The organism is Pantoea sp. C1E2 (assembly GCF_056491465.1).
In genome coordinates this window covers 2,521,465-2,982,837 of record NZ_JBSZHT010000002.1, presented here as the reverse complement: position 1 = coordinate 2,982,837, position 461,373 = coordinate 2,521,465, and the positions used below count along the sequence as shown (strand labels likewise).

Genomic DNA, 461,373 nt, shown 5'->3' with positions numbered 1-461,373 from the left:
AAGAGAAACGAACAAGCGCGTTCCAGCTGGAGGTCAAAACCTGGCTGGAACGCCATCCTGAAACGCAGTATGTCGATATTCTTCTTAATGATTTAAATGGGGTCTTTCGCGGTAAGCGCATTCCCATCTCTGCATTGGCAAAACTGGAAAAAGGCTGTTACTTCCCGGCCTCGGTTTTCGCCATGGATATCCTCGGTAATACCGTCGAAGAAGCCGGACTCGGACAGTCTCTCGGTGAACCCGACAACCTTTGCATCCCGGTTCCCGGCACCTTAATTCCTTCTGCCGCCGATCCTGAACGCATCGCGCAACTCCTGCTCACCATGTGTAACCAAGATGGCACTCCCTTTGACGTTGAACCCCGTAATGTCCTCAATCGGCTGTGGCAGCAACTGCGCAATCGAGGGTTATTCCCGGTGGTAGCGGTAGAGCTGGAGTTCTATCTGGTGGATAAAAAGCGCGATGCAGAAGGTTATATTCAGCCACCGTGTGCACCGGGCAGCGACGAACGTAACATGCAAAGTCAGGTTTATTCGGTGGATAATCTCGATCATTTTGCCGACGTTCTGCGTGAAATCGACGATCTTGCCAAACAGCAGGGTATTCCCGCTGATGGTGCGCTGGCAGAAGCTTCGCCAGGCCAGTTTGAAATCAACCTGCATCACACGCGTGATGTTTTGAAAGCCTGCGACCATGCGATTTTGTTGAAACGTCTGGTGCGTCAGGTGGCCGAAAATCACGGCATGACCGCGACCTTTATGGCGAAACCTTATGAGGAGTACGCGGGTAGTGGGATGCATGTGCACATCAGCATGCTGGACGCGGCCGATCATAACGCCTTCTCCCTCGACGACGGCAGCGACTCACCGCTGTTGAAACGCGCGCTGGCCGGGATGATTGACTTGATGCCGGCATCGATGGCGTTGCTGGCACCGAACGTCAATGCCTATCGCCGCTTCCTGCCGGAGGCTTACGTGCCGCTCCAGGCATCATGGGGGCACAACAATCGTACGGTGGCGTTGCGTATTCCCTGCGGCGATGTGGATAACCATCGTGTGGAGTATCGTGTAGCAGGCGCGGATGCAAATCCTTACCTGGTTGTGTCAACAATTCTTGCCGGTATTTTGCACGGTCTGGATAATCAGCTACCCTTACCGCATGCGGTGCAGGGCAATGGCCATGAGGCGGAAGGTCTGCCATTGCCGGTGCGACAGAGCGATGCGCTGTACGAATTCGAGAATAGCCATCCTCTGCAAAAACTGCTGGGCGAGCATTTCAGCGGGGTATGGCACAGTTGCAAACAGAACGAGCTGATGCAGTTTGAGCGGCTTATCACCGCCACGGAGATTGACTGGATGCTGAAGAACGCCTGATAACAAAGAGAATGGCTGCAACGTCTTGTGTCCAGGGAATAAGTTGGGCAGAATACGCGGCCTGCAAAATATGAAACTAACCGACGTCGACCACGTCGGTTATTTTTTTGCAGATTGAAGTACACACACAAATTACCGAGGCCGGACACGCATCCGGATAGATAGATACTGACAACACGCGTTGTGCGTGAGATTTGAGGAAAACAAAGATGGGGCTGTTTACAATTGCACCAGCGCAAGCTGGTTCTCGCTTTCGTGATGACTACGGCGCGACGACAATCGCAAACACTAATATCACTTCTCACTGCAGCACTTTGCGCAGTATCCCGCAGATCACCTCTGTTGGGGGCCTGAACAATGTCGCTTAACACCTCTGCACCACAGCGTGCACACCTGAAAAAATCCCTGACCTTGATCCCGGTTGTCATGATGGGCCTGGCGTATATGCAGCCAATGACCCTGTTTGATACTTTCGGTATCGTCTCTGGATTGACCGACGGCCACGTCGCCACTGCTTATGCTTTCGCGCTGATTGCGATACTGTTTACTGCCGTGAGCTACGGCAAGCTGGTACGCCGCTTCCCATCTGCGGGCTCCGCTTACACCTATGCTCAGAAGGCTATCAGTCCGCACGTCGGCTTTATGGTGGGCTGGTCATCACTGCTGGACTATCTGTTCATGCCGATGATCAACATCCTGCTGGCGAAAAGCTACTTTGAGACGCTGGTGCCAGGCATTCCGTCGTGGATTTTCGTGGTGTTGCTGGTGGCCTTTATGACCATCTCTAACCTCCGTGGTATCAAAACCGTTGCCAACTTCAACAGTGTGATCGTCGTGCTGCAGGTTGTGGTGATGATAGTGATTACCGGCATGGTGGTTTACGGTGTGGCGCACGGTGTTGGCGCAGGAACATTGACCAGCAGCAAGCCTTTCTGGTCTGAGAATGCCCATGTGGTGCCGATGATTACCGGTGCAACAATACTTTGCTTCTCGTTCCTTGGCTTTGATGGGATTAGCTCCCTGTCGGAAGAGACCAAAGATGCAGAACGTACTATCCCGCGCGCGATTTTCCTGACCGCGCTGATCGGTGGTGTGATCTTTATCGGTGTGTCTTACTTCCTGCAGCTGTACTTCCCGGACATCTCACGCTTCCAGAATCCGGACTCTTCACAGCCTGAAATCATGCTGTTCGTGGCAGGTAAAGCCCTGCAGATCGGCATTCTGATTTTCTCTGTGGTGACCGTACTGGCTTCCGGTATGGCAGCACACGCAGGCGTTTCCCGTCTGATGTATGTGATGGGCCGTGATGGCGTATTCCCGCAGCGTTTCTTTGGCTTCGTGCATCCGAAATACCGCACGCCGTCACTGAACGTGCTGTTGGTAGGTGGCGTGGCGCTGCTGGCGATTAACTTCGACCTGGTCACTGCGACCGCGCTGATCAACTTCGGTGCGCTGGTGGCATTCACCTTCGTGAACCTGTCGGTGATTGCGCAGTTCTGGATCCGTGAAAAGCGTAACAAGACGCTGAAAGATCACCTCAACTATCTGGTATTGCCAGTAATGGGTGCTTTGACAGTGGGTGCATTGTGGATCAACCTGGAAGAGACCTCGATGGTGCTCGGCCTAGTGTGGGCAGCCATCGGTATTATCTACCTGGCGTTTGTTACCCGCACGTTCCGCAATCCGGTTCCGCAGTTCAGCGAAGAAGTGTAATTTTCGGTGCGCTCAAATGCGCACTCTAACGAAATTTTGCACTGAAAATGTAGGGTCGCCATTGATGGCGACCTTTCTTTTAGCCGCAACAAACTCAGCCCGCCAGCACCAACTCCCAACTCCCCGCACTCAGCGCCTCACGTCCCGCTTTACTCAGTTCCGTATCAGTAATCAACGTATCAAAGCGCTCCAGCGGTAACGCCAGATGCGTGGCAATCTTATTGTATTTCGAGCTGTCGCTCAGCAGCACGCGTTTACTGCTGACATCGCTGGCCGCTAGTTTCACCGGCACCTTATCTTCATCCGGCGTAAACAAGCCGCGTGGCCCCCAGCAGGATGCGGAAATAAAGGCGATATCGATCGCCAGCATGCGCAGACTTCTGGCCGCTGATTCGCCGACGCTGGAACGATTCTCGCGACACACGGTACCGCCAGTGTGGATTAGCTTGCAGCCACTGCTTTCCATCAGTAAACGGGCGATCACGAAATCGTTCGTCACCACCAATAAATCTTCACGCTCGACCAGCTCTCGGGCCAGCGCCAGCGTGGTGGTGCCTGCATCGAGATAAATGCAGCTGTTGCGCGGAATATGGCGCGCGGCAAACTGACCGATCGCCATCTTTTCACTGCTGTACATGCTGGTCTTCGCCAGATGCGATGGCTCAGCGGCCAGACGATCTGCTGAGCGTACGCCGCCCGATACCGACAGTACGGCACCTTGCTCCTCCAGCTTTTGCACATCACGACGTATCGTCATATGTGATACGCCCAAACGCTCGGTAAGCTCGGCAATGCTCACCACGCCGCGTTCAGCAACCAGCGCTAAAATTTGTTGATGACGTTCTACCGGAATCACATCGCTCTCCCTGAATTACCAATTTTTCACATTGTAAGGCATCGATTCACAGCCTGCAGCACAATTTATCCTGAGCGATTGTGAGCGTATATCCCTTTGGAATGGGCATTCCAGCAGAGATACAGGCGTGTGAATCGATGTTATACGCTGTGCAGGTAAGTTGATTTTTGTGATTTACCGCACGTTTCTCCGCCAGTAACTGCGGCAGAATTAACACCATTGAACAAAATATCACTTAAATTAACAACGGAGGTGTGCTGTGTCAGCAACCGTGAATAACATTGGCGTCATTGGTTTGGGTTCCATGGGCATGGGCGCAGCGCAGTCCTGTATTCGCGCTGGATTGAACACCTGGGGCGTTGATTTAAATCCGCAGGCGCTGGAAACCCTGCGTCAGGCTGGCGCGCGTGATGCACAGTCTTCAGCTGCGAGCTTTGCCTCAGAATTAGATGCCGTACTGCTTCTGGTGGTTAACGCCGCGCAGGTCAAAGCGATTCTGTTTGGCGAAACCGGTCTGGCTGCGCAGCTGAAACCTGGCACCGTGGTGATGGTTTCTTCCACCATTTCTTCTCAGGACGCGCAGGCGATTGAACAGCAACTGGCACAACATCAACTGCTGATGCTGGATGCGCCGGTATCAGGCGGCGCAGCTAAAGCGGCCGTCGGCGAGATGACGGTGATGGCATCTGGTAGCGACGAAGCCTTTGCGCTGCTCAAGCCGGTGCTGGATGCGGTGGCCGCTAAAGTGTATCGCGTGGGCAGTGAAATTGGCCTCGGTTCAACCGTTAAAATCATCCACCAGCTACTGGCGGGCGTACATATTGCGGTGGGTGCAGAAGCGATGGCGCTGGCCGCGCGTGCAGGCATTCCACTCGATACCATGTATGACGTGGTGACCAACGCCGCCGGTAACTCGTGGATGTTTGAGAACCGCATGCGTCATGTGGTGGACGGTGATTACTCACCGAAATCCGCCGTCGATATCTTCGTGAAAGATCTCAACCTGGTCGCCGACACCGCCAAATCGCTGCATTTCCCACTGCCGCTGGCCTCCACCGCACTCAACATGTTCACCGAAGCGAGTAATGCCGGCCACGGTCGTGAAGATGACAGCGCAGTCATCAAGATTTTCAGCGGCATCACGCTGCCAGAGTCAAAGGAGAAGTAACCATGCGTTTAGGCGTGATTGCAGACGACTTTACTGGTGCAACGGACATTGCCAGCTTCCTGGTGCAAAACGGTCTGCCCACTATCCAGTTCAACGGCGTGCCGGAAAGTCATGACGATGTGAGCGCGCAGGCGATTGTTATCAGCCTGAAGTCACGCTCTTGCCCGGCGCAACAGGCAATTGATCAGTCACTGGCAGCACTGACCTGGCTGCAACAGCAGGGCTGTGACCGCTTCTACTTTAAGTATTGCTCGACGTTCGACAGCACCGAACACGGCAACATCGGTCCCGTCACCGACGCGTTGCTGGCTGCGCTGGGCGAATCGCAAACGGTGATCTCTCCGTCGCTGCCGGTGAACGGTCGTACCGTGTATCAGGGCTATCTGTTTGTTGCCGATCAGCTGCTGTCTGAATCGGGCATGCGCCATCATCCGGTGACACCAATGACCGACAGCAATCTGGTGCGCCTGATGACGCGCCAGGCAAAAGGGCAGGCGGCGGTGATCAATGCTGCTCAGCTGGATAAAGGCGTGGCAGCGGTGCGTGAGCAGCTAGCCGTGTTGAAAACGCAGGGCATCAACTATGTGGTGCTGGATGCGCTCAACGAACAGCATCTGCTGACCCAGGGCGAAGCGCTTAAAGAGACGGTGCTGGTGACCGGCGGTTCCGGCCTGGCAATTGGTATTGCGCGCGCCTGGGCTACCCAGCAACAGAACAGTGATGCCGAGCAAGCCGGACGTCCTCAGGGCGAACGTGCAGTGGTGATTTCTGGCTCTTGCTCGCAGATGACCAACCGTCAGGTACAAGCTTATCGCCAGCAAGCGCCTTCGCACGAAGTGTTGGTGGAGCGCTGCCTGGAAGATGTGGAGGGTTACGCGCAGGAACTGTGCGATTGGATTGTCGCGAATAACCAGCAACCGCTGGCACCGCTGCTTTTTGCCACTGCGGATGCCCAGCAACTTCAGGCGATTCAGCAGCAGTATGGCGCGGCACGCAGCAGCGAAGCGGTTGAACACTTGTTTGCCGCCGTTACCCGTGAGCTGAAATCACGCGGCTGGCAGCGCTTTATCGTCGCCGGCGGTGAGACTTCTGGCGTGGTCGCACAAAGCCTGGGTGTCACGGCGTTCCACATCGGCCCGATGATTTCTCCTGGCGTGCCGTGGGTGCGCGACATCCATCAGCCACTGTCGCTGGCCCTGAAGTCGGGCAACTTTGGCGACGAACAATTCTTTGCCCGCGCACAAACGGAGTTTTCAGCATGACCGAACAACAAGCACGCGAGGAGATGGTGCAACTTGGCGCCTCCTTTTTCCAGCGCGGTTACGCCACCGGTTCAGCAGGCAATCTTTCTCTGTTACTGGAAGATGGCAACCTGCTGGCGACACCCACCGGTTCTTGCCTGGGTGAATTGCAGGCCGATCGCCTGTCAAAAGTCACGATGCAGGGCGAGTGGATTTCAGGTGACAAGCCCTCGAAAGAAGTCGCTTTTCACCGCGCGCTTTATCTGAATAATCCCGCCTGCAAAGCGGTGGTTCACCTGCACAGCCACTATCTGACGGCGCTCTCGTGTCTCAACGACCTCGACAGCGAAAACTGCATCCGCCCGTTCACGCCCTATGTGGTGATGCGCGTGGGCGATGTGCCGGTGGTGCCGTATTACAAACCGGGTGACGATCGTCTGGCCGAAGATCTTGCGCAGCTCGCGCCACGTTATAACGCGTTCCTGCTGGCCAATCACGGCCCGGTGGTGGTGGGTAAATCGCTGCGTGAAGCAGCTAATAACACTGAAGAACTGGAAGAGACCGCGCGTCTGATGTTTACGCTCGGCGACCGCTCGATTCGTTATCTGACCGATGATGAAGTCGCGGAATTGAGGAATTACTGATGCCTAAGTTTGCAGCCAATTTATCCACGCAGTTCGGCGAAGTGCCGTTTATTGAACGCTTTGCCGCAGCCGCCAACGCCGGTTTCCGCGCCGTTGAGTTCCTGTTCCCGTATGACTATCCAGCTGAAGTGATCAAAGCCGAGCTGGAGAAACATCAGCTGGAGCTGGTGCTGTTCAATACCGCGGCCGGAAACGTGCAGGCCGGGGAGTGGGGCGTTTCCGCCATTCCTGGCCGTGAAGAAGAAGCGCGTGCCGATATCGATCGTGCGCTGGAATATGCGCTGGCGCTCAACTGCCCGCAGGTGCATGTGATGGCGGCGACAGTGCCGAACGGTGCCGATCGTGCCGCTTACGAAGAGACCTTCGTGCGTAATATGCATTATGCCGCTGAGCGTTTTGCCCCGCACGGTATTCGCCTGCTGCTGGAAGCGCTGAACCCGGTGACGAAGCCGAACTATCTCTACTCCAGCCAGTATCAGACGCTGGCGATGATGGAGCGTATCGACCGTTCGAACGTGTTCACACAGTTGGATCTGTTCCATGCGCAGTTGGTAGACGGCAACCTCAGCCATCTGATTCGCGAATACGCCGGACGTTATCGCCATATCCAGATCGCCTCTGCGCCGCATCGTCATGAACCTGATGAAGGCGAGATCAACTATCCGTACCTGTTCAGCCTGCTGGATGAGGTCGGCTATGACGGTTGGGTTGGCTGCGAGTACTTCCCACGCGGTCGTACCGAAGCGGGCCTCGGCTGGTTCGCGCCTTACGCGAAATAACCTTTGTTGTACCGCCCAGCACAGTGCGTTGCGCCCTGTGCGGGTGAAGTCTTACCTGAATTCATAAAACATTAAAAATATACCCAAGTACCCCCTAAATAATTCGAGCTGCATGCACCCACCGCACCTGCAGCTTGAAGTATGACGGGGGGAATAGAATTAGAGGTTTATCATGTCAACCGCGTTGCTGTTAGCTATCGCTACTGCCAGCATTGTCATACTGCTGCTGCTGGTGATAAAAGCCAAAGTTCATCCGTTTGTTGCTCTGGTGATTGTCAGTTTGATCGTCGCCATCAGTACCGGTATCCCGGCTGATAAGATCATGGAAACCATCTTTAGCGGCATGGGCAACCTGCTGGGTCATATCACCATTATCATCGTGCTGGGGGCGATGCTCGGCGCAGTGATTGAAGCCTCGGGCGGTGCCGAATCGCTGGCGCAGCGCTTCAGTAAGTCGCTCGGTATCAAACGTACCGTCGCAGCCCTGACCATGGCAGCGTTTATCCTCGGTATTCCGGTGTTCTTTGAAGTCGGTTTTATCATTGTGATTCCGCTGATCTACGGTTTTACCAAAGTCGCGCGCGTCTCACCGTTGAAGTTTGGTTTGCCGATGGCAGGCGTGATGTTGACCGTGCACGTAGCATTGCCGACGCACCCAGGCGCGGCAGCCGCAGCCGGTATTCTGCATACCGATATGGGCTGGTTAATGATGCTCGGCATCCTGATCTCCATTCCGGTTGGCATTGTCGGTTACTACGTGGCAAAAGCGATGAACCTGCGTCAATACCATCTTTCCGTGGATGTGCTGGAGCAGTTGCAGCTGGCAAAACCGGAAGGCACGCCAAAAAGCGAAGTGCCACCACCGGGTGCGATGACCATCGCCGGTCTGATTGTGGTGCCGATTGTCCTGATCGTGCTGGGTACGCTGGCGCACACCATGCTGGCGGAAGGCAGTGTTCTGCGTGATGTGATGACGGTGATTGGTAACCCGCCGATTGCGCTATTAATCGCGCTGGCGCTGGCGGCGTGGTTCCTCGGCGTACGTCGCGGCTGGAGCAAAGAGAAGCTGGAAGATCTGACCGGTCGCGCGATTCCAAGCTCTGCCAGCGTGATTCTGGTGGCGGGTGCTGGCGGCGCGTTCGGTAAAGTGCTGGTGGAATCGGGCGTGGGTAAAGCGCTGGCGGTGACGCTGGAAACTCTGCATCTGCCACTGGTGCCAGCCGCCTTTATTCTGTCACTGGCGCTGCGTGCATCCCAGGGTTCGGCCACGGTGGCGATTCTGACCACCAGCGGCTTGTTGAGCCAGGCGGTAGGCGATGTGACCGATATGCAGCGTGTGCTGGTAACTTTGGCAGCGTGCTTCGGTGGATTGGGCTTGTCACACGTTAACGATGCCGGTTTCTGGGTGGTGACGCGCTACCTGGGGCTATCGGTTGCGGATGGCCTGAAAACCTGGACCGTGCTGACTACGCTGATGGGCTTGAGCGGCTTTGCGCTCACCTGGATGGTATGGGGATTGATTTAAAGTTAAACCGGTCGCCATAAATGGCGACACTACGAAATCCACTCGTATGGCGCACATTTATGTGCGCCTTCACCCCAAATACCTATCAAACGACCAGGTATCTTAGAGTACACATTAAGGTACAAACCGGGCACATGGGTAACACGTCACAGCGGGCATCGTAGGGTGCGCATTTATGCGCACTGGGTCGCAACATACCGCGATTCATATGGCAGAGTTAACGCATGTGGACTGACTAAGACACCAACTCCTGCGCATACAAATACAGCGCTTTCAGCTGTGCCATCTTCTCCGCGTTATCCTCATGCAAACTCGCTAACGACTCCAGCTCTAACAGAAACGCCTGAACGCGATCGGCATTCAGCACTTCGCGGCGATGCTGCAACCAGCGTTGCTGCTCTTGATCATCCAGCGTGCCGGGGAAGTTACGCGCACGATAGCGGAACAGCAGCTTCGCAATACGCTTATCGTCGAAGGTCAAATCCAGTGCCGGTAAATTCTGCGGCGGCGTCTGACGCACAATGTTCATCGCCGCGCGATCGGCATCGCTGAAGAAACCATCATACAGCTGTGCATCCACATCTTCCGAAGGCTTAAACGGCTCGGCCTCAGCAAACAGCGTCACCGCTTTTTCGCGCACTTCAGCGTGCTGACGCAGCAGTGCCAGGTTTGCCAGACAGCGCTGACGATCAATATTCAGACGCTCAGCATCTTCCGGACGCAAAGTATTCGCCGGCGCCAGCACCGGGCACTTATTAATGTGCACCAGCTTGATCGGCACTGCCGCGCGATCGCCCAGCTCACTCTGTTTGGTGTACAACCGCTCGCGCAGTTCATCCGCATCCAGATCCAGCAGGGGCTGCATATCGCCCGCCAGATCCACCACAATCAGCGCATTGCGATTATCCGGATGCCACGCCACTGGCACTACCCAGCTGGTGTTGCCGCGCGCCGCACCGAACATACCGGAGACGTGCACCAGCGGCTTCATCTGCGGGATATCAATCAGGTGCATCAGCTTCTGCTTATTGCGATGGGTGAACAGAAACTCGAACAGCTTCGGCTGCTTCTCTTTCACCAGTTTCGCCATCGCCAGCGTCGCATACACATCGGACATCGCATCGTGCGCCTGTTCGTGCTCCACGCCGTTGGCTTTGGTGAGATGCTCCAGCTTGAAGCTCGGGAAGCCATCATCGTTTTCCGGCCAGACAATGCCTTCCGGGCGCAGGGCGTAGCAGGCGCGCATCACATCCAACAGATCCCAGCGCGAATTGCCGTTCTGCCAGCTCCAGCCGTAAGGATCGAAGAAGTTGCGATAGAAGATATTGCGCGTCACTTCATCGTCGAAGCGCACATTGTTGTAACCGATGACACAGGTTTGCGGCTCGGTAAACAGGCCATGAATACGTTCAGCAAACGCTGTTTCCGTCACGCCGCGCGCTTTAGCCACCTGAGGCGTGATGCCGGTGATCATCACTGCTTCCGGCTGCGGTAAATAGTCATCAGCGGGCTGGCAGTAAAACACCTGCGGTTCACCTACGGCGTTGAAATCTTTATCGGTGCGCAGCCCGGCAAACTGCGCCGGACGGTCCAGCGAAGGACTTTTACCGAAGGTTTCGTAATCGTGAAAGAGGAAGGTAGGTTGTTCGGGATCGTTCTTCAAAGTTTATTTCCGTTCATTACTGTTCATTAACCCACTGAAACAGAAGCATTAACCTCTAATCTCCCGCCTTAAAACTACTGTATATGTTCACAGTTGTCCATTGATGTTCACTTTTGTCCATGTAATATTGCGTACACAGTTGGTACCAAACTCACTTTTTGCTGCGTACAGAAAATTATTATGGCCTTGAGCGACACTAAACTCCGTTCCATACATGGTAAACCATATTCTGTAGTGGTTTACTGAATTTGGCCACCTGAACAGAGGTGATATGCTCACCTCAGAACAACACAGGTGTCCGAATGAAAAGAAGAAATTTTAGTGCAGAGTTCAAACGTGAATCCGCTCAGCTTGTTCTCGACCAGAACTACACCGTTGCTGAAGCCGCTAAAGCAATGGATGTTGGCTTTTCCACTATGACGCGCTGGATAAAGCAGCTTCGTGATGAACGCCAGGGTAAAACATCTAAAGCCTCCCCTATCACACCTGAACAAATTGAAATACGTGAATTAAAGAAAAAGCTTCAACGCATTGAAATGGAGAACGATATTTTAAAAAAGGCTACCGCGCTGTTGATGTCAGACTCCCTGAACAGTTCTAGCTAATCAGCGAACTCAGGGCGCGTTAACCTTTGGCGCTGCTATGCCATGTGTTTGGAGTCCACCGCAGCAGTTTTAAATACTGGCGATGCCGTCCTGCTGAACCTGATGCTGAGCGTGTACAACTGCGCAGTCTGGTTCGGGAGCTACACAGTGCCAGCCACGGCTCGGCGGGTACCAGAAGCATTGCGGTAATGGCAACGCTCCGCGGTCGCAGGATGGGACGCTGGCTTGTCCGGCGGCTGATGAAGTAAGCAGGCTTAGTCAGTTGTCAGCAACCAAAGCTCAGATATAAGCGAGGAGGCCAGGAACATGTTGCTATCCCAAACGCTCTTGATCGCCAGTTTGCTGGAGCGGAACCCAACAAAATCTGGTGTGGCGATGTCAATTATATCTGGTGAGGCAAACGCTGGGCTTATCTTGCTGTTGTCCTCGACTTGTTTTCCCAAAAATTTTTATTTTAGCGATGATAAAATTTTACATTCATTTTATTTCAGCGGAGATAATTCATACCCCCCTCTACTGCTAATTCAGGTCAGTACATATTTTCGCCATTATCTCAAGCGCCTTATGGCTAATAGTAGACGTTAAGTCCGCATTTCGGACTACGCTTTATAAGTTCAGCGATGACTATTTAATCTAACGTTGTTTATTTCAGCAAGGGTTAAATCCTAAGAACACCCATAACTGTACATAGTATAATATCTCCTTTTTGCACTCACAGGTTAGGTTATTAGAGTAATAGTAAAATCAAAACTTGAATTAAAGTCCTGACTTGATTTTTTCGCGGATGTTGTTTATTTTTTTATCTGCAATCCTTATTGCAAAGCAGCATGATAAAGTTATAATAACACTAACGGCAAAAATAGGGAGTTTGCGAGGCTCTAAACTAGTTGTCTTGAATATTAGGTATCCAATAGGTAGGTGCATCAAATAGAAAGAATATGAAAAATCCCCAAAAAGATTACTAATCTTACTCTGTTTTATCTCAAATAGATTAATTATTAATATAGCACTTGCAAAAATATTGCTATAGAAAAATGCAGTCGACATAATGTCTAATTGCCATTTTGATGGGCCAATATAAAACCAGTAAGATGTAATTCCATAACATGCAAAAATGACGAGTATTGAAGAAATGAAAACCAATCTCTTATTCATCCACTCCATAGAGTAGTATTGCAAGAAGCATCCAATGGAAAAGCCTAGTGAGCCGGCCATCACCGTGCCATATCTTGAATTCCATCCATACATATCGCCATGGGGAATAATAATTAGATATAAATGGTAAAATAGGGATGCAACGACCCAGGTAATGACAAATTTACCTCCAGCCCTAACGGCTATTGGTATCATTGCATAATAAAATATTTCTACGAAAAGAGTCCAACTAGGCGGAATTGTTCTTTCTAATACATTGAAATCCAAACCTATTAAAGTAACATTCATAAACCAATTGAGAGGGCCATTAGGAATGGACAGGTTTTTATCAACCATAGTTATTTCCGTACTGCCTAATATTAAGATGATTGATAGTGAAATTAGAAGTGCCATTAAATATACCGGGTAAATTCTCAGTAATCTGTTTGCTGCATATTTTTTTAATCCAGAAATATTTGTACCGTATCTGTTTTTGATAATTGTTGTCATAAGAAATCCACTAAGGATATAAAATGAAAATACTGCATACCTGCCAATTCCACCAATCATCCAAAGGTGATTGGCACTTACAGCAAGGGCAAGAATAAATCTGAAGTACCCCATAATTTTTCAATGCCTTCAAAAGTAGTTAATAACAATATTATAAATGCAGCAAGTACATCTCATATGAATCAGTATGACACTTATGATTATATCAGAAAAAACTTACGGCTGAATAGTATCTGATTCAACTAAATTCAATCTTTAGTTTATCTTAACATAAAACCCCCTTCGCATTCCTGGGGCTAATTAAAAATAACCACTGTGTGGATATTGGCTATCAAATGAATCTTGATTTTCTGGAGGTGTGAATTAGATATTATATTGAGGTTGGTGCTGAGTATTTTATTAGTGGTTGTTTTTTAAGGGGTAATTTCATAATTGTGAAGTTTTAGAGTGTAATAGATATTTTTAATGCAAAGTGTGTTATTTGTTGATTTTATTTCAAGTGATAATCACGCTTGAAGGGGCTTTGTTATTTAATGGTGGTTGAAATGTGGCTGAATGAAGTAGGATTAATAATTAATATCACGCATCTCAATAATTAGCTAATGGAATTGAAAATAACTAAGAAATAAATCTTTTTTTTCATTGGATTGGGGGCGGGCTATGATGGGTTTGGCCAAATATCCTTCAAAAGGAAGCCCGTTCTCGAGCATGTTTATTTAGTGGGGGGAAGGTTCTGAATTGATAAGAAATATCTGGAAATATTTGTAGGTTTCATTTTATAAAAAATATTTTTAGAAGGCCAATAAATTAAGGCTCGATGTGTCTAAAACCAATTGAGGTACCAACTAAGTCCATACACTAGCGTCAGAATCACGATGATATTAAGCACAATTACAAATCTAGGTGAAACATTCATAACAAATTCCTTTCGGTTCATTCAAGGTTATCGTACATAATTTATGTGACACCTGTCATCACTAACTGCTTATTAGGAAGTTGTCAGGCAATCCTCAGGCTAACGATTAAAGTTATTAATAATTGCTATGCGAAAGACTATACACACTTCTCATAGCTTAGCATAGCTCATATGCGAGAAAACCAAAGAGCCGAAATACAAATCGATTCATACTTTTTTTCAATTTATTCAACTATCCAGACGCTAATTGCCGTAAAACGTGCGGCGGTAAATTCATTTTTTTGATTTCGAGGAAGAAGTGTTGAAAAGGCGTCTGCTGGTAACTGTATCTGGAATGATTGTTTGGGCATCGCTGGCACAGGCTGACGACAGCATGCCATTCCCAATGACGCCTCCGCCGATTGATGCGGCCTCATGGGTGCTGATGGACGCCACCACTGGCCAGATCCTCACCGCAGGTAATCCTGATGAAGAGCGTAACCCAGCGAGTCTTACCAAGCTGATGACCGGCTATGTGGTCGATCGCGCGGTCGATCAGAAAAAAATCACCCGCGATGACTACGTTACCGTAGGCAAAGATGCCTGGGCAGCGGGGAATCCGGTGTTCAAAGGCTCCTCGCTGATGTTCCTTAAACCGGGTGATAAAGTCACGGTGCGCGATCTGATGCGCGGTGTGATCATCGATTCCGGCAACGACGCCTGCGTGGCGTTAGCGGACTACGTGGCAGGCAGCCAGGACAGCTTCGTCAATATGATGAACAACTACGTACAGAAGCTTGGCCTGACGCACACCCACTTTGAAACCGTGCACGGCCTGGATGCGCCGGGTCAGCACACCACTGCGCGCGATTTGGCGGTGCTGTCGCGCGCCATCATAAGCGGTGAGCAGGACTTTTACGCCATGTACGCCGAGAAAACCCTGAGCTGGAACGGCATCACCCAAAATAACCGTAACGGTTTGTTATGGGATCAAAACCTTCACGTTGATGGCATGAAAACAGGCCATACTGAATCAGCAGGCTTCAATATCATCGCGTCGAATGTGGTGGGTCGCCATCGCCTGATTGCGGTGATCATGGGCGGCAAGAGTTCGAAAGGGCGTGAAGAGCAGGCGCGTAAACTGCTGGTGTGGGGTCAGAACAACTTCGATACCGTGCAGCTGTTCCATGCGGGTAAGAAAATCGGCACCGAGAACGTCTGGTACGGCAATCCGCATAAAGTGGATGTCGGCACCACCCAGGATATTTATCTGTCGCTGCCGCGTACCGAAGTGTCAAACGTGATGGCGAAGTATGTGATTGAGCGTAAAGACCTGGAAGCGCCGTTGAAAGCGGGTGAGCAGGTGGGTGAAATCCAGGTAATGGACAAAGACAAGCAGCTGGCGAGCTATCCGCTGTATGCCCTACAAGGCGTGGATAAAGCCGGCATCATCACGCGTATCAGTGACTACGTAAAACTGAAACTGTAATCCGCAGCGGATGGCATGGCCGCTCTTGCCGATATCAAGGGAGCGGCCAGAATGGGCTTTCTGCTGCTGAACGGAGGCAAAGGTATGAAAGCATCAATCGTTGAGCGTAATCCTCAAAGCTGGCTGGGCTATCATCTGCAGGGACCCTGGCAAGAGACGGTGCCGCGCGGATTCAACCAGCTGAAAAGCTGGGTCGAACAGCATGGCGTCGAAGGCGAATGGCTCGCAATCTATTACGGCAATCCAGAAGTTATACCGCCGGAAGAGCTGCGCGTTGAAACGGTGATCACTGCCCCAACTGATGCTGTGCCCTCATATGGCGACGACATCGAACAAGGATTGCTACCCGGTGGGCAATATTTTCATGCACGCATGGAAGTGATGAACAACGATTTCTTCACTGCCTGGCATAGCCTGTTTGACCATCTCAAGACGAAACCCGACTGGCAGGTGGATAACCGTCCCTGCTTTGAACACTACCTTTCCGACGGCTCTGACAGCGGTGACTGGCTGGTGGATATGTACATTCCGGTACGTGCAGCCGACTAATATCATCAGTGCGTTACTTCGATGTTTCATAAGCGAAAATAAGTTGTAACGCACTTGTTGAATCTTAAAAAAAGAGCGGAAATAGTGCTGTGCAGCACTCAATGTTCGTGTCGCGCCAGGGTAACATAGCGCGCAAATTTTTATCGTTTCCGGACCACCATGTTACGCGCCGACAAACCCATCTCTGCCATTGAGTTCTGGTTCTACCGCCATTATCGCGCTGTGCACGGCGTGCGCATCGCTATCGCCTTTGTGCTCTGTTTTTTGTTTGTGCGTTTGACGGATATTCCGGAAGGCACCTGGCCGCTGATCACGCTGGTGGTGGTGATGGGGCCGATCTCGACCTGGGGCAATGTATTTCCTCGCGTAATCCAGCGCATCAGCGGCACCTTTGCCGGGCTGGCATCGGGATTGATCGCCCTGAAGCTGGAGCTGATTTCGCTGCCAATGATGCTGTCGTGGTGCTTCGTGGTGATGATCATCTGCGGCTACCTGACGCTGGGCAAACATCCTTACATGGCGCTGCTGATTGGTATTACCCTCGGCGTGGTGGTGGGTGCTCCGGCTGGTGATTTCACCGTGGCGCTGTGGCGCGGCGGTGATGTGATCCTTGGGTCGATCATGGCGCTGCTGTTCAGTGCGATTCTGGCGCAGCGAGCCTTCACGCACTGGCGAATTCAGCTGTCAGATTCGTTTCTGGCGATGGCGAAACTGCATCACACTGGATTCTCCGCTAACCTGCTGGAAAAACCGCGACTCAATAAAACTTTCCAGAAACAGCTCTCCAGCGTGATCAAAATGCGCGCGCTGCTGGAACCAGCCAGCAAAGAGACGCGCATTCCGAAATCGGTGTTTGAAGCGATTCAGACCATCAACCGTAATATGGTTAACACCATGCAGATGCAAATTGATGCATGGTGGTCATCACGTGAGAGCCACCTGCTGCTGTTGAACGCGCCGACGCTGCGTCGCAGTCAGAAGATGACGGAAGATACCCTGAATGCGCTGGCCACGTTGATGGTGAAAGGGGAGACGGAGCAAGTGATCGCCAACAGTCATGAACTGGAAGAGATCACGCAGGAACTGGAGCAGTTGATGGCCAATCGCAGCGGGCGCTTAGAGACCACGGCGATCTACGGCTACGTATGGCTGAGTCTGGAACAGGCGCGACAACTGGAGCGTATAACGGACCTGGTACGACTGGCATTGCGCAAATAGTTTTCTCCGGCAATGACTTAATGTGAATCACCCTTTCTTTGCGCTAAGATAAGTGCCAGTCCGAATTTAGCTGTGAAAATTGCTTTCACATTAAGTCAGCCGCTAAGCTGTAGCTCATGACTATTCCGCCTGCCGCGGCAGGCTCAAAGAAAGGTGCCAACATGGAAAATGCCAAGCAATCGTTTCAGGACGTTCTGGAGTTTGTGCGTATGTTTCGTCGTAAAAACAAACTGCAGCGCGAAATCGTGGATAACGAGAAGAAAGTCCGTGATAACCAGAAACGTGTGTTGCTGCTGGACAACCTGAGTGAATACATCAAACCAGGCATGAGCGTTGAAGCGATCCAGGAAATTATTGCGTCAATGCGTGTGGACTATGAAGATCGCGTTGATGAGTACATCATCAAAAACGCTGATCTCTCTAAAGAGCGTCGCGAGCTGTCGAAGAAGTTGAAAGCGATGGGCGAGCCAAAGCCACAGTGATTTTCCAGGTGCGCATCAAAGCGCACCTCACGCTTTCTGCCTGTAGAGTCGCCATTTATGGCGACTTTTTTAATGCCCGCGCTAATGCCTGCAACTGCCCGGCAATTTCCGCCATATCTACACCCTCCTGCATCGGCTTGGCGGTGGTCTCGCGCAATACCAATTCAGTTTTCAGCGGCATGGGCTGCACCGCTTCCCCTGCTAACTCTGCCAGCAAGCGATCCACGCTTACCGCACCCAACTGTTGCAAATCCTGACGCACAGTGGTCAGCGGCGGCTGATACCACGCGCTTTCGGCGGTGTCGTCGTAGCCGATAATCGACATCTCGCCGGGGATCTTCACGCCATGTTGATGCAGTGCCCGCATTGCACCGAGCGCCATCTGATCGTTCGCCACCAACAGTGCCTGCGGTAAGCGATCGGGCAACAGCTGCAATAATGCCTGATAGCCGGATGCCGCACTCCAGTCGCCGTGCAGTACGCATATTGGCTGCAGCTGATGCGATGCCAATGCCTGCTGCCATGCGGTAAAGCGTGCCCGCGCCGACGCCGAACTTTCAGGCCCATTCAGCACGCCAATCTGCTGGTGGCCCAGCGCGACAAGATGCTCCACCGCCTGCTGCGCCCCCGATTCACTCTGATACTGGCATTGGGCGACAGCGGCATGCTGTTCAACATCCAGAAACAGCACTGGCTTGGTGCCGCATTGCTGCTGTACCTGCGCCGCCTGTTCGGCATCGAGCGGCAGGTTGATCAGCAGCGCATCCACGCGCTGCGCCAGCAATTCATTCACCGTATCCTGGGCGTTTTCGGTCGCGTTCGCCATGGCGATCACCAGATGATAACCCTGTGCAGCGGCACGTTCATGAATCGCCGAAGCGATCTGTGCGGGCGCCATCAGTGCCAGATCGCTGGTGGCCAGCCCGAGCGTGCGCGTGGCTTTACCGGCCAGCTGTTGTGCCACGCGGTTAGGCACATAGTTAAGCTGCTGCATCGCGGCTTCGACTTTGGCGCGCGTGCGCGGCGAGACCTGCACGGAATGGTTGAGCACACGGGAAACGGTCTGATAGGAAACCCCCGCCAGTTCGGCGACATCATCGAGGGTAACGGAACGCGCTGTCATAAACTCTCCTGAATCTGATAGCGGCGAGTGTAGCAAATTTTTCTCTACTGTCGCGGAGTTAAGCCGCTACACTGCCAGTGTTAATGCGAGGAGAACGCGATGCAGCTCAATAGCCAACAGATTCAGGATATCAATACGCTTGCGGCCTGGCTGGCGCTTGACCATATGCCGGCGGACGGCACGCTGGAGGTTGATTTGGCGATTCTTGCCGGTCACGCGGTACTGCCTAATGTTGAAGGCGTGATTGCGCTGGCGAAGAAGTATCAACTGCCACTGTTGATCAGCGGCGGTATCGGCCATTCCACAGTGCTACTGGCGGAGATGATCGCTAATCATCCGCTCTATCGTCAGATTCCTACTCAAGGCAAAAGCGAAGCAGAGTTGCTGGGCGACATGGCGAAGGTGTTTGCTGCACTGCCAGACGATCAGCTGCTGCTGGAAACCGCCTCACGCAACTGTGGTGAAAATGCCGCCTTCAGTCAAAAACTGCTGGATGAGCAGAAGTGGCAGCCGCAGCATGTGCTGCTGGTGCAGGACCCACTGATGCAGCGCCGCACCTGGGAAACGTTCCGCCACCAGTGGCGCGACCGTGCCGACGCCCCCGAATTTATCAGCTGGCCGGTGTTCGTCCCGCAGGTGATGATGGATGCCGGCATGCTGCGCATTATCGGCGCGCCGCCGCAGGGATTATGGTCGATGGAGCGTTTTCTGTCGCTGCTAATGGGCGAGATCCAGCGCCTGCGCGATGATGAAAACGGCTATGGCCCGCGAGGTAAAGGCTTCCTTGGGCATGTTGATATCCCGGATGAGGTGGAAACCGGCTGGCAGCGATTGATGCAGCTGCCAGGTGTGCAGTCGCGTCTTTGAACCCAGGTCACCATAAAGGGTGACCCTACGGGGATTGTACCTCTGGCTTAGAGCACCAGGTCACCATAAATGGTGACCCTACAATTCCCGTAGGGTGCGCATTTATGCGCACCTGGCAAAAATCCGCAGAGGTTCAAATGACGCTATTGTGCGCTGCGATTCTGCAAATACACTTGCAGATTCACATACACCGCATTCAGCAATGGGGTGTTCACTCCATTGCGCGCGCCGCGCACCAGTAAATCACCGATGACCTGGTCCGCTTCAATCTCATAACCCTGGGTTAAATCGCGATACATTGACGACGTCATCGCTACCTGCGGATTATTCAGCGTCTCATAAATCTTGGCGGTCACCGCTGGACGTTCTTTATAACCATCGGCACCGATCACTGACAGCACTTCAGCAAAAATCCCCTGCAACAACGCTTCACCGCCCTGAGATCGCAACACCTGCTGGGTATTACCCCGCGCGATGCAGCACACCGCACCCAACGTGCTCAGCAGCAGCCATTTTTCCCACAGCTCGCTGATGATGTTGTCAGCAAAAACGCTGTCGAACTGTGCCACGTTCAGCGTCTCATCGACACGTTGCAGACGTGCATCATTATGCCCATCCAGCGCACCGTAGTAGAGAATATGCAGCGGCGTCATCTGCACTACTTCACCTTGCTCACCCAGCGTGGCGTTGATTTTGCACAGGCCGCCAATCACCTTGTCGCCAAAGTGTGCGCGCAGCGTATCGATATGGCGCATGCCGTTAAGGATCGGCATGATCAGCGTTTCTGGCCCGACGGCGGGTGCAATATCCTCTATCGCCTGATCCAGACCGAAGCTTTTCACCGTCAGGATAATCAGATCAAACTGGCCGGTAAGCTTGCCGGTTTGCGCCAGCTGCGGCTGAATCACTTCCGTGCCGCCCGGCGTCTTCAGCACTAAGCCGTTTTGTTGCAGCTGTTGAAAACGGCGCTCGCGCACCAGAAATGTCACATCACGTCCTGCTTGCGCCAGACGTGCACCGAAATACCCGCCGGTGGCACCGGCGCCGACAACCAGAATGCGCATGGTTAGATTTCCCTTTGAGAGTGAAGCCTTACCATAAATCGGGAAGGGCTGAGCTTGCCAGCCCGTAAATGCTGAAACCGTCACAAGATTTTTCCGATGGCTAAAAAAGGCTCAAACTGTTCGTGTTTATTCGTACAATAGGTCTATGCTGTTGCGCAGCGGCGGGCAATGGTGCTCGCCCATTTATCCAGTCGAACAGACTAAGGACGCATCATGCCCCGACCCCTACCTATCGAACGTTATCGCAATATCGGCATCTCCGCGCACATCGATGCCGGCAAAACCACCACGACCGAGCGCATCCTGTTTTACACCGGGATGAGCCACAAGTTGGGTGAAGTGCACGATGGCGCGGCAACCACAGACTGGATGGCGCAGGAGCAGGAGCGCGGCATTACCATTACCTCGGCGGCAGTGAGCTGCTTCTGGCCAGGCATGGATGGCAGCTTCACGCCACACCGCATCAATATCATTGATACCCCCGGACACGTCGATTTCACCATCGAAGTGGAGCGATCCATGCGTGTGCTGGATGGCGCAGTGATGGTGTATGACGCGGTCGGTGGCGTTCAGCCACAGTCGGAAACCGTGTGGCGTCAGGCCAACAAGTATCACGTACCACGCATTGCCTTCGTTAACAAGATGGACCGCCAGGGTGCGGACTTCTTCCGCGTGGTGCAGATGATGAAAGATCGTCTGCATGCCAATCCGGTCCCGATCGTGATTCCGATTGGTGCGGAAGAGCATTTCGCAGGCGTAGTGGATCTCAACAAGATGCGCGCCATCTACTGGGATGAGGCCAGCCAGGGCATGACGTTCAGCTATGCACCAATCCCCGAGGAGCTGCAGGCGCTGGCCGCTGAGTGGCGTGAAAACATGGTGGCCGCTGCGGCCGAAGCCAGTGAAGCGCTGATGGATCGCTATCTGGAGCAGGGCGACCTGAGCGAAGAAGAGGTGATCGCCGGATTGCGTCAACGCACTTTGAGTGGCGAGATCCAGCCGATGCTGTGCGGCAGTGCGTTTAAAAACAAAGGCGTACAGCGCATGCTTGATGCGGTGATTGAGTTGATGCCGTCACCACGGGATGTCCCAGCGGTTTCAGGCGTGAATGAAAAGGGCGAGCACGACGAACGTCATGCGGATGACGATGAGCCGTTCTCGGCGCTGGCATTCAAGCTGATGAGCGATCCTTACGTCGGTCAACTGACCTTCGTCCGCGTCTACTCCGGCGTGCTGCGCAAAGGCGACAGCGTGTGGAATGCGGTGAAAGGGCGCAAGGAGCGCATCGGGCGTATCGTGCAGATGCAGGCCAACGATCGCATCGAAATCGAAGAGATTCGTGCGGGTGATATTGCCGCCTGTGTCGGCTTAAAAGAGGTCACGACCGGTGAAACGCTGTGCGATCCGAACGCAGTGATCACGCTGGAACGCATGGAGTTCCCGGACCCGGTAATCTCGCTGTCGATTGAGCCGAAAACCAAGGCGGATCAGGAGAAAATGGGGCTGGCGCTGCAGCGTCTGGCGGCGGAAGATCCGTCGTTCCGCCTGCACACCGATGAGGAGTCAGGCCAGACGATTATCTCCGGCATGGGCGAGTTGCATCTGGAAATCATCGTTGATCGCATGAAGCGTGAATTCGGCGTCGAAGCCAATATCGGACGTCCGCAGGTGACCTATCGCGAAACCATCCGCAAAACGGTGCGCGATGTGGAGGGCAAGTTTGTGCGCCAGTCGGGTGGTAAAGGTCAGTATGGTCATGTGGTGCTGACGCTCGAACCGCAGGCGGCAGGTGCCGGTTTTGCCTTTGAAGATGCCACCAAGGGCGGTGTGGTGCCGCGCGAGTTTATTCCTTCAGTTGAGAAGGGGATTCGTGAGGCGCTGAACAGCGGTGTGCTGGCGGGTTATCCGGTGGTGGATCTGAAAGCCACACTGACCTTCGGTTCGTATCATGACGTCGATTCGTCGGAGATGGCTTTCCGTATGGCAGCGATTTTTGGCTTCAAAGCCGCCGCGAAACAGGCTGACCCGGTGATCCTTGAGCCGGTGATGCAGGTGGAAGTGGAGACGCCAGAGGAGTATGCCGGTGGTGTGATGGGCGATCTGTCCTCACGTCGTGGTTCGCTGCAGGGCATGGATGAGCGCTTTGGTGCACGCATCATTCGCGCTGAAGTGCCGTTGTCAGAGATGTTTGGTTACGCCACCACGCTGCGATCCATGTCTCAAGGCCGTGCGATCTATAGCATGGAGTTTGCGCATTACGCTGAAGCGCCACGCAATGTGGCCGAAGCCATTATTGCGTCACGCGCCGAGTAATGATGGGGCGGCAAGGATGCCGCCACTTAATACCATTTCATCTATCCATTCGTCATATTCGCATTAATGCGGAGTGCGGCATGCCGCCATAAAGGGTGGCGCGATTAATATATTTCCCGTCTTAAATCATTTCTTCACGACCTTTGCCACTATTGTCGTTTTACATTTATTTATCCGGATTTTAATAATTTAGCGGAAATTAAAAACAGGCCGGAATTCGGGCTGATTAAAATAACACCTGCTATCACCAAGGATAATATGAAAATTAACGCGATTTCTCTGGCGCTGGGCTTAAGTTTGCTTGGCGGTGCGTTTCACGCTGTTGCCGCCGACAAACCGGTCACGGGCGGCAGCTTAACGGTGGGCGTCGAAACCGAACCCACCACTTTTAACCCGCAACTGAACGGCCAGGACAAAGCCGAAATCACCTTGCGTAACTTCTGGGAATCGCTGCTGGCACGCCGTCCGGACGGCAGCTTTGTGCCCTGGCTGGCCGAAAGTTATCAGGTCAGCGAGGATGGCAAAACCTTGCGTTTCAACCTGCGTCGCGATGTCACCTTCTCCAATGGCGAAAAATTTGATGCCAACGCAGTGGCCGAAAACTTCCGCCAGACTCAGGTGGCGCAATACTGCGCCGGCACCAGCCTGTGCCTGATGGGTTCACACATCGACAAGATTGAAACGCCAGACGATCACACGTTAGTGATTACGCTAAAAGAGGTCTATTCGCCGTTCCTCTCATTCGCGGCGGGGCTGCAAATTCTCTCCCCCTCCAGCTGGAAGTCATCGCAGCTGAAATCGGGCGGTACAGAGATTGCCGGCACCGGCCCGTTTATTCTGCAAAGCTACGAGAAGGGCCAGCAGGTCACTTACGTCAGGAACCCGAAGTACAACTGGGCGCCTGCCACCGCGAAGCATCAGGGGCCAGCCTATCTTGACCGCGTCACCTATCGCTTCCTGCCGGAATCCTCGGTGCGTACCGGGGCGCTGCTATCCGGTCAGGTGGATGCCATTGAAGGGATCTCGGGCAATGATGCCGGTGAGTTCAAGGACAACAGTGATTTCACCTACCAGCACGCGCTGAATACCGGTACGCCGTACTCACTGTTCCTCAACGTCGAGTATGGTCCCACGCAGGATGTGAAAGTGCGCCAGGCGCTGTTGCAGGGGCTGGAGATCGACCCGCTTTTGAAATCAGTGTATCGCGGTGAGCGTACGCGCGCGTGGGGCATTACCTCACCGATTGATCCGCTCTACAACAACGAGCTGGAAGGAAAATACGGTCATAACCCGGATGCCGCCAACAAACTGCTGGATGAAGCAGGCTGGCAAACCCGTGATAGCGAAGGCTTCCGCAGCAAAAATGGCGAGCGGCTGCGCATTGAGTTGATTCAGGCGCAGGCCACGGTGCGTGACCAGCGCGACGTGTTGTTGCAGGCCATTCAGGCACAGGCGCGCCAGCGTTTGGGCATCGATCTAAAGCTTAACTATGTGGATTCCGGCACCTATGCGGATGTGCGCAAAAGCGGCAAATTCGGCACCATCGCCAACTCCAATACGCCGACCGATGGCGTAGATATTGAGAACCACTATCGACCCATCGCTCAGGGCGGCGCGATTAACTACAGCCGTGTTAACGATGCTGGCCTTAATGCACAGCTGGATAAGGCCGCTGCCACGCTCGATTTGCAGCAACGCCGTCAGTATTACAGCGAGTTGCAGCAGCGTGCACTGCTTCAGTTGGCCTTAGCGGTTCCGTTGTACGAACCAGAAGATCAGCTCGCCACCGCCAGCTACGTGCACGATTACGGCTTCCGCAGTTATAAACAGATGCCGGAAAGTGTTTACGATGTATGGTTAAGCAAACACTAATCTGTAAAAAATATTTGTAGCGGCATGATTTATTGCGCGTGCATGAGAAGCAACTTTATTGCTCATGGGCGCGCGATAAATTTTGCCGCTATGCTATGTGCCGAATAAAATGATTCTGTTATTTCCCACAATTAACAAATCCATTGCCACTATTCTCGTTTTACTTTAATTCCCCGGATTTCAATAATTCCCTGAAGATAAATTCAGGAAACCCGAACATGAGCCAATCCATCCAAATCGCCAAACCCGACGATGCCGAAGAGATATTTGCCCTGTTACAGCGTGCGTATGCCTCGCTGGTGGCGCTGGATGTGCATTTCACCATTTCGCAGGGCAACGTCGAGCAGGTACGCCGCGTCATTGAACAGGAAACGGTGCTGGTGCTGCGCAAATGGAAGCGCGCTGTTGCAACGGTCACGGTGCGCTTTCCGTGGCAGCAGGAAACTGATGCGCCCTCATCGCTGCCATTTATCCACTGGTTTGCCGTGGATCCCGATTACAAAGGGCAGGGCTATGGCCGTGAAATCATTAGCTATGCCGAAGACACCCTGTTGAAAGAGACGCTTAAAGCGCCGGGCGTCTATCTGGCAACCGCCACCAAACATCCCTGGTTGAGCGAGCTTTATTTGCGTCGCGGCTATCAGCCTTTTTATCACCGTACCAATGCGTTGGGCGAAGCGCTGGTGTTCCTGAAAAAGGAATTCCACTCGCAGCCGATTGCCAAAATTGCCTGACTCACCCTTCCAAAAACAACAGGGACTTTATGAAAGCGAATTCGATCACGCTGGCGCTGGGGCTGGCGTGCCTGCTGAACACCTCGGCCACGCCTGGCGCAGAATCCCCGCGCAGCGGCGGGTCACTGACCTATGGTGTGGAGACAGAACCGGCACCGTTAAACCCACAGCTTAACGGGCAGTCTAAGGCAGAGGTCACGCTGCGCAATGTGTGGGAATCCCTGCTGGCACGTCGCACCGATGGCAGCTTCGTGCCTTGGCTGGCGACGGGTTACGAAGTCAGCCCGGACGGCAAAGTTTATCGCTTTACGCTGCGTCGCGATGTCACCTTCTCGAACGGTGAGAAACTGGATGCCAACGCGGTGGCGGAGAACTTCCGCCAGGTGCAGGACCCGAAATATTGCGCGGGAACCAGTATCTGTGCCCTGAGCGCACGCATTGCCAGCGTTGAAACACCCGATAACGACACTGTGGTGATCACCTTAAAACAGGGCTATGCGCCATTCCTGTCGTTTGCTGCAAAGCTGCAGATTCTGGCTCCCGCCAGCTGGCACTCACCGCAACTCAAAGCGGGTGGTAAAGAGATCGCGGGCACTGGCCCTTTCATCATCGAAAGCTACGAAAAGGGCCAGCAGCTAACACTGGTGCGCAATCCGCATTACCACTGGGCACCCGCTACCGCACATCATCAAGGCCCGGCGTATCTGGAGCGGGTGACCTATCGCTTCCTGCCGGAATCCTCGGTGCGCACCGGCGCGCTGCTCTCCGGCCAGCTGGATGTGATTGAGGGGATCTCCGGCAATGATGCCAGCGAGTTTAAAGACAGCGCAGATTTTACCTATCAACACGCGCTGAATACCGGCACGCCTTATTCGTTGTTCCTCAACGTGGAATATGGCCCAACGCAAGATGTGAAGGTGCGTCAGGCGCTGTTGCAAGGGCTGGACATTGATCCGCTATTGGAATCGGTGTATCGGGGCGAACGCACCCGCGCATGGGGCATCACCTCACCGGTCGATCCGCTCTACAACAATGATTTGGAAGGCCAGTACGGCAATAACCCGACGGCGGCGAACAAACTGCTGGATCAAGCCGGATGGAAAACGCGTGACGCAGAAGGCTTTCGCAGCAAAGACGGCCAGCGACTGAGCATTGAAGTGATTCAGGCGCAGGCCACGGTACGCGACCAACGCGATGTGCTGTTACAGGCGGTGCAAGCCCAGGCGCGCCAGCGTCTCGGCGTGGAGATCAAACTGCGCTATGTCGATTCCGGCACCTATGCCGACGTGCGCAACAGCGGTCACTTTGGCTCGATTGCTAACTCGAATACTGAAACCGACGGCATCGACATCGAGAACCACTACCGTCCGGTGAAAGCCGGTGGCGCAATCAACTACAGCCGCGTCAACAGCCCGGAAATCAACGGCTTGCTCGATCAGGCCGCCACCACGCTGGATATCAACCAGCGCCGTAAATTCTACAGCCAGCTTCAGCACTACGCCTTAGTCGAGCAGGCGCTGGCGATTCCGTTATATGAACCGGAAGACCAAATTGCCGCCGCCAGCTATGTGCATGGCGCGGGTTTCCGCAGCTACAAGCAGATGCCGGAGAACGCGTATGACATCTGGCTCAGTGACCATTAACCAGGAGGCGAAGATGAGTCTGGAAAGCATCGTAACCCGCACCCCGCGACCGCCTAGGCCTGCTGTCTGGCGCAGTGAGCTGTCGCGCCGCATTGTCGGCCGCCTGCTGGGCGGCGTGCTGGTGCTGTGGGCCGCAGTATCGCTGGCTTTTCTCGGTGTGCATCTGGCACCCGGCGATATCGTCAGTCTGCTGATCGGTGAACAGCTGCGGACACCCGCTATTGAAGCAGCGATCCGCGCCGAGTGGGGCTTGAATGAGCCACTGTGGTGGCAGTACCTGCACTACATCTGGCGCGTGCTACATGGCGACTTTGGTCGCTCATACATGCTCAACACCGAAGTGAGCCATCTGCTGGCCACGCAGCTGTGGCCAACCATCAAGTTAACGTTGGCGGCTCTGCTGGTAAGCATCCTGTTTGCGGTGGTGATGGCTGTTGCAACGGCCCATCGTCGCGTTGGGCGTCGAGTGGCCAACAGCGTTGAACTGCTGCTGGCTTCTACGCCGTCATTCTGGATGGGCATTGTGCTGCTGTTTATTTTTAGCTTCACGCTGCGCTGGTTCCCAGTGGCGGGCGACCGGTCGTTTTCAGCGCTGGTGTTACCGGCACTGGCGCTGGGCCTGGCACAAGGGGCGGTGATGGCGCAGTTGCTGCGTCGTGAGCTGGAGCGTGCGCTGGAAGCACCGTTCACACTGACGCTGCGTGCCTGGGGCGTGGGCGAAACCACCATTCGTTTACGCCACGCCTTGCGGCATGCGGCGCTCCCCGCTGTGACCCTAACCGGCTGGCTGGTGGGTGGATTGCTGAGTGGTGCGGTGATCACTGAACAGGTATTTGGTCGCCCTGGCCTCGGCAAACTCACCGTCGATGCAGTGCTGGCCAAAGATCTGCCGGTGGTGCTGGCGGTGGCGATTCTCTCGGCACTGATCTACGTGGTGATGAGTACGCTGGTCGATATTTTGTCGCTGTGGATCGATCCGCGTCTGCGTGGGGAGAACAAATCATGATTACGATATTGCAACGTCTTCCCTCATCACTGCCCACTGCCGTGTGGCTGGCGATAGCCTATCTGGTGCTGTTGGCCATCGCGGTTATCGCCCCAGGCGTGCTGACCCATAACGATCCGCTGCTCGCCGATCCGGTTAACGCGCAGCTGGCACCTTCTGCTGCCCACTGGCTCGGCACCGACCAGCTGGGGCGCGATTTGCTGACGCGTGTGATTTACGGCAGCCGCTACTCGCTGTTGATCAGCGTAGCCGCGATGGCGCTGGCGGTGCTGTTTGGCACGTTGTTAGGTCTGGCTGCCGCGCTGGCACGTGGCGTGATCGATGAGCTGCTGAGCCGCGCGGTGGATGTGATCTCCGCCTTCCCGGATCTGCTGCTGGCACTGATGCTGATCGCGTTTACCGGGCCCGGCACCAATAACCTGATTATCGCACTCGGTGTGGCCTCCGTGCCGCGCTTCGCCCGCGTGGTGCGTGCGCAAACCTACACCGTAATGACCTCCGGCTACGTTGAGCAGGCGCGCACCTTTGGCTTGTCACGCTTCACGTTAATCACCCGCCATATTCTGCCGCACGCCATCGCCCAGGTGCCCGCTTTAGCCACGCTCGGCTTGGGTACTGCCATTATCGGCACCGCCGGTTTGAGCTTCCTCGGCATGGGACCGCAACCGCCGACCGCCGAATGGGGCCTGATGCTGGCGGAAGGGCGTAACTATCTGCGTAACGCCTGGTGGATCGCGGTGTGGCCCGGCGTGTTTATTACCCTGACCGTGATTGCGGTGAATACGTTAGGCCGCCACTGGCAGGCCCGTTTTGAAGGAAGAAGCGCATGAGCCAACCCTTTATCGATATTCAAAATCTCAGCATCCGCTTTGGTCCACAGCAGGTGGTGAAAAACCTCAACTTACAGGTTTGGCCGGGTGAGTCAGTGGCGTTAGTCGGTGAGTCTGGTTCGGGTAAAACCCTGACCGCCCGCAGTTTGCTGGGTTTACTGCCCGACGGCGCGGTGCTGATCGCCGATCGTTTCACCATTGATGGCCGTGATATGCGTCAGGCTACGGGTCATGACTGGCAAGCGCTGCGCGGGCGTCGCATCGGCTATGTGTTGCAGGATGCGCTGGTCTCCCTCGATCCTTTACGCCGTATTGGGCAGCAACTCAGCGATGCGCTCAATGCCGCAGGACATCGTGATGCGATTGAGGAAAAGAGCCTGGCTCTGCTAAAAGCGGCAGGTATTCATGATGCTGAGAGTCGCCTGGCGCGTTATCCGCACCAGCTCTCCGGCGGCCAACGCCAGCGTGCGCTGATTGCCACCGCGCTGGCGGGCAGTCCAACGTTATTGATTGCCGATGAGCCGACAACCGCACTGGATATGACCGTGCAGCGCCAGATCCTGCAACTGCTGGCTCAGCGCCGCCGTGACGGGCATGGCTTACTGCTGATCAGTCACGATCTGGCAGTGGTGGCGGAGCTGGCAGATCGCGTGCTGGTAATGCGTGATGGCGAAGTGGTGGAGCAGGGCGCGAGCGGGCCGCTGCTCAATCGCCCACAACATGCCTGGACACAGCGCCTGCTACGCGCGGTGCCAACCCCCGCCACGCGCGGGCTGCGCTTAAGTGCTACCGAACCCACACCGTTGCCGCCGCGACCCAAACCAGGCAAAACACCGCTGCTGGAGGGCATCAACCTGAATAAAGCCTACGGCGACCGTCAGGTGCTCAACAATATTAATTTCACCCTGCACGCCGGAGAAACCCTGGGGGTGGTCGGCGAATCCGGCTCGGGCAAAACCTCGCTGGTGAAAGTGGTGATGGGCTTAACCGAACCCGACAGCGGCACGCTGCAACTGGAAGGCGAACGCTGGGATCGCTTGCCAGAGAAGGCGCGTCGCGCACGCCGTGCCCGGCTGCAGCTGATCGCGCAGGACCCGTTTAGCTCGTTCGATCCACGCTACACGGTTGAGAAACTTATCGGCGAGAGCCTCGACAGCGTCGGTATCTATGGCGATGCACGACGTCAGCGCGTGCGCCAGTTGCTGGATGAAGTGCAGCTTGGTGACCGCTTCCTGCAGCGCTACCCGCAACAACTCTCCGGCGGGCAGCGACAACGTGTCGCAATTGCGCGCGCCTTTGCGCCGAATCCGGCACTGCTGGTGGCTGATGAGCCGGTGAGTGCGCTGGATGTCTCGGTGCAGGCGCAGGTGCTGGATCTGCTGGCAGAGATGCAGGCCGAACATGGCACCGCACTGCTGTTTATTTCTCACGATCTCGGCGTGATCCAGCATCTGGCGGATCGCGTGCTGGTGATGCAAAACGGCCACATCGTAGAGAGCGGCGCGCTAACCCAGGTATTTGCCGCACCGCAGCATCCGTGGACACAAAAACTACTTCAGGCGTTGCCGGTGATACCCGACTGGCAGCCCGCACACGCTTAACAGGAGCATGATATGAGTCAAACACAACGCCAGCTGCGGCTGGGGGCGATTATTCAAGGTGTCTCGGGCAACATGTCGGCATGGCGCCATCCTGATGCGGTGGCAGATGCCAGCATCAACGTCGATTACGTGCTGGATCTGGCGCGTAAAGCCGAGCAGGCGAAGATCGATTTCCTGTTCGTTGCGGATGGGCTGTACATCACGCCGCAGTCGATTCCCCACTTCCTTAACCGATTTGAGCCGATCACCTTGCTCTCCGCACTCTCACTGGTGACGCAGAAAATTGGTTTAGTAGCAACGCTCTCCACCTCATACAGCGAGCCGTTTACCGTGGCGCGTCAGTTTGCCAGCCTCGATCAACTGAGTGGCGGGCGGGTTGGCTGGAATGTCGTGACCTCGCCGCTGGAAGGCTCAGCGAAAAACTTCTCACGCGCCACCCATCCGGAGCACGATGAGCGCTACCGCGTTGCCAGCGAATACTTGCAGGTGGCGAAAGGGCTGTGGGACTCGTGGGAACAGGATGCCTTCGTGCGTGATAAGGCCAGCGGACAATTCTTTGATGCAGACAAGCTGCATACCTTGAATCACAAGGGCAAATATTTTGCCGTGCAGGGGCCGTTAAATGTTGGCCGCTCACCGCAGGGACGGCCAATTGTGTTCCAGGCTGGGGCTTCTGAGGCGGGTAAAGTTTTTGCTGCTGAAGCCGCGGATGCGATTTACACCCGCCAGGAGACGCTGGAAGAGGCGCGTGAGTTTCGTGAAGACGTGCGACGCCGCCTGGTGGCGCGTGGCCGTGATGCCGATGAGATCCGCGTGTTCCAGGGCATTAGCGTGATCATTGGGGACACGGAACAGGGCGCCGAGCGCCGTTATCAGCAAACCGCCGAGCTGGTGACCATCGATAAAGCGCTGGAGTATCTGGGGCGCTACTTCGAGCACCACGATTTCACTCAGTATGCGCTGGATGAACCCTTCCCTGAGATTGGCGATCTCGGAGCGAACAGCTTCCGCAGCACCACCGATAAGATTAAGCAGAATGCGCGTGAGCACGGTTTAACCTTGCGTCAGGCCGCGCTGGAGGAAGCCACTCCGCGTCCGAGTTTCCTCGGCACTGCACAGCAGGTGGCAGACGGATTAGCGCAGTGGTTCCTGGAGGGGGCCACCGATGGCTTTATCGTACGCGGTGGAACACCGACTGCATTTGATGATTTCGTTGAGCAGGTGATCCCGCTATTGCAGGCGCGCGGGATTTATCGCACCGAGTATGAGGGCGATACATTGCGTGAGAATCTGGGATTAGCCGAACCGGAAAACCAGTTTGCCGCACAGCGCCGTCAGCAAATCGTGGCTTAACCGGAGAATCCTAAGCTTAGGTGAACATAAGGAGCACCCACGTTCTGGCCACAGCATCTTTTCATCAACAAAGGTGCTGTGGACTGCAGGCTCGCATCGTCAAAAAAACTGCAGAGGCAATCAAAGTGCCGTCACACCATACTCCGCAGCCTGATCTTCCCACGCTTGCACCTCATCGTAGAATGCCCGTTCTGGTACCGCAAAACCGCTGATCAGACTCGCTAGCAGCAGCTGCTGATACTTCTTATCGGTGGTGAGTTCGGTCAGGGCACTGCGCAGATGCTCAAGCGTTTTGGCATCGGTTTTCGCTGAGGTGATCAACGGCAATGCGGCACACAGCGGAGTTTCGCCGATAATCTCCAGACCGGCCAGTTCTTCAGAGTGATGAGCACGCAACAGCGCCCAGGTGATGCAGTCAATCGCTGCGATATCCGCACGTTGTTCACGCAACGCGGCCAGCGATTGACGATGGCTGCCACTTAACTGCGTATCACTAAAAAATGCGCCATCGTGTGCCAGTGGCGCTATCACGTAGCGCAGCGAGTTGTAGCCCGAGTGCGAGTCATCACTGTTGCATACGGCACGGCGGCCACGAAAATCGCTCAGGGTAAGATTTTCATCCTCCTTGCGTGCCACCAACCAACTGCGATAGCGCAGTCCCTCACAGCCTTGCGCGTTGGATTGAAACGCGCCGACCAGTTGCACATCGGACAAAGATTTCACCAGCGGATAACCGCAGGTCTGGCTCAACAGCACATTATCGTCGCGCCAGTGTGGCAACAGATCGCTGTGCCACTCAACCTCAGCCTGCACGCCGCGTTGTTTCAGCAGCGTCGTTAGCGCTGCGGTCAGGCCAAGCGTCGTCGGGTGGTGAATGTCGTACATCGGCAATGAAATGATCGGCATGCTGTGCATCCTTGTGCGTTCCCGGATGGGCGTTAACGTTGACCGGTTTGCGCCAGAAGCGCAGCAACCACTCGCCATAACCGGCGACGCGGAAACCATGATTGCGCTGATGGTAGCCGTCGCGATACAGCAGATAGACTTTGCGCAAACCGTACCAGGGCAAACCGGGCAGATCGTGATGTACAGAATGATAGTTGAGATTCAGGAACAGCAAACGCCACGGCCACGCGGCTTCGTTATTCACGGAGCGTGCCAGCGGCGCTTCTTCTGCGCGATGTTCGTAGAAAGAACGTATTTTGGTCAGTGCCAATGCCGGATAACTGACGGCAACCACGAACCACAGCGGCGTTAATCCTTGCTGCTGCATCCAGTAAAAAAGCCCCGCCAGTAGTGCGAGATGAATCACCCACATGCTGATAGCCGCACGGTCCCGCGCCAGCAGCATCATCTTCAGCGTGGCCGCGATATCCAGTAGCGGACCCAGCAGTAAACGGCCGGGAAAAGTATTGCGCAGATGAATCACGCGCTGCTGCCACGCTTTGAGCTGCGCCCAGCGTTCCGGTGAAAGGTAATAGGTTTCCGGATCTTCATCCGGGTCGGTCAGGGTGTGATTGCGGTGATGTGCCAGATGCGAATCGCGATACAGCCCATAGGGATACCACACCGCCAGCGGCAGGGTGCCAAACAGCTGGTTGAGCCGAGGGAAACGCGTGGGATGGCCATGGATCAGCTCATGCTGCAGCGACATATACCAGGTGGTCAACACAATCAGCAGCAGAGTGGTGGCGAAAAGTCCCAGCGTTTGCCAGTAAATCACGCAGGCGAACCAGCCGCTGTACACCGTGACCATTAAAGCCCAGGTGGGTAGCTCACTGCGCCACAGCCAGCTGCGGCCCAGTTGATGCACCACTTCACGCTGCTGTGCGTGGATATAGTCGTTTGCCATGAGGATGCCATAAACCTGCGAAACGGATGAATGCTCCGCACGATGATTGATCACCGTGATAAACACAAAGACCGTGTTTTTATGACTTATACAAAAATGTTGATGAAGCGCGCGAAAACTATTGGCTATCAGTCACCTCAAGGCTGGCGTAACCTTTCTTCATCGAAACCTAATGCATCATATGCGGGCCAGTGCGGTCCCCCTGGAGAATTTCACCATGAAAAAGATTGGCTTCTTATCCTTTGGTCACTGGACCCCGTCATCACAGTCAGCCACCCGTTCCGCTCAGGACGTGTTGCTGCAATCGATTGATTTAGCAGTGGCGACGGAAGAGCTGGGGGCGGATGGCGCTTACTTCCGTGTTCACCACTTTGCTCGCCAGCTGAGTTCACCGTTCCCGCTGCTGGCAGCGGTCGGCGCGAAAACCAATCGCATCGAAATCGGTACCGGCGTGATCGATATGCGTTATGAAAACCCGCTGTATATGGCGGAAGATGCCGGTGCGGCAGACCTGATTTCTAACGGTCGTCTGCAACTCGGTCTGAGCCGTGGCTCCCCGGAGCAGGTGATCGAAGGCTATCGCTACTTTGGTTTTAACCCAAAAGAGGGTGAAACCGATGCCGATATGGGACGTCGTCACACCGAAGAGTTGCTGGAAGTGCTGCGCGGTGAAGGTTTTGCTAAACCGAATCCACAGCCGATGTTCCCAAACCCGCCGGGGCTGCTGCGTCTTGAGCCGTTCTCAGAAGGTCTGCGTGAGCGTATCTGGTGGGGTTCAGGTTCAAATGCGACGTCCATCTGGGCAGCTCAGCAGGGCATGAATCTGCAAAGCTCGACGTTGAAAGATGATGAGACCGGCGAACCGTTCCACATCCAGCAGGCGAAGCAGATCCGTGCCTACCGTGAAGCCTGGGAAGCGGCCGGACACCAACGTGCACCGCGCGTTTCAGTGAGCCGCAGCATCTTTGCGCTGACCAACGACACCGACCGTGCTTACTTTGGTCGCAGCGGACAAGATAAGGATTCCGTGGGCTTCCTTGATGAGAAAACCCGCGCCATCTTTGGTCGTAGCTATGCGGCAGAGCCAGAGCAGTTGATCAAACAGCTGGCTCAGGACGAAGGGATTGCAGAAGCCGATACGTTGCTGCTCACCATCCCGAACCAGCTGGGCGTAGATTACTGTGCGCACGTGATGGAAAGCATCCTGACCCACGTGGCACCGGCGCTGGGCTGGCGTTAAAATTAAAGAGGCGCACTTTACAAAGTGCGCCTCTTTTCTTAATTAACCCCTAACTCCCACCACAACTTATCCAATGCGTAGTAGCGGTCGCGCTCGCTTTCGGGTTGGTTGAGGTCGCGTTTCCATGGCTTAGCCAGAATAAAGTGCAGATTCTTCACTTCATCCTCTTGCCACATAGCGCTGTGCTGGAACGGCAGCGTTTTCAGTGCGTTGTAAATATACGGCAGCGGTAGCCAGCGATTCTCAAACACTTCATTGAGCAAATCCTGTTCAGAGAACGGATAGCGGCGGAGATCAGTGATAGCAGCCACTTTTTGCTGTAGCCAGCTAAACACCTCTTCATCCGGTTCGAGCACCAAAAAGCCGCCATTCAGATAACGGTCAAGACTGGCGGGTGCCGGCTCACCGCGATCCTGCCAGGTATAGTGACAGTTCTCCGGCTGCCAGCTGGCGGGATAACTGGCGATCTTGTTGGGATTGCAGCGGCAGGCATGGCAGGCGGCCAAAGCATGATCGCCCAAATCCAGCGTAAACAGCTCATCCATATTGCGCAGCACCAGCATATCGGCATCGAGAAACACCACGCGATCGCAGCCGGTCAATTCCCATGCGCGCAGTTTGCTCCACACTTCGCCGAATTGAGCAGAAGCGTAGTGCTGCTCAAGGTCGGCGCTGGGCATCAACGGCTCAACCGGATGAATCACACATCCCAATTCCTGTAATGCTTCACGCGTTTCGATATCAATCGCATCAGTGACCATGACAATTAAGGGCCATTTCGTTTCGCTGCGTTTTAGCGATCGGTGCAGCGCTTTTACGCCGATAAAATAGTCCGGCTGCGTCAGCAGTGTTACCCATGCATACATAATTTCTCCCCCGTAAAATTCAATCAAATAGCGCCGTAATATAGTCATTGCTAAAACGATGCTGCGGATCCAGCCGCTCGCGCATCGCGCGGAACGCATCCCACTGCGGATAGATGTCACGCCAGCTGTAGCGCTGCGGATCGTAATATTTGCCCCAGTGCGGTCGGCCGCCCTCTGCCGCCAGCAGTTTTTCCACTTCGGTAAGGAAATGCAGACCGTCCTGTGACAGCGAACCGTCATCGGCGTAATAGACCACAAAGCCAAAGAAGCAGGTGGGGTGTTGATAAGCAGGACTCAGCCAGGCTTCCGACGCGCCAGTGCAACGCAGGATGATGGGGTAGTGCATGTGCGGATGATTCTCCGCATACCAGGCTTTAATTTTGCTGATGATAAGTGGCGTTTTTTCTAACGGCACGCCAATTTCCACGTTGATTTGCGGCACGGCAATACCGCGACAAAACAGCTGGTAGATGTCGCCGCTGAGGTCGGTGAAATCGCGGAATCGCGTGACCGTACGGAACTGTTTACCGCCTTTGCCTTCAATCTGCGTATCACGATGCATGTGCGCCAGCGTCTGATCGATGGTGTCGTTCAGACTGCTGTCAGTGTCATCGCCATGCTCGATCACCTCTCCACCATTGGCGTGCCACGCCTGATCATCTGCTTCACTGGCGGGGTTGGCATTCCACACGTGCATCAGGTTGTCATCCACAAACCACCAGGCTTTGCTCAGTTCATACTGCTGATTCCAGCGCGGCAGATCCTGCTCCAGCGTATCCGCAGACTCGGCAAATTTATGGCAGGTAAACAGGCGGAACGGCTCGGTGCGCAACGTTATGGCGGTCACAATCCCCAGCGATCCCAGGGAGGTCTGCGTGGCGGGGAAATCGGGTTCACCTCGCTGAAATTCCCGCACGCTGCCATCGGCCATCACCATGCGGATACTTAACGCTTCATCTGCCAGAGAACTCTGATTCAGGCCCTGACCATGGGTGCCGGTGGCCATGGCACCGGCCAGTGTCTGTACGGATATCACGCCAGGCGAACAGGCCAGCATGCGATTGCGTTCGGTAAGAGCATCGAACACTTGTTGCAAAACCGTGCCGGCTGCGAAGGTGATACTGGCGTCATCTTCGCCCAGCACGCCTTGCATCGCGCTGAGATCCAGCAACAGATCGTCAGCGTTCACACACAGCATGCGTCCGGGTGAAAGGCGGCTGCCGATAACGCGTACTTTGCCTGTTGACGAACTCAGCAGCTGTTGCAGTTCGGCTTCGTTTTGCGGCTGATGGACTTGCTCACGCTGGCCCACCACGGTGTTTTGCGCCCAGTTCCACAAGGCACTGTCGTGCTCGGTATTTTGCGGGTTGCGAAGGGGATAAAGGAGGGAATCTCTGTTCACTACGGCGTTCCTTATACTGAGGTCTGTGACGGTCCCAAAGCTTTAAGCGTAGACCATCACAGCACTGCCCTGGTTTAAGGCGCCTTGCAGATGTAGCGCAGCGTTGCGGTCACGGCCAGTTGGCGGTTACGGCGGATGCTGTCCTCTTCCGTATCTTCAGGTGTGAACAGGAAATGGAAGGTGTAGCGGTTAGCAACGTGGTGCACACAGATACTGCTCAATAAGCGGTGTACGTCCACGGTGTTCAGGCCATCAATAAAGATGCCTTGCTGCTGGCCGCGCGTCAGGATGTCATCCAGCAGATCCAGGGTACTTTTGTTCAACGCTTTGATGCGCTCAGACTGCACAATGTAGCGCCCGCGCAACAGGTTCTCCGTACACACTAAACGCATAAAATCCTGATGCGTGGCGTGATAATCGAAGCTGGCTTCGACCAGTTTAATCATCGCCTGCTCGGGTTCCATTTGTGCAAGGTTCAACCCGGTTTCGTGTTCACGGATTGACTGATAGACCTGCTCCAGCACCTCGATATACAACTTCTCTTTATTGACGAAGTGATACACCACCATACGTTTGGTGGTTTGCGCGTGTTCAGCAATCTGCTCAAGGCGTGCGCCCTGCATACCGAACTCGGCGAAGGTTTTCAGGGCACCGGCAAGGATGCGTTTTTTCAGCCCTTCCGGGTCATTTTTACGTTTCGTTGTAGTGTCCGACATAGCGCTCAATAACAGGCCAATCAAAACGGCATGGTATCACAGCCGTCCGTTCACTTGTGGCGATGCGAGCGGCTGGGTCTCTTTATTCTTTTCAGGAATAGCATTCCCGGATAAATCATAATGCAGGAATAAGCATCTGCGTATACTGCGGCTATCTGTTCATCACGACAGTGTACTTTGACCGCTGCAATTATAACGATTAGGAAATAACTATGCACACACGCCTGGCATCCGCCAAAAATAAATTCTTGTTAACCGCTGGCGCTTTACTGCTGGCCAGCACCGCTTTAGCGCCGCTTTCACTGGCACACGCAGCGGATAAAACCTCAGTCAAAGTCGGCATCATGAGCGGAGAAGATGAAGACGTCTGGCGCGAAGTGATCAAGCAAGCAGCTGCCAAAGGACTGACGGTGAAAACTGTGATTTTCAACGACTACAACCAGCCGAATGAGGCACTGCAAAATGGTGAGGTGGATGCCAATGCCTTCCAGCATCAGCCGTTCCTCAATAACCAGATTAAGGTGAATCATTACGATATCGTTCGCGTGGGCGATACGGCAGTGTGGCCGATTGGTCTCTACTCGAAGAAAGTGAAGAAGGCGGCTGAGTTGAAAGACGGTGCGGTAATTGGTGTGCCGAACGATCCTTCCAACGAGGCGCGTGGCTTAGTGCTGCTGGAACAGCAAGGTCTAATCAAGCTGAAGCCTGGCGTCGGCATTGCCGCCACCACGGCAGATATCACCGCGAATCCTCATCACCTGCAAATCAAAGAACTTGATTCCGGCATCATTGGCCGTTCAGTACCGGATCTGGATGCGGCAGTGGTCAACACCGACTGGGCGTTGAAAAGTGGTCTGACCGCAGACGATCGCATCGCTCAGGAACCGGTGAAAGACAACCCGTACAACAACTTTATCGCCGTGAAGAAAGAGAACGTTAGCGCACCGTGGGTGAAAACGCTGGTGTCCTCGTATCAGAACGACGCTGTGAAAACCGTGTTTGACAAGGTCTATAAAGGCACTGGCGAAACGGCCTGGTAAGGATTAAGCATGACGATTTTCTCAGGAGCCGAAGCGCCCTTCAGCGCGTTGACGCGTGGTGTGGTAGAGAATGCGCAAGACCGTGAACGTCTTGCCCGCGAAAGCGGCAGCGTGGTGCGCTTGCAAGGTGTTTCACGTCGCTTTGGGCAAACTCAGGCGCTACGCGATATTTCACTGACGGTGCAGAAAGGTGAGATTCTCGGCCTGATTGGCCGCAGTGGTGCGGGCAAATCGACGTTGATTCGCTGTCTGAACGGGCTGGAGCAACCTGACGAAGGCGTCATTGAAATCGAAGGCCGGAAAATTACCGGCCTGTCGGAAAAACAGCTGCAATCTGTGCGTAGTCGCGTCGGTATGGTGTTCCAGCACTTCAACCTGCTGTCGGCGAAAACCGTGGCGCAGAACGTGGCGTTGCCGCTGAAAATTGCCGGTCTGGATAAGGTGCAACGTGCCCAACGCGTAGCGGAATTGCTGGAACTGGTGGGGCTGGCGGATAAGGCGCAGCACTATCCAGCGGCGCTCTCGGGCGGTCAGAAACAGCGTGTCGGTATTGCCCGTGCACTGGCTGCCAGCCCGGCGCTGCTGCTGTGTGATGAAGCGACTTCAGCGCTCGATCCTGAAACCACCCGTTCCATCCTCGCGCTGCTGAAATCGCTCAACCAAAAACTGGGTATCACGATTCTACTGATCACCCATGAAATGGAAGTCATCAAGTCGGTGGCGCACCGCGTGGCGGTGATTGACGCGGGTGAGATCATTGAGCAAGGCCCAGTGTGGCAGGTGTTCGCCCATCCCCAATCTGAGCTGACGCGAACCTTATTGCGTGGATTGCTGCCGCAGTTACCGGAAGCACTTGCCGCACGGGTTACCGAGAGGAGACAGGGCGAAGCCATTTACAGCGTGCACTTTGCTGGCGAGGACGCGCAGGGTGATCTGCTGACCCGTTTTGCCGCAGCGTTGCCGGGTAAATTCCGCTTACTGCAAGGTGGCATCGACCATATTCAGCACTACGCTGTGGTGCGCTTCTTTATTGCGCTTCCGGTCGCCAACGTGACCGATGAGCAACAGATTCTCAGCTGGCTGCGCGGGCAGCAGGCGCAAGTGGAGTTAGTGGGTTATGTCGCCAGTGATGATTGATTTATTGCTCAACGCGTTGGGCGAAACGGTATTAATGACGCTGATTTCCGGGCTGTTTTCGCTGGTGGCCGGTTTGCCGTTGGGGTTGATTCTGGTGATGACCAGTGCGGGCGGCATTGCGGAACATCGCGGGATTAACCGGGTGCTGGGGCTGATCATCAACGGCTTCCGATCGCTCCCTTTCATCATTTTACTGGTGGCGCTGATTCCGTTTACCCGTTTCCTGGTGGGGACTTCACTGGGGACGTGGGCGGCGATAGTTCCGCTGTCGATCACCGCAACGCCGTATTTCGCTCGCGTGGCAGAAGTATCATTGCGCGATGTGGATCGTGGTCTGATTGATGCGGTACGCGCGATGGGCGCCAGCAAGCTACGGATCGTCTGGGATGTCCTGATTCCTGAAGCGCTGCCCGGCATTCTCTCGGGGTTTGTGGTGACGCTGGTGGCATTGATCGGCGCATCAGCGATGGCCGGTGCGATTGGTGCGGGCGGATTAGGCGATCTGGCGATCCGCTACGGTTATCAACGCTTTGAAACCTCAGTGATGATCGCGGTGATTGCGGTGTTGATTGTGCTGGTGTGTGGCATTCAGTGGGTTGGCGATCGACTGGTGCAGCACATCGATAAGCGGCACTAGACTTCGCGCGATAACTCGCGTCGCTAGCGGTTTTACAGGCGTGGCCAACCGTAGTGAATGTCCAGCACATCAAGCCTTTACAGGGGTAGCCTTCAGGTCGCCCAATACGGGATCGCCCGCGGCAAAATAACCGTCGCGGGGCAATTTATTGCGCATTTTTGCCGTAAATCAGTTGTGCCTTTTCCCGCAATCCTTATCACTATTTCTTGATAAACATCAGCAGCTAACGCGCTTAGAGTGATGGCATTGACTTGCCCTGATTCAGGAGAATCCGTTATGCCGCTGAACACGCTTCAGCTTACGCTGGAAAACCATCTCGAACAGCACAGCGCCTCGTATATTGCGGTGGCGAAATCGATTTTTGCTAAGCCGGAAACCGGTAACAACGAATACTTTGCCAGTGAGCAGTTGACGCAGTTGCTCACTGAGCAGGGCTTTGCAGTCACGCACAACGTCGCCGGACATGAAACCGCGTTTTACGCGGTTAAGGCCAGCAGTAAACCGGGCCCGACCCTTGCCTTCCTGGCAGAATACGATGCGCTGATCGGTATCGGCCATGCGTGCGGACACAACCTGATCGGCACCACCAGTGTCGCGGCGGCCATCACGCTGTCTCAGGTGCTGGAACACACCGGCGGCCGTGTCGTGGTGTTAGGAACGCCAGCCGAAGAGGGCGGTTTAGCCGGTCCCGGCGGGCCAAAAGGCAATGTGAAGAAGCGGTTTGTCGAAGCCGGACTGCTCGATGATGTCGATGTGGCGCTGATGGTGCATCCATCCGGTAAAACGCGCCTCACTGAATCAACGTTGGCGAACAATCATCTCTATTTCCACTTTTATGGCAAACCCTCACACGCTGCCAGCGCGCCGCATGAAGGCATCAACGCGCTGGATGCGCTGGTGCTGCTTTACAACGGAATTAGCGTATTGCGCCAGCAGCTGCCGGATGGCGTACGTGTGCACGGGATTATCACCAATGGCGGTCAGGCTCCGAACGTGATTCCGGAATACGCTTCGGCGCACTACTACATTCGTGCCGATAGCCGCGAGTTAGTGGAATCTTTGGAGCCTAAATTAAGAGCGATTGCAGAAGGTGTGGCGCTGGCGACCGGTGCACGTGTGGAGATTGATCATCAAATCGGTCCGCGTGATTTCAAACTTAATTCTGCACTGGATGCGGTGCTGCTGGAGGAGTTTCGTGCGGCAGGTGAGCAGGTCGATCTCTCGCCCCAGCGCAATAAAGTCTCAACCGATGCCGGGGACATCAGTCATGCCGTACCCACTGCGCACCCTTGGCTGAAAATCGGACCGGATGATCTGATTTTTCACACCGTGCCGTTCCGCGAAGCTGCCAATTCTGAGCGCGGCTATCAGGCGTTGTTGATTGGCGCACGCGTGCTGGCACGCACCGGGTTGCGTCTGCTGATTGATGCAGATGCGCTACAAGCTGTTAGAGCGGATTTCACACGCCAGGCCTAAAGGAGATTGTGGTGTCGCAAACGTATCGTCGAAAACTCAAAACATTAGTAGGTGCCAGCAGTGTGATTTCCGCGGGCAATGACAGCCAACCGGGCGTGGGTATCGCGCGCGCCATTGAGCTGGCGAAAATCGCGGAGCGCGAGAAGATTACCGGGCTGTTCACCGCCGATTTGCTGCAGGCCGATCCGGCCGGTTTGGCGGGCACCACCGGCACACAGGACCCGCTGATTGCCTTAGCGGCGTTGAGCCAGGTCACATCGCAGATTGGCTTAATCGCTACGGTCAGCACCAGCTGGCTGCATCCTTATAATCTGGCGCGCCAGGTCGCTACGCTGGATCACATCAGTGGCGGCAGAGCAGGGTGGAATGCGGTAACTTCCTCAGTCGGTGAGGAGAATTTCGGTGAAAGCCAGCTGCCACCGCCGCAGGAACGTTATGCACGCGCTACCGAATTTATCGAGGTGATGAACGCGCTGTATGACGCCAACGAACGTGCGGCAGTGCAGCGCACGGCAAGCGGTGGCATTCGTGTTGATCATCGCAAACTGCATCCTATCCACTATCGTGGTGATTTCTTCCAGGTCGCCGGACCGCTCAACGTACCGCCTCCGCCACAGCGTCGTCCGGTGCAGTTTCAGGCCGGGCAATCTGAGGCGGGTGTGACGCTGGGCGCGCGCTATGCCGAAGTGATTTACACTTCGCAGCCGACCTTTGAGGCGGCACAGACGTTTGTGGCAGATGTGCAGCAGCGTGCGCGGCGCTTTGGCCGCGAACATAATCCACCGCTGATCATGAACTCATTCCATTCCATCATTGGCGACAGCGACGAGGATGTGGCACGTCGCCTGCGAGACAAACATGAGCGCATCAATTATGAAACAGGTAGATTGCGCGTCACGGATATGCTGGGCGGTGAAGTGGATCTGTCTGACCTGCCGCTCGACCAGCCGTTGCCCGCTTCGCTGATTCCGCAACTGGCGCAGGTGCATCGCCGCCAGGGCCGTGCTGCCATCTTCCGGCAGTATGCGTTGGAGGGGTTGACGCTACGTGAACTGATCATCAAAGCCGAGGAGACCGGCCACTGGTTTGTGACAGGCACGCCAGAGCAACTTGCCGATGCCATTGAACAGCGTTACCAGGCGGGCGTACTGGACGTGATTTCCCTGCACGGGCTGGGTAGCCCCGACCAGCAAGATTTGCTGCTCAATGGACTGCTCCCCGAACTACGCCGCCGTAATCTGCTGGATAGCGACTATCAAGGCAGTGATTTCCGCAGCAACCTGGAGTTGGCTCCTTTACCGCCTGCCGTGGATTAACATCGACGTGGATGCAGATCATGCCCGTTCAGGATAACTGAGCGGGCATTTTTTATTGGAATGCGTATCGACATGTTTTAACAGATTAAGTGCGTGATTCACGATGCTTCGCCACACTGATTATCGCCTTTAACCTATATAGCATTTGACCTATATTACAAGGAGCGTATCATGTGGCAGATAATAACAACGGACACGTTTGATGATTGGCTTGTGGCGCAAGACGGCATTGATAGATCATGCGTTTTGTCCGCATTGATCGTATTGCAGCAAGCAGGCCCAGCGTTATGCAGGCCTTACGCAGACACGCTCAAAGGTTCTCGTTTTAGCAATATGAAAGAGCTTCGTATTCAGAGCAAAGGTGATCCTATTCGGGCATCTTACGCATTCGATCCCCGGCGCAGCGGTGTAGTGCTTTGTGCGGGTCATAAGTGTGGCAATGAAAAGCGTTTTTATGCTGAGCTGATCCCGCTCGCAGATAAAGAATTTACCCATCATCTTCAACGCGAAGAGAGAAAGGAGTAACGGCATGGGCAGAACACTCGAACAGCTTCTTGCGGCTGAGAAGCCTGAGGTGGTGGCTAAAGCTAACGCCATGGCTGAAGAAGTATTGTTAAATATCCACCTTGCAGAATTGCGTGAAAGAGTAAAAAAAACTCAGGTGGAGATGGCTCAGCAGTTAAATATTAAACAACCCACTGTAGCTGGAATGGAAAAACCTGGTCGGGATTTAAAACTCTCGACGCTTAAGCGCTATGTTGAAGCGGCTGGCGGAAAACTACGCCTCAATATTGAGCTCCCCGACGGCTCACATTACGAGTTTGTCGTTTAATTTCCTTCCCTGACTCTCTGCCGCGAATAAAACAGTGCGATCTGACGCACTGTTTCGCACACATCCACACCGAATAGCGCCTCCTTTCTAGCTTCCCTTTCCACGAAAAACCATCCCATTACGTAACTTTTTGCATACATGAAAAATACAAAGGAAATACAATTAAGTAGTATGTTTTTACCCAGTATGAAAATTAATACATTTAATATCAGTACGTTACACGTATAACTTTTTCCAATTATTTTTCCAGATGAATTTTGGAGATGATCACAATCTCAACTTTTGGGTGTCCTGGGCATGTTTACACCACCTGGAAATCAGCATAGTTTGAACATGGAGTTAACCTGTGATTAACAGACAAAAGCGAACAAATGCGTTTTGGGTAAGCACACCGCTAATCAATGATGAAAGCAGACGACCTGTAAGTGGGCCATCCTTAATTTCATTATTTAAGTTCAGGGATTAAACGCAGGGTTTTTCAATTTCGAGGTCAATTTCCTGTTCAGGGAAATACCTAAAGCAGTCAATGATGTTTTTTCTATTTCTTTAACGTTCCGCCAAATCAGCTTTGATTTGGACAGATCGCTGCGCCTGCAGAGAAATGAATAATTCAGGAGAGACCCTGTTATGAGCAACAACAATATATCTATTGAAGATGTCCCACTTAATAATTTTCACCAGTTGATGTCACTGCGCGCCGGCGGCGGTTGGATTCTTGATGGCTACGTGCTGAGCATCATTGGCGTGGCGATCGTGCAGTTTTCCCAACATCTGCAACTTGATACCTTCTGGCAGGGCATGGTGGCCGCTTCTGCGATGCTCGGTACCTTCTGCAGTGGCTTTCTCGGTGGATGGCTGACCGATATTGTTGGCCGTCGTCGCTTGTTCTTCGTCGGACCTATCCTGTTTATCCTCGGCTCAGTCGGCACCTTCTGGGCGGAATCGGCGCTCACGCTGTTTATCCTGCGTTTCCTGGTGGGTGTCGGAGTCGGGTTGGAATATCCCGTCGCCGGTTCGCTGCTGACCGAGTTCTTGCCGCAAAAACATCGCGGTAAACGTTTGGCCGGTTTAACCATTCTCTGGTTTGCCGGTGCGGCATTGGCTTACATCGTGGGCAACCTGATCCTCTCCTTTGGCGGTGATGCAGCATGGCGTTTGGTGTTGGCCAGCCCGGCCGTGCTGGGTGTGCTCTTGTTCGTTCTGCGTATCGGCACCCCGGAATCGCCACGCTGGTTAGTCAGCAAAGGTCGTTTCAATGAGGCTGAGCAGATCATTAAGAAAGTCTACGGTCCAGAATTCTCGCTGAAAAATATGCCAGCGGAGTCGGTGGAAGCCAAAGTTACGCTGAAAGATCTGGTGCGCTCTGGTTACGGTAAACGCATGCTGTTTGTCTCGGTGTTCTGGAGTGCTGCCGTTGTGCCGATGTTTGCGGTGTATTCGTTCGCACCGGTGGTATTGAAAGCCCTGAATCTGGACGGCGAGTGGGCATCACTGGGTTCAATCGCCATCACCTTGCTGTTTGTGGTGGGCTGCATAATCGCCACCCGCTTGATTGATACCATGGGCCGCCGCCGTTTGATCATTCACAGCTTCTTGTGGTCAAGCCTTGCACTGCTGGCGTTGGGGATGTTCTCGCACGGTTCAGAGATGCTGGTGCTGGTGATGTTTGGTGCCTACGCGGTGTTTATCGGCGGTGCGCAGGTGCTGGAACTGGTATATCCCAACGAACTGTTCCCAACAGAAGTGCGTGCCTTTGCCGTCGGTATGGGTTCATCCATGTCACGTATCGGTTCTGCCGCGGGAACCTGGCTGGTGCCGATTTCCCTGCAAAGCCTGGGCATCGAATACACCATGTATGCTGCCGCGATTGTTTCCTTTATTGGTCTGCTGGTTTCGGTATGGCTGGCACCGGAAACGCGTAACATGACGCTGAGTCAGGCGGCTTCACTGGCACGTTAATAGAAAGAAAAATATCGTAGAAAGACAAAAGCCCGCTCAGGTAAACCTGAGCGGGCTTTTTGAATTTTTTTTGGCTACTTCTGAAATGCCGCAGCGTGTTCGCAAGATTTGATCTCAAACCTGGAGATTAGACTATCTCTCGCGGTAAATGATAATCCCACCTGTCTATTAGATCATTTCAACAGTTGGCTCTCTGAGCGCGTAACCTCAATTATATGCGCGCTTTCGCCAAAGCCTGGTCGGATGCAAAATTGTGCAAGCGTTGCTTGCACAATCACCCCCGGAACCATGAAGTGTCCGCTGGACAAACTCTATAGACTGGAACAACGGCACAGGTATCTGCCTAAGCTAAAGTTTGACTCGTATCCGTTACTAGCGAGCTTTTTTTACAAACAAAAAGCCCGCTCAGGTTTCCCTGAGCGGGCTTCTCTAAATTTGGCTCCTCTGACTGGACTCGAACCAGTGACATACGGATTAACAGTCCGCCGTTCTACCGACTGAACTACAGAGGAATCGTGTGAACGAGGCGCATATTAGCGATGCCGATCCCCAATGTCAAAGCCCGATCGCACACTTCTGGTTTAAGTGCGCGTAAAAGCAGCGGAATGCTGTTTTTCTGCCTTGAACGTTCAGATTTCAAACTGCCAGCAAGATCTCACTTTAAGCGCATTTCCTTTGAGATGTTAGATGCGTGTCAAAGTTTTGTTATTTGCCGATTTTAAAACAATCATTTCAGTGCTTTTATGGTGAAAATTTCAAATGAAGATCAGATGAAACAAATGAACTGCTTATCATCACGAAGGAAATCAGTTTTGGCATCTGAAACGGTATTTTGAAAATAACCTTTTGATAAGTAGATAGTTGCAGGAAAAAGCAGTGCCGAAACGATAGCGTCAGACCAGAAGCCTTACCTCTACAACCAGATAAATAACGCCAGCGCCGTTGAGTGAATGTAAAAAATATTTTTCATTCGTCGTATCAGCCAACCTGCGAATGTTAACGAATAAGAAGGGTTACCTATGAAATTCAAAAAAGCGTTAGTGACTTCCCTGTTAGCTTGCATGTTACCTGCCGCTGTTATGGCAAAAGACCTTCAGGTGGGCGTCTCTATGGCGCTGTTTGACGATAACTTCCTCACCATTCTGCGCACGGCGATGCAGAAAGAGATGACCAAAGATGGCGTTAAAGGTCAGGTCGAAGATGCGAAAGGCGACGTTTCCCAACAGCTGCAACAAATTCAAAACTTCATCGGTCAGGGCGTTGACGCCATCATCGTCAACCCGGTGGATACCAATGCGGTTAAACCGCTGATGGATGCCGCTAAGAAAGCCGGTGTGCCGCTGATCTTCGTTAACCGCAAACCGGCAGGTGAACTGACCGACAAAATGGCTTACGTCGGTTCCGATTCTGAGCTGGCGGGCCGTCTGCAGATGGAAGCGCTGGCAAAAGCCATGAACGGTAAAGGCAACGTCGCGATTCTGATGGGCGACCTGGCTAACGAATCAACCCGTGACCGTACCAAAGGTGTTGAAGCGGTCGTCGCTAAATATCCGGGTATCAAAGTGGTTCAGAAACAGACCGCGAAATTCACCCGTAATGACGCAGTAGACGTAGTGAGTAACTGGATGACCGCAGGCGATGACATTCAGGCGATTGCGTCTAACAACGATGAGATGGCGATTGGTGCGCTGCAGGCGCTGGGCAAAAACCCGAACCACATCCTGATCGCGGGTGTGGATGGTACGCCGGATGCGTTGCAGATGCTGAAGAACGGCAAGATGGTGGCCACCGTGTTCCAGGACGCAAAAGGCCAGGGTGAAGGCGCCGTCCAGGCTGCAGTGAAACTGGCTAATGGCGAGAAAGTTGAGAAGGTGATTAACATCCCTTACCAGCTGATCACCAAAGAGAATATGGCGCAGTTCGAAGCACGTAACCAGAAATAATCGTTCCCGACAAAGCCGTACGGAGGTGATGTATGACCGCTTTTGCGCTTGAAGCCGAAGGCATCAGCAAGTTCTTCCCCGGAGTGAAGGCACTCGACAATGTCTCACTGCGTATTAAACCGGGGTCGGTACATGCCCTGATGGGTGAAAATGGCGCGGGCAAATCCACTTTAATGAAATGCCTTATCGGGATGTATCGTCCCGATAAGGGCACCATTCGCATTAAAGGGGAGCCGGTGCAGTTTCAGGACACCATGGACGCGCTGCGTTCTGGCATCTCCATGATCCACCAGGAACTGAATCTGGTGCCTTACATGACCGTGGCTGAAAACATCTGGCTCGGTCGCGAACCGATGAAGTACGGCTTTGTTGACCACGCGTTGCTGAACAAGCAAACGCAGGAGTTACTGAACAGATTGAATATCCGTCTGAAGGCGGATCGCATGGTGGGCGAACTCAGTATCGCCTCCCAGCAAATGGTGGAAATCGCCAAAGCGGTGTCATGGAACTCCGACATCGTGATTATGGATGAACCGACCTCGGCCCTGACGGAAACCGAAGTGGCACATCTGTTCACCATCATCCGTGATTTGCGCGAGCAGGGTAAAGCCATCATCTATATCAGCCACAAAATGGATGAGATTTTCGCGATCACCGATGAGATCAGTATTTTCCGTGACGGGACCTGGGTGGGCAGTAACAGCACCTCAGAGTTTACCCGTCAGTCGCTGATAACCCAGATGGTGGGTCGCGAACTGACCCAGCTGTTCCCGAAATTCAACGGTGAAATTGGTGAAGACGTGCTGACGGTGCGTAATCTCACCTGCAAAGATCGCTTTACCGACATCAACTTTACGGTGCGCAAAGGCGAGATTCTGGGCGTTGCCGGACTGGTGGGAGCGGGGCGCAGTGAGGTAATGGAAAGTTTATTCGGTATGGAAAGCTTCGACAGCGGGGAAGTGCTGATCGATGGCGTGCCGGTCAAAATCGATTCGCCCTCAACGGCAATTGAGAAGGGCATGGCGTTCCTGACTGAAGATCGTAAAAAGTCCGGGTTGTTCCTGGTGTTGTCGGTGATGGAGAACATGAGCATCGTCAACATGCCGGATTATGTCAGTAAAGCCGGTTTCGTTAGCCACATGAAGATGGCGCAGGACTGCATGGAGCAGATCCGCAAACTCAATATTAAAACGCCGACCATGGATCAGATCATCAACAACCTCAGTGGCGGTAATCAGCAGAAGGTGCTGATTGCGCGATGGCTGCTGGCGCAACCGAAGATCCTAATCCTTGATGAACCGACGCGCGGTATCGACGTCGGGGCAAAAGCCGAGATTTACCGCTTAATCAGCGAACTGGCTAACCGTGGCGTCGCCATCATTATGGTGTCGTCTGAGTTGCCGGAAATTCTGGGCATGAGCGACCGCGTGATGGTTATGCACGGCGGACGTATAACTGGCATCCTCGATAAAGAAGAGGCCAATCAGGAAACCATTTTGTCGTTGGCATCCGAGTGAGGCGCGAGACATCTATGAGTAACGTGAAAATTACGGCTCCACAAGCCGCGGAATCGACTTCCTTCTTTGGCAACCTGCGCCACAAGTTGCCGAAAGATACCGGCATCTTTGTGGTGATGTTAGGTATTGCACTGATTTTTGAAATTGCGGGTTGGTACGTGCGTGACCAATCTTTCCTGCTGAACACCAACCGCTTAGTGTTGATTGTGCTGCAGGTAGCGATCATCGGCATCATCGCGGTGGGCGTGACCCAGGTCATTATCACCACGGGGATTGACCTGTCGTCTGGTTCGGTGATTGCGCTGACCGCGGTGGTGGCGGCCAGTCTGGCACAAACTTCTGACAGCCTGACGCCGATGTATCCTTCTTTGGTGAACCTGCCTGCGGTCATTCCGATTGTGGCCGGTATTGGTGTCGGCTTGCTGTGCGGGGTGATGAACGGTTTCCTGATTACCAAAACCGGTATCCCGCCATTCATCGCCACACTGGGCATGATGGTGTCGGCGCGTGGTCTGGCACAGTACTACACGCAAGGTAACCCGATCAGCTTCCTGTCAGATGGCTTTACCTCCATCGGCCAGGGTGCAATGCCGGTGATTATCTTCCTGGTGGTGGCCTTCCTGTTCCATATCGCTCTGAAACATACGCGTTACGGTAAATATGTGTATGCGATTGGCGGCAACATGACCTCGGCCAAAGTCTCAGGGATCAACGTTAATAAGTATCTGATCATCGTTTATACCATCGCGGGCGCGCTTTCTGGCCTGGCGGGTGTGGTGCTGGCGGCACGTGTGAGCAGCGGTCAGTCAAGCATGGGTATGGCGTACGAGTTGGATGCGATTGCCGCAGCGGTTATCGGCGGTAGCAGCCTGATGGGCGGCGTGGGTCGTATTACCGGCACGCTGATTGGTGCGGTGATTCTGGGTCTGATTAAGAGCGGATTCACCTTCGTCGGTGTGGATGCTTACGTGCAGGACATCATTAAAGGCATCATCATCGTCGCAGCGGTGTCCATCGATATGCACCGCAACCGCAAAAAACGCTGATACGCTTCATACTTCACACTGTAGCTGCGTTGGCTGCGCCCGTTTACCCTGGTCACATAGTAATCTATGCTCCCAGGGCTAAACGGGCTTGCCGCCTTGCTACAGCGCGAATTATTTCGCGTATCTGCTTTGAGTAGGTTGGAATCAAAACCCCCGCTTCTTGAGTCCTGTTACGCTTTAGCTGCCTTTCCTCACAATAAGTTTTCCCACTGGTTGATCCTGCTCCTTTCCCCGCGTTTGCTTTCGTTCTGACCGTTTTAGGTCAGTTTCTGTGAGTTATGCACCAATGCGACGCTTTCGGTCATCACTTTTTTGCACATCTGCCACGCAAACTGCGCACCACGGTGGTGCATTTCGATTTGTTTTTAATCACTCTGCGTCATGTGCTCAGCTTATTAACTCTTAAGAGGTAATCAGAAAGGCTTATTTTCCGTGCCGTTAGGAATATTCTGGCACTGCTTTTTCACGGCTCGAATAAACCTGGCCTGCATATTGCAACTTCATGAACACAAGCCAGCAGGCTGAGACACCCAGATACTGGGCATTCGGGGATTGACGGAGGCAATATGAATTTAAGACGACTGAAGTACTTTGTAAAAATCGTCGATATCGGCAGCCTGACTCAGGCAGCAGAAGTGCTGCACATCGCGCAGCCTGCGCTCAGCCAGCAAGTTGCGACGCTGGAAAACGAACTCGATCAGCAATTGTTGATCCGCACCAAGCGCGGCGTGACGCCAACCGAAGCAGGCAAAATTCTTTATGCTCACGCTCGTACCATTTTGCGCCAGTGCGAGCAGGCGCAGACCGCAGTGATCAACGCAGGTCAGGCATTAAATGGCCAGGTATCGATTGGTCTGGCGCCAGGCACCGCGGCATCTTCGCTCACCATGCCGCTGCTGCAGACCGTACGTGAACAGTTCCCGGATGTGCTGGTGTATCTGCATGAGAACAGCGGCACGTCTTTAAATGAAAAAGTCATGAACGGACAGTTGGATATGGCGGTGTTGTATGATCGTGCGCCGACTGCTGGCATTAACAGTATTCCGTTGATGAAAGAAGAGTTGTATCTGGTTGGGGCCACCGCCTGCCCAAGCGCCACTATCGATCTCGCTGACGTGGCGCAGATGAACCTGTTCTTGCCGCGTGACTACAGCGCCGTGCGTAAACGTGTAGATGAAGCATTCTCGCTGCGTCGCCTGAGTGCCAAAATCATCGGTGAAATTGAATCTATCTCAACCCTGACCGCAGCGGTTTCCAGCGGCATGGGCGTGACCGTATTGCCAGAATCAGCGGCTCGCGCACTGGTGAGTTCAACTCACGCGTGGATGGCGCGCATTAACAGCCCATCGCTGAATCTGCCGTTGTCGCTGAATATCTCAGCGCGTCTGCCGCTGTCACCATCGGCGCAGGCAGTGAAAAATATCCTGCTGTCACTGCTGAATAAGCCGATGGCGGAAGAGCGTGAATTGATGCTGGTCGGTTAATCACCTCTTCTCTGCCCCAGTTCTCAAAGGCTGGGGCAAACTCATCAAGCTTTAATAGCCCTCCCTCCACGCAAATGTTCGACCCTCCTTATTACTATTCCGCATAACACACCGTTTTTTATTATTTCCTGCAATGACACCAACTTCATAACATGGACGAAACAGGGCAGGGAACAGGAGAAAGGGTGTGAATTTCCAGCAACTTAAAATTATACGTGAAGCAGCACGTTGCGAATTCAACCTGACAGAAGTGGCGAACACATTGTTTACCTCCCAATCTGGGGTAAGTCGTCATATTCGCGATCTGGAAGATGAGCTCGGCGTCGAGATCTTTATTCGTCGTGGCAAGCGACTGTTAGGCATGACAGAACCCGGCAAGGCGCTGTTGACCATTGCTGAACGCATCCTTGATGAAGCTGGCAAAGTACGTCGCCTGGCGGATGTGTTTACCAATGAAACCAGCGGCGTGCTGACGATTGCCACCACGCATACCCAGGCACGTTATAGCCTGCCGCGCGTGATAAAAGCGTTTCGTCAGCTCTATCCGAATGTGCGTCTTGAACTCAATCAGGGATCGCCGCAGGAGATTGTGGCGATGTTACTGGCGGGTGAAGCTGACATTGGTATTGCTTCCGAGCAGCTGGTGAACAACAGCAGCCTCGCAGCTTTCCCGTGGTTTAGCTGGCATCACTCATTACTGGTGCCGCATGACCATGAATTGCTGCAACATCAACCGGTCACGCTGGCCAGTCTGAGCCGCTATCCACTGATCACTTATCGTCAGGGGATCACGGGGCGCTCACGTGTTGACCGTGCGTTCCAGGCGGCGGGCATTAAGCCGGATATCGTGCTTAGCGCGCAGGATTCCGACGTGGTGAAAACCTATGTTGAGTTGGGTCTTGGCGTCGGCATCCTGGCTGACCAGGCGTGCGACATCTATGAAGGTGAAGATTTGGTGAAAATCGACACTCATCATCTGTTTGATGCCAATACCGTATGGCTGGGATTGAAGCGCGGCCAGTTGCAACGAAATTACGTCTGGCAGTTCCTGGAACTGTGTAATGCCAATCTGTCGCTGGAGGAGATTAAACGTCAGGCGCTCTCCTATGAAACGGAGTCTGAACCGGCTATCGATTTCCAGATTTGATGCAGTGGTCGCCATAAATGGCGACCTTACATTCCCCCGTAGGGTGCGCATTCATGCGCACCTGGCCACAACCCGCACCATAAGCAATGACGCATTCCCTTGCAGCATAAAATTTCTTTTCCCGCCGCAAAACACACACCTGAAAGGTTTCCACCCCACAGAAAAACATCCTGCACTGCTGCGCCACGTTACAGTGAAATGAACAGGATAAAGGGGATGATAATGTCGCGGATTCAACTCAAAGATGCAGAACTGTTACGCCAGCAGGCGTTGTTTGGCGGACACTGGCAGGATGCGCATGCAGGGGCCACGCTACCGGTGATCGATCCATCGTCCCAGCAGCAGATAGCCACCATTCCGGCACTGGGTGCGGCCGAAACAGAGCAGGCGATAGATTATGCCGAATCAGTACGTGCCAGCTGGGGCAAAACCCCCAACGCCTCACGCGCGGCGCTACTGGACAAGTGGCATCAGCTGATTCTCGATAATGCTGACGATTTGGCGATCATCATGACCGCCGAGCAGGGTAAACCGCTGGCTGAAGCCAAAGGTGAAGTGCTGTACGGCGCCAGCTTTGTGAAGTGGTTCGCTGAAGAGGCGCGTCGCATTTATGGTGATACCATTCCGGCGCCGAGTGAAGATCGTCGTATTTTAGTATTGAAGCAGCCGGTGGGTGTGGCGGCTGCCATCACGCCGTGGAATTTCCCGATTGCGATGATCACCCGCAAAGTGGCACCCGCGCTGGCCGCCGGTTGCCCGATCATCGTCAAACCTTCTGAACTGACGCCACTGTCGGCTCTGGCACTGGCGGTGCTGGCAGAACGGGCAGGTTTCCCCGCTGGCGTACTGCAAGTACTTACCGGTCTGCCCACCGAAATCGGCAGCACGCTGACTGCCAGCCGCACGGTGCGCAAAATCTCCTTTACCGGATCCACGCGCGTCGGCCAGCTGCTGATGCAACAAAGTGCCGACAGTATTAAGCGCCTCAGCCTCGAACTGGGCGGCAATGCGCCACTGATTGTGTTTGATGATGCCGATCTGGATATCACCATTCCCGGCGTAATGGCGAGTAAGTTCCGTAATGCCGGGCAGACTTGTGTTTGTGCCAACCGTATTTTGGTGCAACGCGGTATCTATGAGCGTTTTAGCGAAAAACTGCTGGCAGCGGTGGAGACCCTTAAAGTGGGTGACGGCTTCGCGCCGGGTAGCACCATCGGGCCGTTGATTAACGAACGCGCCGTTGAGAAGGTGAATAGCCATATTGATGATGCGCTCAGTCAGGGGGCGACCCTGCTGCGTGGCGGCATCAGCGCCCCCAACGGCACTTTTGTGGAGCCCACCGTACTCGGCAACGTCACCAGCAGTATGCGTATTGCGCATGAAGAAACTTTTGGACCCGTGGCACCGCTATTTGTTTTCGATACCGAAGAGGAAGCCATTCAAATGGCGAATGACACGCCCTACGGATTGGGGGCCTATTTCTTTACCGAGAATATACGTCGTGCCTGGCGCGTAGCGGAATCATTAGAGTTTGGTATGGTCGGATTTAATACCGGTGCAATCTCATTAGATGCCGCGCCTTTTGGCGGAATTAAATTATCCGGATTAGGTCGTGAAGGATCGCGTTATGGAATTGAAGAGTATCTTGAGCAGAAAACGTTCCATATTGGCAGTTTATAATCACTGCCGCCATTAATGGCGGCCCTTCGGTAGGGTACACATTTTGCGTGCCGTATTAACAACAGCGTCGGTGACCTCAGGTGACCGGCGCTGTTTTATTTTGTGCGCTACGTCATGCTTTTCTCACCTGTCACCGTTTTAGTGCAAGTTTCATGCGAGCTGCACCGCCGCGATGCACGAATTTTGTGAAGTAAATCATCTGTTTATTCCTTCGGCAATTCCGCAAAATTTCGCTCTTCAATACGGCAGAAAATTTTTTTGGGCTGTTTTTTACGCATTTTAATTTTTCACTGGGCTGGCATACTTTCTGCATTAGCTTATTTACGTGACAGATAAATGTGGTGCAAATCGTTAATAAGCGCACATGTGATGGGTGTAACAAATAAGGAATTTTCCATGTTAAGTTTCGACCCTGAAAAAGTTTCCCTTCCTGCTGGCCATTATATTGGTGGTCAGCATGTCACTACCCAGGGGGCGCGTTTCGCCGTAAAACGTCCTTCCGATGGCAAAGTCTATGCCGAACTGAGCGAAGCGCAGCCTGGAGATGTGGATCGTGCCGTTACCCTTGCGCATCAGGCGCTGAAAACCAGCGGCTGGCGCAGCTGCCCACCCCGTGAACGCGGCAAGGTACTGCGCCGCTGGGCCGATCTGATTGAAAGCGATGCGTTACTCGCTCAGCTCGAAGCGCTGGGATCAACGCGCCCCATCAGCGATGTGGTACAGCATGAAATTCCGTTCACCGCTGAGGCGATTCGTTTCTACGCCGAGTGCGCAGACAAATACAGCGGCGACCTGTTCCCGACGCAGGATAGCAGCCTCGGCATGCTGATTTCGGAGCCGTACGGCGTGATTGGCGCCATTACTCCGTGGAATTTCCCGCTGTCGATGGCGTCATGGAAATGCGGCCCGGCGCTGGCAGCAGGCAATGCGGTGGTATTGAAGCCGTCTGAGCTGACCCCGTTTTCCACCGTGCGCATGGCTGAACTGGCGGTGCAGGCCGGATTACCGGCTGGCGTATTAAACATTGTGCAAGGCAGCGGTGCGGTGACCGGCAGCGCGCTGGTCACACATCCGTTGGTGCGTAAAGTCTCGTTCACCGGCTCCACCGCCACCGGCGCCCGCATTATGGGTGATGTGGCTCAGCACGGTATGAAGCCTGTGACACTGGAGCTGGGCGGTAAAAGCCCCCAGCTGGTATTCGATGATGCTGGCGATATTGATGTGCTGGCCCAACGTATTCTGCGGGGATTCACCGCTAACGGTGGCCAGGCCTGTGTCGCAGGCACCCGCTTGATCGTACAGCGCGGCATTGCCCAACCGCTGCTGGATCGACTGGTGGCGCTCTGCCAGCAGCCGCAGCCGGGGGTCACCTGGCAGGACAGCAGCCGTTACGCACCGTTGATTGATGAGCGTCAGGGCCAGAAGGTGGCTTCAGTGATCGCCGAAGCCAAAGCGCAGGGCGCAGAAGTGTTAGTGGGCGGTGAGCGCTTTGCGGATACCGCGGAAGGCTGGTTCTGGCAACCCACGCTGCTGTGCGGTGTGGCGGCTGATAACCCGGCCGTGCAGCAGGAGATTTTTGGTCCAGTGCTGACCGTGCAGGAATTCGATAGCGAAGAAGAGGGCTTAGCGCTGGCGGCACATGAAACCTACGGTCTGTGCGCGGGCGTCCATACGCTGAGTCTGCCACGTGCCATGCGAGCCATGCGCGCTATCGAATCCGGCACCGTATGGGTCAACCGCTACGGTCGATCCGGCGATTTCATTATTCCTACCGGTGGCTTCCTTGGCTCCGGTATTGGCAAGGATCTGGGACGTCAGGCATTTCAGGCCTGTCAGCGCCAGAAGAGCGTATTAATCGATTTCTAATTCCACATTTCAGACAACGACGAGGTCGCTTCATGGCACTGTTTAAACCGAAATTCATCACCTTTGACTGCTACGGCACCCTGATCAACTTCGATATGGCAGGCGCAGCCGCACGCTGTTTCAAAGACCGTGTCGCGGAGGCTGAAATGAGCGCCTTCACCACTGATTTCTCCCGTTATCGCATGGATGAAGTGCTGGGGGCATGGAAACCTTATTACGATGTGGTGAGCAACGCCATCCAGCGTACCTGCAACAAATGGGGCGTGTCGTGGACGCAAGCGGACAGCGACTTTATCTACACCGATTGTGCAACCTGGGGACCGCATCCTGATGTCCCCGCCGGTCTGGCAAAAGTGGCAAAAGAGTTCCCTCTGGTGCTGTTGAGCAACTCAATGAACGATCTGCTGCCACACCATATTCCGCGTTTGGGTGCGCCAATCCATTTAGCGATCACCGCTGAGGAAGTGGGCGCGTATAAACCGCAGATGAAGGGCTTCGAGTACATGCTTGAAAAACTCGACTGCCGTCCGGATGAAATTCTGCACGTCTCCTCCAGTTTCCGTTATGACCTGATGACGGCTCACGATCTGGGAATTACCCACAAAGCCTGGATCAATCGCGGCCACGAGCCGGCCAATCCTTATTACGGTTACACCGAGCTGAAAGACATTGGTGGTTTACCTGCGCTAGTTGGACTGTAAGGACGACACGATGAAACTCGAATCATTCTGGCAAGCCACTGCACCGGTGTTTACCGGCGCAGCGAGTGGATCGCTGCCGTCGGTTGCCGACGTCGTGGTGATTGGCGGCGGTTTTACCGGCATCTCAACCGCACTGAACCTCGCACGACAGGGCATTAACGTGGTGGTGCTGGAAAGTGGCAACGTGATGAGCCAGGCCTCCGCGCGAAATGGCGGACACTGCAATACCGGCGTGTCGCAAAACTTTGCCTCGCTGGTGGCCAGTCAGGGGATCGAGCAGGCCAGTCGTTTCTACCGTGCTTTTGATGACGCCGTGAGTTACGTCCAGCAGCTGGTGCGTGAAGAGCAGATTGATTGCGATTTTCGCCTGTGCGGCAAGCTCAAACTCGCCAGCAAAGCGTCGCACTTCCCGAGCTTACGCAGTGCCTGGCAACTGATGCGCGACACCGTCGATCCGGAAATCGAGCTGATCGGCAAAGATGAGATTCGCCGCGAAGTAGGCAGCGATGCCTTCCATGGCGGCTTACTGCAAAAACGCGGCGGCCAGATGCACATGGGCAAGTTCGGTATTGGCCTCGCCAATGCGGCGGCCCGAGCCGGAGCGAAGATCTTCCCGCATCACGCGGTGACCGGCTTAACGCGTCTGGATGGCTATCGCCATCGTGTCACCACCGCACAAGGCGAAATTATTGCGGAAAAAGTGATGATGGCCACCGGCGTGTCGAATGAGGGGCCGTTCCCATGGTTCCAGCGCCGTATCGTGCCGGTGGGCAGTTTCATCGTGGTGACCGAACCGCTGGGTGATGAGTTACTTAACCAGGTGCTGATCAACGATCGCACTTACGTGACTTCACTGAATATCGGCAACTACTTCCGCACCACCGCCGATCGTCGGTTGGTGTTTGGTGGGCGCGCGCGTTTCGCGGTGAGCAACCCGACCTCGGATACGCGCAGCGGCGAAGTGCTGCGTGCGGCCATGACCGCACTGTTCCCACAGCTGGGCAAATCGCGCATCGATTACTGCTGGGGCGGCATGGTGGACATGACTTCCGATCGCCTGCCGCATGCGGGTGAGCACGATGGCGTGTTCTATTCACTCGGCTATAGCGGCCACGGCACGCAGATGTCGGTGTGGATGGGACGGGTGATGGCCGATTTACTGACCGAAAAACGTAACGAAAATCCCTGGCAGCGCGATGCATGGCCTGCACTGCCCGGTTACCACGGGAAACCCTGGTTTTTGCCTCTCGCGGGGCTGTATTACAAGGCTAAGGATCGGCTCTCCTGATCATTGGCTGCGACCAGAAGCGCAATTTATTGCGCATTGCCTCAGGTCGCACGGAACCAGTGATGATTTTGAAATAAACAACTTTTCATATTGAGGGTGTGCAGATGAGTAAATTCAATAAAGAGTCTGACGCTGTGAATCCGGCCCTGACGCGGATGCTGACCGAAGGGTCAATGTCACGCCGTGGCCTGATGAAGTTGTTGTCTGCCGGTGCAGTGATGAGCAGCGGCCTGATAGGTTTTCCGCAGATGAGTTTTGCGGCTGAAACGCCGGTGAAAGGCGGCAAGATGCGCGCAGCTATGTCGAACGCCTCCGCGACCGACACACTCGACCCGGCCAAAGGCAACAACAGCGGTGACTACACCCGTCAGTTTATGGTTTATAGCGGCCTGACTGAACTCGACCAAAAGCTGGCGATTCAACCTGGCCTGGCGGAATCGGTGGAGTCCACTGACGGTGTCACCTGGCACATCAAACTGCGCAAAGGGGTCACCTTCCACGACGGCAAACCGCTTACCGCCAAAGACGTTATTTACTCACTCAGCCGCCACAAAGACCCTGCTGTCGCCTCCAACGCCTTTAAGCTGGCCGATCAGTTCAAAACCTTTACCGCCGTGAATGACAATGAGGTCACGCTCGAATTGAGTGGCGCCAACTTTGACGTGCCTTACATGCTGGCAAGTGCCCCGTTCCTGATCGTGCAGGATGGCACCAAAGACTTCAGCAAAGGCATTGGCACCGGGCCGTTTAAGCTGAAAGAGTTCTCACCGGGCGTGCGATCAGTCGGCGTGAAGAATCCGAACTACTACAAACCAGGCCTGCCGCATCTGGATGAGATCGAACTGCTGGGTGTGACCGATCAGGCAGCCCGCGTCAATGCGTTGATGTCAGGTGATCTGCACATCGTCTCCACTCTGAGCGCCGCCGACAGTAATCGCCTCAAAGCCACTCAGGATTTTGCCGTGCTGGAAAGCAAGGCGGGGATGTACACCAACCTGATCATCCGCACCGACATGAAGCCGGGCAGCAACGAAGATTTCGTGCTGGCGATGAAGTATCTGCAACCGCGCGACATCGTGCTGAAAACGGTGCTGCAGGGTTATGGCGATATCAGTAACGATACGCCAGTACCGCCGTGGCATCCGCTGTTCAATGCCGATCTCAAACCGCGTCCACTGGATGCCGAAAAAGCCAAATTCCACATTGAGAAAGCCGGGATGAAAGGCGCGACGGTGGAGATCATCACCACGCCAAACATCGAAGGTGCAGTAGAAGGTGGTCAGCTGATCCAGCAGGTGGCGCGAAATACCGGGTTGAACATTAAAGTGCGTCGTGTGCCGTATGACGGCTATTGGTCGACCCACTGGACCAAAGACCCGATAGGTTATGGCTCGATCAACCCACGTCCAACGCTGGATATGCTGTTCTCACAGTTCTATATGTCGAGCGCCGCCAATAACGAATCAGGCTGGAAGAACGATCAGTTTGACCAGTTGGTGGTAGCAGCACGCGGCGAGCGCGATCAGGGCAAACGCAAGCAGATGTACGGTGACATGCAGAAGCTGATCTATGATCACTGTGGCACCATCATCCCAACCTTTATTAGTACCCTCGACGGTTACAGCAAAAAGGTGGGCGGTGTTGAGGCCTGGCCAAGCGGCATGATGATGGGTTACCGCTTCCATGAGTTTGCCTGGCTGAAAGCCTAATCCGTCATCCGTCAGAGGAGAACGCCGATGAACCGATACATGTTGTTTCTGATTGCCCGGCGCGCAGGCGCGGGCATCCTGACCTTGCTTATCGTCTCGGCGGTGGTGTTTTTTATCACCAGCCTGCTGCCCGGCGATGCCGCGCAGATGATTCTGGGGCAAAACGCCACGCCGGAAACGGTGGCGGCGTTACGCCAGCAGCTGGGTCTCGACCAGCCATTATTAATGCGCTACTTCAGCTGGCTCAGTGGGATGCTGCACGGTGACTTCGGCACCTCGTTTGCCAGTCATTTGCCGGTGACGCAGCTGGTGGGGCAGCGTATTCCCGCCACGCTGGAACTGGCGGGCATCACCACGGTGATCTGTGTGCCCCTGGCGCTGGTGATCGGCATTCTTGCGGCGATGAACCGGGGTTCGGCATTGGACCGTTTCCTGGTGATCGCCACCATGGCGACGGTAGCCGTACCGGAGTTTTTGGTGGCGACCGTGGCGGTGTTGATCTTCGCGGTCAAACTGCATTGGGTATCGGCGATGTCGTTTGGCAGCCCCGATATGGATCTGATCAGCTACCTGAAAGCCTACGCACTGCCAGTGCTAACACTGTGCTGCGTGCTGGTGGCGCAGATGGCACGCATGACGCGCGCCGCCATCATTAACCAGCTCGACAGCCCTTATCTTGAAATGGCACTGCTGAAAGGGGTGTCACCCTTGCGTGCAGTGCTGCGTCACGCACTGCCTAACGCGGTGGGTCCGATTGCCAATGCCATTTCGCTCAGCCTGTCTTACCTGTTTGGCGGCGTGATCATTATCGAGTCGATCTTCAGCTATCCCGGCCTCGCCAGTGCGTTGGTGGATGCGGTGAGTAATCGCGATCTGCCGGTGGTGCAACTGTGCGTGATGATGTTTGCCGCCTGTTATCTGGTGCTGCTGCTGATAGCGGATGTGCTGACCATCGCCTTTAACCCGAAATGGAGGAGCTGATGAATAGCTTGCTGCTTCCTGTACGAATCTTTCAGGCGCTATCGATCTCGGGCCGTATCGGCCTGCTGATCTCGCTGTTCTGGCTGGCGATGGCGCTGTTGGGCAACCAGCTGGCACCGCATAACATCGACGATATTGGTGGCGGTCCGATGCTCGGTGGCATGACCGCGGACAACCTGCTCGGCACCGATTATCTCGGACGCGATATCCTCAGTCGTATCTTGTATGGCGCCAAGTTCTCGATCGGCCTGGCGTTAACTGCGGCGCTGGGTGCCAGTTTGATCGGCACCTTGCTGGCTCTGCTGGCGGCAGTAGCCGGACGCTGGCTGGAAGAGCTGCTGGGCCGTATTAACGATGCGATGCTGGTGCTGCCGGGCAAAGTGCTGTCACTGATGATTGTGGCGGTGTTTGGTTCATCGCTGCCGATGCTGATCCTGACGGCGATATTCACCTACTGGCCGGGCGCGTTCCGTATCGCCTTCGCCATGGCCAGTAATCTGCGCAGTATGGATTATGTGCGCGCCTCCCGACTGCGCGGTGAAAGTCGCTGGTACGTGGCGATTCACGACATTCTGCCGAACATGGTGCACCCGATGCTGACCGATTTTGGCCTGCGCTTTGTTTACATCGTGCTGTTGCTGAGTGGCTTGAGCTTCCTGGGCCTGGGCGTGCAACCGCCGTATGCCGATTGGGGTACGCTGGTGCGCGAAAATCTGCAGGGCCTGTTTAATGGATCGCCCGCCGTGCTGATGCCTGCGGTCGCCATTGCCAGCCTGACCATTGGTGCCAACCTGTTTATCGACAGCCTGCAGCAGATGCGCCCGTTGACGCTGGCGAAGGAGGGAGCATGAACGTGACACCACATACTGCTATGCCAGTGATTTCGGTCGAAAACCTGCGCGTCACCGCGGAGACCGACAAAGGTGAAGAGATCGATCTGGTTTCAGACATCCGTTTTACCGTACAAAAAGGCGAAGTGCTGGCGCTGATTGGGGAGTCGGGATCGGGCAAAACCACCATCGCGATGGCGTTGATGGGCTACGCACGCCACGGTTGTCGCATCGCTGACGGCATCATCCATATGGCGGGCACCGACGTGCGCAGCTTATCGCCGGGGCAGCTGCGCGAATTTCGTGGCAACAAGGTGGCCTACATCGCCCAGAGTGCGGCGGCGTCGTTTAACCCCGGTATGCGTATTATCGATCAGGTGATCGAACCGGTGGTGATTCACGGCACCATGAAGCGCAAAGCGGCGAAAGAGAAGGCGGTTTCGCTGTTTCGTGAGCTGGCATTACCGAATCCTGACACCATTGGCGATCGCTTCCCGCATCAGGTTTCCGGCGGTCAGCTGCAGCGCCTGATGACGGCGATGGCGCTGATTGGCGATCCTGACGTGGTGATCCTCGACGAGCCGACTACCGCCCTGGATGTCACGACACAGGTTGAAGTGCTAAAAGCGTTTCGTCGAGTGGTGGCACAGCGCGGCGTCACAGCTATCTATGTCAGTCACGATCTGGCAGTGGTGGCTCAGATGGCCGACCGCATTCTGGTGCTGCTGCGCGGCAAAATGGCCGAGTACGGCACCACTGAGCGGCTGATTGGCGCACCCCAGGCAGAATATACCCAACTGTTGATGGCCGCGGCGCGTCAGAATGAGCGCGAAAGCAGCTGGACCTGCGCGGAAGCCGATGCGCAACCGTTAATGGAAGTGCGCGACCTCAGTGCCGGTTATGGCCCACGTGACAGCGAAGGGAAACCGAAAGCGCTGATTCTGGAGGACATCAACCTCAAGCTGTGGAAAGGGCAGGCGATTGGCATCATCGGCGAGTCGGGTTCCGGTAAAACCACGCTGGCACATGCCATTGCCGGGCTCAATGCGCCGAGCCACGGTCATATTCTGTTTAATGGTCACTATATCAACGGCGATATGCATAAGCGCCCGGATAACGAACTGCGTCGTATCCAGTATGTGTTCCAGATGGCAGACACCGCGCTCAATCCGGCACACAGCGTCGAGCGGATTCTTTCTCGTCCGCTGACGTTGTTCCACGGATTGAAAGGGCCGGAACTGCAGCGCCGTCTGCATCAACTGCTGGATCTGGTGAAACTGCCGCGGACGGTATTGTGGCGACGTCCCTGGGCGTTGTCGGGTGGTCAGAAGCAGCGCGTCAATCTGGCGCGTGCGCTGGCGGCGGAGCCGGATCTGATTCTGTGTGATGAAGTGACTTCGGCACTGGATACCGTGGTTGCCGCTGCCGTGCTGGATCTGATCAGCGAACTGCGCCGCGAGCTGGGATTGTCGGTGCTGTTTATCAGTCATGACATGCACGCGGTACGCGCCGTCTGTGACGACATAGTAGTGATGAAATCCGGTCGCATCGTGACGCAGATTTCCCGTGCTGATTATGATAAACCCACCAGTGAGCTTTATTTCGAACGCCTGAAGCGGGCCGTACCGGAATTGCGTCAAGGCTGGCTGGATGAGCATGAAGAAGTGCTGAAGGCAGAATAAAAATCCCGGCATTATTAGCGGCGCGATTCATCGCGCATCTCAATGGCGAAAACGTTCGCACAATAAATTGCGCCGCTACGTTGCTGGTGTGTTTTACAAGAAAGGAGCAGCAAATGATCACATTACGCGCCATGACGCAGGATGATATTGAACATGGCTATGCCATCACCCAACAGCTGAAATGGCCGCACCGCCGCGAAGACTGGCAGCAGGCGCTGGCGCTGGGTGAAGGTGTGGTGGCGGAAGAGCAGGGTAAATTTGTCGGCAGTGCCTTTGGCTGGCGCTGGGGAGAGAGCGCGGCAACCATTGGGTTGGTGGTGGTGAATCCTGAGTGCCAGGGACGCGGTATCGGCAAGCAGCTGATGCTGGCGGTGATGGAGAAATACCCGGATTGCGTGATTCGCCTGCATGCTACCGAAATGGGCCAGGGGCTGTACGAAAAGCTGGGTTTTGTGGTGAAAGGCACCATTCAGCAGCACCAGACGCGTGAGCTGGCAACGGTGCCCGCCGTCAATATCCCGACAGGGTTAACGCTGCGCAATGCTGAGGCCGATGACGTTGAATTGCTCACTGAGTTGGACCATCAGGCGCACGGCATGTGGCGCCCGCAATTGATGCAAACGCTTGTTGCCGATCACCAGACGGTATTACTGCAAGACCCGCAGCAGCAGGTACAGGGCTTTGCCAGCCTGCGCCGTTTTGGTCACGGCTGGGCGATTGGCCCGGTGATTGCGCGCAACATTGAGGTCGCGCAGGCGCTGGTGGCCGCGCTGATGCAAGGGCTGGGCGGTGAGTTTATCCGCATCGACACCGACAGCGCGCTGCCACTGGCAAGCTGGCTGGAGAGCCTGGGTTTGGTCAAGGTAGATGCGCCGACCACCATGTATCGGGGAATGCCGTGGTCACCGCAACATGGTGAGATGCAGGCGTTTGGGTTGATGACCCAGGCGATGGCCTGATGCATATCGTTTATAAATCTGAAGCCACGCGCGGTGCGCACTGGCAGCGCTGGCTGGCCGAACATGCGCCGGATGTGCAGATGCATATCTGGCCGGATGTCGGTGACGCCGAGCAGGTCGAACTGCTGGTGGCCTGGCAGCCACCCGAAGAGGTAATGAACACCTTCCCCAACCTGAAAGCATTGTTGTCAGTGGGGGCCGGAGCCGATCAGTTTGATCTCTGCCAGTTGCCGCCAGACCTGCCGGTGGTGCGCATGATTGAACCCGGTCTGACGCAGGGCATGGTGGAGTACGTCACCTTTGCCGTGCTGGGATTACATCGCGACATGCCGCGCTATTTCCAGCAGCAACGGGCGGCACAATGGCAAACCCACCCGATTCGCACCGCTAACCAGCGTCGAGTTGGTGTGATGGGCCTGGGAGAACTCGGTCAGGCATCGTTGAAACAACTGGCGTCGCTGGGGTTTGACTGCGCAGGCTGGAGTCGCACACCTCGTGAACTTGATGGCGTGCGTTGCTGGCATGGCGCAGAGCAGCTCGGTGAGTTTCTGGCACACAGTGACATTTTGGTGTGCCTGCTACCGCTCACTGACAGCACCCGGGGCTTACTCAATACCGAACTGTTTGCACAGCTGCCACCCGGCGCCGCGTTGGTGCAGGTCGGACGCGGTCCGCAGTTGAACGATGCCGATCTGCTGACGGCGTTGGGCAGCGGGCAACTCAGCGCAGCGGTGATTGATGTCACTGACCCTGAACCTTTACCACCTGAACACCCTTTTTGGCAGCATCCGGCTATCTGGCTGACACCGCACATTGCCAGCCAGACGCAAACTGACAGTGCCGTGGCGGCACTACTCGAGAACCTGCGTCGCTATCAACGCGGCGAACCGATGGTCGGCCTTATCGATCGCAACCGGGGATACTGATATGCAACTGGATCAATTAGTCGCTCTGCGACGGGATCTGCACGCCCATCCCGAGCTGGGCTATCAGGAATATCGCACCAGTGACATTGTGGCGCAGGTGCTGCAGGAGCACGGTATTGAGGTGCATCGCGGCTTGGGAAAAACCGGAGTGGTGGGTGTACTCAAACGTGGGAATAGCCCACGCATGATAGGTTTGCGTGCGGACATGGATGCGCTGCCGATGCAGGATAACGGCACCCAGGCGTGGAAAAGTGTGCATGACAATATCTGCCATGCCTGCGGTCATGACGGTCACACGGTGATGCTGCTGGGCGCGGCTATCCAGTTGGCCCAGCAGGGCGATTTTGACGGTACGCTGGTGTTTATCTTCCAGCCAGCGGAAGAAGGTTTATCCGGCGCGAAGGCGATGATTGATGACGGTCTGTTCCAGCAATTCCCTTGCGATGCAGTATTCGCCCTGCATAACTGGCCTGAACTGCCTCTGGGCGAAGTGCAGACGCGGCCGGGTGCCATCATGGCGGCGGCGGATCGTTTTGATATCACGGTAAAGGGCGGTGGCGGGCATGCGGCACAGCCACACCTGACGCGTGACACTTTGCTGGCCACCAGTGAGCTGGTGGTACAGCTCAACACGCTGGTGGCGCGCGCGCTTGATCCGTGCGAGCCGGGTTTGCTGACGGTGACGCGCATGCAGGGCGGCTTCTCACACAATATGATTCCAGCGGAAGCCAGTATCACCGGCACGGTACGTACATTCAGCCCAGCGGCGCAGGACATCATTGAAAGCCGCCTGCGTGAAATGGCGCAACATGTCACGGCGGCACACGGTCTGCAGGCAGAGGTGAGCTATCTGCGTTATTACCCGGCCACGGTCAATCATGCGGGTGCTGCACAAGTGGCGCTGGATGCCCTGCATGAGGCGGGCATCCCTGCTGAACAAGCCAGACAACCCGCACTCACCTCCGAAGATTTTGCCTTTATGCTGCAGGCTAAACCCGGTGCCTATCTGTGGGTCGGCTCGGCACCGAGCCGGCCGCTGCATCACTCTTCCTACGACTTTAACGACGCACTGATCCCGCACGGTATTCAGACTTTGACGGCCATCGCCCGCCACGCGCTGCGTGCAGAATTTCCCTGCTGATTGGCAGATGATTTTGAAACGAAATGCTGCTGCCATACCGATTACGGCAGCGTGAGAAACCAACGGGTTGCGATACTTGAGCCAACCGAACGTTACGTGGATGAGGATTTTTACAATGCAGAATGTCATGGCGGAGCAGCAAACCTATACCGATAACGGCCTGTTACTGGATGCACGTGAGAAGAACGTGCCACGTGGTGTGGTCACCGCGCATCCGTTGGTGATTGAGCGGGCGAAAGGCAGTGAAGTGTGGGACGTCGAGGGTAATCGCTATCTCGATTTTGTCGGCGGGATTGGCGTGCTCAATGTGGGGCACAATCACCCGGCGGTAGTGAATGCGGTGACGAAACAGCTCGGGCTGGTATCACACGCCTGTTTCCAGGTTGTCGCCTATCCAGGTTACATCGAACTGGCACAGCGCCTGAATGCGCTGGTTGGCAACGGTGAGGCCTTTAAAAGCGTGTTCTTCACCAGCGGTGCGGAAGCGGTAGAGAATGCGGTGAAGATTGCCCGTGCGCACACCAATCGCAGTGGCATTATCGCCTTTGATGGCGCGTTCCATGGCCGTACGCTGCTGGGCTGTACGCTGACCGGTATGAGCCAGCCTTACAAACAGAACTTCGGACCCTTCGCATCAGAGGTTTACCGTTTACCCTATCCTAACGCTTACCACGGCGTGAGCGATGATGACTGCCTGCAAGCATTGGAGCAGCTGTTTGCCGTGCAGATCCTGCCGGAGCGTGTGGCCGCGATCATCATTGAGCCTGTTCAGGGCGACGGTGGCTTCCTGCCAGCGGGCGCGAACTTTATGCAGGCGCTGCGTCGCATCACCGAAAAACACGGCATTGTGCTGATTCTCGACGAAGTGCAGACCGGCTTTGGTCGCACCGGCACCATGTTTGCTTTCCAACAGCTGGGCATCACGCCAGATTTAGTCACGGTGGCGAAGAGCCTCGGTGGCGGTCTGCCGATTTCCGGCGTGGTAGGCAAAGCAGCCATCATGGATGCGCCACTCCCTGGCGGTCTGGGTGGCACTTACGGCGGTAACGCATTGGGTTGTGCTGCGGCACTGGCGGTGCTCGATTTGCTGGAGCATGACAATCTGCTGGCACGCAGTAATCAACTGGGCGAACAACTCAACGCGCGGTTACGGCAGTTGGCGGAAAAGTACGCCTGCATCGGTGAGGTACGTGGCGTAGGCTTTATGCAGGCCGTGGAGATCATCGACTTCGAAACTAAACGCCCTGACGCAGCGATGACGCAAAAGATTCTCGATAGTGCCTGCCAGGAAGGTCTGTTGCTGATTAAGTGCGGCTTACACCGCAACGTGGTGCGCTTCCTCGCGCCACTGGTGACTACGGATTCTCAACTGGAAGAAGCGTTACATATCTTTGATATTGCGCTGGCACGGGCGAGCGGTCGCTTAGGATAAATCCCGCTTCCTCATTGATATTTCTGGAATTATTCACTGGACCAAAATAAAACGTGGTGCGCGCTGACGCTAGCGCCGCCACGTCAAAGCGTGATATACCATCGTAACAACCTGCGCGATTGGTCAACAATGAGGGGTGCTATGAACGGCTTAATGAAACTCGACCGCATCGACATCAACATTCTGGTGCAATTACAAAATGATGGCCGTATCAGTAACGTCAATCTCGCCGACGCCGTAGGACTCTCGCCCAGCCCTTGTTTACAACGGGTGAAACGCCTGGAGCAGGCCGGGTTCATTACCGGATATGAAGCCCACATCAATCTGACCAAAATTACCGATTCCGTCACGGTGTTTACCGAAGTGACGCTCTCAGGCCATCGCCGCGAAGATTTTATGAAATTCGAAAATTCGGTTCGCGATGTGGATGAGCTGATGGAGTGTCATCTGATCACCGGCGGCTACGACTATTTGCTGCGCTTTATTACCCGCAGCATTGAGCATTACCAGGAAGTGATTGAGAAGATGCTCGACGCGCAGATCGGCATCGATAAATACTTCAGTTATATCGTGATCAAATCCCCGATCATGAAAAGCACGGTCCCCCTGCGATCGCTGATTGCTAAGCATAACTCAGTTGATTTTAGTGTCTGATGTCCCCTCATGAGACCTTCTCCCGTTGTGGGAGAAGGGATCCACTAAGCCCTGCACTGACGATACTGGAATGTGATTCTCCGCCCCCTCAGATCCTATTTTTTCGTTTCAGCTAACCTCGCCATTGGAATGTAGCCCGCTGCATCGATTGGCGCGGTTGCTCGCGGGTGGGAGAGGGCGGCAACACGTGGCTTGACCCTACAGCATAAAATTTCTTCTCTGCCGTAAATTCCCTTTATCTTTACTGTTCAGGTCGTGGCTTCACGCGCGCCCGGTTCCTGCATATCCGTACACTCAATTTATCGCTTTACAAGGAGTTGCCATGACTACATTAACCCTTGTCGATCATCAATGGCAGCGCGACGAGTTCACCATTTCTACCGAACGTCAGCGCCTTGATATGGATTACATTCACCAGCAATTGACTGAAAAGTCTTACTGGGCCAACGCGCAGCCCCGCGCCAAAACCGAGCGCGCATTTGCCGGTTCGTTGCCGTTTGGTGTTTACCATCAGCAACAGCAGATTGGCTTCGCGCGACTGGTGACGGATTACACCCGCTTCGGCTGGCTGTGCGATGTGATGATTGATGAAAACTGGCGGGGTCATGGTCTGGGTAGCTGGCTGGCGACCTGTGTGCGAGCACACCCGGAACTCGCCACCGTGCACCGCTGGATGCTCTCCACTAATGATGCCCATCAGCTGTATCAACGCCTTGGCTGGCGAGTGGTGCAGGATCCACAAAAACTGATGGAATTTCCTCTCTCCTGATAACGGAGTTTTCATACCATGGGTTACCGCGTTGGCGTTGATATTGGCGGATCCTTTACGGATTTCGCCGTGCTGGATGAACAAACCAATCAGATTCATACCTTAAAAGTGCTGTCGCGACCGGATCAGCCGGGCAGCGAAATCCTCACCGGATTGTCGCAGTTGCAGCAGCGTGACGGTATTGAACCGCAGCATATTGACTACTTTACCCACGGCACCACCGTGGGGATCAACGCGGTCATCCAGCGACGTGGCGTGCGGCTGGCGCTGTTTGCCACCGAGGGATTTTGCGATGTGCTGGAGCTGGCGCGTCTTAAAATTCCCCATATTCACGATCTCTTTTCGCGACGTCCGGCACCGTTGATTACCCGCGATCGGGTGTTCGCCATCAAAGAGCGCACGGACCGCCACGGCACCGTGTTGCAGCCAGTGGATCGGCAAAGCGTGCTGGAAGCCATCGAACAGGCGCGTGCGTCAGGTTGCCAGGGAATCGTGGTGTCGCTGCTGCACAGCTATCGCAACCGTCACAACGAAGCGGCAGTCAAAGCCATTATCGATGAGGTGGCGCCTGAACTGCTCACCTCTTGCTCCGCCGACATATGGCCGATCATCCGAGAATATGAGCGCACCATAACCGCCACCATCAATGCTTACGTGCAGCCGATGGTGATTCACTATCTGGAATCCTTTGAACGGGCGTTGCACACCATGGGCGTGAAGCCGCCGCCGCGTATCACCAAGTCCAACGGTGGCGTGATGGGCGTGGAGCAGGCAAAAAGTGAATGTGTGCAGATGGTGTTGTCCGGCACGGCTTCGGGCGTGATCGGGGCCAGCTTCCTCGCCAGCGCCTGCGGCTTCGACAAGATTCTTAGCCTTGATATTGGTGGCACCAGCGCGGACGTGGCGGTGATCGTTGATGGTCAAGTGGCACAGGGCAACGGTGAAATCATCGGTGATTTCCCGATCTATATTCCGTCAGTGGCAGTCACCTCAGTAGGCCAGGGCGGCGGTTCGCTGGCGTGGGTCGATAATCAGGGCGTGCTGCAAATGGGCCCTGACAGCGCCGGATCGCTGCCCGGACCGGTGTGTTTCCAGCGCGGAGGAACGCAACCGACGGCGACCGATGCCTTTGCAGCCTGCGGGATGATCGGCCATGGCGATCTTGGTTACAACGCGGTGAAAGTCGATGTTGCTGCCGCGCGTGCTGCCTGGCAGCCGCTGGCGGATCAACTGGGCATCACGGTGGAAGAGACGGCGGAAACCGCTATCGAACTGGCGATCTCCAGTATGTACGGTGATACCAGCGGATTGCTGTCGCGCTTTGGGCTGGATCCGCGTGAATTCTGGTTCCTCGCCTTTGGCGGCGCGGGCCCGATGATGGGCTGTTTCCTTGCGCGTGAACTCAATATGAAAGGGGTGATCGTGCCACCTACGCCGGGTGTGCTGTCGGCGCTGGGTGGTCTGGTAGCCGATATCCGCAATGATTTTATTCGCACGCTCTACAGCGATCTTGATGCCGCGCTGGCTGACACTCTGGCGACCGAAGCGGAGGCGCTGAGCCAGCGTGCGCGAGCGTGGCTGAGCGAACAACACGGCGCTCAGATGCCGTTTAGCCTGCATTACAGCGCCGATATGCGCTATCGCGGCCAGTCGTTTGAGATCGAAGTGGCGCTGGAGCCGGAGTGGTTAGCGCAGGCGAATGGGGTTGCGTTACATCAGGCTTTTGATCGCCAGCATCAGCAGTTGTTTGGTCACTTTGATGCCAGTGCGCCGGTGCAGATTATCAACCTGCGTTTAGTTATCGCCTCACCGACACCGAAGCCCACGCTGAACCATTTACCCGCCGCGACGGCGCCCGTTGACGTTGCGAAACGCGTCAGCGCATGGATCGATGGCGCATCACATCAGGTGGATGTGGTATTGCGCGCCAGCTTGCGTGCCGGACATCATTTGAGCGGCCCGGTGATCATCGCACAGGACGACTGCACCACCTGCGTCCCGCCTAAAATGCAGGTGGACGTGGATACCTTTGGCAACCTGCTGATCACCCCTGTGGAGGCGCACTAATATGGCGATTGACGGACGTAACCTGCAAATTCTCGCGAACTACTGTGCCGCCGCTGCGGATGCCATGGCCTTTACCCTGATGCGCACCGCACACTCGACCTTCGTCAAAGAGACCGAGGATTTTTCCTGCCAGATTGTCAGCCGTGACGGCATGGCGTTCGCCTCGCCGCGCAGCTTTGGCGCGCCCTGGTATAGCGGCATCGATTACGGTCCGGTACTGGCGTTAATCGATCATTATGAAGAGGGTGATATCTGCATCACCAATGATTCCTATGCAGGCAACGTGGCGACGCACTCACCGGATATTCATATCTGGAAGCCGGTGTTCCACAGCGGCGAGATTGTCTGTTTTGTGGTGGGGCACATCCACAATACCGACGTAGGTGGCGCGGTGCCGGCTTCGCTGTCACGTTCGCTGACCGATATCGTGCAGGAAGGGATTCGCATTCCACCGTTGAAAATTGTGCGCAACGGTGAATTGAATGAAGAAGTCGCCAGCATTATGCGCCTCAACGTGCGCGTGCCAGATCAAAACTGGGGCGATTTCAAAGCGCAGATTGCCTCGGTAAACGTGGGCGAGCGCAAGATCCATGACATCATCGCGCGTTTTGGTGTTGAGGATTTCCTGCGGGGCATTGAAGGCATTCTGGACTACGCCGAAGCCCAGGCGCGCAGCATTATCGCCACCATTCCGGATGGTGAATACTTCTATGCCGACTTTGCCGACGAAGATGGTGAAGGGGGCTATCCGTGCCGCGTAGCGATTACGCTGCGTATCACCGGTGACACGCTGGAACTGGATTATACCGGCAGCGATCCACAGCTGGCTTCCTCACTGAATATGCCCACGGGTGGCCGTGAACGACATCCGCTGGCGCTGGTGGGGGTGACTTATGTGCTCTCAACGCTGGATCGCAATCTACTGCTCAATGCAGGCACCTTGCGCCCGACGCGCGCCATTCTGCCTCCGGGTACCGTAATGAACTGTGAAGCCCCAGCAGCAGTGGGCATGCGTTCGCTGACCTGTGCGCTGTCGCAGATTGCCACCATTGGCGTGTTCTCCCAGGCGTTGCCCGATCGCTTACCGGCTAACTCACCCGGCGGCAACTCGATCATGAATATTCGCACCAGTGACAGCCAGAACCGCAGTGTGGTGGCTTCGCTCGGTCCGGTCGGCGGTGGTGCGGGCGGTACGCCACGTCATGATGGCCCGGATGGTTCAGGTGGGTTATCGGCGTTTCTGAAAAACACGCCCATTGAAATCAACGAGGCAGAAGTGCCGATCCATTTCCATCGCTATGGGCTGGCGGCAGACAGTGCCGGTGCCGGGCGCTATCGCGGTGGCCTGGCGACGGAAATGGCGTTTGAAGTCACCGCGCCCAATACCACGGTGACCGCCCGTAATCGCAACCGATCGGTGTTTGCTTCGGCCGGCGTGCTGGGCGGTGAGTCGGGGGCATTGTCGCACTTCCGCACGCTGCGTGACGGCGAGGCCATCGAGCACGGCAACACCGATGTGATCCGTTGCCAGCCGGGTGACATCGTTGAAGTGCGCGGCCCGGGCGCGGGGGGTTATGGCCTGCCGGTAGAACGCGATCCGGCGGCGGTGCTGCAGGATGTGCGCTGCGGTTTCGTCTCGATTCAAGTGGCACGCGATAGCTATGGTGTGGCGATGGTTGAGGGTGAGGTGGATCAGGCTAAGACAGCACGTTTGCGTGCCGGGATGCACACTGAAGCCCGACAGCACTTTGATCACGGCCCGGCCCGCACGGCATTTGAACAGCTATGGACACCGGCACGTTATGCACTGCTCACGGCGTTTCTGGCTGCCGCACCGATCGGCTGGCGACACTTCCTCAAGCAGCAGGTGTTTGCGGCGGTCGCAGCTGATGCCCAACCAGCCGCACTTGAGGCGCAGATGCAGGCTATCTTTCAAAATCTGCAACAGCGCTATCCGGCGATGATGAACCGGCCGCACTAAGCGATCTCTCCCATTATTCAAGGTCGCCATTTATGGCGACCCCTCAAATATTAACCTGCGTTTTTGTAGGGTGCGCACTTATGCGCACCAGGAAGGTTCAATAGGTCTAACTCCCAGCGCAATGGATTCTCTTCAATATATTTCCTGATGTACATCAATTCATTTTCATTTCTAACGACACGATCATAATAACCACGCTGCCAAATTTTCAACCCGGTATTGCGAGTTACACCTGCCTTAAAGAAATTGATGATGTTTGAAAGGGTGCGGTCGCTGCCAGACTGTATCCAAAGCACAGCGTGCAGGTGATTAGGCATCAGAACAAATGCATCGGTGCTGATCCGATCATATTTAACGGGCAATTGTTCCCAAGAGTTGATTACCGCACTGCCAATTGCGGTAGGTATGATTTTATCCGCAATGATTTGGCCAAAGAGGTGAGAACGATTCCGACAAACAATTGTGACGAAATAAGCGCCAGCAGAGTTATATTCGAAATTTTTAAGGCGTAAGTTTTTTCGATTATGCATGAAATCCTCCAATTCCAGGAAATCATGCTGAGTATTTTCGGTTAAAACGAGTTCCAATCATAAGCGTTGCGAAATGTATTCCGAAGATTTCTACTTTGACTGGTTGGAGGATGCCATAAATGGCATCCCTACGGGTTCGGTGAGGTTTTGTAGGGGGCGCATTTATGCGCTCCTGGCGCAGGAGGACGCCATAAATGGCATCCCTACGGGTTCGGTGAGGTTTTGTAGGGGGCGCATTTATGCGCTCCTGGCACAGGAGTACGCTATAAATGGCATCCCTACGGGTTCGGTGAGGTTTTGTAGGGGGCGCATTTATGCGCTCCTGGCACAGGAGGACGCCATAAATGACGCCCCTACGGAGGCACTTACATCATCTTCTCTATCTCTTCAAACGGCACGGCCTGACTAAACAAATAGCCCTGCAATTGATTGCACCCTGCATCAGCGAGCGCCATTTTCTGGCCTTCGGTTTCGACCCCTTCAGCGGTAACCGTTAACCCCATAGCATGACCCAGGCGTACCACGGATTCGACAATTGCAGTGGAGTTTTGCGCCACGCCCAGCGATTGGGTAAACGAGCGGTCGATTTTGATCTTGTCCACCGGGAAGGTGCTGAGATAGTTCAGGCTGGAGTAGCCGGTACCGAAATCATCCAGTGCGATGCGGAAACCGGCTTCACGCAGCGCGATGATGTTATTACGTGCTTCATGCTCATCTTCAATCAACACGCCTTCGGTGATCTCCAGTTCCATATGCAATGGGTTGGCTCCCTCTTCACGGACGATTTCAATGATGCGATCAACGAAACCACTGGCCCGGAACTGCACCGGAGACACATTAACCGCCACAATCACCTGCGGCAGTTTCAGGGAGGTTTTACAGGCTTCCCGTAACACCCACTCGCCCAGTGGAATGATCATGCCGGTCTCTTCGGCGATGGCGATAAAATCACCTGGTGAGACATCACCGCGTACCGGATGGTGCCAGCGCAGCAGGGCTTCTAATCCCACCACGCGCTGCCCACTGATCTCCATCAGTGGCTGATACCACACCCGCAATCCATCGAAATTCACCAACGCCTGACGTAAATCCGTCGCCATCTGCTGGCGTGTGCGCAGCGATTCATCCATCACCTTTTCAAATTGTCGGTACTGGCCCCGACCGCCATTTTTGGCTTCATACAGTGCGATATCGGCTTTGCGCATCAGCTCCAGGCGATCAATCCCATCTTTTGGTGCCAGCGCGAGGCCAACGCTGACGCCCACCCAGACTTCGTTGCCCTGAAGTTCGTAGGGTTCGCTCAGCTCACTAATGATGCGTTTTGCCAGCGCTTGTACCTGCCCGATGTTGTCCACTTCCGGCATCACAATGATGAACTCATCCCCGCCGATGCGTCCGACTGTGTCAGTGTGACGCAGGATCTGGGTAAGACGCCGTGCGACCTCAATGATCAGCTCATCACCTGCATGGTGACCGTAGGTGTCGTTGATATTTTTGAATCGGTCGAGATCCAGTAACAGCAGCGCCACACGTTCATCGTGACGTGCCGACACCGCCAGCGCCTGCGATAAACGTTCCTCTACCAGCGCACGATTGGGGAGACCGGTCAGCACATCATGAAAGGCCAGATGCTGTGCCTGAGCTTCACTGGCGCCCAATTTCAGAAGCGACTGCGACAGGTTCAATGATGAGGTCCAGATGCGCCGCACCATAAACAGACACAATAAAGTGATCAGTAGGACTGATATCAGGGTTGAGGGGCCCAGCATGCGCAGCATTTGCGCCCCGGGTTTATCGGGCTGCCAGGAGAGGTAACCGACGGCATCTTCCTGCTGGGACTTCAGCTGATAGAGCGCATCTTTTCCCTTCTCAGGCGCACCGTCACTGAAGTGCAACTGGCGTAGTTGGCTGCGGTCCGCCAGATTGCGCAAATAGCCGTCATCGAGGAATTTTATGCTCACCAATCGATAACGCCCTGCCTGACGCGTGCTGCTGATATCGCCCACGGCCAGTGCGGCCGCTCGCTGCCCAATACGCACAAAGTCAGCACGATCCGTGGGGCCCGCCACCTCATCGCTGCTTTTCACCAGTGGGCTATTGAGCATGTCTTGTACATAACGGTCGGGTGAATTGCCTGCCACACGCTGTCCATTACGCCACACGGCCAGCGGTTGGTTATTACGATCTAACAGAAGGATCAGTTGGTGATCGAACATATCGAACAACCATCCACCGATATTCTGATCTAACCAGCTCTGATCTGGCACGCCCAATGCCAGTTGATCCGCGAGCGGTGACCAGCGAGTCAAACTGCGCAACTGGCGCAAATGTTCGTTAAGGCTCTGGGTAAAGGAGGCCTCAATCATGCGCTGCTGTTGATCGCGCGCCTGTTCATTGCTCAGCGATGTGCCCCAGAACAAGCCAACACCTGCTCCGGCAAAGGTCAAAATCAAAATCGCCATCAAAGGCAAAATCACTTCCCGCACAAAATTGCGGCGGAAACCGTCGGACAGTTTTATTGTATTAATCATTTCAGGGTTCGCGTAACAAGAAGGGCTCATTAATAACGTTAGCAGAGTTTGTACAAGCTGCACCCTGTAAGGGCAACGATAAAGCGGTGAAAATAAGCGATAATTTTTTGAACACTGTCACAAAGGCAACAGTTAAAAATATTTTATTAAAACCACAGCCGTTTCGCTTTGATCCTGCTGCCCTAAAGCAAATTCATCCTTGCGTCACTGAGCCGTCACGGCGCTGTCATCTGGCTCCCGCACTGTAGTCGCCATCCCGCAGCAACCTTCGCTGCGTTCCTCAACCTGTATCGAATGAGGTATTGAACGTGATGGAGATATCCAGACATCCGACCACTGTTTATCAGGCGGTCGCCGCCCAACTGGAGCAGGCACTGCAAGAGCGTTATCGCTGCGGTGACTATCTGCCTTCCGAACAACAGTTAGCCGATCACTATGAAGTGAACCGCCATACGTTGCGCCGCGCGGTGGACGAACTGGTGAATAAAGGGTTGCTGCAACGTCGTCATGGCGTGGGCATCCTGGTGCTGATGCGTCCTTACGATTACCCCCTGCATGCACAGGCCCGTTTCAGCCAGAACCTGCTGGAGCAGGGCAGCCATCCCACCAGCGAACGTCTGCTGGCGGTGCTGCGTCCGGCCAGCAGTGACGTGGCCAGCGCACTGGCTATTAATGAAGGCGATAACGTGATTCATCTGCGTACCTTGCGCCGCGTCAATGGCGTGCCGGTGTGTGTAATTAATCACTTCCTGCCGGATCTGAGCTGGTGGCCCAGGTTGCAACAGTTCCAGAACGGTTCGCTGCACGACTTTATGCAGCAACAACTGGGCCTCGATTTAACCCGTTCGCAAACCCGTATTAGCACGCGCCGCGCACAGGCCAAAGAGTGCAAACAGCTGGAGATTGCGCTGCAGTCGCCGCTGCTGTGCGTGCGTACCTTGAATAAACACAGCGACGGTTTGGTAGCGGAATACTCCGTCAGCCTGACGCGTGGCGACATGATTGAACTGACCCTGGAGCATGAATGAAACAGCAAACCGCTCGCCAGCATTGGCTATCGGTACTCGCGCATAGCGAAGCCAGCCAGCTTGATGCCCACTGGCAGTCGCTGCACCTTAATGCGCAATTTGAAGCGATTCGTCCTGCCGAAACCGGTTTAACCCGTTTGCAGGCGCGCATGGGCGGCAGCGGTAAACGCTTTGTGATGGGTGATGCCACCGTCACGCGTGCGGTGGTGAAACTGCACGATGGCACCCTCGGCTTCAGCTATGTGCTGGGCCGCGATAAAGCGCACGCCGAACGCTGCGCCGTGATTGATGCACTGTTGCAACAGCCAGAAACCCATGCGCTGCTGCAGGAAAAACTCATTGCCCCGCTGGCGGCCTTGCGTGAAGAGCAGCGTCAGCTGCGCGCACGTGAAATCGCCAGCTCTAAAGTGGACTTCTTTACGCTGGTACGCGGAGATAACTAATGACATTACTGGCCAGTTTTAACCATCCGGTTGCCGATTCGCAGCGTGCATTTCGCCGTATTCTTAAAGCCATGAGCGAACCAGGCGTGATGGTCTCACTGCCGCTGGAACAGGGCTGGGGCGACTTATCGCCAGCCGCCACCGCGGTGTTGTTGACGTTGGTGGATCAAGAGAGTGCGCTGTGGCTGGATAGCCGCGTAGACAGCGAAGTGCTACGCAGCAACCTGCGTTTCCACACCGGCGTACCGATTGTGGAAGACCGCCATGCGCCATTTGCTCTGACTCATGCGGCATCCAATCCTGATCCTGCGCAGTTCGCACCGGGCGACAATATATCACCGGAAAAAAGCACCACGCTGATCATCGAAGTGCCGGCGCTGAACGGCGGCTTAACGCTGCGCCTGTCCGGTCCTGGCCTGCGTGAATCCCGCGCCATCGCACCGCAATTGCCGGAAGCGATTCTGACTTATCTGCGCGAGCGTCCTCATCCATTCCCACTGGGCGTGGATCTGATTTTCACCTGCGGTGAAGCGATGATGGCCTTGCCACGCACCACCGATGTGGAGGTGTGCTGATGTACGTTGCGGTTAAAGGGGGCGAGAAGGCGATAGCCAGTGCCCATGAGCTTCAGGCCGATTTGCGCCGTGGCGACCGCGACGTGGCGGAACTTGGCTGCGATCAGGTGGCGCAGCAGTTGGGCCTGGCGGTGGATCGCGTGATGACCGAAGGCGGCATTTACGATCCCCAGTTGGCCGCGCTCGCCATCAAGCAAGCCAGCGGCGATATGGTGGAAGCGATCTTTCTGCTGCGCGCCTATCGCACCACCTTGCCACGTCTGGCTGACAGCCTGGCGCTGGAAACCGATGAGATGCGCATCGAACGCCGTATTTCAGCGGTTTATAAAGATCTGCCGGGCGGCCAGGTGCTTGGCCCTACCTACGATTACAGCCATCGTCTGCTCGATTTCACCCTGCTGGCCAATGGCGAGACTCCGGCGGCACCGCGTGACGATCAGGCACTGCCTGAGCGCTGTCCGCATGTGTTCAGCATGATGACCAGAGAGGGTCTGGCGGCGCGTGAAGAGGATGATGGCAGCGAACCGTGCGATATCACTCGCGAGCCGCCCGGTTATCCGGCGACGCGCGCTGCCCGCTTACAGCAACTGGTGCGTGGTGATGAAGGTTTTCTGCTGGCACTCGGTTATTCCACCCAGCGTGGCTACGGGCGCAACCACCCGTTTGCTGGCGAAATCCGTACCGGCTATCTCAGCGTGTCGATCTGCCCGGAGGAGCTGGGCTTCGAGATTGATATCGGTGAAATCCTGCTGACCGAGTGTGAAATGGTCAACGGCTTTACCACGCAAACTGACAGCGCACCGCACTTTACCCGTGGTTACGGTCTGGTGTTCGGCCGCTCAGAGCGTAAAGCCATGGCGATGGCGCTGGTTGACCGTGCCCTGCAGGCCCCGGAATACGATGAGCGTATTGCCGGTCCGGCGCAGGACGAAGAGTTTGTGCTGTCGCATGCTGACAACGTAGAAGCGGCGGGCTTTGTTTCGCATCTGAAACTGCCGCACTACGTCGATTTCCAGGCGGAGCTGGAGTTGCTGAAACGCCTGCGTGAACAGGTTCAGGAGCAAAACGATGAGTGAGTTAACCGGCTATAACAACGGCTATCTGGATGAGCAGACCAAGCGCACTATCCGTCGCGCGATCCTCAAAGCGGTAGCGATTCCAGGTTATCAGGTGCCGTTTGCCGGACGTGAAATGCCGATGCCTTACGGCTGGGGCACCGGCGGGATCCAGATCACCGCCAGCATTATTGGCGACAGCGACGTGCTGAAGGTGATTGACCAGGGTGCGGATGACACCACCAATGCGGTGTCGATCCGTCGCTTCTTCCAGCGCGTCAGCGGGGCAGACACCACCGAAGCCACCAAAGATGCCACGCTGATCCAGACGCGCCACCGCATTCCGGAGACGCCGCTGCAGGAAGATCAGGTGCTGATTTTCCAGGTACCGATCCCTGAGCCACTGCGCTTTATCGAGCCGCGTGAGACCGAAACGCGCACCATGCACGCGCTGGAGGAGTACGGCATCATGCAGGTGAAGCTGTATGAAGATATCGCTCGCTACGGCCATATCGCCACCACCTATGCTTATCCGGTCAAGGTTAACGATCGCTACGTAATGGATCCATCGCCGATCCCCAAGTTCGACAACCCGAAGATGCACATGATGCCTGCGCTGCAGCTGTTTGGTGCCGGGCGTGAAAAGCGCATCTACGCGCTGCCGCCGTATACCAAAGTGGAAAGCCTCGACTTCGACGATCACCCGTTCACCGTTCAGAGCTGGGATGAACCCTGCGCGCTGTGCGGTTCGCGCCACAGCTACCTCGATGAGGTGGTAATGGATGATGCCGGTACGCGCATGTTTGTCTGCTCCGATACCGATTTTTGCCACCAGCAGCAGGAACAACAGCATGCACAGTGAACAGCCGCTGCTTGCGGTCAACAATCTGACGCACCTCTATGCGCCAGGCAAAGGTTTTGAAGATGTCAGCTTTGAGCTTTATCCGGGCGAAGTGCTGGGCATTGTTGGGGAATCCGGTTCGGGTAAAACCACGCTGCTGCGCAGCCTGTCGGCACGTTTGGCGCCGCAGCAGGGCAACATTCTCTATCGCGCTCAGGATCTCTATCAGCTGAGTGAAAGCGATCGCCGCCGCTTACTGCGCACCGAGTGGGGCGTGGTGCACCAGCATCCGCTGGATGGATTACGTCCACAGGTTACCGCAGGCGGTAACATCGGCGAGCGCTTGATGGCAGTAGGCCAGCGTCATTACGGCGATATCCGTAAAGAGGCAATGCGCTGGTTGCAGGATGTCGAAATCCCCGCTAATCGCATCGACGATTTGCCGACCACCTTCTCCGGCGGTATGCAGCAGCGTTTGCAAATTGCCCGCAACCTGGTGACCCAGCCAACGCTGGTGTTTATGGATGAGCCGACTGGCGGGCTGGATGTGTCGGTGCAGGCGCGACTGCTGGATCTGCTGCGTACCCTGGTACGTGAACTGAATCTGGCGGTGGTGATTGTGACGCACGATCTCGGCGTGGCGCGCTTGCTGGCGCATCGTTTGTTGGTGATGAAGCAGGGCAGAGTGGTGGAGAGCGGTCTGACCGACCGGGTGCTGGACGATCCGCACCATCCTTACACCCAACTGCTGGTTTCATCGGTGCTGGCTTAATTTCATCAGGACATCAACATGCAACCTTTATTGCGCGTAGAGAAACTCAGCAAAACTTTCGTGCTGCACAACCAGAGCAGCGCCGAGCTGCCGGTGCTGCAGGATGCCAATCTTGAAGTGTGCGCCGGTGAGTGCGTGGTGCTGCACGGTCGTTCCGGCAGCGGAAAATCCACCTTACTGCGCGCGCTCTATGGCAACTACCAGGCCAACAGCGGTCACATCTGGCTGCAACATAAGGGTGAGTGGATCGACATGGCGCAGGCCCCGGCGCGCCAGATTCTGGCGATTCGCCGCGAAACCGTCGGCTGGGTTAGCCAGTTCCTGCGGGTGATCCCTCGCGTACCGACGCTGGAGATCGTGATGCAACCGCTGCTGGAGCGCGGCGTGGAGCGCGCTTTCTGTGAGAAGCGCGCCAAAGAGCTGCTTACGCGCCTGAATGTACCGGAGCGTTTGTGGTCACTCGCGCCCTCGACCTTCTCCGGCGGTGAACAGCAGCGCGTCAACATCGCGCGGGGCTTTATCGCCGACTATCCGGTGCTGCTGCTGGATGAACCTACCGCCTCACTCGACAGCGCCAACAGCGCGGCGGTAGTGGAATTGATTGAACAGGCGCGCACCCGTGGTGCCGCCATTGTGGGTATTTTCCATGACGAAGCGGTGCGCGCACGCGTGGCCGATCGCCTGCACGTCATGCAGCCGGTTAAAACAGGAGCAGAAGCATGATCGTCAATAACGTCCGTTTGGTGCTGGAGCATGAGGTTGTCACCGGTTCGCTGGAGATCCGCGAGGGTCGCATTGCCAGCTTCAGTGACAGTACCAGTCAATTAGCGGGCGCACTGGATGGCGAAAATGCCTTCCTGCTGCCGGGGCTCGTCGAGCTGCACACCGATAACCTCGATAAGTTCTTCACACCGCGTCCGAAAGTGGACTGGCCGGCGCACTCGGCGATGAGCAGCCACGATGCGCTGATGGTCGCTAGCGGTATTACTACCGTGCTGGATGCGATTGGCGTCGGTGATGTGCGTGATGGCGGGCATCGCATTGAAAACCTGAGCAAAATGATCAACGCGATTCAGGACAGTAACCGCAAAGGCATTAACCGTGTCGATCACCATCTGCATCTGCGCTGTGAGTTGCCCCATAACACCACGCTGCCGCTGTTTGAGAAGCTGATGAGCACGCCGGAGCTGTCACTGGTGTCGCTGATGGACCATTCGCCAGGCCAGCGTCAGTACGCTTCGCTGGAAATGTATCGCCTCTATTATCAGGGCAAATATTCGCTGAATGATGAGCAGATGGATCTGTTCGAGCGTGAGCAACTGGCGCTGGCCGCCGAGTTTTCAACGCCGAACCGCAATGCCATCTCCGGTCTGTGCCGTTCGCGCGGCATTCCGATTGCCAGCCACGATGATGCCACGGCGGCACACGTTGCCGAATCACATGACGTCGGCAGCACCATTGCTGAGTTCCCCACCACGCTGGAGGCGGCACGCGCCTCGCGCGAATGCGGTATGCAGGTGTTAATGGGCGCGCCGAATATCGTGCGGGGTGGCTCGCACTCCGGCAACGTGGCGGCAGCGGAGCTGGCCAGCCATGACCTGCTGGATATCCTGTCATCCGACTACTATCCGGCGAGCCTGCTGGATGCGGTGTTCCGCTTAGTGGCCGATGAACGCAACAGCCTGACGCTGCCACAAGCCGCCGCGCTGGTGACCCGTAATCCGGCTCGCGCGATTGGCCTGCACGATCGCGGTGTGATTGCTGAAGGCATGCGTGCCGACCTGGTGCTGGCTCATACCGAACATGGACATCCACACATTCGCCACGTCTGGTCGCAGGGCAGGCTGGTGTTCTGATGGCGCGCCTCATCTGGCTAACCGGGCCTTCGGGCTCGGGTAAAGACAGTTTGTTAAACGCGCTGCGTGAGGTGCCGCCGGATAACCTGGTGATTGCCCATCGTTACATTACGCGCCCGGCCGATGCCGGGGGCGAAAATCATGTGGCGCTGAGTGAAGCAGAATTTCGGCGACGTCAGGCACTGGGGTTGTTTGCCATCAGCTGGCAGGCACATGGCCTGTGTTACGGGCTGGGAGAAGAGATCGATCACTGGCTGGCGCGGGGATTAAACGTGCTGGTGAATGGTTCACGTCTGCATCTGCCGATTGTTGAGCAGCATTACGGCGCACAGCTGTTGCCACTGGTGTTGCAGGTCTCACCTGCGGTGCTGGAAGCGCGCTTGCGACAGCGTGGACGTGAAAGTGAAGCAGAGATTAGCCAACGGCTGGCGCGTGCGGCAGAACCGCTGCCCGCGCACTGCCATCCGCTTAATAACGATGGCGCACTGAGCGACACGCTCAACAGGCTGCGCCAGCTGCTGGAGCATCCACCATGAAACTGACTTTTCTCGGCACGGGGGGCGTGCAGTCTGCGCCGCTGTTCGGCTGCGATTGCTACGCCTGTGAACGTGCGCGCCTGGAACCCCGTTTTGCGCGGGGGGCGACCAGTGCGCTGATCGACACCGGCAGCGAGCGTATTTTGCTGGATGCCGGTCGCCACGATCTGCATCAGCGTTTCCGCCCTGGTGAATTGAGCCGAATATTGCTTACCCATTTTCATATGGATCACGTGGCCGGATTGTTCAGCCTGCGTTGGGGATTAGGTGAGCCGATTCCGGTGTGGGCGCCGCCGGACGAGAAGGGATGTGATGACCTGTTAAAACATCCTGGCCTGCTGGATTTCCGTTCCGCGCTCACCCCTTTTGTGCCACACAGCTTTGGCGCGCTGCAGGTTACGCCGCTGCCGTTACAGCACTCAAAACTCACTTATGGTTACCTGTTCGACTGGCACGGTACGCGCCTTGCGTGGCTGTGTGATACCTGCGGATTGCCACCCGATACTGCAGATTTTCTTGATGGTCAACCGCTCGACCAACTGGTGATTGACTGCAACGATCCCCCACGAGAAAGCGTGCGCAATCATAACGATGTGACGCGCGCATTGCAGATTATTGAACAGCTGGCGCCGCGCCAGGCGTGGTTGATTCATCTCAGTCATGAGATGGACAGCTGGTTACTCAATAATCGCTTACCAGACAATGTACTGGCCGCCATGGATGGGCAGAGCATCACCGTCGGTTCTTCACACGCTGTCACTGTTTAATCACTTTACTGTCATCAAGTCTTCATCGGATTTGCCCGTAATAACGGGCAATCAAGACCTCAGAGACTGGAGTGCACCATGGCACAGGCATTACTGAAAACCGTTATCGATAATCCTTACGTCCCACACGCTGGACAGGGCAACAAGGTGCTGTCGGTACAGGGGCTGTGCAAGGCATACGGCGAAAACCGTGTACTGGATAATGTCAGCTTCGATCTGCATGCGGGCGAGCTGGTGGCCGTGATTGGTCGCTCAGGCGCAGGCAAATCGACACTGCTACATATGCTGAACGGCACTATCAGTGCTTCACAAGGCGCGATTCTGAGCAACCGTGCGGGCGAAGTCGATCGTGATGTGGTGACGCTCAACAGCCGCCAGATGCGCGAGTGGCGCAGCGAATGCGGCATGATCTTCCAGGACTTCTGCCTGGTGCCGCGCCTCGATGTGCTGACCAACGTACTGCTGGGTCGTTTGAGCCAAACCTCGACGCTGAAATCCTTCTTCAAAGTGTTCTCTGAAGCGGACCGCGCAAGGGCGATTGAGCTGCTGCAGTGGATGAACATGCTGCCGCAGGCGCTGCAGCGTGCAGAGAACCTGTCAGGCGGGCAGATGCAGCGCGTGGCGATATGCCGTGCGTTGATGCAAAACCCGCGCATCCTGCTGGCAGATGAGCCGGTGGCTTCACTCGATCCTAAAAACACCAAGCGCATCATGGATGTGCTGCGCCAGGTCAGCGAGCAGGGCATCAGCGTGATGGTGAACCTGCACTCGATTGAACTGGTGAAACAGTATTGCACCCGTGTTATCGGCATTCAGCGCGGCAAAGTGCTGTTTGACGGAAATCCTTCTCAGTTGACCGATGGCTTGCTGCATGAGCTGTACGGCGACGAAATTAACCAGCTCCACTAACTCCCACGGCAAGAGAAAAACGACGAATGAAACTGACCTCTTTAGCTTTATTGACTGTTGCAATGACTTTTGGCGTTAACGCAGCGGATGCACCAAAAGAATTGAACCTCGGGATTTTGGGTGGACAGAACGCCACTCAGCAGATTGGTGATAACCAGTGCGTGAAAGATTTCTTCGACAAAGAGCTGAATGTCGATACCAAAATGCGCAACTCGTCTGATTACTCAGGCGTGATCCAGGGCCTGCTGGGTAACAAAATTGATATGGTGCTGAGCATGTCTCCGGCATCTTATGCTTCAGTTTATCTGCAGAACCCAAAAGCGGTTGATGTGGTCGGCATCGTGGTGGATGACAAAGACGGTTCACAGGGTTATCACTCTGTAGTGATCGTGAAAGCAGACAGCCCTTACAAAAAGCTGGAAGACCTGAAGGGCAAATCCTTCGGTATGGCCGATCCAGATTCAACTTCTGGCTTCCTGATGCCAAACCAGGCGTTCAAGAAAGAGTTCGGCGGCACAGTTGACGACAAGTACAACAACACCTTCTCTAGCGTGACCTTCTCTGGCGGCCACGAGCAGGACATCCTTGGCGTGTTGAACGGTCAGTTCGAAGGCGCAGTGACCTGGACCTCGTTGATCGGTGATTATGACAAGGGTTACACCTCAGGTGCCTTTGGCCGCATGATGCGTATGGACCAGCCTGACCTGATGAAGAAAATCCGCATCATCTGGCAGTCTCCGCTGATCCCGAACGGCCCAATTCTGGTGAGCAATAACCTGCCCGCTGACTTCAAGCAGAAGCTGGTGGCGGCGATCAAGAAGTTGGATAAAGAAGACCACAGCTGCTTTATTAAAGCGGTAGGCGGAGCCCAGCATATCGGCCCAGCCACCGTAGCTGATTATCAGAACATCATTGATATGAAGCGTGATCTGATGAAAGGTTCGCGCGGTTAATTTAGCTGGGTGCGGTTATCGGCAGCGGTGCGCATAAATGCGCACCCTACAGGATAACGCTCCCCGTAAGGTCGCCATTTATGGCGACCTGGCCAAATATCGCACCGGTTTGATGACGTCATTTATGGCGACCTGGCCAAATATCGCACCCGGTTGATGACGCCATTTATGGCGACCTGATTCATCCCCGCACCCTCGACCACAGGATATCCCCCTTGACCGATTTCGAACACTACTACCAACGCATTCGCCGCCAGCAAAAGCGCGATACTGTGCTCTGGTCGCTGCTGTTGGTGGCGCTCTATCTCGCTGCGGGCAAGATGGCGGAATTTAACCTGGTTACCGTCTGGCAATCACTGCCACACTTTTTCGATTACATCGGCGAAACCGTGCCGGTGTTGCATCTGCCCGTGCTGTTTTCCGATGTGAAAACCGAGGGCTCGCTGGCTTACTGGGGCTACCGCCTGCATTTCCAGCTGCCGCTGATCTGGGAAACCTTACAGCTGGCGCTGTCGTCGACCATTGTGGCGGTGGTGGTGGCTGGGGTTCTGGCGTTTTTCGCCGCCGACAATACCCAAACGCCGCGCAGCGTGCGCATGGCAATTCGCGCCTTCGTTGCATTCCTGCGCACCATGCCGGAGCTGGCGTGGGCGGTGATGTTCGTGATGGCGTTTGGCATCGGTGCCATTCCCGGCTTTCTCGCGCTGGCACTGCATACGGTGGGCAGCCTGACCAAACTGTTTTATGAATCGATTGAGAGCGCCTCGGACAAACCGGTACGCGGACTTGCGGCGTGCGGTGCCAGCAAACTGCAGCGCATGCGTTTTGCCTTCTGGCCGCAGGTGAAACCGACGTTTCTCTCCTACAGCTTTATGCGCCTGGAAGTGAATTTCCGCTCTTCTACCATCCTCGGATTAGTGGGGGCGGGCGGCATCGGCCAGGAGCTGATGACCAATATCAAACTGGATCGCTATGATCAGGTCAGCATGACGCTGCTGTTGATTATCGTAGTGGTGTCGCTGCTGGATACGTTCTCAGGCTGGTTGCGCCGCCGTGTGGTAGAAGGAGATGTAAGATGATTGCATTAGCGCCGGATGTGGCGAAGCTGAAGCAGGAACATCCTGCTCTGTTCGCTGCGCAAAACCGTTATCTGCGCCGCGTGGCTATCGTGGCCCTTGCCGTGGTGCTCTATTACCTGTTCTTCTTTGAGTTTTTTGGCATTGAGTGGAGTCGGTTCCTGATAGGCTGCCAGCAGCTGGGCCGTTACTTCCTGCGCATGTTTGTGTGGCAAGACTTTATGAACTGGCCATTTGGTTACTACTTCTCCCAGATTGGCATCACGCTGGCGATTGTGTTTGCCGGTACGCTGACCGCTTCTCTGATTGCGTTGCCGGTCTCCTTCCTTGCTGCCCGCAACGTGATGCACGATCCGATTGCCCGACCCATCTCCCTGTTGGTTCGTCGTCTGCTGGATATTATGCGCGGTGTTGATATGGCCATTTGGGGCCTGATCTTTGTGCGTGCCGTTGGCATGGGACCGCTGGCGGGTGTGCTGGCTATCGTGGTGCAGGATGTGGGATTACTGGGCAAACTGTATGCGGAAGGGCATGAAGCCGTGGAGCGTTCACCCAGCCGTGGATTAGGTGCCGTGGGAGCCAACAGTCTGCAGAAACATCGTTTCGGCATCTTTACTCAATCGTTCCCGACTTTCCTGGCATTGAGCCTGTACCAGATCGAGTCCAATACCCGTTCGGCGGCGGTACTTGGCTTTGTCGGCGCGGGTGGCGTCGGCCTGGTTTATGCCGAAAACATGCGCCTGTGGAACTGGGATGTGGTGATGTTCCTGACCATCCTTCTGGTCGGGGTGGTGATGATTATGGATGTCATCTCCAGCAAACTGCGTAAACGCTACATCACGGGGAAACCGTTGCCGCTTTGGCAGCCTGCCGTGCGCGACTGAGCCGTTCACTGCGTTGCCAGGCGCGTTCCAGCGCCTGCGCCAACTGCGCCTGTTGCCAGGGTTTTGCCAGCCGTTCGCACAGCGGCAAAGTGACCTGGCTTTGGCGCAAATCCTGACCGCTGATCAGCAGTGTGGCCAGTTCCGGCCACTGCTGCTGTGCCTGGCGAATCACATCCGCCCCGTTTAATGCGCCGGGCAACATCAAATCACTGATCAACAACTCAATATCTGGCGTCTGCCGCAGCAGCGTAAGTGCGGACTCGCCATCACCGCACTCTAAGGTGAGATAGCCGAGTTGATGCAGATGCTCGCACAATGTCTGTCTGACAGCGGGTTCATCATCGAGCACCAACACCAACCGGTCGTTGCTGGCACCCGGCGTAAACTCGGGAAGAGTCGGCGCGGGCTGGACCGCTTCCGGTGCGCGCGGCAGCAGCAGGCGTACGGTAGTGCCCTGACCGGGAGCGGTTTCCACCTCGATCTGACCACCGGATTGACGCACAAATCCATACACCATCGACAACCCAAGCCCGCTGCCGCTGCCGGTCTCTTTGGTGGTAAAAAATGGCTCAAACAACTGTTCACGCACCTCGGCCGACATGCCGCATCCGTGATCGATGACTTCAATGGTCACACGATCGCGCTTGCCATCCGCCCCCTGCATACGCTGGTTCCAGATGCGCAGGCGAATTTCACCGCTTTGCTTTTCCATCGCATCGCGCGCGTTGACCACCAGATTCATCAAAGCATTTTCCAGCTGCCCGGCATCGATCCACGCTGGCCAGCCGGGCCGCTGCGCATCAACCACCAGATGCTGGCCGGGCAGCAGCGAGTGCTGCAACAGTGAGTGCAGGTTATCGACCAGCTCAACCACTGATACCGCTCGCGGATAAAGTGCCTGTTTGCGCGAGAAAGCCAGCAGCCGCTGGGTCAGCTGTGCCGCGCGGTCGGCTGCAAGACGCGCCCGCTCAATGCGACTGGCCAGCGAACCGGAGGGGAGTTGGCCCACGGTGAGTGCCAGACTGCCAATAATCACTGCCAGCAGGTTGTTAAAGTCGTGGGCGATACCGCCGGTGAGTTGGCCCACGGCTTTCATTTTTTGGCTGTGCAGTAGCGCTTCTTCCAGCGCTTTACGCGTGGTGCGCTCCAGTACGGTATTGACCATGCCACGGCGCGGCACCGGGCTGAAACGTAACTCCAGCGTGCGACCGTCGGGCAGGCGAACTTCCTGCGCATCGTGCAGGCTGGTGAGTTGCACATCCATTCGCTCTAACAGACGTTGATAATGCAGGCCGCGATGCAGATCGCGCGCCGGAATGCCAAGTAACTCAGCATATTGCGCGTTCCACACCACCAGTTGTCCACTGTTATCGAACAGCGCAAAGCCATCACGCATCGCGAGGAATGTGGATTCCAGCTGGTTGCTTTTCTCTTTTAGCAGGCGGGAGGTGTGGGCCAGTGAAGCGGTATTACGTGCAAAGACGTTGAAAGCCCGCGCCAAATCACCCAACTCATCACGTCGGGCTAAGCCCGGCACATTGACGCTTTTCTCACCCTGGGCGAGACGCGTCATGGCGTGGGCGATAGCGGTCAGGCTGGAACCCAGGTTGCGATAGATGTAGTAACCCGCGTAACCGGTGATCAGCAGTGCCAGCAGCATAAACAGACCAATAAAGCCGATGATGGAGTCCAGTTCCTGATGCGTGGCGGTACTGCGCGCATCGCTCTGCTGCGCGACGAGTTGCACATAATGAGTGATGTCACCATTCAGCATCGCCACCAGCGCTTTGATGCGATAGGTCGCGTAAGCAATCGCGATATCGCTCTGCTCCAGTTGTTCCGCTACAGGCTGCAGGCTGCGCGTCGTCTCCACCAATCGGTCACGCTGCATCGCCAGCGCATCCTGTAATGGCAAGGCGGACCAGATCGGCAGTACTTGTTGTAATTGCTGTTCAGCAGCTTGCGGTGCAGTGGATTGGATCGCCACCTTTAATAAGGCATCCGTTTGCTGGCGCAGCGGCATGAAAGCACCCTCGCTGGCGAGCACATCAATGCGATTCAGCAGTAATTGCGCCTGCCACAGGCCGCTCAGCATCACGTTGCGCTGTAAATGGCGCTGATGGCCGACGCGTAACAGCTGATTAATGCTCTGCTCCAGCATCTGGCTGCGTTCACGAATGCGCGCCAGCAGTTCAGGTTGCTGTGCGGCCAGTGGCGCGTTCGCCAGCAGGGATAAGGATTGTTGCAACGCTTGCTGCGTCTGCTGCAGGCGTGCCGACTCACTCTGATACTCCAGCGCACCCACCACCTGCGCCAGCCGCACGGCGGCAGTGGCCACATTGGCCGTATCCCGCGCCAGCGCCAGGCTACCGTTCATATCGGCCAGGGTTTGCGCCTGTGCCTGCTCCTGAATGTGACCGGCGTGGCGAAATCCAAAAATAGCCACCAGGCTCACTGCCAGCGTGACACTCACCACTAACAGGTTAAACAGCAGCAGGCGACCCCGCGCGCCAGCGTGCCAGTGCAGACTCTGACTCATTACGGCCACTCCTTACCTCTCAATTCCCGGCGAGTATAAAAGCGTGACCGGGGCGCAATATGACAAATATGAATGGCCGCTGACATTTTCCATTTATCTGGTGTTGCAACACTCGGCGACAACTTCAGACAGCAGGAGCCTGGCGATGGCGGCGACACCGATATTAGAAATGCGCGAAATCACCCGACGCTTTGGCAGTTTCTACGCGTTAAAGGGCGTGGATCTGACCGTGTGGCCAGGTGAAGTCCACGCGCTGATGGGCGAAAACGGTGCCGGGAAAAGTACGCTGATGAAGATTCTGGCCGGTGCTTATACCGCCAGCAGCGGGGAAATTCTTATCGACGGTAAACCCTACGCCATCAAGGGCCCAAAAGAGGCACTGGCGGCAGGCATCACGCTGATTTATCAGGAAATCAATCTGGCACCCAATCTGACTGTGGCAGAGAACATCTTTCTCGGCAGCGAGATCACGCGCGGCGGACTGGTGAAACGGCGGCAGATGGCGGAAGAGGCACAGCAGGTGATTAACCGTCTGGGTGCCCAATTCAGTGCCAACGATCTGGTGAGCAAACTCAGTATCGCTGAACAGCAGCAGGTGGAGATCGCCCGCGCGCTGCATCGCAACAGCCGCATCCTGGTGATGGATGAACCCACTGCCGCACTCTCCAATCGCGAAACCGAACAGCTGTTTGCGCTGATAAAACGCCTGCGCAGCGAAGGCATGGCGATCATTTATATCAGCCATCGCATGGCGGAAGTGTATGAGCTCTCCGATCGCGTCAGCGTATTACGTGATGGGCAGTATGTTGGCAGTCTGACGCGCGACCAACTTAATGCCACCGAACTGGTGCGCATGATGGTCGGGCGTCCGCTGAGCGATTTGTTCAACAAAGACCGCAATATTCCCTTTGGTGAGATCCGTCTCGCCGTCAATCACCTGACCGATAACCGCAAAGTACATCCCAGCAGTCTGGCAGTACGCGCCGGAGAAATTGTCGGGCTGGCGGGTTTGGTCGGTGCCGGACGCAGTGAGCTGGCGCAGCTGATTTTTGGCGTGCATCAGCCCAGGGGCGGCGAAATCTGGATAGATGGCGAGAAAGTCAAAATCCATTCACCGCGTGATGCCATAGCACGTGGCATTGGCTTCCTCACTGAGAACCGTAAAGAGCAGGGGCTGTTTCTTGAGATGGCAGCGCAGGAAAACATCGTGATGGCGACGCTGGAACGCGATGCCAGTTACGGTCTGCTTAATCGGCGCAAAGGGCAGAAGATTGCCGGCGATGCCATTGAATCACTCAACATTCGTGTGCCGCACGCCCAGGTACGGGCCGGCGGGCTATCGGGCGGTAATCAACAGAAACTGCTGATCTCACGCTGGGTGGCGATTGCACCGCGCATCTTGCTGCTGGATGAGCCCACGCGCGGCGTGGACGTCGGTGCCAAGAGCGAAATCTACCGCATGATGAATCAGATGGCGCAACAGGGCGTGGCGATTTTGATGATCTCCAGCGAACTGCCGGAGGTGGTCGGGATGAGTGACCGCGTCTACGTGATGCGCGAGGGCAGTATTGCCGGAGAGCTGAGCGGCGCAGAGATCAGCCAGGAAAACATAATGACACTGGCCACCGGCGCACAGCCGGTACAGGCCTGAGGAGACCGCAATGACCAGTGAAACTGCACGCGTAAAAAGTCCTACGCTCAAACGCGCCTTAATGAGCGATCTGCTGCAAACGGTGGGCATTCTGCCAATTTTGATCCTGATTGTGGCGGTGTTTGGCTTTGTTGCGCCGAACTTCTTTACCGAAGGAAATCTACTGAATATCACGCGTCAGGCGTCAATCAACATTGTGCTGGCGGCGGGTATGACCTTCGTGATCCTCACCGGCGGGATCGATCTGTCAGTAGGATCGATGCTGGGTACCACAGCGGTGGTGGCGATGGTGGTGTCGCTGGATCCGGCTTTTGCCAGCTTAACCATTCCGGCGGCGCTGGGTGCGGGTCTGATTATGGGGCTGTTCAACGGCATTCTGGTGGCGGGTGCCGGTTTGCCGCCGTTTATCGTCACGCTCGGTACCTATACCGCATTGCGCGGTGCAGCGTATCTGCTGGCAGATGGCACCACGGTGATTAACTCTGACATCAATTTCGAGTGGATCGGTAATGGCTATCTCGGGTCAGTGCCCTGGTTGATCATCATTGCCTTTGCGGTGATAGCTTTGTGCTGGTTCATTCTGCGCCGCACCACTCTGGGTGTGCACATCTACGCCGTAGGCGGCAATGTGCAGGCCGCGCGCCTCACCGGGATCAAGGTCGGCATGGTGCTGGTGTTTGTCTATGCCATGAGCGGCATGTTGTCGGGACTGGGCGGATTGATGAGTGCCTCACGTCTCTACAGCGCCAACGGCAACCTGGGTGTGGGATACGAGTTGGATGCGATAGCCGCGGTGATTTTGGGCGGTACCAGCTTTGTGGGGGGGATCGGCACCATCACCGGGACGCTGATTGGTGCGCTCATTATCGCCACGCTGAATAACGGCATGACGCTGATGGGCGTTTCTTACTTCTGGCAGTTGGTCATCAAGGGCGCAGTGATCATTATCGCTGTGCTCATCGATAAATATCGTACGCGCCATCACGTGAGTTAAGGGGCTATTTTACTTGCCATTTTACCGCCGGGCAGTGCGCGCAATCCTCACGTACTTCAGTACGCTCCGGTTGCTGTGCGCTGGCCGTCGGTAAACTGGCTGCGACAATAACGCCCCTCCACTCGGTTAATTGAGAACAGGCAGTCATACCACGGCGATCTGCTGGGTCGCCAACATAATCATAAAAGCAGGAGAACATCGACTATGCGTTTTAATCCGATTATTACCGGACTGCTGGCGGCGACGTTGTTGAGTGCGCCACTGGTGCAGGCCAAAGAGTTGAAATCCATTGGTGTCACCGTCGGCGATCTCGCCAACCCGTTCTTCGTGCAGATCACCAAAGGGGCAGAGCTGAAGGCGCGGGAACTGGCGGGCGATAAGGTCAACGTGACGCTGGTCTCCAGCGGATACGATCTTGGTCAGCAGGTGGCGCAGATTGATAACTTTATCGCCGCCAAAGTGGACATGATTATCCTCAACGCCGCCGACTCCAAAGGTATCGCACCCGCGGTGAAACGTGCGCGTGATGCGGGCATCGTGGTGGTGGCTGTCGACGTGGCGGCTGACGGTGCTAATGCCACCATTACCTCCGATAACACCCAGGCAGGCGCCATGGCCTGTAAATACATCTCTGACCGTCTGAAAAACAAAGGCAACGTAGTGATCATCAACGGACCACCGGTGTCAGCGGTGCAAAACCGTGTTGAAGGCTGCATGACCGAGCTGAAAACTCATCCCGATATCAAGTTGCTCTCCTATAACCAGAACGCCAAGGGCAGCCGCGATGGTGGCCTGGAAGTGATGACCGGACTGCTGTCTGCCAATCCAAAAATCGATGCGGTATTTGCGATTAACGATCCGACGGCGATTGGCGCCGATCTGGCCGCCAAGCAGGCCCAGCGCAGTGAGTTCTTTATTGTCGGCGTCGATGGATCGCCAGACGGTGAAGAAGCGCTGAAGCGTAAAGGTTCGCTGTTCGTTGCCACCCCAGCGCAAGACCCGCAGGTGATGGCGGCAAAAGCGGTAGAGATTGGCTACGACATCCTGCAGGGCAAACCGGCGCCTGACAAACCGGTGCTGATCCCGGTCACCATGATCGATCGTAATACTGTCAGCAACTACAAAGGCTGGACGGTGAAATAAGGTTGGTTTCTTGAGGCGGTCTCTGGGCCGCCCGCATTGGGAGAGGGAGTTATGCATCGATCCGAAGTGAACGCCATTCTGCAACTCACCCGCGAATTCTTTATGCGTCAGGACGTGCATCTGCCGCCCTGGGCCGACTATGGCCTCAGCCAGTGGCGTGCGCTGGACAAACAGAGCGCGGAAGAGTTGCTGGCGCTGCATCTGGGCTGGGATGTCACCAGTTTCGGCGCTGATGATTTCTCTCAGACCGGCTTAACCCTGTTTACCCTGCGTAATGGCTCGCGTGGTGGGCATCCCTGGGGAAAACCTTACGCTGAGAAAATCATGCACGTGCGCGAGGGGCAGGTAACGCCGATGCACTACCATCCACAAAAGATGGAAGACATCATCAATCGCGGCGGCGGAAATCTGATCGTCACGCTGCATAACCGCGCCGGCGACCGGCTTGATGACTCACCGGTAAACGTCACTTTAGATGGCATCCGCCAGACTCACGCGGCGGGATCGCAACTGCGTCTGTCGCCTGGTGAAAGCGTCACCTTGCTGCCCGGTATCTGGCACAGCTTCTGGGGCGAAGAGGGCTATGGCGATGTGCTGGTTGGCGAAGTCTCGATGCCCAACGATGACGAGCACGACAATGTGTTTCTGACTCCGCTGGCGCGCTTCAATCCGATTGATGAGGATGAAGATCCGCGCTGGCTATTGTGTAACGAATATCACCGCTGGCTGGCATAAAGGAGTTCACGATGGCACTGATTTCTCTGGCGCAGGGCCTGGCCCATGCGCAGCAGCACCAATACGCACTCGGCGCATTTAACGTGCTGGACACCCATTTCCTGCGTGCGCTGTTCCAGGCGGCTGAGCAACAGCGCTCACCGTTTATTATCAACATCGCGGAAGTGCATTTTAAGTATGTCAGTCTGGAACATCTGATTGCGGCGGTTCGCACTGAAGCGGCACTGCACGATATTCCGGTAGTGCTCAATCTCGACCATGGTTTGCATTTTGAAGCGGTGATGCAAGCGATACGCCTCGGGTTCACTTCGGTGATGTTTGACGGATCGACCCTCAGCTACGAGGAGAATGTGCGGCAGACGCGCGAAGTGGTGAAAATGTGCCATGCGATCGGCGTGTCGGTGGAGGCGGAACTCGGTGCGGTAGGCGGCGACGAGGGTGGGGCGCTGTTTGGCGAGGCCGACAGCAACAAGTTTACCGATCCTGCGCTGGCGGCGGAGTTTGTACAGTCAACGGGGATCGATTGTCTGGCCGTAGCGATTGGCAACGCGCACGGTAAATACAAAGGTGAGCCGAAGCTCGACTTTGACCGTCTGGCGGCAATTCGCTCGGCGGCCGGCATTCCTCTGGTGCTGCATGGCGGTTCGGGGATCAGTGATGCCGATTTCCGCCACGCGATTAGTCTGGGCATCCATAAGATCAACTTCTACACCGGCATGTCGCAAGCCGCTCTGGGCGCGATCGAAAAGCAAATTACCCAGCGTGATGCCCGCTACGACTCCTTTGCCGAACTGTTGATGGCGGTAGAACAGGATATTGCCAATGTAGTGGCACAGCAGATGCAGGTGTTTGGCAGCGCCGGGAGGGCCTGAGATGGTGCAACGCAACGGCATTCTTGGTGCGGGCAGTATGCTGGTTGACCATGTACAGCGGATCACGCATTGGCCGGAACAAGGCTGGTTAGCCGAGATCACGCACAGCGAGAAGTGCAGTGGCGGTGCCGCGCTCAATGTGCTTTTCACCTTAGCGCGCATGCAGGTGAATTTGCCGCTGGCGGGTGTAGGGATGGTGGGCGAGGACAGTGACGGCAATTACATAGTTGAGCTGTTAGACGACCACCAGATCGATCGTCAGTTTGTGCATCGCACCCAGAGTGTAAGAACGGCAATGACGCAGGTGATGACCACACCCGATGGGCAACGCACCTTTTTCCATGCGCGCGGTGCCAACGCACAGCTGGATCTGCCCCATTTCACTGACGTTGCCACGCCACACCGTATTTTTCATCTCGGCTATTTGCTGTTGCTGGATAGCCTCGATCAGCCCGATGAGGAATTTGGCACACGCAGTGCACATTTGCTGGCCCAGATGCAGCAACGCGGCTATCTCACCTCACTGGATTTGGTGTCGCGGGCGGGAGAATATCGCCCGCTGGTGATGCCGGCTTTGCGCTGGCTGGACTATCTGGTGATTAACGAACTGGAGGCGCAATCACTTACCGGTGTAACCCTGCGCAGTGCTTCAGGGCTGGCGGCGCCCAGCGCCTTCGCCGACGCCGCTGCCTGGTTGATTGAACAGGGCGTACGTCAACGTGTGGTGATCCATGCACCAGAGGGGGCATGGGGACAAGAGAGCGGTGGAGAAGGGTTATGGCAGCCGGCATGGTGCCTGAAACCGGAAGAGATTGTGGGCAGCGTTGGAGCGGGAGATGCGTTTTGTGCTGGGGTGCTCTATGCCAGTCACGAAGGTCTGCCCTTGCTGGAGACATTGAAGCTGGCACATACCTGCGCCTGTTTCAATTTGCATGCAGCAAATGCGCTGGACGGCACGCGGCCATTGGCCGAGATGCAGCGCTGGATGGATCAGGCAATCTGTGTTTCGCGGGCGGCCGAAGCGGGACGCAGTACATCAGCGGAAAAGACATAACCCAGGCCGCGGATGGTTCGGATCAGACTTGGCTGATGCGGATTGGCTTCAATCTTGCGCCGTAGTCGCATAATCAGCACGTCTATCGTTCGGTCGAACACCTCAAGACTTTCATTGTGGGTCAGTTCCAGCAGTTGATCACGCGTCAGCACTTTGCGTGCGTGACCCACCAGGGCGCGCAACAGGGTATATTCGCCTTGAGTGAGGGCAACGCTTTCGCGCTGAGGATTAAACAGCTGGCAACGCGCATCATCCAGCCGCCAGCCATTAAATTGCCATCCTTCATCCTGCTGTGTATCGGCTTGTGTCAGACGCCCGCAACGGCGTAATGCAGCGCGCGCGCGCGCCACAACCACGCGGGGATTAAAGGGTTTGGCGATGTAATCATCAGCACCCATCTCTAATCCCACCACCATATCCGCTTCCGAACCCATCCCGGTTAGCATGATGACCAGCAGATCCGGCCGCTGCCGCTGCATCTGTTGCAGCACCAGTAAGCCGTTGGTGTCCGGTAGCATCATATCCAGCATAACCAATGAGATTTCGGGGTGCAGGTTGAGTAGCGCAAGGGCATCTTTGCCCTGATGGCAGCTGTAAACAGTAAACACATGTTCACTTAATACATCGTGCAGCAATTCGCACACGGCACGATCATCATCAACGACTAAAATCGCGGGCTTCATTGCGCTTTCTCACATGTTGCGAAAGGGTTAAAAAGCAGTGTAACCCGATGTTTTTAAGCTGCTGCCCTATGCTGCAGAAACGTGAGCGCCATCGCCAGGCAGTGTGCGAAATCGTGCGTTGCCGCAATATTTTCTACCGAGACCATTGACCGTAGGGAAAACGATTGCGCGGCAATAGTGCAATGCACCATAATCGCGCCTCATTCTGGTTCGGAATTATCTTAACCGTCGCGCTATTCGTAAACGTAAACGATTGCGTATGGTGATGGCATAGCTATTGCTATATGGACAGGGGAAAGCGGAAGGTGCTCTTGCCTTACGTCCGGCTCAAATCGCTTTCATCAAAAATATAACTAGTGTTTCAACCACATTGGCAAGAGAGAACGTGCACCCGTGCCGTCTCCGCTCATGAGAGATGATGATGTTAGAAAAACTCTTCAAACTTAAAGCGCACAACACCACCGTGCGCACAGAAATCATTGCGGGTATCACTACCTTCCTGGCCATGGCCTACATCCTGTTTGTTAATCCGAGCATTCTCGGTGCGACCGGCATGGATAAAGGCGCGGTATTTGTGGCCACCTGTTTAGCGGCGGCAATTGGCTGTGTGCTGATGGGGCTGATCGCCAACTACCCGATCGCGCTTGCTCCGGGCATGGGTCTCAATGCCTTCTTCACTTATACCGTTGTGCTGCACATGGGCTACACCTGGCAGATCGCACTCGGCGCGGTGTTCCTGTCAGCGGTCATCTTCTTTGCGCTGTCGATTTTTAAAATTCGTGAATGGATTATTGCCAGTATTCCGTTGCCGCTGCGCGCGGGTATCGCTGCGGGTATTGGCTTGTTCCTGGCACTGATCGCGCTGGAAGGCGCGGGCATCGTGGTGGATAACCCGGCAACACTGGTTGGCCTGGGCGATCTGACCAAACCGGGCCCACTGCTGGCACTGTTAGGTTTCTTCATCATTGTGGCGCTGGAAGCGCGTCGCGTGACCGGCGCAGTGCTGATTGGTATCCTGGTCGTCACCTTTATTTCGATGGGCATTGGTCTGACGCCATTTGGTGGCGTTTTCTCAGCGCCACCTTCGATTGCACCGACCTTTATGCAACTGGATATCTCCGGTGCGTTTAACGTAGGTCTGGTGAGCGTTATCTTCGCCTTCCTGTTTGTAGATGTGTTCGATAATACCGGTACGCTGCTGGGCGTGACCAAGCGTGCGGGTCTGGCGGATGAGCAGGGCAATGTGCCGAAAATGGGCCGTGCGCTGATCGCTGACAGTGCTGCTGCGCTGTTTGGTTCATTACTGGGAACCTCAACCACCACCAGCTATGTCGAATCTGCTGCGGGTGTCAGTGCCGGTGGTCGTACCGGTTTGACGGCTATAGTGGTCGCTGTGCTGTTCCTGCTGAGCCTGTTCTTCTCGCCGCTGGCGGGTAGTGTTCCGGTTTACGCTACCGCACCGGCATTACTGTTTGTTGCGGTGTTGATGGCCTCTGGTTTGGCCGAAATTGACTGGAAAGACATCACCACGGCTGCGCCCGTAACCGTCACCGCGCTGACCATGCCTTTGACTTACTCCATCGCCAACGGAATCGCCTTCGGTTTCATTACCTGGACCGTGGTAAAACTGCTGAGTGGTCGTACGAAAGAGATCAATGCTGCACTGGTGATTCTCTCGATTCTGTTCGTGATCAAACTGGGCTGGTTAAGCGCTTAAGTTTTGGTTTCCGGAAGCCCGCTCGGGCTTCCGTGTTTTCTGTTTCATCCCCGCAAATATTCTCTGTGCGACCTCTCGCAATCCTTCACTAAGGCTCCTTCTGTTATTTCTCTGCCAGTTTTAGCCTGTGCGGCGTATTGATGCCTGCCTGATCTTTTTTTGCCGTGAATGGCGGGTTCGTGGAATGTTTAATCGGCTCGAATCTGTTTCACTAATCTGCAAGGTGAAGAGATAGCCGGGTCTATCTGGAGGTTTGTAATGGAATACGCCATGCGTGCTGCCCCGTTTCTTCCACCTCTTATCTACGTCGTCAGGAATATTGAGGATTCAAAAATGGAAGAATTAACTCAACGAGTCGGGTTGTTGGAAAAAACCACGCATCAAATTCAACAGGATGTTGCCGTCCTGACCGCGCGATCCGAGAATTTCGCGACCAAGGCCGATATCGGCACGCTGCGTACCGAACTGCTGGGAGAAATGGGGCAGTCGGAAAAGCGTACCGATGGTAAGTTCGAAAAGATGGCGGTGCACTTTGACGATAAACTGGGGAAAATGGCGCTGCATTTCGACGGTAAATTGGAAAAGTTGGAATTGCGCATCGACGATAAATTGGAAAAGTTGGAACTGCGCATCGACGATAAATTGGAAAAGTTGGAACTGCGCATCGACGACAAGCTAGACAAAATGGAACAACGCATCGATGTGAAGTTTGAACGCATGGATGAAAAATTTGAGAAGAAGTTTGTCAGGATCGATGAGAAGTTTGAAAAGCTTGACGTGAAATTTGAAAAGCTGAATGACCGACTCACCTGGTCCATTATGGTGCCCGCTATTCTGGCTGTCCTGGCCTGGTTTGTGAAAGATCTGCTAGTTAAAGTTTGATCTGAAATCCAATGTGACTCCGGCCCCATTGGGACCGGAGTTAAACCTTTACCTGAAGGGGGGTTCATTAAAGGTGCGCAACTTCCTTGAATGCAACTTATCGCCCTCAGCACGCAGCAGTTCTACCGCGCAAATGCCAATCTGCAGATGCTCAGAAATCGCCCCCTCATAGAAACGATTCGCCTGTCCCGGCAATTTAATCTCGCCGTGCAGTGGCTTATCCGAGACGCACAGTAAGGTGCCGTAAGGTACACGGAAGCGATAACCCTGCGCAGCAATCGTGGCACTCTCCATGTCTACCGCCACCGCGCGACTCAGGTTAAAACGCAATGCAGAAGCGGAGTAACGCAACTCCCAGTTACGGTCATCCGTGGTCACTACCGTGCCGGTACGCAGGCGCTGTTTTACCTCTTCTCCAGGCATACCGCTCACGGCTTTGGTGGCGTCATACAGCGCACGCTGCACTTCAGCAATGCTTGGGATAGGAATGTCCGGCGGCAGCACGCTATCTAATACATGATCGTCACGCAAATAAGCATGTGCCAGCACGTAATCACCGATGGTCTGGCTTTCGCGCAGACCGCCGCAGTGACCAATCATCAGCCAGGCGTGCGGGCGAATCACCGCCAGGTGGTCGCAAATCGTTTTAGCATTGGAAGGACCCACACCAATGTTCACCAACGTGATGCCACGGCGATTGGGTGATGTCAGGTGCCAGGCGGGCATTTGATGCTTCTTCCAGGCCAGATCGGACATCATTGCAGTAGGATCCTGGGTGTCAGCGGTGATCACCACATCACCAGCACAGGCAAGGCTGTCATAAGGTGTGGAAGGATCCTGGACCTGCTCAATTGCCCAGCGAACGAACTCATCGACATAGCGCGTGTAGTTGGTGAAGAGCACAAACGGCTGAAAATGCTCGACGGCTGTGCCGGTGTAATGGCGCAGACGTGCGAGGGAGAAATCAGTGCGCAGCGCATCGAAGTGTGACAGCGGGAAAATCGCATTGGCATGGAACAGGCCATCTGCGGTTTCATCGCCAATCTGCGACAGCTCGGTGGTAGGGAAATGGCGCGCAATGCTGGCGCTCATAGAACGATCCAGTGTCAGGCCGTCAATCACGTACGGGTAGGGAATCTCCTGCTGTGAAGGCACCACTTCAATCAGAACGTCGTACTCTTTCTCCAGCATCTGTAATTGCTCACTCAGGTAGTGACGCAACAGTGCCGGGCGGGTAATGGTGGTGCTGTAACTGCCAGTGTGAGTAAAACGTCCCCATGCGCGGGTGCGGTTCTGCTGAGGACCTTCACCTAACCAGGTGATGCGCAGTTCCGGGTAAACAAACAGGCCTTTCTGACGCGCATCTTCATCCGGCAGCGTGCCCTGTGTGGTGAAATCGCGAATCGCGTTGCGCAGTGCTTCCACCGCGCTTTCATACAGGCGTTCCAGTTCATCCAGTGCCTGCTGGCTGCTCAATCCGTTCCGTTGCGTATTCATAGATTCTCCTTCAGGAAACGTGGACCGATTTGACCAGAGCATAGCGGATAAACACCCCAGCACGATGAATAATCTGTGATCGACCGCATTCTGCACCATCACGGTGCTGGTATGCAGCTTAACTCTGGCTATGTTTATGATTAGCAGGGATGTCACCACGCGCCTCGTCTGCCCTGGCGCGATGCCACTGCAAAAAGCTGCCACCGACCGTCTTCTTTGGCGAGTTTCTTGCTTGATTCTAAATCGTGGCCCTATCGGCTACATACAGTGCTGCAAAAGTTTCAGAAATTGATTTCTCCCAGGCCGTGGTATGGCTCCGTTCCTGACCCGTTGAGGATTGAAAGCATGTCTTTGAAATTCATGAAACACCCAGTGAAGGTGGTACTTGCAGGTTGCCTGAGCATGGCATTTTACGCTCAGGCGGATATCAAGATTGGTGTGGCCGGCCCGTTTTCAGGACCTAATGCGACCTACGGGGCGCAATACTGGAAGGGCGCCAGTCAGGCTGCCGATGATATCAATGCCGCTGGTGGTATAAACGGCGAAAAAATTGTGCTGGTGCAGGGCGATGATGCCTGCGAACCCAAACAGGCGGTATCGGTAGCAAACCGATTAGTCGATCAGGACAAAGTGATGGCCGTGGTGGGTCACTTCTGTTCCTCCTCCACCATGCCCGCGTCGGAAGTGTATGACGAAGCTGGCGTGCTGGCGATTACCCCCGGATCCACCAACCCGCAAATCACCGAGCGCGGTATGAAAACCATGTTCCGCATGTGTGGCCGTGACGATCAGCAAGGTGCGATTGCAGCGGACTTCATTATCGACAAACTGAAAGCGAAAAAGGTGGCGGTGATCCATGACAAGGATACTTACGGTCAGGGGCTGGCCGATGCCACCAAAGCCGCGCTGGAAAAACGTGGCGTGAAAGAGGTGCTGTATGAGGGGCTTTCTCGCGGTGAGAAAGACTTCAATGCGTTGGTCACTAAGATTGGCGCGGTGAAACCCGACGTGGTCTATTTCGGTGGTTGTCATCCAGAAGCCGGTCCGCTGGTGCGTCAGATGCGTGAACAGGGTGTCAATGCAGCCTTCTTCTCCGGGGACTGCATCGTGACGGAAGAGATGGTGACGGCGGCAGGTGGCCCTCAGTACACCAAAGGCGTTTACATGACCTTCGGTAATGACCCGCGCACCATTCCGGATGGCAAAGCGGTGATTGAGAAGTTCCGCGCCAGCGGCTTCGAACCGGAAGGTTACACCCTGTACGCTTACGCTTCTGTGCAGGCTATTGCGGCGGCTTACAAAGCGGCGGGTAAAGACAACGCCAAAGCCAGTGACTGGTTAAAAGCGAACAGCGTCGATACCGTGATGGGTAAAAAAGCCTGGGATGGCAAAGGCGATCTGAAAGTCTCGGATTATGTAGTTTATCAGTGGGATGACAAAGGCAAGTATCACCAACTGTAATTCGACACGTGGCCCCGCATCACGGGGCCTTTCGCCATTGGGCGCGATGTGTGCGCTCCCTCTACGCGCGGGATGGATTTATGGACGCCTTCTTCTTACAGCAACTGATCAACGGCCTGACGCTGGGCGCGGTGTATGGGTTGATCGCCATCGGCTACACCATGGTTTATGGCATTATCGGCATGATCAACTTCGCGCACGGCGAGGTGTATATGATCTCCGCCTATTTATGCGCGATAGGCTTAGCGCTACTGAGTTTCTTTGGTATTCACTCCTTTCCATTACTGATTTTCGGCACCTTGCTGTTCACCATTATCGTTACGGCGGCTTATGGCTGGGCGATCGAGCGTATTGCTTATCGGCCCCTGCGCAATTCCACACGCCTTGCGCCGCTGATTTCCGCCATCGGCATGTCGCTGATTCTGCAAAACTACGTGCAACTTAGCCAGGGCCCCAATCAGCAGGGTATTCCGACGTTACTGACGGGTGTGCTGCGCATGGAAGTGGATGGCGGCATTGTGCAAATCACCTGGACCAAAGTCTTTATTCTGATTGCCGCGTTCTGTGGCATGGCGTTGCTCACCTGGATCATTCAGTACACCAAACTTGGCCGCATCTGCCGTGCCGTTCAGCAGGATCGGCGCATGGCGTCTATTCTCGGCATCAATACTGACCGCGTTATTTCGCTGGTGTTTGTCATTGGTGCAGCCATGGCAGGACTGGCGGGTGTGCTGGTGACCATGAACTACGGCACCTTTGATTTCTATGCCGGATTTATCATCGGTATCAAAGCTTTCACAGCCGCAGTGTTAGGCGGCATTGGCTCACTGCCGGGCGCGATGTTGGGTGGCTTGTTGCTGGGCGTGGCGGAAGCTCAGTTCGCGGGGCTGGTGAACTCTGACTATAAAGATGTGTTCTCGTTTTCGCTGCTGGTGGTGATTTTAATCTTCCGTCCGCAGGGGCTCCTGGGGCGTCCGCTGGTCGCGAAAGTGTGAGGAAGCCACGATGAATGCAATGACGCAAAAAGCGGGCGTGCGTGAAGCATTGCTCGACACGCTGCTGGCGGGAGTGATTGCGCTGGTAGTGTTTGGTCCGATTGTGGGTGTGGTGCTGGATGGCTACAGCTTCAAATTGTCGCCGCAACGCGTAGCGCTGTTAGTGGGGCTGGTCATGGCAGGACGTTTATTGATGAGCCTGTTTACCACTACGCCTTACGGGCAGCGCTTCAGGCGAAAATTTGAAGGCAATGATGACGGTGTTTATGTCCGTGAGCCGGGTTATCGTTCGCGGATGCGCTGGGTATTGCCGCTGTTGTTGATTGCTGCATTTGCCTTTCCATTTATATCAAGCAAATACCTGTTAACGGTGGCCATTCTTGGGCTGATTTATGTGCTGCTGGGGCTGGGACTCAACATTGTGGTGGGGCTGGCCGGACTCCTCGATCTGGGTTATGTCGCGTTTTACGCTATCGGGGCTTATGGTCTGGCTCTGGGCTACGAGTACCTTGGCCTCGGGTTCTGGAGTATGTTGCCAATTGCGGCTTTGCTGGCCGCTTTTGCGGGCGCGCTACTGGGTTTTCCGGTGCTCAGGATGCACGGCGACTATCTGGCCATTGTGACCCTTGGCTTTGGTGAAATTATCCGTCTGGTGCTAACCAACTGGGTGTCATTCACGGGTGGACCCAATGGGGTCTCGATACCTTCACCGACCTTTTTTGGCCTTGAATTTGCCCGGCGAGCCAAAGACGGCGGTGTGCCGTATCACGAGTTTTTTCATCTCGATTACAACCCCAATATGAAATTCATCTTCATCTATGTCGTGTTGGTGCTAGTAGTGTTGCTGGTGCTGTTGATCAAGCATCGGTTGACGCGAATGCCAATTGGCCGGGCCTGGGAAGCGTTACGTGAAGATGAAATTGCCTGCCGCGCCATGGGGCTTAACCATGTGCTGGTCAAACTCTCTGCTTTTATGTTGGGTGCCTCGACGGCCGGGATAGCCGGGGTGTTTTTTGCCAGCTATCAGGGGTTTGTGAATCCCACCTCCTTCACTTTCTTTGAATCGGCGTTAATCCTGGCGATTGTGGTATTGGGTGGAATGGGCTCTACGCTCGGCGTCGTCCTTGCCGCCTTTGTGCTCACGGTTGCGCCGGAACTGCTGCGCAGTTTTGCCGAATACCGCGTGCTGCTGTTTGGCATGTTGATGGTGTTAATGATGATTTGGCGACCGCGCGGACTGGTTCGTACCGCACGTGTGGGTGTTCCGCTGCGAAAAGGAGATCGCCATGAGTGATGCCATCCTTCAAGTGGATAATTTAATGATGCGTTTTGGCGGTATTAAAGCGCTGAATGATGTCAGTCTCTCCGTTGAGCGGGGGTCGGTGACATCACTTATTGGCCCGAACGGCGCCGGTAAAACCACCGTATTTAACTGCCTGACCGGTTTTTATCGCGCCACCGGTGGGCGAATTATGCTCAATGCCAATCAGCGCAGTACCGATGTCATCCAGATTTTAGGCCAGAAAATTCATCCGCAGGATTGGCTCAATCCGGCGCGGCTGGGTTCGCGAGTTTGGTACAAAATGTTCGGTGGCGCGCATCTGGTTAATCGGGCCGGTCTGGCGCGCACCTTCCAGAATATCCGCCTGTTTAGGGAAATGTCGGTGGTAGAGAATCTGCTGGTGGCGCAGCATATGCAGGTGAATCGTCAACTACTGGCGGGCGTCCTGAATAGCCGTGGTTATCGCGAAGCGGAAAACCGCGCCTTAGACCGCGCTTTTTACTGGCTGGAGAGTGTGGATTTGGTCTCCAGCGCCAATCGACTGGCGGGCACGCTCTCATATGGCCAGCAGCGCCGACTGGAGATTGCGCGCGCCATGTGCACGCGACCGGAATTGATTTGTCTGGATGAGCCGGCCGCGGGATTGAACCCTGTCGAGACCGATGCCCTCAGTCAAATACTTCATCGCTTACGCGCCGATCACCGTATCAGCGTGTTGCTGATTGAACACGACATGCCGATGGTGATGCGTATTTCCGATCACATCGTGGTACTCGATCATGGCGATGTCATCGCGCAGGGTACGCCGCAGCAAATTCGCCACGATCCCAAAGTTATCGCCGCCTATCTCGGCGCAGATGAGGAGAGCGACCATGACTGAACCGATGCTGAGTTTTGAACAGGTGGATGTGTTTTATGGTCCGGTACAGGCGCTCAGGCAGGTTTCCCTGACAGTGAATCAAGGCGAAACAGTGGCACTGATTGGCGCGAACGGTGCGGGGAAATCGACGCTGCTGATGTCGATTTTTGGCCAGCCGCGCATCGCCAGTGGCGACATCCGCTTGCGTGGTGAGTCAATCAGCCACCGCAGCACCCATTTCATTGCGGCTAGCGGCATTGCGCAGGCCCCCGAAGGCCGTCGCATCTTTCCCGATATGACGGTAGAGGAGAACCTGCTGATGGGCACGATCGCGGTGGGCGATCGCTTTGTGAAAGAGGATAAAGATCGCATGTACCAACTGTTTCCGCGCCTGCTGGAGCGGCGTAAACAGCGTGCGATGACGCTCTCCGGTGGTGAGCAGCAGATGCTGGCGATTGCGCGTGCGCTGATGAGTCGCCCAAAACTGCTGCTGCTTGACGAACCCAGTCTCGGTCTGGCACCGATTGTGGTGAAGCAGATCTTCAACATCCTACGCGAACTCACCCAGCAAGGTATGACGCTGTTTTTGGTGGAGCAGAATGCAAGGCATGCGTTGAGGCTGGCCGATCGCGGCTATGTGATGGTCAACGGCGAGATCAAATTGAGCGGCAGTGGGGAAGAACTCTTAAATAACGAAGAGGTACGCAGTGCTTATCTCGGTGGTGCAGCGGATCCTGCGGTGGTGGCGACAAAAAGTTTGTAATAATGATTAAATGGTGATGGGAAACACTTTGCATATTTCTCAGTGGCCTATCATCATTATTACTCTTCTTCCTCTCCAAAGTGATTTGGTACTCCCTTGCAAAATCCTGGCGTAGCAGTGATGCGGGCGGTCAGAAATACGGCGTGGTATCCGAAACGTCAATCTTATCGCACGCTGTTGTGGCGTGAAATTACCCCATTAGCCGTGCCCATCTTTATTGAAAACCTGTGTGTGATGCTGATGGGCGTCCTGAGTACTTTCCTCGTGAGCTGGCTGGGGAAAGAGGCGATGGCGGGCGTCGGTCTGGCCGACAGCTTCAATATGGTGATTATCTCCTTCTTTGCGGCGATCGACCTCGGGACTACCGTGGTGGTGGCGTTTAGTCTCGCCAAACGAAACGGAAAACGCGCCCGCGCCGCCACACGGCAATCACTGGGCTTAATGACGGTGCTGGCGTTTGTGCTGGTCATCGTGATCGAGATCTGGGGGCATCTGATTATTGATGTCATCGCAGGCAGCGCAGACCCTAAAGTGAAAGAGCTGGCGCTCAGCTACCTGCAAACCTCGGCGTGGAGCTACCCGGCGGCGGCGATTGCCCTGATCGGCAGCGGCTCTTTACGCGGGGCGGGCAATACTAAAATTCCGATGCTGATCAATGGCGGCATGAACATCCTTAACATCGTGATCAGTAGCGTACTGATTTATGGTGCGATGGGATGGGAAGGGATGGGGTTTGTCGGCGCAGGATTGGGCTTAACCATCTCACGTTATATCGGTGCGGCGGCGGCCATTTATGTGCTGTATCGCGGCATTACACCGGCGTTAAGAATCAGCATCGCCAGCTATTTCCGTCGCTGGGATCGCAACATCCTGATGGAGGTGCTGGGGATCGGGGTGCCGGCCAGTATTGAATCGGTACTGTTTAACGGCGGTAAATTGCTGACGCAGATCTTTGTGGCAGGCATGGGTACCAATGAAATTGCCGGTAACTTTATCGCCTTCTCGATTGCCACCTTGATTAACCTGCCAGGCAATGCCCTCGGTTCGGCTTCCACCATCATCACCGGCAAACGGCTGGGGAAAAATCAGGTGATGCAGGCGGAAAGACAGATTAAACATGTGTTCTGGCTGGCGATGATCGGGCTTTGCACATTGGCATTGATAACGGTGCCGCTGGCTGGCACGCTGGCCAAATTCTACACCCGCGACCCGGAAGTGATTGAAGTCACCAAACACCTTATCTGGCTCAATGCTGCCTTTATGCCGATCTGGACCGCCTCCTGGGTGCTGCCTGCCGGATTGAAAGGTGCACGTGATGCCCGTTATACCATGTACGTGTCGATGTTCAGCATGTGGGGTGCGCGCGTGGTTGCCGGCTATGTGCTGGGCATCATGTTCGGTATGGGCGTGGTCGGGGTGTGGCTGGGTATGTTCCTCGACTGGACGGTGCGCGGTGTTTTCTTCTGGCTGCGTTTGACCAGTGGCAAGTGGCTTAATAATTATCGCCGTATGCTGGCGAAGAGCAGGGCATAACATAGATGGCCGCCGTAGCAGTGGGCGGCCATTGATATATGCTTTAATTGGGATTCCATCGCATATCTAATCGTTTTGGTTATAAAGAAGGTTGCGCTTTACTGTCAGGGTCAACCATTACTGGAGAGCCTGACGATGAAAACGATGCTGTCACAGTGGTTCCATCGCCTGATCAACGCCACATCACAACCCGCTGAAGAGCGTGAATTCGATCTCAGCAACCATATTGATTTGCTGATTCCGGTCAGCCAGCTTTATGGCATTGAGTTCCATCCGTCGGTGTATCGCTACTATGAGCGATGAACGCCTGCACCACGTCATGCGATACAGTTACTGGAATGAACTGTGCGCTTTCCTCAAAAACCCGCTGCCATGCCCAGCGGGTTTTTTGTGCCTGAATTTTGACCCTTTCTGACCACTTTCTAAGTAAACCCTGACATAACCTTCCTGTTGGCTCTGATTGTATTAATTATGTAAGACCTCCGTAAAGAAATGTATTCCCAAGCCGCTTCGCTCATGCAAGAATAAAAAGGTAAATGATAACCATTGGCGTTATCATTTGGGTGTTGCATTCTGAGGCAGTGGATTTCATGGCAAGTTAATTGCGGTGATTTGCCGGATGCAATGGATCCTTCAATAACGATAAGAAACTTACTCTCTTAAAATGGATAACAATCGCAATTTGCCGTTTGGCAGCTTCAATTCGCTGACCCTGTTCACCGGGCTTTGCATTGGTATTTCCCCTGCAGCTGCTCTGGCCGCCGACAATACCAATAAAAAATCTGACGATACTTTAGTGGTGACGGCGCAAACGCCTTCACTGTATGCGCCTAATGCTTCTGCCGACCCCAAATTTACCCGTCCGCTGGTGGATACCACCCGCACCATGACGGTGATTCCGGATCAGGTGATGAAAGATCAAGGCGTCAACAACCTGACCGATGCGCTGAAAAATGTGCCGGGCGTGGGAGCATTTTATGCCGGGGAAAATGGCAGTTCTTCGACCGGTGACGCTGTATATATGCGAGGCATGGATACTTCGAACAGCATCTATGTGGACGGCATCCGCGATATTGGCAGCGTGTCACGCGATACCTTTAATACCCAACAGATTGAAGTGATTAAAGGTCCGTCGGGCACCGATTACGGTCGCAGCGCGCCGTCGGGTTCCATCAACATGATCAGTAAGCAGCCGCGTCTGGATACGGGCCTGGATGGATCGGTGAGTGTGGGCAGCGCGTGGATGCGTCGCGGTACGCTGGACTATAACCAGGCCATCAACGATAACAGCGCGTTCCGCCTCAATCTTATGGGCGAGAAAACCCACGATGCCGCACGTGATAACGTGCAAAATGAGCGCTATGGCGTGGCGCCTTCACTGGCATTCGGCCTGGATACCTCAACGCGTTTATATCTGAATTATCTTCATGTGCATCAGAACAATACGCCAGATGGTGGCATCCCGACCATTGGTCTGCCGGGATACTCTTCGCCGACTGCAGCTACCTCTGCACTTAACCATTCTGGCAAAGTGGCGACCAGTAATTATTACGGCACCGATTCCGATTTCGACAAATCCACCACTGATAGCGGCACTATTCGCTTCGAGCACGATCTCAGCGACAGCACCACGATTCGCAACACCACGCGCTGGTCGCGAGTGAAGCAGGAGTATCTGCTGACTGCGGTGATGGGCAGCACTATCACCACGCCAAATCCGAATGACGTTGGCACCTGGACCTGGACGCGCAACGCTAACCTGAAGGATGTCAGCAATCGTATCCTCACCAACCAGACCAATATCACCTCGAAATTCTATACCGGTTCAGTGGGTCACGATGTTAGTGCTGGCGTGGAATTCACACGTGAAAACCAGACCAACTACGGCGTCAATGCCATCACTGCACCTGCGGTTAATATCTACCATCCGATCAGCAGCATTTCCGTGGGTGGGCTGGATCGCAACGGCGCCAATGCCAATGGGCAGACCGATACCACCGGTATTTATGCCTTCGATACGTTGGCTATTACCAAAAACTTCGAGCTGAACGGCGGCATTCGTCTTGATAGCTATCACACCGATTATGACAGTGCCACCGCTTGTGGCGGCACCGGGCGCGGGGCACTGGCGTGTCCGACGGGCACCGCACCCGGCACGCCAATTACCACGGTTGATACGGCCAAATCTGGCAACCTGGTGAACTGGAAAGCCGGTGCGCTGTATCGTTTGACCGAGCAAGGCAATGTTTATGTCAACTATGCTATTTCTCAGCAGCCTCCGGGCGGTAGCAGCTTTGCGCTGGCGGCGGGTGGGACCGGTAACAGTGCAAACCGTACTGATTTCCAGCCACAGAAAGCTAAATCAAGCGAAGTGGGAACCAAATGGCAGATTCTGGATAAACGTCTGCTGCTGAATGCTGCGCTGTTCCGCACCGATATTGAGAATGAAGTGGACGCTAACGACGACGGCACTTACTCGCAAACCGGTAAAAAACGCGTTGAGGGCTATGAGCTCTCTGCCACCGGCAACATCACGCCAGTTTGGGAAGTGATTGCCGGCTACACCCAGCAGCACGCTTCGGTGAAAGAGGGCGCGGCGGTCGCTCAGGATGGCTCATCTGCTATCGCTTACACACCAAAACACGCCTTCACCTTGTGGACGCAGTATCAGGCCACTGATGCGATTTCCGTTGGTGCGGGTGCGCGTTACGTGGGCAGCCTGCGCCGCGGCAGCGATGGTGCAGTGGGGACGCCAGACCATACTGAAGGCTATTGGGTGGCGGATGCGAAAATGGGCTACAAGGTCAGCAACAACCTCGATCTGCAGCTGAACGTATACAACATTTTCGATACCAACTATGTTGCTTCCATCAATAAGAGTGGTTACCGCTACCATCCGGGTGAGCCGCGGACTTTCCTGTTGACGGCAAACGTCCATTTCTAAGATTCAACGTGGGGCGTTCGCGCCCCTATTTATGAGAGAACACCGCGATGATGTATCACATTCCTGCAGTGCTGACGCCAGAAGAAGTGGCGAATTTCAGTTCGCTGCTGCAACAGGCCGACTGGATTGACGGACGCGCCACGGTGGGTAGCCAGGGCGCAACGGTTAAAAATAATCAGCAGATCGATACGCGCACGCCGCTTTACGATCGGTTGCAAGCCGCAGTGATGCAGGCTTTGAACAATAACCCGCTGTTCTTTTCTGCTGCGCTACCGCGTTCTATTTCTACACCGCTGTTTAACCGCTATGAACAGGGTGAAACCTACGGTTTTCACGTTGATGGCGCGGTGAGGCATAACGGCGCGGCAGGGTGGATGCGAACCGATCTTTCGGCCACACTCTTTCTCAGTGAACCCGACAGTTATGACGGCGGTGAACTGGTCATTGAAGACACTTATGGTCAGCACAAGGTGAAATTACCTGCCGGCCATCTGGTGCTTTATCCTTCGAGTAGCCTGCATTGCGTTACACCCGTTACGCGTGGCGCGCGCGTAGCATCGTTTTTGTGGATTCAGTCGATGGTGCGTGATGATAAACAACGCGCCATGCTGTTCGAACTGGATCGTAATATCCAAAGCCTTAAAGCGCGTCATGGCGATAGCGAGGAACTGCTGTCCCTGCTGAACATGTATCACAACCTGCTGCGCGGTTGGACAGAAGTTTAACGCTTTCTCACCGCGCGATGCGCGGTTCTTCTCCTCGCCAAAACTCCCACCTACTGAGCCCACCATGTTTGGTTCATGTATTTTTTATCCAACGAAATTGTGATGTACCTCTTAAATCGCTGACTAAAGTGTCCTTTCGTGATCGCGTCGCCGTTTAGTCATCATTTTATTTGCTAAAAGTGTTCATACGGTCATTAACTGAACTTTAGTTCATCTAAGGGAGAGTGAGTATGAGCATGCTTGAGATCGGTGTTAACACGGCAATGTTTGACGGCGTGGATACGGATAGTGCTTTCCGCACGATCAAAAAAGCGGGATTTAAGTATATCGAACTTGCTTACAACCAGGGTTATGTAGGGGACATGCCTCCCGAGCTGTTTAGTGATGAAAATGCGAAATATATCAATACATTGCTGGGAAAACATCAGTTGAGCACGCGCTCTTTTGGCGCGACCATGAACATGGGCGCATCCGATGCGGTTGAACAATTTACCCGTCGAATTCGATTTGCCCATTTGATTGGTGCCACATGGATCAATATTTGTGTTGGACGCATGGCGGATCGCCAGCAAATCATCACAAATCTAAAAAAACTCGCGCCCATTGCCAGCGATAATGGCTGTGTAATATGCCTGGAAAATGGCGGTGACCCCAACTATGACGTATTTCGTTTAGTTGATGATGGCTTCGCATTATTGGATGCGATTGATCACCCAGCAATCTCTATCAATGTTGACGCCGGAAATATTGTCTCGCTCTGCCCGGATAGCGATGCTATTGACGAAGCCATTAAGATGCTTCCTCGCGCACAGCATTGCCATTTAAAAGATTTACAGGTTAAAGACGGCGAGGTCTATTTTACCCCAATGGGCAATGGCCAATTAAATTACGCGCCAATGCTCAAAGCCCTGGTAGCACGCAAGATTCCTTGTAGTCTTGAAATTCCATTACGCATGCATCGCCAACGCGATAGTTATCCGATACGAGATGCCGTGCCGGTGGATGTTTCCCGAAGTCTGGAGGTATTAATTCAGTCACGGGAGTATCTGGAAAAGCAATTCGGTTAGTCTCGTCTTTCTGAGTGATATTGTTCAAGTCACCCTTGGTCAAATGACCGAAGGGTTACTGAACGTTTCTGCAGAATATTTTCGAAGGATTTAAGCTTCAACCATTAATCCCGTTGTTTAACGATTTTAATCTGAAGGTTAATCATGTCTAATTCTACCTTGAATACAGCACCAAAATCAGGCAAACCAACACAGTTTCGCTGGGCAATATTTGCCACGATGTTCTTTTTATTAGCCGTCAATCTCATGGACCGTATTACCTTGTCTATTGGTATGCCTTATATCAAAGATGAATTCAATCTTTCACCTACCATGCAAGGGTTAATTCTCAGTAGTTTTTTCTGGTCCTACGCACTATTACAGATACCGGGAGGGTGGTTATTAGACCGTTTCGGGCCGCGAAAAGTGATCACCGGAGCTTTATTTGGCTGGGGATTTTTCCAGGCCATTATTGGCCTTGCGAGCGGTGGCTTTAGCCTGATTTTGGCGCGTATTGGTCTGGGTGCGATGGAAGCTCCCGTATCACCTAGCGGTGCAAAGCTGAGTTCAACCTGGTTGACCTCATCAGAACGAGGGCGTGGTGCGGTTATTATGGATTCGGGAAGTCCGCTTGGCGTGGCAATCGGCGGAATTCTTGTCGCGCATCTGATCGTGGTTCTGGATTCCTGGCGCGTAACCTTTGTCATTGTAGGTTTGTTCACGATGTTATTAGGCTTCTTTGCCTGGCGTATGCTACGTGACCGGCCTGCAGAGCATCCTAAAGTTAGCCAGCAGGAAGTGGATTATATTGCCGCTGGAAATGTTAACAGTTCCGCCGTGGATACAGACATTGTGCCAACAAAAGGGCTTGGTATCAGTTGGTTTACCATGATTGCCATCATGCTGGGACGCGCCTCGTGGGGCATGGTGTACTGGGGATTATTGACGTGGGGGCCGAGTTATCTGGCGCAGGCCCAGGGACTGCAACTTGCTGCAATTGGTAACTCGACCTTTTTAATTTTTATTATGGGAACGGCAGGTTGCCTATTCAGTGGCTTTTTTGCCGATTTCCTGGTGAAACGCGGTGTGAGTCATAACGTTGCCTTAAAAGGATTACTGTCATTATCAGGTCTGGTAGGGCTAGGAGTGCTATATGCACTCGCCACAGTGAAAAACCCAAATCTCGCGGTGGGTCTGCTATCGGTGGCCGCCTTCTTTATGATGTTTGGCAGTCTGTACTGGAGTTTCCCGGCTATTTTGGCGCCCAAAGACCGTGTGGGTATGGTGGGCGGCTTTATGAATATGGCTAACAGTTGTGCTGGTATTCTGGTGCCGATTTTAGTGGGTGTCATTCTACAACTGACGGGTAGTTACGAAAGTGTGCTGGTTTATTTTGCTATCTGTGCAGGGTGTTACACCCTGGGGACTTTGTGTATTAACTTTAACAAAACTCCGGTCAAGGCTGGACAGCTTTCATTGCAAAAATAGGATATTTCAGCATTGAGGTGAATTCAGGAGGGAATATGTCCGTCATACTGAGAGCGTCTAAAGTTCCACAGTCGCTGGTTGATACCTTGTCTTTAGGTAATGACATTATTGATCTTAACGATGTTACATCAGAGCGTGAAAAAGAAGTTGAGATTATATTGGCCAGCGGTGAGTCAATAGTTGAAGCTGCGTTAATCAATAGATTACCAAATTTACGCCTGATCTCTGTATTTGGTGTGGGTTACGACGGCGTGGATATCCACGCCGCTCGGCAACGTGATATTTCGGTGACAAACACGCCGGATATATTAACCGAAGACGTGGCTGACTTAGCCATCGCGTTAATGTTAAGCGTTGCACGCCGTATTAATGGCGCACAACGGTTTATTGAGCGTGGTGACTGGCAGGGAGGCGCTTTTCCTCCTGCGATGAAGGTCACTGGCAAGCGGCTGGGTATTGTGGGTTTTGGTCGTATCGGGCGAGCAGTAGCACAGCGTGCTGAAGGATTCTCAATGCAAGTGGGGTGTTACAATCGTTCTGACCCACAAAGCCAGAGTGTTACTTATTATCCTTCGCTGATGTCGTTAGCTCAAAACAGCGATTTCCTAATTGTGTGTGCCAGCGGCGGAGAAACATCGCGGCATTTGATCAATCAGGATGTGCTGAATGCGCTTGGCCCTAAAGGTATTTTAATTAACGTCGCGCGGGGGAGTGTGGTTGATGAGGATGCATTGATTCAGGCCATCATAACGGAGCAAATTGCGGGGGCAGGATTAGATGTTTTTGCGAATGAACCGTTGGTACCCAATTCGCTTTTCAATCGGGATAATGTGGTGCTGACCCCACACATTGGCAGGGCAACGTCTTCAACACGCGCGGCCATGGCTAAATTGGTAATGGACAACATCTCGGCTTATCAGGCGGGACACCCTCTGCTTACGCCGGTGGTATAAAGCCGGGGGCCATGCGCCCCCGGCTATTTTAGGCTTGCCATGCGCTTTGCAAAAACGTTCGACACTGCAACTCATTGTCCCATAGGTCGTCCTGATCAGTGGTACGCATTTCCACAGCGATGGATATTGCCCCAACTTCAGCGGGAAGGGGCAGATGACGAGCGGTATCAATAATTTGCGCGGCGACATCGCGGGTAAGAAAACCGGGCTCGCCAAACTTCATGTGATAGTCTCCAAAGCCAGTGGCCAGGGGATCGAGGATGGCATTTGCGAGATGCAACTGCGAGATAAGGGGGGCGGCAAGAGTGAGTGATTCCACCAGATCCTCCTGATTTAATGCTACGTGAGCGCTGTCCCAGGCGAGATAAAGTTTAGGACAGTCAGAGCGTAGCCTCTTCATCCACGCGACTGTTTCATCCGTTGGGCCAATTAATTGGCATTTGTGTGCATAGCGGTCAAGAGGCTCAATCTGCAACAACATCCCATCGTATTGGTTCATCTCTTCACCAATACGCACTACCGCTTCACTGAACCCTTTCATGGCATCAGCTCGATGAGCATCGCCAGGATCGCTGCCGCTAACTAATGACAGTTTTGTCGTACCGCACTCTGCGGCCAGATGAACAAGTTCACAGGCACGCCGTATCGATTTCTCACGTAATGGCTGATCCAGACTGCTCAGATTCAGATTGTCTTTCAACAGCTCGAAGGTAAGCCATTGAGTGACACGAAGAGCATGTTGTTGAGCGATGTCATGAATCTTGCCGGCTATGGCGGATTGGTGAAAAATCCCGGTCTCGAAGCCTTGATAATAGCCACTTTGGGCGATTTTCCTAATGACTTGCAATAGTGCTTCTTCGTCATTTGTGATGGGGAAAAAGAGTTCAGCAAGGTGTGCCGAAGGATAAAGAGTCGTTGCCATAATATTGACCAGCCTCCTGTTCGAATGGGCCGCTTTTAAAGGTAAGCGGGCAATAACAAAAGAATAGGTCTCAATGAACATATGAACAATAAATGTTCTTATGATCGTGCTGGCAATATGATGGAGATCTCGATTTTGCGGTAGATGCAAAAAGCCCGCTCGGGTCTCCCCGAACGGGCTTGTCTAAATCTCAGGCTTTAATAGCTGTGCACGGCCAATAATGTCATCCGGCGCGCAACGTATGCCAACACGTTTTCTCTCTGATCGACTGGCATGTGGCTTTCTGTATAAGTTTCTACGATTAAAGGGTGAAGCTTAACGACATCTGAAAGCCATTTCCTGGCCAGTGCTGGGTTGATGCCCATGCCTTGCGCCAGGAGAATGAAGTCTGCACCCAGGTATTCCCCATATGCGGAATCAATGCCAGGTGCGTTTTCCCCATCATTCTCTTCAAGTTCTAACAGTGGAAGGGCAAGATATTCCCTGAAAGCAGATGCATAAGGGACAACACTGATAAAATCATAAACTGGAGCAAGGTATGATGACCCCTGCTCTGGGAGAATTATCCCAATATTTCGCAGATGGAAATCATTATTGCCCAGCACATAAGCGTAAACAATTCGCAAAAACACATCACGCTGGCTCTTCAGGCTGCTGCTCACTGAATCATGTAAAAATTTAGCGGCCCTTTCATAACTCACCGCTTTTTTGTTGTTAATATTTCCGTACTTATCATTCAAACCCATTGCGCCATCCAGCTGCTCCTGATGGAGTCGCGCGTTGTCAGGCCCTAAACGATCATACCTTTTAATGACAAATGCCAGCTCAACGGGTTGATCGTCGATTTGCCTGAAGGGCATCAGTCCAAAGGGCGGCACGTCAAATTTAAGACGCTGCATTACGCACATGGTTGCGTGCTCATTTTCAGCCAGATGCGGATACGCCTCAGGTGAGGGCTTTAAAATATAGTTACCGTGGTTACTCACTACCACCAACTCATTTCTTTCCTGACGTAGAGATAGCTTAGGCTGATAGCCAGATATACTCATTCCTCTCTGACGCTCAGGGAGTTCCTGAATAAACTGGCTACGCGTGAAAGGAAGATGTGGCACCACTTTGACTTGTCCGAAGAGGTGTAGAATCCCTTTTTTAGAATAGCCCGTTTGCAACTCAGACTCTTTCAGTTGGCTCAGATTGATCAGGCAACGTTGTGGATTCATTCGATGACCTCTTTTAGCAAGACGGCACCCAGCAAGTCGCTACCATTTTCCATTAGTAAGCCGAGCAAGTCTGTATCGTCAATTTTTTGAATTTCAGAATACCGCTTTCGCAACCATCCTTCAGGAGCCAGTCCTTTGAAAAAAGGGTGTAGTTGTTCACTGAGATAAGGTTCCGGCCTGACCGGCATACTAAGCGATAGCGCCCGGCCACTGTAGTTCGCCTGATAACAGAAGACGAAGCCCGAATCATTTTCACTTAATGTCCCTATTGGTTGGTTATACAGCCATACGGCTATTTTTCGAGCCATACCTTTAGCCCCAATTCTCTCAGTAGTGCATGAACATTGCTCGCTTTGGCCGCGGAGGGATTGGCCATCAATCTTTTAAAAGTCGAGAGTGACACGCCAATTTGCATGGACATCTCTTCAAAAGTGATATTTTGCTGCTTCAGCTCACGCGCCAACATTTGTGGCAGAGATGAGAATGTTAAGATGCTCATCAGCGACTTGTCTTTATCAGCTAAGTCTTTAATGAAACCACCTTGAGTTTGTGCATCCGCAATTAACTGCTGCATCATCTGTTGTTTGTCAGTTTTAGAAAGATTTTGAATGAAGAATTGAATTTCATCGGGGTTCATTTTTGACACTTTCCATCAGATACGCTCTCTAAGAGCTGCATTTATCGCCAATTATAGGATGGAAAGGTTCATTTTTGAACCTTTTTGGCATTTTTACTGAAAAGATGGGGATAGACTGCTTATATCTCTAACTAAAGGTTCAAAAATGAACCTTTAGCGCTCAAAGTTCGATACGTAATATTGTTGCCAGGATTTTTAGAGGATAGAGGATTGCAAAGAGATGAAAAGCAAAAAGCCCGCTCAGGTTTCCCTGAGCGGGCTTCTCTAAATATGGCTCCTCTGACTGGACTCGAACCAGTGACATACGGATTAACAGTCCGCCGTTCTACCGACTGAACTACAGAGGAATCGTTTGAACGAGGCGAATATTAATGGCACCTCATTAATGTGTCAACAGCTAAAAATACATTTGTATTCAACTGGCTAGCAATAGTACAAAGCGATCGCGATTTAAGCAGAACCTGCTGCAAGACGCGCCATCGGGTCCTGACGATAAAACTGCTGTAAGTGGCGATACATCGCAGGAAAGCGATTCGCCAGTAAATCTGGGGCGCTGAAAAAGTACTCAGACAACACGGCAAAGCATTCGGCGGGGTCGCTGGCGGCGTAGGGATCGATGGTTGCCGCCTGTTCACCGACCAATTCAACCTCTGCTTCAATCACTTCCATCGCCTGGAGCAGGTCTTTCTCCCATTGGGCGACCTCTCGTAAGGCAATGGCGGGAATACCGCTGGTGTAGCCACTGCCGCGTGCATCCAGCTTATGCGCGATTTCATGGATGACGAGGTTGTAGCCGGAAAGATCGAAAGAGTCCTGAAGATCCAACGCGTTTAATACCACCGGGCCTTGCGTCCAGCTTTGGCCGGCATGCACCGCTGGAGCCTGGTGGACTAAGCCGCTGCTGTCTTCCCAACGGTCATCGACATTGAACGGTTCGGGATAAATTAACACTTCATGAAAGCCATCCAGCCACTCCAGACCGAGCTTCAATACCGGCAGGCAAAACAGTAAGGCAAGGCGGGCCAACTGCCGTTCGTTAAGTTGCAATCCATTCAGCAGCGAGATTTTTTTTTGATGCAGAAAACGTTGTGAGAGCACGATCAGAGCGCTTTGCTCTTCAGGCGTCAGCAGCGAAAAGATCGGTTGCGCCAGCGCCTGTTGCCAGGGAAGCGCTGTGACGGTTGCATCTACCTGCGCATTCCATGGCCATTTAAACATCGCGCGACTCACTCTGCAGGGCGGAAGGGGTATCCTGACGCGGCAAGGAGATAAATGCCAGCGCAGAATCAAAGCCGTGTATTCAATCAGTTACTACAGGATTTTTCTGTGATTAAGATGGCAAAGCAGGAAAATCACCCTCACCCGAGCGGGCGAGGGCTGGAGACAGTTAACTCTCGCGTTCAACGCGCTGGAATTCGATCACCCAGACCCACGGGTTCACTTCCCAGCTGGTGGCGCCATACTGCTTTTGCCACGCTTTACGATAGGCTTCTTTCGGAGATTCAGCATTCATGTTCATGGTGAAGAAGTTATTCAGGAAGTGCGTATCGGTCTGCACGCCCTCAGCCATAATGTCATCTTCACTGATATCCTGAATCTTTTCAGCCTTCACCGAGGTAATTGCCAAATCGATACGACTGGCCCAGCGCGGCATATGAATCGCCGTTTGCCAGCCAAACTGCTCGGCATGTTCGACATCCTCATCCAACTGACCCAGTTCGTTGCTGTCAGAGCGGTATTGACAGAAAGCGGGGCTGCGGAACGGCAAAGGATCGCGTTCATAGTCGGCGAGTTGCTCTTCAGGCACGATAGGGCCGCGCCAGGTTTCACGCACCCACAATCGGTCACCAGCCTGACCAAACGGGCAGTGTGAGCTGACATCTGCCATCGACATCAATTTGTAGCCATGAAGATGGTTGGCGCTAACGTCAAACGCATGGACGCCTTCGTGATGATCCTGACCCGGACCAAAGGCCTGAGTTTTCATGATGCGCCGGGTTTGCGTTTGCTGGCCAACCAACAGGGCGCGGACCCGCTGTTCGGAAAAAAGAATCGGCCGTTCTTTCATTACGTACCTCATGTAGTTTTACTCACCCGGAGAACTCCGACAATCACCTGCAACTGCAGATGAGAGAATTAGCATAATGGGTTTGAATCAATTTGCTTAATAATTTGTCGCCTTACTATCAGGCAATTCCTGCGTATTCCGGTTTTAAAAATGGCTCTTAAGCAAAATCCATGCTGTAAGTACCTTTGCAGGTGAGAGAGAGCCAGAAATATTCCCTATACAGTACGTTATAACGGCCTGGATGGGAAACTTTTCAGATTTCTCCATGGGCGTTTATCGCTTTTACCCTGAGTTATTCAGCATGTTTAACTGGAATAATTCAAAAGCGTGAATATTGTTGATGGATGAAATAGATTACTCCTGTTTAACAGAGTTATTTAACTTAAATGACGCTAAGGAAATGCCTAAAACGTGATCTCCGCTAGGAAAGCGGCATTAACAACGTTATAACAAGATCGGGATCGCATTTTTACGCTTTGCACATCCAGGAAGGATGTAAAAAAAGTGTCACGACCAGACCGCTATGATGTCCCCAGGAGCAGCACCCTGAATTGGCGGTGCTTTTATAACAGCAATAAGGAGAAGCACGATGTCACTCACCCGCTGGCAACAACGCTACGAGAACTGGCTGCAGCAGAACTGGCTGCACGATGATAAAGCCCATGATATCGCGCACCTGCGCCGTGTCTGGATGAGCGCCACGCGCATCATGCAGCACAGTGCAGCCGATCCGATGGTGGTACTGACCGCCTGTTACTTCCATGACGTGGTCAACCTGCCAAAAAACCACCCAGAGCGCCATCTGGCCTCCACGTATGCCGCTGAAGAAACACGTCGTATTCTGCAGCAAGACTTCCCCGATTTCCCGCAGGAACTGCTGGAGGGCGTCGCCCATGCAGTCCAGGCGCACAGCTTCAGCGCACGTATCACGCCGCTGACGCTGGAAGCAAAAATTGTTCAGGATGCCGATCGCCTCGAGTCTTTAGGTGCTATCGGCCTCGCTCGTGTTTTCTACACTGCCGGGGCTTTGGGCCGCCCGCTGTTTGATAGCGAAGATCCATTAGGAAAAGAACGCGAATTGGACGATGTGAAATGGACGCTGGATCATTTTCAGAAGAAACTTTTGCGCTTGCCTGAAACGATGCAAACCGAAGCGGGGCGCTTGCTGGCGGAGCATAATGCCGATTTTCTGGTGCACTATATGGGCAAGTTGTGCGCGGAATTACAGGGTAACCTGACCAGCATTGATGAATCAGTATTAAGGGATTTCAGCCCTATACACTCTTAATATTAAATTTTTATGACAGTCTGTTAACTTTCATCTTCTTCCGCTACGTTGTTGTAAATCAAAAGGGAGTATGAAGATGACCGAGACCGTTAACTTAACCATTAAAATTGACCCGGCACTGAAAGAGCACATCAAACAGTTAGCCGCCGATAACCAAATCTCCATGAGTCAGGAGATCGTTAACCGCCTGCAGGCCAGTTTACATGCTGTTGAGCAACCGGCGGTGGATAGTCTGAATACGGAAGAAGCGGTGACTGAGCAGCTCTCCGCGTCTGAACTGAAGCAAGTGCGTACGCTGCTGAAGAAAGGCAAAAAGAAGAAGTAAGCTATATTCAAAAACCCGTCATTGACGGGTTTTTTTATTTCGACAGTTAAGCGGCGTTGACGCGGAATTGCTGTGCCCGCTGCGCAAGCCGATCGGACAGTTCGCGCAATTGCGTGGCAGAATTGACCTGATGGGCGTTTAACGCTTCGTTTTGCTGTAGCTGATTACTCATTTCCACCACTTCGTGAGCAATTTTGCTGACGCGGTGGCTTTGTGCTGTGGTGTTTTGCTGCAACTCATCCAACTGCGTGACCACACCCGATACCGCGCCGCTGATCTGCGTAAACAGCACTTCCAGCGCCTTCACTTTGTCAAAACCATCATTCACATGCTGCTGGGTATGCTGAATCAAACCATCAATCTGACGTGTTGATTCGCCACTCTTTTGCGAGAGCAGCCCCATCTCTTTCGCGACTACAGAGAAACTGCGGCCGTACGATCCGGCATGTGCTGATTCAATGGCGGCATTCAACGAGAGCAGGCGGGTTTGCATCGACAGGCTATCCAGCATGCCAACAATCCCGGCGATATCGCCTGAGGCAGTGACGATCTGCTGCATTTTGAGTTCCATGTTATCGACTTCCGTGGCGCAATTGCGCATCAGGGCATCGGCTGACTGAGCTTCCTGGGTGGCTTGCTGCGAGAACTGCGCACCAATTTCGACTTCCTCAGAAACACGGTGCAAACGTTGTGACAGATGATGGAAGCTGGCATTTTGCGTCTGGTGTTGTTGCATCACCTGTTCATTATGCTGCTGCATATCTTCTGCACCCGCCGCCACGCTGACAGCAACAGTATTAATGTCGCTGACAATCTGCTGCAGCCCAAAGCGCATCGATTCGATCGATTGAAACAGCTGGCGCGTCTCTAAACACTGACGGCGCGGCGTATCATGGCTCGGAACTAAGTCACCCGTGGCAATCTGCTCCAGCTGCTGGTTGGCACGACGCAGCGGCAACAGCACGCCGCGCATCAACAAGCTGGAGGCGAGAACCAGCATTGCCATCAGAATGGCGCTCACGATCAGCGACATATTGCGACTTTGCTTCAACGTACTGAGGGTGTTTTGATTCACGCTGCTAAGCTGGTGGTTGGCTTGTTCAATCTCGCTAAACCAGGCATCGTTAAACTGCTGCTGAAATGCCTGCATCGGCACCATAAAGAAGGCGTTGATGTCATTGGCTGATAATCCTTTCAGCTGCTCTTGCAAACCTTCCGCTAACATCGCAAAGCCCTGAGCCAATGGGCTGTCTGCTTTAGCATGGTAAGCGGTGAACAGCGCCTGGGCTTTTTTTAGCGAATCTTCGGAGGCGGCGGCCAGGCTTTTCCAGCTATCGACCGAACCGCTTTGTTGGTCCTGCATTAAATAGATACCGGCGCGGTGACTATTATCGCTGGAGGTTAACAATTCGATACGTGCTTTATCCAGCAGGGCCAATCTTTCCCGCAGTTGGTTAGCTTGCTGCAGTGAAATTTGCGTCTGATTAACGTGATTGTTAAGTAGCAATACGCCAGCGAATTGCAATAAGCAAAACAGCACAATAAACAGCAGGAATTGACTACGAAGACTGGTAAGCCAAAGTGGCATACGCCAGTTAAGACGTGTACGTAAACGCAGCGGTAACGAGATTACGGAAAGGAGTGACATCTAACGCCCCCAAAAATAAAAAGGAGTATTGGGAGCGGGCGTGACAGTTTGGTGACAATAGACGCGATTCAGCGCAAAACAGCATAATACGCGTCCATAAAGGAAATTGTGGACCTGTGGCGCTAAGCGTTTTGGCTAAGGTGTTGTTCAATCAGCGGCGAAAGTAGCTTTGCCACAGCAGCAAAAACCGGTACCACCACGGAATTACCAAACTGCTTATAAGCCTGTGTATCTGAGACCGGAATACGGAACTGGCTTTTACCCGGCGCCTCAAATCCCATGAGTCGGGCGCATTCCCGAGGCGTTAAACGACGCGGCCGCTGAGCCATATTGCTGGCGTGCTGGAAATCCGCTTCACCTTGCGCCTGATCCCAGCCGCGATCGATCAGAATTTCCGAGCCGTCTTTATAATAGCGCGCGGACAGGGTGCGGACACACACGTTGGGATTGCGCGGGTCGTTGAGGCCAAAGCCGAAGCCATTGCCTTTGGCTTTGTGTTTTTTGGCGTACTGATAGAGATAGTTCCACAGTGTCGGCGACAGGATGTACTTCGCGTCGGGTGTTGGCTCCAGCAAACTTTGCAGCGATGGCACTTGTTGCGGATAGAGCTGTGATAGCGCCCGCAACGAAAAGCCGTCGCTCAATCCTGTGTCACGGCGAATACCAACCAGCACAATGCGTTCGCGATGCTGCGGCAGGAAATGGCGCGCATCTACCACTTTCGCATCCGGTGTCGCGCTGTCGGCCGCATCGGCGACGTCGTAGCCAAGTTCATCCAGCGTCGCCATTATGATGGCGAAGGTGCGTCCTTTGTCGTGGCTCTTCAGGTTTTTCACGTTTTCCAACACGAAAAACGGCGGCTTTTTGGCAGCCAAAATACGCGCCACATCAAAGAACAAGGTGCCTTGCGCTTCACACTCAAAACCGTGGGCACGACCTAACGCATTTTTTTTGCTGACCCCGGCCAGTGAAAACGGCTGACAGGGAAAGCCCGCAAGCAGCACCTGATGATCGGGGATGGTCTGGTCGATGTGCTGATAAATCGCCTGTTCGTCAGTGAGTCCTGCGGGCTGCGTCACCAAACGAATATCGCTGTTGAACTGATGTCGTTGCGGATCGCTATAGTGGTTGGCTTTATAAGTGCGAACCGCTTCTTTATTCCATTCACTGGTGAACACGCACTGGCCACCAATCTGCTCGAAGCCACGACGAATCCCGCCGATGCCGGCAAACAGATCGACAAATTGAAATTTAGGCGCGGCGTAATGCGCAGGGCGCGAAGGCAATAACGCTTGCAGACTGCTGACTTCACCGCTGGAAAGGGCAGGGACGGCACTTTTGCCCTGACGAATACGATTCAGACGCGGCACGCTCCAGTCGCATCCACCCGCTTCGGTTAAGGTTTGCACCACATCGCGTGCGGCATAGATATCGAGAACCTGCATTAACAGCGATGGGGCGTCATCCGAAGGGGCAGAAAATGAGGAGGGTGAAACCGTCGCGGCGGGATCGATAGCAAGCATGCGTTTTTCCTTAACAGTGAAGCCGCTATGCTATCACTCCTCGCGTCTTCACACACTTGTTGCGCGTGCCTTTCGCTTTTACGCCAAACCGCTAAAGTTGAAGAAGCCCCAATAAAAAGGAGACGCCATGGTCGACGTCCATTCGCAAGCTATTCGCAGCAAAAACATGCGTGCCATTCGCAATCAGGACACGGCGATTGAGCAGCGTATAGCGTTGATTTTGAAAGATCGTGGCTTCAACTACCGTGTGCAGGATAAAGCGTTGCCGGGACGGCCGGACTTTGTTTTGCCACAGGAACGGGCGATTATCTTTGTCCATGGTTGTTTCTGGCATCGTCATCACTGCTATTTATTTAAGATGCCTGCCACGCGCACTGAATTCTGGAACGGCAAAATTAACAGCAACGTTGAGCGCGATCGGCGCTACATCGGACAATTACAAGAGAGCGGCTGGAAGGTGCTGATTGTCTGGGAATGCGCGCTACGCGGTAAATTGCGTCTCGAAGATGGGGCGCTGATTGAACGGCTGGAAGAGTGGCTGCTGGCCGCCCTGCACAGTGGCGAAATCGATCATCAGGGCTTGCATCACTATCGCGTTGAATAGCGTGTGATTGTTGCTTTTAGCCGCCATAACGGTTTAGATCATCTCTTTCTCTGGGACGCGGAATCGAGCCATGAGCAGTATCAAACTGACGGTCAAACGCCTGTATCAACTCCGTGATGAGCGGATGGTGAACACCCACGCAACGGCACGCATTTATTTGGGCGAGCAGTTGGTGGCCACCGAGGAGATCAGCGGGATGACGGAAAGTCCGGTGAGCAAATATGTGCACGCCGGCGATCTTGCCGGGCAAACACTTCGCGTTGAATGGGACTGTGCGGGCATCGCCGATATGTCAGTGACGGCTGTTGAGCGTTGCCCCTGTTGTCAGGATCACGAACCGGAATAAGGATAACAATTTTGGCAGGAACCAGTTTACTCACACTTCTGGATGATATTGCGACGCTGCTTGATGATATTTCAGTGATGGGCAAAGTCGCGGCAAAGAAGACCGCTGGCGTATTGGGTGACGATCTCTCGCTCAATGCGCAGCAGGTCACCGGCGTAAAAGCCAACCGTGAATTACCCGTGGTCTGGAGTGTCGCAAAAGGCTCTTTTCTCAATAAATTAATCCTGGTGCCGCTGGCGCTGATTATTTCGGCATTTGCGCCCTGGCTGATCACACCGCTGTTAATGCTGGGCGGCGCTTACCTTTGTTATGAAGGCGTGGAAAAGGTGCTGCATAGCCTGAATCACGATAAAGCCGAAAGCAGCCCGGAGGCACGTCAGCAGCGTCTCGACAAGCTGGCGCAGCAGGATCCACGCCAGTTCGAGAAGGATAAAATCAAAGGTGCGGTGCGCACGGACTTTATTCTTTCAGCTGAAATTGTGGCGATCACCTTAGGGATTGTATCTGAAGCCCCCCTGTTGAATCAGGTACTGATTTTGGCGGGAATCGCGATTTTAGTGACGATTGGCGTTTACGGCATCGTGGCGATGATCGTGAAAATCGACGACCTCGGATACTGGCTGCGGGAAAAATCTTCCACCCTGGCACAAGCGACTGGTGGGGCGTTACTTGCGCTGGCACCCTGGCTGATGAAAGTGTTAACGGTGGTAGGCACGGTGGCGATGTTCCTGGTCGGCGGCGGCATTATTGTGCACGGTATCGCGCCGTTGCATCACGCCATCGAGGAATACAGCAGCGGCTTCCATGGCGTGGTCTCCGCTTTGCTGAGCAATGGTGCCAATCTGGTACTCGGCTTCATCATTGGGTCGATCGTGCTGTTAGCGGTAAATCTGGTTGCGAAAGCACGCGGTAAATCGGTATAAAGCGCAGGAATTTATCAATCACGGGTCAGGAGAACGATGATGAACGACGATATGTTTGAATTTGATATCGATGCGCAGCTGGAACAGGCTGAAGCGAAAGCGGCTGAAAAAGCCAATGAAGTCCCGGCTGATATCAGCGACGAAGCGGACTGCGAAGGTTGCAAAATCTGATTTCCCACCCGGGAAAGTGTTTCAAAGCCGATAATAAATTTTATCGGCTTTTTTTATAAACAATATTTTACACTGCTTATTCCGATTTCGTCACAGTAATAGCATTATCCTATAGGCGTAAAAGCTGCACAGCTGCTATAACTTTATCCGTTCATTCAACGAAAAAGGGAGGGCGCGGTATGACCTTTGCGATCAGTGACGAAGTTCAGCATAAAGAGGGCGGACCCACGATGGTGGTGACCGGCTATGCCAGCGGAATGGTAGAGTGTCGTTGGTATGATGGCTATAGTGTGCGCCGCGAGGCGTTCCGCAGTGACGAACTGAGTCATTTATCCGGAGCGCACCAGCTGGCCAGCTAACAGCCTGCGGGACGGTTAATCCGTCCCGTTGTCTTATTACCTATCTGATTTTCCTTTGATCCTTGCCTGTACGACTTATCTCCAACTGACTACACTTTTCGCATTCCCCCTCTCTTCGCATACGGTTGCCAATGCCCACTTCGCTTTTGCCGCAACGCGCAGGTAATCCGTTCTTGCCGGTGCATCTCTGCTTTCTGGCGGTCTTTTTGTTCTCTGTATTTCTTACCGTGCATGAAGCGATTGAACTGAAGAATAACTATGAAGAGCGTCAGCGCGCGCAGCTCGCGGAAATACAGAAAAACCTCGACAGCCGGTTTCAGGAAAGCATCGATGAATTGACGTATTACGAGAGAATGCTCAACTATGCGTTGATGCATCCGCTGGATTCCAATCAAACGCGCGAAGCCATTACCCTGTTTCAACAGTTGCGCCAGCAAACGACATGGCAATTAAAATTGGCCAGCCTGCGCAGTATGCCGCTGAATGGCGTGAGTGACAGTTGGTTGATGCGCGATCCTTTGCTGCAGCGTAAAAGCGATCACATTAATTCGGAATTGCGCGCCGCAATGGAATTCAGCTTTATCATGCAGTTCAGCGATCCAGGGCAGGATTTTCACTCACGCTTTTGGTATATCTCGCGCGCCGGTTTTTTATCAGTTCAAGGCCACCGCAAAGCCCGCAAGAACTGATAGAAAGCTATAACACCATGACGGAGCGCCCCTATTTTCGCGATCAGGCACCGGACAATCCGCAGCGCGGTCGACTGCGCTGGAGTGAAGCCTATCAGGGCGAATTTCAGGAAGGGTTGATGATGACGGTGAGCACGCCGATCGTCAGTCATGGTTATTGGTACGGTGTGCTGTCGATGGATTTCACCCAATCGCGGATACAGGCTTTGATGACCGAAGCACGCCATAGCTTGTTACAAGGCAAGTTGCTGATGGTAGACCGCTCGCTGAATGAAATCACCCGCTTGCATGCGCCAAACGATCAACCGCTGACCCCGGAGCAACAGTCGCGGCTGGAAGCGCAAATCAGAGAGCAGCCCGCTGGTGTGATGCGCCTAGGCACCCAGTTTGCCAGCTGGAGCAAATTAAAAAATGTGGATGCCTATATCGTTAACATTCAGAGCCTGAAACAGGGAATGTCACAGGAGTTAGGTAGCGTATCGCTGTTCTTGCTCAGCATGTGGTTGCTGTTCGTGCTGCTGCTACTGGTAGCGCATCAGGTTATTATTCGTCTGGTGCGGCGCATGGCCGATCTTTCCGCCAAGCTCACCTGGCGTGCCAATTACGACGGAATGACGCGACTACTCAATCGCAATGCGTTCTTTGAGCAGTTTGTGGCGTTGGCGGCGCACAGCCAGCAGCAGAAGAAGCCGATTGCGGTGATCCAACTGGATGTCGACCACTTTAAGAACGTGAACGATACCTGGGGGCATGCGGCGGGCGATCAGGCATTGATGCGGGTAGCTGGGGTGATCAGTCGGACCCTGCGCAAGTATGACGTGGCAGGGCGTATTGGCGGGGAGGAGTTTTGTATCGTATTGCCAGAAACCACCTTAGCGGATGCCCAGGCAGTAGCGGAGCGCATCCGTGTCCGGCTGGCGGCAAAAACCATCCTGGTGAATTGTAATTCGACGTTCAACATCACCCTGTCCGCCGGCGTGACTGGCAGTGAAGAGCAGGGCGATTATCATGCAGAGAGCCTGCAAGCCACCGCCGATCGCCGCCTGTATCTGGCGAAAACCGGCGGTCGCAACCGCGTGGTGGCAGAAGATTAAACCTTGCCTTCATTATCCTCTTCGACCGCCTGATAAATCCGCTGCAGGATATCCGGGAAAGCCGATTGCACGCGGCTCCAGCTGGGAATAAACGGCTTCTCATTGGGGCGCTCAATAAAGGATTGCCCGGCGTCGAGTATCGCCTGAGTGAACATCTCCACCGCCGCTTCTTCAATATGCTGATCAAACTTCAGGCCGTTCATTGTCGCTTCGTGGTTGTAAATCTCCATCATATCCAGCGCATTGCGATAATAAGTGGCTTTCAGCACGCGGAACGAGTCGCTGGTGAGCGGCACGCCCATGGTTGCCAGCTTGCGCAGCAGCGACTGCACAATATCATTGCTCATGCGCTTCAGGCCGCCAGTGCCGTCCTCTTCTGCCAGCGGTTGATGTTTGTGATCGTAGTTGTCGGCAATTTCCACCTGACAGGTTTGTCGCGTGGTGTAATTGCGGTAAATTTCCGATAGCACGCCAATTTCCAGCCCCCAGTCGCCGGGAATTTTGATGCCGTTCAGCACATGGGTGCGCATCGCAAATTCGCCAGACAACGGATAGCGGAAGCTGGTGAGGTAATCGAGGTATTCAGAGTGGCCATACACTTTTTGCAGCGAGCGCAGTAACGGGCCCACCAGCAAACGACCGACGCGGCCATTCAGCTTGCCATCGGCCACACGGGCATAAAATCCCTTGCAAAATTCATATTGAAACGCGGGGTTGGCAAGCGGATACAGTAAACGTGCGAGCATGCTGCGATCATAGGTGACGATATCGCAGTCATGCAGCGCCACACACTGGGTGCGATCCGAGGCTAGCGTATAACCGGTACAAAACCACACGTTGCGCCCTTTACCCGGCTGGCTCGGCGACAACCCTTCTTTATCCAGTTCAGCATCCAGCGCTTTTAAGCGCGGGCCATCATTCCACAGGATGCGATGGCGTTGTGGCAGACGGGAAAAGAACTCGCGAGCAAACAGAAACTGTTCGCGGTCAGCACGATCGAGACCAATGACGATCTCATCCAGATAAGGCACTTTGGCCAGTTCATTGACGATGTTATCCAGCGCCGGACCTTCCAGTTCGGAGAACAGGGAAGGCAGGATCAGCCCCATTTTGCGTTTACGCGCGAAACGCACCATCTCTTTTTCCAGCGACTCGACGCTGCGTTGGGTGAGATTATGAAAGTTAGTAATGACGCCATTTTGGTAAAAATCACTCATTTTCTCATCCTTAGGTCAGGCGGTTAATCGGGTTGCGCGAGAAAATAGTCCAGCCCTTCACGCCAGCCTTGCGGGCCAACATGCGCAGTGTGATAAACATTCTGTTGATCTTGGCGTGACAGAATCACCGGGGTTTTACTGAATCCTTTAATGACCACGGCATAATCAACCTGCTCCAGCATCGGCACATCATTGGGGCCATCACCGAGGCCGATAGTGGTGCGTTTCTCCCCGCTGCGCTGTTCGAGATGCTGCTGAAGCTGTTGCAGTGCGACGCCTTTACCGCAGCCCGCTGGCATCACATGCCAGAATCGTCCCCCCTGGGTGAGGGCCAGGTTGTGTTCCGCCAGCGCCATACGAAAATCCTCCAGCTTTTCACCATCATCGCGCCAGAGTATGACTTCTGAAGCATCGCGCAGTCGGCTCTGGCTGGCTTCGGCTAGAGTTAATCCGGTGAAGCGTGCCACTTCCGCATCACTAAAGTCGTGAAAACCGCTGAAGCGGAAAGTGGATTGCAGGGTTTTCAGTGAGCGGCACAGCGCCAGATAGTTTTCGCCCGGTTCTTCAGCCGCAATCTGCTCGCCATCGAGAGCAATAAAGGCGCCATTTTCAGCGATAAAAGGGGTTCCGGAGAGACCGAGGCGTTTCTGTAAGGGGATCATTTCAGCGGCGGTTTTACTGGAACAAAACACCACAGGAATCGCTTGCTGTTTCAGGCGCGCCAACCATTCATTGGCGGCATCCCAGTTGTAGTCATGATGATCCAATAGCGAGCCATCGAGATCGGTCACAATCATCAGCGACGAGTTAAGTCTGAGCATCTACACACTCCTTACGCCAGGCGCGTCCGTAAAGCAGAGAGTAATCAGTATAATAGCGTTATGACGATCACACTTTTTTGTGAGCCTGCCACGTCAAATTCCAGGATAAATCTTAAAACAAGTCGGTAACGAAATGGAACGTGCACAAATTGCGCATATAAGAAACACAGCAGGCACAGGGTGTTTTCGGTAACAAATGGGGAAGGTCATGCATTTTTGTTCGTTATACGCACAAGATTGAGACTTGTCTTGTGTTGACTAAAGCGTAGTCTGAATCAGGTGTTAAGAATTTCCTGGTGTAACGAATTCACTGATTTATTTAACCCGGCCATCCCGCCGGGTATTTTTTTATGAAATCGATTTCAACGGTTAACTTCAGTGATCGAGAAGTCACGGATATCGAGTTCAAATGCCTCAGCCAGTTCTGTATAAGAGTCATAAGCTTCACCATTCACTTTTACCCGATGAGCGTGTTCCGCTTCCATAAACTCTTTTACCTCGCCCGAGGTTTTCTTCTGAATCGCTTCCAGCAATGCATCAACGTCGATATTCACTTCGCGCTGTACGTTGTCACTGTACTCTTTTGCGGTGGTCATAATGGGCCTCCCAGAGGCGATGAGATACTTACTCAGTATAGACAACAGGGAGAAGGGGCAGAGTGGGGCAAATGGCAGGCAAAAAAAAGCCCGCGCTGCGCGGGCAAAAATCCTTGTTACTTTTAGGTTGACTGCGCCTTTGGGGTTGGTGCAGTACGAAGAAGTGTACGGGCTGCCCGCGTCAGAAGTCTCTCTGCGTAATGTTAAGAAAGTGAAAAGCTGAGGTCTGACAGAACTTTACCCGCCTGTCATCTCATTATTGGAATCAGCGACTATGCTTAGAGCTTGACGATAAATAAGTGATATCAGGGAGTTAGTATGGATTTTATTCGAATTGTGATTGCGATTTTACTGCCACCAGTCGGCGTATTTCTGCAGGTGGGCTTCGGCGGCGCCTTCTGGCTGAATATTCTGCTGACGCTGTGCGGTTATATTCCGGGCATTGTGCATGCGGTATGGGTAATTGCCCGACGCTGATCCGGATCAGGCGGCTGCCATTTTCTTCCGTTACACTGTATTCAGGACAATATCTGGAGAGTAATCAATGCAGGTGAATGACCGTGTAACGGTAAAAACCGATGGCGGCCCACGTCGCGTGGGTACGGTACTGGCAGTGGAAGATTTTAACGAAGGGATCATGTACCTGGTGGCGCTGGAGGATTATCCGCTGGGAATTTGGTTCTTCAATGAAAGCGACCATGCGGAAGGGGTCTTTGTTGAACCCTACGAGGAAGCCTAAAAGCGGCATAAAAAAATCAGGTGCACATTATTGTGCACCTGATGTGTATTAAGTGAAGGTCATCCAGGGTGGCCGGATGAATTAAAACGTTTCCCAGTTATCATTACTGCTCGCAGCCGCCAGAGCGGGACGCGGTGTCAGCGTAGGGGCTTTCAACGTTCCTGCGCTTGAAGCCATTACGCGCGAGGCTGGCGAGTCATTCAATTTAAACGCGGATACCGCTTGAGTCAGACGACCTGCCTGATCTTCCAGCGACGCTGCTGCTGAAGACGCTTCTTCTACCAACGAGGCGTTCTGCTGCGTGACATTGTCCATCTCGGTGACTGCCAGGCTGACCTGTTGAATGCCACGGCTCTGCTCATCAGAGGCTGCCGCGATTTCCGACATAATATCGGTCACGCGACGTACCGCTTCGACGATCTCTCCCATGGTCGTACCGGCTTCACCTACTTGATGTGAACCGTTATTAATCAGGTCGACCGACTCAGCAATCAGCGATTCAATCTCTTTTGCAGCCTGAGCACTGCGCTGAGCCAGATTGCGCACTTCACTCGCCACCACGGCAAAACCACGGCCTTGCTCACCGGCACGTGCCGCTTCTACCGCCGCGTTCAGCGCCAGGATATTGGTCTGGAAGGCGATGCTATTAATCACGTTGGTGATCTCAGCAATCTTCTTCGAGCTGCCGGAGATATTGGTCATGGTTTTCACTACGCCATGCACCAGTTCGCCACCGCTGCGGGCTTTACCGGAAGCATCCGCAGCCAGTTGGCTGGCGTGATGGGCGTTCTCCGCATTTTGCTTCACGGTCGCGGTGAGCTGCTCCATGCTGGCAGCGGTTTGCTCCAGCGCGGAAGCCTGCTCTTCAGTACGTGAAGACAAATCGGTGTTACCGGCCGAAATCTCACTCGACCCCTGATAGATGGCGACAGCGCCTTCGCGGACAGTGCCGACGGTACGCACCAGTGCAGCCTGCATCAGCTGCAGGTTATGTAACAGGCTGCCAATCTCGCTACGGCCATAAGCTTGTTCCGGTGCTGTCAGGTCGCCCTGAGCAATGCGCTCAATGCGCTCAACCGATTGACGCAGTGGGCTGATCACCACACGACGCAGGAAGACGAAGGTGAGGAGCACTAACAGCAGCGCGGCAGCAAAGGCCACGGCCATGGCGATAAAGCCCACGCGTGACTGATGCGCGGCTTCAGCGTTGATTGCCTCGGCGCGGTCGGTACGAATCTTAATGGCTTTGAGTAACACCGCGTTATACGCATCATCTAACTTACGTGTGACGTCGGTTTCCTGCGCCACAATCCCTTCAAAGCTGCCTTGCTTCGCCGATTCAATCATCGGCTTCAGGCCTTTATCGATATAGTCATTGAAGGCCGCCGTGAGCGGCGTATCCAGCGCGATATCCTCTGGCGTCTTCGCTTTGCGGTCCATATAGATTTTAAAACCGTCGCGCGCTTGTTTGATGCGAGTTTCGGTGCGCGCCAGGTCGGCGCGATAGCCATCCATCTCGCCAATACGGGCGGCGGCACCTGATTGCAATACGTTAAGGCGAGCAGTACGTAAATGGTTTGAGCTATTAGAGATACCCATACGGATTTGAATTTCATCCGTGGCATCATTGAGGGAATTATTACTCTGGATTAAAAAATAGCTGGCGAGGCCGATACACAGGGCAAAAAGCAGCAGAATGCCACCAAAGATCATGCTGAAAAGAGGCATCAGGCGCAGGTTCTGCCAGATGCTGAGCTTATATTGCTCATCAATCGATGCTGTTTTCATATCCTTGCTCTCATTTTGGGTAGGTGTTCTGAGAACAAGCATCGGCAGTTAACGGCAAAGGATTAGGCAGCGAAGTGAGACCTGGCTCGCAAATCTCAGCAAAACGACAAAGGGCCAATCTGCGGATTGGCCCTTTGTCGGCTACGGCTATTTACTCAAACTGTTTACAGGCAAGACTATCGCACGTTGACATAAATACCGGAGGTCACGTTATCGGTAAGGCGCACCACATGATAAATAACCTGTTTATTATGTGTCTTAATTTTGCGTTTAATATTACCTTTGTGTGACGATACCGTTTTGGCTTTAATTTGCATCTTGTCTGAAATTTGAATGGTGTCATGTCCTGACATCCACATTTTCAGCATATTTGATTCAGTCTGACTTAATGTCAGTGGATGAATATCCAATCCTGCAGAAATACGCGGGGTAGCGTTGAGTTTCTTTTGCAGGTAGGTGCCAAGCAGTGAATCCAGCGTCGAAGTTTTTACCGATTTTGATGTAATAATCAGGTTCTTACGAACGTAGAGATATTCCTCAAAATGGATATTCGAGATCGCCATAAAGATAAAAAATAGCGTATCTGGATGCTGCATAATAATGGCGCGGATACGATCGCTGGAATCAGCTTCATGAATGAAACATTCTTCATTAATAAAGACGACACCAGGTTTAAGCTGTTCACATCTTTGTTGCAGTTGTTCAATATCAGAGACCGGAGTGATATTTTTCTTTTTAACTCCTTTGGCCGACATATAGTCTGATAATCCGAGGCGTGTGTAGTTACATGAATCCATAATAATCGTTGGCATTATAGCGACCCTCACCAATTTGTTATCCGTTTAAATCAACGATGAATACGCGTTTGCGGTACGAGAGAGATTTCCAAAGACACTTTTTTATTCTGCTCGGCAGATTGGCGAATGATATCCGTGCGCCATCATGACTCTATCCCTGAACCCTTCTGCGAAGTTTTTTGTGTTACTTCCACGTCACTCTTGTCCCCGCGATAGTGGGAATCGCCGGGAGTTTGCATTAAGTGTGTAATTCGCTCTGTTTTTGAGAGCCCTGTCACTATCGCGCAAGTCACAGACAAATCTGATAGGACAATTCTTAAAAACATTTGAATCGCGAAAGTGTGACGTTTCAGCGAGTGTTGACAATGCCGGAAAAAAGGGATTTAGACAAGAAAAATCGCTGTAATATTTTTTTTGTTTAAAAACAGCCCTTTGAGCATTTATTCAACCAATTCACAAGGTTTATCGCCTTAGGAATCGTCTGACTAAAATACGCGAAGCGCCGTTTAATAAGAATAATTTTCACCTGAAATGCGCATTTATCAGAATAACCTCAGTTGATTTCTGAGAAATATGGTTCGAAAAATGCACAGATTGATTTTGAATACTTAACTATTGCATAAGAACTACTACAGAATGGTTAATCAGCGTGCGCGGGAGAGTTCTGACACAAACTGCGCGAGTAAATCAAAGACTTCGCCGAAGAGATGTTCACAGAAGGGGGCGAGCAGCGGCATCATCATACCCAGGCTGAGGATCCCCACCGTTAAGGTAATCGGAAAGCCAATCGCGAAAACCGACAGTTGTGGTGAAACACGGTTTAACAAACCTAGTGCCATGTTTAGCGTGAGCAATAAAACAATTAAGGGCAGCGCTAACATCATGCCATTAAGGAAAATTAAACCGGCGGACTTCACCAGCGCCATAAAAGCATTGGCGTTGAGTGGTTGATCGCTAATCGGCAGGGTATGAAAACTGTCCACCAGCAGCGAAATCAGCCACAGGTGTCCGTTGAAGGTGAGAAACAGCAGCATCGCCAGCATATCGAGAAAACGGGCCAGCACCGGCATGTTGAGGCGGCTACCAGGATCAAAGAAGGTGGCAAAAGATAAGCCCATCTGTAAACCCACCACTTCACCGGCCATGCGCACAGCGGCAAACGCCAGCTGCATGGTCAGGCCGATCCCGACACCAATCAGTAATTGCTGTAACAGGATCCAGAAACCCGCTGGGGTAAATAACGTGACTTCTACCGGGGGCAGCACGGGAATGACAATCCAGGTCGTCAACACCGCCAGGCCCACTTTCACGCGTTTGGGAATGGATTTCTCACTCAGCACCGGCGCGCTGGCAAACAGTGCCAGCAAACGTACCATCGGCCAGAAAAATTGTGCGACCCAATGGACCAGCTGGCTGCTATCGAGATTAATCATCAGCCGATGATATAAGGCAGGTTGGTAAACAGATTACGCATGTAATCCAGCACCAGATTCAGCATCCATGGACCGGCAATCACCGCGGTGGCGGCAACGGCAAGAATCTTAGGAATAAAGGAGAGCGTCTGTTCGTTTACCTGCGTTGCCGCCTGTAACAGACTAATGATCAAACCGCTGACCAGCGCCGCCAGCAACAGCGGGGCGGCGAGCATCAGGGCAATTCGCATCGCTTCCTGGCCGATGACCATGACCGATTCGGGTGTCATGCTGCGCTCCTGTAAGAAAAAGGGCGAGGGCGGAAGCCACTCAGGAGTAGAAACTCTGCGCCAGTGAACCTACCAGCAGCTGCCAGCCATCCACCAACACAAACAACATCAGTTTGAACGGCAGGGAAATGGTCGCTGGCGGCACCATCATCATCCCCAATGCCATCAACACGCTGGCAACCACCAGGTCGATGATCAGGAACGGAATGAACACGGTGAAGCCAATCTGGAAGGCAGTTTTCAGTTCGCTGGTAACGTAAGCCGGCAGCAAAATACGCATCGGCACCGCTTCCGGGCCTTCAATCGGCGCGGTATTGGCAAGACGAGCAAACAACGCTAAGTCTGCTTCACGCGTCTGGCGCAGCATAAATTCGCGCAGCGGCTGGGCGCCTTTATCTATCGCCACGTCCATGCTGATTTTGTCCTGGCTGAACGGCAAATAGGCATCGCTGTAAATTTTGTCGAAGGTCGGCGCCATAATAAAGAAGGTTAAAAACAGCGCCAGCCCCAACAGCACCTGGTTCGGTGGCGCCGAGGGCGTACCCAAAGCATTACGCAGCAAGCCGAAAACAATGATGATGCGGGTGAAGCTGGTCATCATTAGCAAAATGGCTGGAAGGAAGGTCAGTGAGGTGATGAACACCAACGTCTGCACCGGCAACGACCAACTCTGGCCGCCATTCGCCAGCGGCTGGCTGACCAGACCTGGCAATTGCGCATGGGCAACCGGTGCCAGCAACAGCAGCGGCAAAAGGGGAAGCAATCGACGCATCATTGGGGTTTTCCGGGACGTTTAACCAGATTCTGAAACAGCTGACGAAAATCCTGCGGCGCCACGGCTTTGTTCACCAACTCTTCAGGTGGCACCGGTGGCAGTGAATGCAGATGGGTAATTTGCTGGGCAGTGACGCCCAGTACTAAACGCGCATCGGCGGTATCAACAATCACCACACGTTCCTGGCGTCCCACCTGCACGCTGGCGCTAATCTTCAGCGCCTGGGTGTTGACGGTCTTCGGGGCAAAGCCGAAGCGTTTTGCCAGCCAGCCACAGGCCAGAATCAGCAGAACAATCACTGCCAGCACGCTGCTGACTTGTCCAATCACCGAACCGGTAGAGACCACCGGCTGGCTATGCACCGGCTGGCCGATTTGCGCGTTCTTTAACATGCTTAACGGCTCAGACGACGCATACGTTCAGATGGCGTAATAATGTCGGTGATGCGCACGCCATATTTGTCGTTCACGACCACGACTTCGCCCTGAGCAATCAGGTATCCGTTGATCAGAATATCCAGTGGTTCACCGGCCAGGCCATCCAGCGCCACCACAGAACCCTGCGTCAGGCGCAGCAGCTCTTTGATGGTCATCTTGGTGCGACCCAGTTCCACGGTCAGTTTGACCGGGATATCCATAATCAGATCGATGTCCTGCAGCGAGCCACTGGCACCGTTGCTTTCAAACGATTTGAAAACGTTCTCTGTTGGATCAGGCGTGCTGGTGGTTGTCTGCTCGTTCATTGCCTCAGCCCACAGGTCGTCCGCAGAAATATCATCGGACGGTTTTTTGCTGTCACTCATCGGGCTGTTCCTCGTTCAGCGAATTCAAAATCGGGTTAATCAGGTGTTCAACACGCAGCGCGTACTGGCCATTTATGGTGCCATATTGGCTGGTCAGTACCGGTACGCCATCGACGTGAGCAATGATGCGGTCCGGCTTCTCAATGGGCAGGACGTCACCAGGTTTCAGTTGCAAAATACGTGACAGGCGCATCGATGTTTCTGCGAAGTGGGCAATCAGCTCCAGCTCCGAGTGCTGCACCTGTTTCACCAGATTATCGCGCCAGTGCGTATCTTCCTGACGGGAGTTTTCCAGTGGTGGATTGACCAGCAGCTCGCGCAGCGGCTCAATCATTGAAAACGGAATACAGATATTAAATTCACCGACCAGGTTGCCAATCTCCACCTGGAACGGGGTATTGACCACGATATCGTTCGGTGAGGTGGTGATGTTGGTGAATTTCACCTGCATTTCCGAACGGACGTACTCAACATCCAGCGGATAAATGGCTTTCCAGGCATCGCTGTAACCATCCAGCGCCAGCTTCAGCATGCGGCGGATGACACGTTGCTCGGTATGGGTAAATTCACGGCCTTCCACTTTCGTCGGGAAACGGCCATCACCACCAAACAGGTTATCTACGGCGATAAACACCAGACTCGGTGAAAACACCACCAGCGCAGTACCGCGCAGCGGTTTCAGGTGGATCAGGTTCAGGTTGGTTGGCACCGGCAGGTTGCGTGCGAACTCGTGGTAAGGCTGAATCTTGATCGCACCGACACTGATATCCGGGCTACGGCGCAGCAGGTTAAACAGCGCCATACGAAAATGACGGGCAAAACGCTCGTTAATGATCTCCAGCGCCTGCAGACGCTCGCGCACCACGCGACGCTGGGTATTAGGATCATAAGGACGGATATCGCCATCGGTCCCTTTGGAACTGTTCTCTACTTCCGCACTGTCACTGTCGCCATTAAGCAGCGCGTCAATCTCAGCCTGGGAGAGAATGCTATCGCCCATTAAATCACCTCAAAATGAAGGCGGTAAACAGCACGTCACTGACCACCTGCGGGGGTTGAGCTTTTACCAGTGGAGGTGCCAGCGCCTGTTTGATCTGCTCAACCAGGGCCTGTTTGCCTTGTTCGGTTGCAAGCTGCGCGGCATTTTGACGCGAAAGCAACAACAGCAAACGGCTGCGCACTTCAGGCAGGTAATCGTTCAACCGACGTCGGGTATCCTCATCCGGCAGACGCAGCGTAAAGCCGACGTACAGCACACGATCGGGATCGTTGTCAGGATTGACCAGGTTAACCGTAAACGTATCCATTGCAAAAAATACGGGGGCGGCCGGTGGCTCAACTTTCGCCGCTTCCGGTTTGTCACCCTCGTGTTTATTCATCATTCGCCAGACTGCATAGCCTGCCACGCTGCAAGCGGCCAGAGTTACAATCAGTAACACCGGTATTAGTAGTGAACGTTTGCGGCCTTTAGCTTTCGCGTTATCAGACATGTTTGCAGTTACTTCCTGTGAATTATGGGCAAGCCTCTCGGCTCGCCTGGACAGATTATCCCGCGTCTTAAGTCAAACAATGGGAAGAAAAGACGCGGGTTTTACGCTTACCTTCAGCGTTTAGCCGCTGTCAGGCAAAGATATCGACAGCGCCGTTACCTGTCACGCGCGCCTGTAGGGCTGCCGGGACGGCAATAGGCGTTATCTCGTTTTCACTGTCCTGGGAGAGGGTAAAGCTGCCGTGCTGGCCATCACGACGTCCTTCCTGCTGGCCCTGATAATTCTGGCTTTGTGCGAAGGCGTCGCTGCTGACATTACTCTGTCCCAGGTTTATACCGCTCTCCGCCAGCGCTGTACGCAGCTGAGGGAGAGCCGCTTCCAGCGCGGCCCTCACTTGGCTGTGGCTGGAAACCATACTTAACTGCGCCTGATCCTTGTCGAGGGTCAGGTTGATCTGGATTGCACCCAAATCTTCGGGATGTAAGCGCAATTCGGCATTTTGTTGTCCGTTGCGACTGAACATCACGATTTGCTGGCTTAACGCCTGCTGCCACTCATTGCTGCCGAGTTGGGCATTCAGCATCGGCGTCGACGGGGTAGTGCTGGCCGTCGCCGTACTGTTGGTCAGTGTGCTACTGCTGCTGACCGGGGCGCTGGTTAATGCCGTTACCGTGTCGTTTTGGCTATCACGACGTTCTTCCGGTTTGCTGAGCGTGCTCAGCACCTGCTTAAAGCTTTCATCCAGTGACAGTGCGCTATTGCTGGCCGTGGTAATGGCCGTGTTGCTGGCGGCAACGGCACTGCTACTGGTTTGCGTGGTGCTGGCATCGCGACTGACGCCGCTCAGCACATCGCTGGATTTTTTGTGAGACGTACTGTCTGTCTGCGCCTCTTGCTCATCTTTCACTGCGCTCTGCAGCGTTCGGCTTAACAATGCTCCGTTGAGCGTAGCGCCTGCTTCAGCTGATGTCTTATCGGTGCTGGCGCTCTGGCTGTTACGCGCTTCTACTGCAACCGGTAACATGGCGAACAGCGCCTGAACATTCTGTAAGTCGCTGGCACTTAACGAACTTGCCTCAGTCTTGTCTTTATCATCGGCTGATTTCAGCGTGGCTTTAGTGTTTTCCGGTTGTAAAAGTGCGTTTAACGCCTCTGGTTTGTCCAGTGCCTGCAATAACGCGCTTAATGACGCTTTTGTGACGTCTTTTCCATCGACTTCTGCTGACAGATCAGTCGATTGCGTGTTAACACCTTGTTGCTGAGCCAGCGTCAGTAAGCGGTTACCCAGTTCAGTGATAAAACCCTGTGGCAGCGCATCTGTACCCAGTAAATTGTCCGATGCTACAGCACTGCCTGCATCGCTAACTTTAGAGGTTTGCGTAACCAAATTTGGCAGCGTAATCATTCGCCTCTCCTCATTGCGGCCCGTTGGGCAAATTCATCCATCCGTTTCTGGTCGAGACGGTTTTCTTGTCGTAATGCGTTCTCTTCAGCGCGGGTGATCAGCGTCTGATAGGCATTCAGGCGTTTATGCTTCTCTTGCCAGTTGCTCAACGCCTGATCCAGGCGCTGATTCCACTGATTAAGCTGCTGCCGATGCTGTTCAATGGCTTTTTCCAGCGTCTGAATAAATTGGTGGTAATTGGTCCAGCGCAGGCTGGAAATGCCGCCTGACATATCGGTGTTGAGCTTGTTGCGATACTCATCCTGATAATCGAGCAGCATGGAGAGTTGTTCATCTGCCTGCTTCACGCCACGGCGCATATCGCCTAAATGAATCACGGCCTGTTCCAGATCCTGCTCCGCCATGTCACGTAGCTTGTCGATAGCATTGGCAGTTTTCATGGCTTACCTCGCTTTAGCTCGCGCTAGCCGAACATCGCCTGCAAATGCAGGCTGGCGTCGTCGTAGTCGCTGCGTTCGAAAATCCCCTGTTGCAGGAAGGCTTCCATTTCTGGGTAAAGCTTGATGGCTTTATCCAGCATCGGATCGCTTCCGGCGGCATACGCGCCGACGCTGACCAGATCGCGGTTGCGCTGGAAACTCGAGAGCAACTGTTTGAACTGGCGCACGCGCGCGTAGTGGGTGTCATCAATCAGCGAGGTCATCGCACGGCTGATGGACGCTTCTATATCTATTGCCGGATAGTGACCGGCTTCAGCCAGACGACGCGACAGCACGATGTGGCCATCAAGAATGGCGCGCGCCGAGTCGGCAATCGGGTCTTGCTGGTCATCGCCTTCGGTGAGGACGGTATAGAAAGCAGTAATCGAACCGCCGCCGTGGGTACCGTTACCGGCGCGTTCTACCAGCGCTGGCAGTTTGGCAAACACCGACGGTGGATAACCTTTGGTGGCCGGCGGTTCACCGATGGCGAGGGCGATTTCACGTTGTGCCATCGCGTAGCGGGTGAGGGAGTCCATGATCAGCAGCACGTGCTGACCACGATCGCGAAAATCTTCCGCGATGCGCGTGGCATAAGCGGCACCCTGCATACGCAGCAGCGGCGAAACGTCCGCCGGTGCGGCGATCACCACCGAGCGCGCACGACCTTCTGCGCCGAGGATGTTCTCAATAAATTCTTTGACTTCACGGCCACGTTCACCAATCAAGCCGACCACAATCACATCGGCCTTGGTGTAACGCGCCATCATGCCAAGCAGCACTGACTTACCAACACCGGAACCAGCAAACAGGCCCATACGCTGACCACGCCCGACGGTGAGCAGGGCGTTGATCGCACGCACGCCGGTGTCTAATACGTCTTCAATCGGTGTACGTTGCAGCGGGTTAAAAGGCGCGGTGATCAATGGCGCACGATAGCCAGTGTCGGGTGCGGGCAGGCCATCAAGGGGTTTGCCCGCGCCATCCAGCACACGGCCCAGCAATTCCGGGCCCAGCAGTAACTGTTTACCGCTGTGGGCGCTATCGCCATTGACGCGCGCATACACGCGTGCGCCAGGCAAGATGCCATCCACTTCTTCCAGCGGCATCATCAGCAGTTTCTGACCGTTGAAGCCCACCACTTCACTTTCCACTTCAGTGATGTTGTTGCCATCGTGACGTTCGATGATGCAAGTGGCACCGAGCGGCAGTTGTAGCCCGGTCGCTTCCAGCACTAAACCGGTGGCGCGGGTCAGGCGACCGTAGCGGCGCACGGTCTGTACCTGCGAAATACGATTTTCGAAGGCATCGAGTGCGCCAAGCCAGCGTGAAAGACGTGACGAGGTCATTACAGTGTCCCCGGCGCGGCCAGACGGCACAGTTCCTGCCAGCGGGTTGCCACGCTGGCGTCAAGATCACCATCTTCGGCGCTGAGCTTACAACCGCCCGGATGCAGAGAGTTATCGGCGAGCAGTTTCCAGCCGTGCAGATCCAGCGTCGGACCCAGTGTCTGTTCAATACGCTGTAAATCATCAGGGTGCACGCGCAGTTGCGGTTTGCCGCTGAACATCGGTTCCTGCTGAATCAGCTGCTGAATCTGACGCAGCAGGGCGGTGCCGTCCACTTGCGTAGCCTGGCCAATTACCGTGCGCGCCGCTTCCAATGCCAGCTGCATCAGACGAGAGGCGATGACGCTATCCAGTGCTTCCAGCGTGTGATGGAACTCGGTCACCAACTGCTGCATACGCGCCTGTAGCGGAGCCTGCTGCTGCTGGGCATCGGCCAGCCCCTGCTGAAATCCGGCGTCATAGCCATTCTGCTGAGATTCGGCAAAGCCCTTTTGATAGCCTTCGCTGTAGCCTTGCGTCTGCGCATCTTTACGCATCTGCTGCTGCATACGCTCCAGCATCTGCTGTTGCTCTTCTTCAGCGCTCATTTCGACATCCGCGGCCGGCTCTTCCTGCTGCGGTTCTTCAGCCACTTTGAATACACTGCCTAAATCATCAGGCTGCCAGCGCTGCCACGCACGGGCGGAAAAGGCATCAGACATAGGTTTCCTCGCCACCACCAATTACCATTTCGCCGGATTCTGCCAGGCGACGGACCACCAGCAGAATCGCTTTCTGTTCGTTTTCCACGGAGGACATACGTACCGGACCGCGGTTGGCCAGATCGTCGCGCAGGATATCGGCCGCACGTGCCGACATGTTCTTGAGGAACTTCTCGCGCAGCGGCTGTTCGGCACCTTTCAGTGCAACCAGCAACTGCTCGGACTCCACTTCCTGCAGCAGGCGCTGGATGCTGCGATCGTCCACTTCCACCAGGTTTTCGAACAGGAACATCTCGTCGATGATCTTCTGTGCCAGCTCGCCATCGAAGTCGCGAACTGCTTCGATAACGGCTTCTTCCTGCTGCGTTTTCATCAGGTTGATGATTTCGGCTGCGGTTCTCACGCCGCCCATCTTCGCGCGCTTGAGGTTGGTGCCATCCAGCAGGCCGTTGAGCACTTCGGTCAGTTCTGCCAGCGCCGCTGGCTGAACACCACCGAAGGTGGCGATACGCAGCATCACATCGTGGCGCAGACGTTCGTCGAACAGCGCCAGGATATCCGCGGCCTGGCCGCGTTTGAGGTGAACCAAAATGGTGGCGATAATCTGCGGATGTTCGTCGCGGATAAGGTCGGCGGCCGCTTGTGGCTCCATAAAGTTGAGCGTTTCCATGCCGCTGGTGGTCTCGTTCTTCTCGAGAATATCTTCCAGCAGGCTAGAGGCGCGCTCCTCGCCCAGTGCTTTAATCAGCACTGAACGCAGGTACTCATTGGAGTTGAGGCTGAGTGCTGCGAACTGCTCTGCATCGGTCTCAAACTGACGCAATACTTCCGTCAACTGTTTGTGCGACACCTGCTTCATGTTGGCCATGGCCGCACTCAGGTGCTGAACTTCACGTTGGTTGAGGTGTTTGAACACCTCCGCCGCACGTTCTTCGCCAATGGTCATCATCAGGATGGCGCTTTTTTCTGTTCCGGTCAGACTCATAGTTCTTCACCCATCCATTCACGGATAACCAGCGCCACGACGCGCGGATCGTTTTCTGACATATCGCGGATGCGCTGGCTCATCACCTCGGCGCTCATGCGGTTATTCGATTTACGCTCTTGATCCAGCTCATCCTTACTGAGCTGCACGCTGAAGGCTTCTTCAGATTCCATGGCTTCGGCACGTGCTGCCGCAGCTTCCAGAGCGGCTTTCTCCTGCTCTTTCTTACGCATCAGCTGTGGACGAACCAGTTTGCGATACAGGATGAAGGCAACCAGCGCTACCAGCAGCCAGCGACCGCCGCTCATCAACATGTCGAAGAAGGCTTGCGACTGCCAGAACGGCAGGTCACCGCCAGTCGGCTCGGTGATGTTGAACTGCGAGTTCACCACGTTGACGCTGTCGCCACGGTTCTGCGAGTAGCCCATCGCTTCACGAGTGAGGTCTTCAATCTGTTTGATCTGCTGATCGTTCAGTGCAACTGCTTTGCCTTTGCCGTCATCACGATAGTTCACTACGACAGCTACCGACAGACGCTGCACATCACCCACGTTCACCTTGGTGTGGCGAATGGTGCGGTCCAGCTCGTAGTTCACAGTGTCATTACGGCTTGAGCTGCTCGGGCCGCTGCTTTGTTGTGTGCTGGTCGTCGTGCCGTTGTTGTTCGCCGCGTTGTTCTGGCCATTGGCATTCTGACCGTTGGCGTTGTTTTGCTGCTGCGGATTGTTAACCGGCGCGGTATTCGCTGGAGCAGGTTGATTCGACAGCGCACCCGGCACGCCGCCTGGATATGGGCTGCCGTTCTGCTGGTTGGTATTGGTCTGGCGTGAACGGATCGCGGTGTTGTTCGGATCGGCGTTCGGCTGATACTTCTCGTCAGTTTGTTCGCTACGGTCAAAGTTGATCTGCGCCGTCACCTGCGCATGCACATTGCCCTGGCCAACAATCGGATTCAGGATGGCTTCGATACGTTGCTGGTAACGCGCTTCCACTTCAGACGCGTACTTCAGCTGCGCATCATTCAGGTCACGGCCTTCGCTGTCAGAACGGGTCAGCAGACGTCCTGCCTGGTCTACCACGGTCACGTTGCCCGGCGGAAGACCGGCGACGCTGCTTGAGACCATGTGCTGAATCGCCTGAATCTGGCCTTCATCTAACGCGCGGCCCGGTTGCAGGTTCAGCGTTACAGAGGCAGAAGGGGCCTTTTGCTCACGCACGAACAGCGTCGGTTTCGGCATCGCCAGATGCACGCGCGCGCTCTTAACCGGACCCAGGGTTTCAATGGTGCGGGCCAGTTCGCCTTCCAGCGCGCGCTGATAGTTGATCTGCTCACTGAACTGGCTGATGCCGAACTTCTCTTTATCCATCAGCTCAAAGCCAACAGAGCCACCTTTCGGCAGCCCCTGTTGCGCCAGGCGCAGACGCAGCTCGTGTACCTTATCGGCAGGCACCATTAAGGCACCGCCGTTCTCGGCGAACTGGTAAGGAATGTTCATTTGCGTCAGCTGAGTGACAATCGCGCCGCCATCCTCATCAGAGAGGTTGTTATAAAGGACGCGATAGTCCGGCGCTTTGGCCCACAGCACCAACGCAAAAACCACTGCAATAGCGGCAGCGGCAGCAACAATGAGTGGAATTCGCGGATTGGCGCGCAGGCGGGCCAGAAGGTCGTTGAAACCTTTCTTTGCGGTATCTTGTGTGGCGGCTGCACTCGCATTCATGACCGATTCCTGCCTGACATAATTGACCGGGTAAGTTGTGGTGACAAAACAGACTCCCTGACTTTCCTCTTCACATTTCGCATTGCTGCTGCGTTGGCTGCGTTCGTTCACCCCAGTCACTTACCTGAGTAAGCTCCTGGGGATTCGCGAACTTGCCGCCTTGCAGCAATGCGAACTGTTTTGAGGAACAAATGAAAATTAATTTCCAATCTTATGGCTGGCATTATTGATGAATTGGGTCACTTCGATGGCTGGATAAGCCGGGGTTTTTACGTTTATTTAGCGCCTTTGTCCTATTGACAGTGTGTTAACTTTTGCAGCGTGAAAATTTAAACCCTTCTTCCATGAGGTACAGGCAATGTCGATTCAGGCAATTGATGGTGTGTTGCAGCAGCTGCAGTTAACGTCACTGCAGGCCAGCGGCAAGCAGGCAGAGTCAACCAGTCAGGTGGATTTTGGCGCCACCATGAAAGCAGCACTGGATAAGATCAGTGAAACGCAGACCACGGCGCGCACCCAGGCGCAGGATTTTGAAATGGGCAAACCGGGCATCCAGTTGAATGATGTGATGGTCGATCTGCAGAAATCCTCAATTTCCATGCAAATGGGCATTCAGGTGCGTAACAAACTGGTGTCGGCTTATACAGACATCATGAATATGCAGGTGTAGTGGCAGCACAGATTGTTGCGGTGTCAGGCGGGAAAGCATTTATCTTTTTCAGTAACAGCGGCATGATGCTGGCCTGACACACAGCGTATTTCGGGAAGAGGATTCTCACGTGAAGCACACCCTGCTGCTGACGATGGCAATGATAATGCTATCCGGCTGTGATAATAAAAGTGCGGACTTTGCGCCGCAGATGAAAAATTACGCCTACCTCTATCAGTTCGAAGCCATTCCGGGCAAAGTCAAAAGCACCCATCAACGTCTGTTTAGCGCCGACGGCACGCCAATCTTCGATGTCGATATTGCCTTCGATGCGCAAGGCTGTATTTCCCATGTGAAATCCATCGACAAAGCCGGGGAGATCACCGAAGTGACGCGTGAAGGTGATCAACTTACTGGCAGCGAAAACGGTCAGGATGTGGTCGTCACTCTGAATAAGCAGTGCGCACTAATAAAGAAAGTCACGCCGACCATGACGGTGGATATTGGCTATAACGATCAGGGATGGGTCGATCAAATCTCATCTCCCGCCTCCGATGTTAAATTCCATCTGACTTACAATAACGCTGGCGATATGACGCTGCTGAGTATTAAGAAGGGCGATGAGGAAGTGTCGCGTGCCAGTGCCAAACATGATGCGGGCGCGAAGAAAATATCCGACGTGGTAACGACGGTGCAAAGAAACGGCCAGAGTAAAACGATCACCACACAATGCCAGTATAAGAAGGATGTCCCTTACCGTTGCGATACCCTGACCACCGATGCCGAAGGGCAAGTCACGGATAAGCAGTATGGCACCATTGAAGTCGCTTATTATTGATGTCTGAAAAAGCCGCTGATGCGGCTTTTTTTATGCCAGAAAATCGTGAGTCGATAAGCGAAGCGCTAAATAAAACAACCACTTACTGATCAAATGCACTTCGGTATTATAAAGTGTGCCCGTTAGGTAAGCATTCATCAGAGCAGGGAACTCGGTGTGCAACATGCGCATCACGCAACGCGTTGAGGAATGTTGAGTAATGGTTGCAGCAACAAGAAGCGTGTAAGAATGAAAGAAGGTTATTACTGGGTTCGCGATAAAGATAATCCGCCAGAAGTATGGCGATATATAAGGCAGTTTGGCTGGTACCGACCCTGCGTTGCCGTGCCCATCACGTTAAGTTCTTTTAAGTTGATGAACTACCAGGTCATCAGCGATCGATTATTACCACCGGGTTACTTCCCGCTTTAAATTTAAAAACCGCCAGGTTATGGCGGTTTTTTATTCTTTCTCGCAGCTCGCTATTTGATTTCCGGCCATGCGATAGCCGGGAAACCATTTAACTGCGGACGTGCGAACAGATATCCCTGGAACTGGCTAATCCCCGCCGCTTCCAGCCACATCCACTCTTCAGCTTTCTCAACACCCTCAGCAATGATCTCAATTTCCAGCAACGAACAGCATTTGATGATGGCAAGTAGGATCGCTTGTTTTGGTCCACTCTTGTGCACATCGCAAATAATCTGGCGGTCAATTTTGATTTTATCTGGCTGAAATTGCGACAGCAGTGACAGACCGGCAAAACCCGCGCCAAAATCATCAAAGGCCAGACTGATTCCCGCAGCCTTAAGTTTTCTGACTTCAATGGCAAATTCGTCAGCGCGAGAAATAATTTCATTCTCAGTGACCTCTACAATCACCTGCTCCGGTATTAAGCCGTTGGCTTCAATCTCTGCCAGCAAGATCTCCACGGCATTCGGCACCGTGACCAGCGACATGGGCAGCAGATTAATAGACAGGCTGTGATCGCCGATGTTTAAGAGGCTAGCGAGTTTGAACGCCAGCGTTTTCGATTGGATATCGGCGTGATAGATGGCATCACCCTCGAAGGAGGAGAAATACTCCTCGGGAGAACCGCCTTTGGCCGTGCGGATCAGTGCTTCGTACGACACTACGCGACAGGCAAAGGGATCGATAATCGGTTGGAAGGCGAACCGACAGTCTTGCAATGGAGCCACCCATTCGTCGGGCACTGTGCGTGCGGGTTCCTCCGCAATAAATTCCCAGGTATTCGCCGCCGGAATTTCAAAATAATTTTCTTTGTCGCGCGCAATCACAAAGGTACGCAAGAACTGTAATGCGCGATCGGCGTAGGTCAACTGGTAACGGGAAGTGCCTTTATCCAGTATCGCTTGCAGTACCGTGTCTTTATCATGTTCCCGCAGATCGAACAATTCCATCCCCAGATTGCCAAAGCGACGCGCGGGTGCAAAGTCATGCATCAGTTCCACTAAATTATGGTGGCGCGCGTCGGCACAAATACGCTGGTAAATACCCTGGACGGTGTCGCGAGGACCTTCCAGCAATTGAAAGAAGTGCAGGCCGTCAAACAACAATATGCCCGTTACATCCGACAATTTATTTTTCTTATTGGCTTTAGCAACCATATCTTCAAGAGTCCTGACCGGCACGTGGTCGTGAAGATGGCTGCGATAGAGGATGGTGGTGAGCATAACGACTGTCCGAACATCTATTTATTGTGGTGCCTACATTAGCAGGCTTCAGCCACGATCTATTCAAAAAAACGCGGGTATCCGTAAACTATTTTCCAAATAAACTGTTAACCGAAACGGCTAGCGGCCAGCGTCAAATCGGATTGTTAATTAATCGCAGCAGGGTAGTATTTACGATAAATATTTTCGATTGAATGGATTAATAAAAAGCGTATCTTGGCCCTCGTTAACCAGAGGTGAGCATAATGTTACGCGACTATTTAAAGATTGATGATAGCGACCGTTTAATTGAACAGAGCGTGTTAAGACTCAACAACCGCGGTCAGGAAGATGTCACTGAATGGCATATTGTGAGCGTAGACGGCAGGCAAAAAGGCAGCGTGACGCTGTTCAATAAGCTCTGCAACCGCCGCTCTTATAACGTTAACTATCGTATTACGCAGAAGGATGTGCACGGGAGGGTTGTCGTCGATCAGTTGACCGACGTATTGTAATAATTGCCGTAGTTTTGCTTGTTTTGACCCGCTCATAGGCGGGTTTTTTGCGTTTAACTATCTTGCACGATAGCGGCGCATTTCCATCATAGTTCCAATCAATTCAATCTTTTTCTCCGATGATGTCTGCACGGGAAAATCATCATTTAACGGGCGTAACGAGAAAATTTGTTCGTCGTGCTGTTCAGCCGTCAGGCGGTAAATACGCACCTGCGCCATACCATTAATTTGCGCCAGCACCACATCACCCGGTTGCGGTTCAACGGCAGGATCAAATATCAGCGTATCGCCAGGCCGGTAGTCAGGTTGCATCGCGGTATCCTCGAGGGTGATCGCCAACGCTGATTCACTCAGTTTGCTATCGCTATACAGAAAGCGGGTCGCCTGCTGCTGAATCAATAAGCGTTCCTCCTGCATCCAGGCAACCGCTTGCGTCAAACTGATCAAGGGCAAGGCGCTGACGTCACTGACATTAAGCGGGGCGGTAAACACCTCACCCTCACCATCAATAATCCAGGCGGCTGTGCATTGCAGCCATTCTGCCAACCGTAACAGGTTCTCTCCACGTGGGACGGTCTCATCCTTTTCCCATTGCGAAACAGCAACATGTGACACGCCAATGCCACTCGCTACCGCTTGCTGCGTGAGCTTCAGCGCTTTCCGACGGTTGCGGATGCGTCCACCCGCAGATTCTTTTTTCATCATCTTGACAACTCCGCTGTGTTTTACTTAAGTATACTTAAATTCATTAATTAAAGTAAACTTAAATTCTGATGTTGGCCGCGCAACTGGCAAGGGCGGACAACATGTTTCTTGGGCGGGTCCCTTGCCAGTGAAGAGAGGTGCAGCATGGAAAGTAGTTTGGTGACCAGCGTCGGTGCGCTGCTTCTCGGTGGCGGTGCGGCAGCTGTGTTCTGGAAACCCTTAATGGCCGGCATCGCGGCCATTGTGACCAGCAATCGCGCTGGCGGCGAGATCATCACCAGTTATAAAGAGCAGGTGATGCTTCTCAAAGAAAGCCACACGTTGATGCGTCAGGAAAACGATGACCTGCGAGTGCGGCACGATAGAAACCTGCGGCGCATCTCTTCGCTGGAAACCGATTTACGGCTGATTAAGAACGCATTGGGCATTCTGTTAGCCACCACGGAATCTGATCACAGCGAAAAATTCCGTATTCAGATCAATCAACTGATCACCACCCTGGAGGAGAGTCGCGATGGTGCAGATAAACAGTGAGTTTTCAGTGAGAGGGCATCGGCGGCAGTTACTGCTAGGCGGTCTGCTATTGATGCTGTCGCTGCTGTGTGTGGCGATGACCATCATGTTTGTTTTCGTCAATAACAGCGCAAACCGCCGGGTGGAAGATATTCGCCAGCAGTACCGCACGATTTCCGATCGACGGGAAGCGCGGGTGGCCGAACTGACCAGCCAGTTAGTCACGCTGCAGAAAAAGCTCGACGGCTTGCCGGATCGCACCGCCAACAAAACGGCGGACAAAGTGAAGCAGGTTGTGGGGGAAGACGCGCCACCCGAATCGACGCATTAAGGAGGCCATGATGAGTATTACCGAGCGGATTGCAGCCAGCTTCGGCCGACTGTGGTCTTTATTAAGCAAGAAGGAGAAAATTATGAGCGACCAAACTGTAATCGAAAATAGTGCAGCAACAGCAACACCGGATGCCAGCACGCTATCACCGTTAGAGAGTTTTGCTAATGAGGTGGCGGTGCCGACGGGGCAGGATGCCACAACGCCTGCGGTGAGTAGTGTGGCAGCACCGGATGCCGCAACGCCTGCGGTGAGTAGTGTGCCAGCAACGGATGCCGCAACATCAGCGGCGAGTGCGCCAGTTCTGGATGCCGCAACGCCCGCCGTAAGTAGTGCGCCCGTCCTGGATACCTCAACGCCAGCGGTAAGTACTGTCAGCGAGGCACAACCTGCGTCAGTTGCTGCAACTGCGCCGGATCTCACCCAGCAGTTGGCCACGCCGGACACACTCGCAAACGGTTCTGCCAGCGCCGGGCCTTCCTCGGCTTCAGGGGCCGGGATTCGCGCTGAACCGCCAGCAACGGGAGCCAGTACGGATGCTGTCAGTCAGGATATTAGTGCCAGCGTGAAGGACTTTGCTCAGGCGTTTAACTTTGTCGAAAGTGGCGTTGAGAAATTAGGTATAGCGGCAAAGGATGAGCTGATCGCACTTGCACGGAAGTATATGTAATGCTCAGGCGGCCTTCGGGTCGCCTTTTCATCTTCCGATTATTCTTAATGCGGTCTCGCTATTTTCTACTAACTTTAATCATTCAGACGTTATTTAAACGGGTTTAATTAGCGAAAAGGAAGATAGCATGAGTGATACAGAGGCAATCAAAACCAAAACTGACTACCTGCGTGATGTCACCTCCCAGTTAAAAGAGATGCGTCACTATGCGCAGACCAATACTGAGACGCTATCCAGCCACTGGTTGGCATTTGATGCAGGCGAGTACAAAGACAAAGAGTACGCAGGACGTTTTGACACGCTGCTCAACAAGCAGGGACAGCTGTTAGATGATATTGAACAGGCGATTCAGGATCTGGAGATCGCCATCAATCACAGCGAGCAAGAAAGCTAAGTTCCCCCGCGCTGGTGGCTTACTCGGCCACCAGCCACATCTCAGCTTCATCGAACATCTCTTCGACAATACGTGCCACCGTCGCTTTATCATTCTTACTCAGATCGGTATCAATGGCGTTTCGCTCCATTGGCTTGACGCGTACCTCGATCTCGGGAAATACGCGTTGCACGCGCTTCTCCAATTCCTGCAATATCATCTCACGTGCGCCCGGTAAACCGGCGACGTTGCGCTTATCGTAAATCAGCTCCACAAACATCAGGACAGTCCATTCTTTAAAGAGGGTGCGTCATATTACTGTAAATAAAAACAGTGGCAAGACTCGAAGCCCTGTAGGGAAGAATATTTTTCTTTCTGAGATGCGGCTAGCGTGATTTGCGGTGATAATCGACAGCGTTAAACAGGGAATTGGCTTATTTAGGGGGTAAACATGCGTCAACTGGTGATCGATATTTTGTTGAAAATGGCAAAAATGGATACGGAAGCAAAAGAGTTGGTGGCGCAGGTTGAGGCTCAGTCATTACTGATTGCGGCCTTATTGATTCAGGCGAAGCAGGATAACAACTTAACGATCAGCGACACCGTGCAGGATGCCATTTTGACTGCATCGCGTGCCGGGCAACAATTTTTACAGTCAGATGTGGATCTGCTGCTGACGCACATTAATCGTCTGTTGGCGGTGGCAAGTTATGTGGAAGTGAAAGGGATTGAGCGCGAGGGATAAGAAAAAAATACAACCTCTGGAGGGGAAATCCAGCAACACCTCCAGAGGCGGCGCAATAGCACCTTCGTTCAAGGACAATCTACGACCGAAGCCGTCAGATATAAGTTATACAACTTTTTCGAAGTTGTACAACTTTTTCCTTGCCGATTTGTGTGGTTGGAGGTGTGTTTGAGATGTATTTTTAGGGCCGCTTCGCTTAAAGCTCGTTTTTGATGCAGAACTCTTCCCACGTCATTCCCAGCGCTTCCGCATGAGATTTCAGGTAAGTTTCAATAGCTTCAGCGGCAACCGCTTTGTCGGGCTCTGCCAGTTGAATGGAAAACAGCATGCCATCCAGCTTCTTCTGACGAATGAACGCCGCATAAATGCGTTCAGCATGCCATTCGCGCAGCTGACGCAGTGAAAGGTTAGCCGCGCGCGCATCGCTCTCGGTTAGTTCATCCAGCGCGGCTTGAAAATCGGCGTGCGCAGTAAAAAACATCGTGCGCGCCTGGGCGTAATACTCTTCTGGGGTTTTCATGCGAATTTCCTGCTTATCGACTTGCGCGCTAGTGTAACGTGCGCGAACTGTCTTGTCAGGCTCAGCTGGGTTTTCACCGAGATTCCTTGCGTAACTTACGCGAAAAATTATAACGTAGCCGCCATTGATGCGAGTGTAGGGACCAAGAATGAAAAAGTGGATGATACTGGCCGCGCTGAGCTTAAGCGGATGTGCGCAAATCAGCAATTATGATGAAGCGGTAAAAACGCCGGCACCAGTGGAACTGCAAGGTAATTGGCAAACCGTCGGACCGCAGAGCAAGTTGATCAGTGGCCAGGCGATGGGCAGCCTGATCATTGGCGCAGAAGGCGACACGCTGGATTGCCGTCAGTGGCAGCGCGTGATTGCCAAGCCGGGCAAGTTAACTCGTTTGGGAGACGATTGGGTCAACGTGACGCGTCAGGTACGCGTGATGCCGATTACGCTGGAGAACGGTGAACTGCGCTATGACGGCTTGCGCATGCGCAAGGTCGAGCGTCCAACCGTTGAGTGCCAGCAAGCGCTGGAAGAGGTGGCAAAGCGTCCTAAGGACGCGGTGATTCAGGATATTACGCCGGAGATCATGCAGCCGGTTTCGGTGCCTGCGCAGAAGTGATTTTCTAAGCACAGAACACAACAAAAACGGGCGAGCATTTGCTCACCCGTTTCTCATTCAGCCCGCCGTGAATTAATTCTGTGGCAGATAGACATTGCCTTGCTTGCCGTACGCGCTCATCACCGATTTCTGTTTCGATGACTGGCCCACCAGTTGCGTCAGCTCGTCCATACGCAATTTCAACAGACGTTTGACTTCACTCTCATTGTCGAGGATATGGCGCAGTACCGGACGCAGCTGGTCCTGCAACTGGCTGGAGGGCGGCGCCGCTTCGGTCGAGCGGGCCAAAGTTTGCACCGCACTGACGTAATCCACTTCCTTTGTAATCAGGTCATCCCATTCGCCGTCTGCGGCCAGGCGCAGCATTCCATGGCTGAGATCGAGTAACTGTTGGTAAACGGTAATCAGATGCGGTGCGTTTTTCATTAAACGGCGTCCTGAAGGTGTTGAGGTTGAGCGACTTCTTTCCAGGCATCCGCGATGTTGCGCAGAAGACCTTCGACTTCTTCAAGGGCTTCTACGTCGTTACGCAGATTGGCCTGTATTAAACGGCGGACCATATAGGCGTAAAGACCTAGCAAATTGTCAGTAAGTTCATCGCCTGACTGCCCATCCAGGCCCTGCTTTAGTCCGCTTTCAATGATGTTGATGGCTTTGGAAATCGAATTTCCTTTTCCCTGAATATTGCCATCCTGCATAAACAGGCGAGCACGGATTAATGCGCTGATAGCGCCGTCAAACAGCATAGAGATTAATTGCTCTTGGTTGGCGCTCATTACTGAGCTTTCCACACCAATTTTTGCATAGGCCTGGGTGCCATTTGCGCTGTACATGGTCACTCCTTGTTAAGAAGAGCTGCTGGAGCTCGACGTCATGCTGTCGAACTGCTGAGTTAAATAGGTACTGGTGCTGTTCAACGAGTTCATGGTGACATCAAGCTGTGTAAATTGTGCTTTGTAACGCGCGATTAAATTGTTGATACGCGTATTCATGTCATTGTACTGCTCGGTCAGATTATTTAGCGTCTTGCTAACACCATCTTTAGCCGTTTGAATACTGCCGGTGGAAGAGAGCCAACTGGTAAGGTTTGTCGCTAAGGTGGTGGTGATGCCGGTAGTCTTACCATCACCGACAAACATCTCTTTGATGCCGTCTGGATCTTTTTTCAATTCAGTTGCGAGCTTGTCAGAATCCAGTGTGAGTTCACCCGTAGTTGGGTCAGAGGAAATCCCAATTTGAGACAACGTCTTGTAATTTGATGAGCTAGCTGAGTTGGTCAGCATGCTTTTAATTTGGGTCTGAATGCTGCGCAGCGTGCTGTCACCGACTAAGGCACCATTGCTAGAGTCCTGTGTATCCGAACCTACATCTACAGATGTGTACTTAGTAAGAGTGTTGAATTGACCAAGCAGCGTATTATAAGCATCAACGAAATTAGAAATTGCAGTGGTGGCTTTAGAGGCATCCTGCGCAACAGTTAACGTCTGATTACCACTGGTGGTGTCATTAAGATTGAGCGTAATACCTTCAAGAGCATCGCTAATGGTATTGGTGCTACTGGTTATTGCGACATTATTAACCGTCAATTCAGCATCCTGGGCTTTAACACTCAGGTCCATCGGGTTGTCGGTGTCAGACTTATCTTTATCAAAACCTACAATAGCGTTAAGCGTATCGTCTCCAATGACACTAATTGAGGACACAGCATTTGCTTCACCGGTTTTTGATGCTGTTAGAGATAAACGGTATTGGCCATCCGCCACTTTAATAATACTGGCACTGACTCCCGCATCAGCACTGTTGATGGCATCACGCATACCTGTTAATGACGTCTGGTCCGCAGTTAACGAGATATCTTTACTGGTTCCATCTGCCAGTTTGATGGTCATCGTACGGGTAGCAGCAGTGCTGTCACCGAGTGCATCAGTGTTACTGGTTTGCACTGCAGAAGTGAGTGTCTGAGCCTGAGCAAGTTGGGTGACACTAATGCTGTATTTCCCTGCGACAACGGACCCAGATGTTGTGGCACTGAACGCACTGCTGCTACTGGTGGCAGTAGTAGCTGAGAATAGGTCAGCACTGTTTAATGCTGTGTTCGCAGTTTGAAACGTGGTCAATGCGCTGGATAAGGTGCCATAAGCGCTTAACTTAGCAGTATAAGCAGTTTGTTGAGTGGAAATAGGCGTTAACGACGCTTTTTCAGCAGTCGTCAAACTATCCAGGATACTGCTTAAGTCGAGGCCTGAACCGACACCGAGGGTAGAGATACTAGCCATGTTTTTTCCTTATCATGTCGACACGGAGAGTGAATACCCGGGTTATCGGCGTTGAATGAGCAAAGTTTAAAATTATTTATCTGCGAGTGATAAACCGAATAAGGCATATAGAGAAGGGTATTTCTGGCGCTAGAAAAATGATCAAGCGGCACTAAAGAAGGTCGGGAATAGGGCGATAAAGATAAGCGTGACAGGCTTAAGTGAAAAAATTTTGCCTGGTACTAAAAAAAATCTAAAGGTTGTTTGAAGGCAGACGATAACAACTTTGACGGCGCTGAAGCCGGCGGGTTGAAGCCCACACCTAAACCAAAGACTTGATTAATAGGAACTTAACCATGGCTCAAGTAATTAACACCAACAGCCTCTCGCTGATCACACAGAACAACATCAACAAAAACCAGTCTGCAATGTCTACCGCTATTGAGCGCCTGTCATCTGGTCTGCGTATCAACAGCGCAAAAGACGATGCAGCAGGTCAGGCAATTGCCAACCGCTTCACCTCTAACATTAATGGCCTGACGCAGGCTGCTCGTAACGCCAACGACGGTATCTCTGCTGCGCAGACTACTGAGGGCGCGCTGTCTGAAATCAACAACAACTTACAGCGTATTCGTGAACTGACTGTACAGTCTCAAAACGGAACTAACTCAGATTCAGACCTAGACTCAATTCAGGATGAAATCAAATCACGTCTTGATGAAATTGACCGCGTATCAGGCCAAACCCAGTTCAACGGCGTGAACGTCTTGGCAAAAGATGGCAGCATGAAAATTCAGGTCGGTGCAAATGATGGTGAAACCATTACTATCGATTTGAAGAAAATCGACACAACCACACTGAATTTGACTAGCTTCAACGTAAACGGTAAGGGCGAAACTGCCAACACTGCTGCGACTTTGAAAGATCTTTCTGGTTTCACTGCCGCTTCAACTAGCACTGTAGGCGTAACTCAATATACTGATAACTCAGCTACTGCATCAAGTGCACAGATTCTTGCGGCCGCGGCGGCAACTTCAGGTAGTACAATTTCAACACAAGCTGACGTTGGATTTGGTGCACCTACAGCAGCTGTTACTTACACCTTTGATAAAGACAGTAACACCTATAAAGCAGCAACAGCTGGTAATGTAGAAAATGATGACGTTACTGCATTCCTTAATCCACAAGCTGGCGATACAACTAAAGCAACTGTTAGTATCGGCGGAAAAAATCAAGATGTTGTAATTGATAAATCAGGCAACATTACTGCTGCTGATGACGGCGCGACTTTATACTTAGATGCTACTGGTAACTTGACCAAAAACAATGCTGCAGGCGATGATGCTGCAACAATGACTGGTTTAGCTGGTAATAGTGTTGCAACTAAAATCACAACAGACAAAGGTACATTCACTAGCACTGGTACTGCCGGTGACACTGCTTTCGCTGCAACCAACGTAAAAGTTGATGGTGATACATTAGCAAATTCAGTAAAAAATGGTACTTACACTGCTACCGTTTCAGGTAACCCGTATACCGTTACCAACGGAACAGCTGCCGGTGCGTTCATGAATGATGGTAAATTGAGTACTACCGCACCAACATACTTTGCTCAAGCTGATGGTTCAGTAACTACAACCGAAGACGCTTCACTTGGTAAAGTTGTATACAAAACTGCTGACGGAAAACTGACTACTGATACAACGACTGCTTCTGAAAGCACTGCGGATCCATTGGCAGCCTTGGACTCAGCCATCAGCAGCATTGATAAATTCCGTTCAAGCTTAGGTGCGATTCAAAACCGTCTGGATTCAGCAGTAACTAACTTGAATAACACCACTACTAACCTGTCTGAAGCACAGTCTCGTATTCAGGATGCTGACTATGCTACTGAAGTTTCAAACATGTCTAAAGCTCAGATCATCCAGCAGGCGGGTAACTCAGTGTTGGCAAAAGCCAACCAGGTGCCACAGCAGATTCTGTCTCTGCTGCAGGGCTAATCGCTCTAAGCTTCTAGCTTATCAAACCTCGCTTCGGCGAGGTTTTTTTATGACGGTGACCTGCTCCCCGTTGATTAATACACCGCGATGTTAGTAATGTCTTCATAAGTCACATGAGGACATCCCCATGAAGAAGCGATTTTCCGACGAACAGATCATCAGTATTCTCCGCGAGGCCGAAGCCGGGGTTTCAGCCCGGGAACTCTGCCGCAAGCATGCTATTTCAGACGCTACCTTCTACACCTGGCGCAAGAAGTTTGGCGGCATGGAGGTTCCTGAAGTGAAGCGGCTCAAGTCACTTGAAGAGGAGAACGCCCGTCTCAAGAAGCTGCTCGCTGAAGCCATGCTGGATAAGGAGGCGCTTCAGGTGGCTCTGGGCCGAAAGTTCTGACGACAGACCAGAAGCGGGAAGCCGTGGAAGTCATGTGTGAGACAACGGGTCTGTCGCAACGCCGTGCATGCAGGCTGGCGGGTCTGTCCCTTTCAACCTGCCGTTATTCGGCTCAGCGTCCGGATGCTGACGCGCAGCTATCTCTGCGTATCACAGAGCTGGCACTTGAACGTCGCCGATTTGGTTACCGGCGCATCTGGCAGTTATTGCGTCGGGAGGGCCTTCACGTCAACCACAAGCGGGTTTACCGCATCTATCACCTTAACGGTCTGGGTGTAAAACGCAGGCGACGCCGCAAGGGTCTGGCGACTGAGCGGCTTCCGCTTCTCCGCCCGGATGTGCCGAACCTGACATGGTCGATGGATTTTGTCATGGATGCACTTGCCAGCGGCCGACGGATTAAGTGCCTGACCTGCGTGGATGATTTCACGAAGGAGTGTCTGACGATCACCGCTGCTTTCGGTATTTCAGGCGCTCAGGTCGCGCGTATTTTGGACAGCATCGCGCTGTTTCGTGGCTATCCGGCAACGATAAGAACCGATCAGGGCCCTGAATTTACCTGCCGAGCGCTCGATCAGTGGGCTTTTGAGCATGGTGTAGAACTGCGACTTATCCAGCCGGGTAAGCCAACACAGAACGGATTTATTGAGAGTTTTAACGGACGATTTCGGGATGAATGCCTGAATGAGCACTGGTTCAGCGATATTCTTCATGCCCGGAAAATCATTAATGACTGGCGGCAGGACTATAACGAGTCCAGACCTCATTCATCGCTGAATTACCAGACGCCGTTTGAATTTGCAGCATGCTGGCGAAACGGGAAACATGAAGAAAAACCAACCGACATTACTAACTGAAGGTTGTATCTAATACTGGGGGCAGGTCAACGGTCATTTAGTAAACAGCACGAATGGTTAAGGGGTAATGTATTACGCATTCGTGGGATGTGGTTGAGGACGAAATAACGAAAGAGCGCGATAAATCGCGCCGTTACAAATAAGGTGAAAGATTTATTAAGGTTAAATCCGGCTATAGCCAATATCCCGCAAATCAGAACACCGCACCTTCGCCTCGAACTCCGTCGTCTTGCCATTATTTTCCAGCGAAAACGGCACCACAATATGGGTGCTAGTTGCATTCAGCGTCGTCGGGTGAATATACAGCGAGCCAATCTGCACCTGAAACGTGCCAAAAAACGCCGGATTAGCATGGTTCAGCAGATCATCTTCAACCTGATTCTGCACACGCTGATGATCAATATTGAGGCAGGCAAGCTGATCCTGCTGAAAGTCGGTTTTCTTCGCATAAGCGTAAAAGCCAGCGGCACCTAATCCTAAAACCAGCAGTGAGAATAGTCGACTGCCAAATTTGCTGTGCATCGTTTGATTTCCTTATTAGTGACACCGGAAATCATAATCAATGCAATTAGCCCGTTAATGGGTTCTGCCTATAGTTCATGCTTAATCAAGCGCGAACTGGCGCTTTACAAATAAAAAAGCCGCGATAGTGAATCGCGGCCTTCATAAATTCAGCAGGAGCTTAACGATAGTTAACCGTTAAAATCCCTTCACGTTTCGCATCACTCAGCCAATCCAGTTGTGCTTCAGAACGGCGGTTGTTGAAGGCGATAGTCTGCACATCGGAAGTGGACAGCGACTGTTGATGATATTCGCCTTGTTCGAAACAACGGCTGGTGATCGCGGCATGATTCACATTGATACGGCAGGCAGGTTGATAGATCTCACCGCTGAAGTGCACGCGACCTTTCCCCACCACACCAAACTGCTCGCTGGCAGAAGCGGTGCTCGCTGCACCCATCAATAAAGTAAATACCGCAACCTTGCTGAGAGTACCGATATTTTTCATCATTGTTCGCTTCCTTATGCTCTATGTTGCCGTATCAAGATGTGCAGTCCGGATTAGGATTCATCCAAAGCAGCGTCATTAATGAGGAGCATAGCCTAAGCGATTGATCTGCACAGCATACTTTGACTTAAGTAACCGATGTTTTTTCCGATCAATTATCGATAATTAATTCGCATAAACAATGAAGAGATAGTTGGCTGCCTTATCGCAAATTTTTTTGGCTGCAGGATTTTTAACGTTTGTTAAGTGGGTGCAGTAGCAAGGAATGCTGCAAAAATACTGAAGTGAGGGGTGGTTGAAATATGAGCAAAAGAATACGGCGTAAGCATATTGAGCCAAGTTGGTGTTTTGGTCGCCATAAATGACGATCTTACAGAGGATAGGGTGAGTTTTTGCAGGGGGGTTAATTCATGTACTTTGAGATTTGATGCGTTAAATAAAACCTGCCGTGAAATTTTATGAACGGTAGAACGCAAAAAGCCGATGCACAATGGCACCGGCTTTGAGATCAAACTCCGTTCGATAAAGTCTACTTAAAGGTCACATCCACATTCGCTGACGCGGAGAAATCACCAATCTTTGGGTTGCTGTTAAGCCAGCGCAGCGTGGCAATAAAGTTATTTTGCACCACCTGACCATTGGCATAACCCAATGCCACACTGGTGTTCATCGGGATGAAACTGTCCTGATTATCTGCTGTGGAGACTGAAATACCGAAGCCGCTGTCAGTGCTCGGCATGATGATATCCGTACCGCTGGTCGGGTAAGTGGTGCTAAAACTGGCAACGAACGTCTGTCCCTGACAATCTTGCCCTGCATTGGTCAGGTTGGCGACCACCGCGAAAGGCACGCGTTTTTCAATCACGCCCGCGCTGGCGTTGCGTGACGGCAGGCTGCCGAAATTCACCGTCGAACCGTTGTTAGAGGAGATATTGACCTGCGGTGAACAGGAGATAAAACGGATATTACCCAGTCCGGTAATAAAGGCGCGGAAGTTGCTGTCAGGTGTGCTGTTGAGTCCTAATACGCCATCCACCTGGAAGATCGCATATTGGCCCGTGTTGGAAATCTTGCCACTGGACGGTGGCGCGCTTCCGGTGGCCTTTATATAGATGGAGTAGTTTACCGTCACTGTTTGCGCTCGCGCCGGAGACTGGCAATAACTTCCCCCCCAGCTGGAAACTCTGCGACATACCGTACCCTGGCCGACATCGGTACGCGAAGCTGTAACCGGTTTGATATCAACACTGTTATAAGTTACACCCACTTCAATCGAAGGGTGAATAGACTGCATTTGGCTCAGCGGATCCCAGTAAAGGTAAGCATCTTCACCATTGGGATAGCCGTTAGTGTCTTCGCAGCGGAAGGTCGAGGTGTAGTTTTGTGAACGCCACAAAATGGTGCCGGCTTTTAGTGTGGCGGTGGAAACCTGAATCGGATCGGCGATGGAGATGACCTGACGGATATTCCCCGATGCCGCTTCTTTGCAGGAAAGTGCAAAACTGCTCTGAGAAAACAGTGCTGCACTCAACGCCAGCAGCATTAAACAGGCGCGCATCACGCCGCGAAAATGTAGAAAACGCATCGATACTTCCTTTTAATTGGGCGTGCAGCGCAGAGTAAATTCCTGATAACCCGCTTGTGAACCGTTCTCTAATTCTGGCAGCGTGATCCAGCAGTGTTCGTAATCGGAACTGCCCCAACGCAGTTGCAGGCGTTCGCCGCTGGCCACACCGGACACAAATGTGCTGCCATTGGTGCCGACCACGCCGAGGTTGCTGCCGTTTTGATTAAACACTGAAGCACCTATCGCCGGGACATCATCATCCGGTAACTGCGCATGAATCAGCGCACTTTTGCCGCTGCGGGTTTCAAAAGTCACGCGGCTGATGGCGCCATAGGTCGGCACCACGTCTTTGACGGCCAGAGGAATATCCAGATCGGCGCCGATATCATCGGTGCGCAGTGCCACGCGGTTATGGTGATAGGCGGTGGCCGAGGTCATCACCGCATAGCCGGAGCGGTTGATCGCCACCCCCGGCTGATTCTCCAGACGGACGCCTTGCGCCTCTTTGGCTTCCACTAACACCACGGTGTTTTGCAGTGGCTGAGTCAGTGTTAAGCCGCCAGAATGCAGCAGTGCGCCGCCCGACAGATTAAGGTTGGTTTGTTGATAGGCATCGCTGTAGGTATAACCCAATTCTGCATTACCCATGCTGCCCATGTAACCGACATCGGCAGTGCTGGTTTGTCCGGCATGGCTGGCCTTACCGGTCTGCACATAATAGTTGAGGCGATTGTCATCCAGCAGGCTGCCGCTCAGACCGGTGTTATAGCTGCTGCCACTCTGTTTGCTGTCGGCCAGGTTAAAGGTGGCTGTGACCGGTTGGTTTTCGAAGGCATTGAACGGCACCGAGAGCGTAAAGGATATGCTGCGATCGTGCTCGCCATAGTTGCTTTGCGTATCTTGCAGGAACACACCGTAATTCACTTTTCCCCAGCTGCTGTTGAGTCCAGTCTGCAGCGTGCGGTCGCGGTTATCTGATCCCCAATAGGTTTGATTGGTCATTGAGGCATACACCGAGACCGGACCGATATGCTGATTAATGGTCAGTTCCAGACGCTGGCGTTTATTGTTGTACTGGTTGGTGTAGTAGGTATTACGCTGTGTGTCCGCCCAGGACGGCACGCCATTGCTCACTTCGCTGGTGTCGGTATAGTCGTTGCGATAGCGGCCATTTTCATAGTTGGCGCGCTCGGCCACCATATCGCTAAAATCGTAATAGCCCGAAGTGGAGTAGCGATAACCCGCAATCTGCAGTTCAGTACCCAGGGTATTGAGCGATTTGGAATAGAGAAAACGGAAGCTGGCACCCTGTTTCTGATCGCCGTTGGCCAAATCAGTTTTTGACCACGCGGTATCAAAAGATGCCGCGCCAAACATCCCCAGGCTTTTCCCCATTCCGAGCACCGCCGAGCTGTAGTGATCGGCAAACAGCACACCGCCATAAGGCGTAATCTCGTACGGCAATCCGCGCGATAGCGTGGCTTGCACAAACTGAGGATGATAGGTGGTGGATCCATCCTGATAGCGACCCAGCGTAAAGGCGTAGTCCCAAATCCCTTCGCGCAGCATGTTCGCCACGGAAGAGAAGGGCACGGCATAATGCTGTCGCGATCCGTCAGCTTCATAAATAGTGACCTGCAAGTCACCACTTAAGGTGCTGGGATAGACATCGTTCAGGGCAAATGGCCCAGGTGCGACCGTTGCGCTGTAAACGGTATAGCCATTTTGCTGCACGTCAACGCGGGCATTGGTGCGTGCCACGCCGCGAATCACCGGTGCATAGCCGCGCAAGCTGTCTGGCAGAATTTCGGACACGCTGGAGAGTTGCGCGCCCCGGAACTGAAAACTATCAAACACGCTGTTGCTGGTACTGCTTTGTCCGAGCAATAAGCGCGAGCGCCAGGAGATAATGTCGGTTTCGGCCCAGGTGGAAATCGGTGTCCAGTGGCTGCGCTCCCCACTCTGTTTCTGCCACGTCGAGGTATTGCGTACGCGCCAGCGGCCAAGGTTCACGCCGCTGCGTGATGACAGGTAATAATATTGGCTGCTGCTCTGGCTGCCGTTGTCATGAAGACGATTGTCGGAGCCATTAAAGTTGTAATTGACGAAGGCAGCATTAATGCCGTTGTCATACACCAGCGGGGAAATCGCACCCTTTGGCACCGGAATCAAAAATACCTGCGGAACCGAGAGATCCACGCGTTGCACTGTGGCGTCATAACTGACGCTGGCATCTTTAAAGGTACTGGCTAAATCAACACAGCTTTCCGCAGAGGTTGTCGCCGCAAGATCGACACCATAAGCAATCAACTGCTCAGCAGATAAGCAAGGAGCAATGGCTTTTTCAGGCGAAGGTTTGCGGAACTCAACATCACGATGGTCAACACGTTGCCCATTTAAGTAGATATCGAAGGGATAACGGCCAGGTAAAATATCATCGCCTGTTGCCAACTCAGATACCGTTGCCGCGTCACCGTGAATAAAGGATGTGTTAAAAGCCTCTTCTGCTGAAACAGAAAAGGCCTGGAGTAATGCAATGGTGAGAAGGGATAGCTTAACGGTATGATTGTTATTGGTTTTCATTAATCATGGTTTCGCGCTTTCATGCACCAAAGAAGAATTGCTGTGTGTCATCTTTCTTATAAAGCGTTTTGCTTTGCGGTACTGTTGCCGCCAAAGTCGTTGATATAACTTGCCTGCACACTGGTGGCCGATTCTGCGCCAGCGGGCAGTTTGACCGTCAATTTGCCGAAGGCATTCACCATATCCGCATTCACTTGCCACTGTTTGCCCGCTGCGTTTTTTACTTTCAGTACGGAGAAGGTGATGTTCAGTGGACCCGCGTTATCAACCACCAGCGTATCGTTTTGCTTATGCCATTTAAGATTTTCCACCTGTTGTTCCAAAGAGGTGTTAAGGCTGGCAGGGCGATAAAACAGTTTGACTCGTGTGCGCACGGCGATCTGGAGCGTGTTAGCTTCTTTAGGCGCAGGGGGGATTTCCTGCACATTGACCCAGAACACCGTTTCACGATCCTGTGGCAGACCTTGTCCTGCATAAATAAAACGCAGAATGGCTTCTTTATTGCCCGCGAGTTTTAAAACGGGCGGGATAACCTGAATCGGAATGTCTTTGGGGGTTTTGCTGGCGTCACCGCGATCCAACCAGGTTTGCACCATGTAGGTGTCATTCTGATCGTTGCGGATGTCCAGTGAGGCAGATTTTGCATTACCGTTGTAAATAACACGGCTTTCGTCAACCTGAATACCTGCAGCGGCGCTCGCAGAATAAACAAAGAGTACTGCTGCAAATAACTTTTTCATGGTTTCACTCACTGGACGCATGCCATCCCTGGCGATTGCTGATTTAAATTACTTGTATTCGATGGTGAAGCTTGAGCTGGCGTTGGCTTCGCCCGGCGTTACGGTTTGATTGAACGATTTGTAACGCGCTTTCAGGTTAAATACCGCAGTACCGTTTGGTGTGGTGGTATTGCTGCTTGATGCTGTAACCCAGGCGGTGTTGTCATCAGCAGTCTGATTAATTGGCAACACTTTCTCGTTGTTATCCAGAATTTCGATACCAACACCGGTCGCTGCGCTGACTGCCAACAGGTTAGGATTGCCGGCTACAGTTGGGCCGTCAAAACGCAGGGTGTAGCTGCCGCTGTCGCAGTTTGCCAGGTTGATGGAGAAGGCTTTGGAAGCCGTCACATCGCCAATTTTGCTGAAAGCGGTGGTAGGGTATTTACCGATGAAAACTTCTTTGTTGGCATCCGTTGAATTCACGGTACAGGTAGATTTCACGATGCTACCGGTGAATTTTACGGTGCCGTTAGTTGCGTGAGCGTTCATGGTCATCAGAACCAGTGCAGCTGAAGCCAGAGGCAAAAGAATCTTTTTCATCAGGTACTACTCCAAAGTGGGAATTCAGTTGATTTTTGTTATCCCGATTCCGACTTCGCTGCATTCAATCAGCGCTTGGCCAGTGATTCGTGATAGTCATTAGGAAAACTCTTAACTGCCGATGACTATAAATATCTGGCCCTGCGTGATTGATAGTTGTTAACACTTAATTTTCAATAAACTATCGGTAAAAACATTTTTAGCGTGTTTACATTTGCGATAAGTATCAAATTCACTTGCTTCTTTAAACACATTTAGCTGGCGAAGACTAAATATAAAACACTATTAATCAATAGATTAAGTTGGTTTTCGCGAGGGTTGAGGCGAAGTTAGCGAGTTCGCTGTAAGCGTTTAATATCGAGGATCAGTTCCATCAGCACTTCCTCCATGCGACGCGTAAACATCATGCTGGGTTTTGCGAAGGCACATGACAGGGAGAAGTAGTTTGACTGAGCACTGGCGGCATCAAAATGCGTAATTTCTTTCAGGTTTAGCAAGGTCATATCAACAGGGTATTGGCCATAATTTTGCAGATTCAACACCATGCTTTTGAGTAGCATGCCGGGTTTAGTCAGCGTCGGAAGCGTGCCGGAACAGATTAATTGCACACCTCTTAGCGAAATGTCTTTGATTGCCATCCGGTGAACATAACCGTCACGAAAACGCCCTTCGCAAATAAAACCGAACTGTTCGGGGATCGTGACACGAACGCTGCTGCGGCGTTGGGTGATAGCAATTTCCGAGGGAAAGGAAAATGTCAGACGATGGAGCGCCGATGAACGCGCAATGAGCTGAGAGTTAAATGCGATTTTCTCGGTGGTGCCCTGAATCACCATAACAAAGGGGCTGCCTGGCGCAACTTCATCGAGTTCGGCGATGATCTGAAAACCATTTAGGTCGAGATCGATAAAATTACTGCTAATAATTTTACCGTCATGGAGAAATTCTACGCTGCCATGCCGTTTTTTCGCCTCACGCAGCATTGCCAGTATTTCAAAGCGATCGGATTTCGTGACTTCCTTGTAACTTGCGTTGTCCATAATTGCATCAATCCTTAACCAACTGCCAAGGGTAAGCCTGGCAGAATGGCAGGCTAACCTTATGATTTGAAATTATAATTAGATTACTTTCCTGCTTTCTCAGAGAAGGGGGAGAATACAGGTTGCGTAGCAGTGACGAAGAGATAATAAGCAATTGAACATGCCCCCGGAATTAGCTAACCGTAAGTGATTCAATGGCTAGAAATATCCAGAAATTCATGGAGAAAAAGGTTTCGTCCTGCGCGTCTTTTTTTAAAATGCCTGCGCAGTGTCCGCAATGTCAATTGAAAACGTAAAGGAATTGTATTCTACCTACTAATATTAGTAGGTGGTGCAAGGGGGGATTTCATCAGTTTTTGATGATTTTAAAGAAGGTAAATAGCATGTCAGGGCGCATGGTTATTGAGTTTGTTTGAGATTTCTTAAGCGGGAAAGTTTATCGTGGCTAACATTTCAAATTGTTTAGACCTTTACAATCAGCACTTTTTGCTAAACCTATTTTTCCACAGTTAGCGTTAGAATCCTGAAAAATTTAAATAAATGGACTTTGTGATGGGGAAGAAAGTATTTATTCCTTTGGTAGCCGTTGCCGGTCTGGGATTGGCATTCGCCAGTTACAGCGGTTGGGACCAAAATAACCAGATTCAGCAAGACCGATTAACGTGCCCATTAATCAAGCCGGAACAAATTGTGGGTAGCGTTGAACGTGATCTATTAAACAAACCAGCTGAAGCCTTTTTCCATAAAAGTCGAATTACTATTGGTGCTCTGCATATCGATAGTGAAAGTATTCAACTTGAGCAGGGGACGCATTATTCAGTGTTTTTCACCATAACAGGAAGAATGGTGAGGAAGTATGTGGCATCAGTAAGATGTTCAGATTTAAATGATATTTCTTATAATGAATTATAATTAGATTTAAGTTTTTATTTATTTTAGGACACGGCTGCATCTGTGCGTGATATAGAATTAACTCGATCTTATTTTTATCAGGGTGAGATTTTAAATACTGAATTGCATTTTTATATCCATCACGTAGTAATACATTTTCAATCTAATGTCTTTTTATTGACGCCCCCTGAAAAAGGGAAATTAAAAAATACATTGCTCATCGCAGATGGGCCGCGATGGCGTAAGATTTCTTACGTGTGGCATGATGAAATAATTAATATTTTCAGGTTGTTAAGCTTCACTCCGCAAACCAAATCCGCCATGCTTGCACAGAAGCGCAGCCTAAAAATGATCCATCAGAATGGCACCGATGTTGACTACTCTCTGCCAGGGTTAGGATCACTGGTGGAGAAAACACTGATAACTAACAATACTGTGCTTACCTGCAATCATAGAGGTAGTCAGATAACCCATTCTTCGGGGCATTGGCTTACTGTTAACTATCACGGTGAAATAGAATATGGTTTACGGCGTTTTGGCCTATGTATTAAGTGCCTTGGCAATCCACTTAAAAATTTTACCGAAAGCGACAATGTGACTCAGTACAACAAAGACCTGGACTTTATTACTCTGGCTGCAATGATGAATTCACATTATTCATTCAATCAAATGAATGATTTTCAGCGCGTGCAGAAGTCTGATTCCGACCGTTATCTCGCCAGACATCATCATGTGCTCGATCTGGCGGCAAATCTGTTATAAATGACAATTGATTATTTTTCACAGGACGTGATCGATGAAAATTCTTCCTCTGGCTGTTCTGCTACTCGCGGGTTGTGCACCCATTAAACATCCTCGCAACCACGTTGATAAACCTCCAGCGCCCGTGGTGACCGATCTCAAAAGTTACTATTACGCCGTTACCTTTGCTATCCAGACCCAGTTTTTTGACGCCGATCATTACATTGGCAAGACCTGCAATTTACGTATTGATCTTGATGCAAAAGGTCAGGTAAGTGGTATGCATGGACTGAGCGGTGATTTATCTCTCTGTACCGAAGCGATATACGCGGTAAAGCATGCCGAGTTGCCCGCTCCGCCTTCTGCAGAGGTGCATGAGAAGACCAAAAGTATGGTGATAGTATTTGCTCCTCAGTAAGGATGTGCGATGAATCTCACCGATACGATTAAAGCGCGATGCAATTTATCGCGCAACCCTGCAACCCACCTAACAATTTCAGGTATTTCCTTCTGTCCTAAACCAAATTCTGTCACACCAGCCATCACGATTTCCCCCAGCACCCTATAAGGCAAGAAAAGTAACCATCCTGTTACAGTCCCGCACAGAATTGCCGATAACTTCCCCAGAATCATTCCAATTTTTACGCACGATTTTTTTCTATTTCTGGGGTGTCTATGCGCTTCAATTATGACTTGTTACCGGGTGAGCTACTGACCTTCGAAGAGATCGCGCTGCGCTATGCGCAGCAGCATCCTGATGAGAAAGAGCTTACCGCACGCGGGTTGCTGAGCCCGTCGACCAGCTTTCGCAATTTGGTGATCCGCGCGGTGTTCGCGCAGGAAGAGATCAACAGTCCGTTAGAGGATCTGTTGTTCGTCTCGGAAGATAACGAGCGCAAAAACTATCTGCGCCGTTTCGAACACTATTTAAAAAGCCAGCAGGCTTTCCTTTATTTCCGTCGTAACGATGAAATAAAGAAAGAAGGGCGGTGGAAGGTAGTGGGAGAAACCCAGGTTTACGCCATGCTCGATCCCAACTCGGCTGAAGCGCAGAATCTGCTCAACAGCCGGGGCTTTAAACTGGTGCTGATGCGTCAGACGGAAGAGGAGGAGTACTGGCAGCTGTTCGACCCGCATGCGCACCCTTGTTTCCCGCTGTCGCGTAAAATCCAGTTTCTGGTGGTGCTGAGTACGCCGCAGCATAAAGTACCGACAGCGGTGATGCCGGGCTTAGAAGTGGGACGGCGCGTGAAGGCGAAAGTGTTCCAACGTGCCAGCCAGGCGGAGTTCAGTTCGGCCGTTAAAGCGCGTTACGGCGCCTGTATTATCACCGGCACGCAACTCACCGAACGCCACAGCTGGCCGTGGGTGGAGGCCTGCTATATCGATACACAGGAAAATGAAGAAGGTTTTCTTGCCGATAACAGCGTCGATAACGGTTTATTCCTGCGCAGCGATTTACAGCGGCTGTTTATCAACAAAATGATAAGTATTAACGCCGAAACCGGGCAGGTGCTGTTTAATCCGGCACTGGAAACAGAAGCCCCGATTAGCGATTTTTATCAGACACTTGAGGGCAAAACCTGTGCGCTGTGGGACGCGGTGCCGCCTGGCACGCGGCTACGGCTGAAAAACCTGCGCTAAAGACACCAACGATGGCGGTGCATTCCACCGCCATCCATAACAAATTTGAAATAACCTCGCTTTTGCCCGCCTATTCTGCCAATCGAAACCCCTACAGAATTGGATAATCATGCCGATAACTTTATTAACGCAGGGTAGTCACCGTGAACGATCTCTATACGCCCGAAGGCGTGATGGATAAACATTCGCTCTGGCAGCGCTACGTTCCTCTGGTGCGACATGAAGCGTTGCGCTTGCAGGTACGTCTGCCAGCCAGCGTTGAGCTTGACGATCTGCTGCAGGCGGGTGGTATTGGTTTATTGAATGCCGTGGAGCGCTACGACGCGCTGCAAGGCACTGCCTTTACCACCTATGCCGTGCAGCGTATCCGGGGAGCGATGCTGGATGAACTGCGCAGCCGCGACTGGGCACCTCGTAGCGTGCGTCGTAATGCGCGCGAAGTGGCCGGTGCTATGCATCAGGTAGAACAAGCGTTGGGGCGCTCGGCTTCTGAGCAGGAAGTGGCTGAACAGTTGAATGTTTCGCTGGAAGAGTATCGGCAGATTTTGCTCGATACCAATAACAGCCAACTCTTCTCCTACGACGAGTATCGGGAAGAGCACGGTGACAGTGCGGAGCTGGTGACGGAAGGGCATGAAGAAGCCAACCCGCTTCATCAGTTATTGGAAGGAAACCTGCGTGATCGCGTAATTGAAGCCATCGAGGCACTGCCCGATCGTGAAAAATTAGTGCTCACACTGTACTACCAGGAAGAACTGAACCTGAAAGAGATTGGCGCAGTGCTGGAAGTGGGGGAATCCCGCGTCAGTCAGCTGCACAGTCAGGCGATTAAACGCCTGCGTGCCCGGTTAGCGGGGGCGCGCTGACAGACTCAGTTCCTGGCATCGAAAAAATAAAAATACCGGGGACTCAGCAATGGGAGCCAAAGCCAAAGCCAGACCTTTAAGTCGTTATCTTAAAGACTATAAACACAGCCAAAGCAACTGTTCACATTGTGGCAAAGTTTTAGACCGTATGGCGTTAGTGTTTCGCGGACAGATCATCAATAAAGAGGCCATCGCACGGATGGACCAGATGATTGATGAACAGGTATGGGTGAAACTCCAGCCGGAACTGACCGCGTTATGCCGTTTTTGCAGCGATATTTTTTGTAATACCCATCCTAATTACTTCGACATTATGGCGTTCAAACAATATCTGTTTGAGCAAACCGAGATGAGTCACAGCACCATTCGCGAGTATGTGGTGCGGCTGCGTCGTCTTGATGACATGCTGAAAGCGAAAAATTTCCCGGCCGACAGATTACGGGGCAATAGCTGGCATGAGTGTCTGGAAAACGATTTGCCGGATGCCGGTAATAACAATTACCGCATCGCGTTGCGTAAATATGACCAGTTTTTAGGCTGGCAGCAGGGCTGATTGTGATCCCGCCCTTGTTGTTGCTGAGCATAGCAGCAACAGGGGCCGCTCTCGCAGAATTCCGGGTGCGACTTTTCTCATCTTCTGCAACACTGTATGGATAATTGCATATCGCCCGAATGGAGGCTGCATTGTCTTTACATCTCTTGCACCAGTTCCCACGTCTTGAATTACTCGGTGCACCCACGCCGCTTGAGCATCTGCCACGGCTTTCTGATTATCTTGGTCGCGATATCTTTATCAAGCGCGATGACTTCACGCCTGTGGCTATGGGCGGCAATAAACTGCGTAAACTCGAATTCCTGGCAGCCGATGCGCTGCGAGAAGGCGCGGATGTTCTGCTGACGGCGGGCGCGATTCAATCCAATCACGTGCGCCAGACGGCGGCAGTGGCGGCGCGCCTTGGCCTCAAGTGCGTGGCGCTGCTGGAAAATCCGATTGGCACCACTTCTGAAAACTACCTCACCAACGGCAACCGCCTGATGCTCGACCTGATGGACGTCGAGGTGGTGATGGTCGATGCGCTGCACAATCCCACTGAACAACTGGCCGAGCAGGCTGAGCATCTCGAAGCCCAGGGTTTCCGACCTTATATTGTGCCTGTTGGCGGTTCCAACGCGCTGGGTGCGCTCGGTTATGTGGAGTGCGCGCAGGAGATCGCTCATCAAAGCGAAGGCGTGGTGGATTTCGCTGCCGTGGTGGTGGCCTCGGGCAGCGCAGGTACGCATGCGGGCTTAGCGGTGGGGCTGGAGCAGTTGCTACCCGATACAGAGCTGGTCGGCGTGACGGTTTCGCGCAAAGTCGAGGCGCAGTTACCAGTGGTAGAGCGTATCCGCACCGCGCTGGCGGAACAGCTGGAAGTGCAGACGCACGCGCCTATCACCCTGTGGGACGACTACTTTGCGCCGCGCTACGGCGAACCTAATGATGAAGGCATGGCAGCGGTAAAACTGCTGGCGCGTCTTGAGGGCATCATGCTGGATCCGGTTTATACCGGCAAAGCGATGGCTGGATTGATCGATGGCATTGCGCAGAACCGTTTCCGACGCGAAGGGCCGCTGCTGTTTATTCATACCGGCGGCGCGCCTGCGTTATTTGCTTATCATCCTTCGGTCTGAGACAGCACCAAAAAAAAGTTTATAATCCGGCGGTTATTGCATAAAAGGTCGCCATAAATGGCAACCCTACGAAGGTTCGGAGTTGCCTGGACTCATTGAGCAAGGTTCTGTTCGAAACAGCTCGGCGCTGTGCAGTTTTCGTAGGGTGTGCATTTATGCGCACTGAGACACAACACAACACATCACAATAAATGGGGTAAACATGGCTTTCTCTCCTATTCGTCGCCAACTGGTGATGGGCATGATGGCAGTCGCGCTGGTCGCGGGCGTTAACGTCAAAACGTTCGCCGCAGAAGATCTGCTGGCACAGGTTAAGAGCAAAGGTGAGCTGCGCGTTGGTCTGGAAGGCACTTATCCGCCGTTCAGTTTCCAGGATGAAAGCGGCAAGCTGACCGGTTTTGAAGTGGAGTTCGCGCAAGAGCTGGCGAAGCACCTCGGCGTTAAGGCGGATCTGAAGCCGACCAAGTGGGACGGCATGCTGGCGGCGCTGGATTCTAAGCGTATCGATGTGGTGATCAACCAGGTGACCATCTCACCTGAGCGTAAGAAGAAGTATGACTTCTCCACGCCGTACACCATCTCTGGCGTACAGGCGCTGACGATGAAGAAAAACGCTGGCAGCATCACCAAGCCAGACGATCTGTCAGGCAAGAAAGTCGGTGTTGGCCTGGGCTCGAACTATGAGCAGTGGCTGCGCGACAACGTCAAAGGCGTTGATATCCGTACTTATGATGATGACCCAACCAAATACCAGGATCTGCGTTCTGGCCGTCTCGATGCCATTCTGGTTGACCGTTTAGCGGCACTGGATCTGGTGAAGAAAACCGGCGACACCATGGCGGTAGCGGGTCCGGCCTTCTCCCGTCTGGAATCGGGCGTGGCAGTGCGTAAAGGCAATGACGACCTGCTGAAAGCCATTGATTCCGCGATTGCGGATATGCAGAAAGATGGCTCGCTGAGCAAACTCTCTGAGAAATGGTTCGGCGCGGACGTCACTAAATAATGCAGGAAAGCCTACAACTGGTGCTGGATTCAGCACCATTTTTACTGAAAGGCGCGCTGTTCACGCTGCAGCTGAGTATCGGCGGGATGTTCTTCGGTCTGGTACTCGGCTTCGTGCTGGCGCTAATGCGCCTGTCGCATTTCTGGCCGATAAACTGGCTGGCGCGTATCTATGTGTCGATTTTCCGTGGCACGCCGCTGATCGCCCAGCTGTTTATGATCTACTACGGCTTGCCGCAGTTCGGTATCGAGCTGGATCCTATCCCTTCCGCGATGATCGGTTTGTCACTGAATACCGCAGCTTATGCTTCTGAATCTCTGCGTGGCGCGATTGCAGCCATTGAACGCGGACAGTGGGAAGCGGCCGCGAGTATTGGCATGACGCCATGGCAAACTCTGCGCCGTGTGATTCTGCCTCAAGCAGCACGAACCGCCTTGCCACCGCTTGGTAACAGCTTTATCAGCCTGGTGAAAGACACCTCGCTGGCGGCCACCATTCAGGTGCCGGAGCTGTTCCGTCAGGCGCAATTGATCACCTCGCGTACGCTGGAAGTGTTCACCATGTATCTGGCTGCCTCACTGATTTACTGGGTGATGGCGACGGTGCTGTCGGCGTTGCAAAACCGCCTGGAAGCGCATGTGAATCGACAGGATCGGGAGGGGAAATGAGTGCAATAGAAGTACGTCAGCTGGTCAAGCAGTTCCACGGCCAGACCGTGTTGCACGGCATCGACCTTGATGTCGCGCCGGGCGAAGTGGTGGCAATTATCGGCCCAAGCGGTTCGGGTAAAACCACTTTGCTGCGCAGTATCAATTTGCTGGAAGTGCCGGATAGCGGTCGCGTCACGGTGGGCAACATCACCATTGATGCCAGCATCGGGCTCAATAAGCAGAAAGAGCAGGTACGCCGTTTACGTCAGCAGGTGGGCTTTGTGTTTCAGAATTTCAATCTGTTCCCGCATCGATCCGTACTCGAGAACATCATTGAAGGGCCGGTGATCGTGAAGGGGGAACCGAAAGCGGAAGCCGTTGCGCGCGCACGGAGCCTGCTGGAGAAAGTCGGTCTGCATGGCAAAGAAGAGAGCTTCCCACGCCGTTTATCGGGCGGCCAGCAGCAACGTGTCGCCATTGCGCGTGCGCTGGCGATGCGACCGGAAGTGATTCTGTTCGATGAACCGACTTCAGCGCTGGACCCGGAGCTGGTGGGTGAAGTGCTGAATACCATTCGCGCACTGGCGCAGGAGAAACGCACCATGGTGATCGTGACGCATGAGATGAGTTTTGCGCGTGACGTGGCCGATCGGGCGATCTTTATGGATCAGGGCCGTATCGTGGAGCAGGGCGCAGCGAAAGAATTGTTCAGCAATCCGCAGCAGGCTCGTACCCGGCAATTTCTTGACAAGTTCCTTAACCAATAGCCTCAAGCGTCGTCTGAAAATGACGGCGCTTTCTCGTTAATTCCCTCAAAATCCCCCTCTAAGTTTCGTCCGAAAATTGTCAGGCGACATTTAAATAACCCGCTGAAAAACGGTGTTTTATTCAGTACTCAAAATACCTTGCAAGGGCTGAACGCTTTTTTAGGACGCCCCTGATTGTGACATCTTTGTAAATCTTAATAATTCTTTACAAATTCATGGCGCAATCAGGATCATAAAATGAGCAATGCCAGAAATGAAGTCCTCTGGATCAACACGCTAAAAGGTGCCTGCATCTTGCTGGTGGTGTTGCACCACTCGATCATCACCACCTTCGCTCCTTCCCTGCATCATCTCACTGCCGGCATCGTACCTGCGCACTGGTGGGTGACCTTTAATACCTACCTCTCACCGCTGCGTATGCCCGCCTTTTTCTTTGTCTCGGGTTTACTGGCGGCCAGTTCGATCGTGAAGAAAAGCTGGAAGGAAGTGTTCACCAAAAAGTTCAGCAATATCGTCTATCTCTATTTGCTGTGGGGCGTGATTCAGTGGCTGAGCATTCACTATATCTCCACCCATCTCGGTGAGCGGCTATCCAGCACCAAAAACGCCGCCTATGCGGACTCGCCGTTTGAATTCTTTAAGCTGCTGCTGACCTCAATGACCAGCCTGTGGTATCTCTACGCGCTGGCGGGTTTCTTCTTGTTCACCAAGCTGTTCCATCGTCAGAAAATGGCGCTGATGGCACTGGCGATTGTCGCAACCTATGCCGCGCAGTTTAGCCTGATCCCCGGTTGGGGACCGGCCAGCGTGGCGCAAAACTATCTCTACTTCCTGCTTGGGGTGTTCTTCAGTCAGTCACTGATTGAGATCAGCCAACTTAAGCGTCAACACTGGCTGCTGCTGGCAGGCATCGCGGTGATTGGCGTGGTGCATCATGTGGGCGGCATCTATAAAAATCCGTTCTATAGCCTGCTGACCATCGTGTTTGGCATCGTCGCGTGCCGTTTCCTCAATGAGCGCCTGAACATGGGGTGGCTTAACTGGATTGGTCGTAATACGCTGCAGATTTACGTGCTGCACCGTATCTTCATTGAATTGCTGGGACTCAGCGCAATCGCACTGGCGCTGCATTACGGCTGGTTTGGCAATGCAGTGTTTAGTTGGGCATGGGCGTTGCTGATGCCGATCACGGGCGTGGCGCTCTGTGTGACGGTCTCATTGTTGGTGTGGTCATTGCTCAATCGCGGTCCAGGCAGAATGTTATTCCTTTATCCACGGCTGCTGCGAAAACCCGCTCCAGAGACAAAAGCAGCTCCGCTGCAATAATCAAATTGGGCCAGTTCGCTGGCCCTAATTATTTCTAACTAGCACATTATTAATATCCGCGCTTATCCATCTGCCACATTTAATAATAATCCGAATGTCATTTGATTTTAATTTGGTTTAATAGTGGTGGATTGCTCTTAATTTCCCTGTATTAATTGTTCACCTTATTTCCCTCGCCATGCCCTTAGTCACTCTATTTTGGGAAGATATTGTTAGCCTGCTTAGCATTCAATTAATGTCTGGAACTGTAAAGTATTGTTATATCAGGGCCAGCAAAAAAAATTTAGGACTTTCGCTAGAGTCATCCCGCGCCAGCTTGTTTAATAATCGTTGAATAACCAGAAATGCATCATTGTTTATTTCCTCATACTTCTCCTTTTAGACCTACACAGCAGCGGGAGTTAATCATATGAATAACGCCAGGAAAGAAGATATTGCATGGGTCAATACCCTGAAAGGGGCCTGCATATTGCTGGTGGTGTTGTATCACACCGTATTACCCGGATTTGAAGGAACGGTGAAATTATTGACGGCTGGTTGGATACCGGCAGAAATATGGGTGCAGTTTAATACCGTTTTATCTCCGCTGCGTATGCCAGCCTTTTTCTTTGTTTCTGGCTTGCTGGCAACCAACGGTATTCTGAATCGTCCATGGAAGCAGGTCTTTACCAGCCGTATTACCAATCTGTTCTATCTGTATATTTTATGGGGCTTTATTCAGTGGTGGTCGATTGTGGGTATCTCCACAGAGATTACCGGTCAGCGCATCTCACACAACCTGAATGCCGCCTATGCGGGTTCACTGTTTGAGTTCCTGAAGCTGACATTTATGGCGATGAGTACCTCGTGGTATCTGTACGGACTGGCACTGTATTTCCTATGTGCGAAGATCTTCCACAAACAGAAAGTGGCGTTGCTGGTGGTCGCTATTGCGCTTAACTATCTGGCGGTGGAGAAGATCATTCCATACTGGGGACCGCAAAGCGTGGCGCAGTACTTCCTGTTCTTCTTGCTGGGCGCGTTCTGGAGCCCATTGATGCTGCGCATGAGCGAATGGCGTCGTGAAAACCTCGTGCCATGGGCGTTATTAGCGGCGGTTTCAGGGATCCACATTATCTTCGGTCTGGATAAGAGCCTGTTCCTGTGCATTATCGCGGTGCTGGCGAGTGTGGCGGCCTGTCGCTGGCTCAACGCGCACTTTAAGATGAGCTATTTTAACTGGATTGGTCGTAATACCCTGCAGATCTACGTTATCCACCGCATCTTCATTGAGTTTTTTGGCATGTCAGCGATTCTGTTCGCTCAGCGCCATCATCTGTTTGAATATGCCTGGTTCTCAATGCTGTGGGCGTGTTTGTATCCGATTGCGATTGTGGGGATTTGCTCACTGCTGTCGGTGGCGGTCTGGTCTGTGACCAATCGCGGGTTGGGGCAGTCGCTGTTTGTCTTCCCGACCTTGATTGGCATGAAGCGCAACAAGTCTGCGGCGTAAGTGCAAAGTGCAAAACAAGCGCGCCGCAACGAGTGAATCAACTCGTCGCGGCGCGCCATGAAAAAGGGCCCTTGCGGGCCCTTGTCCTTTTTAACCAATGGTCATCAAGCTGGCGTTACCACCCGCTGCGGCGGTATTCACGCTCAGTGAGCGCTCTATCAGCAGACGTTCCAGCAGCAGATTGGTTTCGCCACGCGCGAAGCCCTGCACCGAAACAATCGCGCCGTCACGCGCAGCAACCTGCTCGCAGAGTCCGCGTAACTGATCCGCATCACCGTGATAGATCACCGCATCAAACCCGGCGGCCAGCACATCTTTCACCAGCAGCACGTGTTTTTGCACGGCGGCAGGGAGAGATTTGCGCAGCGCACGATGCAACTCATCATCCTGCCAGATGGCCTGACTACCGACGCTGGTCACTGCCGCCAGCTGCGTCAGCGCATCCTGCTCGTTATCCGCAATACAGAGAACATGATCGCGCGGCAGAAGCGTGAAGGTGTTGCGTTCACCGGTTGGGCCTGGCAGCAGTCGCACCGTACCCGCCTGCGCCAGTTCGTCATAACGTTGGCAGAGTGCCAGCAGTTCAGGTTTATCCTGCGCCCAGCTCTGTAATGCCTGGTGAGCACTCATCAACTCGGTGCGAACGGAGCTGTCGACCGGACGCTCAGCATCCTGACGATCAAAGGTCTTACGCAGTGCATTATCCGGGCGGTTTGCCAGCAGGCGATAGAGATAGAGCGGGCCGCCGGCTTTTGGACCAGTGCCGGATAAACCTTCGCCACCAAATGGCTGCACGCCCACGACCGCGCCAACCATGTTGCGGTTCACATAAAGGTTGCCGACCTTCGCACCCGCTGTAACCTGCGCGATGGTTTCATCGATACGGGTATGCACACCCAGCGTCAGACCGTAACCAGAGGCGTTAATCTGATCGATCAGCTGTGGCAGACTGTTACGCGTAAAACGCACCACGTGCAGTACCGGGCCAAACACCTCTTTGTCCAGATCGCTCACCTGACCCAACTCGATCAGGGTTGGCTTGATGAAGGTGCCGTTGTTCCACTCTTTACTGTCTTGTGGATTATCCTGCGCCGCCTGATACACCGTGAAGCCCTTATTGCGCATCGCCTGGATGTGACGCTCAATGTTGCCTTTGGCTTCGGCATCGATCACTGGACCAATATCGGTCGACAGGCGTTCCGGATTGCCCATACGGCATTCGGCCATCGCACCGCGCAGCATTTTCAGCGTGTGGTCCGCGACATCGTCCTGAATGCATAGCAGACGCAGCGCCGAGCAGCGTTGTCCGGCACTGTCGAAAGCGGAGGCCACGATATCGATCACCACCTGTTCCGTTAGCGCGGAAGAGTCGACGATCATCGCGTTCATGCCGCCGGTTTCTGCAATCAGCGGGGTAGGGCGACCTTGCGGATCAAGACGACCGGCGAGGTTACGTTGCAGCAACGTGGCCACGGCGGTGGAACCGGTGAACATCACCCCACGCACGCGCTCGTCGCCCGTCAGTTGTGCACCGACGGTTTCACCCTGGCCTGGCAATAGTTGCAGCACGCCAGCAGGTACACCGGCATCCAGCATAATTTGTACCGCCTGGGCAGCAATCAGAGGTGTTTGCTCAGCCGGTTTCGCCAGCACGCTGTTACCTGCCGCCAGTGCAGCGGCGATCTGACCGGCGAAAATCGCCAGCGGGAAGTTCCACGGGCTGATGCACACTACCGGGCCGAGCGGACGGTGGGTTTCGTTATCGAAGTCATCACGCACCATGCCGGCGTAGTAATAGAGGAAATCCACCGCCTCGCGCACTTCGGCAATGGCGTTGTTGTAGGTCTTGCCTGCTTCACGAACCAGTAAGCCAATCAACTGCTGCATCTGGCCTTCCATCGCCTCGGCAGCACGTTCCAGAATGGCGGCACGCTCTTGCGGCGGGGTGGCAAACCAGATCGGACCGGCATTCACTGCCGCATCCAGTGCGGCTGAAACCTCCGCTTCGCTGGCATCGCGTACGCTGCCCACCACATCGGCTGGCGCGGAAGGGTTGAGCACCGGGCGGCTGACACCTTCACCCAGCTCACCTTCAACTAAAGGTTTTGCTACCCATGGCTGGCTGGCGCTGTTCAGCAAGGCGCTGGAGAGCGAAGCCAGACGATGTTCATTAGCCATATCCAGACCAGCCGAGTTCACGCGTTTGTCGCCATAGAGGTCGCGCGGTAACGGAATCTTCGGATGTGGCAGACCTACAGCACCTTCGATCGCGCCCATCTTCTCGACGGCTGTCACCGGATCGGCGACCAGCTCATCCAGAGGCAGGGTGTTATCCGCAATGCGATTGACGAACGAGGTGTTCGCACCGTTTTCCAACAGGCGACGCACAAGGTAAGCCAGCAAGGTTTCATGCGTGCCGACGGGTGCATAAATGCGGCAAGGACGGTTCAGTTTGCCGTCAGCGACTTTGCCCACCACCTGCTCATACAGCGGTTCACCCATGCCGTGCAGACACTGGAACTCATACTGACCCGGATAGTAGTTATTGCCCGCCAGCTGATAGATTGCTGCCAGCGTGTGAGCATTGTGGGTCGCGAACTGCGGATAAATCAGATTCGGCACCGCCAGCAACTTACGCGCACAGGCCAGATAAGAGATATCGGTATAAACCTTGCGAGTGTAGACCGGATAACCTTCCAGACCTTCGACTTGCGCACGCTTGATTTCGCTATCCCAGTACGCGCCTTTCACCAGACGGATCATCAGACGGCGACGGCTGCGCTGCGCTAAGTCCACCAGTGAATCGATAACAAATGGGCAGCGCTTCATGTATGCCTGAATCACGAAGCCGATACCGTTCCAGCCATCCAATTCTGGCTCGAAGCACAGCTTTTCTAACAGGTCGAGTGACAGCTCAAGGCGATCCGCTTCTTCGGCATCAATATTGATACCGATGTCGTATGAGCGGGCCAGCAAGGTGAGTGATTTGAGAATCGGGTAAAGCTCTTCCATCACGCGCTCATACTGCGCACGGCTATAGCGCGGATGCAGTGCAGACAGTTTGATGGAGATACCGGGGCCTTCATAAATACCGCGACCGTTGGAGGCCTTGCCAATCGCATGGATCGCCTGCTGATAGGAGAGCAGATAAGCTTTAGCATCGCTGGCGGTCAGTGCCGCTTCACCCAGCATATCATAGGAGTAGCGGAAACCTTTCTCCTCCAGCTTGCGCGCATTCGCCAGCGCTTCAGCAATGGTTTCACCGGTGACGAACTGCTCGCCCATCAGGCGCATAGCCATATCCACGCCTTTGCGGATCAGCGGTTCGCCACTCTTACCGATAATGCGGTTAAGCGAGCGCGATAAGTTGGCTTCATTGTGAGTCGACACCAAACGACCAGTAAACAGCAGACCCCAGGTGGCAGCGTTGACAAACATGGATGGGCTGCGACCCAAATGCGATTGCCAGTTGCCGTTACTGATTTTATCGCGGATCAGCGCGTCACGGGTTGGCTTGTCCGGAATACGTAATAATGCTTCCGCCAGACACATCAATGCCACGCCTTCCTGTGAGGAGAGAGAGAACTCCTGCAACAGACTTTGCACCATTCCGGCGCGTCCGGTTGCACCTTTTTGGTGCCGCAACTTATCCGCCAGGCTGTAAGCAAGCTGATGCGTTTTCTCGGCCAGCGGGGCAGGGAGACGCGCCTGCTCCAGCAGCATCGGTACCGCATCGGTTTCCGGACGACGCCAGGCAGCGGTGATGGCCGAACGCGTGACCGACTGCGGCAAAATATGTTCTGCGAAGTCGAGGAAAGGCTGGAATGACTCGTCTGGCGCACCTTCTTCACTGGCGGCATCAGCAAGCTGTAGAGGAATTTCTGGCAGCCCTTCACCGGCTTCCAGTTGCGAAAGATAGTTAAAAATCGCCTGTTTAATCAGCCAGTGTGGGGTGCGGTCAATTTTGCCTGCCGCCAGTTTAATGCGATCGCGGGTGGCTTCATCCAGCTTCACCCCCATGGTGGTGGTTCCCATGATTTCCTCTTCCTCAAAAAATGAATCGACATCAGCGTGGGCTGCACTATCACTCATGTTGCAACTTTGTGCAACCGTGTTAAATGTGACCTGAGTTGCACGTTTATCACCGCTTAAAACCGGGCTGGTGAAAAAGCGGCACAGAACTTGCTGCAAGAAGCTCGCCAAAGTTGCAACTCCGGTCAACGAGAGCACTCTCATCTTGATTAAGGTGCAACTCAAAGTGTGAGCGTGTGCAACCTATTGGCATTAAATCATCGAAGTCAGGTGAAACCATTGTGACAGCTGTGTTAAATGCATTGTGCGCGCCGCCCCTTTGCGGCAGGATACCGCGCCTTAAGAGGAATCGCTTTCTCTGGATGCGGTAAAGCCCTGCGTTATCACGTTCCGATGACGCAGGAAAAAGATTTCTCTTAACGGATTAAATAATAAGTGGAGAGAGTATGAGTGTAAGCACACCGATGTTGGTGACCTTTGTAATTTATATCCTGGGAATGGTGCTGATTGGTTTTATTGCCTACCGTTCTACCAAAAACTTTGACGACTACATTCTGGGCGGACGCAGTTTAGGCAGCGTGGTGACCGCACTGTCAGCGGGCGCATCGGATATGAGCGGTTGGCTGCTGATGGGCTTGCCCGGCGCCATCTTCCTTTCTGGTATCTCTGAAAGCTGGATCGCCATCGGCCTCACCATCGGTGCCTGGCTGAACTGGAAAATCGTTGCGGGTCGTCTGCGCGTGCAGACCGAACATCACGACAATGCCTTAACCCTGCCGGATTTCTTCTCCAGCCGTTTCGAAGACAAAAGCAAATTGCTGCGCGTCATCTCCGCTGTGGTTATCCTCATCTTCTTCACCATCTATTGCGCCTCAGGCGTGGTTGCCGGTGCTCGTCTGTTTGAAAGCACCTTTGGCATGGATTACCAAACCGCGCTGTGGGCCGGTGCTGCTGCCACCATCCTTTATACGCTGGTGGGCGGTTTCCTGGCGGTGAGCTGGACCGATACCGTGCAGGCCAGCCTGATGATCTTCGCGCTAATCCTGACGCCCGTGTTTGTGATTATTGCCGTTGGCGGGCTGGATGATTCACTGGCGGTTATCGAAGCGAAAAGCCTCGAAAACCTCGATATGCTGAAAGGGCTCAATTTTGTTGCCGTGATCTCCTTACTCGGCTGGGGCCTGGGCTACTTTGGACAACCGCATATTCTGGCGCGCTTTATGGCGGCAGATTCACACCGCTCTATCCGTGCGGCGCGCCGTATCGGCATGACCTGGATGATCCTGTGCCTGGCGGGTGCCGTGGCGGTCGGCTTCTTTGGTATCGCTTACTTCCAGAACCACCCTGAACAAGCGGCAGGTGTGAGCCAGAACGGCGAGCGCGTGTTCATTGAACTGGCGCGTATCCTGTTCAACCCGTGGATTGCCGGCATCTTGCTGTCAGCGATTCTGGCCGCAGTGATGTCCACCCTGAGCTGCCAGCTGCTGGTGTGCTCAAGCGCCCTGACAGAAGACCTCTATAAAGGCTTCCTGCGTAAAAATGCCAGCCAGAAAGAGCTGGTGTGGGTAGGGCGTCTGATGGTGCTGCTGATTGCGCTGATCGCTATCGCGCTGGCGGCTAACCCGGAAAACCGCGTGCTCGGCTTAGTCAGCTATGCATGGGCGGGCTTCGGTGCAGCCTTCGGTCCGGTTGTCCTGTTCGGTGTGTGCTGGAAACGTATGACACGTAACGGCGCGCTGGCCGGTATGGTGATTGGTGCAATGACTGTGCTGCTGTGGAAGCAATATGGCTACACCGAACTGTATGAAATCATCCCTGGCTTCATCTTCGCCAGCATCGCGATTGTGGTGTTCAGCCTGATCGGCAAAGGCCCATCAGAAGCAGCACAAGCGCGTTTCGAGGCAGCAGAAGCGGAATTCAACACCAAGTAATTTGTCTCTGATACTTCAAGCCCGCCGGTTAAACGGCGGGCTTTTTTTATGGAATCGACCAGGCTCCAACACTTAATTTATAACAACGGGTGATAACGCAGTCTGGTGCCTTTCTGTTCTGAAGCTTCTGTGCGTGTCATTAAAATCGGCAATGCTTAAATCTTCAATTCAAAGCAATACCACAGCTGAACGTCCAATAAAGGCCATTCCGAGGAGCGAAGCGTCCGCGCCATGGACGGCGCGGTCGATCTGCAGGGATGCGTGGTTTCTTCGCGATCGGGATGGCCTTTAGTGGACAGTGCACTGAACCTGCAGCGATCCCCCCGCACTGAACCTGCAGCGATCCCCCCGCACTCAACCCGCAGCGATCCCCCCGCACTCAATCCGCAGCGATATTCCCGCACTAAACCTGCGGCAATCCCCCTAGCACTGAACATTTTCCGGATCGCTGAAACCCCACCCCCCATTCTCACAGAATCTGTTTCCCGCTCCGCAAATGAGAAATAATTTCATTAAGTGACTTGTAATTTTACCCGCGATAATGATAATCGATATCGTTTACACTTTACGTATTTTTACCTAAGGTTTACCCTCCTTAACAATCAAGAGGTTGGTGATGTTCGTACCGTTTCTCATTATGCTGCGTGAAGGTCTTGAAGCAGCACTCATCGTCAGCCTGATTGCCAGCTACCTGAAACGCACTCAGCGTACACAGTGGTTCCCCGCGATGTGGGCAGGTGTCTTCACTGCGGCTGCTCTCTGCTTAGGTCTTGGCATCTTCATCAACGAAACCACCGGCGAATTCCCGCAAAAACAGCAAGAACTGTTTGAAGGCATCGTGGCGGTTGTCGCAGTGGTTATCCTCACCTCCATGGTGTTCTGGATGCGCAAAGTCTCGCGCAACATCAAAGCCACGCTGGAACGCTCAGTGGATCAGGCGCTGCAAAAACAGGGCGGCGGTGGCTTCCCGCTGGTGCTCATGGTCTTTCTGGCCGTGGCGCGTGAAGGCCTCGAATCCGTCTTCTTCCTGCTGGCTGCCTTTACTCAGGATGTCGGTTATGCACCGCCGATTGGCGCGGTACTCGGTCTGTTAACGGCGATTGTATTGGGCATGCTGCTTTACTACGGCGGCATCCGCCTCAACCTGGCGAGCTTCTTCCGCTGGACCAGCTTATTCATCCTCTTTGTTGCCGCAGGCCTGGCAGCGGGCGCAATCCGTGCCTTCCATGAGGCTGGACTCTGGAACCACTTCCAGGACATCGCCTTTGACCTCAGTAACACGCTCTCCACCCACTCGGTGGTCGGCACGCTGCTGGAAGGCATACTCGGCTATCAGGAAACACCTAGCGTCAGCGAAGTCGCGGCCTGGTTAATCTATCTGATTCCGGCGCTGCTGCTGTTCTTCTTCCCGGCTCGCCCCGCGGCTAACACCGCACGCACCACTCGCTGAAATTAAATCAGGCGCGATTGCGCGCCTGTTCTTCCATGTAACAGGGATATCACTATGACGATTCGCTTCCGCCGTAAGGCGCTGTTGGTTTCAATGCTGGCTCTCTCAGGCGCCGCATCTGCTGCATCCATCCCGCAAGTCACGGTCACCGTCACTGACAAACAGTGTGAGCCGATGTCACTCAATGTGCAGGCGGGCAAAACCCAGTTCATCATCAAAAACAACAGCCAGAAAGCGCTGGAGTGGGAAATCCTGAAAGGGGTGATGGTGGTGGAAGAGCGTGAAAACATCGCGCCAGGATTCAGCCAGAAACTCACCGCTAACCTTGAAGCGGGCGAATACGACATGACCTGTGGTTTGTTGACCAACCCGAAAGGCAAGCTGGTTGTCACCGGCGAGTCGAAAACTGCTGCAAAAGGCAAAACCGACATCATGCAGTTGGCTGGCCCAATCACTGACTACAAAACCTATGTGATGAGCGAAGTCAAAGAGCTGGTTGCAGGCACTCAGGCCTTTACCGATGCGGTTAAAGCGGGCGATCTGGAAAAAGCCAAAGCGCTGTACGCACCAACCCGTGCGCACTACGAGCGTATCGAACCGATTGCCGAACTCTTCTCCGATCTGGACAGCAGCATCGATGCCCGTGAAGACGACTTCGAGAAAAAAGCCGAAGACCCGAAATTCACCGGCTTCCACCGCATCGAAAAAATTCTGTGGGCCGACAAAACCACCAAAGGTGCTGAAGAGTTCGCCACTAAGCTGAATCAGGACGTGCTGGATCTGCAAACACGCATCAGCGAGTTGGCGTTCCCACCGGCGAAAGTGGTCGGTGGCGCAGCAGGCCTGATCGAAGAAGTCGCGGCGAGTAAAATCTCCGGTGAAGAAGATCGTTACAGCCGTACCGACCTGTCTGACTTCCAGGCGAACATTGATGGCGCTCAGAAAATTGTCGATCTGCTGCGTCCACAGCTGCAAAAAGCCAACCCGCAACTGCTGGCGAAAATCGATGCCAACTTCAAAAAAGTGGACGGTATTCTTAGCAAATACCGCACTAAAGACGGTTTTGAGTCCTATGAGAAACTCACCACCGCTGACCGTAATGCGCTGAAAGGGCCGATCACCACTCTGGCGGAAGATCTCTCCCTGCTGCGCGGAACTTTAGGCCTCGACTAATCATGAGCTATAAAAATGACGCGGCAGAGCCGTCGCGTCGTCGTTTATTGCAGGGATTAGGTATGTTGGGCGGCGCGGCCGCCCTGAGTGGCGGTTGTCCGTTTCATACGGCAGCCGCGGCTGACAGCTTCTCTCCCGGCACGGTTGCACCCGATGCACGCCAGCAGGCGCAACCTTTCTACGGCACTCACCAGGCTGGAATCATTACCCCGCAGCAAGCCTCAATGATGCTGGTGGCTTTTGACGTCTTAGCCAGCGATAAAACCGATTTAGAGCGCTTGTTCCGTCTGCTGACTGAGCGCTTTGCCTTTCTGACAAAAGGGGGCACTGCGCCAACGGTCCCGAATCCGCAGCTGCCGCCGATGGATTCCGGTATTCTTGGCGCGGATATCGCACCCGATAATCTCACCATGACGCTGTCTGTGGGCACTTCGTTGTTTGATGAACGCTTTGGGTTAAGCGCACATAAACCAGCGCAGCTGCAAAGCATGACGCGCTTTCCGAATGATTCACTCGACGCCGAACAGTGTCACGGTGATCTGCTGCTGCAAATTTGCGCCAATACGCAAGACACGGTGATCCACGCACTGCGCGACATCATCAAGTACACGCCCGATCTGCTGGCCGTTCGCTGGCGGCGCGACGGCTTTATCGCCGACCACGCTGCACGCAGTCACGGTAAAGAAACGCCGATCAACCTGCTGGGCTTCAAAGATGGTACTGCCAATCCAGACACGCATAATCCGGCATTAATGGATCAGCTACTGTGGGTCACGGCGAACCAGCAAGAGCCAGCCTGGACGCAGGGCGGCAGCTATCAGGCGGTGCGCATTATTCGTTTCCACGTGGAGATGTGGGATCGCACGCCGCTGGGTGAACAGCAAACCATATTCGGTCGTGAGAAACTTTCCGGTGCGCCGCTGGGCATGAAAGAGGAGCACGATGTGCCCGATTACGCGAAGGATCCGGATGGGGATGTCATCGCGCTGGATGCCCACATTCGCCTCGCCAATCCACGCACGCCGGAAACCGACAGCAGTTTGATGCTGCGCCGGGGCTACAGCTACTCATCAGGGATTACCGGTTCTGGTCAGCTGGACATGGGATTATTGTTCGTCTGTTACCAACATGATTTAGCGAAAGGCTTTATCACCGTGCAGAAGCGCCTCAATGGCGAAGCGCTGGAAGAATATATTCGCCCCATCGGCGGCGGATACTTTTTCGTTTTGCCAGGCGTTCCCGACGAAAAACATTATCTCGGCCAGCCTTTACTGCAGGCCTGATTAATAAATGCACAACGCCTGCGCGGCATGATGGCGGCGCAGGCGTTTTATTAACCCACCGCTAACTTTCCTCCGGCCGTAACCGCTTCCGAATGTTCCGAAAAAGTTCAGCCAGGGCTGAATTATCCATCTGACTGAAAAAGTTGAAAAATTTAATTTAAGACGAAAATTCTCATGCTTCGCTTAACACTTTTTCTTCAACGTGAAGTAAAATTACTGTTGCAAACCCCGGTTAATTTGATGCATTTTACTCATAAGCGTTGTCAGTTGTGTGGCTAAGTCCACTGGAGTTCGCGCATGACCCGGTCCTTCTTTGGACAGTTAAATACACCTCAGCTAGCGCAGTACACTGCGGGGGATTTCTTCCCTCCAAAGTATCCTCTTCACTTTTCAATTATCGTTTCCGAACTAACGCCAATTCTTTACCGGTGCGCTTCAGCGCTTCGTCGTTGTTGCACACTATTCTCAATGGCTAGACTCGGCTTACAAGGAAGCCAAAGTAACCTCTAAAGCGTTCAAGTCATCGCCGCGGGTGAGCCGCCGCGATAAATGAAACCAACTGTAAGGTGCCACTATGGGAAGACAGAAAGCAGTGATCAAAGCGCGTCGTGAAGCCAGAAGAGTCGTTCGTAGTGATTCTCGCAGTCACCGTCAGCGCGAAGAAGAATCGGTCACTTCGCTGGTGCAGATGGGTGGGTTGGATTCCATTGGTATGGCGCGTGATTCACGCGATCGTGGTCCGATTGAAGCCAGAAATGAAGCTCAAGCGCACTATCTTAATGCCATAGAATCGAAACAGCTGATATTCGCCACCGGTGAAGCCGGTTGCGGTAAAACCTGGATTAGCGCAGCCAAAGCGGCTGAGGCCCTGATCAATAAGGACATCGAAAGGATCATTGTGACGCGCCCGGTTCTGCAGGCGGATGAAGATCTTGGATTCCTCCCCGGAGATATATCCGAGAAGTTCGCCCCGTATTTCCGACCGGTATACGACGTTCTGGTTAAACGTCTTGGCGCTTCCTTTATGCAGTACTGCCTGCGGCCTGAAATTGCCAAGGTAGAGATTGCGCCCTTCGCATATATGCGCGGACGTACCTTTGAAAATGCGGTAGTGATCCTTGATGAGGCACAAAACGTCACCGCTGCTCAAATGAAGATGTTCCTGACACGCTTAGGTGAAAACGTGACGGTTATCGTCAACGGCGATATCACCCAGTGTGACTTGCCGTCCCACGTCAAATCCGGTCTGGCCGATGCGCTGGCGCGCTTCGAAGAAGACGAGATGATTGGTGTGGTCCGTTTCGGCAAAGACGACTGCGTTCGCTCGGCCCTCTGCCAGCGCACGCTCCATGCTTACGGTTGACCTATTGAGAAGTAGATTGAGAGTGTAGCGAAGCAAAACCCGGCGCAAGCCGGGTTTTTTTCATTTCAACAAGTGCAAATCGGCATGACGGTTCATGTCTTTATACAGCAGATAACGGAAGGGCTCATCGCCACCGGCGTAACAAGCTTGTGGGCAAAACGCACGCAGCCACATGTAATCTCCGGGCTCTACCTCCACCCAATCCTCGTTGAGTTTGTAAACGCCTTTGCCTTGCAGCACATACAGCCCATGCTCCATCACATGCGTTTCCATGAAGGGAATGATGCCACCTGGCTGGAAAGTGACGACGGTGATATGCATGTCATGGCGCATATCATTCACGTCAACAAAGCGCGTGGTGGCCCAGCGTCCGCCGGTATCTGGCATGGCTGTGGGGGTGATATCGCGTTCGTTGACAATCATAAACGGCGGTTTTTCCAGACCCTCCAGCGGCTGCCAGATTTTGCGGATCCAGTTAAAGCGCGCGGCTGCGGTATGGCTGTTTTTGATTTGCCATTTAGCGCCAGCCGGAATGTAAGCGAAGCTGCCTGGCACCAGGTCGTGCTGCGTGCCTTCAACGGTCAACTGCAGATGACCTTCCAGCACGAACAGGGCGCTTTGCGCGGCGGGATCGGATTCCGGTCGTTCACTGCCGCCCTGTGGGCCGACTTCCATAATGTAGTGGGAAAAGGTTTCCGAAAAACCACTCATTGGCCGGGACAGCACCCATAAACGCGTGTGCTGCCAGAACGGTAACTGGCTGGTGACAATATCTGACATCACGCCGCGTGGAATAAACGCATAGGCCTCGGTGAAAATAGAGCGGCCAGTCAACAGACTTTTCTGTCCATCCAGGCCACCGTGCGGTGCGTAATAGCTGCCATGTTCCATGGTTGTCTCCTTAATGGCTTTCAGCAAACGGGTCTTTGTGATCGTACGAGTTAATCCAGACATGGTCCGAAATCAGGTAGTCGTAAATACTGTCGACGATATCGACGCCTTCTTTGTCGGTACGCAGCTGCTCGATATCCGCAATTTCCCCCGGATACATCACGCGCTCAACTCCCTCTGCCGGACGGCTCAGGTTTAGCTCGGCCATAACCTGCTGCACGTTATCGAGGAAGGTCTGCTGATCGCCAAAGAAGGCCGGATTGATCACAATATGCAGCTGGCCCAAATCGCGTCCTTTACTTAAGTCGGCATACATCGAGCTGACACCGCGCCCAAACGGTAATCCCATCAATACGCCGGACAGCATGTCGACCATCATCATCAGGCCATATCCTTTGGGGCCGGAAATCGGCAGCAAGCCACGCACATCATGCGGATTGGTCGTGGGTTTGCCGTTGGCATCCACCGCCCAGCTATCCGGGATCGCTTTATCACGCGAGCGCATGTCGAGGATTTTTCCCCACGCCTGCACGGAGGTCGCCATATCAAAGGTCATAATGCTGTCGCGGCCCGGCGCGGAGAAGGAAATGGGGTTGGTGCCGTAATAGATGTCGGCCCCACCAAAAGGCACCACCATCGGGTCTGACTGGCACATCGCCAGACCAATCAGGCCCGCTTCAGCTGCCATTTGCGTGTAATAGGAGATAGCGCCGCTGTGGCTCATCTTCTTCACGCCAACCACGGCAATCCCTTTCTCTTTTGCTATGTCGATGGCCACTTCCATCGCTTGTTTCGACAGCACCATGCCGGGGCCATTATCGCCGTGCAGGATGGCGCTGCAGGGGCCGGTAGTTTCGAGGCGGATCTCTGGCTGGCAGGTCATTCCACCTTTCTGAATACGTTCAGAGTAGTATTCCACGCGCACCGTACCGTGCGAGTGAATGCCACGCGCTTCAGCAAACACCAGCACATCAGCCATCACTGCGGCATAGTCTGAAGGTAATCCGGCAAGCTTTAGCTTATTCGCGATCAGCGTATGCAAGGTGGCCTTATCGATATTCATACTGACTCCTGTTTTGTTTGTTTCCTGTAAAAATGAACACAGCGACCAGCACCACCGCGCCTGCGGCGAGGATAATGCTGGCTAAGTTAAAGGCGTCCAGCGTGCTACCGGTGCGGTCAGCGATATTGCCGGTCAACCACGGCGCAATGAAGGAGGCCGTCATGCCGAAGAAGTTGTAGATACTCAGCGACGTGGCGAGCTTCTTTTTGTTAGAGAGTTCGGAGATGGTGGAAATCAGCAGGGGATCGAGTGCCAGCTTGCCCAGCAGGCCGTAGCCAATCAGCCCCAGCATGATGATAAAGGCATCCTGCGCATGAACGGCGATGAGCAACATCACGGCAGCTAACACCAGTTGCATCAGCATGATGCGGTATTTGAAGTGGCGGAATTTGTCCGCCACCATGCTGAAAATCAGCGCGCCGGGAATAGAGGCCAATCCCACCAGTGAGGCAATGATGCCTGCGCTACTGCCGGAAAAGTGGCGCTCTGTTTGCAGGAAGTTGGGCAGCCACGACACCACAAGGAAGTAGGCGTAGCAGCTACAGAACAGAATAAAATAGACTGCAAATTTCTTTAGCGTGAAGAAGCTGGATTGCCCATGGTCTTCTTCATGTAATGATTCAGTTGCTGTTGATGCCGGGCGGGCGCTGTCACGACGGATCAGGAAATAATAAAGCGCGAAAGTCAGCAGCATGATAAGCGCTACGCCTTTGAGCATCACCTGCCAGTCAAGGGATTGGCTCAGCACCAGCCAGGACGATCCGCTTAGCCCGATGACCATCCCCACGGAAGAACCACTGTTAATGATTGCCGTAGCGACGTTACGTTTATTTGCGGGAATCTCCTGGCCAGATAGTGAGAACGCTGCGCCATAGAAAAATGCCCCGCTAAGTCCCGCAAGTGCACTGGCGATATAGATCACCATCAGGTTTTGTGAAGCGGACATCAGAAATGTCGCGAGGGCGAAAACCAAAAAGCCAAAAGACAGAATTAACCGTTTATCGAACTTGTCGGAGATCATGCCGGCCGGCACTTGCAGTAGGACGTAAGCGAAGAAGTAGATGCTGGCGATGATGCCAATCTGCTGGTTACTGTGCAGATCTAACGTTTGCATCACCTGCGGATAAATGGGCGTCAGCATGGAACGATAGATCCAGATGACCACCCAGCCCAGACACAATAGCGCGGTCAGCATTTTCCAGTAGGATGCGGGGCGCTTTTTTTGCTCTTCCGTAATCATTGAATCCTCTGTTGCATGAAATGGCAGTGAGTGAAACTTTAGTTGCAGTGGCGACATCATGCATTGACAAAAAATTAACATAAAGGCCTTTTAGTGCTCAGAAAGGTCTGCATGGCAATGAAATTGAGCGGTTTTTATGTGGGATATCAAAGGCTGTCGCTACATTGAAACGAAGAAACTAAAGTTTCACAAAGTGGGATCGATGTCGCAAAGTGAAGGTGTTGAAGGTGTTGAAGGTGTTGAAGGTGTTGAAGGTGTTGAAGACAGTGCAGGGCAGCGAAGGAAAAGTTTCGACGATATTAAAGGAAAGTCACTGGAATCCTTAGGGTCTCCAGTGACCGGTAACTCCGGATGCGCCGGTTAACTTTCCTCAATTGGCCTAAGCAGCATCTGATTATTAGGAAAATCGATGATAACTATGTGTTGTTGCAGGAAGTTCTGACCGACTAAACCATCCGTCTCCATATGTTTAAAATCCCCTTCAAGCAGAATCGCATCGACATTAAAATCCCCTGGTGTGGCATTTTTAATATGAAGTTGTATGGCTTCACAGCGCTCATTATCCAGTTCGGCCATGACTTCGATACAGGTCATATTATTAGGTGATTCGTTAACGCGTTGTTTCCACATCATGGAAATTGTGGCGCCGGTATCCAACACCATTTTATAAGTTTTGTCGTTATTCATTACCTCAATGACGATACCTTCATGGCTGATCGCTAAGGGTAGTGAAAGCCACTGGTTAGCATCGATATTAAATTCGGTAATCTGTCTGGCGACAGAAAATAACGAGCGCTGATAATCTATCATCAGCGCTTTTTGTTGAAACAAACCTAAACCAATCACCATATGCTGAGGGCGTTGACCGTCAGGCATCAGCGTCAATCCCCATGGCGCCAGCGAAACACCTTCTGCATTTTCGAAGCTCATGCCATTGACAGAGACATGATGGAACATGAAACGGTCATTCATATAAACCTCGCCGGTGAGATCGGTGCTACGTGCCTTTTCTTTAAGTCTTTTTAACCACGGGACCTGACGCATAAACTGCTGGGTAAAATGGAAAGCATACGGTGAGCCGGTATCCAGCATAAACTCGCCGTCCTGGCCGTTGATATTTAGCGTAGCGACGGGAACTGCACTTTCATCCAGTGTAAAGGGGATCTCTATGATTGCTTGCGCTGATGATATGGCGCTCAGCGAACAGATAAATATTCCGCAACGTAATAATCCTTTCATTTATTATTTTTCCTTTAATGCGTGTGATTAATTATCGGGCATCACTCCCTCATAAACGTTTAATTAAAAAACCGCTATTGATTTACACCGCATGAAATTAATTTTTTATCAGAAAGTGTTTTTATCGGAATTCTGTGAGCCGAAGCAGGGAATATCCTCAGAAAACCGCGCGGTGCGCGCATCACGCTCATAGCCCTGAGGTTCACACAAGAGATGATAAAGCTCCGGGCGACGACCATGGATCCAGCGACGTCCGGTGGACATCGCCAGTAACGAAAGATCCAAATCGGCACTCACCAACGTATCCCTGAATGACGTGGTTTCGTTGACGATGCGGCCATAAGGGTCAATCACCATCGCATTGCCGGTTCGTATTTCGCCGTTGTCTAATCCGACGCCATTACTGAACAGGACGAACAGCCCGTTATCATGCGCACGCGAAGGCAGCCAGCGCATCAACCATGCTCGACCGCTGTCGCTTGCCAGAGCCACTTCCAGTGCGGCGGGATCGCTTTCTCTGTTTTCCCACAGGCTCACCGGGATGGGTTTCATACCAAAGGGGCTACGTGAATGGGTGCCACCTGTCTGATGCGGGGCAATCAGAATATCGGCTCCCATCAGCGCGGTGATGCGGACGTTGTCGGTTAAATTATTGTCCCAGCAAATCAGTATCCCGGCCTTCACGCCCCATGGCGTATCAAACACGGTGAATTCATTTCCCTGGGCAATGCCAGCGTGTTCAAAGGCATGAATTTTACGGTGCACATGGCGTTGACCGTCCGGCATACAGACCGCATAGGCATTATAGAGTTGCCCATTATCATGCTTTACGATGTAGCCCGCACCAATCGCCATCTGATGCTTTTCTGCCAGGCGAGCGATGCGCGCCAGAGATGGGCTGTTATCTGTGCGCTCGGCCAGGGCTTCGACCTCTGCAATCGGCAGATCAGGTACATGCCAGTAACCGGTGATGCACATTTCCGGAAAGGCTAAAATTTTGATTTCTTCTTGTGCAGCCTGCGCGATAAAGCGCTCCATGACGGAAAGATTGAACGCTTTATCGCTGGCGCGATGGCAAAACTGCACGGTGGCAACGCGAAGTGAATGTTCCATGGTGTTTCTCCTAAGGAAATAGGTCGCTATTTCACCAGAGAGAAATCCCCCGTGTATAATCACAACTTCTCCCACTTTGATAACAGATTGGAATGGATATTAAACTGTTACGCGCGTTTGTAACGCTGGCGCAAGAAGGGACCTATCACTCGGCGGCTAATGTTCTCTGCATCACCCAGCCCGCATTATCTAAACAGATTCAGACACTGGAGCACCTTTCTGGTGTGACGCTTTTCCAGCGTGGACGGCATGGCGCGCGGTTGACGGTGGCGGGAGATCAGTTATTAGCGGCTGCCAGCGAGGTGGTGGAGCGCTATGCGGATTTCTTCGCTGATGTGGCGGCGATCCAAAAAGGGGATTCAGGAAAACTCACCCTGGGTTTTGGCATCTCTTCTTTTCTTTTTGCTCCCAAACACGTCGCCGCCTTTCGCGTACGCTATCCTGGCGTACAAGTCTCGCTCAACGATATGCCTTCGGCGGTTCAGACCCAGCTGCTTGCGGAAGGACGACTGCAAGTAGGATTTGTGCGCTTACCGGTGCCTGAACCACTGCAAATTCAGAGCCTGGACACGGAACAATTGGTGCTGGCGGTAGCAGCTGATCATTTGTCGAGTCCTGTAGAGACCACTCAGATTATTGAAAATCATCAACTCTTGCAGTTAGCACCTCAGAGGGGCGAAGGGCTCACTGCGCAGGCCGATCAGTTCCTCAGCGCAAGAAAACTCACCCCGCGCACGGTGTCGGCTGCTGACGATATTCAGACGTTACTGGCGCTGGTGGCGGCCGGTGATGGTGTGGCGCTATTGCCGGGGAGTGTGAAGCATATCCTGCCTGCTGGCGTCAGGCTACTGCCGCTGGAGGGCGAGCATACCCAATGGCAAACTGGTTTGGCGTGGAATGCCGGGATCAAGGACCCGCTCAGAGACAAGTTTCTAGCGATGGTAATGGGCGATGGCCAGATGAGTTAGTGCTTTGGCCGATCTGAAGACAAAAAAAAGCCTGAACTTTCGTTCAGGCTCTTCTTCAAATATGGCGGTGAGAGAGGGGTTCGAACCCTCGATACGTTGCCGTATACACACTTTCCAGGCGTGCTCCTTCAGCCACTCGGACACCTCACCAAATTTTTTGCTAACCGCGCTGGGTCAACGGGGCGCTACTATAGGGAGTTACCTGAAAACGGTCAAGCCCTATTTTCTCCTTTTGTTCTATCCGCTTAAGCTCTGTGCAGCTTGCTGCATCTCTCGCCGAACTGCGTGTTCTGTCATCAAATTATTCCTTCTCTGCCACAAAAGTGTCACCAGACTGTCGCAGACTTGTCTGCGGAAACATTTGGTTATATTTACTGATAAGGATGCTTATAAATGAAACACATACCTCTTTTCACGGTTTCTCTGCTGGCTTCATTAATTGCGACGTCAGCAGTGGCAGAGTCAACAACTTATACCCGCGCCGCCACCGGTGATATCACCGAACACGGTGGCGCACGCCGCCTCAGCAGCGACCAGACGGAAGCGTTGAAAGCCTCACTCGTTAATACCACGGCCAAAAACGTCATCTTATTGATCGGCGATGGCATGGGCGACTCGGAAATCACCGCCGCACGAAATCAGGCGATGGGCGCGGGTGGTTTCTTCCCTGGCATTGATGCGCTGCCGCTAACCGGCCAGTACACCCACTACTCTTTAGACAAGAAAACCCACAAACCCAATTACGTGACGGATTCGGCTGCCTCCGCTACCGCCTGGGCAACAGGCACCAAATCTTACAACGGTGCCATCGGCGTAGACGTCAATGGCAAGGATCAGGCCACCATTCTTGAGCTGGCGAAAGCCGCCGGGAAAGCCACCGGTAACGTATCCACTGCAGAATTGCAGGATGCCACGCCTGCCGCTTTGATGGCGCATGTCACTTCACGTAAATGTTATGGCCCGGAGAAAACCAGCGAACTGTGTCCGACCAATGCGCTGGAGCAGGGCGGTAAAGGATCTATCAGCGAGCAGATGCTGAAAACCCGTCCAGATGTCACCCTCGGCGGCGGTGCGAAATCGTTCTCTGAAAGCGCCAAAGCGGGTGAGTACCAGGGCAAAACCTTGCGCGAGCAGGCTCAGGCGCTGGGCTTCCAGCTGGTCGATAACCTTGATGACATGAATGCAATCAAACAGGCTGACCAAACGAAACCGGTGCTGGGGCTGTTCTCCGAAGGCAATATGCCGGTTCGCTGGCAGGGGCCGAAAGCCAGCTATCACGGTAATATCGACAAACCCGTGGTGACCTGTGAAGTGAATAAAGATCGCCCGGCATCAGCACCCACACTGGCGCAGATGACCAAGAAAGCGATTGATTTGCTGAGCACCAATGAAAAAGGTTTCTTCCTGCAGGTGGAAGGCGCGTCAATTGATAAACAGGATCACGCGGCAAACCCGTGCGGTCAGATTGGCGAAACGGTGGATCTGGACGAGGCCGTGCAACAGGCACTGGCCTTTGCGCGTGAACACGGTGACACGCTGGTGGTGGTAACGGCTGACCATGCGCACAGTAGCCAGATTATTGAGAATGGCAGCAAAGCGCCGGGCCTGACGCAGGCGGTGAACACCAAAGATGGTGCGGTCATGACCATCAGTTACGGTAACTCTGAAGACGATTCTCAGGGGCATACCGGCACACAGTTGCGCATCGCGGCTTATGGTCCTTATGCCGCTAACGTGGTGGGGCTGACCGATCAGACGGACTTGTTCTTTACGCTGAAGGATGCGATGGGCATTAAGTAACCGCGCCCGGCAGCAACAAGAATCCCCGCATAAGCGGGGATTTTTTTGGCAGTAAAGTGGTGCGGATTACAATCCGCGCTGCGCCATCAACCTTGCTAAATCCACCAGACGATTTGAGAAGCCCCACTCGTTATCGTACCAGGCGAGGATTTTGACCAGGTTGCCACCAATCACCAGGGTGGAAAGCCCATCAATGATCGATGAACGTGGATCGCCCTGATAATCGCTGGAGACCAGTGGCTCATCGCTGTATCCCAGAATGCCTTTTAAGGGACCTTCAGCAGCGGCGGCTTTAAACGCATCGTTGACTTCTTCTGCCGTCACATCACGCTTCAGCGTCACGGTGAGATCCACAATCGACACCACCGGCACCGGCACGCGCAGGGAATACCCCGTCAGACGGCCATCCAGTTCCGGAATGACACGGCCTAATGCTTTCGCCGCACCGCTGGAGTAAGGCACAATCGACAGGGCGGCGGCACGCGCACCGCGCAGATCCTTCTCAGGCTGATCGTGCAGCACCTGGCTATTGGTGTAAGCATGGGTGGTGTTCATCAAGCCATGTTCAATGCCGAATGCCTGATGCAATACCTGCGCGGCGGGTGCCAGACCGTTGGTGGTGCAACTGCCGTTACTCACCACGAAATGTTGCTGGGGATCGTAACGATCATCATTTACGCCTAGCACAATCGTCAGGTCATCGTTTTTACCGGGCGCAGAGATGATCACCCGTTTTGCGCCGCCGTGCGTGATATGCACTTCCGCTTTCTCGCGCTCGGTGAAGAAGCCGGTGGCTTCAATCACGATCTCAACACCCACGTCACGCCAGCGGATATTGGCCGGGTCGCGCTCGCTAAACACTCGCACCGGCTTACCATCGATACGCAACTCACCTTCACCGGCCTCAACTTCTGCAGGAAGTCTGCCCAGCAGTGAATCGTGTTTAAGCAGATGCGCCAGCGTTTTACTGTCGGTGAGATCGTTAATCGCCACAATCTCAATATCGTTGCTGCCCAGCGCGGCGCGGGACACGTTACGTCCGATACGGCCAAAACCGTTAATGCCAACCTTAATCATCATTGACTCCTCATCCGAAGTGGTTGCAGTCAATGTAGGACGATGCGCGATTGGCGTAAACGACAAAAAAGGATCACTTTACGCCATTTTGCGGCAGTGAAAGCGCTGGCGATATTCACCGGGTGTGAGATGCAACTGGCGCTCAAAACTGCGGCGCAGGTTGATGCTGCTGCCAAACCCGGTGTCGATGGCGATGCGTTCCAGCGTAGCGCGGCTTTGCTCCAGCTGTTCACGCGCGGCAGCCAGTCTGGCTTCTGCGACAAAGCGTGCCGGTGACGCGCCGGTTTCACGGGTGAATACACGGGTGAAATTGCGGGGGCTCATGGCGACACGTTCGGCCAGTTTTTCAACGGAGAGATCTTCCGCCAGGCTCGAGCGGATCCAGCTTTGCAGATCGTGAATCGGGCCGGTGCTGGTTTGCTGTAACTGGTAGCGGCTGAACTGCATTTGTCCGCCGGGACGACGCAGATACATCACCATATCCTGAGCAATATCGCGTGCCACGCTGAAGCCAAAATCCTCTTCAACCAGCGCCAGCGTCAGGTCAAAGCCGGAACTGACGCCACCTGAAGTCCAGATCGGACCATCCTGAATATACAACGGACCCCCTTCCACCTGAACACGGGGGAAGCGGGTTTGCAGGGTTTCCAGCAGGCGCCAGTGTGATGTGGCGCGGCGTCCATCAAGCAAACCGGCTTCGGCGAGCAGCATTGCGCCGCCACAAATGGACACTACGCGACGGGCCTGCGGGGCCGCCAGCCTGATGAAATCCACCACCATATTGCCCTCTTCAACGCTGTCACCGCGTCCGGTAATCATGATGGTGTCCCAGGCAGTACGGGGATCTAATTCAGCCAGCTTCAGGTCAGCCAGCAGGTTGAGGCCCGACTGACCATGAATCACCTGATGCGACTGCGTAGTGGCGATACTGACGCGATAACGTGGCTGATCAACGCCAACTGGCAGGTGCAAATTGGCGTGCATCAGGATGTCGGCAATACCGGCGGCTTCAAACAGCATGCCGCCATCGGGAACGATAACGAGGAAATGCTTCATGGCGTAAAATGCTCATCGCGTCAAAATAAGCCAGATTATCGCACGGCGCCGTTATTTTTGCTGGTAATACGGTCCCTGGGTGATCGAATTGCGCAGCACCAGTCGGCCCGGCATCAGTGGCTGCGCCGTAACGCTTTCACCATCCAGCATTTTAGACAGTTGCGTTAACGCGCTTGATACCATCTCAGCAACCGGAACATGCACCGTGGTTAACGCGGGCAGGAGATAGGGCGCAACCGGGATATCATCAAAGCCCAGCAATGAGACGTCATGGGGGATGCGCAAACCTGCGTTGTGCAAAGCGCAGGCGGCACCAATCGCCATATCATCATTGCTGGCGACAATCGCTGAAAACGATACTTTGCGACGTAACAGTGCTTCAACGGCCAATTGCCCACTGGCGCTGGTCCAGCAGCCATCCAGCATCAGGTTTTCGTCGTATTCAATGCCATTTTCCATCAATGCTGAAATATAGCCTTTCAGGCGACTTAATCCGGTGTGCGAACTGCCCATCCCTTTGATAAAAGCGATCTCGCGGTGCCCCTGAGCAATCAAATGATTCACGGCGTTAAGGGTGTCATTTTCGTGATCGGCGCACACTGAATATTGCGGATGCTGCTTCAAACGGCGGTTTAAAACGATTAACGGCTTACTCATGCCGGGAATAAGCGCATCAATATCATCCACGCTTAAATAGCGGGGATAGATGATCACGGCATCGCAATAGCTATCGATTAAAAAATTTATGGCTTCGCGCTCTTGCTGCGCATTGTGTTTACCATCGCCCAGCACCAGTTGTGAACCGAGTTTTTCCGTCATGGTCGCGGCCTGGAATAACAGCTCGGTAAAAAATGGGCCGTTGTAAAGCGTATTGGGCACCATCAGACCAATACTGTGCGAACGGTTGGTCGCAAGACTTCGAGCCAGCAGATTAGGACGGTAATCCATCTCATCAATGGCCAGCATCACCCGATCCCGCACCGTTTTAGACACATAAGCGTGGCCAGCCAGCACCCGTGACACCGTGGCTTTGGACACACCTGCGCGTTTTGCGACATCAAGCATTGTAGTCATTTATCTTCCTTCTCAACGTTCTCGCGCATTGTAGCGCAAAAGCTCAATCTGAAAACCGCAGAGTGCGGCTCTTCTAACCGGTAACGTTTTTTTTCATTATCATCCGATTTCATCACATATTTAAAAGGATAACCTAAAAATAATATGAAACCGGTCTCAGATTAATCATATTTTCACAATTTAAATAAGGTTTAGCGGTTTGAGTTATGGATCACAAAAAGAACAAATTGAATCTGTAACCGGTTGCAGAAACGATTCTCAGCGCGTAATTATTTAAAAAAAACGGAGGGTGTTATGGTGAAAATTCTATTGTGTTGTTCCGCAGGTATGTCAACCAGCATGGTCGTACAAAGAATGCAGAAAGCCGCTACGCAGCTGGGTTTAGAAGCCAAAATTGATGCCGTTGGCATGGAAGAGTTCAGTGAAAAGATCGCGGAGTATGACTGTTGTCTGCTAGGCCCACAGATCAAATACAAGCTGGCAGATTTCGAACGTCAGGCGCAGGAATATCACAAACCGGTTACCGTCATTAACACCATGGATTACGGCATGTTAAATGGCGAAAAAATCCTGAAGTCGGCGCTCGCCCTGATTGATGCCAATAAGGGGGCATGATGAGCACACTGGCTGACTCTTTATTTGGCGTGATTGAGAACCGCATCAGTCCGATTGCTGCGCGACTCTCCTCGCAAAGGCATGTGGTGGCCATCAAGGACGGGTTTATTGCCTCGATGCCGTTCCTGATTGTCGGTTCATTTATGCTGCTGTTCTCACATCCTCCTTTCAGTCAGGACAGCCAGTGGGGCTTCGCCCAGTGGTGGCTAGGTATGGTGAAGCAGTACAACGACCAGCTGATGATGCCCTACAACATGACGATGGGCATCATGGCGGTATTTATTACCGGCGCGATTGCCTACAACCTGGCGCAAAGCTACAAACTCAATGGCCTGATGGCGGCGCTGCTTTCGCTGATGACCTTTTTGGTGGTGGCTGCACCGGAAAAGAATGGTGCATTGTCCGTTGCATCGCTGGGCGGGGAAGGGATATTCACCGCCATCCTGATCAGCCTGTACTGCACGGAAGTGATGCACTGGCTGGTGAAGTACAACATTGGTTTCAAACTGCCGGAGCAGGTGCCGCCAAAGATTCGTCAGTCATTTGACCTGCTGATCCCCATCATGGTGATTTTCCTGACGCTCTATCCGCTGAACCTGTTTATGGAGAGCCACTTTGGTCTGTTGATTCCTCAGGCCATCATGTCAGTGTTCGCGCCAATTATCTCCGCAGCCGATTCACTGCCTGCGGTGCTCATCGCCGTCTTGCTGTGTCATCTGCTGTGGTTTGCCGGTATTCACGGCGCGGCGATTGTCGGCGGGATTTTGCAGGCCTTCTGGCTGAGTAATCTTGGACTGAACCAGGAAGCGTTAAATGCCGGGCAAGAGATTCCCAAAATCTTCATCGAGCCGTTCTGGCAATTTTTCATCACCGTAGGCGGCTCAGGCGCCACCATGGGTCTGGTGATTCTCTACCTGCGCAGCCGCTCAGCGCATTTGCGTTCCATCGGTCGTCTAGGCCTGGTGCCAAGCATGTTCAACATCAATGAACCGATTATTTTCGGCTCCCCGGTGGTAATGAATCCGCTGCTGTTTATTCCCTTTATTACTACGCCGTTGATCAACGCAGTTATCGCCTGGACAGCCACTCGCACTAATTTGGTTAATCATGTCATTTCTCTGGCGCCATGGACCACGCCGGGACCGATTGGTGCGGCCTGGTCTACCGGATGGGACTGGCGTGCGGTGGTGCTGGTGGCGTTCCTGATTTGTTTATCCACGCTGATTTATTACCCGTTCTTCAAAATGTATGAACGCCAACTGCTTGCGCAGGAAGAAGAGATGGCGCAGGAACAACTGGCTGAGGAGATGAAGTAATGCAAGAGATGCAGGAAATGGAAAGTACGGTGATGGAGCTGATTATTCATGCCGGGGAAGCCCGCTCATCATCGATGCAGGCACTGCAAGCGGCCCGAAAACAGAACTGGCAGGAAGCCGATGCACTGCTGGCGAGTGCGCGTGACGCCGCACGTGAGGCCCACAAAATTCAAACCGCGTTAATCGGTGCGGATGAAGGCTGCGGCAAGATTCCGGTCAACCTGATTATGGTGCATGCGCAGGATCATTTGATGAACGCCATGCTGTGCCGCGATTTAGTTGAAGAGCTGATCTATCTGCATCGTCAGGTGCAGGAGTTGTCGAAAACCCACATGCAGTAAGACGCTGTTAATCACATGAAAGGATGGATTATGTCTCAGTTACCGGCTGATTTTTTATGGGGTGGCGCCGTTGCCGCGCATCAGGTTGAAGGTGGATGGAACGAAGGCGGTAAAGGGCCCAGCATCGTCGATGTGTTGACGGGCGGTGCGCATGGTGTTGAACGTGAAATTACCGATGGCATTGTCGAGGGAAAACACTATCCCAATCATCAGGCCACCGATTTTTATCATCACTACAAAGACGATATCGCGCTGTTTGCCGAGATGGGTTTTAAGTGCTTCCGTACCTCGATTGCCTGGACACGCATCTTCCCGAAAGGCGACGAGCAACAACCTAACGAAGCGGGTCTGCAGTTTTACGACGACATGTTTGATGAGCTGCTCAAATATGGCATCGAACCGGTGATCACGCTGTCGCACTTCGAGATGCCATTGCATCTGGTGCAGCAATATGGTGGCTGGCTGAATCGTGAATTGATCGATCTCTTTGTGCGTTACAGCGAAGTGGTGATGAAGCGCTACAAAGGCAAAGTGAAATACTGGATGACCTTTAACGAGATCAACAACCAGCGTAACTGGCGTCGACCGCTGTTCGGCTACAGCAACTCAGGCGTGATTTTCACCGATCATGAAAATCCGGAAGAGGTGATGTATCAGGTACTGCATCATCAGTTTGTGGCCAGTGCCAAAGTGGTGAAGCTGGGGCATCAAATCAATCCTGAATTTAAGATTGGATGCATGCTGGCGATGGTGCCGCTCTATCCGTGGTCATGCCATCCTGATGACGTGATGTACGCGCAAAAATCGATGCAGGAACGCTATCTGTTTGGCGATGTACACATGCGCGGTGCCTATCCCTCCTACATTTTAAAAGAGTGGGAACTGCGCGGTTTCAACATTGAGATGGCGCCGGAGGATGCACAAACGCTGCGTGAAGGCTGCACCGACTATCTCGGATTCAGCTATTACATGAGTAACGCCGTGGAGTATGCCAGCGCGACGCGCATGGACAGCGCACTTGAAGCTTTCCCCGGCAGCCGAAAAAATCCGCACGTGCAGGCGTCAGATTGGGGATGGCAGATCGATCCGGTTGGCCTGCGTTACACGTTGAACGCACTGTATGAGCGTTACCAGAAGCCGCTATTTATTGTGGAAAATGGCTTTGGCGCGGTCGATCAACGTGAAGCCAACGGTGAGGTGAATGATGACTATCGCATTGCCTACCTGCGTGAACACATCGAGCAAATGAAAAAAGCCGTACTGGAAGATGGCGTGGATTTAATGGGCTTCACGCCCTGGGGCTGCCTCGACTGTGTCTCCTTTGGCACCGGCCAATACAGCAAACGCTATGGCTTTATTTACGTTAACCGTAATGACGATCAAACTGGCGACTTTTCACGATCGAAAAAGAAAAGTTTTGCCTGGTATAAAAAGGTTATCGCTACGCAAGGTGAAACGCTTTAATTCGCGATACCCGGGCAGGATGCCCGGGTAAAACAAGTAGGTAAGTAATGATTAAATTAATAATTAGCGATCTCGACGGCACATTTTTAAATAGCGAAGGCGATTACGATCGTCAGCTTTATGCTGAAGTCCGGCAACTGATGCAGCAGAAGGGCGTCCATTTTGCTGCCTGCACCGGTAAACAGTGCGAAAGGGTTGAAGAGCTGTTTGGTGATAACAGTCGTGATATCTGGATATTGGGTGACAGCGCAACACGTATCAAACGCAACGGCGAGTTTATTTACCAGTCACTTATCTCCAACACGCTTGGCCAACAAATCATTCATACCTTGTTAGAAGTTAATGCCAACCATGTTGTGATTGCCTGCACGCCAGATGGCGCGGTAATTCAGGCAGACACGCCGCAGCATCTGGCCGATCGCGTCAGAAAATCCTACGCCACGCTGCGCAAAGTCGAGGATATCCGCAGTCTGAAGGACGACTTTGTGAAAATCACCGTTTACGACGAACAAGGCAACTGCCCGCAAACGCGACCGCATTTAATCCCGTTTGAGCAGCAGGTTTATATCGTGGTGGCCGAAGCCGCCTGGATCGATATTGCCGATCATGGCGTACATAAAGGCACCACCATTAAGCGTTTGCAGGAAATACTGCAAATCGGGCCGCATGAAACCATGGCATTTGGTGATGGTTACAACGATATCGAACTGCTTTCTGAAGCGGAATACAGTTTTGCCATGCGCAATGCGTTTGATGAAACCAAGGCAGTCGCTAATTTCATTACCGGATTTAATGATGAAAGCGCCGTGCTGAAAACCATAAAACGGCTCTTAGTCTTACAGTCATAATTAACGCGGTGATAATAGCCGCAATATTTCCCGCTAGTTAGCGTGACTGAAATATCCTTTCCAGCCTGCGCAGGCAGGCTGAATAAATAACATGAACCCGAACCAGTAATAAATATCATCCATGCGGTGACGCCTGATGCTGCCTGAAACGGCGCTTCTGCTCACCTGATTGCAACCAAGCGGAGTTATTTCCTATGCCAAATAAGATCAAGATTGTCACTATCGGTGGTGGTTCCAGCTATACGCCAGAGTTGATTGAAGGGCTTATCCTGCGGCAGGAGCAGTTGCCGATTGCGGAGTTGTGGCTGGTGGATATTGAGGATGGCGCAGAGAAGATGGAAATCGTTGGCAGTATGGCAAAGCGCATGATCGCGGCCGCCAAACTTGACTGGCAGGTTCATCTTTCTCTCGACCGCAAGGAAGCGTTAAAGGATGCGCATTACGTGACCACACAGTTCCGTGTGGGGTTGCTGGATGCGCGCTTGAAAGATGAAGTGATTCCGTTGGCCAATGGTTTGCTGGGTCAGGAAACCAACGGCCCGGGCGGGATATTTAAGGCGTTTCGCACGGTTCCGGTGATTCTCGATATTATCGAGGATATGCGCCAATTGTGCCCCAACGCCTGGCTGGTGGATTTCACCAATCCGGCAGGCATGGTGACAGAAGCGGCGATTAAATATGGCAAGTGGGAAAAAACGGTCGGCCTATGCAATGTGCCGTTCGGCCATATCACTCAGGCTTGCAGTGTGCTCGGTGCGGAAGAGAAAGATCTCTATTTCAAATTTGCCGGACTTAACCATTTCCACTGGCATCGCGTCTGGGATCAGCAGGGCAATGAACGCACCGCCGAACTGATTGATAAAATCTATTCCCCAGACCAGCAGGAAAAAAGCGATGAAGGGCTAAAAAATATTCATCAGATTCCTTTCAACCACGATCAGGTGAAACATCTCGGCCTGCTGCCCTGTGGTTATCACCGCTATTACTATTTGCAGGAACCGATGCTGGCTCATGCCATCGAAGAGTTCGAAAACTATGAAACGCGTACGGAAGTGGTTAAGAAGACCGAAGCGCGGCTGTTCGAGTTATATAAGGACGTCAATCTTAACTACAAGCCTGAAGAGTTAAGCCAGCGGGGCGGGGCGCATTATAGCGACGCCGCCTGCGATCTCATTGCCTCTATCCAGAATAACAGCGGTAAATTGATGGTGGTCTCCACGCGTAATAACGGCGCAATTGCTGACTTGCCATTTGATTGCGTGGTAGAAGTCACCGCTGCGATTACTTCACATGGTGCAGAACCGCTGCGTTGGGGGGCATTGCCGCCTGCGGCGCGCGGCATGATTCAGTTGATGAAAGCGATGGAGGAAACGGTGCTTGAAGCTGCCGTTAGCGGAGATTACGGTGCGGCATTACACGCTTTCACCATTAATCCGCTTATTCCGGCGGGCGACACGGCGATAAAAGTGCTGGATCAATTGTTGTATGCCCATAAGGACTATCTGCCGAAATTCGCCAGTAAAATTGCAGAGATTGAGCAGACCAAACCGGAGATCGTCGCTTTTGTCGATCAGTTGCTGGCCGACAGGCAAGCGCATGCCAATAAGGCGTGATGAGGTTTTGTCAGGAAGACTGAAGACGGTGCCCGTTTGAACATCGCTGGGCACCGAGGAAAAGCACTCACCGTCCTGTTGGGCGGTGAGTGGATCAGCATTACGCGGTGAGTTCGTTACGAACGATAGCTGCACCCGCGCTCAAGGCTTCCAGCTTACCTCTGGCAACGCGGCGCGACAGTGGCGTCATACCGCAGTTAGTAGAAGGATAAAGCTTATCGGCATCGACAAACTTCAGCGCTTTACGCAAGGTATCAGCCACTTCTTCTGCGGTTTCAATGGTGTTGGTCGCCACATCAATGGCACCGACCATCACTTTTTTGCCACGGATCAGCTCAATCAGATCCATTGGCACGCGCGAATTCTGGGCTTCCAGTGAAATGATATCGATAGAAGACTTTTGCAGTTTAGGGAACACTTCTTCGTATTGACGCCACTCAGTGCCGAGCGTCTTTTTCCAGTCGGTATTCGCTTTAATGCCGTAGCCATAGCAAATGTGCACGGCGGTTTCGCACTTCAGGCCTTCAACGGCTCTTTCCAGTGCGGCAATGCCCCAGTCATTCACTTCATCGAAGAACACGTTAAATGCGGGTTCATCAAACTGAATGATATCAACGCCGGCTGCTTCTAACTCTTTGGCTTCCTGGTTAAGAATTTTGGCAAATTCCCAGGCGAGTTTTTCACGGCTTTTGTAGTGACCATCATAAAGCGTATCGATCATGGTCATTGGGCCAGGCAGAGCCCACTTAATCTGTTGTTTGGTTTGCTGGCGCAAGAATTTAGCATCTTCGACAAACACCGGCTTTTTACGCACCACTTCACCGATCACACTCGGCACGCTGGCGTCATAGCGATTGCGGATCTTCACAATCTCACGTTTTTCAAAATCAACGCCGCTGAGATGTTCAATAAAGGTGGTGACGAAGTGCTGGCGCGTTTGCTCGCCATCACTGACGATATCAATACCCGCTAATTGCTGATCCTGCAGGGATAACAGCAGAGCATCTCTTTTGCCCTCGACTAATTCATCACCCTGCAATTTCCATGGCGACCACAGCGTTTCAGGTTGAGCAAGCCAGGCCGGTTTCGGTAAGCTTCCTGCCGTTGAAGTAGGCAATAATAATTTCATAATCAATAACCTTTTATTTTGGCTTAATCAAAGAACGTAATGTGCAGACCACTGCTCAAGAATCTCTTGATAGGGTTTGATGAAGTGCTCTTCCGTAAACTTCCCCTGCTCAATTGCCAACTGGCTGCGTTCTTCTCGATCGTAAACAATGCGCGTTAATGAATGGTCGCCATGCGCCAGGCTCGGCTGATAGCACTGGCCTGCGGCAGAGTTGGCATTGTAGATTTCAGGGCGGTAAATCTTTTGGAACGTCTCCATGGTGCTGATGGTGCCGATCAGTTCCAGGTCCGTGTAATCTTTCAGCAAGTCACCGGTGAAATAGAAGGCTAACGGCGCAACGCTGTTTTCAGGCATGAAATAGCGAGCCTGCAACCCCATTTTGCCGAAGTAGTGGTCGGTCAGGGATAACTCATCTTGCTGATATTCGAAGCCCAACACCGGGTGCTGATAGTCAGTGCGGTGATAGGTGTTCTTGCTCGATACGCTCAGGCAGATAACCGGCTTTTTATTAAAGCGTTCCTGATAAGCCGCCGAGTTGACGAAGCTTTTAAAGATATTGCCGTGCAGATCACCGAAACCTTCCGGCAGGCTGAAACCGGCTTTGTTGTTATTGGCCGCCAGCAGACGAACGCTAAAATCGTAATCACGCACGTAGGATGAGAAGTTATTGCCTACGATGCCGTCGGTACGCTGCTGAGTGTGGCGATCAACAATGTTGGTTTTCAGGATTTCGATCACCGGGAAGGTTTTGCCATTGCCTTCAATATCGATTTCCGCAGAAATGATTTCCAGCTCAACGGCATAACGATCGCCTTTCGGGTTGTCCGCATGCGCCAGAGAGTTGAAACGATTGTTCATCATCATTAAGGCATTGCGCAAATTCTCCTGGCGATTGGTTCCACGTGCCAGGTTAGCGAAGTTCGTGGTGATACGCGTGCTTTCAGAAGGATTGTAATGCTCATCGAAAACACTGCTCTTAATGGAAAATGCAAAATCGTTGCTCATGATGCTCTGGTATCCTGATTTCAGCTGCAAAACCTTTCCGGCTTTAGGTGGGTAGACCTGATACTGCGGCCTATCACCTGCGGAAGATTTCACATTGTCTTAAGTCAATAACAATGCGAATTTTATGCCAGAGTCACTCAGTGATTGAAAGTGATTAAACTTCAAAGCTGCATGAGCCAATTTCATGATCGGCTTCACACTGTGGAGCAGGGTGGTCAGAAGAGAGATTTCATGCGGAAAAGCGAGCGGTGTTTGTGGCTTAGGCTAACGACAAAAGCGAAGTGATGGCTAATATGCCTGGAAGCGTCGCGGAAGAATTTACCTAATGAGAAATAAAAAATCCACGCCAGGCGTGGATTTTTTTAGCTGAAATTAATTCAACATGAGCAAATCATCGACTTGAAGATTAGACGTTGAACAGGAAGTTCATCACGTCACCATCTTTCACGATGTACTCTTTACCTTCTGAGCGCATCTTGCCGGCTTCTTTCGCACCTTGCTCGCCTTTATAGGCAACAAAGTCATCAAACGCGATGGTCTGCGCACGGATAAAGCCTTTCTCGAAGTCGGTGTGGATTTTACCGGCAGCCTGAGGCGCGGTCGCACCCACTGGGATGGTCCAGGCGCGTACTTCTTTCACGCCAGCGGTGAAGTAGGTTTGCAGGTTCAATAGCGCATAACCGGCACGGATCACGCGGTTCAGACCAGGCTCTTCCAGACCCAACTCCGCCATGAACTCTTCACGCTCTTCGTCATCCAGCTCTGCTATGTCGGATTCTACTGCTGCGCACACCGGCACAACGACAGAACCTTCGGCTTCCGCAATCGCACGTACCTGATCGAGGAACGGGTTGTTTTCAAAACCGTCTTCGTTCACGTTCGCGATATACATGGTTGGCTTCAGGGTCAGGAAGCTCAGGTAGCGGATGGCCGCTTTCTCATCAGCATCCAGCTTCAGGGCACGCAACATGCCTGCTTCTGACAGGTGCGGGAGACATTTCTCCAGCGCAGCCAGTTCAGCTTTTGCATCTTTATCGCCGCCTTTGGCTTTCTTCTGGCAGCGCTGAATCGCACGTTCACAGGTGTCGAGATCCGACAGCGCCAGCTCGGTATTGATGATATCAATATCTTCCGCTGGGTTAACTTTGCCTGAAACGTGAATGATGTTGTCGTTCTCGAAGCAGCGCACCACGTGGCCGATAGCTTCGGTTTCACGGATGTTGGTCAGGAACTGGTTGCCGAGACCTTCACCTTTGGAGGCGCCTTTCACCAGACCGGCGATATCCACGAATTCCATGGTGGTAGGAACAACACGCTGTGGCTTAACGATTTCGCTCAGCTGATCGAGGCGCAGATCGGGCATTGGCACCACACCGGTGTTTGGCTCGATGGTGCAGAACGGAAAGTTGGCTGCTTCGATACCCGCTTTGGTCAGCGCGTTGAACAGGGTGGATTTACCGACGTTCGGCAGGCCCACAATACCGCATTTAAATCCCATGGTCTGATTACCTTTATCACTGAGTGTGCGGCGCTGACAGGCAGCGACGACAGATTCAAAAAATTTCGCGCATTATACACAGAATTGCCTTCTGCGGCGCGGGAATTGGGCTTAGCCAGCCTTGAACGCATGCAGGCGGTTCATCGCCTTGATTTTGTCTTCTTTCAGCCACAGCTCAGTGCAACGCACCGCTTCATCGACCGCATCATCAATCAGCTTTTGCTCGCTGGCCGGCGGTTTACCCAATACGAAGCCGGTGACCTTATTGCGATCGCCGGGATGGCCGATACCAACCCGCAAACGGTGGAAATTATTGTTGTTGCCCAGTTTGCTGATGATGTCTTTCAGGCCGTTGTGTCCGCCATGACCACCACCCTGTTTAAATTTCGCCACACCCGGTGGCAGATCCAATTCGTCATGCGCCACTAAAATCTCTTCAGGTGTGATGCGATAAAACGTCGCCATTGCCGCGACCGCTTTGCCACTCAGGTTCATAAAAGTGGTGGGCACCAGCAAACGGACATCTTCACCCGCCAGCGACAGGCGTGCAGTGTAGCCGTAGAATTTCGGCTCTTCTTTCAATGACTGATTGTTCCGGTCGGCCAGCAAATCCACATACCAGGCACCCGCGTTATGACGCGTTGCGGCGTATTCAGCGCCGGGATTGGCCAGCCCCACAATCAGTTTAATGCTGCTCACGATGTTTATCCTGTCTTGCTGCGGAAAGGGCGATAGTTTACTGCCTGCAAGCGGCGATGACAAAGGGTGCTGAGCACAGATGATACCTCTGCGTGACTTATCAATTTCTATCGAAATCAAGCCTCTGGCCGTAAAGAAATGTCAGAGATTGTGAAGGATGTGTGATCCTGTCCGCAACTTAACCCGCCGTCATTGCCTAAACTTATGACAAGTTAACCATACGTGCTGTTTTGCTTTTTCATAAGGATGGAGGTGAATCATGAAACGTCAACAATGCCGCTATTTAGGTAATGGCCTGATGTGTTTGGGTTTACTGACGATGGTACTTGGCGTCGGATATTCTATTATTAATCAGCTACCTGCGTTAAACCTGCCGCAATTCCTCGCACATGGTGCCATGTTCAGCATCTTTGTTGGTGCGCTGCTGTGGCTGGTGGGTGCGCGCGTCAGCGGACGTGAGCGGGTTGAAGACCGCTACTTCTGGTTACGCCATTACGGTGACAAACGCTGTCGTCGCAATCACTCCTCGCATTAAGAGAGTGCCGCTTCCTGTATAGGCTGTAACTGCACGAAATATCGTTCGACGCGGTTACGGCCACTGGCTTTTGCACGGTATAACGCTTCATCCGCCAGGCCGAGTAAAATCGGAAAGGTATGATCGCGATGGTTAGCGGTGGCAAAGCCAATGCTCACCGTGTAGCAAACATCGTTGGGCTGCGACAGCTGTGTCGCCAGTCGGATACGCTCGCACACCCGTTCCGCATCCTCGCTATTGCCCGGCAGAATCGCCGCAAACTCTTCGCCGCCCAGACGGGCAAAATGCCCCCCGGCGGGCAACAAAGCCTGTACCACCTGACAAAAATCGATTAATACGCGATCACCTTGCAGGTGGCCGTAACGATCGTTAATGCCTTTGAAATGGTCGAGATCAAACAATACGGCAGTGTAAACCAGCGGTTGCGGACTACGCGTGTTACGCACCACTAATCTGTCGGCTTGCTCGAACAGAGCGCGGCGATTCCAGACGCAGGTCAGGGGATCGTGAAGCGATGCCCGTTTGTGGGCGATCTGTGTGCGCTCGTTGACCATTGCCAGAATGGTAAAAGTCAGGCCAATCACAAATAGAATGGATTCAAGAATCACGTATACCGAAACGCTGGAACCGGCTATCGCGCCGCGCACCGGTGTAGCGATGGCATCATCGAGGAAGATGCGCGCAACATGAAACAGCAGATGAATCCACAGCAACATCTGCGCCGGCCAAAAGGTCACTTGCAGTGCATCGCGAGATTGCCATAACAAACGAATTAGCGCACCGGTGTAAATGATGCACAGCAGGCAAAGCACTAAAACGCGTTTGGGTTGGCTGGCGTAAAACGCAGGGAATGCGCAAAGAATCGCCCATAGCAGCCCGCCGGCTAACCAGCTGAACCCCAAGGGTTTATGGCAAAAAGCACGGAATGCATTCAACAGATTGCCGTAGGCCAGCAACATCACGACGTTGCCCACACCGATGGGAAGGAAGACAAATCCCGCGCTGCGCAGACTACTGAGGAACACCGCCATCAGGGTCAAGATGAGCGCCAGCGTCGTGAATCCGAGCACGCGATCGTATTGCGCACCCACCCAGGCGAAAACAAGAATAATGCTTAAAAACCCCAGCACATAGAGCTCGCAAACAAACAGCGTGTAGATGTCGAGAGTCATAGTGGTCGGAGTTCTTAGAAAAAAGTGTGGAGAAAATACCACTAATCAATGGCCCGCTAAAGCGCAGCATCGCATGTCGTTTGAAAAGAGTGTAAGGCAGGGAGAATAGCGAGTTTTAACGAAATTTATCGCGAAAATATCCGTGGCGAAAGCGGCTTAATCGGCAAATGAAGCGGATTGTTGGGAATAAAAAACCGGGCACGGGGCCCGGTTTCATGCAATGTATTAATGTTCGAACATTGCGGAGATGGACTCTTCGTTACTGATACGGCGAATCGCTTCGGCCAGCATGCCAGAGAGCGTTAAGGTACGCACGATTGGCAGCGCTTTCATCTCGTCTGACAGCGGAATGGTATCGCACACGATAACCTGATCGATCACTGACTTGCGCAGGTTTTCAACCGCGTTACCAGAGAAGATTGGGTGGGTCGCGTAAGCGAAGACACGTTTCGCGCCGCGCTCTTTCAACGCTTCAGCTGCTTTGCACAGCGTACCGCCGGTGTCGATCATATCGTCGACCAGTACACAGTCACGACCTGCCACGTCACCGATGATGTGCATCACCTGAGAAACGTTCGCACGCGGGCGACGCTTATCGATGATAGCCATGTCAGTGTCATTGAGCAGCTTAGCAATAGCACGAGCACGCACTACGCCACCGATGTCTGGAGAAACCACAATCGGGTTTTCCAGGCCAATCTGCAGCATATCTTCCAGCAGAATAGGGCTACCGAACACGTTATCAACCGGGACATCGAAGAAGCCCTGAATCTGTTCGGCGTGCAGATCAACCGTCAGAACACGGTCAACACCTACGCTGGAGAGGAAATCGGCAACGACTTTGGCGGTGATTGGCACACGGGCAGAACGCACACGGCGGTCCTGACGTGCATAACCAAAGTAAGGGATTACAGCAGTAATACGACCAGCAGAAGCCCGACGCAAGGCGTCGACCATCACAACCAGCTCCATCAGATTATCATTGGTGGGGGCACAGGTGGACTGGATGATGAAAATATCACCACCGCGTACATTTTCGTTGATCTGTACGCTTACTTCACCATCACTGAAACGACCAACGGCGGCGTCTCCGAGGCTAGTGTAAAGGCGGTTGGCAATACGTTGTGCTAGTTCCGGGGTGGCGTTACCAGCAAATAGCTTCATATCAGGCACGAGAGGAACCTCAGGCTTGGCGTCCAGAGAATGAACGATTCAAAAGTAACCGGCGAATACTTTTGAAGCTGTTCATACGGGTGTGTTAATGCGCGTCGTGCAGTGCCTGGAACAGGGTGGCACTGTCACGCATACGCTTAGAGCCCGGAAAGGGTGCGTTGCAACGGCGAGGTGTTAAGCCCGCGCGCCACAAATCCGCAAATCCATTTCGGGGCAAGCTCCAGCACCTGACGAGCAGCGGACTCGGTGTTAAATTCAGCAAACACACAAGCTCCGGTCCCGGTCAGGCGCGACGGCGCGTATTCTAGCAGCCAGGAAAGCAGCGCATCAACCTCGCGAAAACGTTTTCTTGCCACAGCTTCACAATCATTGTGAAAAGGACGCTGCAACAGTTCATCTAATGTGCGTATCGGTGAATTGCGCGTCAGGTCAGGATCACGAAACAGATCCGGCGTGGCGATACTGACGCCAGGGTGAGCAACAAGATAACACTTCTCTGCCGGTTCGGCTGGAACAATTTGCTCGCCAACCCCTTCGGCAAACGCAGCGTGACCTCGCACAAACACCGGTACATCCGCGCCGAGTTTCACCCCAATCGTGGCTAACGCGTCTACACTCAGCCCGGTTTGCCACAAGTGGTTGAGCGCCACCAGCACGGTGGCGGCATCAGATGAACCACCGCCCAGGCCGCCGCCCATCGGCAAACGTTTCTCTAACGCAATCTGCGCGCCGGCGTTATCGGGCAGCGTACCCTGTACGGCAGCAGCCTGTTTCAATGCCTGCGCCGCCCGCACGATCAAGTTATCGTCATCTGCTACGCCCGCTAAGGGCGTCAGCAGCGTAATCTTGCCGCTGCTGTCAGGTGTGATTTCCAATGTGTCGCCATGATCAAGAAATTGAAACAGCGTTTGCAGGTTGTGGTAGCCGTCAGGACGACGGCCCGTGATGTAGAGAAACAAGTTCAATTTAGCCGGAGCGGGCCAGGTGGTGATCATTTTGTGGTCCAGCTATCCATGCGCAGTTTGATTCGCTGACCACCTTCAGTCAGTTCAAGATTAGCCGGCAGCGGTGGATTCACTTTGCTGTCGTAATCAGAGATGTTCACTTTCCATTGCTGACCATTACGGCTGTAGTTCACACTCTGCAACTGATAGCTGCTGTTGAGCTGATAATCCGTGGCATCACCCGGTAAACCCATCATCCACTGACGCAGGTTCGCCAGCGGGATATCCATGCCGGTCAGCTGTGAAATCATCTTCTCAGCGTCATTGCTCACGTAGCGCTTGCCTTTGTTGTCGACGATTTGCACCACCGAACCTTGCGCATCCAGCTGCAACTCGGTGCTGCCAAGCGGGTTGGTTAACAACAGGCGATAACGATCGGCCGCGGTTTGCTGCCAGTTAAAGCGCGCATAGACTTTTTGCTTATCAGAGAGATAAGCAAACGCGCCGCGCGTCTGATACTGGGTAATTTTTTCAACGGCTTGTTGATGCTGCTGCCATTGTGGTGAGGTGATGCTGGGGCCAGGACCTTGTGGTTTATTGATGCTACAAGCAGCCAGCAATACGCTGGCAAGGGGTAAAAGGCGCAACAGCTTGCGCGGGGGCAAATGCATCACGTGGTCGTCTCCTCAGACACGTTTTTACTTCGTAACCGATAACGCTAACCATCCAATACTACGCCGTCAATGCCGATGTAAGGATAATTGCGCACGATCAGTTTAATCTTATTACAGTCATAGCCTTTGTATGGCTTTTCTTGATCTGTGGCATCTTGTAGAATGCGCTTCACAAAGCCCTGACAATCATTGGGACATCCCAAGCCGAATCACCATGACGCTGCTAGCTCTCGGAATCAACCACAAAACCGCACCTGTTGCGCTGCGCGAACGCGTTGCGTTTCTGCCAGACACGCTGGATCAGGCACTTAATAGCCTGTTGTCCCAGCCGATGGTACAGAGTGGTGTGGTACTCTCTACCTGTAATCGTACTGAACTCTACCTCAGCGTGGAGCAGCAGACGGATTTGCAGGAGAGACTGGTGCGCTGGTTATGTGAGTATCACGATCTGCGCGAAGAGGATGTACGTGCCAGCCTTTACTGGCATCAGGACAACGCCGCCGTCAGCCATCTGATGCGCGTTGCCAGTGGTCTCGACTCACTGGTGTTGGGTGAGCCACAGATTCTTGGTCAGGTTAAAAAAGCCCATGCTGACTCCTCTCGCGACCATGCGCTGAGCAGTGAGCTGGAGCGCATGTTCCAGAAAACCTTCTCCGTCGCCAAGCGCGTGCGTACTGAAACCGAAATCGGTGCCAGCGCGGTCTCTGTTGCCTTCGCTGCCTGTTCTCTGGCACGTCAAATCTTCGAATCTCTCAGCACGGTCAACGTGTTGCTGGTGGGCGCGGGGGAAACCATCGAGCTGGTGGCACGTCATCTGCGCGAGCATAAAGTGCAGAAGTTGATGATCGCTAACCGCACCCGCGAACGTGCCCAGTTGCTGGCCGATGAAGTGGGCGCCGAAGTAATTGGTTTGGGCGATATTGAAACGCGCCTCGCCGATGCGGACATTATCATCTCTTCAACCGCCAGCCCGCTGCCGATTATCGGTAAAGGGATGGTGGAACGTGCGTTGAAAGCACGCCGCAATCAGCCGATGCTGCTGGTTGATATCGCCGTACCGCGTGATGTCGAACCTGAAGTGGGCAAGCTGGCGAATGCCTATTTGTACAGCGTCGATGACCTGCAAGCGATCATTGAGCAGAACATGGCGCAGCGCAAAGCTGCTGCGGTGCAGGCGGAAAGCATTGTGGTGCAGGAAAGTGGCGAATTTATGTCGTGGCTGCGGGCACAAAGCGCCGGCGACACCATTCGTGAATACCGTTCACAGGCCGATGACGTTCGTGCTGAGTTACAGGAGCGTGCGCTAGCCGCACTGCGCCAGGGCGCGGATGCAGAAAAAGTATTGCAGGAGTTAGCGCACAAGCTGACCAATCGTCTTATTCATGCACCAACCAAATCACTGCAGCAGGCCGCGCGCGATGGCGACAGCGAACGCCTGCAGATCTTACGTGACAGCCTCGGTTTAGAGTAATCTGGTCTGTCACGACCTATCACTGGGATACCCTCTATTACATGAAGAGCTCTATTGTTGCCAAGCTGGAAGCCCTCCAGGAACGCCACGAAGAAGTGGAAGCGTTACTGGGCGATGCCGGCGTAATTGGCGATCAGGAACGTTTTCGCGCTTTATCACGCGAATATGCACAGTTGACCGATGTGACTCATTGCTTCCGCGACTGGCAGCAGGTGCAGGAAGATATCGAAACAGCTGAAATGATGCTCGACGATCCTGAAATGCGTGAAATGGCTAACGAAGAGTTAAAGATTTCGCGCGAGAAACGTGAAGTCCTGGAGCAGCAGCTTCAGGTACTGCTGCTGCCAAAAGATCCCGATGATGAGCGTTCCTGTTTTGTTGAAGTGCGCGCCGGAACCGGCGGTGACGAAGCGGCGATCTTCGCGGGCGATCTGTTCCGTATGTACAGCCGTTATGCCGAAGCACGCCGCTGGCAGGTAGAAATCATCAGCGCCAACGAAGGCGAACACGGCGGCTACAAAGAAGTGATCGCGCGTATTATCGGCGATGGTGCGTACGGGCGCTTAAAGTTCGAGTCGGGCGGCCATCGCGTACAGCGCGTGCCGGAAACCGAATCACAGGGTCGTATTCATACTTCCGCCTGCACCGTGGCGGTGATGCCAGAATTGCCAGAGGCAGAAATGCCGGAAATCAACGCGGGCGATCTGAAAATCGATACCTTCCGCTCTTCAGGCGCGGGTGGTCAGCACGTTAACACCACCGACTCGGCGATTCGTATTACTCACTTGCCAACCGGTATTGTTGTTGAGTGCCAGGACGAACGTTCTCAGCACAAAAACAAAGCCAAAGCGCTGGCCGTATTGGGTGCGCGTATTCATGCCGCCGAAACTGCCAAACGTAACGCTGCCGAAGCCTCAACCCGTCGTAACCTGTTGGGCAGCGGCGATCGTTCGGATCGTAACCGCACTTACAACTTCCCGCAGGGCCGTGTTACCGATCATCGTATCAACCTGACGTTGTACCGCCTGGATGAAACCATGGAAGGTAAACTGGATACGCTGATCGAGCCGATTGTGCAGGAGTATCAGGCCGATCAGCTGGCCGCGCTGGCTGGACAAGACTGATGCTGATTCGCCACTGGCTTAAGCACGCAGTGGTCGCGCTCTGTGGTGGAGATAGCCCGAAACGGGATGCGGAGATTTTGCTGGGATTTGTCACCGGAAAATCACGCAGCTGGCTGGTGGCGTTTGACGATCATGAACTCGACGCTGCTCAGCTTGCCCAACTCGATGCGCTGCTGGCGCGTCGGGTGAAAGGCGAGCCGATTGCGCATCTGGTGGGCGAGCGGGAATTCTGGTCGCTGCCATTGCGCGTCAATGATGCCACCTTAATTCCCCGTCCGGATACCGAAGTGCTGGTGGAACAGGCGCTCTTACGCATTCCCGCGACACCGTCCTCATTGCTTGATCTTGGCACTGGCACCGGAGCCATCGCGTTAGCGCTGGCGAGTGAACGTCCTGACTGCCAGGTGTTGGGCTGCGACCGTATCCCAGCAGCCGTGGCGCTGGCGGAAGAGAACGCTCAGCGGTTGCACATCAGCAATGCGCGTTTCCAGCTCAGCCACTGGTTCAATGACATTCCCGCCCAGCGTTTCGATCTTATCGTCAGTAACCCTCCTTACATTGATGCCGCCGATGAACATCTGCAGCAGGGAGATGTGCGCTTTGAACCGCTCAGCGCGCTGGTCGCGGATGAGGAAGGGCTGGCCGATCTACGTTTGATTATTCAAAGCGCTCTGCAGTGGTTGCAGCCCGGTGGCTGGCTGTTGCTGGAGCACGGCTGGCAGCAGGATAAAGCGGTGCGCGAGATCATGACGCAGCACGGCTATCAGCAGGTCAGCAGCATTAACGATTATGGCGGCAATCCGCGCGTCACACTTGGGCAATTTTTTTGATTTAAGGAAGCATGATGGCAAGTTGGTATCCGCTGATTAAACATTTTCACCTCCTCACCGTTGCCCTCACCATCAGCTTGTTTTTGCTGCGTTTCTATTGGCTAACCACCGGTTCGGCGATGCTGCAGCGCCGCTGGGTACGCATCGCGCCGCACATTAATGACACCTTTTTACTGCTCAGTGGCGTATTGCTGGTGGTGATTACGCACTTTTATCCGTTCTCACCGCAAGGAAGCTGGCTGACGGAGAAGCTGTTAGGGGTTATTATCTACATCGCCTTAGGTTCCGTGGCATTGAGCCGTCGCCCACGCAAGATGGGGACACGTTGGATCGCCTGCCTGATTGCAATCGTAGCGCTGCTGTTTGTGATTAAGCTGGCGATGACCAAAATGCCGTTATTGGGGATAGTATGACCTCGCCAGAGCTAGTTGATTACAGTGAAACACCGTTGAGTGAAGCGGTGATTGGTGCGACCTGCGCCATACGCAATGATTTTTCTGCGCCTTCCGTCCAGCAGCAGCTGGCGGCATTAGTTGAAGAAGCACGGGATTACGTCAGCAGCGAACAGGATGCCGACTTGCAGCTGAGTAAGCTGCTTGAGTTGTTTTATCGTCAATGGGGATTTGGGGGCGCTAGCGGCGTCTACAATTTGTCCGACGCGCTGTGGATCGATAAAGTACTGAAGAGCCGACAGGGCACCGCGGTGTCGCTGGGTGTGATTCTGCTGCACATCGCCGATGAACTGGAGCTGCCGCTGATCCCGGTGATTTTCCCTACCCAGTTGATTCTGCGCGCAGACTGGCTGGATGGTGAAATGTGGTTGATCAACCCTTTCAACGGCGAAACGCTGGATACGCATACGCTGGAAGTGTGGCTCAAGGGCAATATCAGCCCGACCGCAAAGCTCTACAATGACGATCTGGATGAAGCCAAAACCATCAACGTGATGCGTAAAATGCTCGATACGTTGAAGGCGGCGCTGATGGAAGAGAAGCAGATGGAACTGGCGCTGAATGTCAGCCAGGTTTTACTGCAGATTGATCCCGATGACCCGTATGAAATCCGCGATCGGGGTTTAATCTACGCTCAGCTTGAGTGTGAACACATCGCGCTGACCGATTTGACCTATTTCGTTGAACAGTGTCCAGAGGACCCGGTCAGCGAAATGATTAAAGTGCAGATTCACGCAATTGAACAGAAACAGGTGACGCTGCACTAAGCGTCATCTCGACAATAAGGAAAGGGCATGACTCAGAAAGTTGTAAATATCGGCGATATCAAGGTCGCAAACGATCTGCCATTTGTTCTCTTTGGCGGTATGAACGTGCTGGAATCGCGCGACCTCGCCATGCGTATTTGCGAACACTATGTAAAAGTGACCGACAAGCTCGGTATCCCTTACGTGTTCAAAGCTTCTTTTGACAAAGCTAACCGCTCTTCCATCAAATCCTACCGTGGTCCGGGTCTGGAAGAGGGCATGAAGATTTTCCAGGAGCTGAAACAGGCTTTCGGCGTGAAAATCATCACTGACGTGCATGAAGCTTCTCAGGCGCAGCCGGTAGCGGATGTGGTGGATGTGATTCAGCTGCCAGCATTCCTGGCGCGTCAGACCGATCTGGTGGAAGCGATGGCGAAAACCGGTGCGGTGATCAACATCAAGAAACCTCAGTTCGTCAGCCCAGGCCAGATGGGTAACATTGTCGATAAATTCGCGGAAGGCGGTAACGACAAAGTGATCCTGTGCGACCGTGGCAGCAACTTTGGTTATGACAACCTGGTTGTTGATATGCTGGGCTTCAACGTGATGAAGAACGTCACCAATAACAGCCCGGTGATTTTCGACGTGACCCACGCACTGCAGACGCGCGATCCGTTCGGTGCGGCTTCAGGTGGACGTCGTGCGCAGGTGGCTGAACTGGCTCGGGCTGGTATGGCTGTAGGCATCGCCGGTCTGTTTATTGAAGCGCACCCAGAGCCGAACAGCGCGAAATGCGACGGTCCATCCGCGCTGCCGCTGGATAAGCTGGAGCCGTTCCTGGCGCAGATGAAAGCGATTGATGATTTGGTGAAGAACTTCCCTGAGCTGGATACCAGCAACTAATTGCTTTATCCAGATGTAAGAAAGGCGCCGATGGGCGCCTTTTTTTTGCTTCGAACGCGGTAAAAGGGTTACAGCATAATCGTCAGTAAATAACCCGCAAACAGCGCCAGATGCGCGGCGCCATTTAGTACATTGGTACGTCCGGTTGAGAACGAGATATGGCACAGGATTAACGCGGCACTCATGATCACCATCTGAGGTGGCTCAAGGCCAAATACTAATTGCTGGTCGGTCAGCGTCGCGATAATGCTTACAGCAGGCACGGTCAGTGAAATCGTCGCTAACACCGAACCAAAGAACAGGTTCATGGCACGCTGTACCTGATTCATCAATACCGCTTTAATTGCTCCCAAGCCCTCTGGTGACAGAATCAGCAGCGCAACCAGGAAGCCGGTAAACTGCTGAGGGGCATTCAGTTCGGTCAGCAGGTTTTCCAGCGGGTTGGCGTTCATTTTGGTGACGCTAATTACTGCGATTAGATGAATGATTAACCAGACCGTATGCCACAGCGAGCTATGTGCAGAAGGCTTACCGTGATGCGGATCGCCATCATCCCCGTCATCCTCGTGCTCGTAAACAAACAGGCTCTGATGCGTTTTGGTCTGAATCAGCAGGAAAACGCCGTACATGGCAGCGGAGATCGCGGCAATGATCAGCGCCTGCGCGGTGGTGAAATTGCCGCCTGGTAGCGCATTGGGGAACACCAGCACCAGAATCGCCAGCGGAAAGATGGCGATCATGTACTGCTTTACGCCCGCCAGATTAACGTACTGGGTAGCGAATTTGCGCCCGCCGAGCAGCAGCGCAAAGCCCACCAGACCGCCGGTCACAATCATGATGATGGAGTAGAGCGTGTCACGCATCAGCGCAGGGGCAGCATCGCCGGTGGCCATCAGAGCGGAGATCAGGCTGACCTCCAGAATCACCACGGACAAACTGAGAATCAGCGAGCCATAGGGTTCACCCAGGCGGTGTGCCAGCACGTCGGCGTGGCGCACGACGCTGAAGGCACTAAAAAGAATCGCCACCAGTGCCAACAGGTTGATGCCGATAACCGGCAATAATGCCGTCTGACTGCCAAAGAAACTCAGCACCGTCAGCGCGACAATCGGGAAAATCAGTGAGTACTCGGTGTGTCGGGTTTTCTCATGTGTAGGCATTCACCATCCTCTCCGGCAAAAAGAACAAAACAGGCGATCAGTGCCTGATAAATATAATGACTTTTCTGACGCAGCGCAGTGTAACTTTTCAACAGTTGTGTTTCAGGCTTTTTACGCGACCTTACTTAATCATATTTTTGATGCTAATGCGTTAAAAGAGTAACTTATCATCCAATAACATCGATTATTCATCTTGTTGAAAATCGATAATCTCATTCCTTTGATAAAATAATGCCTATTTTTATCTGATTTGAATGCGATTTATTGGCGCTTTGTGGGTTAAAAAAATCTTGTGTAACTAAAGTACATGTTTGCAATTTTTCCGCTATCTTCCAGACTTAATAAGAACCTTAAATCAGGAGGAATCATGCCGTATTCATCCAATCGTGAATTGCCTGACAGCGTGCGCCATGTCCTGCCAAATCACGCTCAGACCATTTATCAAAAGGCGTTCAACAGCGCCTGGGATCAGTATAAAGATGAAGAAGACCGCCGTGGTGATGAATCACGTGAGCAGGTTGCGCACAAAGTTGCCTGGGCAGCCGTTAAGCATGAGTACGCCAAAGGCGATGACGACAAATGGCATCCTAAGCATTAACCTCTCTCGCGGGTCATGTCGACCCGCTTCACGCTTTTCATTCCCTTATTCAAGTTATCTACCAGGCAGCCGATGCTATTTACAAAGAATTTCCCCTTTGTGATCGGGGTCAATCTTGAAACTTTTGTTAAAAATGCATTAATGTCTTCTCTTAAGTCGACGCAACGCGTGTTGCCTGTAAGACATCATCTTTGAGGAGCCGAACCGACAGGATGTCAGTGCAGTAGAGGAGGTCGCATTGTTAACCCGGGAATTTCTATTAAAAGCGGATTGTAAAACATCGTTTGGTGATATCGACGAAGCGCTGCTGTGGAGCTGTGAAAAGCGTGCCGCGTCGCTCGCTGCCACGCTGGCTTGTCGCCCTGACCAAAGCCCGGTGTGGATTTTTGGTTATGGCTCCCTGATGTGGAACCCGGTTTTTGAGGCGGAAGAAGTGGCGTCCGGTCGACTGGAAGGCTGGCATCGTGCTTTCTGTCTCCGTCTGACGGCTGGCAGGGGTACAGTCTCTACGCCGGGTCGCATGCTGGCGCTGAAAGAGGGCGGTGCAACCAGCGGTCTGGCTTTTCGTTTGCCCGAATCGCGCTTGCATGACGAGCTGGAATTGCTGTGGAAGCGCGAGATGATCACTGGCTGCTATCTGCCAACCTGGTGTGAACTGGAACTGGATGATGCACGCAAAGTGACGGCGCTGGTGTTTATCATGGATCCGCGCCACCCGCTGTATGAAGCCGATTCCTGTCGCAGCACCATCGCACCGCTGATTGCTCAGGCCAGCGGACCGCTCGGCACCAATGCTCAGTATCTCTACTCGCTTGAACAAGAGTTGGGCAAGCGCGGCATGCAGGAAGATGCCTTAACGCGCCTGGCCGCTGAGGTCAGGGCGCTGCAGCAATCCGCAGCGCGTTAATTACGGCTTACCCGGATTAATCAGCCAGGTTCCGGGTTTGTCGATGGTCAGTGTTTGGCTCATCACCTGGCTGCCATTGTGCACTTCAATTCGATATTTTCCCGCCGCCAGGTTGAGTGAAGCAAAACCACTGCTGGCGGGTTTCACATCCTTCGCTTCGCCGTTTAGCAGCACTTTTTCGCCATCCTGCAAACGCAGATAGACGGTCGCCAGACTTGGCGCGCTGCCTGCTGCACTAGTATTAGCCACCGGCGCTGATGCAGAAGGCGCTGCGGCGATCGGTGCCGTTTCACTGTGGCGATTGGTTTTCCACACCACCACCACGACGGCCAAAATGGCAATGGCAGCAGCGGCCACCAGGCCGGGTGAAAGGCGGCGCACGTTGCGCGGCGTGACGGGTTCAATCGCGGCAGCCGCGTGATTCACCGCCATTACCTGTGGTTCAGGCACCGGAGCGGCGACGGGTTCAGGCGCTGGAGCTGGAGCTTCAACCGCCACCGGGAAGGTGGTGACCAGCGCTTCAACATCGCTCACTGGCAAATCGATCAGGCTGGCAAACGCATCAATACTCTGTGGGCGATCGCCGGGTTTCATTGCCAGCGCACAGTCGATGGCGTGCAGTAGCGGCAGCGAATAGCCTGCTGGCTTGCGTTCAACCAGTGGCTGATAGTTATCTTCGATGCAGCGCACCACGCTGACAGGAGGCGCATGGTCGGTAATCAGATTGTGCAGCACCGCGCCGAGCGCATAGATATCGGTCCACGGGCCTTGCTCAACTTCACCCTCTTCGCTGTATTGCTCAATCGGGGCAAAGCCAGGCTTCAGCATGATCTCGGTTTCATCGGAAAGATTCCCGATCTCCTTACGCGCTGAACCAAAATCAAGTAAAACCGGCAGCTGATTTTCCTGAATCTGGATGTTATCCAGCGAAATATCACGGTGCAGATAACCGGCGGCATGAATGGTGTTAATCGCGCCAAACAGCGGCGGTAACAGGCGACGAATCCAGGACTCGTCGATACTGTCCGGGCTGGTCACCTGCCACTCTTTAAGCGTCATCCCGCTGTAGTAGAGCGTGCCCATGTAGGCGGTGTCGTTCTCTTCCCAGAAGCGCAACACATGTAGCAGACCGGGATGATTAAAACGCGCCAGCAAACGGGCTTCCTGAATAAAGCTGTTACGTCCGGCGTTGAACAGTTTCTGGAAGCGCTCGCCGCGCAACTCCAGTGAAAGATCCGCGCCACGCACCGCCAGCGAGACGGGCATGTACTCTTTGATGGCGATGGTGCGTTCCAGCTGATGGTCCCAGGCACGATAAACAATGCCAAAGCCGCCGCCGCCAATCACTTCCTTGATTTCAAATTCATTAAACCGGTAACCCGCAGGCAGGGCATTCGGTGTGTGGTTTTCGTTTGCCGACATAGTGAACTCTCTGAACACGTCCTGTAGCGCCTGGCAGTCTGTTGACGTCAGGCGACGACCGCTAATTAATTAATGTTACGCCAGGCACCAATCGCCGGATCGGCAAGATCCGCATGCAGGGTGTCAATCAGTAACACAGTCACTTTTTGCTGTGGCATAAACTGCGACGACCATGCGCCGCGTAAAGTTTCAACCCGACTCTTTACCGCATCACTATCCTGACCTGCTGTCTTATCCATTTTGATCAGCAGGTTGCCAGTGAATCGCCATACATGTTGCTGGCTGTCAAACGGCAGCACTAACCAGCTATCCTCGGCATCCGGACGCGCCACAATCATGCGCTGTTTATTCACCGCCACCACTTCCAGTGCCGGGCCGCTGAGCTTGAGGTTAGCAATCGGATAGCCCTGATAGAAATTCACCGCCAGAGAGCGCGTTTTGTCACCGCTCATCAGGGTTAATTCACTTGGGCCTTCCAGCCAGCCCTCCGTGGAGCAGTGTTGCTGCGGGTTATCCGGAATAAACAGCGAGTCGCCGTTTTCGTCCCAGGATGTGCGGAAATGGCAACCCGCCGGTAAAGCGAAGTGCTGCAACGGGGTGTTATCTGCCGGGCGCGAGAGATCCAGCGGGGCGGCATTGCTGGCACTGGCGCTGGCGGTGGCATCGTTAATCACGATTGGCCGCCAGTTCTGAAGTTTTGCTGCGCTGCCGTTGGCCAGAACGCTGCCGTCTTTATTGGTCATCTGCCACGGGATTTCATCCAGCGTGCCGCATTGATTCGCCAGCAGCGTGCCGACGCGCGGCAGGAAGCTGGTCAGAATGCTGGAATCGGTGCTTTTGCCGGAAACAATACGCAACGGCAAAGTCTCTTTGCACCAGTCGTTGGGTGAATTGCTGGCCACATTATCGATATAGACTTCAAGCGACAGACTCGGCGAATAGACCACGCGATAATCATCAGCTTGCGCATTTAGAGCCAGCAACAAGGTCGCTAAGCCCGGCAACCACACTTTCATAAGGGTCCTTGGGATCAATAACGTGTCGGCAGAAAACGTGCCGCATCAGCCTGGGAATAAAGCAGCGTCGCTTCCTGCGGTTCGCCAATCCAGATTGCCAGAGCGCTAAGATTGTCGCTTTTTACACTGCGGTTAACGGCTTGTTCCATCAACGTCAGCCACTCTTCGCAGGCATTGACCATGCGCAGGGCTTGTTCCATCTCGTGAGTGGTCAGATTGAGCCAAAACCCGTCCGTGCAGACGAGAAACGCATCGCCATCGGTTAATGAAATCACTTCACTAAAGGTGGCTGGACGTGCAGGCTCTACGCCGAGTGCATTATAGAGTAAATTACTGTTAATTCCGGTATTTTCATAGCCTGCTTCGCGCAGTTGCTGGGCCAGGCTATGGTCACGTGTCACCTGGCTTAACACCCCGTGGCGGAAGTGATAAACCCGGCTGTCACCAGCATGCGCCCACCATGCGCGCTGCGTCTCGCGGTCAATAAACAGCGCGGCAAGCGTGGTGCTCATGCGTGCATATTTCGGATTCTTTCCCTGCGCCTCAAGTAGCACCTGCTGGCAGTGTTCAATCGCTGCGCGGGTGCTTTCGGGAGTAAACGTCGAAATGTTGTGCAACTGCTTCAGCAATGTATCCCGTACGAGTTGTGCCGCTTTATCACCACCAGGTAATCCAGCCACACCATCGCACACTAAAAAGCAGGCTTTGTGTTCATCGAGTTCAGCACCGGTGCGGTCTTGATTTTCATCGCGCAATCCTTGCTGACAGCGGCTGGCAAACATCATTTTCATGCGTCTTCAGTCCGTGTCTGGGAATCTTTATACTGATTCACTTCCATGTCATAGGCATGCAGGAAGGCTTCCCCGAACAGGGTGTGGAAGTCATCTTCAATTTCGCCTGCGGTGCGCTGGTAGTGGCGTGAGAAGTAATCCCACAATGCGGCTTTGCGTCCACTGTTAAAGGGCAGCTTAGGCAACACGCCATCTTTACGTGCTTCTTCTTCCAGGCGTTGCGGATTGAAGGATTGCAGCATCGCCGCAATGATGGCGCGAATACCGGCAATCATCCCCAGCTGATGCGCCTGCAAATCCACCAGTGCATCACGCACCGCGGCTTCTGGCGGCATAAAACCGGGCATCTGACTCTGATAAATCTGCATCAACACCGTTTTACCCGAAGGCAAAATCTTAAACGGATTGTTCGCCTCATTGAGGATCATCGTCATGTCGGCTTTCACGCCGCGTTTGAGGATCGAGCGCGAAGAGAGCAGGGCAACTGTGCCTTGCGAGAACAGGCTCAGCATGCGACCAGTAACGCGCATCTGCTCTTCGGTGATCGGCGTGTGATGGCCATTATTCAGCCCCATACCTTCCAGCAGTGCGGCCAGCAGTTTATCCTGATCGGCTTGAGGTAAAGTGGCGGGTACGGCAGGCACATCACTTTGTGGATCGATGGCCAGTCGTGGGTCAGTTCGGCGCTCCTGACGCGCCGCAGTGGCTTCCGACACAACCTCGAATGGCTGCTGCATGCCGAGAGGATCGGCAGCGCTGTCCGCGAAGAACGCAAGCGGGTCATCCTGCTGGGTGCTCTGGCAGGCAGGATCGCGCACTTCAAGGCCATAATCGCCGATTTGCAGCGCATCACCATGCTGGAGTTGTACTTGTGAACCGCGCTGCAATGCCACGCCATTCAGTACTACCGAGGTCACGCTACCCTGATTGGTCAGGCGACACTCGCCTTCCGGGGAGATATGCACCAACGCCTGCAAGCGTGAAATGGCGCGCGATTCGTCAGGCAGCACCAGATCGTTATCCTGGCTGCGGCCAATGGTTCCCCCAGGCGGCTTAAAAGCGACCGTCTTTGCTGGCACATCCGTATTGCACTGCACAATGGTAAATTGCATGAGTCATCCTGTTAACAAGGAAAACGCTGCGGCCTATTCAAACATGGGTGGATAGAGGCCGTTGCGTCCCGGCTGTGCACCTGCCGCCGGGTTAAACAGTAACGCAAAAAGTTGCGCGGTGAGCGGCCCACTGTGTTTATGTGTGGCGTGGGCAAAACCGTCACTGCGATTACTCCACCAGTAGCTAATGTGCTGCTGAGGATCAAATTTATCCGCCACTTCATGCCAGCTCAGCGTGCAGGGCAGATCATCAAAACCAATCACATCCATAATGTCGCTGCGCTGATTATCCGGAACCATCAGCGGCGTGACACGCTGCATCTGCTGCTCCAGCGCATCGGGGTTCAGTCGGTCGCGTACACCACGCAACAGCAGCGAGCCCAGATCCTGGAACCATTCACCCGACATCGCCAGTTGCGCGCTGTGCCAGTGGCTGATCGGAAAGCTGCGCAGTGCCAGCAACGGCCAGGTGCGCCCCACGCGATCGCACGAGGGCAGCAAACAGCCCATCTGTACCTGCTGACGCAGCGGCGACAGCGGCAAAACAAAATTCCAGACGGGTGCGCGCAGAAACAGCTGAGTGGTGGCATCGGGTTGCTGATGCCAGTGCATGAGCCCCTGTTGAAACCAATGGCTCCAGGGCGTCACGGTACTCTCACTCAGGCGCTGGCGCAGGAAATCACCGGTGGCTGGCAATTTGCCGTACCAACCCGGCGCGGTGTGCGTCGCCATTGTTACCTCACCATTACTCACTGTGTCCGGTCAATCGCTGCGAAACCCGCTGAGGCGCGATCGCCAGCGAACTGCCATTCTCACCGGCATTTTTCAGATTTTCTGCAAGCTTGCGCATCATCAATGCGTTATCTCGCGCATAGGGAGACGACTGAATCTGCTGATCCAGCAGCTGGCTGAGGTGCCAGTCAAGCTGCTGCAAATCCCGTGCACTGACATCATCAGGCAGGTTACGTTGCAGGTTCTGCATCAGCCAGCCACGCAGGAATTCGCCGTCGTAATTGCGCGGCTGATACAACATCTGGTAAGCACGCAGCGCGTTACGGCTGTATTCATTGTCATTACCGGGGTCGTTACGCAGCAAATTGGTGATTTGCTGGGCGACGCGCGGTAACAACAAAGACTTAAGCGCATTTTGATAAAGCACCCATGCCGCATCGCTTACCTGGTTACCACGATAGAGTCCCACGCGCATGCTAAGCGGTGGATTGTCGAGGGAAAAGCGCTCCGACAACGGCAACTTCACCAGGTTATTTAAGAAGGGTAGCAGATCAAAGATATTATCGGCTGGCTGATGGATCACCTGCTGACTCTGGCGGGTAATCGGCTCGATACGTGCAGTGACCTGGTCAAGGTAATGCTGGTTTTGGAAATAGCTGGCCAGCCATAAACCGGAGAGCAAGAGTAGTGCGCCGGTCAATGCACCGTAGCCAATCCAGTGGAACAGGCGGTTGCGATACTCCCAATGACGGTTACTGCCCGCCAGACCACTTTCGCGGAACACCAAATCGCTCAGCAGGTCGCGGATAAAGAAGCTCTGACCTTTATTTCCGGGGATGGGGTTGTTACGGGTGACGCTATCCCAGGTGGCGAGGCTACTTTCACCGGTATGCGGCAACTGCAGCTTACGGTTCAGTTCGCCCATGATGCGATCAAACGGTAAGCCTTCCTGAGTCCCGCTGGTAAAGAATAAGCCGCGCGCTGACCAGGCAATCTCATCCTCGTGGCGCGAGAACACCACATCCAGGTACTCGTTCAGCAACGGTCGTAATGAACTGAACTCCTGTGGGAACAGGAAACAGTCAGCACGCAGGGTGAGATCGCGTTCATTCGCCATCACCGTGGGCAGTTGCTGCTGCAGGCGCTGTTCTAATCGCTGATATTGCTGGCTGAAACTATTATGCCAGTCATCTTTGTGCGGTTTACCGGGCTCCCAGGGGAAGGTGAATCCCCAGATGGCATCGCGCTGCGGTTTGCTCAGACCTTCGTTAAAGCTTAAAAACCCTTTCAGCAGATCGGTCTTGGTGACCATCACATACACCGGGAAATGGATACCGGTTTGCTGGTGTAACTCCTGCATGCGGCTACGCAATGCGCTGGCCTGCGCGTGGCGCGCTTCCGCGGAATCGGTGAGCAGGTCGGCGACGCTAATGGTCATGATCACACCGTTGATCGGCTGTCGCGTGCGATAGCGTTTCAACAGGTTGATGAAACTCTGCCATTCGGCGCCATCACGTGCGCGCTGGCTCTCCTGCAAAGCATAACGCCCAGCAGTATCAATCATTACCGCGCTGTCGGTGAACCACCAGTCGCAGTGACGAGTGCCGCCGACGCCGCGAATGGCCGCTTTACCGAGGCTATCGGTCAGTGGAAACTCCAGTCCGGCATTGAGCAGGGCGGTGGTTTTTCCCGCACCGGGCGCACCAATGATCACGTACCAGGGAAGCTGATAGAGATAGTGGCTCTGAAAACGTGCCAGCCAGCTCTGTTGATGGCGGCGGCCAAACTGGGTGCGTTTAAGACGCAGGGCGGCTTCACTGAATCGCTGAGACAGCAGCGTATCGGTAGCCTGGCGATCGGACAGCTCCTCCTGACTCATCTCCTGCAAACGGTTCAGGAGTTTGCTGTTAAACCAGCCACGCCAAATCGCGGGGATAAACTGGAACAGCACCCAGCAGAAGAACAGCAAACCAACCAGCAGTTGACGAGGAAACACCGGCTCAAGCGGGCGCGTGTCTCCCCAGGTCCAGAGCGGCCCAAGCATCCACAGCACACAGCTTAAGGCCGTGACACCAATCAGGCTCCACAGCAGGCGGTGGGTTAACAGATGTTGCAGCGATGCGCGCATCACTCACCTCCCGGATGATTGCCAAGGGTTTCCGGTGCGGCAAACAGGGTGATTTCCACACGGCGGTTGCGCGCGCGGTTTTCATTGCTGTCATTAGGCAGCAGAGGATTGCTGTCGCCGCGACCTTCCGCTTTCACGCTGTGCCCTTCGGCCAGTTGCGGATTCAGCAATTGCGTCACGGCGCGTGCGCGCGCAAAGGAGAATTCATAGCTTGAGGCAAAACGCCCATCAACAGGGCTGTTATCGGTATACACGGATACCAGCACCGTGCCTTTAACGGTTTTCATAGCGCTGGCAACGTGCGCCAGCAGCGCGCGACCGACCTGATTGACCACGGTTCCGTCCGGGGAGAAGAGTTTATCGGCGGGAATAATCACCTTGCTGCCAAATGCCCCATCGCTGACTTCCAGCTGACCGGCGGCGATCACATCGTTCAAACGCTGATGTAAATCCAGCAACGCCTGCGGTGAGGTAGGGCGACGCCCAGGCATAATTTGCGGCAACGGGGTTTGATAGATGGCACGCAGCAGCGGTTCGGCCGCGTTGCCCAGCCGCCAGTTCAGGCCGCTATAAATCAGGCAGGCAATCAGGGCCGCTAACATTGCACAGGCCCATAACGGCACCATCGGGCGGGTCAGGCGACTGACTAAGGGATGTACTTCCACCAGCGGGGCGGCCGGGTTAGCGGTCGATGGGCGTGTTTCCTGAATCAGTTGAGCGAGCCGTTTACGAATGCCTTCACACTGCGCACGGCCAGCGTCACTGCCGCGATAACGGCCTTCATAGCCCAGCAGCAGGCAGTAATGAATCAGCTCCAGCAGCCACAGGTGTTGTTGCGGGCTTTGCGAGACGCGGGAAAGCAGCTGAAACACTTTCTCGCCGCCCCAGCTTTCATTATGGAAAGTGACCAGCATCCCATTCCCTGACCACACACCGCGCGTACCCCATGGGGTTTGTGCGGCCGCTTCATCCAGTACGCTGCATAAACAGTAGCGCGCACCAATGATCATCTCGAACGGCAAACCGGCTTGCTTGCAGCGTTGTTCAAAATGGCGGATTTCTTCAATCAGCAACTGGCGTAAACCGGCGGGATCGTCATGCGTGGCAGCCTGCCGTATACGGACAACGGCATTCAGGATCGGTGCTGCGGCATTAAGCAAAAGGTTATCATTGCCCGCGACAATGCCATCGCGGGCAACAGAATCCTGGGTCATTAAATATCGTATTTCCTGGCAATCGCGCTATTGGCAGTCCACAGAGTACAACCTTGCTGTGGACAATCTGCGCCGTATTGCATTATCAGTCTAAGATCCAGGTCGCGGTATCGTTGGTACGGCAAGCCTTACTGGCGCCGCCAACAGCCACGCAGACCTGTTTAGTGCGGCGGGGACGCGGACGATCGCTGCGCACGGTGGCGTCATAACGGCTGCTTTCAACCCCAGCTTTCGGAGGGATGTAACCAATCAGCTGTCCATTGGGTTCATCGGCAACCGCTAACCAGCTATGTTCAACACGTCCCAGCACTTCAAAAGGTTTAGCGTTATCGAGATAACGTACTATCTTGCCGCCATAATCTGGCGTGGTCATCACCGATGCTGCGTAAAGCGCACGGAAACTCTCATTAACTGGCGTAAATTCGCCTGGTGCGGCCACCGCATTACGGTGGATCAGCTTGACGCCATTAACCTCACTGGTGACCAATGTGTCATCAGTCACCGCCGGGGGTGGCGCTTTACAACCCGCCAACGTTAATACCGCCAGCAGAGTTAGCAACAGACTCTTATTCACCATGAACCTCAAATTTCATCAGATTAGCTGCAGATTAATGTGTGGCACACGCATTTAAGGCGGGCAGAGTATGCAGCAGGAAAGCCATCAAAAAACAGTCAGATTACAGAAAGATAGTGCTGTGCTCAGTCTACCTAAGACTTTTGAGAATTCAATCCATTGCATCGCGAGAAATCCCGTGCTACCGGGCGAAAATAGCTCATAGCCCGGTGATAAAAAACGCGTGCCTTTAGTGATAGATAAGCTGAGTTTACTTATTTACCCACGTAAGCGTATAACGCAGGCGATAAAGCCGAAGCTACCCAGAAAGGTGCTTGATTAATAGTAAGCACTCTTAATATTTCCTTAAGGTTAAAAAAAGATTGCGCGAGTAAACAATTTTCTTACTTTCGGAATTTCCGCGTACATTTCCACCATCTTTAAAGCCAGTCCGGCACGGCTTTTGCTTAACATTAGTATTGTTATTTTACGTAGAGAGCATTATGAGCCGGGCTTTAGAGTATTTGCGCGCCAGTCGCGCCAGCGAAGTTGCCAGCCTGAAACGATTAATGCGCACGGGCGAACAGATTCTGGCATTGAGTGAACTCATTCACGTGCTGCAGCGTGAGCGCGGTGCCAGCAACATTTGGATCTGTTCAGCGGGACGGCTGTTTGGCGAGGAACTGGATGCGCGCGCGCGTGAGGTCGCGCAACGGCAGGAAAATGCCCTTAAGCTCCTGCCGGAAGCGGTGGCGCAACCGGGTTACAGCCGTTTCTGCATGCTGATAGCCGCAGCGCTGCAGTCCTTAGAGAGCTTGCCGGCATTACGCCAGCAAATACGGGCAGGGCAATGCAGCCATACGGAAGCGATGAATGGCTTTAACGACATCATCCGCACCCTGCTTAACCTGGTCTTCGAAGCCACCGATACGGCCAGTGAACCGGATATTTCCCGTGCGCTCATCGCGCTCTTTAGCTTTATGCAGGGTAAGGAGCTGGCGGGACAGGAGCGAGCCACCGGTTCTGCCGGCTTCGCTGCTGGGGAGTTTACGGCGCAACAGCGCCAGCGGATTCAACTGTTGATCGCCGCTCAGGAGCAAAGCTTCGCGACCTTCAGTCAGTTCGCGGATGCGCAAAATCAGCAGCGATGGTTAATGATGGCGGATGCGGACAGCCAGATTGAGCGTCTGCGCCGCATTGCCTGCACCGGCGCGCAGTGCGGCGAAAATGGCGTGTTGCAGTGGTTCACGCTGCTCAGCCAACGTCTCGATCAGATGAAACAGATTGAGGATGCACTGTGCAGCACATTAATAGCTTGTTGCCAGCGTGCCATTGCGGCGAGCGAACAAGCTGAACCACAGCTTTCAGCGATCAATGAGGACGCGAGTTTCTCATTGTATGTCGCTGGCGCCAGCTGGCTGGGTGAGCAGGAAACAACACTCGACAGTAACGGTCTCGCCCCCCAACTCGGCCGCTCTGTGCTGTCACTGATTCGCGAGCAGGCGCAACGGTTACAGGCACAGGCGGATGAACTTGCCACCATGCGTGCTTCTCTGGATGAGCGAAAAGTCATCGACCAGGCTAAAGGATGGCTAATGCAGCAGCACGGTTTTAGCGAGCAGGATGCGTGGCAAGCGCTGCGCAAAAGTGCCATGAATCAGAACAAACGCATGCTGGATATTGCTCAGGCGATCCTCGCCGTCGCGGCCACGCTGAAGCCATAACCCGAAGGAGGTAGTTGCACAAAGCTTGTGCGTATTATGCGTCCTGGCAGTGCAAAGCGGAGTCAGATTCACGGCTCAATGGCGCGCTAATATTGATTTTGCAGTAAAAAATTTTCTGGCACAGGCTTTGCAATATTCCACTGACATTGCGCATTTGTTTCGCCAACGGCGGTGAAGCGAGTGCTTTGGATAAAGGCGTCCGACCCCATGTTTTTACGACATGCGGGAGGACGCCTTTTTTTATTTCTTTTTTTCAGGAAGCGCATGATGAGTAAAACGCGGTTTTCAGTCTCACGTCGTCAGTTCCTGCTGGGTAGCGCGGTGGTAGGCAGCAGTTATTTATTGCCGGGCTTACGTAATGCGGTGTGGGCTGCCGGATCAGATGCGCCCGAAAAAAGCAGCGTGCGCGTGGGCTTTATTCCACTCACTGACTGCGCTCCGGTAGTGATGGCATCGGTGAAAGGATTCGATAAGAAGTACGGTCTGACGCTGCAACCGAGCAAAGAAGCCAGTTGGGCGGCGGTGCGTGACAAACTTACTGCGGGCGAGCTGGATGCGGCGCACGCGCTGTACGGCATGATCTACGGCTTACAGCTGGGCGTAGCAGGCCCACAGCACGACATGGCTAACCTGATGACGTTGAATAACAACGGTCAGGCCATCACGCTCGCCAATCAACTGAAAGAGCAGAAGGTCACGGATGCCACCAGCTTGCAAAAGCTGATCGCCAGCCAGGCCAAAGGCACGTTCACCTTCGCGCACACCTTCCCGACCAGCACCCACGCCATGTGGCTCTATTACTGGCTGGCAAACGCCGGTATCGATCCCTTTGAGGATGTGCGCACCGTGGTGGTGCCGCCGCCGCAGATGGTGATGAACATGAAGATGGGCAACATGAGCGGCTTCTGCGTGGGCGAGCCATGGAATCAGCGCGCCATCAGCGACAACATCGGTTTTACCGCCACCACCACGCAGCAAATCTGGCCCGATCATCCGGAAAAAATCCTCGCCACTCGCGCGCAATGGGTGCAAGAGAACCCTAACACGGCGCGCGCCATGACGGCAGCGGTGCTGGAAGCCGCACGCTGGATCGATGCTTCTGATGAAAACCGCAAAGAGACCGCCGCCGTATTAGCCGGGCGCGCATGGATCAACACCAAAGTTGAAACCTTAGAAGGGCGCATGCTCGGCCAGTACGAAAACGGTCTCGGCCAGAAATGGCAGGACGCGCATGCCATGCGCTTCTTCCACGATGGCGAAGTGAGCTTCCCATGGATCTCTGATGGCATGTGGTTCCTGACGCAAATGAAGCGCTGGGGCATGGTGAAGACCGCCCCCGATTACGCTGCCGTTGCCCGTCAAATCAATCGTATCGACATCTACAAACAAGCCGCCAGCGCAGTGGGAGGCGTCTCCGTGCCGTCCAGTGAAATGCGCAGCAGCACCCTTATCGACGGCAAGGTGTGGGACGGCAGTAACCCTGCCGCGTATGCCGACAGTTTTGCCATTAAACGCAGTTAAGTGAGGTCAGCATGAAATCTGAAGCCCGCACGCTAAAACCCGCGACGCCTGTCGTCGCTCAGCCGGCGCAGGTGATTGCGCTTAACGTGCCACAGAAACCGCGCGCTCGTCAGCGCTGGTTGCAACCGCTGCTACAACGACTGATCCCGGCGAGTTGCGGCGTCATTCTGCTGCTGTTTGTCTGGCAGCTGGCATCGATGTCGAGCAAAGGCTTCCCTACGCCGTATGCCACCTGGCAGGCGGCCGTCACGCTGTTTGCTGACCCTTTCTACAACAATGGGCCAAACGACCAGGGTATTGGCTGGAACATCGTCGCCTCGCTGCAACGCGTGGCGGTGGGCTTTGGTCTGGCAGCGCTGGTGGGCATCCCAGCCGGTTTCCTGATTGGCCGCTTCACCTTTGTGGCGCGCATGTTTAACCCGATCATCGCGCTGCTGCGTCCGGTCAGCCCGCTGGCGTGGTTGCCGATTGGTCTGCTGCTGTTCCAGCGTGCGGAACCGGCCTCCAGCTGGACCATTTTCATCTGCTCAATCTGGCCGATGGTGATCAACACCGCCGAGGGCGTGCAGCGCATCCCGCAGGATTACCTCAACGTCGCCCGCGTGCTGCAACTCAACGAATGGACGGTGATGCGCCGCATTCTGTTCCCCGCGGTATTGCCCGCCGTGCTCACCGGGATGCGCCTGTCGATGGGCATCGCCTGGCTGGTGATCGTTGCTGCCGAGATGCTGACCGGCGGTCTCGGGATTGGCTTCTGGATCTGGAACGAGTGGAACAACCTCAACGTGGAAAACATCCTGATCGCCATCGTGGTGATCGGCGTGATTGGGCTGTTGCTGGAGCAGGCACTGATGCTGCTGGCACGTCGTTTTAGCTGGGATAAATAAGGGGCCGATGATGAATCCGATTATTCGCGTACAGCAGGTGAGTCAGCGTTTTAACACCGCCAGCGGTGAATTTCTGGCACTCGATAACGTTAGCTTCGATATCCACGCGGGTGAAACATTGAGCCTGATTGGCCACTCCGGCTGCGGTAAATCCACTTTGCTCAACTTGATCGCTGGCTTAACTCAACCGAGCAGCGGCGTACTGCTATGTGAGAACCGCGAAATCAGCGGCCCCGGCCCCGAGCGTGCGGTGGTATTTCAGAACCACTCGCTGCTGCCATGGCTCACCGCCTATCAGAACGTTGAGCTGGCGGTGCAGCAGGTGTTTAAAGGGCAGATGAACAAGCGCGAGATGAGCGAGTGGATCGAGCACAACCTCAATCGCGTGCAGATGAGCCATGCCATGCACAAGCGCCCCTCGGAAATCTCCGGCGGCATGAAACAGCGCGTCGGTATTGCGCGTGCGCTGGCGATGAAACCACGCGTGCTGCTGTTGGATGAGCCGTTCGGCGCGCTCGACGCCTTAACGCGCGCCCACCTGCAAGACAGCGTGATGCGCATCCAGCAGGAGCTGAAAACCACCATTGTGCTGATCACCCATGACGTGGATGAAGCGGTGTTGCTGTCGGACCGCGTGCTGATGATGACCAACGGCCCGGCGGCGCAGGTGGGCGAGATCCTCGCTATCGATCTGCCGCGCCCGCGTTCGCGCGTGGCGCTGGCCGATGAGCCGCGCTATCACCAGCTACGCCAGCAGATCCTGCATTTCCTCTACGAAAAACAGACGGCAGTGGCGTAAGGAGCGGGCGATGACTCAGCAACTGGTGGTGATTGGTAACGGCATGGCGGCGATGCGCATGGTGGAAACCTTGCTGCAACGTGCGCCGGGCCGCTATTCCATCACGGTGATTGGCCGTGAAGCACAGGGCAATTACAACCGAGTGCTGCTGTCACCGGTGCTGTCTGGGGAAAAAGCCTTCGCGGACACGCTGATCCACACGCCGGAATGGTATGTCGCACATGACGTACAACTGCTGATGGGGGAAGAAGCGCTGCAAGTGGATCTCACCGCACGGACGGTGTTCACCGATCAACGCACGCTGCACTGGGACCAGCTGGTGTTTGCCTGTGGTTCACAACCGCGTATGCCGGATCTGCCGGGTGTTGAACGCCCGCAGGTGTTGGGGTTCCGCACCTTGCGCGATGTCGACACCATGCTGGCGCAGGATGGACCGGTGGTGGTGCTGGGCGGTGGATTGATTGGGGTGGAAGCCGCTGCGGCGCTGCGTTTGCGCGGTCGCGACGTCACGCTGCTGCATCATCGTCCGTGGCTGTTGGATCGCCAACTGGATCAACAGGCGGGTGCACTACTGACACAGCATCTCACTCAGCGCGGTATCCACTGTCGCCTCGGCGTATCGCTGCAATCGATCCATCGCGCTCACGTGACGCTCACCGATGGCACGTTGCTGCCTGCGCAGCAGGTGGTGATGGCGATTGGCGTGGTGCCTGAAATCGCCCTGGCGCAGCAGGCTGGCGTGCCATGCCAGCGCGGCATCATCGTTAACCGTCAGCTGCAAACCCAGGTCGCTAACGTCTATGCGCTGGGCGAATGCTGTGAAATCGACGGTGAGACCTTTGGCCTGGTAGCGCCGTGTCTGGCTCAGGCCGATGTGCTGGCGGCACAGCTGGCCGGCGCGCAGGTGGCGGATTTTTACCATCAGGAGAGCGGTACGCGGCTCAAAGTCACCGGCATTGAGATGTTCAGCGCGGGCGACATCCGTGAAGGCGACTCTATCACCAGTTTTGATCCTTTCGACGGCCACTATCGCCGTCTGTTCTTACGCGATGGCGCCCTGCGCGGCGTGCTGCTGTTTGGCGACAGTCAGGGCGCCAGTTCGCTGCTAACCCAATTACAACAGGCAGAACACGTGGACATTCACGCGCTGTTTGGTCTGGAGAATCCCTTAACGCAGCCGTGTGCTGCAGGAAGCAATGTGATGAGCAAACCTCTTCTCGCCGTGGTGGGCCACGGCATGGTCAGCCACCATTTTCTTGAGCAGCTGGTGAGTCGGGAAATGCACCAGCACTATCACATCGTGGTGTATGGCGATGAGCCGCAGATGGCGTATGACCGCGTGCACCTCACCGAGTACTTCACCGGCAAAAGTGCCGACGATCTCTCTCTGGTGAGCGAAAACTTCTTCGCGCAACACGGTATTGAATTGCGCACGGGTTGCGAAGTGCTGGCGATTGATACCGACAAGCGCAGCCTGCGCGATGCCAGCGGTGCGGAGCTTGCATGGGACAAACTGGTGCTGGCCACCGGATCGATGCCGTTTGTGCCGCCGGTGCCAGGACGTGAGAATCCGCGCTGTTTTGTCTATCGCACCCTGGCCGATCTCGATGCGATTGCCGCCTGCGCCAAACAGGCCACGCGCGGCGTGGTGATCGGCGGCGGTTTGCTGGGTTTGGAAGCGGCCAACGCCCTGAAGCAACTCGGGCTGGAAACCCACGTGGTGGAGTTTGCCCCGCGTCTGATGGCGGTGCAGCTGGATGATGGCGGGGCGCAAATGCTGCGCGGCAAAATCAGCGCGCTGGGCGTGCAGATCCACACCAGCAAACAGACCGAAGCGATTGAAAGCCAGCCGGACGGCAGCGTGCTGCTGCGCTTTGCCGATGGCAGCGTACTGGAAACCGATCTGATTGTGTTCTCCGCCGGTATCCGACCACGCGATACTTTGGCGCGTGCGGCGGGCATCCAACTCGGTGAGCGGGGTGGCATTGCCATTAACGACGGCTGTGAAACCAACGTGGCCGGCGTGTATGCGATTGGCGAGTGTGCGCTGTGGCAAGGGCAGGTTTTTGGTTTGGTGGCACCGGGCTATCAGATGGCGCGCGTGCTGGCAGCGCAGCTGGCGCAGGAGGAGCTGGCATTCGGCGGCGCGGATATGAGCACCAAGCTTAAACTGCTCGGTGTGGAAGTGGCCTCGTTTGGGGATGCGCATGGCCGCACCGCTGACAGTCAAAGCTATCACTGGACTGACAATCCCAAAGGCATCTACAAAAAACTGGTGGTGTGCAAAGACAGCAAAACCTTGCTCGGCGGTGTGCTGGTGGGTGACAGCGGTGATTACAGCAGTCTGCTTCAGATGATGCTCAACAAGATGCCGCTGCCGAGTGAACCAGAAAGCCTGATCCTGCCGCAGCTGGCCGGGGCGCCATCCAAAGCATTGGGGGTAGCGGCGTTGCCGGAAGCCGCGCAGATCTGCTCCTGCCACAACGTCAGCAAAGGGGATATTTGTGCAGCCGTGCAGGGCGGTTGCGGCGATATGGCCGCAATCAAAAGCTGCACTAAAGCGGCCACCGGCTGTGGCGGCTGTAGTGCGCTGGTGAAACAGGTGATGGAGCTGGAGCTGGCGAACCAGGGTGTGGTGGTCAAAAAGGATATCTGCGAGCACTTTGCCTACTCACGGCAGGAGCTGTATCACCTGATACGCGTCGGCAATATCACCACCTTTGATCAACTGATCCTGCAGCATGGTCGAGGTCACGGCTGTGAAGTGTGCAAGCCGCTGGCGGGCTCGCTGCTGGCCTCGTGCTGGAACGAGTATCTGCTCAAACCCCAGCATCTGCCGTTGCAGGACACCAATGACCGCTACTTTGCCAACATCCAGAAAGACGGCACTTACTCCGTGGTGCCGCGCGTGCCAGCCGGAGAAATCACGCCTAAAGGGCTGATTGCCATCGGCGAAGTAGCGGCCCGTTACGATCTCTACACCAAAATCACCGGCGGACAGCGTATCGATCTATTTGGCGCACGGCTGGATCAGCTGCCGGACATCTGGGAAACACTGATTGCCGCTGGCTTCGAGACCGGCCACGCCTACGGCAAATCGCTGCGCACCGTGAAGTCCTGTGTCGGCTCGACCTGGTGTCGGTATGGCGTGCAGGACTCCACCGCTTTCGCTATCGCGCTGGAGAATCGCTACAAAGGGCTGCGTGCGCCACACAAAATCAAAATGGCAGTGTCGGGCTGTACCCGCGAGTGTGCTGAAGCGCAGAGCAAGGACATTGGGGTGATCGCCACCGACAAAGGCTGGAACCTCTATGTGTGCGGCAATGGCGGCATGAAGCCGCGTCACGCTGACCTGTTCGCCAGCGATCTGGATGATGAAACGCTGTTGCGCTATGTGGATCGCATTCTGATGTTTTATGTGCGCACTGCCGACCGTCTGCAGCGCACCAGCGTGTGGATGGACAACATGGAGGGCGGACTGGATTACCTGCGCAGCGTGATCATCGAGGATGCCCTTGGTATAGGCGACATGCTGGAGCAGGAGATGCAATTGGTGGTGGATCGCTACCAGTGCGAGTGGCAAAGCACGCTGCAGGACCCTTCACGCCGCGCATTGTTCAGTGCAACAGTCAACAGTGAGCAAGCGGATGAAACCCTGAACTATGTGCGCGTGCGCGACCAGCGACAACCCGCGGCCATGGACATCATTCCAGTGACAACGCTGCCTGCTGAACCCTGGAGCGCCATTTGTGATGTGGCGTCAATTCCTGAGGCCGCAGGGATGGGTGCGCGACTGGGTAGCCAGCGTGTGGCGCTGTTCCGTTTTGGTGAAGCAATCTACGCGCTGGAGGATATTGAGCCGGGCACGCAGGCCAGCGTATTGTCGCGCGGGATTCTCGGTGATGTGGCGGGCGAACCGGTGGTGATCTCTCCGCTATATAAGCAGCGGGTTCGTTTGCGCGATGGACAGAGTCTGGATAATGCCGAGCACCAGCTGCGCTGCTGGCCGGTACGCGTCGATGGCGGCAAAGTGTGGCTCGGTCATCAACCTATTCTCGCGCTCGCGGCTGCATCATGAAAACCACCTGTCCTTACTGCGGCGTGGGCTGTGGCGTAGAAATCCACGCGCCCGAACAGCCGGTGAGCGGGGACCGTCAGCACCCGGCGAACTTTGGCCGCCTGTGCGTGAAAGGCTCTGCGCTGGGTGAAACCCTGTCTCATGAAGGGCGTCTGTTGTGGCCGAAGATCCACGGTGAACGCGTCAGCATGGATCAGGCGCTGGATCATGTCGCACAAGGGCTGCGCCGTATCATCGATCAGCATGGCCCACAGGCAGTGGCGTTTTATGGCTCTGGCCAACTTCTGACTGAGGACTACTACACCGCCAACAAGCTGATGAAGGGCTTTATCGGCGCCGCCAATATCGATACCAACTCACGGCTCTGTATGGCGTCGGCGGTGGTGGGCTACAAACGGGCGTTTGGTGCCGATGCAGTGCCCTGCTGTTATGAAGATATCGAGCAGGCGGATATGGTGGTGCTGGTCGGTTCAAACGCGGCGTGGGCGCATCCGGTGGCGTGGCAGCGGCTGGTGCAGGCGAAAACCGAACGACCAGAAATGCAGCTGGTGGTGATCGACCCACGTCGCACGGCCAGCTGTGATATCGCCGATCTGCATCTGGCCCTGCAGCCGGGGTCGGACAGTGCGCTGTTCTCCGGGCTGCTTAACTGGCTGAGCGACAATGATGCGGTGGATGCAAGCATGCTGCCCCATCTGTCCAACGTCGAAGCCTCGCTGGCGGCCTGCAAAGCCTGGGATCTGGCCACAGTCGCCGCCGCCTGCCAGCTCAGCGAGCAAGATATTGTGGCTTTCTGGCAACGGTTTGCCCAGCAACCCCGCGTGGTGACGTTGTGGTGCATGGGAATCAACCAGTCGCAAACCGGTAGTGACAACAATAACGCCATCATCAATGCCCATCTGCTCAGCGGAAAAATCGGCTATGCCGGCGCGGGTCCCTTTTCGTTAACCGGACAGCCGAATGCCATGGGCGGGCGTGAGGTCGGTGGTTTAGCCAATCAGCTGGCGGCGCACATGGGGTTCAGCGAAGAGGAGGTGGACCGCGTGAGTCGCTTCTGGAACAGCCCGCAGGTGGCGCGTCAGCCCGGTTTAACCGCGGTTAATCTGTTCAATGCGATTGATAGCGGCGAAGTCAAAGCAGTGTGGATCATGGGCACCAATCCGGCGGTGTCGATGCCTGAAGGGAATCGTGTTGCTCAGGCGTTGGCCAGGTGCCAACTGGTGGTGGTGTCCGAAGTCAGTGCGCGCAGTGATACCGCTGATTTGGCTGATGTTTTGTTACCTGCACAAGGGTGGGGCGAGAAGAACGGCACGGTGACCAACTCCGAGCGGCGCATATCACGCCAGCGCAGTTTTATCGCCCCGGCCGGCGAAGCGAAACCTGACTGGTGGTTACTGGCGCAGGTGGCGCAGCGTCTGGGATATGCCGAAGCCTTTGCCTGGCAGCATCCCAGCGAAATCTTTGCCGAACACGCCGCGCTGTCTGGCTTTGAAAATCAAGGCCGTCGCGCCTTCGATATTAGCGCCCTGGCGCAGATCACTCGTGAGCAATATGACCAGCTCGCGCCCGTTCAGTGGCCGCTCAATGACAGCGCACCGAGTGGCACCGCACGGCTGTTTGCCGATCGTCGTTTCTTCCACGCGGATGGCAAAGCGCGTTTGTTGCCGCCGGCCATTCCGGTTAAGACGCTGACCAGTTCGCGATATCCCTTATTAATGAATACCGGACGCATTCGTGACCAGTGGCACACCATGACGCGCACCGGCAACGTGCCGCGCCTGATGCAGCATTACGATGAGCCTTTTGTCGCGCTGCACCCGCATGATGCGGCGGCACACGGCTTAAGTCAGGGCGAACTCACCCGTGTGCAGTCGGCATTGGGCTGGTGGAGTGGTCGCGTGATGATAGACAGTGGATTAACACGCGGACAGCTGTTTGTCCCGATGCACTGGACGCGTCAGTTTAGTGCGCAGGCAAATGTCGACGGCTTAGTGGCGGCTCACTGCTGTCCTGACTCGGGGCAACCTGCGTTGAAGCAGACCGCAGTGCGTTTGCAACCGCTGCGTCCGTCGTGGCAGGGATGGTTGTTCATGCCTGAGGTGATAACACCACCGAAACTGTTGTATTGGTCGCGTGCGCCGCAACAGGGAGCACAACGGTATGTGCTGGCGGGTGAGGCGCAGGCAGCAGATTGGTTGATGCAGTTACCCGCTATGCAGGAAGTGCAGTGGCAACAGGCGCAGGCGGGACAGCAGTTACACATGTTGGGCTGGCGCAGCGGACGTTTAGTGTGTGCGTTTTATGCCGCGCCCTGGTTGCCAGAGATTGATCATGGCTTCGTGGCGCGAGCCTTCACGGAGACGCCAACGTCTCCGCAGCTGCGTCATGCGCTATTGGGTGGGCGTCCGGCTCAGGGGGAAAGCCAGGGCCGGACAATTTGCAGCTGTTTCGGCGTGGGAGAAGTGGCGATCCGTCGCGCGATCGAGCAGGGCTGCGACTCGCCAGTGGCACTCGGTGCCGCGTTAAAGTGCGGCACCAACTGTGGCTCCTGTATTCCGGAACTTAAAAACTTACTGGCAACCCTGCGTGTGGCGCAGTAGCGGAGAACATCATGACTCAGGCCATTGAGCGTCTTGAAAAACTGTTCAATTTCCAAAGTGGGGATTCGGCGCCGGGCTGCGTGTGGCTGGTGGGGGCAGGGCCGGGTGATGTCGAATTACTGACGCTGAAAGCACTACGCCTGATTAAAAGCGCTGATGTGGTGGTGTATGACCGCCTGGTAAGCGACGAGATCATGGCTGAAGTGCCGTCCTCGACCCTGTCGATCGATGTCGGTAAAAAGCCCGGCAGCCATGGCCTGAAGCAGGCGCAGATCAATCAGTTACTGACCGATCTGGCGGCCAGTGGGCGGCGGGTGGTGAGGTTGAAGGGCGGCGATCCCTTTATTTTTGGGCGCGGCGGAGAAGAGATGTTGTTTCTGCAGCAGGCGGGTATTACCTGCCAGATAGTGCCCGGCATCACTGCCGCAGCCGGTTGTGCGGCAGCAAGCGGCATTCCGCTGACGCATCGCGATTGTGCGCAGTCTTTACGGCTAATCACCGGGCACGGCAAAAGCGGTGAGCCACAGTTGGATGATGCCAGTTTAGCCGCCAGCAATCAGACGCTGGTGTTCTATATGGGGCTGAAATGGAGCGCCAGCATCAGCGCCCAGTTGCAGGCGCACGGTCGCGCTGCCGATACGCCGGTGGCGATCATTGAGAATGGCACGCGCCCTGATCAGCGCGTGATGGTGACCACCCTGGCGGACCTGACTGTCACCATTGCGCGTGAGCAGGCGCAATCTCCCGCACTGCTGCTGGTGGGCGAGGTGGTACGCTTTTATCGCCAGCCCTACACCGCCGATCTCAGTGCAATTTCACTTATGGCTAAATAAACTCGTATTTTCCCCCCTTAATCCACGCTTTAGCCTTGGCGGGTTTTGGCATCCTATGCTCAGAATTCCTGCCAGCTGAGGTATGTCGTGGCTGAAGAGAGCGACGAGGACAAAACAGAATCGCCCACGGCGCACCGACTAGAGAAGGCGCGAGAAGAGGGGCAGATTCCGCGATCGCGCGAGCTGACATCGGTACTGATGCTGCTGGCGGGCTTGCTGATCCTGTGGCTGGGCGGCGAACTGATGGCTGAAAGGCTGGCCAGCATGTTGGCCACCGGTTTTCGCTTTGATCATGCCATGGTGACCGATGACAAGATGATCATCGCCCACATCAGCAATCTGATTGGTCAGGCGGTGATGGCGCTGCTGCCGCTGATGGCGGGTCTGGTGATTGTGGCGATTGCCGCGCCCATGCTGCTCGGTGGAATCAACATCAGCGGCAAATCCATCAAGCTGGATTTCACCAAGCTCAATCCGCTGAGCGGCCTGAAGCGCATGGTGTCATCTCAAACCTGGGCAGAACTGCTAAAAGCCATTTTGAAGGCGGTGCTGGTGGGGCTGGTGGGCGGCTGGTACATCTGGTCGCACTGGCAGGAGATGCTGCGGTTAATCAGTGAATCACCGGTCAATGCGCTCCACCATGGTTTAACCATGATCGCCATTAGCTGTGCGTTGATCATGCTGGGCCTGGTGCCGATGGTGGGTTTCGACGTGTTCTGGCAGCTCTACAGCCACTTCAAAAAGCTGAAAATGTCGCGTCAGGAAATTCGTGACGAGCACAAGCAAAACGAAGGTGACCCGCACGTCAAAGGGCGTATTCGTCAGGCCATGCGTGCGGCGGCACGTCGTCGCATGATGGCGGATGTGCCCAAAGCCGACGTGATCGTCACCAACCCGACGCACTACTCGGTGGCGCTGAAGTATCAGGAAGGCAAGATGAGCGCGCCAAAGGTGATTGCGAAAGGGGCCGGCGATATTGCACTGAAAATTCGTGAGCTGGCAAAAGAGCATCGCATACCGATTTTAGAAGCACCGCCATTGGCGCGCGCACTGTATCGACATACGGAAATTGGTCAGTTCATCCCCGGCGCGCTGTATGCGGCGGTGGCGGAAGTACTGGCATGGGTATGGCAGCTGCGACGCTGGAAGCGTGAAGGCGGCCTGATCCCAACCAAACCAAAACAGCTGCCGGTTCCGGCAGACATGGACTTTGCAGGAGAGAACAGAAACGATGGCTAATATGGCCGAAAAGCTGCGTTTACCGGGCAACTTTAAAGACACGCAGTGGAAGGTGCTGGCTGGGCCGATACTGATCATGTTGATCCTGTCGATGATGGTGCTGCCGCTGCCGGCCTTCATTCTCGACCTGTTGTTCACCTTTAACATTGCTTTGTCGATCATGGTGTTGCTGGTGGCGATGTTCACCCAGCGTACGCTGGAATTTGCCGCCTTCCCGACCATTCTGCTGTTCTCTACATTGCTGCGCCTGGCGCTGAACGTTGCCTCAACCCGTATCATCCTGCTGGAAGGGCATACGGGTGCCGATGCCGCCGGACGCGTGGTCGAAGCTTTTGGCCACTTCCTGGTGGGTGGTAACTTCGCCATCGGTATCGTGGTGTTCATCATCCTCGTTATCATCAACTTTATGGTTATCACCAAAGGTGCCGGACGTATCGCCGAAGTGGGCGCGCGTTTTGTGCTGGATGGGATGCCCGGTAAGCAGATGGCAATCGATGCTGACCTTAACGCCGGTTTAATCGGCGAAGAGGAAGCCAAGCGTCGTCGTACCGAAGTGACCCAGGAAGCTGACTTCTACGGCTCAATGGACGGTGCGAGTAAGTTTGTGCGTGGTGACGCCATCGCCGGTATTTTGATCATGGTGATCAACGTCATCGGCGGTCTGCTGGTGGGCGTGGTGCAGCACGGTATGGATCTGGGGCACGCAGGTGAAACCTATACGCTGCTGACCATCGGTGACGGTTTGGTGGCACAGATCCCGGCGCTGGTGATCTCCACCGCAGCGGGCGTCATCGTGACGCGCGTTGGCACCGATCAGGATGTGGGCGATCAGATGGTCTCCCAGCTGTTCAGCAACCCACGCGTATTGATGTTGAGCGGCGGTGTTATTGGTCTGCTCGGCCTGGTGCCGGGGATGCCGAACTTTGTGTTCCTGCTGTTTACCGCAGGCCTGCTGGGCCTCGCCTGGTGGCTGCGCGGCCGGGAAATGAAACCGAAGACAAGCGCTGAACCTACCAGTCTGACCAAAACGCAGGAGACGCCCGCCACGGTGGAAGCTTCGTGGAAAGACGTGCAGCTGGAAGATTCACTGGGGCTGGAAGTCGGTTATCGCCTGATTCCGATGGTCGATCATCTGCAAAACGGTGAGCTGCTGGGTCGCATCCGCAGTATCCGTAAAAAAGTTGCACAGGAGGTGGGCTTCCTGCCGCCTGTGGTGCATATCCGCGACAATATGGATCTACCGCCAGCGCGTTACCGCATCCTGATGAAGGGCGTGGAAATTGGCAGCGGTGATGCCTACCCAGGACGCTGGATGGCGATTAACCCAGGCACCGCAGCCGGTTCGCTGCCGGGGGAACCGACCGTTGATCCTGCCTTCGGTTTAGCAGCCATCTGGATCGATAGTGCGTTGAAAGAGCAGGCACAGATTCAGGGCTTCACCGTGGTGGAAGCCAGTACCGTGGTGGCGACACATCTCAACCATCTGATCGGTCAATACGCCAGCGAGCTGTTTGGTCGTCAGGAAGCGCAGCAGCTACTGGACCGCGTGACCCAGGAGATGCCGAAGCTGACCGAAGATCTGGTGCCGGGCGTCATCACCCTGACCACGCTGCATAAAGTGCTGCAGAACCTGCTGATTGAGCGTGTGTCGATTCGCGATATGCGCACCATCATTGAAACGCTGGCGGAACATGCGCCGGTGCAAACCGATCCACAAGAGCTGACCAGCGTGGTGCGTGTAGCGTTGGGCCGCGCGATTACCCAGCAGTGGTTCCCGGGTAACGGTGAAGTGCAGGTGATTGGGCTGGATGCCACCTTAGAGCGCCTGCTGCTGCAAGCCTTGCAGGGCGGCGGCGGTCTGGAGCCAGGTCTGGCAGATCGCTTACTGGTACAGACGCAGGGCGCACTGCAACAGCAAGAGATGACCGGTGCACCACCGGTGTTGCTGGTAAACCATCCGCTGCGTGCGTTGCTGGCGCGCTTCCTGCGCCGCAATCTGCCGCAGCTGGTGGTGCTGTCGAATATGGAGCTGACCGACAATCGCCAGATCCGTATGACCGCCACCATTGGAGGTAAGTAACCATGCGTCGCTGGTGCTGGGCATTAATGATGTTACCGATGATGGCGCTGCCCCTGAGTGTTGATGCGGCAGGATCCTGGAATGACAGTGCCAGCGGTCCGAGCCTCGGCGCGCGCGGCAACTGGCACACGACGCCCGCGTTAAAAGCCCCGTCGCCTGCCGTGGGTGCTATCACGGTGGTGAACTGGCGTTATCAGCTGAGCCGTCCCGCTCCGTCAGGATTGATCGTGCGCTTATGTGCGACGCAGCGTTGCGTGGAGATTGAAGGCGGCAGTGGTTCAACACGTAGCCTGGCGAATATCCCGGCTGACGAGACGTTGCATCTGGCGTTTGGTTTTCAGGGGAAGGGCGCGTTACCGCCGGGATTACGGGTGGTGAGCAGTGAAGTGACGGTGAATTACCAATAGCCAATAAAAAACCCGCCGAGGCGGGTTTTTTTGTTATTACATACGCTCGACGGTTTTGATACCCAGCGTATCCAAACCTTGTTTCAGCGTTTTAGCGGTCAGTGCCGCCAGCTGCAGACGGCTGTTACGCACCTGCTCGTCCTCAGCGGAGAGAATTGGGCAGTGCTCGTAGAAGCCAGAGAACAGGCCAGCCAGATCGTACAGGTAAGCACACATCACATGTGGCGTACCGTCACGTGCAACCTGGGTGATCACTTCTTCAAACTGCAGCAGGCGGGTCGCTAACTGCGCTTCACGCTCTTCCGTCAGCACGATGTCACCGCTCAGGCTCTCGGCATCAATGCCGGCTTTACGGAACACCGACAGCACGCGCGTGTAGGCATACTGCATGTAAGGCGCAGTGTTGCCTTCAAACGCCAGCATGTTATCCCAGTCGAAGATGTAATCGGTGGTGCGGCTTTTTGACAGATCGGCATATTTCACGGCGCCGATACCGACAACTTCCGCCAGATCTTTCAGCTCTTGCGCTGACATTTCCGGGTTCTTCTCGCTGACCAGCGCATGCGCTCGCTCAACGGCTTCATCCAGCAGATCGGCCAGCTTAATGGTGCCGCCGCTACGGGTTTTGAATGGACGGCCATCTTTGCCCAGCATCATGCCAAAGGCGTGGTGCTCAAGTGGCACAGACTCCGGCACGTAACCGGCTTTGCGCACGATGGTCCATGCCTGTTGCAAATGCTGATGCTGACGTGAATCGATGTAGTACAGCACGCGGTCGGCTTTCAACGTCTCATAGCGATATTTCGCACAGGCGATGTCGGTAGTGGTGTAGAGATAGCCGCCATCCTTTTTCTGGATGATCACGCCCATCGCTTCGCCTTCCTTGTTTTTGAATTCATCAAGGAATACTACGGTCGCGCCCTCGCTGGTCACGGCCAGGCCTTTTTCACGCAGGTCGCTCACGATGCCAGGCAGCATATCGTTATACAGGCTCTCACCCATCACGTCTTTGCGCGTCAGCGTTACGTTCAGGCGGTCATAGACTTCCTGATTCTGGCTCATGGTGATATCGACCAGCTTCTTCCACATCGCGCGGCAATACTCATCGCCACCCTGGAGTTTCACCACGTAACCACGGGCGCGTTCGGCGAAGGCTTCGTCCGCGTCATAGGTGACTTTGGCTTCACGGTAGAACTCTTCCAGGTCAGCCAGCGCGATGTCTTCGTGATGCTCGTTCTGCTGCTTTTCCAGATAGGCAATCAGCATACCGAACTGCGTACCCCAATCACCGACGTGGTTAGCGCGAATCACGTTATGGCCGAGGAATTCCAGCGTACGTACCGCAGCATCACCGATGATGGTGGAGCGGACGTGACCAACGTGCATCTGCTTCGCCACGTTGGGCGCCGAGTAATCGATCACGATAGTCTGCGGTTCGAGGCTGCTGACGCCAAGGCGCGGCAACTGCAGGGCCTGCGCGGTTTGTGCAGCCAGCCACTGGCGATCGAGGAAAATATTGATGAAGCCGGGTCCGGCGATTTCGACTTTGCTGGCGATGCCGGCGAGATCCAGATGCTGAATCACCTGTTCAGCCAGCTGGCGCGGTGCCTGACCAAGCTTTTTCGCTACAGCCATGATACCGTTCGCCTGATAATCGCCGAACTGCACTTTAGCCGACTGACGAACCTGAGGTTCACAATCCGCTGGCGCACCCGCCGCTACCATTGCCTGACCGACTTTATCGGATAGAAGAGCCTGAATATTCACCGCGTTACCTTCATATGCTGAAAAGGCCCGCCACGGGCGGCGAGCCGATGCCTTCATCCCGCAACAGCGCGGCGGGACGGAAAAATAAGAGGGGAAGTATACGTGAAATGTTAAAGTGCGTCAGCTTTTAGCATGCGCAATGGTGGGTAAGAGCAACCCGCGCGCCGATTAACGGCGACGCGGGTGACGACGAGGATTTTTAACGCTTTTGTCTTCACGCACCTTCCAGTGGCGGGAAATTGCAAATCCCATCAATGCAATCAGGACCGCGACAACAATGAGCATAGACATAGAGCCATTCCTTGTAGTTGTGAAACACAAATTTATAAGAAAGGGTATCAGGCTGCAATTGTTTGCAACTGAAATAAGATTTATCTCATTGTATTAATTATCGTTAATAATAACAGGGGTTTAACCCACTTTCATAAAGTAACCTCTGGCCCTGATTGGGGGATTAATCCTAATTAGAGGGGGTGTTTAGGCGGTTTTAGGCGCTTTCTGAGGCTTAATCGGAGGAATCCGACAATTTTGTCAAGCGTAATCCGCGGCTGACCCACGAATTTATTGATTAAAATAACTGAACTGATATCGACGATTATGGAGTTAAAGGATGCATTTTCCTTCGGAATTGAGTGATTTAGAAAAAGACCTATCTCGCTTTGAGCAGGCTTTGCAGCAATTTGCTGAACGATTAGGGCTGGAATGGGCAGAACATGAGGTTGACCATATTGCCGTTCGTTGCCATCAGTTCGCCACGGCCGAACGCTGGAAAGCGGGTTTACAGCAAATTGGGCAGCTGTTTTCCGAGGCCATGATCAATGGACGGCCCATTTGCTTATTCAAACTGCATCAGCCGCTGAACCTCGCCGGCAGCCAGGTCGATGTGATTGAGTTACCCTGGCCGGGTGAGAAATTGTATCGCCATGAAGGTTGGGAACATGTGGAAATTGTCTTGCGCGGTGAGCCAGAAACCCTGGGCATGCGCGCGATGGCGCTGCTCTCCGACCAGGCGTTGACACAGCCAGGCATCTCCTTCAAAACCAGCGCGCCGAAAGGGGAAAATGAGCGTTTGCCCAACCCGACACTGGCGGTGACGGACGGGCAAACCACCATCAAGTTTCATCCATGGCGCCTGGAAGAGATTGTCGCCAGTGAACAAGGCTAACGTCGTGCGATGACCGCGCTGTGCAATCGGCTCACCGCCTGTTCCAGCAGGGCGCGCGTACAGCCGAAGTTAAAGCGCACAAAGTTGTCATCGCCGAAATCGCGGCCGGGTGAAAAACCGAGGCCGTGTTTCTCAAAATAGAGAGCGGGACTGGCTACATCCAGCTGGCTGGCGTCTATCCAACCGAGATAGGTGGCTTCCGGCGAGTTCATCTGCAGTTCGGGAAGCGCATTGACTTGCGCCACCAGCCAGTCGCGATTCTCTCGCAGGTAATGGATTTGCGCCTCCAGCCACGCATCACCATCACGCCAGGCCGCTTCTGCTGCCACTAACGCCAGGATATCGACCCCAGGCACAATGCCTTCGCGCACCTGCTTAAAACGTTTGCGTAACTCAGGATTGGGAATAATCGCCATCGAGGCGCCCAGACCGGCAATGTTGAAGGTTTTCGACGGTGATATCAGCGTAATGCTGCGCTGTGCTGCATCATCACTTAATGCAGCAAAGGGAATATGGTGTGCATCCGGCGACAGAATCAAATCACAGTGAATTTCGTCAGAACAAACGATTAAATCGTGTTGCTGAGCAAAAGCCAGTTGCGCTTCCAGCTCCTCACGGCGATAGACGGTGCCGCCGGGGTTCTGCGGGTTACACAACATCAGCAGGCGTTCATTACTCTGCAGCGCATCCGTTTCGAGATCGACGACCCAGCGGTCCTTCTGTAAACGCAGCGGCAAATTGACCTGCTCGCGCTCGGCCAGCTTCGAGGCAGCGCGAAATGGCGGATAAATTGGCGTCGGCGCCACCGTGCGCTGGCCGGCTTCAGTAAAAGCCCGGACCGAAAGATTGAGGCCGCTGACAACGCCAGGCAGCATGACGATCCATTCCGGTTGAATATGCCAGTGGTAGCGCTGCGCCAGGCGGGAAACAGTGATATCAATCAATCCCGTGGGCGTGCCGCCATAGCCGAAAACACCGTGCTCAACGCGTTTTTTAATGGCCTCAATAATGCAGTTTGGCGAGCGAAAATCCGTATCTGCAACCCATAATGGCAGCACATCGCGATCACCATATTTGTGCCATTTCAAACTATCGCTGTGACGACGGTCTATCCATTGATCAAAATCGAATGCCATAGTGAGGTTTCCACGTAAACTGTCCCATTAAGCAGACTAACTTAAGCCATCCTCCCGAGCCAGAAGTCATGAAAAGGAGCAAGGTATGACGAAACTGGAAATTTGTTGTTACGGCATCGACTGTGCAATGACTGCACAGCAGTCCGGTGCCGATCGCGTGGAATTGTGCAGTGCCCCACGTGAAGGCGGGCTGACGCCGTCGGCTGGCGTGCTGGAAGCCGCCCAACGTGAACTCTCTATCCCGGTTCACCCGATTGTTCGCCCCCGTGGCGGCGATTTTTGTTACACCGCACAGGAATTTGAGGTGATGAAATCCGATGTCGCGCTGATGCGTGAGTTGGGTTTCCCTGGCGTGGTGATAGGCATGCTGGATGAAGATGCCCACGTTGATATCACACGGATGCGGCAGATTATGGCGCTGTGCGATGGCATGGCGGTGACTTTTCATCGCGCGTTTGATTTGTGCCACAGCCCCAAACGCGCGCTGGATATGTTGTCAGATTTAGGTGTCGCCCGTATTTTGACCTCCGGTCAGCAGCAAAGCGCGGAGACCGGAATTGCATTGTTACGGGAACTAAATGAAGTCAGTACGGGTCCAATCATTATGGCCGGTGCGGGTGTACGCTTGAGCAATTTGCAGAAATTTATCGATAGTGGTCTGCAGGAAGTACACAGCTCCGCCAGCCGACTTGTTGCTTCGCCGATGCGCTACCGTAAAGCCGGTGTCTCCATGTGCTCCGAAGCAGAAGTCGATGAATTTAGCCGAACTTGTGTCGACGGCGATGTGGTCGAAGCGATGAAAAGTATGCTGGAAATGACCGCTGTTCGTGTCGCCTGAGTTCGCACTCCTTTTGCCGCGCAGCACGCCAAAACTCTGACGTGATGTTTGCAAGTACCAAACCCCAGTGAATTTTGCTGGGGTTCTTTTTGTCTGCCGTATAGCCGTTGATAGCGCATTGTTAAAAAAGATGCTTTGATTACTCTATGGCTTAGCGCGGATAACATTCATGAAATCCTACTCTTGTGCTGTTTTAGTGCTGTTGTTCCCCTTGTCTGGTTCAGCGCTGGCGGTGAGCACTGCCTGTCCGCCTATGAGCAAAAATATTACCAGCAGCAACAACTGGATCATGCTGGGTGGTGATGCCAAAGGCGCGGTACGCCAGGTGGTGGCGGGGGAATTCGGTAAAGATGTTGATTCGCAAAAACGCGTGCTGGGACAGTTCGATCAGTGCGGGGATCTGATGGTTGCCGACATCACGTATGACAAGAACGAAGGCAACGTGGTGCTGACTATGGAACAGCACATCGCCCGCGTGCAGCGTGGTTGGGTGGCGGAGTATGCCTATCTGGTCAAAGTGGTGAGAGCGGGCAAAGAGGAAGTGGTGGATAACCGTCAGGGCACCATCAGCTGGCAAATTGGTCAGCATGGCAACATCATCAGCTCTTCCGACAAATTCACCAGCATGGGGAAAGATGGCTTTACCGATACCACTTACCGCTATGACAAACATTTTCGCCTGGAGAAGAGCGTCGCGCGCGGCAGTGATGTGATGACTAACGGCGAGAGCAGCTGGCGCTGGAATCCACAAGGATTAGTGACTTCATCATCGAGCGCACGCGGCAAAGATACCTACAGTTACGATAAACAGTGGCGGGAGTTAAGACTTAACGGCTTCGCCACCACGCCGGTAAGTACTTTGAGTTCAGTTGATGAGTGTCAGTTATGGGATGAGGTCGGTAACTGCACGCTGAGTTACCTGCATGAAACCGAGGTGTTTGCCAAAGGCACCATCGAGCGGCACCTGAGTTCTGCGTACAAATATCAGTACTGGGATCGCCCGCCTGCTGTAGCGGATGACGGGGAGTAAACGCGGTTGATCCGGGCGCACCGCGGTGCGCCCAACCTCTTTTACTGCACAGTTCTACTAAAGGCATCCACCGCCACAATCGCGTTGGCAATGTCTTCTGGCGACAGGTTCGGGTTAAGGTTTTTCAATGTGTCCCCCTCGCTGTTCGCCAGCGCCCCGACGCGCAGCAGATTCTCCCAGGATTCGTTCTCCAAATGCAGCTCTTTCAACGTGGTCGGCATTTTGATGGAACGGTAGAAGCGGATATAACGCGCAATCTCCTCATCCGGACGTTGTTCGAGCACCATTTGCGTCAGCGTGCCGTAAGCGACTTTCTCGCCGTGCGTCAGATGATGGATATCGCCATCAATCGCGGTAAAGCCATTATGAATGGCGTGCGCGCCAGCCAATCCGGCATTCTCAAAGCCAAGACCTGAAAGTAGGGTATTCGCTTCCACCACCGCTTCCACGGCTGGCGTCACGCGTTTTTCACTCACCGCGGTGTACGCACTGTAACCCCAGGTCAGTAATGTCTCTTCACAGGCGCGCGCAATCGCGGTGCCTGCAATGGTGGGATCGCCATTGACCATCGATTTTGCATGCGAGCGCAGCACGGCCTGAGCCTCAACCCAGGTTGCCAGACCATCGGCAATGCCTGAGGCGAACAAACGTGCTGGCGCACCTGCGCAAACAGCGGTATCCACCAGCACCAGATCCGGGTTTTTGCTGTAGAAGCGATAGCTTTCGAATACGCCGCTGTCGGAATAGATCACGGACAAGGCGCTGCAGGGCGCATCGGTTGAGGCCACGGTCGGCACGATGGCGACCGGTTGCTTAAGCTCATCCGCAATGGCTTTCACCGTGTCCAGCGTTTTACCACCACCAAGTCCCACCACCACGTTACTGCCTTGCGCTTTAGCCAGTTGCGTTAAGCGATTGATCTCGTTGCTGGAGGCTTCACCGTTAAACTGCTGCCAGCTGAACTCAATGCCCGCCGCTTTTAACGTTTTCTGCGTGCGTTCACCGATCAGCTTCCAGACGATGTCATCGGCGACGAGAAACGCATGCTGACCCAACTCGGCCACATAGGTTCCCAGTTCATCCAGCACACCGGCACCCTGAACATATTTACGCGGAGAAGAAAAAATGAATTTACTCATAGCGACAACTCCTTGATGTGAGAAAAGCCGTTGCCGATAAAGTGACACAGATAAATGACGGAGATTTAACCATTACTGGCAAGTTGAGAATTATTATCAATTGATGACGGAAGGTAACTATCGTCAGGATGTTGCAGCAAGGTTAAGATAGCGGCGAATTGACAGGGAGCTTGCCATGACACTGATTTTCTCTTTTCTTTTTGCCATTACGATTCTAACGTTAACGCCAGGCTTCGATACCGCGCTGGTGCTACGATCCGCAGCCGCACAGGGCTGGAAACGGGCATCAGCCACAGCATTGGGCGTCACCATGGGTTGTCTGGTGTGGGGCGTTGCGGTGGGGCTGGGTCTCGGCGCGCTGCTGCTGGCTTCTGAAATGGCCTATAACCTGCTGAAGTGGGTCGGCGCAGCATATTTGTTGTATCTCGGGGTCAAACTGCTACTGAACCCCCGCACTCAGGCGGAAGAGAGCCAGAGTGTGCAAGGCAAAGAGCAGAGCTATTTCGCCTGCTTCTCGCGAGGATTATTCGGCAATCTGCTAAATCCAAAAGTCGGCGTGTTTTATGTCACGTTCCTGCCACAGTTTATCCCGGCTGGTGCGTCAGTGGCGCTGTGGTGTACCTTGATGGCGTTAACCCACATGCTGATTGGTCTGGTATGGAATGCGGTGTTGATTGGCGGCAGCCAGTATTTTGCGGCGCATCTGCGTCGTCCGACGGTGCTGAAAGTGATGGATCGTTTAACCGGCTGCGTGTTTATTGGTTTCGCCGCGAAGCTGGCGCTGTCGCGGCGTTAAGTATTACGGCTTACGTGCCACCAGTACCGCGCGCAGCGGTGCTGGATAACCTTCAATGGTTTTGCTGCTGTCGTTAGGATCAAGGAATTCAGCCAGCGATTCGCTGGTCATCCAGGAGGTACGGCGCTGCTCATCCGTGGACGTTACTGCATAATCCGCAATGCGCACATCGACAAAACCGCACTTCTCCAGCCAGCCCTTCAACGCGGCAGCAGACGGAATAAAGTAGACGTTGCGCATTTGCGCATAACGTTCACCCGGCACCAGTACGGTGTTCTCATCGCCTTCCACCACCAGCGTTTCCAGCACCAGTTCGCCATCACTCACCAACTGGTTTTTCAGCTGCAGCAGATGATCAAGCGGCGAACGGCGGTGATACAACACACCCATGGAAAACACGGTATCGAATGCTTGTAATGCCGGCAGCTGTTCGATGCCGAGCGGCAGCAGATGCGCGCGGCGATCGTCGCCCAGCAGCTTACGCACCGCTTCGAACTGGCACAGGAACAGCTGCATTGGATCGATGCCGACCACCAGCTTTGCGCCCGCGCCAATCATGCGCCACATGTGATAACCGCTACCGCAACCGACATCCAGCACCGTGCGATGGGTCAACGGCGAGATATGCGGCAGTACGCGATCCCACTTCCAGTCCGAGCGCCATTCAGTATCAATCTCGGTGCCGTAAAGCGAATAGGGACCTTTGCGCCATGGCATCAGGTTACGCAGCAGGTTTTCAATGCCGAGGCGTTGGCGATCGGTGAGATCGTCAGCCGTGGCCGTGACGCTGTTGACCAGGTCCAGCGTTTGCGGGTTCAGCAGCGGCAGGTAATCCACCGCTTTTTCCCAGTCGCGGAATTTACCGTGCAGATTTTCGCGCTGCCAGGCTGCCACTTGTGCGGGTAAAACTTCCAGCCAGCTCGCCAACGGGCCAGTGGCGATTTGCTGATAAAAACGGCCAAAATCAATCATTTCAACGCTACCAAAGAACCAAAGTTAAAGCACTGGAACCACAATTCCGCGTGGGCAAATCCGGCGGTTTTCAACCGCGCCTTGTGCGCTTCTACGCTGTCGGTGAGCATGACGTTTTCCAGCATGCTGCGTTTCTGGCTGATTTCCAGTTCGCTATAACCGTTGGCGCGCTTGAAGTCGTGATGCATGTTGAACAGCAGTTCGCCGACTTCGCCATCTTCGAAGCTGAATTTTTCTGACAACACCAGCGCACCGCCAGGGTTCAAACCTTTGGCGATCTTTTTCAGCAATTCCAGACGCGCAGGGGGCTCAAGGAATTGCAGGGTAAAGTTCAGCACCACCATTGAAGCGTTCTCAATGTGGATGTCCTGAATATCCGCTTCGATCACCTGCACCGGCGTATCCGCGCGGAAGGCATCAATATGGCGGCGGCAGCGTTCCACCATCGCGGGTGAATTGTCCACGGCAATAATCTGGCAGCCCGGCACATGGATATTGCGGCGGACAGAGAGCGTAGCCGCGCCCAGTGAGCAGCCGAGATCGTAAACCTGGCTGTTAGGCTGTACAAAGCGTTCTGCCAGCATGCCAATCATCGAAATGATGTTGGAATAACCCGGCACCGAGCGCTGAATCATATCGGGAAAGACTTCAGCCACGCGCTCGTCAAAGGTCCAGTCACCCAACTTATCGATGGGTGCGGAAAATAGCGTATCGCGGTCAGACATAATGAAAAGTCCGGAGAGAGGAATCGGAAAGGGCGCTATTCTGTCAGAAAGTCCCGCAGGCTGCACCCGCTTTGAGTTTAGAACAGGCTGGATTGTTGCGGCCAGTCGGGCAGATTGCGCAGCGAAGGCTCAAGTTGCAGCAACTGAGGCCACAGCGCCTGCAGTAAGGGAAACACCTCGCCCATATCCGGCGTATGGATGAACAGCATCGGATCGCTATCTGCCTGCCACTCCGCCAGTTTGTTTTGCCACGGCTGAAACAGCGGCACGCTCTCTTCCACGCTGTCGCTGCCGATAAAGCGCACCATCGGTTGCGAACCGCTGCGCACGGCATGCGGTGGCACGCGTGGTTTTTTTGCACGGGCATCCACGGCGGCGGCGGTTTGCGAAGTCGAGGCGTGGACGGGACGGCTGTCGAGGATCACCCGATTGACACCGCGCTCCAGCAAACCGCGATTGAAGGCGCGCTCAGCCTCGCATTTGGCAAAAAACTGTTCGTGACGGACTTCCACGCCGTAGCTAAATCCACGCGGCAGGCTATCGAGGAACAGCCACAAGTCTTTCAATTGTGCGGGTGAAAAGGTCGCTGGCAGTTGCAGCCAATACTGGCCGATGCGCTGGCTTAACGGATCGAGTAAGCGGAAGAATTCATTCAGCAGTTCATCGCAGTTCCGTAATGCGGCGGTATGACTGATGCTTTTGGGAAATTTAAAGCAGAAGCGGAAGTCATCGTGTGTCATGTCACGCCAGCGCATCACGACTTCCGGGGAGGGCAGTGCATACAGCGTAGTGTTGCCTTCGACGCAGTCAAACAACTGGGCATAATCCGCCAGCGTTTCCAGGCCATACTGCTTCCAGCGGGGATGCTGCCATTGCGGTAATCCAATGCGAAGTGTCAAGCGAGGCTCCTGAATCCTTTTGCAGGCGGGAATGTGTCGGGTAATGTACCCTGTTTTGATGTTGGCAGGAAAAACCGCGCGATAAACCACAATGTTTTGTCCGCTTTGATCTGGCTCTACTTATCCTGCCTGGGTTTTTCCATTATAATAGCCGCCTTTTTTGCGACAGCATCTCATAAGGTTACGCGGCCTGATGTTGTCTGGCAGCAGCGGCGAAGTTAAAAGGATACGTTATGCGTACAGAATATTGCGGACAGCTCAATCTGTCTCACGTGGGTCAGCAAGTCACTCTCTGCGGTTGGGTTAACCGCCGTCGCGATCTGGGCAGCCTGATTTTTATCGATATGCGCGACCGTGAAGGTATCGCTCAGGTATTCTTCGACGCCGATCATCAGGACGCTTTCCAGCTGGCCTCTGAACTGCGTAACGAATTCTGCATCCAGATCACCGGCACCGTGCGTGCGCGCGATGAGAAGAACCGCAACAGTGATATGGCCACCGGCGACATCGAAGTGTTTGCCCACGCGCTGAACATTATCAACCGTGCTGAACCGCTGCCGTTGGACTCTAATCAGGTCAACAGCGAAGAAGCGCGTCTGACCTATCGCTATCTGGACCTGCGCCGTCCGGAAATGGCACAGCGTCTGAAAACCCGTGCGAAAATCACCAGCTTCGTGCGTCGCTTTATGGATAACGAAGGTTTCCTCGATATCGAAACCCCGATGCTGACCAAAGCCACGCCAGAAGGTGCGCGTGACTATCTGTTGCCAAGCCGTGTACATAAAGGCAAATTCTACGCACTGCCGCAGTCACCTCAGCTGTTCAAACAGCTGCTGATGATGTCCGGTTTTGACCGCTACTATCAGATCGTAAAATGCTTCCGTGATGAAGACTTACGTGCTGACCGCCAGCCAGAATTCACCCAGATCGACGTTGAAACCTCTTTCATGACCGCCGAGCAGGTGCGTGAAAAGATGGAGCGTTTGATCCGGGAACTGTGGGTCGACGTGAAAGGCGTGGACCTCGGTGACTTCCCGCAGATGACCTTTGCCGAAGCGATGAGCCGCTACGGTTCGGATAAGCCGGACCTGCGTAACCCGATGGAGTTGGTCGATGTCGCTGACCTGCTGCAGAACGTGGAGTTCCAGGTGTTCGCTGGCCCGGCTAACGATCCGAAAGGTCGTGTTGCCGCACTGCGTGTGCCAGGCGGCGCGGCGCTGACGCGTAAGCAGATTGATGAGTACACCAAATTTGTCGAGATCTATGGCGCCAAAGGTCTGGCGTGGATGAAGATCAACGAACGTGCGAAAGGTTTTGAAGGGGTTCAGAGCCCGGTGGCTAAGTTCCTGACGCCAGAAATTGTCGAAGCGATTCTGAACCGCACCACGGCACAAGATGGCGATCTGATCTTCTTTGGTGCTGACCGTGCCAAAATCGTCACAGATGCGCTGGGTGCACTGCGTCTGAAAGTGGGCCGCGACCTGAAAATTACCGATGAGAACATGTGGGCGCCGCTGTGGGTAGTGGACTTCCCAATGTTTGAAGCGGATGAAGAGGGCGGCCTGGCAGCGATGCACCACCCGTTTACCTCACCGAAAGAGCTGACCGCAGAACAGCTGGCAGTTGATCCCACGCAGGCGGTTGCCAATGCCTACGATATGGTGATCAACGGTTACGAAGTGGGCGGCGGTTCCGTGCGTATCCACAACGGTAAAATGCAGCAGACCGTGTTTAGCATTCTCGGTATTACCGAAGAAGAGCAGCGTGAGAAATTTGGCTTCCTGCTCGACGCGCTGAAATACGGTACACCACCGCACGCGGGCCTGGCATTTGGTCTGGATCGTCTGACGATGTTGCTGACCGGCACCGACAACATCCGTGATGTTATCGCGTTCCCGAAAACCACCGCAGCGGCGTGCCTGATGACCGAAGCACCGAGTGAAGCCAACCCGGCGGCACTGCTGGATCTCGGTATTCTGGTCGCACCGAAGAAAGAAAAGTCAGAGAACAAGTAATGGGCTATAAACATCCGGTTTCAGTGCTGGTGGTTATTTTTGCGCGAGATACTGGCCGGGTGTTAATGCTGCAGCGACGGGATGATGAAAGCTTCTGGCAATCCGTGACCGGCAGCCTCGAAGCGGGTGAGAGCCCGCGTCAGGCAGCAGAACGTGAGGTGTCAGAAGAGCTGGGTATCGACGTTGCGGGCGAACAGCTGGTGCTGGATGATTGCCACAAACACATTGAGTTTGAAATCTTTCCGCACTATCGCCATCGCTACGCACCCGGTACCACGCACAACCGTGAACACTGGTTCCGGCTGGCACTCCCGCAAGAGCGCGACCTGCTGCTCACCGAGCATCTGGCCGCGCGCTGGCTCGAGCCCATCGCTGCCGCAACCCTGACGAAGTCCTGGAGTAACCGCCAGGCAATCGAAGAATTTACCTGAATGCCCGCCGCCGCGCGTTTTTCCGGCGACGATTAAGGTAGATTCCACGAATTCGACGAAGCGAATTTCCTTCGTGTTTAAATCCGGTGCCAGACATTCATCTCGCACCGCTAAAATTGAACAGACGGGCGTAATCGGCACAGATTTTCAGTTCTACGCCGCCCAATATTGAACAGTCGGGCGTAATCGGCGCAGCGAGGTCGGTTACCGCCAGCGCGCAGCAACCGGAGCGTACTTTTGTACGTGAGGATTGCGAGCACTGCCGGGAGCCGAGATCGCCAGTAAGATAGCCCGTGCAATATACAAGATCGGAGAAATACTCAAGATGGCTGGACACAGTAAGTGGGCAAACACCAAGCACCGCAAAGCGGCGCAGGATGCTAAGCGCGGCAAAATCTTCACCAAAATCATTCGTGAGCTGGTGACCGCAGCGAAACTGGGTGGCGGCGATGCCAACTCCAACCCGCGTCTGCGTGCTGCAATGGACAAAGCCCTGTCCAACAACATGACCCGTGACACCATGAACCGTGCGATTGCACGCGGCGTGGGCGGCGAAGATGATTCCAACATGGAAACCATCATCTATGAAGGTTACGGTCCTGGCGGCTCAGCGGTGATGATCGAGTGTCTGAGTGACAACCGTAACCGTACCGTGGGCGAAGTGCGTCACGCCTTCACCAAAACCGGTGGCAACCTGGGTACCGACGGCTCCGTTTCTTACCTGTTCAGCAAGAAGGGCGTGATCTCTTATGCTCCAGGTCAGGATGAAGATGCTGTAATGGAAGCGGCGTTGGAAGCCGGTGCTGAAGACGTGGTGAGCTACGACGACGGTGCGATTGATGTGTTTACCGCGTGGGAAGAGATGGGCGCCGTGCGTGATGCACTGGAAGCCGGTGGTCTGAAAGCGGATACCGCTGAAGTTGCCATGATCCCATCAACCAAAGCGGAAATGGATGCGGAAACTGCACCGAAACTGCTGCGTCTGATCGACATGCTGGAAGACTGCGACGATGTGCAGGAGGTTTACCACAACGGTGAAATTTCTGATGAGGTCGCGGAAACGCTGTAATGGCGTTTTCCATTAACCCGACAACCGGAGGCGCGTAGTGGCGATCATTCTCGGGATTGACCCCGGTTCGCGCGTCACCGGTTACGGTGTGATTCGTCAGGTTGGCCGCCAGCTCACTTATCTGGGCAGCGGCTGTATCCGCACCAGCGTTACCGATCTGCCTTCCCGCCTCAAATTGATCTACGCCGGGGTGACTGAAATCATCACCCAATTCTCGCCAGACTATTTTGCTATTGAGCAGGTATTTATGGCGAAGAATGCCGACTCTGCATTGAAGCTAGGTCAGGCGCGTGGTGCCGCAATTGTGGCGGCGGTGAACCTCGATTTGCCGGTGTTTGAATATGCCGCGCGTCAGGTCAAACAAACGGTAACCGGCACCGGTGGGGCAGAGAAAAGTCAGGTGCAGCATATGGTGCGTACTTTGCTGAAACTGCCCGCTAACCCGCAAGCCGATGCCGCCGATGCACTGGCGATCGCCATTACCCACTGTCATTTGAGCCAGAATACGGCACGATTGAGTGACACTAAGCTGGTGATGACGCGTGGACGATTGCGGTCTGGTTGATGAAAACCAAACATTGAAGGCTGGATATTGATCCAGCCTTTTTTATGATATAAATACCCGTCATATTTTCACTGACTGATGCATTGGCCGCCCTTGTTCACCCGAATCACTGACATATGTGAGCTGATTGGGATTCGTGCGCGCGCCACTCTATCGTCAGCGGAGATCTATTCGGTGTTGATAGAATTACATAAGGAACTGCTCAGGTGATTGGTCGCTTACGAGGCAATATTCTGGAAAAACAGCCGCCGCTGGTGTTAATTGAGGCGAACGGTGTCGGTTATGAAGTGCACATGCCAATGACCTGCTTCTACGAGCTGCCGGAGATCAATCAGGAAGCGATTATCTTTACCCAGTTTGTGGTGCGTGAAGATGCGCAGCTGCTGTTTGGCTTCAATAACAAGCAAGAGCGTGCGCTGTTTCGTGAACTGGTGAAAGTGAATGGTGTGGGTCCAAAACTGGCGCTGGCGATCCTTTCTGGCATGTCCGCACAGCAGTTTGTCACCGCCGTCGAGCGAGAAGAGATCGTGTCATTGATCAAACTGCCTGGCGTGGGTAAGAAAACCGCAGAACGTCTGGTTGTGGAGATGAAAGACCGCTTCAAAGGCATGCACGGCGATCTGTTTGGCAGCGACTCGACCTTTACGCTGACCACGCCGTCTGAAGCGCCAGCAGCGAATGACGCTGAAGCTGAAGCGGTTGCTGCGCTGGTGGCTCTGGGCTATAAACCGGCAGAAGCCAGCCGCATGATCAGTAAAGTTGGCAAACCTGATGCGGACTGCGAAACCCTGATCCGTGAAGCTCTGCGCGCAGCTATTTGAGGTAATGCATGATTGAAGCCGATCGCCTGGTCTCGGGCGGCTCTATTATCGAAGAAGAGAGCCTCGACCGTGCCATTCGTCCTAAGCTCCTGGCGGAATATGTCGGTCAGCCGCAGGTGCGTGAGCAGATGGAGATATTCATCAAAGCGGCGCAACTGCGTGGCGATGCGCTGGATCATCTGCTGATTTTCGGCCCGCCGGGGTTAGGCAAAACCACGCTGGCTAACATTGTGGCGAATGAGATGGGCGTGAATTTGCGAACCACCTCGGGCCCGGTGCTGGAGAAGGCGGGCGATCTGGCCGCGATGCTGACCAACCTTGAACCTCACGACGTGCTGTTTATCGATGAGATTCACCGTCTGTCACCGGTGGTGGAAGAGGTGCTGTATCCGGCGATGGAAGACTATCAGCTGGATATCATGATTGGCGAAGGCCCAGCGGCGCGCTCGATTAAACTCGATTTGCCGCCGTTCACCTTGATTGGTGCCACCACCCGCGCGGGTTCACTGACATCGCCACTGCGCGATCGCTTCGGTATCGTGCAGCGTCTTGAGTTTTACAACGTACCGGATCTGCAACACATCGTCAGCCGCAGCGCAGCGTGCTTAGGTTTGGCGTTGAGTGAAGAGGGTGCGTTAGAAGTCGCGCGCCGTGCTCGTGGTACGCCACGTATCGCCAACCGTCTATTGCGTCGTGTACGCGATTACGCCGAAGTCCGTGCTAATGGCGTGATGAGTGGTGAAGTCTCTGCCAGCGCGCTGGATATGCTCAACGTCGATAATCAGGGTTTCGATTATATGGACCGCAAGTTGCTGCTGGCGATCATCGACAAGTTTTCTGGTGGTCCGGTGGGTCTGGATAACCTGGCGGCAGCGATTGGTGAAGAGCGGGAAACCATCGAAGATGTGATTGAACCCTTCCTGATTCAGCAGGGATTCATTCAGCGTACGCCGCGCGGCCGTATGGCCACGCAGCATGCTTATAAGCACTTCGGCATCAGCCGCGAAGAGTAATCCAGCGTTACGCCATCCTATGTTCGGATGCGCAGTTTAGCGATGGGGTATTCGCTAAGGGGCCATTGCAGGCCCCTTTATTACGCCGCTGGCCTTTTCGCCATACTGAAGATGAAAAGCACAGCGGCGCACAGCACCACGGAAGGACCCGCGGGTGTGTCGTAAGTGGCGGAGAACGTCAGTCCGCCGGTAACCGCCAGAATACCGATAATCACCGCAAAACCGGCCATCTGTTCCGGTGAACGGGAAAAACGACGTGCGGTGGCGGCAGGAATAATCAGCAGCGACGTGATAATCAGCGCACCGACAAACTTCATCGCCACGCCAATGGTCAATGCAGTGACCAGCATCAGCATCAGGCGCGTGCGCTGAATGTTGACGCCATCCACCTGCGCCAGCTCCGGGCTGATGGTCATCGACAGCAGCGAACGCCACTGCCATGCCATCACCGCCAGCACAATGGCCACACCCGCACCCATCATCCACAAATCATCCGGTGTGACCGCCAGCAGATCGCCAAACAGATACGCCATTAAATCGACGCGCACGCCCTGCATCAGGCTGACCACCACCAAACCGAGCGACAGCGCACTGTGCGCCATAATGCCGAGTAAGGTATCAATCGCCAGATGTGGACGACGTTCCAGCCATACTAATCCCAGCGCCAGAAATACCGTCACCAGAATCACTGCGTAATAGGGATTCACATTCAGCAGCAGGCCAAAGGCCACGCCGAGCAGAGAAGCGTGTGCCAGGGTATCGCCGAAATAGGACATACGACGCCAGACCACAAACGAGCCTAGCGGACCCGCCGCCAGCGCCAGCAGTACACCACCGAGCCAGCCGGGTAATAACAGTTCAATCATGACGGACCATTTCCTTTGCGCAGAACAATGCGTCCCTGTAAATCGTGACGGTGATTGTGATGATGGCGATAAATAGCCAGTTGCTGCGCGCCGCGTGGGCCGAACATGGCGATAAATTCTGGATGCTGAGACACCGCTTCCGGCGTACCGGAACAGCAGATGTGATGGTTGAGGCACAACACTTCGTCGGTTTTTGCCATCACCAGATGCAGATCGTGTGAAACCATCAGCACGCCACAGTTAAGCTCCTGGCGCAGCTGATCGATTAAATCGTAGAGCGCCACTTGCCCATTTACGTCGACGCCTTGCGTGGGTTCATCCAACACCAGCAACTGCGGTTGATTGAGCAGGGCTCGCGCCAGCAGCACGCGCTGGGTTTCACCACCCGAGAGTTTTTGCAGGGGCGCATTCAGCAGATGGCCTGCCTGCACGCGTTTCAATGCCGGCAGAATGGCGTCGCGTTTGCTGCCACGCGTCAGGCGCATAAACCGTTCAACGGTGATCGGCAGTGTCGGGTCAATGTGCAATTTCTGTGGCACATAGCCGATGCGTAAACCGGGGACGCGTTTGACCGTGCCGCCCGTGGGCGCGAGAAGGCCGAGCACCGTCCGTACCAGCGTAGATTTGCCCGCGCCGTTCGGCCCAAGCAGCGTGAGTATTTTTCCCGGCTCGAGCGTCAGGCTAATGCCTGATAGCACAGGGCGCTGGGAGAATTTCACTGAAATGCTTTCAAGTGTAACAAGTGACGACATATTATTTACGGGTTGCATTGAATTTCGAATGTTATAATATCACATTCCATCAACAGGTCACGATGGAATGACGCATTATGTTACACATTAAGCAGCGCTTCGCTTTCACTCTTCCTGCTGCGGCTCTCGCCGCCGCCTGCGCGATGCCCGCGCACTCAGCCGTAGTGGCTTCAATCAAACCGATCGGATTTATCGCAGCGGCGATTGCCGATGGCGTTACGCCGGTGGAAGTTTTACTGCCAGATGGCGCTTCAGAGCACGATTATGCTCTGCGTCCTTCGGATGTAAAACGTATTAAAAACGCGGACTTAGTGGTATGGGTAGGTCCAGAAATGGAGGCGTTCCTCACTAAGTCAGCGGCGGGGTTACCTGAAGCTAAAAATCTTGAAATTGCGGCCATGCCCGGCGTTAAACCGCTGTTGATTCGTGGCGGTGAAGATGAGGATGAACATGAGCACGGTCACGATCATGACCACGACTCAGAAAAATCTGAAGGCGACGACTCGGCTCATGAACACCACCATCATGGTGAATTTAATATGCACCTGTGGATGTCCCCAGAGATTGCGAGACAATCTGCGGTTGCAATCCATGGAAAATTATTGGAACTTATGCCGCAAAGCAGAGCCAAACTTGACGCAAACCTGCAGCAGTTTGAAGCAGAATTAGCAGATGCGGATAAGCATATTGGCGCGCAGCTTGCCCCGGTTAAGAATAAGGGTTATTTCGTTTTTCACGATGCGTACAGCTACTTTGAAAAACACTACGGTTTGTCCCCAGCCGGACATTTTACCGTCAACCCTGAGATCCAACCGGGCGCCCAGCGTTTACATCAAATACGAACACAGTTGGTTGAGCAGAAAGCCGTATGCGTTTTCGCTGAACCACAATTCAGGCCGGCCGTCATCGATGCCGTGTCTCGCGGAACCAACGTGCGCAAAGGCACACTGGATCCACTTGGCATGGGAATCAGCTTAACCAAAGACAGCTATGTGAAATTCCTCTCACAGTTGTCGAGCCAGTATGCGAGCTGCCTGAATGGAGCATAGAGGAATAGGTAAAAGTGCAGCAGATAGCCCGCTCTGTCGCCCTCGCATTTAATAATTTGCCGCGTCCCCACCGCGTTATGTTGGGTTCATTAACCGTGATTACGTTGGCCGTCGCTGTCTGGCGGCCTTACGTTTACCATCCCCATGATGTTGCCCCCATCGTGAAAGACATCACGCTGGACAAAAACGAACTGCGCACGCTGTTGCCCGAAGCCAGTGAGCCGATCGATCAGACCACGGTTGAGCCGGAAGAAGAGATTCCGGCCGATGACATCGATAAAGATGTGCAGGACAACCCGAATCAACACGATTACACCGTTTCCTCTGGCGATACCTTAAGCAGCGCGCTTAACCAGTACGGTATTGATCTCGGTGATATCAACGCCTTAGTCAGTAGCGATAAAGACTTCCGTAATCTGCGTGTCGGCCAGCAACTCAGCTGGACGCTGGATGCGGATGGTCAACTGCAAAACTTTACCTGGGAAGTGGATCGTCGAGAAACCCGCACCTACGAGCGTCAGCCAAATGGCAGCTTCAAGATGCAGCAGGAGATGCAAAAAGGTGAGTGGCAGAATAGCGTGCTGAAAGGTGAAGTGCGTGGCAGCTTTGGTGCCAGTGCTCAGCGTGCCGGCTTGACCAGTGCTGAAACCAGCAATGTGATCAAAGCGATGCAGTGGCAGATGGATTTCCGCAAACTGCGCGCCGGTGATGATTTCAGTGTGCTGATGTCCCGTGAGATGCTGGATGGTAAAAGTGCACAGAGCCAGCTACTGGGTGTACGTCTGCGTACCGGTGGCAAAGATTATTACGCGTTCCGCGCGGAAGATGGCAAATTCTACGATCGTAATGGCTCGGGCCTTGCGCGTGGCTTCATGCGCTTCCCGACGGTGAAACAGTATCGTGTTTCCTCTAACTTTAATCCGCGTCGTCTTAACCCGGTGACGGGTCGTATCGCGCCGCACAAGGGTGTCGATTTCGCACTGCCTATCGGTACGCCGGTGCTTGCCGTCGGTGATGGTGAAGTGGTGATGGCGAAAAATGGCGGGGCGGCTGGTAATTACGTGGCGATTCGTCACGGTCGTCAGTATATGACCCGTTATATGCACCTGAGTAAGGCGCTGGTGAAACCAGGACAGAAAGTGAAGCGCGGTGACCGTATTGCGCTGTCTGGCAACACCGGGCGTTCTACGGGCCCGCATCTGCATTATGAAGTGTGGATCAACAATCAGGCTGTCAATCCACTCACGGCAAAACTGCCGCGCATGGAAGGGCTGACCGGTAAAGATCGCAGCAACTATCTGGCGGACGTGAAGAGCTATCTGCCACAACTGGCATTGAAATAGCTTAATTCTGTAGCCAATAGTGAAAAAACCGACGAATTATTCGTCGGTTTTTTGCTATCTGACGCATGATGATTGCAAAATTAACCACCGTCACTATCATTGTCCCGTGATTGTCAGAGGCGAGTGCATGGAAACCCGAAAGAAAAATAACAGTGAATTTATTCCCGTTTTTCAACGTTCTTTTTTAAAACCGAAATACTGGGGCAACTGGCTGGCGATTGGTGCGCTGGCGGGTATGGCAATGCTGCCTGCCAAAGTACGCGATCCGATTCTGGGCGGATTAGGTCGGTTTGCCGGTAAGCTGGCAAAAAGTGCGCGTCGTCGTGCGCTGATCAATCTCTACTATTGCCTGCCGGAGTTGAGCGAAGCGCAGCGCGAAGAGATTGCTGATCGTATGTTTGCCACCGCGCCGCAGGCGATGGTGATGATGGCTGAGTTGGGGATGCGCGATCCGGCACGTGTGAGTCAGCGCGTTGACTGGCACGGTCGCGAAATCATTGAAGCGTTACAGGCCAACCAGGAGAATGTGATCTTCCTGGTGCCACACGGTTGGGGTGTGGACATTCCGGCGATGCTGCTGGCTTCGGAAGGGCAGAAGATGGCGGCGATGTTCCATAATCAGAGCGATCCACTGCTGGATTATGTGTGGAACACCGTGCGCCGCCGCTTTGGTGGACGCATGCATGCGCGCAATGACGGTATTAAACCGTTTATCGCCTCGGTGCGTCAGGGCTATTACGGTTACTATCTGCCGGATCAGGATCATGGCCCGGAGCACAGTGAGTTTGTGGATTTCTTTGCCACCTATAAAGCGACATTGCCCGCCGTCGGACGTTTGATGAAGGTCTGCCGCGCACGCGTGGTGCCACTGTTCCCGGTCTATAACAGCGAGACACATCGGCTGGAAATCTATGTGCGTCCGCCGATGGATGATTTGCTGGATGCCGATGACAACACCCTGGCACGACGTATGAACGAGGAAGTTGAGGTATTTGTCCGGCCGCATCCGGAACAATACACCTGGATTCTGAAGCTACTGAAAACGCGCAAAGAGGGCGACATTGAACCCTATTCGCGTGACGAGCTTTATCCACGAAAGAAATAATAAAGGGGCCGATTGGCCCCTTATTCATTCTACCGCTTGAACATGACTGCGTCGTTTACGTTCACGCAGGAACAGAATCACCAGGCCAAACCACAACACGCCTGCCACAAAGTTAATACCGCTAAACCACGGTGTGCCTCCACTGAAATAGCCTGCTTTCGCCAGTTCAATGCCGATGGCTAACGTTAAGATACTGATCATACCCAGCATCGCCGCCACACTGCCTTTACCTTCATTGCTGGAGTAAAGCGTCAGGCGATAGAGTCCCGCATTCACCATGCCCGCGCCAAAGGCGTACAGGCTTAATCCCGCGGTCAGCAGCAGGTAGGTATGGCTGTCGAGCAGGTTAGCCAGCAGCGAGATGCTTAAACCGATCAAAATTGGCCAGGCAGCGAATTTCACCGGTTGTTCAATCGGCACGCGTCCCGCCAGCTTGCCCAGCGTCAGGTTTCCGGCAATCATCGCCAGGAATACCGGCAACTGCAGCAGCGCATACTCCATGCGCGATAAACCTTCATCGTGCATCAGGATCACCGGCGACAGGGCAACCCAGGTCAGAATCGGGATAAACACCAGGCCAATGGCGAATGATCCGTACATCACCTGACGATCGCGTGCTAAACGGCCATAAGCGCGCGCCAGGTTGGGCAGGGCGATGGAGTGGCTACGATCGCCGGCGGTTTCCGGCATGATGCGCCACAGCACCACGAAAGCCACCACGCTGCAAATGGCAAATAACCAGAACATGCTGCGCCATTCACCCACCGTTAACCAGGCGGCACCTGCCAGCGGACCGGCGAGAGGAGCCAGGAGCGCCACGTTTGCCATCAGCGCCATCATGCGCACTGCTAAAGCCTCATCAAACGCTTCCTGCACCGCCGCGTAACTCACTGCGCCGATAAAGCACAGGCTGATGCCTTGAATAAAGCGCAGCGTGACAAACTGCTCGATGTTGCTCACCCAGGTGGTGAGAATGCAGGCCGCGGCAAAGAACAAAATGCCGAACAGTAGGACCGGACGGCGGCCATATTTGTCCGAGAGCGGGCCAAGCAGCCACTGCAGCACCACGCCGCCCATCAGATAAGCGGTCAGTGAGGTTGAGACCCACTCCGGGCCCACATTGAACTCTGTGATCACCAGCAGCATGCCGGGTTGAATCATGTCATGGGCGATATAGGTCGCGAATTCAAACAGTACCAGGGCGAGCGGAAATAGCAGCACCCGTCCGGTGAGTTGCGTAATCGGTTGAAAGCGGGCCATCTGGCCTCCTTGTCAGAGAAAAAATAAAAACGCGACTGCCAGGCAGTCGCGTTTGTCCATGTTGTTACAGCCGCTGTCGGTGGTGCGTGAGCGTTTAGTCTACGCGCAGGACTCGGCTGGTATTGGTGGTGCCGGTGGTCGCCATCACGTCGCCCTGGGTGACAATCACCAGGTCGCCAGAGACGAGGAAACCTTTGTCGCGCAGCAGGTTCACTGCATCATGCGCGGCGGCAACACCATCATTGTTGCTGTCGAAGAACACCGGCGTCACGCCACGGAACAGCGCGGTCAGGTTCAATGTACGTTCGTGACGTGACATGGCGAAGATCGGCAGACCGGAAGTGATACGTGAAGTCATCAGCGCGGTACGGCCCGATTCGGTCATGGTGATGATGGCGGAAACACCCTGAAGGTGGTTAGCAGCATACATCGCAGACATCGCAATCGCTTCTTCAACGTTGTCAAACTGCACCTCAAGGCGGTGCTTTGACACGTTGACGCTTGGGATTTTTTCCGCGCCGAGGCACACTTTGGCCATCGCTGACACGGTTTCGGCAGGATACTGACCGGCAGCAGTTTCAGCGGACAGCATCACGGCATCGGTACCATCCAGCACGGCGTTCGCCACGTCCATAACTTCGGCGCGGGTTGGCATCGGGTTGGTGATCATCGACTCCATCATCTGCGTGGCGGTAATGATGGTGCGGTTCAGCTGACGCGCACGACGGATCAGTGCCTTCTGAATACCGACCAGTTCTGGGTCGCCAATCTCAACGCCGAGGTCACCACGTGCCACCATCACCACGTCAGAAGCGAGGATGATATCATCCATCGCTTCCTGTGACGCAACGGCTTCTGCACGTTCGACTTTGGCCACCAGTTTGGCATCACAACCTGCATCGCGCGCCAGACGGCGGGCATAGTTCATGTCTTCGCCATTACGCGGGAAGGATACCGCCAGGTAATCCACACCGATTTTCGCAGCGGTGACGATATCCACTTTGTCTTTCTCCGTCAGCGCTTCTGCAGACAGACCGCCGCCGAGTTTGTTAATGCCTTTATTATTTGAGAGCGGGCCGCCGACGGTGACTTCGGTGAACACTTTTACGCCCTGAACTTCCAGCACCTTCAACTGCACACGACCATCATCCAGCAGCAGGATGTCGCCTGGCACCACGTCTTCTGGCAGGCCTTTGTAGTCGATACCGACTTTCTCTTTGTCGCCTTCGCCTTTGCTCATATCCGCATCCAGCAGGAAGCGATCGCCGACATTCAGGAAGACTTTGCCTTCTTTGAAGGTAGAAACACGAATTTTAGGACCTTGCAGGTCGCCCAGAATCGCCACGTGACGACCAAGCTTGGCGGCAATCTCACGCACCTTGTTGGCGCGCATCTGGTGATCTTCCGCGGTGCCGTGGGAGAAATTGAGTCGCACCACGTTCGCGCCCGCCGCGATGATTTTTTCGAGGTTATTGTCGCGATCGGTGGCTGGGCCGAGGGTAGTTACGATCTTGGTTCTTCTGAGACGTCTTGACATGAAGGACTCCGTTGACAAAGGTTCGTGTCACTCTCAAGGGGACACGGTGTAATCGCATATTCTATATGATCGATGGGCTGTGATTCGACTCACATTGTGAATGTGATGTTAATTATTTTACAGCACCCGCTTTTCCAGGCGCGAATCTTTGAGCGCTTCTTTTACTCGTTTCAGATTTTCGCGGAATGCCGCGCCGCGCTCAAGGGTAAAACCTGTCGCCAAAACATCAACCACGGTTAATTGCGCAAGGCGGGAAACCATCGGCAGGTAGATATCCGTATCTTCAGGTACATCGAGCGTCAGTGCGAGGGTTGCTTCTGCCGCAAGGGGTGAACCCGGAGAGGTGATAGCCAGAACTGTGGAAGCGTTTACACGCGCCAGGCGAGCCAGTTCTATCATATTTTTGGTTCGACCAGTATGTGATATGAGAACAAAAACGTCATTTGGTCCACTATTTATGCAACTCATGCGCTGGATCACAATATCCTCTGACCAGATGACCGGCAGATTAAAGCGCAGGAATTTATTGGTCGCATCGTGAGCCACCACAGCAGAAGCGCCGAGACCAAAAAAGGCAATTTTTTTAGCCTGAGTGAGTGCTGAAACGGCTTGATCGATCACCTGCATATCCAGCTGCTGGCGCACGTGGCTTAGCCCGGCCAAGGCTGAATCAAAAATCTTGTGGCTGTAACTTTCGACGCTGTCATTTTCTTCCACATCGCGGCTGACCCAGTTCGGGGCTTTCGCCAGACTCTGCGCCAGGCGTAATTTGAAGTCGGGGAAGCCGCGCGTGCCCATGCGATGACAAAAACGATTCACCGTGGGTTCGCTGACGTCGGCAGCACGGGCCAGGGTGGCAATGCTGGAGTGCATCGCCTGCTGCGGAGCAGCCAGAATCTGTTCTGCCACTTTTCGTTCAGATTTGCTCAGCGCGTCAAGTTGCGCCTGAATATGTTCCAGCATGTCGTTAACCTGATGCGCCTCACTTACTTTTATCGCGTTCATCACATGATAAAACGCTGCCAATTCACAAGAATATACCGTGTAATACGCCCTCGCACGCAGCAGCGGACAAATGTAAGCGCGTTTTTTTTGTCATACTTTGATCGTTGCCGGGTTTTACTCCGACAAACATCGAAACAGAAAAAGTGCCGAAAGCGCACACGACAACACACCTTTGTTCGCCATCATGTTCAAAGTAATGGCTAATGCCACACCGCGTCTGGGTTGTTCCGATGCGGGGAAAAAAGTACATTGTGCTGTAAGAAAATTACAATAAGGACCTGGGATGATGAGGACGCTCAAACCGGGTATATCCTGCAACGAGGAGAGGAAAATGGCGGTAACACAAACAGCCCAGGCATGCGATCTGGTTATTTTCGGTGCCAAAGGCGATCTTGCTCGCCGGAAACTGTTGCCTTCACTGTATCAGCTGGAGAAAGCCGGTCAGATTCACGAAACCACACGCATTATCGGCGTGGGGCGCGCGGAGTGGGACAAAGACGCGTACACCAAAGTGGTCCGTGAAGCGCTGGAAACCTTCATGAAGGAGAAAATCGACGAAGCGCTGTGGGACAAACTCAGCAGCCGTCTCGATTTCTGCAACCTCGACGTTAACGACACCTCGCATTTCACCAAGCTGGGCAAGATGCTTGACCAGAAAGATCGTGTCACCATCAACTACTTCGCGATGCCGCCAAGCACCTTTGGGGCGATTTGTGACGGTTTGGGCGCAGCCAAGCTGAATGCCAAACCGGCGCGCGTGGTGATGGAGAAGCCACTCGGTACCTCATTAGCGACCTCGCAAGAGATCAATGACAGCGTCGGCAAGTACTTCGAAGAAAGCCAGGTGTTCCGTATCGACCACTATCTCGGTAAAGAGACGGTACTGAACCTGCTGGCGTTGCGTTTCGCTAACTCCATCTTCGTGAATAACTGGGACAACCGCACCATCGACCACGTGCAGATTACTGTGGCGGAAGAGGTGGGTATCGAGGGCCGTTGGGGTTACTTCGATAAAGCTGGCCAGATGCGCGACATGATCCAGAACCACCTGTTGCAGATCCTCACCATGATCGCCATGTCACCGCCATCCGATCTCAGCGCGGATGCGATCCGTGATGAGAAAGTGAAGGTGCTGCGTTCACTGCGTCGTATCGACCAAACCAACGTGCGCGAAAAAACCGTGCGTGGCCAGTACACTGCGGGCTTCGTGCAGGGCAAAAAAGTGCCGGGTTACCTGGAAGAAGAGGGCGCTAACAAGCAGAGCGCCACCGAGAGCTTTGTGGCGATCCGTGTCGATATCGATAACTGGCGCTGGGCGGGCGTGCCGTTCTACCTGCGTACCGGTAAGCGTTTGCCGACCAAATGCTCTGAGGTTGTGGTGTACTTTAAGAACCCAGAGATGAACCTGTTCAAAGACTCCTACGCTGAGCTGCCGCAGAACAAGCTGACCATTCGTCTGCAGCCGGACGAAGGTGTGGATATCGAGATCCTGAATAAAGTGCCGGGTCTGGATCACAAGCACAAACTGCAGACCACCAAGCTGGATCTGAGCTACTCCGAGACCTTCAACCAGTCACATCTGGCGGATGCCTACGAGCGTCTGCTGCTGGAAACCATGCGCGGTATTCAGGCGCTGTTCGTACGCCGTGACGAAGTGGAAGCCGCATGGGGCTGGGTGGATTCCATCATTGATGCGTGGAACGCCGATGCCGAAGCGCCTAAACCTTATCAGGCAGGCACCTGGGGCCCGGTGGCTTCCGTTGCAATGATTACCCGCGATGGCCGTTCGTGGAATGAGTTTGAATAAGCCATAAAATCTAAGCCCGCCATTGAGCGGGCTTTTTTGTGCCCAAAATTCATTTTTCTTAAAATTGAACCAGAGTTTCAATAATTTTTGATATCCGATAGACGCCGCTCCAGCCAATCTTGTATGGTAGAGCCCAAACATTGACAGCCGGATGTGAGTCGGGCTGATGCCACTAAGGAAACCTGATGAAGAACTGGAAAACCACTGCTGAACAGATCATGACAACGGGCCCGGTTGTGCCGGTGATTGTGGTGAACAAACTGGAACACGCTGTGCCGATGGCCAAAGCGCTGGTGGCGGGCGGCGTGCGCGTGCTGGAAGTGACGCTGCGTACCCCGGTGGCGATGGATGCGCTGCGTGCGATGATCAAAGAAGTGCCGGAAGCGATTGTCGGTGCGGGCACGGTGATCAACACCCAGCAGTTGAAAGAAGTCACCGATGCCGGTGCGCAGTTTGTGATCAGCCCAGGTCTAACCGAGCCTCTGCTGAAAGCTGCGGTTGAAGGTCCGGTGCCATTGATTCCGGGCATCAGCACCGTTTCTGAACTGATGTTAGGGATGGATTACGGTCTGCGTGAGTTTAAGTTCTTCCCGGCGGAAGCCAATGGCGGTGTTAAAGCGCTGTCAGCGATTGGCGGTCCGTTCCCGCAGGTGCGTTTCTGCCCAACCGGCGGTATCTCACCGGCCAACTACCGTGACTATCTGGCGCTGAAAAGCGTGCTGTGTATTGGTGGTTCGTGGCTGGTACCGAACGATGCACTGGAAAGCGGTGACTGGGATCGTATTACGCGTCTGGCGCGTGAGGCCGTTGAAGGCGCGAAGTAACGCATTTGCAGATTTGCCAGGGTGCGAATTACGCATACTGAAAGGGCGGCCTGGTGGCCGCCCTTATACGTTGTCTTTACAGACGAATAGCAGGCGAGGGGATTAGCCCTCAACTTTCACGGCTGCGGCACTCGCCACGGCACGTGCAATCGCCTCATCGGTATTGTCACCGGTTGCCAGCGCCACGCCCAGACGACGTTGACCAGCAATCTCTGGCTTGCCGAACAGACGCAATTGCAGTCCCGCGCCCAATGCGGCTTCGATGTTAACGAACTGCACATTGTTGCTGTCCAGCTGTGGCAGGATCACCGCCGAGGCTGCCGGGCCATACTGGCGAATACCGCCGATTGGCAGGCCAAGGAACGCGCGCACATGCAGCGCAAATTCTGACAGATCCTGTGAAATCAGCGTCACCATACCGGTATCGTGTGGGCGCGGAGAGACTTCGCTGAATACCACCTCATCACCGCAGACAAACAGCTCAACGCCAAACAGACCGTATCCGCCCAGCGCTTTCACCACTTTAGATGCGATGTCTTGTGCGCGCTGCAGCGCCAAATCGGTCATCTGCTGTGGCTGCCAGGATTCACGGTAATCGCCATCTTCCTGACGATGACCAATTGGCGCACAGAAATGAATGCCATCCACTGCGCTGATGGTCAGCAGGGTGATTTCGAAATCAAACTTCACCACGCCTTCAACGATTACGCGACCGGCACCGGCACGACCACCTTGCTGCGCGTAGTCCCAGGCTTTATCCAACTGGCTGGCTTCGCGGATGAAGCTCTGACCTTTGCCCGATGAGCTCATCACCGGTTTAACGATGCACGGAAAACCAATTTCATTGGCGGCCGCAACGAAATTCTCTTTGCTGTCAGCAAACTGATAGGTCGAGGTCGGTAACGACAACTCTTCTGCCGCCAGACGGCGAATACCTTCGCGGTTCATGGTCAGGCGCGCAGCACGGGCGGTAGGCACCACTTTCTGGCCTTGCGCTTCGAGTTCCAGCAGTTTTTCGGTGGCGATAGCTTCAATTTCTGGCACCACGAAGTGCGGCTTCTCCTGCGCGATTAACGCAGCCAGCGCATCACCGTCCAGCATATTGATCACATGGCTACGGTGCGCAACGTGCATCGCAGGGGCATCGGCATAACGATCCACTGCAATCACTTCCACACCCAGACGCTGACACTCCAGCGCCACTTCTTTGCCCAGTTCGCCTGAACCTAACAGCATCACACGCGTTGCGGCAGGGCGCAGCGCGGTTCCGAGAGTCGTCATAATTTCACCTTAGCAGTCAAAATGCGCGCGCAGTATATACGAAAACGTTTGCGTACTCACGCATTCGGCTTAAACAGGTTTGCCATACTTTTCCCGCTCTGACGTTACCTGACACTCGCTACGGCAGCATGGAACGCGGAAACTTAAACAGGAGTTAAACGATGAGCAATTGGTTGCAGCAAATCCAGTCGGTGCTGGCGAAAAAGGGCGGCGACGGCAAAGCTGGCGGTTTGAGCGATATGCTGGCACCCGGCGCGCTGGGTGGTTTAGCGGGATTGCTGGTGGCCAGCAAGTCCACGCGAAGCCTGTTGACCAAATATGGTGGTAAAGCCTTGCTGGTCGGCGGCGGTGCGGCAGCAGGTGCGGTGCTGTGGAATAAGTACAAGCAGCGCGTGCGTGAAACCCATCAGGATGAGCCGGGATTTGGTCAGCTGCAGACGCCCGTTGACCAGCGAGCTGAACGTTTGGTGACTGCGTTAGTGTTTGCTGCCAAGAGTGATGGCCATATTGACGATCGTGAACGCGCCGCCATTGAGCAGAACATCCACCAGGCGGGTTATGGTTCACAGGCGGAAACGCTGATTCAGCAAGCGATGAACCGTCCACTCGATCCGCAGTGGCTGGCGGCAGATGTGAAAAACGAAGAAGAGGCGCTGGAACTGTACTTCCTCAGCTGTGCCGCTATCGATGTGGATCACTTTATGGAGCGTAGCTATCTATCTGCACTGGGTGATGCCCTGAAGATCCCTCAGGATGTGCGCGACGGCATTCAGCGCGATATTCAGGCGGAGAAAGCGGCGTAATTGAACAGAGGGTCTTGTCAGGGGCCCTTAACTGCACTTCCTGTGCGCTGCTGCTTGGCTTCCCGCGTGATAAGTGCCACGCTTGCTGAATGTTGTCTTTCAGGGAAAGGAGCCAGAATGCATCAGCCACAAGCGAACAAAATCCCTCATGTTATGAATCTGCACGGCGAATCGCGCACCGATAACTACTATTGGATGCGCGACGACGAACGTGAAAACCCAGAGGTTCTGGAACATCTGCACGCCGAGAATGCGTACGGCAAAGCGATGATGGCGTCGCAAGAGAATCTGCAAGAACGGGTACTCAAAGAGATCGTTGATCGCATTCCTGCGCAGGACCACTCCGTGCCCTATGTGAAGAACGGCTATCGCTATCAAAGCCGCTATGAGGTGGGGAACGAATATCCGCTCTATTTTCGCCAGCCGGTCGAAGCGCCAGCCGATGAGCCCTGGCAGCTGCTGATCGACGGTAATCAGCGTGCCTCACACAGCGATTTTTACACCATGGGCGCACTGGCGATCGCGCCCGATAACCAGGTAATGGCGCTGGCGGAAGATTTTCTATCGCGCCGTCAGTATGGCATCCGCTTTCGTAATTTAGAGAGTGGCAGCTGGTATCCGGAAGTGCTCAGTGATGCTTCATCCAGTGTAGCGTGGGCCAATGATTCACGTACGCTGTATTACGTGCGCAAGCATCCAAAAACGCTGCTGGCCTATCAGGTGTGGCGCCATGAGTTAGGTCATCCGCAATCAGACGACCAGCTGGTTTATGAAGAGAAGGATGAGAGCTTCCACCTCAGCGTGCACAAAACCACCTCCGAGCACTTCATCCTGATTGCGATGTACAGCACCACTACCAGTGAGATACAGCTGATTGATGCCGAGTATCCGGATGCTCAGCCGCAGGTGTTCTGCCCGCGTCGCCGCGATCATGAGTACAGCATCGATCACTACAATCATCAGTTCTATATCCGCTCGAATCGTGATGGCAAAAACTTTGGCCTGTATCGCAGCGCATGGCTGGCCGAGAACCGCTGGCAGGCGTTGATTCCGGCACGCGATAACGTGGTGCTGGAGGATTTCCAGCTGTTCCGCCACTGGCTGGTGGTGGAAGAGCGCCAGCGCGGCGTCAACACGCTGCGCCAGATCAACTGGGAAAGTGGAGAAAGCATCGGGATCGCCTTTGACGACCCGGCTTACGTCACCTGGCTGGCATACAATCCTTCACCGGAAAGTGACACGCTGCGTTATGGCTACTCATCCATGACCACGCCGACCACGCTGTTTGAACTCAATATGGAGACGGGCGATCGCCGGGTGTTGAAACAGACGCCGGTGCCGGGCTTCAACTCAGACGACTACAAAAGCGAACACCACTGGATCACCGTGCGTGATGGCACTGAAGTGCCGGTATCGCTGGTCTATCATCGCAAACACTTCAAACCGGGTAGCAATCCACTGCTGGCTTACGGCTACGGCGCTTACGGCAGTAGCATGGATGCCAGTTTCGGCACCAGTCGCATTAGCCTGCTGGAGCGCGGATTTGTCTACGCGATTATCCATGTACGCGGCGGTGGCGAACTGGGTCAGCAGTGGTACGACGATGGTCGCCTGAAAAATAAGATGAACAGCTTTACTGACTTCATCGATGTGACGCAGGCGCTGGTGGCGAAAGGTTTGGGTGATCCGCAACAGCTGTATGCGATGGGCGGCAGCGCCGGTGGTTTACTGATGGGCAGCGTGATCAATCTAGCGCCCGACCTGTTCAACGGCGTAGTGGCACAAGTGCCGTTTGTGGATGTGGTCACCACCATGCTGGATCCATCGATCCCGCTGACCACCGGCGAATATGATGAGTGGGGCAATCCGGAACATGAAGAGGATTACCACACCATTCGGCAGTACAGCCCGTATGACAACATCGAGGCCAAAGCCTATCCGCATCTGTTAGTCACAACCGGGCTGCACGATTCCCAGGTGCAGTATTGGGAACCGGCAAAGTGGGTGGCAAAACTGCGGGAGCTGAAAACTAACGACACGTTGTTACTGCTATGCACTGAGATGGACTCCGGGCATGGCGGTAAATCGGGGCGTTTCAAAGCATATGAAGGGGTGGCGCAGGAGTTTACTTTCCTGATCGGCCTGGCGCAGGGTAGCTTGCCAGACCGCGTCGACTACTGATCAACCTTCACGTACTTGCGCAGCGCCTGCCGTAACGGTGGGCGCAAATCCCTCACGTTCTCCAGCACCCAGCGTAAATAGCCAGGATCTTTGCGCGCAATACTGCCAATGCTCTGACCACGATATTTGCCAAACGGGAACACATCGCCGCTCACCTCAGCGGGTTGGCAGCGGCCGACCATATCACTGATGCTCCAGCCGGAAGTCTCCATGATGCGGATCAGCAGTGCGGCAGTGACATAGCAGTCATATAACGCACGGTGCGCATGCAGTTCAGAGGGTGGCGTGACGTCCAGCTTCAGGCTGTGACGCAGTGCCTGATTACCGTATTTGATGCCCGGCCACAGCTGTCGCGCCAGTGTCATAGTGCAGATCCATTCACCGGGCATGATCGGTAACATACGACGATCAAAGCTGGCATTGTGCGCCACGTAATGTGGGCTGCCATGATAGCGACCAATCGCTTCTTCAATCGTCGGCTTGTCGGCGACCATCGCTTCCGTGATGCGATGCACTGCCATGGCCTGACGGCTGATCGGGCGGTCTGGGCAAATCAAATCGCTCATTGGATTGACGATCTGGCCGTCGATCACATCCACCGACGCCACTTCGACCACGCCGCCTTGCAAGCCACAGGTTTCGGTATCGATAACGCGTAACATAGATTAATTACTTCTGTTTAGGTTCGTAGGGCAGGCGAGAGAGGCTGAGCGATGCCTGACGGTAACCCATCAAGCGCTGACGGAACCACTCGCGCAGGGCTTCCGGCTGCTCGCGCTCGACCATTTCCGCGATCACGGGCATGTTGTAGCGCTCTTTAAAGGCCACGCCTGCGGCGGCCAGATCGACATTCACTTTGTCTTTCTCTTCCTGCGACAACAGGGCAAGGTTTTGGCTCATGCATTTCTCCTGATAAACAGGGGCAAAAGTAATGGTTTCCCCTTTACGGATCAAGGAAATTGGATCGCACCGCAAGTCTCGACACGTCTTTGCCAGCGGCGTATCCTGCTGCCACGTTTGCGGCAGAGCGCCGCATTGCAAAGGGAAGAAGTGATGAAGAAAACTGCGTTAAACCCGATTGTGGCGCTGTTGCTTGCGTCATCCACGTTGGTCTTCAGTCAGTTTGCACTGGCACATGCTCACCTGAAAACACCGGTTCCTGCCGATAAAGCGGTGATCGACAGCTCGCCACAAAATCTGACGCTGACCTTCACTGAAGATGTTGAGCCTGCCTTCAGCGGTGTTGAGGTGCTCAATGCACAGAATCAGCCGATGGCCGTGGAAAAAGCCAAAATTAACGACAAGCAGCATGATCAGTTGATCGTGCCGATCAGCAAACCGCTGCCATCCGGCAACTATCAGGTGAACTGGCATGTGTTGTCCGTTGATGGACACAAAACCAAGGGAAGCTACGCGTTCAGCGTGAAGTAATCCATGGGTCTGAGTACGTTGTGGATCGTCCTGCGCGCCCTGCATTTTATTGCGGTGCTATTGCTGGCTGGCAGCGCGTTCTATACGGCTCTGCTGGCACCGCGGCGTTATCGCCCGGTGCTGGCGCAACGTTTGCACAAAATTTTAGTCACGACGGCGCTGTTAAGCCTGCTTAGCGCGGTGTTGATGCTGGCCACGCAAACCGGTTTGATGAGCGGTGACTGGCACAATGTCGGTGACCTGGAAACCTGGCAGGCGGTTTTAGCGACGCGCTTCGGCGCAGTGTGGCGTTGGGAGCAGGGCTTCGCACTGCTGAGCACGCTGGCCTTGCTGATGCGTGGCACACTGCGCCAGCAGCTTTTGCTGGTGAGTGGTTTGTTACAGCTGGTGGCGCTGGCAGGCGTCGGGCACGCCGCCATGCGCGATGGTTTACCCGACTTGCTGCAGCAGATCAATCATGCGCTTCACTTGATTGCCGCCGCGTTCTGGACCGGCGGTTTACTGCCCCTGTTGTTGCTGATGCGTGAGGCCCGACAGATTGCGTATCGCACCGATGCGATTCGCTGCATGATTCGTTTTTCACGTTACGGGCACCTGGCAGTCGCACTGGCCCTGACAACCGGGCTGATCAACAGCCTGATGATTGGTGGCACGCCGCTCAATTGGGGCACCACGCTGTGGAGTGCGATGCTGGTGGTCAAAGTGATGCTGGTGATGATGATGGTGGGCATTGCGCTGATCAATCGTTATGTTCTGGTGCCAGGTTTTCGCGTCGCGGGTAGTCACGCGCCGCAGCAGTTTATTCGCCTGACGCAGCTCGAGCTGCTGCTGGCCATTGTTGTTGTCGGATTGGTCAGCGTGTTTGCTACGCTGTCTCCGGCCTGAATTGTAATAAATGAAAAATGAGGTCGATATTTTGCTGAAGAAATTGATTCCAGCCTGCATTCTGATGGCACTGTGCAGCCAGGCGATGGCCGCGCAGATTATTACCGTCAGCCGCTTTGAGATTGGCAAAGACAAATGGCCGTTCACCCGCGAAGAAGTGATGCTGACCTGCGAGAAAGACGGCGCGCTGTTTGCCATCAATCCGAGCACCTTGTTGCAGTATCCGTTAAATGATAAAGCGCATGCACGCGCCGGCGCGGGTAAAGGCACTCAGCAATCCATCGATACCATCGTGGCGGAAGATAAAGCACATCCGGGCCAGAAGATGAGCCTGCAGCCGATCGTCGATCGCGCGCAACAGCTGTGCGGTAAGTAATCCCTGCAAAAATTCGGGCGTAGCGCACAGTTTTGCCGCTACGCTTGCTTTCCCGATGTGTCAGCACGATCACAGAGTTGGCAGCTTCCTTACCGCATCGTGACCGTTGGCTGGAAAATAATCACCCTTGGACTACCTTTAAATGGCAAGGCGAACTCGCCTTCAAAAATGCCAACTTTTAGCGCACGGCTCTCAAAGAGCCATTTCCCTGGACCCGATACAGGAATCGTATTGGGTCTTTTTTTATATGATTGATTTTAATAATTAAATTTAGTTCCTCGCCTTAATTTCCCGAAATTTGTCCGAAATTTTTAAATCCGAATCAAATTCCACTCCCGCAATCCTTACCCAATCTTTGCGCAAAATACCCGTCATTCGCCCATTTAATCAGCCAATCGCGCCACGCTGCACGTGCTACATTTTCTCTCAACTTCCCGCAAACCCTGCCACCCGAACGAGAGTCTTGAGATGTTCAAACCTGCTGTACTGTTCACCACTATCCTGATGCTCAGCGGCTGTGCGCTGAAACAATATCCGCAATCACCTAAAGTCAGTGATGAAGAAGCGCAAACCTACAACTGTGCGGCACTGGATCAAGAGATCGCCAAAACTCACAACGTCCAGCAGCAGATTGACAAAACCGGTGAGTTTGATGCGCTAACGGTGATTGGTTTCATCGGCGATTTTGGCATCGGCAACGGTATCGCCAAGGCCAGTGCCAACAAGCATGCGACAGCGCGGCTAAATGAGCTGGAACAATTAAAAGCCGTGCGTTGTGGTCATCCAACGGCGTAATGAATCCAAGCCAGCACGAAAGATGCGGACATTTAACAGCAGCCAGTTAGCGTGAAAAATGGTATAAGAGTGCGCACTGTTTTAATTGCCGATTAATAAGGATCCTTCATGGCAAATGCGCAATATCTTCTCTGGGTAATGATTGGCACCTTAACGCTACTGAGCCTCTTTATCGGTGTTGTGGTCGGTCGGACAAAAACGCCTCGTGTCGGCTTTGCGACCTTTGCAGGATTGTGGGTTTTCTTCCTGCTGGCGATATTCTTTCTCTCGCGCTAGAGAACGCCATTTGCCACACGGCTAGTGTGGCAAATCAGTCAGTTAAGCGGTGTGGTGTAAAGTCGCACGATGCTGAGCAATCAGCGTGTCAACCAGGTGGCGATCTTCTTCATGTTGCGACACGTAATATTCATAGGGATCGCGCACGCCAAGGCTTTCGATATAATCCAGATGGGCTTGTTTCACTTCACGGTTAATATATTGCACCACCTCTAATCCCAACTCATCCGCATAAACCGGCGCTTTGCTTTTTATTTCGCGAATCAAATCCGCGTTATTTTTCATAAAAAGCTCAAGATCGATTTTATAATAGTCTTTCATTGCTCACTCCTTAAGAAAATACTGTCCTTTAAGCCTGGCACATACTGCTTATTGCGTGTGGCTTAAGATGCCAGCCATTCCGCAACACCGCCATGACGAGAACAGGTTCCACGATGATGGGTGCTGAAACTATAGGAACCATCGCGGCAGCGAGCGGTTGCGCCATCGGGGATGTCATTATTTTGCGTGTGTGCGGGACGATGAATCGATTGTCCTTCGCTGTTGATGTAACTGCCTTGCTCGATCAGTTCAACATGCTTTTTGGCGTGAGTGGGCATGCTAACCAGCAACAGGATAAGTGTGATAACAGAAAGCGTTTTCATAATCTCATTAAGGTGTAGAAGGGATAGGACGTTATCGGCAGGAAGGGCGAAAGCTTAAATTACCATCACTAATGTAAGCGAAGCGTAAATCTTAATGATGAGAATGATAGTTAATATCATTTAACTTGTTCGGAATTGTCTGAGTTGATAAAGTGGCCGCCGTCCCGCACAGAGCTAACGCCTTCAATGAGCGCCGGAGATAAGCGCCGGACGGGACTTTCATCAGGGCTGCAGGACGCAGCCACTGGTGAAACTTCTGAGATGTAAAATCCTTCAGCCTACAAACAGCAGATGCACCAAACGCGCCAGCGATTCCAGCAGCAACAGGCTGCCAATGAATATAAACACCAATACGCCAACAAATTGTTTACGGCTGCTCACGTTGCTCCCTCCCCTGGCTTCATCTCACCGGACTATACTTTATGCCGGGTTCACTAAACTTCCAGTCAACCGGGGAAGATTACATGTTTTACCAAACGGTAAGTGCCAAAACGTGGCGTAACATTTGGGTGGTCGGTGATTTACACGGTTGCCGCGCTCAACTGGATTCGCAGTTGATTCTGCATGACTTCGATAAAGAACAAGATCTGCTGCTGTCAGTTGGAGACTTGATTGATCGCGGTCCCGACAGCCCTGGCTGCTTACAACTGTTGCAGGAGCCCTGGTTTCGCTGCGTGCGCGGTAATCATGAACAGATGGCGTTGTCGGCGCTGGAAGGGCAAGACCCCATGCTGTGGATGATGAACGGCGGTGACTGGTTCTGGCAGTTAAAAGGGGCAGACCTAATTGCGGCGCGCCATGCGCTGAAACGCTGTGCCGATCTGCCGCTGATTCTGCACCTTGAGTTAGCCGATCGCTTAGTGGTGATTGCTCATGCCGACTATCCATCCAGCCATTATGAGTTGGGTCAGGATGTGGATTGGCATCAGGTGGTGTGGAGCCGCGATCGGCTGGGACGCCATCATCGCGGCGCTTCCGCCAGTATCGACGGCGCGAGCGATTTCTATTTTGGCCACACGCCGCTGGAACAGCCGCTCAATGTGGCGAACCAGCATTACATCGACACCGGCGCTGTATTCGGTAATCGCTTAACGCTGGTTCAGCTTCAATAGCTTTAGCGGAATAAACGCCCGTCGCGCACCAGTTCGCGTGGATAGCTGTTCTTGATGCGGTTGCTGACCTTCTTAGCTAACCCCAATGGCTGTTGCTGATAGGTTACGATCATTTCATCGCGCGTCGGTGCGGTTTCAGGGCGAATATCCTGGCCGCGATACCAGCTTTCTGCCTCGGCTTCCGTCAGTTCAAACTCCAGTGCGCTGCCAGGTTGCGTCAGGGCAACCACGGCTTCATGCTGCCATCGATAGCCTTTCGGGAAGGTTTCCGCCAATTTTAATCCAATACGTGAAAAGCGTACTCTGCCGAGCCAGCTTTCCAGTGCGGCCGGGAATAGCCACAGCTCTTTATCGCGCTGCCACAACGAATGCTGATCATCCCACTCAATGCCCACTTTGGCTGCCGCTTGCTGCACTTCGGCGATCAGCTTGCGGCTGGCAGGCGAGAAGGGCAGTTTCCCCACTTTATAAGTGGGAGCAGGTAGCGCCGGGATGCTGGCGGTTTTGCGCAGGCGCGCGACAAAGAAGCCTTCACTGTCGAAAATCTGTGGGAAGACGTGCAGGAAGCCTTCTGGCGTCAATGCACGCTCGGCACCATCAAACAAATCGTGCAACGGCACGATTTCTACTGCATCGGGATAGCGCTGCTGCAGCCAGGCGATGACCTGCTGGTTCTCAATCTGGTTCAGTGTACAGGTGGAGTAAATCAGCGTGCCCCCGGGCTGTAAGGCATGAAATGCGCTGTCGAGCAGATCACGCTGGGTCGCGGCAATCTCTTCGGTGCTGGCCAGCGTCCAGTTGCGCAGGGCATCGGCATCTTTGCGCACCACACCTTCGCCGGAGCAGGGCGCATCCAGCAGGATGGCATCAAACTGTTCGGGAAGGGCAGCGCCAAACACGCGGCCATCAAAGTGGGTCAGCGCCACGTTACTGACGCCACAGCGGCTGATATTGGCATGCAGCACTTTTACGCGGCTGGCTGAATATTCATTGGCAAGGATCACGCCTTCGTTGCGCATCAACGCAGCCATTTGCGTGGTTTTGGAGCCCGGTGCAGCGGCCACATCCATCACCTTGCGTGCTTCTGGCGCGGCATCAAATAATGCGGTGACCGGCAGCATGGAGCTGGCTTCCTGAATGTAGAACAAACCGCTCAGGTGCTCGGCCACACTGCCCAGCGGCAATGTCTCATCTTCCCGCTCGATCCAGAATCCTTCGGCGCACCAGGGAACCGGCGTCAGGCGCCAGCCGTAGTGCGCAGTGCGTGCTAAAAACGCCTCCACGCTGATTTTTAACGTATTGACGCGCAGGCTACGGCGCAGCGGCTGCTGGCTGATGGTCAGGAAACGCTGCAGTTCATTTTCATCAGCAAGGCTGGCGCGCATCAGCGCAAGGAAATCTTCAGGAAAGCGATCGGACACGGACATTTACCGGGGTATGAAATTAAGGGGGAAGTGTAACACGTGCAAATAAAACGGGCAGCCCGCAGGCTGCCCGATAGGTTAATTGGAGGACGGAATCGCCGTTCCCCAACTGCGCCACTCTTTCGGGGCTTCATCCTGCAGCAGGAAGTGTTTATCTGCGCCGGCCTGCGGTGCCAGCGGCACGGTTGGTGGCGTAGCAAACTGGATGCCGCCACGAATGAATTGCTGGAAGGTACCGGTTTTCACTACGCCGCCAATCAGACCAAAGTCGAGGTTATAGCCAGACGCCAGCCAGAACACCGAGTTGTTACGCACCAGATGCTGATACTTCTTACTGATACGCAGCGCGATCTGCACGCGATCCGCCATGTTGCCCAGCGAGGTGCCGGTTACCGTGCCCACTTCTACACCACGGAACAGCACCGGCGTACCCAGCGACAGCGAACCGGCTTCGGTGGCATCGACATAAATGTTGAGTCCGTTGAGGTAACGCGAATCGGTGATGGTACTTTCCTGCAACTCGAAGCTACGCGCCTGCGCACCTTTACCAGGATCCACGTTTAGGTATGGCTGCAGCAGGGTTTCCAGATGGTTGACGCCCGCAGCGGAGATTTCAGGTGAAACCACCGAGAAGCGGCTGCCGATACGTGCGAAGTCCTGCACATATTCAGGATAGAGCACTGCTTTCGCCACCACCTGATTGTTGTCCTGACTCAACGCCAGCGATTCAACCTGACCGACATTAATGCCGAGATAGCGAATCGGCATGCCCGCGGCCAGTTTGCTGGCATCGAAGGTATGCAGGGTAATCTGACTGCCCACCGCACGGGCAGCCGTTTCAGATGCATACAGCACGCGCTTCACACCTTTCGCCGCTTGGGCGCCGGTGAGGTTGTCGAAGCTGATCGCCCCTTTCAGCGCACGGTTGAGCGGCGAAGCCTGAACCGTTAAGCCGCTGCCGTTCAGCTGCACTTTCGCGCCACCTTCGGCCCAGAACACGCTTTCGTTGGTCAGCAACTTGCGGTATTGCGGCTCAATGTGGATGGCGATCTCAAAGGCATCGGCGCGAGGCACCACGTCCACCACTTCACCCACCTGGAATTTGCGATACAGCAGCACTGATCCGGCTTGCACATCCGGCAAGCTATTGGCAGTGAGTTTCAGTGTGGTCGGCGGCTGGTCACCGATAATGCCTTCCTGGGCACGTTCAGCATCTGCATATAAAGGATAGCGTGCGGAAGGGTTACCTTTCGCGCCCGGCACCAGACGGATACCGCCGTCAACCCATTCACGGGCGCTGGCACCCAGCACTTGCATCCCATCCAGGCCAAACTTCACATCAAGACGGCTATTCACGATGAATTTGCTGTCTGCATGCACCAGATGGCGATATTCCGGATTGATTGCCACCGCAAAGCTGATGCCATCCTCATCCAGCTGACGTGAAATGACCTGTCCGATCTTCATGCCGTAGAGCATTACTGGCTGACCGCCATCAATACCGTAGGTTTCCGGCGCGCTGAGTTTCACTGTTAACACATCCGGTTTCTGCAGCAGGGTTTCGCTGGCAGGCAACACAGTGAAGTGATCCTGCGCGGCACCTTCGCCTGGCACCAGTTCGAAGGTGTTACCGGTCAGCAAGCTGCTGAGATTGGTGTCAGTCAGGCTCAGTTTAGGCGCGCGCATCTCAATGCGCGTGCCGCTGCGCATCAGGCCGGTCACTGAAGGATCAACAGTAAGTTCGCCAGTGACTTTACCGCCCGGCAGCAGATTGAGTTTGGTCAGGGTGCCGACTTCCAGACCCTGATACATCAGCGGCGTGCTATCCGCTTTGAGATTGTTGCCGTTGGGTAAATCAAGGCTGATCTGCACACCACGCTGGCTGCGTGCCAGATCGGGGTAAAGCTGATAGTTTTCGTCGCTGTTGGCCTGCTGGCCTTCTTCAGGAGAATCGAAGGCGATGGCACCATTGACCAGCGCGGCGAGGCTTTCCAGCTTCACTTTGGCACCGCTCAGACTGACGTCCGCGTCCACACCGGACACGTTCCAGAAGCGGCTCTGTTTTTTCACCAGATTGACGAAACGACGCTCAATCAACACATCGACCGTCACGCCCTCGGTATTGCCATTGATGCTGTAGTCATACACGCGTCCCACCGGGATTTTGCGGTAATAGACCAGTGAACCGGTATTCAGCGATCCCAAATCGGGGGAGTGCAGGTGGATTAGCAGTTCTCCGGTATTGACGCGATACTTTGGCTGCGTATCCAGCGCGGTGAAGTGCTCACGCGGGTTGCCGCCGCCCGGCATCATGCCGATATAGTTACCGCCTACCAGCGCATCTAAACCAGAAACACCCGCCAGAGAGGCTTTTGGCGTCACCAGCCAGAACTGTGTGTCGTCCTTGAGCGCATCGCGCATATCACTCTTGATACTGGCCTTGATCTGGATGCTGTGATAATCATCGCTCAGCACAATACCCTGAACCGTTCCCACTTCCACGCCCTGATAACGAATCGGCGTACGGCCTGGCACGATGCCATCCGCGGTCTGGAAGTTGATGGTTATCGTGGTACCGCGTTCCTGATAATTGGTCCACAACAGCCAGCAAGCAATCAGCAGGGCAATAATGGGCAATAGCCAGAACGGCGAAATCTTGCGTTTGTTACGCAGATTCGCGTTAGTCGGTGTAGTCTGCGTTTCCTGTTGCATGTGCATCCCAGATCAGGCGGCTGTCAAGCCACTCTACAGCCATAATGGTCAGGATGACTGCCGCACCAAAATAGAAGGCGGCAGGTCCCATGGTAAAAGCCAGCAGTTGATCGCGATTCACCAATGACATGGTGACCGCAATCACGAACAGATCCAACATCGACCAGCGTCCCACCCAGGTGATGGCACGCAGCAATCGAATACGGGTTTTTATGCCCTGTTCGCATTTAAAATGGATGCTGATGAGTAAAGTCAGCATCACTAACACTTTGGTAAACGGCACCAGAATACTGGCGATAAACACCACCGCCGCCACCGGCACGTTGCCTGAAGCCAGACCAAGAATACCCGAGAAAATGGTATCTTCCCGGCGAGCACCATTAACGTACACCACCGAAATTGGCAGCAGATTAGCGGGGATCAGCAAGACAATCGAAGCAATCAATGCAGCCCAGGACTTCTGCAAACTGTGGCGGCGACGAAAATCCAGTGGCGTATGGCAACGCATACAGCGCCCGCGATCGTCCGGCACGCCGGTTTGATGACAGTTCAGACACACCTGCCACTGTTCAGGAGGTGAGGTCGGTATCGCCTGCGGATAATAGTGTTCCCACAGCTCTTCAACATTAAGGTGAATCAGCGTCAGCAGGCTCAGCACCGTGAGGGCGATATAGGCCACCAGACCATAGCCCACTTCCAGCGCGGCGTAATCCTGCACCTTTATAGAAGCGACCGCCACACCGACCAGATAGATATCCAGCATCACCCACTCTTTCAGCTTCTCCAGCATCAGCAGCACCGGACGCAGGTTCATCCCGAGGGCGTTGCCAATCCATAAATAGCAGATGCCCGCGACTAAAGTTACGGGCGCGCCAATGGTACAGAACGCCACCATTGAGGCCGTCAGGACGTTGCCCTGTTGCGCCATCTGGATCACGCCTTCCACCAGGCTGGCGTTGATACGCATGCCGAGCAAGCGAATATCTACCAATGGCAGGCTGAAGGCGAAGGGCATCAGCACGATCATAGTCACCGCCATCACGGTGAGTCGCGTCATTGACCAGTCGCGGCCGCTTTGAATTTTTGCATGGCAGCGCGGGCAATGCGCCGACTGATGCGATTTCACATCCGGTAAGGAAAAAAGGGTATCGCATTGCGGACAACGCTGATAACGTGCGTGGGGCAACGTCTGGCTGATAGCGTGAATTTTCATAGGTGACGCAAGTGGCCCATCGTTCGTTACGTTTACCGGCATGCTGTTCAGAGCATTCTGACTGCAATAGGGAGTGGTACAAGAATAGTCTTAACCACCGACTGCTAAGGGTATAGTAACTAACACAATGATTCACCTGATGGGGCTGGATTATTAGTGCTTATTTTAACAACTGAGTGACAACAAGCTCACGACAGTGACGAGTTATGGTTAAACAATGAACAAGAAAGCCTTTTACGAGGATTTAAATCGCGATGTCCGTGCACTATTAGCGGGCGAAACCTCTTTCCTGGCGGCACTGGGTAATTGCAGTGCGCTGTTGTTTGAACGTCTGGAAGGCGTGAACTGGGCAGGATTCTACTTGCTGACCGAGCCGAATACGCTGGTGCTGGGCCCGTTCCAGGGCAAAATTGCCTGCGTTCGTATTCCGGTGGGCAAAGGGGTTTGTGGCACAGCGATTGCAGAGGATAAAGTACAGCTCGTTGAGGATGTGCATGCGTTCCCAGGCCATATCGCTTGTGACGCGGCCAGCAACGCCGAAATCGTGATTCCTCTGAAAGTGAACGGCACCTTAGTGGGTGTGTTAGACATTGATAGTACGGTTTATTCTCGCTTCGATAACGAGGATCAAACGGGGCTGGTGGCCCTTACCGACGGGCTTTGTGAAGTGCTGGCGGGCAGTGACATCGAAAAATTTATTCAACTGTCACGCAGCTAATCGACTGGATCACATAGCATTTGGCGATGTTGTCATTATAATGTCGCCTGTTCATGCCTGCTCTGGTCGGCAAACCCGTAGTAATCAGGAAATTTCATGGAAAATCAACCTAAGTTGAATAGCAGTAAAGAAGTGATCGCCTTTTTGGCGGAACGTTTTCCGCAATGTTTTAGCGCCGAAGGTGAAGCGCGTCCGCTTAAAATCGGTATCTTCCAGGATCTGGTTGAGCGCGTTCAGGGTGAAAACAACCTGAGCAAGACGCAACTGCGTTCAGCCTTGCGCCTTTATACCTCAAGCTGGCGTTATCTGTACGGCATTAAAGCGGGTGCAATCCGTGTTGATCTCGATGGCAACGCCTGTGGCGTGCTGGACGAGCAACACGTCGAACATGCACGCAAGCAGCTGGAAGAAGCCAAAGCGCGCGTTCAGGCGCAGCGTGAGCAGCAAAAAGCGAAGAAACGTGAAGCCGGTGAAGAGACCGCTGAACGTCGTCCGCGCAAACCTGCTCCTCGCAAGCCGGCTGAAGGCGACGCACCACGCAAGCCTCGTCCACAGGCACCGCGTGCCGCATCTGCAGAACGTAATGCTGCACCGCGCCCACCGCGAGCCGTACCTGTCACTGACACCTCAACTTTGCAGCTCGGCCAGAACATCAAAGTTAAAGCAGGGAAAAGTGCAATGGACGCCACCATTCTTGAAATCACCAAGGATGGCGTTCGGGTGCAACTCGCTTCCGGCATGGCAATGATTGTGCGCGCAGAACACTTGCAGTTCTGAAACGGAGGCTGACCTCGGCATGAACAAAATTTTAAAGATCGGTATGATCGCGGGCCTGCTGTTAGCAGGCCCCACCTTTGGCGCAGATAACATTACTCGCGCTGATCAGATTCCACAGTTACATGAAGACCCGCAGCATCCTACCGTCAGTGAACGCGTGACTTCGCGTTTTACCCGCTCACACTATCGTCAGTTCGATTTGAATCAGGATTTCTCCGCGAAAATTTTTGATCGCTACCTGAATCTGCTCGACTACAACCATAATGTGTTGCTGGCCTCGGACGTTGCCCAATTTGCCGACAAGAAAACCACCCTCGGTGATGAACTGCGCAGCGGTAAGCTGGATGTGTTCTACGATCTCTATAATCTGGCGCAGAAACGCCGCTTTGAGCGCTATCAATATGCGCTGAGCGTGCTGAGCCGCCCGATGACCTTTAGCGGCAATGACACCATCGACATTGACCGTGCAAAATCGCCATGGCCAAAAAGCAGCGATGAGCTGAATGCGCTGTGGGATGCCAAAGTTAAATATGATGAGCTGAGCCTGAAACTGGCTGGCAAAGATGACAAAGAGATCCGTGAAACGCTGACCAAGCGTTACAACTTTGCTATCCGCCGCCTGGCGCAGAGCAACAGCGAAGATGTGTTCCAGCTGGCGATGACCGCCTTTGCGCATGAAATCGATCCGCATACCAACTATCTTTCGCCGCGTAACACCGAGCAGTTCAATACCGAAATGAGCCTGTCACTGGAAGGTATCGGTGCGGTGCTGCAAATGGACGACGATTACACCGTAATCAACTCCATGGTCGCCGGTGGTCCGGCTGCTAAGAGTAAATCCATCAGTGTCGGCGACCGGATTGTCGGTGTTGCCCAGCCAGGCAAGCCAATGGAAGATGTGATTGGCTGGCGTCTGGATGATGTGGTCTCCAAAATCAAAGGACCGAAAGGCAGCAAAGTGCGCCTGGAAATCCTGCCAGCCGGTAAGGGCACCAAAACCCGTACCGTGACGCTGACGCGTGAGAAGATCCGTCTGGAAGACCGTGCTGTTAAAGGCACCGTGCACAACGTCGGTAAGGAGAAAGTTGGCGTACTGGATATTCCTGGTTTCTACGTTGGCCTGACTGATGATGTGAAAGTACAGCTGCAAAAACTGCAGAAGCAGAACGTCGACAGCATCGTGATTGATTTGCGTACCAACGGCGGCGGAGCGCTCACCGAAGCGGTATCACTGTCTGGTCTGTTTATTCCAAGTGGCCCAGTGGTGCAGGTGCGTGACAACAACGGTCGCGTGCGCCAGGACAGTGATAACGACGGCATCGTTTATTACAAAGGTCCGCTGGTGGTGCTGGTCGATCGTTTCAGTGCTTCCGCATCTGAAATCTTTGCTGCAGCGATGCAGGATTACGGCCGTGCACTGATTGTCGGTGAACCGACCTTTGGTAAAGGCACCGTTCAGCAGTACCGTTCGCTGAACCGCATCTACGATCAGATGCTGCGTCCTGAATGGCCGGCGCTGGGCTCAGTGCAATACACCATCCAGAAGTTCTATCGTATCAACGGTGGCAGTACTCAGCGTAAAGGCGTGACGCCGGATCTGCTGATGCCAACCGGCGTAGAAGCGGCGGAAACCGGTGAGAAGTTTGAGGACAACGCGCTGCCATGGGATAGCGTGAATGCCGCGACTTACACCAAAACCGGTGATATCACCGCGCTGGTGCCGCAGCTGACTAAAGAGCACGCCGATCGTATCGCTAAAGATCGCGAGTTCCAGTACATCATGAAAGATATTGCGCGCTTTGACGCGATGAAAGACAAACGCAATATCGTGTCGCTCAATCTCGGCCAGCGTGAGAAAGAGAACCACGAAGATGATGCACTGCGTCTGGAACGCATTAACGCGCGCTATCAGGCAGAAGGCAAAGCCCCGCTGAAGAGCATCGAAGATTTGCCGAAAGACTATAAAGAGCCGGACCCGTATCTGGACGAAACGGTGAAAATCGCCAATGACATGGCGCAGCTGGAGAAAACCCAGCCTGCTGCAGAAGGCGCGAAGTAAATTTTCGCTGAATGAAAAGCACCGCTCCGGCGGTGTTTTTTTTTGCACCAGAGCTATTGTTCATTGCGGCTTATGGGCCGATTTGCGCACATCATTACCAAATGTAAAGTTATGTCTTTTTAGACACTTAAAGATTAAGGTTGCTTGAAAACCTGCGCAATGGACATAGGATGTATATCCGCGCATGAGCGCGAGCACAACTGAGGAAGATTAACGTTTATGATGCGTATTGCGCTTTTCCTGGTCACCAACCTGGCGGTGATGTTGGTATTCGGACTGATTCTGAGTCTGACAGGAATTCAGTCAAGCAGTGTTCAGGGTCTGATGATTATGGCAGGTCTGTTTGGCTTTGGCGGTGCGTTTGTTTCACTGCTGATGTCTAAATGGATGGCGTTACGCTCCGTCGGCGGTGAAGTGATTCAACAACCCCGTAACGAGACAGAACGCTGGCTGATGGATACCGTCAGTCGCCAGGCTCAACAGTCCGGCATTGCGATGCCGCAGGTGGCGATTTATCACGCGCCAGACATTAACGCTTTTGCTACCGGTGCACGCCGTGATGCCTCACTGGTCGCAGTTTCTACCGGTTTATTACAGAACATGAGCCGTGATGAAGCGGAAGCGGTGCTGGCGCACGAAATCGCCCACATCGCTAACGGTGACATGATCACCATGACGCTGATTCAGGGTGTGGTGAACACCTTCGTGATCTTCATTTCGCGTATTATCGCGCAGGTGGCATCGGGCTTCCTGTCAGGTAACCGCGACGGTGAAGAGAGCAGCAACGGCAACCCGCTGGTCTATTTTGCGGTCGCGACCGTGCTGGAACTGGTGTTCGGTATTCTCGCCAGCATCATTACCATGTGGTTCTCACGTCACCGTGAATTCCACGCGGATGCAGGTTCAGCCAAACTGGTTGGCCGCGAGAAGATGATTGCCGCTCTGCAGCGTTTGAAAACCAGCTACGAGCCGCAGGAGCCAAGCAGCATGATGGCGTTCTGTATCAACGGTAAAAGCAAATCGTTGAGCGAGTTGTTTATGTCGCACCCGCCGCTCGATAAGCGTATCGAAGCGCTGCGTAACGGCGACTATCTGAAATAATGATTGGCTGTTGCAATGAACAAGGTTGCCCAATTGGGCAACCTTGTTGTTTTTCAAGACTCAGCAGTCTGACTCGATTGCGTCATACGCGACATGCTGACAACGGCCGCTACCGTAGCGAAACTTCCCGCTAAAATCAGTGACGCATGCGTTCCGCTATCGTTGAACAGGTTAAACATCAACGCAACCAGCGCCGCACCGCTGCTCTGACCGACCAAACGCGCCGTCCCCAGCATCCCGCTGGCGCCACCGCTACGATGACGTGGTGCAGAGGAGATGATGGTGTGGTTGTTTGGTGACTGGAACAAACCAAAGCCCGCGCCGCACAGCATCATGCGCCAGATGATATCAATGTCGGATGGCTGCGAAGGCAGCAGCGCCAGCAGGAACAGGCCTGCCGCGAACATCGCCAGCCCCAGACCCCCTAACAAACCTGCATGGACTTTCTCAATCAGCCGTCCCGCAATCGGTGCCAGCACCATGGTGGCCAGCGGCCATGGCGTGAGCAGAAGTCCGGTAGCGACTTCATCACGCCCCAGCACGTTCTGCAGGAAGAACGGCAATGAAACCATGGCCAGCATCTGCGCGCAGAATGAGCAAATCGAGGTGCAGAGCGACAGCGAGAAGATCGGTATGCGCAGCAAATCAACCGGCAACAGCGGCACTGGCATCGCCAACTGACGACGAACAAACACCACGCCTACCAGCACCAATGCCACCACTTCAGCCAGAATCAACCAGCGGTCCTGCCCTTGAGAGAAGCCACTAAGTGCCGAAATGAGCAGGCCGAAGAACAGGGCGTTCATGATGGCGCTGGGAATATCGAACTTCTGCTGTTTGGCTTTTTGCGTGTTATCGGGCAGGAAACGCAGCGCCAGCCACAGGGCAACAATCCCTAAAGGTATGTTGATCAGGAATAGCCATTTCCAGCTGGCGATGGAGAGAATCGCGGCGGCCACCGTTGGACCCGCTGCGCTCGACACCGCGACAATCAACGAGTTGATCGCCATACCGCGGCCAAGAAAACGCTGTGGATAGATGATGCGAATCAGAGCTGTATTCACACTCATTAATGCTGCACCACCAAATCCCTGCAGAATGCGCGCCACGGTGAGCATATTGAGAGAAGAGGAGAGGGCGCAGAAGAGTGAGGTGGCGATAAACAACCCCAGGCCTACCTGATAAACACGGCGATAACCCAGCATATCCCCCAGAAACGAGAGCGACAGCAGCGAGATAACAATCGCAATTTGATAGGCGTTAACAATCCAGATTGATTCAGCGGGGCTGGCGTTCAGTTCACGCGCAATAGTCGGTAAAGCGACGTTGGCGATGGCGCCATCCAGCACCGCCATCATGATACCTAGCGCAATAGTGATAATCGCGCCGTATCGCTGCGGAACAGGTAATCCATCCTGAGAAACTGTAGGAGACATAAAGGGAATAAGTGAAGGAAGTGAATATCATCATGCTAATCAATTTCGTGCCGGAAAGCACCGCATTGATTGACATAAAATTACGAAGGAATGTGTCGCTGAACGCCAGTCATTGCTGCCACTGGTCTGAAACGCATATACTGACGCTCATGTTCCGTTTTTTTTGAAACACCGTCAAAAAAGGATACGCGCAATGGCGAGCAGTGATAACGATAAACAGCCAGACTCCGTTTCTTCGGTAATGAAAGTGTTCGGCATTTTACAGGCGCTGGGCGAAGATCGCGATCATGGTATCACCGAGCTGTCGCAACGGGTGATGATGTCGAAAAGCACGGTATACCGCTTTCTGCAGACCATGAAATCGTTGGGTTACGTGGCGCAGGAAGGGGAAAGTGAAAAATATTCGCTGACGCTCAAGCTGTTTGAATTGGGTGCCAAGGCACTGCAAAACGTCGACCTGATTCGTAGTGCCGATGTCGAAATGCGCGAACTGTCACGCCTGACTAAAGAGACGATTCACCTTGGTGCGCTGGAAGAAGACAGCATTGTCTACATCCATAAAATCGATTCGCTGTATAACCTGCGCATGTACTCGCGCATCGGGCGTCGTAATCCGCTGCACACCACCGCCATCGGAAAAGTATTGCTGGCATGGCGCGATCGCACTGAGGTGCAGGAGATCCTGAGCGACGTCGAGTTTCGTCGTAGCACCGCGAATACCATCGTCAGTGCAGAAGCGTTGCTTGAGGTGTTAGATCAGGTGAAAGTGCAGGGGTTTGGTGAAGACAACGAAGAACAGGAAGAAGGCTTGCGCTGTATCGCTGTGCCGGTTTTCGACCGCTTCGGCGTAGTGATTGCCGGATTGAGCATCTCGTTCCCGACCATTCGATTTTCCGAAGAAGCGAAAAACGAATATGTGGCGATGCTGCATCGTGCCGCGCGCAATATTTCCGATCAAATGGGCTACCACAGCTACCCATTCTGAATAGCATAACGGGCTGTCGCCAGCCAGTTTTGATGATTAATTATCGACCACTTCACCACTTTTCTTCAGCAGTGGACAATCCGTCACACCCACGATACCGCTGTCGGTATGCAGATATTGCGCGGTGATCATGCCGCGTGCAGTGAGGTAGCTACACTGTAAGCCCAGCCCTGCCGCGTTTTTATTGCTGCCGGTAAGCACGCCATAGCCGGTTAACAGCATCCCTAACCAGACCACTGCCACCACGATTATCGCCCGAATGAATAGTTTCATTTTTTCTCCTTGTGATACACAACACAGCTATCCTGAAGTCGCTGCCATTTCTATAGTAGCAGCATGCCGCGTCCTGCTGAGTAAAGCGATCAGAGATAACTGAAAGCCATCAAGATGCGGGATAATCTGCTTTCGACTGGCAACCATTATCTTTTCCGCGCACAACGAGTAGAATCGGCGGCGGTGTAGTGTTTTACGTTTGACAATAGAGGCAGTGATGAACGATTTAGCCGCAAATACCAGTCCGTTGTTGAGTTATGGCGTACTGGCCATCCTTATCGTTGTGGCCCTGATAGCCTGGTTCTTCGTTAACCGGGCCAGCGTGCGCGCCAGTGAGCAGATCCGCTTACTGGAAGCCTTGCTGGAAGAGCAGAAAAAACAAAATGCGTTGTTGCGCCGCCTGGCGGATGCTCAACCTGCCACAGCAAAACAGCAGGAGGAAGAGGACGCCGTTGAACAACGCGACTTCATCCGTATGATTCCAGAACGTTAAGCAAAAAATTAAGCAGTAATGGTTTGGCAACACCCCCTGGCACGACGCAACGCTGGCGCATCACACGCCAGGCGGATTCCGCAACCCGGAACCAGAATTGCGCCAGCCAGGGGATGTGCAGCGCTGGTGGCGTGAGCGTAAAGCAGACAATTTGCCGCTGCTGCTTTGGGCTTCAATCTTAACGCTTTCAGCCCTTCAATCTTGCTGCGTTGTCGATTTGCCCTTATGCACCAAAATGGCTCATGCATGGGCATCATCTGGATCCCGGTCAGGCGGTAATTTATGGCAAATGATGGCGCGCGTGTTAACGCTGCCGATCCACTGCAGCGTATTTGCACTGGCAGATGTTCCCGTGAATGGGATTCCTATCGATTTGGCGCAATCATTGCTACCAACGGTTGAATCTGACACGCGCTATGCCGTGGAGAATAGGTTCAAGCTTAAGCCTGCAGAATAGCGGTTCAGATGAGTCCTAAGCCCGTTTTGTTAAATCAAGTGACGCGGTGCGTTTTTTTAACATTTAATTGTAGCGTCGTTAGATAAAAATAAGATAACCGCCAAAATGGTCGTGCATATATTTGGGGCAATGCCGCTTATATTTTCCTGATTTTGGTGCAAAACAATTAATGACTTGTACTTAATTAATCTCATTGTACAAGTTTTGCGCGGCGCACGATTGTTGCATTAAAGGTTAATTTTTTGCCGGAATATTTTATTAATGCCATATTAATGCAATACTTTTTGCGTACCTTAGACCGCTTTAATTGTGCTGGTTTGTTTTGCGCCGCTACGCTTGACTAACGTCTGCAGTGGCGCTAACTACCCTGACATATAACAATTTTTTGCGCAGTTATTCAGTCATCTGTCAATATGCCAGTGGTAGAAGAATGCGGGGCAACCGCCAATTATGTGCGTCATGTCGTTCACCGTTTAAAAATGGCTTGCCATTAATTTGCGAATATGTGATAACGACTCTTGGGTCAAACGAGGTACAGTTCTGTTTATGTATGGCATCTTCAGTAAAGAAGTTACGAGTAAAGACGTTGACGTTGAATTCCGCTTCCTTGCCGAACCTTAAATTAGTGCCTCATTCAGTAACGTCTCTGGTTTATCTGTAAGACTGCCTTCGGGCAATATAAACAATCAAAGGAATTTGCAAAAATGGCAAAGATTAAAGGTCAGGTTAAGTGGTTCAACGAGTCTAAAGGTTTTGGTTTCATTACTCCTGCTGACGGCAGCAAAGACGTGTTCGTACACTTCTCTGCAATCCAGGGTAACGGCTTCAAAACTCTGGCTGAAGGCCAGGCTGTAGAGTTCGAAATTCAGGACGGCCAGAAAGGCCCAGCTGCAGTAAACGTTACTGCTATCTGATTTCGCTCTCAGACTCGGTGCCATGCACCGCTGACACGAATCGTAAAGCCCTGGTCTCTGACCGGGGCTTTTCTTTTATCCTTTCTGTTGCCAGATGATCAGGGTAAACTGCGCGCGAATCGTGAACCCGGAGTTGTCTATGTCTTTGATTTGTCCCCTTTGCCAGCAAAATTTGCACCAGCAAGCCAATAGCTTCCGCTGCGATGCAGGCCATCAGTTCGATCAGGCGAAAGAAGGGTACGTCAATTTGCTGCCGGTGCAGCATAAAGGCTCAAAGGAACCGGGTGACAGCGCTGAAATGCTGCTGGCACGTCGAGCGTTTCTTGATGCCGGACACTATCAGCCATTGCGCGATGCGGTGGCGCAACATCTGGTGCAGCGCCTGAATGGCAAGGCTGCTCAGGTATTGGATATTGGCTGTGGTGAAGGTTATTACACTGCAACAATGGCGGAAGCCCTTCCACAAGCGCAGTTGTTTGGCCTTGATGTGGCAAAAGCGGCCATTCGCATGGCGGCCAAACGCTATCGTGCAGTGAAGTTTTGTGTCGCCTCCAGCCAGCGTTTACCCTTCGCCGACGCATCGCTGGATGGCATTGTGCGCATTTACGCTCCTTGCAACGAAGCGGAATTGAGTCGCGTCATAAAAGCGGGTGGCTATCTGCTGACGGTAACACCGGGCCCACATCATCTGCAGCAGTTCAAAGCGCTCATTTATCGTGAAGTACAGCTGCACGCGGCAGAAGAAAAAGCGTACGAAGGTTTTACTCAGGTCGAGCAACACAATCTGCGTTACGAGATGACGTTAAACGGGGCCGAAGCGGTGAGCCTGCTGCAGATGACGCCCTTTGCCTGGCGCGCGCGTGAAGAAGTCTGGCAACAGCTGGCGGCAGCCGATACCTTTAGCTGCAACGCCGATTTCATGCTGACGCTTTGGCAGCGAGCTTAACGCGCCTCCACCAGCGTATTGTAAATACGCTCCAGGTCGTCGAGCTGTTTCACCGCAATCAGCAGGCGACGCTGCTCCAGTTGCATCACTAAGATGCCATCCTCAGACAAATTCATGCTTTGAATGCGACGGTAGTCGATCCACACGCTGCCAAAGAACAGTCCTTCGGTCTTCATCAACAATTTTGGCGTACGTAACCAGAACAGCCAGATTGCCATAAAGCACAGCACCATCAGGAGCGTTGTGCTCAACTGCGGGCCATGGTTACTGACGTTGTTCCACAGCAAAATCAACAGCAAAACGATAAAGATACCACTGTCGATTTTGTGGCGACGACGCAACGCGACGCGCAGTCTGGTCGGCCCTTTGCGGCGCGGCAGAATGGCATCGTCATAGATGGCGAAAGCGGCAAAAGCGATGATCAGCAGGGCAATCAGGGCGTCAGTCAGTGACATTACATTTTCTTCCTCAACCGAATTTACCTCAACGTTGGCGCTCAGGTAACCTCGCTGAAAACGGCCGGGAGCCGAAGCCCCCGGCGAGATGATTACAGACCGAGCAGGCCGATCCAGTAACCAAAGATACCCAGGGCGAAGAAGCCCACGATAATCCACAGTGCGTTAACCTTGCGGCGCAGCAGCCACATACAGCCGAAGGTCAGCAACAGCGGGATTAAGCCCGGCATCAGCTGATCGAGAATCGACTGAACGGTGGTTACCGTGGTTTTACCGGTGTGATCGGTAATGCGCGACACCACAAGCGGCACGTTCACGTGTGTCCACTTGTTGACCAGGGCCCCCATAACAAACAGGCCGAGAATCGACGCCCCCTCCGTAAGTTTTTGCAGGAAGCCGCCGCCCATATCGCTAACGATATCCACGCCTTTGCGATAACCATACGCCACACCGTAATAACGCGTCAGCATACGCACGGCGTTAAACAGAATGAAGAACAGCAGAGGGCCTAGCAGGCTGCCGCTCATCGCGATACCCGCACCCAGTGCAGCAAACACCGGACGCACTGTACCCCAGAAGATCGGGTCACCTACGCCAGCCAACGGACCCATCAAACCGACTTTGATACCGTTGATCGCGGCATCATCAATCGCCGCGCCGTTAGCTCGCTGCTCTTCCATCGCCATGGTTACGCCAAGCACAGGAGCCGCCACGTATGGATGGGTGTTGAAGAACTCCAGGTGACGCTTAATTGCCTGTTTACGATCGTCGTTGTTCTCAGGATAAAGGCGACGAATCACCGGCACCATGGAGAAGCAGAATCCCAGCGCCTGCATACGTTCAAAGTTCCACGAACCCTGAAACAGGTTAGAGCGGACGAACACAGCACGGACGTCGCTTGGGGTGAGTTTCTTTTGAGTATTCGTTGTATCAACCATGATTTCACCTGTTCCTAGTCGAGTTCGTTGTCGAGGTCATTGTGTGCAGGACCGGCAGCGGCAGCGCCTGCTGTACGGTTATATTTAGGCGCCAGCTGGATATACAGCACCGCCATGACCACACCAATGACACCCAGCGCGACCAGGTTGAAGTTGGTGAAGGCTGCAGTCACGAAGCCCAGATAGAAGAACGGCATCAGGTAGCCCGCGCGCATCATGTTGATGACCATCGCGTAACCGACCACCACGATCATACCGCCGGCGATGTTAAGACCGTTGGTGACCACTTCTGGGATTGAGCTCAGCAGTTCCTGCACCACGCTGGTACCCACTGAAATCGCCACGATCAGGGCTGGAATCGCGATACGCATCGCCTGCAATACCAGGGCAGAGACGTGAATCCAGCTGATAGCGCTCAGATTGCCTTTCTCGGCGGCCTTATCGGCAGCGTGCTGGAAGGCAACGGTGATGGTACGTACGATGATGGTCAGAACCTGACCGGCTGCTGCCAGTGGAATCGCCAGTGCGATACCGGCACCAACGCTTTGGCCACCGGCGATAACCAGAATGGTCGAAATGATGGAGGCCAGAGCCGCATCGGGTGCAACCGCCGCACCGATGTTCATCCAACCCAGCGCGATCATCTCCAGCGTACCACCGATGATGATACCGGTTTTCATGTCACCCAGAACCGCACCAATCAAGGTACAGGCCACCAATGGACGGTGGAACTGGAACTCATCAAGAATCGATCCCATCCCGGCAATACAGGCCACAATAAATATCAGGATGATTTGTAGCATGGTTATTTCCATTGCTTTTCTCCTCAGCAAGGTCTCAAGTATTCGCCCGCCAGCGCAGGCAAAAGCGAACTACTGATTGACCTTCGCAATCAGGTCCATCATTTTCAGTCTTGGGTCGTTTGATACTTTACGCACTTCCAGTTCGATGCCGCGGTCGTTCAGTTTACGGAAGGCTTCAATGTCCTTCTGATCCACTGACACTGCGTTATTGACCTGGGTTTTACCCTGTTTGAATGCCATGCCGCCGATGTTAACCGACTTGATATCCACGCCTTGTTCAACAACCCGTTCTACATCGGTGGGATTAGTGAACAGAAGCATCACGCGGTCACGACCATACTTCGGGTTGTTCCACACGCGGATCATCTTGGCGATATCCACCACGTGCGCGGTAACACCCGGGGGTGCTACCTGCGTCAGCAGTGTTTTACGCACATGATCGTTTGCCACTTCATCGCTCACCACAATGATGCGATTAACATTGGTTTCTTTGGTCCAGCGGGTTGCCACCTGGCCGTGAATTAAACGGTCATCGATACGGGCAAGGCCGATCTTCATGTGCTCGCCCGGAGCCAGAGGCTTTTGCGGTTGCGCCGGGGCTTTTGCGGCAACGGGTGCTGCAGCTTCCGGGGTAGGGGTTTCGGTCTTAAGGGCTTTAACACCTTCGCGACCGGCTTCCACGGCAATGTGAATCAGTTCCTCAAAGGATGGGTTGTCATCGCGGCCCATCAGGGTTTCCACCAGCATCGGAATATTCACGCCGGCGATGACATCATAATCCGGCTTGTCCACTACAATGCGGCTGGCCGCGTTGAATGGGCTGCCACCCCAGGTATCCACCAGGAACAGCACGCCTTTCGACGTGTCGAGTTCTGCCAGTCTCGCCTGATACTTTTCGATTAGCGTTTCTGCATTTTCGCCGGGCACGAAATCAATCCATCCGACATTTTCCTGCTCACCCAACAACATTTCTGCTGTTTTAAGCAGCTGTTCTGCCGCCCAGCCATGTGTACCAATTACAATAGCAATGGTCACTTGCTACCTCCGTTCGCATGAGAGATTCTCTGGCATTGCCGGGAATCATTGAGAATTACCGTTGTTGATTCAGGTGGATCGTTTTGGTCTAGGATGAAGAAAGCCATCATTCAATAATCCGCAACTGTCCGCTGCACAGCAGTAAGGTCGCGATTTATTTTAGTGCGCGAAAAAATAATTTATGTGATGTTTGTCAGCTATTTCGAGCGTAACGCTGCAAAATTGCATTTATGTTCGTTATTCCTGCGTTTGTGCAGTTATTTGTAAATGTAATAAAATTTTTTGACGCCGTTGATGTAACTGATACATTAGCGATCTGTTTAATATTCAGGAGTATCGGGCTTCAGCTCACCTATATGGACCGTCACCGACGTCGCTCAACATGTTCTCAGCGCTTTCTGGCGCACACTACAACGCTCTTCAGCGTGACCTCATTTGCTAACGAACTCTCGTCTCGCTTTACGGCGCAGGCTCAATCTCGTTCGCCCCTCTGTATTGCAAGGAGTCATTGATGGAATTTCTCTTCGACCCCTCAATTTGGGCGGGTTTGCTGACGCTGATCGTGCTGGAGATCGTTCTCGGCATCGACAACCTGGTGTTCATCGCCATCCTTGCGGACAAGCTGCCACCGAAACAGCGTGATAAAGCGCGTCTGATCGGTCTGTCACTCGCCTTAATTATGCGACTTGGCTTACTGTCGCTGATTTCCTGGATCGTGACATTGACGCGACCCCTATTCAGCGTAGGCGATTTCAGTTTTTCCGGACGAGATTTAATTCTGTTGTTTGGTGGTTTGTTCCTGTTATTCAAAGGAACCATGGAACTGCATGAACGGCTGGAAAGCCGCGGCATGGAACAACAGGGCAATAAAGGTTATGCCAGCTTCTGGGCTGTGGTGATCCAGATTGTGGTACTGGACGCGGTATTCTCGCTCGATGCGGTGATTACCGCCGTAGGTATGGTCAACCATCTGCCGGTGATGATGACCGCCGTGGTGATCGCCATGGGTGTGATGCTGTTGGCCTCAAAGCCGTTGACCAACTTCGTGAATGCCCACCCAACGGTAGTGGTGCTTTGTTTAAGCTTCCTGCTGATGATCGGTTTGTCATTGGTGGCTGAAGGCTTTGGCTTCCACATTCCGAAAGGTTATCTGTACGCCGCGATTGGCTTCTCGATTGTGATTGAGCTCTTCAACCAGATAGCGCGCCGTAACTTTATTCGCCATCAGGAACATCGTCCGATGCGTGAACGTACGGCCGAAGCCATCTTGCGTCTGATGGGCGGTCGCCAGCGTAATCAGGCGACAACCACTGAAGAAGCTGCATTGACGCAAGCGATGCCACAGGAAGCGTTTAAAGATGAAGAGCGTTACATGATCAACGGTGTGTTGACGCTGTCACAGCGCTCCATTCGTAGCATCATGACGCCGCGCGGCAATATCTCCTGGGTGGATGCCGAACGTCCGATGGATGAAATTCGCATTCAATTGCTCGACACGCCGCACAGTTTGTTCCCGGTATGTCGCGGTGAGTTGGATGAAATCATCGGCGTAGTGCGTGCCAAAGAACTGCTGGTGGCGCTGGAGCATGGCATGGATGTGGCGACCTTTGCCGCAAGCACTCCGGCGATAGTGGTCCCTGAAACGCTGGACCCGATCAACCTGCTAGGCGTGCTGCGCCGTGCCAAGGGCAGCTTTGTCATCGTCACCAACGAGTTTGGTGTCGTACAAGGTCTGATTACCCCGCTGGACGTGCTGGAAGCGATTGCCGGTGAGTTCCCGGATGAAGACGAAACGCCAGATATTATTGCGGATGGCGATGGCTGGTTAGTGAAGGGCGGTACCGATCTGCACTCTCTGGAGCAGTTGCTTGACCATCATGATCTGGTTGATCGGGAGGAGGATCATGCCTCGCTGGCGGGTCTGCTGATTGCCCAGAAAGGCCAGCTGCCGCAGCCCGGTGAGATCATCGACCTGCCGCCGCTGCATTTCCAAATCATTGAGGCTACCGATTACCGTATCGACCTGGTACGCGTAACCAAAGATAAGCCGCATCAAGATGAAGAGCATGACGCGTAAGCGCTAAGCTGATTGTCACCAAAAAGGCCGATATCCATGATATCGGCCTTTTTTATTCCTGTGACCCGTCCTGAATAGCGTTGACACTTTTTCTCAGTTTTCTGAGGAGAATGTGATGAGTCAGTACGTTAAACGCACCCAGCGTGATTATCCTCTATCTGACCCGTCCTAAATAGCGTTGACACATTTTACTCACTCACCGGGGAAAATGTGATTAACCAGTATCTGTTTCGCCCTGAATGGCGTTGAAACCTTTCACACTCACAATGAGGAATAGGCAATGAACCAGTATGCTAAACGCTCAACGCGACTGACCCATTCCCGGTACAGCATTATGCAAACCGCAAAACCGCCACATGAAGCCGGTAAAGGGGGATGAGGAGTAAAGCGTACGCCACAGGGATGCGGCGTCCGAGGCTACAGGGATGTATTCACGCCGTCTTTACGGAACATCCCCCTTTACCGGCTGGAACGCACCACCAGACACAGCAACGCACCATCAGGCCCTCAAATGCGCCTGATGCTGTTCCAGCCACACAGGAAAATCTTCGATTGGCATCGGACGGGCGTAATAATAGCCCTGTAAATGATCCACGCCGCGCTCACGCAGATAGTGCGCTTGCTCGGCGGTTTCCACACCCTCGGCCACCAACGCAATGTTCAAACGCTGCGCCAGCGAAATCACCATATCTGTCACCGTGGCATTAATCGCGTCGGTACCAATGGCCGCAGTGAAAATCTTGTCAATTTTCAGCACATCGGGCTTAAGGTCTTTCAGATAAGCCAGTGAACTGTGTCCGGTACCGAAATCATCAATGGCCAGACGCACGCCAATCTCATGCAACTGCGACACCACAGATTGATCAATCACCGGCAACGCATCGCGCTCGGTCAACTCGACCACCAACTTCGGCAGTGGGTTTGCCGGCCACCAGATGTTTTGCAGATCCTCGACAATTGCCCGGTCGCGGAAATGACTGGCAGCAACGTTAATCGCAATATGGAAAGAGGAGCATTGCGGCAGATTGGGCAACTCATCCACCACTTTCGCTAACACAAAGCGCGTCAGTGGCGCTATCAGATTCTGGCGCTCGGCTAACGGGATAAACACATCCGGCGCAACCCATCCCTGACGCGCATTGTGCCAGCGCAACAGCAGCTCGATGCCATCGCACTCGCCGCTTTTGGCATTGATCAACGGCTGGCAATACACCATAAATTCATTCGCAGTAATGCCATAACTGATTTGCCAGCTGAGGCTCATGCGGTTCGCTGTGGCTAACCAAACGATATAACCCATCAGCAAACTCAGCAGCACCGCCAGCGGTAACTGGGAAGGAAGCGTGTGCAGCGCCAGACGCGCCGGAGAAGGGCCATACAAGGTAATACTGTACGGATAACGCAGTGAAGACTGGTCGAAAGCCACTTCATCTTCCGATGGCTCTGTCTCTTCAATCAACGGATTGCCGTATTCCAGACTCTGTCCGCCGACATTAAAAATAGCCCGTTCAACCCAGGGTAACTGCGGCTCCAGCAAATAGTTGGTCATCAACTCGACATTGATAACCTGGAGCAGACCATCGCGATTATCCAGTGATTTGGGCGTCCACAGCAGTAATACAGGTGAGCCCTTCAGCAGATAATTATCCGTGGTCAGAATCATACGTTGATTGTTAATCGCCAGCTCCGGATAGGTCTGGCTAAACGAAATGTTGCGCGGACCGTAAATACTGGAGCAGTAAATACTGTCGTCCTGCACCAGCAGGATGGTGCGCACGGTCTGTAATGACGAAATCTTTTCGATCAACGGATAGCGCACCTGCGCGCAAGGTACACCGACCAGCCCCAGCGTGTTGTTGGCGGAGACATCCAGCGGAGAGAACATACGGTCAAAGCGCTCAATGGCGCGGCTGGCAAAATTCAGGGACTGCTGCTCAATACGTGATTTCTCTTCGATATAACGAAAAGTCAGCGTGAGAATAAGAACCAGCGCGGCGATCACCAACGCGATAAGCAAACGCTTACGGCGAAATTGACCGACAAATTGCTGGGGAATGAGCATCAGTAACCACCTTGGAAAACAAAAATTGAAGCCAAATTAACGTGTAGGTTATCGGCATAGAGGCGGCCAGGTTTAGCGCAGCGCAGAGAAAAAAAGCGGCACTAAAAAACAGCGCGGCCACTAAGGACCGCGCGCAAATTAATGTATCTGGTTTACTCACAAGGAGGTAGCGAGAGATGCAGAAAAATATCTAATTGATTATTTTTTCAGCATACCTGGTTAGTCACATTGAACTTTGATCGCCAGACCACCGCGTGAAGTTTCACGATATTTGGCATTCATGTCTTTACCGGTTTCGTACATGGTTTCGATCACCTTATCCAGCGAGACTCGAGGCTCACTGGTACGGCGCAGCGCCATGCGCGCGGCATTGATGGCTTTCACTGAGGCGATGGCATTACGCTCGATGCACGGCACCTGCACCTGACCTGCCACCGGGTCACAGGTTAATCCCAGGTTATGTTCCATGCCAATTTCAGCGGCAACGCACACCTGCTCCGGGCTGGCGCCGAGCAATTCCGCCAGACCTGCAGCGGCCATCGAACAGGCTACGCCAACTTCACCCTGGCATCCCACTTCAGCGCCGGAAATAGAAGCATTCATTTTATACAGAATGCCGATAGCGCCTGAAGCGAGGAAATAACGAATGAAAATGTCCGGCGTCACGGTCTCAATAAAGTGATCGTAATAGGCCAGCACGGCAGGCACGATACCGCAGGCGCCATTGGTTGGCGCAGTGACCACACGTCCACCGGCGGCATTTTCTTCATTCACCGCTAAGGCAAACATGTTGATCCAATCAATCACGTTCATCGGGTCATTGGAGTGCTTGGAAGAAGAAACCAGCAAACGACGCAGTGAGGCAGCACGACGCGGCACGCGCAGAGGTCCAGGCAATACGCCTTCGGTATTTAAACCGCGATCGATACAGGCCTGCATGGTTTGCCACACGTTGCCGAAATAGGCATAAATGTCGTCACGGCTGTGCAACGCCAGTTCATTCTTCATCACCAAACCGGAAAGCGACAACCCGCTTTGATGGCAGTGGCTCAACAACTCTTTGGCAGAGTTAAACGCGTATGGCACCGATACTTCATCCAGCACGGATTGACCAAAATGCTCTTCATCAACGATAAATCCGCCGCCGATGGAGTAGTAAGTTTTGGACAGGATCAACAGATCGCCAGCGAAGGCAAAGACCGTCATGCCGTTCTCATGCAACGATAGGTTTTCACTGCGGAACACCATGCCGCCTTCGCGTGGGAAGTCGACTTCAGGTGCACCGTTCGCCAGCAGCAGGCGCTCGCGCTGTTCTACGTCTTTAATAAAGGCGGGGATGCTATCGATATCCACGGTGGCGGGCTCAAAGCCGGCCAGCCCCATAATGATGGCGATATCGGTATGGTGACCTTTGCCCGTGAGCGACAGCGAGCCATAAACGTCGACGGCAACGCGCGTCACGTCTTGCAGCTTGCCCTGTTCGGCCAGCAGATCAACAAACTGCTTGCCCGCTTTCATCGGACCTACGGTATGTGAACTGGATGGGCCAATGCCCACTTTGAACATGTCAAAAACACTAATCACCGGTGACACTCCTCACAAATCTTATTCTGCACGGCTGAGGCCGTTTATGCGGCTAATAGTAATCGTCCGCGTGACTCAGCGAGCAGCTTTTCGCATGAAATAAACTAATTATAAGCCACAGAAATAGTTATCCCATTCTGCTGGTGTGAAGTGGATCGAGTTTATGGCCGAAGTATCAAGCAGTGCGGAACTCAGGGAAGGGCGATTTGTTGACTCAATGCGCGAATAATTCCGGCGGTCATGCCCCAGATAAAATAATCCTCATACCATGACAACCACACCTGATGCTGACGATGACCGCGGCGCAAGGTGAGTCCACTGTAGCGACTGAGGCGCAGTGCTTCAGCCAGCGGCATTGAAAAGGTGCTTTCCACTTCATCAGGATTAATATTGAGGGACAGACCTGCGGGAATGATACCGACCACCGGTGTGACGGCAAAACCGGTGCTGCTGGTCACGGGCGGTAAGACACCCACAACGTTGACCTGCGCAGGTTGAATGCCGACTTCTTCTTCGGCCTCACGCAGTGCGGTGTGAATGAGCGAATCATCCGTTGCATCTTGCATGCCGCCGGGGAACGCCACCTGGCCCGCATGCTTACGCAAATGTGACGAGCGACGCGTCAGCAGCAAACCCGGTTCAGCACCTGCAATCACCGGCACCAGTACGGCCGCTCGCCGGCCGCTGATGACGCTTTTGGGTCCACTCAGCGGCGGCTGCATCACAAAGCGGTTCAGGAACTGATCGAGCGTCAGGTTCATTTAAACCTCGTTGCTCAGACTGGGTAAAATACGATTGACCTTGTGGAAGGTCTCCTGATATTCCAGCTCAACATCGCTATCCGCCACCAGACCGCCTCCCGCCGCACAATAGAGATGTTGATTTTCAGCGATTAACGTACGGATGGTGATGCTGGTATCCATGCGACCGCACAGGCTGATGTAACCAATACTGCCGCACCAGGCATTTCGCCGTTGCGGTTCCAGTTCCTCAATGATTTCCATAGCGCGAATTTTTGGTGCGCCGGTGATCGAGCCACCGGGGAAACAGGCGCGCAGCAGATCGGTCGCGGTGAGGTGTTGAGGTAATCGGGCTCGCACGGTGCTCACCAGATGATGCACCGCCGGGAAAGGTTCCACTACAAACAGCTCAGGAACGCTGACGCTGCCGGGTTCAGCCACGCGACCGATGTCATTACGCAGCAAATCGACAATCATCAGGTTCTCAGCGCGATCTTTTTCCGCATGGGCCAGTTTCTCTGCCTGCAAGCGATCGGCTTCTGGATCGGCTAAGCGTGGCAGGGTGCCTTTAATCGGACGGGTTTCAATCTCTTTTTGCTGAAGCGAGAGAAAGCGTTCCGGTGAAAGACTGAGAATGACGCTTTTAGGTAAGCGGATAAACGCACTGAAGGGCGCGCGGTTGTCGCGGTTGAGTCGTAAAAAGGCCAGCCATTCGTCGCCGTGATAACTAGCCTTAAAGCGTTGTGCCAGATTCACCTGATAGCAGTCACCGGCCTGAATGTAGCGCTGAACCTGATCAAAACGCGCGGCGTACTCTTCAAAACTGAGATTTGATTGCCAGTCGCTGGTCAGCGCAAAACCTTGAGGCTGCGGAATCGCCTGTGCCTGGAGCCACTGCCAGCGTAGCCCGGCATCAGTGAGCGAGATTAAGGTGAGTTTTTGCTGATGATGATCCGCGATCAAAGCCCAATCGTAGATGCCCACGGTCATATCCGGCGTGGCGAGATCCTGATCGGCGCGTTGCGGCAGGGTTTCAAAGCGCCGCCCGAGATCGTAGCCAAACAAACCCAGCGCACCGCCCTGAAAAGGCAGGTCGGCGTTAAACGCGGGTGAGCAGCCAAGTATTTCGCACTGCTGCTGCACCAGACGCAGCGGGTCGTCAGCGGAGAGGATCACCTTGCCGTCGCAGTCGATTTCTGTCATCTCACCGCGCGTGGTGAGCGTGGTACGCGGATCGGCCGTTAAAATGTCAAAGCGATTATCGGCGTGATCAGCATGGCCAGAGGTGAGCAGCATCGCCCAGGGACGATGAGCAAGCGCAGAAAAGCGGTGCAACAGCGCATCCGGCGTATACTTCAAATTAAGGGTTTTTACGATCATCGGGCTAATTAATCCAACAAGCAGGCGCGTAGCCTGGCATATTTTTTTGTCGCTGGCACCTGTTTGTTCCGCGTGGAATAATGCGTCCCCTTTTGCATCAGGAGCAAATAATGTTTACAGGTCTTCCAGCTTTATCTCATGAACAGCAACAGCAAGCTGTGGAACGTATCCAGGAATTGATGGCGGGTGGCATGGCGAGTGGTCAGGCGATTGCGCAGGTGGCACAAGAGATCCGTCAGAACTACAAGGGTGAAAGGATCCGGGCGATGTTCGAAGACGACGAAGACGAAGAAAACGAATAACGCCCGAAAGGGTTACAGCGCAGCGATGATTTTGATTTCTACTTTGTATTTGGGGTTCATCAGGCCCGCTTGCACGGTGCAACGTACCGGCGCGTTATCAGGTGATACCCATGCATCCCATGCACGATTCATGGCCGGAAAATCGGCTTTATCGACCAGAAAAATCGTGGCATCGAGGATCTTACTTTTGTCTGATCCAACACGAGTCAAAATCGCGTCAATCACTGCCAGCGCGTCAGCGGTTTGCGCTTCGGCATCGGCATCCAGATTTTCTGGCACGCTGGTGTAATAGACGGTCTGGTTATGCACTACGGCTTCTGACATGCGGGGTGCGGGATCAATACGCGTAATGGTCATGGTGTTCTCCTGTAATTTCGCTGCGCTAGCCTGCCATATCCTGTAGGCCGCTGTCATCTGTTGTGGTCGCCTCAGGGGAATCCTGACATAATTACAGTGTTTTTGACCAATCGGTGAGGATGTGTGGCAGACGATTTTGCAGCTGATGGCGCGCTGGCGCAGGCTATTCCAGGTTTCAAACCGCGTGCCGCGCAGCGTGAAATGGCGCAGGCAGTCATGGAAGCGGTGAAGAAGAGCGGTGAGCTGGTGGTTGAAGCCGGCACCGGTACCGGTAAAACCTATGCCTATCTGGCACCCGCACTGCGGGCGAAAAAAAGGTCATCATCTCAACCGGATCTAAAGCTTTGCAGGATCAGCTTTATAACCGCGATTTGCCCACCATTGCCCGTGCCCTGAAGTTCAGCGGTAAAACCGCTCTGCTGAAGGGGCGTTCCAACTATTTATGCCTCGAACGTCTGGAGCAGCAAAATCAAACCGGTGGCGATCTCACTGTGCAGGCCCTCGGGGATTTGATCAACGTGCGCAGCTGGTCGAATCAAACGTCGGATGGCGACGTCAGCAGCTGTTCCGGCGTGGCCGAAGACAGTCCGATCTGGCCGTTTGTCACCAGCACCAACGATAACTGCCTCGGCAGCGACTGCCCGCTCTACAAAGATTGCTTTGTGGTGAAGGCGCGTAAAAAAGCCATGGATGCTGATGTGGTGGTGGTGAACCATCATCTGTTCCTTGCCGATCTGGTGGTTAAAGAGGGCGGCTTTGGTGAGCTGATCCCAGAGGCCGATGTGATGATCTTCGATGAAGCGCATCAGCTACCCGATATCGCCAGCCAGTACTTTGGTCAGCAGCTTTCGAGCCGCCAACTGCAGGACCTCGCCAAAGACATCATTATTGCTTATCGCACTGAGGTGCGTGACGTGCAGCAGTTGCAGAAGTCAGCCGATCGTCTGGCGCAATGCGCCCAGGATTTCCGTTTAACACTGGGCGAGCCTGGCTTTCGCGGCAACCTGCGCGACCTGCTGAGCGACAACAACATCATGCGTATGTTGACCCTGCTAGATGATGCGCTGGAACTTTGCTACGACGTGATTAAATTGTCGCTGGGGCGCTCGGCGCTGCTGGACGCGGCATTCGAGCGTGCCGCGCTGTATCGCACCCGGCTCAAACGTCTGCGTGCCATTGATGAACCGGGTTTCAGTTACTGGTATGAGTGCACCAGCCGCCACTTCACGCTGGCGTTAACGCCGCTGTCGGTGGCAGAACGTTTCCGTGAAGTGATGGACAACCGTAAAGCGGCGTGGGTTTTCACCTCGGCCACGCTGGCGGTGAATGAGCAGATGAGCCACTTCTCCAGCCGATTGGGCGTCGATAAAGCCACCACCATGATTCTCGACAGTCCCTTCGATTACACGCAACAGGCACTGTTGTGTGTGCCACGCAATATGCCGGAACCCAATCAACCCGGCGGTGCCCGTCAGCTGGCACGGATGATGAAACCGTTGATCGATGCCAATAAAGGACGCTGCTTCTTCCTCTGTACGTCGCATAAGATGATGCGCGAACTGGCCGCCGAATTTCGTGCCTCCATGACCTTACCGGTGTTATTGCAGGGTGAAACCAGTAAAGGGCAGCTGCTGAAGCAGTTCCTTGAAGCCGGTAATGCCTTGCTGGTGGCGACCAGCAGCTTCTGGGAAGGGGTTGATGTACGTGGTGATGCGCTGTCACTGGTGATTATCGATAAGCTGCCGTTTACCTCACCGGAAGACCCGTTGCTCAAAGCGCGCATGGAAGATTGCCGCCTGCGCGGCGGCGATCCTTTTAATGATGTGCAACTGCCGGATGCGGTGATTACCCTGAAGCAGGGCGTCGGCCGATTGATCCGAGACACGGACGACCGTGGCGTGCTGGTGATTTGCGATCAGCGCCTGGTGTCGCGTCCCTATGGCGGCTTGTTCCTCAATAGCCTGCCACCCACGCCGCGCACCCGCGATCTACAGCGCGCCATCGCCTTCGTCCGTCAGCCTGAGAAGCACTAATTTGTGCCAGGCTGTGTTAAGATGCGCGCCATTTTGACTTTCAGAGGTTGTTATGTCCGCCCGAATTTTAGCTCTGGACACGGCGACAGAAGCCTGTTCTGCCGCGCTGCTCAACGATCAGCAGATCGATGCCCGCTTTGAAATCGCCCCGCGCGATCACACCCAACGCATCTTACCGCTGATCCAGGAGCTGTTGCAGGCGCAGCAGCTGGATCTGACTGCGCTTGACGTGCTGGCGTTCGGCCGTGGACCGGGCAGTTTCACTGGCGTGCGCATTGGCATTGGCATTGCGCAAGGGCTGGCGCTGGGCGCGAACTTGCCGATGATCGGCGTATCTTCCCTTGCCACCATGGCTCAGGGCGCATGGCGCTTAACCGGTGCTGAACGCGTGCTGGCCGCCATTGACGCGCGTATGGGCGAAGTTTACTGGGCTGAGTACCAGCGTGATGCTAACGGTGAATGGCAAGGTGCAGATTCGGAAGCCGTATTAAAGCCTGAAGACGCACAGGCGCGTATCGCCCAGCTAAGCGGCGAGTGGGCAACGGTCGGCACCGGCTGGGCGGCTTATCCACATCTGTTAAGCTCGACCGGCGCAACCTTAGTGACTACCGAAGTGATCTTGCCGGCAGCAGAGGACATGCTGCCACTGGCACTGAGTGCCTGGCAGCGCGATGAGTCAGTGGCGGTGGAAAATGCCGAGCCGGTTTACCTGCGTAATGAAGTGGCATGGAAAAAGTTGCCAGGCCGATAAGCGCCACGCAACTATTCCGTAAGCGCCCAGTCTAACTGAGAAATAACAGGAGAAGTGCTATGCCAATAAGTCGTAAAGGGATGTCTGGCGCTCTGTTAGCCTGCGCGTTGTTGCTCAGCGGCTGCGTTTCGGTGCCAGATTCCATTAAAGGGAGTTCTCAACTTCCACAGCAAGATTTATTACGTGTGATGAATGCGCCGCAGTTGTATGTCGGCCAGGAGTCGCGCTTCGGCGGTAAAGTGGTGAAGGTCACGAATTTGACCGGTATCACGCGTGTGGAGATTGCCACCCAACCGCTGGATGACAGTGCGCGACCGCGTTTAGGCTCTGCCTCTGTAGGCCGGATCTTTGCCGATATTCGCGGATTTGTTGATCCAGTGGATCTGAACAACCAATACATCACGGTGCTCGGCAATATTAAAGGCACCGAAAAGGGTGAGATTGGGAAAGCCAGTTACAACTTCGTGGTGGTGGATGTGCGCGGCTATCAGCGCTGGCACCTGACACAGCAGGTGATGACTCCACCGCAGCCTATCGATCCCTGGATCTGGTACGGACCGACGCGTCGTCATCCGGGTTATTGGGGACCCAATCCCTATTGGGGGATGAACATGAACACCGGCCCCGCGCAGGTGGAAACCATTCTGACCGAGTAATCCATCTTCATTATTTAACGGCCCGGTCGCGGTGCTCGCGACCGGGCTTTTTTATTGGATGCGCAACCGATGCGCGAAATTTAGTGATGCGCTTCGCAACCTGAAAATGCCGAAACAGGCAAACTGGTACAATCAGTTAAAATATTGTTAACAACACTGATTGCAGAGGCGGCGATGGCTACGCAACAAGAATATCGGGGTGATTCTTTGAATAAGGTTTGGCTTAAACGCTATCCGGCAGACGTTCCTGCGGAGATTAATGCGGACCGTTATACCTCTTTGGTCGAACTTTTCGAACACGCAGCATTGCAGTATGCCGATCAAACGGCGTTTATTAACATGGGCCAGCCGATGACTTACCGTCAGCTGGATAAGCAAAGTCGCGACTTTGCGGCCTGGCTGCAGCAAGGATTGGGCCTGAAGCAGGGCGACCGCGTAGCGCTGATGATGCCCAACCTGCTGCAATATCCAGTGGCGCTGTTTGGCGTGCTGCGTGCGGGGATGGTGGTGGTCAATGTTAACCCTCTCTACACGCCGCGTGAGCTCAAACATCAGCTAAATGACAGTGGCGCCAGCGCGATTGTGATTGTGTCCAACTTCGCTCACACGCTGGAAAAAGTGGTTGCGGAGACGCCGATCAAGCATGTGATGCTGACGCGTATGGGCGATCAACTTGCCCCGGTCAAAGCCACGCTGGTCAACTTCGTGGTGAAGTATGTTAAGAAGCTGGTGCCGAAATACCATCTGCCCGGTGCGGTGCCATTCCGCAGCGCGTTGCAGCAGGGCGCGCAGATGCGTTACCAGCGTCCGACGCTGACCAATAATGATCTGGCCTTCCTGCAATACACGGGCGGAACCACCGGCGTGGCCAAAGGCGCGATGCTGACCCACGGTAACATGCAGGCTAACCTGGAGCAGACCAAAGCTACCTACGGCAAACTGCTGCGGCCTGGCAAAGAGCAGGTGGTCACGGCACTGCCGCTGTACCATATCTTTGCGTTAACGGTAAACGGCCTGTTGTTCCTCGATCTCGGCGGCACCAACCTGCTGATCACCAATCCGCGTGACATTCCCGGCTTTGTTAAAGAGCTGAGCAAGTTCCCGTTCACAGCGATCACCGGCGTTAACACGCTGTTCAATGCTCTGCTGAATGACGAAAACTTCAATAAGCTCGATTTCTCTACGCTGCGTTTATCCGCGGGTGGCGGCATGGCTGTGCAAAAAGCCGTGGCCGAGCGTTGGGAAAAACTCACCGGGCATTATCTGCTCGAAGGTTACGGTTTGACCGAGTGTTCACCGCTGGTGTCGGTGAACCCTTATGACATCACCTGCCACACCGGCAGCATTGGTCTTCCTGTACCCTCAACGGATGTGCGCATCGTTGATGACGAAGATAACGATGTGGCGCCAGGTGAGCCTGGCGAACTCTGTATTCGTGGTCCGCAGGTGATGGTGGGTTACTGGCAACGACCGGATGCCACCGAAGAAGTGTTGAAAAATGGCTGGCTGCACACCGGTGATGTTGTTACCGTTGATGGCGAAGGTTTTATTCGCATCGTCGATCGCAAGAAAGACATGATTCTGGTGTCAGGCTTTAACGTGTATCCTAACGAAATCGAAGATGTGCTGATGCAGCATCCGAAAGTGCGCGAAGCCGCGGCAATCGGTGTTCCCAGCGACCTTTCAGGCGAAGCGGTGAAAGTGTGCATCGTTAAAAAGGATCCATCACTGACCAAAGAAGAAGTGCTGGATCATTGCCGCCGTCAGCTCACCGGCTACAAAGTGCCGAAGATTATCGAGTTTAGAGATGAGCTGCCGAAGACCAACGTCGGCAAAATTTTGCGCCGCGAATTGCGTGACGAGGCGAAGCGAGAAGGGCAGTAAGCTGCCACTCTCCCAAGGTTAACGCCGGCTCAGTCCGGCGTTTTTATTGCTTTTAACATGGAGCGCTGCGCGAAGTGTGCCGCAGCGAGAATGAATACGTGAATTACACTTTGATCGACCAAAACAGCCAGCTGGCTGCCGTGTGCGAACAAGCGCGCCAGCATGACGCCGTTGCGCTGGACACTGAATTCGTGCGCACCCGCACTTACTATCCGCAGTTGGGTCTGATCCAGCTGTTCGATGGTGAACAACTGGTTCTGATCGATCCGCTGAATATCAGCGACTGGGCGCCGTTTGTCGCGCTGTTGCAAGATACCCACGTCACCAAGTTCCTGCACGCCAGTGGCGAAGACCTCGAAGTGTTCCTGCATCGCTTTAAATGCTTACCCGATCCGATGGTGGATACGCAGGTTTTAGCCGCATTTGCAGGGCAACCGCTGTCGTGGGGCTTTGCCTCAATGGTGAACCACTTTAATCAGATTGAACTGGATAAAAGTGAATCCCGCACTGACTGGCTGGCGCGCCCACTCACTGAGCGCCAGTGCGTTTATGCCGCAGCAGATGTGGCTTACTTGCTGCCGATTGCGCATCAGTTAGTGGAGCAGACCGAAGCCGCGGGCAACATGGCTGCCGCGCTGAGTGAATGCGATAATCTGTGCCAGCGTCGTCTTGACGTTTTGCAGCCAGAGGATGCATGGCGTGACATCACCAACGCATGGCAGTTGCGTCCGCGCCAACTGGCTGCACTGCAGCGCCTCGCTGCGTGGCGTTTGAACATTGCCCGTCAGAAAGATATGGCGGTGAACTTTGTGGTGCGTGAAGAGAATTTGTGGAAAGTCGCGCGGTTTATGCCGGGTAGCTTAGGTGAATTGGATCATCTGGGTCTGAATGGTCACGAAATTCGCTTCCACGGGAAAGCGATGGTAGCGCTGGTAGCCGAAGCGCAGGCACAGGATGAATCCACCTTGCCACAGCCGCTGCCCAATCTGATTGACCATCCGCATTACAAACAGGCATTTAAAGCGATCAAAGCCCTGGTGTTACAGGTAAGCGAAGAGACGGGTTTCAGTCAGGAATTGCTGGCTTCACGTCGCCAGATTAATCAGGTACTGAGCGTTTACTGGGGCTTGAAAAGCGGATGCCGCACACCCGAATTGCTGACCGGCTGGCGTGGTGAATTGCTGCAAAAACGTATCGACGAGATCCTGCAGGCCTTATAAGCCGAAGGTTTTCCCCTGCGCACAACGCAGGGGAAAATCAGGAACCCGCTACTGTCATTTAGGCTCGTCTTCCGTCTCCGGCAGAGTGACGTTAAGCTCCAGGATGGAGATATCGTCCCCTTTCTGATCAAGCTGAACGGTCACCATATCCGGGTCAATCTTCACGTATTTACAGATCACTTCCAAAATATCGCGCTTCAGTTGTGGCAGATAGTGGGGCTCACTGTCGCCCCTTCTGCGTTCGGCTACGATAATCTGCAGCCTTTCCTTGGCTATGTTGGCTGTGTTCTTCTTACGGGATAAAAAGAAATCTAATAATGCCATTGGTTATCCCCCGAACAGGCGTTTCAGGAAACCCTTCTTCTCTTCTTCAATAAAGCGGAAGGGGCGTTCTTCGCCAAGCAGGCGATCTACGGTATCAGCGTAAGCTTTACCGGCGTCAGAGTTAGCGTCGAGAATGACCGGCTCACCCTGGTTCGAGGCACGAAGTACCGACTGATCTTCCGGGATCACACCCACCAGTGGAATGCGCAGGATTTCCAGCACGTCTTCCATGCTCAACATGTCACCACGCGTCACGCGGCCTGGGTTGTAACGGGTCAGCAGCAGATGCTCTTTCACCGGATCCTGGCTGTTTTCAGCACGACGCGATTTAGAAGAAATGATGCCGAGGATACGGTCGGAGTCACGCACGGAAGAGACTTCCGGGTTGGTGGTGATAATCGCTTCATCCGCGAAGTACAGCGCCATCAGTGCACCGGTTTCGATACCCGCTGGCGAATCACAGACGATGAAGTCAAATTCCATCGTAGCCAGGTCGTTTAATACTTTTTCTACGCCTTCGCGGGTCAGCGCATCTTTATCGCGTGTTTGTGAAGCAGGCAGAATATAGAGTTGCTCCGTGCGCTTGTCACGAATCAGTGCCTGGTTCAGTGTTGCATCGCCCTGGATGACGTTGACGAAGTCATAAACCACACGGCGTTCACAGCCCATGATCAGGTCGAGGTTACGCAGACCGATATCAAAATCGATGACGACAGTTTTTTTGCCTTTCTGCGCTAAACCGGTTGCGATGGCCGCGCTTGACGTGGTCTTGCCAACGCCCCCTTTACCCGATGTAACTACAATGATGCGTGCCATAAATGTTGATTTCCTTAACGAAAGAAAAGGGGCCTAATAAAGTGTCTGAATGGTGAGCGCGCTGTCTTTAAGACACAGACGCGCAGCTTTACCAAAGAATTCCGCCGGAATCTGATCAATCATCCAATACTCCCCGGCAATAGAGACCAACTCGGCTGCGAGGTTGGTGCAGAAAATCTGGCTGTCGCGTTCACCGCTGGCACCGGCCAGCGCACGACCGCGCATCATGCCGTAAATATGAATATTGCCGTCTGCCACCAGTTCGGCACCGGCGCTGACGCTGTTGGTGACGATAAGGTCGGCATTACGCGCGTAAATCTGTTGGCCTGAGCGCACTGGCGTATTGATGATGCGGGTTTTACTGGTGGTTTCAGCGGCCGGCGCCACAATGGGCGGGGCTTCTTCTACCACTGGCGCTTCCGCACGCTTGCGATTCTCTTTGCCTTCTGACAGCACCGGCAAGCCTGCACGGGCAATCATCTTTTTCAGGGCTTCATCTTTACAACCGCTGACACCAACAATGCGTAAACCGGTGGCGATGACCGCCTGCTGCATCTGCTTCCAGTTGATGTCACCGTTCAGCGCTGACACGTTGAGCACCACCGGTGCATTCTGCAGAAACGCAGGTGCCTGGTCGATTTTGTCCTGCAGCGCCTGACGAATCACCTCGGGTTGCGAATGGTGCAGATGAACCACTGACAGGGTAAAACTGCTTCCCTTGAATTCGATTGGCGTTTGCGACATCTGTCCTGACTCAGTCCTGTTTTACGACCCTAAGATGTACGTCGATAAAATCATCATTAACATCAAACGGTCAATATTCGAAGTTCTGCAAGCATGTTATAGTTACTGCTATATTCAGGCAAGTGACGCCACAGGTTAATTCGAGTAAAAAATATGTTTTGTGTGATCTACAGAAGCCCGCAACGTGAACAAACTTATCTTTATGTTGAAAAAAAAGACGATTTTTCACGTGTTCCTGAAGAACTGCTGCGCGGCTTTGGTAAACCCCAGCTGGCGATGGTGCTATCACTGGACAAACGCGACAAACTGGCTAATGCAGATATCAATAAAGTTAAGCAAGGTTTGAGCGATCAAGGCTATTATTTACAGATCCCACCACCGGTTGAAAGTCTGCTCAACATTCACCTTGATCAGAGTAAAAAAGTTTAATTCGGATTCCTCTGTAAATATGCCCTGTAAATATCCTCAGTGTTATTTGCATTAATTATTCGCCCGCTTTAAGCATTATTGCGGGCAATAATTTCAGGCGGTGATCCTGTTTGTTGAGCATGATTAACGACTTTTGACAATTTCCGCCACGTCTGCCGCCATAAAACCGCTAATATAATCCTCCTCAGCTTGCCGCGTTCCGGCACTGAACCTGACCTATCCGCCAGTCAGACTGGCATCAAACACAACTAATGCAGGGGAACAGCATGTATCAGCATCGTAACTGGCAGGGCGCTTTGTTGGATTATCCCGTCAGCAAAGTGGTTTGCGTGGGCAGCAACTATGCGAAGCACATCAAGGAAATGGGCAGTGCCACGCCGACAGAGCCGGTGGTGTTTATCAAACCGGAAACGGCGGTATGCGATCTGCGTCAGCCGCTCTCGATTCCAGCCAACTTCGGCGAAGTGCATCACGAAGTGGAACTGGCGGTGCTGATTGGCTCAACGCTGAAACAGGCAACGGAAGAGCATGTGGTCAAAGCGATTGCCGGATATGGTGTGGCATTGGATCTGACGCTGCGCGACGTGCAGGCGGGCTTAAAAAAAGCCGGCCAGCCGTGGGAAAAATCCAAAGGGTTCGATAATTCTTGCCCGCTGTCAGGCTTCATCCCGGTTTCTGAATTCAGCGGTGACCCGCAAGATACCGAACTGAAGCTGGTAGTGAATGGCGAAGTGCGCCAGCATGGCAGTACAGCGGATATGATTCACAAAATCCTGCCGCTGATTGCTTACATGAGCCAGTACTTTACGCTGCGGGCGGGCGACGTGATCCTGACGGGCACCCCGGAAGGCGTGGGCCCAATGCGTTCTGGCGACAAGCTTGAAATTCGCTGGCCGGTCACGGTATTACCACCCGCGTACTGTAAAACTTGCATCACCGCACCTAACCCTTTATAAGGTGCGGTCTTATTGCACAACCCGGACCGCGATCATGACTGAACAACCTTTCTGGCAGACAAAACGCCTTGACCAAATGGACGATGCAGAGTGGGAATCACTGTGCGACGGCTGCGGCCAGTGCTGCCTGAACAAGTTGCAGGATGCGGATACCGATGAAATCTATTTCACTAATGTGGCCTGCAATCAGCTGAATATCAAAACCTGCCAGTGCCGTAACTATGAGCGCCGGTTTGAGTATGAAGAGGACTGCATCAAGCTCACACGTGAAAACCTCACCACCTTTAACTGGTTGCCGCGCACCTGCGCTTATCGTTTGTTAGGCGAAGGCGGGACATTGCCTGCATGGCATCCACTGGTGGCCGGTTCGAAAAAGGCGATGCATGCGCAGCGTATCTCGGTGCGTTTTATTGCGGTGCGGGAAAGTGAAGTGCGCGACTGGGAAGATCACATTATCGATCGACCCGATCGAAACGGGTGAAGTGAAAACAGGCAGCGAGAGCTGCCTGTTTTGTTTTGATTAACGGCTGAATAAATCGCGGCGTTTTGGCTTAAACGGCTGGGCAATCAGCACCAGCGCGCCGACCAGCAGATACGCGGCAAAGATCACGATCATCCACTGCGGCATACTCCAGGTCAGGAATGTCCAGCTGCGCTCGGCACAATCGCCACTGGCAACAAACACCGATGGCAGCCATTTATCCAGCGGCAGCCAGGTGGGGAAACGCGCAGCAAAGTCACAGGTGACAAACGGATTCGGATGCAGCTGAATATTCGTATGTTCAATCGAAAGCATCAAGCCCTTATAAGCGCTGTACAGCCAAATCAGGATTGCGGCCCAACGAATGGGCAGGGATTTTGGGGCGAAGGCGCCAACGATGCCTGCGCCCATGACGCCAAACAGCGCACAGCGTTCGTAGATGCACATCACACAGGGTTTCAGTCCCATGACGTGTTGGAAGAAGAGTGCAGCCAGTTCAAAAGCCAGTGCTGTCAGAGCCAGTAATAACCATGCTCCCCGTCCTCGTGAGCATTGATTCAAATATCGCAACATATTGCTTATCCTGTAACCATTAATGCTTCGCAGTGTAAACCAAAAGCGTAACCGTGCCAGCCAGGTAACGGGAAAAAATCATGTACAAAAATGACTTAAGTCTGATCCAGGCCATAAAAATCGCATTTACTGATCAAGCGGATGTTACGAAAGGTCAGTAGTACGCAAACGAGTGCGTTGATGTGTGACTGTTCAAAAACACCGCTGAATTTTGCGCCAGCGCGCGCTTTTAATCGGTTGTCAGTCTATTTACGCTATAGCCGCTCTGGTATGATGAGTGCCATTACGACAAAGAAAGCAATGAGAAATAAATGCTATGGTGATTAAGGCGCAAAGCCCCGCAGGATTTGCTGAAGAGTATATTATTGAAAGCATCTGGAACAGTCGCTTTCCGCCGGGATCTATCCTGCCTGCTGAACGTGAGCTTTCTGAACTGATTGGTGTCACGCGCACTACTTTGCGTGAAGTTTTACAGCGCTTGGCCCGCGATGGCTGGTTAACCATTCAGCATGGTAAACCTACGCGTGTGAACGATTTCTGGGAAACTTCAGGCCTCAACATTCTCGAAACGCTTGCCCGCCTCGATCACGATAGCGTACCGCAGCTAATTGATAATCTGCTGTCGGTGCGCACTAACATCGCGTCGATCTTTATCAGCCGTGCACTGCGCCACCATCCGGACAAAGCGCGCGAAGTGCTGGAAACCGCACTGAGCGAAGAGGACAAAGCGGAAGCTTACACTGAACTGGATTATCGCGTGTTCCGTGGTTTGGCCTTTGCGTCCGGTAACCCGATTTACGGTTTGATTTTGAATGGCTTGAAAGGGTTATACACCCGAGTGGGTCGTCACTACTTCTCTAATCCTGAGGCGCGTCATCAGGCTCGCAGCTTCTACCGTCAACTGGCGGATTTGTGCAGTGCGAATCCCACACAGGATCAAATTGTCGATACCGTACGCGAGTATGGGCGTCGCAGCGGAGAGATTTGGCATAGCATGCAAAAAAGCATGCCAGATGATTTAGCCAGCAAGCGCTAAAAGAAAACCGGACTTTAACAGTCCGGTTTTTTTATCCTTAGAGTGCCGGTCCGCGCGGTGGCGACCGATCCAGCAACTCGACGCTGCCATCTTCATTCTGTTGTTCAAGTATCACATCGAACCCCCACAGACGATGCACATGCTTCAGCACTTCGCGGCGGCTTTTATCCAGCGGTGCGCGTTGCTGTGGCACGTAGCGTAAAGTCAGCGAACGGTCTCCGCGCAGATCCACGTTATAGACCTGGATATTAGGTTCCAGATTGCTCAGGTTGTACTGCGCCGACAGCTGTTGACGAATCGCACGGTAGCCGGCCTCATCGTGAATCGCGGCAATTTCCAGGAAGTTATTGCGATCGTCATCCATTACCGTAAACAGGCGGAAGTCGCGCATCACTTTGGGCGACAGGAATTGGCTGATGAAGCTCTCATCCTTAAATTCACGCATGGCAAAGTGCAGCGTTTTCAGCCAGTCGGAACCGGCGATGTCCGGGAACCAGTAGCGATCTTCTTCCGTCGGTGACTGGCAGATACGCTTGATGTCCTGGAACATGGCGAAGCCCAACGCGTAAGGATTTATCCCGTTATACCATTGGCTGTTATACGGCGGTTGATAGACCACATTGGTGTGGCTGTGCAGGAACTCCATCATAAAGCGTTCCGACACTTTCCCTTCGTCGTACATATGGTTGAGGATGGTGTAATGCCAGAACGTCGCCCATCCTTCGTTCATTACCTGCGTCTGTTTCTGCGGGTAGAAATACTGGCTGACCTTACGCACGATACGCAGCACCTCACGTTGCCAGGATTCCAGCAGCGGGGCGTTTTTTTCCATAAAGTAGAGCAGGTTCTCCTGAGGTTCCGAAGGATAGCGCGCCGCTTGAACGTGCACGGATTCCTTCTCTTTGCGCGGCAGGGTGCGCCATAAGGTGTTCACCTGGCTCTGCAAATACTCTTCACGGCTTTTTTGCCGGGCTTTCTCTTCCTGCAGCGAAATCTTTTGCGGACGTTTATAGCGATCGACGCCGTAATTCATCAGCGCATGACAGGAGTCGAGCAGTCGTTCCACTTCTTCCACGCCATATCGCTCTTCGCAATCAGTGATGTAGTTCCGCGCGAATAACAGGTAATCGACAATGGAGCTGGCATCGGTCCAGCTGCGGAATAAATAGTTATTTTTAAAGAAAGAGTTGTGCCCATAGCACGCGTGCGCCATCACCAGCGCCTGCATGGTCATGGTGTTCTCTTCCATTAAATAGGCAATACAAGGATTGGAGTTAATGACGATTTCGTACGCTAAACCCTGCTGGCCATGTTTATAGCGTTGTTCGGTTTCAATGAATTTTTTACCGAACGACCAGTGAGCATAGTTAATCGGCATTCCCACGCTGGAGTAGGCATCCATCATTTGTTCGGAGGTGATGACTTCGATTTGATGCGGATAGGTATCAAGCCCGTAGCTTTTCGCTACACGGTCAATTTCCGCCAGATAGACATCAAGCAGTTCGAAGGTCCAGTCGGGTCCATCACTGAGTCGTTTACTGCTCCGGGTTGGCTCGTCAAAGATTGTCGTCATAGCGCACCTCTGTTTTGCAAGCGGCAGGCAACGGATTGTCACCTGTCACGATCGTTTAAGGCTTCATCCTGAGAAAGACGGCCCAATAAAACTGAGCGAACACTTCAATGATAGTCCACTGTCGCTTATCCGAAACCGGAACTCAATCGAATTCTTTTGGCAGAAAATCATTCAAAAATCAGCGCTTAAGTCATTACTGATGACAACTGTTGGTTTTTAATTGATTGGCAGAACAAAATTCTGTTTATAAGCACATTGTATGACTACGGCGCTTTCTCCTGAAAAAAGAGAAAAGCACTGCCCTGCGCATAATAAATTGCTGGTTAATGGTTTTATGGCATAAAAAATCCTGATTTTTGCACTGCCTCATGATTTCTGTGTGCAGAAAGGTGAAAAACATGTGAAATATGTCTGTCGAATGTAAGATGAGAAGTGCTGTCTGGTTATGCTGATACAGGCAGTATTCATGGTTGATTATGCTTTTGCCGCGGCGAGGGGCTTATGCGCGTAGTGATTCTTGGAAGTGGTGTAGTGGGAGTGGCGAGTGCCTGGTATCTGGCGCAGGCTGGACATGAGGTAACGGTCATCGACCGCCAGCCTGGCGCAGCGCTGGAAACCAGCGCGGGTAACGCTGGCCAGATCTCTCCAGGCTATGCAGCGCCCTGGGCAGCACCGGGCGTGCCGCTTAAAGCGGTAAAATGGATGTTTCAGCGTCACGCGCCATTGGCCGTTCGCCTCGACGGCAGCAAATTCCAGCTGGAGTGGATGTGGAACATGCTGCGTAACTGCGACATGCGGCATTATCAGGAAAACAAAGGGCGCATGGTGCGTATTGCTGAATACAGCCGTGATTGCCTGAAAGTATTGCGCGCCTCCACCGGTATTGCCTATGAAGGACGTCAGGGCGGTACCTTGCAACTGTTCCGCACCCAGCAACAGTTTGAAAGTGCCAGCAAAGATATCGCCGTGCTGAAAGAAGCCGGTGTGCCTTATGAACTGCTGGAAGCACATCAGCTCCATAGCGTTGAACCGGCGCTGGCCGCTACGGCTCACAAGCTGACAGGCGGTCTGCGCTTACCCAATGATGAAACCGGCGACTGCCAGTTGTTTACCCAGCGCCTGGCGGAGATGGCGGCCGCTGCCGGCGTTACCTTCCGCTATGACACCTCAGTGGATCAGTTGCTGCGTGAAGGCAATCGCATTTACGGTGTGAAGTGTGGTGAAGAAGTGATTAAGGCGGACGCCTATGTGGTGGCGTTTGGTTCCTATTCGACCGCACTGTTAAAAGATATCTTGTCGATTCCGGTTTATCCGCTCAAAGGCTATTCCCTCACCATTCCGATTAAGAATCCGGAAGCTGCACCGGTGTCCACTATCCTTGATGAAACCTACAAAGTGGCGGTTACCCGCTTTGACGATCGCATTCGCGTGGGCGGCATGGCAGAAATTGTTGGTTTTAACACCAAACTCACGCCTGCACGACGTGAAACGCTGGAGATGGTGGTCAACGATCTCTATCCTGAAGGCGGTTTTGTTGAACAGGCCACGTTCTGGACGGGATTGCGTCCGATGACGCCGGACGGCACGCCGATTGTTGGGCGTACCCCGCTGTCTAATCTCTATCTCAACACCGGTCACGGAACGCTGGGATGGACCATGGCCTGTGGATCCGGTCAGCTATTGGCCGATTTGATTTCCGGTCAGAAACCGGCAATTGCCGCAGACGATTTGTCAGTGCTGCGTTACCTGCCGGGATTCGAGCCCCATTCTTCGCCGTTGCGTAATGCTAACGCGGCGCGTTGAGACCTCAGGGAGAGCACAAGCATGTCACGTCCTACTGGCGCTACCATTCATCAACAGGCGCTGCGCCACAATCTGGCGATTGTGCGGCAGGCTGCACCGCAGTCGCGTGTTTGGTCAGTGGTCAAAGCCAATGCTTACGGGCACGGTATTAACCGCGTCTGGCAAAGCCTGGCAGAAACCGATGGTTTCGCGCTGCTGAATATGGAAGAAGCCATTCTGCTGCGTGAGCAGGGCTGGAAAAAACCGATTCTGCTGCTTGAAGGTTTTTTCCATGCAGAAGATTTGACGCTGATCGATCGCTATCGCCTGACCACCAGCGTGCACAGTAACTGGCAGATTCAGGCACTGGCCAAAGCCTCGCTCTCTGCACCGGTTGATATCTATGTGAAGATGAACAGCGGCATGAACCGTCTCGGTTTTCGCCCGGAACAGGTTCAGGCAGTGTGGCAGAAACTGCGTGCGTTGCCCAACGTCGGCGAGATGACGCTGATGGCGCACTTTGCGGACGCAGAAAATCCGGAAGGTCTGATCGAGCCGATGAAGCGCGTTGAACTGGCTGCCGAAGGTTTGGATTGCCCGCGCTCGCTCTCCAACTCCGCCGCCACCTTGTGGCATCCTGAAGCGCACTTTGACTGGGTGCGTCCGGGTATCATTCTTTATGGCGCATCGCCAAGCGGAGACTGGCAGGACATTGCCAGTACCGGATTGCAGCCGGTAATGACCCTAAACAGTGAAATTATTGGTGTGCAGCAACTCAGTGCTGGAGACGGCGTGGGTTATGGCTATCGCTATCATGCATCCTCATCGCAGCGCATCGGGATTGTGGCTTGTGGCTATGCCGACGGCTATCCGCGCCATGCGCCTACCGGCACGCCGGTGAGCGTCGACGGCATCCGTACCCAGACGCTGGGCGCGATTTCGATGGATATGATGATGATTGACCTTGAACCTTGTCCGCAGGCCGGAATTGGTTCCAAAGTGGAGCTGTGGGGCAATCAGGTGAAAATTGATGAGGTGGCGAAAGCCGCCGGCACGGTGGGCTACGAGCTAATGTGCGCGCTCGCGCCCCGTGTGCCGGTCGAGGTTATTTAAGCGCGGTGACGCTACCGTGCATCTTCTTACTGCAGCGCCAGGCGATCAGGGCCAGCGCTGCACCTAATAGCATCATCAAAGCCAGTGCTGATTTCTCCGCGACCGGCAGCGCGACAATCATCAGACTGCCCCCTGCGCCACACGCCATCTGAATAAATCCCTGCAAAGCTGCGGCTACGCCTGCCTGCTGCTGATAGGGTTCTAACGCATAGCTGGTGGCCGGGCCAACGGTAAAGGCCAGTCCCGCAACCGACACCGCCACCGGAATCATATACAGCGCCCAGTGTGTCTGCCATGCGGCAGGCAACAGCGTCATCCCCGCCAGCAGCAGAATGGCACCTAACAGCATAGTAACAAAGCCCATCGCCAGGCAGAAAGGGCGTCCGGCTTTACGGATGGTCTTATTTACAAACGCACTGACCAGCATGATCCAAAAGCCGTTGGCACCAAAGGCAAAGGAGAACTGCAGGGGCGTCAGACCGCCTTCGGTCATCAACACATGTGGTGCCAGTGACACATAAGTCAGCACCATGCCGAGCGCACCTGCGTTGGCAAACGCAAAGGCGAGGAAACGGGGTTCACGTGCAATCGCGGCATATTGCGCCAGCGGTAAACCTTTGACGCGCAGCGTATCGGCAGGGCGGGTTTCCGGCAGGAATAACACCACAATCAAGCCAATCACTGCGGCATAACCGCACAGGAACCAGAAAGGCGCACGCCAGCCGTAGGCTTCAGCGAGGATGCCGCCCAGCAGTGGGGCTAATGCCGGCACAATGTTCAGTGCACCATTCAGGAAACCATAGGCGCGTGCGGCTTCATCGCCACTTAAACGATCGCGCACTCCACTGAACGCCACGACGGCACTGCAACAGACTGCGCAGCCCTGAATCAAGCGTGCAAGGAAGAACACTGGCCATTCAGTGGCAGTCGCCGCTACCGCGCTGCCAACAATGTATAGCGCCAGACCAATCAGCGCGATCGGCTTACGGCCATAATTATCCACCAGCGGACCGGTCACCAGTTGACCGATGCCCATCACCAGTAAAAACAGCGGGATGGTGATCTGAATTAAACTGACCGGGCTGTTCAGGCCTTCAGCGATTTGCGGCAGTGTGGGAAGGTAGAGATCGATGCCGAGCGGTGCCAGCAGCACCAGGCTTAAAAGCAGCAGGGTAAATTTTTGCATCTGTGACCAGAAACGTCCTGTTAAACAAGCGGGAAGGGTAAAGACTTAGCAGAGAAAAAGAAAGGAATAAAAAAGCGATGTCTGCTGAGCCTGCACAGACATCGCATTGAGGGTAGGATCAGTAGGCCCCGTCGCGGCGTAAAACAACGCCTGCGGTTTTAAACAGGATGGCAATGTCGGTCCACAGCGCCCAGTTCTTCACATACCAGGAATCAAAGTAGACGCGGGTATCGTAGTCGATATCGTTACGACCACTCACCTGCCACAAACCTGTCATGCCCGGTTTCGCCATCAGGTAATAATCGACATCACCGGCATAGCGTTCCAATTCGGCTTCGATAACCGGACGTGGCCCCACCAGACTCATCTCACCACGAATGACGTTCCACAGCTGCGGCAACTCGTCGAGGCTGGTTTTACGCAGGAATCCGCCAATTTTGGTCACGCGCGGATCGTTTTTCAGTTTGAAATCACGGTCCCATTCGGCTCGTGCTTCTTCACTGGTCGCCAGTAAATTTTGCAGCACTTCCTGCGAGTTGGTGACCATAGAGCGGAACTTGAGGCATTTAAACTTCACACCATCTTGTCCAACGCGTTCATGTCCATAGATGGCATTGCCACCGTCGCGTTTCACCATCGCGCAGAGCAGACCAAATACCGGCCCCAGGAACAGCAGTAGCAGCGAGGCCACCACAATATCGAAGGTACGCTTGAGGAAGCGAGATGAGCGTTTAGCCAGATTGTTACTGACGCGCAGGATCATCACTTCATGGCTGAAGATGAAGGACATATCAGTGCCATACAGCGGCACGCCGCGTAGGGTAGGAATAACCGAAATCGAACGGCATTTCATTTTAGACAGGAACTTCAGCCATTTATCGCGCACCACCTGCTGTTCAAACTCTGTGGCGACGATAAATTGCGTGTTGTCACGATCCATGGTTTGCCAGTTGATGTCTTTCCAGGTGATCACCGGTACGCCATTAACGTTTTCAGGGCGATTTTCATCTTCCAGTGAAATAAATGCCTGTACGTTGTAGCCAAGAATCTCCTCACTCTGCAGCGCTGCATAAGCTTCCATGGCATTCTTGCCTGAACCAATAATAATGGTCTCTTTTTGCCATTGCCCTGCACGGTTGATGGCACGTTTGACCAGAGCACGCATTAGCGGCAATAACAGCAGTGCATAAGTCCAGCTGAACACCCAAACCATGCGTGAGAAATCCCACTTGGAGAAGGCAATCAGCGCCAAATCCAGCAGCGAAAACACAAACAGGGTTTTAACAATCTCTTTCAACTCGAACCAGAACGGTTTGCGATAAGTGTAATGACGCATACGCACCCAAAACCAGGCGGTGCAAAGTACAGAAAGCCCTAACTGAGCGATAAAGCGGTATTCAATCTGCTGCGGCGGAATAAAGGTGTCCAGTTCTCCCCAAATACCCTGAACGGTCGCCGCAGATAAAAATAAAGCCAGATTCAGAGCAATTAAATCTGAAAAGCTTAATGCGACTTTTGCGATGAGATTTTTACGCAATCCGCTCCACGAGCGGGTTGCATCATTCATTACCAATGTACTTGCCATAAAACCTGCTCTCTTTTCTTAAGTAAAAGATGGCCTGACCAGAATCAAGTACGCGCTCAGGAGTGGTCCACCGAAAATAAAAAGAAATGATTTTTCAGTGCGATATAAATCAATGCTGCCATAAGCGCTGCATGGAAAGGGCCGTTTGAGACGTGATAAACATCACAAAAAGCTGCAGCAACGTTTAAGAGTATGCAGGAGTTGTTTGACAGAGTTAATATGGAAATAGTCTTAAAAGGAAATAAATGCTGCGCGAAATAGTGAGCTAGCTAACTGAAATGTAAGGTTAAAAGCAAAAAAAATGCTGATATAACGCTTCATTTTAAGACTGCTTTTAGGAATGACCGCCATACGAAGCGGATGGCGGCGGGGGAATATCAGGCAGGTTTTTTTAATACCCAACGGTCTTGCTGCTTGTCATAGTGTCCGATCTGTAGATCAACGGGTTCGCCATCAATCCACGCGGGCACACTGGTTTCATGATCCCAGCCATCGAGTTGGTAACTCAGGCCAGGGTTGGTATGGCAGGGAATACTGATGGTATCGATGTTCTCAGCATTCAGTTCTGCATCAACGATCTCGTAACGACCAATCTTTACCACGTGACCCATACTTTTCTCCCGTTTGTGCTGGGTGGAATAGTGATCATAGTCGCTCACACGCAGTTTTGGCGCTTTCGCGGTTCGGATTACTCCTTGTCTTCCATCACGCGTACGCCAATTTTAACGATTTGGTTGTCCTCTTTTTCCGCCACCGTCCAGGTCAGCTGGTTCCATTCCACCTGATCGCCCACCACCGGCGTACTGCCCAGCAGGCTCATCACCAGTTGGCCAAGGGATTGCTGATCGTTGGTGTTATCATCAAGTTCCAGCCCATAAATTTGCGCCACATCGCGTAAGCGCGCTTCAGCATCCAGAATGAAGTCACCAAAGAAGCGTTGATCAAGCGCGACGGGTGGCGACTGACTGAACATTTTACCCAGTGCGGGTAAGTCACGTTCACGTCCAATCACGCAAAGCACATCGCCCTCTTTAAGACGCGTGCTGCCATTCGGGTGCATCAGGGCGTTATCGCGGAATAGAGCAGCGATGCGCGTTTCACGCGGCATCTGCAGATCGCGCAGCGCAGCACCGACACACCATTTGTCAGCGCTGAGCTGGTAAACAAACTGCTCCCACGGATTCTCCGGATGGATATCCAGTCCGACGCGGCTAATGGGTGATGCGGTGGGCGGTACCACAACTTTGGCGCGCCTGGCCGCATAACCCAGTGAAGTGCCCTGTAACATCAGTGAGACCAGCACCACAAAGAAGGCAATATTGAAGTAGAGCTTGGCGTTTTCCAGCCCGGCCATCATCGGGAACACCGCGAGGATAATCGGCACTGCACCACGCAAACCTACCCAACTGATGAAGATGCGCTCGCGACCAGTGAAGCCCTTGAACGGCATTAAACCCACCAGAATCGAAAGCGGGCGTGCCACCAGAATCAGCCACAGGGATAAAATCATGGCAGGTACGGCGATATGCCATAAGTCGGATGGCGTGACCAGTAAGCCCAGCACGATAAACATGCCGATCTGGCTTAACCACGCCATACCATCGAAGGTTTGCAGAATACCGTGACGGTTGCGGATCGGGCTGTTACCCAGCAGGTAACCACACAGATAAACCGCCAGAATACCGCTGCCTTCCATGACCGTAGTGAGCGCGAACACAATGATGCCACCGCTCAACGCCAGCAGCGGATAAAGACCCTGCGCCAGATTAATACGGTTAATCAACTGCTGAAGGGCCCAGCCACCACCCAGCCCCAGTACAATACCGAGACCAAATTGTTGCACCAGATGCACTACAAACATCCAGCTTAATCCGGATTGCCCCTGCTGGATCATGTCAATCAGGGTGATAGTAAGAAACACCGCCATGGGATCGTTACTGCCGGACTCAATCTCCAGCGTGGAACTGACACGCTCGTTAAGCCCTTTATCGCCCAGTAGCGAGAAGACGGCGGCGGCATCGGTAGAACCAATAATCGCGCCGATCAGGAAACCTTGCATCAAATCGAGTTTAAATAACCAGGCAGCAGCCAAACCGGTTAAACCGGCGGTTATCATCACGCCAACTGTGGCGAGCGACAGCGCAGGCCCCAGCGCGACCTTGAATGAGCTGGATTTGGTGCGCATACCGCCATCCAGCAAAATAATGGCCAGCGCGAGGTTTGAAACCAGATATGCCACCGGATAGTTGTCAAAAGCGATGCCGCCAATCCCATCAACGCCGGTCAACATGCCTAACGCAAGGAAGATCACCAAAATAGGGATGCCAAGCCGTGACGAGAATGAACTCAGAAGAATACTTGCTGCGACCAGCACTGAACCAATAATAAACAAACTGTAAATCATGCTGGCATTCAACGGCGTTCTCCTGCGGTACGAGCGAAAAAGACAAACTGCGGGGGATTCACACAGACAAGGTGAAAAGATAATGCCTTATCAATAGCTTGTCAGCGCTTAATTGCATATTTTTTCAATCTGCGGAGCGCTATCCCATAGATAGTTAAAATTGTGTGAAAAATCAGCGGGGATTTCAGGCGAATGAGCGGTGGCGCGGAAAAGAAAAAGCCGGTCATTGACCGGCTTGATGTTCAGGCTTCTGCCACCTGTTTGTGGAAAAGTTCTCTAAATACCGGATAGATGTCCTCCGGCTCGCGGATGTGCTGAATCGCGAAGTTATCAAACATGGCCTGCAGATGTTCATACTCACGCCACAGCGTCTGATGCGCACGTCGCGTGATTTCGATGTAGCTGTAATAACGTACAACCGGCAAAATATGTTTGGCCAGAATCTCATGGCATAACGGAGAGTCATCCGCCCAGTTATCGCCATCAGAGGCCTGCGCCGCATAAATATTCCACTGCGCCGGGTCGTAACGCTCTTTGACCACTTCATCCATTAACTTCAATGCGCTGGAGACAATGGTGCCGCCGGTTTCCTGCGAGTAAAAGAACTCCTGCTCATCGACTTCTTTCGCCTGGGTGTGATGACGGATATACACCACCTCTACATTTTTATAGGTTCGGCTCAGGAACAGATAGAGCAGAATATAAAAACGCTTCGCCATGTCCTTGGTGGCCTGATCCATTGAACCAGACACATCCATCAGGCAGAACATCACCGCCTGGCTGGAAGGCTCGGGGCGCTTCTCAAAGTTTTTGTAGCGTAAGTCGAAGGTATCAATAAAGGGCACGCGTTCAATGCGGGCGCGCAGTTCGGCAATCTCTTTACGCAGACGTTCTTCTTCAAGCAGCTGAGCCGGCTCACTGTTTTCCACTTCAGTCAGCGTGGCTTCCAGTTCGTTCAGCATGCGGCGTTTACCGGCCGTCATGGCGGTACGACGTGCCAGTGAATTTTGCAGTGAACGCACAACGCTAATGTTGGCCGGTACCCCATTTGAGGTAAAGCCCGCACGGTGAGTTTTATACTCGTTTAACTGCCGATGCTGATTTTTACGCAGATTTGGTAAGGCAAGATCCTCAAACAGCAAATCGAGATATTCATCTTTGGATATCTGGAAGACAAACTCATCCGAGCCTTCACCGTCCTGACTGGCGTTGCCCTGACCGCTGCCTCCGCCACCGCCGCCCCCTTGCGGGCGCTCAATGCGGTCGTTCTGTACAAAATGATCGTTCCCCGGATGCACGCGATGGCGACTGCCGCCGCGTCCCTGATGGAAAATCGGCTCATTAATGTCGTCGATAGGAATCGAGACGGATTCGCCGCTATCCACGTCGGTGACCGAACGCTTATTGATGGCCTCGGAGATCGACTGCTTGATTTGCGACTTGTAACGGCGCAGGAAACGCTGCCGATTGACCGCGCTCTTGTTTTTACCGTTCAGACGCCGATCGATAAAATAGGCCATACATATCCCCCAAACTACAGTGCAAGCCAGGCCGGAACCACTCCGGCCTCCTGTTGCGGCGTCGCGGCGCCGCGTAGCTTACAGGTAACGATTAAGACGATTTACGCACACGCAGATACCATTCGCACAGCAGGCGCACCTGTTTGCGGGTATAGCCTTTCTCCATCATGCGATCGACAAAATCATCGTGTTTTTTCTGTTCGTCCGTTGAGGTCTTGGTATTAAACGAAATCACCGGCAGTAACTCTTCGGTGTTTGAGAACATTTTCTTCTCAATAACCGTGCGCAGTTTTTCGTAGCTGGTCCAGTTAGGATTACGTCCACTATTTTGTGCCCGGGTACGCAGCACAAAGTTGACGATCTCGTTACGGAAATCTTTCGGGTTACTGATCCCGGCAGGTTTCTCGATTTTTTCCAGCTCGGCATTCAGTGATTCGCGATCAAACAGCTGTCCGGTATCCGGGTCGCGATACTCCTGATCCTGAATCCAGAAGTCGGCGTAAGTCACGTAGCGGTCAAAGATGTTCTGACCATACTCAGAATAGGATTCCAGATAGGCGGTTTGAATCTCTTTGCCAATAAACTCCGCGTATTTCGGGATCAGATAGCCTTTCAGGTGCTCAAGGTATTTCTCTGCCAGATCCTGCGGGAACTGCTCGCGCTCAATTTGTTGCTCCAGCACGTAGAACAGATGTACCGGGTTGGCCGCCACTTCGGCATGGTCAAAGTTGAATACGCGCGACAGAATCTTGAACGCGAAGCGGGTTGAAAGGCCATTCATGCCCTCATCCACGCCCGCATAGTCATGATACTCCTGCCATGACTTGGCTTTAGGGTCGGTATCTTTCAGGCTTTCACCATCATAGACGCGCATTTTTGAATAGATGCTGGAGTTTTCGGGATCTTTCAAACGTGACAGGATGGAGAAGCGCGCTAAGGTTTCCAGTGTGCCCGGTGCACATGGCGCTGTTGTCAGCTCACTGTGATTAAGCAGTTTGTCGTAGATTTTGATCTCTTCCGACACACGCAGGCAGTAAGGCACTTTGACAATGTAAACACGGTCAAGGAACGCTTCGTTGTTCTTATTGTTACGGAAAGTCACCCATTCTGATTCGTTGGAGTGCGCCAGAATGATACCGTTGAACGGCAGGGCAGAAATCCCTTCAGTACCGTTGTAGTTACCTTCCTGAGTGGCGGTCAGTAATGGATGCAGCACTTTAATCGGTGCTTTAAACATCTCGACGAATTCCATGATGCCCTGGTTCGCGCGGCACAGAGCGCCCGAGTAACCGTAGGCGTCGGGATCGTTTTGCGCGTGATTTTCCAGTTTGCGGATATCCACCTTACCGACTAACGCAGAGATATCCTGGTTGTTCTCATCTCCTGGTTCAGTTTTGGCAATGGCCACTTGTTCCAGTATAGAAGGCCAGACTTTGACTACTTTGAAGCGGGTGATATCGCCGCCAAAGTCATGCAGACGTTTTGCCGCCCACGGCGACATAATGGTGCCGAGGTAACGCCGCGGTACGCCATACTCTTTTTCCAGAATATTGGCATCTTCCTGCGGGTTGAACAGGCACAGAGGATGATCGTTTACCGGGCTGCGTTCGCCATCGGCACTCAGCACGTAAATTGGAACGCGCTGCATCAGAGCTTTCAAACGCTCAGCAAGAGAGGATTTACCGCCACCGACGGGCCCCAATAAATAGAGAATCTGTTTCTTCTCTTCCAGGCCTTGCGCAGCATGTTTCAGGTAGGAGACGATCTGCTCAATCGCTTCCTCCATACCATAAAACTCTTCGAAGGCGGGATAGCGCCCCATGACGCGGTTAGAGAAGATTCTGGAAAGGCGTGGCTCCTGCGCCGTGTCAACCATCACCGGCTCACCGATAGCCATCAATAGTCGCTCTGCAGCGTTGGCGTATGCACTGCGATCTTGCTTACAGATAGCGAGAAATTCCTGCAGTGTGAACTCTTCGTCCTTGGCAGCTTCATAACGCTGACGATAGTGATCGAATATATTCATAGCGATGCCCGTCCTTTCGTTTTTAGCACAGGTAAAGGAGCGAAATAAGATACGTTTGCAGCTCCCGGAAGATATTCTTTATTGAGTACAGCAACCCTTATGCCAACCTGACGATTTTTTATCGGGATACACAATTCTTATGGTTACTCTGCTCGTACAAAAAGTCTCGTCTTACTTTTAACTGTAGAAGGCATTCAGAAAATCTGCAGGCACATTTCTCCTTATTTAGCGATATATCAATAACAAAGTCTCATAAGCACTAAGGCATTCAGTTTGCATGGCGACCACTGCAGCCTACCTCAGACTATTCCGCATGGGTGATAAACATCCCTGATTTAACGTTAACCCAGCGCGAAAAATTAGTTAGACTCTGCGTGTGATTGTTATATTAATGGACTGATTAAATTGTGAACCAATTCAAACTTAAAGCGCTTGCTTGTGCTGTTCCTTGTTATTTTGCGGCGTTCAGCACTCATGCAGAACCCTTATCTCTTGGGGCTTCGGTTATTTATGCCCAGTCACCTTATCGCGGTGGACAGGACCGATACATCCCGATTCCGGTCATCAATTATGAAGGCGAAAACTTCTGGTTCCGTAGCCTGCAAGGTGGCTACTACCTGTGGAAAGACCAGCAGAATCAACTGTCATTAACCCTGCTGGGTTCACCACAGCAGTACGATCCTAAGGATAACGACCTGGGTGACATGAAGGCACTGGATAAGCGCCGGATGACCCTGATGGCGGGTGCCAGCTATCGTCATGTTGCAGATTGGGGCATCGTGCGCACCGCTCTGCTGGGCGATGTGCTGAACAACAGCAATGGCATCATCTGGGATCTTACCTATCTGTATCGCTTCGATTTTGGCGCGTTCAGCCTGACGCCAGGCATCGGTGCTATGTGGAACAGCGCCAATCAAAACCGCTACTACTATGGTGTGTCTTCGCATGAAAGTGCACGGACAGGTATTGCCGAATACCAGCCGGACGACAGCTGGTCACCTTATGTGGAAATGAATGCCAGCTACCAGATTAGCGATAGCTGGAACGCCAGTTTGTCCGGGCGTTACACCCGTTTTGATAGTGAAATCAAAGACAGTCCGATGGTGGACAAAAGCGGTCAGTTCACCCTCTGGACCGGCATCAGTTACAGCTTCTGATGATTTTGCATAACGCCTCTTAATGAGGCGTTTTTTTGACATTGCACCAATAACGCGCCCCATCGTGGCGCACGAGGAGGCGTGATGAAGACTGTTCAATTCCGTGGAGAATCAGCATTACCCGCTATTGGTCAAGGCACGTGGTATATGGGGGAGAATGCAGCGCTGCATCATCAGGAGGTGGCCGCGTTACAGGCTGGATTGGAGCTGGGTCTGAAACTGATTGATACCGCAGAAATGTACGCCGAAGGCGGGGCGGAAAAGGTGGTGGGCGAAGCGTTACGCGGACGCCGCCATCAGGCCTGGCTGGTATCAAAAGTCTATCCGTGGAATGCCGGGGAAGTGGATGCAATAGAGGCTTGCGAGAGAAGCCTGAAGCGCTTAGAAACCGATTATCTTGATCTTTATCTGCTACACTGGCGCGGCAATGTGCCACTGGAGGAGACGATTCGTGCCTTAGAAACCTTGCAACAGCAGGGAAAAATTCGGCATTGGGGCGTATCAAACTTCGACACGGACGATATGCAAGAACTGTGGAGTGAGCCAGGCGGTGAAAACTGTGCAACCAATCAGGTGCTGTATCACCTGGCATCACGAGGAATCGAATACGATTTATTAGCCGCCTGCCAGCAACGTGGTACGCCGATAATGGCCTATTGCCCTCTGGCGCAGGCGGGACGTTTGCGTCAATCGCTGTTTGATGATCCCCATTTGCAGCAGATTGCACAACAGAAGAGCATCAGCGTAGCGCAATTGCTACTCGCTTGGGTGATTCGTCAACCTGGGGTGATCGCCATTCCTAAAGCCAGCAGCCAACAACACGTGACGGAAAATGCTGCCGCGTTAAACCTGCATTTGAGCGTTGAGGAATTAGCGATCATCGACCGGGCATTCCCGGCACCGCAGCATAAAACGGCCCTGGACGTGGTTTAGCGGCGCATCAGCGCCGCAAAATTACTTATTTCGCACGCGCAGCGTGGTTCCGAGGCGGGCAGGGGATTCACCGGCGCTTTTCATCGGCTTGTTGATGCGAGCCGTTTCCACGCAGACCATGGTTCTGTAGCCTTCGTTAGGCATATCCGCCATGCTACAGGACAATTCAGGACCAGGATTCCATGTGACAACGTCACTTTGGTAGTGATGGTACACTTCAATCTGTCGTTTTCCTGCGATGTCGTTAATCACACTGCAATCTTCGGCAGCGGTGTGAATGCGATCGACGCGATCAGGGTAGGTTTGCTTGCCATCAGCTGAACTGCCCACTGTATTGGCATTGACCTTGTCGATATAGCTGTTTCCTAAGCCACTGACTTCAACCTGAGCAATATCGGCGATCTGGAAGTAGGTGTGTAAGGCAGCGGTGGCTTCATAATCACCCCAGGCTTCCAGCTCAATTTCACAATGCTCGGCGAGACGGAAACGGGCAAGCAGGGTGAAATCATGAGGCCATAGCTTTTTGGTTTGTGCGTTGCTTTCCAGCGTGAACGTCAGCATGACCGCATCTTCGTTTTCATCGTGTGCGGTCAGTGTCCAGGACTGATTACGGGCGAAACCGTGCGCCGGTTCACCTGCAGGACCAAACCATGGCCAGCAGATCGGCACACCACCACGAATTGCTTTACCTGTGGCAAACGGTGTCTTATCGCTCAACCAAATCACCGGCTGCTGGCCGCTGGGCTGCCAGGAGAGCAGATGCGCCCCTTGTAGCGCGATCGCCGCACGAACTTTAGGATGGCTCACAACCACGATCGGCAAATCGCCCATCTGGCGCTGAGACAGGTAAGGGGTGATCTGATTCACCACCGGTAAACCATAAAGCGTATCTTGCATCGTCAGACCTTCTCTTCTTCCAAATGAAAAAAAAGGGGCGACCGAAGTCACCCCTTGTCTGTTTCGCCAGTTGCTTACTTAGAAGCAACCAGTGCAATCAGATCCAGAACTTTGTGTGAGTAGCCAGTTTCGTTGTCGTACCATGAAACCAGTTTCACGAAGTTGTCGTTCAGTGCGATACCGGCTTTAGCATCGAATACTGAAGTCAGGGTTTCGCCATTGAAGTCGGTTGATACAACGTCGTCTTCGATATAGCCCAGAACGCCTTTCATCTTGCCTTCAGATTCAGCTTTGATCACGGCACAGATTTCTTTGTAAGTTGCTGGTTTTTCCAGACGTACAGTCAGGTCAACAACAGACACGTTCGGGGTAGGAACGCGGAACGCCATACCGGTCAGTTTACCGTTCAGCTCTGGCAGAACCACGCCCACTGCTTTAGCAGCACCGGTAGAAGATGGGATGATGTTCTGAGCTGCGCCGCGGCCGCCGCGCCAGTCTTTGTGAGACGGGCCATCAACAGTTTTCTGGGTAGCGGTGGTGGCGTGAACAGTGGTCATCAGACCTTCAACAATACCGAAGTGGTCGTTGATCACTTTAGCCAGTGGTGCCAGGCAGTTAGTGGTGCAAGACGCGTTAGAAACGATGTCCTGGCCAGCATATTTTTCAAAGTTAGCGCCACGAACGAACATTGGGGTCGCATCTTTAGAAGGACCGGTCAGAACCACTTTCTTCGCACCAGCCTGAATGTGTTTGCGTGCGGTTTCGTCGGTCAGGAAGATACCGGTTGCTTCAGCAACAACGTCAACGCCCACTTCATCCCATTTCAGGTTAGCCGGGTCTTTCTCAGCGGTAACACGGATTTTTTTGCCGTTAACAATCAGCGCGCCGTCTTTAACTTCTACGGTACCGTCGAAACGACCGTGCGTAGAGTCATACTTCAGCATGTAAGCCATGTAATCCGCGTCGAGCAGGTCGTTGATTGCAACGATTTCGATGTCAGAACGCTGCTGTGCAGCACGGAAAACGATGCGACCGATACGGCCAAAACCGTTGATACCTACTTTGATAGTCATATATTCCACCAGCTATTTGTTAGTGAATAAAAGGTTGGCTGTAAAATTACAAAAACCTTACCAGGCGTCAAGCGGAATCGTGTCAATTGTTGCGACAGGTCAATTCCAACGCCAGGAATAATTGGTTGCGCAATCGCTTACGCAGCACCCTTATAGCGCGCCTATGTTACGCCGAATGGCGGCCGAAAAGGGATGACTTTTGCAAAGGGTGATCGATGTCACAATTTTGCGCTATGAGAGTCGTGGCGAACGGGTTCGCACGAAAAAAGACCATGAAGATGTTGTTCGTTTGTTAGAATACTAGTCGATTTTTACAGAATGACACTCCGGAACTCAAAATGGCTAAAGACACCGCACCCGAGGCAAAAATCGCGCAACTTTCCGAGATGCAGCGCTACGTTACACAGCATCGCGGCACGGAACCTCCTTTCAGTGGCGCGCTACTGCATAACAAGCAGGAAGGCATTTACCACTGTTTAGTGTGCAATTCACCGCTGTTCCTCTCCGACTCCAAATATGATTCAGGCTGCGGCTGGCCGAGCTTCTACCAGCCTTACAGCGATGAGGCGATTCGTTATCTGGAAGATGATTCCCATGGCATGCACCGCGTGGAAATTCGCTGTGGCAACTGTGATGCGCATCTTGGCCATGTGTTCCCGGATGGCCCTCAGCCTTCCGGTGAGCGCTACTGCGTTAACTCTGCCTCATTGAGCTTTACCGATGAGCAGGGCAAGCAACAAGAGGGCTGAGCATGAAGCAAGAACTGGAAGCCATGCTGGCGGCAATGACGCCGGAAGTGTACGAGCGGCTCGCCACTGCAGTGGAAACCGGCAAATGGCCGGACGGTGTCGCGCTCACGCAGGAACAGCGTGACAATAGCCTGCAGCTGGTGATGCTGTGGCAGGCGCGCCATAACGACGACCCACAGCATATGACCATTGGTAAAGGTGGTGAGATGGTGATGAAGTCGAAGAAGCAGCTTAAGGAAGAGTTTGGTATCGAACCGGACGTGACGCGTATTAACCTGCACTAAAATGCCAAAGGGCTGGTTATCGCCAGCCCTCATTTTCAGATTATTACCGCACCCTGCGCTTCCATCTGTTGGATGGCGATTTCGCTGTCGTCGGGATTCAGGTTGACGCCGCGACAACCTTCTTTTACCACTTCAACGTTGTAGCCCAGCTCAAGCGCGTCAAGCACGCTGTATTTGACGCAGTAATCGGTGGCGATACCCAGCATCACCAGATCGCTAATACCGCGTTCCCGCAGCCAGCTGTCCAGCTCCGTTTTGCGGCGATGACCATTGTCGAAGAAGGCACTGTAACTATCTACGTCAACATCGCCGCCTTTGTGGAACACCGCATCAATCAGTGTCCGATCCAGTCCGGGGTGAAAATCCGCACCCACTGAGTTCTCGATACCGTGATCGGGCCACCAGATTTGCGCCAGACCGTTCAATTCGCCCAATGTATAAACCGGTTCGCCAGAGACGGACGCGAAGCTGCCATGATCTGCCGGATGCCAGTCCTGTAATGCCACTACACATTCTCCCCGATCGCGGAACTCGCGTGCGTAGCGATTGGCAACGGCAACCGTTTGGTCGCCTTCGCGCACCGCCATTGGGCCGCCGGGGCAAAAATCGTTTTGAATATCGATGATTATCAATGCCCGCTTCATTACATCTCGCTCCGTATCAGTCGTCGGTCAGTTCGCCACGTAAATTCTGTTGCATTCTGGCACGAATTTCCGAGTTGGTAAGGTTTTGACTCAACAAAAAGTGCAGTTTTGTTAATGTTGCCTCAACCGTAAGGTCAAAGCCGCTGATCACGCCCGCATGCTCCAGCGCGTTGCCGGTGGCATAACCGCCCATGTTCACTTTGCCTGACATGCACTGCGTCAGATTCACCACCACAATACCGCGCTCGCTGGCCTGCTGCAGCTCCGCCAGGAACTCCGCATTCTGCGGCGCGTTACCCACACCATAAGAGCGCAGAATCAGCGCTTTCACCGGCTGGCGTAAGAAGTTACGTACCACATCGGCAGAAATGCCGGGATAGATGGTAACCACACCAATCGGCTGCGGGGTAATCGGGTGCACAATCAGCTCACCGCTGCCCTGAGGCGCTGGTGGTGTATTGAGTTTACGAATGTGAATGCCGGCTTCCAGCAAAGGCGGGAGATTCGGTGAAGCAAAGGCGTTGAAGCCGTCAGCATGCGCTTTAGTCGTGCGATTGCCACGGAACAGCGTGTTATTAAAGAACAACGCCACTTCATTGATCGGGTAGTTAGCGGCAACGTACAGCGAATTAAGTAAATTCTGCTGACCATCTGAGCGCAATTCTGCCAGTGGAATCTGCGAGCCCGTCACAATCACCGGCTTCGAGAGGTTTTCCAGCATGAATGACAGCGCCGAGGCGGTAAACGCCATGGTGTCGGTGCCGTGCAGAATCACAAAGCCATCATAGCTGTGGTAATTCTGTTTGATATCATCAGCAATCGATTGCCAATCCAACGGCGTCATATCTGACGAATCCATCAGTGGCTGATATTCGTGAATGGTGAAATTCGGCATTTCTGGCCGATGGAACTCTGGCATGTTAGCCAGCTGCTGCTGCAGGTGACCGGATACCGGAATGTAGCCCTGTGCGGAGCGCTGCATACCGATGGTACCGCCGGTGTAGGCTACGTAGATATTTTTCTTTTGCATGAATGAACTCAGACTTGCCGTAAAACGCGCAGTATAAGGGGATTAACAGCGAAAAGCAGCCCGACCAGCGGCCGGGCTGTAAAGATTAGCGTACGTTGCCGCAGTTCAGGCAGAAGGCGTAGCGATTTTGCGGATCGTTAAGATTATTCATCAGGCCAGGCTGATCTTTCACTGCACTCATCACGTCCAGCATTGGCGCGGGTAGCCACACTTTCAGTGCCGCTGGCAGCATCGCCTGTGCGGAGGCATTCATCTGATTTAACAGCAGATCAATCATGCCAGGATCGTCCTGATACCAGCTAAGCTGCGGTTTAGCGACTTTTGCCAATTCGGCAGCTTTCGTCACGGCATCGTCAAAGTCACCCAACGCATCCACCAAACCATTGGCTTTGGCATCGCTACCGGTCCAGACGTGGCCCTGAGCAATATCATTGATCTGTTCAGGCGTTTTATGACGTGATTTCGCCACCAGCCCGACAAAGTTGCGATAGCCATTTTCAATGGTCAGTTGCATCAACTGCTGCACTTCCGTCGGCAGGGCTTTGGTGGTAGCAACATCAGCCAGTGGCGAAGTGGCGACGCCGTCAGTGTGCACACCAATACTGCCCAGACTGTTTTCGACGGTGTTAATGACGCCAAAAATCCCGATCGAACCGGTCAAGGTGCTGGGGGCTGCCACAATGTAGTCTGCTGGCGTAGAGATCCAGTAGCCACCTGAGGCCGCCATACCACCCATCGAAACCACCACCGGCTTGCCCGCGTCATGCGCTGCAGCTAACTCTTCGCGAATCGCTTCCGATGCCGAGACGCTACCGCCAGGGCTGTTAACGCGCAGCACGATGGCTTTGATTTTCGGATCGAGACGCGCATCGCGAATCTGTGATGCCGTGGTATCGCCACCCACATTACCGGCAGTCTCCTCACCGTCCATAATCGCGCCATTAGCGAAAATCACCGCGATATTGCCATCCTGATCCTGCTGAGGATGTTTAACGGTGTAATCGTAAATGCTGACGTTGCGGTAATCGTTATTGGCTTTATCCCAGCCAAAGGTTTTCACCAACTCCTGATCTGCGGCCGCACGGCTATCCAGCACGTCGACTAATTTATTGTTCAGCGCATATTTTGCGGTATCACCATCGACGGCTTGCAACCCGCTGATGACGCCGGCTGCCCCCGGGAACAGCTGATCCGGCGTTATCTGGCGATTCGCGGAAACCGTGTTCAGGTAGTTCTGCCACAGTTGGCCGATCCAGCGACCATCAGCGTCACGCGCTTCCGGTGACATATCGTCACGCAGGAAAGGCTCGACAGCGGATTTGTAGGTGCCCACGCGGAAGACATGAGAATTAACTTTGAGCTTCTCTAACAGGGATTTGTAATACAAGCCATTGGTAGCAAAACCGTGCAGATCGACGGTGCCCTGCGGTGACAGATAGATCCTGGTGGCATAGCTGGCGATGTAATATTGCGCCTGGCTGTAGCTGTCACCGATGGCGTAAATTGGCTTGCCCGCATCACGGAATTCGCGCAACGATTTACCTAAATATTGCAGTGAAGGTTGATCGCCGCCAGCGAAGTCACGCAAATCCAGCACGATCCCGGTGATGTTTTTGTCAGTTTTCGCCTGACGAACCGCATCCACCACGTCGAACAATGAATTCTCTTGCAGACGGTCGCTGCTGGCGCCCAGCAACTCACGGCTGATACGACTCAGGCGATTACTGACGGAGGGTTTATCCACCAATACACCGCTTAAATCCACTTTCAGTGCACCTTGTTGCACCGGCTCGCTGCTGTTAGCGCTGGAAAGCTGCATCCAGATACCGACGCCCGCGAGGATTAAGACGATGAGGAATAAATTAAGAATAAATTCCCGAATAAAATTCAACACCCGCCAGCTCCAGCGGAACAGGCCAGCAATAATTCGCCACAATGTGCGCATAAACTCTCCATATTCACGTAACAGGGCAGTCGCCACGCGGTCTGCCCCGATGTCGGGTTCATCCTAATGAGCAGCGTGCGAAATGTCAGCAGGAAATCGCGCCAGACTGTTACAAAAGATCTTGCTGTGCCAGGATTAGCCCACGCTTTTTATTCACGGGAGAATAATGATGGATGCACTGGATTTATTAATTAACCGCCGTTCGGCATCACGTCTGGCAGAACCGGCGCCAGCGGGCGAAGTCTTGCAGAACATTTTGCACGCAGGCTTACGTGCGCCGGATCATGGCACGTTGCAGCCGTGGCGCTTTGTCATTGTGGAGAATGAAGGACGCGAGCGTTTTGGTCAATTGCTTGAACAAGCGGCGCGTGACAGTAACCTCGATGAAAAAGCGATTGAAAAATCCGCCACTGCGCCGTTTCGTGCCCCGATGATTATCACCGTAGTGGCACACTGTGAAGAGCATGCCAAAGTCCCGCATTGGGAGCAGTTAGTCTCCGCCGGCTGTGCGGTAATGGCGATGCAAATGGCCGCGGTTGCACAGGGCTTTAATGGTATCTGGCGCAGCGGCCCATGGACTGACCATCCTTCAGTGCGTGAAGCCTTTGGTTGCCGCGAGCAGGATGCGATTGTCGGATTCCTGTATCTCGGTACACCGCAACTCAAAGCGAATACCACCGTGGTCGCACCGGACACCGCGCAATTTGTCAGTTATTTCTGACAGACATCGGCGGGTTTCTTCGGCAGGGTGAGCCGTGTTGCAAAGATTGCACACCACGTGTGCGAAAGATCGAGCTTAGGTCGCGCAACACTTACCACCGGCTGACAGCCAGGCTAACATACGGCCTTCTGTTCAGCGCATAAGGAACCCGCCATGAGTGAACCTCTTCGTCTGACGCAATACAGCCATGGAGCTGGCTGCGGCTGCAAAATTTCGCCGCAGGTACTGGAAACCATTCTTCATAGTGAGCTGACCCCTTTTCACGACCCGCAGCTGCTGGTGGGCAACGAAACCCGTGACGATGCCGCTGTTTATGACCTTGGCAACGGCACGGCGGTGGTAAGTACCACAGACTTCTTCATGCCGATTGTCGATGATCCCCATACCTTTGGCCGTATCGCCGCTACCAACGCTATCAGTGATATCTATGCCATGGGCGGTAAACCGATCATGGCGATTGCCATTTTAGGCTGGCCCGTCAACGTGCTGAGCCCGGAAGTGGCGCAGCAGGTAATTGAAGGTGGCCGTGCGGCGTGCCAGGCTGCCGGTATTGCGCTGGCGGGTGGGCACTCGATCGATGCACCGGAGCCGATTTTTGGCCTGGCTGTAACCGGCATCGTTGATGTGGCGCGGGTGAAAAAGAACAGCGCCGCGCAGGTGGGGAGCCAGTTGTTTCTCACCAAGCCGCTGGGAATTGGCATCCTGACCACGGCCGAGAAAAAAGGTCTTCTGTTGCCAGAGCACCAATCTTTGGCGGCTGAGGTGATGTGTCAGTTGAATAAAGCCGGTGCCGAGTTCGCTAAACTGGACGGTGTTAGCGCCATGACCGATGTGACCGGGTTTGGCTTACTTGGACACCTGAGTGAAATTTGCCAGGGCTCAGGCTTGCGCGCTGAAATCAATGCTGAGAAGGTTCCGCGCTTGCCGGGAGTCGATGACTATATTGCTGCGGGGGCAGTGCCCGGTGGCACTCAGCGCAATTTTGCCAGCTATGGTGCCCATATTTCCGCGATGGATGATGCCACGCGTGCGTTACTCTGCGACCCGCAAACCTCGGGCGGTTTACTGGTGGCAGTGCAACCTAGCGAGGTTGAAGCATTCCAGCACTGCGCAACATTGGCAGGCGTGCAGGCGACGGCGATTGGTGAACTATTGGCTGCCGATCCCGCCTGCCCATTAATTACCGTCGTGAACTGACGTAGAAGGATCGACGCCATACATGCGTTTGTTTATTGCTGAAAAACCCAGCCTGGCGCGCGCCATTGCTGATGTACTACCTAAACCGCATCGACGCGGTGATGGCTTTATTGCCTGTGGCAACGATCAGATGGTCACCTGGTGCGTCGGGCATTTGCTGGAGCAGGCGCAGCCGGACAGCTATGACAGCCGCTATGCGCGCTGGAATCTTGCAGACCTGCCGATTATCCCGGAAAAGTGGCGTTTACAGCCGCGTCCGTCGGTGGCGAAACAGCTTAAAGTGATTGAAGGTTTACTGCAGCAGGCGAGCGAAGTGGTGCATGCCGGTGACCCGGATCGTGAAGGTCAATTGTTAGTCGATGAAGTGCTGGACTACCTGCAACTCGCGCCGGAAAAGCGGCAGAAAGTGCAGAGGTGCCTCATTAACGATCTCAATCCCTCCGCCGTGGAACGTGCGGTAAGCCGTTTGCGTGAGAACCGCGAGTTTATCCCACTGTGCGTCTCCGCATTGGCCCGCGCCCGCGCAGATTGGCTCTACGGCATCAATATGACCCGTGCGTTTACGCTGTTAGGGCGCAATGCCGGTTACGATGGCGTGTTGTCGGTAGGACGCGTTCAGACACCGGTGCTCGGCCTGGTGGTGCGTCGCGATGAAGAGATCGAAAACTTCATCCCGAAAGATTACTTCGAAGTGAAGGCGCATATCGTAACGCCGAAAGATGAGCGTTTCATTGCCAGTTGGATACCCAGCGATGCCTGCGAACCCTGGCAGGATGAAGAGGGCCGCCTGTTACACCGATCGCTGGCCGATCACGTGTTGGAGCGTATCAACGGTAAGCCGGCAATGGTCACCGGCTATAACGACAAAAGGGAATCTGACACCGCGCCGCTGCCGTTTTCGCTCTCCAGCCTGCAGATTGAAGCAGCGAAGCGTTTTGGTCTCAGCGCGCAAAACGTACTGGACTGCTGCCAGCGTCTGTATGAAACCCACAAGCTGATTACCTATCCGCGTTCTGACAGTCGTTATTTGCCGGACGAACATTTCGCCGGACGCCATGCGGTGCTGAATGCGATTCAGGCGCACCAACCCAATCTGACACCGCCGACGGATTTTAACCCCGATCAGAAAAACCGCTGCTGGGACGATAAGAAGGTGGATGCGCACCACGCCATCATCCCTACCGCCCGTTCCAGCAAAGTGAATCTGACGGAAAATGAAGCCAACATTTACGGCCTGGTGGCACGTCAGTATTTGATGCAATTCTGCCCTGATGCAGTGTTTCGCAAATGCGTTATCGATCTCGAGATTGGCGGTGGCAAGTTTGTTGCGAAAGCACGCTTTCTGGCAGAAGCGGGTTGGCGTGCCTTACTCGGCAGTAAAGAGCGTGATGAAGAGAACGATGGCACGCCTTTACCTGTCGTGGCAAAGGGCGATGAGCTGCTGTGTGAGCGCGGTGAAGTGCTCGCCAAGCAGACACAGCCGCCGCGCCCATTTACCGATGCCACTCTGTTATCCGCCATGACCGGCATCGCGCGCTTTGTTCAGGATAAAGAATTAAAGAAAGTGCTGCGCGCGACCGATGGTTTAGGGACGGAAGCGACGCGAGCCGGCATCATCGAATTATTGTTCCGCCGGACATTCCTCGTGAAGAAAGGCCGCTATATTCATTCTACGGATGCGGGCAGGGCGCTGATCCATGCATTACCTGAAATGGCGGCCCGGCCAGATATGACGGCTCAGTGGGAATCGACATTAACGCGCATCAGTGAAAAGGCCTGCCGCTATGATGAGTTTATGCAGCCGCTGGTCTCCACGCTGATCGGGTTAATTGGCGAAGCGCGTCAGCGACCCTCGTTGCAATCATTTAGAGGCATTGCCGCACCGGCCGCTAAACGTAAAGCAAAACCGAAATCGACCCGGCGTAAAACCAAGGAGACAGAGTGATGCGTTATATCCTATTAGCGCTTAGCGGGCTGTTGCTGTGCACGACTTCGGCGCTGGCAAACCGCCAGCCGGAAAACAGTCGCATGGGCAATACGGATGTGGTGGTGGATATGCCACCTGAAGTCTGGACACAGGGCCAGAATAATCAGCAGAGCAACTGCCTGCAGTGCTGCACCTATGAGAATCGCAGTTATTCTGAAGGGGCGGTCGTCAAAGCGGAAGGCGTACTGCTGCAGTGCGGGCGTGATGAAAAAGTGATGGGCACTAACCCGCTTATCTGGAAAATCATCAAATAAACAGCGTGGCGTTTACACGCCACGCTGTTTCATTATTTATCCAGATTGAACGTCGACCAGACCGGCGCATGATCCGACGGTTTTTCCATGCTGCGGATCTCGTAATCAATGCCACTTTCAATGCAACGTGCGGCCAGCGGCTGACTGGCCAGCAACAGGTCGATACGCAGACCCCGGTTATCATCAAAGCCTTTTGAACGGTAGTCGAACCAGGAGAAGCGGTCAGCTGTTTCCGGGTATTTGGCGCGCCAGGTATCCACCAGTCCCCACTGCAGCAGACGATCCATCCACTCACGCTCTTCTGGCAGGAATGAGCATTTACCGGTGCGCAGCCAGCGCTTACGGTTATCTTCGCCAATGCCGATATCGAGATCGGTACTGCTGATATTCATGTCACCCATGATCAGCACCGGCTTATCGATTGCCAGCTGCTGTTCCAGATAATCCTGTAAATCGCGGTAGAACTTCTCTTTCGCCGGGAATTTGGTCGGATGGTCACGGCTCTCACCCTGCGGGAAGTAACCGTTAATTACGGTGATGTCGCCAATCGGGCTGGGGATTTCCGCCATGATCAAACGACGCTGTGATTCCTCATTATCACCGGGAAAACCACGACGAACCGAAACGGGCTGTGCCTTGGTCATCAGCGCCACACCGTAGTGACCCTTCTGACCGTGATAAAACACGTTGTAACCCAGTTTGCTGACATCTTCGAGCGGGAACATGTCGTCATGCACTTTTGTTTCTTGTAAGCCGATAACATCTGGCTGATGCTGCTCAATCAGCGCCTCAAGTTGATGAGGGCGAGCACGCAAACCGTTGATGTTGAAAGAGATGAATTTCATTTCGCTGCCATTCTTATCCGCAAAAGTATGCCGGGATGGTAACGAGTTTTCGTTAGAATGTCATGGATTGAATCGGGAAGAGATAACGATGTAAGCGCCAGGAGAAGCGATGGTGGCGGGAGAAGGATTCGAACCTTCGAAGTCGATGACGGCAGATTTACAGTCTGCTCCCTTTGGCCGCTCGGGAATCCCGCCAGGGATATAAAGCTCTTGAAGATTCAGGCGAGGAGATAATTCAGATGGTGGCGGGAGAAGGATTCGAACCTTCGAAGTCGATGACGGCAGATTTACAGTCTGCTCCCTTTGGCCGCTCGGGAATCCCGCCACTGGCCTGAATTAATATGCCTGAAAGCGGGGCGCATCATATCAAATGCGCTCTGACTGTAAAGCGCTGAAAACAAAAATATGAATCGTTTGCCCACTTTTCATCCGTGGCGCTGAAGAGTTGCACAATTCAGCGCCAGGAAGCTTACAGAATGATGGTGCGGTTACCGTAAACGAATACGCGCTGTCCCAGCACTTTGTAGAGCGCACGGCTCAGAACATTCTTCTCGACATCACGACCGGCACGCATCATCTCTTCTGCGGTGTAGCTGTGATCAACGTTGATCACGTCCTGCATGATGATCGGACCTTCATCAAGGTTGTCATTCACGTAGTGCGCGGTAGCGCCGATAATTTTCACGCCACGCTCGTAAGCCTGATGGTAAGGGCGCGCGCCGATGAAGGCAGGCAGGAACGAGTGGTGAATATTGATGATCTGATTTGGGTAACGCTGAACGAAAGCCGGTGTCAGCACGCGCATGTATTTTGCCAGCACGACGTAATCAGGCTGATAACGATCAATTTCATCGCCCATGCGGTTGTCATGCTCTTCACGCGTCAGGCCTTCATGGCTGACCAGCACAAACGGAATATCAAAACGTTCAACCAGCGAGCGCAGCGTTTCATGGTTACCGATGACGGCGGCAATCTCCATATCGAGACCACCAAACGCGCATTTCATCAGTAAATCGCCCAGGCAGTGCGCCTCTTTGGTCACCAGAATCACCACACGACGACGGCCAGCACTCTGCAGTTCACGGACTGAACCTACCGGTAACGCGCTGTCGAGATCGGCCAGCAGAGTATTGTCGTTGAAAATCCCTTCCAGCTCTGTGCGCATGAAAAAGCGCCCGGTACGGTGATCGACAAACTCATTGTTTTGCACAATGTTGAGTTCATGCTTGTAGCAAATGTTGGTGATCTTGGCGATCAGACCTTTCGCATCTGGGCAAATGGTCCGTAAAACTTTTCGTTGCGTGTTTTGCGCTTGCATCTCGATCAGAGTCCTGTCAAAGCGATGAATGGTAAAGCCGTTGTGCATCTGTCCAGATTAACCACAACATTTTTTGTATTTTTTATCGGAGCCACAAGGACAGCGATCGTTGCGCCCCAGCTCGGGCACCGTTCCGTCGATATAGTACCAGCGTTGATCCTCACGAAGAAAGCGTGAACATTCATAGATGGCCGAAGTGCGCTCTTTTTCGCGGTAACGCGCAAAAAAGGTCACAAAGGCTTCATTCTCATGGCTTCCATGATTACAACGGGTTACATTCAAGCCCAGCCATTCAGTGCCGGAAAAACTTTCAGATAATAACGTCTCAAGGTCGGCCACACGCTTACTGGAGTGCCAGGTCGAAGCCAGATAGCCAGCATTCTTTTCAACATAGGCGGTATAGCGCGAACGCATTAATTGTTCAGCGCTGGCGGGGAATGCCTGACCGTTCAGAAAGGGCTGGCAACATAAGCTATACTGCTTTCCGCTGCAGCAGGGGCACTTTTCAGACACGTCATCTCCTGTGAGTGATTAAAGTTAATTAAAGTGTGCGCTATGGTAGCCGACTGCTGAGCGGGATGCTACGTACCAGACTAATCACGAGGTGCGATGAGAAAGGTGAGGATCGGGCTGGCCCTGGGGTCAGGTGCCGCTAAGGGTTGGGCGCACATCGGTGTGATTAATGCACTGGAGCGTGCCGGCATTGAAATTGATGTGGTTGCAGGCTGCTCAGTCGGCGCGCTGGTGGGATCGGCGTACGTCAATAATCGGCTGGGCGTGATGGAAAAGTGGGTAAGCGCATTCCGCTACTGGGACGTTATCCGCTTAATGGATCTGTCGTGGCAGCGAGGCGGGTTGTTACGTGGCGACCGCGTTTTCAGCCACATCCGTCAGTTGATCCCGAATGAATTTATTGAAGGGTGCAACAAACCTTTTGGTGTTGTGGCTTCAAATTTAAGTACCGGTCGTGAGTTGTGGTTAACCGAGGGCGATTTGCATCAGGCGGTGCGAGCCTCCTGTAGTATGCCAGGCTTATTACCACCCGTTGGCTACAATGGTTACTGGCTGGTCGATGGTGCCGTGGTCAATCCGGTGCCGATCTCCCTGACGCGTGCGCTGGGCGCAGACATTGTCATCGCGGTCGACTTACAGCACGACGCGCATTTAATGCAGCAGGATTTATTATCGGTGACACCACAAAGCGGCGAAGAAGAGGCCGCGGCAGAAGCATTAAGCTGGGGCAAAAAACTGCGCCAGCGCATATTGGGACTGACGCACCGCCGTGCTAATCAGACGCCGGGTGCTATGGAGATCATGTCCACATCCATCCAGATTCTGGAAAACCGTCTTAAACGTAACCGTATGGCGGGCGATCCACCGGATGTGTTGATTCAACCGTTTTGTCCGCAGATATCCACACTGGATTTCCATCGTGCAGAAGAAGCCATCGCGGCAGGTAAAGCCGCAGTCGAGAAAAAAATGGATGAACTATTACCGCTGGTCCGTGGCAGATAATCAGGTTGTTCATTCACAGGCAGTGCGACTTCAGTCAATTCTGAAAGGCGCAACTGCGTTTTATGAACCACTATTGAAATATCTGGTACACAGGGGGAGAGAATGGAAAAGCCACTAATCGGCAAAAAGATACTCATTGTCGAAGATGAGGTCGTTTTCCGTTCAATGTTAGACACGATGCTGGCGGGGTTAGGAGCCAGTACGTTGGAAGCGGGAGATGGCCTTGACGGCTTAACTTTGCTGTCGGCCCAAGCCGTCGATCTGGTGATTTGCGATCTGGAGATGCCGCGCATGGGTGGGCTTCAGTTCGTCGAACGTATTCGCAGCCGCGGCAACACAGTGCCGATTTTAATCATCTCCGCGACGCAGAACATGGCCGACATTGCTCATGTCCTGCGCCTTGGGGTTCAGGATGTCCTGCTTAAGCCGTTAAGAAATCTCGAACGTTTTCGTGAAGCCGTGTATGAGTGCCTTTATCCTTCGATGTTCACGTCCAAAGTGGAAGAAGATGAACAGCTGTTTCAGGACTGGGATGCTCTGGTTCGCGATCCACTGGCTGCTGCCAAGCTGCTCAAGCAGCTGCAACCACCGGTTCAGCAAACCATCGCCAATTGCCGCATTAACTATCGCCAACTGACCATGGCAGAACAGCCGGGACTGGTGCTGGATATTGCCGCGTTGTCCGATAAGGATTTGGCCTTCTACTGTCTGGATGTGACGCGCGCTGGTGACAATGGCGTGTTAGCTGCTTTGCTGTTGCGCGCACTGTTCAATGGTTTGCTACAGGAACAACTTTCCGGGCAAAACCAGCGCTTGCCAGAGCTAAACGGCCTACTGCGGCAGGTCAACATGCTGTTACGTCAGGCCAATCTCAGTGGACAGTTCCCCTTGCTGGTAGGGTACTACCATCGCCAGTTAAAAAACCTGATTCTGGTCTCCGCTGGTCTCAACGCCACATTGCACATCAATACCCATCAGATTCAACTCAGTAATGGCGTGCCGCTTGGTACTATGGGCAGTACGCACCTCAATCAAATCAGTCAACGCGCCGATGCCTGGCAGTGCCATGTGTGGGGCGCGGGTGGCAGACTACGGCTGATGCTATCGGCTGAAGAATAAGCGATTGGATTTATATTTTTTGCGGGCTGAAGACAGGGCCAGGGGTAAGCTTTACACTTGGGTAATAGTCTTAAATTCCGCGGATTAACTCCATCCAGGATAAATCCGTCTGATAGTAACTGATATACTCATTTCGTTTTTAAACCGACATATCAAGTATTAACTTGAACGGCCTATTAAGAGAGGTATTTAGATGTCTGCCCATAAGTCTAAAGTAAGAAAAGCGGTAATCCCTGTTGCAGGTCTGGGTACGCGTATGCTGCCTGCTACTAAAGCAATTCCAAAAGAGATGTTACCGCTGGTCGATAAGCCGCTGATCCAATATGTCGTGAATGAGTGTATCGCTGCGGGCATTAACGAGATCGTGCTGGTTACGCACTCCTCTAAAAACGCCATCGAAAACCATTTTGATACCAGTTTCGAACTGGAATCAATGCTGGAAAAACGCGTTAAGCGTCAGCTGCTGGATGAAATCCAGTCTATCTGCCCGCCACACGTGACCATCATGCAGGTGCGTCAGGGTATTGCGAAAGGCCTTGGCCACGCAGTGATGTGTGCACATCCGCTGATCGGTGATGAGCCGGTTGCCGTGATTCTGCCTGATGTGATCATCGATGAGTACGAATCTGACCCAACTAAAGACAACCTGGCAGAAATGCTGGCGCGTTACGAAGAAAGCGGCCGCAGCCAAATTATGGTTGAGCCGGTTGCTGATGTGACCGCTTACGGTGTGGTTGACTGCAAAGGTGCTGACCTGGCACCAGGCCAGAGCGCGCCAATGGTCGGTGTGGTTGAGAAGCCTAAAGCTTCTGAAGCACCATCCAACCTCGCGGTAGTGGGTCGTTACGTGCTGTCTGCTGACATCTGGCCTCTGCTGGCGAAAACCCCTCCAGGTGCTGGCGGCGAAGTTCAGCTGACTGACTCCATCGCGATGCTGATGGAAAAAGAGACCGTTGAAGCCTACCACCTGACCGGTGTGAGCCATGACTGCGGTAATAAACTGGGTTATATGCAGGCTTTCGTTGAGTATGGCGTTCGTCATCCAGTACTGGGTAAAGACTTTACCCAATGGCTGGAAGGCGCTGTAGGCAACAAAAAGTAATTCATTAAACACAGGATAATTCAATGAAAGTCACTGTATTTGGTATCGGCTATGTCGGTCTGGTTCAGGCTGCGGTGTTGGCCGAAGTCGGACATGACGTTCTCTGTATTGATGTCGATGAAAAGAAAGTCGAGAACCTGAAAAAAGGTAATATTCCGATTTTCGAACCGGGTTTGACGCCGCTGGTGATGTCTAACTATGAATCGGGGCGCCTTAAATTCAGCACCAATGCAGAAGAGGGTGTTAACCACGGTGTGATGCAATTTATTGCTGTGGGAACGCCGCCGGATGAAGACGGTTCTGCCGATCTGAAATATGTGACTGCGGTTGCGCGGACAATTGCTGCGCACATGAACGATCATAAAGTGGTGATCGACAAATCAACCGTACCAGTTGGAACGGCTGATCGTGTGCGTGCAGTGATGACCGAGACGCTGCAAAAACGTGATGTCAACATCCCGTTTGATGTGGTTTCTAACCCTGAATTCCTCAAGGAAGGGGCTGCAGTAAATGACTGCATGCGTCCTGAGCGCATCGTAGTCGGTACCGATAACGACGATGTGGTTGAGTTGTTGCGTGAGCTCTATGAGCCATTCAATCGCAATCACGATCGTATGATTCTGATGGATATCCGCAGTGCAGAGCTGACCAAGTACGCAGCGAACTGCATGCTCGCGACCAAAATCAGCTTCATGAATGAGATCTCTAACCTGGCAGAACGTCTGGGAGCCGACGTTGAGAAAGTGCGCCAGGGGATTGGTTCTGATTCACGCATTGGTTATCACTTCATCTACCCAGGCTGCGGCTACGGTGGTTCGTGCTTCCCGAAAGACGTGCAGGCGCTGATTCGCACTGCTGAGTCGATTGGTTACACGCCTCGTCTGTTACAGGCAGTAGAAGATGTGAATGATTCGCAGAAGAACAAACTGCCGAGTTTCATCAAGCGTCACTATGGCGACGACCTGCGCGGTAAAACCTTTGCCCTCTGGGGCCTGGCGTTCAAACCTAACACCGACGATATGCGTGAAGCCTCCAGCCGAGTGCTGATGGAAACGCTGTGGGAAGCAGGTGCGACTATTCAGGCATTTGACCCGGAAGCAATGGAAGAAGCGCAGCGTATTTACGGCCACCGCGACGATCTGAAGCTGACCGGTACCAAAGAAGCGGCGTTGCAGGGTGCTGATGGCCTGGTCATCTGTACTGAATGGCAGAATTTCCGTGCGCCAGATTTCGATGTCATCAAAACCGCGTTAAAACAACCCGTGATTTTTGATGGTCGTAACCTGTATGATCCGGAGCGTATTAGCAAACGCGGCTTCACGTATTACGCTATCGGTCGCGGAGCATCAATTCAAATTGTGTAATAAATGAGGGATGTATGAAGTTTCTGGTTACTGGCGCGGCAGGTTTTATTGGGTTTCACGTGAGTCAGCGTTTGCTGGCCGCTGGTCACCAGGTTGTTGGGATTGATAACCTGAATGACTACTACGATGTTAGCCTGAAACAAGCGCGCTTAGACCAGATCGCTCAGCATCCCGAGTTTATTTTCCTGAAAATGGACCTGGCAGATCGCCAGGCCATTTCTTCTTTATTCGAAGAACATGCGTTTGAACGCGTCATCCATTTAGGTGCACAAGCGGGCGTTCGTTATTCGATTGATAACCCACATGCTTATGCTGACGCCAATCTAATTGGTCACCTCAATATTCTCGAAGGTTGCCGCCATCATAAAATCGGCCACCTGCTGTATGCGTCATCGAGCTCAGTGTACGGGCTTAACCGCAAAATGCCTTTCTCAACGGACGACTCCGTTGACCATCCTATTTCTTTGTATGCGGCCACCAAAAAAGCCAACGAATTGATGTCGCATACCTACTCCCATTTGTACCAGTTACCGACCACAGGCCTGCGCTTCTTTACCGTTTACGGCCCGTGGGGACGTCCGGATATGGCGTTATTTAAATTTACCCGCGCGATGCTGGCGGGAGAACAAATTGATGTTTATAACCGCGGGCAAATGACCCGTGACTTCACTTACATTGATGATATTGCTGAAGCCATCGTACGTTTGCAGGATGTAATTCCGCAGGCTGATGAAAACTGGACAGTGGAAGCGGGATCGCCGGCCACCAGTTCTGCCCCTTATCGCGTATACAATATCGGTAACAGCCAGCCAACCAGCCTGATGACTTACATTGAGTCACTGGAAAAGGCGTTGGGTATTGAAGCGATGAAAAATATGCTGCCGATGCAGCCGGGTGATGTGCCAGGCACCAGCGCAGATACTCAGCCGTTATATGACGCGATTCAATACCGTCCGCAAACCAAAGTTGAGCAGGGCGTACAGAATTTTGTTGATTGGTATCGCGACTTTTATCAGCAATAACGATGCATTAAAAAAGGAAGCCAGCGGCTTCCTTTTTTCTTACCCGGTGTAAAGTGAAATAACGGCAACGTTTTTCACAATTCGAAGCACTGGAAAATTACAGCAGGAAATCGTCCAGTTGTTTACCTTGTTCTTCAATCGCTTTTTTAATCACAGCTGGTGTACGACCCTGGCCTGTCCAGGTGCGGTTTTCACCGTTTTCATCGACGTAAGAATACTTGGCAGGACGAGCAGCACGCTTGGTTTTGCCCGGTGCTTTAGTCTCTGAAAGGGCCTGTAACAGTTCGTTTGGATCGATACCATCAGCAATCAGCATTTCACGGTATTGTTCCAGTTTACGGTTACGTTCAGCATTTTCAGCCTGCGCGTGGGTGTCTTCTTCACGACGCTCATTGACCACAACCTCGAGTTTTTCCAGCATCTCTTCCAGTGTTTCCAGAGTGCATTCCCGAGCTTGCGCGCGCAATGTACGGATATTATTAAGAATTTTAAGTGCTTCGCTCATTGTCCTAATCTCAAAATATAATAAATGGGAGTTGTTCTGCCGACTCATAATAGTGGGGCTAAAAAATAACTGCAATAGTCAGATTAAAAAGTAAAACCTAAAGTAAAAGCCAGAAATCGCATTCAATAACGATTTACAAATATATTCCCCGCTCGCTTTAAAACCTGAAGCCTTGATTATCCGCGTTTGCAGCCACGACGTAGTGCTAATCCTTACACTTTGGCGGTAATAATTCTGAATAAAATCTCAGCATCGATTGTTCTTTGCCAAAACGTGCTATTCAAGTTCGGTAACGAATCCCTTATCTATCATTGTTGTTAATTTGAGCAAATGATAAAAATAATGCATCGCTACAGGTTTACCTGTTTATGGTAGACTGCGCGCCATCAGATTTGTGCTGCGATGAGATTCTGCATATGGCCCAACTTTATTTTTATTACTCCGCGATGAACGCGGGTAAATCCACTGCCTTGCTGCAGTCCTCCTATAACTATCAGGAGCGCGGCATGCGTACCCTGGTGTATACCGCCGAGATTGATGACCGTTTTGGTGCGGGCAAGGTGAGCTCACGGATTGGTCTTTCGTCTCCTGCGTTTTTATATAACGCCGATACTCAACTAAGCCAGGAAATAGCAGATGAACATGCGAAGCAGCCGGTTCATTGTGTGCTGGTGGATGAAAGCCAGTTCCTGACGCGAGAGCAAGTCAGAGCGTTATCGGATGTGGTCGACAATATGGATATTCCCGTATTGTGTTATGGATTACGCACAGACTTCCGCGGCGAACTCTTTACCGGTAGTCAATATTTGCTGGCGTGGGCAGATAAACTGGTCGAGCTTAAAACCATCTGTCATTGCGGACGTAAAGCCAGCATGGTGTTGCGCCTTGACGCCAACGGTAAACCGTTCAGCGAAGGAGAGCAGGTGGTGATCGGCGGCAATGAGCGATATATTTCTGTTTGCCGTAAACACTATAAACAGGCAATTGATGAAGGATCGTTAAAAGCCATTTATGGTTCGCAATCGCCGCACGCTTGATTATTTAGCGATAAAAAAACCCGCCGCAGCGGGTTTTTTGTTTTTAGCCGATTAAGCTTTTTTGGTTTTTCTCTCGATTTTAACCGCTTTATCATCGACGGCTTCGGCTTCGGCTTCGGCTTCGGCTACTGCACCTTCAGCTTCAGAGAATTCACGGCCATAGAAGGTATCCAGCATGATTTGCTTCAATTCAGCAATCAGCGGATAACGTGGGTTAGCACCGGTACACTGGTCATCAAACGCGTCGTCTGCCAGTTTATCGACTTTCGCCAGGAAATCAGCTTCCTGCACGCCTGCTTCACGGATAGAGGTTGGAATACCCAATTGAGTTTTCATCTCTTCCAGCCATGCCAGCAGTTTCTCAATTTTCTGGGCAGTGCGGTCACCCTGAGCACTCAGTCCAAGATGGTCGGCAATTTCAGCGTAGCGACGGCGTGCCTGTGGGCGATCGTACTGACTGAAGGCGGTCTGCTTGGTTGGGTTGTCATTCGCGTTGTAACGGATGACGTTGCAAATTAGCAGGGCGTTGGCCAAACCGTGCGGAATATGGAACTCAGAGCCCAACTTGTGCGCCATGGAGTGACACACACCAAGGAAGGCGTTGGCGAAGGCGATACCGGCGATAGTTGCCGCATTATGCACACGTTCACGCGCCACCGGATTCTTCGCCCCCTCACGATAGCTGGCAGGTAGGTTCTCTTTCAGCAGTTTCAGTGCCTGCAGCGCCTGTCCATCCGAGTATTCGTTTGCCAGCACAGAGACATAAGCTTCCAGTGAGTGAGTGACGGCATCCAGACCACCAAACGCACAGAGTGAGCGCGGCATATCCATCACCAGGTTGGCATCCACAATCGCCATATCAGGCGTCAGTGCATAATCCGCTAACGGATATTTCTGGCCTGTGGCATCGTCTGTCACTACCGCAAACGGCGTCACTTCAGAACCAGTACCGGAAGTGGTGGTGATTGCCACCATGCGCGCTTTCACGCCCATTTTCGGGAACTTGTAGATACGTTTACGGATATCCATGAAACGCAGCGCCAGCTCTTCGAAATGGGTTTCAGGATGTTCATACATCACCCACATGATTTTCGCGGCATCCATCGGGGAACCGCCACCCAGCGCGATAATCACATCAGGTTTAAAGCTGTTCATCTGCTCAGCACCTTTACGTACGATGCTCAGTGTTGGGTCCGCTTCCACTTCAAAGAACACTTCAGTTTCGATGCCGTGCGCTTTTAACACGCGAGTGACTTGATCGGCGTAGCCATTGTTAAACAGGAAGCGGTCGGTGACGATAAAGGCACGCTTAGCACCGTCGGTCGCAACTTCTTCAAGGGCAATCGGCAGTGAACCACGACGGAAGTAGATAGACTTCGGAAGTTTATGCCACAACATATTTTCAGCTCGCTTGGCCACGGTTTTCTTGTTGATCAGGTGTTTAGGTCCGACGTTCTCAGAAATGGAGTTACCGCCCCAGGATCCACAACCCAGCGTCAACGATGGCGCAAGTTTGAAGTTATACAGGTCGCCGATACCGCCTTGCGAAGCTGGTGTGTTAATCAGAATACGAGCCGTCTTCATCTTGTCGCCGAAGAAGTGCACGCGTTCGTGTTGGTTATCCTGGTCAGTGTACAGGCAGGAGGTATGGCCGATACCGCCCATAGCCACCAGTTTCTCTGCTTTATCCACCGCATCGTAATAATCTTTTGCACGATACATCGCCAGGGTTGGCGACAGTTTTTCGTGGGCAAAGGGTTCAGATTCATCCACCAGTTTCACTTCACCGATGAGAATTTTGGTGGTCGCAGGGACGCTGATGCCTGCCAGTTCGGCAATTTTTGCTGCCGGCTGACCTACGATAGCGGCATTCAGTGCGCCATTTTTCAGGATGATGTCCTGAATGGCTTTCAACTCTTTACCCTCTAACAGATAGCCACCGTGGCTGGCGAAACGCTCGCGAACCGCATCGTAGACAGAATCCACCACGATGACTGACTGTTCTGACGCACAAATCACACCGTTGTCGAAGGTTTTGGACATGAGGATAGAAGCTACCGCGCGTTTGATATCAGCGGTTTCATCGATAACGACTGGCGTGTTACCTGCACCCACACCAATCGCCGGTTTACCGGAACTGTATGCGGCTTTCACCATACCTGGGCCACCGGTGGCCAGAATCAGGTTGATATCAGGGTGATGCATTAACTGGTTGGACAGATCCACTGAAGGGACATCGATCCAGCCAATGATGTCTTTCGGCGCACCGGCGGCAATGGCTGCCTGCAACACGATGTCAGCCGCTTTATTGGTGGCATCTTTAGCACGTGGATGCGGTGAGAAGATAATACCGTTACGGGTTTTTAAGCTAATCAGTGCTTTAAAAATGGCGGTAGAGGTTGGGTTAGTGGTCGGGACGATACCGCAAATCAGGCCAATCGGCTCAGCGATGGTGATGGTGCCGAAGGTGTCATCGGTATCCAGCACACCGCAGGTTTTCTCATCTTTATAAGCGTTGTAGATATATTCAGAAGCGAAGTGGTTTTTAATCACTTTATCTTCAACGATGCCCATGCCGGATTCGGCAACGGCCATTTTAGCGAGGGGGATGCGGGCATCAGCAGCGGCGAGTGCAGCAGCGCGGAAAATGGTATCAACTTGTTCCTGACTAAAGTTGGCGTATTCACGCTGTGCCTTTTTTACACGCTCAACCAGTGCATTAAGTTCGGCAACATTTGTAACGGCCATAGTGCTCTCCTGAAGGAAGTTAAACTCTTTTAGTAAGCAAGCCTGAGTTCGAAAGTATAGCCGCGCTAAGCTTATACGTTGGTCAGAGTGGCGAGTTGATTGCCGTTGCTTACTAAAAGGGTTTCCAGGATAAGATACTGACTCACTTCTCAATAATTTCGATGGGGTAAGATTACCCCTGATGAGGTAGGCAAATTTTGATATGGATCAATTTGAGGCCAAGCTGACACCTTTCAGCACCGACTTTAGCAACTAAAGTAAGTCTTACGTTGGTTTTAGTCGGCAGGGATGCAGCCGGGTGGATGGTGTCCAACTTTGCACAGAGGAATACACTGGAAAGGAGTGGAAATAGCAGCATATATTTCCGCTTAACCCACTGGTTTTCCGCCCGGCTTATGCACTACATTAGGCGCGATTTGAAACACTACCTTCGTGGAGCTCACAGTGAACCCCGTGCTACTTGATTTTTCCGGCTACATTAAGTTTTTTGTCGGTTTATTTGCCCTGGTCAATCCCGTGGGGATCATTCCCGTGTTCATCAGCATGACCAGCTACCAGGCCGTCGCTGAGCGGAATAAAACCAACTTCACGGCAAATCTGGCTGTGGCAATCATTCTCTGGACCTCACTGTTTCTCGGGGACGCCATTCTCCATCTTTTCGGCATCTCCATTGACTCATTCCGTATCGCTGGCGGCATTCTGGTGGTGACTATCGCGATGTCGATGATCAGCGGCAAGCTGGGCGAGGATAAGCAAAACAAACAGGAAAAATCAGAGACCGCGATTCGTGAAAGTATTGGTGTGGTGCCGCTGGCATTGCCTTTAATGGCCGGGCCGGGTGCCATCAGTTCGACTATCGTCTGGAGCACGCGTTACCACAGTTGGTTAAACCTGCTCGGTTTCACCGTCGCCATTGCGATTTTTGCTTTCTGCTGTTGGTTACTGTTTCGTGCCGCCCCATTAATGGTGCGCATTTTAGGGCAGACAGGCATTAACGTGATTACCCGAATCATGGGGCTACTATTAATGGCGCTGGGCATTGAGTTTGTTGTCACCGGCATGAAAGCGATATTTCCGGGTTTACTGAATTAATCTGGTCGTATTTTCAGTTAAAAAATAACTTTTGTGATCCATATTGGTGCAGCGAATGAGTTTTTTGCACCAATATGGTGAAGTTATTCGGCTTGCTTAATATGATTGGGCTATCATCACTTTTGCTACTACTTTCTCTCTCTTCGCCAGTTCATCAATAAATATATGTGATAATTATCACAGAATAATTCACTACCTAATTCGTTTTATCCAATAACTATTCGGATGTTTTATCGTTTCAAATAACGTTTCATATTGTTTTCCTAAGGATCGGTAGCAATAACGATAAAATAAAGGATTGCAGGGCGTTTTTGGCGAAAATTCCGACGGAATACTGGTTTATTGCTTATGAAACATCTATTTGAGTAATATTTCAGGATGAAAATTAACACTTCTCCTGTCGCGATCTACATGATAAAAGAGAATTAGCTAACATTTTTGGTGTTTAGCTTTGGCGTGCGGGCATCGGTTCTGATAATTTTCGGCTCATCACAAATTTTTTCCCTGTTAACGACAAATGTGTACGCTTCTTGCTTACTCGCTATCAGGTTTTTATTTAAGGTTGATATTTGTTGATGAAAAGCATGGTAGCGAAAAAGGCTGCGCGCACGTCTCTGGCGCTTTGTCTGGCAGGTTTTATCATTCACAGTCAGGCTTCTGAAATCCCGGCGGGTACGCAATTATCAGCAACACAGCGCATCGTCATCAATAACGGTAGTGAAGTGTCTTCGCTCGATCCGCAAAAAACGGAAGGGGTGCCGGAATCCAACGTCATTCGCAATTTGCTGGAAGGGCTGGTTGAGACCGATAACAATGGTCAGATTGTGCCCGGCGTTGCATCGAAGTGGAGCAACCAGCAGGGGCGTATCTGGACATTCACCTTGCGAGAAGATGCCCGCTGGAGCAACGGTGAACCCGTCACCGCACAAGATTTTGTCTACAGCTGGCAGCGCCTGGCCGACCCTAAAACGGCCTCACCCTATGCAAGTTATTTACAGGCGGCGCATCTCGCCGGTATCGACGCCATTCTGGCGGGCAAAGCCTCATCTGAATCACTGGGCGTGAAAGCGATCGATGCGCATCACCTGGAGGTGACGCTCACTGAGCCCGTTCCCTATTTTATCGATATGCTGGCACACACCGCGATGAAGCCGGTGTATCGTGCGGCGATTGAAAAATCGGGCGAGCGGTGGACGCAGCCACAGAACTATGTGGGAAATGGTGCTTACACGCTGGCTGATTGGGTGGTGAATGAAAAGATTGTCCTGAAGCGTAATCCGCAATATTGGGATAATGCGCGTAGCGTGATTGATGAGGGCGTTTTTCTGCCGATCACCTCCGAGAACAGTGATATCAACCGCTATCGCAGCGGTGGCACGGACATGACCAACAGCGTGGTGCCACCAGACTTATTCAAGAAGTTGCAGCAGGATTTGGGTGAACAGGTCAAAGTCAGCCCTGTGCTCTGCACCTTCTACTATGAAATGAATAACAAAAAAGCGCCGTTCGATGATGCAAGAGTCCGCACAGCGCTGAAGCTGACGCTCGATCGTGACATTATCGCCGACAAGATCATGGGGCAAGGTCAGATCCCTGCCTATGCGCTGACGCCGCCATTTACTCACGGCATCTCGCCAGAAGCGCCGGCCTGGTCGAAGCAAACCCAGGCCGAGCGTAACGCCAGTGCGAAAAAACTGCTGGCAGAGGCCGGTTTTAATGCTCAGCATCCACTGCGTTTCACGTTGTTGTATAACACCTCTGAGCAGAATAAACGCCAGGCTATTGCCGCCGCCTCGATGTGGCAAAAGAACCTCGGTGCCGAAGTGACGCTGCAAAATCAGGAGTGGAAAACGCTGCTGGAGACGCGTCATCAGGCGCAATACGATGTGGTGCGCGCCACCTGGTGCTCGGACTATAACGAGCCCTCAACCTTCCTTAACATGCTGCTGAGCGGTTCCTCAATCAACACCGCGTTCTATCACAGCGATGCCTTCGATAAATTGATGGCGCAAACCCTGACGGTTGCCGATAACACCCAGCGTGCCGCGTTGTATCAGCAGGCGGAAGCGCAACTGGACAAGGACTCGCCTATCGTGCCGGTTTACTATCGCGTCAGCGTGCGTCTGGTGAAGCCCTGGGTAGGCGGTTTTACCGGTAAAGACCCGCAGGATATGCTGGCATTGAAATACTATTACATAAAGAAACATTGAGTAATGTGTTGAACCGGCGCTACAGTCGGACGGCACATTAACGTGGTAAACCCTGAAGGGTGGTAGTGGTCTCTGTTCAGACAGGCAGAGATCTTCCGGAAACGGGGTACGCCGGGCGGTTAACTGACCTGGTGACGATAATAAAACTGGAGCTAAGTAATGAACAACATCACGAAAAAAAGCCTGATTGCCGCAGGCGTTCTTGCAGCAATCGGCGCGCTGGCAGGGAATGCCGCATTGGCAGCAGCGCCAGCAGGCGTTGAATTGGCAGCAAAACAGGAGCTGGTACGTGGTAATGGCGATGAAGTGCAATCGCTCGACCCGCATAAGATTGAAGGCGTGCCGGAAGACAACATCGCACGCGATCTGTACGAAGGTCTGATCATCAGCGATAGCGATGGCAAACCGGTTCCGGGTGTGGCGGAAAGCTGGGAAAACAAAGACTTTAAAGTCTGGACTTTCCATCTGCGCAAAAACGCCAAATGGTCCAATGGCGAGCCGGTTACGGCACAAGATTTCGTGTATAGCTGGGAGCGTTTAGTCGATCCTAAGACCGCTTCTCCTTACGCCAGCTATCCGCAGTACGGCCACATCCTGAATGTCGATGACATCATCGCCGGTAAAAAACCGATCACCGATCTGGGTGTGAAAGCCATTGATGACCATACGCTGGAAGTCACCCTCAGCGAGCCAGTACCTTACTTCTATAAGCTGCTGATCAACTCCGTGATGTCACCGGTTTATAAGCCTGCAGTTGAGAAATTTGGCGATCAGTGGACGCAGCCGCAGAACTGGGTTGGCAACGGTGCTTTCAAACTGGAATCACACGTCATCAACGAACGTGTCACCATCGTACGTAACCCGGAATATTGGGATAATGCGCACACCGTGCTGAACAAAGTGACCTTCCTGCCGATCAACTCAGAAGTGAGTGACGTGAACCGTTACTTCTCTGAGAACGGTAGCGACATCACCTATAACAACATGCCGATCGAGCTGTTCAAAAAACTGCAGCGCGACAATGGTAAAGAGTTGATGGTGAAGCCGTATCTCTGCACCTACTACTATGAAATCAACAACCAGAAAGCGCCATTCACCGATCCGCGCGTACGTACTGCGCTGAAACTGGGTCTGGATCGTGACATCATGGTAAACAAGGTGCTGGCGCAGGGTCAGTTACCGGCCTACAGCTTCACCCCGCCAGCCACCGACGGTATGGAATTGCTGCCGCCAGACTGGTTCAAGTGGGATCAGAACAAGCGTAACGAAGAAGCGAAAAAACTGCTGGCCGAAGCAGGTTACACGGCGGATAAGCCACTGACCTTCAACCTGCTGTATAACACCTCAGATCTGCATAAGAAACTGGCTATCGCCGCTTCTTCGATCTGGAAAAAGAACATTGGCGTGAACATCAAGCTGGAAAACCAGGAGTGGAAAACCTTCCTGGATACCCGTCATCAAGGCAACTTCGATGTTTCCCGCGCGGCATGGTGTGCAGACTATAACGAGCCAACTTCGTTCCTGAACATCATGCTGTCTGACAGCAGTAGTAACACCTCGCACTATAAGAGCGCGGACTTCGATAAAGTGATCCACGATGCGGTGAAAGCGGTAGACGATAAAGCCCGTGTTGCGGATTACCAGAAAGCTGAGCAGATTCTGGATAAAGACAGCACCATTGTGCCGGTTTACTACTACGTCAACGCACGTCTGGTTAAGCCGTACGTGGGCGGTTACACCGGTAATGATCCGCTGGATAAAACCCTCGATAAAAACCTGTATATCATTAAACATTAATAGCACTCAGGCTATCGACAGTGGCGGCGCTGTAGCGCCGCCTTTTTGACTTTGTGAAGCAACAGCCTGGTAGGTACGGCAATGTTAAAATTCATCCTGCGTCGGCTTCTGGAAGCGATCCCGACACTCTTCATCCTGATCACCATCTCCTTCTTTATGATGCGACTGGCACCCGGCAGTCCGTTTACCGGCGAGCGCACGCTCTCGCCTGAAGTGATGGCGAACATCGAAGCCAAATATCACCTGAACGATCCGATCGGTAAACAGTACGTCAGCTATTTAGTGCAGCTTGCGCACGGCGACTTTGGTCCATCGTTTAAGTACAAAGATTACTCGGTTAACTATCTGGTCGGCCACGCCTTCCCGGTTTCGGCCAAACTCGGCCTCGCAGCCTTCTTCCTTGCGGTGATCCTGGGCGTGACGGCTGGGGTTATTGCCGCGCTCAAACAGAACAGTTTGTGGGATTACGCGGTGATGGGGGTCGCCATGACGGGCGTTGTGATACCCAGCTTTGTCGTCGCGCCGCTGCTGGTGCTGGTCTTCGCGATTACCTTGCGCTGGCTGCCGGGCGGTGGCTGGAACGGCGGCCAATGGAATTACATGCTGTTGCCGATGGTGGCGCTGTCTCTGGCGTATATCGCCAGCATCGCGCGTATTACGCGTGGCTCGATGATTGAAGTGATGCACTCTAACTTCATCCGCACCGCGCGCGCCAAAGGGTTACCGCTGCGCCGCATCGTGCTGCGTCATGCGCTCAAGCCGGCGATGCTGCCCGTGCTCTCGTATATGGGACCGGCATTCGTCGGCATCATCACGGGTTCAATGGTGATCGAATCGATTTATGGTCTGCCGGGTATCGGCCAGTTGTTTGTTAACGGTGCTCTGAACCGTGACTATTCTCTGGTGATGAGTCTGACCATTTTGGTCGGTGTGCTGACCATTCTGTTTAACGCGATCGTTGATGTGCTGTATGCCGTGATCGATCCGAAAATCCGTTACTGATTGTGGAGCTCGCCCATGATGTTAAGTAAGAAAAACAGCGAAGCTCTGGATGCCTTCAGTGAAAAACTGGAAGTCGAAGGGCGCAGCCTGTGGCAGGATGCGCGTCGCCGCTTTATTCATAACCGCGCCGCGTTTATTAGTTTGCTGGTGCTGCTGGTGATTACCCTGTTTGTGGTGTTGGCACCTGTGCTGTCGCAGTTCAAATATGACGATACGGACTGGGCCATGATGTCAGCCGCTCCGGATACGGTATCAGGCCACTGGTTTGGTACCGATTCATCCGGACGTGACTTACTGGTGCGCGTGGCGATTGGCGGTCGTATCTCATTGATGGTCGGCATCGCCTCCGCGTTGATCGCGGTGCTGGTGGGCACGCTATATGGCTCACTGGCGGGCTATCTCGGGGGTAAAATCGACTCCGTAATGATGCGTATTCTGGAAATCCTCAACTCCTTCCCGTTCATGTTCTTCGTGATCCTGCTGGTGACCTTCTTTGGTCGTAACATCCTGCTGATTTTTGTGGCGATCGGCATGGTGTCGTGGCTGGATATGGCGCGTATCGTGCGTGGCCAGACGCTGGGCCTGAAGCGTAAAGAGTTCATTGAAGCGGCACAGGTGGGTGGAGTTTCGACCTTCAATATCGTACTGCGCCACATCGTCCCGAACGTGCTGGGTGTGGTGGTGGTGTATGCCTCATTGCTGGTGCCGAGCATGATTTTGTTTGAGTCCTTCCTTAGTTTCCTCGGGTTGGGTACGCAAGAACCGCTGAGCAGTTGGGGCGCACTACTGAGTGATGGCGCCAACTCAATGGAAGTTTCGCCCTGGTTGCTGATGTTCCCGGCGGGTTTCCTTGTGGTCACGCTGTTCTGTTTCAACTTTATCGGCGATGGCCTGCGTGATGCCCTCGACCCGAAAGATCGTTAAGGAGTTTCCCGATGACCATACATGAATTTCAGCCAGCGATGGCTGCACGTGCGGGAAACAGTAACCTGCTGCTGGAAGTAAAAGACCTGCGCGTCACCTTTGGCACCCACGATGGTGATGTCACCGCGGTCAACGACCTCAACTTTTCACTGCGTGCCGGCGAAACCCTGGGCATCGTAGGCGAATCGGGATCGGGCAAGTCACAGACCGCTTTCGCCCTGATGGGGCTGCTGGCCAAAAACGGTCGCATTGGTGGTTCGGCAAAATTCAACGGCAATGAGATTCTCAATCTCCCGGAGAACAAACTGAACAAGCTGCGTGCAGAGCAGATTGCGATGATTTTCCAGGACCCGATGACCTCGCTCAATCCTTACATGCGTGTGGGTGAGCAGCTGATGGAAGTCTTGAAACTGCATAAAGGGATGAGCAGCGCGCAGGCGTTTGAAGAGTCCGTGCGGATGCTGGATGCGGTGAAAATGCCGGAAGCGCGCAAGCGCATGAAGATGTTCCCGCATGAATTCTCTGGCGGCATGCGTCAGCGTGTGATGATCGCTATGGCGCTGCTGTGTCGTCCTAAATTGCTGATTGCCGATGAACCCACCACGGCGCTGGATGTGACGGTGCAGGCGCAGATCATGACGCTGTTGAATGAGCTGAAACGCGAATTCAACACCGCGATCATTATGATCACCCACGATCTTGGGGTGGTTGCCGGTATCTGTGACAAGGTGCTGGTGATGTACGCCGGACGTACCATGGAGTATGGCCGTGCACGCGATGTGTTCTATCAGCCTGCGCATCCTTACTCGATTGGCTTACTGAGTGCGGTACCGCGCCTGGATGCGGAAGAGGGCGAATCACTCACCACCATTCCTGGCAACCCGCCTAACCTGTTGCGCCTGCCGCAGGGCTGTCCGTTCCAGCCACGTTGCGCCTTTGCGATGGACGTATGTACCAAGTCACCGCCGCTGGAACCTTTCGCTGAAGGCCGTCTGCGAGCCTGCTTCAAACCGGTGGAGGAATTAGCATGAGTACCATCATCGAAGAGAAGAAAGTCTTGCTGGAAATCGCCGATCTTAAAGTGCATTTCGAGATCAAAGACGGCAAACAGTGGTTCTGGCAGCCGCCAAAAACGCTGAAGGCGGTGGATGGCGTCAGCCTGCGCTTATATGAGGGCGAAACGCTCGGCGTAGTGGGCGAATCGGGCTGTGGTAAATCCACCCTGGCGCGCGCCATCATTGGCCTGGTAAAAGCCACCGAAGGCCGTGTGGCGTGGTTGGGACGCGACCTGCTGGGACAGAGTCAGGATGAGTGGCGCCAGGCGCGTAGCGATATCCAGATGATTTTCCAGGACCCGCTGGCCTCGCTGAACCCGCGCATGACCATCGGCGACATTATTGCCGAGCCGCTGCGCACCTACTATCCGAAGATGCCAAAGCAGGAAGTGAAGGATAAGGTAAAAAACATGATGATGAAGGTTGGGCTGCTGCCAAACCTCATCAACCGTTATCCGCACGAGTTTTCAGGTGGTCAGTGTCAGCGTATTGGTATTGCGCGTGCGCTTATCCTTGAACCTAAGCTGATTATTTGCGATGAGCCGGTTTCGGCGCTGGACGTGTCGATTCAGGCGCAGGTGGTGAACCTGCTGCAGAAATTACAGCGTGAAATGGGGTTGTCGCTGATCTTCATCGCGCACGATCTGGCGGTGGTGAAGCACATCTCGGATCGTGTACTGGTGATGTATCTCGGTCATGCGGTTGAGTTGGGCACCTATGATTCGGTGTACAACAATCCACAGCACCCGTACACCCGTGCGCTGATGTCTGCGGTGCCGATTCCGGATCCCGATCTGGAGAAAAACAAACAGATTCAGTTGCTGGAGGGTGAGTTACCTTCGCCAATCAATCCGCCATCAGGCTGCGTATTCCGCACCCGTTGTCCGATTGCCGGACCTGAATGTGCAAAAACGCGTCCGTTGCTGGAGGGCAGTTTCCGCCATGCGGTATCTTGCCTGAAGGTCGACCCGTTGTAAGGTCGAAAAGAAAACGCCGGGCAATTGCCCGGCGTTGTTTTATTCGTTAGCGATTATTCACGCCAGAGAATGTGACACAGCTTGTGGTCTTTCTCGCGGCACAGCAGCACGCGGGCAAACACATCGGTAATCGGCTCGCCATCCGCTTCACCCAAACCAATCACTACTTCGGCGAAGAAGTCCGGATTGAGATCAAAATCAACATGCTCCTGCCAGTCTTCAGCCGGATCAAACAGCTCTGCGCCGCCGCGCTCTTCAAACTGCAGATTGAACAGAATGATGTCAGCCGGATCGAGGTTATCACCAGCCAGCTCCAGAAAAATGTCGTAAGCCTGCTCCAGCGTTTCATCTTCGGTAAGGCGATTATTTAAATCCATGGTCATTCCTGCTTGCTCTGAGGCGGTAATATTTTCGCTCGTTTTACAGTAAAGGGCTAAAGAAGTAAAACAGTCGTTCAACGATGCGCTGCCACCACGCACGTTTAGCCCAGCGCGCGCCATCCAGCAAGCGTGAGCGGGCGATATAGTCATCCTGCACCGTGGCCAGATCGCTGCCAAATCCATCATCATCGATGACCAGTGTGATTTCAAAATTGAGCCACAGGCTGCGCATATCCAGGTTCACGGTGCCAACCAGACTCAGCTGCCCATCGACCAGCACGCTTTTGGTGTGCAGCAAACCGTCTTCAAATTGGTAGATTTTAACGCCTGCTTCGAGCAACTCGGTGAAGAACGCGCGACTGGCCCAGCCGACCAGTAGCGAATCATTATGGCGTGGCACCACAATGCTGACTTCCACACCGCGTTGTGCCGCGGTGCAGATTGCGTGCAGCAGGTCGTCACTGGGGACGAAATAGGGGGTAGTCATGATCAGTTGTTCACGTGCGGAATAGACCGCCGTTAACAGCGCCTGGTGAATCATATCTTCCGGGAAGCCCGGCCCGGAAGCGATCACCTGGATGATATGACCGCTTTCCTGCTCAAACGGCATGATATTGGCATCAGGCGCAGGCGGCAGAATGCGTTTGCCGGTTTCGATCTCCCAGTCGCAGGCGTAAACGATGCCCATGGTGGTCGCGACCGGCCCTTCCATACGCGCCATCAGATCGATCCACTGGCCCACGCCAGCATCCTGCTTAAAGTAGCGTGGATCGACCAGATTCATGCTGCCGGTGTAAGCAATATAGTTATCGATGAGCACAACTTTGCGATGCTGTCGCAAATCCATCCGGCGCAGGAATACACGCAGCAGGCTCACCTGTAACGCCTCAACCACGTCGATGCCCGCGTTACGCATCATATTCACCCACGGGCTGCGGAAAAATGTCACGCTACCCGCGGAGTCCAGCATCAATCGGCAATGCACACCACGGCGCGAGGCGGCCATGAGCGATTCTGCCACTTCGTCCGCCAGCCCGCCGGGATGCCAGATGTAAAACACCATCTCAATATTGTGGCGTGCCAATTGGATGTCACGGATCAACGCGTGCATCACGTCATCAGAGTTAGTGAGCAGCTGTAGCTGATTGCCTTTGACACCCGCAATGCCCTGGCGATGGTGGCAGAGTTCAAATAATGAGCGTGCAACGTCACTGTGTTCAGTGGCGAAGATGTGCCGGCACTGTTTGAGATCGTTTAGCCACCTGGCGGTAGAAGGCCACATGGTGCGCGCGCGTTCAGCCCGGCGTTTACCCAGATGGAGTTCACCAAACGACAGATACGCGATAATACCCACCAGCGGCAGAATATAGATGATCAGCAACCAGGCCATGGCGGACGTCACTGCGCGGCGTTTCATCAGAATACGCAGCGTGACACCCGCAATCAGCAACCAGTAGCCGAACAGCAGCAACCAACTGATTAGGGTATAAAATGTAGTCATTAAGTGGACATCCTGTTCGCGCTTTGATGAGGAAAGTTTACGTGCTGAATAGCACTAGTGAAACCTTTAATCGTGAATGACAGTTCAATGAAGCTTTCGATTTGGCATTTTCAATCAGATCTTTATAATGCCTGGCGAGTTTAGCCTGTCTGATGAGGATGTGATGAGACGAAGCAGAAATGAAGTGGCGCGCTGGAGAATGTTACGTCAGGTACACCGCCGTCGTGCACGTTGGCTGGAAGGGCAGTCGCGTCGTTATAAACGTATCCATACCATTCGTCATCAGGTCGCGCAGCAGCATCGCCGCTCAATCCTGTTCATCACACAGAATATGTAAATGGCTTACGCGGCCGTTAAGCGCCGCGTAATACCAGAGAGACATTGACGATCTGTAATGCGGCCGCCAGCACAACCAACATCACGATGTGCTGCCGGGCCTGGCGCCAGCCTTGCTGACGCCAAATCCATAAAGCTCTGCCAATTAACGTCAAAACCGCTACCAGCAGTAAAACAGACTGCCACATCGATTAAAATACGCGTTTGAACGGTTTGACCGCCACTTTCTCATACACGCCAGCGGCAATGTAGGGATCGTCATTGGCCCAGGATTGTGCGGTTTCCAGCGAGGAAAACTCAGCAATGATCACTGAACCGGTAAAACCTGCGGGACCCGGATCGTTGCTATCCACAGCGGGCAGAGGGCCTGCGGCGATCAGTCGACCTTCATCCTGCAGTAACTGCAAGCGCGCGAGATGCGCCGGGCGTACGGAATTGCGTTTTTCCAGTGAATCTGCGGTATCTTCCGCATAAATGACGTAAAGCACGATGGGGTACTCCCGATAGACTTGCCGAAATTGCGAGACACGTTAAGTGATCGTTAATCAGAGTGCAAATGAAAGATAAAACCACCGCTATATAGCGCAATTCCCGCTAAAAAACGCATTTCTGCGGGTGCCTTACACATCGCTTATTGAAACTGATTGCTATTTGCATTTAAAATCTGCGCTTCACTCAATGAATATGACTGATATGACGACGTTGATTACGCCTCTTCCTACACGTACCCCCGTAGCTATGATCTTGTCCGTGGTACTCCACGGCTCGTTGATTGCGGGCATTCTCTATGCATCGTTTCATCAGACCATTGAGGTTCCGAAAGCATCCCAGCCAATCAGCGTGACCATGGTGGCACCTGAAGTGCAGCCAGAACCGGCCCCCGCGGTGGTGACACCGCCGCCGCCAGAGCCCGAACCTGAGCCGGAAGTCGCTCCTGAGCCGCCAAAAGTCGAGCCCGTGCCGATTCCAAAACCTGAACCGAAGCCCAAGCCAAAACCCAAGCCGAAGGTAGAGAAAAAGGTCGAGCCTAAGCCGCGTAAGGAAGTGAAGCCGCAGGAGAATCCGGTCAAGCAGGACATCCCGACCACCCAGACGCGTCCGACCACGGCACCGAAGAGTAACCCAGCGCCAACGCAAACCGTCTCTGACGGGCCGAAGGCGATGAACGTGAGCAAACCTGCCTATCCGGCGCGTGCGTTTGCGTTACGCGTGGAAGGCCGTGTACGCGTGCAGTTTGATGTGGATAGTGACGGTCGTGTCGATAATGTGGAAGTTCTCTCCGCCGAACCGCGCAATATGTTCGAGCGTGAAGTGAAGCAGGCGATGAAAAAGTGGCGTTATCAGCCTGGTCGTCCTGGAAAAGGCCTGACCATGAACATTGTGTTCCGTATCAACGGCGGCGCTAACATCGAGTAAACCTGCGTTGAAGGCTAAGAAAAAGCGGTCATTGACCGCTTTTTTTATCGCTGTTAATCGGCAAGATTAGCTTTGCCGGGGGGCAGCGGGCGGGATTTTCCTGTGTTATCCACGGCAACGTAGACAAATACCGCTTCGGTGGCGCAATACGTCTGACCGATTGGCTCAGACGACACCTTTTTGATCCACACTTCTACATTGATGGTCATCGAACTGTTACCGGTGTGCATGCAACGCGCATAGCAGCTCACCACATCGCCTACTGCCACCGGTTTCAGGAACGTCATACCATCAACGCGTACGGTGACCACACGACCTTCGGCGATCTCCTTGGCCATGATAGCGCCGCCCATATCCATCTGTGACATCAACCAGCCGCCAAAAATATCACCATTGGCATTGGTATCCGCTGGCATCGCCAGGGTGCGCGACACCATCTCGCCTTGCGGCAATTTATGTTTTTCGTCCATTGCTCAGTTCTTCTGCAGGTGAAGAGAAGCCCGACTGTGTCGGGCGGAGTAGCTTATTTTTGTTCTTGTTGCGGCATCTGTCGCCAGATGTACACGCCGCTTAACAGAGTAAACAGTAGGGTCAGGCCGGTCAGACCAAACACTTTAAAGTTAACCCAAAACTCTTGTGATAACCAAAACGCAACATAGATATTTACGAGGCCGCAGACGAAGAAGAAGATTGCCCAGGCAATATTCAAACGACGCCACACCACACCAGGCAACTGCAACTCTTTACCCAGCATGCGCTGAATCAGCGGCTGTTCCATAAAGAACTGGCTGTAAAGCAGAGCCAACGCGAACAGGGAATAGATCACAGTGACTTTCCATTTGATGAACTCATCGTTATGGAACACCAGCGTTAATGTGCCGAAGACCGTCACCAGCGCAAAGGTGAAAATAGTCATCTTTTCCAGTTTGCGATACAGCACCCAACTGACCACCAGCGCCAGGCCCGTGGCGACAATCAGGGCGCCTGAAGCGACAAAGATGTCGTATAGCTTGTAGAAGATAAAGAAAACTACCAGGGGAAGAAAATCGAGTAACTGCTTCATAGCGTTTCCAGTTAGGGCAGGAGCGTTCAATAAAGGCGCTCCGCAGAGCGCCATCGCTGTTAACGTAACAGCATATACAGACGGTACAAATAGATAATCAGAATGGCAGAGACCAGATTACCCAGCGCATTCATCACCACTGACGCAATATTGACCGGCAAAACGGTAAGCGATGAAATAAGGAACATCAGCACAATTTTGGCCAGCAGCCACAGCACGATGGCAGGGGCAATCAGTTTCATGTTCTTCCATGCCAGCTTCATGCTCGCACGCATTGCCCCAATCACACCCATTTTCTCGCTGACCAGCATCACCGGCGCCAGTGACAGCAGAATCGCCAGAATCACGCCAGGCACCATCAGCACCATAAAGCCGATTTGCACCAGCAAGGTAATCAGGAAGGTCTGCAGCAGCAGTTTTGGCAGCAGTGGCGCGGAGGCACCGATCGCTCGCAGGGCACTCACGCGTTGGCCATTGGAGACCAGCGGGATTAGGCACAGCATACCGCCGAGCAACAGCGTATTGCCGATCAGCGCTGCAAAGGTGCCGGCTGCCGATGCACGCAGCAAGATGCGCTGCTGATCCGGTGACATATTCTGTACCAATTCAAACAGTGATGTCGCGCTGTCGTCAGCCTGACTAAGCAGGGATAACTGGTCTTCGCCTGGGGTTAATGCATGACCGACAATCACCGTAATGAACGACGTCAGCAGCGCCATCAGCAAAATAGTAACCAGCTGATGACGCAGAAAATTTCCTGTGTCACGGTATAACGAGCTTGCCGTGATAGACATGTACTCTCCTTGATGGAACCGGGTTAATTAACCCGGCGATTGTACATGTTCTGCGGGCAGGCTGGCACCCGGAAGACCATAACTTTGTGTCATCTCTGGTAAAGAATGGGGAATTAGACTTCGTTCCCGGTTCATAAAAGCAGCAAAGCCATTTCATCAGCCTGAAAACCCTCCTTAACGTTTTTTCTTCTAGAGGCGGAATGCCGAAAATTGATCTGAATCAATCCATTGTTTTTTAAGTGATTAATTTGAATTGATGCAGATGATCTTTTACCAAAAAAGGGTTAGATCTTGTGCCGCAATCCCGATTAAGACCCTACTTTTATGCAAAGGAGTGATTATGAAACTGGCAAAATGCGCATTGCTCATGGCTCTGGCTATTCCCCAACTGGCGCTGGCTCATCAGGCGGGTGATTTTTTCATGCGTGCCGGTAGCGCGACTGTTCGTCCAACCGAAGGCTCTGACAATGTGCTGGGTATGGGCGGCTTCAACGTCAGCAACGACACCCAGCTTGGACTCACCTTCACCTATATGGCGACGGACAACATCGGCGTGGAGCTGCTGGCGGCGACACCGTTCCGTCACAAGGTTGGCCTCGGTGCCACTGGAAATCTGGCGACCGTGCGCCAGCTGCCACCGACGCTGATGGCACAATACTATTTCTTCGATAGCCGCAGCCCGGTGCGTCCGTACGTTGGGGTAGGTATCAACTACACCACCTTCTACGATGCAAAATTTAATCAAACCGGTCAGGATGCAGGCTTAAGTGATTTAAGCGTCAAAGATTCCTGGGGCGTGGCGGGTCAGGTGGGTATGGATTATCAAATCAACCGCGACTGGATGCTGAACGCATCATTGTGGTACATGGACATTGATACTGAAGTGAAATTTAAAGCCAACGGTGAACAACAGAATATTAATACGCGTATCGATCCGTGGGTGTTCTTCTTTGGTGTGGGTTACCGTTTCTGAGGCAACAACCGAAAAACAACGGGCGACCCAAAGGCCGCCCGCTGCAGTATCGATACGCTATTACTTAATCTGCATATTGTTAACCACAGATTTAACCCCTTCCACGCTGCGGGTGACCGTGACAGCACGGTTCGCCATCTGCGGAGAACTGACAAAGCCGCTTAACTGCACTTTCCCTTTAAAGGTTTCGACGTTGATTTCGGTGGATTTCAGCGAATCGTCATTCAACAACTGCGCCTTAACCTTAGTGGTAATCACCGTATCATCGAGATAGCCCCCGGTCCCTTCCTGTGTGGCTGTCGGTGCGCAGGCGCTAAGTGTGATCGCCATAACCGCAGCCATTAATATTCCTGCAACGACTTTAAAAAAATTCATTGGTTATCTCCCTGTCTTAGATGATGTTTCACCGCAACGAGACGGTGCGATTAATTGTGGTATGCGCTTTGCAAATCGGCAAATCGCGGAGAGTGAAAAAGTTGGAAATACGCCACTTTTACCACTTATTGATCCAATGACGGCAACAAGGCAAACGGTAAGCTGGAACAGCAGGGCAAAACTGATATTAAAACAACAAGACAAAGAGCCGACGTGTGCCGGTAAAGGCACCACAGGCAGGGAAAACAATAATGAAAAAGCGTGCCATTCTGACGATAGCCACAATCAGCTATCTGTCTTACCTTCAGCTATTTGCTTCACAGAACTTGCCGATGCCCAGTGCGCAGGCAGAACCGATAATGAATCCGCATCTAGGCACCCTGTGCAAGGCTGCTGCCGCGATTAGCTTTGGCCGCAACTTCAAAATTATGCAACTGGACAAAGTGGATGAGCAGGGCGTCGCGTGGGTGCATTATATCCGACCATCCGATCAGTCACGCTGGGCCGTACGCTGCCGACTTCAGGGCGATAGAGTGATCTGGATGTCAGATAATCCGGATAGTAGTGGACGCTGGCGCGATGGCCCCGAAGACGAGAAGCTGACATGGCAAATCAGAAACGACAAGCTAACGATGAAGCTGACGTATCCTGATGGTTCGGGAGATGAGCAGACGTTCAGGCTGGAATAATCAAGAGAAGACCCTATTCGCCATAGCGAACAGGGCCTTGAGGATTCAGCGCGTGCCGGCTTTCAGATCGCTGACAAACGCTTTCAGTTCAGCTAACAATGTGGCGGGATCGTTCTGGTTACGTTCGATGATCTTCACAATCGCCGAGCCCGAAATGGCACCCGCTGCGCCCGCTGCGATGGCTTCTTTCACCTGACTGGCTTCTGAGATACCAAAGCCCTGTAACGGTGGCGCCGCATGGTATTCGCGCAATTTATCAATGAGATGATTCAGCGGCTGGCTGGCGCGATTCTCTGCGCCAGTGACGCCCGCGCGCGACAGCAGATAAGTATAACCGCGGCCGTGTGAGGCAATCTCACGCAGTAAATCATCATCCGCATTCGGTGGGCAGATGAAGATCGGTGCAACGTTATGACGCATCGCAGCCTGACGGAACGGCGCAGACTCTTCTACCGGTACATCCGCCACCAGCACGGAATCAACGCCTACGGCTTCACACTGCGCGTAAAAGTTGTCGATGCCTTTACTGAACACCAGATTAGCGTACATCAACAATCCAATCGGCAGTTCAGGGTACTTCTGACGCACGGCAGCAAGGATCTCGAAACACTGCGCAACGGTGGTTCCCGCTGCGAAGGCACGCAAGGTTGCGCCCTGAATCGTTGGGCCGTCCGCCAGTGGATCCGAGAACGGAATGCCAAGCTCTAACGCATCGGCTCCGCCTTCTACCAGCGTGTCGATGATCTTCAGCGAAAGTTCAGGGGTCGGATCGCCAAGGGTGACGAAAGGAACAAAGGCGCCTTCTTTCTTCGCCGACAGACGTTGAAACAGCTGATTATAACGTTCCATCAGATCTCTCCCTTAGCTTTCAAAATATCGTGAACGGTGAAGATGTCTTTGTCGCCGCGACCGGACAAGTTAACCACCAGCAACTGCTCTTTTTCCGGATTTTCACGGATCATTTTCAGCGCATATGCCAGAGCATGTGAGGATTCCAGAGCCGGAATAATGCCTTCTGCACGACACAGCTCTTTGAAGGCTGACAGTGCTTCATCATCGGTAATTGACACATACTCGGCGCGACCAATGCTGTTGAGATGCGCGTGCTGTGGGCCAACAGAAGGGAAATCGAGGCCAGCCGAGATCGAATAGGATTCTTCAATCTGGCCTTCCTCAGTCTGCATCATTGGCGCTTTCATACCAAAGTAGATACCGACGCGGCCGTGTTTGAGTGGCGCGCCGTGTTCGCCGCTTTCGATGCCGTGACCCGCAGGTTCAACGCCAATCAAACCGACACTGGTGTCATCAATAAAGTCAGCGAACATGCCGATGGCATTCGAACCGCCACCCACACAGGCCACCACCGCATCTGGAAGACGACCTTCACGTTCCAGAATCTGGGCTTTGGTCTCTTCGCCAATCATGCGCTGGAACTCACGCACGATAGTCGGGAAGGGATGCGGACCCGCCGCGGTGCCGAGCATATAGTGCGCGGTTTCGTAGCTGCCAGACCAGTCACGCAGCGCCTCATTACAGGCATCTTTCAGCGTGGCTGAACCGCTGTGCACCGGAATCACTTCCGCGCCCATCAAACGCATACGGAACACGTTAGGTGACTGACGCTCAACGTCTTTTGCACCCATATAAATGCGGCATTTCATGCCGAGCAGCGCGCACGCCAATGCTGAAGCCACACCATGCTGACCGGCACCGGTCTCAGCGATAATTTCATTTTTGCCCATGCGCTTAGCAAGCAGTGCCTGACCTAACACCTGGTTAGTTTTGTGGGCACCGCCGTGCAGTAGATCTTCACGCTTCAGATACAGGCGGGTTTTCGTGCCTTTGGTCAGATTGGTGCACAGCGTCAATGCGGTAGGGCGACCGGCATAGTTTTTCAGCAAATCGGTGAATTCAGCCTGAAATTCAGGATCGCGCTGCGCTTCGACAAAGGCGCTTTCCAACTGGCGCAGAGCAGGCATCAGAATCTGCGGCACATATTGACCGCCAAACTCGCCAAAGTAGGGATTCAATAACGTAGTCATCTTTCATCTTCCTTATGCGGCCCGCACATCGGCGGGCGAGCGAAATTAATAGGCGCGCAGCGTGCGGAATACCGCCGCGACTTTACTGGCATCTTTGATGCCGGGCGCAGATTCAACGCCGGAGTTAAAGTCCAGCCCGGCGCAGCCAAGTTGGGCAGCTTCTACGCAGTTGTCTGCGCTTAATCCGCCGGCCAGCAGCACGTTGCTGAGATCTTCACCCTGAAGCAGTGACCAGTCGAATCGCTGTCCGCTGCCGCCCTGGCCATTATCAAACACATAACGATCCACATGCGGCCAATCGCGGGCTGGAAGGCTGCCGCTAATGCTCAGCGCCTTCCAAATTTTCACCTCTTCTGGCAGGGCGCTACGCAGTTCTGCGACAAACGCCTGATCTTCATCACCATGCAATTGCACAGCGGAGAGTTGGAGTGAACTGGCGTGCGTGACAATGTCACTTACACGATTGTTACGGAATACGCCGACATACTTAAGTGGTGCAGCCGCTATAACGGTTTGGGCTTGTTCGGCGCTGACTTTACGCGGTGAACCTTCTGCGAAAATTACACCGCCATAAATCGCGCCTGCTTCGTGCGCAATGCGCGCATCTTCAGGGCGGGTCAGGCCGCAGATTTTATTGTCACCGAGTAAGACGCGACGCACACCGGCATCGAGATCGGCTTCTTCCATCAGTGCGGAGCCAATCAGGAAACCGTTGGCGAAGTGGCTCAATTCACGCACCTGCGCGTAATTATGGATGCCCGATTCGCTGATGACCGTCACACCGTGGCCTAAACGTGGCGCCAACTGGCGGGTGCGATTCAGATCAATGGACAGGTCGCGCAGGTCGCGGTTATTGATGCCGACCACTTTCGCTTCCAGCGCAATGGCGCGTTCCAGCTCTTCTTCATTACTGACTTCAGTCAGTACGCCCATTTTCAGGCTGTGCGCTACCGCGGCGAGCTGGCGATATTGCTCATCATCCAGCACCGACAGCATCAGCAAAATGGCATCAGCCTGATAGTGGCGTGCCAGGTAAATTTGATAGGGATCGATAACGAAATCTTTGCACAACACCGGTTGGGTAATCGCAGCGCTGACGATCGGCAAAAATTCAAAATCACCCTGGAAATACTTCTCGTCAGTTAAGACCGAAACAGCTGAGGCGTGATGACGATAAACGCCGGCGATGGTCGCAGGATCAAAATCTTCACGAATCAGACCTTTAGAAGGGGAGGCTTTTTTGCATTCCAGGATGAACATCGTGCGCGTGCCGCGCAGCGCATCGTAAAAGTGGCGTCCTGCAGGCTGCAAGCTGTTCTGGAAGGTCTCCAGCGGCTGTTGTACCTTGCGTGCTTCAACCCAGACGGCTTTATCCTGAACAATTTTCTCTAAAACGGTGCCCTTGATACTCATCTCATCCTCTCGCTGCCAGAGCAACAACGCGCTCGTAAGCCTGACCACTGCGAATTGCGGTGATGGCGCGCTGAGCGTTGTCGCGCAAATCTTCATTTCCGAATACTTTCAGCAACATTGCGACGTTCACCGCAACGGCCTGCTCATGGGCCGGCTGGCCTTTACCCTGGAGTAAACGCGCCAGAATGTCACGGTTTTCTTCCGGCGTGCCGCCCGCCAGGGCTTCTTTATCATGGAAGCCAAAACCGAAGTCTTCAGGCGTCAGCTGATAACTGGTGATTTCACCGTCACGCAGCTCAGCGACCTGAGTCGCACTGTGCAGAGCCACTTCATCCATACCGCCGCCATGTACCACTGCCGCACGCTGATAGCCGAGCACCTTCAGGGTTTGGGCAATCGGCAGCACCAGTTCCGGACTGTACACGCCGATAACCGCCAGCGGTGGTCGTGCCGGGTTGATCAAGGGGCCCAGCACGTTAAACAAGGTGCGGGTTTTTAACTGTTGACGCACCGGCATCGCGTGACGGAATCCGCTGTGATATTGCGGCGCAAACAGGAAGCAGACGTTAAGATCGTCCAGCGCCTTACGCGCTTTTTCAGCGGGCATATCCAGATCGATACCAAAAGCCGCCAGCAGATCGGACGAGCCGGATTTGCTCGACACGCTACGATTGCCGTGCTTGGCCACCTTCAACCCGCAGGTTGCCGCGACAAAGGCGCTGGCGGTGGAGATGTTAATGCTATTGCTGCCGTCACCGCCGGTGCCAACGATATCGGCAAAGGTGTAATCCGGACGCGGGAAGGGTTTCGCATCTTCCAGCAGCGCGGTGGCAGCGCCAGCAATCTCTTCCGGGCGCTCGCCACGGACTTTCATCGCAATCAGCGCGGCGGCTAATTGGGTCGGCTCCAGCTGACCTTTAATAATGGCGCTAAACAGCTGATGGCTCTCCGCCTGACTCAGGGTTTGTGCCTGATAGAGTTTTTCCAGAATAGTTTGCATCATAATCTCCCTATTATTTCGCCAGCGCCCAGGCCAGCGTTTGCTCTAACAAACGTGCGCCCTGGGTGGTGAGAATGGATTCGGGGTGGAACTGGAAGCCGCACACTCGGTCGGCATCGTGACGAACGGCCATCACCATGCCGTTGTAGCTGGCGTTAACGGTCAATTCGGCTGGCGTGTTGCTGCCCACCAGCGAGTGATAACGGGCCACCGGCAGTGGATTGCTCAGGCCGATAAACATCGCTTCACCATCATGATTAATCGATGAAGCTTTGCCGTGCAGAATCTCTCCGGCCTGGCCTACGTGACCACCATAGGCTTCAACAATCGCCTGATGACCGAGACAGATACCAATAATCGGCAAACGACCACGCAAGGCTTGCAGTAACGCAGGCATGCAGCCGGCATCTTTCGGTGCGCCAGGGCCAGGTGAGAGCATCAGCACCGGATTTTCCATCTGCTGCAGGCGTTCAATCAGCACTTCAGCGGGCACGTTATTGCGGTAAATCACCACGTTGTGGCCAAAGGTGCGCAGCTGATCAACGAGGTTATAGGTAAAGGAGTCGATGTTATCGAGCAACAGGATATCGGCCATCAGAAAATCTCCTTGCAATGATGGGCTGTGGCGATGGCACGTAATACTGCGCGCGCTTTGTTGCGGCTTTCATCCGCTTCAGCCTGAGGCTGAGAATCCAGTACCACACCGGCACCGGCTTGCACCGTGGCAACGCCATCTTCCACCCATGCGGAACGAATCACGATGCAGGTATCCAGATCGCCGTGCGCGGTGAAATAGCCGACCGCACCGCCGTAGCTGCCGCGACGCGTGCCTTCTTTCTGAGCAATCAACTGCATGGCACGCACTTTTGGCGCGCCGCTTAAGGTGCCCATGTTCATACAGGCGCGATAGGCGTGCAGGACGTCGAGATCGTTACGCAGCGTGCCGACCACGCGAGAAACGAGGTGCATCACGAAGGAGTAACGGTCAACTTTGGTCAGGTCTGCGACATAGCGGCTGCCAGGCACGCAGATGCGAGCCAGATCGTTACGCGCCAGATCCACCAGCATCAGGTGTTCCGCCATCTCTTTGTGGTCGGTGCGCATTTCCAGTTCGATACGGCTATCGAGATCGCGGTCCAGTGAACCATCGGCATGGCGTCCGCGTGGACGCGTACCGGCAATGGGGTAGATCTCAATCTGACGTGAAGTGGCATCGTATTTGAGTGAGCTTTCAGGTGATGCGCCAAACAGTGCAAAATCCTGATCCTGCATAAAGAACATGTACGGGCTAGGATTGCTGTGTTTCAGCGTATCGTAAGCGGCCAGTGGAGAAGGGCACGGCAGGGAGAAGCGGCGTGATGGCACCACCTGGAAGATTTCACCGATGCGAATCGCTTCCTGCATCTCACGCACCACACTGCAATACTCTGCATCGCTCTGATTGGTGCTCAGCGCCATTTGCTCAACACGTTGCACCGGCAAAGCAGGGGCAGGCTGCGTCATCTGGCCGCGTAACTGCTCGATACGACTCTGCAAGCGCTGGAATTCGCTAGTGGATGGGCTGAACAGACTCGCCTGCAGGCGAGCGCTGCGTGTCTGGTGATCAATCACCAGTAGGGTTTCTGCCAGATAGAAGCAGTAGTCCGGGCAGCTCTGCTCATTACGCAGCTCGGGTAAATCTTCAAATCCGGCCACCAGGTCATAAGCAAACAAGCCGCCGAGGAACATTGCTTCACGCTCTTCCTCTGGGCTGTTCACCAGTTGCGGGATCAGGCGCAGCGCGTCGAAAACAGACAATGCTTTCAGACGTGAATCTTCATCATGCAACCCCTGAGGCAGCGGGAAATGCAGCACTCGGCCATCAGGGCGCGCTTCAATTCTGACATCCTGCGGCAATGCCTCATCCAGCAGTGGCAGAACGCTACGACCGTTTTCAGACAGCGCCTGCAACGTCACGACGTTGCCCAGTGCGCTGATGCGCAGGGCGCTATCAACGATCAACAAGCTTTTCAGATTCTTTTTGCTGTCGATATCAGCAGATTCAAGCAACAACGTTGCTGGACGTGCGCCGCAAATTTGATGGAACACAGCGGCCGGATCTTCGCGGTAGGGCGCGGTACCGGTAATCAACTTCAATGTAGGTTTCGCATTAGCCATTATTGTCATCTCTGAATTTCGCTCAAAAAAAAGCCCGCTCGGTGGCGGGCTCAGGTATCTGCACAGCGGTTACGCATGTTGTGCACGACGACGTCGCCCGTTAAAGGGATTATCGCGCCACCAACCTTTTGCATGCGTACCAAAAATAGCCATGATGAAATACCCGTTACGTGTGAACTTGTGTACTAGTTAACTGGTTCAGGTGAAAAAAGTCAATACTCTTTTTCAGTCAGGAGCAAAATCGTTATCATGCCAGCCGAGTTAAGTTGCTGCTGGAGTTACCTTGTCGGATATTGCCCGTTTTCCCCTTTACGATTTACACAGTCATACCCAGGCGTCTGACGGTTTACTGACCCCTACCGCGCTGGTGCAACGTGCCGTCGAGATGAACGTTGGGGTACTGGCGATTACCGATCACGACACCATCGCTGGCGTAGCCGAAGCGCAAGCCGCCGCAGTGCAACAGGATCTGCCGATTCGCATTCTGGCCGGATTAGAAGCTTCTACGCTGTGGGAAAATCACGAAATTCATATCGTGGGTTTGAATGTAGATTGCCAGCACCCTGCGCTGACATCGTTTCTGGCCCAACAGCATCAATGCCGTGCTGAACGAGCGCTGCTGATCGCAGAGCGCCTCGACCGGGCGCGCATTCCTGATGCGCTAGCGGGGGCGCAACGTCTGGCACAGGGCGGTGTGATCACCCGCGGTCATTTTGCCCGCTACCTGGTGGAGATCGGCAAAGCCGATAACATGGCACAGGTGTTCAAGAACTACCTTGCCCGGGGGAAAACCGGCTACGTGCCGCCGCAATGGTGTACAATTAAACAAGCTATTGATGCCATTCATCATTCTGGTGGCGTGGCGGTACTTGCGCATCCGGGTCGCTATGGTTTGTCCGCGAAGTGGCTCAAACGACTGATTGCCCATTTCGCTGAAGTCGGTGGTGATGCAATGGAAGTGGCGCAGTGTCAGCAGGCACCAAACGAACGAACGCAGCTCGCGACCTATGCACGCGACAATAAGCTGGCGGGATCGCAGGGATCAGATTTTCACCAACCCTGTCCGTGGATAGAACTGGGGCGCAAATTATGGCTGCCGGGCGGCGTTGAACCCATCTGGGAACGCTTTCCCGCGTTAGCGCCCGCCGTGGCTATTGCAGATAGGTGACATGAGGTTTTTATGAGTCAATTTTTTCACATTCATCCAGATAACCCGCAACCGCGTCTGGTCAATCAGGCGGTCGATTATCTCAATAAAGGTGGCGTGATCGTCTATCCCACCGATTCGGGTTACGCGCTGGGCTGCAGACTGGAAGAAAAGAACGCGATGGAGCGTATCTGCCGTATCCGGCAGTTAGATGGTAACCACAATTTTACGTTGATGTGTCGCGATCTGTCTGAGCTTTCGACGTATTCGCAGGTGGACAATACCGCGTTTCGAATTTTGAAAAACAATACGCCGGGCAGTTATACCTTCATTCTCAAGGCGACCAAAGAAGTGCCGCGTCGTTTGATGAATGACAAGCGTAAAACCATTGGGCTGCGCGTGCCGTCCAATCCGGTGGCGCTGGCGTTACTGGAGCGGTTAAATGAGCCGATGATGTCCACCTCGCTGATGCTGCCGGGTAATGACTTCACCGAATCCGATCCGGAAGAGATTCAGCACAGCATTGGCAAGCTGGTGGATCTGATCATTGATGGCGGCACTTTAGGCCAGCAGCCAACCACCGTGATCGATCTCACCAGCGATGTACCGGTTGTGGTTCGTGAAGGGGTCGGCGACACGCGCCCGTTCCTGTGATCACGCGTGGTCAGGCGGCGTTAGCGTCGTCTGGCCAATATTTTGTTCCAGCCAACGTTTAAAATCACCGTAGGGAATATACAGCGAAACATCTTTCAGGATGACCTGCTTGCTGCGCACATTGGAAATTTCATGGCTGTAACCCACAATCACTCCGCCAATTGTCTGGTCAGCATTATATACCGCGCCACCTGACATTCCCTGCACAACCCCAGCATTTGATGCCATTGCCATGCACGGCTTTTTATTCCATTTATTAGTAATTGCGGTGCGCGCTAAATTAACGCCGCTTGATTCCACCGGCATCGCTGAAATAAAGCTGTAACCGTACATCTTAATGGGCTCACCCACTTTACTGGTGCGGAATTTCGCTAACGTTTCCGGGCTGTTTTTATGATAGATAATTGCGACGTCACAATAAGGATGATAAGCCTTCACCCGCTGAACAGCAGTTGTTGCGACGTGCGCAGCTGTCAGGCTGTATTCAGGCGTGAGAGGGATGGTTGTGCCAAGGATGCCCAAACCCAGTACCGTCGGGATGCCTGTCACGCTCATATCCACGTGTTCAAGCGCCGTTCGACTATACTCAGTATGGCCCACGGAACAACCGCTCAGTGCCAGCGCCGCGAGCGCAGGCCAAAGCAGAGTGGTTTTCATGATAATGATCTTCTTTTTAAGCATGTCAGGAAAATCCCTGGTGAAGACTTTCGACATGCAAATTAAATTCATTCCGTGAATGAATAAACGCCTCAATTCCTGCGTGCGCCGGTTTATATTATCAACAATGCCACAGTAACTTCGTTAATGGCCTGTTAGAGAAACGAGTGTAAATAGTAAAGGTTACGCTTTTATAAATACGGCACACTCTGTTTCAGGCTTAAATTTTACACAATTTTTTTATCAGAACAATTCATGAAATTTAATCTGAATCAAATAATGTGAAAATACAGACTTAATCCAACCTGCAGCGCCAATTAACTGATAATTTAAATTTACTGGCTTAATGCACCTTATTTATCCCGGTTAATTAGTTTTTTATGCTGTTTTGTAGTTTGGGTTTAGATTTTATGTTTGGGATTATCCTTAAGCGTGGTGCGCAATGCTAGCAGACCAGTCTTGAAAAGCGCTAATGTATCACAAGCCTAAAGTGGGGATAATCACCTGATAAATAATGTTGATGGCATCTGTTAAAAATTCAGTGACTTAACGCAATTTGAAGAGAAGGGTGGTTGGTGTATCTATCAGTGGCGTAAATGTTTAGGCGCTTGGCCCTGATTGCACGACGCAGCCTTTGGCCTTTATTATCGGCAGCAAAGGAAAAGGTGTTAACGAAACTTGCGTTAGTGTAAAATCGCGGGCCGCCTGACCTGGCATGAGCTAAGCTCAGCGGTAACAGATTCTGATATGGGAACTGGTAATCCCTGTATCGTACCTCTTCTTACCACGACGCCTGGGAAGGCGACAACGAGGCATCTCCATGAGTGAGAAACTACAAAAAGTATTAGCGCGTGCCGGTCACGGTTCACGCCGCGAAATCGAAACCATGATTTCAGCCGGGCGCGTCAGCGTTGATGGCAAGCTTGCGACGCTGGGCGATCGCATCGAAAGTGATAAATCCCTGAAAATTCGTATTGATGGCCATCAGGTCTCGATTGCTGAGTCAGCGACCGAAGTGTGTCGCGTACTGGCCTATTACAAACCAGAAGGTGAGTTGTGTACCCGCAATGATCCAGAAGGGCGCCCGACGGTGTTTGATCGTCTGCCGCGTTTGGTGGGTTCACGCTGGATTGCTGTCGGCCGTCTGGACGTTAACACCTGCGGACTGATGTTGTTCACCACTGATGGTGAGCTGGCGAACCGCCTGATGCACCCGAGCCGTGAAGTTGAGCGCGAATATGCGGTGCGCGTATTCGGCGAAGTGGATGACGATAAGATTCGTCAACTGAGTAAAGGCGTGCAGTTAGAAGATGGTCCTGCCTCGTTCAAAACCATTAAATTTGCCGGCGGCGAAGGGATCAACCAGTGGTACAACGTCACGCTGACTGAAGGTCGTAACCGTGAAGTGCGTCGCCTGTGGGAAGCCGTGGGTGTGCAGGTTAGCCGTCTGATGCGCGTGCGCTACGGTGATATTCAGTTGCCTAAAGGCTTACCACGTGGTGGCTGGATGGAAATGGAATTACCTGCGGTGAACTACCTGCGTACGCTGGTAGGCCTGCCAGAAGAGACCGTGACCAAAATTTCGGTTGAAAAAGATCGTCGTCGCACTAATGCGAATCAGATCCGTCGTGCAGTAAAACGCCATAGCAATGTGAGCGGTAGCCCGCGTCGCACGGGTGGTAGCAGCAGTAGCCGCACGAAGGACAGCAGTGGCACGACTACCGGTCGCAGTGGCACCTCTACCAGCCGCAGCGGCCCTGCCGCTACCCGCGCGGGTACTTCTGCAGGTCGCGGTGGTTCTTCTACCGGACGTGCTGGTACTTCCACCGGCCGTGCTGGTACCTCGACCGGACGCGCTGGTACTTCTACCGGTCGCAGCGGCGGCAGCAGTAAGAAACGCGGTTCCTGATGTCGATTCGACGCCGCATCATGCGGCGTCAATCTCTACCAATCAATTCCCTGCTGTGCTTGAATTCCTGCATCAAAGGCATGTTTCACCGGGCGCATCTCCGTCACGGTATCGGCCAAATCCAATAATGTGCGATGACAACCCCGTCCGGTAATGATCACGCTCTGCTGCTCAGGACGTTGATTCAAAGCCTGCACCAGCTCATCCAAATCCAAATAATCCATGCTTACCATGTAGGTGATTTCGTCCAGAATTACTACATCGATGTGCGGGTCTGCCAGCATGCGGCGAGCTTCCTGCCACACCAGCTGGCAGGCGGTGGTGTCAGTTTCCCGGTTCTGGGTATCCCAGGTAAAGCCGGTGGCCATCACCTGAAATTCCACACCATGCTGCTCCAGCAAATTGCGTTCGCCATTAGGCCACTCACCTTTAATAAACTGCACGGCGGCAACGGTTTTACCGTGGCCACAAGCGCGCAAAGCCGTACCGAAGGCGGCGGTGGTTTTACCTTTGCCATTGCCGGTGAACACCATCAAAATGCCGCGCGTTTCAGTCGCGGCAGCAATGCGTGCATCAACCTGCTCTTTTAAACGCTGCTGTCGTTGCTGATGGCGGTCACTCATGCGCTGGCAGGCCCCGGTTTGCGTCCCGGCTGCGCATCAAAAGTTGTCCCGGTTTTGCGACGGCTGTCATCGCCCATCAAGTAAAGGTAAAGCGGCATCAAATCGGCAGGCGTTTTAAGCAAATTGGCATTTTCTTCCGGGAAGGCACTGGCGCGCATTTTAGTGCGAGTACCACCAGGATTGATGCAATTTACCCGCAGATGACGATTTTTATACTCATCGGCCAATACCTGCATCATGCCTTCGGTAGCGAATTTCGACACCGCATACGCGCCCCAGCCAGCACGGCCGGTACGGCCCACACTCGACGTGGTAAACACCAGTGAACCGGCATCTGATTTCAGCAGCAGTGGCAGCAATGCCTGAGTTAAATAGAAAGTAGCGTCGAGATTGATCTGCATCACCTGGCGCCAGATAGCAGGATCGAGTTCCGCCAGCGGGACGATTTCACCCAGAATCCCGGCATTGTGCAATACGCCATCGAGCCGTGGCACCAGAGCAGCGATCTGGTCGGCTACCTCGGCACAGCTTTCAGGCGTGGCATGCGACAAGTCCAGCAGCAAATGTGAGGCGGGCTGCTTATTCAGTTGATTGATGGCGTGCTCAGTTTGCTGCAGTGTCTCGGCGTTGCGGCCCATCAAAATGACGCGTGCGCCATAGCGCGCATAGGTCAGCGCCGCTTCGCGACCAATGCCGTCTGAAGCGCCGGTGACGAGGATAATGCGATTTTCCAGCAGATCGCTTTTCGGTTGATAATGCACAGCGATGTCCTTTGGCAAGTCAGAGGGTTTTGGGCTTTATGCCTCAATTTGGCGCCCGGTGCAATCACCGCGCCTCGCATTCTGTGCCGCCTGCGGGCATTTCAGGCGACGAAAGTCGCTAAAGCGGGTAAACTCAGCCATTGTATGTAATTCACTGTTTAATAAGGCGGCAGAATGGATTTACTCTCCAGTTATGGATTATTTCTGGCCAAGGCCGTCACCGTGGTGGTGGCGTTCGCAGCTATTGTTCTGATTGTGCTGAATGCTGCGATGCGTAAACGCCACAGCGGTGGTCAACTGCGCTTAACTCACCTCGACGATGATTATCGTGAAATGAAGGAAGATCTGCAGCTGGCGAAGATGAAGCCGCAGGCGCAAAAAGTGTGGCTGAAGCAGCATAAAAAAGAAGAGAAGCAAAAAGCCAAAACCGAGAAGCGCAATGCCAAAGCCGGTGTGAGCGAGGCCGCTAAACCGACACTTTATGTGCTGGAGTTTAAAGGCAGCATGGATGCGGGCGAAGTGAGTTCTTTACGTGAGGAGATCTCCGCGGTGCTGGCGGTGGCGGTGGCGGGTGATGAAGTCTTGCTGCGTTTGGAAAGTCCGGGTGGCGTAGTGCACGGTTATGGCCTGGCCGCTTCTCAGTTGCAGCGTCTGCGTGATGCGGGCCTGCAGTTAACCGCCGTTGTCGATAAAGTGGCGGCGAGCGGGGGTTATATGATGGCTTGTGTCGCGGATCGTATCGTCGCGGCGCCATTCTCTATCATTGGCTCAATTGGTGTGGTCGCGCAGATCCCCAACTTCAACCGTCTGCTGAAACGCAATGATATCGACGTTGAACTGCATACGGCGGGTCAATATAAGCGCACGCTGACCTTGTTTGGTGAGAACACCGATGAGGGACGTGAAAAATTCCAGGAAGATCTCAACGAAACCCACCTGCTGTTCAAAGAGTTTGTTCAACAGATGCGTCCGACACTGGATTTGGAAAAAGTGGCCACCGGTGAACACTGGTATGGACGCCAGGCGCTGGATTTGGGGCTAATCGATGAGATCGGCACCAGCGATGCACTGATTATCAAACAAATGGATCGGTTCAATGTGCTGGGCGTGCACTATGCGCGTAAGAAGAAAATGATGGATCGCTTCACCAACAGCGCCAGTATGGCGGCCGAGCGGTTAATTCTGAAAATATGGCAGCGGGGTGATAAACCGCTGTTGTAAGCGAGCCCGGCAAATGCCGGGCTTTTTTTATGCCAGGTGATAACGAGAGGAGAGCTCAACGGCAAGGAATTTAAACACGTTAAACACAGCGGTGGTTTTTGCGCTCGGCAGGCCTTCTTCATCTAAGAACCAGGGTCCACGGAACACCAATACCTCGCCCTGCTGAATCACGTCATTCACTTCCATCCCGGCTAAATAATCGTCGTGTCGGTTGATCATTTGATTGGCTATTTCCAGCAACGCTTGGCGTGAAATGGATTCCGTTTTTACTGACATTGTTCACCTCTTTTTTGACAGCAATCGTTCTCCTTCTATATTACTAGCGAGTTGCGCTGTTCATCAAATCAACGCCTGTCAGCAAAACTGGCGCAAAATTAATCAGAATGCTAATTAAGTTGCGTAACGGATTTTATCAGGTAGAGTGTGGGCGATTCAGCTTTCAGGGAGATCACACCCGGATGTGTGATGCCGTCAGATGGAAAACCCGCTTCTAATCATAAAGTTGCATAAGTCGATGCAATCTGACCTGAGATTATCCCCGCTGCCTTGAAAAGTGAAAAGCTGGCAGCAATATTGAACCCGTTGGGTTTTGGGGCATCGAATCCTCTCCCGTTTATCAGGACGTTTCAATTAGGTAAAGGTACATATGGGTAAAGCACTCGTAATCGTTGAGTCCCCGGCAAAGGCCAAAACAATCAATAAATACCTCGGTAATGACTACGTGGTGAAATCCAGTGTCGGTCATATCCGTGATTTGCCGACCAGCGGTTCAACTGCCCGTAAAAGTGCCGACGGGGAAAAGGCGAAAACAGGAAAGAAGGTTAAGAAAGATGAGAAGGCCGCTCTGGTCAGTCGCATGGGTGTCGACCCGTGGCATGGCTGGGAAGCGGACTATCAGATTCTGCCGGGCAAAGAGAAAGTCGTTGCCGAACTGAAAAGCCTCGCCGCAGACGCCGACCACATCTATCTCGCAACGGACCTTGACCGCGAAGGGGAAGCCATTGCCTGGCACCTGCGGGAAGTGATCGGTGGTGATGACAAGCGTTTTAGCCGCGTGGTGTTCAACGAAATCACCAAAAATGCGATTCGTCAGGCGTTTGACAAGCCGGGCGAACTGAATATTGAACGTGTCAACGCACAGCAGGCGCGTCGCTTTATGGACCGCGTTGTGGGTTACATGGTTTCCCCGCTGCTGTGGAAGAAAATTGCCCGTGGTTTATCAGCCGGTCGTGTTCAGTCTGTAGCTGTCCGTCTGGTGGTCGAGCGCGAGCACGAAATCAAAGCGTTCGTGCCTGAAGAGTACTGGGAAATCGACGCAGATTTCTCTACGCCGAAAGGCGACGCGTTAGCGATGCAGGTCACGCATCAGGGCGATAAAGCCTTCCGTCCGGTTAATCGCGAGCAAACTCATGCTGCGGTATCCGTGCTGGAGAAAGCGCGTTACGAAGTGCTGGATCGTGAAGACAAACCGACCAGCAGCAAACCTTCTGCGCCTTTTATTACCTCGACGCTGCAGCAAGCGGCGAGTACACGTCTCGGTTTTGGCGTGAAGAAAACTATGATGATGGCGCAACGTCTCTACGAAGCGGGTCACATCACTTATATGCGTACTGACTCCACCAACCTGAGTCAGGATGCGGTGGCGATGGCGCGCGGCTTTGTCGAGACGAGTTTTGGTAAGAAGTATTTGCCAGAATCACCGATCACTTACGCCAATAAAGAGAATTCCCAGGAAGCGCACGAAGCGATCCGTCCTTCGGATGTCAACATTCAGGCAGAATCGCTGAAAGATATGGAAGCTGATGCGCAGAAACTGTACCAGCTTATCTGGCGTCAGTTTGTGGCCTGTCAGATGGTGCCAGCGCAGTATGATTCCACCACCCTGACGGTCGGTGCAGCAGACTTCAAACTGAAGGCGAAAGGCCGTACGTTGCGTTTCGATGGCTGGACTAAAGTGATGCCAGCCCTGCGTAAAAACGATGAAGACTTGACGCTGCCACCGGTCAATGTCGGCGATATGCTTGATCTGAAAGAGCTGTTGCCAAGCCAGCACTTCACCAAGCCACCAGCCCGCTTTAGCGAAGCTTCACTGGTCCGTGAGCTGGAAAAACGTGGCATTGGTCGTCCATCGACCTATGCTTCGATTATTTCCACCATCCAGGATCGCGGTTACGTGCGAGTGGAAAACCGCCGTTTCTACGCTGAGAAGATGGGTGAAATCGTCACCGATCGTCTGGAACAGAATTTCCGTGAGCTGATGAACTATGACTTCACCGCGCGCATGGAAGACAGCCTTGACCAGGTTGCTAATAATGAGGCGCAGTGGAAAGCGGTACTGGATTCCTTCTTCAGCGATTTCAGCCAGCAGTTAGGCCAGGCTGAGAAAGATCCGGAAGAGGGCGGCATGCAGCCGAACCAGATGGTGCTGACCTCGATTGACTGCCCGACCTGTAGTCGCCAAATGGGTATCCGCACCGCCAGTACCGGCGTATTCCTGGGTTGTTCTGGTTATGCATTGCCGCCGAAAGAGCGCTGCAAGCAAACCATCAATCTGATCCCGGAAAACGAAGTGCTCAACATTCTGGAAGGCGATGATGCTGAAACCAATGCGTTGCGCGCCCGTCGTCGTTGCCAGAAATGCGGCACGGCAATGGACAGCTATCTGATCGATAACCAGCGTAAGCTGCACGTCTGCGGGAACAACCCGGAATGTGATGGTTACGAAATCGAGCAGGGTGAATTCCGCATCAAGGGCTATGACGGTCCTGTCGTGGAGTGCGAGAAGTGTGGTTCTGAAATGCACCTGAAAATGGGGCGTTTTGGTAAGTACATGGCTTGTACCAACGATGAGTGCAAAAATACGCGTAAGATCTTGCGAAATGGTGACGTTGCGCCACCGAAAGAGGACCCGGTTCCACTGCCAGAACTGGCGTGTGAAAAATCGGATGCTTACTTCGTACTGCGTGATGGTGCGGCGGGTGTCTTCCTTGCAGCAAACACCTTCCCTAAATCGCGCGAAACACGTGCGCCGCTGGTGGAAGAGTTGCAACGCTTTGCCGATCGTCTCCCTGAAAAGCTGAAGTACATGGCAGAAGCGCCTGCTGCCGATCCGGAAGGCAACAAAACATTGGTACGCTTTAGCCGTAAAACCAAGCAACAGTACGTCTCCTCTGAAAAAGAGGGTAAAGCGACAGGCTGGTCGATGTTCTACATTGACGGCAAGTGGCAGGAAGCGAAGAAGTAATTCCCCCTCAAGGCCAGCATCTGCTGGCCTTTTCACCATCCTTATAGCTAATCGTTCTACATTCTTCCTTTAACTGATATAGTGGTTATAGCATTTTTCGTTTCGCTGACATGCTTTCCCTCCTCAACCCTTAATTAAGGCGGAAACACGCTTTCAGGGATTGCTCCTCTGTCGCTACCGGGAAGATATAACTATGAAATTGCAGCAGTTGCGTTACATCGTCGAAGTGGTCAATCACAACCTCAACGTCTCCTCTACCGCCGAAGGTCTCTATACCTCACAACCGGGTATCAGTAAGCAAGTGCGCATGCTGGAGGATGAACTCGGCGTGCAGATTTTTGCGCGTAGCGGTAAACATCTCACTCAGGTAACCCCTGCGGGTGAAGAAATCATCCGGATTGCACGCGAAGTGTTATCGAAGGTGGATGCGATTAAATCCGTCGCAGGTGAGCATACCTGGCCGGATAAAGGCTCGCTGTACGTGGCGACAACCCACACACAGGCGCGTTATGCCTTGCCTGGCGTGATTAAAGGGTTTATTGAGCGTTACCCACGCGTATCACTGCATATGCATCAGGGCTCACCGACGCAAATTGCTGAAGCCGTTTCAAAGGGGAATGCTGACTTTGCGATTGCGACCGAAGCACTGCATTTATACGACGACCTGATTATGTTGCCGTGCTATCACTGGAACCGCGCCATTGTTGTGACGCCAGATCATCCGTTGGCAGGCAAATCGAATGTGACGATTGAAGAGCTGGCTGATTTCCCGCTCGTGACCTACACCTTTGGCTTTACTGGCCGCTCAGAGCTGGATACCGCATTCAACCGTGCAGGATTGACGCCACGTATTGTCTTTACGGCCACCGATGCTGATGTCATCAAAACGTATGTGCGTTTGGGCTTAGGTGTGGGTGTAATTGCCAGTATGGCGGTGGACCCGGTTTCCGATCCGGATTTGGTGCGCATTGAAGCATCAGAAATTTTTACCAATAGTACAACCAAGATTGGCTTTAGACGCAGCACGTTCCTGCGTAGCTATATGTATGATTTTATTCAACGTTTTGCACCGCATTTGACCCGTGATGTCGTGGATGCCGCGGTCGCATTACGTTCTAACGAAGATATCGAAGCGATGTTCCGCGATATCAAGTTACCTTTCAAATAATCTCCTAACTCATTATTTTCGCAAGGTGTCCAGTGGGCATCTTGTGAATCCCTCCTCGTTAGCGCCACAAGAATCTCAAAAAATTTCATTATTTTTTTGTAAATGAAACATCGATCACATGTTTTTTCATTGTTATATCTTAAATGAGAAACAGTACACAAAATTTACGCTGCTACTTTGCGGACCGCCAGGAATATTCCCATACTCCAGTTATCAACTGATGAGAAAGGCCTTTTAGTAAGGCTCATTAAATTAAACTCAAATTTAGAATGGTACTAAATTTGTTTTAACCCAAATTTACAATGTTTGTATTAGATAAATAGTTTGATCAGTAATTAAATTTATCTCATCAATCTTTTGGGTTTTGATAAATAGCGTTAATCGTTGTACTCAATAAAAATAACTGGATTTTCGGACTTAACAAGTTTAGGATTCGTCCTAAATCTTAATCGTTATCAACAATCGTTTTATTGAGAGTGATTATCAAAAACTATGAATACTAGACTGACTGTTCAACAAGATTTCCGTACTAAAACCGCCAAGGTTGAGCGCTCTGGTAACGTGCGTCGCAAGGCTTGGTTGACCGTCTTCGCTGCTTCAGCTCTGTTCTGGGTAGTGGTGGCATTGATGATCTGGCGTATGTGGGGTTAAGCCATGTGGGCAAATACACTCAGCCGTAAGTCTCCGGTTTCTGCGCGTCAGCCGAACACGTCTACGTGCAAAGCGAAAGAAGTCAAGAGCGCTGAACAGCCTGTGGCGATTCCTGCGTCATGGGAACTGAGTGAAAACCAGCGCAACTTTATCGAATCTTTCATGGATCCGAAGTCGAAATAACGCTGTCTGCGTTCTGTTCTATATATAGAATTTATATCTCTCTTTACCGGATTATCCGGTGGGCATTTTAAAAGCCCGTCCTTTAACACTCAGCATTAAAAAAACGGTGTCATCAGTACAAAGCTGAGGACGGTGGACTTTTTTTGCCCGAAATCCGGGAGGGAGTGACTCAATGAATACAACGACTTTTTCATGGTTTAGCGTTTATGCCTTTTCCATTGCATTTTGGGCTACGGCCGTGTGGGCAATGATGTAATCCAATAACTCAAATTGTACTGACTTTTATTAATGCCCTGACAAACGTCGGGGCATTTTTGTTTGTGCCTTTATGTGTCATTTCGTGTTGTTATCAAATCGTTAACGAAAATGTGGTCTATCTTTAAGCTAAACCTTGCGGTTATTGAGGTTTAAAGAGAGGCCCATTAAAGGAGGAGTTATGTCGTTAACGTTACGGGAGCAAAGTCAGGATACGCTGGACGTTCGGGCAAAAAAATATCATTACTACAGCCTGCCTAAAGCCGCCCAGCAACTGGGCAATATCGATCGCTTACCCAAATCAATGAAGGTGTTGCTGGAAAATCTGCTGCGCTGGCAGGATGAGGATTCAGTAACAGCTGAAGACATTCAGGCGTTAGTTGGCTGGCTGAAAGATGCCCACGCCGATCGTGAAATTGCTTATCGCCCTGCGCGCGTATTGATGCAGGACTTCACCGGCGTGCCAGCGGTGGTAGATTTGGCGGCGATGCGCGAAGCGGTTAATCGCCTCGGCGGCGATGTAGCCAAAGTTAATCCCTTATCGCCGGTCGATCTCGTGATAGACCACTCGGTGACCGTTGACCATTTTGGTGATGAGGACGCTTTCGAAGAAAACGTGCGTCTGGAGATGGAGCGTAACCACGAACGTTACGTCTTCCTGCGCTGGGGGCAAAAAGCTTTCAACCGTTTCCGCGTGGTGCCACCAGGCACCGGTATCTGCCATCAGGTCAACCTGGAGTATCTGGGAAAATCCGTCTGGCATGAAACGCAGGAGAGTAAGGAAGTCGCTTACCCTGACACCTTAGTGGGTACGGATTCTCACACCACGATGATCAACGCGCTCGGCGTATTAGGCTGGGGTGTCGGTGGTATTGAAGCCGAAGCCGCCATGTTAGGGCAGCCAGTATCTATGCTGATCCCTGACGTTGTCGGTTTCAAACTCACTGGAAAACTAAGCCCCGGCATCACCGCGACCGATTTGGTGTTAACCGTGACGCAAATGCTGCGTAAGCACGGTGTGGTAGGTAAATTCGTCGAATTCTACGGTGATGGCCTCGCCGATCTCCCCTTAGCAGACCGCGCGACTATCGCTAATATGGCGCCGGAATTTGGTGCCACCTGCGGTTTCTTCCCTATCGATGAGATCACGCTGAGCTACATGACGCTGACCGGACGCGATGCTGAACAAGTCGAATTAGTGGAAGCTTATGCGAAGCAACAAGGGATGTGGCGTAATCCGGGTGATGAACCTCGTTTTACCAGTTCACTGGCGCTGGATATGGCTGAAGTTGAATCCAGCCTTGCCGGCCCCAAACGTCCGCAGGATCGCGTCTCGCTGGGGGATGTGCCAGCAGCCTTTGATGCCAGCAACGAACTCGAAGTCAATCATGCACAGAAAGCGCATAAGACCGTCACTTATCGCGACAGCGAGACCGGCGATAGCTATCAGCTGGACGACGGTGCTGTAGTCATTTCAGCCATCACCTCTTGTACCAATACGTCTAACCCCAGCGTCTTGATGGCGGCGGGCCTGTTGGCGAAAAATGCCGTTGAGCGTGGCTTGATGCGCAAACCCTGGGTGAAAGCCTCATTGGCACCGGGATCAAAAGTGGTGTCGGATTACCTCGCGGTGGCTCAGCTCACGCCTTATCTGGATGAATTAGGTTTCAACCTGGTGGGATACGGCTGTACCACCTGCATCGGTAACTCGGGTCCATTGCCAGATGAAATCGAGAGTGCCATTAAAGAAGGTGATCTAACCGTGGGTGCGGTGTTATCGGGTAACCGAAACTTCGAAGGACGTATCCATCCGCTGGTGAAAACCAACTGGCTGGCGTCGCCGCCGTTGGTGGTGGCTTATGCACTGGCCGGTAATATGAAATTAAACCTGCAGAGTGAGCCTATCGGGCAGGACAGGCAGGGCAACGATGTCTTCCTGCAGGATATCTGGCCATCTCCAGAGGAGATCGCCGCAGCGGTGCAGAAAGTGACCAGCGATATGTTCCATAAGGAATATGCCGAGGTCTTTGACGGGACGCCTGAGTGGCAACAAATCAAAGTCAGTGAAGCCGCAACTTATGACTGGGATGAGGGCTCAACTTACATCCGCCTGTCGCCGTTCTTTGATGAAATGGGTAAAACACCGGAGCCGGTCCAGGATATTAAAGGCGCGCGCATTCTGGCGATGCTGGGTGACTCTGTCACCACCGACCATATTTCGCCGGCGGGCAGCATCAAAGCGGAAAGTCCCGCTGGACGCTACTTGCTGTCGCATGGTGTCGAGCGCACCGATTTTAACTCCTATGGCTCGCGTCGTGGTAACCACGAAGTCATGATGCGCGGCACCTTTGCCAACATCCGTATTCGTAATGAAATGGTGCCGGGTGTGGAGGGGGGATACACCAAACATTTCCCCAGCAATGAACAGTTGGCGATTTACGATGCGGCCATGAAGTATCAGGCCGAAGGTGTGCCGCTGGCAGTCATCGCCGGGAAGGAGTACGGCTCAGGTTCCAGCCGCGACTGGGCAGCGAAGGGCCCGCGTTTGCAAGGTGTGCGAGTCGTTATTTCAGAGTCGTTCGAGCGTATACATCGCTCTAACTTGATCGGGATGGGGATCCTGCCACTGGAATTCCCCGCTGGCGTCACGCGTATAACGCTGGGATTAACCGGGGAGGAGTTTATTGATGTTGAAAACCTCTCCCAACTGAAACCAGGTTGCACGGTCAATGTCACGCTGACGCGCGTCGATGGTAAAAAAGAGACGCTGGCAACGCGGTGCCGTATCGATACCGGTAATGAGCTGACCTATTATCAGAACGATGGCATATTGCACTATGTGATTCGTAATATGCTGAACTAAAAAAAAGCCGGGAGATTTCCCGGCTTTTTTCTGTCTGCTTTACGCTTTTGGCAGCAGATGGCCCATTTTTTCTGCCTTGGTATCAAGGTAGTGGGCATTTTTGGGGTTGCGTCCAACCACTAACGGCACGCGCTCAACAATATTAATTCCCGCTTCGCTCAGAATCTCGACTTTGCGAGGATTGTTAGTCAGCAGGCGGACTTCATTGACGCCCAGCAGCTTAAACATATCCGCACACAGGGTGAAATCACGCTCATCAGCGGCAAAGCCCAATTGATGATTCGCTTCCACCGTATCGTACCCTTTGTCCTGCAGGGCATAGGCGCGGATCTTGTTTAGCAGACCGATATTACGGCCTTCCTGACGGTGATATAACAGCACGCCACGACCTTCTTCAGCGATAGCGGTCAGTGCCGCCTCGAGCTGGAAACCACAGTCGCAGCGCAGGCTGAACAGTGCGTCACCGGTTAGACACTCCGAGTGAACGCGTGCCAGCACTGGATTGTGGTCACTCACATCACCGTAAACCAGCGCGACATGATCCTGGCCGGTTGCCAGTTCTTCAAAACCAACCATCAGGAAATCTCCCCATGGCGTGGGCAGTTTGGCTTCTGCTACCCGTTTAAGCTGCATGTGACTCTCCAGAACCTTCAGAGGATGCGCTATCATCATGATAACGCACGGGCCCGATTGGCCCGACAAAACTGACAATATTGTGCCACAACCTGTACCCGGGCCGTTAATCAGTCAGAGTTATTGTAGTGATAAAGCACAATTATCTAAGCTGCAACGGGTATGTTATTCTTTTTTCAGCTAAAGTTATGCCAGCCACGCTGATACCAGCGGATCTAAAAGGAAACGGATGTTAAAAATTGCGCAGCGCACCACCCTAGGAATGCTTTTGTTATTGATCATGCCGGTCGCTGTCTGGCTCTCTGGCTGGCAATGGCAGCCAGGTGAGAGTAGCGCATTTTTGCGGGTACTCTTTTGGATGACCGAGACCGTCACCAGCCCATGGGGCATATTGACAAGCCTTATCCTCAGTGCCTGGGTTTTATGGTGCTTACGCTTCCGACTTAAGCCCGCCATTTTACTGATCATCTTCATGAACGGCGCTATTCTTGCCGGCCAGTACACCAAATCTTTCATTAAAGAGCAGGTGCAGGAACCCCGGCCCTATGTGGTTTGGCTGGAGAAGAGTTACGGTATTGATGAAGGGGAGTTTTATCAGCAGAACCGTCAGGGGCGCAGCCAGTTGGTGTCGACTTTAGTGGCTAACGACACTCAGCTGCCGCAATGGCTGAAAAACCACTGGGCGTTTGAAACCGGCTTTGCCTTTCCTTCCGGACATACCATGTTTGCTGCCAGTTGGGCGCTGCTGGTGATTGGCCTACTGTGGCCACGGCGCCATATTGTCACCGTGATAGTGCTGTTTGCCTGGGCCACCATGGTGATGGGCAGTCGTTTGTTACTGGGCATGCATTGGCCGCGCGATTTGGTGGTGGCCACCCTGATTTCCTGGTTGCTGGTCACGGTTGCCACCTGGCTGGCACAACGTTTTTGTGGTCCGCTGACGGTGCCGCGCGAAGAGCAGCGGGAGATCGAGCAGCGTGATGATGGATTGTAATTTCTGCGCGCGCCCCCATATGATTGATTGCGCTTACGGAAAATGCGCTAAGTGATGTGCTGATAAGCAGCATCGGCGGCACTTTTTTGGCATACTTCTACTGGATAACCTCACGACAGGACGCATTGTGAAATATTTGCTGATTTTTCTCGTGGTTTTGGTCATTTTTATCATCTCCGTCACGCTTGGAGCGCATAACGACCAAATCGTCACTTTTAACTATCTGCTGGCGCAGGGTGAATTCCGCATCTCCACATTGCTGGCGAGCTTGTTTGGCGCTGGATTCCTGCTCGGTTGGGCAATTTGCGGTCTTTTCTGGTTGCGGATACGTGTTTCTCTGGCCCATGCGCAGCGCAAGCTGAAACGCATGCAGGCACAGAACGAACAATCAACGGCTGTGACAAATTCTTCTACTGCTGGTCGTCGGGATTAAGTTTCGATGCTTGAATTGCTGTTTTTGCTTCTTCCTGTTGCTGCGGCATATGGCTGGTACATGGGCCGCCGTAGTGCCCATCAGGATAAGCAACAGGAAGCCAATCGCCTGTCACGTGAATACGTTGCCGGGGTTAACTTCCTGCTTTCCAATCAACAGGACAAAGCTGTCGATCTCTTTCTGGATATGCTGAAGGAGGACAGCGGCACAGTCGAAGCTCACCTGACGCTTGGCAACCTGTTCCGTTCACGCGGCGAAGTTGACCGCGCCATCCGTATTCACCAATCCCTGATGGAAAGCGCTTCCCTGAGCTATGAACAGCGGCTGCTGGCGATTCAGCAGTTAGGACGCGATTACATGGCTGCCGGGTTGTACGATCGCGCAGAAGACATGTTTAGCCAGCTGATTGATGAAACCGACTTCCGCATCGGTGCCTTGCAACAGCTGTTACTGATACATCAGGCAACCAGTGACTGGCACAAAGCCATCGAAGTGGCGGAAAGGTTGGTTAAGCTCGGCAAAGACAAGCAGAAGGGCGAAATTGCCCATTTCTACTGCGAACTCGCGCTTCAGGCACTGAGCAGTGACGATCTCGATCGCGCCATGAGCTTGCTGAAGAAGGGTGAATCGGCCGATCATCAAAGCGCACGCGTTTCCATCATGATGGGCCGCATCTTTATGGAGCAGGGCGAGTATGCCAAAGCAACGGCTCGCCTGCAGCGCGTGCTGGATCAAGATAAAGAGCTGGTGAGCGAAACCTTATCAATGCTCGAAACCTGCTATCAGCGCCTGAATCAGCCCGAAGACTGGGCTCAGTTTTTACAGCGCTGTGTGGAAGAGAATACCGGCGCGGCTGCTGAACTGTACCTCTCTGATATCCTTGAGCAGCAGCAGGGACCTGAAGCGGCGCAGTTGTACATCAATCGTCAGTTGCAACGCCATCCCACCATGCGCGTGTTCCATCGCTTAATGGACTTCCACCTGCACGAAGCTGAGGACGGTAGGGCTAAAGAGAGCCTGATGGTGCTGCGTGATATGGTCGGTGAACAGATTCGTACCAAGCCGCGCTATCGCTGCCAGAAGTGCGGATTTACCGCGCATGCACTTTACTGGCATTGCCCATCTTGTCGCGCATGGTCTTCCGTGAAACCGATCCGTGGACTTGACGGCCAGTAACGGCCGTTTTTATTATAACCCCACCATAGTTACAACATACTATAGCCCTGAATCATCAACGTAAGCCGTGGCATTGTGCGGCTATCCGTCAATCAATGATCTAAAGCGCGCAGTGAGATTGTCGGGAGGGGGATGCACGGGTAGAATGCTTGCCGTTTGTCCATTGCGCCTGCGGGTGCCTGCCTCTGAGGAAACGTTATGCCTGTAACCACTTCACCGATTCTGGTGGCACTCGACTATCATAATCTCGACAGCGCACTGCAGTTTGTGGACCGCATTGACCCGAGCCAGTGCCGCCTGAAAGTCGGCAAAGAGATGTTCACGCTGTTTGGCCCGTCGCTGGTGAAAACGTTACAGTCGCGTGGATTTGACGTTTTCCTCGACCTGAAGTTTCATGACATCCCAAATACCACCGCGCACGCGGTAGCTGCTGCAGCTGACCTCGGTGTGTGGATGGTCAATGTCCACGCCAGTGGCGGGGCGCGGATGATGAATGCGGCACGCGAAGCGCTGCTGCCTTTTGGCAACGATGCGCCCTTGCTGATTGCGGTTACCGTATTAACCAGCATGGATGAAGAGGATCTCAAAGGCCTCGGCATTACGCTTTCACCCGCCCAGCAGGCGGAACGTCTGGCTCGCCTGACGCGCGAGTGCGGACTGGACGGTGTAGTGTGTTCCGCTCAGGAAGCCGCGCATTTCAAGCAGGTGATCGGCCAGGATTTTGCATTGGTAACACCGGGTATTCGTCCTGCAGGCAGTGACGCAGGCGATCAACGCCGTATCATGACGCCACAGCAGGCAAAATTGGCTGGCGTGGATTACATGGTGATTGGGCGTCCGATCACCCAATCCAATGATCCGGCGGCAACGCTGCACACTATCCTGCAAAGTTTACAGGAGGCCTAATGGCTCAGGACAACCGACTGGTTTACTCCACTGAAACGGGTCGCATCGCACAGGAAGAAGAAAAAGCGCCGCGCCCGAAAGGCGATGGCATTGTGCGCATTCAGCGCCAGACCAGCGGTCGAAAAGGCAAGGGTGTTTGCCTGATCACTGGTATCGATCTCGATGACGACGCGCTCAACAAATTGGCAGCAGAACTAAAGAAAAAATGTGGCTGTGGTGGGTCACTCAAAGATGGCGTGATCGAGATTCAGGGCGATAAACGCGATTTATTAAAAACACTGCTCGAAGCCAAAGGCATGAAAGTGAAATTAGCCGGCGGCTAAAAAATACGGGCCGCACACTGTGCGGCCCGTGATGCTGTAGATGCGCTGCGTAGCCTGAATCTTTATCGTTATTTAGAAACCTGATGGCCGATAATACCGCCAACGGCTGCACCACCTACTGTACCCAGTGCACTTCCGTTAGTCAGGACAGAACCACCGATTGCACCCGCACCCGCCCCGATGGCGGTATTACGGTCGCGTTTTGACCAGTTCGAACAACCACTCAAGCCAACAACCAGAGTGGCAGCTAATACCGCAACGGTCATACGTTTCATTGTTGTCGTCATCTCTTTCTCCTTGATTGTATGTACAGAGGCAACGTTTTAAGTATAGATGTTGCGCAACGAAGTACTTCATCCCAGTGTGTCATTCAATGCTCTCCATTGTGACCATTTGCGGGGGTTAATCTTGTGCAAACCGTACCGTTCCTGACTTTAGCCTGATGAACCACAGCAAAATTAGGTGAAGATAGAATATTCTTAATTCACGCCACACTTCTTCGGTCTCAGCGACTTTCCGCTGCTTTTACAGCGATTCGCTCCATAACGTTTTATCCCCTAGTTCAGCACAATTCAGCTATCACAGTTCGCAGGAGGAATAATCATGCTGGAATCGCTCAAGCAGCAGGTGCTGGAAGCCAATCTGGATTTACCGCGCTATAACCTGGTCACATTTACCTGGGGTAACGTCAGCGCCATCGATCGCGATCGAGGCCTGCTGGTGATCAAGCCGTCAGGCGTGAAATACGAGAAGATGCAGCGTGAAGATATGGTGGTGGTGGAGTTAGCGAGTGGCAAAGTGGTGGAAGGGGCGCTACGTCCGTCATCAGATACAGCAACCCATCGTGCGCTATACCTTGCCTGGCCAGAGATTGGTGGCATTGTGCATACCCACTCGCGCCACGCCACGATTTGGGCGCAGGCCGGGCGCGATATTATTGCGCTGGGTACCACGCACGCGGATGACTTCTACGGCACCATTCCCTGCACGCGTGCGATGAAGCGCGAGGAGATTCAACAGGATTACGAGTGGAATACCGGGCAGGTGATTATCGAAAGTTTCGCTCAACGCCGTATCAAGCCTGGCGATATTCCCGCTGCGCTGGTCAACTCGCACGGCCCGTTTTCCTGGGGGAAAGATGCGGATGCAGCCGTTCATAGTGCGGTGGTGCTGGAAGAGGTTGCCTACATGGCGCTACATACGGAACAACTGCGCAGCGAACTGCCTCCGATTTCGCAAAATTTGCTCGATCTGCATTATCTACGAAAGCATGGTAAGAACGCCTGGTATGGGCAGAATTAAACATTAAAGCTTGCAGAGGCGCCTGAAGGCGCCTTTATTTTTTGGCTGGAACAACTAGTATGGCGATACCGATCATAAAATAGAAATGGCCTACCTTTAAAATTAAAACGCTGTTTCATTATTATCGCTCTGATCACTTTTTTCCTGAATCTCAGTGGTTATCTTGCCTGTCATGCCAACAGGCAAACGATAACGCACCTCCCTCTGACTCAGTAAAGGTGACACACCTATGCATATCAAACGCGCAATCGATAAAATTCCAGGCGGTATGATGTTAATCCCGCTATTTCTGGGCGCGCTTTGCCACACGTTTTCACCCGGCGCAGGTAAATACTTTGGCTCTTTCACTAACGGCTTAATGACCGGCACGGTACCGATTCTGGCGGTATGGTTCTTTTGCATGGGTGCATCAATCAAACTCAGCGCAACCGGGACCGTACTGCGTAAATCCGGCACCCTGGTGCTAACAAAAATCGCCGTGGCCTGGGTAATTGCTGCTGTGGCATCGCGCATGATGCCGGAAAATGGCGTAGAAGTTGGTATGTTCGCCGGCTTGTCCACGCTGGCCCTGGTTGCCGCCATGGATATGACCAACGGCGGACTGTATGCCTCGATCATGCAGCAATACGGGTCAAAAGAAGAAGCCGGCGCGTTTGTGCTGATGTCGCTGGAATCGGGTCCGCTGATGACCATGGTGATTTTGGGAACCGCTGGCATTGCTTCGTTTGAGCCACACGTGTTTGTCGGCGCAGTGCTGCCATTCATTGTCGGCTTCGCGCTCGGCAATCTCGACCCTGAATTACGCGAGTTCTTTGGCAAAGCCGTGCATACCTTGATTCCCTTCTTTGCTTTTGCGTTGGGTAACACCATCAATTTGGCGGTGATCGCGCAAACCGGTTTACTGGGTGTATTGCTGGGGGTCTCGGTGATCATCATCACCGGTATTCCACTGATTATTGCCGACCGTTTGATTGGTGGCGGTGATGGTACCGCAGGGATTGCCGCTTCAAGCACCGCAGGAGCGGCCGTGGCGACACCGGTGTTGATTGCCGAGATGCTGCCACAGTTTAAACCGGTCGCACCCGCAGCCACCGCACTGGTTGCCACTTCAGTAATCGTGACTTCTGTATTAGTGCCGATTATCACCGCCGTCTATTCAAAACGCGTTAAGCGTTCTCATGTGGCGGTGGGACAGCGCGCTGCCATCAAGTAAGCCTGCTTATCTTTCCCCGACCTTATGGTCGGGGATATCTCTGGATTTTACTTTATAAATCAATCTCTCATTTGGTCTGGCCTCACTCTGGATTACGCTGATGTTGCGTTTAACGCATCACATAACTAGAGGATGAGACTATGACAGTAATTAACCAACCAACTTGCAGATTGTTTACCGAAGTCGGACAAACCACCCAGCTGGCGGCCTACTATGAAGAGGGTCGTCACACCATGTGGATGATGCTTCGTGCCCAACCGCGCCCTAGTTTCAACCACGAATTAATTGAGGAGATCATGAATCTGAGCTATGCCGCTCAGCGTTCGGGTCTGCCGATTGATTTTTGGGTGACAGGCTCTCTGGTGCCGCAGATGTTCAACGCCGGAGGCGATTTACGATTCTTTGTCGAGTGCATTCGCAACAACCGTCGTGAAGCGCTGCGGGCTTATGCGCGCGCCTGCGTGGATTGCATCCATTCGGCCGCACGTGGCTTTGATACCGGTGCGGTGACGCTGGCGATGATTGAGGGCAGTGCATTAGGTGGCGGTTTCGAGGCCGCGCTGGCGCATCACTTCATTCTGGCGCAGAACTCTGCACGTATGGGGTTCCCGGAGATTGCGTTTAACCTGTTCCCTGGCATGGGTGGCTACTCACTGGTGGCGCGTCGTTCCGGCATGAAGCTGGCTGAAGAGCTGATTTGTGAAGGGGAGTCGCATAGTGCAGAGTGGTATGAAACGCGGGGTCTGGTGGATAAAGTCTTCCAGCCGGGCGATGCCTACCGTACCACACGCACCTTTATCGATACTTTGCGCCCTAAGCTGAATGGTGTGCGTGCCATGCTGAAGGCGCGTCAGCGCGTGCTGCAACTCTCACGAGCCGAGCTGATGGACATCACGGAAGATTGGGTGGATTACGCCTTCACACTGGAGCCTAAAGACATTGCTTATATGGAACGACTGGTACAGCTACAGAACCGTCATAGCGCATCCCTGCGCAAAGCCGGATAACCGAGACCAGCGTTAAACGCGGGCAGGATGCTTAGCCAGCCAATGCCCGAGCTGTTCTGCGGGCATTGGTTTTGCATAATAATAACCCTGACGCCCATCGACACCGTTGGTCATAACAAACTTCTCTTCGGCTTTGGTTTCAATGCCTTCCGCAATCACCTGCAGATCGAGGGTTTTGGCCACGGCCACAATGGCACGCACCAGCGACTGCGCTACTGGCTGCTTATTGATGTTACGCACGAAGCTTTGATCCAGCTTGATCGCATCAATGGGTACACGAGCTAACTGGGAAAGCGAGGAATAACCTGTACCAAAATCATCGAGATGAACCTGAGCGCCCAGCTCCTGGAATTGCTTCATCAGCGTCAGTGCACCGGCCTCATTCTCAATCAGGCAGCTTTCAGTCAGCTCGATGTCAATCGGGCAATCAGTGAGACCGGCCTCGGTCAGCGCCTGCTTTAAATCAGTATAGATACTTTGGTTAATCAATTGCTTGGCTGAGACGTTTACGGCAACACGCAGGTAGATACCTTCATTACGCCACTGAACAATTTGCTGTAACACATTGAGCATCACCCAGCGCCCAAGCGGAACAATTAAGCCCGACTCTTCGGCGTAAGAGATGAAATCGCCAGGGGGGACCAGACCTCGTTCCGGAGAGTTCCAGCGTACCAGCGCTTCTGCACTGCGTACTTCACCGTCACGGTCTAGTTTGGGCTGGTAATATACCACCAGCTGCTCCAGCTCCAGTGCTTTGCGCAGGTTAGTATCGAGCCAGAGATATTCGAAAACACGTTGGTTCATCTCATTGGCAAAAACGCAGAATTTACCGCGCCCATTCTCTTTGGCGTGATACATGGCGGTATCGGCATTGCGGATCAGGCTTTCACGATCCTCACCATGCAGCGGGGCGAGGGCGATACCAATCGAGCAGCCGCTGTAGACTTCGATTAGACCGACGCGGAACGGTTGACGCAGGCGCTCAAGAATACGCGATGCCATGGCTTCCAGCGCAGCCTGGCTGGTATGTTCTGCCAGTACGACGAACTCATCGCCACCGAGACGGGCCAGCGTCTGGTCTTTGCCCAGACAGCTGAGAATGGCCAGCGACACTGCTTGCAGCAGTTGGTCGCCAAACATATGGCCGTAGGCGTCGTTGACCTTCTTAAAATTGTCCAGATCGAGGTAAACCACGCCAGTTTGACTGCCATTGGCCAATTCCAGTGCCAGACTAATCTGTTGATGGATGGCATTGCGGTTGGGTAAACCGGTTACCGTATCGGTATTAGCGAGGACGCGTAAGCGTTCCTGAGCACGTCGTTCTTCTGTGATGTCGGTTCCAGAACAGATGAGGAAAATTTCATTTTTCCCACTACCGCTGTGCACAAACTTATTACGAAACAGAAACAGTCGCTGGCCTTTTTTGGTTTTGATCCAGCGTTCCACTTCATAAGAATTGCCGTCACGGAAGAAGCCCGAAATGTTGCGTCGTGAAGCCTGCGCTTCCTGTTTGGTCATAAACAGCTGAAATACGTTGCGGCCGATCACTTCCTGCTCTTTGAGCCCGGTGTACTCTTCGCTTAAGCGGTTGAATCGCTGGATGTTGCCACGCTGGTCCAGGATCACAATCACAGAATTGGCCTCAGAGACCACTTGTTCAGCGAAGGATAAACCCAGCGTCAAATCGCGAGCCACAGAGGAAGTATCACCCCAGGCGGAAGAGGTTCCGGCCCATGTTGATTGGTTCACCTTACGGCCGACAAAGTGCATTGGCACCGGCGCACCGCGCAGGGAAAGGGTCAGATTAATACTGGAAGTGATCACTGTCATCGCACGCAGCAAACTGGCTTGTGCAGGGGTCAATGGAACCGCCAAATTGGTATTGGCATTCTCGTCTTCGGCAAAATGCAAAGCATCGCTATCTGAAGTTAAACGCCAATGAGGGCTGGTTGTGCCAAACAGGGTGTATAGCAACGTTTGCCCTTGTTCATCGGTCATGGAAACTTCCTCCGGGGAAATGCTGAGCAGGCGGTATCTCATTATTTTAGCAACAGTATTCAACCTCCTGCGTTAGCACAAGATGCAAACCAAATATATTTTTGTTTTCACTAAAGAATGGCACGAAAAAGCCCCGAAAATCGGGGCTTAAAAATGTCAGCAAGGACACTTGCCGAGCTTGCCTGCCTGGCTGGGAAAACGGGCTTCGAGGCAGTAGCGATGAAACGCGCGCTCATCCATAGGCATCTGCTCGGGATGGTGTTCGCGCATATTCTTCAGATAAGTTTGATAGTCGTGAACGCCAACCATTAAGCGAAAACTTTGCTTCAATCCCTGCCAGAGGCGTTGCCAGCGATTAAGATTTTGCCCGAGGGCCTGGGTTGCGATCGGTAAGCATTGCTGAATCTGCCACGCGCCGACCGGTTTTCTCCAGCGATGAATGGACTCAGACATTTCGCACCTCCTTACGCAGTGAAACTTCGGATTCATGGGTGGTGGGCACGTGACTGCGCAGTGCACGGCGGATGACAAAGAAGGCCGCAATCAACATGGTGACAGCCACCAGCATAAAGAAGCCGCACAGGGCCGCGTTAATTTGATTGCTAAACACGATGGTTTGCATGTCCGCCACGGTTTTCGCCGGTGCGATGACCATGCCTTCATCAATGCCTTTACGGAACTTGTTGGCCTGTGCAAGGAAACCAATCGAGGGTTTCTCATGAAAAATCTTCTGCCAGCCCGCGGTCATCGAAGTGATGAACAGCCAGGCGGTCGGCACGATGGTGACCCACGCATAGCGCTGCTTTTTCATTTTGAACAACACCACGGTACCCAGAATCAACGCCATTGAGGCCAGCATCTGGTTACCAATACCAAACAGCGGCCACAGGGTATTGATGCCGCCCAGCGGATCGACCACGCCCTGATAAACAAAGAAGCCCCAGCCGGCCACCGCCACGGTGGTGCCCGCCATATTACCCAGCCACGAACGGTTGTTGGCCATCGAAGGCACCACGGTGCCGACCAAATCCTGCACCATAAAACGGCAGGCACGGGTACCGGCATCCACTGCCGTCAGGATGAACAGCGCTTCGAACAGAATGGCGAAGTGGTACCAGAAAGCCATCATCGCCCGGCTGTTAAACACTTCTGTGATGATATGCGCCATACCGACTGCAAATGTGGGCGCGCCGCCCGCGCGTGACAGCACGGTGCTTTCACCGACATCGCGCGCAATGCCGCTCAGCATCTCGGGCGTGACCACAAAGCCCCAACCGTTAATCACCTGCGAAGCGCTCTCAACGGTGGTACCGATCAGCGCTGCGGGTGAGTTCATCGCAAAATAGACGCCCGGATCCAGCACTGAGGCGCAAATCAGCGCCATGATCGCCACAAAGGATTCCATCAGCATCGCGCCATAGCCGATAAAGCGGATATGACTTTCGCGCTCCACCAACTTTGGTGTGGTACCGCTGGAGACCAGCGCGTGGAAGCCGGAAATCGCACCACAAGCGATGGTGATAAACAGGAACGGGAACAGTGCGCCGGAGAACACCGGTCCGCTACCGTCAATAAATTTGGTCACCGCCGGCATTTTCAGTTCCGGCATGGCGAACAGAATGCCTACCGCCAGCCCGATAATGACGCCGATTTTCAGGAAGGTTGACAGGTAATCACGGGGGGCCAGCAGCAGCCACACCGGCAGAGAAGAAGCCACAAAGCCGTAAATCACCAACACCCACGTCAGTTCGGTGCCTTTCAGCGTGAACAGCGGTCCCCAGTAGGGATCGGCAGCCACATCACCGCCGTAAATAATCGCTGCCATCATCAACACAAAACCAATGATGGACACCTCTGCGATTTTACCCGGGCGCAGAAAACGCATATACACGCCCATAAACAAGGCAATAGGAATCGTCGCGGCGATGGTAAACAGCCCCCACGGACTGTTAGCCAGCGCTTTCACTACCACCAGCGCCAGCGCGGACAGGATGATAATCATCACGCCGAGCGCACCGAGCATGGTGACCACTCCGGCAAAGGAACCCAACTCCTGACGAGCCATCTCACCGAGCGAGCGGCCATCACGGCGCGTGGAGATAAACAGAATCAGGAAATCCTGCACCGCTCCGGCCATCATCACGCCTACCAGAATCCAGATGGTACCGGGCAGGAAGCCCATTTGCGCCGCGAGGATTGGGCCAACCAACGGACCGGCACCCGCAATCGCCGCGAAGTGGTGACCGAACAGCACCCATTTGTTGGTGGGGACATAATCGAGACCATCATTTAGCCGCTCGGCAGGCGTGCGGCGACGATCATCCAGCTCGAAAATACGTTCAGCGATAAACAGGCTGTAGAAGCGATAAGCAATGCTGTAACAGGCAACGGACGCAATCACCAGCCAGACAGCGTTGACGTGTTCGCCACGGCTGAGCGCTAGCATGGCAAACGCACCCGCACCAATTAACGCCACCGCTAACCAGATCAATCTGGTTTTGACGTTGTTCATGAGTTAACTCCTTGTAGAGACCGGGAAAATAGGCGATCGGATACAACAAGTTAAAAGTAATGTAATGAATTGTTAACGACAGGGAATCGAATCAGAAGTGTGAAGCGGAAGGCAAATTTAATATCGGATAAAACTTAGGGGAAAAAATGCGGGATAACGGCTGTTATCCCGCGGATATTCATGCTCAGGCAGCCGGGCGCGCCACAACGCTACGGGTTTCCATACGCACTTCAGCGATGGTCACGTCGATGATGTCGGTCACGCGGTAGGCCACTTCGCCTTTGATCTGCACGGTGCCGCTCTCCTGTGAACACACCATCTCATCACGCACCGCGTGGATGAATGGGGCAGGGATAAAGGCAACCGCGCCGTTTTCCAGCAGACGCACACGCATACCGCCGCGAGAGACATCGATGATCTCAGCGCTGAACTTACGATCAGTGCCCGCAGACGGCGTCAGGAAGCGCGCATACAGCCAGTCACCCACGTCACGCTCGGCCATGCGGTTCAGGCGACGACGCTCACTCATAATGGTGGTGAACTCGTCTTTAGGACGCGCAATGCTTTCGCCACGCACAATAGCTTTCAGCAGGCGATGGTTGATCATATCGCCGAATTTACGAATCGGTGATGTCCAGGTCGCATAGGCTTCGAGACCCAGACCAAAGTGTGGACCCGGTTCGGTGCCGACTTCAGCGAAGCTCTGGAAGCGACGAATGCGGCTGTCGAGATACTGCGTTGGCTGGGCATCCAGTTCACGGCGCAGCTGACGGAAGCCTTCCAGTGTGGTGATGGCCTGAGGATCCACGGTGATACCGTGACCGGCCAGCACGCCAGCAGCTTGCTCGGCATTCGCCAGATCAAAACCGGTGTGCAGGTTATAGATACCGAAGCCCAGCTTCTCCTGCAGCACTTTGGCCGCACAGACGTTGGCCAGAATCATCGATTCTTCCACGATGCGGTTGGCGATGCGACGTGGCTCAGAAATGATATCCAGCACTTCGCCTTTTTCACCCAGTACAAAGCGGTAATCAGGACGATCTTTGAATACCAATGCATGGGTTTGACGCCACTCGCTGCGGGCCAGGCACACACGATGCAACAAGCGAATCTGCTCGGCAATCGCCTCGTTCTCTGGCTGCCAGCTACCGGCGTTTTCCAGCCAGTCCGACACTTCGTCGTAAACCAGCTTGGCTTTGGATTCAATCCATGCGGCGAAGAAGTGCACTTCTCCTGCCACGCTACCATCTGGCGTCAGGTTGACGCGGCACGCCAGCGCTGGACGACGCACATTTGGACGCAGCGAACAGATGTCATCAGACAGTTCGCGTGGCAGCATGGGGATGTTGAAACCAGGCAGATAATTGGTGAAGGCGCGTTTAGAAGCCAGTTTATCCAGCTCGCTGCCTTCCGCTACATAAGCGGTCGGATCGGCGATGGCAATGGTCAGCAGCAGATGGCCGTCAGCCTGCTCTTCAACATACAGCGCATCATCCATATCTTCCGTGCTGGCACTGTCGATAGTCACGAAGTTTAGCGCGGTGAGGTCTTCGCGTTGTAACTGCTCATCCAGCATCTCGCCGAAGCCGACATTAGGGGCTTCACGTTCCAGATTATGGCGTGACAGGGTGACCCACCACGGCGCGAGGTGATCGTTCGCAGTGACAATGAATTCGGTGAGTTCAGCATAGAATCCGCGATCGCCTTTAAGCGGATGGCGGCGCATTTCAGCCACGGCCCAGTCGCCATTCTGGAAATCATGGGTGACGTCACGGGCAGCGCGGCACTGAATCGCCTCTTTCAGCAGCGGATGGTCAGGCACAATCGACAAACGATCGTCCTTCTTCTGTACGCGGCCAACAAAGCGGGTCAGGAACGGCTCAATCAGGGTTTCCGGCTCGGCGCTCTCGCGATCTTTATCAGTGTGGATCACCGCAGAAATACGGTCACCGTGCATCACTTTTTTCATCTGCGGAGGGGGAATGAAGTAGCTTTTTTGAGCATCGACTTCGAGGAAGCCAAAGCCTTTTTCTGTGCCTTTCACAACACCTTCGGCGCGCGGAGTTTGCGCGTGAAGCTTCTCTTTAAGCTGCGCGAGCAGCGGGTTATCCTGGAACATAATGTATTTAGTTTCGTGGCCTAAGAGCGGTGGACAGTTTTACGCGAATCAGGGGCGCGCGGCAAGGCCAAAACAGGCTAAAAAGCCGCATTACGCGGCTTTTTACCTTCTGATAACGCAGAGGACTTAGGCGATGCGCTGCGTAGGAAGAGCAGCGGTTAATGCCAGTTTCACCGGCACCGATTTCGAGGTCGGCGTCCCGCTGCCGTCACCATAGCTGGAGAGCGGCACCAGCGGGTTGGTTTCCGGATAATACGCCGCGAGATTACCGCGTGGAATGTTATACGGCACCAGTTTAAAGCCACTCACCCGACGCGTCAGGCCATCATTCCACAACGTTTCGATATCCACCAACTGGCCTTCGCTGAAGCCGAGTGACGCCATATCGTCCGGGTGGATAAACACCACTTCACGCTGACCATACACGCCACGATAGCGGTCATCGAGGCCGTAAATCGTGGTGTTGTACTGGTCATGCGAACGCAGCGTCTGCAGCGTGAATGGCACTTCAACATCATTACCCAACTGCGGGAACAGTGAGGTTGGCAGGGCTGCCGCGCTGAATTCCGCCAGTTTACTTGGCGTGTTGAATCGCAACTCTGCCGCGGCGCTACCGAGGTAGAATCCGCCCGGAATATCGCATTTGATATTGAAGTCGGCAAAGCCTGGAATGGTGGCGCCAATGTGATCGCGGATCACATTGTAATCATCCGCCATGCCCAGCCAGTCAATCTTGTCACTGCCCAGCGTGGCGTGAGCAATACCGGCAACAATCGCGGTTTCAGAGCGCTGCGTGTCTGCCAGTGGAATACCCACGCCTTCTGAGGCGTGCACCATGCTGAAAGAGTCTTCAACGGTGATGAACTGATTACCGCTGGCCTGACGGTCGCGTTCCGTACGGCCCAGCGTCGGCAGGATCAAACCTTCGTGACCCGGCACTAAATGGCTACGATTGAGCTTGGTGCTGATGTGCACGGTCAGACCGCAATGCTGCAGCGCTTCTTCCGTCACCGGTGAATCGGGTGCGGCGGCAGCAAGGTTGCCGCCCAGGGCGATCAGCACTTTTACTTCATCACGCAGCATCGCGCCCAGCGCTTCAACGGTGTTATGGCCGTGTTCACGCGGCGGTTCGAAGCCGAAATGGTTACCTAACGCATCAAGGAACGGCTTATTGGGTTTCTCATCGATCCCCATGGTGCGGTTGCCCTGCACGTTACTGTGACCACGCACCGGACACAGGCCGGCGCCTTTTTTACCCAGCTGGCCAAACAGCAGCTGCAGGTTGGTGATTTCACGGACGGTATCAACCGAATGTTTATGCTGAGTCACGCCCATCGCCCAGGTGATGATGATGCGCTCAGCGCTCTGGTAGATTGCCGCCGCTTCCCGGATCTGTGCTTCGCTCAGACCCGATTGACGCACGATATCGTCCCAGCGTGTGTTGTCTACGGCAGCCAGATAGCTCTCGATACCATGGGTATTGGCATCAATAAACGCCTGATCAAAGATACCCGGTTCACCCGCCGCTAAACGCTCGCGCTGCACTTCCAGCAGGGTTTTCACCATGCCACGAATTGCCGCCATATCACCGCCAAGATTTGGCTGGTAATAGGCAGAACTAATCGTACCTGCTTTAGAGGTAACGATTTCCAGCGGTTTTTGCGGATCGGCAAAACGTTCCAGCCCGCGCTCGCGCAGGGTGTTAAACGTGACAATTTTTGCACCGTGATCGGCCGCGTGGCGCAGGCTGTGCAGCATACGTGGATGGTTAGTGCCTGGATTCTGACCGATAACGAAAATCGCGTCAGCGTGGTCAAAGTCATCGAGGCGGATGGTGCCTTTACCGACGCCAATACTGCGTTTCAAGCCGGTGCCGCTGGCTTCGTGGCACATGTTGGAACAGTCAGGGAAGTTATTGGTGCCCATCACGCGGCCAAACAGCTGATAAAGCCATGAAGCTTCGTTACTGGCGCGACCGGAAGTGTAAAGTTCCATCTGGTCGGGATGATCCATCGCTTTAAGATGACGGGCAATCATCGCCAGCGCATCGTCCCAGCTGATCGGTTCATAGTGATCGGTGGCGCTGTTGTAGCGCATTGGATGCGTCAGACGTCCCTGATACTCAAGGAAATAGTCGCTCTGTTGGTAAAGCGTACTCACGCTGTGCTGCGCAAAAAACTCAGGCTCCACCACGCGGCGGGTCGCTTCCCAGGTCACGGCTTTTGCGCCGTTCTCACAGAAGCTGAAGGTACTTTTATTGTCATCACCCCACGCGCAACCTGGGCAGTCAAAGCCGCGAGCTTTGTTCATACGCATCAAATTACGCATGTTTTTCAGGGCAGCTTTACTATCAAGGACAAAACGGGTGGTTGCTTCCAAAGAGCCCCAGCCGCCAGCAGCGGCACGATAAGGCTGAATCTTACGTTTAAATTTCATAGTCGTTGCAGGCTTATTGTTTATGAATTGTTATCAGAATATGACTTCTGTTGAGGGAAAGTGTGCGACTGACTGCAAAAGTTGTCTAATTGATTGGTTTAATGGTGCGATAGGCGGCGTTTATCGCGATGAACGTCCGCTAAGTGTGATGCACTTCAAATATTGTTGGCTGATCAGACGTGCGGCGACGTGCAATATCAATAACTGGCTAATAATTGCTCTTTCAATTGAGGAAAGGGCGCACACATGAAGAATCTGGCCAGTCAAATTCACGCCTTTGGTAAAGCGTTGATGATGCCGATTTCGGTCATCGCCGCCGCGGGTATCTTTCTCGGACTGGCGGCGGCAATGCAGAACCCCGCAGTGACCGGCGATGCTTTCGCCAATATGCAGGTGCCGCAACTGATCATCGGCTTTATCCGTAAAGTTGCAGCGGCGCTCTTTGCCAATCTGCCGGTTTTCTTTGCGGTGGCCAGTGCGATTGGCTTAGCAAAAGCGGAGAAACCCACCGCGGCGTTTGCGGCAGTGATTGGTTATATCGCCATGAACGTGGGGATCAACGCCACGCTGGCGGCGAAAGGGCTGACTGCAGTCACCACCACGCCGGCTGCCCTACAGGAAGCGGGCATGGATCAAACCACGGCCATGATGACTTCGGCCGAATACATCGAGATGCTCGGGGTTTTCACCTACAACATGAGCGTGCTCGGTGGGGTGATTGCAGGGCTGATCACCGTGGCATTGCACAACCGTTTCTACACTCAGCAATTGCCGACTGCGATCAGTTTTTTTGGTGGACGGCGCTTTGTACCCATCGTGACTGTGGTGGTACTGCCCTTGATTGGCGTGCTGTTGGCGATGGTCTGGCCGACCATTGGCCAGGGGATTGCATGGGTAGGGCAGATGATTGGCAAAAGTGGACAGTACGGCGCGTTTTTGTTGGGCACCGGAGAACGCCTGCTGATTCCGACTGGCTTGCACCACATTCTTAATGAAACTGTGCGCTTCACGCCAATCGGTGGCATGGCGACGGTGGATGGACAAACCATCGTGGGCGCTTTAAACATCTTCAATAGCTCGCTGACCCATCCCGGCGCGATTCCTGATGACACGGTGCGCAGCGCCACGCAGTTTCTTGCCCAGGGCAAAATCCCGGTCATGATGTTTGGTTTACCTGCTGCCGCGCTGGCGATCTACCACACCGCGCGTCCGGAACATAAGCAGCGTGTTAAAGCACTGGTGCTGGCGGGCGCACTGACGTCATTCACCACGGGCATCACCGAACCGCTGGAGTTCTGCTTCATCTTTGTCTCTCCGGTGCTCTACATCCTCCATGCGTTGTTGACCGGTCTGTCGTTTATGCTGATGTCGATGCTGCATCTGATGATCGGCAATGTGCAGGGTGGTGCTATTGACCTGGTGGTGTTTGGCATCCTTGGCGGCAGCAAAACTCACTGGTGGTGGACGGTCGTGCTCGGGGTAATCTATGTGCCGATTTATTATTACGGTTTTCGTTTTGTCATCACGCGGATGCGGGTGGAAACGCCAGGACGCGAATCCGATGAAGAGCCACAAACCGCGCAGGTCACCGCCGATGAACGCACCAAAGTGATTATTAGCGGGCTGGGCGGCGAGGCCAATATAGAGGACATCGATTGCTGCTTCACTCGTCTGCGGGTGCGAGTGAAACAGATGAATGAAGTGGTCGATCAGACGTTGATGACTACCGGCGCAAATGGGGTTAACCGTGTCAGCGAACATGATGTTCAGGTGATTTATGGCCCGCAGGTCGAGAAGATTGCCAACGATGTGAAAAGTGCCCTGGGCGTGGCATAACACATTTAGTTACCACGCTAATAATAAATTTAGCAATCAATGTTAAATGCCCAACGCTGAGATCGGGGATGATGACTTCGCCCCTTCAAGAGCTAAGCCATTAAGAGTGCCGGAGATAAGCGCCGGGTGGGGCATTAACTTTCAACCGAAGGCTGCCGAACGGCGGCCTTTGTGCTTTTTGCAATGTGAACCGGATAAAGCCGCGCGGGTTTGCTAACATAGCGCGATCGTGACTTCAGGGCGGATATTAACATCGACATTAAGCAATTGATCTACCTCTGCAATTTAGAGCGTGAACGCCATTTCGGCCGCGCTGCAGAGGCCAGTTTTGTCAGTCAGCCGACTTTATCGATGCGGTTAAAAAATCTTGAGCGCGAGCTGGGCTTATCGCTGATCAATCGCAGCAACAACTTTGACGGCTTTACGCCGGAAGGGGAACGCGTACTGACCTGGGCGCGTGAGATCGTGTCGGTTTACTCGGGCCTGAAGCTGGAAGTTGAATCGCTGAAGCATGGCGTCAACGGCACCTTACGGCTGGGCGTGATGCCGCAATGCAGTGTCGCGCTGCCCGCGCTGTTGAAAGCAGTGGAAGCTCGTTATCCGCAGCTGGACTATCGCGTGTCAGCCATGAGCGCCGATCAATTGCTGGAAGCGCTCAACAGCCACACCGTGGATGGCGGGATTGGATTTTTTGAGCTGACCGCACTGCGCGAACTGCATTTCCAGACCGCATTGTTGAAAGATCCAGGCGTCGAAGCAATTTTTAATCCTCAACATTTTCCGGAATTGCTGGAACACTCAACCCTTTCACTCACGTTGTTGGCGCAACAACCGTTGTGCCTCGCCGAGCCAACGCGCTATTTCCGGCGTTATGTGGATGGACAGCTGCGTGAAACCGGCCTGCTGCCAAGAGTGATCGTCGAAAGTGCGTCGATTATGCAGCTGTTGCAGAGTGCGCAGGTGGGATTAGGCGTGATGGTTTCACCTCACGGCCATTTGCTGCCGGAGCTGCTGCAGGATCTGGCGCGGCGCCCGATTGAGATGGCGCCCATGGGGCGCCAGGCCGCGTTAGTGATTGCTGAGCCGGGCAGGGCATCGCCGCTGGCTCAACATTTCTTTGACGAAGCGCGACGGCATCTGCCGGATTAACGCGTTTCGCCCAGTGCCATCCATAACCGATCCTGCCAACTGGCAAACGCCACTGCCTGCAACAGCGTGAAAATGCGTTCGGTTCTCCATCCCGCATTCAGCAAGGGTTGCAGGTGCGCCGCGCTAAAGCGCTCTGGCATGCGAACCAACTGAGCGCTAACGCCAATCAACGGCTGTGTTTCTCCCGCTTTATCAATATCTGCCAGCAACGCTTCGCGCTCGCTGCCGGCATGGCGCGCAAACTGGCGCTGACAGCCCAGGATGCGCGCACTGGTTGCCAGCGCCAACGCGGCTTCCTCGTCATGATGTTCGCCGATGCGCTGTTGCAAGGTTGCCCAGCCATACAGCGCCTGCGCGTCATGCACCAGCAACCAAACCGGCTCGTCCAATCCTTCTATACCCTGACAAAAGGTCATCGCCGCCAGTTGATCGGCACTGGCATAGCGCAATTCAACCGGCTTAAGCGCGTGCTGCCATGCAGCGTCACGAGCAAAGAACGCTACCTCGGCATCCGCTGGCGGAGAGACGCCGGGGATCCAACGTACCGGCAATCCCATCAACGCCTGCAGAGAGGCAACGACGCGTGCCTGATAGCTGACAAAACCCACTAACTGATTGAGCGTTACAATATCCGGTTCGGTCAGTCCGACGGCATCCAGCGCGCTGATACTATTTGCATTGATTAAGGCAGGCTGCATCGCTAACTGGCGCGCATATTGGGTAATTTGCGTCAGGCGGTTATTGCTCTCTCGTGATGAATCCGGGCCTGGCAACGGGTTCAGCCGCGCAGAGTAGTGGTTGCAAAGCCGCTGCACGCCCGCAACCTGCGCCACGGTTAACGCGGTGCTCAAACGATCGTAAAGCGTCAAAGTATGGGTTAACGAAGTCGTGAGGTTGTCGGGTAACAGGATCTGGCTGATGTCTCGTGCTGCCAGCAATGCTGGCTGGAAGCGGCTAAACAGTGGCTGCAGCGCCGTGGCCTCCTGTTGCAATCCTAATAAAAAACGATCTTCAATGTAGGCCGCCTCAGGCACCAGCGGCGCGGTGGCCTGGGTGTGCGGACGAGTCTGGCTTTCATAAAACCACTGATCATGGCCGGGAGAACGGCGTTGTTCCATGGTCATTCCTTGCGCAAAAAACGGACTTGGCGCACGACGGGCAAATCTTAAAAGACCATCGCCACCAAAGGGCTAGCTTATCGTCGCTGAAGCACTGGCTGAGGCAAAAGAATGAAGGGGAATAATTAAGATCGAATGAATCTATACGCGAGATAATTCAAGCGTTAGCAAGCAGACAGGGGCGCGGATACGTTAGATGGCAGGCGAAAGAGAAGAGTAATACCGGCGGAAGCGGCTTACATCCGAGCAGATAAAAAAGGCGAGCACCAGGCTCGCCTTCAGAACTTATTTCAGTTCCAGCTCGTTCATCGCGGCAATGCTGAAGCCGCCATCAACGTGTACCACTTCGCCAGTGATACCACCTGCCAGATCAGAACACAGGAAGGCCGCAGAGTTACCCACGTCTTCGATGGTCACGGTACGGCGAATCGGGGTAACGGCTTCACAGTGAGCCAGCATCTTACGGAAATCTTTGATGCCTGATGCTGCCAGGGTACGGATTGGACCCGCAGATACGGCGTTAACACGCGTACCTTCAGGACCCATCGCGTTCGCCATGTAGCGCACGTTGGCTTCCAGAGACGCTTTAGCCAGACCCATCACGTTGTAGTTCGGGATCGCGCGCTCTGCACCCAGGTAAGACAGGGTCAGCAGGGCTGAATTCGGGTTCAGCATCGCACGGCACTCTTTCGCCATCGCTACAAAGCTGTAGGCAGAGATGTCGTGAGCGATTTTGAAGCCTTCACGGGTCACGGCGTTCACGTAGTCACCATCCAGCTGATCGCCAGGTGCGAAACCAATTGAGTGAACGAAACCGTCAAATTTTGGCCAGGTTTTTGCCAGTTCGGTGAACAGCGCAGTGATGCTCTCGTCTTCTGCCACATCGCACGGCAGAACAATGTCAGAACCCAAATCTTTAGCGAACTCTTCCACACGACTTTTCAATTTGTCGTTCTGGTAGGTGAAAGCCAGTTCTGCGCCCTGTTTGTGCATCGCCTGTGCAATACCGTAGGCAATGGAGAGTTTACTGGCAACGCCAGTAATCAGAATGCGCTTACCGGAAAGAAAACCCATAGCTGTAATCCTTATGGTCATTGTTGTTGGCGGTCGCAATGATTAAATAGTAGGCGACCGACGTTAATCGACGTGCGGATTCTAGCACGTCTCTCTCAAATGCGGTAAATCGCACCGCGTTTTCGCGATGTGATGATCAATCAACGAACTTTACGCCAGGCTTCAGCGGTTAAGGCTTCACCAAAGTGGCTGGTGATCAGGCGTTTGGTGAGGTCGTGCAGCGGCGAGGCCAGCACATCTGCCGTGCCGCCACGTTCCACCACTTCACCCTGATGCATCACCAGCACCTGATCGCTGATGTGCTTCATCATGCCGATATGTTGCGTCACATAAATATAGGCGATGCCGTGCTTCTCCTGCAGTTCCAGCATCAGATTCACCAGCTGCGAACGCATGGTCATGTCCAGTGAGGCGAGGGCCTCATCGGCGACAATCACTTTTGGCTGCAGGATCAGTGCGCGAGCCAGTGCCAGACGCTGTTTCTGACCGGGTGCCAGCATATGCGGATAGTAACCGGCGTGATCGCGCAGCAAACCCACCTGGCGCAGCGTGGCAATAATGCGCTTCTCCCGCTCTTCATCAGCCAGTTCGGTATTCAGGCGCAGCGGGAAATCGAGGATCTGACTGACGCGCTGGCGCGGGTTAAGTGAGGTCGAAGGATCCTGAAAAATCATGCGAATGCGCTGACTGCGATAGCCGTAATCGCCATACTCCAGCGGATGGTCATCAATCAGCATTTCGCCATCGGTGGGCTCCACCATGCCACTCAACATCTTGGCTAGCGTCGATTTGCCTGAGCCGTTTTCGCCTATCACCGCCAGCGTTTGCTTTTCCCGCAGGGTGAAACTCACCCCTTTAACGGCTTCGACGTGTTGACGGCGAAACAGCCCGGTACGGTAGCGATAGGTTTTACTCAGATTGCGCACTTCCAGCAGCGTTTCCATGCTTATTGCCCCTCCACATTTAACGGGAAGTGACAGGCAAACAGATGCGATTTAGTGCCAGTAAGGCGCGGTGTCTCAATGCATTTACGCTGCGCATACGGGCAACGAGGCCCAAGACGACAGCCAATCGGTAAATGTTCCAGTGAGGGAATCGCCCCGGACAGCGTATTCAAGCGACTTTTATGCGGCAGCGCACTGCCAAAGTCGGGCATCGCGCGAATCAGCGCCTGGGTATAAGGATGATGCGGCGTATCCATCAAATCTTCGCTTTGTGCCGTTTCTACTGTCTGACCGCAGTACATCACGTTGATGCGATCCGCCCACTGACTCATGGTGCGCAGGTCATGGCTAATCAGCAGAATCGTGGTGTTGTTATTCTGATTGAGACGACTCAGCAAACGGAAAATTTGCGCTTGCGTGGTCGGTTCCATGGCATTGGTGGGTTCATCGGCGATCAGCAGACGAGGCTGATTGGCCAGCGCGATGGCAATCATCACCTTCTGACACTCCCCGTCGGTCAGTTCGTACGGGAAGCTGCGCATGATGTCTTTATGATCTTTAATACCGACACGATGCAGCAGTTCGATGGCACGTGCTTTACGCCAGAACCATAAGCGCTGATACCAGCGTCCTTTAAAGGTCCAGCGCGGGATAGCCTGCATCAACTGGCGGCCAATACTCTCGGACGGATCCAGACAGGATTGTGGTTCCTGGAAAATCATCGACACGTTATGACCGACAATGCGGCGTCGTTCGCGTGGTGACAGGCGTAGCAAATCGATATCGTCAAACACCATGCGATCGGCGGTGACGCGCCAGTTGTCTTTGGTTACTCCACAAATCGCTTTAGCAATCAGACTCTTGCCAGAGCCGGATTCACCCACCAGCCCACGCACCTCGCCTTCACTGAGCGTCAGGTTAATGCGATCCACTGCCTTCACCGGACCTTCTGAAGTCATAAACTCGATAGTGAGATTGCGAATATCAAGTAGCGGCATTATTCAGCTCCCGCTTCTACAGCACGACGGACGCCGTCGCCCAGCAGGTTAACGATCAATACGCTGATCATCAGGGCTACGCCGGGCAGCATCACCGTCCAAGGAGCCACATAGATCAGTTCCAGTGCGTCACCCAGCATCGCTCCCCATTCTGGTGAGGGCAGTTGCGCCCCTAAATCGAGGAAACCGAGGGCGGCAATGTCGAGAATGGCCATGGATAGCGAACGGGTAAATTCACTTACCAGCAGCGGCAGCACATTGGGCAACACCGCATTCCACAGAATATTCAGGTTACGCGCGCCATCCAGCCGCAGCGCCACCACATACTCTTTTTCCATCTCGTTATGTACCGCAGTATAGATCTCTCGCACCAGACGCGGGATGATCGCCAGCAAAACAGCCAGCATGGCGTGTTCAAGGCGCGGGCCTAAAAAGGCCACCACGATAATCGCCAGCAGCAGTGACGGAATGGAGAGCAGCGTATCCAGCACGTGATTCATCACCGCAGAGCGCAGACCATGGGTAATGCCCGCCAGAATGCCGAGAATCAGCGCGCAGATTGCGGCCAACACCGTGACCAGCACGGCCGAGCCCACGGTCGGAGCCACACCACTCAGCAGACGACTGAGCACATCGCGGCCCAAATCGTCGGTACCGAGGAAGAAGGAGACATCGCCGTAGCGCGACCAGGACGGCGGCAACAATTGATAACCAAGGAATTGCTGGTCGATGCCATAAGGCGACAGCAAGCCGCCAAACAGGCACAGGAACAGCAGGGCGCCGAAACCGTACAACCCAATCATGCCACTGGTATCACGATAAAAACGCTGCCAGAACAGACGAAACGGGCTGGGTAATTTCGTCTCTGCATAGATATTATCGTAAGGCATACCATTCCTTGTGTTTCAATGGATTAAGCGCCGCACCCAGAATATCTGACAGCACGCTGACCAGAATCACCAGACCGCCTACCATCATCACACCGGCAGAGATGGCAGCATAATCCTGCTGACGAATGGCGTTAATCAACCAGCGGCCAATGCCCGGCCAGTTAAACACCACTTCAGTAATCATCGCCAGCGTCAGCATGGTGGAAAACTGCAAACCCAGACGGGGGATCACCGGCGGCAACGCGTTGTGCAGCACATGGCGGCGAATCACGGTGAAGCGGGATAATCCGCGCGTAGCCGCCGCTTTAACATAGTTTTTATCCATCACATCGCTGGTGCTGCTGCGCAGTAAACGAATCACCTCGGTGGTCGGCGCGACGGCGAGTACCACTACCGGCAGAATCATATGTGTCAGAGCACTCATCAGCATCTCATGGCGCCAGGGTGAAGGACTCAGCCAGGCATCAATCAGCGCAAAGCCGGTAATGTTTTGCACCGGGTAGAGCAGATCAAAACGTCCGGAAACCGGTAGCCAACCCAGCGTCAGAGAGAAGAACAGGGTAAACAGCAGCGCCAGCCAGAAAACCGGCATGGAAAAGCCGAGCAGTGCCAGCGCGCTGATGAGTTTATCCTGCCATTTTTTGCGCATCACGCCCGCGCAAATCCCCAGTGGAATGCCGACCAGCAGCGCCAGCATGAAGGCCAGTATGCAAAGCTCCAGCGTGGCGGGGAAAACTTCGCGTAGCTGCACGTCGATCAGCTGACCGTTGGTGCTGGAAACACCGAAATCGAATTGCAGCAGGCCTTTAAACCAGAACCACCACGCATCGAACAGCGAGGCACCTTCCAGCGGTGCATTCGGCGTAAAGTAGCTGAGACTAAAACTCACCAGCGACAGTAAAAACAGGGTGATCAGCAGCAACAGCAGGCGACGCAGTATATAGATGATCATGCTTATTCCTCGCTGCTCTCATCGCGGTAAACCCCGGCAAACGAGGCATTACCAAACGGACTCAGCACCAGACCTTTAATATCGTGACGATATGCCTGCAAGCGCAACGATGACGCGAGCGGCAATACCGGAAGCTCTTGCGCCAGAATCAGCTGCGCCTGATCGTAACTGTCGATGCGCGCCGAAAGCTGCTGCGATAACAGCGCTCTTTGCAGTGACTCATCAAACGCCGGTGAACACCAGTGCGCAAAGTTGGTTTGCGAACGGATGGCTGCACAGCTCAACAGCGGCCGGAAAAAACTATCCGGGTCATTACTGTCTGTCGCCCAGCCGGTCAGCGTCAGATCATGATTCATCGCCATCAGCTGCGCTTCCTGGAAACGGCCTTCCACCGGGGCGATGGTGACGCGGACACCCACCTGAGCCAGATCGGCTTGCAGCAACTCAGCAGTTTTCAGCGGGCTGGGGTTCCAGGATTGTGAAGTTGTAGGCACGACGAGTCGCAAGTGCAGATCTTCCAGCCCGAGCGCTTTCAGCTCTTCACGGGCTTTCGCCGGATTGTATTCGGTGACGCGCGCGTCATTATCATACGCCCAGGAAGCACGCGGTAAAATGGAGGCGGCGGTTTCGGCGGTGCCGTAATAGATCGACTCCATCAGGCGTTCGTTATTGATCGCCAACGCCAGCGCGTGACGCACTTCCGGGCGATCCAGTGGCGGTTTACGCGTGTTGAAAGCTAAATAGGCGATGTTCATGCCGGGGCGCAGCGTCATGCGCAGACGTGGATCATCGCGCAAAATGGAGAGCTGACTGGCCGCGGGATAGGCCAGCACATCGCATTCGCCGGTGAGCAATTTCGAAAGACGTCCCGTTCCGCCCACACCAAGATCGATCACCACCTGTTGCAGACGCGGCACCCCTTTCCAGTACTGCGGATTGCGCGCCAGACGCAGATACTGCCCGGTGCGGTACTCGCTTAGCTGAAACGGTCCGGTGCCTACCGGCTCGCGATCCAGACGCTCCTGCTGTCCTTTAGCCGTCAGTTTGTCGGCGTATTCCTGAGAAAGAATGGGCGCGTAATGCGTGGCGATGTGCCAGAGGAAAGAGGCATCCGGACTGTTGAGACGGATTTCTACCGTGTCGTTGTCCAGTTTTTTAACGCTTTGTACCGAGTCCGAAAATTGCAGACTATCGAAGTAGGGATAGCTACCGCCGTTGACGTTATGCCACGGATGGTGACGGTCAAACATACGCGCAAAACTAAACACCACATCGTCGGCATTCATCTTTCGCGTGGGCTTAAACCAGTTGGTGTGCTGGAACGAAACGTCTTTGCGCAGATGGAAACGGTATGTGGCGCCGTTATCGCGCACTTCCCAGCTTTGTGCCAGGTCGGGAATTAAGCGATAAGTGTAGGGATCGACATCCAGCAGGCGATCGTATAACTGTGCTGCGAGGGTATCGACCACTAGCCCGCTGCTGACCATCTGCGGGTTGAAGGTATTCACCGTGCCATTCACGCAATACACAAAGCCGCTGTTGCGGATGTTATTGGTTGGCGCGGCCAGCACAGACGCACTCAATACGCTGAGACCAAGCAGCAGCGAAGTTAATATTTTGGGCATAGAACTCAACGATTTTGAGGCAATAGCGTGAGTGTATCGCAAAGCTTGCGCACTCCCCAAATTCACGATGATTCTGTGTTGTTTTTCGCCAAGATGGGGGCGAGGTAATCACAATGTTAGTGTGGAAATGAGAAAAATTCTCAATTAGGGCTTTACAGATGATAATAGGAATGATTATTATTCATCTGCGCTTCGACGGTGGCTCTACCGAAGAAGAGCACGACATTGCTCACATTGCTTCCAGTATTAAGTTGCCCGCATCTAATGCGGGCTTTTTTTTGTGTGTCGTTTTTCCCGTCATCTTTTGCACTGCTGCTGCGTTGGCTGCGCGCACTAACCCCGGTCACATACTGAAGTATGCTCCCGGGGATTAGCGCACTTGCCGCCTTGCATCAGCGCAAAAGCTATAGGGAAAACCGACCCACACCTGAGCTGCCGTTGAAAAAGTTAAATGATGATGTGGGGATTTCTCCGCTAGCAGCAAAGCCACGATGTACGCCCTAATAATCACCAGGGTGCATTTTTAAGGCTAATCCTTATCACGTGCCGGATGCCGTGCTTTTATCATTGCTCGTAATTGTTGGTGCGTCACCCGCAGTAACTCTGCGGCGCAGCGTTTGCAGCACGCGCTTTGTTGTTCAATCTTCATCACGTGCCTGAATGCCGTGCTTTTTCATCATGGCGCGCAGTTGATGGTAGGTAACGCGCAGCAGTTCGGCGGCGCGGCGTTGGTTGTATTTAGCCTGTAGTAAACTGGCTTCGACCAAATCGCGCTCCTGCTGGTTTTGCCACTGACGCAGATCGAGTGGCAGGGCGGGTAAGCCGCTGGTGCTGGGATCGGGGATTATTTGGGGCGGGGTGCTGCGCGGAGCGAACGGGTTAATGATGATATTATCCAGTTCTTCTTCGGCGCTGTGATGGCGATACACCGAGCGCTCCACCACATTCTTCAATTCACGCACGTTGCCCGGCCAGTTGTGGGTGAGCAGCGTGAGCTGAGCGCGCTCGCTGAAACCGGGGAATAACGGCAGGCCGAGCTCACGACACATCTGAATAGCAAAATGCTCGGCCATCACCAGAATGTCACTGCGGCGTTCACGCAACGGCGGCAGTTGCACCACGTCAAAGGCGAGACGATCGAGCAGGTCGGCGCGGAATTTTCCTGCCGCGGCCAGCGCGGGTAAATCTTCATTGGTGGCACACACCAGACGCACATTGACCTGCAACGACTGATTGCCGCCCACACGTTCCAGCTGTCCGTATTCGATGACGCGTAGCAACTTTTCCTGAACCAGCATCGGCGCGGTCGCCAGCTCATCGAGGAATAAGGTGCCGGCATCAGCGCGCTCAAAGCGGCCAAGATGACGTTTTTGCGCCCCGGTAAACGCCCCGGCTTCGTGACCGAACAGTTCGGAATCCAGCAAATTTTCATTGAGCGCCGCACAGTTAAGCGACACAAAGGGCCCTTGCCAGCGGTCGGAGAGATAGTGCAGGCGGCTGGCAATTAACTCTTTACCGGTTCCGCGCTCGCCAATCACCAGCACCGGTTTTTCCAGCGGCGCGAGACGCGAGACCTGTTCTAACACCTCAAGAAAGTTATTCGACTCGCCTAACAGATTATCGTTGCCGTTTGCCATGATGAATTTCGCCACTGGTTAATCAATTTCACTACCTTAATGGATGCCTGCGCGAATGTAAAATATGCAAACTGTTTAAAATCAATAAATTAAAAGTTGGCACGGCATTTGTATTAAGAAATCGTGCACCGCACAACCACATGACAAATAGAGGAACATCATTATGGGTATTTTTTCTCGTTTCGCCGACATCGTGAACGCTAACATTAATTCCCTGCTGGAACGCGCCGAAGATCCGCAGAAACTGGTACGCCTGATGATTCAGGAAATGGAAGACACGCTGGTGGAAGTTCGCTCCACCTCAGCGCGCGCGCTGGCTGAAAAGAAACAGCTGCTGCGCCGTATCGAGCAGGCCGAAATTCAGCAGGCTGAATGGCAGGAAAAAGCCGAACTGGCTATAAGCAAAGAAAAAGAAGACTTAGCGCGTTCTGCGCTGATTGAAAAACAGAAACTGACCGATTTGATTGCGGCACTCAAGCAGGAAGCGACTCAGGTGGAAGAGACGCTGGATCGGATGAAAGGTGAGATTGGTGAGCTGGAGAAAAAACTCAGCGAAACCCGTGCACGCCAGCAGGCGCTGACGCTGCGCCATCAGGCGGCGTCTTCTTCCCGCGATGTGCGCCGTCAACTGGACAGTGGCAAACTGGATGATGCGATGGCGCGTTTTGAGTCCTTCGAACGTCGTATCGACCACATGGAAGCGGAAGCGGAAAGTCAGCGTTTTGGTAAGCCAAAAGGCCTCGACCAGGAGTTTGCCGAGCTGAAAGCTGATGACGAAATCAGCCAGCAGCTGGCCGCGCTGAAAGCCAAAATGAACCGCAGCGAGTGAAGGGTGTGGGGCTCGACGCTGAGCCCCTCGACCAGAGTGTTAATGATTAAGGAGAGTCAATGAGCGCACTTTTTCTCGCCATACCCCTGACGATCTTCGTGCTCTTCGTAGCGCCGATCTGGTTATGGCTGCACTACAGCAACAAACGCAACGGTGGCGCGGAGTTGTCGTCAGGCGATATGCAGCGTCTGCAACAGTTGACGCAAGACGCGCGTCGCATGCGTGAACGTGTGGAAGCACTCGAAGCCATTCTGGATGCAGAGCATCCAAGCTGGAGGCAACCATGATGAATGGCCGCAAGCTGTGGCGTATCCCGCAGCAGGGCAAGGTTCGCGGCGTTTGTGCCGGTCTGGCGGAGTATCTTGATATTCCGGTGCGACTGTTGCGTGTGATTGTGGTGCTATCGCTGTTCCTCGGGCTGTTTATGTTTACCGTGGTGGCGTATTTCATTCTTGGCTTTGTGCTGGACGAAAAGCCGGCTGATGCACCTGACCAGCATATGCCTACTGCACGAGATTTGTTGGATGAGCTGGAAACATCGTTGAAAAGTGATGAGCGTAACGTGCAAGATATTGAACGCTACGTCACCTCCGAGACCTTCAGCGTGCGTAGTCGCTTCCGTCAAATCTGATTTTTTTCGCCGGACCCATAGCGGGTCCGCTTCATCGCATATTCTTAAGGAGTGGACATGTACAATCCGCGTATCACTGCTCTGCGCCGCCGCGCGACACCTGCGTTGAAGTCGGCGGGGAAATTTATCATTATCAGTGCAGTAACCTATGGGCCCGGCGGCTTGGCTGGCTGGGCAGTAAAATCGGTGGCGCGTCGCCCGTTGCGCCTGTTACTGGCGGCCGCCCTGGAACCGTTGCTGAGTAAGGTATTTAATCGCCTGTCAGCACGTTTCATCAGGGAAAACGATGAAAAGACTGCAAAATGAATTGTCGGCGTTGATGAACCGCGGTGTTGACCGCCATCTGCGCCTCGCAGTAACCGGCCTGAGCCGCAGCGGGAAAACCGCCTTTATCACCTCACTGGTGAACCAACTTCTTAATGTCCACAGCGGCGCCCGATTGCCGCTGTTTTCCGTGGTGCGCGAAGAGCGCCTGCTGGGCGTTAAACGTGTGCCGCAGCGTGAGCTGGGGACGCCACGTTTTACCTATGACGAAGGGCTGGCACAACTTTACGGTACGCCTCCCGTCTGGCCAACGCCGACGCGCGGTGTCAGCGAAATGCGCCTTGCGCTGCGTTATCGTCCTGAGCAATCACTGCTGCGCCACTTCAAAGATACCGCCACGCTGTATCTTGAAATCGTTGATTATCCCGGGGAATGGCTGCTCGATCTGCCGATGCTGGCGCAGGATTACCTCAATTGGTCACGACAGATGATGGGCTTGCTGCAGGGCGATCGCCAGCAGTGGGCAGCGCGCTGGCATAGACTGTCAAAGGATCTCGATCCTTTCGCAGTAGCGGATGAAAATCGTCTCGCGGAGATTGCCGTTGCCTGGACGGATTATCTGCATCAGTGCAAAACCGAGGGGTTGCACTTTATTCAGCCAGGCCGCTTTGTGCTGCCAGGCGATATGGCAGGCGCCCCGGCGCTGCAGTTCTTCCCGTGGCCACAGGTGGATGAGATTCACGCCAGCAAGCTGTTGCAGGCTCCTGCAGGCAGTAACTTTGCCGTGCTGCAGCAACGCTTTAACTACTACTGCCAGCACGTGGTGAAAGGTTTCTACAAAAATTATTTTCTGCGATTTGATCGCCAGATCGTGCTGGTGGATTGTTTGCAGCCGTTAAACAGCGGACCGCAAGCGTTCAATGATATGCGGCTGGCACTCACGCAGTTGATGCAGAGCTTCCATTATGGGCAGCGCACGCTGTTCCGTCGTCTGTTTTCCCCGGTGATCGATAAGTTGCTGTTTGCCGCTACCAAAGCCGACCATATCACGTCCGATCAGCACGCCAATATGGTGTCGCTGTTACAGCAATTGGTTCAGGATGCCTGGCAAAACGCGGCGTTTGAAGGAATCAGCATGGATTGCCTTGGACTGGCATCGGTGCAGGCCACAGAAAGTGGGCTGGTGGATCATCGTGGTGAGAAAATGCCAGCACTGCGCGGCCATCGTCTTAATGATGGTGAAGCACTGACCTTTTATCCCGGCGAAGTGCCGCCACGTTTGCCCGGACATCAGTTCTGGCAGCAGCAAGGATTTCAGTTTGAACAGTTCCAGCCGCAGCAGTTGGATGTCGATCGGCCGCTGCCGCACATTCGCATGGATGCCGCGCTGGAATTTTTACTTGGAGATAAATTGCGATGAGCGACGAAACCCCTATAAAACCGCGCATTGATTTTGCCCGTCCGCTGGAAGCTGATGCGCAACCACCGCTGCGTGCGGCACACACCTTCAGTGAGGAAAGCGAGGGCGCGTTTCTTGCTACACCAGAGTCGGAGCCGCTGGCAGAGGGCGAAGGCGAAAAAGTGGTTGAGGCCGCGCTTCGCCCCAAACGCAGTTTATGGCGCAAGATGGTGGGGGCGGGGCTGGGAATTTTTGGTATCAGCGTGGTCGCGCAGGGCGCTCAGTGGATGCATGATGCCTGGATTACGCGCGATTGGTTTTCACTCGGCACCGGGGTGGCAGGAAGCCTGATTGTGATTGCCGGAGCCGGGGCATTAATCGGCGAATGGCGTCGTCTTTACCGACTGCGCCAGCGAGCCGAGGAGCGCGATATCGGGCGTGAATTACTGCACAGCCACGGTATCGGTAAAGGCCGCGCTTTTTGCGAAAAGCTGGCTCAGCAGGCGCAGCTCGATCAGGCACACCCGGCTCTGCAGCGCTGGCACGCGGCGCTGCATGAAACCCATAACGATCGCGAAATTGTGATGCTTTACGCCCAGCTGGTGCAACCGGTACTGGATCGTCAGGCGCATCGCGAGATCAGCCGCCACGCAGCAGAATCCACGCTGATGATCGCGGTGAGCCCGTTGGCGCTGGTGGACATGGCATTTATTGCCTGGCGCAACCTGCGGCTGGTTAATCGTATTGCGGCTATTTATGGCATTGAGTTGGGCTATTTCAGCCGCATCCGCCTGTTTCGCCTGGTATTGCTGAACATGGCTTTTGCCGGTGCCTCCGAGCTGGTGCGTGAAGTGGGGATGGACTGGATGTCGCAGGACATCGCGGCACGCCTCTCGGCGCGCGCCGCTCAGGGCATTGGCGCCGGCTTGCTGACCGCGAGATTAGGCATCAAAGCCATGGAACTGTGTCGTCCGCTGCCATGGCTGGAAGATGATAAGCCGCGTCTCGGGGATTTCCGTCGGGAGTTACTGGTTCAGCTGAAAGAATCCCTGTCTAAGAGTGGGGGTAAACCAGGGTAGGCTGCTAAATAATCTCTCTTTGTTCACCTTTCACGCTGCAAACCGGGTGAAAGGTGAAATTATCTTTGTTAAATGTGATATTTGGCGGGATTATTATGGGTCGTTCCGCTACACTTCTTCGCGTCACCTGCCTCAAACTGTCAACTTTTCATGACAGCCCCCTTCTGAGGCGCTGCAAGTTAGCGTATTATCACTAAAATCAAAACCTGACTAAGGCTCATCGCAATGCGTTTGGAAGTTTTCTGCCAGGACCGCATCGGTCTGGCGCGCGAGCTACTCGACCTGCTGGTTGCGCGCAACATCGACCTGCGCGGTATTGAAATTGCGCCGCTCGGTCGCATCTATCTCAACTTTTCTGCCCTTGAATTCGAACCCTTCAGTACGCTGATGGCGGAAATCCGTCGTACACCTGGCGTAACAGATGTGCGCACTGTGAGCTACATGCCCTCTGAGCGTGAACATCGCGCGTTAAGTGCATTACTGATCGCTATGCCGGAACCGGTGTTCTCAATCGACCTTAGATGCAAAGTGGAACTCGCCAACCCGGCAGCGCAAAACCTGTTCAATCTCGATGAGCAGAAACTGCGTAACCAAAACGCCGCGACCCTGATCACCGGTTTCAACTTCCAGCGCTGGATCGAGAATGAGCGAGTGGAGGCCCAGGCACATCACGTTGTGATTCAGGGGCGTGATTTCCTGATGGAAGCGCGACCGATTTATCTGGCGGAAGAAGAAGGGCAGAGCGATCAGCCGGTGGGCGCAATGATCACGCTGAAATCCACCGCCCGCATGGGCCGTCAGTTGCAAAATCTCACCGTGACGGATGAGTCAGAATTTGACCACATCGTGGCGGTGACGCCGAAAATGCGTCAGGTGATCGATCAGGCACGTAAACTGGCAATGCATGATGCGCCGCTGCTGATTGTGGGCGATACCGGCACCGGCAAAGACATGCTGGCGCGTGCCTGCCATTTACGCAGCGCACGCGGTAAGAAGCCCTTCCTGGCACTTAACTGTGCCTCCTTACCGGATGATGTGGCTGAGAGCGAACTCTTTGGTCACGCGGCTGGGGCTTACCCGAATGCGCTGGAAGGCAAGAAAGGCTTCTTTGAACAGGCCAACGGCGGCTCAGTGCTGCTGGATGAAATCGGTGAGATGTCCCCGCGCATGCAGACAAAGCTGCTGCGTTTCCTCAACGATGGCACTTTCCGTCGCGTGGGTGAAGAACATGAAGTGCATGTGGATGTGCGCGTCATTTGTGCCACGCAGAAGAACCTGATTGAGCTGGTGCAGCGTGGCGAGTTCCGCGAAGATCTGTTTTATCGCCTCAATGTGCTAACGCTGAATTTGCCTCCTTTGCGTGAACGCCCACTGGACATTCTGCCGCTGACGGAGATGTTTGTGGCGCGCTTTGCCGATGAGCAGGGTTTACCGCGTCCGCGTCTGTCAGCGCAGCTGGCACCCTTCCTGACGCGCTATAACTGGCCAGGCAATGTGCGACAGCTGAAAAATGCGCTCTACCGCGCTCTGACACAGCTAGAAGGGTACGAGTTGCGTCCTCAGGACATCGTTCTGCCCGAGCAGGCATTAGATGTGACGCTAGGTGAGGAAGCGATGGAGGGTTCGCTGGATGACATCACCAGCCGCTTCGAACGTTCGGTCCTGACGCGGCTCTATTTGTCTTATCCAAGTACGCGCAAACTGGCGAAACGCCTTGGTGTATCACATACCGCGATTGCCAATAAATTGCGTGAATATGGGCTGGGGCAAAAGCGCGGGGAAAGCGAATAATTTCATAGCGCTCATCTTACTGCCATAAAAAAGGGCGCACTTCGTGAAGTGCGCCCTTATCACATCAAAAATGCTTACTTCAGTGCAGCCAGTGCCGCATCATAGTTTGGCTCTTCGGTGATTTCGTTCACCAATTCGCTGTAAATCACTTTGTCATTTTCATCCAGCACCACCACAGCACGTGCAGTCAGGCCTTTCAGTGGGCCATCGGCAATCGCCACACCGTAATCTTCTTTGAACTCAGCACCGCGCAGCGCTGACAGGGTCACCACATTGTTCACGTTTTCTGCACCGCAGAAACGAGACTGGGCAAACGGCAGATCGGCAGAGATGCACAGCACCACTGTGTTGTCTGATTCGCCGGAACGCTCGTTGAACTTGCGCACTGATGCCGCGCACACGCCGGTATCAATGCTTGGGAAAATGTTCAGAACTTTGCGTTTACCTGCATACTGAGAAAGGGATACGTCACTAAGATCTTTAGCCACCAGATTGAAAGGTTTAGCTTGTTCGCCTGCTTGCGGGAAGTGACCTGCAACCGGGACCGGGTTACCCTGGAAGTGAACATTCTGAGACATACGATTTCCTTTTTAGCGAAGAATAAGTCTGGCATTAAGCCTACCAGAGCAGATATAGCGTTTGTTTATGACATAATTTTGAAGGGTTTACGAGCGCATTTCGTAGTGAAAACCGAGGCGGCTCGCATTTAAGCTGCGGATTTAAGGAGAAATAATGAGAACAGTGAAGAGTTATCCGGAAGCCTGGCCGTTGCATTCGCCGTTTGTTATTTCACGCGGCAGTCGAACGGAAGCCCATGTCGTGGTGGTGGAAATCGAACAGGACGGAATCAAAGGCGTCGGTGAAGCCACGCCCTATGCACGCTACGGGGAGAATGAAGCTTCGGTGATGCAGCAAATCGCAGGTCAACTGCCCGCAATACAAAACGGCATGACGCGTACAGCGTTACAGCAGGCATTACCCGCGGGTGCCGCGCGTAATGCCCTGGACTGTGCCTTGTGGGACCTGGAGCGTCAGCAGCAGGGCAAAACGTTGCAGGCGCTGTGCGACGTACAGTTGGCGGAGGAGATTGCCACTGCGCACACCATCAGTATTGATACGCCAGACGCCATGGCCAGCAGTGCGCTGGCGCTGTGGCAGCATGGCGCCACTCTGCTGAAAATCAAACTTGATAACCACCTGATCAGCGAGCGCCTGGTGGCGATTCGCACCGCTGTTCCCGAAGCCACTTTAATTGTCGATGCCAATGAGTCATGGCATGCAGAGGGGTTGGCGGCACGCTGCCAATTGCTGGCGGATCTCAACGTCGCCATGCTAGAGCAACCGCTGCCTGCAGCAGAAGACGCCGCGCTGGAGAATTTTGTGCATCCATTGCCCATCTGCGCTGACGAGAGTTGTCATACGCGAGACCAGTTGCCGCAGTTAAAAGGGCGCTATGAGATGGTGAACATCAAGCTGGATAAAACCGGCGGATTGACGGAGGCTCTGGCGCTGGCAAAAGAGGCACGTCAGCAAGGGTTTGCAGTGATGCTCGGCTGTATGCTGTGTACTTCGCGTGCGATCCGCGCGGCGTTACCGCTGACACCGATCGCAAAATTTGCCGATCTTGACGGCCCCACCTGGCTGGCTGCCGATGTTGAGCCGTCGCTGCATTTCTCACACGGCGTGCTTAAGCCTGCGGCTGCCAGCGCAGCAGGTTAATCATCGCATCAAGATAAACTTCGGTGGCTTCATCCACCGAAATAGGCGGCATCTCGGCAGTAATGCACAACAAGCCGAGATCGTCGCACCAGCTGCCAAAAGAGCCTGGCGTGGCATACCCGACGCTGCTTACCACCGGTAATTGAGTTTGTTCCGCCAGCCACTGTGAGAGGTGACTGTGGTGCGGATCGTCGATGCAGGCCAGAGGTTCATGCCAGGAAACGACCCAGCGCGGCTTGATTTGGTGGATTAGTTGGCACAGCGCGCGCGTTTCCGGCTCGGAAGCGGGGCTGCTGCCCGTCGACAGCACCACATCACGCTCATCCGCCGCGCTGTTCCAGCGATATACTGTGTCGCCATTTTGCCAGTTGGCGGCCGGGAAATTGCGGTTGAGATCGACACCGTTCGCATTAGCACGCAGCCCCAACTGGCAACCATCGGGATTCACCGCCAGCACCACATGATGGCGGCGCAGCGATTCAGGCAGCGTACGCATCGCACCGGATAAGGTCGCGACGGCAGCATTTTCATCACCGTGCGTGCCGGCAATAATCAATCCACTTTCAGCATCGTCCGCCGGAGCCGGAAACCATAGCAGCGGTGCACCGAGCACCGATTGCCCATATTGTTGCCAGACCGCGTCGAGTTTGCCGCGCAGCGGACGGGGATGATGTGACGACATGACATTCCTCTCTGAAATCGTGCAAAAGAGCCTGAATCGGGTTGGCGTTCAGGATTAAAAATGTGACCGATAATTCAGCCTCAACATAACGGTAAACAGCAGACAGGGAAATAGCTATATATCAATCAGCAATTTGCGATAGAGTCACCAAAGACGCTGGCGACGCAGACCTCTTCGCAGTCGCCATTTTTTTGGGTAAAGGAGTGGTGATGACATTAACTTTCCGCAAGACGCTGGCCGCCGTAATGATTGCTGGTGTTTTCTCACCGGTGTTCGCCGCTAATGTGCCAGCGGGCGCACAGTTAGCGCCGACTCAGGAAATTGTTCGCCATATCAAAGACGAACCTGCCTCGCTGGATCCGATGAAAGCCGTGGGCCTGCCGGAAATTCAGGTGATGCGCGATCTGTTCGAAGGGCTGACCAATCAGGACGCACACGGCAAAATCGTGCCGGGCGTGGCCGAAAGCTGGCATAGCAACGACAACAAAACATGGATTTTCACGCTACGCAAAGATGCGCGCTGGTCTAATGGCGAACCGGTCACCGCGCAGGATTTCGTTTACAGCTGGCAGCGCCTGGTGGAACCCAAAAACAGTTCTCCCTTTGCGTGGTTTGCCGCGCTGAGTGGCATCGAAAACGCGGAGGCCATCACTAAAGGGCAAATGAGTGCCGATAAGCTGGGTGTCACAGCCACCGATGCCAATCATCTGAAGGTGACATTGTCACGCCCGGTGCCGTGGTTCCCGAGCATGGTGGCGAATGCCGCGATGTATCCGGTGCCGCAAAAGGTGATTGAGCAAAATCCTGATAGCTGGACGGCACCCGGTAAATTAGTGGGCAACGGGGCCTATCAATTACAGGACCGCGTGGTGAACGAAAAAATCGTGTTGGTGCGTAACCAACACTACTGGGATAACAGCCACTCTGTCCTGACCAAAGTGACCTTCATCCCTATTAACGAAGAGTCCAGCGCCACAAAACGTTACCGCGCGGGCGATATTGATATCACCGAATCCTTCCCGAAAAATATGTATGCGCTGCTGAAAAAAGAGCTGCCGGGCCAGGTGTATACGCCGGATCAGTTGGGCACCTATTACTACGCCTTTAACACGGAAAAGGGTCCAACCGCCGATGTGCGCGTGCGTAAAGCGCTGTCATGGAGTATCGATCGCCGCATCATCGCTGAGAAAGTGTTAGGAACGGGGGAGAAACCGGCCTGGCACTTTACACCGGACGTCACCGCAGGGTTTACGCCACAGCAAAGTTATCTGCAACAGCACAGCCAGCAGGAGTTGAACGCACAGGCAAAAGCGCTGCTGACCTCCGCTGGCTACGGTCCTGGCAAACCGCTGCATTTGACGCTGCTGTACAACACCTCGGAAAGCCATCAGAAGATCGCGATCGCCGTGGCCTCAATGTGGAAGAAAAATCTTGGGGTTGACGTTACGCTGCAAAACCAGGAGTGGAAGACCTACATTGACAGCCGTAACAGCGGTAGCTTCGACGTGATTCGCGCGTCATGGGTCGGGGATTACAATGAGCCTTCCACTTTCCTGAGTCTGCTGACATCAACACACACTGGTAATATCGCCCGTTTCCACAGCGCGGATTATGATGCGGTGCTGAATAAGGCCAGTATGGAAACCAGCGTGGCTGCGCGGAACACCGACTACAACAAAGCGGAGCAGATCATTGCCGATCAGGCGCCTATCGCACCGATCTATCAATACACCAACGGACGTCTAATCAAGCCGTTTGTGAAAGGATATCCGATCACTAACCCGGAAGATGTCGCCTACAGCCGCGAGCTGTGGATCGAAAAGCATTGATTTAACCGCGTCAATCAGCAGAGCGGCGTGATTGAGTGCGTGCTTCTTAACCGGTCCAACGGGTAAGGAGGCGCATTCCATTGCACCGCGTCTGCTCATGTTTCTCTGGCGCTAGCCGCTTCCTTGTCATCTTTGCTCACAGCCTGATGATTGCAACTCGTCTGCGCCACGCTAGACTGTATCGTATTGATTTTGATAGTGAGGCGAGTCAGTGAACGTCATTGAAGGAAAAGCATTAAAAGTTTCGGATGCGATTATCTCCTGCCAGTTGGATGGTAAAGGCGGAGTTATCCCGATTGAAGATAAAGATGTCATTAACTGTGAACGTCCGTGCTGGCTGCATCTGAACTACACACAACGCCAAAGTGCCGAGTGGCTGCAAAATACCCCTTTGATCCCCGATTCCGTGCGCGATGCGTTAGCGGGCGACAGCATGCGTCCTCGCGTTACGCGCTTAGGCGACGGTTTTATGATTGTGCTGCGCAGCGTCAATCACAACGCCGATTCACGACCTGATCAACTCGTTGCCATGCGCGTGTTTATCAACGACAAAGTGATTGTTTCTACGCGCCGTCGCAAAGTCTACGCCATTGATGAAGTGCTGGCCGATTTGCAAAACGGCAATGGTCCGGTGGATGGCGGCAGCTGGCTGGTGGATGTTTGCGATGCGCTCACCGATCACGCTAGCGAGTTTATCGAAGAGATGCACGATAAAATCATTGAGCTGGAAGATGCGTTAATGGATCAGCAAGTGCCTGCACGCGGTGAGCTGGCATTGCTGCGGAAACAGCTCATTGTAATGCGTCGTTACATGGCGCCGCAGCGTGACGTTTATGCCCGACTGGCGAGTGAAAAGCTGCCGTGGATGAATGATGACGATCGCCGCCGTATGCAGGATGTGGCAGATCGTCTGGGGCGCGGGCTGGATGATCTGAATGCTGGCGTGGCGCGTACCGGCATTCTGGCCGATGAAGTCGCGTCTTTGCTGGCTGAATCAATGAACCGCCGTACCTATACCATGTCGCTGATGGCGATGATTTTCCTGCCTGCCACTTTCCTGACCGGTTTATTTGGCGTCAACCTTGGCGGTATTCCCGGTGGTAGCTGGCCGCTGGGCTTTACGGCTTTCTGCGTGTTGCTGCTGGTGATGGTAGTGGGTGTGGCGATATGGCTCAAACGGCGTAACTGGTTGTAGTGTAAGTACTACGTTATAAAGCGGAAACCCGCTGTTAAATAAGATGCCACAGGTAGAAAAGCGGGAAAAACCTGATCGATATCAATAAGTGGATCGCCTAACAGGGGCAAACTCTCTCTCGCAGGTGAATGCAACGTCAAGCGATGGGCGTTGCGCTCCATATTGTCTTACTTCCTTTTTTAGAATTACTGCATAGCACATTTGATTCGTACAACGCCGGCTAATCCGCCGGCTTTTTTTTTGCCCGCTTGGCTTGGTTGCGCTTCCTTTCCTATGCTTAAAGGACATTCAGCGACAAGGAGCAGGGCATGCAAGCATTTATTGCCAGCGAACCTATCCCAACCGATCCGCCACCGATCCCAGAGCCGATTCCTCATCCGCAGCCGATTCCGGAACCGGATCCTCCACACGATCCTGAGTTTCCGCCTATTATCGATCCACCTCCGCATCGGTAATAAAAAAGGCGCAGAGCCGAAGCGCTGCGCCTTAATTTGAATCACTGATGATTACTTAATTTCTAGCACATCCAGGCGCACGCTTGATGCGGATGCATCCTCTTCTTCCGGCTGCCAGCCAGCAGGTTTTACCGGCAGGGTTTCGCGATCAAAGCCAATATCGCCGCCGTCGACCACTTCATCACCGTGTTGAATGCCTTTAAAGTCGAACAAATTAATGTCCGCCATGTGCGATGGCACGATGTTCTGCATCGCGCTGAACATGGTTTCAATACGGCCAGGATAACGTTTATCCCAATCGCGCAGCATATCGGCGACGACCTGACGCTGCAGGTTCGGCTGTGATCCGCACAGGTTGCACGGAATGATCGGATACTGGCGCGCTTCGGCAAAGCGAATGATGTCTTTTTCGCGACAATAGGCCAGCGGACGAATGACGATATGCTTGCCATCATCACTCATCAATTTCGGTGGCATGCCTTTCATTTTGCCGCCGTAGAACATGTTCAGAAACATTGTCTGCAGGATATCGTCGCGATGATGGCCCAGTGCAATCTTGGTACAGCCCAATTCGGTGGCGGTGCGGTAAAGAATCCCGCGACGCAAACGTGAACAGAGCGAACAGGTGGTCTTGCCTTCCGGAATCTTCTCTTTAACGATGGAGTAAGTATCTTCGTCAACGATCTTATACTCGACACCCTGTTCTTCCAGATACGCGGGCAGAATATGCGCCGGGAATCCTGGCTGTTTCTGGTCGAGATTGACCGCCACCAGTGAGAAGTTCACCGGCGCGCTCTTCTGCAAATTGCGCAAAATTTCCAGCATGGTGTAGCTGTCTTTACCACCTGACAGGCAAACCATGATGCGATCGCCTTCTTCAATCATGTTGAAATCAGCAATGGCTTCGCCCACGTTACGACGCAGACGCTTCTGAAGCTTGTTCAGGTTATATTGTTCTTTCTTCGTTACTTCTTGATTTTCTGACATTATTTTCACGCTTGAGAATGAACGCAAGGGTCGTTGGCGGCTGAATAACGCTTCAGCGGCAATAAACCCCTATGACATGAGTGCGTATGGTACGGATTGCGCACGCGAATGCCAGTCTGATGTGATCTCTTTTCACGGATTCCTGCGATAAAACCGCACACTTTGCCAGAACAATCTGCCCATTTATTGATCTGGGTAAAGATTGCGCGCATCGCTGCCTGACAGGATGGATGAAGTGTTTTTTTTAGTTTCTAAAGGTGAGGAGAGGCAGATGCAAACGTACGACATGGTTTTTGAAGAAGCGTGCCGGCTAGTCGGGCAATGTTATCTCGAGTTGGCGCAGCGGGGATCAGCAACAGAAAAAGAGGTGGTAGCGACGGAGTTGCGCAATCTGCAACTGCGCTATCGGGAATTAACCGGCTCGCCCAATCGCGCGGTTGAGATGGCAATTATTCAGCTTCAACCCTGTTAAATCATTAAGCCCGGCAAGCGCGCCGGGCTTAATTCATCTAGTCACTTTTCTCTGCTTTACCGGCCATTTCCGCCAGTCGCTGATAACGTTGATTGGCGGCTTCGGTTGCCTCCTGCCATAACTGCGCGGCGGCTTCCGGTTCACGGGTTTGCAACTGGCGGAAACGCTGCTCGTTCATCAATGCGTCTTCCAGCACTGAGGTTGGCGGGCGAGAGTCCAGCGCCAGTGACGCTTTACCTTGCTCTGCACGACGAGGGTCATAACGATACAGCGGCCAGAATCCGCTGGTGGTTAACAATCGCATCTGCTCATGGCTATAAGCCAAATCATATCCGTGTTCTTCACACGGGCTGTAGGCGATGATTAGCGAGGGACCGGGCCAGGCTTCCGCTTCCTGAATCGCTTTCACCGTCTGATTCAACTGTGCGCCCAGCGAGATTTGTGCCACATAAACATGCCCGTACAGCATGGTGGCAACGCCTAAATCTTTACGTGCTTTACGCTTGCCTTGTTCGCCAAACTTGGTGACTGCACCGAGCGGCGTAGCTTTGGAAGCTTGTCCACCGGTATTGGAGTAGCACTGGGTGTCGAGAACCAGCACGTTGACGTTTTCACTCAGGCTCATCACATGATCAAGACCGCCATAACCGATGTCGTACGCCCAGCCGTCGCCCCCGATTAGCCAGACAGATTTCTCAACCAGCGCATCGGCGATAACCTGCAATTCGTCTGCGTGCGCTGATGATGAAGCCGCCAGCTGCTGACGCAGTTCAACTATTTGCTCGCGACGAACCGAGGGCAGGACATTTTCCTCTTTCAATGCTGCCACTAAAGCTTCGGGCAACTGTGGCGCACACTGATCTAACAGACGTAGCGCACGTTGTTTTTGCTGATCAACGCTCAGGCGGAAACCGAGCCCGAATTCAGCGTTGTCTTCAAACAGGGAATTGGCCCATGCCGGTCCGCGTCCTTCGGCGTTGGTGGTATAAGGTGTGGAGGGGAGATTACCGCCATATATGGATGAGCAACCGGTGGCATTGGCAATCAACAGGCGATCGCCATACAACTGCGTCAGCAACTTAATATACGGCGTCTCCCCGCAGCCGGAACAGGCACCTGAATATTCAAACAGCGGCGTGATCAGTTGTGAGGTGCGAATATCAATGCGTTCCAGTTGTTCTGCCGTGATTTCCGGCAGCGCAAGAAACGCATCGTAATTCACTTTTTCGGTTTCAACATGCTCAAGACGCGATTGCATGTTGATGGCTTTGATCTCCGGATGCTGGCGATCGCTGGCCGGGCACACTTCGACACACAGATTACAGCCGGTGCAATCCTCTGGTGCCACCTGCAACACGTATTTCTGGCCGCGCATATCGCGTGATTTGACGTCGAGAGAAGCGAGGGAATCAGGTGCGAAGTCCATGGCCTCAGGCGTAACGACTTTAGCGCGAATCGCCGCGTGCGGGCAGGCTGCTACGCAGTGGTTACATTGGGTGCACAGGTCAGGCTGCCAGATCGGAATCGCTTCGGCGATGTTGCGTTTTTCCCACTGTGTGGTGCCAACGGGCCAGGTGCCGTCTGGCGGCAGTGCGGACACCGGCAATTTGTCGCCTAATCCTGCCAGCATGGCGGCGGTGACGGTTTTGACAAAATCCGGTGCGCTATCGGATACCACCGGCGGACGATGCGGGCTGTGCTGATCAACCGCCTGTAGCGGCACCGCTTCCAGCGCCTGTTGTGCCATTACCAGCGCTTGCCAGTTACGTTGCACCAGCTCCTCACCTTTACTGCTGTAACTGCGCGAAATAGCGTTTTGCAGTTCGATTAATGCACTGTCGCCGGGCAGGATCTGCGTCAACTGGAAGAACGCCATCTGCATGACGGTGTTGATGCGTGCACCAAGCTGGCATTCGCGCGCAATACGCGCTGCATTAATGACATAAAACCGCGCCTGCTTGTCATTAAGCTGGCTCTGAACTTCCTGCGGCAGACGTGACCAGACTTCATCGGCGGCATAAGGGGTATTCAGCAGGAAAATGCCGCCCGGCTTGAGCTGATCGAGCATCGAATATTTATCGATGAACTGCAGTTGATGGCAGCCAATAAAATCCGCCTGCTGCACCAGATACGCCGACTGGATGGGATGTTCACTGACGCGCAGATGGGAAACTGTCAGGCCGCCCGCTTTTTTCGAGTCATAGACGAAATAGCCCTGCACATGCCAGGGCGTGGCATTGCCGATGATCTTCAGATTGTTTTTGCTGGCGCTCACGCTGCCGTCACTGCCGAGGCCGTAAAACAGCGCTTCGAGCCGTGCCAGGTTCGGCACAATATTCGCTTCCATCGGCAGCGATAAATGCGTGACATCATCATAAATACCCACGGTGAAACGCGCAGGCGGTTGTTCACGCAGCAGCGCACGAAACACGGCGAGCACGGCATCAGGGGCAAATTCTTTCGATGACAGACCGTAGCGGCCGCCGATCACTCTCGGCAGCGTCGGGCGTTCACCCCGGCTAAAGGCTTCAGCCAGTGCCGTCATCACATCCAGAAACAGCGGTTCACCCAGCGCGCCGGGCTCTTTGGTGCGATCCAGCACCGCCACACGCTGAACCGAAGTGGGCAGCGTTTTAATCAGATGCGCCGCTGAGAACGGACGATAAAGGCGCACTTTCACCAACCCGACCTTTTCGCCGCGCTGCAACAGAACATCAATCGCTTCTTCGGCGGTGCCGCAGCCCGAACCCATCATCACGATTACGCGCTCAGCCTGCGGGTGGCCATAAAACTCAAACGGCTGATAGTGGCGGCCGGTATTAGCGGCAAACGCGTCCATGGCGTCTTCAACATGGCCGGTACAGGCGTCGTACCAGCGGTTAGTGGCTTCGCGCGATTGGAAATAGGTATCAGGATTGGCGGAGGTTCCACGAATCGTTGGATGATCCGGCGTCAGTGCGCGTGCACGATGTTCTGCGATCGCTTTTGCTGGCATCAGTGCTTGCAGGGTTTCATCACTGATCGGGACAATCTTGTTGATCTCATGTGAGGTACGGAAACCGTCGAAGAAGTGAATAAAGGGCACGCGGCTATTGAGTGAAGCCATCTGAGAGATCAACGCGAAATCCTGCGCTTCCTGCACGCTGGAAGCACACAGTTGCGCGCAACCCGTCTGGCGTACGGCCATCACATCAGAGTGATCGCCAAAAATCGATAAAGCATGTGTAGCGACGGTACGCGCTGCGACGTGCAGCACAAACGGCGTCAGCTGCCCGGCCAGTTTATACAGCGTCGGGATCATCAGCAGCAGGCCCTGTGATGACGTAAACGTGGTGGAAAGGGCACCGGTCTGCAAGGCTCCGTGTACGGTAGCAATGGCGCCGCCTTCTGACTGCATCTCCACTACGCGAGGGATATCACCCCAGATATTGCGGCGACCTTCGCCAGACCAGCTGTCGGCCAGTTCCGCCATGGTGGAACTGGGCGTGATGGGATAAATGGCGATCACTTCACTGGTGCGGAAAGCGACCGAAGCCACCGCACCGTTGCCGTCGACGGTAATCATAAATCGTCCTTTGCTACGCTGAGAAACCCGAAAGTTTACGGGGGTAATGATTCAGTTTAGCAAAGCGATTTGGCCGGACTTTTTCATCTGTGTGGTGGCGACAGGGGAACGCACTGCCATCTAAGGTTGTCGATTTTTACATCATTTCTAAGGATTGAACGCCTTTGATTTCCATCACTTTATCGTAGATGGTGTGAATAGCGGCGCTACGTGACAATGTCACTTCAACGCTCAGTTCACACAGGCCATTCTCTTCATCCCGGTTCACCACGGCGATATGACCGTAGCGGATATTTTCGCGCTGTAGCACCAGCAACACCAACGGCACACTTTTCGGTTTAAGGTGCACCATCAACGTATGGTGTCGGCCAATCAGCCAGTGACTGATACGGCGGAAGGTTTCTAACACCACCAGCGCTAACACCGTGCCATAAATACCAATCTCATACATGCCGCTACCAATGACCAAACCAATGGCTGCGGTGACCCACAATCCTGCTGCGGTGGTTAAACCCTTGACCACCTGTTTTTGAATGATGATGGTACCGGCTCCGAGGAAGCCCATTCCACTCACCACCTGCGCGGCAATTCGGCTGGGATCGAGCGCCACGTGATCGCTATCCAGCATGTCTGAAAAGCCATATTTCGACACAAGCATAAACATGGCACTGCCGATACCGACCAAAATATGGGTGCGCAAACCGGCCTCTTTGGCGCGCATTTGACGTTCAAGGCCAATCAATCCACCCAGTATTCCAGCAAGCGCGATACGGATTAACATGTCCGTTAGCATGATTCCTCCTTATGCATTGAAAAATAGGATTATTTCGATCAGAAAAGGTTAATCAGGTCCAATCAGGATAATTCTGCTTGCAAAAGGCGATAATAAATTTTGTAAAAAGCTGTGTCGCCTATCGACCCCTGATGGCACCTGACATATGCTGGTGCCTCTTTTACGCCCAACTCCCCGGAGCCCGACCGATGAAAGCCGCTACCTTAATGCTGGCCGGTGCAGCACTGTTACTTTCTGCCTGCAGCAGCAACAGTGATGACGAACCACCGCAACAGGCTACCGCAGCACACGTTCAACCGCATGTCATCATGGCATCTATGGCCGAAGTGAATTGCAATAATGCCGGGGGAACACTGGCGTTTTCACGTCAGCTGGATGGATCGCGTATTGGCATGTGTCAGTTAGCCAACGGCCGTCGTTGTGACGAGCAGGCGTTGATGGGTGGACAGTGCGCCCGCTGAGGCAGGCGCCACATCTTTACGCTTTCACCTGATTCGGGCAGGTTTCGCCACGTTCAAGCTGCTGCAAATTGCTGAGCGTGGTTTCGGAAATTGCCGTCAGGGCTTCGGCAGTCAGAAATGCCTGATGGCCGGTGAACAACACGTTATGGCAGGCTGACAGGCGACGGAAAATATCGTCCTGTATCACGTCATTGGACTTATCTTCAAAGAACAGATCGCGCTCGTTTTCGTACACGTCCATCCCCAGCGATCCAATTTTCTGCTGCTTGAGCGCATCAATCGCGGCCTGCGAATCAATTAAACCTCCGCGACTGGTGTTAATGATCATCACGCCATCTTTCATCTGGCTAAACGCGTGCGCATTCAATAAGTGATGGTTTTCTGGCGTCATCGGGCAGTGCAATGTGATGACATCAGATTCAGCAAACAGCGTTTTCAGGTCGACATATTCTGCTCCCAGCTCCTGGGCTGCCGCGCTTGGGTAGGGATCAAACGCCAGCAGGCGCATGCCAAAGCCTTTCAAAATTCGCATGGTTGCCACACCGATTTTGCCGGTGCCAACTACGCCCGCGGTTTTGCCGTGCATATTGAAGCCGGTCAGGCCATCCAGTGAGAAGTTAGCATCACGCGTGCGTTGATAGGCGCGGTGAATGCGGCGATTCAGCGTCATCATCAAACCCACTGCGTGTTCAGCCACCGCTTCCGGCGAGTAGGCCGGTACGCGCACCACCTGCAGACCGAGCGCTTCGGCTGCTTCGAGATCGACATTATTGAACCCGGCGCAGCGTAGCGCGATAGTCTTGACGCCCAGCGCAGCCAGTTCTTCCAGTACCGCTTTACTGCCATCGTCATTAACGAAAATGCAGACGGCATCGCAGCCCGCCGCATTTTTGGCCGTGGTTTCACTCAGCAGGAAGTCAAAGAACTGCAACTCAAATCCAAAGTTGGCATTGACGTGTTCAAAGTATTTCTGGTCGTAGTGTTTGGTACTGTAAACCGCAACTTTCATTGTTTCGCTCCTGAAAAATGTCATGTCGGTATCATCACAGAATAACGTTTTCTGCATCATTTTGCTGATCTTCAGCCAGGCTATATAGCTAACACCTTCATTTGCCGGGCATAACATGACATCATCTCCGTCAGGATTGCGTAAAGAACAGGATAGTTAGCTGCCATGACGCGGGGCCTCCGTCGAACTCTTGCTGCGCTACTGGCGCTGATACTGCTGCTATTGGGATTGCTGCTGACGCTGACGCAATGGTTGCCGCGTCTGGCGGGCATCTGGCTGCCGGAAAATACCCGTGTGGAACTGACTGGTTCACCGCGCTGGCATAACGGCGGCGTGCATTTTCCGGCGGTACGCTATCTGGCCGGTGATTGCGAACTGGCGAATGTCAAAGATGTGGCGCTGGGTTGGCAACATCAACGCTGGCAGCTCAGTGCGCAGGCTGTGCAGCTCAACAGCGATTGCCTGCAAGCTCTGCCGCAGAACGATGCCAGCGGTGCACCGCGCAGTCTGGCTGAATGGCAGCAGATGCTACCGGGCGCCGATATCCATCTGGAGCAACTGAGTATTTTACCCTGGCAGCAATATGCCGGTCGTTTTGATCTCAGCCTCGATAAAAGCGCCCAGCAGTTGTATTATCAGGGCGATAACCTCCAGCTTGATGCGCGTTTGCAGGGGCAACAACTACAGATCGCACAACTCCAGTTCAGTCATCCTTTACTTCCTAAACCACTCGATTTGCACGGTGAACTGACGCTGCCCACCTTTGCCAACGGTTTACCGGTTGCAGGCGAACTTAGCGGTGATGTCAATCTGGCGCAGTGGCCGCAGCCGCTGGCGGTGACGCTTAACTGGCAGCAGCAGCAGGGCACGCTGGTGGTGAATCAGCAGGGCGACGATCAGCCGTTGTTGCAGTTACCGTGGCAGGTCGATGAGCAGCAGATTCGTATCACCCAGGGGCATTGGCGTTGGCCGCAAGCCGATCAGCCGCTGTCGGGGGGGTTGGCGCTCACGCTGGACAACTGGCAACAAGGGCTGGAAAACACCCAGGTCAGCGGACGATTTAACCTGCTAACTCAGGGACGTGGCGGTAAGGGTAATCTGGTGTTAAGTATCGGACCCGGCAACCTGAGTCTGACCGACAGCAACTTGCCGTTCCAGCTCACGGGTGAAAGTAAATTTGCCGATCTGCAACTGTTTGGCAGCATGCCGGGTGTGCTGCACGGCATGCTGACCGACCCGCAGGTCAGCCTTAAACAAGGTGCACTGCTGCGTTTGCGCGGTCGCTTACTGTCGACGCTGGAAGTGGATGAAGCGCGCTGGCCGTTAGCGGGCGTGACGCTTGCCTCGCGCGGTATTAACGGCAGATTACAAGCCATTCTAAAAGCTCACGATCCCAGTTTCGGGCGTTTTACGCTGCATCTTGATGGCCGCGCCAGCGATTTCTGGCCAGACAGCGGGCGTTGGAACTGGCGATACTGGGGCGATGGCGAGATGCAGCCGCTCAATGCTAAATGGGATGTGAAGGGCACGGGTAGCTGGCAGGATACGTTAATCAGTCTGGACACACTCAACACCGGCTTTGATCAACTGGCTTACGGCATGGTGCAGGTTGATAAACCGCGCTTAACCCTAACCGCACCGGTTCGCTGGCAGCGAGATGTCGAGCATCCGGCGTTTAACGGTGGTTTTACCTTGAAGTCAGGTCAGACGCAGTTCAGCTATGGCGGCTGGCTGCCGCCTTCGGAATTGAGCTTCGAGGCCAAAGGCAGCGATCCGAGTCGCTTTATCTGGCGTGGGCAGTTAACCGCTGAGGATATTGGCCCGGTGCGGGTGCATGGTCGCTGGGATGGTGAACGTCTGCGCGGTGAAGCCTGGTGGCCAGCTCAGTCACTGACGGTGTTTCAGCCGTTGCTCAGCAGCGATTTAAAGATGCGCATTCAGTCAGGTGAACTTCGTGCACAAATGGCGTTTTCTGCGGCGTCGAAACAGGGCTTCGAAGCCGGTGGTTTCTGGGCGGTGAAAAAGGGCAGTGTGTGGATGCCAGACAGTGAGATCAATGGCATCGACTTCACGCTGCCGTTCCGCCTCAAGGATCACCAATGGCAGCTAGGACGGCGTGGTCCGGTTTCACTGCGCATCGCCGAAGTGAAAAACCAGTTTGCGTTGCAGAACATCACTGCTGATTTACAGGGCCACTATCCGTGGCAAGAGCGCCAGCCGCTGACGCTGAGCAACGTCAATCTCGATCTTTTAGGCGGCCACGTCAGCATGCCTGAACTGCGCATGCCGCAGCATGAACCCGCGCGTGTTTCGCTGCGTGAAATCAACCTGAGCAAGCTGATCACGGCGATCAAACCCAAGCAGTTCGCCATGTCGGGCAAAGTAAACGGCGAGCTGCCGCTGTGGGTAAATAATCCGCAATGGCTGATTGAGAAGGGCTGGATCGCCAACAGCGGCCCGCTGACCTTCCGCATGGATAAAGATATGGCCGATGCCATTGTCAGTAATAACTTTGCCGCGGGCGCCGCCATGGACTGGCTGCGCTACATGGAGATTTCCCGTTCGTGGGCCACATTGGACCTCGATAACTTCGGCAACCTCACGATGCAGTCGGAAGTGAAGGGCACCAGCCAGTTTAGTAATCGCCGGCAGTCAATTAACCTCAACTATCGGCATCAGGAAAATCTTTTCCAGCTGTGGCGCAGTTTGCGCTTTGGCGATAATTTGCAATCCTGGGTGGAACAAAATGCCACCCTGCCATCGAAGAAGGATCCCCAACCATGAGCCTCAGGGCATTGCTGGTGTTGGCAGCTGGACTGCCGCTGATCGGTTGCGTGCCGCGTATTGAAGTGGCGGCGCCGAAAGAGCCGATCACCATCAATATGAACGTGAAGATCGAACATGAAATCCACATCAAGGTAGATAAAGATGTGGAAGCGTTGCTGAAAAATCAAAGCGGCCTGTTTTGAGGAGCGGCATGATGAAATCAAAAGCGATGGCATTAATGCTGGCGCTGCTGCTGGTGCCTTCAGCCTGGGCGCTGACGCTGGACGAAGCACGCCAACAGGGGCGTCTGGGTGAAACACTCAGTGGTTATGTTGCGGCACGCCAGCAGGATGATGAAACCCTGGCGCTGGTGAAGCGGATAAACGATGGCCGCACACAGCAATATCAGCGCGTCGCGCAGCAGAACAATCTGACCACCAGCGAAGTGGCACGTATTGCGGGCGAGAAGCTGGTGAGTCGTGCGGGTAGCGGGGAATATGTGCGCGGCATTAACGGGCAGTGGTTACGTAAGTAAAACCCATCATTATGTGAGTCACAGCCATAAAAAAGCCGGGCACTCAGGCCCGGCAAAGATGGCATCATACCCATTATTCTCGGGTATTCATCACGTTCTTAAGATTACGCAGCAACAATTTGCTTGATGGCGTCTTTCGCGTCGTTAGCCGCTTTGGTCGCCACTTCCGGACCGTAAGCAATACCTTCTGCGAACACGAAGTTCACGTCGGTGATGCCGATGAAGCCCAGGAACAGTTTCACGTATGGGGTCAGCAGATCGCTGGCCGTATCTTTGTGGATACCGCCACGGCTGGACAGGATCACGGCACGTTTACCGGTGACCAGACCTTCCGGGCCTGCTTCGGTGTAACGGAAAGTCACGCCAGCACGAGCAATCAGGTCGAAGTAGTTTTTCAGCTGAGTTGGGATGTTGAAGTTGTACATCGGCGCAGCAATAACCACGGTGTCATGCGCTTGCAGTTCAGCAATCAGTTCGTCAGACAGGGACAGTGCTTCCTGCTGGCGTGGAGACAGTGGAGCATCTGAAGGACGCAGTGCGCCAACCAGCTCACCATCCAGAACCGGAATCGGCTGAGCAGCCAAATCGCGGACGGTAACGTCATTACCTTTGGCGCGGGCTTCTTCAGCGTAGAAGTCAGCCAATTGGTTTGACTGAGAGTAACCGGCGAGGATGCTTGATTTCAGAACTAAAACTTTGCTCATGGTGTTTTCCTGTGCGTGACGCGGTTGGCTTACCGCTCAATGCGTTACACTCTACGGAGTTCCTCCGCGAGGTAAAAGCGCAATATTTCGAGACCTATGTTCGAAATTATTGAATAAGGTCGCACGTCCGGTCAGGTGAGGTTTTCCAGAGTGTGCTATCATGCCGGGCAATAATTGATTGAATCCGCCGGGAAATTTCAGCCGGTATAGAGCGCATTTTGCCAGGCTCGCCGCGACAACAGGTAACGCATTACTATGTCATCATCCCAAACCTCCCCTTTGGCGCCGCTCTGGTCGCGGCTCGATAATCTGACGCTGCGCGATCGCCAGCGCTTGCAGCGCCGTCTGCATGGTGCAGCGAAAGTGAAAAATCCTGCGGCGCAGCAGGGCATTGCCACAGAATTAGAAGCCGAATTTGCGGCTGCTGAACTGCGTATCGCTCAGCGTACGGCGGCCACGCCACGCATCACCTTCCCGGAAAACCTGCCGGTCAGTCAGAAACAGCAAGAGATTGCAGAGGCGATTCGCGATCATCAGGTGGTGATTGTGGCCGGGGAAACCGGTTCAGGGAAAACCACCCAGCTGCCGAAGATTTGTCTGGCGCTCGGGCGTGGTGTGAAAGGGTTGATTGGTCATACGCAGCCACGCCGACTGGCGGCGCGCACCGTCGCCAACCGTATTGCTGATGAGCTGGAAACCTCGCTCGGAGGCACTATCGGTTATAAGGTGCGCTTTAACGATCAGGTCAGCGACACGACGCAAGTGAAGTTGATGACCGACGGTATTTTACTGGCGGAAATCCAGCAGGATCGTCAGTTGCTGCAATATGACACCATCATTATTGATGAAGCGCATGAACGCAGCCTGAACATCGATTTTCTGCTGGGCTACCTGCGCGAGTTGCTACCGCGCCGTCCCGATTTGAAAGTGATCATCACCTCGGCGACCATCGATCCACAGCGTTTCTCGCGCCACTTCAATAATGCGCCGGTGATTGAAGTCTCGGGTCGCACCTATCCGGTGGAAGTGCGCTATCGCCCAATTGTGGAAGACGAGGATGATACTGATCGCGATCAGCTGCAGGCGATTTTTGACGCCGTCGATGAGTTAGGTCATGAGAGTCGCGGCGATATTCTGATCTTTATGAGTGGCGAGCGTGAAATCCGCGATACCGCCGATGCGTTGATGAAGCGCGATATCCCGCACACCGAAATTTTACCGCTGTATGCACGGCTGTCGAATGCCGAGCAGAACCGGGTGTTTCAGTCACACAGCGGGCGCCGCATCGTGCTGGCGACCAACGTGGCCGAGACTTCACTCACCGTACCGGGCATTAAATACGTCATCGATCCTGGCACTGCGCGTATCAGTCGCTACAGCTATCGCACTAAAGTGCAGCGCCTGCCGATCGAACCGGTTTCGCAAGCGTCTGCTAACCAGCGTAAAGGGCGTTGCGGACGTGTGTCGGAAGGGATCTGTATTCGTCTCTATTCAGAGGACGATTTCCTTAGCCGTCCAGCGTTTACCGATCCGGAAATTCTGCGTACCAATCTGGCATCCGTGATTTTGCAGATGACCGCGCTCGGTCTCGGCGATATTGCTGCGTTCCCGTTTGTTGAAGCGCCAGACAAGCGCAACATTCAGGATGGCGTACGTCTGCTGGAAGAGCTGGGCGCTATCACGCTGAGTGAGGATGAAACCTACAAGCTGACTACCTCTGGCCGCCAGCTGGCGCAATTGCCGGTGGATCCGCGTCTGGCGCGCATGGTATTGGAAGCGCAAAAGTTCGGCTGCGTGCGTGAAGCGATGATCATCACCGCGGCCTTATCTATTCAGGATCCGCGCGAGCGCCCGAGTGAAAAACAGCAGGCATCCGATGAGAAACACCGTCGCTTTGCCGATAAAGAGTCGGATTTCCTCTCTTTCGTGAATCTGTGGAACTACCTGCAGGAGCAGCAAAAAGCGCTGTCGGGCAATCATTTCCGCCGCCAGTGTAAAACCGACTTCCTCAACTATCTGCGCGTACGTGAATGGCAGGATATTTACACGCAGCTGCGTCAGGTGGTGCGCGAACAGGGCATGCCAGTTAACAGCGAGCCCGCACCCTATCGTGAAGTCCACTGCGCCTTACTGACCGGTTTGCTGTCGCATATTGGTCAAAAAGATAGCGAAAAGCAGGAATTCACTGGCGCGCGTAATGCCCGCTTCTCCATCTTCCCCGGTTCCGGCCTGTTTAAGAAGCCGCCGAAGTGGACCATGGTGGCGGAACTGGTGGAAACCAGCCGCTTGTGGGGCCGTGTGGCCGCGCGTATCGATCCAGAATGGATTGAACCGCTGGCACAGCACCTGATCAAACGCAGCTACAGCGAACCGCACTGGGAGAAAGCCCAGGGTGCGGTGATGGCGACAGAAAAAGTCACGCTTTATGGCCTGGCGATTGTGCAGGCGCGCAAGGTTAACTACAGCCAAATCGATGCGCCACTCAGCCGTGAACTGTTTATCCGTCACGCGTTAGTGGAAGGAGACTGGCAGACGCGTCATGCGTTCCTGCGTAACAACCTGAAATTGCGCAGTGAAGTAGAAGATCTGGAACACAAATCACGTCGTCGTGACATTCTGGTCGATGATGAAACGCTGTTTGCTTTCTACGATCGCCGCATCGGCGCTGACGTGGTCTCCGCGCGCCACTTTGACAGCTGGTGGAAACAGGCGAGCAAAGACAATCCTGACTTGCTCAGTTTTGATAAGCAGATGCTGATCAAAGATGGCGCCGATAAAGTCAGCCAGCTTGATTACCCGAACTTCTGGCATCAGGGCAACCTGAAGCTGAAACTGAGCTATCAGTTTGAACCGGGGGCGGATGCCGATGGTGTTACAGTCCACATTCCGCTGCCGTTGCTCAATCAGGTCGAAGAAGGTGGTTTTGAGTGGCAAATCCCCGGCGTGCGCCGTGAGTTGGTGATTGCACTGATTAAATCGCTGCCAAAACCAACGCGACGCAATCTGGTGCCTGCACCGAACTACGCAGAAGCTTTCCTTGGTCGTGTTAAAGCGATGGAGTTACCGCTACTGGATGCGCTGGAGCGCGAGTTCCGCCGCATGACCGGCGTGACAATTGATCGTGAAGCCTGGCAGTGGGATCAGGTGCCCGATCACCTGAAAATGACCTTCCGCATTGTGGATGAACACAATCGCAAGCTGCAGGAAGGCAAAGATCTGCATCAACTGAAGCAGGTGTTGAAAGGCAAGGTGCAGGAAACGCTGTCGAAAGTCGCGGACGATGGGCTGGAGCAGAGCGGACTGCACATCTGGAGCTTTG

426 protein-coding genes, 5 tRNA genes, 5 pseudogenes and 1 other annotated feature (2 of these 437 cut by a window edge) are annotated in these 461,373 nt (G+C 53.6%); of the genes and pseudogenes, 258 read left to right on the top strand and 178 right to left on the bottom strand.

Annotation, left to right across the window (positions count from 1 at the left end; genetic code table 11):
- On the top strand, window positions 1-1,373 hold the 3' portion of the coding sequence (locus ACXI0A_RS14330) for a glutamine synthetase family protein (RefSeq protein ID WP_476148147.1). It extends 43 nt beyond the left edge of the window; 1,373 of the gene's 1,416 nt are visible here — the last part of the coding sequence; its start codon lies off the left edge, out of view; its stop codon occupies window positions 1,371-1,373.
- Window positions 1,374-1,730: 357 nt separating this feature from the next.
- Window positions 1,731-3,086, top strand: a complete 1,356-nt coding sequence (locus ACXI0A_RS14325; RefSeq protein ID WP_476148149.1) for an amino acid permease — start codon at window positions 1,731-1,733, stop codon at window positions 3,084-3,086.
- A gap of 94 nt (window positions 3,087-3,180) precedes the next feature.
- Here the strand turns inward: ACXI0A_RS14325 and ygbI are convergent, their stop codons facing one another.
- Complete coding sequence (gene ygbI / locus ACXI0A_RS14320; RefSeq protein ID WP_476148150.1) at window positions 3,181-3,942, bottom strand: DNA-binding transcriptional repressor YgbI; 762 nt, start codon at window positions 3,940-3,942, stop codon at window positions 3,181-3,183.
- A 259-nt stretch (window positions 3,943-4,201) separates the two neighbouring features.
- Here ygbI and ltnD point away from each other — a divergent pair, with 259 nt between their 5' ends.
- The 5 genes from ltnD to ACXI0A_RS14295 all read left to right on the top strand — a co-directional run bounded on the left by ltnD (window position 4,202) and on the right by ACXI0A_RS14295 (window position 9,299).
- The gene (ltnD, locus tag ACXI0A_RS14315) at window positions 4,202-5,110 is read left to right on the top strand and encodes an L-threonate dehydrogenase (RefSeq protein WP_224931371.1); all 909 of its coding nucleotides are present in this window, start codon (window positions 4,202-4,204) and stop codon (window positions 5,108-5,110) included.
- Between the two features lie 2 nt (window positions 5,111-5,112).
- On the top strand, window positions 5,113-6,372 hold the full coding sequence (gene otnK / locus ACXI0A_RS14310) for a 3-oxo-tetronate kinase (RefSeq protein WP_476148152.1): 1,260 nt from the start codon (window positions 5,113-5,115) through the stop codon (window positions 6,370-6,372).
- Window positions 6,369-6,995, top strand: a complete 627-nt coding sequence (gene otnC, locus ACXI0A_RS14305; RefSeq protein WP_058972504.1) for a 3-oxo-tetronate 4-phosphate decarboxylase — start codon at window positions 6,369-6,371, stop codon at window positions 6,993-6,995. The genes otnK and otnC overlap by 4 nt, the downstream gene beginning before the upstream one ends.
- Window positions 6,995-7,774 (top strand): HPr family phosphocarrier protein, encoded by a 780-nt coding sequence (locus tag ACXI0A_RS14300; RefSeq protein WP_224931374.1) that lies wholly within the window; start codon window positions 6,995-6,997, stop codon window positions 7,772-7,774. Before otnC ends, ACXI0A_RS14300 begins: the two co-directional genes overlap by 1 nt.
- 172 nt (window positions 7,775-7,946) lie before the next feature.
- Window positions 7,947-9,299 carry a GntP family transporter gene (locus ACXI0A_RS14295; protein ID WP_476148154.1) on the top strand — a complete coding sequence of 451 codons (1,353 nt, stop codon included), beginning with the start codon at window positions 7,947-7,949 and terminating at the stop codon, window positions 9,297-9,299.
- Window positions 9,300-9,534: 235 nt separating this feature from the next.
- Here the strand turns inward: ACXI0A_RS14295 and sbcB are convergent, their stop codons facing one another.
- Window positions 9,535-10,962, bottom strand: coding sequence for an exodeoxyribonuclease I (gene sbcB / locus ACXI0A_RS14290; RefSeq protein ID WP_476148156.1), 1,428 nt, complete (start codon window positions 10,960-10,962; stop codon window positions 9,535-9,537).
- Between the two features lie 302 nt (window positions 10,963-11,264).
- Between sbcB and ACXI0A_RS14285 the strand changes: the two are divergent.
- Window positions 11,265-11,959 (top strand): annotated as a pseudogene (locus ACXI0A_RS14285) (IS3 family transposase); the annotation flags it as partial.
- A 364-nt stretch (window positions 11,960-12,323) separates the two neighbouring features.
- Here ACXI0A_RS14285 and ACXI0A_RS14280 read toward each other — a convergent pair.
- Window positions 12,324-13,325 (bottom strand): acyltransferase family protein, encoded by a 1,002-nt coding sequence (locus ACXI0A_RS14280; RefSeq protein ID WP_476148157.1) that lies wholly within the window; start codon window positions 13,323-13,325, stop codon window positions 12,324-12,326.
- A 1,103-nt stretch (window positions 13,326-14,428) separates the two neighbouring features.
- Here ACXI0A_RS14280 and dacD point away from each other — a divergent pair.
- The 4 genes from dacD to tmaR all read left to right on the top strand — a co-directional run bounded on the left by dacD (window position 14,429) and on the right by tmaR (window position 17,844).
- Window positions 14,429-15,595: a serine-type D-Ala-D-Ala carboxypeptidase DacD gene (dacD, locus tag ACXI0A_RS14275; protein WP_476148159.1), complete on the top strand. Its 1,167-nt coding sequence runs from the start codon at window positions 14,429-14,431 to the stop codon at window positions 15,593-15,595.
- An 84-nt stretch (window positions 15,596-15,679) separates the two neighbouring features.
- On the top strand, window positions 15,680-16,144 hold the full coding sequence (locus tag ACXI0A_RS14270; protein ID WP_476148160.1) for a GyrI-like domain-containing protein: 465 nt from the start codon (window positions 15,680-15,682) through the stop codon (window positions 16,142-16,144).
- Window positions 16,145-16,303: 159 nt separating this feature from the next.
- The gene (locus ACXI0A_RS14265; protein ID WP_224931383.1) at window positions 16,304-17,362 is read left to right on the top strand and encodes an FUSC family protein; all 1,059 of its coding nucleotides are present in this window, start codon (window positions 16,304-16,306) and stop codon (window positions 17,360-17,362) included.
- 161 nt (window positions 17,363-17,523) lie between these two features.
- On the top strand, window positions 17,524-17,844 hold the full coding sequence (tmaR, locus tag ACXI0A_RS14260) for a PTS system regulator TmaR (protein ID WP_034824689.1): 321 nt from the start codon (window positions 17,524-17,526) through the stop codon (window positions 17,842-17,844).
- Window positions 17,845-17,899: 55 nt separating this feature from the next.
- Here tmaR and ACXI0A_RS14255 read toward each other — a convergent pair whose 3' ends face one another.
- Entirely contained in the window at window positions 17,900-18,967 is a 1,068-nt protein-coding gene (locus ACXI0A_RS14255; RefSeq protein ID WP_476148162.1) for a LacI family DNA-binding transcriptional regulator, read from the bottom strand.
- Window positions 18,968-19,066: 99 nt separating this feature from the next.
- Here ACXI0A_RS14255 and ACXI0A_RS14250 point away from each other — a divergent pair, with 99 nt between their 5' ends.
- A complete protein-coding gene (locus ACXI0A_RS14250; protein ID WP_476148164.1) occupies window positions 19,067-19,834 on the top strand; it encodes an ElyC/SanA/YdcF family protein in 768 nt (255 codons plus the stop codon).
- Between the two features lie 143 nt (window positions 19,835-19,977).
- On the opposite strand, the gene ACXI0A_RS14245 is transcribed toward ACXI0A_RS14250, so the two are convergent.
- Window positions 19,978-20,898: a 2-dehydropantoate 2-reductase gene (locus tag ACXI0A_RS14245; RefSeq protein WP_476148166.1), complete on the bottom strand. Its 921-nt coding sequence runs from the start codon at window positions 20,896-20,898 to the stop codon at window positions 19,978-19,980.
- Window positions 20,899-21,111: 213 nt separating this feature from the next.
- On the opposite strand from ACXI0A_RS14245, the gene fusA reads away from it, so the two are divergent.
- From fusA to ACXI0A_RS14205, 8 genes are all read left to right on the top strand, one after another.
- On the top strand, window positions 21,112-23,211 hold the full coding sequence (gene fusA, locus ACXI0A_RS14240; protein WP_476148167.1) for an elongation factor G: 2,100 nt from the start codon (window positions 21,112-21,114) through the stop codon (window positions 23,209-23,211).
- A gap of 258 nt (window positions 23,212-23,469) precedes the next feature.
- Entirely contained in the window at window positions 23,470-25,083 is a 1,614-nt protein-coding gene (locus tag ACXI0A_RS14235; RefSeq protein WP_476148169.1) for an ABC transporter substrate-binding protein, read from the top strand.
- 218 nt (window positions 25,084-25,301) lie between these two features.
- Window positions 25,302-25,817, top strand: coding sequence for a GNAT family N-acetyltransferase (locus tag ACXI0A_RS14230; protein ID WP_476148171.1), 516 nt, complete (start codon window positions 25,302-25,304; stop codon window positions 25,815-25,817).
- 29 nt (window positions 25,818-25,846) lie between these two features.
- Window positions 25,847-27,460, top strand: coding sequence for an ABC transporter substrate-binding protein (locus ACXI0A_RS14225; RefSeq protein WP_476148173.1), 1,614 nt, complete (start codon window positions 25,847-25,849; stop codon window positions 27,458-27,460).
- Window positions 27,461-27,473: 13 nt separating this feature from the next.
- Window positions 27,474-28,466, top strand: a complete 993-nt coding sequence (locus ACXI0A_RS14220) for an ABC transporter permease subunit (RefSeq protein WP_476151035.1) — start codon at window positions 27,474-27,476, stop codon at window positions 28,464-28,466.
- Window positions 28,463-29,296 (top strand): ABC transporter permease subunit, encoded by an 834-nt coding sequence (locus ACXI0A_RS14215; protein ID WP_476148174.1) that lies wholly within the window; start codon window positions 28,463-28,465, stop codon window positions 29,294-29,296. The genes ACXI0A_RS14220 and ACXI0A_RS14215 overlap by 4 nt, the downstream gene beginning before the upstream one ends.
- The gene (locus ACXI0A_RS14210; RefSeq protein ID WP_476148176.1) at window positions 29,293-30,897 is read left to right on the top strand and encodes a dipeptide ABC transporter ATP-binding protein; all 1,605 of its coding nucleotides are present in this window, start codon (window positions 29,293-29,295) and stop codon (window positions 30,895-30,897) included. Before ACXI0A_RS14215 ends, ACXI0A_RS14210 begins: the two co-directional genes overlap by 4 nt.
- 12 nt (window positions 30,898-30,909) lie before the next feature.
- Window positions 30,910-32,250: an NtaA/DmoA family FMN-dependent monooxygenase gene (locus tag ACXI0A_RS14205; protein ID WP_476148178.1), complete on the top strand. Its 1,341-nt coding sequence runs from the start codon at window positions 30,910-30,912 to the stop codon at window positions 32,248-32,250.
- A gap of 120 nt (window positions 32,251-32,370) precedes the next feature.
- Here the strand turns inward: ACXI0A_RS14205 and ACXI0A_RS14200 are convergent, their stop codons facing one another.
- The gene (locus ACXI0A_RS14200) at window positions 32,371-33,156 is read right to left on the bottom strand and encodes a PhnD/SsuA/transferrin family substrate-binding protein (RefSeq protein ID WP_476148180.1); all 786 of its coding nucleotides are present in this window, start codon (window positions 33,154-33,156) and stop codon (window positions 32,371-32,373) included.
- A complete protein-coding gene (locus tag ACXI0A_RS14195; RefSeq protein ID WP_476148182.1) occupies window positions 33,053-34,102 on the bottom strand; it encodes a fatty acid desaturase in 1,050 nt (349 codons plus the stop codon). Before ACXI0A_RS14195 ends, ACXI0A_RS14200 begins: the two co-directional genes overlap by 104 nt.
- 217 nt (window positions 34,103-34,319) lie before the next feature.
- Here ACXI0A_RS14195 and ACXI0A_RS14190 point away from each other — a divergent pair, with 217 nt between their 5' ends.
- Window positions 34,320-35,342, top strand: a complete 1,023-nt coding sequence (locus ACXI0A_RS14190; RefSeq protein WP_476148184.1) for an LLM class flavin-dependent oxidoreductase — start codon at window positions 34,320-34,322, stop codon at window positions 35,340-35,342.
- Window positions 35,343-35,380: 38 nt separating this feature from the next.
- Here the strand turns inward: ACXI0A_RS14190 and ACXI0A_RS14185 are convergent, their stop codons facing one another.
- From ACXI0A_RS14185 to ACXI0A_RS14175, 3 genes are all read right to left on the bottom strand, one after another.
- Complete coding sequence (locus ACXI0A_RS14185; protein WP_476148186.1) at window positions 35,381-36,208, bottom strand: glycosyltransferase; 828 nt, start codon at window positions 36,206-36,208, stop codon at window positions 35,381-35,383.
- 19 nt (window positions 36,209-36,227) lie between these two features.
- Window positions 36,228-37,610, bottom strand: coding sequence for a D-arabinono-1,4-lactone oxidase (locus ACXI0A_RS14180; protein WP_476148188.1), 1,383 nt, complete (start codon window positions 37,608-37,610; stop codon window positions 36,228-36,230).
- A 74-nt stretch (window positions 37,611-37,684) separates the two neighbouring features.
- A complete protein-coding gene (locus ACXI0A_RS14175) occupies window positions 37,685-38,326 on the bottom strand; it encodes a TetR family transcriptional regulator (protein WP_476148189.1) in 642 nt (213 codons plus the stop codon).
- Between the two features lie 212 nt (window positions 38,327-38,538).
- Here ACXI0A_RS14175 and ACXI0A_RS14170 point away from each other — a divergent pair, with 212 nt between their 5' ends.
- The 8 genes from ACXI0A_RS14170 (at window position 38,539) to ACXI0A_RS14135 (ending at window position 46,723) form a co-directional block, all read left to right on the top strand.
- On the top strand, window positions 38,539-39,366 hold the full coding sequence (locus ACXI0A_RS14170) for a MetQ/NlpA family ABC transporter substrate-binding protein (RefSeq protein ID WP_476148191.1): 828 nt from the start codon (window positions 38,539-38,541) through the stop codon (window positions 39,364-39,366).
- Window positions 39,367-39,375: 9 nt separating this feature from the next.
- Window positions 39,376-40,503 (top strand): ATP-binding cassette domain-containing protein, encoded by a 1,128-nt coding sequence (locus ACXI0A_RS14165; RefSeq protein WP_476148193.1) that lies wholly within the window; start codon window positions 39,376-39,378, stop codon window positions 40,501-40,503.
- Window positions 40,484-41,140 carry a methionine ABC transporter permease MetI gene (locus ACXI0A_RS14160; protein ID WP_476148195.1) on the top strand — a complete coding sequence of 219 codons (657 nt, stop codon included), beginning with the start codon at window positions 40,484-40,486 and terminating at the stop codon, window positions 41,138-41,140. The genes ACXI0A_RS14165 and ACXI0A_RS14160 overlap by 20 nt, the downstream gene beginning before the upstream one ends.
- A 276-nt stretch (window positions 41,141-41,416) precedes the next feature.
- Window positions 41,417-42,616, top strand: a complete 1,200-nt coding sequence (locus ACXI0A_RS14155) for an amidohydrolase (RefSeq protein ID WP_476148197.1) — start codon at window positions 41,417-41,419, stop codon at window positions 42,614-42,616.
- A gap of 11 nt (window positions 42,617-42,627) precedes the next feature.
- Window positions 42,628-43,932 carry an NtaA/DmoA family FMN-dependent monooxygenase gene (locus ACXI0A_RS14150; RefSeq protein ID WP_476148199.1) on the top strand — a complete coding sequence of 435 codons (1,305 nt, stop codon included), beginning with the start codon at window positions 42,628-42,630 and terminating at the stop codon, window positions 43,930-43,932.
- Window positions 43,933-44,103: 171 nt separating this feature from the next.
- Complete coding sequence (locus ACXI0A_RS14145; protein WP_476148201.1) at window positions 44,104-44,457, top strand: type II toxin-antitoxin system RelE/ParE family toxin; 354 nt, start codon at window positions 44,104-44,106, stop codon at window positions 44,455-44,457.
- Between the two features lie 4 nt (window positions 44,458-44,461).
- Window positions 44,462-44,764, top strand: a complete 303-nt coding sequence (locus ACXI0A_RS14140; protein ID WP_224931427.1) for a helix-turn-helix domain-containing protein — start codon at window positions 44,462-44,464, stop codon at window positions 44,762-44,764.
- Between the two features lie 627 nt (window positions 44,765-45,391).
- Window positions 45,392-46,723 carry an MFS transporter gene (locus ACXI0A_RS14135; protein ID WP_224931429.1) on the top strand — a complete coding sequence of 444 codons (1,332 nt, stop codon included), beginning with the start codon at window positions 45,392-45,394 and terminating at the stop codon, window positions 46,721-46,723.
- Window positions 46,724-47,159: 436 nt separating this feature from the next.
- On the opposite strand, the gene ACXI0A_RS14130 is transcribed toward ACXI0A_RS14135, so the two are convergent.
- Window positions 47,160-47,235, bottom strand: a tRNA-Asn gene (locus ACXI0A_RS14130).
- 507 nt (window positions 47,236-47,742) lie between these two features.
- Between ACXI0A_RS14130 and ACXI0A_RS14125 the strand changes: the two genes are divergently transcribed.
- From ACXI0A_RS14125 to ACXI0A_RS14025, 21 genes are all read left to right on the top strand, one after another.
- Window positions 47,743-48,666: a sugar ABC transporter substrate-binding protein gene (locus ACXI0A_RS14125; protein ID WP_224931431.1), complete on the top strand. Its 924-nt coding sequence runs from the start codon at window positions 47,743-47,745 to the stop codon at window positions 48,664-48,666.
- A 32-nt stretch (window positions 48,667-48,698) separates the two neighbouring features.
- Window positions 48,699-50,183 (top strand): ATP-binding cassette domain-containing protein, encoded by a 1,485-nt coding sequence (locus ACXI0A_RS14120; RefSeq protein ID WP_476148204.1) that lies wholly within the window; start codon window positions 48,699-48,701, stop codon window positions 50,181-50,183.
- A gap of 23 nt (window positions 50,184-50,206) precedes the next feature.
- Entirely contained in the window at window positions 50,207-51,229 is a 1,023-nt protein-coding gene (locus ACXI0A_RS14115) for an ABC transporter permease (RefSeq protein WP_224932019.1), read from the top strand.
- Between the two features lie 566 nt (window positions 51,230-51,795).
- Window positions 51,796-52,713 (top strand): nitrogen assimilation transcriptional regulator NAC, encoded by a 918-nt coding sequence (nac, locus tag ACXI0A_RS14110; RefSeq protein ID WP_476148206.1) that lies wholly within the window; start codon window positions 51,796-51,798, stop codon window positions 52,711-52,713.
- Window positions 52,714-52,900: 187 nt separating this feature from the next.
- Entirely contained in the window at window positions 52,901-53,860 is a 960-nt protein-coding gene (gene cbl, locus ACXI0A_RS14105; RefSeq protein ID WP_100700908.1) for an HTH-type transcriptional regulator Cbl, read from the top strand.
- 222 nt (window positions 53,861-54,082) lie between these two features.
- Window positions 54,083-55,540 carry a succinate-semialdehyde dehydrogenase gene (locus ACXI0A_RS14100; RefSeq protein ID WP_476148207.1) on the top strand — a complete coding sequence of 486 codons (1,458 nt, stop codon included), beginning with the start codon at window positions 54,083-54,085 and terminating at the stop codon, window positions 55,538-55,540.
- A 396-nt stretch (window positions 55,541-55,936) separates the two neighbouring features.
- Complete coding sequence (locus ACXI0A_RS14095) at window positions 55,937-57,406, top strand: aldehyde dehydrogenase family protein (protein WP_476148208.1); 1,470 nt, start codon at window positions 55,937-55,939, stop codon at window positions 57,404-57,406.
- Window positions 57,407-57,438: 32 nt separating this feature from the next.
- Window positions 57,439-58,107 carry a haloacid dehalogenase type II gene (locus ACXI0A_RS14090; RefSeq protein ID WP_224931440.1) on the top strand — a complete coding sequence of 223 codons (669 nt, stop codon included), beginning with the start codon at window positions 57,439-57,441 and terminating at the stop codon, window positions 58,105-58,107.
- A gap of 10 nt (window positions 58,108-58,117) precedes the next feature.
- Entirely contained in the window at window positions 58,118-59,395 is a 1,278-nt protein-coding gene (locus tag ACXI0A_RS14085) for an FAD-dependent oxidoreductase (protein WP_476148210.1), read from the top strand.
- Between the two features lie 104 nt (window positions 59,396-59,499).
- Window positions 59,500-61,104 carry an ABC transporter substrate-binding protein gene (locus ACXI0A_RS14080; protein ID WP_476148212.1) on the top strand — a complete coding sequence of 535 codons (1,605 nt, stop codon included), beginning with the start codon at window positions 59,500-59,502 and terminating at the stop codon, window positions 61,102-61,104.
- Window positions 61,105-61,131: 27 nt separating this feature from the next.
- Window positions 61,132-62,085 (top strand): ABC transporter permease subunit, encoded by a 954-nt coding sequence (locus ACXI0A_RS14075; protein WP_476148214.1) that lies wholly within the window; start codon window positions 61,132-61,134, stop codon window positions 62,083-62,085.
- The gene (locus ACXI0A_RS14070; protein WP_224931447.1) at window positions 62,085-62,936 is read left to right on the top strand and encodes an ABC transporter permease; all 852 of its coding nucleotides are present in this window, start codon (window positions 62,085-62,087) and stop codon (window positions 62,934-62,936) included. The genes ACXI0A_RS14075 and ACXI0A_RS14070 overlap by 1 nt, the downstream gene beginning before the upstream one ends.
- Window positions 62,933-64,597 (top strand): ATP-binding cassette domain-containing protein, encoded by a 1,665-nt coding sequence (locus ACXI0A_RS14065; RefSeq protein WP_476148216.1) that lies wholly within the window; start codon window positions 62,933-62,935, stop codon window positions 64,595-64,597. The genes ACXI0A_RS14070 and ACXI0A_RS14065 overlap by 4 nt, the downstream gene beginning before the upstream one ends.
- A 113-nt stretch (window positions 64,598-64,710) precedes the next feature.
- Window positions 64,711-65,556, top strand: a complete 846-nt coding sequence (locus ACXI0A_RS14060; protein WP_476148218.1) for a GNAT family N-acetyltransferase — start codon at window positions 64,711-64,713, stop codon at window positions 65,554-65,556.
- Window positions 65,556-66,482: an NAD(P)-dependent oxidoreductase gene (locus ACXI0A_RS14055; RefSeq protein WP_476148220.1), complete on the top strand. Its 927-nt coding sequence runs from the start codon at window positions 65,556-65,558 to the stop codon at window positions 66,480-66,482. Before ACXI0A_RS14060 ends, ACXI0A_RS14055 begins: the two co-directional genes overlap by 1 nt.
- Window positions 66,483-66,489: 7 nt before the next feature.
- Window positions 66,490-67,623, top strand: a complete 1,134-nt coding sequence (locus ACXI0A_RS14050; protein WP_476151038.1) for an amidohydrolase — start codon at window positions 66,490-66,492, stop codon at window positions 67,621-67,623.
- Between the two features lie 115 nt (window positions 67,624-67,738).
- Window positions 67,739-69,055: a 4-aminobutyrate--2-oxoglutarate transaminase gene (gene gabT, locus ACXI0A_RS14045; protein WP_224931454.1), complete on the top strand. Its 1,317-nt coding sequence runs from the start codon at window positions 67,739-67,741 to the stop codon at window positions 69,053-69,055.
- 141 nt (window positions 69,056-69,196) lie between these two features.
- Window positions 69,197-69,709 (top strand): winged helix-turn-helix transcriptional regulator, encoded by a 513-nt coding sequence (locus tag ACXI0A_RS14040; protein WP_476148222.1) that lies wholly within the window; start codon window positions 69,197-69,199, stop codon window positions 69,707-69,709.
- 322 nt (window positions 69,710-70,031) lie between these two features.
- The gene (locus ACXI0A_RS14035; RefSeq protein ID WP_224931456.1) at window positions 70,032-70,478 is read left to right on the top strand and encodes a GNAT family N-acetyltransferase; all 447 of its coding nucleotides are present in this window, start codon (window positions 70,032-70,034) and stop codon (window positions 70,476-70,478) included.
- A gap of 18 nt (window positions 70,479-70,496) precedes the next feature.
- Complete coding sequence (locus tag ACXI0A_RS14030) at window positions 70,497-72,545, top strand: hydantoinase/oxoprolinase family protein (protein WP_476148225.1); 2,049 nt, start codon at window positions 70,497-70,499, stop codon at window positions 72,543-72,545.
- 1 nt (window position 72,546) lies between these two features.
- On the top strand, window positions 72,547-74,526 hold the full coding sequence (locus ACXI0A_RS14025) for a hydantoinase B/oxoprolinase family protein (protein ID WP_476148227.1): 1,980 nt from the start codon (window positions 72,547-72,549) through the stop codon (window positions 74,524-74,526).
- Between the two features lie 50 nt (window positions 74,527-74,576).
- On the opposite strand, the gene ACXI0A_RS14020 is transcribed toward ACXI0A_RS14025, so the two are convergent.
- Both ACXI0A_RS14020 and ACXI0A_RS14015 read right to left on the bottom strand, forming a co-directional pair.
- The gene (locus tag ACXI0A_RS14020) at window positions 74,577-75,056 is read right to left on the bottom strand and encodes a transposase (protein ID WP_476148229.1); all 480 of its coding nucleotides are present in this window, start codon (window positions 75,054-75,056) and stop codon (window positions 74,577-74,579) included.
- A gap of 365 nt (window positions 75,057-75,421) precedes the next feature.
- The gene (locus tag ACXI0A_RS14015) at window positions 75,422-77,587 is read right to left on the bottom strand and encodes an EAL domain-containing protein (protein ID WP_476148231.1); all 2,166 of its coding nucleotides are present in this window, start codon (window positions 77,585-77,587) and stop codon (window positions 75,422-75,424) included.
- Between the two features lie 311 nt (window positions 77,588-77,898).
- Between ACXI0A_RS14015 and phnF the strand changes: the two genes are divergently transcribed.
- The 14 genes from phnF to phnE (ACXI0A_RS13945) all read left to right on the top strand — a co-directional run bounded on the left by phnF (window position 77,899) and on the right by phnE (ACXI0A_RS13945) (window position 89,282).
- A complete protein-coding gene (phnF, locus tag ACXI0A_RS14010; RefSeq protein WP_224932021.1) occupies window positions 77,899-78,615 on the top strand; it encodes a phosphonate metabolism transcriptional regulator PhnF in 717 nt (238 codons plus the stop codon).
- Window positions 78,612-79,058: a phosphonate C-P lyase system protein PhnG gene (gene phnG / locus ACXI0A_RS14005; protein WP_476148233.1), complete on the top strand. Its 447-nt coding sequence runs from the start codon at window positions 78,612-78,614 to the stop codon at window positions 79,056-79,058. The genes phnF and phnG overlap by 4 nt, the downstream gene beginning before the upstream one ends.
- Entirely contained in the window at window positions 79,058-79,633 is a 576-nt protein-coding gene (gene phnH / locus ACXI0A_RS14000) for a phosphonate C-P lyase system protein PhnH (protein ID WP_476148235.1), read from the top strand. Before phnG ends, phnH begins: the two co-directional genes overlap by 1 nt.
- Window positions 79,633-80,709 (top strand): carbon-phosphorus lyase complex subunit, encoded by a 1,077-nt coding sequence (locus tag ACXI0A_RS13995; RefSeq protein ID WP_224931470.1) that lies wholly within the window; start codon window positions 79,633-79,635, stop codon window positions 80,707-80,709. Before phnH ends, ACXI0A_RS13995 begins: the two co-directional genes overlap by 1 nt.
- Window positions 80,702-81,550, top strand: a complete 849-nt coding sequence (locus tag ACXI0A_RS13990; protein ID WP_224931472.1) for an alpha-D-ribose 1-methylphosphonate 5-phosphate C-P-lyase PhnJ — start codon at window positions 80,702-80,704, stop codon at window positions 81,548-81,550. Before ACXI0A_RS13995 ends, ACXI0A_RS13990 begins: the two co-directional genes overlap by 8 nt.
- Complete coding sequence (gene phnK / locus ACXI0A_RS13985; RefSeq protein ID WP_039332167.1) at window positions 81,540-82,301, top strand: phosphonate C-P lyase system protein PhnK; 762 nt, start codon at window positions 81,540-81,542, stop codon at window positions 82,299-82,301. The genes ACXI0A_RS13990 and phnK overlap by 11 nt, the downstream gene beginning before the upstream one ends.
- Window positions 82,302-82,319: 18 nt before the next feature.
- Complete coding sequence (gene phnL, locus ACXI0A_RS13980) at window positions 82,320-83,024, top strand: phosphonate C-P lyase system protein PhnL (protein WP_224931473.1); 705 nt, start codon at window positions 82,320-82,322, stop codon at window positions 83,022-83,024.
- The gene (gene phnM / locus ACXI0A_RS13975) at window positions 83,021-84,157 is read left to right on the top strand and encodes an alpha-D-ribose 1-methylphosphonate 5-triphosphate diphosphatase (protein ID WP_476148238.1); all 1,137 of its coding nucleotides are present in this window, start codon (window positions 83,021-83,023) and stop codon (window positions 84,155-84,157) included. The genes phnL and phnM overlap by 4 nt, the downstream gene beginning before the upstream one ends.
- Complete coding sequence (gene phnN, locus ACXI0A_RS13970; RefSeq protein ID WP_224931475.1) at window positions 84,157-84,693, top strand: ribose 1,5-bisphosphokinase; 537 nt, start codon at window positions 84,157-84,159, stop codon at window positions 84,691-84,693. The genes phnM and phnN overlap by 1 nt, the downstream gene beginning before the upstream one ends.
- Entirely contained in the window at window positions 84,690-85,460 is a 771-nt protein-coding gene (phnP, locus tag ACXI0A_RS13965) for a phosphonate metabolism protein PhnP (RefSeq protein WP_476148240.1), read from the top strand. Before phnN ends, phnP begins: the two co-directional genes overlap by 4 nt.
- Before the next feature lie 78 nt (window positions 85,461-85,538).
- Window positions 85,539-86,369, top strand: coding sequence for a phosphonate ABC transporter ATP-binding protein (gene phnC / locus ACXI0A_RS13960; protein WP_476148242.1), 831 nt, complete (start codon window positions 85,539-85,541; stop codon window positions 86,367-86,369).
- A gap of 26 nt (window positions 86,370-86,395) precedes the next feature.
- Window positions 86,396-87,322 carry a phosphonate ABC transporter substrate-binding protein gene (phnD, locus tag ACXI0A_RS13955; protein WP_084935596.1) on the top strand — a complete coding sequence of 309 codons (927 nt, stop codon included), beginning with the start codon at window positions 86,396-86,398 and terminating at the stop codon, window positions 87,320-87,322.
- Between the two features lie 215 nt (window positions 87,323-87,537).
- Complete coding sequence (phnE, locus tag ACXI0A_RS13950; protein WP_476148244.1) at window positions 87,538-88,401, top strand: phosphonate ABC transporter, permease protein PhnE; 864 nt, start codon at window positions 87,538-87,540, stop codon at window positions 88,399-88,401.
- Entirely contained in the window at window positions 88,398-89,282 is an 885-nt protein-coding gene (gene phnE, locus ACXI0A_RS13945) for a phosphonate ABC transporter, permease protein PhnE (RefSeq protein WP_224931479.1), read from the top strand. Before phnE (ACXI0A_RS13950) ends, phnE (ACXI0A_RS13945) begins: the two co-directional genes overlap by 4 nt.
- Here the strand turns inward: phnE (ACXI0A_RS13945) and ACXI0A_RS13940 are convergent.
- On the bottom strand, window positions 89,236-91,821 hold the full coding sequence (locus ACXI0A_RS13940; RefSeq protein ID WP_476148246.1) for an ATP-binding protein: 2,586 nt from the start codon (window positions 91,819-91,821) through the stop codon (window positions 89,236-89,238). The two genes, phnE (ACXI0A_RS13945) and ACXI0A_RS13940, sit on opposite strands and share 47 nt — an antisense overlap.
- 145 nt (window positions 91,822-91,966) lie before the next feature.
- On the opposite strand from ACXI0A_RS13940, the gene ACXI0A_RS13935 reads away from it, so the two are divergent.
- From ACXI0A_RS13935 to ACXI0A_RS13910, 6 genes are all read left to right on the top strand, one after another.
- Entirely contained in the window at window positions 91,967-93,472 is a 1,506-nt protein-coding gene (locus ACXI0A_RS13935; RefSeq protein WP_476148248.1) for an ATP-binding cassette domain-containing protein, read from the top strand.
- A 10-nt stretch (window positions 93,473-93,482) separates the two neighbouring features.
- Window positions 93,483-94,466: an ABC transporter permease subunit gene (locus tag ACXI0A_RS13930; protein WP_476148250.1), complete on the top strand. Its 984-nt coding sequence runs from the start codon at window positions 93,483-93,485 to the stop codon at window positions 94,464-94,466.
- A gap of 204 nt (window positions 94,467-94,670) precedes the next feature.
- Window positions 94,671-95,609, top strand: a complete 939-nt coding sequence (locus tag ACXI0A_RS13925) for an ABC transporter substrate-binding protein (protein ID WP_224931487.1) — start codon at window positions 94,671-94,673, stop codon at window positions 95,607-95,609.
- Between the two features lie 51 nt (window positions 95,610-95,660).
- A complete protein-coding gene (locus ACXI0A_RS13920) occupies window positions 95,661-96,344 on the top strand; it encodes a D-lyxose/D-mannose isomerase (RefSeq protein WP_476148251.1) in 684 nt (227 codons plus the stop codon).
- Between the two features lie 11 nt (window positions 96,345-96,355).
- Entirely contained in the window at window positions 96,356-97,216 is an 861-nt protein-coding gene (locus ACXI0A_RS13915; protein WP_200569622.1) for a ketose 1,6-bisphosphate aldolase, read from the top strand.
- A 1-nt stretch (window position 97,217) separates the two neighbouring features.
- Complete coding sequence (locus ACXI0A_RS13910; protein ID WP_476148253.1) at window positions 97,218-98,270, top strand: PfkB family carbohydrate kinase; 1,053 nt, start codon at window positions 97,218-97,220, stop codon at window positions 98,268-98,270.
- Here ACXI0A_RS13910 and ACXI0A_RS13905 read toward each other — a convergent pair.
- Window positions 98,207-98,953, bottom strand: a complete 747-nt coding sequence (locus ACXI0A_RS13905; RefSeq protein ID WP_476148255.1) for a response regulator — start codon at window positions 98,951-98,953, stop codon at window positions 98,207-98,209. The genes ACXI0A_RS13910 and ACXI0A_RS13905 overlap by 64 nt on opposite strands.
- A 418-nt stretch (window positions 98,954-99,371) precedes the next feature.
- Between ACXI0A_RS13905 and ACXI0A_RS13900 the strand changes: the two genes are divergently transcribed.
- Entirely contained in the window at window positions 99,372-100,670 is a 1,299-nt protein-coding gene (locus tag ACXI0A_RS13900; protein ID WP_224931497.1) for an NCS2 family permease, read from the top strand.
- 258 nt (window positions 100,671-100,928) lie between these two features.
- Entirely contained in the window at window positions 100,929-101,552 is a 624-nt protein-coding gene (locus tag ACXI0A_RS13895; protein WP_476148257.1) for a hypothetical protein, read from the top strand.
- 48 nt (window positions 101,553-101,600) lie between these two features.
- On the opposite strand, the gene ACXI0A_RS13890 is transcribed toward ACXI0A_RS13895, so the two are convergent.
- Window positions 101,601-103,049: an AMP nucleosidase gene (locus tag ACXI0A_RS13890; protein ID WP_476148259.1), complete on the bottom strand. Its 1,449-nt coding sequence runs from the start codon at window positions 103,047-103,049 to the stop codon at window positions 101,601-101,603.
- Window positions 103,050-103,451: 402 nt separating this feature from the next.
- Between ACXI0A_RS13890 and ACXI0A_RS13885 the strand changes: the two genes are divergently transcribed.
- The 12 genes from ACXI0A_RS13885 to ACXI0A_RS13830 all read left to right on the top strand — a co-directional run bounded on the left by ACXI0A_RS13885 (window position 103,452) and on the right by ACXI0A_RS13830 (window position 117,098).
- Window positions 103,452-104,510 carry a branched-chain amino acid ABC transporter substrate-binding protein gene (locus ACXI0A_RS13885; protein WP_160868152.1) on the top strand — a complete coding sequence of 353 codons (1,059 nt, stop codon included), beginning with the start codon at window positions 103,452-103,454 and terminating at the stop codon, window positions 104,508-104,510.
- An 80-nt stretch (window positions 104,511-104,590) separates the two neighbouring features.
- Window positions 104,591-105,505 carry an ABC transporter permease subunit gene (locus ACXI0A_RS13880; protein WP_045832249.1) on the top strand — a complete coding sequence of 305 codons (915 nt, stop codon included), beginning with the start codon at window positions 104,591-104,593 and terminating at the stop codon, window positions 105,503-105,505.
- A gap of 10 nt (window positions 105,506-105,515) precedes the next feature.
- Window positions 105,516-106,799, top strand: a complete 1,284-nt coding sequence (gene livM / locus ACXI0A_RS13875; RefSeq protein ID WP_476148262.1) for a high-affinity branched-chain amino acid ABC transporter permease LivM — start codon at window positions 105,516-105,518, stop codon at window positions 106,797-106,799.
- A complete protein-coding gene (locus ACXI0A_RS13870) occupies window positions 106,792-107,667 on the top strand; it encodes an ATP-binding cassette domain-containing protein (RefSeq protein ID WP_476148263.1) in 876 nt (291 codons plus the stop codon). Before livM ends, ACXI0A_RS13870 begins: the two co-directional genes overlap by 8 nt.
- Entirely contained in the window at window positions 107,660-108,409 is a 750-nt protein-coding gene (locus tag ACXI0A_RS13865) for an ABC transporter ATP-binding protein (RefSeq protein WP_224931507.1), read from the top strand. Before ACXI0A_RS13870 ends, ACXI0A_RS13865 begins: the two co-directional genes overlap by 8 nt.
- A 120-nt stretch (window positions 108,410-108,529) precedes the next feature.
- Window positions 108,530-109,942 (top strand): EmmdR/YeeO family multidrug/toxin efflux MATE transporter, encoded by a 1,413-nt coding sequence (locus tag ACXI0A_RS13860; protein WP_224931509.1) that lies wholly within the window; start codon window positions 108,530-108,532, stop codon window positions 109,940-109,942.
- Window positions 109,943-110,077: 135 nt separating this feature from the next.
- Complete coding sequence (locus tag ACXI0A_RS13855; RefSeq protein ID WP_224931511.1) at window positions 110,078-110,245, top strand: hypothetical protein; 168 nt, start codon at window positions 110,078-110,080, stop codon at window positions 110,243-110,245.
- 361 nt (window positions 110,246-110,606) lie between these two features.
- Window positions 110,607-112,886 carry a catecholate siderophore receptor Fiu gene (locus ACXI0A_RS13850; protein WP_476148264.1) on the top strand — a complete coding sequence of 760 codons (2,280 nt, stop codon included), beginning with the start codon at window positions 110,607-110,609 and terminating at the stop codon, window positions 112,884-112,886.
- Window positions 112,887-112,933: 47 nt separating this feature from the next.
- Window positions 112,934-113,611: a PKHD-type hydroxylase YbiX gene (gene ybiX / locus ACXI0A_RS13845; RefSeq protein ID WP_476148266.1), complete on the top strand. Its 678-nt coding sequence runs from the start codon at window positions 112,934-112,936 to the stop codon at window positions 113,609-113,611.
- Window positions 113,612-113,841: 230 nt separating this feature from the next.
- On the top strand, window positions 113,842-114,678 hold the full coding sequence (locus ACXI0A_RS13840; RefSeq protein WP_476148268.1) for a TIM barrel protein: 837 nt from the start codon (window positions 113,842-113,844) through the stop codon (window positions 114,676-114,678).
- Window positions 114,679-114,822: 144 nt separating this feature from the next.
- Window positions 114,823-116,145, top strand: a complete 1,323-nt coding sequence (locus ACXI0A_RS13835) for an MFS transporter (RefSeq protein ID WP_476148270.1) — start codon at window positions 114,823-114,825, stop codon at window positions 116,143-116,145.
- A 35-nt stretch (window positions 116,146-116,180) separates the two neighbouring features.
- A complete protein-coding gene (locus ACXI0A_RS13830) occupies window positions 116,181-117,098 on the top strand; it encodes an NAD(P)-dependent oxidoreductase (protein WP_476148272.1) in 918 nt (305 codons plus the stop codon).
- 28 nt (window positions 117,099-117,126) lie between these two features.
- Here ACXI0A_RS13830 and ACXI0A_RS13825 read toward each other — a convergent pair whose 3' ends face one another.
- From ACXI0A_RS13825 to ACXI0A_RS13795, 7 genes are all read right to left on the bottom strand, one after another.
- Window positions 117,127-118,020, bottom strand: coding sequence for a TIM barrel protein (locus ACXI0A_RS13825; protein WP_476148273.1), 894 nt, complete (start codon window positions 118,018-118,020; stop codon window positions 117,127-117,129).
- A 197-nt stretch (window positions 118,021-118,217) separates the two neighbouring features.
- On the bottom strand, window positions 118,218-119,240 hold the full coding sequence (locus tag ACXI0A_RS13820; RefSeq protein WP_476148275.1) for a HipA domain-containing protein: 1,023 nt from the start codon (window positions 119,238-119,240) through the stop codon (window positions 118,218-118,220).
- A complete protein-coding gene (locus tag ACXI0A_RS13815) occupies window positions 119,237-119,548 on the bottom strand; it encodes a HipA N-terminal domain-containing protein (RefSeq protein WP_476148277.1) in 312 nt (103 codons plus the stop codon). Before ACXI0A_RS13815 ends, ACXI0A_RS13820 begins: the two co-directional genes overlap by 4 nt.
- Window positions 119,533-119,877: an XRE family transcriptional regulator gene (locus ACXI0A_RS13810; RefSeq protein ID WP_476148279.1), complete on the bottom strand. Its 345-nt coding sequence runs from the start codon at window positions 119,875-119,877 to the stop codon at window positions 119,533-119,535. Before ACXI0A_RS13810 ends, ACXI0A_RS13815 begins: the two co-directional genes overlap by 16 nt.
- A gap of 271 nt (window positions 119,878-120,148) precedes the next feature.
- Window positions 120,149-120,224 (bottom strand) — tRNA-Asn (locus ACXI0A_RS13805).
- Between the two features lie 103 nt (window positions 120,225-120,327).
- Window positions 120,328-121,095, bottom strand: a complete 768-nt coding sequence (mtfA, locus tag ACXI0A_RS13800) for a DgsA anti-repressor MtfA (RefSeq protein WP_476148281.1) — start codon at window positions 121,093-121,095, stop codon at window positions 120,328-120,330.
- Between the two features lie 169 nt (window positions 121,096-121,264).
- Window positions 121,265-121,945 carry an ASCH domain-containing protein gene (locus ACXI0A_RS13795; protein WP_224931529.1) on the bottom strand — a complete coding sequence of 227 codons (681 nt, stop codon included), beginning with the start codon at window positions 121,943-121,945 and terminating at the stop codon, window positions 121,265-121,267.
- 589 nt (window positions 121,946-122,534) lie between these two features.
- Here ACXI0A_RS13795 and ACXI0A_RS13790 point away from each other — a divergent pair.
- Together ACXI0A_RS13790 and ACXI0A_RS13785 are read left to right on the top strand one after the other, a co-directional pair.
- Window positions 122,535-123,233, top strand: coding sequence for a phosphohydrolase (locus tag ACXI0A_RS13790; RefSeq protein WP_224931531.1), 699 nt, complete (start codon window positions 122,535-122,537; stop codon window positions 123,231-123,233).
- Between the two features lie 76 nt (window positions 123,234-123,309).
- Window positions 123,310-123,558 carry a hypothetical protein gene (locus ACXI0A_RS13785; RefSeq protein WP_200569651.1) on the top strand — a complete coding sequence of 83 codons (249 nt, stop codon included), beginning with the start codon at window positions 123,310-123,312 and terminating at the stop codon, window positions 123,556-123,558.
- A 46-nt stretch (window positions 123,559-123,604) separates the two neighbouring features.
- Here ACXI0A_RS13785 and ACXI0A_RS13780 read toward each other — a convergent pair whose 3' ends face one another.
- Together ACXI0A_RS13780 and dcm are read right to left on the bottom strand one after the other, a co-directional pair.
- Window positions 123,605-125,206, bottom strand: coding sequence for a methyl-accepting chemotaxis protein (locus ACXI0A_RS13780; protein ID WP_476148284.1), 1,602 nt, complete (start codon window positions 125,204-125,206; stop codon window positions 123,605-123,607).
- A gap of 122 nt (window positions 125,207-125,328) precedes the next feature.
- Window positions 125,329-126,729 (bottom strand): DNA (cytosine-5-)-methyltransferase, encoded by a 1,401-nt coding sequence (gene dcm, locus ACXI0A_RS13775; protein ID WP_476148286.1) that lies wholly within the window; start codon window positions 126,727-126,729, stop codon window positions 125,329-125,331.
- 127 nt (window positions 126,730-126,856) lie between these two features.
- Here dcm and ACXI0A_RS13770 point away from each other — a divergent pair, with 127 nt between their 5' ends.
- The 7 genes from ACXI0A_RS13770 (at window position 126,857) to ACXI0A_RS13740 (ending at window position 130,915) form a co-directional block, all read left to right on the top strand.
- Window positions 126,857-127,333, top strand: a complete 477-nt coding sequence (locus ACXI0A_RS13770) for a very short patch repair endonuclease (protein ID WP_224931537.1) — start codon at window positions 126,857-126,859, stop codon at window positions 127,331-127,333.
- A 70-nt stretch (window positions 127,334-127,403) separates the two neighbouring features.
- Window positions 127,404-127,679 carry a hypothetical protein gene (locus ACXI0A_RS13765; protein ID WP_034824504.1) on the top strand — a complete coding sequence of 92 codons (276 nt, stop codon included), beginning with the start codon at window positions 127,404-127,406 and terminating at the stop codon, window positions 127,677-127,679.
- An 11-nt stretch (window positions 127,680-127,690) separates the two neighbouring features.
- Complete coding sequence (locus ACXI0A_RS13760) at window positions 127,691-128,602, top strand: DUF808 domain-containing protein (protein WP_224931539.1); 912 nt, start codon at window positions 127,691-127,693, stop codon at window positions 128,600-128,602.
- Window positions 128,603-128,638: 36 nt separating this feature from the next.
- Window positions 128,639-128,773 (top strand): hypothetical protein, encoded by a 135-nt coding sequence (locus ACXI0A_RS13755; RefSeq protein WP_255253243.1) that lies wholly within the window; start codon window positions 128,639-128,641, stop codon window positions 128,771-128,773.
- 179 nt (window positions 128,774-128,952) lie between these two features.
- On the top strand, window positions 128,953-129,132 hold the full coding sequence (locus tag ACXI0A_RS13750) for a DUF2158 domain-containing protein (RefSeq protein ID WP_476148289.1): 180 nt from the start codon (window positions 128,953-128,955) through the stop codon (window positions 129,130-129,132).
- Window positions 129,133-129,263: 131 nt separating this feature from the next.
- On the top strand, window positions 129,264-129,821 hold the full coding sequence (locus ACXI0A_RS13745; RefSeq protein WP_476148291.1) for a hypothetical protein: 558 nt from the start codon (window positions 129,264-129,266) through the stop codon (window positions 129,819-129,821).
- Window positions 129,822-129,838: 17 nt separating this feature from the next.
- On the top strand, window positions 129,839-130,915 hold the full coding sequence (locus ACXI0A_RS13740) for a diguanylate cyclase (protein ID WP_476148293.1): 1,077 nt from the start codon (window positions 129,839-129,841) through the stop codon (window positions 130,913-130,915).
- Here ACXI0A_RS13740 and ACXI0A_RS13735 read toward each other — a convergent pair.
- The 3 genes from ACXI0A_RS13735 to yodD all read right to left on the bottom strand — a co-directional run bounded on the left by ACXI0A_RS13735 (window position 130,912) and on the right by yodD (window position 133,549).
- Window positions 130,912-132,132 (bottom strand): glycosyltransferase family protein, encoded by a 1,221-nt coding sequence (locus tag ACXI0A_RS13735; protein ID WP_476148295.1) that lies wholly within the window; start codon window positions 132,130-132,132, stop codon window positions 130,912-130,914. The two genes, ACXI0A_RS13740 and ACXI0A_RS13735, sit on opposite strands and share 4 nt — an antisense overlap.
- 23 nt (window positions 132,133-132,155) lie before the next feature.
- On the bottom strand, window positions 132,156-132,953 hold the full coding sequence (locus ACXI0A_RS13730; protein WP_476148297.1) for a mannosyl-3-phosphoglycerate phosphatase-related protein: 798 nt from the start codon (window positions 132,951-132,953) through the stop codon (window positions 132,156-132,158).
- A 362-nt stretch (window positions 132,954-133,315) separates the two neighbouring features.
- The gene (gene yodD, locus ACXI0A_RS13725) at window positions 133,316-133,549 is read right to left on the bottom strand and encodes a YodD family peroxide/acid resistance protein (protein WP_200569665.1); all 234 of its coding nucleotides are present in this window, start codon (window positions 133,547-133,549) and stop codon (window positions 133,316-133,318) included.
- Window positions 133,550-133,867: 318 nt separating this feature from the next.
- On the opposite strand from yodD, the gene ACXI0A_RS13720 reads away from it, so the two are divergent.
- Complete coding sequence (locus ACXI0A_RS13720) at window positions 133,868-134,026, top strand: YqaE/Pmp3 family membrane protein (RefSeq protein WP_100700845.1); 159 nt, start codon at window positions 133,868-133,870, stop codon at window positions 134,024-134,026.
- Between the two features lie 67 nt (window positions 134,027-134,093).
- Complete coding sequence (dsrB, locus tag ACXI0A_RS13715) at window positions 134,094-134,288, top strand: protein DsrB (protein WP_476148299.1); 195 nt, start codon at window positions 134,094-134,096, stop codon at window positions 134,286-134,288.
- An 81-nt stretch (window positions 134,289-134,369) separates the two neighbouring features.
- On the opposite strand, the gene ACXI0A_RS13710 is transcribed toward dsrB, so the two are convergent.
- From ACXI0A_RS13710 to fliF, 15 genes are all read right to left on the bottom strand, one after another.
- The gene (locus ACXI0A_RS13710; RefSeq protein ID WP_476148301.1) at window positions 134,370-136,076 is read right to left on the bottom strand and encodes a methyl-accepting chemotaxis protein; all 1,707 of its coding nucleotides are present in this window, start codon (window positions 136,074-136,076) and stop codon (window positions 134,370-134,372) included.
- Window positions 136,077-136,252: 176 nt separating this feature from the next.
- Window positions 136,253-136,888: a transcriptional regulator RcsA gene (gene rcsA, locus ACXI0A_RS13705; protein WP_200569669.1), complete on the bottom strand. Its 636-nt coding sequence runs from the start codon at window positions 136,886-136,888 to the stop codon at window positions 136,253-136,255.
- Between the two features lie 629 nt (window positions 136,889-137,517).
- Entirely contained in the window at window positions 137,518-138,306 is a 789-nt protein-coding gene (gene fliR, locus ACXI0A_RS13700; RefSeq protein ID WP_224931553.1) for a flagellar biosynthetic protein FliR, read from the bottom strand.
- Window positions 138,306-138,575 (bottom strand): flagellar biosynthesis protein FliQ, encoded by a 270-nt coding sequence (fliQ, locus tag ACXI0A_RS13695; protein WP_100700840.1) that lies wholly within the window; start codon window positions 138,573-138,575, stop codon window positions 138,306-138,308. Before fliQ ends, fliR begins: the two co-directional genes overlap by 1 nt.
- Window positions 138,576-138,615: 40 nt before the next feature.
- Window positions 138,616-139,347, bottom strand: a complete 732-nt coding sequence (gene fliP, locus ACXI0A_RS13690) for a flagellar type III secretion system pore protein FliP (protein WP_224932022.1) — start codon at window positions 139,345-139,347, stop codon at window positions 138,616-138,618.
- Complete coding sequence (gene fliO / locus ACXI0A_RS13685) at window positions 139,347-139,742, bottom strand: flagellar biosynthetic protein FliO (protein WP_476148303.1); 396 nt, start codon at window positions 139,740-139,742, stop codon at window positions 139,347-139,349. Before fliO ends, fliP begins: the two co-directional genes overlap by 1 nt.
- A gap of 2 nt (window positions 139,743-139,744) precedes the next feature.
- Entirely contained in the window at window positions 139,745-140,152 is a 408-nt protein-coding gene (gene fliN / locus ACXI0A_RS13680) for a flagellar motor switch protein FliN (RefSeq protein ID WP_200569673.1), read from the bottom strand.
- Window positions 140,145-141,152 (bottom strand): flagellar motor switch protein FliM, encoded by a 1,008-nt coding sequence (gene fliM / locus ACXI0A_RS13675; RefSeq protein ID WP_200569675.1) that lies wholly within the window; start codon window positions 141,150-141,152, stop codon window positions 140,145-140,147. Before fliM ends, fliN begins: the two co-directional genes overlap by 8 nt.
- A gap of 4 nt (window positions 141,153-141,156) precedes the next feature.
- Complete coding sequence (gene fliL, locus ACXI0A_RS13670; protein ID WP_224931557.1) at window positions 141,157-141,642, bottom strand: flagellar basal body-associated protein FliL; 486 nt, start codon at window positions 141,640-141,642, stop codon at window positions 141,157-141,159.
- Window positions 141,643-141,772: 130 nt separating this feature from the next.
- Window positions 141,773-143,047 carry a flagellar hook-length control protein FliK gene (locus tag ACXI0A_RS13665; protein WP_476148306.1) on the bottom strand — a complete coding sequence of 425 codons (1,275 nt, stop codon included), beginning with the start codon at window positions 143,045-143,047 and terminating at the stop codon, window positions 141,773-141,775.
- A complete protein-coding gene (fliJ, locus tag ACXI0A_RS13660) occupies window positions 143,044-143,487 on the bottom strand; it encodes a flagellar export protein FliJ (RefSeq protein ID WP_224931561.1) in 444 nt (147 codons plus the stop codon). Before fliJ ends, ACXI0A_RS13665 begins: the two co-directional genes overlap by 4 nt.
- Before the next feature lie 23 nt (window positions 143,488-143,510).
- Window positions 143,511-144,875 (bottom strand): flagellar protein export ATPase FliI, encoded by a 1,365-nt coding sequence (gene fliI, locus ACXI0A_RS13655; protein WP_224931563.1) that lies wholly within the window; start codon window positions 144,873-144,875, stop codon window positions 143,511-143,513.
- Window positions 144,875-145,576, bottom strand: a complete 702-nt coding sequence (fliH, locus tag ACXI0A_RS13650; protein WP_476148309.1) for a flagellar assembly protein FliH — start codon at window positions 145,574-145,576, stop codon at window positions 144,875-144,877. The genes fliI and fliH overlap by 1 nt, the downstream gene beginning before the upstream one ends.
- Entirely contained in the window at window positions 145,569-146,561 is a 993-nt protein-coding gene (fliG, locus tag ACXI0A_RS13645) for a flagellar motor switch protein FliG (protein ID WP_476148311.1), read from the bottom strand. The genes fliH and fliG overlap by 8 nt, the downstream gene beginning before the upstream one ends.
- The gene (fliF, locus tag ACXI0A_RS13640; RefSeq protein WP_476148313.1) at window positions 146,558-148,282 is read right to left on the bottom strand and encodes a flagellar basal-body MS-ring/collar protein FliF; all 1,725 of its coding nucleotides are present in this window, start codon (window positions 148,280-148,282) and stop codon (window positions 146,558-146,560) included. Before fliF ends, fliG begins: the two co-directional genes overlap by 4 nt.
- A 358-nt stretch (window positions 148,283-148,640) precedes the next feature.
- Here fliF and fliE point away from each other — a divergent pair, with 358 nt between their 5' ends.
- Both fliE and ACXI0A_RS13630 read left to right on the top strand, forming a co-directional pair.
- Complete coding sequence (gene fliE, locus ACXI0A_RS13635) at window positions 148,641-148,952, top strand: flagellar hook-basal body complex protein FliE (RefSeq protein WP_224931569.1); 312 nt, start codon at window positions 148,641-148,643, stop codon at window positions 148,950-148,952.
- A gap of 109 nt (window positions 148,953-149,061) precedes the next feature.
- Window positions 149,062-149,769 carry a YnfC family lipoprotein gene (locus ACXI0A_RS13630; protein WP_476148315.1) on the top strand — a complete coding sequence of 236 codons (708 nt, stop codon included), beginning with the start codon at window positions 149,062-149,064 and terminating at the stop codon, window positions 149,767-149,769.
- Window positions 149,770-150,230: 461 nt separating this feature from the next.
- Here ACXI0A_RS13630 and ACXI0A_RS13625 read toward each other — a convergent pair whose 3' ends face one another.
- Window positions 150,231-151,442, bottom strand: a complete 1,212-nt coding sequence (locus tag ACXI0A_RS13625; RefSeq protein WP_224931573.1) for a diguanylate phosphodiesterase — start codon at window positions 151,440-151,442, stop codon at window positions 150,231-150,233.
- A gap of 245 nt (window positions 151,443-151,687) precedes the next feature.
- Between ACXI0A_RS13625 and ACXI0A_RS13620 the strand changes: the two genes are divergently transcribed.
- Entirely contained in the window at window positions 151,688-151,936 is a 249-nt protein-coding gene (locus tag ACXI0A_RS13620; protein WP_476148317.1) for a hypothetical protein, read from the top strand.
- Between the two features lie 57 nt (window positions 151,937-151,993).
- Here the strand turns inward: ACXI0A_RS13620 and ACXI0A_RS13615 are convergent, their stop codons facing one another.
- Window positions 151,994-152,641 carry a S24 family peptidase gene (locus ACXI0A_RS13615; RefSeq protein ID WP_476148319.1) on the bottom strand — a complete coding sequence of 216 codons (648 nt, stop codon included), beginning with the start codon at window positions 152,639-152,641 and terminating at the stop codon, window positions 151,994-151,996.
- A gap of 144 nt (window positions 152,642-152,785) precedes the next feature.
- Between ACXI0A_RS13615 and ACXI0A_RS13610 the strand changes: the two genes are divergently transcribed.
- The 4 genes from ACXI0A_RS13610 to ACXI0A_RS13595 all read left to right on the top strand — a co-directional run bounded on the left by ACXI0A_RS13610 (window position 152,786) and on the right by ACXI0A_RS13595 (window position 154,549).
- Window positions 152,786-153,175 (top strand): hypothetical protein, encoded by a 390-nt coding sequence (locus tag ACXI0A_RS13610; RefSeq protein WP_224931579.1) that lies wholly within the window; start codon window positions 152,786-152,788, stop codon window positions 153,173-153,175.
- A complete protein-coding gene (locus tag ACXI0A_RS13605) occupies window positions 153,156-153,485 on the top strand; it encodes a hypothetical protein (protein WP_476148321.1) in 330 nt (109 codons plus the stop codon). Before ACXI0A_RS13610 ends, ACXI0A_RS13605 begins: the two co-directional genes overlap by 20 nt.
- A gap of 82 nt (window positions 153,486-153,567) precedes the next feature.
- Window positions 153,568-154,155 (top strand): hypothetical protein, encoded by a 588-nt coding sequence (locus tag ACXI0A_RS13600; protein WP_476148323.1) that lies wholly within the window; start codon window positions 153,568-153,570, stop codon window positions 154,153-154,155.
- A gap of 127 nt (window positions 154,156-154,282) precedes the next feature.
- Complete coding sequence (locus tag ACXI0A_RS13595; RefSeq protein WP_224931584.1) at window positions 154,283-154,549, top strand: hypothetical protein; 267 nt, start codon at window positions 154,283-154,285, stop codon at window positions 154,547-154,549.
- Between the two features lie 19 nt (window positions 154,550-154,568).
- Here the strand turns inward: ACXI0A_RS13595 and ACXI0A_RS13590 are convergent, their stop codons facing one another.
- Complete coding sequence (locus ACXI0A_RS13590; protein WP_200569710.1) at window positions 154,569-154,808, bottom strand: DinI-like family protein; 240 nt, start codon at window positions 154,806-154,808, stop codon at window positions 154,569-154,571.
- A 171-nt stretch (window positions 154,809-154,979) separates the two neighbouring features.
- Between ACXI0A_RS13590 and iraP the strand changes: the two genes are divergently transcribed.
- Window positions 154,980-155,273, top strand: coding sequence for an anti-adapter protein IraP (gene iraP / locus ACXI0A_RS13585; protein ID WP_058959875.1), 294 nt, complete (start codon window positions 154,980-154,982; stop codon window positions 155,271-155,273).
- Between the two features lie 196 nt (window positions 155,274-155,469).
- On the opposite strand, the gene ACXI0A_RS13580 is transcribed toward iraP, so the two are convergent.
- A complete protein-coding gene (locus tag ACXI0A_RS13580) occupies window positions 155,470-155,793 on the bottom strand; it encodes a DUF6388 family protein (protein WP_224931586.1) in 324 nt (107 codons plus the stop codon).
- A 148-nt stretch (window positions 155,794-155,941) separates the two neighbouring features.
- Between ACXI0A_RS13580 and yedD the strand changes: the two genes are divergently transcribed.
- Window positions 155,942-156,409: a lipoprotein YedD gene (gene yedD, locus ACXI0A_RS13575; protein WP_476148327.1), complete on the top strand. Its 468-nt coding sequence runs from the start codon at window positions 155,942-155,944 to the stop codon at window positions 156,407-156,409.
- A gap of 72 nt (window positions 156,410-156,481) precedes the next feature.
- Here the strand turns inward: yedD and fliT are convergent, their stop codons facing one another.
- The 3 genes from fliT to fliD are packed head-to-tail and all read right to left on the bottom strand — an operon-like array spanning window position 156,482 to window position 158,685.
- Window positions 156,482-156,835 (bottom strand): flagella biosynthesis regulatory protein FliT, encoded by a 354-nt coding sequence (gene fliT, locus ACXI0A_RS13570; protein ID WP_476148329.1) that lies wholly within the window; start codon window positions 156,833-156,835, stop codon window positions 156,482-156,484.
- Window positions 156,835-157,242 (bottom strand): flagellar export chaperone FliS, encoded by a 408-nt coding sequence (gene fliS, locus ACXI0A_RS13565; protein WP_476148331.1) that lies wholly within the window; start codon window positions 157,240-157,242, stop codon window positions 156,835-156,837. The genes fliT and fliS overlap by 1 nt, the downstream gene beginning before the upstream one ends.
- A 12-nt stretch (window positions 157,243-157,254) precedes the next feature.
- Window positions 157,255-158,685, bottom strand: coding sequence for a flagellar filament capping protein FliD (gene fliD / locus ACXI0A_RS13560; RefSeq protein ID WP_476148333.1), 1,431 nt, complete (start codon window positions 158,683-158,685; stop codon window positions 157,255-157,257).
- Window positions 158,686-159,020: 335 nt separating this feature from the next.
- On the opposite strand from fliD, the gene ACXI0A_RS13555 reads away from it, so the two are divergent.
- On the top strand, window positions 159,021-160,664 hold the full coding sequence (locus ACXI0A_RS13555; RefSeq protein WP_476148335.1) for a FliC/FljB family flagellin: 1,644 nt from the start codon (window positions 159,021-159,023) through the stop codon (window positions 160,662-160,664).
- A 127-nt stretch (window positions 160,665-160,791) separates the two neighbouring features.
- A protein-coding gene (locus tag ACXI0A_RS13550) for an IS3 family transposase (protein ID WP_476148337.1) occupies window positions 160,792-161,912 on the top strand; the annotation gives its coding sequence in 2 pieces (ribosomal slippage) (window positions 160,792-161,050 and window positions 161,050-161,912; 1,122 coding nt in all).
- Window positions 161,913-162,074: 162 nt separating this feature from the next.
- Here the strand turns inward: ACXI0A_RS13550 and ACXI0A_RS13545 are convergent.
- The 7 genes from ACXI0A_RS13545 to ACXI0A_RS13515 all read right to left on the bottom strand — a co-directional run bounded on the left by ACXI0A_RS13545 (window position 162,075) and on the right by ACXI0A_RS13515 (window position 169,433).
- Complete coding sequence (locus ACXI0A_RS13545; protein WP_476148339.1) at window positions 162,075-162,434, bottom strand: hypothetical protein; 360 nt, start codon at window positions 162,432-162,434, stop codon at window positions 162,075-162,077.
- A 160-nt stretch (window positions 162,435-162,594) separates the two neighbouring features.
- Window positions 162,595-162,924, bottom strand: a complete 330-nt coding sequence (locus ACXI0A_RS13540) for a type 1 fimbrial protein (RefSeq protein ID WP_476148340.1) — start codon at window positions 162,922-162,924, stop codon at window positions 162,595-162,597.
- Window positions 162,925-163,450: 526 nt separating this feature from the next.
- Window positions 163,451-164,506, bottom strand: a complete 1,056-nt coding sequence (locus ACXI0A_RS13535) for a fimbrial protein (protein ID WP_476148341.1) — start codon at window positions 164,504-164,506, stop codon at window positions 163,451-163,453.
- 12 nt (window positions 164,507-164,518) lie between these two features.
- Complete coding sequence (locus ACXI0A_RS13530; protein ID WP_476148343.1) at window positions 164,519-167,071, bottom strand: fimbria/pilus outer membrane usher protein; 2,553 nt, start codon at window positions 167,069-167,071, stop codon at window positions 164,519-164,521.
- 56 nt (window positions 167,072-167,127) lie between these two features.
- Window positions 167,128-167,811, bottom strand: coding sequence for a fimbria/pilus periplasmic chaperone (locus ACXI0A_RS13525; protein WP_476148345.1), 684 nt, complete (start codon window positions 167,809-167,811; stop codon window positions 167,128-167,130).
- A gap of 48 nt (window positions 167,812-167,859) precedes the next feature.
- On the bottom strand, window positions 167,860-168,393 hold the full coding sequence (locus ACXI0A_RS13520; protein ID WP_058959866.1) for a fimbrial protein: 534 nt from the start codon (window positions 168,391-168,393) through the stop codon (window positions 167,860-167,862).
- A gap of 329 nt (window positions 168,394-168,722) precedes the next feature.
- Entirely contained in the window at window positions 168,723-169,433 is a 711-nt protein-coding gene (locus ACXI0A_RS13515) for a PilZ domain-containing protein (RefSeq protein ID WP_476148348.1), read from the bottom strand.
- 552 nt (window positions 169,434-169,985) lie between these two features.
- Between ACXI0A_RS13515 and ACXI0A_RS13510 the strand changes: the two genes are divergently transcribed.
- The 12 genes from ACXI0A_RS13510 (at window position 169,986) to ACXI0A_RS13455 (ending at window position 180,484) form a co-directional block, all read left to right on the top strand.
- Complete coding sequence (locus ACXI0A_RS13510; protein WP_224931609.1) at window positions 169,986-170,345, top strand: hypothetical protein; 360 nt, start codon at window positions 169,986-169,988, stop codon at window positions 170,343-170,345.
- A gap of 42 nt (window positions 170,346-170,387) precedes the next feature.
- Complete coding sequence (locus ACXI0A_RS13505; RefSeq protein WP_476148350.1) at window positions 170,388-171,086, top strand: hypothetical protein; 699 nt, start codon at window positions 170,388-170,390, stop codon at window positions 171,084-171,086.
- A gap of 34 nt (window positions 171,087-171,120) precedes the next feature.
- Window positions 171,121-171,483, top strand: a complete 363-nt coding sequence (locus tag ACXI0A_RS13500) for a cell envelope integrity TolA C-terminal domain-containing protein (protein WP_476148352.1) — start codon at window positions 171,121-171,123, stop codon at window positions 171,481-171,483.
- 257 nt (window positions 171,484-171,740) lie between these two features.
- Window positions 171,741-172,709, top strand: coding sequence for an HNH endonuclease (locus tag ACXI0A_RS13495; protein WP_476148354.1), 969 nt, complete (start codon window positions 171,741-171,743; stop codon window positions 172,707-172,709).
- A 143-nt stretch (window positions 172,710-172,852) separates the two neighbouring features.
- The gene (locus tag ACXI0A_RS13490; RefSeq protein ID WP_476148356.1) at window positions 172,853-173,575 is read left to right on the top strand and encodes an RNA polymerase sigma factor FliA; all 723 of its coding nucleotides are present in this window, start codon (window positions 172,853-172,855) and stop codon (window positions 173,573-173,575) included.
- Window positions 173,576-173,624: 49 nt separating this feature from the next.
- Window positions 173,625-174,128, top strand: a complete 504-nt coding sequence (gene fliZ, locus ACXI0A_RS13485) for a flagella biosynthesis regulatory protein FliZ (RefSeq protein WP_224931616.1) — start codon at window positions 173,625-173,627, stop codon at window positions 174,126-174,128.
- 131 nt (window positions 174,129-174,259) lie between these two features.
- The gene (locus tag ACXI0A_RS13480) at window positions 174,260-175,246 is read left to right on the top strand and encodes a D-cysteine desulfhydrase (protein WP_476148358.1); all 987 of its coding nucleotides are present in this window, start codon (window positions 174,260-174,262) and stop codon (window positions 175,244-175,246) included.
- Between the two features lie 202 nt (window positions 175,247-175,448).
- Window positions 175,449-176,249: a cystine ABC transporter substrate-binding protein gene (tcyJ, locus tag ACXI0A_RS13475; protein WP_224931620.1), complete on the top strand. Its 801-nt coding sequence runs from the start codon at window positions 175,449-175,451 to the stop codon at window positions 176,247-176,249.
- Window positions 176,249-176,917: a cystine ABC transporter permease gene (gene tcyL / locus ACXI0A_RS13470; protein ID WP_224931622.1), complete on the top strand. Its 669-nt coding sequence runs from the start codon at window positions 176,249-176,251 to the stop codon at window positions 176,915-176,917. Before tcyJ ends, tcyL begins: the two co-directional genes overlap by 1 nt.
- Window positions 176,914-177,666: an L-cystine ABC transporter ATP-binding protein TcyN gene (tcyN, locus tag ACXI0A_RS13465; RefSeq protein ID WP_224931624.1), complete on the top strand. Its 753-nt coding sequence runs from the start codon at window positions 176,914-176,916 to the stop codon at window positions 177,664-177,666. Before tcyL ends, tcyN begins: the two co-directional genes overlap by 4 nt.
- Before the next feature lie 237 nt (window positions 177,667-177,903).
- Window positions 177,904-178,992 carry an acyltransferase family protein gene (locus ACXI0A_RS13460; RefSeq protein ID WP_476148361.1) on the top strand — a complete coding sequence of 363 codons (1,089 nt, stop codon included), beginning with the start codon at window positions 177,904-177,906 and terminating at the stop codon, window positions 178,990-178,992.
- Between the two features lie 409 nt (window positions 178,993-179,401).
- Window positions 179,402-180,484, top strand: coding sequence for an acyltransferase family protein (locus ACXI0A_RS13455; RefSeq protein ID WP_224931628.1), 1,083 nt, complete (start codon window positions 179,402-179,404; stop codon window positions 180,482-180,484).
- A 90-nt stretch (window positions 180,485-180,574) separates the two neighbouring features.
- Here the strand turns inward: ACXI0A_RS13455 and putA are convergent, their stop codons facing one another.
- Window positions 180,575-184,519 carry a trifunctional transcriptional regulator/proline dehydrogenase/L-glutamate gamma-semialdehyde dehydrogenase gene (gene putA, locus ACXI0A_RS13450; RefSeq protein WP_476151041.1) on the bottom strand — a complete coding sequence of 1,315 codons (3,945 nt, stop codon included), beginning with the start codon at window positions 184,517-184,519 and terminating at the stop codon, window positions 180,575-180,577.
- 443 nt (window positions 184,520-184,962) lie between these two features.
- Between putA and putP the strand changes: the two genes are divergently transcribed.
- The 5 genes from putP to phoH all read left to right on the top strand — a co-directional run bounded on the left by putP (window position 184,963) and on the right by phoH (window position 191,716).
- On the top strand, window positions 184,963-186,447 hold the full coding sequence (gene putP / locus ACXI0A_RS13445; RefSeq protein ID WP_476148363.1) for a sodium/proline symporter PutP: 1,485 nt from the start codon (window positions 184,963-184,965) through the stop codon (window positions 186,445-186,447).
- 616 nt (window positions 186,448-187,063) lie between these two features.
- On the top strand, window positions 187,064-187,897 hold the full coding sequence (gene efeU, locus ACXI0A_RS13440) for an iron uptake transporter permease EfeU (RefSeq protein WP_224931632.1): 834 nt from the start codon (window positions 187,064-187,066) through the stop codon (window positions 187,895-187,897).
- Window positions 187,898-187,951: 54 nt separating this feature from the next.
- Window positions 187,952-189,070 (top strand): iron uptake system protein EfeO, encoded by a 1,119-nt coding sequence (gene efeO, locus ACXI0A_RS13435; RefSeq protein ID WP_224931634.1) that lies wholly within the window; start codon window positions 187,952-187,954, stop codon window positions 189,068-189,070.
- A 2-nt stretch (window positions 189,071-189,072) separates the two neighbouring features.
- Window positions 189,073-190,353: an iron uptake transporter deferrochelatase/peroxidase subunit gene (gene efeB, locus ACXI0A_RS13430; RefSeq protein WP_476148366.1), complete on the top strand. Its 1,281-nt coding sequence runs from the start codon at window positions 189,073-189,075 to the stop codon at window positions 190,351-190,353.
- Window positions 190,354-190,927: 574 nt separating this feature from the next.
- Entirely contained in the window at window positions 190,928-191,716 is a 789-nt protein-coding gene (phoH, locus tag ACXI0A_RS13425; protein WP_224931637.1) for a phosphate starvation-inducible protein PhoH, read from the top strand.
- A gap of 60 nt (window positions 191,717-191,776) precedes the next feature.
- Here phoH and ACXI0A_RS13420 read toward each other — a convergent pair whose 3' ends face one another.
- From ACXI0A_RS13420 to ACXI0A_RS13410, 3 genes are read right to left on the bottom strand one after another with little or no spacing between them, the layout of a single operon-like run.
- Window positions 191,777-192,607, bottom strand: a complete 831-nt coding sequence (locus tag ACXI0A_RS13420; RefSeq protein WP_476148368.1) for a bifunctional allantoicase/(S)-ureidoglycine aminohydrolase — start codon at window positions 192,605-192,607, stop codon at window positions 191,777-191,779.
- A 10-nt stretch (window positions 192,608-192,617) separates the two neighbouring features.
- Window positions 192,618-193,670, bottom strand: coding sequence for an ureidoglycolate dehydrogenase (gene allD / locus ACXI0A_RS13415; RefSeq protein ID WP_476148370.1), 1,053 nt, complete (start codon window positions 193,668-193,670; stop codon window positions 192,618-192,620).
- Entirely contained in the window at window positions 193,657-194,910 is a 1,254-nt protein-coding gene (locus tag ACXI0A_RS13410; RefSeq protein WP_476148372.1) for an MFS transporter, read from the bottom strand. Before ACXI0A_RS13410 ends, allD begins: the two co-directional genes overlap by 14 nt.
- A 136-nt stretch (window positions 194,911-195,046) precedes the next feature.
- Between ACXI0A_RS13410 and ACXI0A_RS13405 the strand changes: the two genes are divergently transcribed.
- On the top strand, window positions 195,047-195,274 hold the full coding sequence (locus ACXI0A_RS13405) for a hypothetical protein (RefSeq protein WP_476148374.1): 228 nt from the start codon (window positions 195,047-195,049) through the stop codon (window positions 195,272-195,274).
- Here ACXI0A_RS13405 and ACXI0A_RS13400 read toward each other — a convergent pair.
- Window positions 195,271-196,149, bottom strand: a complete 879-nt coding sequence (locus ACXI0A_RS13400) for a pepsin/retropepsin-like aspartic protease family protein (protein ID WP_224931645.1) — start codon at window positions 196,147-196,149, stop codon at window positions 195,271-195,273. The two genes, ACXI0A_RS13405 and ACXI0A_RS13400, sit on opposite strands and share 4 nt — an antisense overlap.
- Window positions 196,150-196,257: 108 nt before the next feature.
- On the bottom strand, window positions 196,258-197,262 hold the full coding sequence (locus ACXI0A_RS13395; protein WP_476148376.1) for a nitrilase-related carbon-nitrogen hydrolase: 1,005 nt from the start codon (window positions 197,260-197,262) through the stop codon (window positions 196,258-196,260).
- Between the two features lie 92 nt (window positions 197,263-197,354).
- On the opposite strand from ACXI0A_RS13395, the gene ACXI0A_RS13390 reads away from it, so the two are divergent.
- Complete coding sequence (locus ACXI0A_RS13390) at window positions 197,355-198,230, top strand: LysR family transcriptional regulator (RefSeq protein WP_479485261.1); 876 nt, start codon at window positions 197,355-197,357, stop codon at window positions 198,228-198,230.
- A gap of 62 nt (window positions 198,231-198,292) precedes the next feature.
- Here the strand turns inward: ACXI0A_RS13390 and ACXI0A_RS13385 are convergent.
- Window positions 198,293-198,380: transfer RNA gene (locus ACXI0A_RS13385), tRNA-Ser, on the bottom strand.
- A 243-nt stretch (window positions 198,381-198,623) separates the two neighbouring features.
- On the opposite strand from ACXI0A_RS13385, the gene phoA reads away from it, so the two are divergent.
- Window positions 198,624-200,030: an alkaline phosphatase gene (phoA, locus tag ACXI0A_RS13380; RefSeq protein ID WP_476148380.1), complete on the top strand. Its 1,407-nt coding sequence runs from the start codon at window positions 198,624-198,626 to the stop codon at window positions 200,028-200,030.
- Between the two features lie 66 nt (window positions 200,031-200,096).
- Here the strand turns inward: phoA and gap are convergent, their stop codons facing one another.
- The 3 genes from gap to ACXI0A_RS13365 all read right to left on the bottom strand — a co-directional run bounded on the left by gap (window position 200,097) and on the right by ACXI0A_RS13365 (window position 203,237).
- Entirely contained in the window at window positions 200,097-201,107 is a 1,011-nt protein-coding gene (gene gap / locus ACXI0A_RS13375) for a type I glyceraldehyde-3-phosphate dehydrogenase (protein WP_476151042.1), read from the bottom strand.
- Between the two features lie 78 nt (window positions 201,108-201,185).
- Entirely contained in the window at window positions 201,186-202,163 is a 978-nt protein-coding gene (locus ACXI0A_RS13370) for a helix-turn-helix domain-containing protein (RefSeq protein ID WP_476148382.1), read from the bottom strand.
- A gap of 51 nt (window positions 202,164-202,214) precedes the next feature.
- On the bottom strand, window positions 202,215-203,237 hold the full coding sequence (locus ACXI0A_RS13365; protein ID WP_476148384.1) for a substrate-binding domain-containing protein: 1,023 nt from the start codon (window positions 203,235-203,237) through the stop codon (window positions 202,215-202,217).
- Between the two features lie 294 nt (window positions 203,238-203,531).
- Here ACXI0A_RS13365 and ACXI0A_RS13360 point away from each other — a divergent pair, with 294 nt between their 5' ends.
- The 6 genes from ACXI0A_RS13360 to ACXI0A_RS13335 all read left to right on the top strand — a co-directional run bounded on the left by ACXI0A_RS13360 (window position 203,532) and on the right by ACXI0A_RS13335 (window position 209,434).
- Window positions 203,532-203,852, top strand: a complete 321-nt coding sequence (locus tag ACXI0A_RS13360; protein WP_034824314.1) for a PTS sugar transporter subunit IIB — start codon at window positions 203,532-203,534, stop codon at window positions 203,850-203,852.
- A complete protein-coding gene (locus tag ACXI0A_RS13355; protein ID WP_224931660.1) occupies window positions 203,852-205,168 on the top strand; it encodes a PTS sugar transporter subunit IIC in 1,317 nt (438 codons plus the stop codon). Before ACXI0A_RS13360 ends, ACXI0A_RS13355 begins: the two co-directional genes overlap by 1 nt.
- A gap of 8 nt (window positions 205,169-205,176) precedes the next feature.
- On the top strand, window positions 205,177-205,509 hold the full coding sequence (locus ACXI0A_RS13350; RefSeq protein WP_476151044.1) for a PTS lactose/cellobiose transporter subunit IIA: 333 nt from the start codon (window positions 205,177-205,179) through the stop codon (window positions 205,507-205,509).
- A gap of 30 nt (window positions 205,510-205,539) precedes the next feature.
- Window positions 205,540-206,973 carry a 6-phospho-beta-glucosidase gene (locus ACXI0A_RS13345; RefSeq protein WP_476148386.1) on the top strand — a complete coding sequence of 478 codons (1,434 nt, stop codon included), beginning with the start codon at window positions 205,540-205,542 and terminating at the stop codon, window positions 206,971-206,973.
- 47 nt (window positions 206,974-207,020) lie between these two features.
- Window positions 207,021-207,821 carry a Cof-type HAD-IIB family hydrolase gene (locus tag ACXI0A_RS13340; protein WP_476148388.1) on the top strand — a complete coding sequence of 267 codons (801 nt, stop codon included), beginning with the start codon at window positions 207,021-207,023 and terminating at the stop codon, window positions 207,819-207,821.
- A gap of 194 nt (window positions 207,822-208,015) precedes the next feature.
- The gene (locus ACXI0A_RS13335; protein WP_476148390.1) at window positions 208,016-209,434 is read left to right on the top strand and encodes a family 4 glycosyl hydrolase; all 1,419 of its coding nucleotides are present in this window, start codon (window positions 208,016-208,018) and stop codon (window positions 209,432-209,434) included.
- 100 nt (window positions 209,435-209,534) lie between these two features.
- Here ACXI0A_RS13335 and ACXI0A_RS13330 read toward each other — a convergent pair whose 3' ends face one another.
- The 4 genes from ACXI0A_RS13330 to pth form a co-directional block, all read right to left on the bottom strand.
- The gene (locus ACXI0A_RS13330) at window positions 209,535-210,563 is read right to left on the bottom strand and encodes a methionine synthase (RefSeq protein ID WP_224931665.1); all 1,029 of its coding nucleotides are present in this window, start codon (window positions 210,561-210,563) and stop codon (window positions 209,535-209,537) included.
- 27 nt (window positions 210,564-210,590) lie between these two features.
- Window positions 210,591-211,568, bottom strand: a complete 978-nt coding sequence (locus tag ACXI0A_RS13325) for a putative oxygenase MesX (protein WP_476148392.1) — start codon at window positions 211,566-211,568, stop codon at window positions 210,591-210,593.
- A 406-nt stretch (window positions 211,569-211,974) separates the two neighbouring features.
- Complete coding sequence (gene ychF, locus ACXI0A_RS13320) at window positions 211,975-213,066, bottom strand: redox-regulated ATPase YchF (protein ID WP_224931669.1); 1,092 nt, start codon at window positions 213,064-213,066, stop codon at window positions 211,975-211,977.
- 111 nt (window positions 213,067-213,177) lie between these two features.
- The gene (gene pth / locus ACXI0A_RS13315; RefSeq protein WP_100700780.1) at window positions 213,178-213,765 is read right to left on the bottom strand and encodes an aminoacyl-tRNA hydrolase; all 588 of its coding nucleotides are present in this window, start codon (window positions 213,763-213,765) and stop codon (window positions 213,178-213,180) included.
- 259 nt (window positions 213,766-214,024) lie between these two features.
- On the opposite strand from pth, the gene ychH reads away from it, so the two are divergent.
- On the top strand, window positions 214,025-214,300 hold the full coding sequence (gene ychH / locus ACXI0A_RS13310) for a stress-induced protein YchH (protein ID WP_034824286.1): 276 nt from the start codon (window positions 214,025-214,027) through the stop codon (window positions 214,298-214,300).
- On the opposite strand, the gene ACXI0A_RS13305 is transcribed toward ychH, so the two are convergent.
- From ACXI0A_RS13305 to lolB, 4 genes are all read right to left on the bottom strand, one after another.
- Entirely contained in the window at window positions 214,297-215,472 is a 1,176-nt protein-coding gene (locus tag ACXI0A_RS13305; RefSeq protein ID WP_476148395.1) for a diguanylate cyclase, read from the bottom strand. The two genes, ychH and ACXI0A_RS13305, sit on opposite strands and share 4 nt — an antisense overlap.
- A gap of 225 nt (window positions 215,473-215,697) precedes the next feature.
- On the bottom strand, window positions 215,698-216,645 hold the full coding sequence (prs, locus tag ACXI0A_RS13300) for a ribose-phosphate diphosphokinase (protein WP_034824282.1): 948 nt from the start codon (window positions 216,643-216,645) through the stop codon (window positions 215,698-215,700).
- Between the two features lie 137 nt (window positions 216,646-216,782).
- A complete protein-coding gene (gene ispE / locus ACXI0A_RS13295) occupies window positions 216,783-217,640 on the bottom strand; it encodes a 4-(cytidine 5'-diphospho)-2-C-methyl-D-erythritol kinase (RefSeq protein WP_476148398.1) in 858 nt (285 codons plus the stop codon).
- Window positions 217,637-218,260, bottom strand: a complete 624-nt coding sequence (gene lolB / locus ACXI0A_RS13290; RefSeq protein WP_224932025.1) for a lipoprotein insertase outer membrane protein LolB — start codon at window positions 218,258-218,260, stop codon at window positions 217,637-217,639. The genes ispE and lolB overlap by 4 nt, the downstream gene beginning before the upstream one ends.
- A gap of 217 nt (window positions 218,261-218,477) precedes the next feature.
- On the opposite strand from lolB, the gene hemA reads away from it, so the two are divergent.
- The 6 genes from hemA to kdsA are packed head-to-tail and all read left to right on the top strand — an operon-like array spanning window position 218,478 to window position 223,789.
- Entirely contained in the window at window positions 218,478-219,734 is a 1,257-nt protein-coding gene (gene hemA / locus ACXI0A_RS13285) for a glutamyl-tRNA reductase (RefSeq protein ID WP_224931675.1), read from the top strand.
- A gap of 41 nt (window positions 219,735-219,775) precedes the next feature.
- Window positions 219,776-220,858: a peptide chain release factor 1 gene (prfA, locus tag ACXI0A_RS13280; protein ID WP_224931677.1), complete on the top strand. Its 1,083-nt coding sequence runs from the start codon at window positions 219,776-219,778 to the stop codon at window positions 220,856-220,858.
- A complete protein-coding gene (gene prmC, locus ACXI0A_RS13275; protein ID WP_476148400.1) occupies window positions 220,858-221,688 on the top strand; it encodes a peptide chain release factor N(5)-glutamine methyltransferase in 831 nt (276 codons plus the stop codon). The genes prfA and prmC overlap by 1 nt, the downstream gene beginning before the upstream one ends.
- 14 nt (window positions 221,689-221,702) lie before the next feature.
- A complete protein-coding gene (locus tag ACXI0A_RS13270) occupies window positions 221,703-222,101 on the top strand; it encodes a SirB2 family protein (protein ID WP_097116831.1) in 399 nt (132 codons plus the stop codon).
- Complete coding sequence (gene sirB1, locus ACXI0A_RS13265) at window positions 222,098-222,907, top strand: invasion regulator SirB1 (RefSeq protein WP_200569818.1); 810 nt, start codon at window positions 222,098-222,100, stop codon at window positions 222,905-222,907. The genes ACXI0A_RS13270 and sirB1 overlap by 4 nt, the downstream gene beginning before the upstream one ends.
- A gap of 27 nt (window positions 222,908-222,934) precedes the next feature.
- Window positions 222,935-223,789, top strand: a complete 855-nt coding sequence (kdsA, locus tag ACXI0A_RS13260) for a 3-deoxy-8-phosphooctulonate synthase (RefSeq protein ID WP_100700770.1) — start codon at window positions 222,935-222,937, stop codon at window positions 223,787-223,789.
- A 68-nt stretch (window positions 223,790-223,857) separates the two neighbouring features.
- On the opposite strand, the gene chaA is transcribed toward kdsA, so the two are convergent.
- Window positions 223,858-224,949 carry a sodium-potassium/proton antiporter ChaA gene (gene chaA, locus ACXI0A_RS13255; RefSeq protein ID WP_224931683.1) on the bottom strand — a complete coding sequence of 364 codons (1,092 nt, stop codon included), beginning with the start codon at window positions 224,947-224,949 and terminating at the stop codon, window positions 223,858-223,860.
- Window positions 224,950-225,316: 367 nt separating this feature from the next.
- Here chaA and chaB point away from each other — a divergent pair, with 367 nt between their 5' ends.
- On the top strand, window positions 225,317-225,547 hold the full coding sequence (gene chaB, locus ACXI0A_RS13250; protein WP_038646446.1) for a putative cation transport regulator ChaB: 231 nt from the start codon (window positions 225,317-225,319) through the stop codon (window positions 225,545-225,547).
- A gap of 238 nt (window positions 225,548-225,785) precedes the next feature.
- Window positions 225,786-226,454, top strand: coding sequence for a gamma-glutamylcyclotransferase (locus ACXI0A_RS13245; protein WP_224931685.1), 669 nt, complete (start codon window positions 225,786-225,788; stop codon window positions 226,452-226,454).
- Here the strand turns inward: ACXI0A_RS13245 and ACXI0A_RS13240 are convergent, their stop codons facing one another.
- The 8 genes from ACXI0A_RS13240 to ACXI0A_RS13205 all read right to left on the bottom strand — a co-directional run bounded on the left by ACXI0A_RS13240 (window position 226,455) and on the right by ACXI0A_RS13205 (window position 235,446).
- Window positions 226,455-227,876, bottom strand: coding sequence for a protein kinase domain-containing protein (locus tag ACXI0A_RS13240; RefSeq protein ID WP_476148404.1), 1,422 nt, complete (start codon window positions 227,874-227,876; stop codon window positions 226,455-226,457).
- 65 nt (window positions 227,877-227,941) lie between these two features.
- Window positions 227,942-228,892, bottom strand: a complete 951-nt coding sequence (locus ACXI0A_RS13235) for a hypothetical protein (RefSeq protein ID WP_476148406.1) — start codon at window positions 228,890-228,892, stop codon at window positions 227,942-227,944.
- A gap of 14 nt (window positions 228,893-228,906) precedes the next feature.
- Window positions 228,907-229,683 carry a PP2C family protein-serine/threonine phosphatase gene (locus ACXI0A_RS13230; RefSeq protein WP_224931691.1) on the bottom strand — a complete coding sequence of 259 codons (777 nt, stop codon included), beginning with the start codon at window positions 229,681-229,683 and terminating at the stop codon, window positions 228,907-228,909.
- Window positions 229,680-230,795, bottom strand: a complete 1,116-nt coding sequence (gene tagH, locus ACXI0A_RS13225; protein ID WP_476148408.1) for a type VI secretion system-associated FHA domain protein TagH — start codon at window positions 230,793-230,795, stop codon at window positions 229,680-229,682. Before tagH ends, ACXI0A_RS13230 begins: the two co-directional genes overlap by 4 nt.
- 33 nt (window positions 230,796-230,828) lie before the next feature.
- Window positions 230,829-231,527 (bottom strand): type VI secretion system-associated protein TagF, encoded by a 699-nt coding sequence (gene tagF, locus ACXI0A_RS13220; protein WP_476148410.1) that lies wholly within the window; start codon window positions 231,525-231,527, stop codon window positions 230,829-230,831.
- 13 nt (window positions 231,528-231,540) lie between these two features.
- Window positions 231,541-233,655, bottom strand: a complete 2,115-nt coding sequence (gene tssM / locus ACXI0A_RS13215; protein ID WP_476148412.1) for a type VI secretion system membrane subunit TssM — start codon at window positions 233,653-233,655, stop codon at window positions 231,541-231,543.
- Complete coding sequence (icmH, locus tag ACXI0A_RS13210; protein ID WP_224931699.1) at window positions 233,655-234,869, bottom strand: type IVB secretion system protein IcmH/DotU; 1,215 nt, start codon at window positions 234,867-234,869, stop codon at window positions 233,655-233,657. The genes tssM and icmH overlap by 1 nt, the downstream gene beginning before the upstream one ends.
- An 85-nt stretch (window positions 234,870-234,954) precedes the next feature.
- Window positions 234,955-235,446 (bottom strand): SH3 domain-containing protein, encoded by a 492-nt coding sequence (locus ACXI0A_RS13205; RefSeq protein WP_224931701.1) that lies wholly within the window; start codon window positions 235,444-235,446, stop codon window positions 234,955-234,957.
- A 479-nt stretch (window positions 235,447-235,925) separates the two neighbouring features.
- On the opposite strand from ACXI0A_RS13205, the gene ACXI0A_RS13200 reads away from it, so the two are divergent.
- The 10 genes from ACXI0A_RS13200 to flhE all read left to right on the top strand — a co-directional run bounded on the left by ACXI0A_RS13200 (window position 235,926) and on the right by flhE (window position 251,590).
- Window positions 235,926-237,146 (top strand): nitrate- and nitrite sensing domain-containing protein, encoded by a 1,221-nt coding sequence (locus ACXI0A_RS13200; RefSeq protein ID WP_476148415.1) that lies wholly within the window; start codon window positions 235,926-235,928, stop codon window positions 237,144-237,146.
- Window positions 237,147-237,413: 267 nt separating this feature from the next.
- The gene (locus tag ACXI0A_RS13195; RefSeq protein WP_476151046.1) at window positions 237,414-238,667 is read left to right on the top strand and encodes an ABC transporter substrate-binding protein; all 1,254 of its coding nucleotides are present in this window, start codon (window positions 237,414-237,416) and stop codon (window positions 238,665-238,667) included.
- An 11-nt stretch (window positions 238,668-238,678) separates the two neighbouring features.
- Entirely contained in the window at window positions 238,679-239,554 is an 876-nt protein-coding gene (ntrB, locus tag ACXI0A_RS13190) for a nitrate ABC transporter permease (protein ID WP_224931705.1), read from the top strand.
- A gap of 10 nt (window positions 239,555-239,564) precedes the next feature.
- A complete protein-coding gene (locus tag ACXI0A_RS13185) occupies window positions 239,565-240,353 on the top strand; it encodes an ABC transporter ATP-binding protein (RefSeq protein ID WP_097116841.1) in 789 nt (262 codons plus the stop codon).
- A gap of 10 nt (window positions 240,354-240,363) precedes the next feature.
- Complete coding sequence (nirB, locus tag ACXI0A_RS13180; protein WP_476148417.1) at window positions 240,364-244,431, top strand: nitrite reductase large subunit NirB; 4,068 nt, start codon at window positions 240,364-240,366, stop codon at window positions 244,429-244,431.
- Window positions 244,428-247,031, top strand: coding sequence for a molybdopterin-dependent oxidoreductase (locus ACXI0A_RS13175; RefSeq protein ID WP_476148419.1), 2,604 nt, complete (start codon window positions 244,428-244,430; stop codon window positions 247,029-247,031). The genes nirB and ACXI0A_RS13175 overlap by 4 nt, the downstream gene beginning before the upstream one ends.
- Before the next feature lie 11 nt (window positions 247,032-247,042).
- Window positions 247,043-247,864 carry a uroporphyrinogen-III C-methyltransferase gene (gene cobA, locus ACXI0A_RS13170; RefSeq protein WP_476148421.1) on the top strand — a complete coding sequence of 274 codons (822 nt, stop codon included), beginning with the start codon at window positions 247,043-247,045 and terminating at the stop codon, window positions 247,862-247,864.
- Between the two features lie 87 nt (window positions 247,865-247,951).
- On the top strand, window positions 247,952-249,103 hold the full coding sequence (gene flhB, locus ACXI0A_RS13165; protein WP_224931710.1) for a flagellar biosynthesis protein FlhB: 1,152 nt from the start codon (window positions 247,952-247,954) through the stop codon (window positions 249,101-249,103).
- Window positions 249,096-251,183 (top strand): flagellar biosynthesis protein FlhA, encoded by a 2,088-nt coding sequence (gene flhA / locus ACXI0A_RS13160; RefSeq protein WP_224931711.1) that lies wholly within the window; start codon window positions 249,096-249,098, stop codon window positions 251,181-251,183. The genes flhB and flhA overlap by 8 nt, the downstream gene beginning before the upstream one ends.
- A 2-nt stretch (window positions 251,184-251,185) precedes the next feature.
- Window positions 251,186-251,590, top strand: coding sequence for a flagellar protein FlhE (flhE, locus tag ACXI0A_RS13155; protein WP_476148423.1), 405 nt, complete (start codon window positions 251,186-251,188; stop codon window positions 251,588-251,590).
- A gap of 36 nt (window positions 251,591-251,626) precedes the next feature.
- On the opposite strand, the gene argS is transcribed toward flhE, so the two are convergent.
- Window positions 251,627-253,357 carry an arginine--tRNA ligase gene (gene argS / locus ACXI0A_RS13150; protein ID WP_476148425.1) on the bottom strand — a complete coding sequence of 577 codons (1,731 nt, stop codon included), beginning with the start codon at window positions 253,355-253,357 and terminating at the stop codon, window positions 251,627-251,629.
- A gap of 168 nt (window positions 253,358-253,525) precedes the next feature.
- Window positions 253,526-253,648 carry a hypothetical protein gene (locus tag ACXI0A_RS13145; protein ID WP_007889544.1) on the bottom strand — a complete coding sequence of 41 codons (123 nt, stop codon included), beginning with the start codon at window positions 253,646-253,648 and terminating at the stop codon, window positions 253,526-253,528.
- A 319-nt stretch (window positions 253,649-253,967) separates the two neighbouring features.
- Here ACXI0A_RS13145 and ACXI0A_RS13140 point away from each other — a divergent pair, with 319 nt between their 5' ends.
- On the top strand, window positions 253,968-254,522 hold the full coding sequence (locus ACXI0A_RS13140; RefSeq protein WP_476148427.1) for a VOC family protein: 555 nt from the start codon (window positions 253,968-253,970) through the stop codon (window positions 254,520-254,522).
- On the opposite strand, the gene ACXI0A_RS13135 is transcribed toward ACXI0A_RS13140, so the two are convergent.
- Window positions 254,519-255,658 carry a PatB family C-S lyase gene (locus tag ACXI0A_RS13135; RefSeq protein ID WP_476148429.1) on the bottom strand — a complete coding sequence of 380 codons (1,140 nt, stop codon included), beginning with the start codon at window positions 255,656-255,658 and terminating at the stop codon, window positions 254,519-254,521. The genes ACXI0A_RS13140 and ACXI0A_RS13135 overlap by 4 nt on opposite strands.
- An 85-nt stretch (window positions 255,659-255,743) precedes the next feature.
- Between ACXI0A_RS13135 and cutC the strand changes: the two genes are divergently transcribed.
- Both cutC and ACXI0A_RS13125 read left to right on the top strand, forming a co-directional pair.
- Complete coding sequence (cutC, locus tag ACXI0A_RS13130; protein ID WP_476148431.1) at window positions 255,744-256,496, top strand: copper homeostasis protein CutC; 753 nt, start codon at window positions 255,744-255,746, stop codon at window positions 256,494-256,496.
- A gap of 169 nt (window positions 256,497-256,665) precedes the next feature.
- Window positions 256,666-257,526 (top strand): hypothetical protein, encoded by an 861-nt coding sequence (locus ACXI0A_RS13125; protein WP_476148433.1) that lies wholly within the window; start codon window positions 256,666-256,668, stop codon window positions 257,524-257,526.
- A 41-nt stretch (window positions 257,527-257,567) separates the two neighbouring features.
- On the opposite strand, the gene ACXI0A_RS13120 is transcribed toward ACXI0A_RS13125, so the two are convergent.
- Window positions 257,568-258,665, bottom strand: coding sequence for a glycerol dehydrogenase (locus tag ACXI0A_RS13120; protein ID WP_224931718.1), 1,098 nt, complete (start codon window positions 258,663-258,665; stop codon window positions 257,568-257,570).
- 175 nt (window positions 258,666-258,840) lie between these two features.
- Between ACXI0A_RS13120 and ACXI0A_RS13115 the strand changes: the two genes are divergently transcribed.
- Window positions 258,841-259,461, top strand: a complete 621-nt coding sequence (locus ACXI0A_RS13115; protein ID WP_097116851.1) for a LysE family translocator — start codon at window positions 258,841-258,843, stop codon at window positions 259,459-259,461.
- 3 nt (window positions 259,462-259,464) lie between these two features.
- Here the strand turns inward: ACXI0A_RS13115 and cmoB are convergent, their stop codons facing one another.
- From cmoB to ACXI0A_RS13100, 3 genes are all read right to left on the bottom strand, one after another.
- Complete coding sequence (gene cmoB / locus ACXI0A_RS13110; RefSeq protein ID WP_476148435.1) at window positions 259,465-260,433, bottom strand: tRNA 5-methoxyuridine(34)/uridine 5-oxyacetic acid(34) synthase CmoB; 969 nt, start codon at window positions 260,431-260,433, stop codon at window positions 259,465-259,467.
- On the bottom strand, window positions 260,430-261,158 hold the full coding sequence (cmoA, locus tag ACXI0A_RS13105; protein WP_224931721.1) for a carboxy-S-adenosyl-L-methionine synthase CmoA: 729 nt from the start codon (window positions 261,156-261,158) through the stop codon (window positions 260,430-260,432). Before cmoA ends, cmoB begins: the two co-directional genes overlap by 4 nt.
- Window positions 261,159-261,235: 77 nt before the next feature.
- Window positions 261,236-262,057: a DUF72 domain-containing protein gene (locus ACXI0A_RS13100; RefSeq protein ID WP_476148437.1), complete on the bottom strand. Its 822-nt coding sequence runs from the start codon at window positions 262,055-262,057 to the stop codon at window positions 261,236-261,238.
- A 233-nt stretch (window positions 262,058-262,290) separates the two neighbouring features.
- Between ACXI0A_RS13100 and aspS the strand changes: the two genes are divergently transcribed.
- The 6 genes from aspS (at window position 262,291) to ruvB (ending at window position 267,971) form a co-directional block, all read left to right on the top strand.
- Window positions 262,291-264,072, top strand: coding sequence for an aspartate--tRNA ligase (gene aspS / locus ACXI0A_RS13095; protein WP_476148439.1), 1,782 nt, complete (start codon window positions 262,291-262,293; stop codon window positions 264,070-264,072).
- Window positions 264,072-264,503 carry a dihydroneopterin triphosphate diphosphatase gene (gene nudB, locus ACXI0A_RS13090; RefSeq protein WP_476148441.1) on the top strand — a complete coding sequence of 144 codons (432 nt, stop codon included), beginning with the start codon at window positions 264,072-264,074 and terminating at the stop codon, window positions 264,501-264,503. Before aspS ends, nudB begins: the two co-directional genes overlap by 1 nt.
- 325 nt (window positions 264,504-264,828) lie before the next feature.
- Window positions 264,829-265,572, top strand: a complete 744-nt coding sequence (locus ACXI0A_RS13085; protein WP_224931725.1) for a YebC/PmpR family DNA-binding transcriptional regulator — start codon at window positions 264,829-264,831, stop codon at window positions 265,570-265,572.
- Window positions 265,573-265,609: 37 nt separating this feature from the next.
- On the top strand, window positions 265,610-266,137 hold the full coding sequence (gene ruvC, locus ACXI0A_RS13080; protein ID WP_224931726.1) for a crossover junction endodeoxyribonuclease RuvC: 528 nt from the start codon (window positions 265,610-265,612) through the stop codon (window positions 266,135-266,137).
- A 206-nt stretch (window positions 266,138-266,343) separates the two neighbouring features.
- Window positions 266,344-266,958 (top strand): Holliday junction branch migration protein RuvA, encoded by a 615-nt coding sequence (gene ruvA, locus ACXI0A_RS13075; RefSeq protein WP_224931727.1) that lies wholly within the window; start codon window positions 266,344-266,346, stop codon window positions 266,956-266,958.
- Window positions 266,959-266,966: 8 nt separating this feature from the next.
- Entirely contained in the window at window positions 266,967-267,971 is a 1,005-nt protein-coding gene (gene ruvB / locus ACXI0A_RS13070; RefSeq protein ID WP_224931728.1) for a Holliday junction branch migration DNA helicase RuvB, read from the top strand.
- A gap of 80 nt (window positions 267,972-268,051) precedes the next feature.
- Here ruvB and znuB read toward each other — a convergent pair whose 3' ends face one another.
- Together znuB and znuC are read right to left on the bottom strand one after the other, a co-directional pair.
- Window positions 268,052-268,837 (bottom strand): zinc ABC transporter permease subunit ZnuB, encoded by a 786-nt coding sequence (znuB, locus tag ACXI0A_RS13065; protein ID WP_224931730.1) that lies wholly within the window; start codon window positions 268,835-268,837, stop codon window positions 268,052-268,054.
- Window positions 268,834-269,589: a zinc ABC transporter ATP-binding protein ZnuC gene (znuC, locus tag ACXI0A_RS13060; protein ID WP_476148444.1), complete on the bottom strand. Its 756-nt coding sequence runs from the start codon at window positions 269,587-269,589 to the stop codon at window positions 268,834-268,836. Before znuC ends, znuB begins: the two co-directional genes overlap by 4 nt.
- A 77-nt stretch (window positions 269,590-269,666) precedes the next feature.
- Between znuC and znuA the strand changes: the two genes are divergently transcribed.
- The 3 genes from znuA to lpxM all read left to right on the top strand — a co-directional run bounded on the left by znuA (window position 269,667) and on the right by lpxM (window position 273,086).
- Window positions 269,667-270,638 (top strand): zinc ABC transporter substrate-binding protein ZnuA, encoded by a 972-nt coding sequence (gene znuA, locus ACXI0A_RS13055; RefSeq protein WP_224931734.1) that lies wholly within the window; start codon window positions 269,667-269,669, stop codon window positions 270,636-270,638.
- A gap of 14 nt (window positions 270,639-270,652) precedes the next feature.
- Window positions 270,653-271,981, top strand: coding sequence for a murein DD-endopeptidase MepM (mepM, locus tag ACXI0A_RS13050; protein WP_224931736.1), 1,329 nt, complete (start codon window positions 270,653-270,655; stop codon window positions 271,979-271,981).
- Between the two features lie 127 nt (window positions 271,982-272,108).
- Window positions 272,109-273,086, top strand: a complete 978-nt coding sequence (lpxM, locus tag ACXI0A_RS13045; RefSeq protein WP_224931738.1) for a lauroyl-Kdo(2)-lipid IV(A) myristoyltransferase — start codon at window positions 272,109-272,111, stop codon at window positions 273,084-273,086.
- A gap of 24 nt (window positions 273,087-273,110) precedes the next feature.
- Here the strand turns inward: lpxM and ACXI0A_RS13040 are convergent, their stop codons facing one another.
- The 3 genes from ACXI0A_RS13040 to ACXI0A_RS13030 form a co-directional block, all read right to left on the bottom strand.
- Window positions 273,111-274,346, bottom strand: a complete 1,236-nt coding sequence (locus tag ACXI0A_RS13040; protein ID WP_224931740.1) for an MFS transporter — start codon at window positions 274,344-274,346, stop codon at window positions 273,111-273,113.
- Window positions 274,347-274,440: 94 nt separating this feature from the next.
- Window positions 274,441-275,883, bottom strand: coding sequence for a pyruvate kinase (pyk, locus tag ACXI0A_RS13035; RefSeq protein ID WP_224931742.1), 1,443 nt, complete (start codon window positions 275,881-275,883; stop codon window positions 274,441-274,443).
- Window positions 275,884-276,000: 117 nt separating this feature from the next.
- The gene (locus ACXI0A_RS13030) at window positions 276,001-276,846 is read right to left on the bottom strand and encodes a MurR/RpiR family transcriptional regulator (protein ID WP_224931744.1); all 846 of its coding nucleotides are present in this window, start codon (window positions 276,844-276,846) and stop codon (window positions 276,001-276,003) included.
- A gap of 373 nt (window positions 276,847-277,219) precedes the next feature.
- Between ACXI0A_RS13030 and zwf the strand changes: the two genes are divergently transcribed.
- Together zwf and ACXI0A_RS13020 are read left to right on the top strand one after the other, a co-directional pair.
- Window positions 277,220-278,695: a glucose-6-phosphate dehydrogenase gene (gene zwf, locus ACXI0A_RS13025; RefSeq protein WP_224931745.1), complete on the top strand. Its 1,476-nt coding sequence runs from the start codon at window positions 277,220-277,222 to the stop codon at window positions 278,693-278,695.
- Window positions 278,696-278,880: 185 nt separating this feature from the next.
- The gene (locus ACXI0A_RS13020) at window positions 278,881-279,519 is read left to right on the top strand and encodes a bifunctional 4-hydroxy-2-oxoglutarate aldolase/2-dehydro-3-deoxy-phosphogluconate aldolase (RefSeq protein WP_034828669.1); all 639 of its coding nucleotides are present in this window, start codon (window positions 278,881-278,883) and stop codon (window positions 279,517-279,519) included.
- A 102-nt stretch (window positions 279,520-279,621) separates the two neighbouring features.
- On the opposite strand, the gene purT is transcribed toward ACXI0A_RS13020, so the two are convergent.
- Window positions 279,622-280,800, bottom strand: a complete 1,179-nt coding sequence (purT, locus tag ACXI0A_RS13015) for a formate-dependent phosphoribosylglycinamide formyltransferase (RefSeq protein ID WP_224931748.1) — start codon at window positions 280,798-280,800, stop codon at window positions 279,622-279,624.
- A 161-nt stretch (window positions 280,801-280,961) separates the two neighbouring features.
- Here purT and ACXI0A_RS13010 point away from each other — a divergent pair, with 161 nt between their 5' ends.
- A complete protein-coding gene (locus tag ACXI0A_RS13010) occupies window positions 280,962-281,603 on the top strand; it encodes a tellurite resistance TerB family protein (protein ID WP_034828672.1) in 642 nt (213 codons plus the stop codon).
- A 117-nt stretch (window positions 281,604-281,720) separates the two neighbouring features.
- Window positions 281,721-283,784 carry a prolyl oligopeptidase family serine peptidase gene (locus ACXI0A_RS13005; protein WP_479485260.1) on the top strand — a complete coding sequence of 688 codons (2,064 nt, stop codon included), beginning with the start codon at window positions 281,721-281,723 and terminating at the stop codon, window positions 283,782-283,784.
- Here the strand turns inward: ACXI0A_RS13005 and exoX are convergent.
- Both exoX and ACXI0A_RS12995 read right to left on the bottom strand, forming a co-directional pair.
- Window positions 283,778-284,446 carry an exodeoxyribonuclease X gene (gene exoX, locus ACXI0A_RS13000; RefSeq protein WP_224931751.1) on the bottom strand — a complete coding sequence of 223 codons (669 nt, stop codon included), beginning with the start codon at window positions 284,444-284,446 and terminating at the stop codon, window positions 283,778-283,780. The two genes, ACXI0A_RS13005 and exoX, sit on opposite strands and share 7 nt — an antisense overlap.
- Before the next feature lie 7 nt (window positions 284,447-284,453).
- On the bottom strand, window positions 284,454-284,684 hold the full coding sequence (locus tag ACXI0A_RS12995; protein WP_084934460.1) for a DNA polymerase III subunit theta: 231 nt from the start codon (window positions 284,682-284,684) through the stop codon (window positions 284,454-284,456).
- Window positions 284,685-284,837: 153 nt separating this feature from the next.
- On the opposite strand from ACXI0A_RS12995, the gene copC reads away from it, so the two are divergent.
- From copC to ACXI0A_RS12970, 5 genes are all read left to right on the top strand, one after another.
- A complete protein-coding gene (copC, locus tag ACXI0A_RS12990; RefSeq protein ID WP_476148450.1) occupies window positions 284,838-285,215 on the top strand; it encodes a copper homeostasis periplasmic binding protein CopC in 378 nt (125 codons plus the stop codon).
- A gap of 3 nt (window positions 285,216-285,218) precedes the next feature.
- Window positions 285,219-286,100 (top strand): copper homeostasis membrane protein CopD, encoded by an 882-nt coding sequence (gene copD, locus ACXI0A_RS12985; protein WP_476148452.1) that lies wholly within the window; start codon window positions 285,219-285,221, stop codon window positions 286,098-286,100.
- 28 nt (window positions 286,101-286,128) lie between these two features.
- Complete coding sequence (locus tag ACXI0A_RS12980; protein WP_224932027.1) at window positions 286,129-286,476, top strand: YebY family protein; 348 nt, start codon at window positions 286,129-286,131, stop codon at window positions 286,474-286,476.
- Window positions 286,477-286,944: 468 nt separating this feature from the next.
- Window positions 286,945-287,271 (top strand): hypothetical protein, encoded by a 327-nt coding sequence (locus ACXI0A_RS12975; RefSeq protein WP_476148453.1) that lies wholly within the window; start codon window positions 286,945-286,947, stop codon window positions 287,269-287,271.
- Between the two features lie 108 nt (window positions 287,272-287,379).
- Complete coding sequence (locus ACXI0A_RS12970; protein ID WP_167540447.1) at window positions 287,380-287,547, top strand: hypothetical protein; 168 nt, start codon at window positions 287,380-287,382, stop codon at window positions 287,545-287,547.
- A gap of 42 nt (window positions 287,548-287,589) precedes the next feature.
- Here the strand turns inward: ACXI0A_RS12970 and ACXI0A_RS12965 are convergent, their stop codons facing one another.
- Both ACXI0A_RS12965 and ACXI0A_RS12960 read right to left on the bottom strand, forming a co-directional pair.
- The gene (locus ACXI0A_RS12965) at window positions 287,590-287,868 is read right to left on the bottom strand and encodes a hypothetical protein (protein WP_476148455.1); all 279 of its coding nucleotides are present in this window, start codon (window positions 287,866-287,868) and stop codon (window positions 287,590-287,592) included.
- 62 nt (window positions 287,869-287,930) lie between these two features.
- Window positions 287,931-288,191, bottom strand: coding sequence for a DUF3761 domain-containing protein (locus tag ACXI0A_RS12960; RefSeq protein ID WP_476148457.1), 261 nt, complete (start codon window positions 288,189-288,191; stop codon window positions 287,931-287,933).
- 464 nt (window positions 288,192-288,655) lie between these two features.
- On the opposite strand from ACXI0A_RS12960, the gene ACXI0A_RS12955 reads away from it, so the two are divergent.
- Window positions 288,656-289,303, top strand: a complete 648-nt coding sequence (locus ACXI0A_RS12955; protein WP_476151048.1) for a metallophosphoesterase — start codon at window positions 288,656-288,658, stop codon at window positions 289,301-289,303.
- A gap of 2 nt (window positions 289,304-289,305) precedes the next feature.
- Here ACXI0A_RS12955 and rsmF read toward each other — a convergent pair whose 3' ends face one another.
- The 3 genes from rsmF to yebS form a co-directional block, all read right to left on the bottom strand.
- Window positions 289,306-290,730 (bottom strand): 16S rRNA (cytosine(1407)-C(5))-methyltransferase RsmF, encoded by a 1,425-nt coding sequence (gene rsmF, locus ACXI0A_RS12950; RefSeq protein ID WP_476148459.1) that lies wholly within the window; start codon window positions 290,728-290,730, stop codon window positions 289,306-289,308.
- A gap of 75 nt (window positions 290,731-290,805) precedes the next feature.
- Window positions 290,806-293,439 (bottom strand): PqiB family protein, encoded by a 2,634-nt coding sequence (locus ACXI0A_RS12945; protein ID WP_224931759.1) that lies wholly within the window; start codon window positions 293,437-293,439, stop codon window positions 290,806-290,808.
- Window positions 293,408-294,652 (bottom strand): membrane integrity lipid transport subunit YebS, encoded by a 1,245-nt coding sequence (gene yebS, locus ACXI0A_RS12940; protein WP_476148461.1) that lies wholly within the window; start codon window positions 294,650-294,652, stop codon window positions 293,408-293,410. Before yebS ends, ACXI0A_RS12945 begins: the two co-directional genes overlap by 32 nt.
- Before the next feature lie 217 nt (window positions 294,653-294,869).
- Between yebS and ACXI0A_RS12935 the strand changes: the two genes are divergently transcribed.
- The 4 genes from ACXI0A_RS12935 to htpX all read left to right on the top strand — a co-directional run bounded on the left by ACXI0A_RS12935 (window position 294,870) and on the right by htpX (window position 299,307).
- On the top strand, window positions 294,870-295,370 hold the full coding sequence (locus tag ACXI0A_RS12935; RefSeq protein ID WP_224931762.1) for a GAF domain-containing protein: 501 nt from the start codon (window positions 294,870-294,872) through the stop codon (window positions 295,368-295,370).
- Between the two features lie 96 nt (window positions 295,371-295,466).
- On the top strand, window positions 295,467-296,147 hold the full coding sequence (proQ, locus tag ACXI0A_RS12930; RefSeq protein WP_476148463.1) for an RNA chaperone ProQ: 681 nt from the start codon (window positions 295,467-295,469) through the stop codon (window positions 296,145-296,147).
- A 19-nt stretch (window positions 296,148-296,166) separates the two neighbouring features.
- Window positions 296,167-298,206: a carboxy terminal-processing peptidase gene (gene prc, locus ACXI0A_RS12925; RefSeq protein WP_476148465.1), complete on the top strand. Its 2,040-nt coding sequence runs from the start codon at window positions 296,167-296,169 to the stop codon at window positions 298,204-298,206.
- 219 nt (window positions 298,207-298,425) lie between these two features.
- Window positions 298,426-299,307: a protease HtpX gene (gene htpX, locus ACXI0A_RS12920; protein ID WP_038646563.1), complete on the top strand. Its 882-nt coding sequence runs from the start codon at window positions 298,426-298,428 to the stop codon at window positions 299,305-299,307.
- A 53-nt stretch (window positions 299,308-299,360) separates the two neighbouring features.
- Here the strand turns inward: htpX and ACXI0A_RS12915 are convergent, their stop codons facing one another.
- Window positions 299,361-300,743 (bottom strand): MFS transporter, encoded by a 1,383-nt coding sequence (locus tag ACXI0A_RS12915; protein ID WP_224931768.1) that lies wholly within the window; start codon window positions 300,741-300,743, stop codon window positions 299,361-299,363.
- Between the two features lie 193 nt (window positions 300,744-300,936).
- Between ACXI0A_RS12915 and kdgR the strand changes: the two genes are divergently transcribed.
- Window positions 300,937-301,728 carry a DNA-binding transcriptional regulator KdgR gene (kdgR, locus tag ACXI0A_RS12910; RefSeq protein WP_224931770.1) on the top strand — a complete coding sequence of 264 codons (792 nt, stop codon included), beginning with the start codon at window positions 300,937-300,939 and terminating at the stop codon, window positions 301,726-301,728.
- Between the two features lie 36 nt (window positions 301,729-301,764).
- On the opposite strand, the gene ACXI0A_RS12905 is transcribed toward kdgR, so the two are convergent.
- Window positions 301,765-302,001, bottom strand: a complete 237-nt coding sequence (locus ACXI0A_RS12905) for a YobH family protein (protein ID WP_038646569.1) — start codon at window positions 301,999-302,001, stop codon at window positions 301,765-301,767.
- 217 nt (window positions 302,002-302,218) lie between these two features.
- Here ACXI0A_RS12905 and ACXI0A_RS12900 point away from each other — a divergent pair, with 217 nt between their 5' ends.
- The 4 genes from ACXI0A_RS12900 (at window position 302,219) to rlmA (ending at window position 304,811) form a co-directional block, all read left to right on the top strand.
- On the top strand, window positions 302,219-302,494 hold the full coding sequence (locus ACXI0A_RS12900; protein ID WP_224931775.1) for a YebO family protein: 276 nt from the start codon (window positions 302,219-302,221) through the stop codon (window positions 302,492-302,494).
- Window positions 302,495-303,497: 1,003 nt separating this feature from the next.
- The gene (locus ACXI0A_RS12895) at window positions 303,498-303,572 is read left to right on the top strand and encodes a DUF2627 domain-containing protein (RefSeq protein ID WP_128599124.1); all 75 of its coding nucleotides are present in this window, start codon (window positions 303,498-303,500) and stop codon (window positions 303,570-303,572) included.
- 83 nt (window positions 303,573-303,655) lie between these two features.
- Window positions 303,656-303,865, top strand: coding sequence for a transcription antiterminator/RNA stability regulator CspE (cspE, locus tag ACXI0A_RS12890; RefSeq protein WP_034828712.1), 210 nt, complete (start codon window positions 303,656-303,658; stop codon window positions 303,863-303,865).
- 139 nt (window positions 303,866-304,004) lie between these two features.
- Window positions 304,005-304,811, top strand: coding sequence for a 23S rRNA (guanine(745)-N(1))-methyltransferase (gene rlmA, locus ACXI0A_RS12885; RefSeq protein WP_476148470.1), 807 nt, complete (start codon window positions 304,005-304,007; stop codon window positions 304,809-304,811).
- On the opposite strand, the gene ACXI0A_RS12880 is transcribed toward rlmA, so the two are convergent.
- From ACXI0A_RS12880 to manX, 4 genes are all read right to left on the bottom strand, one after another.
- Window positions 304,808-305,266, bottom strand: coding sequence for a DUF986 family protein (locus ACXI0A_RS12880; RefSeq protein WP_224931780.1), 459 nt, complete (start codon window positions 305,264-305,266; stop codon window positions 304,808-304,810). The two genes, rlmA and ACXI0A_RS12880, sit on opposite strands and share 4 nt — an antisense overlap.
- Before the next feature lie 92 nt (window positions 305,267-305,358).
- Window positions 305,359-306,204, bottom strand: coding sequence for a PTS mannose transporter subunit IID (locus ACXI0A_RS12875; RefSeq protein ID WP_224931782.1), 846 nt, complete (start codon window positions 306,202-306,204; stop codon window positions 305,359-305,361).
- A 14-nt stretch (window positions 306,205-306,218) separates the two neighbouring features.
- On the bottom strand, window positions 306,219-307,019 hold the full coding sequence (locus ACXI0A_RS12870) for a PTS mannose/fructose/sorbose transporter subunit IIC (RefSeq protein WP_224931784.1): 801 nt from the start codon (window positions 307,017-307,019) through the stop codon (window positions 306,219-306,221).
- A 57-nt stretch (window positions 307,020-307,076) separates the two neighbouring features.
- Entirely contained in the window at window positions 307,077-308,042 is a 966-nt protein-coding gene (gene manX, locus ACXI0A_RS12865; protein ID WP_224931785.1) for a PTS mannose transporter subunit IIAB, read from the bottom strand.
- Window positions 308,043-308,553: 511 nt separating this feature from the next.
- On the opposite strand from manX, the gene ACXI0A_RS12860 reads away from it, so the two are divergent.
- The gene (locus ACXI0A_RS12860; RefSeq protein WP_476148473.1) at window positions 308,554-310,119 is read left to right on the top strand and encodes a TerC family protein; all 1,566 of its coding nucleotides are present in this window, start codon (window positions 308,554-308,556) and stop codon (window positions 310,117-310,119) included.
- Window positions 310,120-310,618: 499 nt separating this feature from the next.
- Here ACXI0A_RS12860 and ACXI0A_RS12855 read toward each other — a convergent pair whose 3' ends face one another.
- The 4 genes from ACXI0A_RS12855 to pabB all read right to left on the bottom strand — a co-directional run bounded on the left by ACXI0A_RS12855 (window position 310,619) and on the right by pabB (window position 315,885).
- Complete coding sequence (locus ACXI0A_RS12855; RefSeq protein WP_476148475.1) at window positions 310,619-312,181, bottom strand: EAL domain-containing protein; 1,563 nt, start codon at window positions 312,179-312,181, stop codon at window positions 310,619-310,621.
- A 219-nt stretch (window positions 312,182-312,400) separates the two neighbouring features.
- Window positions 312,401-313,765: an L-serine ammonia-lyase gene (locus ACXI0A_RS12850; protein WP_476148477.1), complete on the bottom strand. Its 1,365-nt coding sequence runs from the start codon at window positions 313,763-313,765 to the stop codon at window positions 312,401-312,403.
- Between the two features lie 191 nt (window positions 313,766-313,956).
- Window positions 313,957-314,526 (bottom strand): CoA pyrophosphatase, encoded by a 570-nt coding sequence (locus tag ACXI0A_RS12845; protein ID WP_476148479.1) that lies wholly within the window; start codon window positions 314,524-314,526, stop codon window positions 313,957-313,959.
- The gene (gene pabB / locus ACXI0A_RS12840; RefSeq protein WP_476148481.1) at window positions 314,527-315,885 is read right to left on the bottom strand and encodes an aminodeoxychorismate synthase component 1; all 1,359 of its coding nucleotides are present in this window, start codon (window positions 315,883-315,885) and stop codon (window positions 314,527-314,529) included.
- 110 nt (window positions 315,886-315,995) lie between these two features.
- Between pabB and ACXI0A_RS12835 the strand changes: the two genes are divergently transcribed.
- A complete protein-coding gene (locus tag ACXI0A_RS12835; RefSeq protein WP_224931791.1) occupies window positions 315,996-316,187 on the top strand; it encodes a YoaH family protein in 192 nt (63 codons plus the stop codon).
- 12 nt (window positions 316,188-316,199) lie between these two features.
- Here the strand turns inward: ACXI0A_RS12835 and ACXI0A_RS12830 are convergent, their stop codons facing one another.
- Window positions 316,200-316,544 carry a RidA family protein gene (locus ACXI0A_RS12830; RefSeq protein WP_224931793.1) on the bottom strand — a complete coding sequence of 115 codons (345 nt, stop codon included), beginning with the start codon at window positions 316,542-316,544 and terminating at the stop codon, window positions 316,200-316,202.
- Window positions 316,545-316,667: 123 nt separating this feature from the next.
- Between ACXI0A_RS12830 and ACXI0A_RS12825 the strand changes: the two are divergent.
- From ACXI0A_RS12825 to rnd, 5 genes and pseudogenes are all read left to right on the top strand, one after another.
- A pseudogene (locus ACXI0A_RS12825) lies at window positions 316,668-318,577 on the top strand (ATP-dependent DNA helicase).
- Window positions 318,578-318,629: 52 nt separating this feature from the next.
- Window positions 318,630-319,328, top strand: coding sequence for a tRNA (adenosine(37)-N6)-threonylcarbamoyltransferase complex dimerization subunit type 1 TsaB (gene tsaB, locus ACXI0A_RS12820; protein WP_476148484.1), 699 nt, complete (start codon window positions 318,630-318,632; stop codon window positions 319,326-319,328).
- 59 nt (window positions 319,329-319,387) lie between these two features.
- Window positions 319,388-319,984, top strand: a complete 597-nt coding sequence (locus ACXI0A_RS12815; protein WP_224931799.1) for a Slp family lipoprotein — start codon at window positions 319,388-319,390, stop codon at window positions 319,982-319,984.
- 207 nt (window positions 319,985-320,191) lie between these two features.
- Complete coding sequence (fadD, locus tag ACXI0A_RS12810; RefSeq protein WP_476148486.1) at window positions 320,192-321,868, top strand: long-chain-fatty-acid--CoA ligase FadD; 1,677 nt, start codon at window positions 320,192-320,194, stop codon at window positions 321,866-321,868.
- A 98-nt stretch (window positions 321,869-321,966) separates the two neighbouring features.
- A complete protein-coding gene (rnd, locus tag ACXI0A_RS12805) occupies window positions 321,967-323,088 on the top strand; it encodes a ribonuclease D (RefSeq protein ID WP_476148488.1) in 1,122 nt (373 codons plus the stop codon).
- Window positions 323,089-323,142: 54 nt separating this feature from the next.
- On the opposite strand, the gene minE is transcribed toward rnd, so the two are convergent.
- From minE to minC, 3 genes are read right to left on the bottom strand one after another with little or no spacing between them, the layout of a single operon-like run.
- Complete coding sequence (gene minE / locus ACXI0A_RS12800; protein WP_100700693.1) at window positions 323,143-323,412, bottom strand: cell division topological specificity factor MinE; 270 nt, start codon at window positions 323,410-323,412, stop codon at window positions 323,143-323,145.
- Window positions 323,413-323,415: 3 nt separating this feature from the next.
- Window positions 323,416-324,228 carry a septum site-determining protein MinD gene (gene minD, locus ACXI0A_RS12795; protein WP_084934493.1) on the bottom strand — a complete coding sequence of 271 codons (813 nt, stop codon included), beginning with the start codon at window positions 324,226-324,228 and terminating at the stop codon, window positions 323,416-323,418.
- A 33-nt stretch (window positions 324,229-324,261) separates the two neighbouring features.
- Window positions 324,262-324,972, bottom strand: a complete 711-nt coding sequence (minC, locus tag ACXI0A_RS12790) for a septum site-determining protein MinC (protein WP_476148491.1) — start codon at window positions 324,970-324,972, stop codon at window positions 324,262-324,264.
- A 153-nt stretch (window positions 324,973-325,125) separates the two neighbouring features.
- On the opposite strand from minC, the gene ACXI0A_RS12785 reads away from it, so the two are divergent.
- The 3 genes and pseudogenes from ACXI0A_RS12785 to ACXI0A_RS12775 all read left to right on the top strand — a co-directional run bounded on the left by ACXI0A_RS12785 (window position 325,126) and on the right by ACXI0A_RS12775 (window position 326,838).
- The gene (locus ACXI0A_RS12785; RefSeq protein ID WP_058959843.1) at window positions 325,126-325,401 is read left to right on the top strand and encodes a YcgL domain-containing protein; all 276 of its coding nucleotides are present in this window, start codon (window positions 325,126-325,128) and stop codon (window positions 325,399-325,401) included.
- Window positions 325,402-325,667: 266 nt separating this feature from the next.
- Window positions 325,668-326,326 (top strand): annotated as a pseudogene (locus ACXI0A_RS12780) (fumarylacetoacetate hydrolase family protein).
- Window positions 326,327-326,391: 65 nt separating this feature from the next.
- Window positions 326,392-326,838 (top strand): YcgN family cysteine cluster protein, encoded by a 447-nt coding sequence (locus ACXI0A_RS12775; RefSeq protein WP_224931806.1) that lies wholly within the window; start codon window positions 326,392-326,394, stop codon window positions 326,836-326,838.
- Window positions 326,839-326,877: 39 nt separating this feature from the next.
- Here the strand turns inward: ACXI0A_RS12775 and dsbB are convergent, their stop codons facing one another.
- On the bottom strand, window positions 326,878-327,411 hold the full coding sequence (gene dsbB / locus ACXI0A_RS12770) for a disulfide bond formation protein DsbB (protein WP_476148493.1): 534 nt from the start codon (window positions 327,409-327,411) through the stop codon (window positions 326,878-326,880).
- Window positions 327,412-327,727: 316 nt separating this feature from the next.
- Between dsbB and fadR the strand changes: the two genes are divergently transcribed.
- Window positions 327,728-328,447 (top strand): fatty acid metabolism transcriptional regulator FadR, encoded by a 720-nt coding sequence (gene fadR / locus ACXI0A_RS12765; protein WP_045816077.1) that lies wholly within the window; start codon window positions 327,728-327,730, stop codon window positions 328,445-328,447.
- A 37-nt stretch (window positions 328,448-328,484) separates the two neighbouring features.
- Here fadR and ACXI0A_RS12760 read toward each other — a convergent pair whose 3' ends face one another.
- Complete coding sequence (locus ACXI0A_RS12760; protein WP_224931811.1) at window positions 328,485-330,020, bottom strand: SpoVR family protein; 1,536 nt, start codon at window positions 330,018-330,020, stop codon at window positions 328,485-328,487.
- Window positions 330,021-330,521: 501 nt separating this feature from the next.
- On the opposite strand from ACXI0A_RS12760, the gene ACXI0A_RS12755 reads away from it, so the two are divergent.
- Together ACXI0A_RS12755 and dadX are read left to right on the top strand one after the other, a co-directional pair.
- On the top strand, window positions 330,522-331,823 hold the full coding sequence (locus tag ACXI0A_RS12755; RefSeq protein WP_476148496.1) for a D-amino acid dehydrogenase: 1,302 nt from the start codon (window positions 330,522-330,524) through the stop codon (window positions 331,821-331,823).
- Window positions 331,824-331,844: 21 nt separating this feature from the next.
- Window positions 331,845-332,915: a catabolic alanine racemase DadX gene (gene dadX / locus ACXI0A_RS12750; RefSeq protein WP_476148498.1), complete on the top strand. Its 1,071-nt coding sequence runs from the start codon at window positions 331,845-331,847 to the stop codon at window positions 332,913-332,915.
- Here dadX and ACXI0A_RS12745 read toward each other — a convergent pair.
- From ACXI0A_RS12745 to yeaG, 6 genes are all read right to left on the bottom strand, one after another.
- A complete protein-coding gene (locus ACXI0A_RS12745; RefSeq protein WP_476148500.1) occupies window positions 332,908-334,101 on the bottom strand; it encodes a Bcr/CflA family efflux MFS transporter in 1,194 nt (397 codons plus the stop codon). The two genes, dadX and ACXI0A_RS12745, sit on opposite strands and share 8 nt — an antisense overlap.
- 118 nt (window positions 334,102-334,219) lie before the next feature.
- The gene (gene wbaP / locus ACXI0A_RS12740) at window positions 334,220-335,686 is read right to left on the bottom strand and encodes an undecaprenyl-phosphate galactose phosphotransferase WbaP (RefSeq protein ID WP_224931819.1); all 1,467 of its coding nucleotides are present in this window, start codon (window positions 335,684-335,686) and stop codon (window positions 334,220-334,222) included.
- Between the two features lie 377 nt (window positions 335,687-336,063).
- On the bottom strand, window positions 336,064-336,297 hold the full coding sequence (locus ACXI0A_RS12735) for a DUF1480 family protein (RefSeq protein WP_224931821.1): 234 nt from the start codon (window positions 336,295-336,297) through the stop codon (window positions 336,064-336,066).
- Between the two features lie 77 nt (window positions 336,298-336,374).
- Entirely contained in the window at window positions 336,375-338,102 is a 1,728-nt protein-coding gene (locus ACXI0A_RS12730) for a potassium/proton antiporter (protein WP_224931822.1), read from the bottom strand.
- A 230-nt stretch (window positions 338,103-338,332) separates the two neighbouring features.
- The gene (locus ACXI0A_RS12725; protein WP_224931823.1) at window positions 338,333-339,610 is read right to left on the bottom strand and encodes a YeaH/YhbH family protein; all 1,278 of its coding nucleotides are present in this window, start codon (window positions 339,608-339,610) and stop codon (window positions 338,333-338,335) included.
- A gap of 91 nt (window positions 339,611-339,701) precedes the next feature.
- A complete protein-coding gene (yeaG, locus tag ACXI0A_RS12720) occupies window positions 339,702-341,636 on the bottom strand; it encodes a protein kinase YeaG (protein ID WP_224931824.1) in 1,935 nt (644 codons plus the stop codon).
- Between the two features lie 407 nt (window positions 341,637-342,043).
- On the opposite strand from yeaG, the gene ACXI0A_RS12715 reads away from it, so the two are divergent.
- Window positions 342,044-342,793, top strand: coding sequence for a MipA/OmpV family protein (locus ACXI0A_RS12715; protein WP_476148504.1), 750 nt, complete (start codon window positions 342,044-342,046; stop codon window positions 342,791-342,793).
- Between the two features lie 84 nt (window positions 342,794-342,877).
- Window positions 342,878-343,726: an aldo/keto reductase gene (locus ACXI0A_RS12710; protein WP_476148505.1), complete on the top strand. Its 849-nt coding sequence runs from the start codon at window positions 342,878-342,880 to the stop codon at window positions 343,724-343,726.
- Between the two features lie 21 nt (window positions 343,727-343,747).
- Here ACXI0A_RS12710 and ACXI0A_RS12705 read toward each other — a convergent pair whose 3' ends face one another.
- Together ACXI0A_RS12705 and gapA are read right to left on the bottom strand one after the other, a co-directional pair.
- Complete coding sequence (locus ACXI0A_RS12705; RefSeq protein WP_479485259.1) at window positions 343,748-344,623, bottom strand: D-hexose-6-phosphate mutarotase; 876 nt, start codon at window positions 344,621-344,623, stop codon at window positions 343,748-343,750.
- Between the two features lie 74 nt (window positions 344,624-344,697).
- The gene (gene gapA / locus ACXI0A_RS12700) at window positions 344,698-345,696 is read right to left on the bottom strand and encodes a glyceraldehyde-3-phosphate dehydrogenase (protein WP_034828788.1); all 999 of its coding nucleotides are present in this window, start codon (window positions 345,694-345,696) and stop codon (window positions 344,698-344,700) included.
- A 338-nt stretch (window positions 345,697-346,034) separates the two neighbouring features.
- On the opposite strand from gapA, the gene msrB reads away from it, so the two are divergent.
- Complete coding sequence (gene msrB / locus ACXI0A_RS12695) at window positions 346,035-346,445, top strand: peptide-methionine (R)-S-oxide reductase MsrB (protein ID WP_224931828.1); 411 nt, start codon at window positions 346,035-346,037, stop codon at window positions 346,443-346,445.
- A gap of 2 nt (window positions 346,446-346,447) precedes the next feature.
- A complete protein-coding gene (locus tag ACXI0A_RS12690) occupies window positions 346,448-346,729 on the top strand; it encodes a YeaC family protein (RefSeq protein ID WP_200570059.1) in 282 nt (93 codons plus the stop codon).
- Window positions 346,730-346,764: 35 nt separating this feature from the next.
- Here the strand turns inward: ACXI0A_RS12690 and pncA are convergent, their stop codons facing one another.
- From pncA to sppA, 3 genes are all read right to left on the bottom strand, one after another.
- A complete protein-coding gene (gene pncA / locus ACXI0A_RS12685; RefSeq protein WP_224931830.1) occupies window positions 346,765-347,373 on the bottom strand; it encodes a bifunctional nicotinamidase/pyrazinamidase in 609 nt (202 codons plus the stop codon).
- A 16-nt stretch (window positions 347,374-347,389) separates the two neighbouring features.
- Window positions 347,390-348,403 carry an asparaginase gene (ansA, locus tag ACXI0A_RS12680; RefSeq protein WP_476148509.1) on the bottom strand — a complete coding sequence of 338 codons (1,014 nt, stop codon included), beginning with the start codon at window positions 348,401-348,403 and terminating at the stop codon, window positions 347,390-347,392.
- An 85-nt stretch (window positions 348,404-348,488) separates the two neighbouring features.
- Window positions 348,489-350,348 (bottom strand): signal peptide peptidase SppA, encoded by a 1,860-nt coding sequence (sppA, locus tag ACXI0A_RS12675; protein ID WP_476148510.1) that lies wholly within the window; start codon window positions 350,346-350,348, stop codon window positions 348,489-348,491.
- Between the two features lie 169 nt (window positions 350,349-350,517).
- On the opposite strand from sppA, the gene ACXI0A_RS12670 reads away from it, so the two are divergent.
- Entirely contained in the window at window positions 350,518-351,069 is a 552-nt protein-coding gene (locus ACXI0A_RS12670; RefSeq protein ID WP_476151050.1) for an NAD(P)H nitroreductase, read from the top strand.
- A gap of 9 nt (window positions 351,070-351,078) precedes the next feature.
- Here the strand turns inward: ACXI0A_RS12670 and ACXI0A_RS12665 are convergent.
- Window positions 351,079-351,132: pseudogene (locus tag ACXI0A_RS12665) on the bottom strand (hypothetical protein); the annotation flags it as partial.
- A 90-nt stretch (window positions 351,133-351,222) separates the two neighbouring features.
- Here ACXI0A_RS12665 and selD point away from each other — a divergent pair.
- From selD to ACXI0A_RS12650, 3 genes are read left to right on the top strand one after another with little or no spacing between them, the layout of a single operon-like run.
- The gene (selD, locus tag ACXI0A_RS12660) at window positions 351,223-352,266 is read left to right on the top strand and encodes a selenide, water dikinase SelD (protein WP_476148511.1); all 1,044 of its coding nucleotides are present in this window, start codon (window positions 351,223-351,225) and stop codon (window positions 352,264-352,266) included.
- 22 nt (window positions 352,267-352,288) lie between these two features.
- On the top strand, window positions 352,289-354,211 hold the full coding sequence (locus ACXI0A_RS12655; protein ID WP_476148513.1) for a DNA topoisomerase 3: 1,923 nt from the start codon (window positions 352,289-352,291) through the stop codon (window positions 354,209-354,211).
- Window positions 354,211-354,507 carry a DUF1496 domain-containing protein gene (locus ACXI0A_RS12650; protein WP_476148514.1) on the top strand — a complete coding sequence of 99 codons (297 nt, stop codon included), beginning with the start codon at window positions 354,211-354,213 and terminating at the stop codon, window positions 354,505-354,507. The genes ACXI0A_RS12655 and ACXI0A_RS12650 overlap by 1 nt, the downstream gene beginning before the upstream one ends.
- A gap of 32 nt (window positions 354,508-354,539) precedes the next feature.
- On the opposite strand, the gene xthA is transcribed toward ACXI0A_RS12650, so the two are convergent.
- The 5 genes from xthA to ACXI0A_RS12625 form a co-directional block, all read right to left on the bottom strand.
- Window positions 354,540-355,352 (bottom strand): exodeoxyribonuclease III, encoded by an 813-nt coding sequence (xthA, locus tag ACXI0A_RS12645; protein ID WP_476148516.1) that lies wholly within the window; start codon window positions 355,350-355,352, stop codon window positions 354,540-354,542.
- 110 nt (window positions 355,353-355,462) lie between these two features.
- A tRNA-Tyr gene (locus ACXI0A_RS12640) sits at window positions 355,463-355,547 on the bottom strand.
- Window positions 355,548-355,592: 45 nt separating this feature from the next.
- Window positions 355,593-355,677 (bottom strand) — tRNA-Tyr (locus ACXI0A_RS12635).
- A gap of 144 nt (window positions 355,678-355,821) precedes the next feature.
- The gene (gene purU, locus ACXI0A_RS12630; protein ID WP_034828882.1) at window positions 355,822-356,670 is read right to left on the bottom strand and encodes a formyltetrahydrofolate deformylase; all 849 of its coding nucleotides are present in this window, start codon (window positions 356,668-356,670) and stop codon (window positions 355,822-355,824) included.
- 57 nt (window positions 356,671-356,727) lie between these two features.
- Window positions 356,728-357,183: a YchJ family protein gene (locus ACXI0A_RS12625; protein ID WP_476148518.1), complete on the bottom strand. Its 456-nt coding sequence runs from the start codon at window positions 357,181-357,183 to the stop codon at window positions 356,728-356,730.
- Window positions 357,184-357,279: 96 nt separating this feature from the next.
- Between ACXI0A_RS12625 and rssA the strand changes: the two genes are divergently transcribed.
- The 5 genes from rssA to ACXI0A_RS12600 all read left to right on the top strand — a co-directional run bounded on the left by rssA (window position 357,280) and on the right by ACXI0A_RS12600 (window position 362,792).
- Window positions 357,280-358,185, top strand: a complete 906-nt coding sequence (rssA, locus tag ACXI0A_RS12620; RefSeq protein WP_034828813.1) for a patatin-like phospholipase RssA — start codon at window positions 357,280-357,282, stop codon at window positions 358,183-358,185.
- Window positions 358,186-358,287: 102 nt separating this feature from the next.
- Window positions 358,288-359,304 (top strand): two-component system response regulator RssB, encoded by a 1,017-nt coding sequence (gene rssB / locus ACXI0A_RS12615; protein WP_224931847.1) that lies wholly within the window; start codon window positions 358,288-358,290, stop codon window positions 359,302-359,304.
- Between the two features lie 193 nt (window positions 359,305-359,497).
- Window positions 359,498-360,406 carry a UTP--glucose-1-phosphate uridylyltransferase GalU gene (gene galU / locus ACXI0A_RS12610; protein ID WP_224931849.1) on the top strand — a complete coding sequence of 303 codons (909 nt, stop codon included), beginning with the start codon at window positions 359,498-359,500 and terminating at the stop codon, window positions 360,404-360,406.
- A gap of 23 nt (window positions 360,407-360,429) precedes the next feature.
- The gene (locus tag ACXI0A_RS12605) at window positions 360,430-361,770 is read left to right on the top strand and encodes a UDP-glucose dehydrogenase family protein (RefSeq protein WP_224931851.1); all 1,341 of its coding nucleotides are present in this window, start codon (window positions 360,430-360,432) and stop codon (window positions 361,768-361,770) included.
- A 14-nt stretch (window positions 361,771-361,784) separates the two neighbouring features.
- On the top strand, window positions 361,785-362,792 hold the full coding sequence (locus ACXI0A_RS12600) for an SDR family NAD(P)-dependent oxidoreductase (protein ID WP_476148521.1): 1,008 nt from the start codon (window positions 361,785-361,787) through the stop codon (window positions 362,790-362,792).
- A 97-nt stretch (window positions 362,793-362,889) separates the two neighbouring features.
- Here the strand turns inward: ACXI0A_RS12600 and hns are convergent, their stop codons facing one another.
- On the bottom strand, window positions 362,890-363,297 hold the full coding sequence (hns, locus tag ACXI0A_RS12595) for a histone-like nucleoid-structuring protein H-NS (protein WP_224931855.1): 408 nt from the start codon (window positions 363,295-363,297) through the stop codon (window positions 362,890-362,892).
- A gap of 416 nt (window positions 363,298-363,713) precedes the next feature.
- On the opposite strand from hns, the gene tdk reads away from it, so the two are divergent.
- Window positions 363,714-364,334: a thymidine kinase gene (gene tdk, locus ACXI0A_RS12590; RefSeq protein WP_476148522.1), complete on the top strand. Its 621-nt coding sequence runs from the start codon at window positions 363,714-363,716 to the stop codon at window positions 364,332-364,334.
- A gap of 51 nt (window positions 364,335-364,385) precedes the next feature.
- On the opposite strand, the gene adhE is transcribed toward tdk, so the two are convergent.
- Window positions 364,386-367,082 (bottom strand): bifunctional acetaldehyde-CoA/alcohol dehydrogenase, encoded by a 2,697-nt coding sequence (adhE, locus tag ACXI0A_RS12585; protein WP_476148523.1) that lies wholly within the window; start codon window positions 367,080-367,082, stop codon window positions 364,386-364,388.
- A 444-nt stretch (window positions 367,083-367,526) separates the two neighbouring features.
- On the opposite strand from adhE, the gene ACXI0A_RS12580 reads away from it, so the two are divergent.
- From ACXI0A_RS12580 to oppF, 7 genes are all read left to right on the top strand, one after another.
- A complete protein-coding gene (locus tag ACXI0A_RS12580; protein ID WP_476148524.1) occupies window positions 367,527-368,174 on the top strand; it encodes a YchE family NAAT transporter in 648 nt (215 codons plus the stop codon).
- Between the two features lie 575 nt (window positions 368,175-368,749).
- On the top strand, window positions 368,750-370,384 hold the full coding sequence (locus tag ACXI0A_RS12575) for an ABC transporter substrate-binding protein (protein ID WP_476148526.1): 1,635 nt from the start codon (window positions 368,750-368,752) through the stop codon (window positions 370,382-370,384).
- A 159-nt stretch (window positions 370,385-370,543) separates the two neighbouring features.
- Window positions 370,544-372,181, top strand: a complete 1,638-nt coding sequence (gene oppA, locus ACXI0A_RS12570; protein ID WP_224931860.1) for an oligopeptide ABC transporter substrate-binding protein OppA — start codon at window positions 370,544-370,546, stop codon at window positions 372,179-372,181.
- Window positions 372,182-372,262: 81 nt separating this feature from the next.
- Window positions 372,263-373,183 (top strand): oligopeptide ABC transporter permease OppB, encoded by a 921-nt coding sequence (oppB, locus tag ACXI0A_RS12565; RefSeq protein WP_038646657.1) that lies wholly within the window; start codon window positions 372,263-372,265, stop codon window positions 373,181-373,183.
- A 15-nt stretch (window positions 373,184-373,198) separates the two neighbouring features.
- Window positions 373,199-374,107 (top strand): oligopeptide ABC transporter permease OppC, encoded by a 909-nt coding sequence (oppC, locus tag ACXI0A_RS12560; RefSeq protein ID WP_224931862.1) that lies wholly within the window; start codon window positions 373,199-373,201, stop codon window positions 374,105-374,107.
- Window positions 374,108-374,118: 11 nt separating this feature from the next.
- Window positions 374,119-375,138: an oligopeptide ABC transporter ATP-binding protein OppD gene (gene oppD / locus ACXI0A_RS12555; RefSeq protein WP_476148529.1), complete on the top strand. Its 1,020-nt coding sequence runs from the start codon at window positions 374,119-374,121 to the stop codon at window positions 375,136-375,138.
- Window positions 375,135-376,139, top strand: a complete 1,005-nt coding sequence (gene oppF / locus ACXI0A_RS12550; protein ID WP_224931866.1) for a murein tripeptide/oligopeptide ABC transporter ATP binding protein OppF — start codon at window positions 375,135-375,137, stop codon at window positions 376,137-376,139. Before oppD ends, oppF begins: the two co-directional genes overlap by 4 nt.
- A 53-nt stretch (window positions 376,140-376,192) precedes the next feature.
- Here the strand turns inward: oppF and ACXI0A_RS12545 are convergent, their stop codons facing one another.
- Both ACXI0A_RS12545 and cls read right to left on the bottom strand, forming a co-directional pair.
- Complete coding sequence (locus ACXI0A_RS12545; RefSeq protein WP_196761379.1) at window positions 376,193-376,522, bottom strand: HI1450 family dsDNA-mimic protein; 330 nt, start codon at window positions 376,520-376,522, stop codon at window positions 376,193-376,195.
- Window positions 376,523-376,559: 37 nt separating this feature from the next.
- The gene (cls, locus tag ACXI0A_RS12540; protein WP_224931868.1) at window positions 376,560-378,020 is read right to left on the bottom strand and encodes a cardiolipin synthase; all 1,461 of its coding nucleotides are present in this window, start codon (window positions 378,018-378,020) and stop codon (window positions 376,560-376,562) included.
- Between the two features lie 163 nt (window positions 378,021-378,183).
- On the opposite strand from cls, the gene ACXI0A_RS12535 reads away from it, so the two are divergent.
- Window positions 378,184-378,357 (top strand): YciY family protein, encoded by a 174-nt coding sequence (locus ACXI0A_RS12535; RefSeq protein ID WP_224931870.1) that lies wholly within the window; start codon window positions 378,184-378,186, stop codon window positions 378,355-378,357.
- Between the two features lie 16 nt (window positions 378,358-378,373).
- Here the strand turns inward: ACXI0A_RS12535 and ACXI0A_RS12530 are convergent, their stop codons facing one another.
- A complete protein-coding gene (locus ACXI0A_RS12530) occupies window positions 378,374-378,544 on the bottom strand; it encodes a hypothetical protein (RefSeq protein WP_166936081.1) in 171 nt (56 codons plus the stop codon).
- 3 nt (window positions 378,545-378,547) lie between these two features.
- Window positions 378,548-378,844, bottom strand: coding sequence for a YciI family protein (locus ACXI0A_RS12525; RefSeq protein ID WP_039334626.1), 297 nt, complete (start codon window positions 378,842-378,844; stop codon window positions 378,548-378,550).
- Between the two features lie 205 nt (window positions 378,845-379,049).
- Between ACXI0A_RS12525 and tonB the strand changes: the two genes are divergently transcribed.
- On the top strand, window positions 379,050-379,772 hold the full coding sequence (gene tonB, locus ACXI0A_RS12520; RefSeq protein ID WP_224931873.1) for a TonB system transport protein TonB: 723 nt from the start codon (window positions 379,050-379,052) through the stop codon (window positions 379,770-379,772).
- 53 nt (window positions 379,773-379,825) lie between these two features.
- Here tonB and yciA read toward each other — a convergent pair whose 3' ends face one another.
- From yciA to ACXI0A_RS12505, 3 genes are read right to left on the bottom strand one after another with little or no spacing between them, the layout of a single operon-like run.
- On the bottom strand, window positions 379,826-380,242 hold the full coding sequence (gene yciA / locus ACXI0A_RS12515; protein WP_224931875.1) for an acyl-CoA thioester hydrolase YciA: 417 nt from the start codon (window positions 380,240-380,242) through the stop codon (window positions 379,826-379,828).
- A gap of 53 nt (window positions 380,243-380,295) precedes the next feature.
- Window positions 380,296-380,835 carry a septation protein A gene (locus ACXI0A_RS12510; RefSeq protein ID WP_224931877.1) on the bottom strand — a complete coding sequence of 180 codons (540 nt, stop codon included), beginning with the start codon at window positions 380,833-380,835 and terminating at the stop codon, window positions 380,296-380,298.
- A 59-nt stretch (window positions 380,836-380,894) separates the two neighbouring features.
- Window positions 380,895-381,629 (bottom strand): YciC family protein, encoded by a 735-nt coding sequence (locus tag ACXI0A_RS12505; protein ID WP_100700643.1) that lies wholly within the window; start codon window positions 381,627-381,629, stop codon window positions 380,895-380,897.
- Window positions 381,630-381,969: 340 nt separating this feature from the next.
- Between ACXI0A_RS12505 and ompW the strand changes: the two genes are divergently transcribed.
- Window positions 381,970-382,602 (top strand): outer membrane protein OmpW, encoded by a 633-nt coding sequence (gene ompW, locus ACXI0A_RS12500; RefSeq protein ID WP_097116991.1) that lies wholly within the window; start codon window positions 381,970-381,972, stop codon window positions 382,600-382,602.
- A gap of 60 nt (window positions 382,603-382,662) precedes the next feature.
- On the opposite strand, the gene ACXI0A_RS12495 is transcribed toward ompW, so the two are convergent.
- The gene (locus tag ACXI0A_RS12495) at window positions 382,663-382,977 is read right to left on the bottom strand and encodes a BON domain-containing protein (protein WP_476148535.1); all 315 of its coding nucleotides are present in this window, start codon (window positions 382,975-382,977) and stop codon (window positions 382,663-382,665) included.
- A gap of 251 nt (window positions 382,978-383,228) precedes the next feature.
- On the opposite strand from ACXI0A_RS12495, the gene ACXI0A_RS12490 reads away from it, so the two are divergent.
- On the top strand, window positions 383,229-383,666 hold the full coding sequence (locus ACXI0A_RS12490; protein WP_479485258.1) for a hypothetical protein: 438 nt from the start codon (window positions 383,229-383,231) through the stop codon (window positions 383,664-383,666).
- Between the two features lie 45 nt (window positions 383,667-383,711).
- On the opposite strand, the gene trpA is transcribed toward ACXI0A_RS12490, so the two are convergent.
- The 5 genes and pseudogenes from trpA to ACXI0A_RS12465 all read right to left on the bottom strand — a co-directional run bounded on the left by trpA (window position 383,712) and on the right by ACXI0A_RS12465 (window position 390,278).
- Complete coding sequence (trpA, locus tag ACXI0A_RS12485) at window positions 383,712-384,515, bottom strand: tryptophan synthase subunit alpha (protein ID WP_224931881.1); 804 nt, start codon at window positions 384,513-384,515, stop codon at window positions 383,712-383,714.
- Window positions 384,515-385,708: a tryptophan synthase subunit beta gene (gene trpB, locus ACXI0A_RS12480; RefSeq protein ID WP_476148537.1), complete on the bottom strand. Its 1,194-nt coding sequence runs from the start codon at window positions 385,706-385,708 to the stop codon at window positions 384,515-384,517. The genes trpA and trpB overlap by 1 nt, the downstream gene beginning before the upstream one ends.
- 45 nt (window positions 385,709-385,753) lie before the next feature.
- Window positions 385,754-387,121, bottom strand: coding sequence for a bifunctional indole-3-glycerol-phosphate synthase TrpC/phosphoribosylanthranilate isomerase TrpF (gene trpCF, locus ACXI0A_RS12475; protein WP_476148539.1), 1,368 nt, complete (start codon window positions 387,119-387,121; stop codon window positions 385,754-385,756).
- Between the two features lies 1 nt (window position 387,122).
- Window positions 387,123-388,716: pseudogene (trpD, locus tag ACXI0A_RS12470) on the bottom strand (bifunctional anthranilate synthase glutamate amidotransferase component TrpG/anthranilate phosphoribosyltransferase TrpD).
- On the bottom strand, window positions 388,716-390,278 hold the full coding sequence (locus tag ACXI0A_RS12465) for an anthranilate synthase component 1 (RefSeq protein ID WP_476148540.1): 1,563 nt from the start codon (window positions 390,276-390,278) through the stop codon (window positions 388,716-388,718). Before ACXI0A_RS12465 ends, trpD begins: the two are co-directional and overlap by 1 nt.
- A gap of 24 nt (window positions 390,279-390,302) precedes the next feature.
- Window positions 390,303-390,407, bottom strand: a sequence feature (Trp leader region).
- Between the two features lie 154 nt (window positions 390,408-390,561).
- On the opposite strand from ACXI0A_RS12465, the gene rnm reads away from it, so the two are divergent.
- Together rnm and ACXI0A_RS12455 are read left to right on the top strand one after the other, a co-directional pair.
- Window positions 390,562-391,446, top strand: a complete 885-nt coding sequence (rnm, locus tag ACXI0A_RS12460; RefSeq protein WP_224931889.1) for an RNase RNM — start codon at window positions 390,562-390,564, stop codon at window positions 391,444-391,446.
- A 12-nt stretch (window positions 391,447-391,458) separates the two neighbouring features.
- Window positions 391,459-392,079, top strand: coding sequence for an L-threonylcarbamoyladenylate synthase (locus tag ACXI0A_RS12455; protein WP_045814395.1), 621 nt, complete (start codon window positions 391,459-391,461; stop codon window positions 392,077-392,079).
- On the opposite strand, the gene ACXI0A_RS12450 is transcribed toward ACXI0A_RS12455, so the two are convergent.
- Window positions 392,080-392,736: a serine protease gene (locus ACXI0A_RS12450; protein WP_476151052.1), complete on the bottom strand. Its 657-nt coding sequence runs from the start codon at window positions 392,734-392,736 to the stop codon at window positions 392,080-392,082. It lies immediately after the preceding gene.
- An 820-nt stretch (window positions 392,737-393,556) separates the two neighbouring features.
- On the opposite strand from ACXI0A_RS12450, the gene rluB reads away from it, so the two are divergent.
- Window positions 393,557-394,645, top strand: a complete 1,089-nt coding sequence (rluB, locus tag ACXI0A_RS12445; protein WP_224931890.1) for a 23S rRNA pseudouridine(2605) synthase RluB — start codon at window positions 393,557-393,559, stop codon at window positions 394,643-394,645.
- Between the two features lie 35 nt (window positions 394,646-394,680).
- Here the strand turns inward: rluB and cobO are convergent, their stop codons facing one another.
- Together cobO and ACXI0A_RS12435 are read right to left on the bottom strand one after the other, a co-directional pair.
- On the bottom strand, window positions 394,681-395,268 hold the full coding sequence (gene cobO / locus ACXI0A_RS12440) for a cob(I)yrinic acid a,c-diamide adenosyltransferase (protein ID WP_476148542.1): 588 nt from the start codon (window positions 395,266-395,268) through the stop codon (window positions 394,681-394,683).
- Entirely contained in the window at window positions 395,265-396,029 is a 765-nt protein-coding gene (locus tag ACXI0A_RS12435) for a YciK family oxidoreductase (RefSeq protein WP_476148543.1), read from the bottom strand. The genes cobO and ACXI0A_RS12435 overlap by 4 nt, the downstream gene beginning before the upstream one ends.
- Before the next feature lie 174 nt (window positions 396,030-396,203).
- Between ACXI0A_RS12435 and sohB the strand changes: the two genes are divergently transcribed.
- Complete coding sequence (gene sohB / locus ACXI0A_RS12430) at window positions 396,204-397,250, top strand: protease SohB (RefSeq protein WP_476148544.1); 1,047 nt, start codon at window positions 396,204-396,206, stop codon at window positions 397,248-397,250.
- 27 nt (window positions 397,251-397,277) lie between these two features.
- On the opposite strand, the gene ACXI0A_RS12425 is transcribed toward sohB, so the two are convergent.
- Complete coding sequence (locus ACXI0A_RS12425) at window positions 397,278-397,526, bottom strand: DUF2498 family protein (protein ID WP_476148545.1); 249 nt, start codon at window positions 397,524-397,526, stop codon at window positions 397,278-397,280.
- 370 nt (window positions 397,527-397,896) lie between these two features.
- Between ACXI0A_RS12425 and topA the strand changes: the two genes are divergently transcribed.
- From topA to acnA, 5 genes are all read left to right on the top strand, one after another.
- Window positions 397,897-400,494 (top strand): type I DNA topoisomerase, encoded by a 2,598-nt coding sequence (gene topA / locus ACXI0A_RS12420; protein WP_476148547.1) that lies wholly within the window; start codon window positions 397,897-397,899, stop codon window positions 400,492-400,494.
- Between the two features lie 193 nt (window positions 400,495-400,687).
- Window positions 400,688-401,662 (top strand): HTH-type transcriptional regulator CysB, encoded by a 975-nt coding sequence (cysB, locus tag ACXI0A_RS12415; protein WP_034821485.1) that lies wholly within the window; start codon window positions 400,688-400,690, stop codon window positions 401,660-401,662.
- Between the two features lie 492 nt (window positions 401,663-402,154).
- Complete coding sequence (locus tag ACXI0A_RS12410; RefSeq protein ID WP_071845610.1) at window positions 402,155-402,313, top strand: YmiA family putative membrane protein; 159 nt, start codon at window positions 402,155-402,157, stop codon at window positions 402,311-402,313.
- A 3-nt stretch (window positions 402,314-402,316) separates the two neighbouring features.
- Complete coding sequence (locus ACXI0A_RS12405) at window positions 402,317-402,496, top strand: hypothetical protein (protein ID WP_100700624.1); 180 nt, start codon at window positions 402,317-402,319, stop codon at window positions 402,494-402,496.
- A 436-nt stretch (window positions 402,497-402,932) separates the two neighbouring features.
- On the top strand, window positions 402,933-405,614 hold the full coding sequence (gene acnA, locus ACXI0A_RS12400) for an aconitate hydratase AcnA (RefSeq protein ID WP_476148550.1): 2,682 nt from the start codon (window positions 402,933-402,935) through the stop codon (window positions 405,612-405,614).
- A gap of 39 nt (window positions 405,615-405,653) precedes the next feature.
- Here the strand turns inward: acnA and ribA are convergent, their stop codons facing one another.
- Window positions 405,654-406,247 (bottom strand): GTP cyclohydrolase II, encoded by a 594-nt coding sequence (gene ribA, locus ACXI0A_RS12395; protein WP_034821474.1) that lies wholly within the window; start codon window positions 406,245-406,247, stop codon window positions 405,654-405,656.
- 229 nt (window positions 406,248-406,476) lie between these two features.
- Between ribA and pgpB the strand changes: the two genes are divergently transcribed.
- The 5 genes from pgpB to yciH all read left to right on the top strand — a co-directional run bounded on the left by pgpB (window position 406,477) and on the right by yciH (window position 410,079).
- Window positions 406,477-407,241 (top strand): phosphatidylglycerophosphatase B, encoded by a 765-nt coding sequence (gene pgpB, locus ACXI0A_RS12390; protein ID WP_476148552.1) that lies wholly within the window; start codon window positions 406,477-406,479, stop codon window positions 407,239-407,241.
- Window positions 407,242-407,368: 127 nt separating this feature from the next.
- Complete coding sequence (locus ACXI0A_RS12385; protein WP_038646699.1) at window positions 407,369-407,674, top strand: LapA family protein; 306 nt, start codon at window positions 407,369-407,371, stop codon at window positions 407,672-407,674.
- 6 nt (window positions 407,675-407,680) lie between these two features.
- On the top strand, window positions 407,681-408,850 hold the full coding sequence (gene lapB, locus ACXI0A_RS12380; protein ID WP_224931901.1) for a lipopolysaccharide assembly protein LapB: 1,170 nt from the start codon (window positions 407,681-407,683) through the stop codon (window positions 408,848-408,850).
- Between the two features lie 198 nt (window positions 408,851-409,048).
- Window positions 409,049-409,756 (top strand): orotidine-5'-phosphate decarboxylase, encoded by a 708-nt coding sequence (gene pyrF / locus ACXI0A_RS12375; RefSeq protein WP_476148555.1) that lies wholly within the window; start codon window positions 409,049-409,051, stop codon window positions 409,754-409,756.
- Entirely contained in the window at window positions 409,756-410,079 is a 324-nt protein-coding gene (gene yciH, locus ACXI0A_RS12370; protein WP_034821460.1) for a stress response translation initiation inhibitor YciH, read from the top strand. Before pyrF ends, yciH begins: the two co-directional genes overlap by 1 nt.
- Window positions 410,080-410,147: 68 nt before the next feature.
- Here yciH and osmB read toward each other — a convergent pair whose 3' ends face one another.
- Window positions 410,148-410,366 (bottom strand): osmotically-inducible lipoprotein OsmB, encoded by a 219-nt coding sequence (gene osmB / locus ACXI0A_RS12365; protein ID WP_476148556.1) that lies wholly within the window; start codon window positions 410,364-410,366, stop codon window positions 410,148-410,150.
- 316 nt (window positions 410,367-410,682) lie between these two features.
- Here osmB and araD point away from each other — a divergent pair, with 316 nt between their 5' ends.
- From araD to ACXI0A_RS12350, 3 genes are all read left to right on the top strand, one after another.
- The gene (araD, locus tag ACXI0A_RS12360; protein ID WP_476148557.1) at window positions 410,683-411,381 is read left to right on the top strand and encodes an L-ribulose-5-phosphate 4-epimerase; all 699 of its coding nucleotides are present in this window, start codon (window positions 410,683-410,685) and stop codon (window positions 411,379-411,381) included.
- Window positions 411,382-411,610: 229 nt separating this feature from the next.
- A complete protein-coding gene (gene kdgT / locus ACXI0A_RS12355; RefSeq protein ID WP_476148558.1) occupies window positions 411,611-412,594 on the top strand; it encodes a 2-keto-3-deoxygluconate transporter in 984 nt (327 codons plus the stop codon).
- Between the two features lie 140 nt (window positions 412,595-412,734).
- The gene (locus tag ACXI0A_RS12350; RefSeq protein ID WP_034821448.1) at window positions 412,735-413,601 is read left to right on the top strand and encodes a crotonase/enoyl-CoA hydratase family protein; all 867 of its coding nucleotides are present in this window, start codon (window positions 412,735-412,737) and stop codon (window positions 413,599-413,601) included.
- A 12-nt stretch (window positions 413,602-413,613) separates the two neighbouring features.
- Here ACXI0A_RS12350 and pdeR read toward each other — a convergent pair whose 3' ends face one another.
- The 5 genes from pdeR to ACXI0A_RS12325 all read right to left on the bottom strand — a co-directional run bounded on the left by pdeR (window position 413,614) and on the right by ACXI0A_RS12325 (window position 422,666).
- Window positions 413,614-415,599 (bottom strand): cyclic di-GMP phosphodiesterase, encoded by a 1,986-nt coding sequence (pdeR, locus tag ACXI0A_RS12345; RefSeq protein ID WP_476148559.1) that lies wholly within the window; start codon window positions 415,597-415,599, stop codon window positions 413,614-413,616.
- A 156-nt stretch (window positions 415,600-415,755) separates the two neighbouring features.
- Window positions 415,756-416,052, bottom strand: a complete 297-nt coding sequence (locus tag ACXI0A_RS12340) for a CstA-like transporter-associated (seleno)protein (RefSeq protein WP_476148560.1) — start codon at window positions 416,050-416,052, stop codon at window positions 415,756-415,758.
- Entirely contained in the window at window positions 416,045-418,111 is a 2,067-nt protein-coding gene (locus tag ACXI0A_RS12335; RefSeq protein WP_476148561.1) for a carbon starvation CstA family protein, read from the bottom strand. Before ACXI0A_RS12335 ends, ACXI0A_RS12340 begins: the two co-directional genes overlap by 8 nt.
- 184 nt (window positions 418,112-418,295) lie before the next feature.
- Window positions 418,296-420,230, bottom strand: a complete 1,935-nt coding sequence (locus ACXI0A_RS12330; RefSeq protein ID WP_476148562.1) for an exoribonuclease II — start codon at window positions 420,228-420,230, stop codon at window positions 418,296-418,298.
- A 126-nt stretch (window positions 420,231-420,356) separates the two neighbouring features.
- Window positions 420,357-422,666, bottom strand: a complete 2,310-nt coding sequence (locus tag ACXI0A_RS12325) for an FdhF/YdeP family oxidoreductase (protein WP_224931918.1) — start codon at window positions 422,664-422,666, stop codon at window positions 420,357-420,359.
- 246 nt (window positions 422,667-422,912) lie between these two features.
- Between ACXI0A_RS12325 and ACXI0A_RS12320 the strand changes: the two genes are divergently transcribed.
- Window positions 422,913-424,502, top strand: coding sequence for a PTS transporter subunit EIIC (locus ACXI0A_RS12320; RefSeq protein ID WP_476148563.1), 1,590 nt, complete (start codon window positions 422,913-422,915; stop codon window positions 424,500-424,502).
- A 252-nt stretch (window positions 424,503-424,754) separates the two neighbouring features.
- Window positions 424,755-425,651 carry a LysR substrate-binding domain-containing protein gene (locus tag ACXI0A_RS12315; protein WP_476151053.1) on the top strand — a complete coding sequence of 299 codons (897 nt, stop codon included), beginning with the start codon at window positions 424,755-424,757 and terminating at the stop codon, window positions 425,649-425,651.
- On the opposite strand, the gene ACXI0A_RS12310 is transcribed toward ACXI0A_RS12315, so the two are convergent.
- From ACXI0A_RS12310 to pspF, 8 genes are all read right to left on the bottom strand, one after another.
- Window positions 425,648-426,769: a CMD domain-containing protein gene (locus ACXI0A_RS12310; protein WP_476148564.1), complete on the bottom strand. Its 1,122-nt coding sequence runs from the start codon at window positions 426,767-426,769 to the stop codon at window positions 425,648-425,650. The two genes, ACXI0A_RS12315 and ACXI0A_RS12310, sit on opposite strands and share 4 nt — an antisense overlap.
- Before the next feature lie 285 nt (window positions 426,770-427,054).
- Window positions 427,055-427,843 carry an enoyl-ACP reductase FabI gene (fabI, locus tag ACXI0A_RS12305; protein WP_007892455.1) on the bottom strand — a complete coding sequence of 263 codons (789 nt, stop codon included), beginning with the start codon at window positions 427,841-427,843 and terminating at the stop codon, window positions 427,055-427,057.
- A gap of 140 nt (window positions 427,844-427,983) precedes the next feature.
- Window positions 427,984-428,787 (bottom strand): putrescine export ABC transporter ATP-binding protein SapF, encoded by an 804-nt coding sequence (gene sapF / locus ACXI0A_RS12300; RefSeq protein WP_224931924.1) that lies wholly within the window; start codon window positions 428,785-428,787, stop codon window positions 427,984-427,986.
- A 2-nt stretch (window positions 428,788-428,789) separates the two neighbouring features.
- Window positions 428,790-429,785 carry a putrescine export ABC transporter ATP-binding protein SapD gene (gene sapD / locus ACXI0A_RS12295; protein ID WP_200570279.1) on the bottom strand — a complete coding sequence of 332 codons (996 nt, stop codon included), beginning with the start codon at window positions 429,783-429,785 and terminating at the stop codon, window positions 428,790-428,792.
- Window positions 429,785-430,675 carry a putrescine export ABC transporter permease SapC gene (gene sapC / locus ACXI0A_RS12290; protein WP_224931926.1) on the bottom strand — a complete coding sequence of 297 codons (891 nt, stop codon included), beginning with the start codon at window positions 430,673-430,675 and terminating at the stop codon, window positions 429,785-429,787. The genes sapD and sapC overlap by 1 nt, the downstream gene beginning before the upstream one ends.
- Entirely contained in the window at window positions 430,662-431,627 is a 966-nt protein-coding gene (gene sapB, locus ACXI0A_RS12285; protein WP_224931927.1) for a putrescine export ABC transporter permease SapB, read from the bottom strand. Before sapB ends, sapC begins: the two co-directional genes overlap by 14 nt.
- Window positions 431,628-431,629: 2 nt before the next feature.
- Complete coding sequence (sapA, locus tag ACXI0A_RS12280) at window positions 431,630-433,252, bottom strand: ABC transporter substrate-binding protein SapA (RefSeq protein WP_224931929.1); 1,623 nt, start codon at window positions 433,250-433,252, stop codon at window positions 431,630-431,632.
- 638 nt (window positions 433,253-433,890) lie between these two features.
- On the bottom strand, window positions 433,891-434,889 hold the full coding sequence (gene pspF, locus ACXI0A_RS12275; protein WP_476148567.1) for a phage shock protein operon transcriptional activator: 999 nt from the start codon (window positions 434,887-434,889) through the stop codon (window positions 433,891-433,893).
- A 163-nt stretch (window positions 434,890-435,052) separates the two neighbouring features.
- Between pspF and pspA the strand changes: the two genes are divergently transcribed.
- From pspA to tyrR, 7 genes are all read left to right on the top strand, one after another.
- Complete coding sequence (gene pspA / locus ACXI0A_RS12270; RefSeq protein ID WP_224931934.1) at window positions 435,053-435,718, top strand: phage shock protein PspA; 666 nt, start codon at window positions 435,053-435,055, stop codon at window positions 435,716-435,718.
- A 59-nt stretch (window positions 435,719-435,777) separates the two neighbouring features.
- Window positions 435,778-436,005, top strand: a complete 228-nt coding sequence (gene pspB, locus ACXI0A_RS12265; protein WP_476148568.1) for an envelope stress response membrane protein PspB — start codon at window positions 435,778-435,780, stop codon at window positions 436,003-436,005.
- Complete coding sequence (pspC, locus tag ACXI0A_RS12260; RefSeq protein WP_476148569.1) at window positions 436,002-436,349, top strand: envelope stress response membrane protein PspC; 348 nt, start codon at window positions 436,002-436,004, stop codon at window positions 436,347-436,349. Before pspB ends, pspC begins: the two co-directional genes overlap by 4 nt.
- A 57-nt stretch (window positions 436,350-436,406) precedes the next feature.
- A complete protein-coding gene (gene pspD / locus ACXI0A_RS12255; RefSeq protein WP_224931939.1) occupies window positions 436,407-436,655 on the top strand; it encodes a phage shock protein PspD in 249 nt (82 codons plus the stop codon).
- Window positions 436,636-438,033: a YcjX family protein gene (locus tag ACXI0A_RS12250; protein WP_476148570.1), complete on the top strand. Its 1,398-nt coding sequence runs from the start codon at window positions 436,636-436,638 to the stop codon at window positions 438,031-438,033. Before pspD ends, ACXI0A_RS12250 begins: the two co-directional genes overlap by 20 nt.
- Window positions 438,030-439,091, top strand: a complete 1,062-nt coding sequence (locus tag ACXI0A_RS12245; protein ID WP_476148572.1) for a TIGR01620 family protein — start codon at window positions 438,030-438,032, stop codon at window positions 439,089-439,091. The genes ACXI0A_RS12250 and ACXI0A_RS12245 overlap by 4 nt, the downstream gene beginning before the upstream one ends.
- Window positions 439,092-439,316: 225 nt before the next feature.
- Complete coding sequence (tyrR, locus tag ACXI0A_RS12240) at window positions 439,317-440,882, top strand: transcriptional regulator TyrR (RefSeq protein ID WP_476148574.1); 1,566 nt, start codon at window positions 439,317-439,319, stop codon at window positions 440,880-440,882.
- 74 nt (window positions 440,883-440,956) lie between these two features.
- Here the strand turns inward: tyrR and tpx are convergent, their stop codons facing one another.
- A complete protein-coding gene (gene tpx, locus ACXI0A_RS12235; protein ID WP_476148576.1) occupies window positions 440,957-441,460 on the bottom strand; it encodes a thiol peroxidase in 504 nt (167 codons plus the stop codon).
- Window positions 441,461-441,614: 154 nt separating this feature from the next.
- On the opposite strand from tpx, the gene ycjG reads away from it, so the two are divergent.
- Entirely contained in the window at window positions 441,615-442,601 is a 987-nt protein-coding gene (ycjG, locus tag ACXI0A_RS12230; protein ID WP_476148578.1) for an L-Ala-D/L-Glu epimerase, read from the top strand.
- Here the strand turns inward: ycjG and mpaA are convergent.
- Entirely contained in the window at window positions 442,570-443,283 is a 714-nt protein-coding gene (gene mpaA / locus ACXI0A_RS12225; RefSeq protein WP_476148579.1) for a murein tripeptide amidase MpaA, read from the bottom strand. The genes ycjG and mpaA overlap by 32 nt on opposite strands.
- A gap of 209 nt (window positions 443,284-443,492) precedes the next feature.
- On the opposite strand from mpaA, the gene ACXI0A_RS12220 reads away from it, so the two are divergent.
- The 3 genes from ACXI0A_RS12220 (at window position 443,493) to ACXI0A_RS12210 (ending at window position 446,762) form a co-directional block, all read left to right on the top strand.
- A complete protein-coding gene (locus ACXI0A_RS12220; RefSeq protein ID WP_476148581.1) occupies window positions 443,493-445,112 on the top strand; it encodes an ABC transporter substrate-binding protein in 1,620 nt (539 codons plus the stop codon).
- A 211-nt stretch (window positions 445,113-445,323) separates the two neighbouring features.
- The gene (zntB, locus tag ACXI0A_RS12215) at window positions 445,324-446,307 is read left to right on the top strand and encodes a zinc transporter ZntB (protein ID WP_034821343.1); all 984 of its coding nucleotides are present in this window, start codon (window positions 445,324-445,326) and stop codon (window positions 446,305-446,307) included.
- Window positions 446,308-446,615: 308 nt separating this feature from the next.
- On the top strand, window positions 446,616-446,762 hold the full coding sequence (locus ACXI0A_RS12210) for a hypothetical protein (protein ID WP_224931949.1): 147 nt from the start codon (window positions 446,616-446,618) through the stop codon (window positions 446,760-446,762).
- Between the two features lie 51 nt (window positions 446,763-446,813).
- Here the strand turns inward: ACXI0A_RS12210 and ttcA are convergent, their stop codons facing one another.
- On the bottom strand, window positions 446,814-447,749 hold the full coding sequence (gene ttcA, locus ACXI0A_RS12205) for a tRNA 2-thiocytidine(32) synthetase TtcA (RefSeq protein WP_476148584.1): 936 nt from the start codon (window positions 447,747-447,749) through the stop codon (window positions 446,814-446,816).
- 271 nt (window positions 447,750-448,020) lie between these two features.
- Between ttcA and ACXI0A_RS12200 the strand changes: the two genes are divergently transcribed.
- Window positions 448,021-448,221, top strand: coding sequence for a DUF2767 family protein (locus ACXI0A_RS12200; RefSeq protein WP_034821329.1), 201 nt, complete (start codon window positions 448,021-448,023; stop codon window positions 448,219-448,221).
- 37 nt (window positions 448,222-448,258) lie between these two features.
- Here ACXI0A_RS12200 and nifJ read toward each other — a convergent pair whose 3' ends face one another.
- Together nifJ and ACXI0A_RS12190 are read right to left on the bottom strand one after the other, a co-directional pair.
- A complete protein-coding gene (gene nifJ / locus ACXI0A_RS12195; RefSeq protein WP_476148586.1) occupies window positions 448,259-451,786 on the bottom strand; it encodes a pyruvate:ferredoxin (flavodoxin) oxidoreductase in 3,528 nt (1,175 codons plus the stop codon).
- Window positions 451,787-451,922: 136 nt separating this feature from the next.
- Complete coding sequence (locus tag ACXI0A_RS12190) at window positions 451,923-452,579, bottom strand: MgtC/SapB family protein (RefSeq protein ID WP_476148588.1); 657 nt, start codon at window positions 452,577-452,579, stop codon at window positions 451,923-451,925.
- A 188-nt stretch (window positions 452,580-452,767) separates the two neighbouring features.
- Here ACXI0A_RS12190 and ACXI0A_RS12185 point away from each other — a divergent pair, with 188 nt between their 5' ends.
- The gene (locus tag ACXI0A_RS12185) at window positions 452,768-453,040 is read left to right on the top strand and encodes a putative hemolysin (RefSeq protein WP_224928032.1); all 273 of its coding nucleotides are present in this window, start codon (window positions 452,768-452,770) and stop codon (window positions 453,038-453,040) included.
- A gap of 16 nt (window positions 453,041-453,056) precedes the next feature.
- Here the strand turns inward: ACXI0A_RS12185 and ACXI0A_RS12180 are convergent, their stop codons facing one another.
- On the bottom strand, window positions 453,057-454,049 hold the full coding sequence (locus tag ACXI0A_RS12180; RefSeq protein WP_224928034.1) for a 2-hydroxyacid dehydrogenase: 993 nt from the start codon (window positions 454,047-454,049) through the stop codon (window positions 453,057-453,059).
- A gap of 165 nt (window positions 454,050-454,214) precedes the next feature.
- Here ACXI0A_RS12180 and ACXI0A_RS12175 point away from each other — a divergent pair, with 165 nt between their 5' ends.
- Genes ACXI0A_RS12175 through ACXI0A_RS12165 form a run of 3 tightly spaced genes read left to right on the top strand, consistent with a single transcriptional unit; the run spans window position 454,215 to window position 457,350 of the window.
- Entirely contained in the window at window positions 454,215-456,833 is a 2,619-nt protein-coding gene (locus ACXI0A_RS12175) for a YdbH family protein (RefSeq protein ID WP_476148591.1), read from the top strand.
- Window positions 456,830-457,018 (top strand): YnbE family lipoprotein, encoded by a 189-nt coding sequence (locus tag ACXI0A_RS12170; RefSeq protein ID WP_013509194.1) that lies wholly within the window; start codon window positions 456,830-456,832, stop codon window positions 457,016-457,018. The genes ACXI0A_RS12175 and ACXI0A_RS12170 overlap by 4 nt, the downstream gene beginning before the upstream one ends.
- Before the next feature lie 11 nt (window positions 457,019-457,029).
- Window positions 457,030-457,350, top strand: a complete 321-nt coding sequence (locus ACXI0A_RS12165; protein ID WP_224928040.1) for a YdbL family probable chaperone protein — start codon at window positions 457,030-457,032, stop codon at window positions 457,348-457,350.
- A 104-nt stretch (window positions 457,351-457,454) separates the two neighbouring features.
- Here the strand turns inward: ACXI0A_RS12165 and azoR are convergent, their stop codons facing one another.
- The gene (gene azoR, locus ACXI0A_RS12160) at window positions 457,455-458,054 is read right to left on the bottom strand and encodes an FMN-dependent NADH-azoreductase (protein ID WP_224928043.1); all 600 of its coding nucleotides are present in this window, start codon (window positions 458,052-458,054) and stop codon (window positions 457,455-457,457) included.
- Between the two features lie 255 nt (window positions 458,055-458,309).
- Here azoR and hrpA point away from each other — a divergent pair, with 255 nt between their 5' ends.
- Window positions 458,310-461,373 carry the 5' portion of an ATP-dependent RNA helicase HrpA gene (hrpA, locus tag ACXI0A_RS12155; protein WP_476148594.1) on the top strand. It continues 833 nt past the right edge of the window, so 3,064 of the gene's 3,897 nt are visible here — the first part of the coding sequence; its start codon is at window positions 458,310-458,312; its stop codon lies off the right edge, out of view.

Excerpts from the sequence above, each read along its gene's own strand:
- ACXI0A_RS14230 (WP_476148171.1), top strand. The coding sequence starts at position 25,302 with ATGAGCCAATCCATCCAAATCGCCAAACCCGACGATGCCGAAGAGATA.
- ACXI0A_RS12245 (WP_476148572.1), top strand. The coding sequence starts at position 438,030 with ATGAGCGACGAAACCCCTATAAAACCGCGCATTGATTTTGCCCGTCCG.
- tdk (WP_476148522.1), top strand. The coding sequence starts at position 363,714 with ATGGCCCAACTTTATTTTTATTACTCCGCGATGAACGCGGGTAAATCC.
- ACXI0A_RS14125 (WP_224931431.1), top strand. The coding sequence starts at position 47,743 with ATGAAATTCAAAAAAGCGTTAGTGACTTCCCTGTTAGCTTGCATGTTA.
- phnK (WP_039332167.1), top strand. The coding sequence starts at position 81,540 with ATGCACAGTGAACAGCCGCTGCTTGCGGTCAACAATCTGACGCACCTC.
- ACXI0A_RS12200 (WP_034821329.1), top strand. The coding sequence starts at position 448,021 with ATGCAAACGTACGACATGGTTTTTGAAGAAGCGTGCCGGCTAGTCGGG.
- nac (WP_476148206.1), top strand. The coding sequence starts at position 51,796 with ATGAATTTAAGACGACTGAAGTACTTTGTAAAAATCGTCGATATCGGC.
- ACXI0A_RS13195 (WP_476151046.1), top strand. The coding sequence starts at position 237,414 with ATGAGTAAAACGCGGTTTTCAGTCTCACGTCGTCAGTTCCTGCTGGGT.
- tagH (WP_476148408.1), bottom strand. The coding sequence starts at position 230,795 with ATGCAATTTACCATTGTGCAGTGCAATACGGATGTGCCAGCAAAGACG.
- ACXI0A_RS12900 (WP_224931775.1), top strand. The coding sequence starts at position 302,219 with ATGAACGATTTAGCCGCAAATACCAGTCCGTTGTTGAGTTATGGCGTA.
- phnF (WP_224932021.1), top strand. The coding sequence starts at position 77,899 with ATGGAGATATCCAGACATCCGACCACTGTTTATCAGGCGGTCGCCGCC.
- gapA (WP_034828788.1), bottom strand. The coding sequence starts at position 345,696 with ATGACTATCAAAGTAGGTATCAACGGTTTTGGCCGTATCGGTCGCATC.
- ACXI0A_RS12575 (WP_476148526.1), top strand. The coding sequence starts at position 368,750 with ATGAAAAGCATGGTAGCGAAAAAGGCTGCGCGCACGTCTCTGGCGCTT.
- ACXI0A_RS13185 (WP_097116841.1), top strand. The coding sequence starts at position 239,565 with ATGAATCCGATTATTCGCGTACAGCAGGTGAGTCAGCGTTTTAACACC.
- tagF (WP_476148410.1), bottom strand. The coding sequence starts at position 231,527 with ATGGCGACGCACACCGCGCCGGGTTGGTACGGCAAATTGCCAGCCACC.
- ACXI0A_RS13350 (WP_476151044.1), top strand. The coding sequence starts at position 205,177 with ATGCAGGAAATGGAAAGTACGGTGATGGAGCTGATTATTCATGCCGGG.
- ACXI0A_RS13005 (WP_479485260.1), top strand. The coding sequence starts at position 281,721 with ATGCATCAGCCACAAGCGAACAAAATCCCTCATGTTATGAATCTGCAC.
- copD (WP_476148452.1), top strand. The coding sequence starts at position 285,219 with ATGGGTCTGAGTACGTTGTGGATCGTCCTGCGCGCCCTGCATTTTATT.
- pspF (WP_476148567.1), bottom strand. The coding sequence starts at position 434,889 with ATGGCAAACGGCAACGATAATCTGTTAGGCGAGTCGAATAACTTTCTT.
- oppF (WP_224931866.1), top strand. The coding sequence starts at position 375,135 with ATGAGTACCATCATCGAAGAGAAGAAAGTCTTGCTGGAAATCGCCGAT.
- ACXI0A_RS13990 (WP_224931472.1), top strand. The coding sequence starts at position 80,702 with ATGAGTGAGTTAACCGGCTATAACAACGGCTATCTGGATGAGCAGACC.
- tpx (WP_476148576.1), bottom strand. The coding sequence starts at position 441,460 with ATGTCTCAGAATGTTCACTTCCAGGGTAACCCGGTCCCGGTTGCAGGT.
- ACXI0A_RS14325 (WP_476148149.1), top strand. The coding sequence starts at position 1,731 with ATGTCGCTTAACACCTCTGCACCACAGCGTGCACACCTGAAAAAATCC.
- ACXI0A_RS13325 (WP_476148392.1), bottom strand. The coding sequence starts at position 211,568 with ATGAGCAACGATTTTGCATTTTCCATTAAGAGCAGTGTTTTCGATGAG.
- ACXI0A_RS14090 (WP_224931440.1), top strand. The coding sequence starts at position 57,439 with ATGGCACTGTTTAAACCGAAATTCATCACCTTTGACTGCTACGGCACC.
- phnM (WP_476148238.1), top strand. The coding sequence starts at position 83,021 with ATGATCGTCAATAACGTCCGTTTGGTGCTGGAGCATGAGGTTGTCACC.
- acnA (WP_476148550.1), top strand. The coding sequence starts at position 402,933 with ATGTCGTTAACGTTACGGGAGCAAAGTCAGGATACGCTGGACGTTCGG.
- ACXI0A_RS13360 (WP_034824314.1), top strand. The coding sequence starts at position 203,532 with ATGGTGAAAATTCTATTGTGTTGTTCCGCAGGTATGTCAACCAGCATG.
- ACXI0A_RS13610 (WP_224931579.1), top strand. The coding sequence starts at position 152,786 with ATGGAAAGTAGTTTGGTGACCAGCGTCGGTGCGCTGCTTCTCGGTGGC.
- purU (WP_034828882.1), bottom strand. The coding sequence starts at position 356,670 with ATGCAAGCGCAAAACACGCAACGAAAAGTTTTACGGACCATTTGCCCA.
- ycjG (WP_476148578.1), top strand. The coding sequence starts at position 441,615 with ATGAGAACAGTGAAGAGTTATCCGGAAGCCTGGCCGTTGCATTCGCCG.
- cmoB (WP_476148435.1), bottom strand. The coding sequence starts at position 260,433 with ATGATTGATTTTGGCCGTTTTTATCAGCAAATCGCCACTGGCCCGTTG.
- phnN (WP_224931475.1), top strand. The coding sequence starts at position 84,157 with ATGGCGCGCCTCATCTGGCTAACCGGGCCTTCGGGCTCGGGTAAAGAC.
- yebS (WP_476148461.1), bottom strand. The coding sequence starts at position 294,652 with ATGAAAATTCACGCTATCAGCCAGACGTTGCCCCACGCACGTTATCAG.
- ACXI0A_RS12905 (WP_038646569.1), bottom strand. The coding sequence starts at position 302,001 with ATGAAACTATTCATTCGGGCGATAATCGTGGTGGCAGTGGTCTGGTTA.
- trpA (WP_224931881.1), bottom strand. The coding sequence starts at position 384,515 with ATGGAACGTTATAATCAGCTGTTTCAACGTCTGTCGGCGAAGAAAGAA.
- efeU (WP_224931632.1), top strand. The coding sequence starts at position 187,064 with ATGTTCGTACCGTTTCTCATTATGCTGCGTGAAGGTCTTGAAGCAGCA.
- sapA (WP_224931929.1), bottom strand. The coding sequence starts at position 433,252 with ATGCCCAAAATATTAACTTCGCTGCTGCTTGGTCTCAGCGTATTGAGT.
- fliE (WP_224931569.1), top strand. The coding sequence starts at position 148,641 with ATGTCGATTCAGGCAATTGATGGTGTGTTGCAGCAGCTGCAGTTAACG.
- ACXI0A_RS12735 (WP_224931821.1), bottom strand. The coding sequence starts at position 336,297 with ATGGGTCACGTGGTAAAGATTGGTCGTTACGAGATCGTTGATGCAGAA.
- ACXI0A_RS12180 (WP_224928034.1), bottom strand. The coding sequence starts at position 454,049 with ATGAAAGTTGCGGTTTACAGTACCAAACACTACGACCAGAAATACTTT.
- ACXI0A_RS13175 (WP_476148419.1), top strand. The coding sequence starts at position 244,428 with ATGAAAACCACCTGTCCTTACTGCGGCGTGGGCTGTGGCGTAGAAATC.
- minD (WP_084934493.1), bottom strand. The coding sequence starts at position 324,228 with ATGGCACGCATCATTGTAGTTACATCGGGTAAAGGGGGCGTTGGCAAG.
- ACXI0A_RS12965 (WP_476148455.1), bottom strand. The coding sequence starts at position 287,868 with ATGAAAGACTATTATAAAATCGATCTTGAGCTTTTTATGAAAAATAAC.
- ACXI0A_RS12870 (WP_224931784.1), bottom strand. The coding sequence starts at position 307,019 with ATGGAAATAACCATGCTACAAATCATCCTGATATTTATTGTGGCCTGT.
- ACXI0A_RS13720 (WP_100700845.1), top strand. The coding sequence starts at position 133,868 with ATGGATTTTATTCGAATTGTGATTGCGATTTTACTGCCACCAGTCGGC.
- prfA (WP_224931677.1), top strand. The coding sequence starts at position 219,776 with ATGAAGAGCTCTATTGTTGCCAAGCTGGAAGCCCTCCAGGAACGCCAC.
- pspA (WP_224931934.1), top strand. The coding sequence starts at position 435,053 with ATGGGTATTTTTTCTCGTTTCGCCGACATCGTGAACGCTAACATTAAT.
- kdgR (WP_224931770.1), top strand. The coding sequence starts at position 300,937 with ATGGCGAGCAGTGATAACGATAAACAGCCAGACTCCGTTTCTTCGGTA.
- ACXI0A_RS13510 (WP_224931609.1), top strand. The coding sequence starts at position 169,986 with ATGGGGAAGAAAGTATTTATTCCTTTGGTAGCCGTTGCCGGTCTGGGA.
- lpxM (WP_224931738.1), top strand. The coding sequence starts at position 272,109 with ATGGAAACCCGAAAGAAAAATAACAGTGAATTTATTCCCGTTTTTCAA.
- ACXI0A_RS12945 (WP_224931759.1), bottom strand. The coding sequence starts at position 293,439 with ATGCAACAGGAAACGCAGACTACACCGACTAACGCGAATCTGCGTAAC.
- efeO (WP_224931634.1), top strand. The coding sequence starts at position 187,952 with ATGACGATTCGCTTCCGCCGTAAGGCGCTGTTGGTTTCAATGCTGGCT.
- ACXI0A_RS14095 (WP_476148208.1), top strand. The coding sequence starts at position 55,937 with ATGTTAAGTTTCGACCCTGAAAAAGTTTCCCTTCCTGCTGGCCATTAT.
- ACXI0A_RS12165 (WP_224928040.1), top strand. The coding sequence starts at position 457,030 with ATGAAATCAAAAGCGATGGCATTAATGCTGGCGCTGCTGCTGGTGCCT.
- putA (WP_476151041.1), bottom strand. The coding sequence starts at position 184,519 with ATGGGAACCACCACCATGGGGGTGAAGCTGGATGAAGCCACCCGCGAT.
- ACXI0A_RS14030 (WP_476148225.1), top strand. The coding sequence starts at position 70,497 with ATGGGTTACCGCGTTGGCGTTGATATTGGCGGATCCTTTACGGATTTC.
- ACXI0A_RS13770 (WP_224931537.1), top strand. The coding sequence starts at position 126,857 with ATGGTCGACGTCCATTCGCAAGCTATTCGCAGCAAAAACATGCGTGCC.
- ACXI0A_RS13545 (WP_476148339.1), bottom strand. The coding sequence starts at position 162,434 with ATGCACAGCAAATTTGGCAGTCGACTATTCTCACTGCTGGTTTTAGGA.
- fusA (WP_476148167.1), top strand. The coding sequence starts at position 21,112 with ATGCCCCGACCCCTACCTATCGAACGTTATCGCAATATCGGCATCTCC.
- oppA (WP_224931860.1), top strand. The coding sequence starts at position 370,544 with ATGAACAACATCACGAAAAAAAGCCTGATTGCCGCAGGCGTTCTTGCA.
- ACXI0A_RS12655 (WP_476148513.1), top strand. The coding sequence starts at position 352,289 with ATGCGTTTGTTTATTGCTGAAAAACCCAGCCTGGCGCGCGCCATTGCT.
- ACXI0A_RS12705 (WP_479485259.1), bottom strand. The coding sequence starts at position 344,623 with ATGCAAGATACGCTTTATGGTTTACCGGTGGTGAATCAGATCACCCCT.
- ACXI0A_RS12875 (WP_224931782.1), bottom strand. The coding sequence starts at position 306,204 with ATGGTTGATACAACGAATACTCAAAAGAAACTCACCCCAAGCGACGTC.
- fliQ (WP_100700840.1), bottom strand. The coding sequence starts at position 138,575 with ATGACACCCGAATCGGTCATGGTCATCGGCCAGGAAGCGATGCGAATT.
- fliJ (WP_224931561.1), bottom strand. The coding sequence starts at position 143,487 with ATGAAAACTGCCAATGCTATCGACAAGCTACGTGACATGGCGGAGCAG.
- ACXI0A_RS13590 (WP_200569710.1), bottom strand. The coding sequence starts at position 154,808 with ATGTTTGTGGAGCTGATTTACGATAAGCGCAACGTCGCCGGTTTACCG.
- ACXI0A_RS13600 (WP_476148323.1), top strand. The coding sequence starts at position 153,568 with ATGAGCGACCAAACTGTAATCGAAAATAGTGCAGCAACAGCAACACCG.
- tcyJ (WP_224931620.1), top strand. The coding sequence starts at position 175,449 with ATGGCTTTCTCTCCTATTCGTCGCCAACTGGTGATGGGCATGATGGCA.
- ACXI0A_RS12425 (WP_476148545.1), bottom strand. The coding sequence starts at position 397,526 with ATGTCAGTAAAAACGGAATCCATTTCACGCCAAGCGTTGCTGGAAATA.
- ACXI0A_RS13455 (WP_224931628.1), top strand. The coding sequence starts at position 179,402 with ATGAATAACGCCAGGAAAGAAGATATTGCATGGGTCAATACCCTGAAA.
- ACXI0A_RS13780 (WP_476148284.1), bottom strand. The coding sequence starts at position 125,206 with ATGTCACTCCTTTCCGTAATCTCGTTACCGCTGCGTTTACGTACACGT.
- ACXI0A_RS12745 (WP_476148500.1), bottom strand. The coding sequence starts at position 334,101 with ATGCAAAAATTTACCCTGCTGCTTTTAAGCCTGGTGCTGCTGGCACCG.
- ACXI0A_RS12405 (WP_100700624.1), top strand. The coding sequence starts at position 402,317 with ATGTGGGCAAATACACTCAGCCGTAAGTCTCCGGTTTCTGCGCGTCAG.
- fliH (WP_476148309.1), bottom strand. The coding sequence starts at position 145,576 with ATGTCTGATGCCTTTTCCGCCCGTGCGTGGCAGCGCTGGCAGCCTGAT.
- ACXI0A_RS14205 (WP_476148178.1), top strand. The coding sequence starts at position 30,910 with ATGAGTCAAACACAACGCCAGCTGCGGCTGGGGGCGATTATTCAAGGT.
- phnE (WP_224931479.1), top strand. The coding sequence starts at position 88,398 with ATGATTGCATTAGCGCCGGATGTGGCGAAGCTGAAGCAGGAACATCCT.
- ACXI0A_RS14200 (WP_476148180.1), bottom strand. The coding sequence starts at position 33,156 with ATGCCGATCATTTCATTGCCGATGTACGACATTCACCACCCGACGACG.
- ACXI0A_RS14170 (WP_476148191.1), top strand. The coding sequence starts at position 38,539 with ATGCACACACGCCTGGCATCCGCCAAAAATAAATTCTTGTTAACCGCT.
- rsmF (WP_476148459.1), bottom strand. The coding sequence starts at position 290,730 with ATGTCCGTGTCCGATCGCTTTCCTGAAGATTTCCTTGCGCTGATGCGC.
- putP (WP_476148363.1), top strand. The coding sequence starts at position 184,963 with ATGAGTGTAAGCACACCGATGTTGGTGACCTTTGTAATTTATATCCTG.
- nirB (WP_476148417.1), top strand. The coding sequence starts at position 240,364 with ATGACTCAGCAACTGGTGGTGATTGGTAACGGCATGGCGGCGATGCGC.
- sapC (WP_224931926.1), bottom strand. The coding sequence starts at position 430,675 with ATGCCTTACGATAATATCTATGCAGAGACGAAATTACCCAGCCCGTTT.
- purT (WP_224931748.1), bottom strand. The coding sequence starts at position 280,800 with ATGACGACTCTCGGAACCGCGCTGCGCCCTGCCGCAACGCGTGTGATG.
- ACXI0A_RS13755 (WP_255253243.1), top strand. The coding sequence starts at position 128,639 with ATGATGAACGACGATATGTTTGAATTTGATATCGATGCGCAGCTGGAA.
- ACXI0A_RS12760 (WP_224931811.1), bottom strand. The coding sequence starts at position 330,020 with ATGACGACAATCTTTGACGAGCCAACCCGGAGCAGTAAACGACTCAGT.
- ACXI0A_RS13410 (WP_476148372.1), bottom strand. The coding sequence starts at position 194,910 with ATGATTACGGAAGAGCAAAAAAAGCGCCCCGCATCCTACTGGAAAATG.
- ybiX (WP_476148266.1), top strand. The coding sequence starts at position 112,934 with ATGATGTATCACATTCCTGCAGTGCTGACGCCAGAAGAAGTGGCGAAT.
- ACXI0A_RS13785 (WP_200569651.1), top strand. The coding sequence starts at position 123,310 with ATGACCGAGACCGTTAACTTAACCATTAAAATTGACCCGGCACTGAAA.
- ACXI0A_RS12970 (WP_167540447.1), top strand. The coding sequence starts at position 287,380 with ATGGCAAATGCGCAATATCTTCTCTGGGTAATGATTGGCACCTTAACG.
- nudB (WP_476148441.1), top strand. The coding sequence starts at position 264,072 with ATGGGCTATAAACATCCGGTTTCAGTGCTGGTGGTTATTTTTGCGCGA.
- ACXI0A_RS13345 (WP_476148386.1), top strand. The coding sequence starts at position 205,540 with ATGTCTCAGTTACCGGCTGATTTTTTATGGGGTGGCGCCGTTGCCGCG.
- fadR (WP_045816077.1), top strand. The coding sequence starts at position 327,728 with ATGGTGATTAAGGCGCAAAGCCCCGCAGGATTTGCTGAAGAGTATATT.
- ACXI0A_RS12340 (WP_476148560.1), bottom strand. The coding sequence starts at position 416,052 with ATGTCTGAGTCCATTCATCGCTGGAGAAAACCGGTCGGCGCGTGGCAG.
- ACXI0A_RS13790 (WP_224931531.1), top strand. The coding sequence starts at position 122,535 with ATGTCACTCACCCGCTGGCAACAACGCTACGAGAACTGGCTGCAGCAG.
- ACXI0A_RS12725 (WP_224931823.1), bottom strand. The coding sequence starts at position 339,610 with ATGGCCTATTTTATCGATCGGCGTCTGAACGGTAAAAACAAGAGCGCG.
- ACXI0A_RS12350 (WP_034821448.1), top strand. The coding sequence starts at position 412,735 with ATGACAGTAATTAACCAACCAACTTGCAGATTGTTTACCGAAGTCGGA.
- ACXI0A_RS13580 (WP_224931586.1), bottom strand. The coding sequence starts at position 155,793 with ATGAAAACCCCAGAAGAGTATTACGCCCAGGCGCGCACGATGTTTTTT.
- pgpB (WP_476148552.1), top strand. The coding sequence starts at position 406,477 with ATGTTAAAAATTGCGCAGCGCACCACCCTAGGAATGCTTTTGTTATTG.
- dsrB (WP_476148299.1), top strand. The coding sequence starts at position 134,094 with ATGCAGGTGAATGACCGTGTAACGGTAAAAACCGATGGCGGCCCACGT.
- ACXI0A_RS13765 (WP_034824504.1), top strand. The coding sequence starts at position 127,404 with ATGAGCAGTATCAAACTGACGGTCAAACGCCTGTATCAACTCCGTGAT.
- cobO (WP_476148542.1), bottom strand. The coding sequence starts at position 395,268 with ATGAGTGACCGCCATCAGCAACGACAGCAGCGTTTAAAAGAGCAGGTT.
- fliS (WP_476148331.1), bottom strand. The coding sequence starts at position 157,242 with ATGTACAGCGCAAATGGCACCCAGGCCTATGCAAAAATTGGTGTGGAA.
- tssM (WP_476148412.1), bottom strand. The coding sequence starts at position 233,655 with ATGCGCGCATCGCTGCAACATCTGTTAACCCACCGCCTGCTGTGGAGC.
- gabT (WP_224931454.1), top strand. The coding sequence starts at position 67,739 with ATGCAGAATGTCATGGCGGAGCAGCAAACCTATACCGATAACGGCCTG.
- ACXI0A_RS14155 (WP_476148197.1), top strand. The coding sequence starts at position 41,417 with ATGCCGCTGAACACGCTTCAGCTTACGCTGGAAAACCATCTCGAACAG.
- ACXI0A_RS13890 (WP_476148259.1), bottom strand. The coding sequence starts at position 103,049 with ATGAATACGCAACGGAACGGATTGAGCAGCCAGCAGGCACTGGATGAA.
- ACXI0A_RS13810 (WP_476148279.1), bottom strand. The coding sequence starts at position 119,877 with ATGAACCCCGATGAAATTCAATTCTTCATTCAAAATCTTTCTAAAACT.
- tcyN (WP_224931624.1), top strand. The coding sequence starts at position 176,914 with ATGAGTGCAATAGAAGTACGTCAGCTGGTCAAGCAGTTCCACGGCCAG.
- ACXI0A_RS12320 (WP_476148563.1), top strand. The coding sequence starts at position 422,913 with ATGAAGAATCTGGCCAGTCAAATTCACGCCTTTGGTAAAGCGTTGATG.
- ACXI0A_RS12495 (WP_476148535.1), bottom strand. The coding sequence starts at position 382,977 with ATGAATTTTTTTAAAGTCGTTGCAGGAATATTAATGGCTGCGGTTATG.
- trpCF (WP_476148539.1), bottom strand. The coding sequence starts at position 387,121 with ATGAGTATCAAGGGCACCGTTTTAGAGAAAATTGTTCAGGATAAAGCC.
- lapB (WP_224931901.1), top strand. The coding sequence starts at position 407,681 with ATGCTTGAATTGCTGTTTTTGCTTCTTCCTGTTGCTGCGGCATATGGC.
- copC (WP_476148450.1), top strand. The coding sequence starts at position 284,838 with ATGAAGAAAACTGCGTTAAACCCGATTGTGGCGCTGTTGCTTGCGTCA.
- ACXI0A_RS14210 (WP_476148176.1), top strand. The coding sequence starts at position 29,293 with ATGAGCCAACCCTTTATCGATATTCAAAATCTCAGCATCCGCTTTGGT.
- ACXI0A_RS13900 (WP_224931497.1), top strand. The coding sequence starts at position 99,372 with ATGATGTTAGAAAAACTCTTCAAACTTAAAGCGCACAACACCACCGTG.
- ACXI0A_RS13115 (WP_097116851.1), top strand. The coding sequence starts at position 258,841 with ATGACACTGATTTTCTCTTTTCTTTTTGCCATTACGATTCTAACGTTA.
- prc (WP_476148465.1), top strand. The coding sequence starts at position 296,167 with ATGAACAAAATTTTAAAGATCGGTATGATCGCGGGCCTGCTGTTAGCA.
- phnC (WP_476148242.1), top strand. The coding sequence starts at position 85,539 with ATGGCACAGGCATTACTGAAAACCGTTATCGATAATCCTTACGTCCCA.
- rluB (WP_224931890.1), top strand. The coding sequence starts at position 393,557 with ATGAGTGAGAAACTACAAAAAGTATTAGCGCGTGCCGGTCACGGTTCA.
- ansA (WP_476148509.1), bottom strand. The coding sequence starts at position 348,403 with ATGCAAAAGAAAAATATCTACGTAGCCTACACCGGCGGTACCATCGGT.
- ACXI0A_RS12455 (WP_045814395.1), top strand. The coding sequence starts at position 391,459 with ATGAGTCAATTTTTTCACATTCATCCAGATAACCCGCAACCGCGTCTG.
- wbaP (WP_224931819.1), bottom strand. The coding sequence starts at position 335,686 with ATGGCAAGTACATTGGTAATGAATGATGCAACCCGCTCGTGGAGCGGA.
- ompW (WP_097116991.1), top strand. The coding sequence starts at position 381,970 with ATGAAACTGGCAAAATGCGCATTGCTCATGGCTCTGGCTATTCCCCAA.
- ACXI0A_RS13840 (WP_476148268.1), top strand. The coding sequence starts at position 113,842 with ATGAGCATGCTTGAGATCGGTGTTAACACGGCAATGTTTGACGGCGTG.
- ACXI0A_RS14070 (WP_224931447.1), top strand. The coding sequence starts at position 62,085 with ATGAATAGCTTGCTGCTTCCTGTACGAATCTTTCAGGCGCTATCGATC.
- ACXI0A_RS12505 (WP_100700643.1), bottom strand. The coding sequence starts at position 381,629 with ATGTCTATCACGGCAAGCTCGTTATACCGTGACACAGGAAATTTTCTG.
- ACXI0A_RS13835 (WP_476148270.1), top strand. The coding sequence starts at position 114,823 with ATGTCTAATTCTACCTTGAATACAGCACCAAAATCAGGCAAACCAACA.
- sirB1 (WP_200569818.1), top strand. The coding sequence starts at position 222,098 with ATGACCTCGCCAGAGCTAGTTGATTACAGTGAAACACCGTTGAGTGAA.
- ACXI0A_RS14245 (WP_476148166.1), bottom strand. The coding sequence starts at position 20,898 with ATGCGCATTCTGGTTGTCGGCGCCGGTGCCACCGGCGGGTATTTCGGT.
- ACXI0A_RS13905 (WP_476148255.1), bottom strand. The coding sequence starts at position 98,953 with ATGAAGCCCGCGATTTTAGTCGTTGATGATGATCGTGCCGTGTGCGAA.
- ACXI0A_RS13620 (WP_476148317.1), top strand. The coding sequence starts at position 151,688 with ATGTTACGCGACTATTTAAAGATTGATGATAGCGACCGTTTAATTGAA.
- ACXI0A_RS13535 (WP_476148341.1), bottom strand. The coding sequence starts at position 164,506 with ATGCGTTTTCTACATTTTCGCGGCGTGATGCGCGCCTGTTTAATGCTG.
- ACXI0A_RS12325 (WP_224931918.1), bottom strand. The coding sequence starts at position 422,666 with ATGAAATTTAAACGTAAGATTCAGCCTTATCGTGCCGCTGCTGGCGGC.
- ACXI0A_RS13305 (WP_476148395.1), bottom strand. The coding sequence starts at position 215,472 with ATGACTCTCGACATCTACACGCTGTTTGTTTGCGAGCTCTATGTGCTG.
- ACXI0A_RS13135 (WP_476148429.1), bottom strand. The coding sequence starts at position 255,658 with ATGGCATTCGATTTTGATCAATGGATAGACCGTCGTCACAGCGATAGT.
- htpX (WP_038646563.1), top strand. The coding sequence starts at position 298,426 with ATGATGCGTATTGCGCTTTTCCTGGTCACCAACCTGGCGGTGATGTTG.
- ACXI0A_RS14100 (WP_476148207.1), top strand. The coding sequence starts at position 54,083 with ATGTCGCGGATTCAACTCAAAGATGCAGAACTGTTACGCCAGCAGGCG.
- ACXI0A_RS13605 (WP_476148321.1), top strand. The coding sequence starts at position 153,156 with ATGGTGCAGATAAACAGTGAGTTTTCAGTGAGAGGGCATCGGCGGCAG.
- aspS (WP_476148439.1), top strand. The coding sequence starts at position 262,291 with ATGCGTACAGAATATTGCGGACAGCTCAATCTGTCTCACGTGGGTCAG.
- ACXI0A_RS12775 (WP_224931806.1), top strand. The coding sequence starts at position 326,392 with ATGACTGAACAACCTTTCTGGCAGACAAAACGCCTTGACCAAATGGAC.
- ACXI0A_RS13500 (WP_476148352.1), top strand. The coding sequence starts at position 171,121 with ATGAAAATTCTTCCTCTGGCTGTTCTGCTACTCGCGGGTTGTGCACCC.
- ACXI0A_RS12600 (WP_476148521.1), top strand. The coding sequence starts at position 361,785 with ATGAAGTTTCTGGTTACTGGCGCGGCAGGTTTTATTGGGTTTCACGTG.
- ACXI0A_RS14250 (WP_476148164.1), top strand. The coding sequence starts at position 19,067 with ATGCAGCTCAATAGCCAACAGATTCAGGATATCAATACGCTTGCGGCC.
- ACXI0A_RS12830 (WP_224931793.1), bottom strand. The coding sequence starts at position 316,544 with ATGACCATTACGCGTATTGATCCCGCACCCCGCATGTCAGAAGCCGTA.
- ACXI0A_RS13335 (WP_476148390.1), top strand. The coding sequence starts at position 208,016 with ATGCCAAATAAGATCAAGATTGTCACTATCGGTGGTGGTTCCAGCTAT.
- ACXI0A_RS12815 (WP_224931799.1), top strand. The coding sequence starts at position 319,388 with ATGCCAATAAGTCGTAAAGGGATGTCTGGCGCTCTGTTAGCCTGCGCG.
- tmaR (WP_034824689.1), top strand. The coding sequence starts at position 17,524 with ATGGAAAATGCCAAGCAATCGTTTCAGGACGTTCTGGAGTTTGTGCGT.
- ACXI0A_RS13340 (WP_476148388.1), top strand. The coding sequence starts at position 207,021 with ATGATTAAATTAATAATTAGCGATCTCGACGGCACATTTTTAAATAGC.
- phnH (WP_476148235.1), top strand. The coding sequence starts at position 79,058 with ATGACATTACTGGCCAGTTTTAACCATCCGGTTGCCGATTCGCAGCGT.
- ACXI0A_RS12170 (WP_013509194.1), top strand. The coding sequence starts at position 456,830 with ATGAGCCTCAGGGCATTGCTGGTGTTGGCAGCTGGACTGCCGCTGATC.
- ACXI0A_RS13595 (WP_224931584.1), top strand. The coding sequence starts at position 154,283 with ATGAGTGATACAGAGGCAATCAAAACCAAAACTGACTACCTGCGTGAT.
- ACXI0A_RS13010 (WP_034828672.1), top strand. The coding sequence starts at position 280,962 with ATGAGCAATTGGTTGCAGCAAATCCAGTCGGTGCTGGCGAAAAAGGGC.
- rlmA (WP_476148470.1), top strand. The coding sequence starts at position 304,005 with ATGTCTTTGATTTGTCCCCTTTGCCAGCAAAATTTGCACCAGCAAGCC.
- ACXI0A_RS14165 (WP_476148193.1), top strand. The coding sequence starts at position 39,376 with ATGACGATTTTCTCAGGAGCCGAAGCGCCCTTCAGCGCGTTGACGCGT.
- ACXI0A_RS13140 (WP_476148427.1), top strand. The coding sequence starts at position 253,968 with ATGCATTTTCCTTCGGAATTGAGTGATTTAGAAAAAGACCTATCTCGC.
- osmB (WP_476148556.1), bottom strand. The coding sequence starts at position 410,366 with ATGACGACAACAATGAAACGTATGACCGTTGCGGTATTAGCTGCCACT.
- ACXI0A_RS13520 (WP_058959866.1), bottom strand. The coding sequence starts at position 168,393 with ATGAAAAAGATTCTTTTGCCTCTGGCTTCAGCTGCACTGGTTCTGATG.
- ACXI0A_RS14035 (WP_224931456.1), top strand. The coding sequence starts at position 70,032 with ATGACTACATTAACCCTTGTCGATCATCAATGGCAGCGCGACGAGTTC.
- kdsA (WP_100700770.1), top strand. The coding sequence starts at position 222,935 with ATGACTCAGAAAGTTGTAAATATCGGCGATATCAAGGTCGCAAACGAT.
- ACXI0A_RS13795 (WP_224931529.1), bottom strand. The coding sequence starts at position 121,945 with ATGAAAGAACGGCCGATTCTTTTTTCCGAACAGCGGGTCCGCGCCCTG.
- mtfA (WP_476148281.1), bottom strand. The coding sequence starts at position 121,095 with ATGTTTAAATGGCCATGGAATGCGCAGGTAGATGCAACCGTCACAGCG.
- ACXI0A_RS12490 (WP_479485258.1), top strand. The coding sequence starts at position 383,229 with ATGAAAAAGCGTGCCATTCTGACGATAGCCACAATCAGCTATCTGTCT.
- ACXI0A_RS13925 (WP_224931487.1), top strand. The coding sequence starts at position 94,671 with ATGCGTTTTAATCCGATTATTACCGGACTGCTGGCGGCGACGTTGTTG.
- ACXI0A_RS12755 (WP_476148496.1), top strand. The coding sequence starts at position 330,522 with ATGCGCGTAGTGATTCTTGGAAGTGGTGTAGTGGGAGTGGCGAGTGCC.
- ACXI0A_RS12855 (WP_476148475.1), bottom strand. The coding sequence starts at position 312,181 with ATGCTCATTCCCCAGCAATTTGTCGGTCAATTTCGCCGTAAGCGTTTG.
- oppB (WP_038646657.1), top strand. The coding sequence starts at position 372,263 with ATGTTAAAATTCATCCTGCGTCGGCTTCTGGAAGCGATCCCGACACTC.
- ACXI0A_RS13200 (WP_476148415.1), top strand. The coding sequence starts at position 235,926 with ATGAGCCGGGCTTTAGAGTATTTGCGCGCCAGTCGCGCCAGCGAAGTT.
- ACXI0A_RS13830 (WP_476148272.1), top strand. The coding sequence starts at position 116,181 with ATGTCCGTCATACTGAGAGCGTCTAAAGTTCCACAGTCGCTGGTTGAT.
- fliZ (WP_224931616.1), top strand. The coding sequence starts at position 173,625 with ATGGGAGCCAAAGCCAAAGCCAGACCTTTAAGTCGTTATCTTAAAGAC.
- mpaA (WP_476148579.1), bottom strand. The coding sequence starts at position 443,283 with ATGTCGTCACATCATCCCCGTCCGCTGCGCGGCAAACTCGACGCGGTC.
- ACXI0A_RS12995 (WP_084934460.1), bottom strand. The coding sequence starts at position 284,684 with ATGAGCCAAAACCTTGCCCTGTTGTCGCAGGAAGAGAAAGACAAAGTG.
- yciH (WP_034821460.1), top strand. The coding sequence starts at position 409,756 with ATGGCTCAGGACAACCGACTGGTTTACTCCACTGAAACGGGTCGCATC.
- flhE (WP_476148423.1), top strand. The coding sequence starts at position 251,186 with ATGCGTCGCTGGTGCTGGGCATTAATGATGTTACCGATGATGGCGCTG.
- ACXI0A_RS13120 (WP_224931718.1), bottom strand. The coding sequence starts at position 258,665 with ATGAGTAAATTCATTTTTTCTTCTCCGCGTAAATATGTTCAGGGTGCC.
- ACXI0A_RS12915 (WP_224931768.1), bottom strand. The coding sequence starts at position 300,743 with ATGTCTCCTACAGTTTCTCAGGATGGATTACCTGTTCCGCAGCGATAC.
- nifJ (WP_476148586.1), bottom strand. The coding sequence starts at position 451,786 with ATGATTACCGTCGACGGCAACGGTGCGGTGGCTTCGGTCGCTTTCCGC.
- ACXI0A_RS13855 (WP_224931511.1), top strand. The coding sequence starts at position 110,078 with ATGAAAACGATGCTGTCACAGTGGTTCCATCGCCTGATCAACGCCACA.
- ACXI0A_RS12785 (WP_058959843.1), top strand. The coding sequence starts at position 325,126 with ATGTTTTGTGTGATCTACAGAAGCCCGCAACGTGAACAAACTTATCTT.
- ACXI0A_RS13710 (WP_476148301.1), bottom strand. The coding sequence starts at position 136,076 with ATGAAAACAGCATCGATTGATGAGCAATATAAGCTCAGCATCTGGCAG.
- azoR (WP_224928043.1), bottom strand. The coding sequence starts at position 458,054 with ATGAGCAAAGTTTTAGTTCTGAAATCAAGCATCCTCGCCGGTTACTCT.
- gap (WP_476151042.1), bottom strand. The coding sequence starts at position 201,107 with ATGATTAAGGTTGGCATTAACGGTTTTGGCCGTATCGGACGTAACGTG.
- ACXI0A_RS14190 (WP_476148184.1), top strand. The coding sequence starts at position 34,320 with ATGAAAAAGATTGGCTTCTTATCCTTTGGTCACTGGACCCCGTCATCA.
- ACXI0A_RS13825 (WP_476148273.1), bottom strand. The coding sequence starts at position 118,020 with ATGGCAACGACTCTTTATCCTTCGGCACACCTTGCTGAACTCTTTTTC.
- fliF (WP_476148313.1), bottom strand. The coding sequence starts at position 148,282 with ATGAATGCGAGTGCAGCCGCCACACAAGATACCGCAAAGAAAGGTTTC.
- dadX (WP_476148498.1), top strand. The coding sequence starts at position 331,845 with ATGTCACGTCCTACTGGCGCTACCATTCATCAACAGGCGCTGCGCCAC.
- ACXI0A_RS13085 (WP_224931725.1), top strand. The coding sequence starts at position 264,829 with ATGGCTGGACACAGTAAGTGGGCAAACACCAAGCACCGCAAAGCGGCG.
- chaA (WP_224931683.1), bottom strand. The coding sequence starts at position 224,949 with ATGCCTACACATGAGAAAACCCGACACACCGAGTACTCACTGATTTTC.
- ychH (WP_034824286.1), top strand. The coding sequence starts at position 214,025 with ATGAAACGTCAACAATGCCGCTATTTAGGTAATGGCCTGATGTGTTTG.
- ACXI0A_RS12410 (WP_071845610.1), top strand. The coding sequence starts at position 402,155 with ATGAATACTAGACTGACTGTTCAACAAGATTTCCGTACTAAAACCGCC.
- ACXI0A_RS13460 (WP_476148361.1), top strand. The coding sequence starts at position 177,904 with ATGAGCAATGCCAGAAATGAAGTCCTCTGGATCAACACGCTAAAAGGT.
- ACXI0A_RS13530 (WP_476148343.1), bottom strand. The coding sequence starts at position 167,071 with ATGAAAACCAATAACAATCATACCGTTAAGCTATCCCTTCTCACCATT.
- fliP (WP_224932022.1), bottom strand. The coding sequence starts at position 139,347 with ATGCGTCGATTGCTTCCCCTTTTGCCGCTGCTGTTGCTGGCACCGGTT.
- ACXI0A_RS13895 (WP_476148257.1), top strand. The coding sequence starts at position 100,929 with ATGGAATACGCCATGCGTGCTGCCCCGTTTCTTCCACCTCTTATCTAC.
- ACXI0A_RS13740 (WP_476148293.1), top strand. The coding sequence starts at position 129,839 with ATGACGGAGCGCCCCTATTTTCGCGATCAGGCACCGGACAATCCGCAG.
- ACXI0A_RS12510 (WP_224931877.1), bottom strand. The coding sequence starts at position 380,835 with ATGAAGCAGTTACTCGATTTTCTTCCCCTGGTAGTTTTCTTTATCTTC.
- ACXI0A_RS12545 (WP_196761379.1), bottom strand. The coding sequence starts at position 376,522 with ATGACCATGGATTTAAATAATCGCCTTACCGAAGATGAAACGCTGGAG.
- ACXI0A_RS13230 (WP_224931691.1), bottom strand. The coding sequence starts at position 229,683 with ATGAAAATGATGTTTGCCAGCCGCTGTCAGCAAGGATTGCGCGATGAA.
- sohB (WP_476148544.1), top strand. The coding sequence starts at position 396,204 with ATGGATTTACTCTCCAGTTATGGATTATTTCTGGCCAAGGCCGTCACC.
- oppD (WP_476148529.1), top strand. The coding sequence starts at position 374,119 with ATGACCATACATGAATTTCAGCCAGCGATGGCTGCACGTGCGGGAAAC.
- ACXI0A_RS14255 (WP_476148162.1), bottom strand. The coding sequence starts at position 18,967 with ATGACAGCGCGTTCCGTTACCCTCGATGATGTCGCCGAACTGGCGGGG.
- ACXI0A_RS14075 (WP_476148214.1), top strand. The coding sequence starts at position 61,132 with ATGAACCGATACATGTTGTTTCTGATTGCCCGGCGCGCAGGCGCGGGC.
- flhA (WP_224931711.1), top strand. The coding sequence starts at position 249,096 with ATGGCTAATATGGCCGAAAAGCTGCGTTTACCGGGCAACTTTAAAGAC.
- pspB (WP_476148568.1), top strand. The coding sequence starts at position 435,778 with ATGAGCGCACTTTTTCTCGCCATACCCCTGACGATCTTCGTGCTCTTC.
- ACXI0A_RS14295 (WP_476148154.1), top strand. The coding sequence starts at position 7,947 with ATGTCAACCGCGTTGCTGTTAGCTATCGCTACTGCCAGCATTGTCATA.
- ACXI0A_RS14215 (WP_476148174.1), top strand. The coding sequence starts at position 28,463 with ATGATTACGATATTGCAACGTCTTCCCTCATCACTGCCCACTGCCGTG.
- adhE (WP_476148523.1), bottom strand. The coding sequence starts at position 367,082 with ATGGCCGTTACAAATGTTGCCGAACTTAATGCACTGGTTGAGCGTGTA.
- sapD (WP_200570279.1), bottom strand. The coding sequence starts at position 429,785 with ATGCCGCTACTTGATATTCGCAATCTCACTATCGAGTTTATGACTTCA.
- ACXI0A_RS13370 (WP_476148382.1), bottom strand. The coding sequence starts at position 202,163 with ATGAAGCATTTCCTCGTTATCGTTCCCGATGGCGGCATGCTGTTTGAA.
- ACXI0A_RS14280 (WP_476148157.1), bottom strand. The coding sequence starts at position 13,325 with ATGGGGTACTTCAGATTTATTCTTGCCCTTGCTGTAAGTGCCAATCAC.
- cspE (WP_034828712.1), top strand. The coding sequence starts at position 303,656 with ATGGCAAAGATTAAAGGTCAGGTTAAGTGGTTCAACGAGTCTAAAGGT.
- ACXI0A_RS12250 (WP_476148570.1), top strand. The coding sequence starts at position 436,636 with ATGAAAAGACTGCAAAATGAATTGTCGGCGTTGATGAACCGCGGTGTT.
- ACXI0A_RS13125 (WP_476148433.1), top strand. The coding sequence starts at position 256,666 with ATGAAATCCTACTCTTGTGCTGTTTTAGTGCTGTTGTTCCCCTTGTCT.
- fliD (WP_476148333.1), bottom strand. The coding sequence starts at position 158,685 with ATGGCTAGTATCTCTACCCTCGGTGTCGGTTCAGGCCTCGACTTAAGC.
- phnG (WP_476148233.1), top strand. The coding sequence starts at position 78,612 with ATGAAACAGCAAACCGCTCGCCAGCATTGGCTATCGGTACTCGCGCAT.
- ACXI0A_RS14135 (WP_224931429.1), top strand. The coding sequence starts at position 45,392 with ATGAGCAACAACAATATATCTATTGAAGATGTCCCACTTAATAATTTT.
- ACXI0A_RS13750 (WP_476148289.1), top strand. The coding sequence starts at position 128,953 with ATGACCTTTGCGATCAGTGACGAAGTTCAGCATAAAGAGGGCGGACCC.
- ACXI0A_RS12935 (WP_224931762.1), top strand. The coding sequence starts at position 294,870 with ATGAACAAGAAAGCCTTTTACGAGGATTTAAATCGCGATGTCCGTGCA.
- yeaG (WP_224931824.1), bottom strand. The coding sequence starts at position 341,636 with ATGAATATATTCGATCACTATCGTCAGCGTTATGAAGCTGCCAAGGAC.
- efeB (WP_476148366.1), top strand. The coding sequence starts at position 189,073 with ATGAGCTATAAAAATGACGCGGCAGAGCCGTCGCGTCGTCGTTTATTG.
- sapB (WP_224931927.1), bottom strand. The coding sequence starts at position 431,627 with ATGATCATCTATATACTGCGTCGCCTGCTGTTGCTGCTGATCACCCTG.
- ACXI0A_RS14120 (WP_476148204.1), top strand. The coding sequence starts at position 48,699 with ATGACCGCTTTTGCGCTTGAAGCCGAAGGCATCAGCAAGTTCTTCCCC.
- ACXI0A_RS13735 (WP_476148295.1), bottom strand. The coding sequence starts at position 132,132 with ATGAGTGATTTTTACCAAAATGGCGTCATTACTAACTTTCATAATCTC.
- icmH (WP_224931699.1), bottom strand. The coding sequence starts at position 234,869 with ATGACCCAGGATTCTGTTGCCCGCGATGGCATTGTCGCGGGCAATGAT.
- ACXI0A_RS13330 (WP_224931665.1), bottom strand. The coding sequence starts at position 210,563 with ATGAAATTATTATTGCCTACTTCAACGGCAGGAAGCTTACCGAAACCG.
- ACXI0A_RS13395 (WP_476148376.1), bottom strand. The coding sequence starts at position 197,262 with ATGGAACATTCACTTCGCGTTGCCACCGTGCAGTTTTGCCATCGCGCC.
- ACXI0A_RS13020 (WP_034828669.1), top strand. The coding sequence starts at position 278,881 with ATGAAGAACTGGAAAACCACTGCTGAACAGATCATGACAACGGGCCCG.
- fliM (WP_200569675.1), bottom strand. The coding sequence starts at position 141,152 with ATGGGCGATAGCATTCTCTCCCAGGCTGAGATTGACGCGCTGCTTAAT.
- ttcA (WP_476148584.1), bottom strand. The coding sequence starts at position 447,749 with ATGTCAGAAAATCAAGAAGTAACGAAGAAAGAACAATATAACCTGAAC.
- ACXI0A_RS13405 (WP_476148374.1), top strand. The coding sequence starts at position 195,047 with ATGTGGGATATCAAAGGCTGTCGCTACATTGAAACGAAGAAACTAAAG.
- cysB (WP_034821485.1), top strand. The coding sequence starts at position 400,688 with ATGAAATTGCAGCAGTTGCGTTACATCGTCGAAGTGGTCAATCACAAC.
- ACXI0A_RS13525 (WP_476148345.1), bottom strand. The coding sequence starts at position 167,811 with ATGAAAAAGTTATTTGCAGCAGTACTCTTTGTTTATTCTGCGAGCGCC.
- ACXI0A_RS12190 (WP_476148588.1), bottom strand. The coding sequence starts at position 452,579 with ATGCTAACGGACATGTTAATCCGTATCGCGCTTGCTGGAATACTGGGT.
- pdeR (WP_476148559.1), bottom strand. The coding sequence starts at position 415,599 with ATGACCGATGAACAAGGGCAAACGTTGCTATACACCCTGTTTGGCACA.
- ACXI0A_RS14020 (WP_476148229.1), bottom strand. The coding sequence starts at position 75,056 with ATGCATAATCGAAAAAACTTACGCCTTAAAAATTTCGAATATAACTCT.
- minE (WP_100700693.1), bottom strand. The coding sequence starts at position 323,412 with ATGGCATTATTAGATTTCTTTTTATCCCGTAAGAAGAACACAGCCAAC.
- ACXI0A_RS13240 (WP_476148404.1), bottom strand. The coding sequence starts at position 227,876 with ATGTCGGCAAACGAAAACCACACACCGAATGCCCTGCCTGCGGGTTAC.
- topA (WP_476148547.1), top strand. The coding sequence starts at position 397,897 with ATGGGTAAAGCACTCGTAATCGTTGAGTCCCCGGCAAAGGCCAAAACA.
- sppA (WP_476148510.1), bottom strand. The coding sequence starts at position 350,348 with ATGCGCACATTGTGGCGAATTATTGCTGGCCTGTTCCGCTGGAGCTGG.
- fliN (WP_200569673.1), bottom strand. The coding sequence starts at position 140,152 with ATGAGTGACAGCAAAAAACCGTCCGATGATATTTCTGCGGACGACCTG.
- ruvB (WP_224931728.1), top strand. The coding sequence starts at position 266,967 with ATGATTGAAGCCGATCGCCTGGTCTCGGGCGGCTCTATTATCGAAGAA.
- znuC (WP_476148444.1), bottom strand. The coding sequence starts at position 269,589 with ATGTCGTCACTTGTTACACTTGAAAGCATTTCAGTGAAATTCTCCCAG.
- ACXI0A_RS13885 (WP_160868152.1), top strand. The coding sequence starts at position 103,452 with ATGGCATTTTACGCTCAGGCGGATATCAAGATTGGTGTGGCCGGCCCG.
- ACXI0A_RS14225 (WP_476148173.1), top strand. The coding sequence starts at position 25,847 with ATGAAAGCGAATTCGATCACGCTGGCGCTGGGGCTGGCGTGCCTGCTG.
- exoX (WP_224931751.1), bottom strand. The coding sequence starts at position 284,446 with ATGTTACGCGTTATCGATACCGAAACCTGTGGCTTGCAAGGCGGCGTG.
- ACXI0A_RS13920 (WP_476148251.1), top strand. The coding sequence starts at position 95,661 with ATGCATCGATCCGAAGTGAACGCCATTCTGCAACTCACCCGCGAATTC.
- phoH (WP_224931637.1), top strand. The coding sequence starts at position 190,928 with ATGGGAAGACAGAAAGCAGTGATCAAAGCGCGTCGTGAAGCCAGAAGA.
- oppC (WP_224931862.1), top strand. The coding sequence starts at position 373,199 with ATGATGTTAAGTAAGAAAAACAGCGAAGCTCTGGATGCCTTCAGTGAA.
- cobA (WP_476148421.1), top strand. The coding sequence starts at position 247,043 with ATGACTCAGGCCATTGAGCGTCTTGAAAAACTGTTCAATTTCCAAAGT.
- ACXI0A_RS13995 (WP_224931470.1), top strand. The coding sequence starts at position 79,633 with ATGTACGTTGCGGTTAAAGGGGGCGAGAAGGCGATAGCCAGTGCCCAT.
- ACXI0A_RS12835 (WP_224931791.1), top strand. The coding sequence starts at position 315,996 with ATGTTTACAGGTCTTCCAGCTTTATCTCATGAACAGCAACAGCAAGCT.
- fliL (WP_224931557.1), bottom strand. The coding sequence starts at position 141,642 with ATGTCTGATAACGCGAAAGCTAAAGGCCGCAAACGTTCACTACTAATA.
- znuB (WP_224931730.1), bottom strand. The coding sequence starts at position 268,837 with ATGATTGAACTGTTATTACCCGGCTGGCTCGGTGGTGTACTGCTGGCG.
- fliT (WP_476148329.1), bottom strand. The coding sequence starts at position 156,835 with ATGAAAAACGCACCGCATCTGATTACCGTTTACCAACAGTTACTCGAT.
- ACXI0A_RS12330 (WP_476148562.1), bottom strand. The coding sequence starts at position 420,230 with ATGTTCCAGGATAACCCGCTGCTCGCGCAGCTTAAAGAGAAGCTTCAC.
- trpB (WP_476148537.1), bottom strand. The coding sequence starts at position 385,708 with ATGACTACGTTATTGAATCCCTACTTTGGCGAGTTTGGCGGTCAATAT.
- tcyL (WP_224931622.1), top strand. The coding sequence starts at position 176,249 with ATGCAGGAAAGCCTACAACTGGTGCTGGATTCAGCACCATTTTTACTG.
- pncA (WP_224931830.1), bottom strand. The coding sequence starts at position 347,373 with ATGAAGCGGGCATTGATAATCATCGATATTCAAAACGATTTTTGCCCC.
- pabB (WP_476148481.1), bottom strand. The coding sequence starts at position 315,885 with ATGATCGTAAAAACCCTTAATTTGAAGTATACGCCGGATGCGCTGTTG.
- xthA (WP_476148516.1), bottom strand. The coding sequence starts at position 355,352 with ATGAAATTCATCTCTTTCAACATCAACGGTTTGCGTGCTCGCCCTCAT.
- ACXI0A_RS13390 (WP_479485261.1), top strand. The coding sequence starts at position 197,355 with ATGGATATTAAACTGTTACGCGCGTTTGTAACGCTGGCGCAAGAAGGG.
- hns (WP_224931855.1), bottom strand. The coding sequence starts at position 363,297 with ATGAGCGAAGCACTTAAAATTCTTAATAATATCCGTACATTGCGCGCG.
- proQ (WP_476148463.1), top strand. The coding sequence starts at position 295,467 with ATGGAAAATCAACCTAAGTTGAATAGCAGTAAAGAAGTGATCGCCTTT.
- rssA (WP_034828813.1), top strand. The coding sequence starts at position 357,280 with ATGAGAAAGGTGAGGATCGGGCTGGCCCTGGGGTCAGGTGCCGCTAAG.
- ACXI0A_RS14085 (WP_476148210.1), top strand. The coding sequence starts at position 58,118 with ATGAAACTCGAATCATTCTGGCAAGCCACTGCACCGGTGTTTACCGGC.
- ACXI0A_RS13040 (WP_224931740.1), bottom strand. The coding sequence starts at position 274,346 with ATGGCCCGCTTTCAACCGATTACGCAACTCACCGGACGGGTGCTGCTA.
- ACXI0A_RS13910 (WP_476148253.1), top strand. The coding sequence starts at position 97,218 with ATGGTGCAACGCAACGGCATTCTTGGTGCGGGCAGTATGCTGGTTGAC.
- ACXI0A_RS12710 (WP_476148505.1), top strand. The coding sequence starts at position 342,878 with ATGAAGACTGTTCAATTCCGTGGAGAATCAGCATTACCCGCTATTGGT.
- ACXI0A_RS14160 (WP_476148195.1), top strand. The coding sequence starts at position 40,484 with ATGTCGCCAGTGATGATTGATTTATTGCTCAACGCGTTGGGCGAAACG.
- allD (WP_476148370.1), bottom strand. The coding sequence starts at position 193,670 with ATGAATATCGATAAGGCCACCTTGCATACGCTGATCGCGAATAAGCTA.
- ACXI0A_RS12860 (WP_476148473.1), top strand. The coding sequence starts at position 308,554 with ATGGAATTTCTCTTCGACCCCTCAATTTGGGCGGGTTTGCTGACGCTG.
- ACXI0A_RS14055 (WP_476148220.1), top strand. The coding sequence starts at position 65,556 with ATGCATATCGTTTATAAATCTGAAGCCACGCGCGGTGCGCACTGGCAG.
- otnC (WP_058972504.1), top strand. The coding sequence starts at position 6,369 with ATGACCGAACAACAAGCACGCGAGGAGATGGTGCAACTTGGCGCCTCC.
- ACXI0A_RS13235 (WP_476148406.1), bottom strand. The coding sequence starts at position 228,892 with ATGAAAGTGTGGTTGCCGGGCTTAGCGACCTTGTTGCTGGCTCTAAAT.
- ACXI0A_RS14300 (WP_224931374.1), top strand. The coding sequence starts at position 6,995 with ATGCCTAAGTTTGCAGCCAATTTATCCACGCAGTTCGGCGAAGTGCCG.
- ACXI0A_RS12535 (WP_224931870.1), top strand. The coding sequence starts at position 378,184 with ATGAGACGAAGCAGAAATGAAGTGGCGCGCTGGAGAATGTTACGTCAG.
- iraP (WP_058959875.1), top strand. The coding sequence starts at position 154,980 with ATGCGTCAACTGGTGATCGATATTTTGTTGAAAATGGCAAAAATGGAT.
- ACXI0A_RS12605 (WP_224931851.1), top strand. The coding sequence starts at position 360,430 with ATGAAAGTCACTGTATTTGGTATCGGCTATGTCGGTCTGGTTCAGGCT.
- ACXI0A_RS14265 (WP_224931383.1), top strand. The coding sequence starts at position 16,304 with ATGTTACGCGCCGACAAACCCATCTCTGCCATTGAGTTCTGGTTCTAC.
- yciA (WP_224931875.1), bottom strand. The coding sequence starts at position 380,242 with ATGGACGAAAAACATAAATTGCCGCAAGGCGAGATGGTGTCGCGCACC.
- ACXI0A_RS13270 (WP_097116831.1), top strand. The coding sequence starts at position 221,703 with ATGGCAAGTTGGTATCCGCTGATTAAACATTTTCACCTCCTCACCGTT.
- ACXI0A_RS13625 (WP_224931573.1), bottom strand. The coding sequence starts at position 151,442 with ATGCTCACCACCATCCTCTATCGCAGCCATCTTCACGACCACGTGCCG.
- ispE (WP_476148398.1), bottom strand. The coding sequence starts at position 217,640 with ATGATCACCACCTGGCCCGCTCCGGCTAAATTGAACTTGTTTCTCTAC.
- phoA (WP_476148380.1), top strand. The coding sequence starts at position 198,624 with ATGAAACACATACCTCTTTTCACGGTTTCTCTGCTGGCTTCATTAATT.
- ACXI0A_RS12450 (WP_476151052.1), bottom strand. The coding sequence starts at position 392,736 with ATGAAAACCACTCTGCTTTGGCCTGCGCTCGCGGCGCTGGCACTGAGC.
- ACXI0A_RS13745 (WP_476148291.1), top strand. The coding sequence starts at position 129,264 with ATGCCCACTTCGCTTTTGCCGCAACGCGCAGGTAATCCGTTCTTGCCG.
- ACXI0A_RS13555 (WP_476148335.1), top strand. The coding sequence starts at position 159,021 with ATGGCTCAAGTAATTAACACCAACAGCCTCTCGCTGATCACACAGAAC.
- tonB (WP_224931873.1), top strand. The coding sequence starts at position 379,050 with ATGACGACGTTGATTACGCCTCTTCCTACACGTACCCCCGTAGCTATG.
- araD (WP_476148557.1), top strand. The coding sequence starts at position 410,683 with ATGCTGGAATCGCTCAAGCAGCAGGTGCTGGAAGCCAATCTGGATTTA.
- ACXI0A_RS14175 (WP_476148189.1), bottom strand. The coding sequence starts at position 38,326 with ATGTCGGACACTACAACGAAACGTAAAAATGACCCGGAAGGGCTGAAA.
- ACXI0A_RS13665 (WP_476148306.1), bottom strand. The coding sequence starts at position 143,047 with ATGATTACGCTGCCAAATTTGGTTACGCAAACCTCTAAAGTTAGCGAT.
- msrB (WP_224931828.1), top strand. The coding sequence starts at position 346,035 with ATGGCTAAAGACACCGCACCCGAGGCAAAAATCGCGCAACTTTCCGAG.
- minC (WP_476148491.1), bottom strand. The coding sequence starts at position 324,972 with ATGTCGCAAACGCCAATCGAATTCAAGGGAAGCAGTTTTACCCTGTCA.
- ACXI0A_RS13940 (WP_476148246.1), bottom strand. The coding sequence starts at position 91,821 with ATGAGTCAGAGTCTGCACTGGCACGCTGGCGCGCGGGGTCGCCTGCTG.
- ACXI0A_RS14235 (WP_476148169.1), top strand. The coding sequence starts at position 23,470 with ATGAAAATTAACGCGATTTCTCTGGCGCTGGGCTTAAGTTTGCTTGGC.
- ACXI0A_RS12650 (WP_476148514.1), top strand. The coding sequence starts at position 354,211 with ATGCGTTATATCCTATTAGCGCTTAGCGGGCTGTTGCTGTGCACGACT.
- ACXI0A_RS14025 (WP_476148227.1), top strand. The coding sequence starts at position 72,547 with ATGGCGATTGACGGACGTAACCTGCAAATTCTCGCGAACTACTGTGCC.
- ACXI0A_RS13540 (WP_476148340.1), bottom strand. The coding sequence starts at position 162,924 with ATGATGAAAAATATCGGTACTCTCAGCAAGGTTGCGGTATTTACTTTA.
- ACXI0A_RS13495 (WP_476148354.1), top strand. The coding sequence starts at position 171,741 with ATGCGCTTCAATTATGACTTGTTACCGGGTGAGCTACTGACCTTCGAA.
- phnL (WP_224931473.1), top strand. The coding sequence starts at position 82,320 with ATGCAACCTTTATTGCGCGTAGAGAAACTCAGCAAAACTTTCGTGCTG.
- ACXI0A_RS13820 (WP_476148275.1), bottom strand. The coding sequence starts at position 119,240 with ATGAATCCACAACGTTGCCTGATCAATCTGAGCCAACTGAAAGAGTCT.
- ACXI0A_RS13365 (WP_476148384.1), bottom strand. The coding sequence starts at position 203,237 with ATGACTACAATGCTTGATGTCGCAAAACGCGCAGGTGTGTCCAAAGCC.
- ACXI0A_RS12960 (WP_476148457.1), bottom strand. The coding sequence starts at position 288,191 with ATGAAAACGCTTTCTGTTATCACACTTATCCTGTTGCTGGTTAGCATG.
- ACXI0A_RS14195 (WP_476148182.1), bottom strand. The coding sequence starts at position 34,102 with ATGGCAAACGACTATATCCACGCACAGCAGCGTGAAGTGGTGCATCAA.
- ACXI0A_RS12335 (WP_476148561.1), bottom strand. The coding sequence starts at position 418,111 with ATGAACAACGTCAAAACCAGATTGATCTGGTTAGCGGTGGCGTTAATT.
- pspD (WP_224931939.1), top strand. The coding sequence starts at position 436,407 with ATGTACAATCCGCGTATCACTGCTCTGCGCCGCCGCGCGACACCTGCG.
- ACXI0A_RS13515 (WP_476148348.1), bottom strand. The coding sequence starts at position 169,433 with ATGGACAACGCAAGTTACAAGGAAGTCACGAAATCCGATCGCTTTGAA.
- chaB (WP_038646446.1), top strand. The coding sequence starts at position 225,317 with ATGCCGTATTCATCCAATCGTGAATTGCCTGACAGCGTGCGCCATGTC.
- ACXI0A_RS14015 (WP_476148231.1), bottom strand. The coding sequence starts at position 77,587 with ATGATTAATACAATAAAACTGTCCGACGGTTTCCGCCGCAATTTTGTG.
- ACXI0A_RS13880 (WP_045832249.1), top strand. The coding sequence starts at position 104,591 with ATGGACGCCTTCTTCTTACAGCAACTGATCAACGGCCTGACGCTGGGC.
- fliI (WP_224931563.1), bottom strand. The coding sequence starts at position 144,875 with ATGACCTCGTCACGTCTTTCACGCTGGCTTGGCGCACTCGATGCCTTC.
- ACXI0A_RS13030 (WP_224931744.1), bottom strand. The coding sequence starts at position 276,846 with ATGCTGGAACATATTCAGGCGCAACTTGACGCGCTGAGCAAATCTGAA.
- pspC (WP_476148569.1), top strand. The coding sequence starts at position 436,002 with ATGATGAATGGCCGCAAGCTGTGGCGTATCCCGCAGCAGGGCAAGGTT.
- ACXI0A_RS13930 (WP_476148250.1), top strand. The coding sequence starts at position 93,483 with ATGACCAGTGAAACTGCACGCGTAAAAAGTCCTACGCTCAAACGCGCC.
- zwf (WP_224931745.1), top strand. The coding sequence starts at position 277,220 with ATGGCGGTAACACAAACAGCCCAGGCATGCGATCTGGTTATTTTCGGT.
- ACXI0A_RS12465 (WP_476148540.1), bottom strand. The coding sequence starts at position 390,278 with ATGGCTAATGCGAAACCTACATTGAAGTTGATTACCGGTACCGCGCCC.
- yodD (WP_200569665.1), bottom strand. The coding sequence starts at position 133,549 with ATGACCACCGCAAAAGAGTACAGTGACAACGTACAGCGCGAAGTGAAT.
- phnD (WP_084935596.1), top strand. The coding sequence starts at position 86,396 with ATGAAACTGACCTCTTTAGCTTTATTGACTGTTGCAATGACTTTTGGC.
- ACXI0A_RS14040 (WP_476148222.1), top strand. The coding sequence starts at position 69,197 with ATGAACGGCTTAATGAAACTCGACCGCATCGACATCAACATTCTGGTG.
- ACXI0A_RS12310 (WP_476148564.1), bottom strand. The coding sequence starts at position 426,769 with ATGGAACAACGCCGTTCTCCCGGCCATGATCAGTGGTTTTATGAAAGC.
- ACXI0A_RS13860 (WP_224931509.1), top strand. The coding sequence starts at position 108,530 with ATGCGGGCGGTCAGAAATACGGCGTGGTATCCGAAACGTCAATCTTAT.
- tyrR (WP_476148574.1), top strand. The coding sequence starts at position 439,317 with ATGCGTTTGGAAGTTTTCTGCCAGGACCGCATCGGTCTGGCGCGCGAG.
- ACXI0A_RS13420 (WP_476148368.1), bottom strand. The coding sequence starts at position 192,607 with ATGGAACATGGCAGCTATTACGCACCGCACGGTGGCCTGGATGGACAG.
- rcsA (WP_200569669.1), bottom strand. The coding sequence starts at position 136,888 with ATGCCAACGATTATTATGGATTCATGTAACTACACACGCCTCGGATTA.
- ribA (WP_034821474.1), bottom strand. The coding sequence starts at position 406,247 with ATGCAGCTTAAACGGGTAGCAGAAGCCAAACTGCCCACGCCATGGGGA.
- sapF (WP_224931924.1), bottom strand. The coding sequence starts at position 428,787 with ATGGAAACGCTGCTGGAAGTGCGCAATCTGAGTAAAACCTATCGCTAC.
- ACXI0A_RS13400 (WP_224931645.1), bottom strand. The coding sequence starts at position 196,149 with ATGAAAGGATTATTACGTTGCGGAATATTTATCTGTTCGCTGAGCGCC.
- ychF (WP_224931669.1), bottom strand. The coding sequence starts at position 213,066 with ATGGGATTTAAATGCGGTATTGTGGGCCTGCCGAACGTCGGTAAATCC.
- cls (WP_224931868.1), bottom strand. The coding sequence starts at position 378,020 with ATGACTACATTTTATACCCTAATCAGTTGGTTGCTGCTGTTCGGCTAC.
- ACXI0A_RS13730 (WP_476148297.1), bottom strand. The coding sequence starts at position 132,953 with ATGCTCAGACTTAACTCGTCGCTGATGATTGTGACCGATCTCGATGGC.
- yedD (WP_476148327.1), top strand. The coding sequence starts at position 155,942 with ATGAAAAAGTGGATGATACTGGCCGCGCTGAGCTTAAGCGGATGTGCG.
- ACXI0A_RS12185 (WP_224928032.1), top strand. The coding sequence starts at position 452,768 with ATGAAAGCCGCTACCTTAATGCTGGCCGGTGCAGCACTGTTACTTTCT.
- kdgT (WP_476148558.1), top strand. The coding sequence starts at position 411,611 with ATGCATATCAAACGCGCAATCGATAAAATTCCAGGCGGTATGATGTTA.
- rssB (WP_224931847.1), top strand. The coding sequence starts at position 358,288 with ATGGAAAAGCCACTAATCGGCAAAAAGATACTCATTGTCGAAGATGAG.
- phnP (WP_476148240.1), top strand. The coding sequence starts at position 84,690 with ATGAAACTGACTTTTCTCGGCACGGGGGGCGTGCAGTCTGCGCCGCTG.
- ACXI0A_RS13145 (WP_007889544.1), bottom strand. The coding sequence starts at position 253,648 with ATGTCTATGCTCATTGTTGTCGCGGTCCTGATTGCATTGATGGGATTT.
- lolB (WP_224932025.1), bottom strand. The coding sequence starts at position 218,260 with ATGCATTTGCCCCCGCGCAAGCTGTTGCGCCTTTTACCCCTTGCCAGC.
- dcm (WP_476148286.1), bottom strand. The coding sequence starts at position 126,729 with ATGCTTGCTATCGATCCCGCCGCGACGGTTTCACCCTCCTCATTTTCT.
- dsbB (WP_476148493.1), bottom strand. The coding sequence starts at position 327,411 with ATGTTGCGATATTTGAATCAATGCTCACGAGGACGGGGAGCATGGTTA.
- prmC (WP_476148400.1), top strand. The coding sequence starts at position 220,858 with ATGCTGATTCGCCACTGGCTTAAGCACGCAGTGGTCGCGCTCTGTGGT.
- pyrF (WP_476148555.1), top strand. The coding sequence starts at position 409,049 with ATGCCTGTAACCACTTCACCGATTCTGGTGGCACTCGACTATCATAAT.
- ACXI0A_RS14185 (WP_476148186.1), bottom strand. The coding sequence starts at position 36,208 with ATGTATGCATGGGTAACACTGCTGACGCAGCCGGACTATTTTATCGGC.
- ACXI0A_RS13205 (WP_224931701.1), bottom strand. The coding sequence starts at position 235,446 with ATGGTGAATAAGAGTCTGTTGCTAACTCTGCTGGCGGTATTAACGTTG.
- otnK (WP_476148152.1), top strand. The coding sequence starts at position 5,113 with ATGCGTTTAGGCGTGATTGCAGACGACTTTACTGGTGCAACGGACATT.
- ACXI0A_RS13815 (WP_476148277.1), bottom strand. The coding sequence starts at position 119,548 with ATGGCTCGAAAAATAGCCGTATGGCTGTATAACCAACCAATAGGGACA.
- ACXI0A_RS14145 (WP_476148201.1), top strand. The coding sequence starts at position 44,104 with ATGTGGCAGATAATAACAACGGACACGTTTGATGATTGGCTTGTGGCG.
- ACXI0A_RS12845 (WP_476148479.1), bottom strand. The coding sequence starts at position 314,526 with ATGAACCTGACGCTCGATCAGTTCCTGAACCGCTTTGTGATGCAGCCG.
- ACXI0A_RS14140 (WP_224931427.1), top strand. The coding sequence starts at position 44,462 with ATGGGCAGAACACTCGAACAGCTTCTTGCGGCTGAGAAGCCTGAGGTG.
- ACXI0A_RS13915 (WP_200569622.1), top strand. The coding sequence starts at position 96,356 with ATGGCACTGATTTCTCTGGCGCAGGGCCTGGCCCATGCGCAGCAGCAC.
- fabI (WP_007892455.1), bottom strand. The coding sequence starts at position 427,843 with ATGGGTTTTCTTTCCGGTAAGCGCATTCTGATTACTGGCGTTGCCAGT.
- ACXI0A_RS13865 (WP_224931507.1), top strand. The coding sequence starts at position 107,660 with ATGACTGAACCGATGCTGAGTTTTGAACAGGTGGATGTGTTTTATGGT.
- ACXI0A_RS14080 (WP_476148212.1), top strand. The coding sequence starts at position 59,500 with ATGAGTAAATTCAATAAAGAGTCTGACGCTGTGAATCCGGCCCTGACG.
- ntrB (WP_224931705.1), top strand. The coding sequence starts at position 238,679 with ATGAAATCTGAAGCCCGCACGCTAAAACCCGCGACGCCTGTCGTCGCT.
- ACXI0A_RS12670 (WP_476151050.1), top strand. The coding sequence starts at position 350,518 with ATGGATGCACTGGATTTATTAATTAACCGCCGTTCGGCATCACGTCTG.
- znuA (WP_224931734.1), top strand. The coding sequence starts at position 269,667 with ATGTTACACATTAAGCAGCGCTTCGCTTTCACTCTTCCTGCTGCGGCT.
- ACXI0A_RS12175 (WP_476148591.1), top strand. The coding sequence starts at position 454,215 with ATGACGCGGGGCCTCCGTCGAACTCTTGCTGCGCTACTGGCGCTGATA.
- ACXI0A_RS13355 (WP_224931660.1), top strand. The coding sequence starts at position 203,852 with ATGAGCACACTGGCTGACTCTTTATTTGGCGTGATTGAGAACCGCATC.
- cutC (WP_476148431.1), top strand. The coding sequence starts at position 255,744 with ATGACGAAACTGGAAATTTGTTGTTACGGCATCGACTGTGCAATGACT.
- ACXI0A_RS12210 (WP_224931949.1), top strand. The coding sequence starts at position 446,616 with ATGCAAGCATTTATTGCCAGCGAACCTATCCCAACCGATCCGCCACCG.
- ACXI0A_RS12955 (WP_476151048.1), top strand. The coding sequence starts at position 288,656 with ATGTTTTACCAAACGGTAAGTGCCAAAACGTGGCGTAACATTTGGGTG.
- ACXI0A_RS13935 (WP_476148248.1), top strand. The coding sequence starts at position 91,967 with ATGGCGGCGACACCGATATTAGAAATGCGCGAAATCACCCGACGCTTT.
- ACXI0A_RS14065 (WP_476148216.1), top strand. The coding sequence starts at position 62,933 with ATGAACGTGACACCACATACTGCTATGCCAGTGATTTCGGTCGAAAAC.
- ACXI0A_RS12975 (WP_476148453.1), top strand. The coding sequence starts at position 286,945 with ATGTTCAAACCTGCTGTACTGTTCACCACTATCCTGATGCTCAGCGGC.
- cmoA (WP_224931721.1), bottom strand. The coding sequence starts at position 261,158 with ATGTCTGACCGCGATACGCTATTTTCCGCACCCATCGATAAGTTGGGT.
- hemA (WP_224931675.1), top strand. The coding sequence starts at position 218,478 with ATGACGCTGCTAGCTCTCGGAATCAACCACAAAACCGCACCTGTTGCG.
- ACXI0A_RS12880 (WP_224931780.1), bottom strand. The coding sequence starts at position 305,266 with ATGTCACTGACTGACGCCCTGATTGCCCTGCTGATCATCGCTTTTGCC.
- ACXI0A_RS12690 (WP_200570059.1), top strand. The coding sequence starts at position 346,448 with ATGAAGCAAGAACTGGAAGCCATGCTGGCGGCAATGACGCCGGAAGTG.
- fliG (WP_476148311.1), bottom strand. The coding sequence starts at position 146,561 with ATGAGTCTGACCGGAACAGAAAAAAGCGCCATCCTGATGATGACCATT.
- ACXI0A_RS13615 (WP_476148319.1), bottom strand. The coding sequence starts at position 152,641 with ATGATGAAAAAAGAATCTGCGGGTGGACGCATCCGCAACCGTCGGAAA.
- pyk (WP_224931742.1), bottom strand. The coding sequence starts at position 275,883 with ATGTCAAGACGTCTCAGAAGAACCAAGATCGTAACTACCCTCGGCCCA.
- fliR (WP_224931553.1), bottom strand. The coding sequence starts at position 138,306 with ATGATTAATCTCGATAGCAGCCAGCTGGTCCATTGGGTCGCACAATTT.
- ACXI0A_RS14060 (WP_476148218.1), top strand. The coding sequence starts at position 64,711 with ATGATCACATTACGCGCCATGACGCAGGATGATATTGAACATGGCTAT.
- livM (WP_476148262.1), top strand. The coding sequence starts at position 105,516 with ATGAATGCAATGACGCAAAAAGCGGGCGTGCGTGAAGCATTGCTCGAC.
- ACXI0A_RS12530 (WP_166936081.1), bottom strand. The coding sequence starts at position 378,544 with ATGTGGCAGTCTGTTTTACTGCTGGTAGCGGTTTTGACGTTAATTGGC.
- ACXI0A_RS14220 (WP_476151035.1), top strand. The coding sequence starts at position 27,474 with ATGAGTCTGGAAAGCATCGTAACCCGCACCCCGCGACCGCCTAGGCCT.
- tsaB (WP_476148484.1), top strand. The coding sequence starts at position 318,630 with ATGTCCGCCCGAATTTTAGCTCTGGACACGGCGACAGAAGCCTGTTCT.
- selD (WP_476148511.1), top strand. The coding sequence starts at position 351,223 with ATGAGTGAACCTCTTCGTCTGACGCAATACAGCCATGGAGCTGGCTGC.
- fliO (WP_476148303.1), bottom strand. The coding sequence starts at position 139,742 with ATGTTAAAGAACGCGCAAATCGGCCAGCCGGTGCATAGCCAGCCGGTG.
- ACXI0A_RS14270 (WP_476148160.1), top strand. The coding sequence starts at position 15,680 with ATGAAAGCATCAATCGTTGAGCGTAATCCTCAAAGCTGGCTGGGCTAT.
- ACXI0A_RS12220 (WP_476148581.1), top strand. The coding sequence starts at position 443,493 with ATGACATTAACTTTCCGCAAGACGCTGGCCGCCGTAATGATTGCTGGT.
- ACXI0A_RS13850 (WP_476148264.1), top strand. The coding sequence starts at position 110,607 with ATGGATAACAATCGCAATTTGCCGTTTGGCAGCTTCAATTCGCTGACC.
- ACXI0A_RS13870 (WP_476148263.1), top strand. The coding sequence starts at position 106,792 with ATGAGTGATGCCATCCTTCAAGTGGATAATTTAATGATGCGTTTTGGC.
- galU (WP_224931849.1), top strand. The coding sequence starts at position 359,498 with ATGTCTGCCCATAAGTCTAAAGTAAGAAAAGCGGTAATCCCTGTTGCA.